The organism is Sphingomonas sp. 4RDLI-65 (assembly GCF_049472435.1).
Taxonomy (GTDB): Bacteria; Pseudomonadota; Alphaproteobacteria; order Sphingomonadales; family Sphingomonadaceae; genus Sphingomonas.
This window is the reverse complement of record NZ_JBCEBT010000004.1, coordinates 57,672-394,852: the sequence shown is the minus strand read 5'-3', so window position 1 is coordinate 394,852 and position 337,181 is coordinate 57,672. Positions and strand designations below refer to the sequence as shown.

Annotated in this window: 289 protein-coding genes, 5 tRNA genes and 2 pseudogenes (1 of these 296 only partly in view); 168 read left to right on the top strand and 128 right to left on the bottom strand. The window is 66.7% G+C overall.

The window, feature by feature from the left end:
* From VH567_RS12405 to VH567_RS12390, 4 genes and pseudogenes are all read right to left on the bottom strand, one after another.
* A pseudogene (locus tag VH567_RS12405) lies at window positions 1-515 on the bottom strand (biotin/lipoyl-containing protein); the annotation flags it as partial.
* Window positions 515-1,522 carry an alpha-ketoacid dehydrogenase subunit beta gene (locus tag VH567_RS12400; RefSeq protein WP_128454696.1) on the bottom strand — a complete coding sequence of 336 codons (1,008 nt, stop codon included), beginning with the start codon at window positions 1,520-1,522 and terminating at the stop codon, window positions 515-517. The pseudogene VH567_RS12405 and the gene VH567_RS12400, both read right to left, overlap by 1 nt.
* Before the next feature lie 56 nt (window positions 1,523-1,578).
* Window positions 1,579-2,868 carry a thiamine pyrophosphate-dependent enzyme gene (locus tag VH567_RS12395; RefSeq protein WP_423326526.1) on the bottom strand — a complete coding sequence of 430 codons (1,290 nt, stop codon included), beginning with the start codon at window positions 2,866-2,868 and terminating at the stop codon, window positions 1,579-1,581.
* 233 nt (window positions 2,869-3,101) lie between these two features.
* Window positions 3,102-4,118, bottom strand: coding sequence for a fumarylacetoacetate hydrolase family protein (locus VH567_RS12390; RefSeq protein ID WP_423326524.1), 1,017 nt, complete (start codon window positions 4,116-4,118; stop codon window positions 3,102-3,104).
* 175 nt (window positions 4,119-4,293) lie between these two features.
* On the opposite strand from VH567_RS12390, the gene VH567_RS12385 reads away from it, so the two are divergent.
* The 4 genes from VH567_RS12385 (at window position 4,294) to VH567_RS12370 (ending at window position 7,463) form a co-directional block, all read left to right on the top strand.
* The gene (locus tag VH567_RS12385) at window positions 4,294-4,545 is read left to right on the top strand and encodes a DUF6894 family protein (RefSeq protein ID WP_423326522.1); all 252 of its coding nucleotides are present in this window, start codon (window positions 4,294-4,296) and stop codon (window positions 4,543-4,545) included.
* A 193-nt stretch (window positions 4,546-4,738) separates the two neighbouring features.
* Entirely contained in the window at window positions 4,739-5,455 is a 717-nt protein-coding gene (locus VH567_RS12380) for a Crp/Fnr family transcriptional regulator (RefSeq protein WP_423326520.1), read from the top strand.
* Window positions 5,456-5,699: 244 nt separating this feature from the next.
* Complete coding sequence (locus VH567_RS12375) at window positions 5,700-7,139, top strand: DEAD/DEAH box helicase (protein WP_423326519.1); 1,440 nt, start codon at window positions 5,700-5,702, stop codon at window positions 7,137-7,139.
* Between the two features lie 57 nt (window positions 7,140-7,196).
* On the top strand, window positions 7,197-7,463 hold the full coding sequence (locus VH567_RS12370) for a hypothetical protein (protein WP_423326517.1): 267 nt from the start codon (window positions 7,197-7,199) through the stop codon (window positions 7,461-7,463).
* A 222-nt stretch (window positions 7,464-7,685) separates the two neighbouring features.
* Here VH567_RS12370 and VH567_RS12365 read toward each other — a convergent pair whose 3' ends face one another.
* From VH567_RS12365 to VH567_RS12345, 5 genes and pseudogenes are all read right to left on the bottom strand, one after another.
* Window positions 7,686-8,351 carry a nitroreductase gene (locus tag VH567_RS12365; protein WP_423326515.1) on the bottom strand — a complete coding sequence of 222 codons (666 nt, stop codon included), beginning with the start codon at window positions 8,349-8,351 and terminating at the stop codon, window positions 7,686-7,688.
* 126 nt (window positions 8,352-8,477) lie between these two features.
* On the bottom strand, window positions 8,478-9,773 hold the full coding sequence (gene hslU / locus VH567_RS12360) for an ATP-dependent protease ATPase subunit HslU (RefSeq protein WP_060526425.1): 1,296 nt from the start codon (window positions 9,771-9,773) through the stop codon (window positions 8,478-8,480).
* A 130-nt stretch (window positions 9,774-9,903) separates the two neighbouring features.
* Window positions 9,904-10,446 (bottom strand): ATP-dependent protease subunit HslV, encoded by a 543-nt coding sequence (gene hslV / locus VH567_RS12355; RefSeq protein ID WP_056066793.1) that lies wholly within the window; start codon window positions 10,444-10,446, stop codon window positions 9,904-9,906.
* A 188-nt stretch (window positions 10,447-10,634) separates the two neighbouring features.
* Window positions 10,635-10,868: pseudogene (locus tag VH567_RS12350) on the bottom strand (3TM-type holin); the annotation flags it as partial.
* Between the two features lie 88 nt (window positions 10,869-10,956).
* Window positions 10,957-11,493 (bottom strand): glycoside hydrolase family 108 protein, encoded by a 537-nt coding sequence (locus VH567_RS12345; protein ID WP_423326513.1) that lies wholly within the window; start codon window positions 11,491-11,493, stop codon window positions 10,957-10,959.
* A 495-nt stretch (window positions 11,494-11,988) separates the two neighbouring features.
* On the opposite strand from VH567_RS12345, the gene VH567_RS12340 reads away from it, so the two are divergent.
* Window positions 11,989-14,271 (top strand): NADP-dependent malic enzyme, encoded by a 2,283-nt coding sequence (locus tag VH567_RS12340; RefSeq protein WP_423326511.1) that lies wholly within the window; start codon window positions 11,989-11,991, stop codon window positions 14,269-14,271.
* A 129-nt stretch (window positions 14,272-14,400) separates the two neighbouring features.
* Here the strand turns inward: VH567_RS12340 and VH567_RS12335 are convergent.
* A tRNA-Pro gene (locus tag VH567_RS12335) sits at window positions 14,401-14,477 on the bottom strand.
* A 255-nt stretch (window positions 14,478-14,732) separates the two neighbouring features.
* Here VH567_RS12335 and yajC point away from each other — a divergent pair.
* The 4 genes from yajC to VH567_RS12315 are packed head-to-tail and all read left to right on the top strand — an operon-like array spanning window position 14,733 to window position 18,045.
* On the top strand, window positions 14,733-15,074 hold the full coding sequence (gene yajC, locus VH567_RS12330; protein ID WP_423326509.1) for a preprotein translocase subunit YajC: 342 nt from the start codon (window positions 14,733-14,735) through the stop codon (window positions 15,072-15,074).
* Complete coding sequence (gene secD / locus VH567_RS12325; RefSeq protein ID WP_423326507.1) at window positions 15,074-16,681, top strand: protein translocase subunit SecD; 1,608 nt, start codon at window positions 15,074-15,076, stop codon at window positions 16,679-16,681. Before yajC ends, secD begins: the two co-directional genes overlap by 1 nt.
* A 14-nt stretch (window positions 16,682-16,695) precedes the next feature.
* Window positions 16,696-17,670 (top strand): protein translocase subunit SecF, encoded by a 975-nt coding sequence (gene secF, locus VH567_RS12320; RefSeq protein WP_423326505.1) that lies wholly within the window; start codon window positions 16,696-16,698, stop codon window positions 17,668-17,670.
* Window positions 17,671-18,045: an MTH938/NDUFAF3 family protein gene (locus tag VH567_RS12315; RefSeq protein ID WP_423326503.1), complete on the top strand. Its 375-nt coding sequence runs from the start codon at window positions 17,671-17,673 to the stop codon at window positions 18,043-18,045.
* A 48-nt stretch (window positions 18,046-18,093) separates the two neighbouring features.
* On the opposite strand, the gene VH567_RS12310 is transcribed toward VH567_RS12315, so the two are convergent.
* Together VH567_RS12310 and VH567_RS12305 are read right to left on the bottom strand one after the other, a co-directional pair.
* Window positions 18,094-19,266 carry a glycosyltransferase gene (locus VH567_RS12310; protein ID WP_423326501.1) on the bottom strand — a complete coding sequence of 391 codons (1,173 nt, stop codon included), beginning with the start codon at window positions 19,264-19,266 and terminating at the stop codon, window positions 18,094-18,096.
* Between the two features lie 300 nt (window positions 19,267-19,566).
* On the bottom strand, window positions 19,567-20,391 hold the full coding sequence (locus tag VH567_RS12305; RefSeq protein ID WP_423326499.1) for a class I mannose-6-phosphate isomerase: 825 nt from the start codon (window positions 20,389-20,391) through the stop codon (window positions 19,567-19,569).
* A 146-nt stretch (window positions 20,392-20,537) separates the two neighbouring features.
* Between VH567_RS12305 and VH567_RS12300 the strand changes: the two genes are divergently transcribed.
* Together VH567_RS12300 and recN are read left to right on the top strand one after the other, a co-directional pair.
* Complete coding sequence (locus VH567_RS12300) at window positions 20,538-21,482, top strand: outer membrane protein assembly factor BamD (protein WP_423326497.1); 945 nt, start codon at window positions 20,538-20,540, stop codon at window positions 21,480-21,482.
* Between the two features lie 90 nt (window positions 21,483-21,572).
* Window positions 21,573-23,237: a DNA repair protein RecN gene (gene recN, locus VH567_RS12295; RefSeq protein ID WP_423326495.1), complete on the top strand. Its 1,665-nt coding sequence runs from the start codon at window positions 21,573-21,575 to the stop codon at window positions 23,235-23,237.
* Between the two features lie 148 nt (window positions 23,238-23,385).
* On the opposite strand, the gene VH567_RS12290 is transcribed toward recN, so the two are convergent.
* Together VH567_RS12290 and VH567_RS12285 are read right to left on the bottom strand one after the other, a co-directional pair.
* The gene (locus VH567_RS12290) at window positions 23,386-23,733 is read right to left on the bottom strand and encodes a hypothetical protein (protein ID WP_423326492.1); all 348 of its coding nucleotides are present in this window, start codon (window positions 23,731-23,733) and stop codon (window positions 23,386-23,388) included.
* 143 nt (window positions 23,734-23,876) lie between these two features.
* Entirely contained in the window at window positions 23,877-24,656 is a 780-nt protein-coding gene (locus VH567_RS12285) for a class II aldolase/adducin family protein (protein ID WP_423326490.1), read from the bottom strand.
* A gap of 97 nt (window positions 24,657-24,753) precedes the next feature.
* Between VH567_RS12285 and VH567_RS12280 the strand changes: the two genes are divergently transcribed.
* A complete protein-coding gene (locus VH567_RS12280) occupies window positions 24,754-25,422 on the top strand; it encodes a Crp/Fnr family transcriptional regulator (RefSeq protein WP_423326488.1) in 669 nt (222 codons plus the stop codon).
* Between the two features lie 166 nt (window positions 25,423-25,588).
* Here the strand turns inward: VH567_RS12280 and VH567_RS12275 are convergent, their stop codons facing one another.
* The gene (locus VH567_RS12275) at window positions 25,589-26,566 is read right to left on the bottom strand and encodes an SDR family oxidoreductase (RefSeq protein ID WP_423326486.1); all 978 of its coding nucleotides are present in this window, start codon (window positions 26,564-26,566) and stop codon (window positions 25,589-25,591) included.
* A 116-nt stretch (window positions 26,567-26,682) separates the two neighbouring features.
* Between VH567_RS12275 and ligA the strand changes: the two genes are divergently transcribed.
* From ligA to VH567_RS12245, 6 genes are all read left to right on the top strand, one after another.
* Window positions 26,683-28,806 carry an NAD-dependent DNA ligase LigA gene (gene ligA, locus VH567_RS12270; RefSeq protein ID WP_423326484.1) on the top strand — a complete coding sequence of 708 codons (2,124 nt, stop codon included), beginning with the start codon at window positions 26,683-26,685 and terminating at the stop codon, window positions 28,804-28,806.
* Between the two features lie 206 nt (window positions 28,807-29,012).
* Window positions 29,013-32,309 carry a carboxypeptidase regulatory-like domain-containing protein gene (locus VH567_RS12265; protein ID WP_423326482.1) on the top strand — a complete coding sequence of 1,099 codons (3,297 nt, stop codon included), beginning with the start codon at window positions 29,013-29,015 and terminating at the stop codon, window positions 32,307-32,309.
* Window positions 32,310-32,459: 150 nt separating this feature from the next.
* On the top strand, window positions 32,460-33,590 hold the full coding sequence (locus tag VH567_RS12260; RefSeq protein WP_423326480.1) for a sensor histidine kinase: 1,131 nt from the start codon (window positions 32,460-32,462) through the stop codon (window positions 33,588-33,590).
* Window positions 33,587-34,384, top strand: a complete 798-nt coding sequence (locus VH567_RS12255) for a LytR/AlgR family response regulator transcription factor (protein WP_031393111.1) — start codon at window positions 33,587-33,589, stop codon at window positions 34,382-34,384. Before VH567_RS12260 ends, VH567_RS12255 begins: the two co-directional genes overlap by 4 nt.
* A 173-nt stretch (window positions 34,385-34,557) precedes the next feature.
* Complete coding sequence (locus VH567_RS12250; protein WP_423326478.1) at window positions 34,558-35,571, top strand: cell wall hydrolase; 1,014 nt, start codon at window positions 34,558-34,560, stop codon at window positions 35,569-35,571.
* A 315-nt stretch (window positions 35,572-35,886) separates the two neighbouring features.
* Window positions 35,887-37,755 (top strand): ABC-F family ATP-binding cassette domain-containing protein, encoded by a 1,869-nt coding sequence (locus VH567_RS12245; protein ID WP_423326476.1) that lies wholly within the window; start codon window positions 35,887-35,889, stop codon window positions 37,753-37,755.
* A gap of 279 nt (window positions 37,756-38,034) precedes the next feature.
* Here the strand turns inward: VH567_RS12245 and VH567_RS12240 are convergent, their stop codons facing one another.
* Both VH567_RS12240 and VH567_RS12235 read right to left on the bottom strand, forming a co-directional pair.
* The gene (locus VH567_RS12240) at window positions 38,035-38,352 is read right to left on the bottom strand and encodes a DUF3297 family protein (protein ID WP_423326474.1); all 318 of its coding nucleotides are present in this window, start codon (window positions 38,350-38,352) and stop codon (window positions 38,035-38,037) included.
* Between the two features lie 107 nt (window positions 38,353-38,459).
* Window positions 38,460-38,852, bottom strand: coding sequence for a hypothetical protein (locus tag VH567_RS12235; RefSeq protein ID WP_423326472.1), 393 nt, complete (start codon window positions 38,850-38,852; stop codon window positions 38,460-38,462).
* 209 nt (window positions 38,853-39,061) lie between these two features.
* On the opposite strand from VH567_RS12235, the gene VH567_RS12230 reads away from it, so the two are divergent.
* Window positions 39,062-39,736: a L,D-transpeptidase family protein gene (locus tag VH567_RS12230; protein ID WP_423326470.1), complete on the top strand. Its 675-nt coding sequence runs from the start codon at window positions 39,062-39,064 to the stop codon at window positions 39,734-39,736.
* Between the two features lie 177 nt (window positions 39,737-39,913).
* Window positions 39,914-40,906, top strand: coding sequence for a diguanylate cyclase domain-containing protein (locus tag VH567_RS12225; RefSeq protein ID WP_423326468.1), 993 nt, complete (start codon window positions 39,914-39,916; stop codon window positions 40,904-40,906).
* Window positions 40,907-41,193: 287 nt separating this feature from the next.
* Here the strand turns inward: VH567_RS12225 and typA are convergent, their stop codons facing one another.
* The 5 genes from typA to VH567_RS12200 all read right to left on the bottom strand — a co-directional run bounded on the left by typA (window position 41,194) and on the right by VH567_RS12200 (window position 45,675).
* Window positions 41,194-43,038, bottom strand: a complete 1,845-nt coding sequence (gene typA / locus VH567_RS12220) for a translational GTPase TypA (protein ID WP_423326466.1) — start codon at window positions 43,036-43,038, stop codon at window positions 41,194-41,196.
* Window positions 43,039-43,129: 91 nt separating this feature from the next.
* A complete protein-coding gene (locus VH567_RS12215; protein WP_423326464.1) occupies window positions 43,130-44,107 on the bottom strand; it encodes a DUF2268 domain-containing putative Zn-dependent protease in 978 nt (325 codons plus the stop codon).
* A gap of 333 nt (window positions 44,108-44,440) precedes the next feature.
* Window positions 44,441-44,938 (bottom strand): hypothetical protein, encoded by a 498-nt coding sequence (locus VH567_RS12210; protein WP_423326462.1) that lies wholly within the window; start codon window positions 44,936-44,938, stop codon window positions 44,441-44,443.
* 72 nt (window positions 44,939-45,010) lie between these two features.
* Window positions 45,011-45,412 (bottom strand): type II toxin-antitoxin system VapC family toxin, encoded by a 402-nt coding sequence (locus VH567_RS12205; protein ID WP_423326460.1) that lies wholly within the window; start codon window positions 45,410-45,412, stop codon window positions 45,011-45,013.
* On the bottom strand, window positions 45,412-45,675 hold the full coding sequence (locus VH567_RS12200) for an antitoxin (RefSeq protein WP_423326458.1): 264 nt from the start codon (window positions 45,673-45,675) through the stop codon (window positions 45,412-45,414). The genes VH567_RS12205 and VH567_RS12200 overlap by 1 nt, the downstream gene beginning before the upstream one ends.
* Window positions 45,676-45,809: 134 nt before the next feature.
* Between VH567_RS12200 and VH567_RS12195 the strand changes: the two genes are divergently transcribed.
* The 3 genes from VH567_RS12195 (at window position 45,810) to VH567_RS12185 (ending at window position 48,575) form a co-directional block, all read left to right on the top strand.
* Complete coding sequence (locus tag VH567_RS12195; protein ID WP_423326456.1) at window positions 45,810-47,021, top strand: toxic anion resistance protein; 1,212 nt, start codon at window positions 45,810-45,812, stop codon at window positions 47,019-47,021.
* A 5-nt stretch (window positions 47,022-47,026) separates the two neighbouring features.
* Entirely contained in the window at window positions 47,027-47,734 is a 708-nt protein-coding gene (locus VH567_RS12190; protein WP_423326454.1) for a hypothetical protein, read from the top strand.
* A gap of 193 nt (window positions 47,735-47,927) precedes the next feature.
* Window positions 47,928-48,575, top strand: a complete 648-nt coding sequence (locus tag VH567_RS12185) for a hypothetical protein (protein ID WP_423326452.1) — start codon at window positions 47,928-47,930, stop codon at window positions 48,573-48,575.
* An 85-nt stretch (window positions 48,576-48,660) separates the two neighbouring features.
* Here the strand turns inward: VH567_RS12185 and VH567_RS12180 are convergent.
* Window positions 48,661-48,734 (bottom strand) — tRNA-Gly (locus VH567_RS12180).
* A 230-nt stretch (window positions 48,735-48,964) separates the two neighbouring features.
* On the opposite strand from VH567_RS12180, the gene VH567_RS12175 reads away from it, so the two are divergent.
* Window positions 48,965-50,143, top strand: coding sequence for a methyltransferase family protein (locus VH567_RS12175; RefSeq protein WP_423326450.1), 1,179 nt, complete (start codon window positions 48,965-48,967; stop codon window positions 50,141-50,143).
* Window positions 50,144-50,254: 111 nt separating this feature from the next.
* Here VH567_RS12175 and VH567_RS12170 read toward each other — a convergent pair whose 3' ends face one another.
* The 3 genes from VH567_RS12170 to VH567_RS12160 all read right to left on the bottom strand — a co-directional run bounded on the left by VH567_RS12170 (window position 50,255) and on the right by VH567_RS12160 (window position 52,853).
* Complete coding sequence (locus tag VH567_RS12170) at window positions 50,255-51,628, bottom strand: glutamate--cysteine ligase (protein WP_423326448.1); 1,374 nt, start codon at window positions 51,626-51,628, stop codon at window positions 50,255-50,257.
* A 77-nt stretch (window positions 51,629-51,705) separates the two neighbouring features.
* Complete coding sequence (locus VH567_RS12165) at window positions 51,706-52,455, bottom strand: 16S rRNA (uracil(1498)-N(3))-methyltransferase (RefSeq protein WP_423326446.1); 750 nt, start codon at window positions 52,453-52,455, stop codon at window positions 51,706-51,708.
* A gap of 236 nt (window positions 52,456-52,691) precedes the next feature.
* Window positions 52,692-52,853: a hypothetical protein gene (locus tag VH567_RS12160; protein WP_423326444.1), complete on the bottom strand. Its 162-nt coding sequence runs from the start codon at window positions 52,851-52,853 to the stop codon at window positions 52,692-52,694.
* Window positions 52,854-52,936: 83 nt separating this feature from the next.
* Here VH567_RS12160 and ubiA point away from each other — a divergent pair, with 83 nt between their 5' ends.
* The 3 genes from ubiA to VH567_RS12145 are packed head-to-tail and all read left to right on the top strand — an operon-like array spanning window position 52,937 to window position 56,042.
* Window positions 52,937-53,878, top strand: coding sequence for a 4-hydroxybenzoate octaprenyltransferase (gene ubiA / locus VH567_RS12155; protein ID WP_423326442.1), 942 nt, complete (start codon window positions 52,937-52,939; stop codon window positions 53,876-53,878).
* Window positions 53,879-53,887: 9 nt separating this feature from the next.
* Window positions 53,888-55,234 (top strand): TldD/PmbA family protein, encoded by a 1,347-nt coding sequence (locus tag VH567_RS12150; RefSeq protein ID WP_423326440.1) that lies wholly within the window; start codon window positions 53,888-53,890, stop codon window positions 55,232-55,234.
* Between the two features lie 43 nt (window positions 55,235-55,277).
* Complete coding sequence (locus tag VH567_RS12145; RefSeq protein ID WP_423326438.1) at window positions 55,278-56,042, top strand: 3'(2'),5'-bisphosphate nucleotidase CysQ; 765 nt, start codon at window positions 55,278-55,280, stop codon at window positions 56,040-56,042.
* A gap of 101 nt (window positions 56,043-56,143) precedes the next feature.
* On the opposite strand, the gene VH567_RS12140 is transcribed toward VH567_RS12145, so the two are convergent.
* From VH567_RS12140 to groES, 8 genes are all read right to left on the bottom strand, one after another.
* A complete protein-coding gene (locus tag VH567_RS12140) occupies window positions 56,144-56,557 on the bottom strand; it encodes a winged helix DNA-binding protein (protein ID WP_423326436.1) in 414 nt (137 codons plus the stop codon).
* Between the two features lie 20 nt (window positions 56,558-56,577).
* Window positions 56,578-57,021, bottom strand: a complete 444-nt coding sequence (locus tag VH567_RS12135) for a hypothetical protein (RefSeq protein WP_423326434.1) — start codon at window positions 57,019-57,021, stop codon at window positions 56,578-56,580.
* A gap of 50 nt (window positions 57,022-57,071) precedes the next feature.
* On the bottom strand, window positions 57,072-58,142 hold the full coding sequence (locus VH567_RS12130) for a hypothetical protein (protein ID WP_423326432.1): 1,071 nt from the start codon (window positions 58,140-58,142) through the stop codon (window positions 57,072-57,074).
* A gap of 86 nt (window positions 58,143-58,228) precedes the next feature.
* Window positions 58,229-58,558 (bottom strand): hypothetical protein, encoded by a 330-nt coding sequence (locus VH567_RS12125; protein WP_423326430.1) that lies wholly within the window; start codon window positions 58,556-58,558, stop codon window positions 58,229-58,231.
* An 89-nt stretch (window positions 58,559-58,647) separates the two neighbouring features.
* Entirely contained in the window at window positions 58,648-58,812 is a 165-nt protein-coding gene (locus VH567_RS12120) for a hypothetical protein (RefSeq protein ID WP_423326428.1), read from the bottom strand.
* A 41-nt stretch (window positions 58,813-58,853) separates the two neighbouring features.
* A complete protein-coding gene (locus VH567_RS12115; RefSeq protein WP_423326426.1) occupies window positions 58,854-59,423 on the bottom strand; it encodes a Uma2 family endonuclease in 570 nt (189 codons plus the stop codon).
* A gap of 196 nt (window positions 59,424-59,619) precedes the next feature.
* Window positions 59,620-61,263, bottom strand: coding sequence for a chaperonin GroEL (gene groL, locus VH567_RS12110; protein ID WP_380782136.1), 1,644 nt, complete (start codon window positions 61,261-61,263; stop codon window positions 59,620-59,622).
* Between the two features lie 120 nt (window positions 61,264-61,383).
* Window positions 61,384-61,671, bottom strand: coding sequence for a co-chaperone GroES (groES, locus tag VH567_RS12105; RefSeq protein ID WP_056052039.1), 288 nt, complete (start codon window positions 61,669-61,671; stop codon window positions 61,384-61,386).
* 494 nt (window positions 61,672-62,165) lie between these two features.
* Here groES and sppA point away from each other — a divergent pair, with 494 nt between their 5' ends.
* Together sppA and VH567_RS12095 are read left to right on the top strand one after the other, a co-directional pair.
* Entirely contained in the window at window positions 62,166-64,112 is a 1,947-nt protein-coding gene (sppA, locus tag VH567_RS12100; protein WP_423326423.1) for a signal peptide peptidase SppA, read from the top strand.
* Window positions 64,112-64,708 carry a GNAT family N-acetyltransferase gene (locus VH567_RS12095; protein WP_423326421.1) on the top strand — a complete coding sequence of 199 codons (597 nt, stop codon included), beginning with the start codon at window positions 64,112-64,114 and terminating at the stop codon, window positions 64,706-64,708. The genes sppA and VH567_RS12095 overlap by 1 nt, the downstream gene beginning before the upstream one ends.
* 333 nt (window positions 64,709-65,041) lie before the next feature.
* On the opposite strand, the gene VH567_RS12090 is transcribed toward VH567_RS12095, so the two are convergent.
* A complete protein-coding gene (locus VH567_RS12090; protein ID WP_423326419.1) occupies window positions 65,042-65,680 on the bottom strand; it encodes a trimeric intracellular cation channel family protein in 639 nt (212 codons plus the stop codon).
* Window positions 65,681-65,902: 222 nt separating this feature from the next.
* Here VH567_RS12090 and VH567_RS12085 point away from each other — a divergent pair, with 222 nt between their 5' ends.
* From VH567_RS12085 to VH567_RS12075, 3 genes are all read left to right on the top strand, one after another.
* Entirely contained in the window at window positions 65,903-66,205 is a 303-nt protein-coding gene (locus VH567_RS12085; protein WP_423326417.1) for a glycine zipper 2TM domain-containing protein, read from the top strand.
* A gap of 115 nt (window positions 66,206-66,320) precedes the next feature.
* On the top strand, window positions 66,321-66,749 hold the full coding sequence (locus tag VH567_RS12080) for an OsmC family protein (RefSeq protein ID WP_107954685.1): 429 nt from the start codon (window positions 66,321-66,323) through the stop codon (window positions 66,747-66,749).
* Window positions 66,750-66,861: 112 nt separating this feature from the next.
* Complete coding sequence (locus tag VH567_RS12075) at window positions 66,862-67,458, top strand: glycine zipper 2TM domain-containing protein (protein WP_423326415.1); 597 nt, start codon at window positions 66,862-66,864, stop codon at window positions 67,456-67,458.
* Window positions 67,459-67,513: 55 nt separating this feature from the next.
* Here VH567_RS12075 and VH567_RS12070 read toward each other — a convergent pair whose 3' ends face one another.
* Window positions 67,514-67,735: a hypothetical protein gene (locus VH567_RS12070; protein ID WP_056052052.1), complete on the bottom strand. Its 222-nt coding sequence runs from the start codon at window positions 67,733-67,735 to the stop codon at window positions 67,514-67,516.
* Between the two features lie 110 nt (window positions 67,736-67,845).
* Here VH567_RS12070 and VH567_RS12065 point away from each other — a divergent pair, with 110 nt between their 5' ends.
* From VH567_RS12065 to VH567_RS12040, 6 genes are all read left to right on the top strand, one after another.
* Window positions 67,846-68,574, top strand: coding sequence for a hypothetical protein (locus VH567_RS12065; RefSeq protein ID WP_423326412.1), 729 nt, complete (start codon window positions 67,846-67,848; stop codon window positions 68,572-68,574).
* Window positions 68,575-68,862: 288 nt separating this feature from the next.
* Window positions 68,863-69,237, top strand: coding sequence for a fluoride efflux transporter CrcB (crcB, locus tag VH567_RS12060; RefSeq protein WP_423326410.1), 375 nt, complete (start codon window positions 68,863-68,865; stop codon window positions 69,235-69,237).
* Entirely contained in the window at window positions 69,234-70,529 is a 1,296-nt protein-coding gene (locus tag VH567_RS12055) for an RluA family pseudouridine synthase (protein ID WP_423326408.1), read from the top strand. The genes crcB and VH567_RS12055 overlap by 4 nt, the downstream gene beginning before the upstream one ends.
* Window positions 70,530-70,996: 467 nt before the next feature.
* The gene (locus VH567_RS12050; protein ID WP_423326407.1) at window positions 70,997-71,656 is read left to right on the top strand and encodes an HAD-IA family hydrolase; all 660 of its coding nucleotides are present in this window, start codon (window positions 70,997-70,999) and stop codon (window positions 71,654-71,656) included.
* A complete protein-coding gene (locus tag VH567_RS12045) occupies window positions 71,653-71,871 on the top strand; it encodes a hypothetical protein (RefSeq protein ID WP_423326404.1) in 219 nt (72 codons plus the stop codon). The genes VH567_RS12050 and VH567_RS12045 overlap by 4 nt, the downstream gene beginning before the upstream one ends.
* Window positions 71,868-72,548: an ATP12 family chaperone protein gene (locus VH567_RS12040; RefSeq protein ID WP_423326402.1), complete on the top strand. Its 681-nt coding sequence runs from the start codon at window positions 71,868-71,870 to the stop codon at window positions 72,546-72,548. The genes VH567_RS12045 and VH567_RS12040 overlap by 4 nt, the downstream gene beginning before the upstream one ends.
* A 128-nt stretch (window positions 72,549-72,676) precedes the next feature.
* Here VH567_RS12040 and gmk read toward each other — a convergent pair whose 3' ends face one another.
* The 5 genes from gmk to VH567_RS12015 form a co-directional block, all read right to left on the bottom strand.
* Window positions 72,677-73,327 (bottom strand): guanylate kinase, encoded by a 651-nt coding sequence (gene gmk, locus VH567_RS12035; RefSeq protein ID WP_423326400.1) that lies wholly within the window; start codon window positions 73,325-73,327, stop codon window positions 72,677-72,679.
* A gap of 72 nt (window positions 73,328-73,399) precedes the next feature.
* A complete protein-coding gene (locus tag VH567_RS12030; protein ID WP_423326398.1) occupies window positions 73,400-73,597 on the bottom strand; it encodes a hypothetical protein in 198 nt (65 codons plus the stop codon).
* Window positions 73,594-73,806, bottom strand: a complete 213-nt coding sequence (locus tag VH567_RS12025) for a hypothetical protein (protein WP_423326396.1) — start codon at window positions 73,804-73,806, stop codon at window positions 73,594-73,596. Before VH567_RS12025 ends, VH567_RS12030 begins: the two co-directional genes overlap by 4 nt.
* Before the next feature lie 178 nt (window positions 73,807-73,984).
* Window positions 73,985-75,373 (bottom strand): class II fumarate hydratase, encoded by a 1,389-nt coding sequence (fumC, locus tag VH567_RS12020; protein WP_423326394.1) that lies wholly within the window; start codon window positions 75,371-75,373, stop codon window positions 73,985-73,987.
* Between the two features lie 187 nt (window positions 75,374-75,560).
* Window positions 75,561-76,046 carry an SspB family protein gene (locus tag VH567_RS12015; RefSeq protein ID WP_423326392.1) on the bottom strand — a complete coding sequence of 162 codons (486 nt, stop codon included), beginning with the start codon at window positions 76,044-76,046 and terminating at the stop codon, window positions 75,561-75,563.
* A 71-nt stretch (window positions 76,047-76,117) separates the two neighbouring features.
* Between VH567_RS12015 and hisB the strand changes: the two genes are divergently transcribed.
* The 8 genes from hisB to VH567_RS11975 all read left to right on the top strand — a co-directional run bounded on the left by hisB (window position 76,118) and on the right by VH567_RS11975 (window position 81,758).
* Window positions 76,118-76,705 carry an imidazoleglycerol-phosphate dehydratase HisB gene (gene hisB / locus VH567_RS12010; protein ID WP_423326390.1) on the top strand — a complete coding sequence of 196 codons (588 nt, stop codon included), beginning with the start codon at window positions 76,118-76,120 and terminating at the stop codon, window positions 76,703-76,705.
* A complete protein-coding gene (hisH, locus tag VH567_RS12005; protein ID WP_423326388.1) occupies window positions 76,702-77,307 on the top strand; it encodes an imidazole glycerol phosphate synthase subunit HisH in 606 nt (201 codons plus the stop codon). The genes hisB and hisH overlap by 4 nt, the downstream gene beginning before the upstream one ends.
* Window positions 77,304-78,038, top strand: a complete 735-nt coding sequence (hisA, locus tag VH567_RS12000) for a 1-(5-phosphoribosyl)-5-[(5-phosphoribosylamino)methylideneamino]imidazole-4-carboxamide isomerase (RefSeq protein ID WP_423326386.1) — start codon at window positions 77,304-77,306, stop codon at window positions 78,036-78,038. Before hisH ends, hisA begins: the two co-directional genes overlap by 4 nt.
* A 220-nt stretch (window positions 78,039-78,258) precedes the next feature.
* Complete coding sequence (hisF, locus tag VH567_RS11995; RefSeq protein ID WP_423326384.1) at window positions 78,259-79,035, top strand: imidazole glycerol phosphate synthase subunit HisF; 777 nt, start codon at window positions 78,259-78,261, stop codon at window positions 79,033-79,035.
* 3 nt (window positions 79,036-79,038) lie between these two features.
* Entirely contained in the window at window positions 79,039-79,227 is a 189-nt protein-coding gene (locus VH567_RS11990; protein WP_423326382.1) for a hypothetical protein, read from the top strand.
* A 32-nt stretch (window positions 79,228-79,259) separates the two neighbouring features.
* Complete coding sequence (locus tag VH567_RS11985) at window positions 79,260-79,580, top strand: phosphoribosyl-ATP diphosphatase (RefSeq protein WP_423326380.1); 321 nt, start codon at window positions 79,260-79,262, stop codon at window positions 79,578-79,580.
* Window positions 79,581-79,718: 138 nt separating this feature from the next.
* A complete protein-coding gene (locus tag VH567_RS11980; RefSeq protein WP_423326378.1) occupies window positions 79,719-80,108 on the top strand; it encodes a histidine triad nucleotide-binding protein in 390 nt (129 codons plus the stop codon).
* Window positions 80,109-80,219: 111 nt separating this feature from the next.
* Window positions 80,220-81,758: an amino acid permease gene (locus tag VH567_RS11975; protein ID WP_423326376.1), complete on the top strand. Its 1,539-nt coding sequence runs from the start codon at window positions 80,220-80,222 to the stop codon at window positions 81,756-81,758.
* Window positions 81,759-81,868: 110 nt separating this feature from the next.
* Here the strand turns inward: VH567_RS11975 and VH567_RS11970 are convergent, their stop codons facing one another.
* Complete coding sequence (locus tag VH567_RS11970) at window positions 81,869-82,867, bottom strand: adenosine kinase (protein ID WP_423326374.1); 999 nt, start codon at window positions 82,865-82,867, stop codon at window positions 81,869-81,871.
* Between the two features lie 422 nt (window positions 82,868-83,289).
* Here VH567_RS11970 and VH567_RS11965 point away from each other — a divergent pair, with 422 nt between their 5' ends.
* Window positions 83,290-83,979 (top strand): EI24 domain-containing protein, encoded by a 690-nt coding sequence (locus VH567_RS11965; protein WP_423326372.1) that lies wholly within the window; start codon window positions 83,290-83,292, stop codon window positions 83,977-83,979.
* Window positions 83,976-84,347, top strand: a complete 372-nt coding sequence (locus tag VH567_RS11960) for a hypothetical protein (RefSeq protein ID WP_423326370.1) — start codon at window positions 83,976-83,978, stop codon at window positions 84,345-84,347. Before VH567_RS11965 ends, VH567_RS11960 begins: the two co-directional genes overlap by 4 nt.
* 193 nt (window positions 84,348-84,540) lie before the next feature.
* Here VH567_RS11960 and VH567_RS11955 read toward each other — a convergent pair whose 3' ends face one another.
* Together VH567_RS11955 and queG are read right to left on the bottom strand one after the other, a co-directional pair.
* A complete protein-coding gene (locus VH567_RS11955) occupies window positions 84,541-84,852 on the bottom strand; it encodes a hypothetical protein (protein ID WP_423326368.1) in 312 nt (103 codons plus the stop codon).
* A gap of 128 nt (window positions 84,853-84,980) precedes the next feature.
* A complete protein-coding gene (gene queG, locus VH567_RS11950) occupies window positions 84,981-86,138 on the bottom strand; it encodes a tRNA epoxyqueuosine(34) reductase QueG (RefSeq protein ID WP_423326366.1) in 1,158 nt (385 codons plus the stop codon).
* A 44-nt stretch (window positions 86,139-86,182) separates the two neighbouring features.
* On the opposite strand from queG, the gene VH567_RS11945 reads away from it, so the two are divergent.
* From VH567_RS11945 to msrB, 4 genes are all read left to right on the top strand, one after another.
* Window positions 86,183-87,109 (top strand): ABC transporter ATP-binding protein, encoded by a 927-nt coding sequence (locus tag VH567_RS11945; protein WP_423326364.1) that lies wholly within the window; start codon window positions 86,183-86,185, stop codon window positions 87,107-87,109.
* The gene (locus VH567_RS11940; RefSeq protein WP_423326362.1) at window positions 87,106-88,341 is read left to right on the top strand and encodes an ABC transporter permease; all 1,236 of its coding nucleotides are present in this window, start codon (window positions 87,106-87,108) and stop codon (window positions 88,339-88,341) included. The genes VH567_RS11945 and VH567_RS11940 overlap by 4 nt, the downstream gene beginning before the upstream one ends.
* A 187-nt stretch (window positions 88,342-88,528) precedes the next feature.
* Complete coding sequence (locus tag VH567_RS11935) at window positions 88,529-89,767, top strand: cytochrome P450 (RefSeq protein ID WP_423326360.1); 1,239 nt, start codon at window positions 88,529-88,531, stop codon at window positions 89,765-89,767.
* A gap of 61 nt (window positions 89,768-89,828) precedes the next feature.
* On the top strand, window positions 89,829-90,317 hold the full coding sequence (msrB, locus tag VH567_RS11930) for a peptide-methionine (R)-S-oxide reductase MsrB (protein WP_423326358.1): 489 nt from the start codon (window positions 89,829-89,831) through the stop codon (window positions 90,315-90,317).
* A gap of 414 nt (window positions 90,318-90,731) precedes the next feature.
* On the opposite strand, the gene VH567_RS11925 is transcribed toward msrB, so the two are convergent.
* The 4 genes from VH567_RS11925 to VH567_RS11910 all read right to left on the bottom strand — a co-directional run bounded on the left by VH567_RS11925 (window position 90,732) and on the right by VH567_RS11910 (window position 95,752).
* Complete coding sequence (locus VH567_RS11925; protein ID WP_423326356.1) at window positions 90,732-91,349, bottom strand: CHAP domain-containing protein; 618 nt, start codon at window positions 91,347-91,349, stop codon at window positions 90,732-90,734.
* 137 nt (window positions 91,350-91,486) lie between these two features.
* Entirely contained in the window at window positions 91,487-93,367 is a 1,881-nt protein-coding gene (locus tag VH567_RS11920) for a M1 family metallopeptidase (protein WP_423326354.1), read from the bottom strand.
* A 130-nt stretch (window positions 93,368-93,497) separates the two neighbouring features.
* Entirely contained in the window at window positions 93,498-94,928 is a 1,431-nt protein-coding gene (locus VH567_RS11915) for an MFS transporter (protein WP_423326352.1), read from the bottom strand.
* Window positions 94,925-95,752: an SDR family NAD(P)-dependent oxidoreductase gene (locus VH567_RS11910; RefSeq protein ID WP_423326350.1), complete on the bottom strand. Its 828-nt coding sequence runs from the start codon at window positions 95,750-95,752 to the stop codon at window positions 94,925-94,927. Before VH567_RS11910 ends, VH567_RS11915 begins: the two co-directional genes overlap by 4 nt.
* A gap of 132 nt (window positions 95,753-95,884) precedes the next feature.
* On the opposite strand from VH567_RS11910, the gene VH567_RS11905 reads away from it, so the two are divergent.
* Entirely contained in the window at window positions 95,885-96,673 is a 789-nt protein-coding gene (locus tag VH567_RS11905; RefSeq protein ID WP_423326348.1) for an SDR family oxidoreductase, read from the top strand.
* 158 nt (window positions 96,674-96,831) lie between these two features.
* On the opposite strand, the gene VH567_RS11900 is transcribed toward VH567_RS11905, so the two are convergent.
* The gene (locus tag VH567_RS11900) at window positions 96,832-99,087 is read right to left on the bottom strand and encodes an NADP-dependent malic enzyme (protein WP_423326346.1); all 2,256 of its coding nucleotides are present in this window, start codon (window positions 99,085-99,087) and stop codon (window positions 96,832-96,834) included.
* Between the two features lie 421 nt (window positions 99,088-99,508).
* Here VH567_RS11900 and mutS point away from each other — a divergent pair, with 421 nt between their 5' ends.
* From mutS to VH567_RS11885, 3 genes are all read left to right on the top strand, one after another.
* Window positions 99,509-102,088: a DNA mismatch repair protein MutS gene (gene mutS / locus VH567_RS11895; RefSeq protein WP_423326544.1), complete on the top strand. Its 2,580-nt coding sequence runs from the start codon at window positions 99,509-99,511 to the stop codon at window positions 102,086-102,088.
* Window positions 102,089-102,290: 202 nt separating this feature from the next.
* The gene (locus tag VH567_RS11890; protein ID WP_423326343.1) at window positions 102,291-103,256 is read left to right on the top strand and encodes a cation diffusion facilitator family transporter; all 966 of its coding nucleotides are present in this window, start codon (window positions 102,291-102,293) and stop codon (window positions 103,254-103,256) included.
* 65 nt (window positions 103,257-103,321) lie between these two features.
* The gene (locus VH567_RS11885) at window positions 103,322-103,747 is read left to right on the top strand and encodes a glycine zipper 2TM domain-containing protein (RefSeq protein ID WP_423326341.1); all 426 of its coding nucleotides are present in this window, start codon (window positions 103,322-103,324) and stop codon (window positions 103,745-103,747) included.
* Between the two features lie 149 nt (window positions 103,748-103,896).
* On the opposite strand, the gene VH567_RS11880 is transcribed toward VH567_RS11885, so the two are convergent.
* Complete coding sequence (locus VH567_RS11880) at window positions 103,897-104,925, bottom strand: polyprenyl synthetase family protein (RefSeq protein ID WP_423326339.1); 1,029 nt, start codon at window positions 104,923-104,925, stop codon at window positions 103,897-103,899.
* Between the two features lie 109 nt (window positions 104,926-105,034).
* Between VH567_RS11880 and VH567_RS11875 the strand changes: the two genes are divergently transcribed.
* The 12 genes from VH567_RS11875 (at window position 105,035) to VH567_RS11820 (ending at window position 117,812) form a co-directional block, all read left to right on the top strand.
* Window positions 105,035-105,322: a chorismate mutase gene (locus VH567_RS11875; RefSeq protein ID WP_423326337.1), complete on the top strand. Its 288-nt coding sequence runs from the start codon at window positions 105,035-105,037 to the stop codon at window positions 105,320-105,322.
* Window positions 105,323-105,440: 118 nt separating this feature from the next.
* Window positions 105,441-106,142 carry an AcvB/VirJ family lysyl-phosphatidylglycerol hydrolase gene (locus VH567_RS11870; RefSeq protein WP_423326335.1) on the top strand — a complete coding sequence of 234 codons (702 nt, stop codon included), beginning with the start codon at window positions 105,441-105,443 and terminating at the stop codon, window positions 106,140-106,142.
* Window positions 106,143-106,152: 10 nt separating this feature from the next.
* On the top strand, window positions 106,153-106,545 hold the full coding sequence (locus tag VH567_RS11865; RefSeq protein ID WP_423326333.1) for a DUF2147 domain-containing protein: 393 nt from the start codon (window positions 106,153-106,155) through the stop codon (window positions 106,543-106,545).
* A gap of 5 nt (window positions 106,546-106,550) precedes the next feature.
* On the top strand, window positions 106,551-109,079 hold the full coding sequence (gene mprF / locus VH567_RS11860; protein ID WP_423326331.1) for a bifunctional lysylphosphatidylglycerol flippase/synthetase MprF: 2,529 nt from the start codon (window positions 106,551-106,553) through the stop codon (window positions 109,077-109,079).
* A gap of 169 nt (window positions 109,080-109,248) precedes the next feature.
* Window positions 109,249-109,896, top strand: a complete 648-nt coding sequence (locus VH567_RS11855; protein WP_423326329.1) for a thymidylate kinase — start codon at window positions 109,249-109,251, stop codon at window positions 109,894-109,896.
* 144 nt (window positions 109,897-110,040) lie between these two features.
* The gene (locus tag VH567_RS11850) at window positions 110,041-110,847 is read left to right on the top strand and encodes a TOBE domain-containing protein (RefSeq protein ID WP_423326327.1); all 807 of its coding nucleotides are present in this window, start codon (window positions 110,041-110,043) and stop codon (window positions 110,845-110,847) included.
* 214 nt (window positions 110,848-111,061) lie between these two features.
* Complete coding sequence (locus VH567_RS11845; protein WP_423326325.1) at window positions 111,062-111,514, top strand: MarR family winged helix-turn-helix transcriptional regulator; 453 nt, start codon at window positions 111,062-111,064, stop codon at window positions 111,512-111,514.
* The gene (locus VH567_RS11840) at window positions 111,511-113,568 is read left to right on the top strand and encodes an FUSC family protein (protein WP_423326323.1); all 2,058 of its coding nucleotides are present in this window, start codon (window positions 111,511-111,513) and stop codon (window positions 113,566-113,568) included. Before VH567_RS11845 ends, VH567_RS11840 begins: the two co-directional genes overlap by 4 nt.
* Window positions 113,565-113,771 (top strand): DUF1656 domain-containing protein, encoded by a 207-nt coding sequence (locus VH567_RS11835; RefSeq protein ID WP_423326321.1) that lies wholly within the window; start codon window positions 113,565-113,567, stop codon window positions 113,769-113,771. The genes VH567_RS11840 and VH567_RS11835 overlap by 4 nt, the downstream gene beginning before the upstream one ends.
* A complete protein-coding gene (locus tag VH567_RS11830) occupies window positions 113,768-114,667 on the top strand; it encodes a biotin/lipoyl-binding protein (RefSeq protein WP_423326319.1) in 900 nt (299 codons plus the stop codon). The genes VH567_RS11835 and VH567_RS11830 overlap by 4 nt, the downstream gene beginning before the upstream one ends.
* A gap of 218 nt (window positions 114,668-114,885) precedes the next feature.
* Window positions 114,886-116,313 carry an efflux transporter outer membrane subunit gene (locus tag VH567_RS11825; protein WP_423326317.1) on the top strand — a complete coding sequence of 476 codons (1,428 nt, stop codon included), beginning with the start codon at window positions 114,886-114,888 and terminating at the stop codon, window positions 116,311-116,313.
* Window positions 116,310-117,812 (top strand): DHA2 family efflux MFS transporter permease subunit, encoded by a 1,503-nt coding sequence (locus VH567_RS11820; protein WP_423326315.1) that lies wholly within the window; start codon window positions 116,310-116,312, stop codon window positions 117,810-117,812. Before VH567_RS11825 ends, VH567_RS11820 begins: the two co-directional genes overlap by 4 nt.
* Before the next feature lie 123 nt (window positions 117,813-117,935).
* Here the strand turns inward: VH567_RS11820 and mdoH are convergent, their stop codons facing one another.
* The 21 genes from mdoH to VH567_RS11715 form a co-directional block, all read right to left on the bottom strand.
* Window positions 117,936-119,741: a glucans biosynthesis glucosyltransferase MdoH gene (gene mdoH / locus VH567_RS11815; protein ID WP_423326313.1), complete on the bottom strand. Its 1,806-nt coding sequence runs from the start codon at window positions 119,739-119,741 to the stop codon at window positions 117,936-117,938.
* On the bottom strand, window positions 119,741-121,234 hold the full coding sequence (locus VH567_RS11810; RefSeq protein WP_423326311.1) for a glucan biosynthesis protein: 1,494 nt from the start codon (window positions 121,232-121,234) through the stop codon (window positions 119,741-119,743). The genes mdoH and VH567_RS11810 overlap by 1 nt, the downstream gene beginning before the upstream one ends.
* A gap of 99 nt (window positions 121,235-121,333) precedes the next feature.
* Complete coding sequence (locus VH567_RS11805; protein ID WP_423326309.1) at window positions 121,334-121,579, bottom strand: hypothetical protein; 246 nt, start codon at window positions 121,577-121,579, stop codon at window positions 121,334-121,336.
* A gap of 265 nt (window positions 121,580-121,844) precedes the next feature.
* Window positions 121,845-122,534: a response regulator transcription factor gene (locus tag VH567_RS11800; RefSeq protein WP_423326307.1), complete on the bottom strand. Its 690-nt coding sequence runs from the start codon at window positions 122,532-122,534 to the stop codon at window positions 121,845-121,847.
* Window positions 122,531-125,191 carry a DUF4118 domain-containing protein gene (locus tag VH567_RS11795; RefSeq protein WP_423326305.1) on the bottom strand — a complete coding sequence of 887 codons (2,661 nt, stop codon included), beginning with the start codon at window positions 125,189-125,191 and terminating at the stop codon, window positions 122,531-122,533. The genes VH567_RS11800 and VH567_RS11795 overlap by 4 nt, the downstream gene beginning before the upstream one ends.
* Window positions 125,188-125,784, bottom strand: coding sequence for a potassium-transporting ATPase subunit KdpC (gene kdpC / locus VH567_RS11790; RefSeq protein ID WP_423326303.1), 597 nt, complete (start codon window positions 125,782-125,784; stop codon window positions 125,188-125,190). The genes VH567_RS11795 and kdpC overlap by 4 nt, the downstream gene beginning before the upstream one ends.
* A gap of 214 nt (window positions 125,785-125,998) precedes the next feature.
* Window positions 125,999-128,029, bottom strand: a complete 2,031-nt coding sequence (kdpB, locus tag VH567_RS11785) for a potassium-transporting ATPase subunit KdpB (RefSeq protein ID WP_423326301.1) — start codon at window positions 128,027-128,029, stop codon at window positions 125,999-126,001.
* 14 nt (window positions 128,030-128,043) lie between these two features.
* On the bottom strand, window positions 128,044-129,747 hold the full coding sequence (gene kdpA, locus VH567_RS11780; protein ID WP_423326299.1) for a potassium-transporting ATPase subunit KdpA: 1,704 nt from the start codon (window positions 129,745-129,747) through the stop codon (window positions 128,044-128,046).
* Between the two features lie 12 nt (window positions 129,748-129,759).
* A complete protein-coding gene (gene kdpF / locus VH567_RS11775; RefSeq protein WP_055875324.1) occupies window positions 129,760-129,849 on the bottom strand; it encodes a K(+)-transporting ATPase subunit F in 90 nt (29 codons plus the stop codon).
* A gap of 105 nt (window positions 129,850-129,954) precedes the next feature.
* Complete coding sequence (locus VH567_RS11770) at window positions 129,955-130,803, bottom strand: TorF family putative porin (RefSeq protein ID WP_423326297.1); 849 nt, start codon at window positions 130,801-130,803, stop codon at window positions 129,955-129,957.
* Between the two features lie 128 nt (window positions 130,804-130,931).
* Complete coding sequence (gene nhaA, locus VH567_RS11765) at window positions 130,932-132,059, bottom strand: Na+/H+ antiporter NhaA (RefSeq protein ID WP_423326295.1); 1,128 nt, start codon at window positions 132,057-132,059, stop codon at window positions 130,932-130,934.
* Window positions 132,056-133,450, bottom strand: coding sequence for an FAD/NAD(P)-binding protein (locus VH567_RS11760; protein WP_423326293.1), 1,395 nt, complete (start codon window positions 133,448-133,450; stop codon window positions 132,056-132,058). Before VH567_RS11760 ends, nhaA begins: the two co-directional genes overlap by 4 nt.
* Before the next feature lie 202 nt (window positions 133,451-133,652).
* The gene (locus VH567_RS11755) at window positions 133,653-135,644 is read right to left on the bottom strand and encodes an alpha-L-fucosidase (RefSeq protein WP_423326291.1); all 1,992 of its coding nucleotides are present in this window, start codon (window positions 135,642-135,644) and stop codon (window positions 133,653-133,655) included.
* Window positions 135,641-137,953, bottom strand: coding sequence for a GH92 family glycosyl hydrolase (locus VH567_RS11750; RefSeq protein WP_423326289.1), 2,313 nt, complete (start codon window positions 137,951-137,953; stop codon window positions 135,641-135,643). The genes VH567_RS11755 and VH567_RS11750 overlap by 4 nt, the downstream gene beginning before the upstream one ends.
* Window positions 137,950-139,383 carry a glycoside hydrolase family 125 protein gene (locus VH567_RS11745; RefSeq protein WP_423326287.1) on the bottom strand — a complete coding sequence of 478 codons (1,434 nt, stop codon included), beginning with the start codon at window positions 139,381-139,383 and terminating at the stop codon, window positions 137,950-137,952. The genes VH567_RS11750 and VH567_RS11745 overlap by 4 nt, the downstream gene beginning before the upstream one ends.
* Window positions 139,380-141,938 carry a glycoside hydrolase family 3 C-terminal domain-containing protein gene (locus VH567_RS11740; RefSeq protein WP_423326285.1) on the bottom strand — a complete coding sequence of 853 codons (2,559 nt, stop codon included), beginning with the start codon at window positions 141,936-141,938 and terminating at the stop codon, window positions 139,380-139,382. The genes VH567_RS11745 and VH567_RS11740 overlap by 4 nt, the downstream gene beginning before the upstream one ends.
* A complete protein-coding gene (locus VH567_RS11735; RefSeq protein WP_423326283.1) occupies window positions 141,935-144,604 on the bottom strand; it encodes a beta-mannosidase in 2,670 nt (889 codons plus the stop codon). The genes VH567_RS11740 and VH567_RS11735 overlap by 4 nt, the downstream gene beginning before the upstream one ends.
* On the bottom strand, window positions 144,601-147,207 hold the full coding sequence (locus tag VH567_RS11730) for a beta-mannosidase (RefSeq protein WP_423326281.1): 2,607 nt from the start codon (window positions 147,205-147,207) through the stop codon (window positions 144,601-144,603). The genes VH567_RS11735 and VH567_RS11730 overlap by 4 nt, the downstream gene beginning before the upstream one ends.
* Window positions 147,207-149,507, bottom strand: a complete 2,301-nt coding sequence (locus VH567_RS11725; protein WP_423326279.1) for a beta-N-acetylhexosaminidase — start codon at window positions 149,505-149,507, stop codon at window positions 147,207-147,209. The genes VH567_RS11730 and VH567_RS11725 overlap by 1 nt, the downstream gene beginning before the upstream one ends.
* The gene (locus VH567_RS11720) at window positions 149,507-149,950 is read right to left on the bottom strand and encodes a hypothetical protein (protein WP_423326277.1); all 444 of its coding nucleotides are present in this window, start codon (window positions 149,948-149,950) and stop codon (window positions 149,507-149,509) included. Before VH567_RS11720 ends, VH567_RS11725 begins: the two co-directional genes overlap by 1 nt.
* Before the next feature lie 153 nt (window positions 149,951-150,103).
* Window positions 150,104-152,908, bottom strand: coding sequence for a TonB-dependent receptor (locus VH567_RS11715; RefSeq protein ID WP_423326275.1), 2,805 nt, complete (start codon window positions 152,906-152,908; stop codon window positions 150,104-150,106).
* A gap of 379 nt (window positions 152,909-153,287) precedes the next feature.
* On the opposite strand from VH567_RS11715, the gene VH567_RS11710 reads away from it, so the two are divergent.
* The 6 genes from VH567_RS11710 (at window position 153,288) to nagE (ending at window position 161,448) form a co-directional block, all read left to right on the top strand.
* On the top strand, window positions 153,288-154,079 hold the full coding sequence (locus VH567_RS11710; protein WP_423326273.1) for a copper homeostasis protein CutC: 792 nt from the start codon (window positions 153,288-153,290) through the stop codon (window positions 154,077-154,079).
* Between the two features lie 88 nt (window positions 154,080-154,167).
* A complete protein-coding gene (locus VH567_RS11705) occupies window positions 154,168-154,905 on the top strand; it encodes a GntR family transcriptional regulator (protein WP_423326271.1) in 738 nt (245 codons plus the stop codon).
* A gap of 91 nt (window positions 154,906-154,996) precedes the next feature.
* The gene (locus VH567_RS11700; RefSeq protein WP_423326542.1) at window positions 154,997-156,004 is read left to right on the top strand and encodes an SIS domain-containing protein; all 1,008 of its coding nucleotides are present in this window, start codon (window positions 154,997-154,999) and stop codon (window positions 156,002-156,004) included.
* Window positions 156,001-157,152: an N-acetylglucosamine-6-phosphate deacetylase gene (nagA, locus tag VH567_RS11695; protein WP_423326269.1), complete on the top strand. Its 1,152-nt coding sequence runs from the start codon at window positions 156,001-156,003 to the stop codon at window positions 157,150-157,152. The genes VH567_RS11700 and nagA overlap by 4 nt, the downstream gene beginning before the upstream one ends.
* A 4-nt stretch (window positions 157,153-157,156) precedes the next feature.
* Window positions 157,157-159,748 (top strand): phosphoenolpyruvate--protein phosphotransferase, encoded by a 2,592-nt coding sequence (ptsP, locus tag VH567_RS11690; protein ID WP_423326267.1) that lies wholly within the window; start codon window positions 157,157-157,159, stop codon window positions 159,746-159,748.
* Window positions 159,745-161,448 carry an N-acetylglucosamine-specific PTS transporter subunit IIBC gene (gene nagE / locus VH567_RS11685; protein WP_423326265.1) on the top strand — a complete coding sequence of 568 codons (1,704 nt, stop codon included), beginning with the start codon at window positions 159,745-159,747 and terminating at the stop codon, window positions 161,446-161,448. The genes ptsP and nagE overlap by 4 nt, the downstream gene beginning before the upstream one ends.
* Before the next feature lie 30 nt (window positions 161,449-161,478).
* Here nagE and egtD read toward each other — a convergent pair whose 3' ends face one another.
* The 4 genes from egtD to VH567_RS11665 form a co-directional block, all read right to left on the bottom strand.
* Window positions 161,479-162,456 carry an L-histidine N(alpha)-methyltransferase gene (gene egtD, locus VH567_RS11680; protein WP_423326263.1) on the bottom strand — a complete coding sequence of 326 codons (978 nt, stop codon included), beginning with the start codon at window positions 162,454-162,456 and terminating at the stop codon, window positions 161,479-161,481.
* Window positions 162,456-163,724 (bottom strand): ergothioneine biosynthesis protein EgtB, encoded by a 1,269-nt coding sequence (gene egtB / locus VH567_RS11675; RefSeq protein ID WP_423326261.1) that lies wholly within the window; start codon window positions 163,722-163,724, stop codon window positions 162,456-162,458. The genes egtD and egtB overlap by 1 nt, the downstream gene beginning before the upstream one ends.
* 60 nt (window positions 163,725-163,784) lie before the next feature.
* A complete protein-coding gene (locus VH567_RS11670) occupies window positions 163,785-164,366 on the bottom strand; it encodes a cob(I)yrinic acid a,c-diamide adenosyltransferase (RefSeq protein WP_423326259.1) in 582 nt (193 codons plus the stop codon).
* Window positions 164,367-164,550: 184 nt separating this feature from the next.
* Window positions 164,551-164,781: a twin transmembrane helix small protein gene (locus VH567_RS11665; RefSeq protein ID WP_056052241.1), complete on the bottom strand. Its 231-nt coding sequence runs from the start codon at window positions 164,779-164,781 to the stop codon at window positions 164,551-164,553.
* An 83-nt stretch (window positions 164,782-164,864) separates the two neighbouring features.
* Here VH567_RS11665 and VH567_RS11660 point away from each other — a divergent pair, with 83 nt between their 5' ends.
* Window positions 164,865-165,215 carry a DUF3147 family protein gene (locus VH567_RS11660; protein ID WP_423326257.1) on the top strand — a complete coding sequence of 117 codons (351 nt, stop codon included), beginning with the start codon at window positions 164,865-164,867 and terminating at the stop codon, window positions 165,213-165,215.
* 235 nt (window positions 165,216-165,450) lie between these two features.
* Here the strand turns inward: VH567_RS11660 and gluQRS are convergent, their stop codons facing one another.
* On the bottom strand, window positions 165,451-166,284 hold the full coding sequence (gene gluQRS / locus VH567_RS11655) for a tRNA glutamyl-Q(34) synthetase GluQRS (RefSeq protein WP_423326255.1): 834 nt from the start codon (window positions 166,282-166,284) through the stop codon (window positions 165,451-165,453).
* A gap of 89 nt (window positions 166,285-166,373) precedes the next feature.
* Between gluQRS and VH567_RS11650 the strand changes: the two genes are divergently transcribed.
* From VH567_RS11650 to ppc, 3 genes are all read left to right on the top strand, one after another.
* Entirely contained in the window at window positions 166,374-166,940 is a 567-nt protein-coding gene (locus VH567_RS11650) for an HNH endonuclease (protein WP_423326253.1), read from the top strand.
* Window positions 166,941-166,966: 26 nt separating this feature from the next.
* On the top strand, window positions 166,967-167,341 hold the full coding sequence (locus VH567_RS11645) for a hypothetical protein (protein WP_277984115.1): 375 nt from the start codon (window positions 166,967-166,969) through the stop codon (window positions 167,339-167,341).
* Between the two features lie 291 nt (window positions 167,342-167,632).
* Entirely contained in the window at window positions 167,633-170,308 is a 2,676-nt protein-coding gene (gene ppc, locus VH567_RS11640) for a phosphoenolpyruvate carboxylase (protein WP_423326251.1), read from the top strand.
* Window positions 170,309-170,457: 149 nt separating this feature from the next.
* On the opposite strand, the gene VH567_RS11635 is transcribed toward ppc, so the two are convergent.
* Entirely contained in the window at window positions 170,458-170,871 is a 414-nt protein-coding gene (locus tag VH567_RS11635; RefSeq protein ID WP_423326249.1) for an acyl-CoA thioesterase, read from the bottom strand.
* Entirely contained in the window at window positions 170,847-172,901 is a 2,055-nt protein-coding gene (locus VH567_RS11630; RefSeq protein WP_423326247.1) for a S9 family peptidase, read from the bottom strand. Before VH567_RS11630 ends, VH567_RS11635 begins: the two co-directional genes overlap by 25 nt.
* Before the next feature lie 373 nt (window positions 172,902-173,274).
* Between VH567_RS11630 and VH567_RS11625 the strand changes: the two genes are divergently transcribed.
* Window positions 173,275-175,074: an aminopeptidase P family protein gene (locus VH567_RS11625; RefSeq protein ID WP_423326245.1), complete on the top strand. Its 1,800-nt coding sequence runs from the start codon at window positions 173,275-173,277 to the stop codon at window positions 175,072-175,074.
* Here the strand turns inward: VH567_RS11625 and VH567_RS11620 are convergent.
* Window positions 175,067-175,204: a hypothetical protein gene (locus VH567_RS11620; protein ID WP_423326243.1), complete on the bottom strand. Its 138-nt coding sequence runs from the start codon at window positions 175,202-175,204 to the stop codon at window positions 175,067-175,069. The two genes, VH567_RS11625 and VH567_RS11620, sit on opposite strands and share 8 nt — an antisense overlap.
* An 89-nt stretch (window positions 175,205-175,293) precedes the next feature.
* Between VH567_RS11620 and VH567_RS11615 the strand changes: the two genes are divergently transcribed.
* Window positions 175,294-175,368 (top strand) — tRNA-Thr (locus VH567_RS11615).
* 64 nt (window positions 175,369-175,432) lie between these two features.
* Here VH567_RS11615 and VH567_RS11610 read toward each other — a convergent pair.
* Window positions 175,433-176,191: a class I SAM-dependent methyltransferase gene (locus tag VH567_RS11610; RefSeq protein ID WP_423326241.1), complete on the bottom strand. Its 759-nt coding sequence runs from the start codon at window positions 176,189-176,191 to the stop codon at window positions 175,433-175,435.
* Window positions 176,192-176,256: 65 nt separating this feature from the next.
* Window positions 176,257-176,541, bottom strand: coding sequence for a hypothetical protein (locus VH567_RS11605; RefSeq protein WP_423326239.1), 285 nt, complete (start codon window positions 176,539-176,541; stop codon window positions 176,257-176,259).
* Between the two features lie 259 nt (window positions 176,542-176,800).
* Here VH567_RS11605 and VH567_RS11600 point away from each other — a divergent pair, with 259 nt between their 5' ends.
* From VH567_RS11600 to pelF, 15 genes are all read left to right on the top strand, one after another.
* Window positions 176,801-176,971 carry a hypothetical protein gene (locus VH567_RS11600; protein ID WP_423326237.1) on the top strand — a complete coding sequence of 57 codons (171 nt, stop codon included), beginning with the start codon at window positions 176,801-176,803 and terminating at the stop codon, window positions 176,969-176,971.
* 153 nt (window positions 176,972-177,124) lie between these two features.
* A complete protein-coding gene (locus tag VH567_RS11595; RefSeq protein WP_423326235.1) occupies window positions 177,125-177,454 on the top strand; it encodes a hypothetical protein in 330 nt (109 codons plus the stop codon).
* A 61-nt stretch (window positions 177,455-177,515) separates the two neighbouring features.
* Window positions 177,516-177,881, top strand: a complete 366-nt coding sequence (locus tag VH567_RS11590; RefSeq protein WP_423326231.1) for a CsbD family protein — start codon at window positions 177,516-177,518, stop codon at window positions 177,879-177,881.
* A 2-nt stretch (window positions 177,882-177,883) separates the two neighbouring features.
* On the top strand, window positions 177,884-179,446 hold the full coding sequence (locus tag VH567_RS11585; RefSeq protein WP_423326229.1) for a PAS domain S-box protein: 1,563 nt from the start codon (window positions 177,884-177,886) through the stop codon (window positions 179,444-179,446).
* Window positions 179,443-179,640, top strand: coding sequence for a hypothetical protein (locus VH567_RS11580; protein WP_423326227.1), 198 nt, complete (start codon window positions 179,443-179,445; stop codon window positions 179,638-179,640). The genes VH567_RS11585 and VH567_RS11580 overlap by 4 nt, the downstream gene beginning before the upstream one ends.
* A 37-nt stretch (window positions 179,641-179,677) precedes the next feature.
* Window positions 179,678-180,556 (top strand): hypothetical protein, encoded by an 879-nt coding sequence (locus VH567_RS11575; protein WP_423326225.1) that lies wholly within the window; start codon window positions 179,678-179,680, stop codon window positions 180,554-180,556.
* A gap of 228 nt (window positions 180,557-180,784) precedes the next feature.
* Window positions 180,785-180,928 carry a hypothetical protein gene (locus VH567_RS11570; protein WP_423326223.1) on the top strand — a complete coding sequence of 48 codons (144 nt, stop codon included), beginning with the start codon at window positions 180,785-180,787 and terminating at the stop codon, window positions 180,926-180,928.
* Between the two features lie 265 nt (window positions 180,929-181,193).
* Window positions 181,194-184,589: a M10 family metallopeptidase C-terminal domain-containing protein gene (locus VH567_RS11565; RefSeq protein WP_423326221.1), complete on the top strand. Its 3,396-nt coding sequence runs from the start codon at window positions 181,194-181,196 to the stop codon at window positions 184,587-184,589.
* 24 nt (window positions 184,590-184,613) lie between these two features.
* On the top strand, window positions 184,614-186,011 hold the full coding sequence (pelG, locus tag VH567_RS11560; RefSeq protein WP_423326219.1) for an exopolysaccharide Pel transporter PelG: 1,398 nt from the start codon (window positions 184,614-184,616) through the stop codon (window positions 186,009-186,011).
* Window positions 186,008-186,904: an endo alpha-1,4 polygalactosaminidase gene (locus VH567_RS11555; RefSeq protein ID WP_423326217.1), complete on the top strand. Its 897-nt coding sequence runs from the start codon at window positions 186,008-186,010 to the stop codon at window positions 186,902-186,904. The genes pelG and VH567_RS11555 overlap by 4 nt, the downstream gene beginning before the upstream one ends.
* Window positions 186,905-186,914: 10 nt before the next feature.
* Window positions 186,915-188,618 carry a hypothetical protein gene (locus VH567_RS11550; RefSeq protein ID WP_423326215.1) on the top strand — a complete coding sequence of 568 codons (1,704 nt, stop codon included), beginning with the start codon at window positions 186,915-186,917 and terminating at the stop codon, window positions 188,616-188,618.
* Entirely contained in the window at window positions 188,615-190,078 is a 1,464-nt protein-coding gene (locus VH567_RS11545) for a hypothetical protein (protein ID WP_423326213.1), read from the top strand. Before VH567_RS11550 ends, VH567_RS11545 begins: the two co-directional genes overlap by 4 nt.
* Window positions 190,075-191,043, top strand: coding sequence for a hypothetical protein (locus tag VH567_RS11540; protein WP_423326211.1), 969 nt, complete (start codon window positions 190,075-190,077; stop codon window positions 191,041-191,043). Before VH567_RS11545 ends, VH567_RS11540 begins: the two co-directional genes overlap by 4 nt.
* Window positions 191,040-191,954 (top strand): hypothetical protein, encoded by a 915-nt coding sequence (locus tag VH567_RS11535; RefSeq protein ID WP_423326209.1) that lies wholly within the window; start codon window positions 191,040-191,042, stop codon window positions 191,952-191,954. The genes VH567_RS11540 and VH567_RS11535 overlap by 4 nt, the downstream gene beginning before the upstream one ends.
* Window positions 191,927-193,462 carry a GT4 family glycosyltransferase PelF gene (gene pelF, locus VH567_RS11530; protein ID WP_423326207.1) on the top strand — a complete coding sequence of 512 codons (1,536 nt, stop codon included), beginning with the start codon at window positions 191,927-191,929 and terminating at the stop codon, window positions 193,460-193,462. The genes VH567_RS11535 and pelF overlap by 28 nt, the downstream gene beginning before the upstream one ends.
* 39 nt (window positions 193,463-193,501) lie before the next feature.
* Here pelF and VH567_RS11525 read toward each other — a convergent pair whose 3' ends face one another.
* From VH567_RS11525 to VH567_RS11510, 4 genes are all read right to left on the bottom strand, one after another.
* Window positions 193,502-195,100, bottom strand: coding sequence for a TolC family protein (locus tag VH567_RS11525; RefSeq protein ID WP_423326205.1), 1,599 nt, complete (start codon window positions 195,098-195,100; stop codon window positions 193,502-193,504).
* Window positions 195,090-196,463 carry an HlyD family type I secretion periplasmic adaptor subunit gene (locus VH567_RS11520; RefSeq protein ID WP_423326203.1) on the bottom strand — a complete coding sequence of 458 codons (1,374 nt, stop codon included), beginning with the start codon at window positions 196,461-196,463 and terminating at the stop codon, window positions 195,090-195,092. The genes VH567_RS11525 and VH567_RS11520 overlap by 11 nt, the downstream gene beginning before the upstream one ends.
* Window positions 196,460-198,187 carry a type I secretion system permease/ATPase gene (locus VH567_RS11515; RefSeq protein WP_423326540.1) on the bottom strand — a complete coding sequence of 576 codons (1,728 nt, stop codon included), beginning with the start codon at window positions 198,185-198,187 and terminating at the stop codon, window positions 196,460-196,462. Before VH567_RS11515 ends, VH567_RS11520 begins: the two co-directional genes overlap by 4 nt.
* 143 nt (window positions 198,188-198,330) lie before the next feature.
* Window positions 198,331-198,471: a hypothetical protein gene (locus VH567_RS11510; protein WP_423326201.1), complete on the bottom strand. Its 141-nt coding sequence runs from the start codon at window positions 198,469-198,471 to the stop codon at window positions 198,331-198,333.
* A 274-nt stretch (window positions 198,472-198,745) separates the two neighbouring features.
* Here VH567_RS11510 and VH567_RS11505 point away from each other — a divergent pair, with 274 nt between their 5' ends.
* Window positions 198,746-200,305 (top strand): ATP-binding protein, encoded by a 1,560-nt coding sequence (locus VH567_RS11505; protein ID WP_423326199.1) that lies wholly within the window; start codon window positions 198,746-198,748, stop codon window positions 200,303-200,305.
* Window positions 200,302-200,886 (top strand): response regulator transcription factor, encoded by a 585-nt coding sequence (locus VH567_RS11500; protein WP_423326197.1) that lies wholly within the window; start codon window positions 200,302-200,304, stop codon window positions 200,884-200,886. The genes VH567_RS11505 and VH567_RS11500 overlap by 4 nt, the downstream gene beginning before the upstream one ends.
* Window positions 200,887-200,997: 111 nt before the next feature.
* Here VH567_RS11500 and VH567_RS11495 read toward each other — a convergent pair whose 3' ends face one another.
* Together VH567_RS11495 and VH567_RS11490 are read right to left on the bottom strand one after the other, a co-directional pair.
* A complete protein-coding gene (locus VH567_RS11495; protein WP_423326195.1) occupies window positions 200,998-202,194 on the bottom strand; it encodes a hypothetical protein in 1,197 nt (398 codons plus the stop codon).
* A 210-nt stretch (window positions 202,195-202,404) separates the two neighbouring features.
* Window positions 202,405-202,480: transfer RNA gene (locus VH567_RS11490), tRNA-Thr, on the bottom strand.
* Between the two features lie 132 nt (window positions 202,481-202,612).
* On the opposite strand from VH567_RS11490, the gene VH567_RS11485 reads away from it, so the two are divergent.
* Complete coding sequence (locus VH567_RS11485) at window positions 202,613-203,776, top strand: PAS domain-containing protein (RefSeq protein WP_423326191.1); 1,164 nt, start codon at window positions 202,613-202,615, stop codon at window positions 203,774-203,776.
* A 76-nt stretch (window positions 203,777-203,852) separates the two neighbouring features.
* Window positions 203,853-208,469, top strand: coding sequence for an NAD-glutamate dehydrogenase (locus VH567_RS11480; protein ID WP_423326189.1), 4,617 nt, complete (start codon window positions 203,853-203,855; stop codon window positions 208,467-208,469).
* Window positions 208,470-208,626: 157 nt separating this feature from the next.
* On the opposite strand, the gene VH567_RS11475 is transcribed toward VH567_RS11480, so the two are convergent.
* The 5 genes from VH567_RS11475 to cobS form a co-directional block, all read right to left on the bottom strand.
* A complete protein-coding gene (locus tag VH567_RS11475; protein ID WP_423326187.1) occupies window positions 208,627-209,733 on the bottom strand; it encodes a PepSY-associated TM helix domain-containing protein in 1,107 nt (368 codons plus the stop codon).
* 94 nt (window positions 209,734-209,827) lie between these two features.
* Window positions 209,828-212,302 (bottom strand): TonB-dependent receptor, encoded by a 2,475-nt coding sequence (locus VH567_RS11470; protein WP_423326185.1) that lies wholly within the window; start codon window positions 212,300-212,302, stop codon window positions 209,828-209,830.
* A 31-nt stretch (window positions 212,303-212,333) separates the two neighbouring features.
* Window positions 212,334-212,648: a ribbon-helix-helix domain-containing protein gene (locus VH567_RS11465; protein WP_423326538.1), complete on the bottom strand. Its 315-nt coding sequence runs from the start codon at window positions 212,646-212,648 to the stop codon at window positions 212,334-212,336.
* Entirely contained in the window at window positions 212,638-214,461 is a 1,824-nt protein-coding gene (gene cobT / locus VH567_RS11460; RefSeq protein ID WP_423326183.1) for a cobaltochelatase subunit CobT, read from the bottom strand. The genes VH567_RS11465 and cobT overlap by 11 nt, the downstream gene beginning before the upstream one ends.
* A 4-nt stretch (window positions 214,462-214,465) precedes the next feature.
* Window positions 214,466-215,470, bottom strand: a complete 1,005-nt coding sequence (gene cobS, locus VH567_RS11455; protein WP_055874633.1) for a cobaltochelatase subunit CobS — start codon at window positions 215,468-215,470, stop codon at window positions 214,466-214,468.
* A gap of 235 nt (window positions 215,471-215,705) precedes the next feature.
* Between cobS and VH567_RS11450 the strand changes: the two genes are divergently transcribed.
* The gene (locus tag VH567_RS11450; RefSeq protein ID WP_423326181.1) at window positions 215,706-215,846 is read left to right on the top strand and encodes a hypothetical protein; all 141 of its coding nucleotides are present in this window, start codon (window positions 215,706-215,708) and stop codon (window positions 215,844-215,846) included.
* Between the two features lie 11 nt (window positions 215,847-215,857).
* On the top strand, window positions 215,858-216,316 hold the full coding sequence (locus VH567_RS11445) for a DUF3617 domain-containing protein (RefSeq protein ID WP_423326179.1): 459 nt from the start codon (window positions 215,858-215,860) through the stop codon (window positions 216,314-216,316).
* A 31-nt stretch (window positions 216,317-216,347) separates the two neighbouring features.
* Here the strand turns inward: VH567_RS11445 and VH567_RS11440 are convergent, their stop codons facing one another.
* Window positions 216,348-216,872: a J domain-containing protein gene (locus tag VH567_RS11440; protein ID WP_423326177.1), complete on the bottom strand. Its 525-nt coding sequence runs from the start codon at window positions 216,870-216,872 to the stop codon at window positions 216,348-216,350.
* A gap of 122 nt (window positions 216,873-216,994) precedes the next feature.
* Here VH567_RS11440 and VH567_RS11435 point away from each other — a divergent pair, with 122 nt between their 5' ends.
* From VH567_RS11435 to VH567_RS11410, 6 genes are all read left to right on the top strand, one after another.
* Window positions 216,995-217,282: a BolA family protein gene (locus VH567_RS11435; RefSeq protein ID WP_423326175.1), complete on the top strand. Its 288-nt coding sequence runs from the start codon at window positions 216,995-216,997 to the stop codon at window positions 217,280-217,282.
* The gene (locus VH567_RS11430) at window positions 217,282-217,989 is read left to right on the top strand and encodes a glutathione S-transferase (protein WP_423326173.1); all 708 of its coding nucleotides are present in this window, start codon (window positions 217,282-217,284) and stop codon (window positions 217,987-217,989) included. The genes VH567_RS11435 and VH567_RS11430 overlap by 1 nt, the downstream gene beginning before the upstream one ends.
* Window positions 217,990-218,191: 202 nt before the next feature.
* The gene (locus VH567_RS11425; protein ID WP_423326171.1) at window positions 218,192-218,575 is read left to right on the top strand and encodes an NUDIX hydrolase; all 384 of its coding nucleotides are present in this window, start codon (window positions 218,192-218,194) and stop codon (window positions 218,573-218,575) included.
* Between the two features lie 5 nt (window positions 218,576-218,580).
* Complete coding sequence (locus tag VH567_RS11420) at window positions 218,581-219,480, top strand: pirin family protein (protein ID WP_423326169.1); 900 nt, start codon at window positions 218,581-218,583, stop codon at window positions 219,478-219,480.
* A 232-nt stretch (window positions 219,481-219,712) separates the two neighbouring features.
* Entirely contained in the window at window positions 219,713-220,588 is an 876-nt protein-coding gene (locus VH567_RS11415) for an alpha/beta fold hydrolase (protein WP_423326167.1), read from the top strand.
* A gap of 182 nt (window positions 220,589-220,770) precedes the next feature.
* Complete coding sequence (locus tag VH567_RS11410; RefSeq protein ID WP_423326165.1) at window positions 220,771-221,250, top strand: RcnB family protein; 480 nt, start codon at window positions 220,771-220,773, stop codon at window positions 221,248-221,250.
* Between the two features lie 49 nt (window positions 221,251-221,299).
* Here the strand turns inward: VH567_RS11410 and VH567_RS11405 are convergent, their stop codons facing one another.
* Window positions 221,300-222,400 (bottom strand): DUF2332 domain-containing protein, encoded by a 1,101-nt coding sequence (locus VH567_RS11405; RefSeq protein WP_423326163.1) that lies wholly within the window; start codon window positions 222,398-222,400, stop codon window positions 221,300-221,302.
* Between the two features lie 46 nt (window positions 222,401-222,446).
* On the opposite strand from VH567_RS11405, the gene hisG reads away from it, so the two are divergent.
* From hisG to VH567_RS11340, 13 genes are all read left to right on the top strand, one after another.
* Window positions 222,447-223,115: an ATP phosphoribosyltransferase gene (gene hisG / locus VH567_RS11400; protein ID WP_243693365.1), complete on the top strand. Its 669-nt coding sequence runs from the start codon at window positions 222,447-222,449 to the stop codon at window positions 223,113-223,115.
* A gap of 130 nt (window positions 223,116-223,245) precedes the next feature.
* On the top strand, window positions 223,246-224,541 hold the full coding sequence (gene hisD, locus VH567_RS11395) for a histidinol dehydrogenase (RefSeq protein WP_423326160.1): 1,296 nt from the start codon (window positions 223,246-223,248) through the stop codon (window positions 224,539-224,541).
* A gap of 202 nt (window positions 224,542-224,743) precedes the next feature.
* Window positions 224,744-225,199: a transcription antitermination factor NusB gene (nusB, locus tag VH567_RS11390; protein ID WP_307087367.1), complete on the top strand. Its 456-nt coding sequence runs from the start codon at window positions 224,744-224,746 to the stop codon at window positions 225,197-225,199.
* Between the two features lie 192 nt (window positions 225,200-225,391).
* On the top strand, window positions 225,392-226,285 hold the full coding sequence (thiL, locus tag VH567_RS11385) for a thiamine-phosphate kinase (RefSeq protein ID WP_423326158.1): 894 nt from the start codon (window positions 225,392-225,394) through the stop codon (window positions 226,283-226,285).
* A gap of 90 nt (window positions 226,286-226,375) precedes the next feature.
* The gene (locus tag VH567_RS11380) at window positions 226,376-228,529 is read left to right on the top strand and encodes a sodium-translocating pyrophosphatase (protein ID WP_423326156.1); all 2,154 of its coding nucleotides are present in this window, start codon (window positions 226,376-226,378) and stop codon (window positions 228,527-228,529) included.
* A 234-nt stretch (window positions 228,530-228,763) separates the two neighbouring features.
* The gene (locus tag VH567_RS11375) at window positions 228,764-232,177 is read left to right on the top strand and encodes a class I SAM-dependent DNA methyltransferase (RefSeq protein WP_423326154.1); all 3,414 of its coding nucleotides are present in this window, start codon (window positions 228,764-228,766) and stop codon (window positions 232,175-232,177) included.
* Between the two features lie 197 nt (window positions 232,178-232,374).
* Entirely contained in the window at window positions 232,375-232,593 is a 219-nt protein-coding gene (gene infA / locus VH567_RS11370) for a translation initiation factor IF-1 (protein WP_031441079.1), read from the top strand.
* An 81-nt stretch (window positions 232,594-232,674) separates the two neighbouring features.
* On the top strand, window positions 232,675-233,241 hold the full coding sequence (locus VH567_RS11365; RefSeq protein ID WP_423326152.1) for a Maf family protein: 567 nt from the start codon (window positions 232,675-232,677) through the stop codon (window positions 233,239-233,241).
* Window positions 233,234-234,196, top strand: coding sequence for a ribonuclease (locus tag VH567_RS11360; RefSeq protein WP_423326150.1), 963 nt, complete (start codon window positions 233,234-233,236; stop codon window positions 234,194-234,196). Before VH567_RS11365 ends, VH567_RS11360 begins: the two co-directional genes overlap by 8 nt.
* On the top strand, window positions 234,193-234,366 hold the full coding sequence (locus VH567_RS11355; RefSeq protein ID WP_423326148.1) for a DNA gyrase inhibitor YacG: 174 nt from the start codon (window positions 234,193-234,195) through the stop codon (window positions 234,364-234,366). The genes VH567_RS11360 and VH567_RS11355 overlap by 4 nt, the downstream gene beginning before the upstream one ends.
* Window positions 234,367-234,419: 53 nt before the next feature.
* Window positions 234,420-234,495: transfer RNA gene (locus VH567_RS11350), tRNA-Phe, on the top strand.
* 516 nt (window positions 234,496-235,011) lie between these two features.
* Window positions 235,012-235,761: a hypothetical protein gene (locus VH567_RS11345; protein WP_423326146.1), complete on the top strand. Its 750-nt coding sequence runs from the start codon at window positions 235,012-235,014 to the stop codon at window positions 235,759-235,761.
* A gap of 194 nt (window positions 235,762-235,955) precedes the next feature.
* A complete protein-coding gene (locus tag VH567_RS11340) occupies window positions 235,956-241,970 on the top strand; it encodes a hypothetical protein (RefSeq protein WP_423326144.1) in 6,015 nt (2,004 codons plus the stop codon).
* Window positions 241,971-242,327: 357 nt separating this feature from the next.
* Here VH567_RS11340 and VH567_RS11335 read toward each other — a convergent pair whose 3' ends face one another.
* The 5 genes from VH567_RS11335 to VH567_RS11315 all read right to left on the bottom strand — a co-directional run bounded on the left by VH567_RS11335 (window position 242,328) and on the right by VH567_RS11315 (window position 247,607).
* Window positions 242,328-244,187 (bottom strand): hypothetical protein, encoded by a 1,860-nt coding sequence (locus VH567_RS11335; protein ID WP_423326142.1) that lies wholly within the window; start codon window positions 244,185-244,187, stop codon window positions 242,328-242,330.
* Complete coding sequence (locus VH567_RS11330; protein WP_423326140.1) at window positions 244,184-245,923, bottom strand: hypothetical protein; 1,740 nt, start codon at window positions 245,921-245,923, stop codon at window positions 244,184-244,186. Before VH567_RS11330 ends, VH567_RS11335 begins: the two co-directional genes overlap by 4 nt.
* A gap of 479 nt (window positions 245,924-246,402) precedes the next feature.
* Entirely contained in the window at window positions 246,403-247,062 is a 660-nt protein-coding gene (locus tag VH567_RS11325) for a hypothetical protein (protein WP_423326138.1), read from the bottom strand.
* A gap of 105 nt (window positions 247,063-247,167) precedes the next feature.
* Complete coding sequence (locus VH567_RS11320) at window positions 247,168-247,335, bottom strand: hypothetical protein (protein WP_423326136.1); 168 nt, start codon at window positions 247,333-247,335, stop codon at window positions 247,168-247,170.
* A 5-nt stretch (window positions 247,336-247,340) separates the two neighbouring features.
* Window positions 247,341-247,607 (bottom strand): hypothetical protein, encoded by a 267-nt coding sequence (locus tag VH567_RS11315; RefSeq protein WP_423326134.1) that lies wholly within the window; start codon window positions 247,605-247,607, stop codon window positions 247,341-247,343.
* 148 nt (window positions 247,608-247,755) lie between these two features.
* On the opposite strand from VH567_RS11315, the gene VH567_RS11310 reads away from it, so the two are divergent.
* From VH567_RS11310 to VH567_RS11300, 3 genes are all read left to right on the top strand, one after another.
* Window positions 247,756-249,810 carry an AAA family ATPase gene (locus VH567_RS11310; RefSeq protein ID WP_423326132.1) on the top strand — a complete coding sequence of 685 codons (2,055 nt, stop codon included), beginning with the start codon at window positions 247,756-247,758 and terminating at the stop codon, window positions 249,808-249,810.
* Window positions 249,807-250,664 carry a hypothetical protein gene (locus VH567_RS11305; RefSeq protein ID WP_423326130.1) on the top strand — a complete coding sequence of 286 codons (858 nt, stop codon included), beginning with the start codon at window positions 249,807-249,809 and terminating at the stop codon, window positions 250,662-250,664. Before VH567_RS11310 ends, VH567_RS11305 begins: the two co-directional genes overlap by 4 nt.
* A 241-nt stretch (window positions 250,665-250,905) precedes the next feature.
* Entirely contained in the window at window positions 250,906-252,012 is a 1,107-nt protein-coding gene (locus tag VH567_RS11300; RefSeq protein ID WP_423326128.1) for a DUF3800 domain-containing protein, read from the top strand.
* 313 nt (window positions 252,013-252,325) lie between these two features.
* Here VH567_RS11300 and VH567_RS11295 read toward each other — a convergent pair whose 3' ends face one another.
* Window positions 252,326-252,631 carry an ArsR/SmtB family transcription factor gene (locus tag VH567_RS11295; protein WP_423326126.1) on the bottom strand — a complete coding sequence of 102 codons (306 nt, stop codon included), beginning with the start codon at window positions 252,629-252,631 and terminating at the stop codon, window positions 252,326-252,328.
* Between the two features lie 184 nt (window positions 252,632-252,815).
* Between VH567_RS11295 and VH567_RS11290 the strand changes: the two genes are divergently transcribed.
* The 3 genes from VH567_RS11290 (at window position 252,816) to VH567_RS11280 (ending at window position 255,228) form a co-directional block, all read left to right on the top strand.
* Complete coding sequence (locus VH567_RS11290; protein ID WP_423326124.1) at window positions 252,816-253,577, top strand: hypothetical protein; 762 nt, start codon at window positions 252,816-252,818, stop codon at window positions 253,575-253,577.
* Window positions 253,574-254,473: a 3'-5' exonuclease gene (locus VH567_RS11285; protein ID WP_423326122.1), complete on the top strand. Its 900-nt coding sequence runs from the start codon at window positions 253,574-253,576 to the stop codon at window positions 254,471-254,473. The genes VH567_RS11290 and VH567_RS11285 overlap by 4 nt, the downstream gene beginning before the upstream one ends.
* Window positions 254,474-254,541: 68 nt before the next feature.
* Window positions 254,542-255,228 carry a hypothetical protein gene (locus VH567_RS11280; RefSeq protein WP_423326120.1) on the top strand — a complete coding sequence of 229 codons (687 nt, stop codon included), beginning with the start codon at window positions 254,542-254,544 and terminating at the stop codon, window positions 255,226-255,228.
* A gap of 261 nt (window positions 255,229-255,489) precedes the next feature.
* Here the strand turns inward: VH567_RS11280 and VH567_RS11275 are convergent, their stop codons facing one another.
* The gene (locus VH567_RS11275; protein ID WP_423326118.1) at window positions 255,490-258,060 is read right to left on the bottom strand and encodes an AAA family ATPase; all 2,571 of its coding nucleotides are present in this window, start codon (window positions 258,058-258,060) and stop codon (window positions 255,490-255,492) included.
* Between the two features lie 545 nt (window positions 258,061-258,605).
* On the bottom strand, window positions 258,606-259,133 hold the full coding sequence (locus tag VH567_RS11270; protein ID WP_423326116.1) for a hypothetical protein: 528 nt from the start codon (window positions 259,131-259,133) through the stop codon (window positions 258,606-258,608).
* A gap of 300 nt (window positions 259,134-259,433) precedes the next feature.
* Here VH567_RS11270 and VH567_RS11265 point away from each other — a divergent pair, with 300 nt between their 5' ends.
* Together VH567_RS11265 and VH567_RS11260 are read left to right on the top strand one after the other, a co-directional pair.
* Entirely contained in the window at window positions 259,434-259,685 is a 252-nt protein-coding gene (locus tag VH567_RS11265; RefSeq protein ID WP_423326114.1) for a hypothetical protein, read from the top strand.
* Window positions 259,682-260,020 carry a hypothetical protein gene (locus VH567_RS11260; RefSeq protein WP_423326112.1) on the top strand — a complete coding sequence of 113 codons (339 nt, stop codon included), beginning with the start codon at window positions 259,682-259,684 and terminating at the stop codon, window positions 260,018-260,020. The genes VH567_RS11265 and VH567_RS11260 overlap by 4 nt, the downstream gene beginning before the upstream one ends.
* Before the next feature lie 116 nt (window positions 260,021-260,136).
* Here the strand turns inward: VH567_RS11260 and VH567_RS11255 are convergent, their stop codons facing one another.
* Both VH567_RS11255 and VH567_RS11250 read right to left on the bottom strand, forming a co-directional pair.
* The gene (locus VH567_RS11255; protein WP_423326110.1) at window positions 260,137-260,595 is read right to left on the bottom strand and encodes a hypothetical protein; all 459 of its coding nucleotides are present in this window, start codon (window positions 260,593-260,595) and stop codon (window positions 260,137-260,139) included.
* 3 nt (window positions 260,596-260,598) lie between these two features.
* Window positions 260,599-260,934 carry a hypothetical protein gene (locus tag VH567_RS11250; protein WP_423326109.1) on the bottom strand — a complete coding sequence of 112 codons (336 nt, stop codon included), beginning with the start codon at window positions 260,932-260,934 and terminating at the stop codon, window positions 260,599-260,601.
* Between the two features lie 384 nt (window positions 260,935-261,318).
* Here VH567_RS11250 and VH567_RS11245 point away from each other — a divergent pair, with 384 nt between their 5' ends.
* Window positions 261,319-261,876: a hypothetical protein gene (locus VH567_RS11245; RefSeq protein ID WP_423326107.1), complete on the top strand. Its 558-nt coding sequence runs from the start codon at window positions 261,319-261,321 to the stop codon at window positions 261,874-261,876.
* Window positions 261,877-262,791: 915 nt separating this feature from the next.
* Window positions 262,792-263,679 carry a hypothetical protein gene (locus VH567_RS11240; RefSeq protein ID WP_423326105.1) on the top strand — a complete coding sequence of 296 codons (888 nt, stop codon included), beginning with the start codon at window positions 262,792-262,794 and terminating at the stop codon, window positions 263,677-263,679.
* A gap of 1,229 nt (window positions 263,680-264,908) precedes the next feature.
* Here VH567_RS11240 and VH567_RS11235 read toward each other — a convergent pair.
* The 3 genes from VH567_RS11235 to VH567_RS11225 are packed head-to-tail and all read right to left on the bottom strand — an operon-like array spanning window position 264,909 to window position 268,511.
* Window positions 264,909-267,041, bottom strand: coding sequence for a topoisomerase DNA-binding C4 zinc finger domain-containing protein (locus tag VH567_RS11235; RefSeq protein WP_423326103.1), 2,133 nt, complete (start codon window positions 267,039-267,041; stop codon window positions 264,909-264,911).
* Between the two features lie 32 nt (window positions 267,042-267,073).
* Entirely contained in the window at window positions 267,074-267,829 is a 756-nt protein-coding gene (locus tag VH567_RS11230; protein WP_423326101.1) for a protein phosphatase 2C domain-containing protein, read from the bottom strand.
* A 1-nt stretch (window position 267,830) separates the two neighbouring features.
* The gene (locus tag VH567_RS11225; protein ID WP_423326099.1) at window positions 267,831-268,511 is read right to left on the bottom strand and encodes a vWA domain-containing protein; all 681 of its coding nucleotides are present in this window, start codon (window positions 268,509-268,511) and stop codon (window positions 267,831-267,833) included.
* Window positions 268,512-268,873: 362 nt separating this feature from the next.
* Here VH567_RS11225 and VH567_RS11220 point away from each other — a divergent pair, with 362 nt between their 5' ends.
* The 14 genes from VH567_RS11220 to VH567_RS11155 all read left to right on the top strand — a co-directional run bounded on the left by VH567_RS11220 (window position 268,874) and on the right by VH567_RS11155 (window position 291,146).
* Window positions 268,874-270,385, top strand: coding sequence for a phospholipase effector Tle1 domain-containing protein (locus VH567_RS11220; protein ID WP_423326097.1), 1,512 nt, complete (start codon window positions 268,874-268,876; stop codon window positions 270,383-270,385).
* Window positions 270,386-270,521: 136 nt separating this feature from the next.
* Entirely contained in the window at window positions 270,522-271,247 is a 726-nt protein-coding gene (locus tag VH567_RS11215; protein WP_423326095.1) for a DNA/RNA non-specific endonuclease, read from the top strand.
* Window positions 271,244-272,128 (top strand): hypothetical protein, encoded by an 885-nt coding sequence (locus VH567_RS11210; RefSeq protein WP_423326093.1) that lies wholly within the window; start codon window positions 271,244-271,246, stop codon window positions 272,126-272,128. Before VH567_RS11215 ends, VH567_RS11210 begins: the two co-directional genes overlap by 4 nt.
* Complete coding sequence (locus VH567_RS11205; RefSeq protein ID WP_423326091.1) at window positions 272,125-272,487, top strand: hypothetical protein; 363 nt, start codon at window positions 272,125-272,127, stop codon at window positions 272,485-272,487. Before VH567_RS11210 ends, VH567_RS11205 begins: the two co-directional genes overlap by 4 nt.
* Window positions 272,484-272,894 carry an ExbD/TolR family protein gene (locus VH567_RS11200; protein ID WP_423326089.1) on the top strand — a complete coding sequence of 137 codons (411 nt, stop codon included), beginning with the start codon at window positions 272,484-272,486 and terminating at the stop codon, window positions 272,892-272,894. The genes VH567_RS11205 and VH567_RS11200 overlap by 4 nt, the downstream gene beginning before the upstream one ends.
* 257 nt (window positions 272,895-273,151) lie before the next feature.
* Window positions 273,152-273,442 (top strand): hypothetical protein, encoded by a 291-nt coding sequence (locus VH567_RS11195; RefSeq protein ID WP_423326087.1) that lies wholly within the window; start codon window positions 273,152-273,154, stop codon window positions 273,440-273,442.
* An 828-nt stretch (window positions 273,443-274,270) separates the two neighbouring features.
* Window positions 274,271-274,948: a vWA domain-containing protein gene (locus tag VH567_RS11190; RefSeq protein WP_423326085.1), complete on the top strand. Its 678-nt coding sequence runs from the start codon at window positions 274,271-274,273 to the stop codon at window positions 274,946-274,948.
* Window positions 274,949-274,953: 5 nt separating this feature from the next.
* Window positions 274,954-275,715: a PP2C family serine/threonine-protein phosphatase gene (locus tag VH567_RS11185; protein ID WP_423326083.1), complete on the top strand. Its 762-nt coding sequence runs from the start codon at window positions 274,954-274,956 to the stop codon at window positions 275,713-275,715.
* Window positions 275,712-277,727, top strand: coding sequence for a hypothetical protein (locus tag VH567_RS11180; protein WP_423326081.1), 2,016 nt, complete (start codon window positions 275,712-275,714; stop codon window positions 277,725-277,727). Before VH567_RS11185 ends, VH567_RS11180 begins: the two co-directional genes overlap by 4 nt.
* A 225-nt stretch (window positions 277,728-277,952) precedes the next feature.
* Window positions 277,953-278,975, top strand: coding sequence for a hypothetical protein (locus tag VH567_RS11175; protein ID WP_423326079.1), 1,023 nt, complete (start codon window positions 277,953-277,955; stop codon window positions 278,973-278,975).
* A gap of 298 nt (window positions 278,976-279,273) precedes the next feature.
* Window positions 279,274-280,968: a ShlB/FhaC/HecB family hemolysin secretion/activation protein gene (locus VH567_RS11170; protein WP_423326077.1), complete on the top strand. Its 1,695-nt coding sequence runs from the start codon at window positions 279,274-279,276 to the stop codon at window positions 280,966-280,968.
* A 2-nt stretch (window positions 280,969-280,970) separates the two neighbouring features.
* The gene (locus VH567_RS11165) at window positions 280,971-289,958 is read left to right on the top strand and encodes a hemagglutinin repeat-containing protein (protein ID WP_423326075.1); all 8,988 of its coding nucleotides are present in this window, start codon (window positions 280,971-280,973) and stop codon (window positions 289,956-289,958) included.
* Between the two features lie 2 nt (window positions 289,959-289,960).
* A complete protein-coding gene (locus VH567_RS11160) occupies window positions 289,961-290,188 on the top strand; it encodes a hypothetical protein (protein ID WP_423326073.1) in 228 nt (75 codons plus the stop codon).
* 499 nt (window positions 290,189-290,687) lie between these two features.
* Window positions 290,688-291,146 carry a hypothetical protein gene (locus VH567_RS11155; RefSeq protein ID WP_423326071.1) on the top strand — a complete coding sequence of 153 codons (459 nt, stop codon included), beginning with the start codon at window positions 290,688-290,690 and terminating at the stop codon, window positions 291,144-291,146.
* Between the two features lie 87 nt (window positions 291,147-291,233).
* On the opposite strand, the gene VH567_RS11150 is transcribed toward VH567_RS11155, so the two are convergent.
* The gene (locus VH567_RS11150) at window positions 291,234-292,430 is read right to left on the bottom strand and encodes a hypothetical protein (RefSeq protein WP_423326069.1); all 1,197 of its coding nucleotides are present in this window, start codon (window positions 292,428-292,430) and stop codon (window positions 291,234-291,236) included.
* A gap of 134 nt (window positions 292,431-292,564) precedes the next feature.
* Here VH567_RS11150 and VH567_RS11145 point away from each other — a divergent pair, with 134 nt between their 5' ends.
* From VH567_RS11145 to VH567_RS11100, 10 genes are all read left to right on the top strand, one after another.
* Entirely contained in the window at window positions 292,565-293,074 is a 510-nt protein-coding gene (locus tag VH567_RS11145; RefSeq protein WP_423326068.1) for a hypothetical protein, read from the top strand.
* Window positions 293,075-293,210: 136 nt separating this feature from the next.
* A complete protein-coding gene (locus VH567_RS11140) occupies window positions 293,211-293,615 on the top strand; it encodes a hypothetical protein (RefSeq protein WP_423326066.1) in 405 nt (134 codons plus the stop codon).
* Between the two features lie 47 nt (window positions 293,616-293,662).
* Window positions 293,663-294,493: a hypothetical protein gene (locus tag VH567_RS11135; RefSeq protein WP_423326064.1), complete on the top strand. Its 831-nt coding sequence runs from the start codon at window positions 293,663-293,665 to the stop codon at window positions 294,491-294,493.
* Window positions 294,494-294,682: 189 nt separating this feature from the next.
* Entirely contained in the window at window positions 294,683-296,839 is a 2,157-nt protein-coding gene (locus tag VH567_RS11130) for an integrase (RefSeq protein WP_423326062.1), read from the top strand.
* The gene (locus tag VH567_RS11125) at window positions 296,836-297,789 is read left to right on the top strand and encodes a TniB family NTP-binding protein (RefSeq protein WP_423326060.1); all 954 of its coding nucleotides are present in this window, start codon (window positions 296,836-296,838) and stop codon (window positions 297,787-297,789) included. Before VH567_RS11130 ends, VH567_RS11125 begins: the two co-directional genes overlap by 4 nt.
* The gene (locus VH567_RS11120; RefSeq protein WP_423326058.1) at window positions 297,783-299,720 is read left to right on the top strand and encodes a hypothetical protein; all 1,938 of its coding nucleotides are present in this window, start codon (window positions 297,783-297,785) and stop codon (window positions 299,718-299,720) included. The genes VH567_RS11125 and VH567_RS11120 overlap by 7 nt, the downstream gene beginning before the upstream one ends.
* Before the next feature lie 8 nt (window positions 299,721-299,728).
* Window positions 299,729-300,277 (top strand): hypothetical protein, encoded by a 549-nt coding sequence (locus VH567_RS11115; protein ID WP_423326056.1) that lies wholly within the window; start codon window positions 299,729-299,731, stop codon window positions 300,275-300,277.
* A gap of 356 nt (window positions 300,278-300,633) precedes the next feature.
* Entirely contained in the window at window positions 300,634-301,605 is a 972-nt protein-coding gene (locus tag VH567_RS11110; protein WP_423326054.1) for a phospholipase D family protein, read from the top strand.
* Window positions 301,606-301,790: 185 nt separating this feature from the next.
* Complete coding sequence (locus tag VH567_RS11105; protein ID WP_423326052.1) at window positions 301,791-302,222, top strand: RusA family crossover junction endodeoxyribonuclease; 432 nt, start codon at window positions 301,791-301,793, stop codon at window positions 302,220-302,222.
* A complete protein-coding gene (locus tag VH567_RS11100; RefSeq protein ID WP_423326050.1) occupies window positions 302,219-302,881 on the top strand; it encodes a HepT-like ribonuclease domain-containing protein in 663 nt (220 codons plus the stop codon). Before VH567_RS11105 ends, VH567_RS11100 begins: the two co-directional genes overlap by 4 nt.
* A gap of 94 nt (window positions 302,882-302,975) precedes the next feature.
* On the opposite strand, the gene VH567_RS11095 is transcribed toward VH567_RS11100, so the two are convergent.
* From VH567_RS11095 to VH567_RS11075, 5 genes are all read right to left on the bottom strand, one after another.
* The gene (locus VH567_RS11095) at window positions 302,976-304,487 is read right to left on the bottom strand and encodes a hypothetical protein (RefSeq protein WP_423326048.1); all 1,512 of its coding nucleotides are present in this window, start codon (window positions 304,485-304,487) and stop codon (window positions 302,976-302,978) included.
* A 148-nt stretch (window positions 304,488-304,635) separates the two neighbouring features.
* Window positions 304,636-305,043: a winged helix DNA-binding protein gene (locus tag VH567_RS11090; RefSeq protein WP_423326046.1), complete on the bottom strand. Its 408-nt coding sequence runs from the start codon at window positions 305,041-305,043 to the stop codon at window positions 304,636-304,638.
* A gap of 13 nt (window positions 305,044-305,056) precedes the next feature.
* Entirely contained in the window at window positions 305,057-305,503 is a 447-nt protein-coding gene (locus VH567_RS11085) for a hypothetical protein (RefSeq protein ID WP_423326044.1), read from the bottom strand.
* A 40-nt stretch (window positions 305,504-305,543) separates the two neighbouring features.
* On the bottom strand, window positions 305,544-305,903 hold the full coding sequence (locus VH567_RS11080; protein ID WP_423326042.1) for a hypothetical protein: 360 nt from the start codon (window positions 305,901-305,903) through the stop codon (window positions 305,544-305,546).
* A 32-nt stretch (window positions 305,904-305,935) separates the two neighbouring features.
* Complete coding sequence (locus VH567_RS11075) at window positions 305,936-306,424, bottom strand: LuxR C-terminal-related transcriptional regulator (protein WP_423326040.1); 489 nt, start codon at window positions 306,422-306,424, stop codon at window positions 305,936-305,938.
* A 353-nt stretch (window positions 306,425-306,777) separates the two neighbouring features.
* Here VH567_RS11075 and VH567_RS11070 point away from each other — a divergent pair, with 353 nt between their 5' ends.
* The 4 genes from VH567_RS11070 to VH567_RS11055 all read left to right on the top strand — a co-directional run bounded on the left by VH567_RS11070 (window position 306,778) and on the right by VH567_RS11055 (window position 312,378).
* Window positions 306,778-307,857, top strand: coding sequence for an AAA family ATPase (locus VH567_RS11070; protein WP_423326038.1), 1,080 nt, complete (start codon window positions 306,778-306,780; stop codon window positions 307,855-307,857).
* On the top strand, window positions 307,802-310,345 hold the full coding sequence (locus VH567_RS11065; RefSeq protein ID WP_423326036.1) for a S8 family peptidase: 2,544 nt from the start codon (window positions 307,802-307,804) through the stop codon (window positions 310,343-310,345). Before VH567_RS11070 ends, VH567_RS11065 begins: the two co-directional genes overlap by 56 nt.
* Window positions 310,342-311,241, top strand: a complete 900-nt coding sequence (locus VH567_RS11060) for a hypothetical protein (protein ID WP_423326034.1) — start codon at window positions 310,342-310,344, stop codon at window positions 311,239-311,241. Before VH567_RS11065 ends, VH567_RS11060 begins: the two co-directional genes overlap by 4 nt.
* Before the next feature lie 282 nt (window positions 311,242-311,523).
* Window positions 311,524-312,378: a hypothetical protein gene (locus VH567_RS11055; RefSeq protein ID WP_423326032.1), complete on the top strand. Its 855-nt coding sequence runs from the start codon at window positions 311,524-311,526 to the stop codon at window positions 312,376-312,378.
* A gap of 522 nt (window positions 312,379-312,900) precedes the next feature.
* Here the strand turns inward: VH567_RS11055 and VH567_RS11050 are convergent.
* From VH567_RS11050 to VH567_RS11030, 5 genes are all read right to left on the bottom strand, one after another.
* The gene (locus VH567_RS11050) at window positions 312,901-313,968 is read right to left on the bottom strand and encodes a 5-(carboxyamino)imidazole ribonucleotide synthase (protein ID WP_423326030.1); all 1,068 of its coding nucleotides are present in this window, start codon (window positions 313,966-313,968) and stop codon (window positions 312,901-312,903) included.
* A 25-nt stretch (window positions 313,969-313,993) separates the two neighbouring features.
* Window positions 313,994-314,449 carry a 5-(carboxyamino)imidazole ribonucleotide mutase gene (gene purE / locus VH567_RS11045; protein ID WP_423326536.1) on the bottom strand — a complete coding sequence of 152 codons (456 nt, stop codon included), beginning with the start codon at window positions 314,447-314,449 and terminating at the stop codon, window positions 313,994-313,996.
* Window positions 314,450-314,717: 268 nt separating this feature from the next.
* Window positions 314,718-315,404, bottom strand: a complete 687-nt coding sequence (gpmA, locus tag VH567_RS11040; RefSeq protein ID WP_423326028.1) for a 2,3-diphosphoglycerate-dependent phosphoglycerate mutase — start codon at window positions 315,402-315,404, stop codon at window positions 314,718-314,720.
* Window positions 315,405-315,451: 47 nt separating this feature from the next.
* Window positions 315,452-316,588, bottom strand: coding sequence for a M14 family metallopeptidase (locus VH567_RS11035; RefSeq protein WP_423326026.1), 1,137 nt, complete (start codon window positions 316,586-316,588; stop codon window positions 315,452-315,454).
* Complete coding sequence (locus VH567_RS11030; RefSeq protein WP_423326024.1) at window positions 316,585-317,211, bottom strand: DUF4136 domain-containing protein; 627 nt, start codon at window positions 317,209-317,211, stop codon at window positions 316,585-316,587. Before VH567_RS11030 ends, VH567_RS11035 begins: the two co-directional genes overlap by 4 nt.
* 157 nt (window positions 317,212-317,368) lie before the next feature.
* Here VH567_RS11030 and ykgO point away from each other — a divergent pair, with 157 nt between their 5' ends.
* Window positions 317,369-317,494, top strand: coding sequence for a type B 50S ribosomal protein L36 (gene ykgO, locus VH567_RS11025; RefSeq protein ID WP_003046794.1), 126 nt, complete (start codon window positions 317,369-317,371; stop codon window positions 317,492-317,494).
* A 4-nt stretch (window positions 317,495-317,498) separates the two neighbouring features.
* Window positions 317,499-318,113 (top strand): HAD family hydrolase, encoded by a 615-nt coding sequence (locus tag VH567_RS11020; RefSeq protein ID WP_423326534.1) that lies wholly within the window; start codon window positions 317,499-317,501, stop codon window positions 318,111-318,113.
* 269 nt (window positions 318,114-318,382) lie between these two features.
* On the opposite strand, the gene VH567_RS11015 is transcribed toward VH567_RS11020, so the two are convergent.
* Window positions 318,383-318,982, bottom strand: a complete 600-nt coding sequence (locus tag VH567_RS11015) for a L,D-transpeptidase family protein (protein WP_423326017.1) — start codon at window positions 318,980-318,982, stop codon at window positions 318,383-318,385.
* Between the two features lie 204 nt (window positions 318,983-319,186).
* Here VH567_RS11015 and VH567_RS11010 point away from each other — a divergent pair, with 204 nt between their 5' ends.
* Window positions 319,187-319,888: a murein L,D-transpeptidase catalytic domain family protein gene (locus VH567_RS11010; RefSeq protein ID WP_423326015.1), complete on the top strand. Its 702-nt coding sequence runs from the start codon at window positions 319,187-319,189 to the stop codon at window positions 319,886-319,888.
* Between the two features lie 244 nt (window positions 319,889-320,132).
* Here VH567_RS11010 and VH567_RS11005 read toward each other — a convergent pair whose 3' ends face one another.
* The 3 genes from VH567_RS11005 to VH567_RS10995 form a co-directional block, all read right to left on the bottom strand.
* Window positions 320,133-322,634, bottom strand: coding sequence for a DegT/DnrJ/EryC1/StrS family aminotransferase (locus VH567_RS11005; RefSeq protein ID WP_423326013.1), 2,502 nt, complete (start codon window positions 322,632-322,634; stop codon window positions 320,133-320,135).
* A gap of 403 nt (window positions 322,635-323,037) precedes the next feature.
* On the bottom strand, window positions 323,038-323,337 hold the full coding sequence (locus VH567_RS11000; RefSeq protein ID WP_423326011.1) for a hypothetical protein: 300 nt from the start codon (window positions 323,335-323,337) through the stop codon (window positions 323,038-323,040).
* A gap of 17 nt (window positions 323,338-323,354) precedes the next feature.
* Entirely contained in the window at window positions 323,355-326,186 is a 2,832-nt protein-coding gene (locus tag VH567_RS10995) for a M16 family metallopeptidase (protein ID WP_423326009.1), read from the bottom strand.
* A gap of 405 nt (window positions 326,187-326,591) precedes the next feature.
* Between VH567_RS10995 and VH567_RS10990 the strand changes: the two genes are divergently transcribed.
* Window positions 326,592-327,107: a MucR family transcriptional regulator gene (locus tag VH567_RS10990; protein WP_423326007.1), complete on the top strand. Its 516-nt coding sequence runs from the start codon at window positions 326,592-326,594 to the stop codon at window positions 327,105-327,107.
* Window positions 327,108-327,538: 431 nt separating this feature from the next.
* On the opposite strand, the gene VH567_RS10985 is transcribed toward VH567_RS10990, so the two are convergent.
* From VH567_RS10985 to VH567_RS10965, 5 genes are all read right to left on the bottom strand, one after another.
* Entirely contained in the window at window positions 327,539-327,757 is a 219-nt protein-coding gene (locus VH567_RS10985; protein WP_423326005.1) for a hypothetical protein, read from the bottom strand.
* A gap of 111 nt (window positions 327,758-327,868) precedes the next feature.
* A complete protein-coding gene (locus tag VH567_RS10980; RefSeq protein ID WP_423326003.1) occupies window positions 327,869-328,648 on the bottom strand; it encodes a gamma-glutamyl-gamma-aminobutyrate hydrolase family protein in 780 nt (259 codons plus the stop codon).
* Window positions 328,649-328,658: 10 nt separating this feature from the next.
* Window positions 328,659-329,603, bottom strand: coding sequence for a serine O-acetyltransferase EpsC (gene epsC, locus VH567_RS10975; RefSeq protein WP_423326002.1), 945 nt, complete (start codon window positions 329,601-329,603; stop codon window positions 328,659-328,661).
* A gap of 11 nt (window positions 329,604-329,614) precedes the next feature.
* Entirely contained in the window at window positions 329,615-330,409 is a 795-nt protein-coding gene (locus tag VH567_RS10970) for a phosphate/phosphite/phosphonate ABC transporter substrate-binding protein (protein ID WP_423326000.1), read from the bottom strand.
* Window positions 330,406-331,311: a fatty acid desaturase gene (locus VH567_RS10965; protein WP_423325998.1), complete on the bottom strand. Its 906-nt coding sequence runs from the start codon at window positions 331,309-331,311 to the stop codon at window positions 330,406-330,408. The genes VH567_RS10970 and VH567_RS10965 overlap by 4 nt, the downstream gene beginning before the upstream one ends.
* 169 nt (window positions 331,312-331,480) lie before the next feature.
* Between VH567_RS10965 and VH567_RS10960 the strand changes: the two genes are divergently transcribed.
* The 3 genes from VH567_RS10960 to VH567_RS10950 all read left to right on the top strand — a co-directional run bounded on the left by VH567_RS10960 (window position 331,481) and on the right by VH567_RS10950 (window position 334,091).
* Window positions 331,481-332,401, top strand: coding sequence for an HNH endonuclease (locus VH567_RS10960; protein WP_423325996.1), 921 nt, complete (start codon window positions 331,481-331,483; stop codon window positions 332,399-332,401).
* 247 nt (window positions 332,402-332,648) lie between these two features.
* Entirely contained in the window at window positions 332,649-333,818 is a 1,170-nt protein-coding gene (locus VH567_RS10955; protein WP_423325994.1) for a tyrosine-type recombinase/integrase, read from the top strand.
* Between the two features lie 66 nt (window positions 333,819-333,884).
* Complete coding sequence (locus VH567_RS10950) at window positions 333,885-334,091, top strand: helix-turn-helix domain-containing protein (RefSeq protein WP_423325992.1); 207 nt, start codon at window positions 333,885-333,887, stop codon at window positions 334,089-334,091.
* Between the two features lie 2 nt (window positions 334,092-334,093).
* Here VH567_RS10950 and VH567_RS10945 read toward each other — a convergent pair whose 3' ends face one another.
* Window positions 334,094-334,450: a hypothetical protein gene (locus VH567_RS10945; RefSeq protein WP_423325990.1), complete on the bottom strand. Its 357-nt coding sequence runs from the start codon at window positions 334,448-334,450 to the stop codon at window positions 334,094-334,096.
* A gap of 350 nt (window positions 334,451-334,800) precedes the next feature.
* Between VH567_RS10945 and VH567_RS10940 the strand changes: the two genes are divergently transcribed.
* From VH567_RS10940 to VH567_RS10930, 3 genes are all read left to right on the top strand, one after another.
* Window positions 334,801-334,986, top strand: coding sequence for a helix-turn-helix transcriptional regulator (locus VH567_RS10940; protein WP_423325988.1), 186 nt, complete (start codon window positions 334,801-334,803; stop codon window positions 334,984-334,986).
* The gene (locus VH567_RS10935) at window positions 334,983-335,447 is read left to right on the top strand and encodes a hypothetical protein (RefSeq protein WP_423325986.1); all 465 of its coding nucleotides are present in this window, start codon (window positions 334,983-334,985) and stop codon (window positions 335,445-335,447) included. The genes VH567_RS10940 and VH567_RS10935 overlap by 4 nt, the downstream gene beginning before the upstream one ends.
* Window positions 335,448-336,240: 793 nt before the next feature.
* Window positions 336,241-337,181: the start of a class I SAM-dependent DNA methyltransferase gene (locus VH567_RS10930; protein WP_423325984.1), read on the top strand. It continues 2,545 nt past the right edge of the window; the window shows 941 of its 3,486 coding nt (coding positions 1-941); the start codon lies at window positions 336,241-336,243; its stop codon lies beyond the right edge, outside the window.

Genomic DNA, 337,181 nt, shown 5'->3' with positions numbered 1-337,181 from the left:
CGCCCTTCTGCTCCCTCTCCCCTGCGGGGAGAGGGCTGGGGTGAGGGGTTGGGGCAGTTGCCAGCGTTTCCGCCTSSGRYYKSSYSWSRSCCCGGGGCAGTTGCCAGCGTTTCCGCCTGGGGCTGCCCCTCACCCCTACCCTCTCCCCGCAGGGGAGAGGGAGTTGCATCGACTACCTCTTCGACGCCCGGGTTCTCGGCTTCGTATTGTTCGGCGGTTTCGGCCTGCGCCGAGGTCAGCGGCGCGGCGACTACTTCGTCCGCCGCATCGACCGCGTCGGTCTCGATCACCACCAGCGCGGCGCCGATCGACACCTGGTCGCCGACTTCGCCCGCGAGTTCGACCACGACGCCGGTCACCGGCGATTCCATCTCGACGGTGGCCTTGTCGGTCATCATGTCGGCGATCGGCGAATCCTCCTCGACGCGGTCGCCGATGGCGACGTGCCACGCGACGATCTCGGCCTCGGAAATGCCTTCGCCGATGTCCGGCAGCTTGAAGGTGAAGCGGGCCATTATGCGTCCTTCATGATCTTTTTCAGGGCTTCGCCGATACGGACCGGCCCTGGGAAATACGCCCATTCGAGGCTGTGCGGGTACGGCGTATCGAACCCGGTCACGCGCTCGATCGGCGCTTCGAGATGGTAGAAACAGCGTTCCTGGACGATCGCCGACAGCTCGGCGCCGAACCCGCTGGTGCGAGTCGCCTCGTGCACGATCATGCAGCGGCCGGTCTTCTTCACGGACGCCTCGATCGTCTCGATATCGAGCGGCACGAGCGTGCGCAGGTCGACGATCTCCGCGTCGATGCCCGCCTCGGCGACGACCGCGGTGCAGACGTGCACCATCGTACCGTAGGCGAGGATCGTGAGCGCCTCGCCCGCGCGGACGATCTTCGCCTTGCCGAGCTCGATCTTGTAATAGCCGGTCGGGACTTCGCCGGCGGGGTGCTTCGACCAGTTCTGCGACGGGCGATCCCAATAGCCGTCGAACGGGCCGTTGTAGATGCGCTTGGGTTCGAAGAAGAGCGTTGGATCATTGTCCTCGATCGCGGCGATCAGCAGGCCCTTCGCGTCATAGGGCGTCGACGGGATCACCGTCTTGATGCCCGACATGTGGGTGAAGAGCCCCTCCGGCGACTGGCTGTGCGTCTGGCCGCCGAAGATACCGCCGCCGAACGGCGAGCGGACCGTGATCGGCGAGGTGAACTCGCCCGCCGAGCGGTAGCGGAGACGCGCGGCTTCGGATACGAGCTGGTCGAGCGCGGGGTAGATGTAGTCGGCGAACTGGATCTCGGGGACGGGGCGCAGTCCGTACGCGCCCATGCCGACCGCGACGCCGATGATGCCGCATTCGGTGATCGGGGTGTCGAACACGCGGGTCTTGCCGTGCTTGGCCTGGAGACCGGCGGTCGCGCGAAACACGCCACCGAAATAGCCGACGTCTTCGCCCATGACGATCACGTCCGGATCGCGCGCCATCATGATGTCCATGGCGGAGTTGATCGCCTGGATCATGTTCATGCGGGTGGTGGGTTCGGCGCCCGCTGCTTCGGACTCGGGTGCTTGCGTCATGTCGCTCATGCCTTGCGATCCCATGGACGGCCGCTGGCCGTTTCCTCGTCGAGCATCTGTTGGCGCTGCTCCTTCAAGTGCCATGGCATTTCTTCGAACACGCCGTCGAACAGCGACTCGAGCGGCTGGTGGAGGCCGTGGCCGAGGATGCCGTTCTTCTCGGCTTCCTTCTGCGCGGCCTTCACCTGCTCGGCGAGTTCCTTGTCCTGCGCGACGTGGCGCTCCTCGTCCCATTCACCGATCTGGATGAGGTGATTCTTCAGGCGCTTGATCGGGTCGCCGAGCGGCCAGGCGTTGGGCTCGCCCTCGCTGCGATACTGGCCGGGATCGTCGGAGGTCGAATGACCTTCCGCGCGGTAGGTGAAGTGCTCGATCAGCGTCGGGCCCTGGTTGGTGCGCGCGCGCTCGGCAGCCCATTCGGTCGCTGCGTAGACCGCCAGCGCGTCATTGCCGTCGACGCGGAGCCCGGCGATGCCGTAGCCGACCGCGCGTGCCGCGAACGTCGTCGCCTCGGCACCCGCGAACCCGGAGAAGCTGGAAATCGCCCACTGGTTGTTGACGATGTTGAAGATTACAGGCGCGCGGTAAACCGTCGCGAATGTCAGCGCCGAGTGGAAGTCGCCCTCCGCGGTCGAGCCTTCGCCGCACCACGTCGCAGCGATCCGCGTGTCGCCCTTGGCGGCGGACGCCATCGCCCAGCCGACTGCCTGCGGGTATTGCGTGGTGAGGTTGCCGGAGATCGAGAAGAAGCCGGCTTCCTTGACCGAATACATGATCGGCAGCTGCTTACCGCCGAGCCTGTCCGCCGTGTTCGAATAGATCTGGTTCATCATGTCGACGAGGCTCCAGCCCCGTGCGATCAGCAGCCCCTGCTGGCGGTACGAGGGGAAACACATATCCTCGTAATCGAGCGCGTACGCCGCCGCGACCGCGACCGCCTCCTCGCCGAGCGCCTTCATGTAGAAGCTGGTCTTGCCCTGCCGCTGCGCGCGGAACATGCGCTCGTCGAACGCGCGGAGCAGCGCCATGCTGCGCAACATGCGGCGCATCACGTCGGGCGAAAGCTTGGGGTCCCAGGGGCCGACCGCGTTGCCGTCGTCGTCGAGCACGCGGACCAATGTATAGGCGAGATCGATGAAGTCGGACGCCTTGTCCGCAGTATCGGGGCGGCGCGCCTCGCCAGCGGGCGGCACGTCGACTTCGGCGAAGTCCACCGCGTCGCCGGGGCGGAACTTCGGCTCGGGGATATGCAGCGTGAGCGGCTGCAAATTGGCGCGCGGATGCTCGCTTGCCATCGTGATTCCATCTCCATGAGGCCGCTGTGACCGCGGAACACTCTTACCGAAGCTTGTTATTAAATTTCAACGTCGATTGCGAGGGGATTTTTGGGAGGGCGATGATCGGGTAGATATTACGGGCCGGCTGAAACACTTACGCAGGCTATTCCGCCAACTCCTTGTTCTCCCGCGAAGGCGGGAGCCCAGACTGGGTCCCCGCCTTTGCGGGGAAACAAGGAGGATCGGGCTATCTATTCAACCGTCTGTTCGATCACCCCGAAGATCGGGTGGCGCTTGTCGTCCTCCGCCCAGATCCGCACGGTATCGCCCTTCTTGAGAAACGGCGTGACGGGCTTGCCGCCCTGGATCGTCTCGATCGTCCGCACCTCGGCGAGACAGGAGTATCCCACTCCGCCGTCCGCGACCGACTTGCCGGGGCCACCATCGGTACCGCGATTCGAGACGGTGCCCGAGCCGACGATCGTTCCCGCGCCAAGCTTGCGCGTCTTGGCGGCGTGCGCCACCAAAGTACCGAAATCGAACGTCATGTCCTCGCCCGCTTCCGCACGGCCGAGCGGCTGCCCGTTGAGGTCGACCATCAGTTTCCGGTGCAGCTTGCCGTCCTTCCACCAGTCGCCGAGCGCCGCCGGCGTCACGAACACGGGGGAAAACGCGCTGGCGGGCTTCGACTGGAAGAAGCCGAAGCCCTTGCCGAGCTCGCCGGGAATCAGATTGCGCAGCGACACGTCGTTGGTCAGTCCGACCAGCAGGATCGCCGCCAGGGCCTCGTCACGGGTCGCGCCCATCGGCACGTCGCCGGTGACGACCACCACCTCGCCCTCCATGTCGCAGCCCCACGCCTCGTCGGCGAGCGGGATCGGATCGCGCGGGGCCAGGAAGCCGTCCGATCCACCCTGATACATCAGGGGATCATGCCAGAAGCTGTCGGGCATCTCCGCCGCACGCGCCTGTCGCACCAGCGCCACGTGGTTCACATAGGCCGAGCCGTCCGCCCATTGATACGCGCGCGGCAGCGGCGACTCGGCATCGTGCTCGTGGAAACGCCGCATCGGAATCATCTCGTGTTCGAGATCGGTCGAAAGATTCTCCAGATCGGGCGCCAATCGCTCCCAGTCGTCGAGTGCGGCCTGCAACGTCGGCGCGATATGCCCCGCATCGGCGTACCAGGCGAGGTCGTTCGAGACGACGACGAGCTTGCCGTCTCGTCCCCGTGTCGCATCGGGATGCTTCAGGCTGGCCAGTTTCATGTGCTGATCCTCTCCATGTTTTCCCGACTCCTACGCCTTTGTTCCGACGCAAGTCGAGCACTCACGTTGCACGACCCAGATGACTATGCGCCAGCCCCAAACCTGATTTTAGTAAGAGCGGAGGCGTTACCTTCGCGGTATGCAGGACGTCACCCCCGGATCGAGGATATCCAGCATGCCCAGATACTTCTTCGATATCGACAATCACGAACGCTATGTCGACGACGAGGGCACGGACCTGGCGAATGCCGACGAAGCCCGGATGCAGGCGGTAATATTCGCCGGCGATTATCTGCGCGAACACCCCGATCTGGTCGGCAACGGAAGCCGTTTCAGCGTCGCAGTCCGCGACGAGGGCGGCACGATCCTGCTGAACGTGGAGGTTACCGCCAGCGACCCCGTCGCGACGGGAATGTCACAGCCCTGAGCGCGGCCCTGAGCGCGGCGATCCGTCACATTCACGACATGCACGCGCCGCTCGTGACAATAACATGGGTTTTGTCGACGAGCTCAATCCTGGGATAAGGTCGAGTCCGATACTTCGCGCTATCCCAATGGAGGTGACAGCGAGGGGAATGCTCCTGCCCGGGATGCGGAGCGTGCACGTGGATATCTCCACCGTGACTGATCAGTTGATTCGAAAGTTCGCGTCGCGAGTGACGATGAGTGCTGCCGATTGCGCATTGGTCGCCGCCTTGCCGTTCAAGGTGCGGACGATCGATGCCTCGACCTATATGCTGCGCGAGGGCCAGCATCCGACGCGGTGCGCGTTCATCATTGAAGGGCTCGCTTATCGCCAGAAGCTGACGCCGAATGGCGAGCGCGAGATCGTGTCGATCGTCATGCCCGGCGAATTCGTCGATCTGCAGAACCTGTTCCTCGAGGAATCGGATCACGACATCCAGGCGCTGACGCGACTGACGCTGGCCGACGTGCCGATCAGCGCGTTGCGCGAACTGATCTCAGCCTGCCCCGTCGCCGGCCACGCCCTGTGGGTTGACGCGTTGATCGAATCGTCGATCCACCGCGAGTGGCTGCTGAACGTCGGTCGCCGCAACGCCCGGACGCGGCTCGCGCACCTGCTCTGCGAATTCTCCGTGCGCTTCCGGAAATCGGCGGGGAACGACATGGCGTATGAGCTGCCGATGACGCAGGAACAACTCGGCGATGCGCTCGGCCTGACGCCGGTGCACGTCAATCGCGTGCTGAAGTCGCTCGAGGCGGCGGGATTGATCGCGCGGAAAAAGCGCCAGGTCAGCGTGATAGACTGGCCCGGCCTGCGCGATACCGCGGAGTTCAACGAACGCTATCTGCACCTGAACCAGACGCGGATCTGATCCGGACCCGGCACGGATCTGGTCCCGATCTGGCGGGAACACTCGCTCAAGTTGACTTTTCGCGCGGTTTGCTGCAGTTGCGGCCTATCGAGGCGTAATGCAGCGTGATTGGACCTTAGGGTCTTAGCTCCGCCTCGGTCGTTTCCAACGGGCTTCCCTTTTCACGCGGGGTGTCAAAACACCACCGCCCCTCGCGCGTCCTTGTGTGGATTCGCGAGCCCGGCATCTATTTGAGAGACTATTCATGTCATTTGCAAACCTCGGCCTTGCCGAGCCGCTCGTCCGTGCGCTCGAAGCCAAGGGCTATACCGAGCCGACGCCGATCCAGGCACAGTCGATCCCGATCCTGCTCGAGGGTGGCGATCTGCTCGGCATCGCACAGACCGGCACCGGCAAGACCGCGGCGTTCGTGCTGCCGTCGATCCAGCGCCTGACCGAAAACCAGAAGCGCGTCCTGCCGACGCATTGCCGCATGCTCGTGCTCGCGCCGACCCGCGAACTGGCCAGCCAGATCGCCGACAGCGCCCGCGCCTACGGCCAGTTCAGCAAGATGTCGGTGACGACCGTGTTCGGCGGCACCAGCATCAACAAGAACCGCCAGGACATGAGCCGCGGTGTCGACATCCTCGTCGCCACGCCGGGCCGTTTGATCGACCTCATCGAGCAGGGCTTCGTGAACCTGTCGATGATCGAGATCCTCGTGCTCGACGAAGCCGACCAGATGATGGACCTCGGCTTCATCCACGCGCTGAAGAAGATCGTCCGCATGCTGCCGAAGAAGCGCCAGACGCTGTTCTTCTCGGCGACGATGCCGGTCGCGATCCGCGAGCTGGCGTCGCAGTTCCTGCTCGACCCGAAGACCGTGTCGGTGAAGCCGGCCGCGACGACCGCCGAGCGCGTCGACCAGTATGTCACCTTCTGCAACCAGTCCGAGAAGCAGGCGCTGCTGACGATCACGCTGGCCGATCCGGCAATCGACCGTGCGCTCGTGTTCACGCGTACCAAGCATGGCGCCGACCGCGTCGTGAAGCTGCTCGCGGGCAACGGCATCGCCTCCAACGCGATCCACGGCAACAAGAGCCAGGGCCAGCGCGAGCGCGCACTCGGCGAGTTCAAGCAGGGCAAGGTCAAGGTCCTGATCGCGACCGACATCGCCGCCCGCGGCATCGACGTCTCGGGCGTTTCGCACGTCATCAACTTCGAGCTGCCGAACGTCGCCGAGCAGTATGTCCACCGCATCGGCCGTACCGCGCGTGCGGGCGCCAGCGGCATCGCCGTCGCGTTCTGCGCGGATGACGAGAAGGCGTACCTGCGCGACATCGAGCGGATCACCCGCCAGAAGGTCCAGGTCCGGTCGCTGCCGGACGATTTCGTGAACCTGTCGAACCAGATCAAGCAGACGCGCGTCAAGACGATGGGTGCCGATCCCGAGGTCCGGATCGACCGTCCGCGCGATCCGGCACGTCCGCGCGCAACGCATTCGGCTAACCCCACGGGCAGCAACGGTCGCAACTATGCGGGCGCGAGCCGTGGCGGCCAGGGTGGCGGCGGCGGTCGTCCCCAAGGTGGTGGTCGTCCGGGTGGCCAGGGCGGCGGTCGTCCTGCCGGTGGCGGTCGTCCAGCCGGCGGCGGCGGTGGCGGCCGTGGTCCTGCGCGCGGTGCAGGGCCGAGCTCGGCACGCTAAAGGAGCATTCGTTCGCCTCGCGGGTTTGGTATAGACCAGCCCGCGAGGAGAATGCTCATGGACGTTTCCACGACACCGGTTGCCGAACGCGTCGCGCGCGTGCTGGCGGGACAGCGGATCAGCTGCAACGCCGGCGGAGATGCCGAGTCGGCGTCGCGGCTGATCGACGATGCCTGGCCGGATTACCTGCCGGATGCACTGGCGGTGCTGAAGACGTTGCGCGAGCCCGACAAGGCGATGGCCGCGGCGGGGGATCCGGCGATCTGGGAAGCGATGATCCTCGCGGGGATCAAGAGCGCCAAGCCGGTGACGGTAATCCTCTAATCCTTGTTTCCCCGCGAAGGCGGGGCTCCAGTCTGGGCACCCGCCTTCGCGGGTGAACAAGCTTGGCGTACACACACTCAGCACGCATACACCACCCCGGCGAAGGTCGGGGCCCAATTGGCAAGGCCAGCGTAACGAAGCACCTCCCTCCGTTACAACCGCCTCCCAACTGGGCCCCGGCCTCCGCCGGGGTGGTGTTTTGGTTAGCTTCGATGGCCTAAATCAGCGGATCGTTGTCAGCCATTCCGCTTCGTCCGCTCGCTCCGTGCGCAACGCATTGGCAGGCGCGCTTTTGTCTTCGTAGCCGATCGCCATGCCGCAGAAGAGCATGCGGTCGTCGGGCATGTCCAGGAACGTCCCGATCGTCTCTGGATACATCGCCCAGCATTCCTGCGGGCAGGTCGCTAGCCCCGCATCCACCGCGAGCAGCATTAGGTTTTGCAGGTACATGCCGAGGTCCGACCATTGCGGCGGGCCCATCCGCCGGTCGACCGTGCAGAAATACGCAGCGGGAGCGCCGAAAAATTCGAAATTTCGGGCGAACCATTTCAGCCGTGCCAGCTTGTCGTCGCGGGGGATGCCGAGGTGCGCGTACATCGCTTCGCCGACTGCGAAGCGGCGGTCGCGGTACGGAGCAACGAGGTCTTTAGGATAGATGTCGTAGGCAGTTGCTTCGGACGCGCCGGTCGCGATCTTGTCCGCCATGGTGGCCTTGAGACGAACCATGGCGTCGCCCTGGACGATGGCGATATGCCAGGGCTGGAGATTACCGCCAGTCGCTGCTCGGGATGCTTTAACGGCCAGGTCATGGAGTAGAACTGCGTCGACCGGCGTGTCGAGGAAGCCTCGGACGGAGCGGCGAGCGGCTATGGCTTCGGTCACGTCCATCAGTTTTCTCCCATAAGCCCTGCCCCACCCCGTTCGCCCTGAGCGAAGTCGAAGGGCCTCGGCCCCATGTGCTTCGACTTCGCTCAGCACAAACGGATGGGGGAAGGTCTGCCTTCCCCTACTTGCTTATAGCACGAAGCGGCTCAGGTCCGTGTTCCGCGCGATTTCCTTCAGCTGGCTGTCGACATACGCGCCGTCGATGACGAGGTTCGACCCGCCGCGGTCTTCGGCGTTGTAGCTGACCTCCTCCAGCAGCTTCTCCATCACCGTCTGCAGGCGACGCGCGCCGATGTTCTCGATCTCCGAGTTCACCTCTGCGGCGATGCGCGCAATCGCGGCGATGCCGTCTTCGGTGAATTCGATGCCGACGCCTTCGGTCGCGATCAGCGCCTTGTATTGGAGCGGCAGCGACGCCTTGGTGTCCGACAGGATGGCGACGAAATCGGCTTCGGTGAGGCCCTTGAGTTCGACGCGGATCGGCAGGCGGCCCTGGAGTTCGGGGAGCAGGTCGCTCGGCTTGGCGACGTGGAACGCGCCCGACGCGATGAAGAGGATGTGGTCGGTCTTCATCGGGCCATACTTCGTCGCTACCGTCGTGCCCTCGATCAGGGGCAGCAGGTCGCGCTGGACGCCTTCGCGGCTGATCGAGCCGCCACGGCCGTCGCTGACCGCGATCTTGTCGATCTCGTCGAGGAAGACGATGCCGTTGGCCTCCGCATCGGCCAGCGCCGCGCGGCTGACTTCGTCCTGGTCGAGGCGCTTGTCGGCCTCTTCCTCGACGAGCTTGTCCCATGCCGCGTGGACCGTCAGCTTGCGGCGCTTCAATTGCTGACCGCCGCCGAACGACTTCATCATCTCGCCGAGATTGATCATCTGCGGCGCGCCGCCGGGAATTTCGAACGGCGTGGTCGGCGCCTGCTCTACCTCGATCTCGACTTCGGCGGAGTTCAGATGGCCGTCCAGAAAGCGCTGCTTAAAGCTTTCGCGCGTCGCGGTGCTCGAATCCTTGCCGACCAGCGCGTCGAGCAGGCGCCCCATTGCCGCCTCTTCGGCCTTGTCCTTGACGGCTATACGACGGCGTTCCTTTTCGAGGCGGATCGCTTCCTCAACGAGGTCGCGGGCGATCTGTTCGACGTCGCGGCCGACATAGCCGACCTCGGTGAACTTGGTCGCCTCGACCTTCACGAACGGCGCGTCGGCGAGTTTTGCCAGACGGCGGCTGATCTCGGTCTTGCCGCAGCCGGTCGGCCCGATCATCAGGATGTTCTTCGGCGTGACCTCGTCGCGGAGGTCTTCGCTGAGCTGCTGGCGGCGCCAGCGGTTGCGCATGGCCACGGCGACGGCGCGTTTCGCGGCGGCCTGGCCGATGATGTGGGCGTCGAGCGCGGCGACTATTGCCTTTGGGGTGAGCTGGTCGTTCATTTTGATCTCGCTCCCCTCCCGCAGGCGGGAGGGGTTGGGGGTGGGCTCGCGCTTCCCTCGAAGGTTGGCGCTGGAGGTGAGCGGGCGCCCACCCCCTGCCCCCTCCCGCTTGCGGGAGGGGGAGAAGGAGTTACGTGGTCGAATCCATCGTTTCGACCGTGAGGCGGTCGTTGGTGTAGACGCAGAGCTCGGACGCTATGCCCATTGCTTTGCGGCACAACACTTCCGCATCGGTCTCGTATTCGACCAACGCTCGGGCGGCGGCGAGGGCGTAGTTGCCGCCGGAGCCGATCGCGGCGACGCCGTTCTCGGGCTCGAGCACGTCGCCGTTGCCGGTGAGGATTAGCGTCACATCCTTGTCGGCGACGATCATCATCGCTTCGAGGTTTCGGAGGAACTTGTCGGTGCGCCAGTCCTTGGCGAGTTCGACCGCGGCGCGCAGAAGCTGGCCCTGGTGCGCTTCAAGTTTGCGTTCGAGACGTTCGAACAAGGTGAAGGCGTCCGCGGTCGCGCCGGCGAACCCGCCGATGACGCTGCCGTCGCCCAGTCGGCGGACTTTGCGCGCGTTGGGTTTCATGACGGTCTGGCCCATCGAGACCTGGCCGTCACCAATGACGACAACCTTGCCGCCGCGGCGGACCGAGAGGATGGTGGTGCCGTGCCATGTCGGCATGGCGTGGGGGTCGTTGCTCATAGCCGCGATGTAGGGTGCGGTTTCGGGGGTGCAACGCCCCCGCCCTCGCGCATCTACGTCATCCCCGCGCAGGCGGGGATCCAGACGGGCGAACGTGTCGCTTCATCGCCGAGATCAGCTAATATGGGTTCCCGCCTCCGCGGGAATGACGGAGGAGGTTTGGGCGGTTAGCGCCCCTTCCCCCATTCACGCGCGACCGTATAGCCGAGATAGCCGGTGCCGAAGAGCGCGTAGAGCGGTTCGGGGATCGCGTTCAGGTACGCGGACATGCCGACGGCGATCGCCTGCGTCATCTGCGGGCGGACGGCGGCGATCAGGCCTGCCGGAATCGCACCGAGCAGCAGCGTGTACATAACGTAGAGGAACGTCGGGCGAGCTCGGGTGATCCAAACGTCTGGCGCTGGATCAAGGGGTTGCGGGGTCATTGGCTGTCTCCAGCAAAAGTGAAGTATAGGAAATATAGACGCTGGGAGCGTTTCGTTGCGGGCGTCAGGTGCGGTTGGCCAGCCAGCCGTAGAGGAAGGCCTCGTTGGCGGGGCGGGTCTCAGCAAGGGCGACGTAGCGTTCGCCTTGAAGCGCCTCGATCGCCTTCAGGAGCACGGTCTCGCCGCCGGGTTTTCGGCGGGCGAGGAAGGCGTCGAGCGCGGTCAGGGTCGCGGGGCCGATGCGGCCGTCGAGGGTCATGTCGGGATAGTCGGTGGCGCCTCGGTTGAGCGCGTTGAGCGCGCGTTGGAGGAAGGTGGAGGCGACCGCGGGGCCCATGTTGACGCCCGTGTCGAAGAGTTCTTCGGCGATTTTCGGGGCTCGGGGGGCGATCTGGTCGAAGGCCGGGCGGGTCCAGTATAGGCGGCAGTAGATCTCTTCGGCCTGTGCGCGGGGGAAATTGCGCATGTCGCCGGTGTAGCCGTTGGTGCGAGCCACGCCTTGCGTGATGCCGTAGCGGGAGGGGCCGCCTCGGTCCGCCGGGTGGTTAGTGTAGCCGCCTTCGCGGTCAATTACGGCGTCGATCAGGTGGTCGATTTTCATGATGAGCTCCCCGGTTTTGGTGGCGGGAGCGAACCATATTGGTTCGTTGTAGGACAGGGGATTCGCTTATTCCCAATCCTCCCCCGCAAGGGGGAGGCGGCTGGCGCTTGCCAGACGGAGGGGGAGGACACGCAACAGACATGATCGCTTGCCTCCCCCTCCGACACCTTCGGTGCCACCTCCCCCTGGCGGGGGAGGATCGTTAGGTCGCATCCCAGATCGCACCTCCCCGGCGGAAGCCGGGGTCCAGTTGGGGGAACGGCGCTAACGGAGGGCAGCGCTTCGTTAGCTCCGACGTTCCAGCTGGCCCCCGGCCTTCGCCGGGCTGGTGCCAAGCTTGAGTCAGCCCTCCCCCAAACCGACGCTACGTCCGCGCGGGGTTGGCGGATCGGTGCCCCTAAGGCTATGCGCTCCCTTGAACATTCGACGCGGCGGGCCCTGCCCGCGCGCTCTGGATCACCCGGTCGCCGCCGCGGCCGACAGGTTAGGAAGACCATGGAAGACGATTTCCGCAAAGCCGCGCTCGATTATCACCGCTATCCAAAGCCCGGTAAGCTCTCGGTCGAAGCTACCAAGCGGATGGCGACGCAGCGCGATCTGGCGCTCGCTTACTCGCCGGGCGTTGCCGCCGCGTGCGAGGAAATCGCCGCCGATCCCGACAAGGCGCGGGATTATACCGCGCGGGGCAATCTCGTTGCGGTCATCACCAACGGCACCGCGGTGCTGGGCCTAGGCGCGATCGGTGCGCTTGCGTCGAAGCCGGTGATGGAGGGCAAGGCGGTGCTCTTCAAGAAGTTCGCCGGGATCGACTGCTTCGACATCGAGATCGACCAGCTTGATCCGCAGGCGTTCATCGAGGCGGTCCGCGTGCTCGAGCCGACGTTCGGCGGGATCAATCTCGAGGACATCAAGGCGCCCGAATGCTTCGAGATCGAGACGAAGCTGCGCGAGCTGATGAACATCCCGGTGTTCCATGACGACCAGCACGGCACCGCGATCGTGTGTGCCGCCGCGGTCCGCAACGTGCTCGAGCTGCGCGGCAAGCGGCTCGACCAGATGAAGCTGGTGACGTCGGGCGCCGGAGCGGCGGCCCTGGCGACGGTCGACCTGCTGGTGTCGATGGGGCTCAATCCCGAGAACGTGACGCTGACCGATATCGCCGGCGTGGTGCATGCCGATCGCGGCGACGTGATGCCGCCGAACATGGCGCGGTATGCGCGGAAGACGAATGCGCGGACCTTGCCGGACGTGCTGGAGGGCGCGGATATCTTCCTCGGGCTGTCGGCGCCGCGCGTGCTGAAGCAGGAATGGCTGCACCTGCTCGCGCCGGATCCGCTGATCCTGGCGCTGGCGAACCCGGAGCCAGAGATCCAGCCGGCGCTGGTCCATGCGACCCGGCCCGACGCGATCATCGCCACTGGCCGCTCGGATTTCCCGAACCAGGTCAACAACGTGCTGTGCTTCCCGTTCATCTTCCGCGGGGCGCTCGACGTCGGCGCGACCGAGATCAACGAGGCGATGAAGGTTGCCGCGGTCGACGCGATCGCGGCGCTCGCACGAGCCACTGCGTCCGACGTCGTAGTCACCGCTTACGGCGGCGCGACGCCGGTGTTCGGGCCGACCTACATCATCCCCAAGCCGTTCGATCCGCGGCTGATCCTGCATGTCGCGCCCGCCGTGGCGAAGGCGGCGATGGAGTCGGGCGTGGCGACGCGGCCGATCGAGGATTTCGACGCATATCTGCGTGATCTCGAAGTGTTCGTGTATCGGTCGGGCCAGCTGATGCGGCCGATCTTCGCACGTGCCAAGCAGGCCGGGCGTTCGATCGCGTATGGAGAGGGCGAGGACGACCGGACGCTGCGCGCGGTGCAGACGGTGATCGACGAGGGTATCGGTCGCCCGGTGCTGATCGGGCGGCGCGAGGTGATCGGCCAGAAGATCGAGGCGAGCGGCCTGCGCATGTCGATCGGCACCGATGTCGAGGTGCTCGATCCGGGTACCGACCGCGAGGTGTTCGATCCGTTGCTCGCTGGGTACAACGCGCTGGTCGGTCGTCGCGGCACGCCGCCCGACAGCGCCGAGCGCGCGCTGCGGACGCGACCGAGCGTGGCCGCGGCGATGCTGCTGCGCGAGGGTCGCGTCGACGCGGCCTTGTGTGGTGGCATCGGCGACTGGTGGACGCAGATGACGTACATCATGCCGCTGATCCCGCGGATGCCTGGCGTCTCGCGGCTGTATGCGATGTCGGCCGTGATCCTGCGCACCGGCAGCCTGTTCTTCTGCGATACGCACGTCACGGTCGATCCGACCGCCGAGCAGATCGCCGAGATGACGCTACTGGCGGCCGAAGCGGTGCGGGCGTTCGCGATCGAGCCGAAGGCGGCGTTGCTGTCGCATTCGAGCTTCGGTGCGTCGCGGTCGCCGTCGGCGCAGAAGATGCGCGCGGGGCATGCGTTGCTGAAGGAGTTCGCGCCGGAGTTCGAGTTCGACGGTGAGATGCACGGCGATGCGGCGCTGTCGGAGGCGCTGCGGCGGCGGCTGGTCGCGGATAGCCCGCTTACGGGCTCGGCGAATTTGCTGGTGATGCCGAACATCGATGCGGCGAACATCGCGGTGTCGCTGCTCTCGGCGTCGACCGAATCGCTGCCGTTGGGGCCGATGCTGCTGGGCCTCGCCAAGCCGCTGCAGATGATGGTGCCGAGCGTGACCGCGCGGGGGATCGTGAATTTGAGCGCGGTGGCGGTGGGTCATGCGGCAACGGTGAGCGAGACGGCGTAAGCACCTTTCGGTTCTCCCGCGAAAGCGGGAGCCCGGGGTTACGGGCGGCAGCGTTCGTGGTCCTGGGCCCCCGCGTTCGCGAGGGAACAGGCAAGACTTAATCTGCCGATACGTATCGATGTAAGAAAATGGTCGGAGCGACAGGATTCGAACCTGCGACCCCCACACCCCCAGTGTGGTGCGCTACCAGGCTGCGCTACGCTCCGACCGAACGGGCCGCAAGGCGACCCGAGGGGGGCGCACTACGCGGGGTCCGCGCCTGATGCAAGCCCGAACACGGCGGCGATGTCGGCAGCCATGTTAGATGCGCCCGGTCGCATGACGCCCACGTCTCATCCTGTGGCGATCTGTTGCGCGAGGTTCCAAGCGATGATAGCGGGCGGACCAATGCGGGCGCGACGCGCGACGTCCGGCCCGACCCATCCTTGCGCCTTCTACGGCCCAGCCAGATACGGACCTTCATGTTCATCTCACCAGCTTTTGCCCAGGCCGCAGACGGCGCCACGACGGCGGGGGGCGGGATCGCCTCGTTCCTGAGCCTCGCGCCGCTCTTCCTCGTGTTCGTCGTGTTCTATTTCCTGATGATCCGCCCGCAGCAAAAGCGCATGAAGGCGCTGCAGGCGTCGGTCGCCGCGGTGAAGAAGAACGACAGCGTCGTGACCTCGGGCGGGATCCTCGGCAAGGTGACCAAGGTCGAGGATAATGTTGTCGAGGTCGAGATCGCGCCGAACGTCCGCGTGCGGGTCGTCAAGTCGACGCTGACCGACATCACCAGCCCGAACACGAAGCCGGCAAACGACTGATGTTGGATTTTCCGCGCTGGAAGGTCGGGTCGATCATCGGGTTGCTGGTGGCATTGTGCCTGCTGGCGATCCCGAGTTTCCTCCCCGAGAGCACCACGAGCACATGGGGGCGGATTCCGCATTCCCGCGTCAACCTCGGCCTCGATCTCGCCGGCGGCAGCTATCTGCTGCTTGAGGCGGATACCGCCGACCTCGCTGCGACGCGGATCGAGGCGATGCGCGACAGCGTGGCGGGGACGATGCGCAATGGAACGCCGCGGATCGAGATCGGCGACATTTCCACGCGGGGCGGCCAGCTGACCTTCCTGCTGCGTGATCCTTCGCAGGTCGATGCCGCGCGCGAGCGTCTGCTGGCGATCACCGGCGGTGGCGCGGGCATGAGCGGCCAGCGTGAGTGGGACATCAACGTCGTCGACACGAGCCGGTTCGTGCTCAAGCCGACCCAGGCCGGCCTGACGCAGGCGATCGACACGGCGATGAACGATGCGACCGAAGTCGTCCGCCGCCGTATCGACGAACTCGGCACCAGGGAGCCGACGATCGTCCGCCAGGGCGCGACGCGGATCGTCGTTCAGGTGCCGGGGTTGAAGAACCCACAGGCGCTCAAGGACCTGCTCGGTAAGACCGCCAAGCTCGAATTCAAGCTGGTCGATCAGACCGCGAACCCGACGGATCTCGCCAAGGGCATCGCGCCGATCGGCAGCCAGGTTCTTCCCTATCCGGACAATCCTCGCGGAGAAGGACCGTTCATCGCGGTCAAGCGCTCGGTGATCATCTCGGGCGATCAGCTCGCCGATGCGCGCCAGGAGTTCGACCCGCAGACCAACGCGCCGCAGGTGGCGATCACGTTCAACGCGGTCGGCGGACGTCGCTTCGCCAAGGTCACGACGGATAACACCGGCAAGCCGTTCGCGATCATCCTCGACAATTCGGTGATCTCGGCCCCGAACATCAACGAGCCGATCCTTGGCGGTCGTGCGTCGATCTCGGGCAACTTCACGGTCGAGTCGGCGAACGCACTGGCGATCACGCTGCGATCGGGCAAGCTGCCGGTCGCGCTGAAGACGATCGCCGAGAGTACCGTCAGCCCCGATCTCGGCAAGGATTCGATCCGCGCCGGCGTGCTGGCGTCGATCGTCGCCGCGCTGCTCGTGATCGTGTTCATGTTCGTCACTTATGGCCGGTTCGGCCTGTATGCGAACCTCGCAGTGGTCATCAACATCCTGGTCATCGTCGCCGTCATGGCGATGCTGAACGCGACACTGACCTTGCCCGGTATCGCCGGGTTCGTGCTGACGATCGGGACCGCGGTGGATGCCAACGTGCTGATCAACGAGCGTATTCGCGAGGAGCGGCGACGCGGGCGTAGCGTGATCCAGTCGGTCGAGCTGGGCTACAAGGAGGCCTCGCGGACGATCTTCGAGGCCAACGTGACGCACGCCATCACCGGCGTGATCATGTTGTTGCTCGGCTCGGGTCCGGTGAAGGGCTTCGCCGTCGTGCTGCTGATCGGGATCTGCACGTCGGTGTTCACCGCCGTGACGTTCACCCGGATGATGGTCGCGCTGTGGCTGCGGAAGAACCGCCCCACCACGATCAATATTTGAGGCGGGAGATAACCATGCGCCTGCTGAAACTCGTACCCGACAACACGAACCTGAAGTTCGTCTCGCTCCGTAAATGGGCGTTCGGGCTAACCCTGATCCTCTCGCTTTTGGCGGTCGGCCTCGTCGCGTTCCGCGGTCTGAACATGGGCGTCGATTTCGTCGGCGGCGTGCTGATCGAACAGAACTTCGCGACGCCGCCGTCGATCGAGGCGGTGCGGACCGAGGTCGACCGGCTCGGCGTCGGCGAAGCCTCGATCCAGTCCTTCAGCGATCCCAAGACGCTGTCGATCCGACTGCCCTTGCCGGAAAGCGGTGACGAAGGCGCAACCAACCGCCTGGTGAAGAAGGTTTCGGACGACATCGTAGCGAAATTCCCGGGCTCGACCTTCTCGAAGTACGACACGATCTCCGGCAAGGTCTCCGACGAACTGATCACCAAGGGCTTGCTGGCAGTCGGTCTTTCGATCCTGGGTATCGCGCTGTTCGCGGTGGTGCGGTTCGAATGGCAGTTCGGCGTCTCGACCATCGTCGCGATCGTCCACGATCTGTTGATGACGCTCGGCTTCTTTGCGCTGATGCGGAATTATTTCGAGGTCGACCTCAACATCGTCGCGGCGGTGCTGACGATCATCTCGTATTCGATCAACGACAAGATCGTGATCGACGACCGTATCCGCGAGAACATGCGCCGCTACCGGAAGATGGACATGCGCGAGATCATCGATTTGTCGGTGAATGAGACGCTGCCCCGCACGGTGATGACCTCGGTAACGATCCTGCTCGCGCTGGTCGCGATGCTGGTGCTGGGCGGCCATGTACTGCGCGGGTTCACCGCGGCGATGATCCTGGGTATCGTCGTTGGGACCTACTCGTCGATCTACGTGTCGTCGTCGCTGCTGATCACGCTGGGGCTGCGAGCCGATCCTGCACCGCGCAAGGGCGGCGTGCAGGACGGTGCCGAGCGGGTGGGTCCGAAGGTCGAGCGTTAAATGAGGATGGACCGCGAGAAGACCGATGGGCCGATGATCTCGGCGATCGGTCGGGCCGGGTTCAAGGTCGACGACGGCTATTACACCGCATTGTCGATCAGTCCCGAGCGCGCGGATGGCTGGGAGCCGCCGGCGTTCGAGACGCTTGGCGAAGCGGACGTGGCGGCATTGCTCGCGCTCGATCCGCCACCGGAATTCCTGTTGTTGGGAACGGGTTCGGCGCTGCGCCAGCCGCCGCTCGCATTCAAGCGGGCGGTCGAAGCACGCGGGTTCGGGATCGAGGCGATGGACAGCCGGGCAGCGGCGCGCGCGTGGGCGGTGCTGCGCGGCGAAGGTCGCTGGATCGTCGCGGCGCTGTACCCTCTGGAGGGGTGATCCGCAGTTAGGGCGTAACGCTAGTCTTCACCCGCTAGGTGGAAGATCTTACCGGCGATCCGCGACCAGCCCTGCGAGATGCTCGTACAACGCGGCGGTGTTGGCGTCCCAGGTGAACGATGCGGCAGCATCGCGCGTGGCCTCCTGCGCGGGAGGATCCGACAACAGTCCGCCGATCGCCGCCGCAAACGCGAGGCCATCGCGGATCGTGACCCGGCCGGCATCCGGCGACGTCACCACCTCGTACGCGCCGCCCGCGTCGGTAATCACGATCGGCGTACCGCACGAAAGCGACTCGACCCAGGCGTTGGCGAGGCCCTCCGAACTCGAGGCCAGTGCGCTGACGTCGGCGGCGGCAACCAGTGCCGGCAACTCGGCGTGCGGCACGGCGCCGAGCAGGCGGACGCGGCCGGCAATGCCGTAGCGCGCGATCCGTGCCCGAAGCGCGGCGCGTTCGGGCCCCTCCCCTGCGATCAGCAACGTCACCCCGGGGAGCGCCGCCACCGCATCGATGACGATGTCGTGTCCCTTGCGCGGGATCAGTGCGCCGACCGAGACAACCAGCGGGCCTGCGACGCCGAGGGCTGCCTTTGCGCTGGCGCGATCGAGCGGGTGGAAGCGGTCCTGGTCGACGCCGGTGTGGTGGACGCGAATCCGGTCGGCGGGCAGACCGAGCGCAACCATGTCGGCCTTCATCGCGGCGCTGACCGCGAGCATGCCTGTCGCGTCGCGGCCAGCGTTGCGGACGTGCGCAGCGGTGGCGGGGGCATTGCCCCAATGGTGGATGTCGGCACCGCGCGCCTTGATCGAGACGGGCACGCCGTAGCGTTTGCCGAGCGCGACTGCGGCGGGGCCGTCCGGGAAGAAGAACGACGCGTCGATCACGTCGAACGCGAAGTCCTCGCGGATCGTATCGAGTAGCGGGGTCAGCCCGCGTTCAAGAGCGGCGGCGTGGTGGCGGCCTCTGGTGAACGGCAGCGCGATGAAACGCGGACGGTGTACCTCGATGCCCTTCCACCGTTCCTGCGTCGGTAGCTTGGCGAGGGCCGCGTAATGGCCGAGGCGGCGGAACGGGCCTGGCGGGAGGCCTATCGGCGCTACCGCTTGGAGCGATACGTTCGGGTGCGCGGCTAGGCCGAGCGTCTGGCGCTCGACGAAGACGCCGAAATTCGGGCGGGTCGCATCCGGGAACAGCGTGGAAAGGGTCAGGACGCGGAGCATGGCTGGTGGCTACAGGGGCCGGGTTAATGTGGGGTGAGTTTGGGGACGCCCGATGGTTATGCGCCGCGTGATCGATGAAACGCCACCCCGGCGGAGGCCGGGGCCCAGTTGTGGAACGCAGCTAACGGAGCGTGGTCCTCCATTATTGCCACCTTTCCAACTGGGCCCCGGCCTCCGCCGGGGTGATATTCAGCTGACGAACTTTTGTCCTCGATCACTGTGGATCCCCGCGAAGGCGGGGACCCAGACTGAGCTCCCGCCTTCGCGGGAGAACAAGGTAGCGGGAGATGAGGTTTGAACTCAGATCCGCTTTGCAAGCGGATACGCGAACAGCACGTCCGCATCCGCGCTCGTCGACACCGTCTCGCTACCGGTCATCGTCGCGCATTCGCCAGCCTTGAACGCGACCCCTGCGACATCGCCCGAGCCGGTGATCGGGATCACCCAGCCGGTCGTGCCCTCGGGCAAATTGACGACATGGTCGCCGCCCTTCCAGCGCTCCAGCACGAACTTCGGCCCCTCGACCATGATCGTCCGGCCGGTCTCGATCTCGATCGGCGGCGCGACGGGGACGTACGGGGTCGGATCGGCGACGTCGATGCCGTCCTTCAGGTGGAGTTCGCGGTCGCTGCCATAATCATAAAGACGATACGTGGTCTCGGAGTTCTGCTGGACCTCGATCACGGTCAGGCCACCGCCGATCGCGTGGATCGTGTCCGACGCGCAATACATGAAGTCGCCGGGCTTCACCGGCTTCCAGTCGAGCTTGTCCTCGATCGTGCCGTCGATCGCCGACTGGCGGAGATCGTCCTTCGAGATCGGCGCCTTCGTGCCGACCGCGATCGTCGAGTCGGGCTCGGCGGCGAGGATCGTCCAGCACTCGTCCTTGCCGCGCGGCAGGCCACGCTCATGCGCCTGGTCGTCGTCGGGATGGACCTGGACCGACAGCTGCTGCGACGTGAACAGGTATTTGATCAGCAGGTCGGGCGTGGTGTTGCCGGGCTCCTGGAACCAGACCTCGCCGATCGGCGGCGAGCCGGGTGCGGGATCGTCGAATCCGGGCCAGAGCGTGTCGCGACCCCAGGGCTTCTCGACGCGGTGGGTGTGCAACAATGTGGCCGGCATGACATGATCCTCGACGTGAATGGCGCTTCGAATGGCGGGCACCAACGCGCGACTATTGCCGTGCGATCCAGCCGACGGAAAGGCCCAATGCGGGTATGGCGAAAGGGATTGTTCGCCAACCCCCGCATACGCTAAGGACAACGCCAATGCGTATCCCCCAGTCTCGTGCCCTCGCGGTCACGCTCATCGCCGCGCTTGCGCTCCCCATGGCCGGTTGTGCGAGCGGTCGCGCGTCCAAGGGCGACCTGCCCTATGTCGCGCGCGACGTGGGCACGCTGTACTCGACCGCGAAGCAGCGGCTCGACCAGGGACGCTACAAGGAAGCCGCCCAGCTGTTCGACGAGGTCGAGCGCCAGCATCCCTATTCGATCTGGGCGCGCCGTGCGCAGATCATGTCGGCGTTCAGCTATTACCTCGCCCGCGACTACACGGCGTCGATCAGCTCGGCACAGCGTTTCCTCGCGGTCCATCCGGGCAACCGCGACGCGCCCTACGCCTATTACCTGATCGCGCTCGGCTATTACGAGCAAATCACCGACGTGACGCGCGACCAGAAGATCACCAAGCAGGCGCTCGATTCGCTGGGCGAGCTGATGCGGCGCTATCCGAACACGCGCTATGCGTCGGATGCACGGCTGAAGATCGATCTGGTCAACGACCATCTCGCCGGCAAGGAGATGGAGATCGGGCGGTTCTACGAGACGCGCGGCCAGTGGCTGGCGGCGAATGGCCGGTTCCGCACCGTGATCGACAAGTTCCAGCAGACCACGCACACGCCTGAGGCGCTGATGCGACTGACCGAGACGTATCTGGCGCTCGGCGTGCCGATCGAGGCCGAGAAGGCCGGCGCAGTGCTCGGGCGCAACTATCCCGGGACCGACTGGTACCAGCATGCCTATGACCTGCTAAAGAAGAACCAGGTGCCCGCCGTACCGCCGATGAAGCCCGGCGAGCAGGTGGTGCCGGTGGGCACCAAGGGTACGCCGTCGGTGATGGTCGAGCTGGACGAGCCGGGTTCCACCCCGACCGGTCCGGCGGAGCGTGCACCGGCACCGCGGTCGGCCGGGCAGCCGTCCAACACCGGAAGCTGACGCGCAGTCTCGGACTTCAGGGCCGCGGGTCGTCGGGTTGGAACATAGGGGGATCGCATTGCGCGCCCGTTCGTCTAAGGCGGACATACTATGCTGACCGAACTTTCCATTCGCGACGTGGTGCTGATCGAAGCGCTGGATCTGGGATTCGGCAAAGGGCTCGGCGTGCTCACTGGCGAGACCGGCGCGGGCAAGTCGATCCTGCTCGATGCGCTGGGGCTGGCGCTGGGCGGGCGCGGCGACAGTGGACTGGTGCGGCATGGCGCGGCGCAGGCGGTGGTGACCGCCACGTTCGACGCCCCTGCCCCCGAATCACCGCTCGCGCTGCTCTTCGATGAGAACGGGCTGGAGATCGAACGCGGCGAGCCTCTGATCGTGCGGCGGATCGTCAAGGCGGACGGCGGCAGTCGCGGCTTCGTCAACGACCAGCCGGCGTCGGCGGGGCTGCTGCGCGAGATGGCGCCCCATCTGGTCGAGATCCACGGCCAGCATGACGAGCGCGGGCTGCTGAATGCGCGGGGGCATCGGGCGTTGCTCGATATCTTCGGGCGGACCGAGCCGGGCGCGACCGGCAAGGCTTATGCGGCGTTTCGCACGGCCGAGGCCGAACTCGCCGCCGCCCGCGCGGATATCGAGACGGCGGCGCGCGATCGCGAATGGCTCGAGCATACCGTCGCCGAACTGACCGCGCTGGCGCCTGTCGCGGGCGAGGAAGAGACGCTGGCGGACACCCGGCGCTCGATGCAGCGCGCGGAAAAGATCGCCGACGACCTGGCCGCGATCGACGATTTCCTCGAGGGCAAGGACGGCGGGATGGCGAAGCTGCGCCAGGCTGCGCGCGTGCTGGAACGGATCGCAGAGGATCATGAGGCGCTGGGCAATGCGCTGGCCGCGGTCGATCGCGCGGTGATCGAGGCGTCAGTGGCGGAGGAGAGCCTGCGCGATGCGCGCGCCGAGATGGCGTATGATCCGCGCGCGCTGGAGGATGACGAGGCGCGGCTGTTCGAGCTGCGGGCGATGGCGCGCAAACACCGGGTGCAGCCGGATGACCTCGCCGCGCTGGCAGACGAAATGCGCGCGCGGCTGGAGCGACTCGATGCGGGCGAAGGCGGGATCGCGGTGATCGAGGCGCGGGTGGCGGCGGCGCGGAAAGCATATGATACAGCCTCGGATGCGCTGACCAAGCGGCGGTTGGCGGCGGCGAAGCGCCTCGACGTGGCCGTCGCGGGCGAACTCGCGCCGCTGAAGCTCGACGCGGCGCGGTTCCAGACGGTGGTGGCGCCGCTGGGTGAAGACGGGTGGTCGGCGGCGGGCAAGGACCGCGTCGAGTTCGAGATCTCGACCAACCCCGGCGCGCCATTTGCGGCGCTGACCAAGATCGCGTCGGGCGGCGAATTGTCGCGCTTTATCCTCGCGCTGAAGGTGGCGCTGGCGGAGGAAGGCGGCGCCTCGACGATGGTGTTCGACGAGATCGACCGCGGCGTCGGCGGCGCGGTGGCAAGCGCGATCGGCGAGCGTCTGGCCCGGCTCGCACAGAGCACGCAGCTGCTGGTGGTCACGCACAGCCCGCAGGTCGCGGCACGCGGGGCGAAGCACCTGCTGATCGCAAAAAGCAGCGACGGCACCGTCACGCGAACCGGCGTGCGAGCATTATCCGAAGACGAACGGCGTGAGGAGATTGCGCGGATGCTGTCCGGCGCGACGATCACGGATGAGGCCAGGGCCCAGGCGGAGCGGTTGCTGGAGCGAGCCTGAGGGTATTGGCCTTACAGTTAAGCCCTCCTCCGTCACCCCGGACCTGTTCCGGGGTCCGCCGTTCCGCACGATAACAACTCTCGAATATACGGAACCGTGGATGCCGGAACGAGCCCGGCATGACGGGGATGAGTAAACCAGCCGGAGGTCAGGGCGTCGCTTGTCGCGGATGCCCCAGGTGGATCTTCAGCACCGGCACGACGATATAATCGCCGCCGACTTTCCGCAGGCCGTGCAGCGCGCGACTACCGAAATCGCCGTCTTCGTGGATCGCGGCATGGATCGGGGCCTGCTCGGCATGAATCATGTCGTCGAGCCCCGCCGCACTGGCGTCCGAGCGCGGCCACAGCGATTGCTGGACACGGTCGTCTGCGGACGAATCGTCGTTCCAGTCATAGCCGATCGCCGGGGCGGGTGCGGGCGAGATACGGGTTTGCTGAGCCGTAGCGGGAACGGCTAGGCAGATCGCGATCAAAACTAACGGCGTTGGTCGCATCAACCGTCTCCTTCTACCACCCCGGCGGAGGCCGGGGCCCAATCAGGAAACAGCAGTTGGCGAGCGCGATACTTCGTTACAATGGCCTCGCCAATTGGGCCCCGGCCTTCGCCGGGTGGTGGCCACGAAGCAGCCCCCTCACCTCAATCCCGATAGCTCGGATCGATCCGGTCGAGCTTGCGCAACAACGCCGGCCACGCCAGCCCGTCCGCCAGCATCCGCATCCCCGGACCGCTCGACTGTCCCTCGACCTTCTCGGCCACGCCCTGGTTGGGATTGTTGAGATTCTCGCGGCCCGCGCTCAGCATCAGCACCTGCGCCTCGCACGCACGCTCAAGGAAATACATGCGGAGGAACGCCTGCGGGATCGACTCGCCAACCGTCAGCGTGCCGTGGTTGCGCAGGATCATGCTGTGCTTCGTCCCCAGATCCGCCACCAGTCGTTCGCGCTCCTCGAGCTCGGTCGCGATGCCCTCGAAATCGTGATACGCCACGTCGTGCCCGGCGATCATCGCGGTCTGGGTATGCGGCAGCAGCCCCTCCGCCATCGCCGACACCGCCTGGCCGTGCGGCGTATGCAGGTGCAGCACCGCGACAGCATCCTCGCGCGCGGCATGCACGGCGGAGTGGATCACGAACCCGGCGCGGTTGACCGGCGCGGGCGTATCCATGACCTTGTCGCCGTTCGCGTCGATCTTGACGAGCGACGACGCGGTGATCTCCTCGAACATGTGCGTGTACGGGTTGATCAGGAAATGATGCTCCGGCCCCGGCACGCGCGCCGACAGGTGCGTGAAGATCAGATCGTCCCAGCCATAATGCGCGACGAGGCGGTAGGCGGCGGCGAGATCGACCCGGATCGCCCATTCCTCGGGCGACACCAGATCGCGGACGGTCGGTTCGGTCCTGAGTGCGGTTGCCATCATCCATCTCCTGTTTTTATGCCGCTGCCCTAGCACGGCGCCCGGAGCGAGAATGTCGCCAGATTGACAATTTTGCCAAAGGGCCGAGACCTACACAGTGCTCTCCGACGATCGTGCCATCCTCGAAGCAGACCCGTGGTTCGGCGCAGTGCCGGCCGGGCGGCGCGCGCTGTTGCTGGCGCAGGCGACCACACGATCGGTAGCGGCCGGCACGCGGCTATACGGCGTCGGCGATCCGCCCGATGGCCTGTGGGCCGTGCTCGATGGGCAAGTCCGCCTGATGGGCTATCCCGCGGTCGGCGCCGAACTGGTGGTGCTGATCATGGGGCCGGGGACGTGGTTCGGCGAACTGTCGACGCTCGACGCGGGGCCGAGACCACATGACGCGATCGCGTTCGGACCGGCCCGCGTTCTGCATATCGGCATCGAAGCGTTCCGCCGACTGGCGCGCGATACGCCCGAATTATGGTGGGACATCGCGCTGCTGGCGTGCGCGCACCAGCGTGCGTCGCTGGCGTTCGTGATGAATACGCTCGCGCAGCCGATCCCGGTGCGGCTGGCCCGGACGCTGGCCGGTATGGTGCGCGCAGCGGGCGGCGACAGCGTCGCACTCCGCCAGGAGGATATCGCGGCGATGATCGGCGTGTCGCGGCAGACGCTCAACAAGGCGCTGAAGGCGATGGAGCGCGCCGGGGTGATCGCGGTCGAGTATGCGCGGATCCGGGTGGTGGATGCGGAGGGGTTGCGACGGCTGGGTAAGGGGTGAGACAGTCCATCACTTCAAAAGTGCCCCCTCCCCCCCGGCGAAGGCCGGGGCCCAATTGGGGGGCGGTGATAACGATGCGCATCGCTCCGTTACTGCGACCTTTCCATTTGGGCCCCGGCCTTCGCCGGGTTGGAGTGAGAGGGGGTGTGATAGGGCCGTAGCGGCGTTACAGCACGCCGCTGCCGCCCGTGGCCGCGAACGCGCTACCACTCGTAAAGCTCGTCCCCGTCTCCGCCAGCGTCACGAACAACGACGCCAGCTCAGCCGGCTGACCCGCACGACCCAGCGGCGTATCCTGCCCGAACTCGCCCATCTTGCTCGACAGCTGTCCACCCGCGACCTGAAGCGGCGTCCACACCGGGCCCGGCGCGATCATGTTGACGCGGATGCCCTTCTTGCCGAGTTGCTTGGCCAGCCCCTTGGTAAAGATCAGGATCGCGCCCTTGGTGGTCGCATAGTCGAGGAGTTCCTCGCCCGGATCGACCGAGTTGACCGACCCCGTGTTGATGATTGACGCGCCCGGCTTCATCAGCAGGATCGCCGCCTTGCAGAGGTGGAACATCGCATAGACGTTGGTCTTCATCGTCCGATCGAACTGCTCGAAGCTGATCTCCGCGATCGACGCCTTCGACTGCTGGTAGGCGGCATTGTTGACGAGGATGTCGAGCCCGCCGAGTTCACGCGCGGCGCGCGCGATCAGGTCGGTGCAGAACTTCGCATCGGTCAGGTCGCCGGGGATCAGCACGACCTTCCGCCCCTCGGCACGGAGCAGCTTCGCCACGTCCTGCGCATCGGGTTCCTCGGTCGGGTAATAGTTGATCGCGACGTCCGCGCCTTCGCGCGAAAACGCGATGACCGCCGCGCGACCGATCCCCGAATCGCCGCCGGTGACCAGCGCTTTGCGCCCGGCAAGACGCCCCGAGCCGCGATAGCTCGCCTCGCCGCAATCGGGGACGGGGCGCATGTCGCGCTGAAGCGCGGGCCATTTCTGGCGCTGTTCGGGAAAGGGCGTCGAAACGAAGCGCGTCTGCGGATCGGCGAGGGACGCCTGCCCCTGCCCTTGCGCGAAGGCCGGCGCTGCTGCGGCGGCGAGGCCAGTGACGGCGGCGCCCTTGAAGAGATCGCGGCGGCTGGTGTCGGTCATGATGGCGGGTCCTGCGAAAAATTGTCTCGGGATATCAGCGCGCAAGTCGGGCGAATGTTCACCCGATGTTGATCCAGGTCTTGTCGAAAGGTGGCCCGCTCCCCTAACCCGGCGCGATGCCCGACCTTCCCGCGACCGAGATCGAAGCCGCCGCCGAGCTGGAAACGCTCGCCGCGCAGATCGCGTATCATAACGCGCGCTATCACACCGACGACGCGCCCGAGATCAGCGATGCCGACTATGACGCGCTGGTGCGGCGCAATGCGGCGCTCGAAGCGGCGTTTCCGGCGGCGGTGCGGAGCGATTCGCCGAGCCGGACGGTAGGTGCGGCGCCTGCCGGGCATCTGGCGAAGGTCGCGCATGCAAAGGCGATGATGAGCCTCGACAACGCGTTTGCGGACCAGGAAGTCGAGGAGTTCGTCGCGCGCGTGCGCCGGTTCCTGAAGCTGGCGGAGGATGCGCCGGTCGCGCTGACCGCGGAGCCGAAGATCGACGGGCTGTCGTGTTCGTTGCGGTATGAGGATGGGCGGCTGGTGCGGGCGCTCACGCGGGGCGATGGCCAGGTCGGCGAGGACGTCACCGCCAATGTGAGAACCATCAGCGACATCCCCCAAACCTTGCAAGGTAAGGCCCCTGCGATCTTCGAGGTTCGCGGCGAGGTGTATATGGCGAAGGACGACTTCGCCGCGCTCAACGCGCGCCTGCTCGCCGAGGCGGAGGAGACCGGCAAGGACGCACGGCAGTTCGCCAACCCGCGCAACGCCGCCGCGGGCTCGCTGCGCCAGAAGGATGCGAGCGTCACCGCGAGCCGGACGCTACGGTTTCTCGCGCACGGCTGGGGCGAGGCCAGCGTCGTGCCCGGCGAAACCCAGGCCGAGGTCGTCGACACCCTGCGCGGCTGGGGCTTCCCGATCGCCGAAGGGTTCGCGCGGGTCGAGGGGACGGCGGCAGCGCTCGACGTGTACCGCCGGATCGAGGCCGAGCGCGCCGACCTGCCGTTCGACATCGATGGCGTGGTCTACAAGGTCAATCGGCTCGACTGGCAGGCGCGGCTGGGTCAGGTCGCCAAGGCCCCCCGCTGGGCGATCGCGCACAAGTTTCCCGCCGAACGCGCGCAGACGTTGCTTGAACGGATCGACATCCAGGTCGGCCGCACCGGCGCGATGACGCCCGTCGCTCGGCTATCGCCGGTGACGGTCGGCGGGGTCGTCGTAACAAACGCGACCCTCCACAATGCCGACGAGATCGAGCGACTCGGCGTGCGGCCGGGCGACCGCGTGCTCGTCCAGCGCGCCGGCGACGTGATCCCGCAGATCGTCGAGAATCTGACGCCCGACGCCGAGCGCGAGGCTTACGTCTTCCCCCACATTTGCCCCGAATGCGGGTCCGCCGCCGAGCGCGAGGAAGGCGAGGTCGTCTATCGCTGCACCGGCGGGCTGATCTGCCCGGCGCAGCGGGTCGAGCGCCTGATCCACTTCGCCTCGCGCCACGCGTTCGACATCGGCGGGCTCGGCCAGACGCTGATCGAGGCGTTCTTCCGCGACGGGCTGATCGAATCGCCCGCTGACATCTTCCGCCTGACCGAGGAACAGCTCGCCGCGCGCAAGAAGGACGGGCGCGTGTGGGCGGCCAAGGTGATCGCCGCGATCGAGGCAAAGCGGACGATCCCGCTCGACCGCTTCCTGTTCTCGCTCGGCATCCGCCACGTCGGCGAGATTACCGCGCGTGACCTTTCGCGACGCTATGTGTCAGCGAAGGCGCTCGGCGCGGTACTGCGCCATGCAGTGTTCCTGCGCGGCCAGATCCAGCCGGTGATCGGCGAACCCGAGCGGAAATTCGTGCTTCGCCGCGACAAGCTGCTGGTCGGCGCGATCGAGACCGCGGGGATCGGCCCCGAGGTGGCGAGCGCCCTCGTCGGCTTCTGCGCCGAACCGCACAACCGCCGCGTGGTGTTCGACCTGTTGCGCGAAGTGAAGCCCGCGGACGTCGTCCACGAGACCCGCGAATCGCCGGTAACGGGCCAGATCCTGGTCTTCACCGGCAGCCTGGAGACGCTCAGCCGCGACGAGGCCAAGGCACAGGCGGAGGCGCTGGGCGCGCGCGTCGCGGCGTCGGTGTCGAGCAAGACCGGTCTCGTCATCGCAGGACCGGGCGCCGGTTCGAAGCTCAAGAAAGCCACCGACCTGGGCATCAAGGTCATCACCGAGACCGAATGGGCCGCGATCGTCGCTGCAAGCTGAGGCTGCACTCACGGCGCAGCGATGGGTTCCGACGTTTGGGAATCGGTTCAATCCGTGGCTTTTTTGCAACGCAACACGACCGATTGTGTCTGTGACAATTCCCGACTCGCCAATGTAACATATCCGAAATATCCCCGGTGCAGGGCCGAATTAACGGGACATGAAGTCCCGAAATTCAGGGCCGTCGGCTCAAAGGGGTATTATTGATGCGGAACAACCTTTTCCTAGGTGTGGCAGTCGTCGCGCTCGTCGCACCTGCCGCCGCCATGGCGCAGGACACGACGGCGACGATCCGCGGCTCGGTCCAGTCGGCCGGTGCTCCCGTCAGCGACGCGACCATCGTCGTGACTAACGTTCCATCGGGTACGCGATCGACCGCGACCACCGATTCGTCGGGCACGTTCACCATCACCGGCCTGCGCGCCGGCGGTCCCTTCACTGTCGACGTCACGTCGGCGCAGGGCAGCACCAGCGTCACCGACGTCTACACGATCATCGGCCAGCCGTTCGACCTGCCGATCGACATCGCCGCCGGCGGCAGCGCGACCAGCGACGAGATCGTCGTCACCGCATCGTCGATCCGCGGCGCCGGCACGTCGTCGGACGGCCCGCAGACCGTGCTCAGCGCACGCGACATCAGCAAGGTCGCCTCGGTCAACCGCGACATCCGCGACATCCAGCGCCGCGATCCGTTCGCCACGCTCGATCTGTCGAACAACCGCGCCGTGTCGTTCGCCGGCAGCAACCCCCGCTTCAACCGCTTCTCGATCAACGGCGTGTCGGTCAGCGACAATTTCGGCCTGAACGTCGATGCCAGCCCGACCGCACGCGGCCCGATCCCCTACGACGCGATCGCCCAGGTCTCGGTCTCGATCGCACCGTATGATTTCCGCCAGGGCAATTTCCAGGGCGGCGCGATCGACGCGACGCTGGCCTCGGGCACCAACAATTTCCACGGCACCGGCTTCTATTCGCAGAACACCGATGGCCTTTACGGCGAGAAGATCGGCTCGTTCACGCGTCCCGCGACGAGCTTCAAGTCCGAGACGTACGGCGCGACGCTGTCGGGCCCGATCATCAAGGACAAGCTGTTCTTCATGGTCTCGGCCGAGCGCAACACCGAGGCGCGTCCGCTCACTGTCTCCTCGCCATCGCAGGTGCCGTTCGGTTCGGGCTTCCTGACCACCGCGCAGGTCGACAACGTCGCCAACATCGCGCAGTCGGTCTATGGCTATGATGCCGGCGAAATCCTGACGATCGCGCAGCAGAAGGACGAGAAGATCGTCGGCAAGCTCGACTGGAACGTCACCGACGGCCAGAAGCTCGCGCTCTCCTACGTCAACGCCTTTGATTCGTTCGTCGTCAGCGGCGCCAACTCGCAGTCGGTATCGACGCCGGGCTTCTCGCTCGACTCGAACGGCTACAAGTTGAGCGAGCTGCTGCGCGCTGGCATCGCGCAGTTGAACTCGGACTGGTCGGACACGTTCTCGACCGAAATCCGCGGCACGTACAAGAAGTACACCCGCACGCGCGATCCGTTGCGCGGCAATGATTTCGGCCAGTTCCGGGTCTGCCTTGATCCGACGTCAGTCGGCACCGGCAACGCGACACTTTCGTGCAGCACCGGCACGCCAGTCATCGCCTTCGGTCCCGACAATTCCAGCCAGTCGAACACGTTCGCGACGGAAAGCTTCGGCGGCTCGGCGCTGGCGAACGTCACGGTCGGCGATCACAGCATCCGCCTGCTCGGCGAATTCTCGCATGTCACGATCGACAACCTGTTCCTGCAGAACTCGGCCGGCGCGTATTATTTCGACTCGCTCGCCGATTTTCAGGCGCGCCGTGCGAACCAGGTTACGTATGCCGATGCGGTGTCGCTCAACACGAACGATGCGGCTGCAAGCTTCGGCTATCAGCAGTATACTTTCGGCGCGCAGGACAGCTGGCGCGTCAGCGATACGTTCAACCTGACCTATGGCGCACGCTATGATCTTTACGACATGCAATCCCGCGTGCCGTACAATGCAAACTTCCAGTCGCGTGTCGGTTTCCCGAACACCAAGACTTTCAAGGGGCTGGGCGCCTTCCAGCCGCGTCTCGGCTTCGACTTCAAGCCACCCGTTTCGGGCCTGAAGCTGCGCGGCGGTGCGGGTATCTTCGCCGGCGGCGCGCCCGACGTCTATCTGTCGAACAGCTTCTCGAACACGGGCGTCGTGACCAACTCGGTGACCGTCAACCGTACCACCAGCGGCATCTCGGCGTACAACCAGCCGGTCGCCATCGGCGACGCCGCGCTTAACAACGTCAACGGCGCGGCGATCCCGTCGGTGCTGGCAAACTATCTGGCGACCAATATCGGCTCGCTCGCAACCGCACCCGTCAACGGCATCGCCCCGAGCTTCGATATCCCATCCACGCTCAAGGCAACCTTGTCGGCCGATTACGACCTGTTCGGCATCCAGTTCGGCGCCGACTATATCTACTCGAACGTCATTCAGCAGGTTCAGTTCAGCGATGCCCGCTCGGTCATCATCGGGCGCCTTCCCGATGGTCGTCCGCGCTATGGCGCCCGGACCAACGCCGGGGGGATCAGCGTCACCGATCCGAACTCGGATATCGTGCTGGGCAACACCAGCCAGGGTCGCGGCCATGTGTTCGACGTGCGCGCCTCCAAGACGTTCGACTGGGGCCTGTCGTTGGGCGGCAGCTACACCTGGCAGGACGTGAAGGATGCGACGCCGGCGACTTCGTCGACTGCACTCTCTAACTACGGCAATGGTGCGGCGCTCGACCCCAACGTCTCGGCCTATGGCCGGTCGAACGACGAGACCCGTTGGGCGTTCAAGTATAATATCGGCTTCGATCACGCGTTCTTCGGGGACTACCGCACTGCGATCCAGCTGTTCGGCGAGACCCGTGCGGGCCGTAACTATAGCTTCACGATGATCGACCAGACCGGCGGCACCAGCGCTCGCAGCTCGGTGTTCGGTACGCTGTCGACCAACACACGCTACCTGCTGTACGTGCCGACCGGCGCAAATGATCCGCTCGTCAGCTATGACAGCGACAAGACACGCACCGACCTCGAAGGCCTGATCAACAATACCGAGTTGAAGGATTATCGCGGCACGATCGCCAAGCGCAACATCGCACGCAGCCGTGCCTTCACGCGCATCGATCTTCATCTCGAACAGCAGGTTCCGACCTTCATCGGCGGGTCGCGCATTACGCTCTTCGGCGATATCGAGAACCTTCCGAACCTGCTCAACAGCAAGTGGGGCGGTCTGCGCCAGCTTGCCTTCCCGTCGACCGCGTCAGTCGTGCAGGTCCAGTGCCTCGCGGTCGCCACGCCGACCGGCACCGCTGGCGTCGCCAACACGGCGGCCAACCAGCCGTGCACCCAGTATCGCTACTCGTCGTTCCGCGAGCCGAGCACCGCCGTCTCGCCGGTATTCGCCGGCTCGTTGTACCTGATCCGCATCGGCGCGCGCTTCACCTTCTGATCCGCGTCTGACCTGATCGGTCGATCGGGCCGCCGTTCCTCTTCCGGGAACGGCGGCCCTTTTCGTGTCCGGACCGGTTTGCGCGGGACGGAACGGGCGCCCTGCTCGGCTTTTGCGCACGCCAGCGGGCGCGTGTAAGAGCATGGGGCAATGGCTATTTCTCCCGCCCAATATCCCGGCCCGACCCGGCGCCTGCCCTTTCACGCGCGGCCGTTCTTCGAGAACAAGGCGCGCGCGTTCTGGATCCTCCAGGCGGTCGGCTGGAGCGGCTACCTGCTGCTGCGCGGCGTGGTGTCGATCTCGAACGGGGTGACGCTCGACGTGGTGATCCCGGTGATCGTCGAGGCGATCCTCGGCTATTGCATCACGCTGCTGCTCTCCACCTGTTACGGCGTCTACCGTCGGCTGCCGCGGTTGATCGGCATCTTCCTGACGATTGCGACGCTGGCGGCGGCGACCTTCCTGTACGCCGTACTCGACGCGTTCACCTTCTCGTTCATCGCGAGTTCGACGCCGGGCGTGACGGTCGGGCGGCTGCTGGTGTCGATCTACATCACCTTCACCGTGTTGTTCGGCTGGTCGGCGCTGTATTTCGGGATCAACTTCTACCTGATCGTCGAGCAGCAGATCGACCAGATGGAGCATCTCGAGAACCAGGCGTCGTCGGCGCAGCTGGCGATGCTGCGCTATCAGCTGAACCCGCATTTCCTGTTCAACACGCTGAACTCGATCTCGACGCTGGTGCTGCTGAAACAGACCGAGCGGGCGAATGCGATGCTGAGCCGGCTGTCGTCGTTCCTGCGCTATACGCTGGCGAACGAGCCAACCGCGCATGTCACCGTCGCGCAGGAGGTGGATCAGTTGAAGCTGTATCTGGAGATCGAGAAGATGCGTTTCGAGGATCGGATGCGGCCGAAATTCGATATCGATCCGCGTGCCGAACGGGCACGACTGCCGTCGCTGCTGCTGCAACCGCTGGTCGAAAACGCGATCAAATACGCCGTCACGCCGCAGGAGGAAGGCGCCGAAATCTGCGTCGAAGTGCGGCTCGCCGGGGAACGCGTGCAGATCGCCGTATCCGATACCGGTCCGGGCTTGATCGAGGGCCGGATCGGTTCAAGCCATTCGACAGGCGTCGGGCTCGCTAATATTAGAGACAGGTTGGCTCAGGCATATGGGCCCGACCACCGTTTCGAAACCCGCTCCACGCCCGCTGGCGGCTTCTCGGTCGAGATCGAGATTCCGTATCAGCTTGAAGACGTGAACAGAGAGGCCGCATGACCATCCGTACCATTCTCGTCGACGACGAGCCGCTGGCGATCCAGGGGCTGGAACTCCGACTCCAGGCCCATGAAGACGTCGAGATCATCGAAAAATGCTCGAACGGCCGCGAGGCGATTCGCGCGATCAAGACGCACAAGCCGGACCTCGTGTTTCTGGATATCCAGATGCCGGGCTTCGACGGGTTCTCCGTCGTGCAGGGCTTGATGGAGGTCGAGCCGCCCTTGTTCGTGTTCGTGACCGCCTATTCGGATCACGCGTTGCGTGCGTTCGAGGCCCAGGCGGTCGATTATCTGATGAAGCCGGTCGAGGAATCGCGGTTGGCGGATACGATCGAGCGGGTTCGGCAACGGTTGTCGGAGAAGCGCGGGGTCGAGGAAGTCGATCGGTTGCGTGAGGTGCTCGCCGATGTCGCGCCGGATGCGGCTGCGGACATGCCGGATGGGGACGCCGTGTCGGCGAACCGGTTCGAGAAGCTCATCAACATCAAGGATCGCGGACAGATCTTCCGCGTCGATGTGGATACGATCGAGCGGATCGATGCGGCCGGCGATTATATGTGCATCTATACCGGCGATAATACGCTGATCTTGCGTGAGACTATGAAGGATCTTGAGAAGCGGCTGGATCCGCGGCGGTTCCAGCGGGTGCATCGGTCGACGATCGTGAACCTGGACCTGGTTAAGCAGGTCAAGCCGCATACCAATGGGGAATGCTTCCTGGTGCTGAATTCCGGGGCGAGCGTGAAGGTTTCGCGGTCGTATCGTGATGTCGTTGCGCGGTTCGTTCACTGATCTGAATCCGTCATCCCAGCGAAAGCTGGGATCTCCCGATAACAGGGTCTGTCCTTGCCGATCGAGGTCCGGACTTTCGTCGGGATGACGGGGGAGCGCTTCGTTAGCTAGCGCCTCCCCCGTTTCAGGTACCCATTAACCAGTCCCTAAACCCCGCGTCGTAGAGCGGCGGGATGAATACGTCGGGTTACGGCCTTTATCCGCATGCGCTGATCAGCCTACCCGCGTTGGTGATGGCGACGTCGTGCGTGCCGGCGGATCGGCCCGCGGCGATCGCACGGGTCCAACCCGAGCGTAACTCGCGTGCGCTGCTGAGCCGGATGGCGCTGCATGTGCCGGACGACATCTCCGCGAAAATCGTAACGACCGCGCCTGATGCGCCATTCGCAACTGCGGCGCCATTCGTCGCTCCGCCGTTTCTGATTTCGAACTCCGCCGATGACGCGAATCGTGCGGCGGAGTGCCTGACCGCGGCTGTGTATTACGAGGCGCGGTCGCAGTCCGAGGACGGGCAGCGCGCGGTGGCGCAGGTGGTGTTGAACCGGGTGCGCGACCGGGCTTTTCCGAACAGCGTTTGCGGGGTCGTGTATCAGGGGGCGGAGCGGCGGACCGGGTGCCAGTTCAGCTTTACGTGCGATGGTTCGATGAACCGGCCGCGGGAAACCGGTGCGTGGGATCGCGCGCGGCAGATCGCTGCGGCCGCGCTCGGGGGGAGTGTCTATGCGCCGGTCGGGGCGGCGACGTCGTTTCATACCACGAGCATCCTGCCGTGGTGGGCGTCCAGTCTCGCGCAGATCACGACGGTTGGGGCGCATGTTTTCTATCGCTGGCAAGGGACGTTGGAGCGGGCTCTGACGTTTCGGCAGGCCTATGCTGGTGTGGAGCCTGCGGTTCGGGCTGGCTTTGCCAGTAATGCGGGCGAGCCAGCGGTCGCGACGCAAATTGCAGGCGTCTCGGTCCATTATGGCAATCGGGATGACGTTGCGGACTCGGATGCGGCGCCGGTCGATGCGCCGCATGGGGTGACGGTGCATCGGGGGGTGTCGCGTTCTAGTTCGGCGATTGCGGGTGCGGCGATCGTGCAGACGCGGCTGGTTTCGGGGGTCCGGGTTCACGTTGGCGGGCGGGCTGCTGCGATACTTGGCAGTAGTACCGGGGACGACGCGGTAGTGTCGGACGAAACCTAACCGCCCCAACGGCACCACCCCGGCGGAGGCCGGGGCCCAAGTGGAAAGGTGGTCGTAACGGAGCGCCATCCGCCGTTAGCAACGTTCCCCAATTGGGCCCCGGCCTCCGCCGGGGTGGTAGTGAATTGTGAGAACCGCCTCTTCTTGTTCCCCCGCGGAAGCGGTAGTCCAGGGCCTCGGGCGATGGCGTTTGTGATCCTGGGCCCCTGCCTGCGCGGGAGAACTGCTTCTTCTTCGATCGATAGCTGACTGCTCGATCGCGGAAGATACCCCCTCCCCTCGCAAAACCATGCTGCATCTGCTAACAGCACGCGCATGCTGAACCTGAACAATATCACGGTGCGCCTGGGCGGACGCGTTATCCTCGATGGCGCCACGGCCGCGTTGCCGCCGGGCTCGCGCGTCGGGCTGATCGGGCGCAACGGCGCGGGCAAGTCGACGATGGTGCGCGTGATCGCAGGACAGCTCGAGCCCGACGACGGCTCGGCCGACATGCCGAGGGGCGCGCGGATCGGCTACCTCGCGCAGGAGGCCCCGCACGGCGTGAAGACGCCGTTCGAAACCGTGCTCGAAGCCGATCTGGAACGCGCCGCGCTGATGATCGAGAGCGAGACGAGCGAGGATCCCGACCGGCTCGGCGACGTGTACGAGCGGCTGATCGCGATCGACGCCTACACCGCGCCCGCCCGCGCCGCGCAGATCCTGCTCGGGCTCGGGTTCGACGAGGACATGCAGGCGCGCACGCTCGACAGCTTTTCAGGTGGCTGGAAGATGCGCGTGGCGCTGGCCGCGCTGCTGTTCTCGCAGCCGGACCTGCTGCTGCTCGACGAGCCTTCGAACCATCTCGATCTCGAAGCGGTGATGTGGCTGGAGGACTTCCTCAAGGGCTACAAGGCGACGATCGTGGTGGTCAGCCACGAGCGCGATTTCCTCAACAACGTGGTCGATCACATCCTGCATCTGCAGGGCGGCAAGATCACGCTGTATCCGGGCGGCTACGACGCGTTCGAGCGACAGCGCGCCGAACGACTCGCGCAGATCGAGGCGGCGCGCGCGAACCAGAACGTGCAGCGCGAGAAGCTGCAGGAATATATCGCCAAGAATAGCGCGCGCGCCTCGACCGCGAAGCAGGCGCAGTCGCGGCAGAAGATGCTGTCGAAGATGCAGCCGATCGCCGAGAGCTACAACGATCCGACGCTGTCGTTCGGCTTCCCCAACCCGACCGAGCTGCGTCCACCGTTGATCACGCTCGACATGGCGACGGTCGGCTATGCCGACGTGCCGATCCTGAAGCGGCTCAACATGCGGCTCGATCCCGACGACCGAGTCGCGCTGCTCGGGCGCAACGGCAACGGCAAGACCACGCTCGCGCGGCTGCTGGCGGCGCAGCTGACGCCGATGGACGGCGAGATGTCGTCTTCGGGCAAGATGAAGGTGGGATACTTCACCCAGTATCAGGTCGAGGAGCTCGATCCGACCGATTCGCCGATCGAGCATATGTCGCACCTGATGAAGGGCGCGACTCCGGCTGCGGTGCGGGCTCAGTTGGGGCGGTTCGGGTTCTCGGGCGACAAGGCGACGACCAGGGTCGGCAAGTTGTCGGGTGGCGAGCGGGCGCGTCTGGCGCTGGCGCTGATCACGCGGGATGCGCCGCATCTGCTGATCCTTGATGAGCCTACCAACCATCTGGACGTCGATGCGCGTGAAGCGCTCGTGCAGGCGCTCAACGCCTATACCGGCGCGGTGGTGCTGGTCAGCCATGACCGGCATATGCTCGAGCTGACCGCGGACCGACTGGTGCTGGTCGATGACGGGACGGCGAAGGAGTTCGACGGCAGCCTCGACGATTATATCGCGTTCGTTCTGAAGGGCGATGGCGGCAAGGGCGATGCGGCGTCGAAGGCGGACAAGAAGGCCGGCAAGAAGGCTGCGGCCGAGGCGAAGAGTAATGACGCGGCGTTGCGAAAAGCTCTGCGCGAGATCGAGGAGCAGACGGCGAAGTTCACCAAGGAGCGTAATGCTCTCGATCGTGCGATGGTCGATCCGGCGACTGCTGAGCCGCGGTTCTCGCGGATGTCGATGGGGGATCTGAGCAAGCGTCGCGCCGAGGTGCATGCGAAGCTCGAGGCGAGCGAGGCGAAGTGGCTGGAGGCTAGCGAGGCTTTGGAGGGGGTGGCGGCTTAAGCCGTAACGGCCACGCTCCTGCTCCCGTCGTCGCCGTCATCCCAGCGAAAGCTGGGATCTCCCCGTTCGGGCCACGGCGTCCGCCAACAAGGATACCCCAGCTTTCGCTGGGGTGACGGGATTATCGGGACGGACTTTAGGTCGCGGCCGTGATCTAGCGACCAAGCGACGGTCCGCGCTTCTATGGTCTCCTGCGAAGGCGGGAGCCCAGGCTGGGTCCCCGCCTTCGCGGGGAAACATGCTTCCCCTTTTCAGGAATACGCGCCGGGTTAGCTTGGCTCAGCCCTCGTCGGCATCCGACTCCGCCGGCCGCTCGAACCAAGCCTCGACAGGCCCAACCAGCTTGACCGTCAGCGGGTTACCCGCGCGATCGACCTTCTTGCCAAGCGCGACGCGGATCCAGCCCTCGGAAATACAATATTCCTCGACGTCGTGGCGCACCTTGTCCTTGAAGCGGATGCCGATGCCGCGCTCGAGAAGGTCCTGCTGGAAGAACGGGCTGCGCTGGTTGATCGAGAGGCGATCGGGGGGCGTGTCGCCGGCAGCGGCCGGGGTGGCGGCGGCTTCGGTCTCGGGCGTGTTTGTCGTGTCGGTCATAGTCGCGCGTCTAGCGGCAAGCGCCTGTCCCACGCCAGAAAAAAGCACGTAACGCAAAAGAGGCGCCGGGATTGCTCCCGACGCCTCCCTGCGATCGTCAAATGAGATCAGCTACAGACCTGCACCGAGACCCGATCGCCGTAATAGGGATCGACCCGCCACTCGTTCCAGCACCGCGGGCGATAATCCTCGCGGTAGTAGGTCCGCACCGGCGGATTGTAATAGGCCACCGGCGGCGGCGCGTAATAGCCGCCATTGTAATAGCCACGGTCATAATAGCGATTGCGGTTGTTGCTGCTCGCGATTGCCGCACCGACACCAAGGCCCAGGATACCGCCAAGCACGGCTGCGCCGGCTGCGTTGCCGCCGCCACGATGACCATGCCAGCCGCGGCCATAGCCACCTCGGCCCCACCGCTGTGCATCGGCCGGTACCGCAGCTGTCAGCGCGGTCGCTGCAAGGGCTGCCCCCAAACCTGCCTTCTTCAAAAATCCGTTCATCATCCGAACTCCGTTACTGATTACGCCCGGTCCGCCTGGGACAAACGCATAAGTGTCCGACCGTGTTTCAGCATCTAGGCGATTCGGCCTGAACTGGTTCGGAACGGGTTGTTAACCCACGGTATAGCTGGCGTAGAGGGTCCCGGGCGGGGACTCTGGCGCGCTCACCCGGCTGGGCATTGTTCACGAATATCGGCAAGAGTGGGGGAATGCGTAGAACCATGACGACGCGAGCGATCGCTTTTGCCGTGCTCGGGGGTAGTGCGGTGCTGATCGGCGGACTGGCCTTGTCCGGATCGCCGGTCAAGGTGCGCGCGACGGAAACGCCAGCGCGGGTCGTCAGCGCGAAGGTTGCGCCGCCTGCTCGGGAAGTCGTGCCGAAGCCCGCGCCTATCACGGCTGCGGCGGAGCCTGACGAGGGCTATGTCGTGAAGCGCGTGCTGGACGTGCCCGAACCGCTGCGCCACGGCGCCTATTACTGGGACACGGAAGGCGTACCCGAGGGGCCGATCGTGATCACCGTCGACCTCGTCGCGCAGACCCTGTCGATCTTTCGCGCGGGCTATGAGATCGGGACGGCCGCGGTGATCTATGGCGCGGACGAAAAGCCGACTCCGCTGGGCGTGTTCAAGATCACGCAGAAGGATGCGCATCATGTGTCCAACCTCTACGGCGCGCCGATGCCGTACATGTTGCGGCTGACCAACGACGGCGTCTCGATCCACGGCAGCGCACTGATGGACGGGAAATACGCTACGCATGGCTGTGTCGGCGTGCCGACCGCGTTCGCCAAGCTGATCTTCGGACAGGTGAAGCTCGGTGACCGGGTAATCGTAACGAGCGGCGAGATGCTGGAGCGTGGCGGGCGGATCACCGCAGCCTGAAGGCTGGCGCTTTGAAGACTAGCGCTTTTGAGAATGGCGCCTGAGTCCAACTGCCGATATTCACCAGACCTTGTAAGCAAATCACAGTCAATTTGGTTGGACCGCCATTCGCTCTTAACCGGTGACCCGATATCTTTCGGTCATGGAACAACGGGTAGGACAAAGCGAGCGCGCGGCATGAGCACGACGATCGACTCCTGGTCGCCGACTGCCCCCGACGGGACCTTCGACAAGGCGACGCTGATCGAACGTTCGCTGGCGCTGGCGGGCATCGGTGCCTGGACCTGCGACTTGGCGGATTCGTCGCTGCGCTGGACCACGGGAATTTACGAGCTGTTCGGGCTGCCCACCGACACGCGGGTCGATCGGCGCGAGACCGTCGCGATGTACGTCGAGGAGTCGCGCGAGACGATGGAGCGGCTGCGTGCCCAGGCGATCGCGGACGCCGGAACGAGCGGTGATGCAAAGCGGGGCCGGTTTTCGCTCGATGCCGAGATCGTCCGGACCGATGGCGCGCGGCGGTGGATGCGGCTGACCGGCGACGTCGTCGTCGAAGGTGGACGCGCGCGGCGACTTTATGGACTCAAGCAGGACATCACCGACGAGAAGCTGCGCTGGGAGGCGATGCGCCGGCTGGCCGAGCACGACGCGCTGACCGGGCTGGCAAGCCGGGCGCTGTTCCAGAGCCGGTTTCTCGATGCGCCGGCGGGGGATCCGGGATTCGCACCGCTGGGGGCGCTGATCCTGTTCGACATGGATGGCTTCAAGCAGGTCAACGACCGGTTCGGGCATGCCGCCGGGGATGCCTGCCTGCGGGTCGTATCCGAGCGATTGACCACGGCATTTCCGGACGCACCGATGATTTCGCGGATCGGTGGCGACGAATTCGCGGTGCTGGTGCGGGCGGAAACTTTGGGCGCCGCGCTCGAACTGCGACTCGCTGCGGCGCTGGCCGATCTGCGGATGCCGATCGCGTGGGCGGGGGAGATCCTGCGGGTTGGCGCGTCCGCGGGGATCGCGGTGGCGGGTGGCGCTTATGATTATGATGCGGAGGCGATGTTCGCGGTCGCGGATGCGGCGCTGTACGCGGCGAAGACGGCGGGGCGGAACACGTTTCGGGCCGGGGTGCCGGGCGGTGAGGTCAAGCAGGTGATGCGGCTGGTCGGGTGACTTTCCGATCCTCCCCCGCCAGGGGGAGGTGGCACCGAAGGTGACGGAGGGGGAGGACACGGACCTTGCGTGGTCGCTCACCTCCCCCTCCGTCTGGCAAGAGCCAGACACCTCCCCCTGGCGGGGGAGGATCGTTAGGGGCGACGCCCAAAACAAAAAAGGCCGGAGGTTTCCCTCCGGCCTTTTGAATTTCTTGCCCAGCGCGACACGGCGAAGCCGCGTCGTCGGACCTCGCCTGAGCGAAGCCGGCCGAGCTTGTAAGCTCGGCCGGCTTCGCCGTGCCGGCCTCAGGCGCTCTGCTTAGCCCGGCTAGCCCGCTTGCGCTCGTTCGCATCCAGGAAGCGCTTGCGCAGACGGATCGACTTCGGCGTGACTTCGACCATCTCGTCGTCGTCGATGTACGCGATCGCCTGCTCCAGCGTCGCGCGCTTCGGCGGGGACAGGCGGACCTGGTCGTCCTTGCCGCCGCTCGCGCGGAAGTTGGTCAGCGCCTTGGTCTTCATCGGGTTGACCTCGAGGTCGTCCGGCTTGGCGTTCTCGCCGACGATCATGCCCTCATAGAGAGCCTCGCCGTGGCCCACGAACAGGATGCCGCGCTCTTCGAGCGGACCCAGTGCGTAGTTGTTCGCCTCGCCCGAACCGTTCGAGATCAGCACGCCGTTCTTGCGGCCTTCGATCGCGCCCTTGTGCGGACCGTACTTCTCGAACAGCCGGTTCATGATCCCCGTGCCGCGCGTGTCGGACAGGAACTCGCCATGATAGCCGATCATCCCGCGCGACGGCGCCGAGAAGGTGATGCGGGTCTTGCCGCCGGTCGACGGACGCATGTCGGTCAGTTCGGCCTTACGCGTGTTCATCTTCTCGACGACGGTACCCGAATGCTCCTCGTCGACGTCGATGATGACGGTCTCGTACGGCTCGGTTTTCTTGCCGTTCTCGTCCTCGCCGAACAGCACGCGCGGACGCGAGATGCCCAGCTCGAAGCCTTCGCGGCGCATCGTCTCGATCAGCACGCCCAGCTGAAGCTCGCCGCGGCCCGCGACTTCGAAGCTGTCCTTGTCGGCCGCCTCGGTCACCTTCACGGCGACGTTCGACTCGGCTTCGCGGAACAGACGCTCGCGAATCATGCGCGACGTCACCTTGGTGCCCTCGCGGCCCGCCATCGGCGAATCGTTCACGGCGAAACGCATCGACAGCGTGGGGGGATCGATCGGCTGCGCGTGCAGCGGCTCGGTCACCGTGATATCGGCGATCGTGTCGGCAACCGTAGCGACCGAGAGACCAGCCAGCGAGATGATGTCGCCGGCCTTGGCTTCGTCGACGGGAACGCGCTCGAGACCACGGAACGACATGATCTTCGAAGCGCGACCGGTCTCGATGATCTTGCCGTCGTTATCGAGTGCGTGGATCGGCTGGTTGGTCTTCACGGTACCCGAATTGACGCGGCCGGTGAGGACGCGGCCGAGGAACGGATCGCGGTCGAGCAGCGTGACGAGGAAGGTGAACGGCACGCCGGCGACTTCCACGGCGGGCGGCGGCACGTGCTTCACGATCGTCTCGAACATCGGGATCAGCGTGCCTTCGCGCGCGTCCATGTCGGTCGAGGCATAGCCGTTGCGACCCGAGGCGTAGAGCACGGGGAAGTCGAGCTGGTCGTCGTTCGCGTCGAGCGACACGAACAGGTCGAACACTTCGTCGAGCACTTCCTGGATGCGCGCGTCGTTACGATCGACCTTGTTGACGACGACGATCGGCTTCAGGCCGAGTGCCAGCGCCTTGCCGGTGACGAACTTGGTCTGCGGCATCGCGCCTTCCGACGAATCGACCAGCAGGACGACGCCGTCGACCATCGACAGGATGCGCTCGACTTCGCCGCCGAAATCGGCGTGGCCGGGCGTGTCGACGATGTTGATGCGGATGCTCTCGGTTTCGCCGGGAGGGGTCCAGTCGACCGAGGTCGGCTTGGCGAGAATGGTGATGCCACGCTCTTTTTCGAGGTCGTTCGAATCCATTGCGCGCTCTTCGACGCGCTGGTTGTCGCGGAAGGTGCCGGACTGGCGGAAGAGCTGGTCGACCAGCGTCGTCTTGCCGTGATCGACGTGCGCAATGATCGCCACGTTGCGGAGGCTCATGAATGTATTCTCTTGAAACGAGGAACGGGGTTGGCGCGCGCCATAGCGTAATTGTTGCGCCGCGGGAAGACGCAGCGGCATTTCGTCGCCTTTAGAGGGAACCTCCGCGGCGCTTGTATGTTCCGGCGGCGAGAATAGCACGAGGATCGCGGACCGCCAGCATTGCCTTCAGCGCGGCGTGTTTGTCCGGCGCGGCGGCGTAGTAACGCTGCCAGATCCGCAGGCCCATCCAATAGCCGAGTTCGGGCGGCCAGCCGGCGGGCGGCGTGGAGTAGTTGCCGATCCAGCGAGCATAGGCCTTGGCTTCGGGCGAGCCCTCCTCGGGATCGTCCTTGTCGGTGAGCTTGCGGGTGAGCGCGATGTCAACCTGCATCTGGCGCCAGAGTTCTGCCTCGCGCGGCGTGGCCCAGGCGGCCCGCGCGGCGTCTGGCTCCTCGCCGGTGACGAGTTGCGCGATGAAGTCGGCGGCACCCTCGACGAGGATCGCGGTGAGCAACGGGTCGCGGGAGAGCGTCATGCCTACATCCTGCTGGAAGGAATGCACCGTCTCGTGCGCGAAGAAATGGCGGAGCGTCTGGCGGAGTTTCTCGGGTGTCGGCGACATGCGGCACAGCACTTCGAGCCCGAGCACCTGCGCGCCGGGCTTGGCGGTGCCGCCGGAGGTATTCGCGCCAAAGACTATATAGACCTGCGAGAGCTTCACGTCGGGGAGCGCGCCGTGGAGGCCGAGATAGATCGCGCGGAGATCGGCGGTGGCGGCCTTGGCGGTGGGGAGGCAGGTCTTGATCGCCTGCGCGTAGCGCGTCGGGTTGGCGGCGATGGCGCGTGCTAGCGTTTCCGCGTCGACGATCCGGCCGGGGGTGAAGACGCCGATCCCGAAACTGCCCTTGTCGAGATACTCGCGCTTCAGTTGCGCCGCGGTCGGCTTGCCCTTGGTTTTGGCGAACAGCGCGGCAAAGCGGTTGGCGTCCTCGGTGTGGATCGTCGTGGTTAGTGGGTCGGCTGGCGGGGGGCGATTCGTGGCGGCCGCGGGGAGGAGGGCGAGCGCGAGGATCAGCGGGCGGAGCATGGTGTGCAGAGTATCGCGTGTTTGCCGGGGCGCCAGCGCCGATATCACAATCCTCCCCCGCCAAGGGGGAGGTGTCGCCGAAGGTGACGGAGGGGGGGACACGGAACCGGCGTGGTGGGTCTCCTCCCCCTCCGTCAGGCTGCGCCTGCCACCTCCCCCTGGCGGGGGAGGATTGTGGGGTAGTGGGAACCTCAAGCACCCTGCTCTCCACTACCCCACCCCGGCGGAGCCCGGAACCCAGTTGGAAAGGCGGTATTAACGACTTGCCGCCATCCGTCAGCAAAGTCCCCCAATTGGGCCCCCGCCTTCGCCGGGGTGGTAGTGACAAAGCAGTCAGCCCTTGGCAAAAATCCAAGCGCCTATCGCGACCACGAACCCAAGCACCCAAAACAGAAGCTGATTTTCGCGATAATAGCGCTCCAGTGAACGCTTGGGCGTCACCATCCTCCGCTCATTTGCGAGATGCAGGTTGATAAACGCTTCCACGCCTTGGCGCTCGCGATCGGTGTCGTACAGCGTGACGCTTTCCGGATGTCCCTTGCCCCGCGGACGTCGATCGATGTCCGCCATTCGCGCGAATGCTTTACGCGCGGTCGAAATTAATAAACCTGCAGTTTCCTCCAAGACGGGCACGACGTCCTGATTACGATCCAAGGCCAGCTTCCGGGCCTCCGCCAGCGCGCGATAGGTAATGTCTTCGAGAAACGGCTCGATAAATCGCTGCCAGTACCGGTCTCGAATGGAGCCTTCAAATTCCAGTCCGCCAGACGCAATCGGCTTGCCGTAGAAATCCGCGCAGATCACGCCGAAATGGCTGTTGAAAAAGCCCAAGGGGTAATCCGTTCACTGTCGAGGCGTATCCATTCGTCCGCAACGAACCGCTGCATCGTAGGGAACAGCGCGCTAGCCATTGTCGCACGTCCAGTCTTCAAGAGACAGGCCATCCACCCGCCCGAACTCTCCGGTGTTATTTGTAACCAACACCAACTCCCGGGCCAGCGCCTGCCCCGCGATCAATAGGTCATAGGGACCGATCGGCGTGCCGGCGCGGCGCAGGACCGCGCGAATTTCGGCCGCCGCCCGTGCGTCGTCTTCGGAAAAAGGCAGGACCGGCAACTGGATCTTGTCGATCTCCGCCAAATTCTCGGCCACCCGGCTACTGTTGTACGCGCCAAAGATGAGTTCGTGCATGACCACGACCGACAACGCGACCTCCGTCCGGTGCGCGCCAAGCCTGCGCACCACCTGAGGATTGCCTCGAACGCGCCACGCGATGACGATATTCGTATCCAGCAGATACCGCATCACTCGAAGCTGGGACCGTCCGGCATCGTCTCCGGCCCAGGCCTGTCGAGCGCCCCGGCGGCGAACTCCTCGTCCATCGTTCCTGCCAGGCGATTGACCCATTCGTTCGCCGTTTCGATCGGCTCCAGGATCACCTTGTCGCCTTCGCGGACGATGCGGACTTCGCTCGCGTCGAAGCGAAATTCCTTCGGCAGGCGAACCGCCTGGCTGCGCCCGGTCCAGAATATCTTGGCCGTACCGACGATTTTGGCCTGCTCGTTCATCGTGCGACTCCCGGTATATGGCAGCGGTATATATCATACCCTTGTGACCAACAACCGTGCTACACGAACAATACACTTGATGCTCGCGGCGTTCGCGGTCAGAGTCGTAGGCGATTGCGTTGGAGATTTGCGACATGGCGACGACCCCGAACACGCTGACGGAAGAGCCGGGCCTGGTGCTGACCCCGCCCGATCCGGTGCCCACGGTCGCCGCCGCCAAGGCGTCCGGCCTCGTCCCTGTCGATGCCGGCGTGAAGTCGCAGCTGGAGGAGCGCGTATCGGGCTTCGTCACCGATCTCGTCGCGCAGGACGTCAACTCGCCCGAATTCGGCAAGCGCGTCGACGCGATCACCGCGATGGGCGCGAAGGAAATTCGCGAGGCCGCCGGCCAGTCGAACCGCTTCCTCGATCGCCCGGTCAAGGCGATGGATCAGGAGACCGGCGTCGGCAAGGATCTCGCCGAGCTGCGCCGCGTCGTCGAGGATCTCGATCCCGGCAAGAAGGGCAACCTCACCGCGCCGCAGAAGCTGTTCGGGATCATCCCGTTCGGTGGCAAGATGCGCAATTATTTCGACGGCTACAAATCCTCGCAGACGCACATCGCGCAGATCCTGAAGAGCCTCGGCTCGGGCAAGGACGAGCTGCTGATGGACAACGCGGCGATCGATACCGAGCGCGCGAATTTGTGGGCGGCGATGGGTCGGTTAGAGCAGATGATCCATCTGTCGAAGACGATGGACGCCAAGCTGGAGGACGTCGCCAACGATCTCGACCACAGCGATCCCGCCAAGGCGAAGGCGATCCGCGAGACCGCGTTGTTCTACACGCGTCAGCGGACGCAGGACCTGCTGACGCAGATGGCGGTCACCGTGCAGGGCTATCTCGCGCTCGATCTGGTCAAGAAGAACAATGTCGAGCTGGTGAAGGGCGTCGATCGCGCGTCGACCACGACCGTGTCCGCGCTGCGCACCGCGGTGACGGTGGCGCAGGCGCTGACCAACCAGAAGCTGGTGCTCGAGCAGATCACCGCGCTCAACACGACCACCGCGAACATCATCGATTCGACCGGCAAGCTGCTAAAATCGCAGACCGCGCAGATCCACGAACAGGCCGCATCGGCGACGATCCCGCTGGAGACGCTGCAACGCGCGTTCCAGAATATCTACGACACGATGGACGCGATCGACGTGTTCAAGCTGAAGGCGCTCGATTCGATGAAGGTCACCGTCGGCGCGCTGTCGAACGAGGTCGACAAGTCCCGCGGCTATATCGCGCGGGCTGAGGGTGCGACGCAGGGGCAGTTGGGCGGACCGTCGCCTAGCCCGTTCAAGCTGGAGGCGATGTAACCGTCGTGAGCGAAGTCGACGACGCCATCGCCAGCGCCCGCGCCTCCTGGTCGCGCATTTCCGACGACCGGACGGGCACGGGGATCGCGCGCGTGCCGACGCGGGGGCGGGCGAGGCAGACGCAGGCGATCGGCAAGCGGCTGACCCGGATCGCGGTCGCCGACGTGTCGATCCTGATCGCGGCGATGGTGATCGGCTGGATCGTGCCGCTCGGGATCGGCGGCGCGATGCTGGTGATGGCGCTGCTGATCGCCGCCACCGTGCTGTTCGCGGTCTGGCCAGCGGAACGCGCGCCGACGCCAGAGCGCCTCGCCGCGGTCGACATCCGCGCCCTCCCCGCGCAGACCGAACGCTGGCTGGAGGCACAGCGCCCTGCCCTACCCGCGCCCGCGATGACTCTCGTCGACCGCATCGGCCTGCGCCTCGAAACGCTGACACCGCAACTGGCGACACTAGACGCCAACACCCCCGAAGCGTTCGAAGTCCGCAAGCTTGTCGGCGAACAGCTTCCCGCGTTCGTGAAGGACTATGAGAAGGTCCCCCCCTCGCTCCGCACCACCCCCCGCAACGGCCGCACGCCCGACGCCGAACTGGTCGCCGGCCTTTCGCTGATCGAACAGGAGATCGGCGAGATGACCGCGCGGCTGGCGCAAAGCGACCTCGACAACCTGACGACGCGCGGGCGCTTCCTGGAGATCAAGTACAAGGACTGAAGGACGTGAAGCGCACCAGGCTCAGCGTCTGCCGGCGAAAGGCGCGGTTCGTGTCCGAAACCGATGCACTCGTCGCGGCAAGGACAGGACGCGTGCCGCTTCGGGCCTATCGCTGCGACCGGTGCCTGCATTTCCACCTTACCAGCCGCACGAAAGGGAAACGGGCAATGGAGGTTCGGGCATGATAACGATCATGGCGCTACTGATGGCGGGTTTGGCGGCGCCGTCCTGTACCGCTCCGATCGGTGAGCCCGTTGCGGTGAGTTCGACGCCTCTATCGATTGAGGCACTGGGCGGAAGCTACCGGGCGACACCGGGCTGGCCGGCCCCCGGCGAAGCCCGCATCGACCAACTCCGCTTCGATTGGGGGCTTATGCTTCGGTCGAATGATCCCCGGTTCGCGAACTTCGATCTTACGCCCGGCGCGGTACATTCGCGGAGTTCGGGATGCTGGTTCGAGCTGGACAGCGCCTATGCCAAGGACGGCGTCGAGAACATCTCCGCCAGTCGGATCGCGAATAGCGGCTATCGCGAGGGGTTCGTCCCGCTGCGCCCCGATGTGACACCCGACATTGCCGGCTATCGGTTCGCGGCGGCCGACGGCAATATCCACCGCGATGGCTTTACCTGGATAGGCGTCTGGAACGCCGATGGCTCTGCGGAACGATCCCAGGTGGTTGCTTTCGACGGGGCGCGTTACGAGGTGCTGGCGACGCTGCCCGTTCGCCTGGGGGCGATCGCGCAACTACCCGATCTTCACTCGCAAGCCTATCATTTGACCTTCGTTGGCGAAGGGAAACCCGGGCGTCCGGTACCGTGGATGCGCTTGATCTGGTTTTGACGAAGGCGATCGAATCATGGCCGCGATTGCCGCCGCATTGCCGAAAGCTGCATCGAAGAAATAGCGCGGAGGGCACGGGGGCAGATGGAGCGGGTAACGGGAATCGAACCCGTGTATTCAGCTTGGAAGGCTGCTGTACTACCATTGTACTATACCCGCTCGGCGCACCGAGGCGAGCGCCGGAACTAGCGTCGCCAGGCGCCCGGCGCAAGCGCCCGGTTCACTCGACCGCCCGCCTGAACATGCTTCACGCCTTCATTACCATTTTGCGCTAGTTCGCCGGGATGGATCACCGTGATCAAGAGCTGCTACCTGCCGTTCCCGCCGCGGCTGACCCCCGCCCCAGATCCACGGTCAGCGGTGGTGCCGGGCTCGCGGGATTGGCCGGCGTGCTGGCATGGCTCGTGGTCGCCCGCGCGTACGGCATGGACGGGCCCTATTCGGCGCTGATCAACGTCGCCGCGTGCGGTCTGCCGATGGTGGTCTGGTCGCTGCTGGCCGACAAGGTGCATCTGAACCCGAGTACCGGGATCGATTGGGCCGCGGGCAAGCCGTGGCGCGAGACGCTCGATACCAGCCTGACCAAGCTTGCCGGCTTATGGGCGACCTGGGCGGCGATCGCGGTGATCTATGGCGCCGGGCGCTTCTATTGGCAGGGCAATTTCGCGTTTGCGATGTGGTGCTTTACCAATGCCGCGCCGATCCTGTTCGTGGCGTCGATCCCCTATGTGCTGTGGATCGATCGCTATCTGGTCGAGCCGCGCGATGGCGCATGGCATCTCGGCGCGTGGATGACGGGACAGGCGGGCGTCGACCACGAGGCGATCTACGGCCACCTGCGCGCATGGGGGGTGAAGACGTTCTTCCTCGCCTTCATGCTCGCGATCGTGCCGCCCGGGTTCGGCGATTTCGTCCGCGGTGACCTGCGCGCGGTGCTGCATGATCCGGTGACGCTGTCGAACTGGCTGGTGACGCTGATGTTCCTGATCGACGTGGCGTTCGCGACGGTCGGCTATCTGCTGACCTTCCGCCCGCTAGACTCGCACATTCGCAGCGCCAACCCGTTTGCGGCGGCGTGGCTGCCCGCGCTGATGTGCTACCCGCCGTTCATCCTGATGACTCCTGGCGGTCCGCTCGATTATCATCCCGGCACGTCCGACTGGGCGTATTGGTTCCAGTGGCATCCGGTGCTGCTGGCGCTGATCGGCGCGGTCCTGGTCGGGCTGACCGCGATCTACGCGTGGGCGACGATGGCGTTCGGCTTCCGATTCTCGAACCTCACCAACCGTGGCATCCTGACACATGGACCTTATGCGGTGTCGCGGCATCCGGCGTATCTATCGAAGAACCTGTTCTGGTGGATCTCGACGATCCCGGTGCTGACGCTGGGCAGCGTCGTCGATGCGGCGCGCGCGACGCTGCTGATGGCGGCGGTCAGCGGGGTGTATTACTGGCGCGCGAAGACCGAGGAGCGGCACCTGAAGCTCGACCCAGACTACCGCGCGTATTTCGACTGGATGACGCGCAACGGCCTGGTGCCGCGGCTCTTCGCGAAGTGGCGTGACTAATTCCCCTCCCGCTTGCGGGAGGGGTTAGGGGAGGGGCTGACCTGTTCCGTGGACCGAAACGCCTGCGGCTAAGCCCTCCCCCGACCCCTCCCGAGAACGGGAGGGGAGTAGTTAGAAGCTCGATTCGTCGTAGACCTTCGAGACGTCGCCGTTCCAGATGCCGTTATAGCGCTCCAGCAGAACTTCCGCCGGCACCTTGCCGCTGCGGACGATTTCCCGCAGCGGATCGAGGAAGCCGCTCTCGTTGTCCCCTGCCCGGTTGAACCGCGCCCGCGCCGACAACCCGGCCCCGGCGATGTCGAGCACCTGTGCCGCGATATCGCGCAACTTTCCACCGCCGGCGATCGGCGCGTTCAGCCCCAGCTTCGGCACCGCATCGCGCAGTGCCTGGCGCTCGTCGATCGTCCAGTCCTTGACCAGGTCCCACGCCGCATCGAGCGCACCCTGATCGTACAGCAGCCCGACCCACAGCGCCGGCAGCGCGCAGATCCGGTTCCACGGTCCGCCATCCGCGCCGCGCATCTCGAGGAAGGTCTTCAACCGCACCTCGGGGAACGCCGTCGACAGATGATCGGTCCAGTCGTCGAGCGTCGGCTTCTCGCCCGGCAGCACCGACAATTCGCCCTTCAGGAAATCGCGGAACGACAACCCGGCGGCGTCGATATATTTGCCCTCGCGGTAGACGAAGTACATCGGCACATCGAGCGCGTACTCGGCGTAGCGCTCGTAGCCGAAGCCATCCTCGAACACGAACGGCAGCATGCCCGTGCGATGGGGATCGGTGTCCGACCAGATATGGCTGCGATACGACAACATGCCGTTGGGCTTGCCCTCGGTGAACGGCGAGTTCGCGAACAGCGCGGTCGCCAGCGGCTGGAGCGCCAGTCCGACGCGGAATTTTTTCACCATGTCCGCCTCGGACGCGTAATCCAGGTTCACCTGGATCGTGCAGGTCCGCAGCATCATGTCGAGCCCCATGCTGCCGACGCGCGGCATGTGCCGCAGCATGATCGCATAGCGCCCCTTGGGCATCGTCGGCAGTTCCGCGCGCGTCTTGTCCGGCCACATGCCGAGTCCGAGGAAGCCGATGCCGAGCTTCTCGCCCGCAGCCTTCACCTGCTCCAGGTGGCGCCCGGTTTCGGCGCAGGTCTCGTGCAACGAATCGAGCGGGGCGCCCGACAGTTCGAACTGGCCCGCGGGCTCCAGGCTGATGCTGCCGTCGGGCCCCGACATGGCGATCGCGTTTCCGCCCTCCATGACCGGCTTCCACCCATATTGCTCCAGCTCGCCGAGCAACGCGCGGATGCCGCTCGGCTCGTCATAGGACGGCGCGTGATGATCGCCGTTCGCATAGACGAACTTCTCGTGCTCGGTGCCGATCCGCCACGCATCCTTCGGCTTTTCGCCGCCCGCGAAGCTGGCGATCAACTGGTCGCGCGACTCGATCGTCGGGCTGGTCTTTTTCGGAGCGGGAATCGTCGTCATCGCCGCGCCTTACGCGCCGATGAACGAGGGTGCTAGAGGGGATTCGGACCAATCGGTATCAATGTCACGCGTGCCCGTCAGGACGTGTGCCAATCGCCGGCCGCCGCCATCCACAAGGCGACCGCGGCACCCGCCGCGGTTTCCGCGCGCAGGATGCGGGGGCCGAGGCCGATACCGATGGCCTGGGGATGATTGCGGATCGCCTCGCGCTCGTCCGCGTCGAAGCCGCCTTCGGGCCCGATCAGGATCGCCGCCGGACCGGGCCGCGCGCGCATCGCTTCAAGAGCGGGCGCGCCGCCGGTCTCGTCGGCAAAGAACAGCGCGCGATCTTCGGGCCAATCGCGAAGTAGTGCGGCAAGCTTCACCGGCTCGGTCACCTCGGGCAGCGCGGTGCGCCCGCATTGCTCGGCCGCCTCGATCATCTGCGTACGCAGCCGCTCGGTGTTGGGCTTGTCGACGATCGTTCGCCGCGTGACAACGGGTTGCAGCCGCGCGACGCCAAGCTCGCAGGCTTTCTCCGCCATCCAGTCGACCCGGCCCTTCTTGAGTGGGGCGGCACACAACCACAGGTCGGGCACGTCCTCGCGCGGCCGCAGCAGTTCGGTGACGTCGAGCACGAGGTCACGCTTGCCGACGCTCGACGCGACGCCAAGCCATTCGCCAGTGCGATCGTCGAACAGCTTCACCGGATCGCCGATCTTCATCCGCATCACCCCGACGAGGTAATGCGCGGCGGGACCATCGATGTGGAGAGGCCCCGGTGCGAGCGTTGCATCGACGAAGAGGCGCGGCGTGGACTGCGGCGGCCAGGCGGGAGTTGCGGGCATAACTAGCCTCTAGCAAATCCTCCCCGGCACGGGGAGGGGGACCAGCGCAGCTGGTGGAGGGGGGCTTCGGCGAAAGTAACGGCGGCGTCCGGGGCGTTAACAGAAGCGGCACTTGCGAGGCTCTCCGCTACCAGCGGAACGCTCGCGGTGATCCCCCTCCACCCTTCGCCAAGGCGAACGGTCCCCCTCCCCGTGCCGGGGAGGATTTTAGGAGGGGCCTCTCCGGGAAGCGGCGTTCAACGTTTCCGCCGCATCCACATTTTTCGCGCAACCACCCACGCAACAACCAAAACCACGACGCCAAGGATCAACACGCCCGAAACCGCGCCGGCGACACGGAAAATTCCCCAGAACAACGCCTCGACGAAGCGGCCGACCGCCACCGAAAGGCCGATCATGCGAGAGGGTCCGAACGCGCCACTCCCTCGACCTTAGCCGGCAAAGGCTTGCGCGCCAAACCCCGTCTTCCTACGCCTCCGCCATGCAGACCAAGCCGAGCCACGCGGAAATCGTCCCCGACAGCGAACACCGCGGGCTGGTCGGTCGCCTCCCGCCGCCCCTACGCGGCCTTGCGCTTCTCGCCCGCTTCGACCGCCCGATCGGCTGGTGGCTGCTGTTCTGGCCCGGCGCGTGGGGCGTCGCGCTTGCCGGTGGCGCGGTCGAGCGCTGGGACCTGATCCTCTGGCTCCTCCTCGGCAGCATCGCGATGCGCGGCGCCGGCTGCGTGTTCAACGACATCGTCGACCGCGACCTCGACGCGCAGGTCGCGCGCACCCGCGCCCGGCCGATCCCGAGCGGGCTCGTCTCGATCAAGCTCGCCTGGATCTGGCTCGTCGCGCTCTGTCTGATCGGGCTCGTCGTCCTCCTCCAGCTCACCCCCTTCGCCGCGATCGTCGCGCTCGCGAGCCTCGCCCCCGTCGCCGCCTACCCCTTTATGAAGCGCATCACCTGGTGGCCGCAGGCATGGCTCGGCATCGTCTTCTCCTGGGCCTTGCTGGTCGGCTGGAGCGATATCGCCGGCGCACTCGATACGCCGATGTGGCTGCTCTACACAGGCTCGATCGCGTGGGTGATCGGCTACGATACGATCTATGCGCTGCAGGACCGCGAGGACGATGCGATGATCGGAATCCGTTCGTCCGCGCTCCGCATGGGCGCGCACGTAGAGACCGGAGTCGGTGCCTTCTACGTCGCTGCCGTCGCGCTATGGGCCACAGCCTTCTGGCAGATCCGCCCCGATCCTCTCGCGGTCGCCGCGCTCGTGCCCGTCGCGCTCCACCTCGCCTGGCAGGTCGTCACGCTCAAACCCGACACGCACGAGGGCGCCGGCACCGCCGCACTCGCTCGCTTCCGCGCGAACCGTTTCGCAGGACTGCTCATGTTCCTCGCCTGCGTGGTTGTCGGCACGAGCCTGCATCCCTAACTCGCTGCTATGCTGACCCCAGACCAAGCCCGCGACCGCGCCCACGACATCGTCCAGCGCGCGAGGGCGGCGGGCGCCGACGCCGCCGACGCGGTCTTTGCCGCCGATGCCGCGCTCGACGTGTCGATCCGCCTCGGCAAGCTCGAGGATATCGGCCGCTCCGAGAGCGAGGATCTGGGCCTGCGCGTCTTCGTCGGCCAGCGCTCCGCCAGCGTCTCCACCTCCGACCTGTCGACCACTGCGATGGACGCGCTCGTCGAACGCGCGGTGGCGATGGCGCGCGAGGCGCCGGAAGATCCCTGGGCCGGCCTCGCCCCCGCCGACCGCTTGCTCCACGGCATCATCCCCATGCTCGGCCTCGACGACGGCGGCGAAGCCAGCCCCGAGCAACTCCGCGACGCAGCGCTCGAAGCCGAAGATGCAGCCCGCGCTGTCACCGGCGTCTCGAACAGCGAAGGCGGCGGCGCCAGCGCCTCGCGCAGCGTCTGGGCACTCGCGACCAGCCACGGTTTCGCCGGCGCCTATGCCGCGACCGGCTACGGCGTCTCGGCCAGCGTGCTCGCAGGCGAAGGCGGGAACATGCAACGCGACTACGCGCACAGCAGCGCCCGTCTCCGCGCGCATCTCGAAGCGCCCGACGCGATCGGCCGCCGGGCCGGCGAACAAGCGGTCGCCCGCCTCAACCCCGGCCGTCTCGTCAGCGGGCCAACCACGATCGTCTACGACCGCCGCGTCGGCGCCTCGCTCGTAGGCCACATGCTCGGCGCGATCTCCGGCCAGGCGATCACGCGGAAGACGAGCTTCCTGCTCGATTCGCTCGGCAATCAGGTGTTCGCGCACGGCATCACCATTCGCGACGATCCGCACCGCCCGCACGGTCTGCGCTCGCGTCCGTTCGACGGCGAAGGCCTGCCCGTCTCGCCGAGCGACATCATCGAGGACGGCATGCTCGAACGCTGGCTGCTCGACTCAGCTTCCGCGAGGCAGCTCGGCCTCGAACCGACCGGCCACGCCGCCCGCGGTGTCGGCGGCGGGCCCGGCGTATCGACCAGCAACGTCTTCATGGAACCGGGCCACGTACCCCTCGAAACGCTGATCGCCGACATAGAATCCGGCGTGTACGTCACCGAACTGATGGGCGGCGGCGCGAACGGCGTGACCGGCGATTACAGTCGTGGCGCAGCGGGCTTCCGCATCGAGAACGGCCAGATCACCACGCCGGTCGCCGAGTTCACGATCGCCGGCAACGTCAAGGACATGTTCCTCGCGATGACCCCCGCCAACGACCTGGAATTCCGCTACGGCGTGAACGTGCCGACTCTCCGCGTGGAGGGCATGACGGTGGCGAGTGGCTGACCGGTATCGCGGGCCGGAACGGTCGCCGGCATGGCTGCGCGCGATGGCTGACGCGGTTGCGAAGATTGCCATGGAGGCGGGCGCGATGGCGCACGACCGCTTCGACACCGATTTCCAGCGTTGGGAAAAGACCCCCGGCAGCCCGGTCTGCGAACTCGACATCGCGATCGACCGGATGCTCAAGGCGCGGCTGTCGACGCTGCTCCCCGAAGCCGGCTGGCTGTCCGAGGAAACCGCCGACAACGCCGATCGCCTCGCCCACGACCTGCTCTGGGTGGTCGACCCGATCGACGGCACGCGCGATTATATCCGCGCAAGGCCCGGCTGGTGCGTCTCGGTCGCGCTGGTCGACCGTGGCCGCTCGGTGATCGGCATTCTCGACGCCCCCTCGCGTGGCGAACACTGGCAAGCCCTCGCAGGCCAGGGCGCCACCCGCAACGGCGTGCCGCTCCAGGTCGGCAACCGCACCGACTTCACGGGCAGCCGGACGCCTGTCGATGCCCTCCCCAAAGCCGACCGCGACCTCGTCATGGTCCACAAGCCCAACTCGATCGCGCTCCGCATCGCGATGGTCGCCGCCGACGAAGCCGACCTTGTCGCCACGCTCCGCTGGGGCAACGAATGGGACATCGCCGCCGCGATCCTTGTCGCGAGCGAAGCGGGCGCGGTGGTGAGTGACGCGCTGGGGGCGCCGCTGGTCTTCAACAAACCCCGCCCGCAGGCGTTCGGCGTGTTGACGTCAGCGCCGGGAATACACGGGGCGGCAGTGGAACGCCTGGCAGATCGCGCACGCAATCTCCTAGCGTGAACGACCAGCGTCGGCGGTGAACCGACCCGGCCTTTTCGGTCATGCGGTCGAAGAATCAGCTGCACGATCGCATAGGCAACGCCTCTCGGCGAACGCGCTCCTCATTCGTCGGTCATGCGCGCCAGCAGGCTCGCCATGCGCCGTCTCCCGAGCGTCGTGAGCTGGACGTGCGAGCGGCGGCCGTCGCGTTCGTCGCGGGTGCGTTCGACCAGCCCGGCCTCCTGCAGCATCGTCAGATAGCGCAACGCCGTCGCCGATGGCGCACGCGCGCCGATGCAGACCGCGGAAACGCTCAGCTGTCGGCACTCGTGATCCGAAATGAACAGGTCGAGCAGAATGTCCCAGGCGGGCTCGGAAAACAGCGCGTCCCCGAGAATCTGGTCGCGGATCTTCCGCAAGGCGTAGAGCCGCTTGGCAACGTCGATCAATACCGGATCCGAGATGACGGGGAGCACGCCGCGCTTGGCGGTGATGGTCGACCCGACGGGAGTTGATAGGGAAAGCGCGTAATTCATGGACGTCTTCCGAATAGGCTTCAGCGGATCGTCGGGTCCTGACGACTCCAGTCGAGATCCCAGCCACGAGCCCGGATTCGCCGCGAGTGCCTGACCGTCCCGATCACGAGAAGCAGGACGATGGGATAGCTCCAGGCGGCGGAGAGAAATGCGTAGACGAGCCGGATCACGTCGGGACTGATCGCCCTGGCCAGATGCGCCCCGGTCCCCAGCGCGTGAAGCGCCGTGGCCCAGGCCGGCCAGAAACGATCAGCCTTGAGCGTGATCGCGACCATCACCGCGAGCAGGACCAGGTCGACGATCATCACGCCAAGTTCCAACCCTGAAAACAGGAGCGAAACGTGGCGCTGGACAATCCCGGTCGACGCTGCTGCGAGCAGCAGCGCCAGTCCGGTCAGCCGCTCCGGCGCACCACCGCGCAGGATCGCATAGCCGGACGCCGCCAGCTGTATTGCGTAGAACAACCAGACCCGATCCAACTCTACCCCCCGAAGCAAGACCGAAACCGGCCCGTTCAGGCCACGGCTGCAAGGCGAACGGGCGCCTCGACACGCAATGCCCCTTCGTTCGGCGGGCATTCGGCGGTATCGCCGTAGCCGTAGAACTGGCCCAGCCCGATCTCTGCGCGCACCTCGACCAGCGCACGGTGCGCGTCGACGAAGCGCTGGCGTGCGTTGATGATGTCGAGCGATGCCTGCGACACCATCTGCAGCGCGGCGGCGCCGGTGCCGACCGGCAGGTTGGCGGCGATGCGCTGTTGCAGCAGCGTGGAGACGCACGATGCCGCGAGCAGCGCCGCCTGGTCGACCGCGGCCTCAGCCTTCAGGAAATCGGTCGTGACCTTGTCGGTCGCTTCGCGCCGTTGCTTCAACATCGAAATTCTCCCCGTTGGCACCGTTGGCGCGGTGCCGTGTATGGGAGCGCCGCGATCGCGGTTCGATCGCAACAGGCTGGTCAACGTCATCGCCATGTTCACGAGCGCCATCGTGGTGACGGCGATCAGGCCCACGAGACCGATCAGTCGAACTAGCCTGTCGCCTACCGAAACCCGGTTGCGGGCGACACCCACCGATCCGCTGCGCTGGTTCAATCCCAGGAAGCGGCGAACAAGCCCCCACGGCTCGATCTGCCCGATCTCTGGGCGATTCGACGGGGGGTTGGGAACGTCGATTGGTTCGGATGGTAGCCGTTCGTATGTCGAAACCGTCGCCTCGCCCGGCTCGCGATCGTCCGCCAGGCTGCGGGGAGGCGGCTGGATCGCGCGCGGCGGCGGTGCGCGCTCTCGCGTCAGCAGCGCACCGTCTTCGCCACCGTCCAGGCCGCTGTTGCTACCGCTAACGCGGACGCCAAGGCTGTCCGCCCCGGGCACATGATCGCGAAGACGTTCGTGGTCCTGGAGACGGCGGGCAGCCTCGAACCGCGTGCCGACCCCGAGGATCTGGATCGCCCGCTCGATGCGCTTGTCGATCGCCGACGGCGACACGCCGAAGATGGCCGCGATCTCCTTGGAATTGTGATGCGTCAGCACGAGCCGCAGGCAAGCGCATTGTGCTTCGGTCAGCTGTTCGATGCGTCCGGCGGTCATGGGGTTATCGTAGCGCGATCACGCACTGCTTGCACCTTCCGAGTATCAGGGGGACAGATGCCGTACGGGCCAACGGTATGACGCGGTCAGACCAGACCCTCGTGGCGCATCGCGGTCTGGACCGCCGGGCGAATCATTATCCGTTCGCGGAGTGCGACCAGAGGCTGCGGCACGTCGAGATGGCTCTTGCCTGCCCAGAGCAGCATCACGAACAGATAGCAGTCGGCGACGCTCGGATCCGGACCGAACACATAGTCGCCGGCCATCGTATCGGCCAGATAGCCGAGCCGCTTGACGATCGTCGCGCTGGCCTTCGCCTTGTCGTCGTCCGAGGCGCCGGAGAAGAACGGCTTGAAGCCCTTGTGGATTTCGGTCGAAATATAGGCCAGCGCTTCCAGCAGGTGCGTGCGACCCATTACGCCGCCGGGCGCGAGTTGCGGCGCCTGCTGCGCGATCCAGTCGAGGATCGCGATGTTCTCGCTGAGCGTCTCGCCGCTGTCTAGCGTCAGCGCGGGGACATAGCCCTTGGGATTGATCGTGGCATAGTCGCCGTCTGCTCGGTGCGGCCGGTCTTGAGATCGACGCGCTCATGCTCGAACGACAGACCGGCTTCGTGGAGAGCGATGTGGTCGGCGAGGCTGCACGCGCCGGGGGAGTAATAGAGCTTCATCGTTGGTCTCCTTTTGAGAGGCTCAACGCGCGTGTACGCGATCAGTCGCGGGCGAAGATCTCGTCATGCGGGATGGTGAGGTCGAGCGAGGGGATGCGCAGGTCCGCTCGATCCGGGAGCCAGTCGTCGGTCCAACCGCCGCCCGGGGTGCGCCGGACGAGGCGAATGCGCTCGTCGGTCGGGTCGACGAGGATGATCTCGCGGGTACCGTCGAGCTCGCGATACTCCTCGAGCTTGACCTTCTGGTCGTAGGAGGATGTCGACGGCGACAGGACTTCGAAGACGACCTGAGGGTCGCCGAGAAGCTTCTTGCGGTCATTACCGGGTGCGGACGGGTTGTTGCAGTAGATGCTGAGGTCAGGGAATCGTACCGACCGCTCGCCGGTGCGGGTAGCGAAGTCTGAGCCGTAGGAGCGGCAGCCTGTGCCTCGGAGTTTGGGGTGGAAATATGCCAGAAGATTGGCGGCAATACGGGCGTGAACCTCGTTTCCACCCGCCATCATGTAGATCAGGCCGTCTTCGAGTTCGGCCTTCGCGCCGCCGAAATCCATGTCGAGGAATTCGTCGACTTCGACTCGGCGATAGGCGGGATCAAGACGGACTGCGGCCATATGCAGCAGGGTATACCTTTCGCGCGGACAAACAAAGGGCCGGGGATTGCTCCCCGGCCCTTTGCTTTGGTCGGTGTTCGGAACGGAGGACCGGCGAAGCCGGCCCTTTCGTCGGACGGGACTGGTGGCTTCGCCGCCAGCCCGCCGGCCGTTCTGATCTTGTGTCCGGGCCAGCCTTCGCTGGCCCGGTCCAAGATCAGAAGTCCATGCCGCCCATGCCGCCCATTCCGCCGCCGCCCATGGGCATGGCAGGCTTGTCTTCGGCGAGCTCGCTCACGGCCGCTTCGGTCGTGATCAGGAGGCCTGCGACCGATGCTGCGTTCTGCAGCGCGGTGCGAACGACCTTGGTCGGATCGATCACGCCGGCTTCCACGAGGTTCTCGTACGTGTCGGTCGCGGCGTTGAAGCCGATCGACGTGTCGTTGCCGTCGAGCAGCTTGCCCGAAACAACCGCACCGTCATGACCTGCGTTCTGCGCGATCTGGCGAACCAGAGCGGTCAGCGACTTGCGGACGATGTCGATACCGCGCGTCTGGTCCTCGTTCGCGCCGGTCAGGCCGTCGAGGGCCTTGGTCGCGTACAGAAGGGCCGTACCACCACCGGGGACGATGCCTTCTTCGACGGCTGCGCGGGTTGCGTGCAGCGCGTCGTCGACGCGGTCCTTGCGCTCCTTGACTTCGACTTCCGAAGAACCGCCGACCTTGATCACGGCAACGCCACCGGCAAGCTTGGCGAGACGCTCCTGGAGCTTCTCCTTGTCGTAGTCGCTGGTCGTGTTCTCGATCTGCTGGCGGATCGCTTCGGTGCGGCCCTTGATCGTGTCGTGATCGCCGGCACCGTCGACGATGACGGTGTTGTCCTTGTCGATCGTGACGCGCTTGGCAGTGCCGAGCATGCCGAGCGTGACAGTCTCGAGCTTGATGCCGAGGTCTTCCGAGATCATCTCGCCCTTGGTCAGGATCGCGATGTCCTCGAGCATCGCCTTGCGACGATCGCCGAAGCCCGGTGCCTTGACCGCTGCGACCTTCAGGCCACCGCGCAGCTTGTTGACGACGAGCGTGGCCAGAGCCTCACCCTCGATGTCTTCTGCAATGATCAGGAGCGGACGACCCGACTGGACGACGGCTTCCAGGATCGGGAGCATCGCCTGCAGGTTCGACAGCTTCTTCTCGTGGATCAGGATGTAGGGATCCTGAAGCTCGACCGACATCTTCTCGGGGTTGGTGATGAAGTAGGGCGACAGATAGCCGCGGTCGAACTGCATGCCCTCGACGACGTCGAGCTCGAATTCGAGACCCTTCGCTTCCTCGACGGTGATCACGCCTTCCTTGCCGACCTTCTCCATGGCTTCGGCGATCTTCTCGCCGACTTCACGGTCGCCGTTAGCCGAGATGATGCCGACCTGCGCCACTTCCTTCGAACCCGAAACCGGCTTCGAACGCGCCTTGACGTCCTCGACGACCTTGATGACGGCGAGATCGATGCCGCGCTTCAGGTCCATCGGGTTCATGCCCGCTGCGACCGACTTCATGCCCTCACGGACGATCGCCTGAGCGAGGACCGTCGCGGTGGTCGTGCCGTCGCCGGCGATGTCGTTGGTCTTCGAGGCCACTTCGCGCAGCATCTGCGCACCCATGTTCTCGAACTTGTCCTTGAGCTCGATCTCCTTGGCGACGGTGACGCCGTCCTTGGTGATGCGCGGTGCGCCGAAGCTCTTGTCGATGACGACGTTGCGGCCCTTGGGGCCCAAGGTCACCTTGACTGCGTCGGCGAGGATATCGACGCCGCGGAGGATGCGCTCACGCGCGTCACGACCGAATTTTACGTCCTTGGAAGCCATGTCAGCTGCCCTTTCAAAAAAGTGAAGTTCACAAAGTGCAGACGCTGGCGCGGGTTTCGCTGCCAGCATTCCCTGGCCCGTTCACGTCAGTAACACCTGACGATGCCGAGCCCGTTGGCGTCAGCCAACGATACCAAGGATGTCCGATTCCTTCATGATGAGGAGGTCCTCACCGTCGACCTTGACCTCGGTGCCCGACCATTTGCCGAACAGGATCTTGTCACCGGTCTTGACGTCGAGCGGGGTGATCGTGCCGTTCTCGGCGCGGGTGCCGGTGCCGATGGCGACGACTTCGCCTTCCTGCGGCTTTTCCTTGGCGGTGTCGGGGATGATGATGCCGCCAGCCGTCTTCTCTTCGGCTTCGAGGCGCTTCACCAGCACGCGATCATGCAATGGACGAAAGTTCATGGGATCCATGTCCTTTTGGGATTGTGACAGATTTCTGGCACTCAGGGGACCCGAGTGCCAACGGACGGCATATGTGCCTGGTGGTGGCCCATGTCAAAGGTTCCGGGGGTGAAATTTTTTCGGGTGGGCGTGGTATTCGGGCATCGTGGCTGACGGGGCGTATCGGTACTGCCGGACCGCACTGCCGTTCTCCTGCGCACGCAGGAGTCCAGGGCAACGAAGGGCGGCGCTTGGTATCCTGGGCTCCTGCGTTCGCAGGAGAACACGAAGCAGAGTGGCTCTCCCCTTCTGCTCCCCTTCCGCTTGCGGGAGGGGTCGGGGGAGGGGCTTTCCTATGCGGGGCATTCGTGGGACTCCCCTCCCCTAACCCCTCCCGCAAGCGGAAGGGGGATCGCGTGACGGTGGGGTAGATGTACCGGCTGACACGCCTCCTGTATTGGCACGGTAACACAGGCCATTTACCTCCGTCCGCGCATGCTCTAGCTCTTCCTCCCATGACCGATACCGCAGCACCGTCCTACGCCCCATCCTATGTCGATCCGACCCGCCCTCCGCGGCGGAAATGGCGGCTCGTCCGGGGCGTGTGGAAGTTCCTCGTGGCGATCAAGGATGCGCTCGTCCTGATCGCGATGCTGTTGTTCTTCGGGCTGATCTTCGCGGCGCTCAATGCGCGGCCGGGGACCAAGGCGATCAAGGACGGCGCGCTGGTGCTCGACCTCAACGGCTCGATCGTCGAGCAGCCCGAGGAACAGGCCGCGTTTGCGGCGCTGTCCGGGCAGAGCCGGACCCGGCAGTTCCGCCTGCGCGACGTGGTCCGCTCGATCGACACCGCGCGCACCGATGCGCGGGTGAAGGTGGTGGTGCTCGATCTCGACAGCTTCAGCGGCGCCTATCCCGCAGCGCTCGGCGAAGTCGGCGACGCGCTGGCGCGGGTGCGCGCGAGCGGCAAGCCGGTGCTCGCCTATGCGACTGCGTATACCGATGGCGGTTACCGTCTGGCCGCGAATGCTAGCGAGATCTGGGTTAACCCGATGGGCGGCACGATCTTCATGGGCCCGGGCGGAAACCAGCTGTATTACAAAGGCTTGATCGACAAGCTCGGCGTCAACGCGCACGTCTACCGCGTCGGTCGCTACAAGTCGTTCGTCGAACCCTATATACGCGCCGACCAGAGCGAGGACGCAAAGGCCGCGAGCATCGCGCTGTACGGCACGCTGTTCGGCCAGTGGCGCGAGGCGATCGCCAAGGCGCGACCCAAAGCACAGATCGCGCAGTTCATGAGCGCCCCCGACAAGATCATCGTGGCGGCGAACGGCAACATCGCTGAGGCCAATCTGCGCGCCGGGATCGTCGACAAGCTCGGCGACCGGACCGCATTCGGCCGGCGCGTCGCCGAAATCGCCGGTAGCGACGACGACAAGCCGGCGGGCAATTACACGGCCATCAAATACGACGCCTGGGTGAAGGCGAACCCGCTCCCGACCGCAGGTGACGCGATCGGCGTGCTGACGATCGCCGGCGAGATCGTCGACGGCGAGAGCGGCCTCGGCAAGGCGGCCGGCAAGACGATCGAGAAGGCGGTGCTCGACGGGCTCGCCAAGAAGACCCTCAAGGCCCTCGTGGTGCGCGTCGATTCGCCCGGCGGTTCGGTGCTGGCGTCGGAACAGATCCGGCTCGCGATCCTGGAGGCCAAGCGGCAGAAGCTGCCGGTGGTCGTGTCGATGGGCGGCCTGGCGGCGAGCGGCGGCTATTGGGTATCGACCCCGGCGGACGTGATCTTCGCCGAGCCGAGCACGATCACCGGCTCGATCGGAATCTTCGGTGTGCTGCCGACGTTCGAGAACGCCCTCGCCAAGATCGGCGTGACCAGCGACGGCGTGAAGACGACGCCGCTGTCGGGCCAGCCCGACATCACCGGCGGCACCACGCCGATGTTCGACGCGATCGCGCAGGCCGGCATCGAGAACGGCTATCGCGAGTTCGTCGCCCGGGTCGCTGCGTCGCGGAAGATGACGCCGGCACGAGTCGACGCGATCGGCCAGGGTCGCGTCTGGGATGGCGGCACCGCGCGGCAGATCGGCCTGGTCGACCGGTTCGGGACGCTCAAGGATGCGATCGACGAGGCCGCCAGGCGCGCCAAGCTCGATCCGGCCAAGGTCCACGCCGAGTATCTGGAGAAGAAGCCGGGCTTCCTCGCGACGATCGCGCAGGATTTCGGGAAGGATGGTGCCGACGACGATGCAGGCGGCGGCGATGCGTTCGCGCATGTCGCGGCGGATCGGCGCCAGATGCTCGCGCGTGCGGTCGGCGACATGAAGCGGCTGGCAACCTCGGGCTCGATTCAGGCGCGCTGCCTCGAGTGCGGCGGGATGGGGCCGACGGCGTCCGGGCTCGACGATGCGAAACTGCTCGACCTGTTGCTGGCCCGGATCGGGTTCTGATGGTCGCCGCGTCTCAGGCAGCGTCCGGTAACGGGGGCGGGATCGTGATACGCGCGGCGCGGCCCGAGGATGCCGCATCGATCGCGGCGATCTATGCGCCACACGTGCTGGTCGGGACGGTATCGTTCGAAACCGAAGTGCCCGACGCGAGACAGATGCGCGCGCGGATGGCGGCGTCGGACGGGCTGTACCCTTGGCTGGTCGCGACGATCGGGCCCGAGGGTGGCGTGCTGGCGTTCGCCTATGCCGCGGCATTCCACAAGCGCGAGGCGTACCGGTTCGCGTGCGAGACCACGGTGTATGTCGCGGACGCGGCGCAGCGGCAGGGCGCGGGGCGGCTGTTGTACGAGGCGCTGATCGATACGCTGCGGGCTCAGGGGTTTACGCAGGCGATCGGCGCGATCGCGTTGCCGAACGACTCGTCGATCAAGCTGCATGAGGCGGTCGGGTTTCGGCGGGCGGGGGTGTACCGCGAGGTGGGTTACAAGAACGGCCAGTGGATCGACGTCGGGCACTGGCAATGCACGTTGGCCGAACCTTCGACGCCGCCGGTCGAACCGCGGCGGTTTGCGGATGTTGGGGTTGTGCGGGGGTGATGCTTCCGCGCCTCATTGTAGAAGGCGCACGCGAACACTCGCACCACCCCGGCGGAGGCCGGGGCCCAATTGGCGAGGTTATAGTAACGTAGCGCAGTCCGTCGTTGGCAACGTCCCCCAATTGGGCCCCGGCCTTCGCCGGGGTGGTGGCGGTGCTTGGGAGGTGCTTCCATCGTCGAGCAAGTATCGAGCGATCGCGCAAGATGGCGACGAGTAGGATTGAATAGCCAGTTCAAGCCCAACCGACCGCCCTCCCTTCCTTGTTCTCCCGCGAAGGCGGGAGCCCAGACTGGGTCCCCGCCTTCGCGGGGACACATAGCTGAGGGGCAGAGGCTAGCGCCGCCCGCCATACGCCGGCAGCGCCAGATGGAAGCGGATCGCCGCGGCGCGCAGCGTGAACCCAGCACTCGCCGCAATCACCGCCGCCCATGCCAGCGGCACCCCCAGCAACACCAGCCCGACATAACTCGCCGCCGCTAGCGCCGCCGCGGTCACGTACAGCTCAGGTCGCATCAGGATCGACGGCTCGCCCGCCAGCACATCGCGGATGATGCCGCCGACGCACGCGGTCATCACCCCCATCAGCGCCGCGGGGACCGGGGGCACGCCGTAGCCCAGCGCCTTGGCCGCGCCGTACACCGCGTACGCCGCCAGCCCGACCGCGTCGAACCAGCCGAGCGCCTCGCCCTTCCACCAGCGCTCGGGCGTCACCCAGATCAACAGCGCCATGCCGAGGCACACGCTCGCCGCGCGCGCATCGTGCACCCAGAACACCGGCGCACCGATCAGCAGGTCGCGCACCGTACCGCCGCCGACGCCGGTGATCAGCCCGAAGAACACGAGCGTCACGAAGGTCTGGCCGCGCTTGGCCGCCGCGAGCGCGCCAGAGGCTGCGAACACCGCCAGCCCGGCGAGGTCGAACCACGGCGCGGCAACGGGCAGGATCTCGACGGGGAGCGGGACGGGCAGCATCGCCGCGGCGTAACCGGCGCGTCGACAACCGTAAAGCGCGGCAGACCCCAAAGCCAGACGGCCCCGGTCGCGTCACCCCGCACCCCCTGCCGAAGTCGGCCGCATCAAAATGGACCAACTCTGCACTGCACGAAGATGAACGCGGTGTTGTTTTTAGTTCATGCAACCGGCGCTATGGTCACATCGTTACACCAGCAGATCAAATCACTAGGGAGTTCAAACATGCGTAAACTCATTCTCGCCCTCGGCTGCAGCGCGATGGTTCTGCCGACCGTCCTGATCCCGGTTTCGGCCGCAGATGCGCGCGATCGCCGCGAATGGCGCGGGCGCGACGGCCGCACCTACTGCAAGAAGAACAACGGCACGACCGGCACGATCATCGGCGGCGTCGGCGGCGCGCTGCTCGGCCGCACGATCGACACGCGCGGCGACCGTACGCTCGGCACGCTCGGTGGCGCAGCAGCAGGCGCGCTCGCCGGCCGTGCGATCGACAAGGGTGGCAGCAACAACCGTCGTTGCCGCTAAAAAACATACGCCGCTATTTCGGTAGTCATGCGTTGTGGAAGGGCGTCGTGGGAAACCACGGCGCCTTTTTTCTTGTCCCGCCCCCTTCTCCCCGTCCAAACAAAGGATCAAAACGATGACCACACGCAGCGGTTCGGCAAAATATGAAGGCCTCGGCAAGAGCGGCAAGGGCCATGTCTCGACGCAGTCGGGCGTGCTTTCCGACAGCCCCTACGGCTTCAACACGCGGTTCGAGAACGAGCCCGGCACCAATCCCGAGGAGCTGATCGCAGCGGCGCATGCGTCGTGCTTCACGATGGCGCTGAGCTTCGCGCTCGCCGGCAAGGGCTATGAGGCGGGTACGCTCGAGACGTCGGCGAAGGTGACGCTCGACAAGGACGGCGACGGCTTCAAGATCACCAAGTCGGCGCTGACGCTGAATGCCAAGGTCGACGGCATCTCGAAGGACGAGTTCGAGGCGATCGCCGCGGACGCCAAGGCGAACTGCCCGGTGTCGAAGGTGCTCAACGCCGAAATCACGCTGGAGCATAATCTGGCCGCCTAAAAGCGCCTGATCTCAACGACCTGTCGGCCGGCTGAATGCGACGTAGTTTGCGGTTCACGCAACCCGCGCATCGGCCGGCCGTTCTGTATGCACAGCATTTGGGAGAGAGATCATGCGTATTGCCATCCTGTCGGCAGCCCTTGCCGCCACCGCGTTCGGTGCAATTCCCGTCGGCGCGCAATCGACCGTGCGGGGCGCCAACCGCGAATATAACGACCAGGTTCGCGACGCGCAGCGCGACTATCGCCGCGACGTCCGCAATGCGGATTCGCGGGGCGACGTGCGCGATGCCCGCCGCGAATATCGTGACGAGGTGCGTGATGCGCGCCAGGACCGCCGCGGGGACATTCGCGATATCCGCCGCGACAATGGGCGCAACAACAACTGGCAGCAATATCGCGGCTACGACTATAATCGCTACGAACGCGGCCAGCGCGGCTATTTCGCCGACCGCTATTACCGTGACGGACGGTATTACCAGGAGCGTCGCCTGGGCCGGAACGACCGCATCTATCGCGGCGGCAACGGCCGCTATTACTGCCGCCGCAACGACGGGACGACGGGACTAATCGTCGGTGGTCTGGCCGGCGGTGCGCTCGGCAACATCATTGCGGGCGGCGGTTCGCAGCTGCTCGGCACGCTGATCGGTGCGGGCGGTGGCGCGGTACTGGGATCGTCGATCGACCGGGGCAACGTGCGCTGCCGTTGAGCTTAGGCTAGCATACTTCGAAAGGGCCCGGTGGAAACGCCGGGTCCTTTTCGCGTCAGATGATGCCGCCGCCCAGACTCAGGCGGAGTGCGAAGATAATGATCAGGACGATGTTGAGGTTGCGCCCGCCGCTGCTCGACGAAAGCGCACCAACCGCAGCGCCGACGATCCCGATCGGGATGACGAGCCAGTTCATCCAGCCGAGCAGCGGAATGAAGGCGACGAGGCCAAGCACCAGGGTGACGAGGCCGATGAGGATCGAGACGATGTTCAGCATGTAGCGAACATGGCGAGTCGCAGCGGTTCGGGCAAGATCGGTCGTTGCTCGGGGACTCGGGCAGGCGGAAAACGCTTTCTTCACCGTCTTTCGCGCATAGGATGCGGGTGATGACTTTCCCCCTGCGCTCCGCCCTGCTCCTCCCGCTCGCGCTGGTCGCCTGCAACCGGTCCTCGACCGACCAGCAGGATCTCAACAGCCTCGATGCCGAGCTAACCAATGGCGCGGTGCGTGATCCGGCGCTGACGTCGGCGCTGGCCGGGCAGATCATGGTCGATCCAAGGCTGATGCAATCGTCCAACACCGATGCGGTGCGGCCGCCGACGCGACCGGAGGACGGCGCGGTACCGCCCGAGGGTCCGCTGAAGGCCGATCCGGTCGACCCGAAGACGTTGCAGCGCGCGCCGGCGCCGTCGAACGATTGCCCTGAGTGCAAGTCGGCGAACGGCGCGCTGACGCTGGGCGCGCTGGCGGAGCGGCAGAAGACGCCGGATGCTGGGGCCTGTGCGCAGAAGATCGGCTATTCGGCGGGGTGGGCGAACCGATTGCCGGTGGACCTGCCGCTGTATCCGGGGGCGCGGCTGACCGAGGCTGCGGGGGCGGATCGCGACGGGTGCCGGCTGCGCGTGGTGAGTTTTGCGAGCGCGGCACCGATGCAGAAGATGCTCGACTGGTATTTCACGAAGGCGCGCGCTGCGGGGTATTCGGCTGGGCATAGTACCGACGGCAAGCAGCATGTTCTGGGCGGGGTCCGGGGGAACGACGCTTATGTGGTGTATGTGACCGCGCGGGCTGGCGGTGGGAGCGATGTGGATATGGTGTCCAACGCCGGGCGGTGAGTTCGCCAGCCAAGGGTCACCACCCCGGCGGAGACCGGGGCCCAGTTGGGGGACGTTGCTAACCGAGCGCGGCCCTTTATTACTGCGACCTTGCCAACTGGGCCCCGGCCTTCGCCGGGGTGACGGTGTGTTGGAGTGGCGTTACCCCACCCTCTCTTGTTCTCCCGCAAAGGCGGGAGCCCAGTCTGGGTCCCCGCCTTCGCGGGGAAACAAGGCGTGCGCAGGGACGTATCCCCCTCCCCCGAACCGCACCTTTCCGTTTTGCCCGATTCGCGCTAGGGCGCGGAGATGCTTCCCCTTCTCTATGTCATGGTCGGTGGTGCGGTCGGTTCCGGCGCGCGCTATCTGACTGGCCGCGCGATGCTGCCGCTGCTCGGCCCCGACTATCCCTTTGGTACGCTGGCCGTGAATATCGTCGGCGGCTTGCTGATGGGCGTCCTGGTCGGCGTGCTGACGAGGACCAATGCGCCGGAGACCTGGCGTTTGCTGCTCGGCGTGGGCGTATTGGGGGGATTCACGACGTTCTCGAGCTTTTCGCTGGACGTCGTCACGATGATCGAGCGGGGCGCGATCGGCGTCGCGTTCGGCTATGTTTTGGTGTCGGTGATCGGTTCGGTCGCCGCGTTGTTCGCGGGTCTCTCCGCAGTAAGGGCCGTCGCATGACTGCGGGCAAAAGCGATAGCGATATGGGTTTCCGCGAGTTCAACGTCGGGTTCGACGACGACGGCATCCGGCTCGACCGGTGGTTCAAGCGGCATCTGCCCGACACGAGCTACACGACGGTAGCGATGTGGGCGCGCACCGGGCAACTCCGCGTCGACGGCGCGCGCGCGACCCCGGGCGACCGGATCGCGGCGGGCCAGATGCTGCGCGTGCCGCCGCCCGAGGCCGACAAGGCCAGCGCCGACGTGGACAAGCCCAAGCGCGTCCGCGAACGCGTGATCCTGTCGGACGAGGAGACCGAGCTCGCGCAGGGCATGGTCATCCACAAGGATTTCCAGGCGTTCGTGCTGAACAAGCCGCCGGGCCTCGCCACGCAGGGCGGCACCAAGACGACGCAGCATGTCGACGGGCTGCTCGATGCGCTCCAGTACGACAATGAGGGTCGGCCGAAGCTGGTCCACCGGCTCGACAAGGATACCTCCGGAGCTTTGCTGGTGGCGCGCACGTCGCGCGCGGCGGCGTTCTTTGCGAAGGCATTCTCGGGCCGGACCGCGCGAAAAGTCTACTGGGCGCTGGTGGTCGACGTGCCGTCGATCGAGGACGGCATGATCGAGCTGCCTATCGCGAAGCAGCCCGGCACCGGCGGCGAGAAGATGCATGTCGACGAAGCCGAGGGCGCGCCTGCCCGCACCCGCTACCGGGTGATCGAGCATGCCGGCAACCGCGCGGCGTGGGTCGAGTTGCAGCCGTTCACGGGGCGCACGCACCAGTTGCGCGTGCACATGGCGGCGATCGGTCATCCGATCGTCGGCGACGGCAAGTATGGCGGCGCGGCGGCGTTCCTGACCGGTGGGATCTCGCGAAAGATGCATCTGCATGCGCGGCGCATCAAGGTGGATCATCCGGATGGCGGGTCGATCGACGTGACTGCCGAGCTGCCGACGCATTTCGCCGAAAGCCTGAAGCAGTTGGGCTTCGAGGAGAAGCTCGGCGATGACCTGGTACTCGACGAGAAGACCGCGCCGACGCGCGAGCAGATGAAATCGCGGGCGAAGGCTCATGCGAAGGCTGTTCGGAAAGAGCGTAAGGGTGAGCGGCGTGGGCGTGGGGTTGTCGAGGAGAAGGCGAAGGGCAAGCCTGCGCCGAAGACGGGTGCGCCCCGGACCGGGGCTGGGTCCAAGTTTGGGGCACCGCGGAGTGGGCCGCGGGTCGAAGGGGCCAAACCTGGGCCGCGGAGCCGTCCGGGTGGCGCTGGGAAGCCGGGGCCTCGGAGTGGGCCTGGGACTCGATAGTTGATGGCTGCCGCCTAACGCGTGCCCTTACCCTTCCCACGGCCAAATGGCCGCGGGCCCCTTCCCTCTCCCCCGAGGGAGAGGGAGCGACCCCGGAGGCAGCGATGAGTGGAGTGCGTTGGAGGTTGCCCCTCACACATCGCACCACCCCGGCGGAGGCCGGGGCCCAATTGGGAAAGCCAAAGTAACCGGGCGCGTCCTCCATTAGCGACCTCCCCCAATTGGGCCCCGGCCTTCGCCGGGGTGGGGTAATTGGTTGGATGCAGCTTATCAGCACAGACCGTTCCCCCGCGAAGGCGGGGGTCCAGGAGTCGAAGGCGCTGTCGGTATTTAGCTGGACCCCGCGTCCGCAGGGAAAAAGGGTCTGGCGGTTTTGCGCTAACGCTTGCCTCTAGCTTCCCCGGTTTGACGTTCCCCTTCCGCACCCCGTGATCTACGACGCCATCCATGTCTTTCCGGAAAACCTCATGACCCGTCTTGCCGTGTTCGATTGCGACGGGACGCTCGTCGACAGCCAGGCGAATATCTGCGTCGCGTGTGAGCGTGCGTTCGAAAGCGCAGGCCTAGTCCCGCCGCCGCGCGCGGCCATCCGGCGGATCGTCGGCCTCAGTCTCGTCGAGGCGATGCAGGTGTTGTTGCCTGAGGCGGACGACGCGCTGCACCGGTCGCTAGCCACCGACTACAAGAATGCGTTTCACGCGATGCGGGCGAGTGGCGAACTGGCCGACGAGCCGTTGTTCGAGGGGATCGCCGAGGTGATCGCGACGCTCGCGAACGACGGCTGGCTGCTGGGCGTGGCGACGGGGAAATCCGATCGCGGGCTCGCGCATATCCTTGCCGCGCATGGGATCACCGAGCGATTCGTAACGCTTCAGACCGCGGACCGGCATCCGTCGAAGCCCGATCCGGCGATGCTGTTCGCGGCGATCGCCGAGGCGGGCGCGACCGCAGAGACGACGGCGATGATCGGCGATACGAGCTTCGACATGGCAATGGCACGCGCGGCGGGGGTGCGCGCGGTCGGGGTCGCATGGGGGTATCACGCCGTGCATGAGTTGTCGGATGCGGGGGCAGACGTCGTTGCGACCGTGGTGCCGGACTTGTTACACATGGTAGCTCGGCCATGACCGAGGCTGACAAGGTGGCCCAGCGGCGCTGGTTCGTACTGGTCGGCGTGCGGCTGGCGGGGGTCGCGGGCGCGCTGCTCGGGCTGATCCTGATCGCGCGCGCGCATGACTGGGCGCCGAAGATCCTCGGCACGGCGATCGTGCTGTCGGCGATGGCGATGATCGGACTCGTGCCGCGTAGCCTCGCGCATCGCTGGCGGAGTCCTGAAGCGTGAAGCGGTTCTGGAAAGACGTCGCGATCGATGCCGACCGGGTGGTGACACTCGACGGCAAGCCGGTGCGAACGCCCGGGCGGCGACCACTGGCGTTGCCGAGCGATGCGCTGGCGGAGGCGGTCGCGGAGGAATGGCGCGCGGTCGGGGAGACGATCGATCCGCGGACGATGCCGCTGACCGGGCTCGCCAATGCGGCGACCGATCCGATCGCGAACGATCCTGCACAGTTCGCCGCGCGTCTGGCAGCTTATGGGGAAAGCGACCTGCTCTGTTATCGCGCGGATGGCCCGCCGTTGCTGGTCGAGCGGCAGGCGGCGTCTTGGGATCCGCTGCTGGCTTGGGCGCGAGGGCGATATGACGTGACGTTCGCGGTAACGGCGGGCGTAATGCACGTTGCGCAACCGGACGCGACGATCGCGCGGCTGCACGAGGCGGTGGCGGCGTATGATGATTTTCGGCTCGCCGGGTTGTCGCCGGTGGTGACACTGACCGGATCGCTGGTGATCGGGCTGGCGCTGATCGAGGGCGAGATCGACGCGGATGCTGCCTGGGCTGCCGCGGGGATCGACGAGGACTGGTCGGTCGAGATGTGGGGCGAGGATTGGCAGGCGACTCAGTTGCGGGAATTGAAGCGCAAGGAGTTCGGGGTCGGGGTGGAATTTCTAGGGCTGCTCTAGAAGCGATACACCCTGCTCGCCTGAGCCCATCCCCAACATCCGTCACCCCAGCGAAAGCTGGGGTATCCCGGTTGGCGGGGGCTGCGACCCGAACGGGGAGATCCCAGCTTTCGCTGGGATGACGGCGTTCAGCGCGTCAGGCGGCGGATGAACCCGATCAGCCCGGTCTGGCGCGAGCGCTTCAGGCGTTCGGCAGCAAGGATCGTCTTCACGCCGCGGATGCAGCTGTCGACGTCGTCGTTGACCAGCACATAATCATAGCCGTCCCAGTGGCTGACCTCGTTTGCCGCACGCGACATGCGGGCCTCGATCACTTCGGTCGAGTCGGTGCCGCGGCTGGTCAAGCGCCGGTGGAGTTCCTCCATCGACGGCGGAAAGATGAAGACGCGGACGACGTCGCCGCCGGCGATCTGGAACAGCTGTTGCGCGCCCTGCCAGTCGATGTCGAACAGCACGTCCTTGCCGGCTGCCAGCATCTCCTCGACCTGCGCGCGCGGGGTGCCGTAGCGATGGTTGAAGACGTGCGCCCATTCGAGGAACTCGTCGTTCGCGACCATGTCGCGAAAGCCATCGAGGTCGGTGAAATGGTAATCCTTGCCGTCGACTTCGCCGGGCCGCATCGGCCGCGTCGTGACCGAGACGGACATCTCGAGTTCGTGCTCGTCCGCGAGCAGGCGGCGCGCGATCGTCGACTTGCCGGCACCGGACGGCGAGGACAGGACGAACAGGACTCCGCGGCGACGAAAACCATGCGGGTCGGACGGGGGATTGTTGGGCATGCGCGCCCTTGCCGCGGACTGCGCATGGGCGTCAACCCATGCGCGGCCTGCACGTGTCATTCCGGCGGCAGATCAGATCGACTTGCGCGCCTTGTTGCGGTCATAGGCCTTCTTGGCTGCGTAACCGCCGCCGAGGACCATGCCGAGCGGGCCCATGCGACGGAGTACGCTCATCGCAACCACGCCCTTGACCGCACCCGATGCGCCGCCCGAACCGTCGCGACGGCCCATCTCACGGCCAACCAATGCACTGATAATACGTCCGATCATGCTTCTGACTCCCCGAAAACCTGGTCCTTGAGTTCCGCTGCACCGCGCAGCACTGCCCAGCCGATCGCGTAGGTCACGGCCAGCGGCACGACGATCTTGAGTACGTTGGCGGTGATCGCACCGATGATCGCGCCGTCCGCGTTGCCGTCGTCACCGCTCATGGAATCGATGCCTGCGCCGATCAGCGCGCCTATGGTCGTTGCGCCCACGTAATTTCTCCTGTCCGTGTGGCGGGTTAGCGCGCGAGGGGCGATTGGGTTCCCGGCTGAGTTTCCAACGGGCCCCCCACCCCTCCCGTTCGCCCTGAGCGAAGTCGAAGGGTGTGCCCCGAACGAGGATGCGTCGACTTCGCTCAGCACGAACGGGAGGGGGCGGAGCGAGGCGGTTTTAGCGGCCGAGCATCGATTCGGGTTTGACGACGCGGTCGAAAGTCCCGGCATCGACCAACCCCAGCGCTAGGCCCGCCTCCTTCAGCGTCAGCCCTTCGGCATGCGCGTATTTGGCGATCTTAGCCGCCGCGTCGTAGCCGATCTCGGGGGCGAGAGCGGTCACCAGCATCAGCGAGCGGTCGAGCAACTCGGCGATCCGCCCGCGATTGGGTTCGATGCCGTCGACGCAGCGTTCCGCAAACCCCTCCATCGCGGTGGCCAGCAGGTCGATCGAGCGGAGCACGTTGGCGCCGATCAGCGGCTTGAACACGTTCAGCTCGAGATGGCCCTGCATCCCGCCGACAGTGACCGCGACGTGGTTGCCCATCACCTGCCCCGCAACCATCGTCAGCATCTCGCACTGCGTCGGGTTCACTTTCCCCGGCATGATCGAGCTGCCCGGCTCGTTCGCGGGAAGGTCGATCTCGCCGAAGCCACAGCGGGGGCCGCTTCCCAAGAGCCGAATGTCGTTGGCGATCTTGGTCAGCGCGACCGCCAGCGTGTTGAGCGTGCCGGACAGGTGGACGAGTGGATCGTTCGACGCGAGCGCCTCGAACTTGTTGCGCGCGCTGACGAACGGGAGGCCGGTGATTGTAGCCAGTTCGTGCGCGATCGCGTCGCCGAAGCCGGCGGGGGCGTTGAGGCCGGTACCGACCGCGGTGCCGCCCTGCGCGAGGATGACCATGCCGTGGCTGATCGCGGGCTCGATACGGTGCCGGCAGCGATAAAGCTGGTTCGCATAGCCGGAGAACTCCTGGCCGAGCGTCAATGGCGTCGCGTCCTGGAGGTGGGTGCGGCCGATCTTGACGATGTCGTCCCAGGCGTTGGCCTTTGCGTCGAGGGACGCGTGGAGCTTGTCGAGCGCGGGGAGCAGACGGTGGGTTGTCGCGATCGCGGCGGCGATGTGGAGCGCGGTCGGGAAGCTGTCGTTGGACGACTGGCTCATGTTGACGTGGTCGTTGGGGTGGACCGGCGACTTGCCGCCGCGGGTGCCGGTGAGGACTTCGTTCGCGCGGCCGGCGATGACTTCGTTGGCGTTCATGTTCGACTGCGTGCCGCTGCCGGTCTGCCAGATGACGAGCGGGAACTGGTCGTCGAGCTTGCCGTCGATGACTTCCTGCGCGGCGGAGTCGATCGCTTGGGCGATGTCGGCGTCGAGGCCGTGGGCGCGGTTCACGCGGGCGGCGGCTTGTTTGACGAGGCCTAGCGCGTGGACGATCTCGATCGGCATGCGTTCGCGGGCGGCGAAGGGGAAGTTCTCGATCGAGCGTTCGGTCTGTGCGCCCCAGTATGCGTCGGCGGGGACTTCGATCGGGCCGATCGTGTCGGTTTCTGTGCGGGTGGTCATGTTGGGAGAACCTTCCGGGGCGTGTGCGGGATCCCTCGCCCCTTCGGGGAGAGGGAGGGAGGAGCCGCAGGCGACGGAAGGGTGAGGGGCTTTGGGAGGAAGCGGCCTTAGCCTCACTCCCCTCTCCCTTCCCACGGCAAGTGCGGCGGGCCCCTTCCCTCTCCCCGTAGGGGCGAGGGAGTTTGGATCACTTTTTCCGCTTGAAATCCACCGCGACTACGTTCGAGCCGTCTTCGATCGGCACCGCGGTCGGGCCGTCGTTTTCGGCTTCGTCATGGTCGCCTAGCGCGTCTTCCGCGCCCTCCTGCGCCTGGAAGCGAAGTTCGAAGCTGACCGCGGGGTCCTGGAACGCGGTGATCGCCGAGTACGGGATTACCAGCTTCGACGGGACTTGGTTGAAGCTCAGCCCGATCGAGAAGCGTTCGTCGTCGACGACGAGGTCCCAATAGCGGTTCTGCATGACGATCGTCATCTCGTCCGGAAAGCGCTCGATCAGGCGCCTGGGGATGTCGACTCCGGGCGCCTGCGTCTTGAAGGTGATGTAGAAATGATGCTCGCCGGGAAGCCCGCCGGCCTCCGCGACCGAACCGAGAACGCGGCCGACCACGGCACGCAGGGCTTCTTGTACGATCTCGTCGTACGGAATTAGGCTATCGGGCAGTCCATCGCTCATTCCCCTTGGGTAGCGGCATTCGTTTCCCGGTCAAGATTGCATGCGTCGTAAGGGGCGTTATGGGAGGTGGCATGCGCACCGCCACGATCACCCGCTCCACCGCCGAGACGGCGATCGACGTCACCGTGAACCTGGATGGGACCGGCGTGTACGACGTCGAGACCGGGGTCGGTTTCTTCGATCACATGCTCGAGCAACTCTCGCGCCACTCGCTGATCGACCTCCGCGTGCGGACCAAGGGCGACCTGCATATCGACGAACATCATACCGTCGAGGATACCGGCATCGCGATCGGGCAGGCGTTCGCGCAGGCGCTCGGCGACAAGAGGGGCATCACGCGGTACGGCGATGCGCTGTCGCCGATGGACGAGACTCTGACTCGGGTGGCGCTGGATATTTCCGGGCGGCCCTGGCTGGTGTGGAAGGACCTGTTCTCGCAGACGCGGCTGGGCGGCATGGATACTGAGATGTTCGAGCATTTCTTCCACAGCTTCGCGCAGGCGGCGGGGATCACGCTGCACGTCGAGACTTTGTACGGGACCAACAACCACCACATCGCCGAGGCCGCCTTCAAGGGTGTGGCTCGGGCGCTGCGGACGGCGATCGAGATCGATCCGCGCAAGGCCGATGCGATTCCGTCGACCAAGGGGATACTGTGAAGCTCGCGCTGATCGATTACGGCGCGGGTAATCTTCATTCGGTCGAGAACGCGTTGCGAACTGCGGGTTGTAGCGACCTGATCGTGACTTCGGACGCGGATGTCGTAGCCAAAGCCGAGCGGATCGTGTTGCCAGGCGTCGGGGCTTATGGCGCCTGTGCGGCGGCGTTGCGCGCGGTGCCGGGGATGGTCGAGGCTTTGAACCGGCGCGTTCGCGACGAGGGTACGCCGTTTCTGGGGATCTGCGTCGGCATGCAGCTGATGGCCGATGCGGGTGAAGAGATGGGGACGCATGCTGGGCTCGGCTGGGTTTCGGGGCGCGTGCGACGGCTCGAGCCGGGCACGATGGACGCGAAGGTGCCGCACATGGGCTGGAACGACGTCGTTCCGACCGTCGCGCATCCGCTGATCGAACCCGGCGAGGCATATTTCCTCCACAGCTTTGCGTTCGAAGGCGCCGATGTGCTCGCGACGACCGAGCATGCCGGTCCGGTCACTGCGGCGATCGGCCGCGACACGATGATCGGCGTGCAGTTTCACCCTGAGAAGAGCCAGCGCTATGGCCTGGCCTTGCTCGAACGTTTCCTGGAGTGGCGGCCGTGAGCCTGATTATCTTTCCCGCGATCGACCTCAAGGCGGGTCAGGTGGTGCGTCTCGCCGAGGGCGATATGGACCGGGCGACCGTGTACGGCGACGATCCGGCGGCGCAGGCGATGCTGTTTGCCGAGGCGGGCGCAGAGCATTTGCACGTGGTCGATCTCGATGGCGCGTTCGCGGGGGCTTCGGTCAACGGCGATGCGGTGCGCTCGATCGTCGCGCAGTTTCCGGGGCATGTGCAGCTTGGCGGCGGCATCCGGACACGGGCCAACGTCGAGGGCTGGTTCGACCTGGGCGTCTCCCGCGTGGTGATCGGGACGGCGGCGCTCGAGGATCCCGACTTCGTGCGCGGCGTGGCGAAGGATTTCCCCGGCGGGATCGTCGTCGCGGTCGACGCGAAGGACGGCATGGTCGCGACCAAGGGCTGGGCCGATGTGTCCACCACGAGCGCGACCGATCTCGCGCGGCGGTTCGAGGATGCGGGGGTGGCGGCGTTGCTGTTCACCGATGTCGGGCGCGACGGGATGCTGAAGGGGTGCAACGTCGACGCGACGGTCGACCTGGCGCGCTCGGTGGACATTCCGGTGATCGCCAGCGGCGGGGTCAAGGGGATCGCCGAGATCCACGTTTTGGCGCTGCATGTGCGGGACGGGGTCGAAGGGGTCATCACGGGGCGTGCGTTGTACGACGGCCGGCTCGATCTCGCAGCGGCATTGAACGTGGCGAAGGCTGCATGATGGTTCACGCGGAGACGCGGAGACGCGGAGAGAAGTTGAGCGCCGCAGGCAGAAATTTGTTCGCGCAGAGGCGCAGAGGCGCGGAGAGTAAGAAGGTACGCTTCTCGTCCTCTCACTCTCTCTGCGCCTCTGCGCCTCTGCGCGAAATATTCTTCTTAGCGGCTTTGCCGCGTCTCCGCGTCTCCGCGTCTCCGCGTGAACCAATTCTACGGCGCAGCGCATGACGGTTCGTGCGCGCGTGATCCCGTGTCTCGACGTCGCCGATGGGCGCGTGGTGAAGGGCGTGAACTTCGTCGAACTGCGCGACGCGGGCGATCCGGTCGAGCAGGCTCGAGCGTATGACGCCGCCGGGGCGGACGAGCTGTGCTTCCTCGACATCGGCGCGAGCCATGAGGGTCGGGGGACTATTCTCGACGTCGTGCGACGGACCGCGGCGGTATGCTTCATGCCGTTGACGGTCGGCGGGGGCGTGCGGACGGCCGACGATGCGCGCGCGCTGTTGCTGGCGGGGGCGGACAAGGTGGCCGTGAACTCCGCGGCGGTCGAGCGACCGGAGCTGGTGGCGGATATCGCCGAGCGGTTCGGCAGCCAGTGCTGCGTGGCGAGCGTCGATGCGCGGCGATCGGGCGAAGGCTGGGAGGTGTTCACGCATGGCGGCCGGCGCGCAACCGGTATCGATGCGATCTCGCATGCCTTGAAGCTCGCCGAGCTGGGCGCTGGCGAGTTGCTGGTCACGTCGATGGACCGCGACGGGACTCGCAGCGGCTACGATCTCGACCTGATCCGCGCGATCTCGGACCGAGTGGGCGTGCCCGTCGTTGCGAGTGGCGGCGTCGGCGGGCTCGACGATCTGGTCGCGGGAATCCGCGATGGGCATGCGTCGGCCGTGCTGGCCGCGTCGATCTTCCATTTTGGGCAGGCATCGATCGGCGATGCGCATGCCGCGCTGGCCGCGGCTGGGATCCCGGTGCGGACGCCGGTCCACGTGACGGACTAGACCGTGCCGGTGCTCGCCATCCTCGCGGTCCAGTCGGGACATAGCGGCGTGGTCCACCCGCGGACCGGGCCCGAGGTGTCCGACATCGCGCTGTTCGGGTTTGCGGCGATCGGGGTTTGGCTGGTGCGGCGCGCCTTGCGGAAGCGATTCGTCAAGGCCCGTCGGCGCGAAACGCCCTCCAAGAAGGATTGACCCGCCTGCCCTGCTGCGCCAGCACGCCGCGCATGGCAGACCCCGTATTCGACCGCCTCGAAGCGACCATCCGCGCGCGCCGCGATGCGCCCGCCGACACCTCCTACACCGCTAGCCTGTTCGCCAAGGGCCGACCCAAGATCGCCCAGAAGCTCGGCGAGGAAGCGGTCGAGACGGTGATTGCGGCGTGCTCGGGCGACGAGGCCAGCATTGTGCCGGAAGCGGCGGACCTGATGTTCCATCTGGCGGTGTTGCTGGCGGATGCGGGGCTGAGCCTGGACGACGTGCGCGCGGAATTGGCGCGCCGCGAGGGTATCGGCGGGTTGGCGGAGAAAGCCGGGCGGACGGGCTGACCGCGCATCGTCATTCCCGCGGAGGCGGGAACCCAGACTGGCTAACGCCGCAATGAGATCACAAATGTCTGAGGTTATGGGTCCCCGCCTTCGCGGGGATGACGGAAGTGGGTATGCTCCCGGGAAAGGAGCTTGCCCATGCCGATCGATGCCACCCAGCCTTATGACGACCAGAACATCTTCGCGAAGATCCTCCGCGGCGAGATCCCGTCGAAGCGCGTCTATGAGGACGACTTCGCGATCGCGTTCCACGACATCAATCCGCAAGCGCCGACGCACCTGCTCGTGATCCCCAGGGGCGCGTACGTCTCGTGGGACGATTTCTCCGCACGCGCGCCCGATGCCGAGATCGCCGGGTTCGTCCGGGCGGTGGGCACAGTAGCACGCGCCGCCGGGCTGGTGGAACCCGGCTATCGCCTGCTCGCGAACATCGGCCAGCACGGCAACCAGGAGGTGCCGCATCTGCATGTTCATGTCTTCGGCGGCCGTCCCTTCGGGTCGATGCTCGCACGCCCGGATCAGGGATAGGCCAGCTTTGCCGCACTAAAGGATTGCACGTAATAAAATTGCCATTAGGCTCGCGGGATTGAGCAAGGGGGCCTTCTGACCGGGCCCCTGCAATCCCCGGGGGGTACCGAATTGATTTTTGGTCGCGTAAAATCACTGGACGCCATCCTGGCGACGGCGGAGAAGAAATCGCTCCACCGATCGCTGGGCGCGTTCCAGCTTACCATGCTCGGCATCGGCTGCGTGATCGGCACGGGCATCTTCGTGCTCACCTCCGCCGCTGCACAGAAGGCCGGGCCGGGCATGATCCTGAGCTTCATCGTAGCCGGCGCGGTCTGCGTCGTGGCGGCGCTCTGCTATGCCGAGATCGCGGCGATGGCACCGGTCGCCGGCTCCGCCTACACCTATACCTATTCGGTGATGGGCGAACTGCTCGCCTGGACTGTCGGCTGGGCCCTGATCCTCGAATATGCCGTCGCCGCGAGCGCCGTGTCGGTCGGATGGTCCGGCTATTTCTCGGGCTCGATCCTGCGAGAAACGTTCGGGATAGACCTGCCGCTCTGGCTGGCCGCGGGGCCGTACGTACCCGGCGGGTTCATCAACCTGCCCGCGGTCGTCATCTCGCTGCTCGTCACATGGCTGCTGATGATCGGCACCACGGAGAGCGCGCGCGTCAACGCGGTGCTGGTGACGATCAAGGTGGTCGCGCTGACCGCGTTCGTCGCGCTGACGCTGCCCAAGACGCATGGCGGTAATTTCGAGCCATTCCTGCCCACCGGCATCCTCGGCAGCAACGGCCTGGGCGTGGTCGGTGCGGCGGCGACGATCTTCTTCGCCTATGTCGGCTTCGATGCGGTTTCGACCGCGGCCGAGGAAACCAAGGATCCGCAGCGCAATGTGCCGATCGGGCTGATCGCGTCGCTCGGCATCTGCACCGTGTTCTACATGCTGGTCGCGGCGGGCGCGATCGGGACTATCGGTGGCCAGCCGCTGTTCGGGGCGGACGGCGTGCCGTTCACGACGGGCTCGCCAGAACTGGCGCGCGCATGCCTCATTCCGGCCAACGCGCAGGCGCTGGTATGCTCGAACGAAGCGCTCGCGCACGTCCTGCGCCAGATCGGCTATGCGAACGTCGGCAACTGGATGGGCTATGCGGCGGGGCTCGCGTTGCCGTCGGTGATCCTGATCCTGATGTTCGGCCAAACCCGAATCTTCTTCGTGATGAGCCGTGACGGCCTGTTGCCGGAAGTGCTGAGTCGCGTGCATCCGAAGTGGAAGACGCCCTATATCGTGACCGCGATCACCGGGGTGTTCGTGGCGTTCGCCGCGGCGTTCCTGCCGGTCGGCCAGCTGGCGGACATTGCCAATGCGGGTACGCTGTACGCGTTCATGATGGTCGCGATCGCGCTGCTGATCCTGCGCAAGCGCGAGCCGAACCGGCATCGTCCGTTCCGCACGCCGGCCGCCTGGATTGTCGCACCGCTGACGATCGTCGGCTGCATCGGGCTGTACTTCTCGCTGCCGTACGAGGCGATGGCGGTGCTGCCGATCTGGGGCGCCGTCGGGCTCGTGATCTACTTCCTGTACGGCTACCGGAAGAGCTATCTGGGTCGCGGGATGGCCGATGGTGGCGAGACCGACGTCGACCTGGCGCCGCCGGGCTCGCACTGAGACCGGACGCGAAAAGGGCCGCGGGAGGAAACTCCCGCGGCCCTTTTTTGTGCCTTGTAGTCAACGCGTCATCCCCGCGGACACGGGAATGACGGTGCGGCGGGGCAGGTTCAGCCGATATGCTTGGCGGCGAGCGCCTTCATGTCGACCATTGGCCGCGCGCCGACATGGCTGATGATCTCGGCCGCGCAGACCGCACCGAGCTTGAGCGACGCCTGCAGGTCGTAGCCCTGTGCCTGGCCGTGGAGGAACCCCGCCGCGAACAGGTCGCCCGCGCCGGTGGTGTCGACGACCTTGGCGATCGGCTCGGCCTTCACCTCGGCGCGCGTGCCGTTCTGGAGCGCGCAGGCGCCGTGCTCGCCGCGGGTCACGACCAGGGTCGGGACCTGTGCAGAGATCTTGGCGACCGCCGCATCGAAGTCTTCCGTCTCGGCGAGCGCGGCGAGTTCGCTCTCGTTAGCGAACAGGATGTCGATCAGGCCGTCCGACAGCAGCTGGCGGAAATCGCCGCCGTGACGCGAGATGCAGAACACGTCGCTGAGCGTGAACGCGACTTTCCGCCCTGCCCCGCGCGCGCAATCGATCGCGGCGCGCATCGCGGCGCGCGGCTCTTCCGGATCCCAGAGATAGCCCTCGAGATACAGGATCGCGCTGTCGGCGATCATCGCGGTGTCGATCGCGGTGGCAGGCAGGAACTGGCCCGCGCCGAGGAAGGTGTTCATCGTGCGCTGGCCGTCGGGCGTGACGAAGATCAGGCAGCGGCCTGTGGTCGGGGCGCCGGCGCGTACGGGCGTGGCGAACTCGATGCCGATGCTGCGGACGTCGTGCGCGAAGACCTGGCCGAGCTGGTCGTCGGCGACCTGCCCGATGAACCCGCATTTGCCGCCGAGCGCGGCGATGCCGGCGACGGTGTTGGCGGCCGACCCGCCCGAGACTTCCATGCCCGGACCCATCTTGGCGTAGAGCGCGTCGGCTTCCTCGGACGAGAACATAAGCTGCATCGAGCCCTTGGCGACGCCGATCTCGGCGATGAACGCGTCGTCTGCGGTGGCGAGGATGTCGACGATGGCATTACCGATCGCGACGACGTCGTAGGTGGGTTTGCTCAAGGGGGAACTCCGGGGATGCGGGAAAGCCTTGCCGTAAATGGCGGGGGGGATTGGTGCAACTGGTGTGGGGCCGATCCGATGCGGACGTGCCGAACGCTATCGATGCCGCCAGAATTGGAACAGACGACCACCCCGGCGGAGGCCGGGGCCCAATAGGAAAGGTGGTCGTAACAGAGTACCGCGTTACGTCATCGGCGTCCCCAGATTGGGCCCCGGCCTCCGCCGGGGTGGTGGTTCGGTCTCGGGCTAGCCCTTCTGTTCCCCCGCGCACGCGGGGGTCCAGGATTTCGAGCGGTGCACTTGGTTTAGCTGGGCCCCCGCGTCCGCGGGGGAACGGGAAGGGTATCGTCCTTCAGCGGGATAGCCATTATCGAACCCGAACGCGCGTTGACCTTCCGCAGCCCCCGCGTCATCCCAACCGCATGATCCGCGCCCTCCTCCTTTCGCTCCGCCAGCTCACCGATCCGCCCGTCCTCCGCGTGTTCGTGAAGTCGATGGCGATGACGTTGCTCGTGTTCGCGGTAGCGGGCGTTGGCGTATGGTGGGGGACGCAGGCGGCGTTGGCGGCGTGGCTCGGCTGGGACGCGGACGGGCTGGCGGCGGCGTTCGCGCTGTTCGTCACGATCCTGGCGCTGTGGCTGCTGTTCCGCGCGGTCGCGATCGCGGTCGTCGGGGTGTTTGCGGACGAGGTGGTCGCGGCAGTCGAAGCTCGGCATTATCCCGCGGCGCTGAAGACCGCCCATCCGGTCCCGTTCGCGCAGAGCGTCGCGATGGGGCTCCGATCCGCCGCGCGCGTCGTGCTCGTCAACCTGCTGATGCTCCCCGTCTATATCGCGCTGCTCGTGACCGGGGTCGGCACCGCCGCGGCGTTCTTCGTCGTCAATGGCTGGCTACTCGGGCGCGATCTCGGCGACATGGTGGCGGCGCGGCACATGGATGCGGCGGCGATGCGGGGCTGGCGTGCGACGACGAGGAGTGGGCGGTTCGCACTGGGGCTTGCGAACACCGGGCTGTTCGTGGTTCCGATCCTCAACATCGCCGCGCCCGTGCTGGGGGCGGCGATGGCGACACACTACTTTCACACCCAATATTCCCGCAAAGGCCAATCATGACGCGATTGACAACCATAACGATCGCCTTGACACTCGGCGGCGGCTTGGCCGGCTGCGCCGCGCCGGTCGCGAAACCCGCGGTCGGACGCCCGGCGATCCCTTACACGAGCGTCGGCTTGGAGCGCGTGCTGGGGCAGGACGCCGCCGGCCTGACCAAACTGTTCGGCCAGCCCGACGCCGACGTCCGCGAAGGCAGCGCGCGCAAACTCCAGTTCCAGAGCGGGATCTGCGTGCTCGACGCGTATCTCTACCCCAAGGGATCCGACGCCCCCCGCGTCACCTATCTCGACGCCCGAGAACCCGACGGCAGCACGATCGATCGCGCCAGCTGCGTCGCCGCTCTGACCCGGCGCGAGGGGGGGCGGTAGCGGCCAGCCATACCTGATATCGGCTTCAGGATCGCAACGATACCGGGGATTGCACATGTCGCGACGCTTGAGGGGGGAACGATCAATACCCCAATAGCCGCATCTCCGGTTTTGCTCAGCGGCTACGGATCACGCCAATGCCTCCTGCGTCTCGAACAGTGGCATGCCTTCAGACATTCAAGGCGCTAAGAAATCAGAATGGTTTGGCAACCGGCCTGGAGCCAAAAGTCTGCGGACCTCTCCTCGCAAGAAACGAACCTCTCTGGGCTTGATCAGCAAAATCTGTGTCGGATGATCGCCGCTTGGGTTTCTTGAGGGCGGCCTCCCACTGCGCTCCAGTCCTGCATATTTTATCTGCAGTGACCGCACCGTCAACGGTGCGCCGCGGAACGCAGACAACCTTGGCCTTATCCGCGTCCGACAGATCATTATCGCGCGCTATGGCAGCAGCGGACATCGGCCCAAGGATCAAAGTTGCCATCACCACTGCAATCGCTTTCACCATCGACCGACTCCAACGCGTCACTGATATCGAAAATTAGCACTTAGCCCTTTGCCCGACAAGTCGAGCGTTGGGTCGAGTCTGTCAGCTGCAGACCCGAAATCTATCTGCCGTCTTCCCAAAAGCAGAGGCTACCCTTTCTCGACTCTTGGGAGCACCACAGACGCCCATTCCCGTACGACGCTCAGGTCGCGTTCTTGTGGGAGAAGGCGCAGGCGTTCGCCGACGCAGCGGGTCGGGTCGAGCCGGGCTAGAGCCCATATCGCTGCGCCTCGTACGACGACGGCTTCGTCCTCGATCAATCGCGACACCGGTTCGACCAGCGCCGGATCACCACTGTTACCCGCGGCGATCAGCGCGTTGCGGACCATCCGGTCGCGGCCGATGCGTTTGATAGGGGATCCTGCGAAGACGGTTCGGAAGCTGGCGTCGTCGAGGGACAGGATGTCCGCCAGTTCGGGCGCGACCAGTTCCGCGCGCGGGTGGAAGGCGAGGTTCGCGTTGGCGGCGGCGGCGAACTTGTTCCAAGGACAGACGGCCAAGCAATCGTCGCAGCCATAGATGCGGTTGCCGATTGCGGCGCGGAATTCGTGCGGGATCGGACCGGCATGCTCGATCGTCAAATAGGAGATGCAGCGGCGGGCATCGAGCTGGAACGGCTTCGGAAAAGCGGCGGTCGGGCAGGCGGTCTGGCATGCGTCGCAACTGCCGCAGGTGTCGATGCCGCCCTTGTCCGGTTCCAGGTCGAGCGTCGTGTAGATCGCGCCGAGGAACAGCCAGCTGCCATGCTCCCGACTGACGAGGTTGGTATGCTTGCCCTGCCAGCCTAGCCCGGCAGCTTCGGCGAGCGGCTTCTCCATAACCGGCGCGGTGTCGACGAACACTTTCAGGTCGAACGGCGGCAGGTCGCGCCCCGCCTCCGTCGCCAGCCACCGCCCGAGCGCCTTCAACTGCCGCTTCACGACGTCGTGATAATCCGGCCCCTGCGCATAGACCGAGATGCGCCCTACCCCGCCCTCGTCCGCCAGCCGCAGCGGGTCGTCCTTCGGCGCATAGCTGATGCCGAGCGCGATGATGCTGCGCACTTCGGGCCACAGGCCGGCGGGGCTTTCGCGGTGGTGCTTGCGCTCCTCCATCCAGATCATGTCGCCGTGCCGCCCGTCCGCCAGCCATTCATGCAGCCGTTCGCCCGCACGTGGCGCGGCATCGGCATGCGCGATTCCGCACGCGGCAAAACCCAATTCGGCCGCTTTGGCCTTAAGTCGGTGTTCCAGCTTGTCTTGCGCCACGTACGCCCGCTACCACGACGTCACCCTCGGGAGGAAGATTGCGCGTGAACGATGAATGGGCGGTCACCGCGAGCGGGATCGTGAAGCGGTTCGGCGACCGGCGCGTGGTCGACGGGGTGGACATCATGGTGCCGCGCGGCTCGGTGTACGGCGTGCTCGGGCCCAACGGCGCGGGCAAGACGACGACGCTGCGCATGCTGCTCGGGATCATCGAGCCCGACGAGGGGTCTCGCACGCTGCTTGGGCACGACAATCCGCGCGATGCTAGCGATCAGGTCGGCTATCTCCCCGAGGAGCGCGGGCTGTATCCGGCGATGAAGGCGCGCGAGGCGATCGCGTTCCTGGGGGCGTTGCGCGGGCTCGACTGGAAGACCGGGCGCGAGCGTGCGGTCGTACTGATGGAGGCCGCCGGGCTCGGCCACGCGGTCGACGAGAAGATCCGGAAGCTGTCGAAGGGCATGGCGCAGCTGGTGCAGCTGCTCGGCTCGGTGGTGCACCAGCCCGACTTGCTCGTGCTCGACGAGCCGTTTTCGGGGCTCGATCCGGTCAACCAGGAGCGGCTCGAGAAGCTGATCCTGAACGAGCGGGATCGCGGCGCGACGATCCTGTTCTCGACGCATATCATGAGCCATGCCGAACGCCTGTGCGATCGGCTCGCGATCATCGCCGGCGGCAAGCGGCGGTTCGAAGGCACGGTCGCGGACGCTCGGGGTATATTGCCGCAGCGGGTGCATTACACGCCGCATCGGCCCGATCCTGCGATCCGCGGCGTGCTGCCGGCGGATGCGGTTGCGGACGGGGATAGCTGGCGATTCGAGTTGCCTAACGAAGGAATCGAGAGCTTGCTCGTGAGACTGATCGACGCTGGATACGGGATTTCGGGGCTGTCGATCGAGCGCCCCGGCCTGCACGAAGCGTTCGTCCGGATCGTCGGGCAGCATGGCGACGTCGCGAAGGAGCAGGCGGCATGAGCCGTTTCCGCCGCACCCTACGCCAAACCTTCACGATCGCGCGGCGCGACTTCATCGCCACGGTGTTCACGCCGATCTTCCTGCTGTTCCTGTTCGCGCCCCTGATCATGGGATCGTTCGGCGCGATTGGCGGGATGGGCGCGGCAAGCGTCAGCGGCGGCGCGCAGGACAAGACTCGCATCATCGCGATCGTCCCCGCCGCGATCACGCGCCCGATCGCCGAGGCAGACACGCGGTTGCGCGGCATGTTCCGCGAGGATGAGGCACCGCCGGCGCTCACCACCGTCGCGCCGTTGGCCGACCCGGCGGCGCAGGCGCGCGCGGCGTTCGAGACCAAGGATATCGATGCGTCCGCGGTGCTCTACGGCCTGCTCGACGCGCCGCAGATCCTGTACGGACCGCGCGGGCGGCGCTCGGCGGATTATCTCGGGCTGCTCGCACAAACCACGCTCGCCGCGCAGAAACTCGGCGGTACGCTGCCGGCGATCGCCGCGACCAAGACGCAGGTCACGCGTTCGACCACCTCGGTCGGTGGCCAGCACCAATCCGCGTTCTTCGCAGTGTTCGGCATCTTCTTCCTGACGCTGTTCCTCTCGGGCCAAGTCGTCGGGACGATGGCCGAGGAGCGCAACAACAAGGTGATCGAGGTGCTCGCCGCCGCGGTGCCGCTGGAGTCGGTGTTTTTCGGCAAGCTGATCGGCATGTTCGGCGTCGCGGTGCTGTTCGTCGCGTTCTGGGGCACCGTCGTCACGCAGATCACGTCGCTGATGCCCGCCGCCGCGGCGGTCGCGCTGGGCGACCTGACGCCCGCGGTCGGCGCGCCGATGTTCGCGCTGCTGTTCGCCGCGTATTTCAGCATGGCGTACCTACTGCTCGGGTCGGTGTTCCTTGGCGTGGGGGCGCAGGCGACGACGATGCGCGAGATCCAGATGCTGTCGCTGCCGATCACGATCCTGCAGGTCGCGATGTTCGGGCTGTCGTCGGCAGCCGCCTCACGCCCCGGAAGCTGGATCGCGACGGTCGCCGAGCTGTTCCCGCTGTCGTCGCCGTTCGCGATGGCGGGGCGCGCGGCCAACTCGCCGGAACTGTGGCCGCATGTCGCAGCCCTTGCATGGCAGGCGTTGTGGGTGACGATCTTCATCTCGGTCGGCGCGCGGCTGTTCCGGCGCGGCGTGCTACAATCGGGCAGCGCTCGGCCGTTCTGGCGACGGAAGTCCAGGGCGGCGGTCTAACGCCTGCTCCGCCCCCCACCTCCATCCGTTCGCCCTGAGCGAAGTCGAAGGGTAGGTCCCGCGCGCAGGTGCTTCGACTTCGCTCAGCACGAACGGGATTGGTGAGAGGTACTACACTACTCAACCCAACCCTGTTGACATAAGTGTCAGCAAAGCCTTTCCTGTAGCAAAATACGGGAGAGAGACGATGGCGACTCTGGTGAGAGATGTAGCGCAACACGCGGTCGATCCGCTCGATGTGAGCCGCGCCGAGCTGTACCGCGACGATCTGTGGCAGGCGCCGTTCGCCCAGCTCCGCGCCGAGTCCCCGGTCCATTACGTCGAGCAGTCCGACTACGGGCCGTACTGGTCCGTCTCCAACTACAAGGGCATCGTCGAGGTCGAGTCGCTCCCCGATCTCTACTCCTCCGAGGCCGGCGGGATCACGATCGCCGATTTCGTCGCCGAGCGCGACGTCCGCATGCCGATGTTCATCGCGCGCGACCGCCCCGTGCATACCGGCCAGCGCCGCACCGTCGCGCCCGCCTTCACCCCCAGCGAGATGACGCGCATGTCGGGCGATATCCGCCGGCGGACCGCGGACATGCTCGACAGCCTGCCGTGGAACACGCCGTTCGACTGGGTCGATACCGTCGCGATCGAGCTGACCACGCAGATGCTCGCGATCCTGTTCGATTTCCCGTGGGCGGACCGGCGCAAGCTGACTCTGTGGTCGGACTGGGCAGGCGATATCGAGATCGTCAAGAACGAGGAGCTCCGCGGCCAGCGGCTCGCACACATGTTCGAATGCGGCGCGTATTTCAAAGGCTTGTGGGACGCGAAGATCGACAAGGACCCGACACCCGACCTGATCTCGATGATGATCCATTCGGACGCGATGAGCCACATGGATCACAACGAATTCATCGGGAACCTCATCCTGCTAATCGTCGGCGGCAACGACACGACGCGCAATTCGATGTCGGCGCTGGCTTATGGGCTCGACAAGTTTCCGGAGTCGCGCGCGAAGCTGGAGGCGGATCCGACGCTGATCCCCAATGCGGTGAGCGAGATTTTGCGCTGGCAGACGCCACTCGCGCATATGCGCCGCACCGCGACGGCCGATACCGAACTGATGGGGCAGCAGATCAAGGCAGGCGACAAGCTCGCGCTCTGGTACATTTCGGCGAACCGCGACGAGAGCGTGTTCGGCGACGATGCGGACGACATCGTGGTGGATCGGCCGAACGCGCGGCGGCATCTGGCGTTTGGGCACGGCATCCATCGCTGCGTTGGCGCACGGCTAGCCGAGATGCAGATCGCGATCCTGCTTGAGGAAATGGCAGCGCGGCGGATGCGGATCAACGTGTTGGCCGAGCCTACGCGGGTCGCGGCGTGCTTCGTCCACGGCTATCGCACGCTGCCGGTGGAGATCAGCAAATACTGAGGTCTGGCGTCACCTTATCCACCGGTTCGCGCGTACCTATATTCGAACCATGGAGACGAACATGACCCAGGACCGCCGCGCTTTTCTCACGCTTGCCGGGGCGGGTGTCGCCGGATTTGCGCTATGGGGGTGTTCGTCCGAGCCGGCTCAGGCGGCGGAGCGGTTCGAGGTCAACCTGACCGATGCGCAGTGGCGCAAGAAGCTGTCGCCGGATGCGTATGGTATCCTGCGCAGGGAGGGTACCGAGCGCCCCTATTCGAGCCCGCTCAACGGCGAGCATCGCGCGGGGATCTTCTCGTGCGGCGGATGTGCGCTGCCGAACTTCTCGTCGAAGACCAAGTTCGAGAGCGGGACGGGGTGGCCGAGCTTCTGGCAGCCGTTGCCGAACGCCGTGCGGACTCGGGTGGACTCGACGATGGGGATGGCGCGGACCGAGGTGCACTGCCGGCGGTGCGGCGGGCATCTCGGGCATGTGTTCGACGACGGACCCAAGCCGACGGGGAAGCGCTATTGCATGAATGGGGATGCACTGACGTTTAAGGCTGCATGACGGCGCTCTTCTGTTAGGGGGCCACCGCGGATCACTGCTAATCACGTAAAACTTGTTCTCCCGCGAAGGCGGGAGTCCAGACTGGGCTCCCGCCTTCGCGGGAGAACAAGGAAGGCGGACTGAGCGGCTATTAGGAGCTTAACTTGCTCCAAGAGTTTGCTGGCACATGCCCTTGCCTCAACACCTCCCCGGCGAAGGCCGGGGTCCAGTTGGGGGACGTTGTTAACGAAGGTGGCGCGCCGTTACGGTGGCCTCTCCACCTGGGCCCCGGCCTTCGCCGGGGAGGTGCATTGTGGGAAAGTAGAGACGCTGACCTGTCGGGGGGCGGGATCAGTAGCAAAACTTTAGACTGCTGACCTGAGCAGTGTGCGGGGAATGCCGGAACGAACCCAGCCTCCAATCGAAAGACGAACCTTAGTTCGCCTCGTTCACCAGCGTGAAGATCCCGCGAGGATCGGTCGGGCCGTGCTGGATCGTCGCAACCTGTGCGGCGTTGGCGCGCTGCGTTGCGGTGATGGTGTGGCTCGCGCTGGCCATCTGGTACGAGGGCTGTGCGTCGAGCGTGTCGCCAGCAGGCGCATGGCCCGAATAGATGAAACCCTTGGTCGGATAAGCCGAGGTGCCGAGGCCGCCTTGCGGGCCGTACCAGACCTTGACCATGCTCCAGTCGCCAGCGTCGGAAACATCGACCGCACGAACGTTGGTCTCGATTGCACCGCGACGCGACCAGTTGGCATGGGTGAGGAGGACTTCGCGGTCGCTGACGACCTTCGAGACCATCGCGACATGGCCGACGCGCATCCGCGAGGTCGGCGAGAAGGCGAGGACCGAGCCGGCCTTCGGGGTGTGGCCGCGCTCGTAGCGACCCTCGGCCTGGCCCCACCAGGTGTTGGCGTTGCCGCGGATTTCGATGCCCGAAACCGAGCGAGCGAACGTCACGCACTGCCAGAACTGGGCTGCTGCCGGTGTGGCCGTCATCAGGCCGCACGATACCACCAGCGCAAAACGCGCTGCTAACGCCTTGAAATTCATCGAGACCCCCCGGCCAAAACCCGTTTGTCACAGTCTGGCTACGGGAGGTTCGATTTAATTGAAACCCGGCCGGGAACCATATCCGACGAAGCGTGTTACCGCGCCGACCAACGCCCGAAAGGGCCAGCCAGGCTGGCTCAGTTCATGAGTTTCCAGCCGGTTATGCGGTCCACAGTGACCTGCGTGACCGCATGATAGCCCGGCCGCGCCTTGCCGTAGATGTCCATCGCCAGCTTGTGGCCCCAGTCGCCCGAGTCCATCAGCTGCTGGAACAGCGGCGCGACGAATTTGCGGCGGCCCTGCGAGGTGAGGAACTGCTCGGCCGAAGCGTCGGCGGGCGCATAGTGGTTGGCGAGCGCGAGTTGCAGCCAGGCGAAGCGGATCTCGGCATTGCCCGTGCTGTTCCAGCCAAACGCGGTGTCGAGCGTCTTCAACCGCTCGGCCGGGAGTTGCCGCGGGAGCTGCGTGATGAAGCGCGTGATCTCCTGCGTGGTCGCCTTGCCGGGAACGACGGATACCGGTCCGCCTGCGGCATAGGCCTTGGCCGCGGCATCGACTGCGGGGAACGCAGCGGACGTTACGTGAACCGCGTTCGCCGGGATTCCGGGGCTGTAGACCCACGCATCGACGCCGATCGTCTTGGCTTCGGCGGGGGTGAGGAGCTTCGACTTGAGGTCGGCGAGGAAACCCGCGCTGGTCTGCGGCTGGAAGGCGTGGCGGTCGAAATAGCTGCGGAGATAGGCATCCCACCGGGCACGACCGACCTGCTTTTCGATCGAGCGGAGGAACGCGGCGCCCTTGTCATAGGCGATCTGAGTCATGCCGTCGTCGGGATCGCGCGCGGCGTCGAGATCGAGGTGGAGTTGCGTGTCCTTGGCGGCGGGGCCACCGGCGTCCTTCACCGCGGCGAGCATGTCGGTCCAGGCGAGGTCGGCCTCCATGTCGGCGCGGCGCTTGCCGTAGAGCGCTTCCATGATCCGGTTCTCGAAGTAACTGGTAAAGCCTTCGTTGAGCCAGAAATCGTCCCAGGTCGCGTTCGTCACGAGGTTGCCCGACCAGCTGTGCGCGAGTTCGTGCGCGATCAGTGAGACGAGGCTGCGGTCGCCGGCGATCGCGGTCGGCGTGGCGAAGGTGAGCGTCGGGTTCTCCATGCCGCCGAACGGGAACGACGGCGGCAGGACCAGCACGTCGTAGCGGCCCCAGCGATACGGGCCGTATAGCCCTTCCGCCGCGGCGACGAACTTCTCGAGCTCGCCGAATTCATAGGCGGCCTTGGGGAGCGTGGCGGGTTCGGCCCAGATGCCGGTGCGCGGGCCGGTCGACTTGAACGCGATATCGCCGACCGCGAGCGCGATCAGGTAGGGCGCGACGGGCTTGTCCATCTTGTATTCGAACGTGCAGCGGTCGGCGGCGCAGGTCGGCTTGCCAGTCGCGAGTCCGCTCATCACCGCGGTGAGTTGCTTGGGGACGGCGATCTTCGCTTCCCAGGTCTGGCGGATGCCGGGGGAGTCCTGCGTCGGGATCCAGCTGCGGTTGAGGATGGCTTCGCCCTGGCTGAACAGAAACGGCTGCGTCTTGCCCGCGGTCTGCGCGGGAGTGAGCCATTGCAGCGCCTTCGCATCGGGGGACGAGGCGTAGGCGATGCGGATTTTCTTGGCGCCGTTTAGCGTGACGGTCAGTGGCGCGCCGTGGATCTTGTCGATGGCGCCGACTTCGTAGGGGAGCGGCTTACCGGCGGCGTCGGTGATGTTGACGATCTTCAGGCCGTTGTCGTCGAGGACGAGCTTGGCGCCTGGCTTTGCGAGGACGTCGAGCGTGGCGATGCCGCGCATGACGTGCGTGTCGAAGTCGGCGGCGAGATCGAGCGCGACATGCGTGACGCGCGCCTCGACGGGGCGGGCGTAGCTGTGCGGGTCGCGCGCGTCGGGGGTGGTGAGGATCGGGGCGATCGTCTGCGCGACGGCGGGGGATGCTAAGACGAGCGTCAGGGCGGTGGCTAAAGCGGGTGCGATACGCATGAGAACTCCGATGTCACCGTTCCCCGGCGGAGGCCGGGGCCCAGTTGGGTAGGTCCTCGTAATAGCGCGCCAGCCGATCAACAACCGTCCCCCCAACTGGGCCCCGGCCTCCGCCGGGGAACGCATTGCGTCAGGATTGCCGAACCGCTTCTGCTAGCCGCGCCAACCTTGCTTCATGCTCGACGCGCCCGAAGGGAAAGCGGGAGAAGAAGAACGCCGAGACGCACGCCAGCGCGATGTAGAGCCCCGCGTAGATCAGCGTGAGGCGGTCGATCGTGGCGACCGGCACCGTCCCCGGCATGGCCTTGGCCGGGAAGCCCGCCACCGCGAGGATCATGCCGGCGAAGAATATCCCGATCCCGCTCGTGCATTTCTGGACGAAGAACGAGCCGGCGAAGAACACGCCTTCCGACCTTCGCCCCGTCTTCGCCTCCGAATCCTCGACCACGTCGGCCATCATCGACGCGCCGAGGATGAACCCGGTGACGTTCGATGCGGTGCCGAGGATGAAGAACCCGAACAGCATCGGCAGTAGCGTGGGCTCGCCGACCTCCGGAAACACGCCGAGCATCCGCAGCCAATAGGGCGACGTGTTGAGCGCCGCGCCGAGCAGCACCGCGCCCATCGCCGCCTTGGGCTTGCTCCCCGTCTTGCCGAGCCGGGGTGCCGCCAGGAACGCGAGGAACACGCCCAAGAACAGCGCGATCGTCAGATAGACGAACACCGGCCCCTTGAAGCCCCACACATAGGTGTAGAGGTAGTTCGACATCGCATAGCTGATGCCCTGGATCGTGTACGCGCAGACGCCCGCAGCCATCAGGATCGCGAATGCGCGGTTCTTCACGGTCTGGCGAAGCTCGGCGAAGGACTCGCGTAATGTCTGGCGGACGATCGGCGGGTTGGGGAGATGCTTGATCTCGTGGTGCGTGCCGAGCGCGGAGACGAGGATCGCTACGCCGATGAACAGCGCGCCCGCTAGCGCGAAGCCGCCGTATCCGGCTCGGTTGAGCAGGCCGTTCGGGAACGCGGCCGTCGGCGCGAGGAAATACCGGTAGGCCGACAGCAGCATCAGCAACCCGCCGACCCAGCCGAACAGATAGCGATACGCCATAATCCGCGTGCGTTCGTCATAGCCGGAGGTGAGCTCGGGGGTCAGCGCGACCGAGGGAACCTCGTAGCAACTCACCGCGCTGCGCACGATCACCGCCATCGCGAACAGCCAGACCAGCGTCTGCGGCTCCGACATGATCGAGGGTGGGTTCCAGAGCAGCAGCCAGCCGACCATGATCGGCAGCGCGGAGGCGTACATCCACGGATGCCGCCTGCCCCATTTGGTCCGCGTGCGATCAGAGAAGAAGCCCACCGCCGGATCGACGAACGCATCGATCAGCAGCGCCATCATGATGACGAGGCCGACGGTGGCGGACGGCAGCCCGACGACCTGGTTGTAGAACAGCAGCAGGAACGTGCCGAACCCGGCGTCCTTCACCCCGTACGCGACCGCGCCGAAGCCGTAGCTCGCCATCGTGCCGTTCGAGAGGCGGCGGGCGGGGGCGGTCATTTCAGTTTGTCGAGTAGCGCGAACAGCGACGGTTGCGTAGGGTCCCAGCTTGGCCGCGTGCCGATTGTCATCCCGCCGTCGACGAGGATGTGCGTGCCGGTGATGAAGCTCGCATCGTCGCTGGAGAGGAAAGCGACCGCGGCGGCGATGTCCTCGCTGGTGCCAGGGCGGCGGATCGGCTGCGCATCCGCGGCGATATGCGCGATCATCGCGTCCGCCTGCGTCGTCTTGGCGGCGTCGAGTTCGAGCGTGCGCGTGAAGATGTTGGTGACGATGAAGCCGGGGACGACCGCGTTCACGCGGATCCTGTGCTGCGCGAGATCGGCGGCGGCTTGCTTGGTAAGGTGGAGAACGCCGGCCTTGGCCGTCGAGTAGGCGGTCGGCGCGTAGCCGGTGCCGAGCGCGGATACCGACGAGGTATTGACGATCGCGCCGCCGCCTCGTTTCGCCATGAGGGGTGCTGCGTAGCGGATGCCGAGCGCGACCGAGCGGAGGAGAAGCGCCTGTGTGCGGTCCCAGTCCTCGGGGGAGATCTCGCCGATCGGATCGCGCGAACCACCCGCACCGGCGTTGTTGAACAGGATGTCGAGCCCGCCCGCATCGTCGGCGGTTTGCATGAGCGCCTCGATATCGCCCGCCTGGAGCACGTCGGTGCGCTGGAACAGGATGCGGCCGCCGGATGCGTCGGCGAGCGCGTGGCCGCCGGCTTCGTCGATGTCGCCGATCAGCACGGTGGCGCCTTCGTCGGCGAGTCGGAGTGCGGTCGCCCGGCCGATGCCGGACGCGCCACCAGTCACGACGGCACGCTTGCCTGAAAACCTCACACGCACTCTCCTGCTCTTTTTTGCGAGCATAGTATGGCTTCCGCACTCGTCAATGATGACGAGTTCGAAAAACGGGTTTGCGGCGGACGGCGCTCGGCGATACCAAGCGGGCAAACATTCGGAGGATGCGTGATGGATACGACCAACCTGTTCCGGCTCGACGGCCGCGTTGCGCTGATAACTGGCGGCAGCCGCGGGATCGGCAAGATGATCGCCTCGGGCTTCATCGCACAGGGGGCGAAGGTGTATATATCGTCGCGGAAAGCCGATGTGTGCGAGGCCGCGGCCGCGGAACTCGGGCCGAACTGCATCGCGTTGCCGCAGGACGTCTCGACAGTGGCGGGGTGCAAGGCGCTGGCGGCGCAGTTCGCCGAGCATGAGTCGCAGCTCGACATCCTTGTGAACAATGCGGGGGCGGCGTGGGGCGTGCCGTTCGAGGAGTTTTCGGAGGTCGGCTGGGACAAGGTCATGGACCTGAACGTGAAGTCGCCGTTCTTCCTGACGCAGGCGCTGCATGCGGCGCTGAAGGCGTCGGGATCCCGCGCAAAGCCGGCGAAGGTGATCAACATCACCTCGATCGACGGGCAGCGGCTGAACCCGTGGGAGACGTACAGCTATCATGCGTCGAAGTCGGCGCTGATCTATCTGACCAAGCGGATGGCGGCGCGGCTGGTGACGGATTCGATCAACGTGACCTCGATCGCGCCGGGGGCGTTTGCTAGCGACATGAACAAGGCGGCGCGGGATCATGGGGACGCGGTGGCACAGGGGATTCCGGCGAAGCGGGTTGGAGTCGACGAGGATATGGCGGGGGCGGCGATCTATCTCGCGAGCCGGGCTGGGGATTATGTGATTGGGGAGACGATTACGGTGGACGGCGGGTTGGTGCATGCTTCGTTGGGGACGAGCATAGACGCGTGAGCTGATTCCCTCGCCCCTCCGGGGAGAGGGAGGGAGCAGCCGTAGGCGACGGAAGGGAGAGGGGCTGTTGGGATGAACCGTCCCGAGCCTCACTCCCCTCTCCCTTCCCACGGCAAGCGCCGCGGGCCCCTTCCCTCTCCCCGTAGGGGCGAGGGAGATTAGCGCGCTATGCCGCCTGCCGCGAGAACGGCTAGGGTTACAAGCTCGCTTGCCGTGCTCGTCATCGGCGCGACCTGGACCGGCTTTTCCATGCCGATCAGCATGGGGCCGATAACCGAGTCTCCACCCAGTTCCCGCAACAACTTCGCCGAGATATGCGCCGACTGAAGCCCTGGCATGATCAGCACGTTCGCCGGGCCAGACAGCCGCGCAAACGGATAGTTCGCCAGCTGCTTCGGATTCAGCGCAACATCCGGCGCCATCTCGCCCTCATACTCGAACCCGACCTTCCGCCCATCCAGCACCGTCACCGCATCGCGGATGTTATCGAGCCATTCGCCCTTCGGATTGCCGAAATTCGAGTAACTCAGGAACGCCACGCGAGGCTCATGCCCCATCCGCCGCGCAACCGCCGCGGTCTGCTCGGCGAAGTCGGCCAACTGCTCGGCAGTTGGGCGCTCGTTGACCGTGGTGTCGGCAATAAACACCGTGTGGCTCTGCCCGACCAGCAGGTGAATACCGAATGGCGTCTTCCCCGCGGCCGGATCGATCACGCGATAAATCTGGCGCATCGTCTCGCCGTAGGTGCGCGTGATGCCGGTGATCATCGCGTCGCCTTCGCCGAGCTGGAGCAGCAACGCGCCGAAGATGTTGCGGTCCTGGTTGACCATCCGCTCGCAGTCACGGCGGAGGTAGCCGCGACGCTGGAGCCGCGAATACAGGAAGTCGACCATCCGCGGGACGAGCGGCGAGACTCGGCTGTTGTGGAGTTCGAAGCTCTCGGGATCGGTGACGCCGAGCGCGCGCAACCGGTCGGGGACGTCGTCGCGACCGACCAGAACCGGGGTGCCGTAGCCGCCCTCCTTGAACGCGATCGCGGCGCGGAGGACGACTTCTTCCTCGCCCTCCGCGAAGATCACGCGCTTCGGGTGCGCGCGGGCGCCCTCGTATGCCATCGACAGCACCGATGTGGTCGGGTTGAGGCGGGCCCGGAGCGACTGGCGATAGGCTTCGATGTCGAGGATCGGCTTGGTGGCGACGCCCGAGGCCATCGCCGCCTTGGCGACCGCGACGGGGACGACTTCCATCAGGCGTGGATCGAACGGCGCGGGGATGATGTACGCGGGGCCGAAGCTGTGGCTGACGCCGTACGCCGCCGCGACTTCCTCGGGCACGCGTTCGCGGGCGAGTTCGGCGATCGCGTTGGCGGCGGCGATCTTCATCGCGTCGTTGATGCCGGTCGCGCGGACGTCGAGCGCACCGCGGAAGATGAACGGGAAGCCGAGCACGTTGTTGACCTGGTTCGGATAATCCGAGCGGCCGGTCGCGACGATCGCATCGGGGCGCGCGGCCATCGCCAGTTCGGGGCGGATTTCGGGTTCGGGGTTGGCCATCGCGAAGATGATCGGCGCGGGGGCCATGTCCTTGACCATTTCCGGCGTCAGCGAGCCCGCCGCGGAGAGCCCCAGGAACACGTCGGCGCCGACCAAAGCCTCGGTCAGCGTGCGCGTCTCGGTGACCGCGGCATGCGCCGACTTCCACTGGTCGACGCCCTCGCGGCCCTGGTAGATCACGCCCTTGCGATCGCACAGGATGACGTTGTCGCCGCGCACGCCCATCGCCTTGACGAGTTCGGTGCAGGCGATCGCCGCGGCGCCGGCGCCGTTGACGACGATCTTGACCTCGGAGAGTTTCCGCCCGGTGAGCAGGCACGCGTTGATCAGGCCGGCGGCGGTGATGATCGCGGTGCCGTGCTGGTCGTCATGGAAGACCGGGATGTTCATCCGCTCGCGCAGGGCCTGCTCGATGATGAAGCATTCGGGCGCCTTGATGTCCTCGAGGTTGATCCCGCCGAAGGTCGGCTCCATCAGCTCGACCGCGTCGATGAAGCGGTTCACGTCCTCGGTCTTCAGCTCGATGTCGATCGCGTCGACGTCGGCGAACCGCTTGAACAGCACCGCCTTGCCTTCCATCACCGGCTTGCTGGCGAGCGGGCCGAGATTGCCCATGCCGAGGATCGCGGTGCCGTTCGAGATCACCGCAACGAGGTTTCCCTTCGCGGTATAGTCGTAGACGGTCGCGGGATCGTCGTAGATCGCCTGCACCGGCACCGCGACACCGGGCGAATAGGCGAGCGCCAGGTCGCGCTGCGTCGCCATCGGCTTCGACGCGATGATCTCGATCTTCCCCGGGCGGCCTTCCGAGTGGAAGAGCAAGGCTTCGCGTTCGGAGAATTGCAGCGTTTCGTCGGACATGGGGCCTCGCGCGGTCGTTAGGTTTGGAGGACCTTCTAGGCATGTGGCCGCCGTTCGTCACCCCGGACACTTCGCCCTAGTGGGGTAGCCACCACCCCGGCACCACCCCGGCGAAGGCCGGGGCCCAATTGGGGGACGGCAGTAATGAAGGACTGTCCGTCATTACTCCCGCCTTTCCAATTGGGCCCCGGCCTCCGCCGGGGTGGTGATGGTGCGGTGTGGTAACAACTCCTTCTCCCGCTCGGGGAGCAGGTGGCGCGCCGGCGCCGGATGAGGGGCGGTTGGCGCGAGCGTCCGGCCCTCACGCCCCTCACACTCACCCGCTGCGCGCGGGCCTCCCTCTCCCCCGAGGGGAGAGGGGTTTTACGGGGCGCGGCTTTTCGCTACCCGCACCGTGATGCCCACTCCCGCCCCTACCCCCATGATGACGCAGTATCTCGGCCTGAAGGCGGAGGCGCAGGATTGCCTGTTGTTCTACCGGATGGGGGATTTCTTCGAACTGTTCATGGACGACGCGCGGATCGCGGCGGGGGTGCTCGACATCGCGCTGACCGCGCGCGGCGAGCATGAGGGCAAGCCGATCCCGATGTGCGGCGTGCCGGTGCATGCTGCGACGGTGTATCTGCAACGGCTGATCAAGGCCGGCCACCGCGTGGCGATCGCCGAGCAGGTCGAGAGCCCGGCGGAGGCGAAGGCGCGCGGTGGCTCGAAGGCGCTCGTCGCGCGGGCGATCGTGCGGGTGGTGACGGCGGGAACGCTGACCGAGGAGGCATTGCTCGACGCTCGGAGCGACAATTGGTGCGTGGCGATCGGCGAGGCCGGCGGGTCGGTGGCGATTGCCGCGGCGGACGTTTCGACCGGGCGCTTCGAGATTGTCGAGGTTGCGGGCGACGCGGTTGAGGCGGAACTCGCGCGGCTTGGCGCGGCCGAGGTCGTGGCGTCCGAGGCGGGCGCGTTCGAGGGGTCGGCGACGACGCTGCGACCGAAGATCGACTTCGACAGCGGCGCGGGCGAGGCTCGGCTGAAGCGGGTGTACGGCGTGGCGACGCTCGACGGGTTCGGGCAATTCGGACGCGCGGGGCTCGCCGCCGCCGGAGGCCTGGTCGCGTATCTGGAGCACAATGCGAAGGGCACGATGCCCTTCCTCCGCCCCCCGCGGATCGGGCGGGCGGCTGAGACGATGGCGATCGACGCGGCGACGCGGGAGAGCCTGGAGCTGACGTGTACGGCCGGCGGCATGCGGAAGGGGAGCCTGCTCGACGCGGTCGACCGGACCGTGACGGGGGCCGGCGCGCGATTGCTCGGGGCGGATCTCGGCGCGCCTTTGATGGACAAGGCGGCGATCGATGCGCGGCTCGATCTGGTGCGGCTGTTCCACGACGACCAGGCGGCGCGCGAGCGGTTGCGGTCGACGTTGCGCGCGCTGCCCGACATCGGCCGCGCGCTCGGGCGGCTGGCGGCGGGACGTGGTGGGCCGCGGGATCTCGGGCAGTTGCGCGACGGGCTCGACGGCGCGTGGAGCCTTGGCGAGCGGCTCGACGGGATCGCCGATCCGCCGGTTCTGCTGCGGGATATCGCGCCAAGATTGCGCGGACACGGCGCGCTGATCGACCTGCTCAAGCGCGCGCTGGTGCCGTCGCCGCCGATCGAGGCATCGGACGGCGGATATATCGCGGCAGGCTATGACGCCGCGCTCGACGACCTCCGCGACGCGGGCGCCGGCGGACGGCGGGCGATCGCCGCGCTGGAGGCCGAGTTCCGCACTGCCACCGGCGTTACGGCGCTGAAGATCCGGCATAACGGTGTGCTTGGCTATCATGTCGAGGTACCGGCGCGGGCGGCGGACCCATTGATGAAGCCCGAGAGCGGCTTCACGCATCGCCAGACGCTCGCGGGCGTCGTGCGGTTCAATACCCCTGCCCTGCACGAGGTCGCGGCGAAGGTGAGCCAGGCCGGCGCGCATGCGTTGGCGGCGGAGGCGGCGCATCTGGAGGAACTGACCGCGCAGGCCTTGGCCGGGCGCGAGGCGATCGCAGCGACCGCGGACGCGCTCGCACGGCTCGACGTCGCGGCCGGGCTGGCGGAGCGTGCGGCGGAAGGTGCCTGGGCGCAGCCTTCGCTGGTCGATCATGCTTGCTTCGAGATCGAGGGCGGGCGGCATCCGGTGGTCGAGGCTGCGGTGGCGAAGTCGGGTGACCGGTTCGTTGCCAACGACTGCAACCTGTCGGAAAGTTCGCGCCTCTGGCTCGTCACCGGCCCGAACATGGGCGGTAAATCGACCTTCCTCCGCCAGAACGCGCTGATCGCCGTGCTCGCGCAGGCCGGGTCGTATGTGCCCGCGACCAAGGCCACCCTGGGTCTGGTCGATCGGTTGTTCAGCCGGGTCGGGGCGTCGGACAATCTCGCCCGCGGGCGGTCGACGTTCATGGTCGAGATGGTCGAGACGGCGGCGATCCTCGCGCAGGCGACGCCGCGGTCGTTCGTGATCCTCGACGAGGTCGGGCGGGGGACTTCGACGTATGACGGGCTGGCGATCGCATGGGCGGTGGTCGAGGCGATCCATGAGGATAATCGCTGCCGTTGCCTGTTCGCGACGCATTATCACGAGCTGACTCGATTGGCGGAGCGGTGCGAGGCGTTGTCGCTGCATCATGTCCGCGCGCGGGAGTGGAAGGGGGAGCTGGTGCTGCTCCACGAGCTTGCCGACGGGCCGGCGGACCGGAGCTATGGGCTGGCGGTCGCGCGGTTGGCGGGGATGTCGCCGGTGACGGTGGCGCGCGCGAAGGCGGTGCTGGCTAAGCTCGAGGCTGGGCGGGCCAAGACTGGCGGAATCGCGGCGGGGCTGGACGACCTGCCCTTGTTCGCGGCGGCGGCGCAGGTCGAAGAGGTGGCGTGCGATGTGTTGCGCGAGGATCTGGCCAAGCTCGACATCGATGCGATGAGCCCGCGAGATGCGCTGGAGGCGCTGTACCGGTTGAAGGCCCTCGCCAACGAGGGTTAGCCCCTTCCTGCCATACGGGCTCGTTCCGGCATCCACCGTTCCGCGCAATCGAGAGAATCGAGTGTGTGGGACGGTGGGCCCCGGCCTCCGCCGGGGTGACGGAGTGGGTGGGATAGAGCGCAACCCACTAACCCTGCCCACGTCCTAGTATCTCACGATACGTCGATGCTAGGCGGCGGCCGGATTTAGCGGAGCGCGGGCCTTGGGCGGACATCATCACGGGCATTCCCACGACCACGGCCATTCGCATGGCCACGGCGGAAGCCATTCGCACGGGGGCCACAGCCACGCGCCCGCCTCGTTCGACAGGGCGTTCGCGATCGGGATCGGCCTCAACATCGTGTTCGTCGCGGTCGAGGCGATCGTCGGCCTGCGGATCGACTCGGTCGCGCTGCTCGCCGACGCCGGGCACAACCTGTCCGACGTGCTCGGCCTCGTCGTCGCCTGGGGCGGGACGATGCTGGCGCGCACCGCACCGACCAAGCGCTTCACCTACGGGCTGAAAGGCTCGACGATCCTCGCCGCGCTGACCAACGCCTTGCTGTTGCTGGTCGCGCTCGGCGCGATCGTGCTGGAGGCGTCGCAGCGCTTCTCCGATCCCGCCCCCACTGCTGGCCTCACCGTGTCGATGGTCGCGGGCGTCGGCATCGCGGTCAACGCGATCACCGCCTGGATGTTCGCGCGCGGGCGCAAGGGCGACGTCAACATCCGCGGCGCGTATCTGCACATGGCCGCCGACGCGCTCGTATCTGCGGGCGTGGTGATCGCGGGTATCGTGATCTGGCGTACCGGCTTCACCTGGATCGATCCGGCGGTCAGCATCGTCATCGCCATCCTCATTTTCTGGCAGACCTGGGGCCTGCTCCGCGAGACCGTCGAGATGTCGCTGTCCGCCGTCCCCCGCGGGATCGAGTTCGATCATGTCGACGAGGCGCTGTGCGGCCTGCCCGGCGTCACCAAGATCCACGATCTCCACATCTGGCCGATGAGCACCACCGAACCCGTCCTCACCGCGCATCTGGTGATGCCCGGCGGGCATCCAGGCGATCAGTTCCTCAGCGATGCGCGGACGATGCTCCACGACACATTCGGGATCGGCCATGCGACGTTGCAGGTCGAGACGGGCAGCGGCCATGATTGCTCGATGGCGGACGCGGCGACCGTCTGAAACTGGCGGTTTGAACTTTTCGGGTGCGGCGCGGGTTACCCTGACACAGATCAGGAGAGTATCTCATGAAGAAGCATCTTATCGCCGCGCTGATGTCGGTCGCAGTCGCCGCCCCCGCAATGCTGCCGACCGCAGCGACTGCTCAGCGTCACGACGACCGTCGGGACCGTGACGATCGTCGCGGCGATCGCAACGACCGCGGTGATCGCAACTGGCGTGGCGACCAGCGCAACTGGGATCCGTCGCGCAGCTATCAGAACGGCAATTACCGCGAGCGCCGTCTCGGTCGCAACGACCGCATCTATCGCGGCAATGACGGCCGCGCCTATTGCAAGCGCAACGACGGCACGACCGGTCTGGTGATCGGCGCGCTCGGTGGGGGCGCGTTGGCGAACCTAATCGGCGGCGGGACGCTCGGTACGCTGGCGGGTGCCGGTGGCGGCGCATTGCTCGGCCGCTCGGTCGACCGCGGCAACGTCAAGTGCCGTTGAGCCTTTAACCGGGTTTGAAAACGAACACGGCGGCCGAGCGATCGGCCGCCGTTTTTATGTCCGCGCTATAGGCCGTTCGTGCTGAGCGAAGTCGAAGCACCTGCGCCTTGGTCAGACCCTTCGACTTCGCCCAGGGCGAACGGACGGGTCTAGTACGCGCGGGCTACCGCGAACTCGACGGCTTCGACCATCGCGTCCTTGGCGTCACCATTGGGGAAGCCGCCGATCGAGTCGATCGCGCGCTGGCCGTAATGCCGCGCCCTTGCGAAGGTGTCGTCGATCGCGCGGGTCGAGCGAATCAGGCGGATCGCGTGCTGGAGGTCAGCGTCGCTGTCCCGGCGGCCCTCGACCGCGTCCTTCCAGAACGCACGGTCCTCGGCCGAGCCGCGCGCATAGGCCAGGATCACGGGAAGCGTCATCTTGCCCTCGCGGAAGTCGTCGCCCGCGTCCTTGCCCATCGTATCCGCGTCCGAGACGTAATCGATCGCGTCGTCGACCAGCTGGAACGCGATGCCGAGGTTCCGGCCGTACGCGTCGAGCGCAGCTTCCTCCGCCTCGGAGCGCTCGGCGACGACCGCCGAAATCCGGCAGGCGGCCGCGAACAGCGCCGCGGTCTTCGCGCCGATGATGTCAAGATAGCGTTCCTCGCCGAGATCGACGCGCCGCGCGGCGGTGAGCTGGTTGACCTCGCCCTCGGCGATGACTGCGCTGGTCGAGGACAGGATCTTCAGCGCCTTGAGGCTGCCCGCCTCGACCATCAGCTCGAAGCTGCGGCTGAACAGGAAATCGCCGACCAGCACGCTAGCCGGGTTGCCCCAGATGATGTTGGCAGTCCGCTTGCCCCGGCGCAGGTCCGAACCGTCGACGACGTCGTCGTGGAGCAGCGTCGCGGTGTGGATGAACTCGACCGCGGCGGCGAGCAGGTGATGCTGCGTGCCGGTGTACCCGATCAGCCGGGCGCTCGCGAGCGTCAGCATCGGCCGCATCCGCTTGCCGCCGCCGGCGATCAGGTGCCCGGCGAGTTCGGGGATCAGCGGGATCTCGGACTCCATCCGGCCGCGGATCACCGCGTTGACCTGGTCCATGTCGCCCGAGACGAGCTTGACCATCGGGTCCAGCGAAGGCTGGGACTCGGGATTGGGACGCAGGGTATCGAGGCGGTGGACGGTGGCGCTCATCTGCCCGAGCCTCTGCCGCCTATGCCCCTGCAAAGCAACCCTTGGTGCCTCTTGCCGTTCGCGACCCGTGCCCGCAAAAGGCGCGCCGAACCAATGAAAGGGTGCGTGGATGGCTGACGATCTGCTCAACGGATACCGCCAGAGCATCGACAATATCGATGCGGCACTGATCCATATGCTCGCGGAACGCTTCAAGGTGACGCAGGCGGTCGGGCGGCACAAGGCGACGCACGGCCTGCCGCCCGCCGACCCCGGCCGCGAGGAACGCCAGATCGCGCGGCTGCGGCAACTCGCGGCGGATGCGCAGCTCGATCCGGAATTTTCGGAGAAATTCCTGCGCTTCATCATCGACGAGGTGATCCGCCATCACGAGCGCCTCGCACACGACCAGGGTTGAGACATTCTGCCCCCCCCCCCCGCCAGGGGGAGGATCACGGATTTCAGAGACAGTCTGTGACGAAAACGTCACGCACCCTCCACCAGACGATCATCACGATTGGCGCAATCGGCAGCCGATGAGGGGCTTTCGTGTCATTCTGGTCGGATTCGCGGTCGTCGTCTTCGGCGCGGCCGGGGCGATGGCGTGGCTCGGCTATTTCGGCGGACCGTTGTTTACCGACGTGCCAACGACCGGCCCGCGCCAACGCGTCGCCGCGGTGTTCCTGTCGAGCGACATGGGGCTGCGATCGGGCATGGCGCCCGAGGTCATGCGCCGGCTGGCGGCGGATGGCGTGTCGGTCGTCGGCGTCAACACGCTCACCTACATGCGCAAAGCCAGGACGCCCGCGGAGGTCACCGCGCTGGTCGCGCGCGCCGAAGTGCGGGCGCTGCGGCTGGGCGATACCGACCGCGTCGTGCTGATCGGCCAGTCGTTCGGCGCGGACATGCTCCATGTCGGGCTGTTCGGGCTGCCGCCGAGCCTGCGCGCGAAGATCGCCGGCATCGTGCTGGTCGTGCCCGAGGACACGGTCGAGTTCCGCGCCTCGCCGGGCGAGATCCTCGACGCCTGGACGCCGACCACCGACGCGCTGCCGACCGCGCGCGCGCTGACCTGGGCGCCGGTGCTGTGCGTGTCGGGCATCGAGGAGCCTGCGAGCCTGTGCCCGCTGTTGACCCAGCCCAATGTGCGCCGCGTCGCGCTCCCCGGCGGTCACCCGCTTCACCGCGACGTCGATGCGCTCTACGCTACGGTCTCGCGGTTCGTATTCGCGCATTGAGGATCGACCGATGGTTGCACTGATGGCGCTTGCGATGATCGCGAGCAGCCCCGCCCCCGTTCCCACCACCTCGCCGGTGGAGGGCATCTGGCATAATCCGAAGAACAGCGTGGCGGTGAAGACCGGCGCCTGTGGCGACAGGCTGTGCGGCTGGGTCGTCCGCGCGAGCGACGAGGCGCAGGCGGATGCGCGCGACGGTGGCACGCCCAAGCTGATCGGCACGGCGTTGCTGCGCGAATACCGCCCGAGCGGTCGCAACAAATGGTCGGGTACGATCTTCGTGCCCGACATGGGCCGCACCTTCGGCTCGACGCTGATGCTGGTCGATGCGAACACGATCTCGGTCAAGGGGTGCCTGATCGGCGGGTTCCTCTGCAAGACGCAGATCTGGCGCCGCGGTTGACGCGCGTGTCGGGGATACGCGAGTGGATCGCGCACCGCCGCGGGATGCTGATCGCGCTGGCGGTGCTGGTGGTGGCGGCGCTGGGCTTCGCGGCGATCCACAAGCTGACCGCGGAGATCCGCCTGTCGGAGGTACGCGCGGCGTTCGCGGCGCTCGGCTGGCCGCAGCTGTCGGTGTCGATCGGCCTGACCGTGATCAGCTATATCGCGCTGACCTTCTACGATTCGATCGCGCTGCAGGTGATCGGCCATCCGCTACGTTGGCGGACCGCGGCGGTCGCGTCGTTCACCAGCTACACGATCAGCCACAATCTCGGGCTCGCGATGCTGACCGGGGGCTCGGCGCGCTACCGCGTCTACAGCCGCGCCGGGCTCGACGAAGCCGCGGTCGCCCGCGTCGTGCTGATCGCGGGCGTGACGTTCTGGGCAGGCGTCATCACCGTCGCCTGCCTGTCGATGGCGATCCATCCGGGCATGCTGCCGATCGTGAAGTGGACGATGCCACCGCTGCTGGAACGCGGTATCGGCATCGCGATCCCGCTGGCGATGGTCGGGATCGTGCTCCGGTACCGGCGCGGCGGATCGCTCGGGCTGTTCGGCTGGCGCTTGCCGCTACCCAACTGGCGGCAGGCGCTGGCGCTGGTGCTGGTGTCGACGGTCGACCTCGCAGCGGCGAGCGCCGCGCTGTTCGTCCTGCTGCCGAACGCCTCGCCCGAGCTCTATCCGGTACTCTTCCTTGGCTACGCGGTGGCGATCGTCGTCGCGCTGATCAGCCATGTGCCGGGCGGGCTCGGCGTGTTCGAGGCGGTGATCATCGCGACGATGCCGCAGGACAATGCGACGATCCTGGCAGCCCTGCTCGCCTATCGCATCATCTATTACGTCGCACCGCTGATCCTGGCGGCCGTGCTCATGGCGTTCCACGAGGGTCGGCAATGGCGAGACCGCGGCTCCGGTCCACTCACGATCGCGCTTCCCCTGGCACCATTGCTGCTCGGCGTGCTGGTGTTCATGAGCGGCGCGATGCTGCTCGTCTCGGGCGCACTCCCCGCCGCGCCCGGCCGCATGGACGCGCTCGCGACGATCCTCCCGCTGCCGATCAGCGAGATGGCGCATGTCGCGGCGAGTCTGGTCGGGGTCATGCTGCTGCTGGTCGCGCTGGGCCTGTACCGGCGGCTCGACGGCGCATTCTGGGCGGCGCGGACGTTGCTTGTCGCCGGCACGCTACTGTCGATCGCCAAGGGCCTCGATTACGAGGAGGCGACGATCCTGCTGCTGACCGCGGCCGCACTGCAATGGACGCGCGCGGCATTCTACCGACGGACGCGACTGACTGCCGAGCCGCTGTCACCCGAATGGCTGGTCGGCGTCGGCGCCGCGATCGGGCTGTCGGTGCTGATCGGCTTCTTCGCCTACCGCCATGTCGGCTATTCGAGCGACCTGTGGTGGCGGTTCGAGACCGACGCGAACGCCTCGCGCTTCCTGCGTACCAGCCTGGCGGTCGGGCTGTTGCTGATCGGCGCGGCGATCTGGCGGCTGTTCGCAGCGGCGCCTGTGCCCATGGTCCACGACGTGCTGCCCGACGACGTCGCGAAGGCGGCGCTCGCGCATGCCGACCGCACCGACGCGATGCTCGCCTTCACCGGCGACAAGCGCTTCCTGGTGTCGGACAGCGGCGATGCGTTCCTGATGTACCAGGTCAAGGGCGCGAGCTGGATCGTGATCGGCGATCCGGTCGGCCCGAGCGAGGCGTGGTCCGAACTGCTCTGGGCGATCCGCGCGCGCGCCGACGCCGCGCAAGGGCGGCTGCTGCTGTACCAGATCGGCCTCAGAATCGTGCCGATCGCGATCGAAATGGGCCTGAAGCTCGTCAAATACGGCGAGGAAGCGACCGTCGAGCTGGAAGGCTTCACGCTCGACACGCCCGACATGCGCAGCGTGCGCAAGGCCAGCCGCGTCGCCGAGCGGGCGGGGGCGGCGTTCGCGGTCGTGCCGGCCGCCGAGATGCCGGCGATCATCCCCGAACTGCAGGCGATCTCCGACTGGTGGCTGGCCGACAAGAACCATGCCGAGAAGAGCTTCAGCGTCGGCCGGTTCGAGCCGGGGTATCTGAGCAAATTCGACTGCGCGGTGGTGCGGATCGAGGGGCGCATCGTCGCGTTCGCCAATATCTGGGCGACGCCGAACAGGCAGGAGCTGTCGGTCGACCTGATGCGCCATGCCGAGGACATGCCGCAGGGGGGCATGGACTTTCTGTTCACGCGGCTGATGCTGTGGGGCCACGAGCACGGCTATCGCCATTTCTCGCTGGGCATGGCGCCGCTGTCGGGGATCGAGGCGCGGCGTCTGTCGCCGACCTGGTCGAAGGTGGCGGCGTTCCTGTTCCGCCACGGCGAGCGCTTCTACGGGTTCGCCGGCCTGCGCGCGTACAAGGAGAAGTTTCGCCCCAATTGGACGCCGCGCTACATCGCCTCGCCGGGCGGCACGTCGCTGCTACGCGGGCTGATCGATTTGCAGGCTTTGGTGAGTCGGTAAGGCCGCCGGAAGGACATCCGTCACCCCGGGCTTGTTCCGGGGTCCACCGTTCCGCGAACCAGATCTTATCGATTTTGCGGCACCGTGGATGCCGGAACGAGCCCGGCATGACGAAGATGGCTTTAATCCAGATATCGATCCGTTCTAGGGCGCTCCTATGAGCTTCCTAATGGCAATCGAAGGCGCCGACGGCGCGGGCAAGGCCACCGCCTCGGCACTGGTGGTCGAGCAGTTGCGTGCCGCCGGCCGCACTGCCGAAATCGTGTCGTTCCCGCGCTATACCGAGACGGTCGGCGGCTGGGCGCTCGGCGCGATGCTGGCGGGGACGCTGCCGCGCGGCACGTCGCCAAGGGCGGCGGCGGTGCTGTACGCGCTCGACCGGATGGAGTCGCGCGATCACCTGCTGGCGACGATGGCGGCGAACGACGTCGTGGTGTTCGATCGCTACACCGCCTCGAACATGGCGTATCAGGCGGCGCAGGTGCCCGCCGACGAGGCGGACGCGATGATGGCGTGGATCGCCGACCTCGAGACGGGGTCGTTCGCGCTGCCGAAGCCCGACCTGTCGGTGTATCTCGACACCCCCGCCGCGATCGCGCGCGGACTGATCCTGAAGAAGCGCAAGCGGTCGTACACCGACGATGCGTTCGACGCCTACGAGGCGGATACCGGGCTGCAGGACCGCGTGCGGACGAATTACGCGGCGATGGCGAAGGCCGGGTTGCTGGGGCGCTGGGCTACCGTTTCGACGGTGACGGACGGCGCATCACGGCCACCCGCCGAGATCGCCACGGAGATCGTCGCCCTCCTCCCCTAAGGTTCCCCTGCGAAGGCGGGGGGCCAGGACCACGCGCCCAACGCTGCTCGATCCCTACCCGGTCGAGCGGATCTTCGACACGCCGAGCGACCAGCGCACGATCGGGCTTACCCTCCGCGTCCGCCATTGCGTATGAGGCGGGCCATGACGCTATCGCCGGACCCCGCGCTCCACGCCACGATCCTGCTCGCCAAGGACCAGACCGGGCGCGTCGGGGCCGACCGGATCGCCCTGCTCCGCGCGATCCGCGACGGCGGCTCGATCACCAGCGCGGCGAAGGCCGTGGGGCTGAGCTACAAGGCGGCGTGGGATGCGGTGCAGGTGATGAACAACCTGTTCGACCGCCCGCTCGTACTGCCAACAGCCGGCGGCAAGGATGGCGGTGCGAGCCCGATCACCGAGGCGGGGATCGCGGTACTCGACGGCTATGCGGTCGCCGCCGCCGAGCTCGCCGGCGCGATGGCGCGGATCGAGGCGAGCGTGTCGAACGGGCTGTCGTTGAAACCGCTGTTATGGGGAATCGGGATGAAGACGAGTGCGCGCAACGTGTTGCGGGGCACGGTGTCGCGGGTGACGCCGGGAACCATCGATGCCGAGGTGACGCTGAGCGTGGCGGAGGGTGTCGAGATCGTCGCGACCATCACGCGGGGCAGCGCCGAGGATCTCGGGCTGGTACCGGGCGCGACCGCGCTTGCGCTGATCAAGTCGAGCTTCGTGATCCTCGCACGCGGCGACGAGAGCCTGCGAACGTCGGCGCGCAACACGCTGGCGGGGACCGTGATCGCACGCGAGGATGGCGCGATCTCCAGCGAAGTGACGCTGGAACTGACGCGCGGCAAGACGCTCACGGCGACGCTGACGAAGGAGAGTGCGGACGCGCTCGACCTGCAGATTGGCACGTGCGCGCTGGCCTTGGTCAAGGCGAGTCATGTGATCCTGGCAGTGGAGTAGCGACGTTCGATCAACTCGGCACCACCCCGGCGAAGGCCGGGGCCCAATTGGGAAACGTCGCTAACTAAGGTCAGCCCTCCGTTACCACGACCTTTCCAACTGGGCCCCGGCCTCCGCCGGGGAGCTGCTTACCCGCCTGGAACCGATCCTAACTTTTCCGTCATGAACCGATTCCGCATTGCAGCATAAATAAACGCCATTACTTAGCACGCTAATGACCTCTCCGCGCCGCGCCCTCGAATCATCCTATGCCCGCACCCTGCTGCCGCTCGCGAGAATGTGGCGGCGGGCGGCTGACCGTGCGCTCAGCGACATGAGCGTGTCCGCATCGACCGGCTGGGCGCTGGTCCAGGTCGGGCGGCTTGGCGACGACGTCCGCCAGACCGATCTCGCCAGCCAGCTCGACGTGACGCAGGCCTCGCTGGTCCGCTCGATCGACCAGATGACCGCGGCCGGCCTCGTCGAGCGTCACCGCGACGCGCAGGACGCGCGTGTCAGCCGCATCCGCCTGACCGATCATGGCCGCGCGCTCGTGACCACGATCGAGGCGAAATTCGCCAGCCTGCGCGCGGCGATGCTCGACGACGTGTCCGACGACGACCTTGCCACCGCGCTGCGAGTCGCCGAACGGCTCGGCGCGCGGTTCGCGGCGGATCACGCGCGATGATCCTCGCCCGGTTCGGCGCGAAGGAAGCGCTCTTCTCCGTCAAATGCCTGATCGCGGCGCTGCTGGCCTATTATATCGCGCTGCGGATCGGCCTCACCCGCCCCTATTGGGCGGTGACGACGTCGTACATCGTCGCGCAGCCGCTGGCCGGCGCGGTGCTGTCGAAGGCGGTGTTCCGGGTCGCGGGCACAGTGCTCGGCGCGATCGCCGCGGTGGTGCTGGTGCCCAACCTCGTCAACGCGCCCGAACTCCTGTCGCTCGGCCTCGCGCTGTGGCTCGGCGTCTGCCTCTATATCTCGCTGCTCGACCGTACGCCGCGTGCGTACGTCTTCCTGCTGGCTGGTTACACGGCCAGCATCATCGGCTTCCCGTCGGTGGCGGCACCGGGCGCGATTTTCACGACCGCGGCGTTGCGCGTGCAGGAGATCACGATCGGCATCCTGTGTGGCAGCCTGATCCACGGCTTCGTCTTCCCGCAGACGGTGACCGGCGCGTTGCTCGGACGGATCGACGCGATCCTGGCCGATGCCGAACGCTGGTCGCGCGATTCGCTTGCCGGAGCCTCCGATACCAAGCTCGATCGCGACCGCCGCCGGCTCGCGCTCGACATCAACGAGCTGCATCAGCTCTCCATCCATCTCCCGTTCGATACCGCACGCCTGTTGCCGCGCGTGCGGACGCTGCGCGCGCTCCAGGCCGAACTGTCGATGCTGCTGCCGCTGGCGAGCGCGGTCGACGACCGGATCGTCGAGCTGACGCGCGGTGCCGACGCCCCCCGCCCGGAGGCGCTCGCGCTCATCGAGGACGTTCGCGAATGGCTCCGCGCGCCGCCCACGGTCGAGCAACGCGGAGCGACCGCCGACGCGCTGATCGCCCGCGCACACGCGCTCGAGCCGCCGGTCGGCGCGACACTCATCTGGCGCGACGCGCTGCGGTTGAGCCTGCTCGCACGGCTCGCCGAACTGGTCGACGCGCACCGCAACGCGCGCGACCTGCGCGACCAGATGCGCTCGCCCTCGCGCACGCCGGTGACGCCTGCGGTCGCACGCCTGCTCGCACGCACCGCCAAGCGGCCGCTCCACCGCGATCGCGGTATCGCGCTGCGGGCGGCGGCGGGCACCGTCACGACGATCCTGCTCGGCTGCGCGTTCTGGATCGGCACCGGCTGGAGCGACGGCGCAGGCGCGGTACTGATCGCGGGCGTGTGCTGCGCGTTGTTCGGCAACAGCGACAACCCCGCCCCGGCGATCATGGCGTTCTTCTACGGGACCATCCTCGGGTTGGTCGTGTCCGCAGTCTACGCCTTCGCGATCCTGCCGCGCGTGACCGATTTCGTGACGCTGGCTGCGGTGCTCGCGCCGCCGATGCTGATCGGCGGCATGTTCCTCGCACGGCCATCGACCTTGCTGGTGACGCTGGGCGCGCTGCTCGGCGGGCTGAACACGGTCGGGCTGAACGACCGTTTCGGCGGCGGGTTCGACACGTTCCTCAATGGCGGCATCTCGCAGCTGGTCGGCACATTGTTCGCGGTCGTCACGGTCGGCCTGTTCCAGACGATCGGCGCGGATACCAGCACGCGACGACTGATCCGAGCAGGCTGGCGCGAACTGGCGCAGCGCAGCACCTCGACGAGCCGTCCCGATGCCGCCGGCTGGATCGCGACGATGCTCGACCGGATCGGCCTGCTCGCGCCGCGTCTTGCCTTGCAGGGCGAGGATCCGGGCAAGCCGCTGCTCGACGCGTTGACCGACCTGCGGGTCGGCGTCGCGGTCGGCGAACTGCGCCAGTTGCGGCTCGACGGCACGCCGGACGAGGCGGCCATGATCACCCCCGTGCTCCACGGGATCGGCCAGCACTACCGCGCGCTTCGCCCAGACGAGCCTGCCCCGCCTGAGCCCGAACTACTTGCCGGGATCGACACCGCGATGAGCGGGTTCGCCACATCCACGCCCGATCGCCACCGTACGAGCGTGCTCGCGCTGACCTCGCTACGTCGCAACCTGTTCCCGCAAGCGCCCCCTTTTCTGGCCCCAGCTTACGGAGTGACCGCATGACCGGCGAAATCTCGATCGGCGGCGTCTACCTGCCGAGCATCCTGCTGCTCGCGGTCGCTGCCGTGCTCCTCACCGGCATCGCCACGCGGCTGCTTGCGTTCGCCGGCGCCTATCGCGCGGTGACGTATCGACCGCTCGTCGATCTCGCGCTGTTCTTCCTCATCCTCGGGCTGCTCGCCCTGCTGACCGGACCTTCCGCATGAATACCCGCCTGAAATCCTTGTTCGCGCCCCTCGGCCGTTCCGCCGTCACGATTCTCATCGTCGCGCTCGCGGTGCTGGTCGCGCTGTGGCTGTGGAAGCGGTACGAGACCGATCCGTGGACGCGCGACGGGCATATCCGCGCCGACATCGTCCGCGTGACGCCCGACGTCGCGGGCCTCGTCACGCAGGTCGCGGTGCACGACAACCAGGCGGTGAAGCCCGGCGACATCCTGTTCGTGGTCGATCGCCCACGCTTCGAACTGACACTGGCACAGTCGGATGCGTCGATCGCAAGCGCCCGTGCGACGCTGTTGCAGGCGCGCCGCGAGGCACAGCGCGACCTCGCGCTCGGCGATCTGGTCGCGAAAGAAACGCACGAGCAGAACGTCGCGCGCGTCGCCACCGCGTCCGCGGCACTGGCCCAGGCACAGAGCGCCCGCTCGACCGCAGCACTCAACCTCGCCCGCACGACGGTGCGCGCGACGGTGCACGGGATCGTCACCAACCTCGATCTCCACCCCGGCGATTACATCGCGACCGGCGCGCAGGCGATGGCGCTGGTCGACACCGACTCGCTCCGCGTCGAGGGCTATTTCGAGGAGACCAAGCTCGGCAGCATCCACCTCGGCGATCCGGTGATCGTCCACCTGATGGGCGAGCCGCAGGCACTGCATGGCCGCGTCGACAGCATCGCCGCGGGGATCAACGACAGCGAGCGGACGAACACGACGAACCTGCTGCCCAATGTGAACCCGACCTTCAACTGGGTGCGGCTGGCGCAGCGCATCCCGGTGCGCGTGAAGCTGACGCAAGTGCCGAAGGGGACGCAACTGATCGTCGGCCGCACCGCGACGGTGACGGTCCAACCGCGCGTAGCTCCGGGGGCCACGACGTGACGCGCGAACCCGGCATCCGCGATTGCGCCCTGACCTCGACCGGGTTTGTCACCCGCCCCCCCCAGGCCGATGCACCTCCCCGACGGAGGCCGGGGCCCAGGTGGCAGGGTCGTCGTGACGAAGCGGAGCTGTTCGTTGGCAACGATGCCCAACTGGACCCCGGCCTCCGCCGGGGAGGAAGACGTGGGGATGCAGCCCACAGCCTAAGCCGGCATGCCGTGGTTGCTTGCGGCGTATCGTCGAAAGCGCCCCGGATACTGAGTGGCGCCCTCGCGCTGGCCCTCGCCGCCTGCACCACCGCCGGCCCGAATTACGCCCTCCCCGACCGCGCCGCCGTCAACAATCCGTCTGCCCAAGGCAAGTTCGACAGCGGCAACGAAAAGGCGTTCGTCGACACCCCGCTTCCCGACCATTGGTGGCAGCTCTACGGCGACCCGCGCCTCGACGGCTTCGTCACCGAGGCGCTCGCCGCCAACACCGACCTACGCGCGGCCGACGCCAACCTCCGCCGCGCCGATGCGGTCGTCGCCGAAGTCGCCGCGGGCCGTACGCTGTCGACAATGCTCGGCGGCGGCACCTCGCTCGACCGACCCTACACGACCGGCGGCAACCTCCCCGGCACGCTCGACTACAATCTCGGCATCACACTAGCCTATCCGCTCGACCTCTCCGGCCGCATCCGCCGCGGGATCGAGGCGGCCCAAGGCGATGCCGAGGCGGTCGCCGCCGCACGCGACAACGTCCGCGTGACGGTCGCTGCGGAAACCGCGCGCAGCTATGCCGCCGCGTGCACTGCCAATTCGGTTCTCGCCGCCAACAACCGGATCCTCGCGCTACAACGCCAGACGCTGAACGTAACGCAACGCCTGCAACGCGGCGGCCGCGGCACCGCGTTCGACGTGACGCGCGCCCGTACCGCAGTCGACCAGAGCGAGGCGCTGATCCCCGCACAGGTCGCGACGCGCACCGCGGCGCTCTACCGCCTCGCCACGCTGATGGGCCGCGCCCCCGCGGACTATCCGCGCGACGTCGCCACCTGCGCAAAGCCGCCCGCGCTCAACCGTCCGCTCCCGATCGGCGACGGCGCAGCGCTGATCCGCCGACGTCCCGATATCCGCGGCGCCGAACGCACGCTCGCCGCCGCGACCGCGCGGATCGGCGTCGCGACCGCGAACCTCTATCCGCAGGTCAGCCTCGGCGGTTCGGCCGGGTTCACCGGGCCGGTGTCGTCGCTAGGCTCGACCAATGCGTTCCATCTCGGGCTCGGGCCATTGATCAGCTGGAGCTTCCCCAACCGCCCGGTCATCCGAGCGCAGATCGCCCAGGCCGGCGCGACGGCCGACCAGGCGCTCGCCCAGTTCGACTCGACCACGCTCGAGGCCCTGCGCCAGACCGAGACCGCACTCTCCGCCTATGCCCGCGAAGGCGACCGCAACGCAGCCCTACGCCGTGCCCAATCCAGCGCCGCGCGCGCCGCGGATCAGGCCGGGACGCTCTACCGGTTCGGCCGCACCGACTTCCTGTCACTACTGACCGCGCAGGCCGCGCTGACCACCGCACAGGCAAACCTCGCCGCGTCCGACGCGCTGCTGGTCGATCGCCAGGTCGACGTGTTCAAGGCGCTCGGCGGAGGGTGGCAGACGTGAGGCTCCGCAGACGCGGGCTCGCCTCGATCAACAGCGAGATCCGCGACGGCATCATGCCCGCCGCCGACACCATCGCGCGCGTCGCCAAGGACCCGGACGCGCTGCCGCACACGCCCAGCAACTACCGCGTGACCGCGCTGATCATCGCCTGCGCGCTGTTCATGGAGCAGATGGACTCGACCGTGCTGGCCACCGCGCTGCCGACGATGGCACGCGATTTCGGCGTCCCCGCGACCAGCATGAGTTCGGCGCTGACGTCCTACCTGCTGGCGCTCGCGATCTTCATTCCAGCGAGCGGACGCCTCGCGGACCGGTTCGGCTCGCGGACGATCTTCCGCGCAGCGATCCTCATTTTCGTCGGCGGATCGATGCTGTGCGGCCAGGCGACCAGCCTGCCATTCATGATGTTCGCCCGCTTTCTGCAAGGGCTGGGCGGCGCGATGATGATCCCGATCGGCCGCCTCGTTCTGCTCCGCAGCGTCGCCAAGGAGGACATGGTCCAGGCGATGTCGTGGCTGATCATGCCCGCGCTGATCGGCCCGATCCTCGGCCCCCCGGTCGGCGGCGCGATCGTCACCTATCTCGACTGGCGCTGGATCTTCTATCTCAACGTGCCGATCGGCCTGCTCGGCGTGATCCTGGTGACACGCTACATCGGCGAGGTGCGCGAAGACAAACCGGCGCGCTTCGACGTGCCCGGCTTCATCCTGTCGGGCGTGTCGCTAGGCTGCCTGTTGTTCGGGTTCGAGATGACCAGCCGCACCGGCGAACTCGCGCGCGCAATCGTCCTGATCATGGTCGGTCTGATCGCCGGCGTCGCGTACATCCGCCACGCGAAACACCGCAGCGACCCGATCCTCGATCTGTCGCTGATGCGCATCCCCACCTTCCGCCTGTCGGTGATCGGCGGATCGCTGACCCGAATCACCCAGGGCGCGCAGCCGTTCCTTCTGCCGATGATGCTCCAATTGGGCTTTGGCATGACCGCGGCGGCGAGCGGCGCGATCACGATCGCCGGGGCGATCGGCTCGCTAATGATGAAGAGCCTCGCACCGCGCGTGCTCCGGCGCTTCGGGTTCCGCAACAGCCTGATCGTAGGCGGGCTATGCGCGAGTTCGGGCTACGCGGTCGCCGGCCTATTCCGCCCAGACTGGCCGATCCCCGTCATTTTCGGCGTGCTGATGATCTCGGGCTTCTTCATGTCGTTCCAGTTCTCGGCGTACAACACGATCGCCTATGACGAGATCCCGTCGTCACGGATGAGCAGCGCGACCAGCTTCTACGCGACGTTCCAGCAGCTGATGCTGTCGCTCGGCATCTGCGTCGGTGCGGCGTCGCTGCATGTCGGTATGCTCGGCACCGGCAGCACGCGGCCGGCGCTGGCGGACTTCACGCTGGCGTTCCTGGTGGTGACCGCGGTGTCTGCCTCGGCGACGATCTGGAACCGAAAATTCAAGGCAAATGCAGGCGCGGAGCTAAGCGGCCACCGAGCCGCATAATTTCCTCCCCTGCAAGGGGAGGTGGCAGTCCGCAGGGCTGACGGAGGGGTGACGTCCTATCGAAAGCGTGTCACCCCTCCGTCTGGCAATTGCCAGCCACCTCCCCTTGCAGGGGAGGAAATATCAGCCGCTATGCGCCGGCAGCGAAGGTCGCGACAACACCGACACATGCTCGCCGGGCTCGACGAACATCCCGTGCCCGGTCGCCCACTTCCCCGCCTTCTCGCTCGCCGTCAGCATCGTCAGGAACGGGCTGAGCAACAGCCCCAGCGTCACCGGCGCGAGCCACGCTGCAGTGACCGGCGCGAACGGCGTCACAAGCAGCAGCGCCACCCCCACCCCGACATGCCAGCGATAGCGCGGCATCACGTCCGCCAGCGACAACTCATGCGCGTCGCGGTTCTGCGGTGCCCAGCCGGACTTCCGCCCCATCAATATCCCGGCGAGATCGATCGTCTGCGTCAGCGCGATCACCGGCGCGGACAGCATCGAGAACGGCACGTCGATCAGCACCGATCGCACGATCCCCCGCCGCCCGCCAAACCCCGCACGCCGCTCCGCATTCGAGAACGCCCAGATCACGCTCAGCAGCTTCGGCCCGAACAGCAGCAGCAGCGTGACCATCAGCACCTGCAGCGAGGTCTGCGCCTCGACGATATTGCGCTCGCCGAGCAGCGCCTGCACCACGCTGGTCGCGATCATCAGCAGCCACACCGGCGAGGTGATGAACGCCGACGCGCCCATCAACAATTGCAGCCGGCTGACCCAGTGGAACCCCGACGAGGTCAGCAGGCTCAGATGCTGGATATTGCCCTGCGCCCAGCGCCGGTCGCGCACAGCCGCGTCGATCAAGGTCGGCGGATATTCCTCGAACGTCTCCTCGGTCATCAGCATGTGCACGCGCCAGCCGCGCCGTCGCAACAGCGCCGCCTCGACCATGTCGTGGCTCATGATGACGCCGCCGAACGGCGCGCGACCGGGGAGATCGGGGAGCCCGCAACTGCTCGCGAACGCCTCGATCCGGATCATCGCGTTGTGCCCCCAGAAGGTCGCCTCCGAACCCGACCACCAGACGAGTCCCGCGGTCGAGATCGGGCCGTAGAGACGGCTAGCGAACTGCATCCAGCGCTGGAAAAACGTCACGCCGTTGATCACCGCGGGCACGGTCTGGAGCAGCGCCACCGCAGGCCGGCGTTCGAGCACCTGCGCCATGCCGATGATCGTGTTGCCGCCCATCAAACTGTCCGCGTCGAGCATAAGCATGTAGCGATAGCCGCCGCCGAAACGCCGGATCCACTCCGCCACGTTGCCGGGCTTGCGCCCCACATTCTCGGTGCGGCGACGATAATAGAGTGCACAGTCGAGCGTCGGTGCGAGCCTCTGCCACGCCGCGACCTCGGCCGCCTCAGCCGCTTCGCCCGAGTCGCTCAGGATGAAGATATCGAACCGGTCGGCGACACCGCCCGCCGCGATCGCGCGCGCCATCCACGCGATCCGTTCGAACACGGCGTCGATGTCTTCGTTATGAACCGGCATCAGGATCGCAGTGCGGCCCTTGAGCGGTTCGGACTGGCGCGGTGTCGGCACGAAGCCCGGATGGCCGCCGGTCATCAGCAGCACGAAGCCGATCGCCGCGTTCATGAACCCGAACGCGATCCACGCGAACAACGGGAAGAACAGCGCCAGCAACACCGCGTCCCACAGGCTCAGCCCATCGGCGAGCAGCGATTCCTGCACCGCCGACGACGCCGCGGTCGCCAGCAGCCCGGTCATCAGGATCAGGATGATCCGGCGCGCGAGCATATCGTCGTTCGAAACGACTCTCCCCGGGCCGGGCTCGGGCGCAGACCAACGCGGCGGCGGCCCGTCGAAACGCTGCGGGAGCATCTCGATCGGTGTTTCGCCCGGCATCATGGCAAGCGCGGGCATCAAAAGATCGGCGTCAGGACGGTTTCGCTGAGCGCGCGACCGCCGCGCGTGAGAAACAGCCGAACGTCGGCGGCCCCCTGTGTATCGGGGGCGATGTCGGCGGTGACGCGCCAGCGGTTCTTCTGGCCGACGACCGGGTAAGCCGCGTTGGCGAGCACCTTGCCACGGACGACGTCGATCCTGGCGGTCACGCCGCTCTGCCGGTCGAGTCCGGCGAGACCGTCGCCGATGAAATCGACCACCAGCTTCCGCGCGCCCTTGACCGGCTCGGCGCCGGGTCGGCCGGCGACGCCTTGCCAGCAATCGACAACGTGCGCCGCGCTGGCGACTGCGGTCGGATCGGTCGATTTCCAGCTGAGCGAGTAATCGAACTGCAACCGCTGCCCGGCCTTCGCAGGCGCGGCTGGCGTCCAGAACGAGACGACGTTATCCACCGTCTCGCTGTTGGTCGGGAATGCATACAGCATCACCGCGCCCTTGCCCCAATCGCCCTGCGGCTGAACCCACAGGTTGGGACGGCGATCGTAGAACGCACCATCGTCCTGGTAGTGATCGAAATTGCGGTCGCGCTGGATCAGCCCGAAGCCCTTGGGTGCCTGGTCCGCGAAACTGTCGAGCGTATCGTGCGGCGGATTGTTGAGCGGGCGCCAGATGCGTTCGCCCGCGCCGGTGAGCAGCGCGAGACCGTCCGAATCATGGATCTCGGGACGCCAGTCGACCGCGGCGGCGCGGTTGCCCTCGCCGTACCAGAACATGCTGGTCGCGGGCGCGACGCCGAGCCGCTCGATGTCGCGGCGGATGTTCAGGACGGACGAGACCTGCTGCTCGACGCCCGCGCCCGCGACATGCCGCGACTGGAACCGGTACGCGCCGGTGACGCTCGCGCCGTCCATCAGCGCATAGATCGTGTACGCGTCCGTGCCGGTCCGCTCGATCCAAAATTCGGTGAAGTCGGGAAATTCCTCGCGGCCGGGCAACCCGGTATTGATCGCGAGCCCGCGCGCGGACAGGCCATATTGGTCCTGCGATCCGGCGGTGCGGAAATAGGAGGCGCCCTGGAACGCCATCCAGTCGCTGGTCCCGCCCGGCGCCATCGCGCGGAACCCGGCGATACCGAGCGCGGCGGCGTGACCTTCTTCGGCCTCGAACAGGTCACGCGAAAACTCGATGCGGCGCGCCTGCCCGCCCTCGACGACGTTGATCGCGACCGGCATCGGCGCATAGCGACCGAGCGGGAACAGCCGGATGCCGCCAGCGAGCGTCTTGTCGGCGCGGAAGCGGATGCTGCCGACCTTGTCGTAATCGATCGCGGCCGCGGCGGCGACTTTAGCGGGGGGCTGGTACGGCTTGGTGGCCAGCGTCGCGGCGCGTTGCTGAAGCGCCTCCCACGAAAACGGCTCGGCCTTGCCGGGCGCTGCGCGCATCGCTGCGGCGGCCTGCGGGAGGACACCCAACAGACCCAGCGCGGTCATTACTTCGCGTCGACCGATCATGCAGAGCGCTCCTTCGTCATCATGCTGCAACGCGGTAGCATAGTGACATGGTCGGCGCGCGTCGACAGGTCCCGCCCCCGGCGCGGCCTATCGCGCGCCCTATCGCGCGACGCGTCTCCAGCGGACGCTGACCTGGACGCGGTCGTGGATGTGGTGGCCAACGATCACCAACATCATGCCGGCACTCGCGCAAAGGAAGCCGATCATGGCGAGCAGGAGTGCGAGCGCGCCGGTTGGGGGGTGGAGACGGGCAAACGTGTGGATCGCGGTGGCCGCGATCGCGAGCGACAGGATACCGCTCGCGCGGAGGCTGAGGTCGGTGCGGAGGCGGCGGGCGTCGGTCATGCGACGCTTGAGCTATCGCCAGCCGCATAAGCGTTCGAGATTGATTTTAAGGGGGAGCCATAGTGTTCACATAGTGCGCAACCCCGTCATCCCGGCGAAAGCCGGGACCTCGCGCGGCAGGGGCGACCTTTCATGGGGAGACCCCAGCTTTCGCTGGGGTGACGGTTTAGCGCCGCAATTGATAGCGGACCGCGTCCTTGTTCTCCCGCGAAGGCGGGAGCCCAGACTGGATCCCCGCCTTCGCGGGGAAACAAGTTTTCTCAGCTCAAGCGTCGACGAGAAGCCGGTACCCGATCCCGAGCTCGTTCGCGATCACCGTGCCGACTCCCCCCGTCCCCTCCAGCTTCTGCCGCAGGTTCCGCACCACGATCCGCAGATATTCAATCCGGCGGTCGTAATCCGTCGGCCACGCAGCCTCAAGGATCCTCTGATGCGTCACGACCCGCCCCGGATGCGCGGCCAGCGCCGACAGCACGTCGAACTCCTTCCGCGTCAGATGCGCCTCCTCGTTCCCGCGGCGGACCAACCGATTCTCGAAATCGATCTCCACCCCGTGCGCACGCAACACCGTCGGCCGCGATGTCGCCTCGCCGCGCCCCCGCAACGCGACCCGCAACCGGGCAAGCAACTCCTCGGTATCGAACGGCTTGGTCACATAATCCTCGGCCCCGAGATCGAGCGCCGCCACCTTCTGATCAGTCGCCTCGCGCGCGGAAACGACGAGGATAATCGGATCACCGAGCTTCTTCAGCAACGGCACCAGTTCCAGCCCGTCGCGGTCCGGCAACCCCAGATCGAGCAGCACAGCGGTCAACGGCCGGCTTGCCGCAACCCGCAACGCCTCGCGCGCGTCGACCGCCTCCGCGACGCCGTACCCTGCCCGCTCCAGCGTGTTCTTCAACAGCCGCCGGATATGCAGTTCGTCATCGACGATCAGCACCGTCTGCGCGCTCATAGATTCGCTCCATCGGTGTCGCGGACCAGCAGCCCCACGGGGAAGCACAGGCTGAACTGCGCGCCCGTCAGGTCTTCGCGGTTGCTGGCTTCGACGCTCATCCCCATCGCGTCGGCGAACGCTTTCACGATCGCAAGCCCAAGCCCCGTCCCGCCGATCGCGCGGTCGGAGCCTTCGAGGCGGCGGAACGTCTCGAACACCTCCTTCTCGCGACCCGGTGGCAAGCCCGGTCCCTGGTCGATCACCGACAGCCGGAGCATCCCGAACCGGTGCTCCGCACGCACGACGATCGGCGTGCCCGGATCGGCATAGCGGCCGGCGTTGTCGAGCAGGTTGAGCAGGCAATGGTGGAGCAGTTGCGGATCGACGCGGACCAAAGGCAGGTTCGGCGCGACGTCGAGTTCGATCGCATGACCTTCGAGCACGCGCTTCGTGTCGTGCACCGCGCCCGCGACCGCGTCGGTGAGGTCGGTCGGTTCGAGCCGCAACCGGAGCGCCCCCGCCTCGACCCGCGCCATGTCGAGCAGATTGCCGACGAACCGGTTGAGCCGCGCCGCCTCGCTTTCGATCGTCGCGATCAGCTCGGGCGTAACGCCCCGGTGCAGCTCGGCAGCCGCCGCCATCACCGACGTCAGCGGCGTACGCAAATCGTGGCTGACCGACGACAGCAGCGCGGCCCGCAACCGATCGCGCTCGCGCACCGCATCGACATCGCGCATCTCTACCTCGAGCCGCGCGCGTTCGAGCACCAGCGACGCCTGGTCGACCAGGCTCATCAGCAGCGGCAACTGGTCCGATCGCACCGGATCGCCGCCCGCCTCCTGCGCAAGTCCGAGCACCGCCAGCGTCCGCTCACCCGAGCGCAGCGGCTGGAAGAACCACTCCGACGCCGCCAGCGTGCTCGACCCGCGCCCCGCCGACGCGCCGCTATCATAGGCCCATTGCGCAGCCGCCATCTCCATCGTCTCGAGCCGGTAATCCGCGCCGTTCGCCGCCTGCACCGCGAGACCAGGGTCCTCCGCGACGAGAATCACCGCCCGGACGCCGAACAGCCGGCCGATCTCCTCGCAGATCGCCCGCGCCAGCGCGACCGGCTCGTTGAGCGACGTCAGTTGCCGCAGGAACCCCGCGAGCGCGGCGTTGGTCCGCGCGCTGGCGGCTGCGATATCAGCCTGAGCGCGGACCCGCGACGTCAGCTGGCTGGTCACGAACGCGATGCCGAGCAGGACGAGGATCGAGATCACGTTCTCGGGATTGTTGATCGTCAGCGTGCCGGTCGGCGGCAGGAAGAAGAAATTGTACGCGATCGACGAGGCGATGCCGGCGAACAGCCCCGTGCGCAGGCCGAACAGGCTCGCCGCGGCCATCACCGGCAGCAGATAGAGCAGCGCAACGTTGCCGAGGTTGAGAATGTGGAACAGCGCGCTCGCGACGCCGGTGACACTCGCAACCATCGCCGTCGTCCAGGCATAGCCCGCCTTGCTGCCCCAATCGCCGGTGCGCTTTCTCCCGGTCGGCGACGCAGTGCCCGCCTCCATCGGCAGGACGTGGACGGCGATCCCCGGCGTCTCGCGGACCATCTGGTCGACGACCGAACCGTGGCGGAGTTCGAACCAGCGCGAGCGGCTCGACTTGCCGACCACGAGTTGCGTCGCGCGCGCTTCGGCGGTGAAGGTCTTCAGGCCGTCGACTACCGACGTCGCGGGTACGGTAGCGACGTCGCCACCGAGCTGCGTCGCGAGGTTGAAGACCGCGGCGAGCTGGCGGTGCTCGGGCTCGCCGAAGGTCTGCGCGCGCGGCGTCTCGATATACACCGCGGTCCAGGGCGCGTGCATCGCGTCGGCGATCCGCTTGGTCGCGCGGACCAAGCCGAGCGCGCCGGGCAGCTCGCTGATCGCGACGACGATCCGCTCGCCGCCAGCCCAGGTGCCGCCGACGCCGAGTGCGCGGACGTGTTCGAGCATCTGCGCATCCACCGCTTGCGCAGCGCGGCGCAGCGCGAGTTCGCGTAACGCCGAGAGATTCGATTTGGAGAAGAAATGCGAGAGGGCGCGGGTGGCCTCTTGCGGCAGGTAGACTTTGCCCGCCTTCAGCCGCTCGATCAGTTCATCGGGGGGGATGTCGACGACTTCGATCTCGGCAGCCTCGACGATGCTGTCGGGGACGGTCTCGCGCACCCTGACGCGCGTGAACGAGGCGACGACGTCGTTGAGGCTCTCGATGTGCTGGATGTTGATCGTCGAATGGACGTCGATGCCGGCGGCGAGCAGTTCCTCGACGTCCTGGTAGCGTTTCGGGTGGCGACTGCCCGGCGCATTGGTGTGGGCGAGTTCGTCGACCAGGACGAGCGTCGGGGCGCGTTCGAGGATGGCGTCGAGGTCCATCTCGTCGAGCGTGCGGCCTTCGTAAGGGATCGCTTTGCGCGGGACGATCTCGTGGCCCCGCGTGAGCGCTTCGGTCTCGACGCGGCCGTGCGTCTCGACCACGCCGATGACGATATCGACGCCAGCGCGGCGGCGTTCGGCGCCTTCGGAGAGCATCTCATAGGTCTTGCCGACACCGGGGGCGGCGCCAAGGAAGATCTTCAGACGGCCGCGGCCCTCCTGCGACGCCTGTCGCAGAAGGGCCTCGGGAGATGGTCGTCCGTCGTCGTTCAACGTGCGCCCGTCGCGGGTCGTCCGGTTGCATCGAGGGCGCGGTTCAGCGCGAGGACGTTCACGCGCGGCTCGCCGAGGATGCCGAACAGCGGGCCGTCGACGTTCGCCGTCACCAGACCACGGACCGTGTCGGCGGACAGGCCGCGGGTGCGCGCGACGCGATCAACCTGCGCATAGGCCGATGCCGGCGACAGGTCAGGATCGAGGCCCGAGCCCGAGGCGGTAGCGAGATCGGCCGGGAGCGGCCCGGTCACGCCTTCCGCGTGGCGCTTGGCGACGTCGGCCTTGGTGCGATCGACCAGCGCCTGGCTGGTCGGCCCGAGGTTGGAGCCCGACGAGGCAAGGCCGTCATAGCCCTTGCCGGCCGCCGAGGGACGCGTCTGGAAATAACGGTCGGTGGTGAAGGCCTGGCCGACCACGGTCGAGCCGATCGCCTTGCCGTCGGCGACGACGAGGCTGCCATTGGCTTGGCTGGGGAAGATGGCTTGTCCGATCCCGGTCATTGCGAGGGGATAGACGATCCCGAGCAGCAGCGCGAACAGGATCGTCATGACGAACGCGGGGCGGAGGGCGGAGGTAAAATCGGAGGTCATTGTGTCGTCTCCATGTGTCCCCGCGAAGGCGGGGACACAGTCTGGGCACCCGCCTTCGCGGGTGAACAATTCTTGGCGGTGAGAGCGGCGTTCCACCCACTTCCGTCATGCCGGGCTTGTTCCGGCATCCACCGATCCGCGTAACCAAGGGCCGATGAACGTGCGGAGCGGTGGACCCCGGAACAGGTCCGGGGTGACGGAGTGGGTTGGGTCATCATGCCAGCCCCAAGGCACCGACCAGAAGGTCGATGAGCTTGATCCCCACGAACGGCGCGACCAGCCCCCCCAGCCCGTACACGGCCAGGTTCCGCGCGAGCAGCGGCCCCGCCGCCATCGGCTTGTACGCCACGCCCTTGAGCGCGAGCGGCACCAGCATCGGGATGATGATCGCGTTGAAGATGATCGCCGACAGGATCGCGCTTTCGGGCGAGCCCAGCCGCATCACGTTGAGCACGCTGAGCCCCGGATAGAGCGCGACGAACATAGCCGGGATGATCGCGAAATACTTGGCCACGTCGTTCGCCACCGAGAAGGTCGTCAGCGCACCGCGGGTCATCAGCAGCTGCTTGCCCAGGCCGACGATCTCGATCAGCTTGGTCGGATCGCTGTCGAGGTCGACCATGTTACCCGCCTCGCGCGCCGCCTGCGTGCCGGTGTTCATCGCTACGCCGACATCGGCCTGTGCAAGCGCCGGCGCGTCGTTGGTGCCGTCGCCGCACATCGCGACCAGTCGCCCGCCCTGCTGTTCCTTGCGGATCAGGTCGAGCTTGTCCTCCGGCGTCGCCTGCGCGAGGAAATCGTCGACGCCCGCTTCGGCGGCGATCGCAGCGGCAGTGAGCGGATTGTCGCCGGTGATCATCACCGTGCGGATGCCCATCGCGCGGAGTTCGCCGAAACGCTCCCGGATGCCGGCTTTCACGACGTCCTTGAGGAAGATCGCGCCGAGCAACCGCCCGTCCATCGCCACCGCCAGCGGCGTACCGCCAGCGCGCGCGATCTCGTCGGTGATGCGGCGCAGCTCGGTGGCGGCGGCGGTCGCCCCTGCCCCCGGATTGGCCTTCAGGATCGAGTCGACCGCGCCCTTCTGGATCAGCGAGCCATTCACCTTCACGCCCGAGATACGCGTCTGCGCGGTGAACGGGATGACTTCCGCATCGCCCGGCAACGCATTGGTCGTCACACCGAACTTGTCGCGCGCCAGCACCACGATCGAGCGCCCCTCGGGCGTCTCATCGGCAAGGCTCGCGAGCAACGCCGCCTCCGCCAGCTCCTCGTCGCGCGTACCGCCGACCGAACGAAATTCGCTCGCCTGACGATCGCCGATCGTGATCGTGCCGGTCTTGTCGAGCAGCAGCACGTCGATATCGCCCGCCGCCTCCACCGCACGCCCCGACTTGGCGAGCACGTTGAAGCGCACCAGACGGTCCATCCCCGCAATCCCGATCGCCGACAGCAGCGCCGCGATCGTCGTCGGGATCAGCGTGATCAACAGTGCGGCCAGGATCGCGACCGGCACGCGGCCGCCCGCATAGCTCGCGAACCCGGGGATCGTCCCGACCGCGATCAGGAAGATGATCGTCAGCCCGACGAGCAGTAGCGTCAGCGCGATCTCGTTCGGGGTCTTCTGCCGCTCGGCGCCCTCGACCAGCGCGATCATGCGGTCGAGAAAGCCCTCCCCGGGATTGGCGGTGACCTTGACGCGGATCTCGTCGGAGATGACGCGCGTGCCCGCGGTCACCGCCGAGCGATCGCCGCCCGCCTCGCGGATTACCGGCGCGCTCTCGCCAGTAATTGCGGCTTCGTTGACCGAAGCGACACCCCAGACGACTTCGCCATCCGCCGGGATCAGGTCGCCCATCGTGACAAGCACGATGTCGCCCGCGCGGAGCATGCTGGCGGGGACGGACTCGACCTGATCGCCCTTCATGCGGCGCGCGGTGAGTTCGGCCTTGGTCGCGCGCAACGACGCTGCCTGCGCCTTGCCGCGGCCTTCGGCGAGTGCTTCGGCGAAGGTGCCGAACAGCACCGTCAGCCACAGCCAGATGACCAGCTGTATCTTGAAGCCGACCGACAGCCCGTCGCCGCCGACGTTGACGAGGATCGTCAGCAGCGTGGCAACGACCGCGGTGACGAACATCACCGGGTTGCGGATCAGCTGCCTTGGGTCGAGTTTCCGGAAAGCGTCGCCGATCGCCGGGATGATCAAGTCGGCCGTAAACAGCGACTTGGTAGGGGTGCGTGCCATTTTGGCTTGTCCCGTCAGAAGGTTTTGCCGCTGATCATCGCGAGATGATCGGCGATGGGACCGAGCGCGAGGCTCGGCAGGAAGGTCAGGCCACCGACGATCAGAATGATCCCGATCAGCAGGCCGACCCACAGCGCGCCCGTCGTCGGGAACGAGCCTGCGCTTTCCGGCGTGTGCTTCTTGGCGGCGAGAGAGCCGGCGATGGCGAGCATCGGCACGATGATGAAGAAGCGCCCGAGCCACATCGCGACCCCCAGCAACCCGTCATAATAGGGCGTCGCGGCGGTGAGGCCCGCGAACGCCGAGCCGTTGTTCCCGACGCCGCTGGTGAAGGCGTAGAGGATCTCGGTGAACCCATGCGGCCCCTTGTTGAGCGGCCCCGCAAGCCCGTCCGGCAGCACGGCGCTGAGCGCGGTGAAGCCGAGGATGACGAGCGGCAGGATGGCGATCGCCAGCACTGCCAACTTCACTTCGCGGCTCTCGATCTTCTTCCCGACATATTCGGGCGTGCGGCCGACCATCAGGCCGGCCACGAACACGGCGAGGATGGCGAACAGCAGGAAGCCGTAGATGCCTGCGCCGACGCCGCCGATGACGACTTCGCCGAGCTGGATATTGAGCAGCGGGATCATGCCGCCGAGCGCGGTGAAGCTGTCGTGCATCGCGTTGACCGCGCCACACGATGCCGCCGTCGTGACGACCGAGAACAGCGCGGACGCGGCGATCCCGAAGCGGACCTCCTTGCCCTCCATGTTGCTCCCTGCGACGCCGATCTGGTGCATGATCGGGTTGCCCGCGGCCTCCTGCCAATAGGTGACGGTCACGCCGGCGAGGAACAGGATGACCATCGCCGAGAGGATCGCCCAGCCTTGCCGGGTGTTGCCGACCGCCTTGCCGAACGTCCAGGTGAGCCCGAAGCCGATCACGAAGATCGAGAGCATCTGGATCAGGTTGGTCAGCGCGGTTGGATTCTCGAACGGATGCGCCGAGTTCGCGTTGAAGAAGCCGCCACCATTGGTGCCGAGCATCTTGATCGCCTCCTGGCTCGCCACCGGGCCGAGCGCGAGCGTCTGCTTGAGCCCCTCCAGCGTGGTGACGTCGACCGTGGCGGCGAGCGTCTGCGGCACGCCGCTGGCGATCAGGAACAGCGCGTAGACGATCGAGATCGGCAGCAGCAGGTACAATGTGACGCGGGTCGCATCCGCCCAGAAATTGCCGATCGTCGTGGCGGAGCGCCGCGCGAACCCGCGGAACAACGCGAACGCCAACGCGATGCCGGTCGCCGCCGACAGGAAGTTGTGGATCGTCAGGCCGAACATCTGGCTGAAGTTCGACATGGTGGATTCGCCACCATAGCTCTGCCAGTTGGTGTTGGTCGTGAAGCTGACCGCGGTGTTGAACGCAAGATGCGGCGCGAGGCCTGCGAGCCCCTGTGGGTTACCCGGCAGCACGCCCTGGAGGCGCAGCACCGCATAGGTCAACGCCATCAACGTCGCGTTGAACATCAGCATGTGCAGCGCATAGCGACGCCAGCCCTGCTCTGCCTTCGGATCGATCCCGGCGAGCTTGTAGAAGCCGGTTTCGACCGGGCCGAGGACGGCGTGGATCGGCGTGCGGCGGCCTTCGTATAGCGCGAACAGCCACATGCCGACGGGTTTGGCCAACGCCAGCAATATGCCGACGAAACCGAGGATCAGGATCCATCCCTGGAATGTCATGGGAAAGCGCTCCTAAAAGCGTTCGGGACGGATCAGCACCGCCACGAGGTAAAACAGCAGCCCGAGCGCGACGATCGCGGCGAGCCAGAGGTCGAGGGTCATGATGATGTCCTCACGCGTTGTCGCACAGGCGGACATAGGCGAGCGTCGCCGCCACCAGTCCGATCATGATCGCTATCCAGAGAAGGTCCTGCATCGGTCGATCCTTCAGAAGGCGGCGGTTAGGGAGGCGACAATCGTGCCGTCGGCGATCGATCCGGTGCCGTCCTGTCCGCGGGAGAAGCTCGGCTGGAGATACGCTGCACTGCGACGCGTGATGTCGGTGTCGATGTAGCTCACATTCAGCGTCAGATTTTTATAAATAGTGTCCGCACCCAGCGACCAATCCCAGTAGCTGCCGGTCGGCGCCGCGCTGGTCGCGTTGGGGCCGAGGCCGTCATTGCCCCAGCTGTGGCCGATATGCGCCTTGGCAGTGAACGGCGTGCCCGCGATCGCGTAGGCGCCGTCGCCGGTCAGGTAGAGATTGTCTTCCTTGTCGCCCGCGTCGGTATAGACGCCCGCCGCGCCATCGGCGCCGGTGCGATACCATTTGCCGAGCGCCTGCTGCTTGGGCGCATAGAACGCGCTGGCGGTCAGCGTTGCAGGGCCGGTCGTGCCGCTGAGCTTCACATAGGGCTCGGCATAGTCGGTCTTCGAGGCGCCGCCCGGATACATGTACCAGGTCAGGCCGACGTCGAGCGTCGCGCTGGGGCTGAGCTTGTGCTTGTAGCCGCCGATCAGGTCGAGCTCCATGTTCGAGCCGCCGAACGTGCCCCAGCCCGACAGGTTCGAACCCCAGGCGCCGACATACACGCCGCTCTCGTGCGCGATCGTCAGCCCGCCCTGGATCGCGCCGTCCTTGTCTGACTGCGACACGCCGCGCAGGCGGTAATCGGTCGCGAGCGTGACCGAACCGCTGACGGTTACGGGAGACGGCGGCGCGGTATCCTGCGCGAACGCGGGCGTGGCGAGACCGGCGAGAAGTCCGGCGGCGGCGGTGAAACGAAGAATGTGCATTGCGGTCCCCATGCGCGCGCCGCCGGAAGGATGGCGGTTCGCGAGGACTGGCAATTAGGCTCCGGCGACGTAGCAATTCGAGATCGATTGCCGGGCTTGCGCGTATGTTTCGCGTAGTATTGTCTGAATTATGGTGCGGTGCGGCGAAGAATCAGCCACCCGGCGACGCCCGACAGGATCGAGCCCGCGAACACGCCGATCTTGACCGAATCCAGCGCGTGCGGCGCATCCGCAAAGGCCAACCCGCCGATGAACAGGCTCATCGTGAAGCCGATCCCGCACAGCACCGCCATGCCGTAGACCTGCGCCCAGGTCGCGTTCCGGGGCGCCTCGGCCAGCCGGACCATCACGAGCCCGCGGATCGTCGCGAAGATGCCGATCTGCTTGCCGAGGAACAGCCCGAGCATGATCCCGACCGGCAACGGCGAAATCACGTCCGCCGCCGCCATCCCGCCGAACGCGATGCCCGCATTGGCGAACCCGAACGCCGGCACGATCAGAAAACTCGACCAAGGCTGGAGCGCATGTTCGAGGCGTTTGAGCGGCGGCTGCCCCTCCCCCGTCCGCAGCGGGATCGTCAACGCGACCGCCACGCCGGCGAGCGTCGCATGCACGCCCGACAGCAAGACGCCGTACCAGATGCTGACGCCGATCAGCAGATACGGCACCAGCGACCGCACCCCCGACAGGTTCAGGACGACCAGCACGCCGAGCCCGGCGGCCGCGCTAAGCAACGGCAACAGCGCGATATGGCCGGTGTAGAACACGGCGATGACGAGGATCGCGAGCAGGTCGTCGATCACCGCGATCGCGGTCAGCAGTATCTTCAACGAGGTCGGCACGCGCGACCCGAGCAGGGCCAGGATGCCAAGCGCGAACGCGATGTCGGTCGCCGCCGGGATCGCCCAGCCGCGCAGATTGGCGGGCGTCCCCATGTTGACGAGCAGATAGAGGCACGCCGGCACCACCATGCCCGCGAGCGCCGCCGCACCGGGCAGGATGCGCTCCCCCCAGGTCGAGAGATGCCCCGAGACGAACTCGCTCTTAACCTCCAGCCCGATCAGCAGGAAGAAGAGCGCCATCGCACCGTCGTCGACCCAGTGATGGACGCTCATTCCGGCGACTGCGTGGTGCAACGTCGCGAAATAGGCGGGCGCGAGCGGAGAGTTGGCGACGAGCAGCGCCGCGATCGTTGCGGCGAGCAGCACGATGGCGCCCGCCGCATCGCCCGCAAAAAAGCGCCGGACCGCGGTCACAGCCCTTCGCCGCCGACCCATTGCGCGTTGGACAGGCGGCGCGCGAGATCCCAGCTCTGGACGCGGATATCGGGCACCGCGACGACTTCCCACAGCCCGCCGCGGGTCATCGGGCCGATGCAGTGGATGCGGTCGTCGGGCGTGCCGTCGCGCCGAATCGCCCGCGACTGCGCATCGACGTCGACGCCGAGCCTGAGCGGATCGGGCCGGATCGCACCGGCCGCGAGCAGATGCTTCACGAGCGGCTCCTCGGAGCGCAACAGATCGCCCTGCGGCCCTGTGCAGTTCACGATCCGCGCGGCTCGCATGACGACCGGATCGGTTTCCCCACGCGGTCGCCACGTCAGATTTGCGTGCTGACCTTCAGCCTCGGCCGAGACGATCTTGCCCGCTGCGAAGGTCAGTCGCCCGCTCACGACCAGCGCCTCGACACGGTCGGCTACGGCAGGCGCGAGGCGGTGGCGGTGGACATCCCAATAGGGCCGCAGATGCCGCAGAAAACGCCCCCGTAATTCCTGCGAAGCCGCCGACCACAGCATCTGCGTGACCGGCCGCAATTCATCGACTGCGGCCCGCCAGCCGCCCTCTTCGGTTCGCGCGCGAACATGGCGAACGAGATCGGTCAGCCCGCCCTGGGGCTTGTCCGACACGCCGCGGTGCGCGGGTGCGCCATCGACATGCCGCCGCGGCGACAACCCGCGACGCGACATCGCCAGGATGCGTCCCGCAAATCCCTGAGCATCGAGCAACAGCGCCGCATCGATCGCGGTCAGCCCGGTTCCCACCAGCACGACGGTGTCGTCCGCGTTCAGGCCTTCGGCGAGATCGGCGGCCCATGGGTCCGCGCAGTACACGCCCGCCGGCAAGGCCTCCGGCTTCAGCCCGGGCGGGGTGTGCGGTGGCAGATTGCCAAGCGCGAGCACCGCGGTGTCGGCGGCGATTTTCCGCCCGTCCGCCATCGTCAGCGTGACGCCGTCGCCGGTCATCGGCTCGATCGCGCAGACCTCGCCCTCGACATGCACCAGCCGACCGTCCGATTCCGCGATCGCCACGTCGAGCAATTCGCGCAGATACGCGCCATAGGTGGTGCGCGGGACGAAGGTCTTGCGGTCGCCCTTGCCGTGCGACTCCAGCCAGCGGACGAAGTGATCGGGGTCGTCGGGCAGCGCGCTCATGTTGCCCGCACGGACGTTGAGCAGGTGATCGGGATGCGCCGCACTATACGCGACACCCCGCGCAAGCTGCCGGTCTCGCCGCTCGATCAAGGTCACGCGCGGCCCCTCGTGCCGCATCAGGTTGACCGCGAACAGCGCGCCGGAGAACCCGCCGCCGACCACCACGACATGATCCTCGGGCCCCGCAATCCGTGCCATCGTCGTACGCTCGTCCATCTGTTCGCTCACCCGTTCTGCCGCGGGAAGCCATGCCCGATCCAGCACGGCTAGCCCAGCCCCTGCTCTAATCCTCCCCCGCCAGGGGGAGGTGGCTGGCACTTGCCAGACGGAGGGGGAGGAAAGGAAAACAGCCGTGTCCTCCCCCTCCGTCACCCTCGGCGACACCTCCCCCTCGCGGGGGAAGATCGAGATCGGGAACCTACGGTCGGAACGCGCCGATCCCGGCGATCGCCATCTTCGGTTGCGCCGTCGCCACGGTGGTGAAGCCCAGCATCAAATACCGCGCCTTTCGTGCCTGCGCGAAGGTGATGCGCTGCGTGGCGCGCGCGTAGGCGATGTTGCCGAACTCGCCCTCGCCCGCCGGCGCCCAGGTCTTGCCGTCCTCGCTCGTCTCGACGCGGTAGCGGCCCGGCGGCCCCGCATCGGGCAACGCCTGACGGGTCGGCGTCAAGCTGAACCCCGCGACCTGATCCGCCTTGCCCATGTCGATCATCAGCATCACCACGCTCGTCGGCGTCGGCGCAGGCGTCGTCCAGACGGTCGCGAGATCGTCGTCGAGCACCGCTTCCGCACCGGGCAATCCGGGCTTGACCACACCCGCCAGCGACGTCTCGCCCGCGAAATCCGGCTTGCCCCCCTTCATCGCCAGACTGTGCTGGATCGCGCTGACGATCGTCCACCCGGTCTTCGAGATGATCTTGTTCCCCGTCGCCTGCGACGCCGCGACCGCAACCGGCGCGACGCTCAGGAACAGCGACAGCTCGGTGATCGCCGGGCAGGCCGACGCCTCGACGATCCGCAACCGCACGCGGCGCGCCGACACCGGCTCGGGCAGGCGGATGATCCGCTGCGCACCGATGCATTCGTGCACCGCGACCTCGCGCCACGCGCCCGTAGCGTCCGCCACATCGATCGCGAACTTCGTGACCCGCACGCCAAGCGCCAGCGCCTCGCGGATCCGGATCAGGTCGAACCGGCGCCCCGGCGGCAGGTCGAGCACCAGCGACGGCGTCTTCATCGCATCCGGCGTGCTCCAATAGGTGTCGGGATTGCCGTCGAGCACGTTGCCGGGCGCGAACCGGGCGCCGCGCGACGGTCCGCTCGCCACCGCACCCTTCGCCAGATCGGTCGCGAAGCTCGCGCGCAACGCATCGCCGAACGACTTCAGCGACGCGAGATCGGGCTCCGCGATCACCCCGCGACGATCGGGCGGCAGGTTGAGCATCATGTTGGTGCCGCGCCCGACCGACTCGTCGTGGAACTGCATCAGCCGCTGCGGCGACTTCACCTGCAGATCCTCGTCGGCATGATAGAACCAGCCGGGACGGATCGAGGTGTTCGTCTCCGCCGGCCACCAGAGCGGCGCACCGCGCACGCCCGAATTGCCCTCGCTCTGGACGTACGGATGGTTCGGCATCGTCGGCCAGCACGGATCGCCCGCGCGTCCGTCCTCGTTCCCGACCCAGCGGATATCCGCGCCGAGCGGATCGAAGGTGCACGCCATCGGCTGCAATTTATGAACCAGCGCGATGATCGACGGCCAGTTATAATATTTCGGCGCATCGATCTTCCGCGCCTCGCGCGCGCCGCCATAATAGCCGTCGCCGCCGTTCGCGCCATCGAACCAGACCTCGAACAGCTCGCCGTAATTGGTGCACAGATCGGTCAGCTGCGCGCGGAAATACTCGACGTACGCGGGTGTGCCATAGTCGGCGCGGTTGCGATCCCAGGGCGACAGATACAGTCCGTAGGAAATCCCGCCACGGCGGCACGCATCGCCCAGTTCGCGGACGATATCGCCCTTGCCGCCCTTGTACGGGCTGTTGCGGATGCAATGCTCGGTGAGCTTGGTCGGCCAGAGGCAGAAGCCGTCATGATGCTTGGCGGTGAGGACTAGGCCGGTGAGTCCCGCGCTTTTCGCCGCCGCGACGATCTGGTCCGGATCGAACGCGGTCGGGTCGAACAGCTTGGGGTCCTCGTCGCCATACCCCCATTCCTTGTCGGTCCAGGTGTTCAGCGTGAAGTGGACGAAGCCGTAGCGCTCGCGCTTATGCCAGGCGAGCTGTCGGACGCTTGGCGTCGCACCCCAGGGGGCTGGTGCACCCACCGGAGCGGCAGCGTTCGCGCGACCGGCGGCGGCGGCGGCAAGCGTACCGGCGATCAACGCACGGCGATTCATGTCGAAGGTCATCGCGAAACTCCGGTGGTTGCTGGCGGCCGATCGGCAGGCGCGCGGCCAAAATCACGGTTGGGCGTCGCGCCCATCTCGAACACGAGCCGACCGCCGCGCACGATATCGGCATGCGCGATCCAGCTCTTCGTCCAGGGCCGACCGTTCCACGTCACCGCATGCACATACGGCCGATCCGCCGCATTCCCGCGCGCCTCCAGGACGAGAGTCCGGCCTGCGCCGACGCGCATCTCGGCACGGTCGAACAGCGGCGAGCCCAGCACATAGTTCGCGCTCACCGGATCGACCGGATACAGCCCGAGCGCACTCAGCACGAACCACGCGCTCATCTGCCCGCAATCGTCGTTGCCGATGATGCCGTCGGGATCGTCCTTGTACATCTCGGTCAGCAGCCGGCGGACCATCGCCTGCGTCTTCCACGCAGCACCACAATACGCGTACATATACGCGACGTGATGGCTTGGTTCGTTGCCGTGCGCGTACTGCCCGACCAGCCCGGAGATGTCGGGCGGCGCGTCCTTCGGCAGGATCGACGGCGCGTTGAACAGGCCGTCGAGCTTCGCCTCGAACTGCGCATCGCCGCCCATCGCCGCGATCAGGCCATAGACGTCGTGCTGGTTGAGGAACGTCGCCTGCCAGCCATTGCTCTCGGTATAATCGCGCCACTTCGACGAGTGGCCGAGCGCGATCGGATCGTAGGGCGTCGTCCATGTCCCGTTCGCGAGCTTCGGCCGCGCAAACCCGATCGAAGCATCGAACACGTTGCGCCAGTTCCCGCTCCGCTTGCGCAACCGCGCGGCATCCGCACTCGCGCCCGCCGCATCCGCCATATGCGCCGAGGCGTAATCGTCATACGCATATTCGAGCGTGCGCGAGACCGACTCGAACACCGCATCCGCGGGGATGTAGCCCATCGAGTCGTACGGCTTGATCCCGAGGCTATTGTCCATCGTAGGCATCGCGAAATCGAACGACCGGCGCCGCACGTTCGGCCACGCCGCGGCATAGTTCGCCGGCACGCCCTTCGCGCGCGCCTCGGCCATCACCGACACCGAATGCCAGCCGATCATGCACCCCGTCTCGACGCCCTGCAAAGGCCAGACCGGCGGGCCGTACGGGCTCTGCTGCGTCTGCCGGATCAGGTCGCCGACGAGCTCCGCGGTGCGCTCGGGCTCGATCAGCGTGAGCAACGGATGCAGCGCGCGATATGTGTCCCACATCGAATAGGAACTGTACGCGCGATCCTTGCCGGTCGCCGTGTGCACCTGCCGGTCGAGCCCGACATAGCGGCCGTCGACATCGGAAAACAGCGTCGGCGCAAGCTGCGCGTGGTACAGCGCGCTCGCCATGATCGTGCGCTGCGCCGGCGTACCACCCTCGACGCTGACGGCGGCGAGCGCGGGCGCCCAGCGCTTGGTCGCATCGGCACGGTAGCGATCGAAATCCCAATGCCGCGCCTCCGCGGCAAGGTTCGCGCGCGCGCCGGCAACGTCGACCGCGGAGATACCCGTGCGGATCACGATCGGCGCAGCGCCGGCGTCGTCATAGTGCAGCACCGCCTTGACGCGCTTGCCCGCGACGCCTTTCGCGCCCGCTGCCTGTGCGACGTCGCCATCGCCGTAGAACACGATCCGGTCGGGCTTGCGCGACAGCTGCATCGCGAAGTGGATCCGCCGCCCCTTCGCCCAGCGGAACACGCGCCGGCTGCCGGTCAGCATGCCGGTCTCGTCGATGTTCAGCGACGCATCGTCGATCAGCACGCCCTTGTCGGTCTTGTCGAGCACCAGGTGCGACAGGTTCACGAGGATATGCCCCGCGCCCGCCGGAAAGACATGCCGCTGGATGCCGGTCCGCTCGGTCACGGTCAGCTCCGCCCGCACGCCCGATTCCAGCGTCACGCGGTAATAGCCCGGCTCGGCATGCTCGGCCGAAAAACGCTGGCGATACCCCGCATCGGGATCGGCCAACGTACCGGGCGTCAGTTGCACCGGCCCACGCGTGGGCACCACCAGAACGTCGAGCATGTCGCCGATCCCAGTGCCCGACAGATGCGTATGGCTGAACCCCATGATCGACGTGTCGGTGCGGTGATAGCCCGAACACGCATCCCAGCGCTCGGCATCGGTATCGGGACTGAGCTGCACCATCCCGAACGGCAAGGTCGCGCCCGGATAGGTGTGGCCGTGACCGCCGGTGCCGACGAACAGATCGGGCGCGGTCGCTTGGCGTGGCGTGGCGGCGACGGTCGCGCGGGCAGTCAGCGCGAGCGCGCCGCTTCCCGCGAGAAGCATGCGGCGTGTGATTGTCATGCGCGAACTCCGAGAAGTGCGGGGCGTTTGGCGGCGATGTCGACGACCAGTTCGCCGAACAGCCCGTTCGCCCAGGCGAACCAGGACCGCGTAAACTTCGCGGCGTCGTCCTGATTGAAGGATTCGTGCATGAACCCGGTGCCGCCATGCGTCGCCTTCAGCGCAGCCAGCGATCGCGCGACGGTCGCATCGTCACCGGTCTCGAGCGCGTTCAGCGCGTGCATCACGATCGACATCGGCCAGATCTCGCGCAGGCCGGTATGCGGACTGCCGATCCCCTCCGCCGCCTTGCCGGTGAAGAAATAGGCGTTGTCCTTGCTCCACGCACGCGCCGCGGTGCGCCGCCAGAGCGGATCGTCGGGCTTCACCGCGCCGAGATACGCCAGCCCCGAGAGGCTCGGCACATTGGCGTCGTCCATGAAGATCGCGTTGCCATAGCCATCGACCTCATACGCCCAGACCGGCTGGCCGTCTGCGCCCTTGGTCAGCCCATGCAGCCGCAACGCCGCCTCGACCTCGTCCGCCAGCGCAGACGCATCCGCCGCCAGCGCCGCGTCGGGCCGCGCACGCGTCGCGAGTTCCGCCAACTGGCGCAGCGCGCGGACCGCGAAGATGTTCGACGGGATCAGGAACGGGAGCACGCACGCATCATCCGAAGGCCGGAACCCACAATGGATCAGCCCGACCGGTCGCGACGGCGGCCCATAGCCGTCGAGCGGCATGCTCTCGCCGACGATCGGCGACGATCGGCGGAAGCGATACGGCCCCGACCCGTCCTTGCGCTGCTGCTCGCGGAACGTCCGGATCGACGCACGCGCGCCGTCCGCCCACAGCGCATCGAACGGCACGGTGTCGCCGGTCGCCTGCCAATACGCATGCGCGATCCACATCGGGTAGCAGAGCGAATCTATCTCCCACTTCCGCTCGCCGACACCCGGCTTCATCACCGTGTCGTCGGTCAGCGACCAGCTCAGATTGGTCTTCGCCGATGGGTCATGCATGAATGCGTTGGCGTACGGATCGATCAGGATGCACCGCGCCTGCCGCGCGATCAGCCCGTGGAACAGGGTTCGCAACGCCGGATCGCGCTTCGCCAGCGGGAGGTACGGATGGACCTGCGCCGAGCTGTCGCGCAGCCACATGCAGTCGATGTCGCCGGTGATCACAAACGCATCGGGCTTGCCGTCCACCGCGCCCATGAACACCGTCGTATCGAGCGTGTTCGGATAACAATTCCCAAACATCCAGGCGAGTTCGGGATCGGCGATCTTCGCCGACACGCGCGCGATCTCCGCCTCGACCGCGCGGCTGGTGTAGCGACGATCGCCAAGCTTCGGCCGCTTGCTGACGAACGGCGGTGCGGCCGCCCGCAGCGGTCCCGCGAGCCCGAGTGCCGCAGCACCCGCGATAAGCATCCGGCGGTCGATCACTTCGGCAAATCCTTCGTGCCCGTCACGGTGAAAACGGTATCGACACCCGGCCCGTCGCCGGGCTGGCCGCCACCGATATGCAGCCGGTATTCGCCCGGCACGACACGCCGAGTCCCCGCCGCATCGACGCTGCTCATCCCGCGAGGATCGATCGTGAACGCCACGCGTGCCGTCTGCCCCGGCTTCACTGTCGCGCGCCTGAACCCGACGAGCTGGCGCTGGAGGACAGGATCGTTGAAGCGCGGCTTCACCACCGGCTCGGGCGGCACCAGATACGCCTGCACGACCTCGTCGCCCGCGACCTCGCCCGCGTTCTTCACCGGCACCTCGACCGTGAAACTCTCGCCAGCCGCAATCGTACTGCGCGCGAGTTTGGGCTCGGCATAAGCGAACTGCGTATAGCTCAGCCCGTGCCCGAAGCCCCAGAGCGGCGTGCCCGTAAAGTACCGATAGGTCCGCTCGCGCATGTTGTAGTCGATGAACGCCGGCAGATCGCGCGTCTTCGCGTAGAACGTCACCGGCAGTCGCCCGCCCGGATTGCTCCTGCCAACCAGCGTATCGGCGATCGCCTGACCGCCAGCCTGACCCGGATACCAGCCGACCAGGATCGCGTCGGCATGCGCCTTCGCCCAAGTCATCGCGACCGCGCTGCCGGCCATCAGCACGACGACCAGCGGCTTGCCGGTCGCCTTCGCCGCTTCGAGCAACCGCACCTGCGCGGCGGGGAGCCCGATATCGGTCCGATCGCCGCCCGAGAACCCGGCCACCTCGATCTGCAACGCCTCGCCCTCGACCGCAGGCGACAGCCCGACGAACGCGACGATCGCATCGGCATTCTTGGCGACCGCAACCGCCTCGGCGACCTGCGCCTCCGCAGGCGCAGTCCAGGTAAGCCGCAGCCCCTGGTCCTCACCGCTGTGCGCAAGTTCGACGCGGATCGAATGCGGACCAGCGGCCAACGTCACCGCCGCCTCGACGTTCTTCCCGCTGCCATCGTCGTCAGCGACCAACTTGTCGTCGATCCACAGACGCGAAGGATCATGCCCCTTGCAGTCGAAACAGCGCGGCACGTCGAGCCGAAACACATAGTCGCCGTCAGCCGGCGCGGTGATCGTCCCCGTCCAGCGCACCGAGAACGCCGCCGGATCGATCCCCGGTGCAGGCGCCGTCCGATCCCAGTCGAAGTCGATCGTCCGGTCGGCGCGCACCACGGGAGTTCCCGCGAAATCGCTCCCCCGGAAATATTCGCCGCGCAGCGACAGCGCAGTATCGGGCACCGGGACCGGCACACCCTCGGCGATGCTCGACCCCTGAGCATACCGCACTCCGCCAAACGCCGTCCGCAGCGCCGCCAACGGCGTGATCGGCGCCGCCGCGGTACCGTGATAATTCGCCTCCAGCACGTCGACGCTGTCGGCATTCGGCCCGATCACCGCGATCTTCGCGGACGGTTTCAGCGGCAGCACGCCGTTGTTCTGGACCAGTACCATCGCCTTCCGCGCCGCCTCCAGCGCCAGCGCGCGGTGCGCCGGCGTGTCGAACTCGGTCGGCTTGATCCTGTCCCACGGGCTCGTCGTCCCGAACGCGCCCCCCAGCATCCGCCGCACCGCGAACGTCCGCGTCAAACTCGTGTCGAGCGTCGCCTCGGGCACCAGCCCCCGCCGCACCGCATCGCCGAGCGCCGCGTAGGTCTTCCCGCAGTTGAAATCCATGCCAGCGGAAATCGCCGCCGCCGATCCGCTCGCAGTATCGCGCCGATAATAATGGTAGTTCGAGATATTCCCGACCGCATCGCAGTCCGACACGATCAGCCCCTCGAAACCCCATTGCTTCCGCACCGTCTCGGTCAGCAACGGCTCCGACGCGCACACCGGCACGCCGTGAATCGCGTTATACGCGCACATCGTCGACAGCGCCTTGCCCTCGGTCAGCGCCATCCGGAACGCGGGCAGGAACGTCGCCTCGCGGTCGTGCGGCGAGATATCGACGTCGAACCCATCCCGCCCCGCCTCGGGCCCGCTATGCGCGGCGAGATGCTTGGGCGTGGCAATCACCTTGGGATGCGCAAGGTCCGGCCCCTGCAACCCGCCGATAAACGCAACCCCCAGCCGCCCCGTCAGATACGGATCCTCGCCATACGTCTCCTGCCCACGACCCCAGCGCGGATCGCGAAAGATGTTGATGTTGGGCGACCAGATCGTCAGCCCCTGATAGCGCGTCCGATCCCCGGCCGGCAGCGCATTCGACTTCGCCCGCGCCTCGGTCGACACGACATCGCCGACGCGCCGCAGCAGCGCCTCGTCCCACGTCGCGGCCAGCCCGATCGCCTGCGGAAACACCGTCGCCACGCCGTTGCGCGCGAGCCCGTGCAGCCCCTCGTTCCAGTAATCGTATGCGGGCAAGTTCAGCCGCGGGATCGCCGGCGCGACGCTCTGCAACTGCGCCGCCTTCTCCTCGAGCGTCATGCTCCGAACAGCTGGATCGACCGTCTGCGCAAGCGCGGACGTGGCGAGCAGGGCGGCGAGCGGCGAAGCGAAGAGCACGGTGCGGATCATGATGTAGCCTTGGTCGGGACGGTCGCGCCGAACAGGCTGCGGACCGAGAGGGCGTGTTGGAGCGTCGCGAGCGATGCATCGGAGCGGACCGAGATCGTCATGGCGTCGCCGGCGGCGAGGTCGAAGGCATTGTCGGACAGCGTCGCGTCGCAATCGCCGAAGTCAATCCAGACGCCCCGCGCGAGCGATCTGGCCGAGACGGTCAGCGCATAGCCGCCGGGGCTAGCGACGATGGTCGCCTTCAGCGCGGGATCGACCAGCGCGACGTCTTTCGCCTTGGCGAAATAGACGAATTGCCGCGCGACGACCGCGCCATCCACGGTCACGTCCGCCACCGCAAAGGTCCGCGACGGATCCGCCTTGCCGAGCAGGTCGGCATCGGCGAACTTGCCCAGCGACATCGCCGCGAGCGGCGCCGCCTCCACGATGCCGCCGCGTTCCGACAGCTGCGTACCGTCGCGGTCGATCACCCGCAGCCGCCAGCGCGCGGGGAACGCCTCGCGCTTGTCGGAGATCAGCGTGACGACGGTATTGCCCTTGATGTGCTGCGCGCCGATCGTGACCGGCGCATAGAAACGCCGGGCGCGGTAATGGCTCGCCTTCCAGCGATTGTGGAAGTCGATGCTGCCCCAGGCCTGCCCGGCCCAGATCGAGTTGATCAGTCCCGGCCAGCTGTCGTTGAGCGTCCAGTACAGCGTGCCCATGTTCTGCGGACGCGATGCGCGCTGGTGGATCACCGCCATCTCCAGGCCTTCCGCCTGGAGCAGTTGCGACAGATAGATATAGTCGACGAACGATTTTGGCTCGCCGTAATCAGCGCGGATATAGCCGAGGATGCGGCCGTTGCCCTTGCCGCTGTCGTACGCGCTGCCGACGATCTGGACCGGCATGTCCTCCGGGCGACGCGCTCCCAGCATTTCGCGCGTGGTGCGCAGGCCGGGCATCGATTGCAGCCCGAATTCGGACATGAAGCGGTTTTCGGTGGTCAGGTACTCCTCGAGCGGAGACCGCGCCCAGACATCCCAGTAATGCACGTCGCCATCGGTCTTCACTTCGGAGATGCCGTCGTAATCGGTGGTCGGCGAACCACCCCAATAAGGCGTGCTCGGCGACAGCGCGGTGACGACCGCGCGCAGATCCTTGTCGAACAACCGGCGGAGGTGCGCGCCGAACGCCTCCTGCCCATCCGGCCCGAGCGCACGCGCAAAGGCCTTGCGGTCGCTCCAATTGTCCCACCCGGTCTGGACCTCGTTATTGCCGTTCCAGATCACCAGCGAGGGGTGGTCGCGAAGCCGCCGGACCTGGTCGGTCGCCTCCAGCCGCGTGCTCTCGCGCAGCGCGGCGTCGTTGGCGGGCAGCGCGTTGCCGAACATGAAATCCTGCCACAGCATCAGCCCCAGCCGGTCGGCCTTGGCGAACACCGCGTCGTCGGGATAATAGCCCCCGCCCCAGATCCGCAGCATGTTCATGTTCGCCGCGACCGCCGCCTCCAGCACCGCATCGGTGCGCGCCGCGGGAACGCGCGACGCGATGCTGTCGGCGGGCTCGAGGTTCGCGCCCTTGGCGAAGATCGGCACGCCGTTGATCACGAACGCCATGCCGCGGCCCCAGCGATCGGTATCGCGGCGCAGTTCGACGGTACGCAGTCCGATATCGTGCGTCGCGGTGCCGAGCACGCGCCCCGCCTCGGTGACGGTCGCAGTGACCGCGTACAGATCGGGCTTGCCATACCCGACCGGCCACCAGCGTCGCGGGCGTTCGATCCGGACCGGCAGCACCACCGGGTTCAGCCCCGCAAACAAGGTCACGCGGCGGTGGAGCCGTTGCGCCGTGCCATCTGGGCCGGCGATATCCACGCGCACGTCGACGGTCCGCGGCGTCGCCGCGTCGATCTCAACGGCCGCATCGAGCACCGCGACGCTGTCGTCGAGATGCACCTGCGCGACATGGAAGTCGTTCAGGCGGAGGCCATCATACGCCTCGATCCGGACCGGCTTGCCGATCCCGATCGTGACGATCCGCGGCGCGAAGTCCCAGCCATAATGATAGGCCGCCTTGCGCACGTAATTCGCGGTCTGGCGCCCCTTGGGCTCGTCGCCGAACGCGGTGTCATAGGCCCCCGGCAACGGCACCTTCTCGGCCAGCGCGCGTGGCAGGAGCTTGCGGATCGGCGATTCGAAATCGATCTCGATGACGTTGCGGCCCGGCTTCAGCAGCGCCTTGGCCGCGACCCGCCAGTTGCGGAACATGTTGTCGGCGCGGAGCACGGCCGTCCCGTTGACGCGGACGGTCGCGAACGTGTCGAGCCCGTCGAAGGCGAGATCGACATTCGCGCGCGCCAGCGTCGCCTGATCCAGCGTGAAGACGGTCCGATACTGCCAGCCGGACAGCCCGACCCATTGCGCGGCACGCTCGCCCTCGCCGGTCCACGGATCGGCGAGCAGATGCGCGGCGAGCAGGTCGGTCTGCACCGATCCCGGCACGCGCGCGGGCAACCAGCGCGTCGCCGCCCTGTGCGCGGCCGCGTTGGCATCGCCCGGTGCGAGCCGAACCTCCCATCCGGTGTCCAGCACACGCGTGATCGGCTCCGCCGCGGGCTCGGCCAGGGCCGGGGCCGCCATCGCCAAGCCGATCACGACCAGCAGGATTCGACCGACGCGGATCACTTGGGAACGACTTGCCCGGCCAGTGTCCGGATCGTCAGCGCACGTTTCAGCGCCACCGCCGACGATTTGGACGCTACAGACACCGTAACGCTCTCCCCCGGCAGCAGATCGAACGCATTGTCGGACGGCGTCGCCTCGACCTTGCCGAAATCGAGCCACACCGCGCGGGCCAGCTTGGTCGCGGTCAGCGTCAGGCGATCGCCCGCCCATGTAGCGGTCAGTTCTGGATCAGGCAGCGTCATCGTCTTGGGGGCTGCCGACACCAGCACGCGCGACGTCACGCGGCCATCGACGAGCAATTCCGCCACCGCGATCGTCCGCGCTGGATCGCCGCCCGCGAACAGCGTCGCATCAGGCAGCGTCGCGACCGCGGTTGCGGACAACGGCGCCAACGTCGCCGGCGTCTCGCTCATTGCAAGCACCTTCCCATCGACGTCTAGCGTCCGCACCCGCCACACCGCCTCGGTCGGCACCGTCGCGTCCGAAATCAAGCTAACCTTGGTCGACCCGTCCTTGCGCTCGGCGGCGATCGCCAGCGGCGCGTAGAAATGCCGCGCGCGGAATTGCAGCGCCTTCCAGCGGCCGTAATAATCGATGCTGGCCCATGACGCCCCCGGCCAGACGTCGTTGATCTGCCAGAACAGCGACCCCATCGTCACCGGCCGGCACGCACGGTGATGCAACGCGGCGAGTTCGATCCCCTCCGCCTGCATCACCTGGCTCAGATACACGAACTCGGCAAAATCGCGCGGCTCGCGGTATTTCTCGCGGATGTAGAACAGCAGCCGGTCGTTGCCCTCGCCCTTCAGGAACTTCTGGTGCGCCTTCATCACCGGCGAGGTCGGCGAGAAGTCGGCGTCGGTCGCGAACGTCCGGATCGTCTTCATCTCGGGCATCGACTGCAGGCCGTATTCGGACATGAACCGCGGGCAGCTGTCGAGATACGCCTCGACCGGTTTCTTGCCGCCCCAAACGTCCCAGTAATGCCGGTCGCCATCGCCATCGATGTCGGGCTTGTCCTCGTAATTGCTGCTCGGCGAGCCCGGCCAATAGACCGCGTCGGGATCGCGGCGTTCGGCGGCATCGCGCAGCACGCGGTCGAAGATCACCGCCATGCCGACGCCGATCCGCTCCTGCTCGTCCGCGCCCACCGCCTTCTTATACGCGATCCGGTCGGACCAGTTCGCCCAGCCGCTGAGCACTTCGTTGTTGCCCGCCCACATCACGATCGAGGGATGCGCCTGGAGCCGGTCGACCTGTTCCTCCGCCTCGATCCGGACGGTCTCGCGGAAATCGCGGTCGGGGGGCGTGACGGACCCGCCGAACATGAAGTCCTGCCAAACCATCAGCCCCATCTGGTCGGCGATGTCGTAGAACGCGTCGTCCAGATAATAGCCGCCGCCCCACACGCGGATCATGTTCATGTTAGCGTCGCGCGCGCCGGCCATGACGGTGCGAATCTGGCTCTCGGGTACGCGTGCGGGAAACATGTCGAACGGGATCAGGTTCGCGCCCTTGGCGAACACCGGGATGCCGTTGACGACGAACGCGAACCCGCGGCCCTGCGCGTCCTTGTCGCGACGCAGTTCGACGGTGCGCAGGCCAGTGCGGCGCTGCGCGGTGTCGATCGTCGCGGTTCCGTCGGTCAGCGTCGCCTTCACGGTGTAAAGCGGCTGCGCGCCATAGCCCGCGGGGAACCAGCGCTGCGGATTGGCGATGCTCACCGGCACCGCGACATGGCTCGCGCCCGCCGCGACCGTGACGGTGCGCGCCGCCTGGGTCATCTGACCGTCTGGCCCGGTCACCGCGACCTGGACTGTGACCGGACGCTCCTCGCCCGCGACCACGTCGAGTTCCGCGGACAAGCGCGCCTCGGTCTTCGTCAGCCCTTCCTGCGTCACGCGAAACGCCTCGATCCGCGCGTCGTCCCACGCCTCGATCCGCGCCGGGCGCCAGATCCCCTGCGTGACGATCCGCGGGCCCCAGTCCCAGCCATATTGATACTTCGGCTTGCGGATATAGGGCGAGGTCTGCTTGCCCATCGGCTCGTCGCCATAGATCGAATCATATTCGCCGGGCAGCGGATGCGCGGTCTTCAGCACCATTGGCTGCAACGTGCGGATCGGCGAGCGGAACGTCACGAGCAAGTCGTTCGCCCCCGGCTTCAGTACCGCCTTGACCGGCACGCGCCAGCGCCGATTCGCGTTGTCCGCCGCCAGCAGCTTGGTCCCGTTCAGCCGCACCTCGGCGAAGGTATCCAGGCCATCGAACACCAGGTCGATATGATCGCGCGCAAGCTGTTCGGCGGTCATCCGCAAGGTCGTGCGATATTGCCAGTCGGTCAGCCCGACCCACTGGATCTTCGCCTCGTTCAGGCCCTTGTACGGATCGGGCACGATCTTCGCCGCCATCAGGTCGGTCTGCGCACTGCCCGGCACGGTCGCGCGCAACCAGCGTGCCGCCTTGGGGTGTGCCTTCGCCGCAGCGGTATCGGCGGGATCGATCCGCATCGACCAGCCACTGTCGAGCACGACGCTCGTGCGCGGTGCGGCGAATGCGGGCGTGGCGACGCTGGCGAGCAACAGGAGCGCGGTCCACCGCATCAGTTCTTCTCCACCAGCTGCATCGCCTCGACCGCGTAGAAAGGCGACTCCATCGACGACGTGAACTGGAGGCACACGTCCGCATCCCCCTTCCCCGCGGGCAGCACGCCGCGGAAGGTAATGCGGGTCGGGCTGTTCGCCGGATCGGGCAGCGGGAAGGTCGCGGCGATCGTGCCCGTGCAGCCGCCGGTGCGCATCACCAGCTCGCCGTACGTCGTCACCGCATAATGCCGCCGCAACGCCTTCTCGTCATGCGCCAGCCCGTAATGCCGCGGCAGGCGCGCGACATCGATCGTGAACCCGCGCGCCACGTCCAGCGGAGCCGCCGGATACATCGTGCACGGATCGAAGATGTTGACGTTGAACACCGGCGTATTGGCCGTAGCCTCCGACGTCAGCGGCACGCGCAGCCCGATCGCGCCATCGGGGCACGCGACCAGCTCCGAACTCGACCGGCGCAACAGCGACGCACGGCTCGTCTCGAACAGACGCGGTGCCGCGGTCGAGCGACCGTCGGTAGTGAAGGCGGCCGCACGAACGGTCGTCCCCGGCTTCAACGACAGCGGGGCCGCGTAGGCCTTCGACCGCACGGTCGGCACCTTGCCATCCAGCGTATAGCGGATCGTACCATAGCCCGCCTGCGTCGCCAGCGTCACCGGCACTTTGCCGCTACGCAGCGCATCGCCCCGCGTCCCCTGCACCGCAAAGTCGACCGCGAACGCACTGTCCGCCGCAGCAATCCCGGCCCGCGCATACCGCCCCATCTGCGGTTCCAGTCGCGCGACGAAGCTCGCATAGTCCTGCGTGGTTTTCGGCGACCACGTCCGTTCGGCCAGGGCCGACAGCCGCGGGAACGTCGCGTGCTGCAGCTGTTCGGGCGTCACGAAATACTCGCTGAACGCGTTGATCTGCGCACCCAGGACATGCTTCGCCTTGTCGGGCGCGAGGCCCGCGGGCTCGGGTTCGTACGCGTAGAGCCGGGCAAGCGTCACGATCGCGTCGCCGTTCGAAATCCGGCCCGGCGGCTCGTCGCTCCGCGTGCTTTGCAGGCTGTCGAGATACAGGATCGGCGCGGGGCTGAGCACGACGTCATGCCCCTGGTTCGCCGCATCGACGGCCCCCTTCTCGCCGCGCCACGACATCACCGAGGCCGACGGCGGCAGGCCACCCTCGAGGATCTCGTCCCAGCCAATCAGGCGACGGCCGTGCTTGGCGAGATACTCGCCGAGCTGGTCGATCATCCAGCTCTGCATCTGCATCTCGGTCTTGAGCCCGAGCGCCTTCATCTTGGCCTGCACTGCGGGGGAACGCTCCCACTGGTCCTTGACCGCCTCGTCGCCGCCGAGATGGATGAACTGCGACGGAAACACGTCCATCAGCTCGTCGAGCACGTGCTTGATGAAGGTCATGCTGCGATCCTCCGGGCTGAACAGCCACGGGTTCACGCCCCAGTCGTGACCAACCGCGGGCCGATCGCCGAGCACGCCGACTTCCGCCGGGTACGACGCCACCGCCGCCTGCGCATGGCCGGGCAGATCGATCTCGGGCATGATCGTGATCGCGCGCTCCTGCGCATACGCGACCAGCGCCTTGAGCTCGGCCTGCGTGTAGAACCCGCCGACCTTCTCGCCCGGCGCACCACCCGCAGACGGTGGCGTCCGCCACGCGCCGATCCGGGTCAGGTCGGGATAGCGCTTGATCTCGACGCGCCAGCCCTGATCGTCGGTCAGGTGCAAATGCAGCACGTTCATCTTCTGCGCGGCGAGCTGATCGACCATCGCGTACAACGTCGCCATCGGCACGAAATGCCGCGCCGGATCGATCATCAGCCCGCGCCACTTGAACCGCGGCGCATCGCGGATCGTCATCGCCGCCAGCGTCACCGGCTTGCCGACCGCCGCATCCGGGCTGAGCAACTGCGCCAAGGTCATCGCGCCGTGGACGAGCCCCGCATCGCCGCTCGCCGCGATCGTCACGCCCTTCGTATCGACGGTCAGCGTGTACGCCTCGTCGCCAGCAATATTCGCGTCACGCACGAACCGGATCGGCCCCGCACCCGCATCACCCCCCAGCGCCAGCCCGCGCACGACCTTCACCTGCTGCACCAGCAACCGCGCCGCGGTCTTCGCGCCCGCATCGCCTGCGACGATCCCCGCACCCTCGCCGATCGTCAGCGTGCCAGACTTCACCTCGATCGACGCGGGCGCAGGGATCAATGGGGCGATCAGCTTGGGCCCTTCCGCCACCGCAGCAGTCGAGGTCATCAGCAGCGCGAGCGCCATAGGGCGGAAACGGATCATCATGGGTCCTTCGGCAAGTGCGCAGGGTCTGGCGGATAGGCGGTGGAGCCGGCCTCGAACGGTTCATACGCGCGAACGACGCCTGCGCGCGCGCCCTCCGCGGTCAGGATATCGACGGTCACGGTGAAAGGCGTAAGACGGCCAAGCCGGCGTGCGGAGACCTTGGCGGTCGCAGCAAGCTGGTCCGTCAGAATGTCGGTACGTGCGCTATCGGCGCTTGCGGAGCCCGCGAACCAGACGCTCCCCGACCCAGCGCGGCGCATCGCATAGCCCGGACTCGTCGCAAACCCCGGTCGATCACTGGCGGCAACGACGATCCGGTTCGCCCCCGCCGGATTACCCTGCAACCACGAAGGAGCGGCCGGCGCGTCGTTCGCCGGCCGGAAGCGCCACCCCGTATCGAGATCGATCCGCGCCGCGCCAACCGGCGACGCGACGAGCATGGAGAACGCCGTGGCGGAGAGGACACGGGAATGCCCGCTCCACCGTTTCCCTGCGCTGATCCATCCCGATATCATGCGTGGCGTTGTGCTTCCCTGATAGGCCGGCGTGGGAAGCGGGGGCGCCATCGCGACGCCCCCGGATCCATTCGTCGGTTACATCCTGAACGAGACCGAGGCGACGAACGTGCGGCCGTTCTTGTAGAACGCGGTCGGCCGATCGCGCGTGCCGCTATACTGGGTGTAGGTCGAGTCGAGCAGGTTCTGCGCGTTGACCGTCAGCGTGACTGCCTTGGTCAGGTTGAACCCCGCCGAGAAATCGAGCTGGCTGTACGGCGCGACCATGTCGATCGAGTTCAGGCGACCGATCGCCCGGAAATAGGCCGAGCGATAATTGTAGCTCAGCCGCGCCTGGAACGGCCCGTTCTCGTAATACGGGATCACGTTGACGGTGTGCTTCGACAGATAGGGCAGGTTCAGCCCCTCGTCGGTCGAGCTCTCGGCGTAGGAATAGTTCGCCTGCAGACCGAAGCCATGCCAGATCTCGCCCTGTGCCGACACCAGCGCGCCATTGACGTTGGCATTGCCGCCGTTGCGCGGCTGCGACACCAGATAGGTCGCATTGGACTGCGTCAGCTCGTTGAAGAACACCTGGTTGCTCAGGCCGTTGAGGATGTAATCCTTCACCTCGCGACGGAACAGTTCGAGCGACAGCAGCGTGCCGGTCCGCGGATAGAATTCCGCCGACAGCTCGTAGTTGGTCGACTGGTACGGCTTCAGGTTCGGGTTGCCGCCGCTCGCATCGAGCGTGATGTCGTTGCGGCCGACCGATCCGCCGAGCTGCTCGTAGCGCGGCCGGGCGATCACCTTGGCGACGCTGCCGCGGAAGATCAGGCTCTCACCCGCTTCATAGGCGACGTTCACGCTCGGCAGGAACTTCAGGTAATCGTTCTGGACGCGCTGCGGGACGATCGTCGGCAGGCTTCCGTCGGTCCCCGAAACCTGGTCGGCATAGTTCGACACGTTCTTGGTATAGACCAGGCGCCCGCCGATGTTGCCGCGGAAGCCGCTCTGGTCGAAGTTCAGCTGGACGTAGTTCGCAGCCACCGTCTCGTCGACGATGTACGACGCGGTCGGCTTGGCCACCGCGACGTTGACCGAGTTCGCGAGAATGTCGATCACCGCCTGCTGCGACAGGTTGATATACTGGGTGGCGTTGCCCGTGCCGCCGGTGCCGTCGAACGTGCCGCTCGGCGTCGTGGACGTGTCGACGCCCAGGCTGGCCAGCGTGTAGTTCGAGGTCGAGTAGTTGTTGAAGCCGCTCGCGTTCAGGCGGTTGCGGTGATCGGTGAACTTGCCGCCGATGCGCAGCTCCTTGAACGGCCCCGCCTCGAACGGAATGACCGCGTCATAACCCGCGTAATAATCGCGATCGATCGTCTTGGAGAAATCGATCCCGCCGGCGCGCGCCGCGTTCAGCTGCGTGCCGTTGACGATGACCGGCGCGCCATCGATCGTCTGGAGCTGCGGGCTGTTGCTGCGGCGATAGTTCGCGGCGTTGGTCAGGTCGCCGACATAGTCGACGTTCGCGCTGTCCGAGGTGAAGCCGTAGCTGTACGGAAGGTCGGTCCGCACATCGAGCAGGTATTCGGGATTGCGCCCGCCGATCGCCTTGCTCCAGCCTGCCGTCGCCGACACGCTCGAGCCGCCCGGGCCTTCCCATTCGCCGACCAGGTTGAGGTTGTCGGTCTTCAGCTTGGTCTTGCGGATCAGCAGGTCGAGCTGCGCGCTCTGGCTGCCCGCCGATGCCGCACCGAAGCTCGCATTGGTGACGACGCCGTTCGAGATCGTCGCCGACTGCAGAACGTCGCCGCTCCATGCGCCGGGGATGACGTACATCGACTGGCTGGAATTGTTGTAGTTGCCGTCGATATGCAGGCCGTTGAGCGTCAGCGTGATCTCGTCGGTCGGCTTGGCCTGGACCGTACCGACATAGCTGGTGCGCTCGCGCTCCTGCGTGAAATACGCGTAGTTGATGCCGAACGGCGACACCGCGTTGTCGAGATCGGCGGCGGTGCCACCGGTGATCACCGCGTTCGGGTTCTTCAGCACGCGCTGGCCCGCGGCGTTGGTCGTCAGGAACCGGCTGCCGGCATTCTCGAAGCCGAAGAATTCGACGCCGGCGCGGGTCAGGCTCTGCTTGTCGTAGGTGACCGCGCCGAGCACGCCGAACGTGCCGCCCTCGTTGTGCCAGCTGTACAGGCCCGATGCGCGGACGTTACCCTTGTCGGCGCGGTCGTTGTACGAATAGCCGCCCGACGCGAAGATCGAATTGGCGGGCGTGTCGAGCGGACGGCGCGTGCGGACGATGACGGTGCCGCCGATGCTGCCTTCCTCGATGCGTGGCTCGGGCGACTTGTAGACTTCGAGGCGCTCGACCAGTTCGGGTGCGAGCAGCGAATAGTTGAAGGTACGGCTGGTCGGGTCGTTGTCGTTGCCGCCCCAGTCGGCCGAGGCGACCGCATGGCCGTCGAGCAGCATGCGGTTCAGCGCCGGATCGGTGCCGTGGATCGCGACCTTCTCGCCCTCGCCGAAGCGACGATCGATGCTGACGCCGGGAACGTGAGACAGCGATTCGGCGACGTTGCGGTCGGGGAACTTGCCGATCGCCTCGGCGCTGATGACGTCGACGATCGCATTGGCCTGACGCTTCACCGCGATCGCGCTGCGCAGGCTGCCGCGGATGCCGGTGACCACGATGTCCTGGCCGGTTTCGTCGGCAGCGGGTGCAGGGGCCGCGGGTGCGGTAGCCTGGGCCGGATCCGCCGCAACCGGTGCCGTCGACGGCGCAGGCGATGGTGCCGTCGATGGCGCGGGATCGACCTGCGCGACCGCGGCCGGGGTTATCGCGACGAACACCGCCGCGCTCGACGCCAACAAGATCTGCTTACGAAACATCATCGCCAAAGCCCCTTCCCTAGACGCCGCAGCGTCATCCCCGGCACGGCTCTTACCGCACCCTTGATCACCCTGCCGCAATGGTACTGCTTTGGTTATTATCCGCGCGGCTTGGTACCGTTACCGTATAACCAATTCATGTCGGGAATCCATCGGAAATTACAGTTTCATTACCAATCCGATACGTGTCGTCGAGTTGATGAAGTCCCGTGTCTTTTCCGTTACTTAGCGTCCGTACGCCCTCACAGGCCGGCAAAAGCCCCCACTTTTGCGCCAATGCCGACAATACCATTTCTTGCCGACTCCCCACCCTTTGGGGATTGAAGCGGGCGATTCGATCGGCCAAACGTAATATTATTACGACCAGCCGAAAGCCTGCCCGATGACCCTCGAGATTTGCGTCGACGATATCGCGGGATTCGATGCGGCGATCGCAGGCGGCGCCGATCGTATCGAGCTCTGCGCCGCGCTCGCGCTGGGCGGACTTACCCCCCCGCCCTCGCTGATCGCCGCCTCTATGATTGCAACCGCACGCGCTGCGCCGATCCCCGTCCATATGCTCGTGCGCCCGCGCGAAGGCGGCTTCCACTATTCCGCCAGCGAGGCGGCCCTGATCGCGGCCGACATCACCACCGCTGCCGAAGCGGGCCTTGCCGGCGTGGTCATCGGCGCCAGTCGCGCCGACCACGGGCTCGACACTGACCTGCTGGCATCACTCGTCGCGCACGCCCGTACGCTGGGCACGGCACGCAATACACCGCTCTCGCTCACCCTGCACCGCGCGATCGACCTGTGCGCCGACCTGCCGGCCGCGCTCGACGCCGCGATCGCGCTCGGCTTCGATCGGGTGCTCACCTCGGGTGGCGAGCCCAAGGCGATCGACGGCGCGGCCATGCTCGAAACGCTGCATCGGCGCGCGGCGGGCCGGATCGTCATCCTCGCGGGCAGCGGGATCGACGCGGGCAATGTCGCATCGATCCTGGCGACCGGCATCGACGAAATCCATGCGTCATGCGGCAGCGTCACGGCAGAGAACGGGTCCGCTGACGACGCCCGCGAACGCCGCTTCGGCTTTACCGCACCCGGACGTCGTCACACCGACGCCGCGCGCGTACACGCTCTCAAGGCCGTCCTGGTCGATACGCTCGCGGAACGCGTCGACCAACGGACTTGAACAATACCAATACATAACGTATCCAAGATCGGTTGCCGGGTCATTTCTCGTTTCGAGGCCCGCTCCGGCATCAGCGAAAGTCGCCTTCATGTCCTTTTCAACGAGCATTGGCAGGTTCCGGGATGGCAATCCCGCGCCGTTGTATGTCCAGCTCCAGCAGCTCATCCGCGATGCGATCAACCGCAACGTGCTGGCCAAGGACGACGCGCTCCCTGCCGAGCGTGATCTCGCGGTCGAATACGACGTCTCGCGCATCACCGTGCGCAAAGCGATCGGCGGGCTGGTCGAGGAAGGCCTGCTGACACGTCGTCGCGGTGCGGGCACGTTCGTCGCCACCCGCGTCGAGAAGAGCTTCTCGAAGCTGTCGTCCTTCTCGGAGGACATGATCTCGCGCGGCCGGACGCCGAGCAGCGCCTGGGTCAGCCGCACCGTCGGCATGGTCACGCCCGAGGAGTCGCTGTCGCTCGGGCTGTCGCCGGGGTCTTCGGTGTACCGGTTCCAGCGGATTCGCTACGCCGACGACACGCCGATGGCGCTCGAATATTCGACCATCGCCGGATATTGCCTGCCCTCGATCGATGCGGTCGAGGATTCGCTGTACGAAGCCCTCGAAGCCGCCGGCAATCGCCCGGTCCGCGCGCTGCAACGCCTGCGTGCGGTCCATTTCAGTCCCGAACACGCCAAGATGCTCGGCGTCGATGCAGGCCATGCCGGCCTGTTCATCGAACGCCGCGGTTTCCTGCGCGACGGTCGGGCCGCCGAATTCACCCAATCCTATTACCGTGGCGACGCGTACGATCTCGTCGCCGAACTCAACGACATCTGACGCCGGCGCACGGGCGCCGGCCGGGGGGCTTACCGTGACCGAGACGATACAAGACCGGATATCCGTGGCTGACGACGCCGCGCCGACGCTGATGTTCAGCGAAGCCGCCGAAGCCGCCGACGCCGTTGCGCGGTTGCTCGCCGCCAACCGGGATGCACTGACGGCGCTCGGCGAACGCCTCCGCGCCGCGCCGCCAGCAGTCGTCGTCACCTGCGCGCGCGGCTCGTCCGATCATGCAGCGACCTACGGCAAATACCTGATCGAGACGCTCCTCGGCGTGCCGGTCGCCTCCGCCGCCCCGTCGGTCTCGTCGGTCTATGCCGCACCGATGGCACCCGGCACCGCGCTGGTGATCGCCGTCTCGCAAAGCGGTCGCAGCCCCGATCTGCTCGCCACCGTCTCCGCCTATCAGAAGGCCGGCGCGCACGTCGTCGCGTTCGTCAACGACGAGACGTCGCCGCTCGCCGAGATGGCCGACACGATGATCGCGCTGAAGGCAGGCCCTGAGCGCTCGGTCGCAGCGACGAAATCCTATATCTGCGCACTCGCGGCGTTCGCGGCGCTGACCGCGGCGTGGTCGCAGAACGACGCGCTGACCAAGGCGATCGACACGCTCCCCGACATGCTGACGATGGCGTTCGGCGCGAACTGGACGTCGGTGATCGATGCGCTGGCCGACGCCAACAACCTGTTCGTGATCGGTCGCGGCTATGGCTACGGCATCGCGCAGGAAGCGGCGTTGAAGCTCAAGGAAACCTGCGCGCTCCATGCCGAGGCGTTCAGCGCCGCCGAAGTCCGCCACGGGCCGATGGCAATCGTCAATAACGGCTTCCCGGTGATCGCGTTCGCCACCTCCGACACCGCCGGGGACGGCGTGCGCGAGGCGGCGGCCGAGTTCCGCGCCCGCGGCGCAGTCGTCTGCCTCGCCGATGCGAAGGCGAACGGCGAAGGCGATCAGGCCGCGTTCACCGCGCACCCCGCGATCGAACCGATCCTCATGATCCAGAGCTTCTACCGCATGGCCAATTCCCTGTCGCTTCGCCGCGGCCTCGATCCAGACGCGCCGCTCCACCTGAGCAAGGTGACGAAGACGGTATGAGCCGCCTCCAGATGCAATTCGTCAACGGTACGATTGTCACTCCCGATGCGCTGCTGAACGGCGCGACGATCACCGTTGATGGCGACCGGATCGTCGGAATCGCAGCGCTCGACGGCACGCCGTCGGACGCGATCGACCTCCGGAACGGCTGGCTCGTCCCCGGCTTCATCGACACGCAGGTCAACGGCGGCGGCGGCGTCCTGCTCAACGACCAGCCGACCGTCGACGGCATCGCCGCGATCGGCGCGGCGCATGCGCCCTACGGCACGACGGCGTTCATGCCGACGCTGATCAGCGACACGCCCGACGTGATCGCAGCGACGCTCGATGCGATGGACGCCGCGATCCTGGCGGGTGTTCCCGGCGTAGTCGGCGCGCATATCGAGGGGCCGTGCATCAACCCTGCGCGGAAGGGCATTCACGATCCGGCCAAGTTCCGGCGGCTCGACGACGCGATGATCGAATTGCTGATCCGTCCGCGCAAGGGCCGGGTGATGGTGACGCTCGCGCCCGAACTGACCGATCCCGCTTCGATCGCCCGGCTCGTCGCAGGCGGCGTGATCGTCAGCGCGGGCCATACCGACGCCGATTACGACACGATCGTCGAGGCAGTCGGCGCAGGCCTGACCGGGATCACGCATCTGTTCAACGCGATGTCGCCGCTGCTGCACCGCGCGCCCGGCGTGGTCGGCGCCGCGCTCGACGATCGCCACGTCTATTGCGGGCTGATCGCAGATGGCCTCCACGTTCACGATGCGGCGCTCCGCCTCGCGCTTAACGCCCGCCCCCACGACCGGCTGATGCTGGTCAGCGACGCGATGCCGTCGGTCGGCGCGGTCGACAAGGATTTCCGCCTGCAAGGCCGCCTGATCCATGTCGAGGGCGGCAAGTGCTTCGGCGAGGACGGGACGCTCGCCGGCTCCGATCTCGACATGGCCGGCGCGGTCCGCAACCTCGTCGCACGGACCCATGCCGATGTCGCCACCGCCGCGAAGATGGCGGCGACCAACCCCGCCGCGTTCCTGGGCCTCGGCCGTGAGCGCGGCGCACTCGCCCCCGGCCTGCGCGCCGACTGGGTCGCGCTCACCGCCGACCTGAGGCCCGCGGGCACCTGGATCGGCGGCCAACTGGTCGCAGGCAGGACTTGAAACGATGAAGCCTATCATCCTGACGTCGCCCCTCCAGGGCTGGGCATCGCCTCTCGAGGCGGTCCCCGACCCGGTCTTCGCCGAACGGATGATGGGCGACGGGATCGCCGTCGATCCGACCGGCGATTGCCTGCACGCGCCGTGCGATGCCGTCGTGCTGAGCGTCCACGCCAGCGGCCACGCGATCACGCTGCGCACGCCCGAGGGCGCCGAGATCCTGATGCACATCGGCCTCGACACCGTGGCGCTCGGCGGACGGGGGTTCAGCCCATGCGTCGTCGAAGGCGCGACCGTCCAGCGCGGCGATCCGCTGATCCGCTTCGATCTCGACCTGCTGGTCTGCGAGGCTCGCGCGGTGATCACGCCGGTGATCGTCACCAACCCCGAACGCTTCACGATCGTCCGCCGCGAGACGGATCGGCTGGTCGGAGTCGGTGAGGCCATGATGACGCTGGAACCGCGCGTCGACGCGGCCGACGTGGCGGTGGTCGAGGGCGACACGGTCCGCCGCACGATCGTCGTGCCTTTGGTCCACGGCATCCACGCGCGGCCGGCTGCTCGGATCGGCGAGACCGCGCGGAAGTTCGTGTCCGAGATAAAGATTACGAAGGATGCCCCGGTCGAGGCCGATCGGCGCGACTGCAACGTCCGCAGCCCGGTCGCGCTGATGGCGCTGGGCGTAAAGCTCGGCGACCAGATCACGATCGCCGCGACCGGCCCCGACGCTGCCGACGCGCTCGCGGCAATCGGCGACCTGATCCTCGGCGGCATGGGCGAGAAGGCGGGGTCCCCTCCAGTGTTCCCCCGCGAAGGCGGGGGCCCAGGAATCCCAACCGATAACGCTGCTGGGTCCTGGGCCCCCGCCTCCGCAGGGGAACCGGGAGTAGCAGGCGGGAAGGTCTTGTCCCTCCCAGCCGACGGCCGCCTCCCCGGCGTAACCGCCTCCCCCGGCATCGCGATCGGCCAGGCCGGACTCTTCCGCCTCGCCGAGATCACCGTGACTCGCGAAGGCGCAGGCGCAACCACCGAACGCACCGCGCTCGACGCCGCGCTAGCCAAAGTCACCACCCGCCTCACCACCAAATCCGCCATCGCAACCGGCCCCGAACGCGCAATCCTGTCCGCGCATACCGCCCTGCTCGACGACCCCACGCTGACCGACGCTGCCCACGCCGCGATCGCGAACGGCGACAGCGCCGCCTACGCGTGGCGCACCGCGATCCGCGCCCAGGCCGACGCACTCCACGCCACCGGCGACGCCCGCCTCGCCGAACGCGCCGACGACATGCTCGACCTCGAACGCCAGGTCCTGCGCGCACTCGCCGGCGAAGACCTCGACGAACGCCTCAGCTTACCGCCCGGCACGATCCTGTTGGCCGACGACCTGCTCCCCTCGCACCTGCTCGGCCTCGACACCGCCTCGATCGTCGGCTTCTGCGTTGAGCGCGGCGGCCCCACCTCGCACGTCGCGATCCTCGCCGCGACGATGGGCCTGCCCGCACTCGTCGCAGTCGGCCCTGCCCTCGCCGAGATCACGACGGGCACGCCACTGATCCTCGACGCCGGCGCAGGCCTGCTCCATGTCGCCCCCGACGCCGAAACGCAGGCAACCGCAAAAACCGCATTCGACGCCCAGACCGAACGCCGCCGCGCCGCACTCGCCAACGCCGCGCGCGAATGCCGCACACAGGACGGCGTCCGGATCGAAGCCTTCGCCAATCTCGGCTCGGCCGACGATGCCGAGGCCGCGGTCCGCAACGGCGCCGAAGGCTGCGGCCTGCTCCGCACCGAATTCCTGTTCCTCGAACGCAACAGCGCCCCCAGCGTCGAGGAACAGACCGCCGACTACCAGCGCATCGCCGACACGCTAGCCGGCCGACCGCTGATCGTCCGCCTGCTCGACATTGGCGGCGACAAGCCCGCCCCCTACCTCCCGATCGCCGCGGAAGAGAACCCGGCGCTAGGCCTGCGCGGCATCCGGGTCGGCCTAGCCCACCCCGAGATGCTCGATGCACAGTTGCGCGCCATCCTCGCAGTCCAACCCGCCGGCCAGTGCCGCATCATGGTCCCGATGATCGCGAGCCTCGCCGAACTCCGCGCGGTCCGCAAAGCACTCGACGCAGCAGCCGCCGCGATCGGCCACACAGAGCACGTCGCCCTCGGCATCATGATCGAGACGCCCGCCGCCGCGATCACCGCCGACCTGCTGGCCAGCGAAGCCGACTTCCTCTCGATCGGCACCAATGACCTGACGCAATACGCGCTGGCGATGGACCGCGGCAATCCGGCGGTGGCGAGCGACCTCGACGGGCTCCACCCCGCCGTCCTCCGTCTGATCGCACGGACCTGCGAAGGCGGCGCGGTCCACGGCAAATGGACCGGCGTGTGCGGCGGCCTCGCCTCCGATCCGCTCGCCGTACCGATCCTGATCGGCCTCGGCGTCACCGAACTCTCGTCCGCGCCCGCGCTGGTGCCCGAGATCAAGGCACTGGTCGCAACCCTCACGATCGACGCCTGCCGCGCGCACGCTGCGGCCGCAATGACCTGTATCTCAGCCGCGGATGTCCGCGCGCTCGCCCGGGAATTCCGCCCATGAAATCGGTGCTAGAACTCCTCCAGCCGCTCGGCCGCGCACTGATGCTGCCGATCGCGGTGCTCCCCGTCGCCGGCCTCCTGCTGCGTCTCGGCCAACCCGACCTGCTCGACATCGCCGTGCTCAGCGCCGCTGGCGATGCGATCTTCTCGCACCTCGGCCTGCTGTTCGCGATCGGCGTCGCGACCGGTTTCGCGCGCGACGGCAACGGCGCGGCGTGTCTCGCCGGCGTGGTCTGCTACCTCGTCACCACCCAAGGTGCGCAAGCGCTGATGACCGTCCCCGCCGACGCGCTCAAAGGTCTGACCGGCGACACCATCGCCCTCGCCACCGCGGCGTGGAAAGCCAAGGCGATCGCGCGCCTCGACGTCCCGATCGGCATCCTCTCCGGCCTGATCGGCGGCAGTTTCTACAACCGTTTCTCCGCGATCGCGCTCCCCGAATATCTCGCCTTCTTCGGCGGACGCCGGTTCGTGCCGATCGTCAGCGGCGTCGCGGGCCTCGTGCTCGGCATCGTCGTCGGCCTCGGCTTCGGCGCGCTCAGCACCGGGATCGACGGCCTCAGCTACGGGATCAGCGGCGCGGGCGGGTTCGGCCTGTTCGCGTTCGGCCTGCTCAACCGCCTGCTGCTCGTCACCGGGCTGCATCACCTGCTCAACAACATCGTCTGGTTCGTCGCCGGCGACTATCAGGGCACAACCGGTGACCTCCGCCGCTTCTTCGCGGGCGATCCGACTGCGGGCGCGTTCATGGCGGGGTTCTTCCCGGTGATGATGTTCGGCCTGCCCGCTGCCTGCCTCGCAATGTACCACGCCGCGCTGCCCGAGCGCCGGAAAGCGGTGGGCGGCATGCTGCTCAGCCTCGCGCTCACCTCGGCACTGACCGGCGTGACCGAGCCGATCGAGTTCAGCTTCATGTTCCTCGCCCCCGTGCTCTACGCGATCCACGCGGTGCTGACCGGCGTGTCCATGGCGTTGATGGATGCGCTCGGCGTGAAGCTCGGCTTCGGCTTCTCCGCCGGGCTGTTCGACTATGTGCTGAACTACGGCAAGGCAACCAAGCCGCTGCTGCTGCTCCCGGTCAGCCTCGCCTATGCCGCAATTTATTATTTCCTGTTCCGCACCGTCATCAAGCGCCTCGACCTGCCGACCCCCGGCCGAGAGCGCGATGCGCCCGTCGCCGCGGCAACGATCGCCAAAAGCGAACGCGGCGCAGCGTTTGCCGAGGCGCTTGGCGGGGCCGCGAACCTGACGAGCGTCGGCGCCTGCACGACGCGGCTGCGCCTGATCGTCGTGGACCAGAAACGCGTCGACGAGCCGCGCCTGAAGGCGCTCGGCGCTCGCGGCCTGATCCGCCCATCGGCCAACGCGCTCCAGATCGTGCTCGGCCCGATCGCGGATTCGGTTGCAGTCGAAATCCGTGATGCGATCGCAGCCGGTGGTGCACCCCCGGTCTCTGCGCGGGCGGTTACCGCCGTGTCCGACGATGTCCGCCTGACGGCCGCGACGCTCGCCGCACTCGGCGGTCCGGACAACGTCGAGGCGGCGAGCCGACACGGAACGCGCCTGCGTATTCGCCTGAAGGATACGAACCACATCTCTACGCCCGCGCTCGAAGCACTCGGCGTCCATGCGATCGCACGACCGAGCACGGGCCTGCTACATTTGCTGCTCGACGACGACGCCGCGATCGTCGCAGGCTGACGCCCAGAAGTCAGCCAGAAGAGCGGCCGGTCAGGGTGCCGGCCGTTCCACCTGCGCTTCGGCCAGATAGACGCCGAACAGCCCATCGGGATCGGTCCACGCGGCGATCGGCGTCCATCCTCCAGACCGCAGCAGGATGCGCGCATCGCGTGCACCGTATTTGTGGCTGTTCTCTGTGTGAACCGTCTCGCCCGCCGCCATCTCGAACGACCGCCCATCGACCGTAAACGCAACGTCCCGCACCGCCTCTAGATGCATCTCGATCCGCGCGCGATCGTCGTTCCACACCGCCTTGTGACGGAACGCATCGACCGGAATATCGCCGCCGAGTTCGCGGTTGATCCGCTCGAGCAGGTTGAGGTTGAACGCCGCGGTCACACCCTGCGCATCGTCATACGCTGGCACCAGCACGTCCTCACCCTTGATCCGGTCCATCCCGATCAACAGCATCGCGCCGACACCGAGCGACGTCCGCATCGCGCGCAACAGGTCGACCGCCATAAGCGGGATCATGTTGCCTATCGTCGATCCCGGGAAGAACCCGAGCTTCGGCGTCTCGGCGATCGTCTTCGGCAGGCTCAGCGGCCGCATGAAATCGGCCTCGAACGGCAGCACCAGCAGGTCGGGGAACTGCTCGCCCAGCACCTTCGACGACTCCCGCAGGAAATCGCCCGAGATGTCGATCGGCACGTACACCGATGGCGCGACGGCATCGAGCAGGATCGGCGTCTTGGTCGACGATCCCGACCCGAACTCGACCACCGCACGGCCCTCGCCGGCCAGCGTCGCCACCTCCGGACACGCGGTCTCCAGGATCGCCCGCTCGGTCCGCGTCGGATAATATTCGGGCAAGTCGGTGATCTTCTCGAACAGCTCCGACCCGCGCCGATCATAGAACCACCGCGCCGGGATCGCCCGAGGGCGTCGCGCGAGCCCGTCCAGCACGTCCGCACGGAACTGCGGATCAGCCAACGTCTGCTGGCCGTCCTCGATCTCAGGCTTCAACATCAGATATCTTTCGCGAGGCGCACGCCGGTGAACTGCCACCGTTGATGCGGATAGAAGAAATTGCGGTAGCTCGCCCGCGCGTGACCGCGCGGCGTTGCACAGCTGCCACCGCGCAGGATAAACTGCGAGCTCATGAACTTGCCGTTATACTCGCCGACCGCCCCCGCCGCAGTGACGAACCCGGGATAAGGCCGGTACGCGCTGCCGGTCCATTCCCAGACGTCGCCGAAGAACGCCGGTCCGCCCGCGGATGGCCGCGGCTCGACGGGGCTGGCGACATCCATCTGGTTGCCACCGGTCGCATCATGCGAGGCGGCCGCCGCCTCCCATTCGAACTCGGTCGGCAACCGCGCGCCAGCCCAGCTCGCATACGCATCCGCCTCGAAAAAGCTGACATGCGTCACCGGCGCCGCCGGATCGATCGCCCGCCGCCCGTCGAGCCCGAACCGCGTCCAGCCGGACTCGCCCTGCTCCCAATAGAGCGGCGCGACGATGCCCTCGGCCTTCACCCAGGCCCAACCATCCGCCAGCCAATGCCGCGCTTCGGTATAGCCGCCATCGGCAATGAACGCCGCCCATTCGCCATTCGTCACGGTCCGGTCGGCGAGGGCGTGCGGCGCGAGCAGCGCGCGATGTCGCGGGCCCTCGCAATCGAACGCGAAGCCCTCGCCGTCATGCCCGACCTCGACGATCCCGCCCTCGTGCGCGATCCAGCCGATCGGCCCCGGCATCGCGACCGGGACTTTCCGCGCCGCCGGCCACATCGCCGGCTCGAGCGGGTTCTCCGAAAACATGTGGAGGATATCGGTCACCAACAGCTCTTGGTGCTGCTCTTCATGATGGCACCCGAGCGCCACCAATTCTCGCGCCTCCTCCGGCAAATCCGGCAGCGCGTCGAGCAACGCCGCATCGACATGTGCGCGATACGCCCGCACCTCGTCGATCGACGGCCGCGTCACCATCCCACGCCGATCGCGCGCATGGCGGCGCCCCTCGGCCTCGTAATAGCTGTTGAACAAAAACGGGAAACGCTCGTCGTGCAACACGTAGCCGGCGACATGATCGCGCAACACGAACGTCTCGAAGAACCAGGTCGTGTGCGCGAGATGCCACTTCGTCGGCGACGCATCGGGCATCGACTGCACCGTCGCATCGGCATCCGTCAGCGGTGCCGCAAGTCCCAGCGTCAGCGCGCGCACCGCCGCGAACCGCTGCGCCAAGTCCGACCAATGGGAGGCGGTTGCATCGGGGCGGATAGGCTGCGGCATCGATCTTCCTTCAGTGCGACGCCCGGTACCGCAGTCGGTACCACGACGCTCGAACGCCGATCACGCCTGCGCGCGCGTAGCCCCCGGTCGCCATAGAACGTCGCCGGCCCCGTTTTGGTTCACCACGCGCGACGCGACGAACAGGAAATCCGAAAGTCGGTTAACATACGCTAATGCTGCCGGATTTAGCGTCATGTCCCCGACGGCAACCGCGGAACGCTCGGCCCGCCGGGTGATCGCGCGCGCCAGATGCAGCGCCGCGGCCTGCGGCGACCCGCCCGGCAGGATGAAGCTGCGCAGCGGCGCGAGATGCGCGTTCATCGCATCGATCTCGCGCTCCAGCCGCTCGACCTGCTCCGGTACGATCCGCAGCACCATCTCCGACGGCGCAAAGCCGTTTTCGCCCGCGGGAGTCGCCAGGTCGGCACCGAGATCGAACAGATCGTTCTGGATCCGCTCCAGTGCGGCGGCCAGCGGATCGCTGCCCAACGCCACCACCGCGACGCCGATCGCCGAGTTCGCCTCGTCGACATCGCCGATCGCTTGCATCAGCGCACTCGCCTTCGACACGCGCGATCCGTCGACCAGCCCGGTCGTGCCGTCGTCGCCGGTCCGCGTGTAGATCTTGTTCAGCTTGACCATCGGCCCATTCCCTCAGTCCGACCATTCCTTAAGTCGGAAGCGTACCAAAACCCGTCACTCCGAGAGCCCGTCACCCCAGCGAAAGCTGGGGTATCCCACGTGGTTCGCGACGCTCGCCCAACGGTGAGATCCCAGCATCCGCTGGGATGATGGTTTTGGGTTTGCCCCGTAACCTGATCCCGACCTAGTTCCGGCCCGCCGCGAACAGGATCACCACCACGATCAGGATTGCCAGCGCCTGGAAGAAGATCCGCTGCTGCATCATCCGATTCGATTTCAGCGAGGCGGCACTCGGGCCGTTGCCGTCGCGCACCTGCGCGGTGCCCTCCTGCAGGAACGACACGACGCCCCGCACCAGAGCCACGACGGTCGCGATCATCGCCGCGATCAGGAGGATGACGAGGAATGTGTTCATGCGCCGAATGTAAGCGCGTGCGGCGACGCTAGCAATGCCACGATGCGTGTTGTGAATGACCGCAAGATGCGCGCAAATGCTGTATGTTATACCTGACGCTGAAAGCCCTGATATCCGGCATCCTCATCGCCGCCGCGTCGGAGATCGCCAAGCGCTATCCCGGCTTCGGCGCGCTCGTGGCGTCGCTGCCCCTCGTGTCCGTGCTCGGCATGATCTGGCTGTGGCACGACAAGCCCGACCCCCGGACGATGGCCGCGCACGCCGGGGCGACCTTCTGGTACGTGCTGCCGTCACTGCCGATGTTCCTGCTGATCCCCGCACTGCTCCGCCACGGTGTACCGTTCTGGGTGTCGCTGGTGGCCGGCTGTGCGCTGACGATCGCGCTGTATGCAGCGATGACCTGGGCGGCGCCGAGACTGGGGATCGAACTGTAAAAAACACCACCCCGGCGAAGGCCGGGGCCCAATTGGGAAAGCCGAGGTAACGGAGCGATGCGTTACGCCAGCGCCGCATCCCAATTGGGCCCCGGCCTCCGCCGGGGTGGCGGCTGAGAAGCCACCGCACCTTCCCCCTGTTTCCCCGCGAAGGCGGGGACCCAGTCTGGGCTCCCGCCTTCGCGGGAGAACAAGGAAGTGCAGACGGCGATCCGTTGGCGACCTCCGCCTCGCATCACCCAATTCCAACGCCCCCACCCCGCACCCGAGCCGCCAACGCAACCCCATCCTCCCCCGCCGCCCGCATCTCCGCCAGCGACAAAGCCCCATCCCGCTTCGCCAACCGCCGCCCCGCCGCACCCACCACCAGCGGATGATGATGATAGCGCGGCACCGGCAACCCCAGCAGCGCCTGCAACACCCGGTGCACGTGCGTCGCAGCAAACAGATCCCCCCCCCGCACCACGTCCGTCACCCCCTGCGCCGCGTCGTCCAGAGTCACCGCCAGATGATAGCTCGCCGGCGCATCCTTCCGCGCCAACACCACATCCCCCTGCGCCAGAGGATTCGCCACGACCCACCCCGCCGCAGCGTCATGCCAAGACAGCGCCCCCGTCTCGCCCACGGCCTTCGCCATATCCAGTCGCCAGCAACACGCCCCCGTCCGCGCCGCAATCTCCGCCGCCGACAGCCCCCGGCAGATCCCCGGATAGACCGGCCCGACCTCCCCCTGCGGCGCAGAGGCACTCGCCGCGATCTCCGCCCGCGTACAGAAACACGGATACACGAGCCCGCGCGCCTTCAACGTCTCTAGCGCCGCGTCGTACGTCGCCAGCCGCTCCGACTGGAACACGAGCTCGTCCCACGACAGCCCAAGCCACGCCAGATCCTCGAGAATCCCATCGACGAACTCCGGCCGACTCCGCGTCCCGTCGATATCCTCGATCCGCAGCACGAACCGCCCGCCCCGCTCGCGCGCAAAGTCGTGCGCGCGGATCGCCGACACCGCGTGGCCCAGATGCAGCCGCCCCGTCGGGCTCGGCGCGAACCGCGTCACGACGCTCACCACGCTTGACCTGACGCCACGCGCCGTGCTGTCATGCTGCCGTCATCGCCATCGTCCATAGGGCGCCATGCGAAGCCTGAGTGGGAGGAGCCGTGTTTCACCCCGATTTGATACGCCACCCGGATGGTTGTCCGGCGCTCGTGCTCAATGCCGATTACACGCCGCTTTCCTACTATCCGCTCAGCGTCTGGCCGTGGCAAACCGCGGTCAAGGCGGTGTTCCTCGATCGTGTCGACATCGTCGCCACCTATGAACGCGAAGTCCGCAGCGCCAATTTCGCGCTGAAGCTGCCCTCGGTGATCGCGCTCAAGCAGTTCGTCCGACCGTCGCAATTTCCCGCCTTCACCCGCTTCAACCTGTTCCTGCGCGACAAGTTCACCTGCCAATATTGCGGCAAGCTGCGCGATCTCACCTTCGACCATGTCGTGCCGCGCGCGCAAGGCGGTCGTACCACGTGGGAGAACGTCGTCACCGCCTGCTCGCCCTGCAACCTGAAGAAGGGCGGGCGCACGCCGAAACAGGCGGCGATGCCGCTGCACATCGAGGCGATCCGGCCGACCAACTGGCATCTGCAGGAACACGGCCGCAGTTTTCCGCCCAACTACCTGCACGACACATGGCACGACTGGCTCTATTGGGACGTTGAACTGGAAGCGTAACGGCTTTCAAGACGACGGGAGATACTATGCAGGTGAAACTGGTGGCGGCGCTTGCCGCGACGGGACTTTTTGTGTCCGCGTGCGGCAACAAGGACGAGCAGCGCGCGCAGGCCGATGCTAACGCGGTCGGCTTCGTGCCCCCGTCGGTGACGTCGCGGCTCGATTTCGGCGCCAGCATGGAACGCCGTTTCCGCACGCTAGACCGCAACGCCGACGACCGCATAACCAAGGACGAACTCCCCGCACCGAACGCGCGCATCAAGGCGTTCGACCGCAACAAGGACGGCGTCATCACCGCGATCGAGTGGAGCGAAGGCACGCTCGCCTGGTTCGACAGGATGGACCTCAACCGAGACGGTACCGTCACCTCGGAAGAACGCGCGGAGTCACGGAAGCGCTGAGCCCAAACAGCCGCCACCCCAGCGAAAGCTGGGGTATCCCTCCGGGTTCGCGACGTACGCCCATCCTCATCCGTCACCCCAGCGAACGCTGGGGTATCTCTCGGGGTTTGCGACACCCGCCACACGCGGAGATCCCAGCTTTCGCTGGGATGACGGAGTGGGGCTGGGATGACGCCCAGGGGCACCCAAAGACAATAATATTACGCCACACCGGCATGATGCATTCGATTTCACGCCTCCTACCCTCCATTCCCGGTTGACCTAAACCCTGCCGCAGCGCAGCAAGGCGCCATGGCTAGCCTCCCCGCAATCGCGAACAATTCCGACATCCGTTTCCTCGGCAAACTGCTCGGAGACGTCATCCGCGCCTATGGCGGCGAGCGCCTGTTCGAAGCCACCGAGACGATCCGCAAGGCCTCGGTCGAGCGCCACCGCGACGCCTCCGAAGGCAAGGCCGGCGACGACCGCGCGGTCGATCTCAGCCTCGAAAAGCTCAGCCTCGACGAGACGCTCGATTTCGTCCGCGGCTTCATGCTGTTCTCGATGCTCGCCAACCTCGCCGAGGACCGCCAGGGCATCGCCGCAGAAGACGGCGCCGACCTCGCCTCCGCGATCGCCCAGCTCGAATCCGAAGGCATCGACCGAACCCAGATCCGCACGCTGCTCGACCACGCGCTGATCGCCCCCGTGCTCACCGCGCACCCGACCGAAGTCCGGCGGAAAAGCATGATCGACCACCGCAACCGCATCGCCGAGCTGATGGGCCTGCGCGATCTCGGCCGCGACACCACGCCGGATGGCGACAGCGTCGACGACGCGATCCTCCGCCAGATCGCGCTGCTCTGGCAAACCCGCGTCCTCCGCCGCGACCGCCTCTACGTCACCGACGAAGTCGACACCGCGCTCAGCTATCTCCGCGACGTCTTCCTCCCCGCGCTCCCCGCACTCTACCAGCGCTGGGACCGCGCCCTCGGCGAACGCACGCCCAGCTTCCTCCGCCCCGGCAGCTGGATCGGCGGCGACCGCGACGGCAACCCCTACGTCACCGCAGATTCGCTCAAGACCGCGCTGGCGAAGGCGAGCGAAGCGGTGCTTGGCTATTATTGCGAGGCGGTCCACGCGCTCGGCGCCGAGCTCTCGATCTCGACCGAGCACGCGCCGGCGGACGCAGCGGTGCAGGCGCTCGCCGACGCCAGCGGCGACGATGCCGCCAGCCGCGCCGACGAGCCGTATCGCCGCGCACTCTCGGGCATCTACGCACGGCTCGCCGCGACGCAGGAAACGCTCACCGGCAAGCACTCGCCCCGTCCCGGCCGTCTCACCGGCGAACCCTATGCCAACCCTGCCGACTTCCGCGCCGATCTCGTCACGCTCGCGCACGGCCTCGGCACCGCGCTGAAGACCGGCGGCGCGCTCGGCCGACTGATCCGCGCGGTCGAGACGTTCGGCTTCCACCTCGCTACGCTCGACTTGCGCCAGAACAGCGCAGTCCACGAACGCGTCGTCGCCGAACTGCTGAAAGTCGCAGGCGTCGAAGCCGATTACCCGTCGCTCGACGAAGACGCCCGCGTCGCGCTCCTCCGCCGCGAACTCGCCAACGCCCGCCCGCTCACCTCGCGCTTCGCCGAATACACCGAGGAAACCGCAGGCGAACTCGCGATCGTCCAGGCCGCCGCCGACGCGCACGCCGCCTACGGCCCTCAGTGCATCACCAACTACATCGTCTCGATGGCGCAGTCGGTCAGCGACCTGCTCGAAGTGAACCTCCTGCTCAAGGAAGTCGGCCTCTACCGCCCCGGCGACACACCCACGGCGGCGATCATGGCGGTCCCGCTGTTCGAAACGATTGGCGATCTCGAAGCCGCCCCCGCCGTCATGACCGCTTGGTTCGCACTTCCCGAGATCGCGACGATCTCAAAGGCGCGCGGCCATCAGGAAGTGATGATCGGCTATTCCGACAGCAACAAGGACGGCGGCTACCTCACCTCCACCTGGCAGCTCTCGAAAGCCTCGACCGCGCTCAAACCCGTCTTCGCGAAGGCCGGCGTCGGCATGCAGCTGTTCCACGGTCGCGGCGGCGCAGTCGGGCGCGGCGGCGGCTCGGCCTTCCGCGCGATCCGCGCGCAGCCCTCGGGCACCGTCCAGGGCCGCATCCGGATCACCGAGCAGGGCGAAGTCATCGCCGCCAAATACGGCACGCGCGACGCCGCGATGACCAACCTCGAGGCGATCGCCTCGGCCACGCTGCTCGCCAGCCTCGAACCCGAACGCCTCTCCAACGCCGACAACGCCAGCTTCTCGGCCGCGATGGACACGCTCAGCGACACCGCGTTCCACAGCTACCGCGACCTCGTCTACGGCACCGAAGGCTTCCGCACCTTCTTCCGCCAGATGACCCCGATCGCAGAGATCGCCGGCCTCAAGATCGGCAGCCGCCCCGCCAGCCGCACCAAGTCCGACCGCATCGAAGACCTCCGCGCCATCCCCTGGGTGTTCAGCTGGGCGCAGGCGCGCGTCATGCTCCCCGGCTGGTACGGAGTCGGCCGCGCGATCGCCGATTTCGAGGACAAAGCGCTGTTGAAGGACATGGCGCAAGGCTGGCCCCTCTTCGCCTCCGCGCTGGCGAACCTCGAAATGGTGCTAGCCAAGTCCGACATCGGCATCGCCGAACGCTATGCCGGGCTCGTGGAAGACGACAAACTCCGCGAAATCTTCACCACGATCCGCGACGGCTGGCACCAGACGCATGACGGTTTGCTCACGGTGACGGGCCAATCCCGCTTGCTAGAAAAGCACCCCGCCCTAGACGCCTCGATCCGCCTCCGCCTCCCCTATATCGAGCCGCTAAACCTACTCCAGATCGAACTGATCAAACGCCGCCGCGCCGGCGAGCAGGACCCCAAGATCGGCGAAGGCATCCTCCTCTCGATCAACGCCATCGCCACCGCCCTAAGAAACAGCGGCTAAACTCCCTCGCCCCTCCGGGGAGAGGGAAGGGGCCCGCCGCACTTGCGGTGGGAAGGGAGAGGGGCGTGAGGCTCGGGACGTCGATTCCCAACGCCCCTCTCCCTTCCGCGACTGCGTCGCTCCCTCCCTCTCCCCGGAGGGGAGAGGGATTACGAGTAGAACGGCGCAGCGACATCCTCGCGCACGCGCATCAACCGCCCGGTCCCCCGATCCAGCAAAGCCCAGGTCGTAACCGCCTCCAGCTTCACCTTCCCACCGTCGCCCAAAAACCGAACATGCCGATCGAACCGAGCCCCCTTAGGCGCGCCCTCGACCCAAGTCTCACCGACAACCGTCTCCCCCGAAACGACACTCCCGCGGTAATCGATCTCATGCCGCGTCACGACCCACACATACGCCAGCTTGTGCTCAGCCGGCGCCACAGCCTCCCAATGCGCCGTCGCGATGGCCTGGATCCACTGCACCCAGACCGCATTGTTCACATGCCCAAGCTCGTCGATATCCGCGTCCTGCGCCGTGATCGAGAGCGCGAACCGGCTCACCCCGCGACGCCCAGCTGCCACAGCACGAACGCATGCTCCTCGGCACCCTCACGCAGCGATTCGAACCGCCCCGATTTGCCGCCATGCCCCGCGCCCATGTTGGTCTTGAGCAGCAGCACATTGTCGTCGGTCTTCATCAGCCGCAGCTTGGCCGCCCACTTCGCCGGCTCCCAATAGGTCACGCGCGGATCGTTCAGCCCGCCGGAAATGAACATCGGCGGATAAGCCTGCGCCTTCACGTTGTCGTACGGCGAATACGACCGGATCAACTCGAACGCCGCCTTGTCCTCGATCGGATTGCCCCATTCGGGCCACTCGCCCGGCGTCAGCGGCAGCGTCTCGTCGAGCATCGTATTGAGGACGTCGACGAACGGCACGTCCGCGATCACCGCGCCCCACAGCTCAGGATCGGAATTGACTACCGCCCCCATCAACTCTCCGCCAGCAGACCGCCCCGCGATCGCGATCTTGCCCACCGACGTCCACTGCGCGTCCACCAGCGCCTTCGCCACATCGACGAAATCGTTGAACGTGTTCGCGCGCTTCTCGAGCTTGCCATCCAGATACCATTGCTGGCCAAGATCATCGCCACCCCGGATATGCGCGATCGCATAGGCGAACCCGCGATCCAGCAGGCTCATGCGGCCCGTCGAGAAGCCCGGCGGAATCGCATAGCCATACGCGCCATACGCATAGAGAAACAAAGGCGCCGACCCATCGCGCACGAACCCGGCGGGATACACGATCGAAACCGGAATCTCGGTGCCGTCCCGCGCGACGATCTTCAGCCGCTCGGTCGCGTACTTCTCGGGATCATACCCACTAGGGATCTCCTGCACCTTGAGCATCGTCCGCTCGCCGGTATCGACGTCATAGTCGTACACCGTCCCCGGCGTGACCATCGACTCATACCCGAGCCGCAGCACGGTCATGTCGTACTCGGGATTGTCCCCCAGTCCGGCGACATAGCTCGCCTCGGGAAAGTCGATCCGCTTGCCCTCGGTCGGCGTCTCGTACCGGTGGATCGCGATCTGATCCAAGCCATCCTCGCGCCCATCGACCACGAAGAAGTCCTGATAGCATTCCACGCCGGTCATATAGAAAGTCGGGCTCGCCGGGATCAGTTCGGTCCAGGCATCCGGCTCCTCGACCAGCGCGGTGCACAGCCGGAAGTTCGGATCGACGTCGTTGGTGTGGATGAACAGCGTCCCGTCATGCTCGTCGACGTCATACTCACGCCCGACCTTCCGCGCGGAAACGAGGATCGGCACCGCCAGCGGCTCGTGCGCGGGCAGCAGATACAGCTCGCTCGTCACATGGTCGCTCGTCGCAATCACGATCCACTTGCGCGAACTCGTCTCGCCGACCCCGACGCGGAACCCCTCGTCCTCCTCGTGGAACAGCACGACGTCCTCGGAGATCGGCGTCCCCAACCGGTGGAACCGCGCATTGTCCGTCCGCCACTGCTCGTTCGCCAAGCCGTAAAGGAACCCGGCATCGTCCGCAGTCCAGACGATCTCACTGAGCATTCCGGGAATCACGTCGGGCAGATGCTCGCCGGTATCCAGGTCCTTGACCCGAACCTCGAACCGCTCGCTCCCGTTGTCGTCGATCGCATAGGCCAGATACCGCCCGTCATTGCTGACCGAGAACGCCCCAAGCCGGAAATACTCATGCCCCTCCGCCAGAGCCGGCTCGTCGAGCAACAGCTCGTCGTCACCGCCCACGACCGGCTTGCGCCACCATTTCTTGTACTGCCCGCCGGTCTCGTACGCGGTCCAATAGAACCAATCGCCATCCTTCTGCGGCACCGAGGATTCATCCTCCTTGATACGCGCCTTCATCTCTTCGTAGAGCGTGTCGACCAGCGCGGTATGCGGTGCCATCTGCTCTTCGAAATACGCGTTCTCGGCGGCGAGATAGGCCAACACGTCGGCGTCATCGACCTCCGGATAGTTCGGATCCTTCAGCCACGCATACGGATCCTCGATCGTTACGCCGTGCGTGGTGAAGCTGTGCGGGCGCTGTTCGGCGATGGGGGGCGTGGTCATGCCGGTGTGTTAGCGGGGCCGGAGTTGGATGCCAAACGCTGTGGATAGAAGAGAACCGTTCGGACCACGAACCGCCACCCCGGCGAAGGCCGGGGCCCAGTTGGGGACGGCCGTAATGAAGGACTGTGCGCCGTTACTGAAACCTCTCCAACTGGGCCCCGGCCTCCGCCGGGGTGGTGGCAACTGGTGTGAGCCGCCGTGCACAAAGCGTGTTTCCCCGCGAAGGCGGGGATCCAGACTGGGCTCCCGCCTTCGCGGGAGAACAAGGAGGCAGGCGCGCTCCTCGAGTGCGGCCACCCCTCCGCTGTCCCAAGCAGCCCGTTTCTGGCAGAACGCCCGCATCGCCCGACATCGACCGACGAGAGACCCCAACATGCCGACCCAGACCGACCGCCTAGCCGCCCTCCGCATCCAACTCGCCTCGCAAGGCCTCGACGGTTTCGTCATTCCCCTAACCGACGAGCACATGAGCGAATATGTCGGCGGCTACGCACAGCGCCTCGGCTGGCTCACCGGCTTCGGCGGCTCGGCCGGCACCGCGGTCGTCCTCGCCGACCGCGCCGCGATCTTCACCGATGGCCGCTACACCATCCAGGTCCGCGAACAGGTCGACGGCGCGCATTGGGCGTACGAACCCGTCCCCCAGACCAGCCCCGCCGCCTGGCTCGCGAAGCACGCCCCCGAAGCCGGCCGGATCGGCTACGACCCGTGGCTCCACACCGGAAGCTGGGTCGCCGACGCCACCACCGCGCTCGCCGAACGCGGCGCCACACTCATAGCGGTCGAAACCAACCCGATCGACGCGATCTGGACCGACCGCCCCGCCCCCTCGCCCGCCAAGCTGACCGTCCAGCCCGACCAGTTCACCGGCGCCTCCTCCGCCGAGAAACGCGCGAGCATCGCCGACTGGCTGTCCGAACAGAACGCCGACGCGGTCATCCTCACCGCGCTCGATTCGATCGCCTGGACGCTCAACATCCGCGGCGACGACGTCGACCACACCCCCGTCGCGCTGTCCTACGCGATCGTCGGCGCGGACGGCACCACCGACCTGTTCGTCGCCCCCGGCAAGCTCGACGATGCGGTCCGCCAGCATCTCGGCAACGCGGTGCGCCTCCACGATCGCACCGCCTTCGCCGCCGCCCTCGCGACCTATGCCGGCAAGCGCGTCGCCGCCGACCCCGAACGTGCGGTTGCTGCAATCACGCAGGCACTTCAAACGGGCGGCGCAAAGATACTCCCCCTCCGCGACCCCGTCGTGCTGGCAAAGGCGATCAAGAACCCGGTCGAGATCGCCGGCCACCGCGCCGCCTCCGCCCGCGACGGTGCCGCGCTCGCGCGCTTCCTCCGCTGGGTCGAGATCGAGTGCATCAAGGGCGGCCAGACCGAACTCAGCGCCGCCGCCAAGCTGCTCGCCTTCCGCGAACAGACCGGCGTCCTCAAGGACACCTCGTTCGACACGATCTCCGCGACCGGCCCGCACGGCGCGATCCCGCATTACCACGTCACCGAGGAGTCGAGCGCGCCGATCGAACCCGGCCAGCTCTACCTGATCGATTCCGGCGGCCAATATGCAGATGGCACCACCGACGTCACCCGCGTCATGCCGATCGGCGAACCGACCGAAGAGATGCGCGACCGCTTCACCCGCGTCCTTAAGGGCCATATCGGCATCGCCACCGCGGTGTTCCCCGACGGCACGATGGGCGGCCAGATCGACGCCTTCGCGCGCCGCCCGCTCTGGGAAGCCGGCCTCGATTTCGGCCACGGCACCGGCCACGGCATCGGCGCCTACCTCGCCGTCCACGAAGGCCCGCAGCGGATCGCCTCGCCAAACTATCCCGGCGGCGCGGCGATGGAGCCCCTGCGCGCCGGCATGATGCTCTCCAACGAGCCCGGCTATTACAAGGCCGGCGAATACGGCATCCGCATCGAGAACCTGATCCTGATCGAGCCGCGCGCCATCGCCGGCGCCGACCGCGAGATGCTAGGCTTCGAAACGCTCACCTTCTGCCCGATCGAACGCAGGCTTATCGAGCCGACGCTGCTGACTGCCGAAGAGCGCCAATGGGTCGACGACTATCACGCGCGAGTGCTGGCGGTCCTGACCCCCGAAATGACCGATGCGGACGACCGCGCCTGGCTCACCGCCAAGTGCGCCCCCCTCAGCTAGAAGGCTCGCCCTTCGGCGCAGGCGCGGCCCCGGCGGCACGCGCCTGCGTCTTGCGCCGCCGCAGATTCTCGCGCAGCGCAGCGGCCATGCGCTCGGCCTTCTCCGCCGCCTTTCGATCCCGATCGTCCATAAATACGCCCTACATCTCGGCGGGATGCCTTGACAATCACCCCGCCCTCGTCTCTTAGCGCCACTCCGCCGGCAGCGATGCCAGCGAGTGCTGCCGTAGCTCAGTGGTAGAGCGCATCCTTGGTAAGGCTGAGGTCGTGAGTTCAATCCTCACCGGCAGCACCAGCATTCCCCGGCTGGTCGACGTTGCGAGGCAATGTCGACCAGCACGGATATGCCCCCGGCGCCGTTACGGCTTACGGAATTTGTAGACGAACTGGTCGGTCTTGCCGCGTATGGCCGGGTCGAACACCGCCTTGCCGTGATCGTCGGCCGGATTGCGCAGCACAGTCGATTCGCCGACGAACTTGAAGCCGGCCGCCACGACCTGCGCCTTCACCGCGGCCGGATCGATCCGGTGCCGCGTCTCCGTACCGCTCATGCCGGTGCCGGCCGCGTCGGCGTGATCGATGACGATATAAATCCCGCCGCGCTTGAGCATCCGGAACACCGCGCCGTCGAAGGCCCGCAACGCCGGCTCGCCCGCGCCGTTGTTCGGGATGTCGTGATAATTCTGCGCGGTCCAGAACAGGTCGACCGGGACCGGCGAGGTCGGCAGGTTGGTCGCCTGGACCTCGGCGGTCACTTTGGCTAGGCCGCGTGCCTGCAACGCGGGCAGCGACTTCTCGGCATATTTCGCGCCGGCCGCGGGCCATACCGCATAGACCCGCCCCTTGGGACCGACGACACCCGAGAAGATCCGCGTCCAATACCCTGCGCCCGGCAGGTAATCGACGACGACGTTGCCAGGCTTCACGCCCGAGAATGCCAACACTTCGGCGGCCTTGCGTCGTACGTCGTCGCCCTGCTGATCGACACGCGCCGGATCGGCCAGCGCCTTGCTGATCGCAGGCGAAGCCTTCTGCGCATCCGCCGTGCCGACTGCCGTGCCGACCGTCATGCTGCCGACAGCGATCGCGATCGCCGTGCCCATCCAGATACTCTTCATCATGCGTCTCCCAAGCTTCCGGATGTCCGCGCCGGATCGATGCAAGGATCGGCCGGACCGTGCCGCTAGTCCAGATCGTTCTCGCTGATCACGACGATCTCTTGCCCGGTTCCCTGGCCAGCGTTGCGTGCGAGCGCCACGACGCCCAGTTCGGCGATCGTGTCCGCGTGCTGCCTGAAGATCGCCACCGCGTCGCCGTCTGGTGAAATCGCGCTCAGCGCCTCGAGCACGTCATACTGCACCGCGAACCGATAGCGCTCCCCGCTGACCTCCGCGTCGAACTCGACCTGGCGCAGGTCGCTATCGTCGTCGAGCGTCCTGGTATCGATCGTCAAACGGTCTTCGGCCATGATCCATCTCCTTGGCGGGGGGCTTGGCACAACGGCGTGCCCGGTTTCGGCCGGACGCCGAAGAGCCATTGCGCCTACGCACCGACAACATCCGAACGGCGCAATGGAGCCGCCCGCCGGAACGTGCCTTCGATGATCGGTACGCCGCGCCGCCCCCGCTTCCCCTGACGACTCTACCTGATGGCCTAGTAGTTTTCGATCACGCGCGATGCGTCGCGCCTTTCTATGGACGCTCGATACAAACAGAAAGGCGATGGCCATGACAGAGGACGACAGCGTCGGTTCCACCGGCGAGCGTGACGACGACGTCACATATTTGCGGGGCAGGGCCGAGTGGCATCGCCACCGCGCGGATGTCGCGAACGACGACAGCACGCGTGCGCTGCACCGGAAATTCGCCACCCTGTATCAGGCGCGCGCAGAGGGCTGATCCTGCCGCCATATACCTGTCGGCATGCCCCATACTGGTACATCGGTGTCAGGAACTGACGCAAAAACACTAGGAACTTCATTGCTCTAGCTCTGTTGTGCGTCCGGTCCGGTCGCATCTGCGCGCTCGGCAGAGTGTCGGAGCAAGCCTCACATGAACCGCTTTTATGCGATCGCTGCGCCGATGCTGGCCCTGACGACGATGGTCGGGTGCGCGGCACCGGCGACGCGGATCTCCACCGGGCTCCAGCGCTACGGTCTCGATCCGTCGCGGGCGGACTGCGTTGGCGAACGCCTTCAGTCTCGCCTGTCGCTCGGCCAGCTGCAGCGCCTCGGCAAGGCTGCGGCGGCCTATGGTCGCGACGACACTACCCCTGGCGTGCTGACCCCGTCCGACCTGATCCGCGTCGCCGGCGAACTCCGCGATCCGACGATCGTGCTCGAGGTCGGCAAAGCCGCGGCCGGGTGCGGCGTACGCCCCTGATCGCCCCCGAGTACGGGCCGACGATCTTCTCCCTTCACCTATCAATCCAAGGAACGACATCATGAACAAGGACGAATTCCAGGGCGGCGCTCGCTATGTCGGCGGCAAGGTCGAAAAAGCGATCGGCGATACCGTGAACAGCCGCAACTGGCAGGTCGACGGCGTCGTCGACCAGGTCGCCGGCGGCGCCCAGAATCTCTACGGTCGCGCGAAATCGGCGATCGAGGACGCGGTCGACGGCGCACCGGAACTCGCCGACAAGATCGGCAGCGAAGCGCGTGAAGCAGCGGATCGTACCGCCGACGCCGCGCGCCGCGCCGCCCGTGCCGCACAGACCTCCGCCGAGGACGCACCCGTATTGTGGGCGCTGGGCGCGGCGGCGATCGGCTATGGCATCGCCTGGCTCGTCCACGGCCGGCGCGACTGAGCGTGACTGCGGCGCCGCTCCTCAAGTCGCTGCGCGACTCCGCCGATCTGCGCCATCTGCGCCAGATCATCGCGGGGCTCGACGAAGGCGTCATCCTGATCGATCCCGACCAGGACATCCTGTGGGCCAATGATGCGGCGCTCGGGATGCACGGGGTCGAGTCCGTCGAGGATCTCGGCGCCACGGTCGGCGATTACCGGGAGCGGTTCCAGCTGCGGTATCGCAACAACCACCGCCTCCACGGCGCCGATTACCCGATCGAGCGGGTATTGTCGGGCGAGGCGTTTTCGCAGGTGGTGGTCGAGGTGGCGGTCGCCGGCGAGGACGAACCGCGCTGGGTCCATCAGGTCCGCAGCCTCGTGTTGACCGACGATCACGACGAACCCGAATGTCTCGTCATGATCGTCCAGGACGTATCGGCGCAATTCGAGGCGGAGGACCGCTTCGAACAGTCTTTCAACGCCAATCCGGCGCCCGCGGTGATCTGCCGGCTGTGCGACCTGCGCTTCGTCAAGGTCAACCAGGGGTTCGTCGACATGACCGGGCATGACCGCGAGGCGGTCTTGTCGCGCACGGTCTACGATATCGACGTGCTGGCGCGGGCCGACCAGCGCGATCTGGCCAAGGAGCGGTTGGCGGAGGGCCGCACGATCCCGCAGATGGAGGCCGAACTCGACTGTCCCGGTGGCGAAACCAAGCTGGTGATCGTTGCCGGCCAGCCGATCGACATGGGCGGCCAGCCCTGCATGCTGTTCACGTTCGCCGACCTCGAGCCGCGTCGCAAGGCCGAGAGCGCGTTGCGCCAGAGCGAGGAACGCTTCACCCGAACCTTCTCGCTGGCACCGGTGGCGCTGGCGATCGGCGCGCTCGACGGCCACCAATTGTGCGACGTCAACGAGGCGTTCACCAGCCTGACGGGCTATGAATCGGCCGAAATCGTCGCGCGTCCGCTCGGCGAAGTCGAACTGTGGGAGACGCCCGCGATTCGCCGCGCGCTCGAAGCGGAGATCGACGCGGGCAATGCGATCCGCGATCGCGAAGTGCGGATCCGGGTCAAGGACGGCGAGGTGATCGACTGCATCGTCTCGACCGAGCCGATCCAGCTCGGCGACCGCGATTGCGTACTGTGGGCGATGCGCGACATCAGCACGCGCAAGGCCTCCGAACGCGAACTGGTCCATGCGATCGAGGCGGTGATGAAGGATACGAGCTGGCTCAGCCGCTCGATCATGGAAAAGCTCGCGCGGATCCGCACGCCGCAGGCCGAACCGCCCGGCGTCGGCCTCGACGAGCTGACGCCGCGCGAGCGCGAGGTGCTGGCGCTAATCTGTCGCGGGCTCGACGACAAGTCGATCGCGCGCACGCTCGACGTGTCGGGCAACACCGTCCGCAATCACGTCGCGCGGATCTATTCCAAGATCGGCGTCAACCGTCGCAACGCCGCGGCGGCATGGGCGCGCGCACGCGGGTTCGATGGGGACTCCATGCCCACTCCCGCCGCCCCGCCCGCCGCCCCGCCCGTACGCCCGCATCACGATACGCTTTCCACGGAGACCGCAGCATGAGCCGCGACCACGAAACCCGGGACGACACCAAGGACGACAAGGGTCGCGCGCGCCGGGCCAAGGGCTCGGTGCAGGAAGCGATCGGCAAGATCATCGGCGACGTCGCCGTCGAGCAGCGGGGCTCGCGTGAGAGCGCGGCCGGTGCCCGGCAGGCCGGCGCCGAAAACGACATCGACAAGGACGGCAACGACTGACGCCGTCCGTCGAGATTTCAATACAACAGGAGTGATTATGGCTACCAATGTGACACCCGGCGTTCTGCCGGTCGACGACCTTCGCTATGGCAAATCGCCGGCGCGCATCTCCTGGGGCGCGATCTTCGCCGGCGTCGTGCTGGCGATCGCGATCCAGCTGGTGCTCGGCATCCTCGGCACCGGGATCGGCCTCACGCTGGTCGACCCGGTCGAGGGCACGACTCCCGGTGCGGCCGGGTTCGGCATCGGTGCGGGCATCTACTGGCTGATCACCACCGTCATCGCACTCGGCGCCGGTGGCTATGCCGCAGCGCGCGTCGCCGGCGTGCATGACCGGTTCGACGGTCTCGTGCACGGCCTGGTGGTCTGGGGCGTGACGCTGATCCTGACGCTGTACCTGCTCACGTCCGCCGTCGGTGGCATCATCGGCGGCGCCTTCCGCACCGTCGGTTCGGTCGCCAGCGCAGCCGGCACCGGCATCGGCGCAGCAGCGCCGAAGGTTGCAGACGTCGCCAATCTCGACGTCGGCGATGTCCGCCAGGAAGCCTCGGCCTACCTCTCGGACGCACCGTCGGATCCTGCCCAGATGACGCCTGAGCAGGCGCAGAAGGAAATCGCCAAGGAACTGCCGGCACTCGCCGGGGGTGGCCAGGACGGTGCACGCGCCGAAGGTCGCATCGTCGACATCGTCGCTGCACAGCGCAAGATCAGCCGTCCCGAGGCGCAGGCCCAGGTGACGCGCGCCAAGGCGCAGTTCGAGCAGGCCAAGACCAAGACGATCGCAACCGCCAAGTCGGCAACCGACACCGCCGCCGGTGCCGCTGCCGGTACGTCGTTCATGGTCGTGATCGCCCTGCTGATCGGTGCTGCAGCAGCCGGTTTCGGCGCAGCCGCCGCGGCTCGCCGCCGCGTCTGACCGAACCAGATGCAGGTCTGATCGAAGCCTGCGGCTAACACGGGCCTGACCAGGAACGGCCGGACTAGGAATGGGGGCGTCACCAGCATCGCTGGCTGACGCCCTTGTTTTATGGGCATGCCGCCGGCGCCGGCTGTTTCGATACGGCACTGTCTGGTCACGCAGCCCCTCTATCGAAATTTCAGAAAACCTGATCTATGTTATATTACAGTTAACGGGGCCCGAGAGATGGACACTTTCCAGGACAATATCCGCTCGCTTCGCGCCGCCATCGTCTGGGCGCTCGAACTCGCCGATGCGCAGGGCGATCACCTCGTTGCCGCCTTTCTGTCTCAGGCGCTTGACGCAACCGAACGCAATCTCACGGAGTAGCGCGCGGGACCGCCCGGTCGCGGGGGTTCTCGCGTCGATCCGGCGACGATCCTAGCCGTTCGGACACAGGCCAACGGCATGCAGCCCCTGCCCTCCTCGGCATATCCTTTGCGGGCGCCTGACGATGCGGTGATACGCGTACCGCGTTGGCACAAATCCGCCCGGAGCCACTCGACTCAGCTCTTTCGGACCGCGGCGCGCGCTTGCTACGGACTCTGCGTATCGCGCGTGCCTTTGACGTATGCGCCGGCGACGGGGACGAATGATGGCAAACGCAGCTTCGATGACGCTCGACGGTACCCTGAACGACTGGTCCGCCAGCGACCGGATCGACCGCGGCCTCGGCACGGGCTACGCGATCTATGCGCGCAGCGACGGCGCCGATTTCGCGTTCGCCATGACCGCCCCGACCGCGATCGGCGCAAACACCACCGCGTGGCTCAACACCGATCGCAACACGACCACTGGATACCAAGTGTTCGGGTTTGCCGGAGGCGCCGAGTATAATGTGAACTTCGCCGCCGACGGCACCATTTCCCTGTACAGCGGCAGCGCCGGTGAAACGCTGATCGCGAGCGGCCTGCAGGCGGCATGGTCCGCCGATCGCACCACCGTCGAGTTCAAGGTCCCCAAGGCGGCGATCGGCAATCCGCAGGCGATCGACACGATCTACGACGTCAACGACACCGCGTTCCTGCCGGGCAATTATTCGAACCCCGCCTTCACCGTCTTCAACGATACCGGCGTGGTCGCCGACCCCGCGCACCGGATCGCGATCGTCTGGTCCGAATCGACCGCCAACGCCTATTTCAGCAAGACCGCCTATTCGCAGCTGTTCATGGCCGCGCAAAGCCAGGCGATGCAGGCCGGCGTGCCGTTCGACATCCTGACCGAAGACGACCTGACCAGCCTCGCGACGCTGGCGAAGTACGACACGATCGTCTTCCCCTCGTTCCGCAACGTCGAGGCAGGCAAGGCCGACCTGATCGCGCAGACGCTGGAGCAGGCGACCAAGCAGTTCGGCATCGGCCTGGTCGCAGCCGGCGAATTCATGACCAACGGTGCCGACAATGCCGCGCTCGCCGGCGACTCCTATTCGCGGATGAAGCTGTTGTTCGACGCGACGCGCGTGACCGGCGGCTTCCCCGCCGACGTTACCGTCACGGCGAGCGACGCGTCGCACCTCGTGCTAGACGGCTACGGCGACGGTCAGGTGATCCGCCAATATACCGGGGTCGGCTGGAACGCCTTCACCAGCGTCAGCGGCACCGGCACGACGATCGCGACCGAGACGGTGAACGGCCAGACTTACAGCGCCGCGATCGCCACGCAGACCGGCGGGCGCAACGTGCTGTTCTCGAGCGAGGCCGTGATGGCCGACGACAATCTGCTCCAGAAGGCGATCGATTATTCGGTCCACGGCAACGGCCTGTCGGTCGGGCTGCAGATGACCCGCGAGGCCGGGCTGTTCGCGTCGCGCGTCGACATGGACCAGAGCCAGCAGACCGACGAGGTCAATCCGGCCGGCACCGCGCCCGGCATCTACGACAAGCTGCTGCCGATCCTGACCGAGTGGAAGACCGCGTATAATTTCGTCGGCAGCTATTACGTCAACATCGGCAACGACGCGGCGAACGGCCAGGCGACCGACTGGGCGGTCTCGCTTCCCGTGTACAAGGCACTGCTCGATGCCGGCAACGAGGTCGGCTCGCACAGCTATACGCATCCTGAGGACACCAACCTGCTGACCGACGCGCAGATCGCGTTCGAGTTCGGCCAGTCGCGTGCCGAGCTCGAAAAGCAGCTGAGCGCGTATCTCGGCAAGACCGTCACCGTCGGCGGTGCCGCGGTGCCGGGCGCACCCGAGCAGATCGCGACCAGCCAGGAAATCCTGAAATACGTGACGTATCTCAGCGGCGGCTATTCCGGCGTCGGCGCGGGCTATCCCAATGCGCTCGGCTATATGACGCCGCAGAACGCCGCGGACGACAAGGTGTATATCGCGCCGAACACGTCGTTCGACTTCTCGCTGATCGAGTTCCAGAAAAAGACCGTTGCGGAAGCGGAAGCCGCCTGGGCGAAGGAATTCGGTGCGCTGACCGCGAACGCCGATGCGCCCGTCGTGGTGTGGCCATGGCATGATTACGGCCCGACGATGTGGGCCAGCGACGGTGCGACCAGCCTCTACACCAAGCAGATGTTCACCAGCTTCATCGCACAGGCCGCTGCGGCGGGCATGGAGTTCGTGACGCTCGCCGATCTCGCAAGCCGGGTCAGTGCGTTCCAGAATACGACGATCACCTCGACCGTGGTCGGCAACACGATCACCGCGACGGTCGGCGCGACCACCGGCACGTTCTCGCTCGACGTCGATGGCCAGAGCAGCGGTCAGGTGATCAAGGGGGTCGCCAACTGGTATGCCTATGACGCGGACACGGTGTTCCTGCCGAAATCGGGTGGCACCTATGCGATCACGATGGGCGCGGTCGCGGACGACGTGACACACATCACGGCGCTGCCGATGCGCGCGACGCTGACCACGCTCAGCGGCGACGGCCGCGACCTGGCCTTCACCGCCGAGGGCGAGGGCAAGGTGACGATCGACCTGAAGGCAGCCGGCACCGACTGGACGACGGTCAGCGGCGCGACCATCGCCAGCCAGATCGGCGAGATCCTGACCATCGATCTCGGCGCGATCGGGGCGCACGACGTCAAGGTGGGGCATCAGGCCAATGTCGGTCCTGTGCTGACGTCGTTCGGCGGCGGCACCACGGGATCGCTGTCGATCGCCGAGAACGGCACTGCGCTGACCACCATCACCGCGACCGACGCGAACATCGTCTGGGGCGATTCGATCAAATATTCGATCGGCGCTGGCGGCGACGGCGCCAATTTCACGATCGACGCGACCTCCGGCGTGCTGAAGTTCGTTGCCGCGCCTGACTACGAGGCGCCGACCGACGCCAACCGCGACAACATCTATGCGGTGACCGTGGTCGCGACCGATGCCCGCGGCGCGATCGATACGCAGGCGCTGGCGATCAGTGTCACCGACGTGGTCGGAATCACCAAGACCGGCACGATCTTCAGCGAGACGATCAACGGCACCAGCGAGCAGGACATACTCGACGGCAGCTGGGGTAACGACGTGCTCAACGGGCTGGGCGGCAACGACAAGCTCACCGGCGGGCTCGGCAACGACACGCTCAACGGCGGCGCGGGCAACGACACGCTGATCGGCGGCGACGGCAAGGACGTGCTCAACGGCGGCGACGGCAACGACATCCTGATCGGCGGCGACGACATGGACACGATGACCGGCGGCGCGGGCGCGGACATCTTCCGCTTCGAGGTGAAGGGCGACAGCCTGACGTCGTCGTCGCGCGACGTCATCACCGACTTCACCGTCGGCCAGGACAAGATCGACCTGTCGATGATCGACGCCAACAGCTCGCTGTTCGCGCGCGGCGACCAGGCGTTCAGCTTCATCGGCACCACCGCCAAGTTCACCGCACCGGGCCAGCTCCGCTACAGCTACCAGATGATCGGCGGCAAGGAATTCACGATCGTCGAGGGTAATACCGATAGCGGCTCGGCGGCCGACTTCTCGGTCGCATTGACCGGCCACCATGTCCTGACCGCGAACGATTTCTTCATGTAACCGGCGGCATAGGCCGGCGGTGTTATGGCGGGCATAGGCTTCCAACTAGCGAGAACCGCACGGGAGGGCGGCGTCGGCGGGATCGTCGGCGCCGCCGCGTTCGGTGCGGTCATCAGCGCCGGCCCCTGGCTGATCACCGCGGTGGCGATGGCGATGCTCAACCACTGGTCGCGCGCGCATCTCGGTACGGACGGCGCACAAACCGTCCAGACGATCCTCGTCTATGCGTTCAGCCTGTCCGCGCTCGCCGCCGCGCCGATCGGCATCCTCGCGACCCGAATGGTGGCGGACTGCATCTTCGCGCGCGATGCCGCCGGCGTATCGGGGATCATGCTGGTGGCCCTGGCAGCCGGGGGCGCGATCGCACTGGCGATCGGCGCGGTGGTATTCGGGATGCTTGCCGGGCTGCCGCCGGTGCAGGCGCTGCTGGCGACGCTGATCCTCGCCTGGCTGACCCAGGTGTGGATCGCCGCGCCGCTGCTGACCGCGCTGCGCCGCTATCGCGCAATCCCGCTCGCCTATCTGCTCGGGATCGGCGTTGCCGCAGCGGCGCTGGCGCTGATCCCGCACCCCGCGACCGTTACTGTGCTGGCCGTGATCGCGGGCGGCATCGGCCTGACGCTGGCGGCGATCGTGATCGTGATCCGTCGGCATTTCTCCGCGCCGCCCGTCCTGCCGCACGGCGATGCGATGGCGCCGCGGCTCGCACAGATCGTCGCGGCGGCCGGCGTCGCAGGCGTCGCCGCGATCTGGATCGACAAATGGCTGTTGTGGCTCGGTCCCGACAGCGTCCACGCGATCGGCCTGTTGCGGCTGAACCCGATCAACGACCAGGGCAGCTTCCTTGGACTGCTGACGATGGTGCCCGGCCTGACGCTGCTGTTGATCGTCACCGAGACACGGTTCGATCGCGCGTTCGGCGACATGATCGTCCGGTGTACCGGCACCTCGACGCTGCAACGCATCGAAGAGGCGCGCAGCGAGGTCGTGCGGACGATGTTCGACGGGCTGCGACTGATGGTGCTGGCGCAGGCGCTGGTCGCCGCGCTCGCCTGGGTCTTCGCCGTGCCGCTGTTCGATGCGATCGGCGCGGACGCCCGCGCGATCTTCGCATTCCGCCAGACCGCGCTCGGCACGGTATTCCACCTGGTCGCGATCGCGACGACGGTGGTGCTCGCCTATTACGACCTGTTCGGTCGTATCCTGCTGACCTGGACCGCGTTCGCGATCGGCAGCGCGCTGGCGACGCTGCTGCAATGGGATGCGGGGTTCGCAGCGTTCGGCTGGGGGTATATGGCAGGCGCAGTGGTCGGCGCATCGGTCGGCATCGCACTGGTCGCCGAGGCCAGCGTGAACCTCACCTATCTGCTGTTCGTCGGCAACAATCCCTCGGTCGTGGGACAGGGAGGGCGATTATTGTGACGGGTATTGCGGCGGGCTTCACCGATATGGCGCGCCGACTGGTGCTCAGGCGGATGCTGGCGCTGGGCGCGATCGTGCCGACGCTCGGATTTCGGGCGCCGCCGGGCCGCAAGGCCCGTGACGCATGGCGCTGGGGCGTCGACTATGGTGCGACGACCGATCCGGTACTGGCGCGACAATGCCGCCTGCTGGTGCTCGAGCCACATCACGCGCGACCGATCGCGCCCTTGCGCGGACCGGGCAGCAATCTGCTCGGCTATGTCAGCTTCGGCGAGGTCGAGCGCACCCGGCCGTATTTCGCCGCGCTCGATGCGGCGGGTGCGCTCGGGCCCGCCAATCCCAACTGGCCCGATGCGCGGATGGCCGACCTGCGGCATCCGGCATGGCGCACAGCGGTGCTCGACCAACTCGTGCCCGCGATCCTCGCGCTCGGCTATGACGGAATCTTCATCGATACGATGGATAACGCCGAAGCGATGGAGCAACGCGATCCGGTGGCCAACAAAGGCATGGTGGCGGCAGGCGCGACGCTGATCGCCGCCGTTCGTGCGCGCTTCCCGAAGATCAGCATCATGCTCAACCGCGGTTATGCGATGCTGCCCGACGTCGCGCCGCAGATCGATCACCTGCTCGGCGAGGCAATGGCGTCGCGGTGGAATTTCACCACCAAGCGATATGAGCTGCTGAGCGATTCAGACTGGGACTGGCAGGCAGGACGGCTGCGAGCGGCGCAGGCACGCAATCCCGCGCTGACGCTGATGACGCTCGATTACTGGGAGCCGAGCGATCCAAAACAGGTCGCGGCACTATATGCGCGCGAGCGGGCGGCGGGGTTCCACCCCTATGTCGCGACGCTCGCGCTCGATCGGCTGCTGCCGGCGCCGACCGGGTGAGGATCGCCCAGTGAGAATTGATCGTCACAACGGACGCCTCGCGCTCATCGTGCCGGCGCTGGCGGGGCTTGGCCTGCTGGCGGGCGGGCTCATGCTGTTGCCGGGACGCCGCGAGATCTCGCATGCAGAGCGTCGGGCGCAGCCACTGGCGGCGGTCGGCACGACGCTGCCCTCCGCTACCCCGTTCGTCCCCCCGGTATTGCCGCCGGCGCATCCGACGATCGCCGCGGTGATCCCGACTGCCGATGCCGCGACGCTCGCAGCATTGACCGCGCGGCTGATCGACGCGGGTCAGCCGGTATCGACGACGCAGGTTGCGTACGATCTGGTCGCAGCGGGACGACCAGCGGTGGCGCTCCAGTATCTCGCCGAGCGACCCGACGGGGCAGCGCCGGCAACCTGGCGGCTGCGCGTCGACCTGCTGCACAAGACCGGACGCGCATCCGAAGCAGCGGCACTGGTGGCGCAGGCAGCGCGTACCCGCGGCGTGCCGGCGGCCGATCTGGTCGCCGCAGCCTATGCGATCGACCGGACCGACCTAGTGATCGTCGCGGCAGCGAACCATGTCATTCCGCCGCCCGATGCCGAACTCGCGCTCGATCTGGCGCGGCGCGCGGACACGGCGGGGCGTGACGATCTGATCGCGCTGCTCGATCGAACGCGGGTGGACTGGCGTGCAGGCGATCCCTGGCTGGCGATCCGGGTCGCGGCGCGGACCGGCGACCGGGCGGCAGGACTGCGTGCCGCCGATCGCCTGCCGGCCGACCAGCGCGAGGCGGCGCGCGAGACGATCCTTGCCGGCGACCACGAGGGTCTGCGCACCGAGTTGCTCGCGCGTGCCGATACCCGGCCGGCCGCGGCGGCGGAGCGGTTGCTCGCCGCCGGATACCGCGACGATGCGCGCGCGGTGCTGCGGCGTGCGGCGACCGGCCTGCCACCGACGGCACCGACGGCGCAGCGGCTGCTGTACCTGATGGGGCCTCGTCCGGCAGCGGATGATCTCGACTGGCTCAAGCAACAGGCGTTGCGCGGCGACGCGGCGGATCAGCGCGGCTGGCTGTCCGCCTATGCCGAACGCGACCGTCCGGCGGAGGCGCTGGCGTTCCTGTCGCGGCATCCGCTGGCGGCACGCACCGACGTGATGCTGACGCGACTGGCACTGGCACGGGCGGCAGGCAACGACGCGGCCGGGCGGGCGGTGCTGGCGGGCCTGCTCGAGGGGCGTGCGCTCGATGCGTCGCAGATGCGCACGCTGTCCATCGCGGCACCGGCGAAGCTCGAGCCTGCTCAGGCGGCGGCGATCGCACGGCGGCGGGTCGCGGCAGGGATCGCCGATCCGCGCGACCAGCTCGATCTGGCATGGACGGCATGGAACGCGGGCGATGCCAAGGGCGCAGCCGGGTGGCTGCGCGATCATCTGGCGACGACCCCGACCGACCTGGCTGCACTCAGGCTGATGGCCGACGTCCAGGCGCGGCTTGGCGGCGACCGTGCCGCCCGGCCGTGGCTGGAGCGCGCGCTGGCGCAGACCCCGCCGCAAAGCCGCGCGCGCGCGGAAATGCTCGATCGGCTTGGGCGGCGCACCGAAGCGGTGGCGCTGGTCGAGGCATTGCGCGTCGAGACGCCGCAGGACCGGGCGCTGGCGGCACTGCACGCGCGGCTGTTGATCGCGCAGGGCCAGCCGGGTCGCGCGCGTACGGTGCTGGCGCCGTGATCGCCCTCGCCCTCCTGCTCGCGGACGCGCCGGTCATGGTCGTGCCCCCCACGGTCTTTGCAGACAGCCGCGTGGTCGCTCCCGAGACGGTGCTCGCCTGGCCCGACGATGCGAGCCTGCGCATGACCGAGAGCGACGGCGAACTGGTCGCGCGGTTCGCCCGTCCCCTGTCGCCGGAGCGGATCGAGGCGTTCCGCAAGGCCGCGGGCGATGCGATCGGCGACCTGCGCTGGAACGACGACAGTCTCGTGCTGCGTGCCGCACCCGGCTGGGGCATGACGTGGCGGCAGGCGGGATCGGCCGTCGCGCTGGCCTTCACGCCGCCGCTCGAGGATATGGGTGCCGATCCGGTCGACGATACCGCACCCGACAGCGCGCTGGCAGGAATCGAGGCGGATGTCGCCGCCGGCTATCCCGGACAGGCGGTCCGCGCCGCGACTCGTCTCGCGCGCGCGTATCCTGCCGATCGCCGGGTGACCCGGTTGCTGGCCGATACGCGCATGGCGGATGGCGACGTGCGCGGTGCGGCATTCGGGTATCGTGCGCTCGCAGCGGACGACATGACCGCCCGACGCGCGATCGCCGCGGCACCGGGTACCGCCAGTATCGGCGTCACCGCACGCGATGGCAGCGACCTGTCGCAGGCCGAGTTCGCCGCGCGGATCGATGCCGCGATCGGCACCGATCTTTCCGCAGGCGGTGGTGTCCGCCATATCGTCAGCCGGGTCGAGGACGGCACGCGGAGCGGCGATACCGTCATCGACGCGTCGCTGCTGGCGGCGTTCGCCGATGCGGTACGCGTGCAGCTACTCGCCTCCGCCGCACTCGACGACGCCGTCACGGGTGGTGGCGTAAAGGCGGTTGCCGGCTCCGCCGATGCCCAGTTCCGTGTGACGTTGACCCGGCACATGCCCGACTATTCGACGCCTGCGCAGGTGATCGCGGGTGGCTATCTGTCGCGCGCCCTGGTCGGCGTGACCTACCGCCTGACGCCGGGGTTGCTCGTGCAGGCCGATCTCGGCGCGAACCGCTACGGGCTGGCGGGCATGACCGGTGCCAGCGACACGGTGATTGCGAACGCCGGCGTCGACTATCTGATCCGCCGGCAGTTCCCGGCGCTCGCGCTGACCTACCGGTTCGAAGCGGAATATGTTCAGCGGATGCGGGTCGGGCTCGATGATCTGGTGCTCGTGCCGCTGGCCAGCAGGGAGAATCATACGGTGCAGGGGCTCGTGAGCGGCAGCTTCGGCGCGGTGCAGATGACCGGGCTGGCGGGCTGGACGGTCGATCGCTTCGGCGGCGACGGCCCGACCGCGAGCCTCGGCATCGCCGCGCCGATCGCGGTGGCGTGGCGGATCGAGGGCAGCGGCGGCGTCACCTCGATCGCGCGCCCCGGCTTTTCGGGGCGGCAGCTGTTCGCCCGCGCGCAACTGACACGCAGCCTCGGGGATACGCAGTGACGCAGCACGAACAGGGTCGCGGCGGGACCTCGAGATGGCGGCGAGTCGCGCGGATCACCACCGAGATGACCACCGCGTTCGTCGCGCTGGCGGCGCTCGATTGGTGGCTGACCGGCGGGACCGGCTTCGCGCAAATCCAGCCGAACCCCTATTGGCTGCCGGTGCTGGTGATGGCGCTCGCCTATGGCACGGGCCCGGGCGTGCTTGCCGCGGCGATCGCGTCCGCGCTGTGGCTGGTCCATGTGCACGAGGATGCGGGCGCACGCGATTATCTCGACTATCTGTTTCACCTGTCGGTGCAGCCGCTGCTGTGGTTCGTCACCGCGGGGGCGGTCGGCGAGGTGACGATCCTGCGCACCACGCGCCAGGATCGGCTGGAAACGCGCGGCCGTGTCGCCACCCGCAACCTGGCGCGGCTGACCGAGGCGTTCGCGACGCTGTCGCACACCAACCGCCGCCTGCAGGTGCAGATCGCCAGCGAAGCGCGCACCGTCGGCCATGCGATCGACACCGCCACGCGCCTTTCGTCGATCGACCCGGCGGAACGGCGCGGCGCGATCGGCGAACTGATCGCACTCGCCGCCCGGACGGACGATTTCACCTGCTACCGCATCGCCGGGGACGAGGCCCGCGCCTGGCTGCGCGGATCGGTGACCGCAGGCCGACCCGACATCGTGCCGGTCGGCCTGCGGGAGCGGATCCTGCGGCGCCGCGGCATCCTGCATGTCGCGAACCGCGGCGACCGGAGCGTGCTGGACGGCATCGGCGTCGCCGCGATCACGCTGGTCGATCCAAAGACCACGACGGTCGCCGGCTGCCTGATCCTGCACACGCTGCCGTTCGACTCGCTCAATGCCAACCGGATCGCCGACCTGAACGAGATCGCCGCCTGGCTGACCCCGCTGATGGCCGATACGCCGCGCGCGACGCAGCGACCGGTGAGGTCGGCCGGGCTGGTCGCATGATCCGCGGCTTGATCGCGCTTGCCGTGCTGGACGGGATGCTGGCCGCACTGTGCTGGGTTGGCGGTATCCCGGCGGGATGGGCACTGATAGGCCATGCCGTGCTCGGCGCGCTGGGCTATGCGGTGTGGCTGCGCGGCGGTGCAAGGACCGGCTTCGCGGCGGCGATGCTGGGTGTGCTGGGGCCGCTCGGCCTGCTCGCCACGCTGCCGTTCGCGCGGCTCCTGCCCGGCTTCGCGGAACGCAGCGACGACGCCATGTTCGGTCCGGTCCGCGCGCATGCCGCACGACGCGGCGCCGGCCTCGCGGTTGCGCGCATGCTCGACGGCCGGGTTCACCACGCGACCCCCGAAACGCTCAGTTCGCTGGTGACGATCATGCGCCACGGCGATGTCGCCGCCCGGCGCCGCGCGCTGGAGACCGTCGTGCGCTCGTTCGAGCCCGCCTTGTCGCCGCTGATCGCGCTCGCGCTGACCGATGGCGACCAGACCATCCGCGCGCTCGCCGCCGCGGCATCGGCGCGGGTCGCGGAGAATCTGGTCCTCGCCCGCGCCAAATTATCCGCCCGCATGACCACCGGAACCGATCCTGACGCCGCGACGGCACTCGCGCGGTTGCTCGCGGATCACGCCCGATCGGACGTGCTGCTCTCCAATTCGCAGCGTGTGCATCTGCGCGAAGACGCGGTCGCGACGATGGTTGCCGCAGTCTCGGTCGAGGACGACGCCAGCCACGGCGCGCTGCGCGATTCGTTGACGATCGAGGCGCTTTGGGCGGCGGGCGACTATGCGGCGATCGACCGGATCGCAACCACGCTCGTCGCGCGGCCCGACAACGGCAAGGCCCTGCCGGCAACCGGCGACCGCAGCGCGACGCAGGTGGCGGCATGGTGGCAGACGGGGACGATGGCATGATCCCGCTGTCGGCGCTGGCCACCCCGTCGCGCGTCGCGGCGACCGAACTTCCCGATGCCGATATCTGCCTGATCGTCGAGGGCGCCTACCCCTATGTGATCGGCGGGGTATCCGGCTGGTTGCAGGACCTGATCACGCACCTGCCCGATATCCGGTTCGTGATCGCGGCGATTAAGCCCGGCGCCGACCTGCTGTCATTCCAGCTGACGCCGCCGCCCAATGTCGTCGGCATCGTCGAGATCGGCTTGGCGCCCGCGCCTGCCGCCCCGCGATCGATCCCGGACCGGATCGCCGCGCCGATCGCCGACGCGCTGGTCGCCTTCGTCGCGACCGGCGACGCGGTGCGGCTGACGACGCTGATCGACCTGATCGGCAGCATGCCGCGGCCGCCTGTCCCCGGCGACATATTGTCGCACCCCGCCGTCTTCGCGCGACTGCGGCGGCATTATCAGGCGATGCTGCCCAAGGCCTCGTTCCACCATTATTTCTGGGCGATGCGGGTGTTGCTGGGCGGGCTGCTGTCGGTGCTGACCACGCCGCTGCCGCGGGCGAAGGCGTATCACACCATCTCGACCGGGTTCGCCGGGCTGCTCGCGGCACGCGCCGCACGCCAGACCGGGCGGCCCGCCTTCATCACCGAGCACGGCATCTACCTGCTCGAACGCCAGATCGAGGTGATGATGGCGGACTGGATCGGCGACCAGGTCGATACCGGGTTGGAGCTCGAACGCAGCGTCCGCGACCTGCGCGACCTGTGGGTGCGCGCGTTCACCAGCTACGCCACCGCCTGCTACGACAGCTGCAATCCGATCGTCGCGCTGTATGGAGAGAACACGGCGGTCCAGCGCCGCCTCGGTGCCGCCGCCGACCGAGTCCGGGTGATTCCGAACGGCATCGATTCGCGGCGCTTCTCGACGCTGCCGGACCTGCGCGACCCCGCGCATCCGCTGGTCGCGCTGCTCGGCCGGGTGGTGCCGATCAAGGACATCAAGACGTTCGTCCGCGCCGCCGCGATCGCGCATGCCGAGCGTCCCGACCTGCGCTTCGTCGTGCTCGGCCCCGAGGACGAGGATCCGGAATATGCCGCCGAATGCACGCGGCTGGTCGACGACCTGGGGCTGGCGCCGGTGTTCCGGTTCGTCGGGCGCGTCCGGATCGAGGACTGGATGGCGAAGATCGACCTGCTCGTCCTCACCAGCCTGTCCGAAGCGCAGCCGCTGGTCATCCTGGAGGGCGGCGCATGCGGTATCCCGGTGGTCGCGCCCGACGTCGGCAGTTGCCGCGAGATGATCGAGGGTCGCGGCGGTGCGGACTCTGGGCATGGCGGGATCGTCACGCCGCTGGTCAATCCGGCCGCGACCGCGGCAGGCATATTGACGATCGCCGGCGACCCGGCGCTGCGTCTGGCGATGGGCGAGACGATGCGCGAACGCGTCCGCCGGGATTACGATCACGACACGATCATCGGCGCCTATGCCGAGCTGTATGAAGCGTTGATGGCGCGCTGAGGCGTTTGCCGTTTCGTCAGGATCACGGAACTCTGTTGCTTACGACCCGCCGGTCACCACCGCGTCCGCCAAGTCCGCCGCCGCCGGCCCGGCCAGCAGCGGTATGGCTGCGATCGGCAATGCCGCGCCAATCGGTCCGGGCAGGGCCTGGACGATGGCTGGCCTGATCCGCGTGTCGGTGGCCGGCGCGAGCAACCGCGCCGGTCGGAACGCGGCGCTCGGCACCTGTGCGCGGTCGATCGGCGCTAGCACCGGATCGAACGGGCCGAAGGTCTTGGCGCGCACCGCCCGCGTGTTGCGCGCCGGATCATAGGCCGGCACGCCCTGGTCGATCGCCGCCGCCTGCAACCGCCCGAGCGTCGCCAGCAGGCGAGCCTCCGCCACATAGGCGCCATAGGTGGCGTTGACGAACACGAGTTGCGCGGTCAGCAGCCGCTGCTCCGAATCGAGCACCTCGAAATTGGAGCGGAAGCCCTCGGCGAAACCGCGCTGGACGCCAGTGAGCGCGGATTCCGCCGCCTCGGTCGCCAGCCGCCCTGCCGCCATCTGATCGCCGCCGGCCACCGCCTGATTCCACGCATTCTGCGCGTTGGCGAGCGCCGCGCGCCGTGCGACCTCGACGTCGAATCCGAGTTGCTGGCGTTCGGCGATAGCGGCGCGGACGCGCGATCCGATCACGCCGCCGGTCAGCAACGGCATCGTCAGCGTGACGCCGCCGGCCGCCTGCGCGCCGGCATCGCGGAGCTGGTAGGAATAGGGGCTGGCATAGCCATAGCTGCCCGTCAGCGCGACGATCGGTGCGCGTTCGGCACGTTGCGCGGCGATCCGCGCATCGCCCGCCTTGGTCGCGAGGATCGCCTGCCACAGGCTGGGACTTTCCTTCTCGACCACCGCGAACGCCGCATCGAGCGAACGCGGCAGGCCCGGCAAGGTCGGCGGCGCCAGCAGCGTCCCCGGATTGCGCCCGACCACGGTGGCGAACCGGCCGCGGCTCGCCTGGAGGTTGACCGTCGCCTGCGCCAGTTGCGCGCGGATAATCTCGCGCTGCGCCTGAGCCTGCGCGATGTCGGTGCGGGTCAGGTCGCCACCGCGTTCGCGCGCGACCGCCTGCGTCACCTGCCGGCCATAGGACTCGAGCGAGCGCCGTTGGATCGCCACCAGGGCTGCATCGCGGCGCACCGACACGAACGCGTCGACCACCTCGAGCAGGATCGCGTTCTCCGCCTCGCGCAGCCGTTCGCGGCCCGCGAGCACGCCAGCCTCGGCAGCGGAAACCTGCGCCGCGGTGCGCCCGCCGTTGAGCAGAATCTGCGACGCGGTGAGCGTGGCGCCGATCGTCCGCCCACGCGCGGTATCGAAATCGCCGAGCAGCCCGCGCTGGTCCTGCGACTGATATTGCAGCGTCATGTTGATCCCGGCGTTCAGGCGGTACGCCGCGCCCGCCTGGACGATCTGTTCGTCCTGCGCGCGCAACTGGGCACGCTGCCCCTCCAGTGCGGGATTGCTGCGATAGGCGTCGGCGATCGCCTGGCCCAAGGTTTCGGGCGCGCCAGTCTGCGCGTCGGGTGCGGTCTGCGCGATCGCCGCCGACGCCGGCAGCATCAACAGGGCGGCAAGGCGAAGCATGTCAGCGTTCATGGAGCGACCGTGAAAAAGCCTCGGTCAGCGGATCGAGCAGATAATCCAGCGCGGTGCGCGACCGCAGCTTGACGAGGACGGTGACGGGGACGCCCGCGCGGATCCCCGTATCGCGACCGCGGACGGCCTCGATCTTGGCGATCTGATCGCGTGGCACGGTGATCTCGGCGCTGAAATAACTGTGCCCGCTCTGCTCGTCGCGCAGCGAATCCGCGGACACCGTGCGCACCGTGCCGAGCAGGATCGGCAGGTCGCGTTCGTGCAGCGAGAGGAACTTCACCTCCGCCTCGCGCCCTGCGAACACGCCGTCGATATCGCCCGGCGAGAAGTTCGCGCGCACCACCAGCGGCGCCGCGTCGGGGACGATGTCGAGGATCGCCTGCCCCGGCTGGATCACGCCGCCGACCGAGAACACGCGCAAGCCGACCACCCGGCCGGTGACCGGCGCGCGGATGATCGTACGCGCCAGCTGTTCGCGCGCGGCGGCGAATTTCGGCATCACCTCGTTCAGCTGGAACTGCGTGTCGCGGAGCAGCGTGGCGCTGTCCTCGATATATTTCCGGCGCGTCTGGACGCCCTCGGCGCGGGTCTGGCCGATCTGCTCGCGCGCCGCCGCCGAGCGCGAGACATAGTCCGCGTCGGTCCCCTCGAGCTGCTGGATCGAGCGTTCGATCGCACGCACCGTGTTGCGCGAGACATAACCCTGGTCGGCGAGCGTCCGCGTGGACTCGAGCTGCTGGCGGAGCGATGCGCGCTGGCGGGCGGTCGCCTGCGCCTGCGCGTTGAAGCCATTGGTCTGCTGCGCGACGGTCGCCGCCTGCTGGCGGAGCACTGCGCCGTTCGCGGCAAGTGCGGCCGCGCGCGCCGAACGCTGCGCGATCTGGAGCGACTTCGCACGTTCGACCAGCCGCAGGTCGTCGCCCTGCGCGGACGCGAACTCGGTTGGCCAGACGATCGCACCGCCGCGGACGTCCGCCTCCAGCCGTGCGCGCTGCGCCTGCAGGTCGATGACGCTGGCGGCGAGCGCGCGTTCGCTCGCGGTGACCTCGGCGCCTTCGAGGCGGAACAGGATGTCGCCGGCGCGGACGTGCTGGCCGTCGCGCACCGCCATCGCCGCGACGATGCCGCCCTCGCGGTGCTGGACGGTCTGGCGATTGCCCGCGACGACCACCTGCCCGTCGCCCGCAGCCGCCGCGTCGAGCCGCGCGAACGCCGCCCAGCCGAGCCCGACGACGAAGAACAGCACCGCGACGATCACACCGACCAGGATCGCGTGGCGCGGCGAATCATCGAGGCGCAGGCGATCGGCCAGGCTTTCGCGTCCGGCGGCCGGCACCGGGCTGGCCAGTTCGGCGGGGATCATCGTACGCCTCCCGCAGCCGAAACCGGATTGGCCATGGTGGGCCGCACCACTTTTGCGCGCTCGTCGAAGAGCTGGATGGCGCCGTCGCGCAGCACCATCACCTTGTCGACGGCCTGGAGCAGGCCGGTGCGATGCGTCGAGACGATCACCGTCGCGCCACGCTGGCGCAGGGCTGCCAGCGTCGCCACCAGCCGGGTCTCGCCCTCGCTGTCGAGATGCGCATTGGGCTCGTCGAGGAACAGGATTGTCGGCGCGCCGAACAGCGCGCGAGCCAGCGCGACCGACTGGTTCTGCCCGGCCGACAGCCCGGATCCGTCCGCCATGCTCAGCATCGTCGCATAGCCGTTGGGCAGACCGAGGATCACCTCGTGCGCACCCGCCGCCTGCGCCGCCTCGACCACGGCCGCGTCTAGCTGTTCGCTCTCGCCCGCCAGCACCGACTGGAAGCGCGAGATGTTGGTATGCACGCTGGTCGGGAACAGCGACGGCGATTGCGGCATGTAGCCGACATGCCGGCCGAGCTGCTCGCGGTTCCAGTCGGACAGGCTCGCACCGTCGATCCGCACCTCGCCAGCATCGGGCGACAACGCGCCCGACAGCACGCGCAACAAGGTCGATTTGCCGGCGCCGCTCGGGCCGACCAGCGCGACGATCTCGCCGGGCGCCACCGCAAAGCTGATGTCGGACAGCAGCGCGCGGTCAGTCCCCTCGGCGCGCACGGTAATGCCGCGCACGTCGATCCGGCCGGTTGGTACAGGGAGCGTGGTGGCGTCGATCGCCGGCCCCGGCAGCGCGCAGAACGCGTCGAGATCGCGGTAGGCGTTGCGCGCGGCGGCGAGCGGCTTCATCGCGCCGAGAATTTGCTCGACCGGCTGCAACGCACGCCCCAGCAGCAGCGACGCCGCAAAGATCGCCCCGCCCGAAATGTCCTGCCGGATCGCCAGCAGCGCCCCCAGCGCAAGCGCGAGCGATTGCAGCAGCAGGCGGAGGAACTTGGTGATCGCAAGGAACTGGCCCGATGTGCCGGCGAGCGCGGACTGGCGTCGCACCAGTTCGGCGCGTTCCAGCAAGTGGCGGGTGATCAGCGCGTTGCGCATGCCCATCACCCGAGCGACCTCCGATCCATGGATCGACACGTCCTGCTCACGCGTGGCAAGCACCGCGCGCGCATGCGTATCGCGGGCGGCGGCGGCGGTGACGCGGTCGCTGGCAATCGCGATGCCGCCCAGCAGCAGCGCGCTGACCAGCGCCAGCACGCCGATCCACGGGTGGAGCAGGAACGCGATGCCGATATAGATCGGCGCCCAGGGGGCATCGAACAGCGCGATGATGGTCGGTCCGGTCAGCGTGCCGCGCACCGTATCGAAATCGCGCATCGCCTGGCTGCGCTGGCCGATCGTCGCGCCGTCGGTACCGAGGATGCGCAACAGGATGCCCGGCGCGGCCTGGCGTTCCAGCCGCATGCTCGCGCGCAACAGCAGCCGCATGCGGACGGCATCGAGGATCGCGAACACGACCAGCGCGAGCACCAGGATCAGCGTCAGCAGCAACAGCGTCGCCCCGCCGCGGGTCGGCACGACCCGGTCGTACACCTGCAGCATGAAGATCGACGGCACGAGGTACAGGATGTTCACCAGCCCCGAGAACAGCGCGGCAAATAGCAAGTGCCGCCGACAGCCACGCACGGCCGCGCCGAGCACGTTGGCGACCCGATCCGAAGCCATCGTCGCAGGTACTGGGGAGGAGATCGCCATGCCCCGGGCTTTAGCGACGAAAGGTTAAACGAACGGTTTCCCGCGGCATTTCCGTCGGCGCGAAACCGGATCACGGCAGCAGCGCGGTGATCCTGCGGCCGTCTTCGCGCGTGTCAGATCAGATACAGCACGATCAGCGTAGCCAGCCCCCATACCGCCGCGCCGCCTACCGCGCCGACGAGCAGACCCGTCATCCCGCGGTGCGGCGCGGGATCGCCATGCCCCGCCGGATCGCGCTCGATATTCCCCTGCATAGGCCCCCCACATCGCAGTCCGGCCGATCCGGCACAGGATCGTCCTTAATTTCGCGTTACGATATCGCCAATGCTCATCCTGGCGATTGTGCGGACGCCGTCCTTCTTCGGGACTGTCGACTACGCTCCGCCGACGACGATGGTCCGGGACTTGCCCGGATAGCCTGCAGCGCATCTATCGTGCAGACACCCGCCGATGACGACGCTTGCGCCCCCTCTGAACGGTTTTCGTGCGTCGGCACGTACCCTCGCCGCGCGTCCCGGAATGGCCGACATGCCCTGGCTGATCGGCTATGCGCTCGCATTTTGGGCGGCCCACCATGTCGCCGCCGAATGGGGCGGAAACGGCTACTATTCGCTGCTTTATCCTGCCGCCGGGTTCCGCATGGCGTTGCTGTGGCGGCGTGGCCCACGATTGCTGGTCGGAATCATCGTTGCCGAGTTGCTGGTCCAGCTTGCCACCGGCATCATCGATCCGACCTCCCCCGGATGGGCGATCGCCGTGACCGGGGTAATACGACCGCCGCTTGCCTACGGCCTCGTCGTCCTGCTCGTCCGCCATCTCGCCAATCGTGCACAGACCAGCCTGAGCGTGGCGCCGATGCCGCTCGGCCTCGCCTCGGTCGGCGCGCCGGTCGCGGCGGCGCTGTTCGCGTTGCCCTGGTCGCTGCTGCGTCCCGACCTGACCGGCGTGACGGGATTGCGCGAGATCGTCGCGTCGCTGACCGGCTTCGTGGTCGGCGACCTGCTCGGCGTGCTGTTGCTCACCCCGCCGCTGCTCTGGCTTGCAGACCTTGCAAGCGGCGGCGCGGCGCGCCCCGCGCGCCCGCGGATCGCCGCGATGGCCGAGGCGGTACTGGTGCTGGCCGCATCGTTCGCGAGCGAGGCCATGCTCGCCACGATCGGACTGGGCACACCGCACACCCCCGTATTGCTCGCGGTCGCCTGGATCGGCCTGCGGTTCGGTCGCACCGCCAGCTGGCTCGCGATCGTCGCCGTCGCGGCGGTGATCCTGCCGCAGACCGCGATGCCGATGCGCGCCGACGCGCGGCTCGCGCTGCACATGAGCCTCGCCTCGATCCTGGTGGTCGGCTATCTCGCCGGCAGCTTTGCCGATGCGCAGGCGCGGGCACGGGGCGATCTGCAGCGCCGCGACCGCCTGCTGTTCCAGGCCGAGCGGCTGAAGACCCTGCGCGCGATGTCGGTCGCGGTCATCCACGAGATCAGCCAGCCGCTCTCGACGCTCGCGATCGAGGCCAGGCACCTGCACGAGATCACGGTCTCCGCCGACCTCGAGATCGCCAGCACCGCCGCACTGATCGATCGCAAGGCGGCGGCGCTGTCGACTCTGGTCCGCCGCCTGCGTCGGTTCGGCGGGCGCATCGTCGACGAACCCACCCCGCTGCCGTTGGCGACGCTGATCGAGACCGTCGCCGCGCTGGCACATCCGGAAGCAAAATCGCGCAACGTCCGGCTGACGATCGAGCCGGTCGACCCCGATCTCGTCGTCCTCGCGCAGGAGGTGGAACTGGCGCAGGCGATCGTGAACCTGGTCCGCAACGCGGTCCAGGCGTGCGGCGGTGGCGAAGTAACCGTCGTCGCAACGCGCAGCGGCGCGGTTGGAATTGGCGCTAGCGGCGACAGCAACGAGGCCAGGATCACGGTGGCGAACCGATACCGCGCCGATCGTGCGCAACAGCCGGGAATGGGGGTCGGCGTTTTGGTCGCGCGCGCGATCGTCGAGGCGCATGGCGGCACGCTGACGCGAACCAGCGACGCCGCCGGCATGATGCGCGCGACCATCTCGCTTCCGCTGCTTGGAGAACCCGAATGACCGACCCCGAATCCGGGACGATCTATGTCGTCGACGACGATCGCGATCTCGGCGCCGCGGTCGCCCGGCTGCTGCGTCGCCACGGCCATGTCGCCGAGCCGTTCCTCGATCCCGCGCCATTGCTCGCGGTCTACGCGCAGGACCCCGCGCATTGCATCGTCACCGACGTGATGATGGGCGATATCGACGGATTCGACTTCGCCGACCGGGTGCGGGCGATCGATCCCGCGGTCGCGATCGTGTTCATGACCGCGTGGCCGACGACCGCCAACGCGGTCGATTCGGTGCGGCGCTATGGCGGCCTCGACTATCTCGAAAAGCCGCTCGACGAGGATCGCCTGCTGGCCGCGATCGACGAAGGCGTGGCCTGGTCCAGGGCGCAGCGCACGGCGCTCGCGCGAACCGCAGCGCTGACACCGCGCCAGCGCCAGGTGTTCGACTTGCTCGTCAAGGGACACAACAACCAGGCGATCGCCGCCGTGCTCGACATCAGCCCGAAGACCGTCGAGGACCACCGTGCCGCGATCGTCGCAAAGACCGGGACCAACGGCATCGCCCAGCTGATCGCGCTTGCCCGATGAGCGCCGTCATGCCCCGCCGATCGGCGCTGCATTCGTAAATCCCGACACCGCCTCACGCACCGACCCCGCAAACCGAGGCCGCCCGCTTTCGCGAACGGCCCCGAAAGCCCATCAGCCGGCGAGCGCCTGCATAGCCGCGCCAGCGACTGCGACGAGTTCGGTCAGGTCATGAACCGCCGGATCGAGCGTGAACCCCGCCGTCATCGGCCCGCTGCCGCGCTCCTCCTGCGCGTCGAAACCGATCGCACGGCATGCGGCGACGCTTGCCAGCGCATGGCAGGTCATCAGCCCATCGGCGCGCGCGCGTACCGTCATCAACACACGACGACGGGGCTGGCTGGCATAGATCCGCAGGTCCGGGACGTCGGTGAAGTCGATCGTCATCCCGCGCGGGCAGCGGGCGGACAGGTCCTCGATCAACGCGGCGCCCTCGGACGATAGGCGGCTACGGAAGCTGCGTTCGCCGGCACTCGTGTCATCGCCGTTTTCCTCCGGCTGAATGCTGTCATCGGGCGACTGCTCGGCGATGCCGGCCCCGCCGAAACCATCGCTGCCGCCCCGGTCGGCGGGCAAGGGGTGCGTCTCGACGACCGTATCGAACACCGTCGCCATCATGTGCTCGACCTCGTCCACGCCGATCCCGTCGCGTTCGGTGCCGGCGATGGTTTCGCCGTTGCAGATCGGGCGGAAGTGCTCGATCAGCGTCTTTTCCGCGGTGCGCAGCCAGTGCCGCTTCACCCAGCGGCTGGCGACCTCGCCCTCGATCTGCTCGCGACGCAAGTCCCAGCCGCGCGGCAGCTGATGGTACACGAAGCTGATCCGGCGGAGCAGGTCATCGTCGTTGCCGGGCTTCAGGCTGTCCCAGTGTCGCGCGGCAAAGCGCGCCTTGTTGAAGGTGCAGCTGCCGCCATGCCGTTCGACCAGCGGACCGCCACCGTCGTCGTCGCCGACCTGCGCCGCGCACGCCGCGAGATCGATCGCCGGACCGTCCAGTTCGGCGATGATACGATCCAGCTGGCCGCGCGCGAAGACGATCTCGGGCGCGCGCAGGATGTGATAGGTCGCGTGCTTGCGCCACCGTTCGAGCACCGATCCGCCGAACGGCCGGTCCGCCTTGCCCGCATACAGCCCGATATAGAACAGGCTTCCGTCCAAGAAGACGCCATAGACCCCCGGCCCGGTGAGCGCCTCGGGCTCGCCGCGCCATTCCGGACGCACGACCGCACGCAGGTTCATCCAGGCGGGCTTGCCGGCCACGGGAATAGTCTCGCGCAATGCGAACAGGTCTTCGGCTTTGTGGAATGTCATAGGGCCCCCCTCCGTGATGATCTCGGCGGGGGCAGTGTCCGATCGGGCGATCGCGGCCTATCCGGTAAAAATCCGGATCCGGCCGAACCGCATCATCGCCAAGACCGAGAAGCGGGCGGCGCGCTCTACGCACCGGGATTCCACCGGACCCAGCATGACGCGCGATCCGGACAGGCTACAACGATGTCGATGTTTTCACCGGGATGTCGATGGTGCCGCTTACAGGACTCGAACCTGTGACCCCCGCATTACGAATGCGATGCTCTACCAGCTGAGCTAAAGCGGCCCGACGATGGATATCTCCGGTCGAGGGGGCGGCGCATAACAGGGGGTTTTCGCGCTGACAAGCGGTTTGCGCGTTTACGGGTCGTTTACCACGGGTGGTGCAAAAGCAGCGCGGTGACTTGGGGACGCTTGCATGGATACGGTACAGGGACTCGACGACGGACGGCTCGGCGGCGGGCGGAACGACGGTCCGGATGCCGGCGCAGTCCGTGCGCACGACGATGACGGGTACGGCCATGGTCTCGGTGCGCACGCCTCGACCGGGTCCGGCGTCAACGACGTGATGTTCGATCTCGGTGGCGACGAGCGACGGATGCACGTTCGCGCCTATAATCACTGGGTGTCGCTGCTCGACGGACGCCCCTATCCGTCGATCGCGAACCTCGAACCCGAGACGATCACCGATTTCGGCCCGCACAGCGTGCTGCTCGATTTCAGCCACGGCATGGGCGACCCGAAGATCGCGTATCTCGGCCGCGCGCTGCGCGAGGAATGCGGGCTGGAAGGACCGATCGCGACGATCGCCGATGTGCCGAGCCGCTCGCTGCTGTCGCGGCTGACGGATCATTATCTGCAGATCATCGCCAATCGCGCGCCGATCGGCTTCGAGGCGGAATTCGTCAGCAGCCGGGGGCGGACGACGCTGTACCGTGGAATCCTGATGCCGTTCGCGTCTGGTGGGGTGACGATCGATTTCATCTATGGCGTGATCAACTGGAAGGAACTCGCCGACGCCGATCTGCAGGCGGCGCTGTCGGCGGAGCTCGATGCGGCGGTTCACGCGACACCGCAGGGCTCCGGCACGGCCGCGCAGGTCTGGGCCGATGGTCCGAGCGGCGGCTTCGATGTCATGCCAGCCGAGCCGATGCCCGTTCAGGCGCTGGTGCTGGATGATCCCTTGCCTGCCGAATATGTGCTCGCCGGTCCGCTTGGCGAGCAGCTGGCGATGGCGCGTGAAAATGCGGCGCAGGTCCGCGCCGCCGAAGCGCGCAGTCGTGCCGCGCTCCACCGGACGCTGGGTCGGGCGCATGATCTTGCGGTGTCGGCCGAGCACTACGACGGCGATCTCGCCACATTGTTCAAGGCCGCCTGCCTGCCAGGCCAGGCCGACGTGATGATGCAGATCGTCACGCTGGTCTTCGGCGCGACTTTCGAAACGGCGCGGCTGGAGACGTTCGTGGCGGTATTGCGCCATGCTCAGCGGCATCAGGTGCCGGCCGGCGGTTTCGCAAGCTTTATCGGTGGTTTCGATGGCGATCTCGTCGCCATCGCGGCCGCCGAACGGGCCGCATCTTAGGTGCACCGCAGCATTATTCTTCGCACCTGCCACAAGGGTTGAGATAGCGGAATTGCGAGCGCATAGGCCCTGACCTATGGCTAACCAATCGCTGAAAACGCTCACCGAAACCCTTGCGGGACGGTTGACCGAACGGGCCCTTCCGGGCGAACTCAAGGACTTCGGTGCGAGCGAGGTGGCGCAGGCCGCGGCGTTCGTCGCGGCGACCGCCGCGCACCGCGACGACGGTGCGCCGGCGATCGCGATCGAGCCGATCAGCGCGGACGACACGCGGCGGCGCATGCGCCTCGCGATCGTCAACGACGACATGCCGTTCCTGGTCGATTCGATCGCAGCGGCGATCGGCGCGCAGGACATCGCGGTCGATCGCATCATCCACCCCGTCGTCCGCACCACACGCACGCCCGACGGCACATTGCATGCGATCGACGCGGACGGCCAGGGCGCGGGCCGCCCCGAATCGATGATCTACCTCGAGATGGAGCGCGCCGATGCGCGGGACCGTCGCGGGCTGATCGAGGACCTCACGGCTGTATTGGCCGACGTTCGTGCGGCAGTGACAGACTGGCGCGCGATGCAGGCTGCGCTGGATGACGATATCGCGACGCTACCCGAGGGCGAGGGCGCTGCGCTGTTGCAGTGGTTCCTCAATGGGCATCTTACTCTGCTCGGGCATCAGATCTGGCATCGTGACGGGAGCGGCCACGCGGCGCTCGGCATCGCGCGCAACGAACACCGCGTGCCGATCCTCGCCGAGGCGTCGCGCGCGCTGGCGATCAAATGGTTCGAGGCTGGCAACGACGCGCCGTTGCTGCTGAAGTCGAACCTGATCTCCACCGTCCACCGCGCCGTACCGCTCGACCTCGTCGTGGTACCGGTGATGGAGGGCGCCACGGTCGCCGGGCTGTCGATCTATAGCGGGTTGTGGACCAGCGCCGCGCTCGCCGCGATGCCGCGCGACGTGCCGGTCCTGCGCACGCGCCTCGCCGCGATGAAGGCCAAGTTCGGCTTCGATCCGCGCGGTCACGCCGGCAAGGCGCTGACGCATGCGTTCACCGCGCTGCCGCACGATCTGGTCATCGCGTTCGCGCCCGACGCGCTGGAGGATCTGGCGCTGACCGCGATGAGCATCGCGGATCGGCCGCGGCCGGCGCTCGTGCTGGTCGAGTCCGCACTGGGCCGACACCTGTTCGGGTTCGTCTGGCTGCCGCGCGACGACGTCACCACCAGCCGCCGCGTCGCGATCGGCGACATGCTGGCGGAGGCGGCGAATGCGAGCGTGCTCAACTGGTCGATCGCGCTGGAGGACGGCGAGGTCGCGATGATCCGCTACACGCTCGATCTGCGCGGCGATGGCCGGATGCCCGACGTCGCGCCGCTCGCGCTCCGGCTGCAGCGGATGGTGCGCGGCTGGGTGTCGGACGTCGAGGCCGCCCTGGTCGAGACGTTGCCGCCGCCGCGCGCCGCACGCCTTGCGCTGAAATGGGCCGCCGCGTTCCCGCAGAATTACCGCAACCTCAGCACGCCCGCCGAGGCCGCCGAGGATATCCAGCGGATCGCCGCGCTGGCCGACACGGACGCGCGTGGCGTGCGCCTGGTTCCGGGCGAGGCGGGCACCGATCCGCAGTTGAAGATCTACAAACTGGGCGGTGCCCTGCCGTTGTCGGACGCAGTCCCGGTGCTGGAGAATTTCGGCTTCCGCGTGATCGGCGAACTGCCGACGCGGTTGCGCGACGACAGCGTGCCGTTCGTGCATGATTTCGTGCTGGAGGCAAACGCCGCGGCGCAGCAGAGCGATGCGCCCGTACTCGAAGGCGCGATCGCGGCAGTGCTCGAAGGTGCAGCCGAGAACGACGCGTTCAATCGGCTGATCGTCGAGCTCGGGATGCGTCCCGAGGCGATCGTGCTGTTCCGCGCGTGGTTCCGGTACCTGCGCCAGGCGGGGCTTCCGTATGGCCTGACCACCGTAGTCGACGCGCTGCGCCGTGCACCAAAGGTCGCAGCCGCCCTGATCGCGCGCTTCACCGCGGTTCATCATCCGGAGCATCCCGGCAACGCGATCGAGGCGGATCAGGCGATCGAAGCCGGGCTCGACGCGGTCACCGCGATCGACGACGACCGTATCCTGCGCGCCTATCGCAACCTGATCGCGGCGACGCTGCGCACCAATGCGTTCACGCCTGCATCGTCCGAGGCGCTTGCGTTCAAGCTCGACAGCCATCTGATTCCCGGCCTCCCCGCCCCCGTGCCATGGCGCGAAGTCTGGGTCTATTCGCCCCGCGTCGAGGGCATCCATCTGCGTGCCGGCCCGGTCGCGCGTGGCGGCCTGCGCTGGTCGGATCGCCGCGACGATTTCCGCACCGAGATCCTCGGCCTGATGAAAGCGCAGCGCGTCAAGAACGCGGTCATCGTGCCGACCGGCGCGAAGGGCGGCTTCTATCCGAAGCAGCTCCCTGCCGCGTCGAACCGCGACGCGTGGCTGGCCGAGGGCACCGAAAGCTACCGGATCTTCATCCGCACTTTGTTGTCGATCACCGACAACATCGTCGAGGGCAAGGTCGTGCATCCCGACGGCGTGACGATCCTCGACGGCGAGGACCCGTATTTCGTCGTCGCCGCCGACAAGGGCACCGCGACGTTCAGCGACGTGGCGAACGCGCTCGCGCTCGAACGGGGATACTGGCTGGGCGACGCGTTCGCCTCCGGTGGCTCGGTCGGCTACGACCACAAGGCGATGGGGATCACTGCCAAGGGCGCGTGGCTCAGCGTGCAGCGGCACTTCGCCGAACGCGGCCTCGACGTGCAGAGCGAAAGCATCACCGTGGTCGGCTGCGGCGACATGTCGGGCGACGTGTTCGGCAACGGCATGCTGCTGTCGAAGACGCTGAAGGTCATCGCGGCGTTCGATCACCGCCACATCTTCCTCGATCCCGATCCCGATCCGGCGGCGAGCTGGGACGAGCGCAACCGCATGTTCGCGCTGCCGCGGTCGAGCTGGGCGGACTACGACGCGAGCCTGATCTCGAAGGGCGGCGGCGTGTTCGCCCGCACCGACAAGATCGTGAAGCTGTCGCCGCAGGTGCAGGTCGCGCTTGGCATAACCGCGAGCGAGATGGAGCCGGGCGCGCTGATCTCGGCGATCCTCAAGGCGCCGGCCGACCTGCTCTGGTTCGGCGGCATCGGCACCTATGTGAAGGCCGCATCCGAGGCGAACGTCGCGGTCGGCGATCCGGCCAACGACCGTCTGCGCGTCAACGCCGAGGATCTGCGCGTGATCGCGATCGGCGAAGGCGCGAACCTGGGTGTGACGCAGGCCGCGCGCATCGCGTTCTCTGCGCGAGGCGGGCGGATCAACACCGACTTCATCGACAATTCGGCGGGCGTCGACTGCTCGGATAACGAGGTCAACATCAAGATCGCGCTCAACCGCGAGATGATCGAGGGACGGCTCGCCTATGAGGACCGCAACACGCTGCTCGCCAGCATGACCGACGACGTCGCGCATCTGGTGCTGGAGGACAACCGCCTCCAGACGCTGGCGCTGTCGATCGCCGAGGCGGACGGCGCCGTGGCGATGCCGAGCTATGTCCGCGTGATCGAGATCTTCGAGGGCGCGGGCCGGCTAGATCGTGCGGTCGAGGGGCTGGCGTCGAACGATATCCTGCTCCGTCGCGGTCAGGACGGGCTGGGTCTCACGCGTCCCGAGCTCGCAGTGTTGCTGGCAACCGCAAAGCTCGGGTTGCAGGATGCGATCGAGCATGGCGACATCGCCAAGGACGATGCACTGAAGCCAGACCTTCACGCCGCCTTCCCCGCGGCGATGCTCGAGCGCTTTGCGACGGCGATCGACGAGCACCGGCTGCGGCCCGAAATCGTCGCGACCAAGCTCGCCAACCGGATCGTCAACCGATTGGGCATCCTCTACCCGTTCGAACTGGCGGAAGAGGAAGGCGCGGCGATGGGCGATATCGCGGCAATGTTCGTCGTCGCCGAACGCCTGTTCGACCTGCCGGCACTGTGGGCGGAGATCGAGACGGCGGTGATGCCCGAGGCGGCGCGGATCGCGCTGTTCGACGAGGTGGCGGTCGCGACCCGCTCGCAGATCGCCGACCTGTTGCGCGTGTCGGCACCGGGAACGGCACCGGGCGACGTGCTCGCACGGCTGGCAAAGGGCATCACGCAGCTCGACAGCCAGACGGCAGCGCTGTTGCTCGAAGAGGCAAGTGCGCAAAGCAATCGTATCGCGGGGCAGCTGGAAGCGGTCGGAGCGCCCGGCGATCTGGTGCGCAAGGTCGTGCGCCTGTTCGAGATGGACGGCGCAGTGGGTCTAGCCGATCTCGGCGAGCGGATGACGCTCGACGAGGCGGTCCTCACGCGGGCCTTCACGCATCTCGGGCAAGCGCTGGGGCTCGACTGGGCGCAGGCGAATGCCGCGCGGATCAGCCCGACCGATCCGTGGGAGCGCCTGCTGATCGCCGGCCTCGCGCGCGACTTCCAGCAATTGCGGCTGGAATTCCTCGCCCGGCGTGGGGCGCAGGATCCGCAGGGTGCGGTGGACCAATGGCTAACCACGAACGCAACACGCGTGGCGCAATTCAAAGCAGTAATCGATCGCGCCCGCCACGCAGCGGTCCCGAACGCGGCGATGCTGGCGCAGATCGCCGGGCAAGCGCGGGTACTGCTGGGGCGGTAACTGCAACCCCTCTCCCTTCGGGGAGAGGGAGGGGCCCGCACGCGGTTGCGCGTGGGAGGGTGAGGGGCATGAGGCTCGGGACGTTATTCCCAACTACCCCTAACCCTCCCGTCGCAAGAGCTCCTCCTTCCCTCTCCCCAACGGGGAGAGGGAAAGTTCACGCAGCTCGCCGCGCCGCGAGCTCCGCCTTCCACTCACGCGCACGCCACCACATGATCACCCCGGTCACCGCCAACACCGCCGGCAAGATCCCCCCGAGGAAAATCACGAACTGCCACAGCGCACCCATGTCGGTGCCGTCATGGATCCGCCGCATCCACCGCGCGACGCCGCCCTGAGCCCGCGCCGGCGCCGCAGTCGCACCCCCGGTATCGTCGGCGATCTTCACCCCCACCGGAGTCCGCCCACGCGCGAACGTCACAGTCCAGTCGGCACTGAGATCGGTCGGCCACGCCACGCTGCGAAGCGGTGCGCCACCCGCCAGCGCCCGCGCCTTGCCGATCGCCACGTCGAGCGGCTGAGCCGGTTTCGCCAACGGTTTCGCACGCATCATCGCGCCGCGATCGGGACCGCCTCGCGGCCGCGAAGCCTCGCCGGTGATCTTCCCGAAAAACTGCGGAAACGAAATCCACGCCCCCGTCAGCGACAGCACGAACAACGGCAGCGCGATCCAGAACCCGAACAGATGGTGCAGGTTGGTATCGACGTCACGATGCCGCCGAAACCGCAGCCCGCGCGTCCACTTGCCGATCGTCGGCCACCACAGCCACAGCCCGGTAAAGCACGACACCATCATCGCCACGCCAATCCAGCCGACGATCGACCGCCCGACACCCGGCAGTTGCAGGCTCCCGTGGAGAACATGCAGAAACCGTACGAGCCCACCATTCGACGGCGAAACCTCCAGCACGCGCGCGGTCGGCGGGTCGAGATACACCATCGTCCGCTGCGGTGGCCCCGCCCGCACCGGTGCGCTTCCCGCACTCGCCGCGACTACCACCGGTCCGCCACCCTCCGGCAGCGTCAGGAGCGCGATGCGCTCGCCGTGCTTCAGCGCCGCGCGCGCGGCCACGACATAGGCATCCGGTCCGAGCAGGGTCGTCCCCGAGACCGCATAACGCGCCGGATCGACGATCCGGTCGAGCGCATCATGCCAGACCAACGCCGCGCCGCTGAGCGACAACGGGATGATCAGGATCGCCAGCACCAGCCCGATCCACTTGTGAACCTGGAACCATGCGCGTCGCACCGCCAGCCTGCTCATCCGCCATTCACTCCGCCCTGCATGCGCGACGGCGTGGCATGGCGGATCGTGGTGCGTCAATCGCCGGGGAAGCGGACGCCCGCCCCCGCCGTCCTCAGAAGCTGTAGAATACGCTCAGCACCGCCGACCGCGCTTCGCTCGGCGTCGCCCAGCCATTGTTGCGGATGCCGGTATAGTATTTCTCGTTGGTGAAGTTCTGGACGTTGACCTGCGCGGTAAGCCCACCGCCGAACGTATAGGCAAGATAGCCACGGTGGATCAGATAGTCGTCCGACTTGAACTGCGTCGGCGCGGCCAGGCTCGCGGCGTTCAGGGCGAAGCTGCCCTGATAGGTCAGGCCGTAGCCGACCTCGAGCCCGAACGGCAGCTTGTAGGTCGTGAACAGGCTGCCCGAATGCTTGGGCGTCTGCATGAACAGCGTGCCGCGTTGCGGGTCGGGCACCGCGGCGGAATTGCCGCACGGATTGTTGGTCGCGGTGCCGTTGCCGGGATTGGCAATGCACGCGTTGGAGGTCGCCTGAAGGATCTCACCGTCGAGATAGGTGTAGTTGGCGAAGATCGTCCAGTTGCGCGTCACGTTGCCCGACGCGCCCAGCGCCACGCCATCGACCCGGCTGCGACCATCGAGCACCTGCGTCGCGGCGGGCAGCGTCGGATCGTTAGAGGCGATGCGAAAATTGGTCCGCTCGTTGCGGAACACCGCCGCAGTCAGTTCGAGACGGCGCCCGAACAGACCGGCCTTCACGCCGACCTCATAGTTCTTCGCGGTCTCGGGCGCGGTCTGGCAGGGGTCATAGGCGACTGTCTGGCCCGCGACGACGATGGTCGTCGGCGACCCGCAGCCAAGCCGCACGGTCGCCGACGACGGCGTCTTCGAATTGCCGTAGCCGCCATAGATGCTGACGTCCTGCACCGGATGGAACACCGCGCCGACACGGTACGAAAACAGCCGTTCGTTGCTCTCCTGCGGCACCTGCTGCGCCGCGGTCAGCGCGACCGTGCCCGGCGGTACGACCGCGAGCGGCAGCGTCCGGAAGGTTGCGCGTTGCGATTCCCAGCGCACGCCGCCGTTCAGCTCGAAATACCGGCCAAGCTCCAGCGTATCGAACGCATAGACCGCAACGTTGGTCGTCTCCGCCTTGGATTGTGCGGTAAGCGTCGGGTTGATCGGCCCGGTCCACACCGTGTTCGGGTCGGCGATGCTGATCGGCGGCGCGACCAGCGCCTGGCCAAGCGTGTTGCGGAGCAGCGACGACGTGTCGATCGCATAATCCTCGACCGATGCCGACATGCCGATGTTCGCGACGTTGCGGATGCCGCCCTTCTCGCCCGTCTCGAAGCGGATATCGGTCTGGTTGACCAGCAGCTGGTTCTCCTGGTCGCGGACGAGGCCACGCGGCCCGTTCGGCTGGAAATTCCCCGGCGCCACGGTCAGCACCAGCGGGTTGGCCGGGGTGCGGAACACGCCGGCCGAATCGACGACGTTGGTCAGCGAGGCCGTGCATGCGGTGCCGGTCGGCGTCTGGTTGGTCGCGGCGAGGCAATAGGTGCCCTGCGGTGCGCTGGTCACGCTGTACTGGCCGACCCGCTGCCAGCGCGTCAGGTTGCGTATGGACAGATGCTCGTCGATGCGGTGACGCAACGTCGCGGTGAAGCGGTCGACCGTCGTATCCTGGCGGTCGAGATTGCTGATCCCGAAATAGTCGCTGCGATCGACCCCGGGCAGTTCGCCGTCGTACAGCGCGTTCTTGTAATAGGGCACGCCGAAGATCGGCGTATTGCGGTCCTCCTGATGGACATAGGCGAGCGTCAGGCTGGTCGGGCCGCCGACGCCGATCGTCACCGACGGCGCAATGCCCCAGCGCTTGTAGCGCTCGACGTCGCGCCCCGGCACGTCGTTGCGGTGATACGCACCGTTCAGGCGGACCGCGACCAGATCGTTCACGCGGACGTTGCTGTCGATCGCGCCACGGTAATAGTCGTCGGTGCCGACCGAGCCTTGCGCGATCGTCAGCGTCTCGGGGCGTGGCTCCTTGGTGACGAGGTTGATCGTCCCGCCGACCGATCCCGATCCGTTGAAGACCGAGTTCGCGCCGTTATAGACCTCGATCTGCTGAAGGTTGAACGGATCGGTGCGGCTGTACTGCGCACTGTCGCGGATGCCGTCGATGGTGATGTCGTTGTTCGCCGAATAGCCGCGCAGGTTGATGCTGTCGCCGTACCCGCCGCCGCCTTCGCCCGCGCCGAAGGTGATGCCTGGAATCGTCTGCAGCGCGTCGCGCAACGTCTGCAGATTCTGTTTGCGCAACACCTGGTCGCTGATGACGGTTATGGTCTGCGGCGTGTCGATCAGCGCCGACGTCGCCTTGGGGCTCTCGACCGCGACCGCTGCGACGGACTTGCCGTTCACGACGATCTCGTCGCGTTCGGCACGCGCCTTCTGATCCTGTTCCGTGGTGGCAGGTTTCGCATTGTCCGCCGCCTGCACCGGTGCGCTCGCGATAAACCCGACGCAGGACAGCGCGAGAAAAGCGGAGCCGGTGGTCGAGCGCGACGATGCGATAGTCATATAGCGAAAATCCCCTTATTTGAGGAGCGCGCTATTGAGAGCCGTTCGCAGAGTCAATGCTATTGCGACTAATTATTACAGCATGTTGTGCGAACAACCATGTCCGCAGGGCGCTGGCCAAGTTGGGCGGGTCGGCGGCCAGGATACGGACTGCATCGATCTCAGCGACGAGCGCGGACAGCGGTAGAGAAAGACGTGTCGCGGCCGCTTCCAGCGCTTGCCAGAAGATGGGTTCCAGGCTGATCGAAGTCTGGTGGCCGGCGATCGTGATCGAGCGCTTCACGGGTCCGTGGAACCCGCTGGCTGGCGCAGCGATCACGCCGCCCGCCCGCGGATCACTCGGTATCGAACAGCGAGGCCAGCTGTTCGATGATCGTGCCGCCGAGCTGCTCGACGTCCATGATCGTGACGGCGCGCGCGTAGTAGCGGGTGACGTCGTGGCCGATACCGATCGCGACAAGCTCGACCGGCGACTTGCTCTCTATCCAGCCGATCACCTGCCGCAGATGGCGTTCCAGATACGAGCCCGAGTTCACGCTGAGCGTCGAATCGTCGACCGGGGCGCCGTCGCTGATCACCATCAGGATGCGGCGTTCCTCGGGCCGCGCGACCAGCCGGGCATGCGCCCACATCAGCGCCTCGCCGTCGATGTTCTCCTTCAGCAACCCCTCGCGCATCATCAGGCCCAGCGAGTTGCGCGCACGCCGCCACGGCTCGTCGGCGCGCTTGTAGACGATGTGGCGAATGTCGTTGAGCCGTCCCGGCTGTGGCGGACGCCCCGCGGCGAGCCAAGTCTCGCGGCTCTGTCCGCCCTTCCAGGCGCGCGTCGTAAAGCCAAGGATCTCGGTCTTCACACCGCACCGCTCCAGAGTGCGCGCGAGGATGTCCGCGCTGATCGCCGCGATCGAGATCGGGCGTCCGCGCATCGATCCCGAATTGTCGATCAGCAGCGTCACCACGGTGTCGCGGAAATCGGTCTCGCGCTCGGCCTTGTAGCTTAGCGACAGCGTCGGGTTGACGATCACGCGCGCGAGGCGCGCCGCGTCGAGGATGCCCTCCTCCTGATCGAAATCCCACGACCGCGACTGCTGCGCCATCAGCCGTCGCTGCAATCGGTTGGCGAGCTTCGACACGGTCGATTGCAGGTGCACGAGCTGCTGGTCGAGGTAGCCGCGCAGACGCGCCAGTTCGTCGGCGTCGCACAGCTCGGTGGCGGCGATCACCTCGTCGAACTGCGTCGTCCACGGCTTGTAGTCGAACGCGCCGCTCATGTCCGCGAAGGGACGGTTCGGGCGGACCGGCTGCATGCCTTCCTCGCCGTCGTCGCCGGGCTCGCCGTCGATGTCGTCCATCGACTCGTCGCTTTGCTCCTGGCCGTCGCTTTCCTCGTTCTGCTGCTCGGACTGCTCGCCGCGCGCCTCGACTTCGCCCTGGCCGTCCTCGCCCTGGTCGTCGCCTTCGTCGCCCTCGTCCTGCTGCTGCTCGTCGGTACCCTCGTCCTCGGAGCCGCCCTCGTCGCTTTCCTCGGGGACCTGATCGCCTTCGACCAGTTCCAGCTCCTGCAACATTTTCCGCGCGAGACCCTGGAACGCCTTCTGGTCGTCGAGCGCATAGGCGAGCGCGTCGAGATCGGTCTTGCTCTCGATCCACTCGCGAACCAGCGCGAGGCCGGGTGCCGCGATCGCGGGAGACTCCTGCCCGGTCAGCCGCTCGCGGACCATCAGGCCAAGCGCGGTCGACAGCGGCACCTCGTCACGATTGCGCGCGCGCGTGATCGGGTCCGCCCGCAGGCGCACGTCGAGGGCACGTTCGAGGTTCTCGGTAATCCCCGCATAGCCGCGCGACCCGAGCGCCTCGACTCGTGCGGTCTCGACGGAATCGAAAACCGCGCGCGCCACCGCCTCGATCGGCGCAGCGCGATTATGCAGCGCAATGTCGTGCAGCTTCAACCGCAGCGCAAAGCCATCCGCAAACCCACGCGCCTCGGCCACCTGCTCAATCGGTAGAGCACGCGCGGGCATCGGCACCTTGATGTGCTTGCCCGACTGCGCCGGTGCATCCGCGGTGAAGGCGAGCTCGACCTCCGGCTCCTCCGAAATCGCGCGCGCCGTGCCGGCAAGGACCGCCTTGAAGCGATCGAGAGGGGTTTCGTTGGCCAAAGGCTCAGGCCTTACCCACCACGCTCTCGGGGAGGTCCTTGCCGAACACGCGCTGGTAATATTCGGCGACCAGCGGCCGTTCCGCCTCGTCGCACTTGTTGAGGAAGCTCAACCGGAACGCAAAGCCGACGTCGCCGAAGATCAGCGCATTCTGCGCCCAGGTGATCACCGTACGCGGGCTCATCACGGTCGAGATGTCGCCGTTGACGAACCCCTTGCGCGTCATGTCGGCAACGCGGACCATGTTCTCCACGACCTTCTTGCCGTCGGGCTTGTCATACTCACCCGACTTGGCAAGGACGATCTGCGCCTCGACCTTGGCGGGGAGGTAGTTGAGCGTGACGACGATGTTCCAGCGGTCCATCTGACCCTGGTTGATCTGCTGCGTGCCGTGATACAGCCCGCTCGTATCGCCCAAGCCGACCGTGTTGGCGGTCGCGAACAGGCGGAACCACGGGTTCGGGCGGATCACGCGGTTCTGGTCGAGCAAGGTCAGCTTGCCCTCGGTCTCCAGCACGCGCTGGATCACGAACATCACATCCGGGCGGCCCGCGTCATATTCGTCGAACACCAGCGCGGTCGGCGTCTGCAACGCCCAAGGCAGCAGGCCTTCGCGGAACTCGGTGATCTGCTGGCCGTCCTTCAGGACGATCGCATCGCGGCCGATCAGGTCGATGCGGCTGATATGCGCGTCGAGGTTGATGCGGATGCACGGCCATTTCAGGCGCGCCGCGACCTGCTCGATATGCGTCGACTTGCCGGTGCCGTGATAGCCCTGGACCATCACGCGACGGTTATGCGCAAAACCCGCCAGCACGGCGAGCGTCGTATCGGCATCGAAGACGTACGCCGGATCGAGATCGGGGACGCGCTCGTCGGCTTCGGAAAACGCCGGCACTTCCATGTCGGAATCGATCCCGAACATCTCGCGCACCTTCACCATGCGGTCGGGTGCGTCGAGGATCGTGGTCTCGCGGCTATCGGGCTGGGTATTCGGGATATCGGTCATGTTGGCCTCGTGTTCCCGGTAGCTCTAGGCCAAGCACGGGCAGTTACTCAACCGCCACCTTCGACGGAAAACAGGAAGAATGTATCGAACCGACCGGCGCGTCCACGGTTCCCGTCGATTCACATTACCCCCGGGTTCGGACTCCGCTTGCCATCCAGGCCTGATCGGGCGCCTATGGTCGATCCGCGCATCGCGGCGATGGGCGAGGTGCCGTTCGACGCCACGCGGATGATCCATGGCGGCTTCGAAGCGATCGTGGACCGCCGACATGCACGACCCGCATGCCACGCGGGTCCGCGATCTCGATGCGCCTTGGATTACCGCCGCCGCGATCACGGGCGCAGGCGGCAACGACACGGTCCCGTCACTCGAATGAGGAACCAGGCAATGATCGGTTATAACGGCAAGACGCTATTGGCAGTGATCGCAGCCACGTTGCCCGCCCTCGCGCTGGCGCAATCGTCGGGCGTCCAACCGGGCTTGTGGGAGATCGCGGTGACGATCGACACGGTCGACATGCCCGGCGCCCCAGCGTTCGTCGCCAACATGATGCGCGGCAAGACCACCAAGGTGAAGCATTGCATCACCCCGGCCGATGCCGCGCGCGGCCCGCAAGTCCTGATGCAGACCAACAAATCCTGCGTGTTCGACAAATATTCGATGGTTGGCGGCAAGCTCGCATCGGACATGACCTGCACCAGCAGCGGCCAAGTGACCCGGATGACCAGCACGGGAAGCTTTACGCCAACCAGCTACACCAGCGCCGGCCGCTCGGTCGTGACCGGCGGCATGCCGATGACGATGACCAGCCGATCGACCGGGCGACTGATCGGCGCGTGCAAATAGCCGATCGGAAAGGCGCGTGCGTATAGCGGTGTCAGGCGAACGCGGCGGCGCCCTTCAGGTGCTGATAGGCCGCGATCACCTTCTGCAATTCCGATTCATGCGCCCGGTCGCCGCCGTTCCGGTCGGGATGATAGCGGCGGACGAGTTCGCTGTAGCGTTTGCGCAGCTGTGAGCGGTCGGTGTCCGTGCCGAGCCCAAGCACGCGCAACGAGCGGCGTTCGCCATCGGACAGCACGCGGCCGTCCTTGCGCGCCGCCGCCATCCGCTCGCCGAACCGTGCACCGATCGCATCGATCGGATCGGCGAAGTCCGCCCATTTCGGCGGCGTATCGCCCCCGCCATGCGCGAACGCCCGCGTCTCGCGCTCCCAGCCCGCCATCGGTCGTTGTGCGTGGTGGATTTCGTCCGCGGTCATCCCGTCGAAGAAATTATAGCCGGAGTTGAACGCGCGGACATGCTCGAGGCAGAACCAGCGGAACTGCGGCGGGCCGCCATCGCTCGGTCCCTCAAGTGGTGGCGCGCGGAATTCGCCGGGCTCCTCGCAGTCGCGCCACATGCAGACGCGACCCGTCCCTTCCACGCGGCCGTGAAACCGGGGGCTGGGGCGTTCCTTCCGCTCTTTTCGATCCTCGTCCGCCACCGGCTCCCCGCGCTTCCAAAACGGGCTATATAGGGAGCATGACAGACCTCGCCACCGGCTCCGTACAGGACCAGATCACCGCCCGCCTCACCGCGACCCTCGCCCCGACGCAGCTCGTCGTCGTCAACGAGAGCGGCCTCCATGCCGGCCACATGGGCGACGACGGCACCGGCGAGACGCATTTCCGCGTCGAGGTGGAAACCCCGACGTTCGAAGGGCTTAATCGCGTCGCGCGCCAGCGGCTCGTGAACCAGGCGCTCGCAGACCTGTTGAGCACGAAGATCCACGCGCTCGCCATCAAGGCCCGCGCACCCGGGGAAAGCTGATGGCGTACAAGCTCTGGTACTGGCCCTCCATCCAGGGGCGCGGCGAGTTCGTCCGGCTCGCGCTGGAAGGCGCCGAGATCGAATACGAGGATTGCGCGCGCGGCGTTGGCGAGGAGGGTCTCATGGCCGATCTGAACGACCGCACCGGTCGCACGCCGTTCGCACCGCCCTATCTCGAACTTGACGGCCTGGTCATCGCGCAGGTCGCCAACATCCTGATGTATCTCGGCGAACGCCACGGCCTCGCGCCGTCGACCATGGCGGATCGGCTATGGCTCAACCAGCTCCAGCTGACGATCGCCGACCTCGTCGCGGAGGTCCACAACGTCCACCATCCGGTCGCGATGATGGACTATTACGCCGACCAGAAACCCGAAGCCGCGCGCGCCGCGAAACAGTTCCGCGAGGAACGGCTGCCAAAATATCTCGGTCATTTCGAGGATGCGGCGCAGGCCAATCCGGGGGAGTGGCTGATCGATCACAAGTGGAGCTATGCCGACACGTCGCTGTTCCAGGTGATCGAGGGGCTGCGCTACATGTTCCCCAAGCGCATGAAGACGCTCGAGCCCGAGTATCCGAACCTCGTCCGCATCCACGATCAGGTCGCCGAACTCCCGGGGATCAAGGCGTATCTGAAGAGCGACCGGCGCTTGGCGTTCAACACCGACGGCATTTTCCGCGCCTATCCCGAGCTCGACGCCGAATGAGTCTTGGTAGCCTCCCTACGACCAGCACCTCCCCGGCGAAGGCCGGGGTCCAGTTGGAAAGGTCGATATGGCGACGGGCTGTCCATCGTTACCCCTGTCTCCCAACTGGACCCCGGCCTTCGCCGGGGAGGTGCACCGGGCTGTGAGGACCCCACGCCCGGCAGCTAGGATACTTTTGGTCGACGGACAAAACCGCGTCCTGATGTTCCGCTTCACCCCCACCGATCGCCCCCCGCTCTGGTGCACCCCCGGCGGCGCGGTCGATCCGGGCGAGAGCTACGCTGCCGCCGCGCGCCGCGAACTCTGGGAGGAAGTCGGCCTCGACATCGACTGCGGACCCGAAGTCGCGCAACGCACGATCGACTTCCTCACCTTCGAAGGCGTCGAGGTCACCGCCGACGAACGCTATTTCCGGATCGACGTCGACACCTGCGACGTGAAGGCGGGCAATCTCACCGAACAGGAGAAGCAACTGCTCGTCGGTCACCGCTGGTTTTCCCGAAACGACATCGCGGGCTTTCACGAAACGCTCTATCCCGCAGACCTGGTCGAACTCCTCGACGCCACGGAACCTGCCAAGGGATAACGCGCATGCTCGATGATTTCATCCTCCAGACCATCCTGCCGTCGACGCACGATCTCGGCGGGTTCAAGGTCCACCGCACGCTGCCGAACAAGGAGCGGACGATGGTCGGCCCGTTCCTGTTCTTCGATCAGATGGGCCCCGCGCATCTCGAGATCGGGCAAGGCATCGACGTGCGCCCGCATCCGCATATCAACCTGTCGACCGTCACCTATTTGTTCGACGGTGCGATCGATCACCGTGATTCGCTCGGCACGCAGGCGCGGATCGAGCCCGGCGCGGTCAATCTGATGACCGCGGGCCACGGCATCGTCCATTCCGAACGCTCGCCTGGTGGCGAGCGCGCCGAAGGGCCGAACCTGTCGGGCATCCAGACCTGGCTGGCGATGCCCGAGGCGGTCGAGGAGATCGACCCGGCGTTCGAGCACGTCACCAAGGCGCAACTGCCGACGATCGAGGCGCACGGCGCACGCTCGCGAATCATCATGGGGAGCCTCTGGGGCCAGACCGCACCGACCACGACCTATTCGGGCACGATCTACGCCGACATCGCGCTCGATCCGGGTGCGAGCGTGCCGATCGATGCTGCCGCCGAGGAGCGCGCGATCTACCTCGCGATGGGTGAGGCGACGCTGGAAGGCGTGAAGTTGGAGCCACAAGTCCTCTACGTCCTCCGCCCTGGCATCTCCGCAACGCTGCGGTCAGCGCAAGGCGGCCGCGCGATGCTGTGCGGCGGCGACGCGTTCACGACGCCACGCCACGTCTGGTGGAACTTCGTCAGCTCGAACCGCGACCGCATCGAACAGGCGAAACGCGACTGGAATGCGGGCAACTTTCCGAAGGTGCCCGGCGACGAAAAGGAATGGATCGAAATCCCCGCGATCCCGAAGACGGTAAGCTATCCGTGATCTCTCCCCTCCCGCAAGCGGGAGGGGGTAGGGGGTGGGCCCGCGCCATCGCGGAGCGCTCCGTCTGAAATAGGCCGCGAGCCCACCCCCAGCCCCTCCCGCAAGCGGAAGGGGAGAACACACGCCTTCTGCTCCCCTCCCGCTTGCGGGAGGGGTCGGGGGAGGGCATGATCCAGGGGCAGCGCGACGGGTAGGCCCTCCCCTAACCCCTCCCGCCAGCGGGAGGGGAACAATGTCGGACCTACAACGCATCCCACTATCCACCGACGTAACCCTAGACGTCGCGATCACCGGCGACCCGGCCAGCCCGCCCGTCATCCTCCTCCACGGCTTCCCCGAATCACACCGCACCTGGCGCGCCATCGTACCGGACCTCGCCCGCGACCACTACGTCATCGCACCCGACCAACGCGGCTTCGCCCGCTCCTCCAAACCGGAGGGCGTCGACAGCTACACCCCCGACAAGATCGTCGCAGACCTGATCGCGCTCGCGGATCACCTGAACATCGACCGCTTCACACTGGTCGGCCACGACTGGGGCGGCGCGGTCGCCTGGATGGCCGCGCTGCGCCACCCCGAGCGCATCGCCAAGCTCGTCATCATCAACGCGCCGCATCCGCTCGTCTTCCAGCGGACCATGTTCGACGACCTCGAACAGCGCGCCGCCAGCCAGTATATCCGCGCCTTCCGCAACCCCGATCTCGAAAAGCACATCGCAGCGATCGGCCTCGAAACCTTCTTCGACACCAGCTTCTCGAAGCACGCCGACCTCGCCGCCATGGCCGAGGACAAGGCCGCCTATCTCGACGAATGGGGCCAGCCCGGCGCGATCACCGCGATGCTCAACTGGTACCGCGCCAGCGCGATCGTCGTCCCCGCGATGGACGAAACCCCGCCCCGCCCCGCGTTTCTGGATGCACCGTTCCCGCCGACCAAGATGCCGGTGCTGGTGATCTGGGGAATGCAGGACAGCGCGCTGCTGCCAAGCCAACTCGACCTCGCCGCCTATGTCCCCGACCTCACGATCGAGAAGATCGACGCAGGCCATTTCGTACCGTGGCAGAAACCCGACGCGGTGATCGCCGCAATACGCCGCTGGGGAACCTGAGACCCCTTTCGATCCTCCCCCGCCAGGGGGAGGATGTAAAAACATTGCTGGCTGATCCGTACGCGCACGACCCACGCGCCACCTGTCTAAATCCTGACGACCACATTCGGGGATCGTTCACCGGCGGGGGAGCAAAACCCCCGCCATGCCGTTGATTCGGCACCGAACACAGGAGAGCAGTCATGCGTAAGATGATCCTCGCGGCCGTCGTCGCCGCCACCCTCGTCCCCACTTTCGCCACCGCACAGAGCTATGGCGAAGTCCGCCGCGACCAGCGTGAAATCCGCGAAAGCCAGCGCGACCTCCAGCGCGCACGCCGCTACGGCGACCGCGGCGACGTCCGCGAAGCTCGCCAGGAACTGCGCGAAGACCGCCGCGAAGCGCGCGAGGACTGGCGCGACTATCGCCGCACGCACGGCAACGTCTATCGCCGCCCCGCCTATGTCGGCCCGCGCGGCTATAATTACCGCCCAGTGACCGTCGGCTACCGGTTCGCACCGGCCTATTACGGCCGCAACTACTGGATCAACGACTATCAGACCTATCGCCTGCCCCGTCCGGGCTACGGCTATCAGCGCTGGGTCCGCTACGGCCGCGACGTAGTCCTGGTCGACACCCGCTCGGGCCGCGTCGTGCAGGTCAACAACGGCTTCTTCTACTAAAGCTTTTCGAGGAAGTCGGGCCGGCCCGGGAGCGATCCCGGGCCGTTTCCTATTCCGCCTCGTACGCCCCACGCCGCATGACGTACTCGCGCGTCTCGTACGGCGCCGCGAGACCTTCGACCCAGGCGCCGTGCGCATGCGTCAGCGCGACCAGTTCCATCGCCCGCTCGCCCGGCCAGCCGCGCACGCGGACCTCATGCCGGTGCAGATCGCGGTTAGGCTCCATCATCACCCAGCCTAGCGGCCGCTCGACCGTCGCCCGTGCCCCCGCCGCCTCCATCGCGACCCGGATCCGCTCGCGCGATGCCGCCGGCAGATACTGCCACACCACCGAATGCATCAGCACGCGCGTGACCCCCTCGGGCTGCGGCTCGGCCAATTGGGCCTCGACCCAGTCGGCCGCATCGCCCTCGACGAGGTCGACGCCACCTTCGCGCACCATACTAATCGCCGTGGCGAGCCGCGTCTGCCGCTCGACCGCATCGACCCAGACATACGCCTCGAGCCGCGCCGCCGCGACCGGATCGGCGACGTCGACCGGCTGGATATCGACGCCGCGTGTCGACTCGATCTCGACCCGAGCGCTTGGCGGCGGCGCGCCACGCCATTCGGGGCGGATCGTCACCGGCGATGCCGATGGCCCGACCTTTACGCCGCCAAGATCGAACCGATAGCGATCGATCAGCAGGTTGAGTCCCGCGCTAGATCCGATCTCCAGCACCTCGAACCGCGGCCCGTACCGCTCGGCGAGGTGCAACATACCGGTCATCATGCCCGCCGACCGCGCCGCCTCGTTGGTCTGCGGCGGCCCGTCGAGCCAGGGCAGCAACGCCGCATCGTGCGCGACGAGCGTGGCGTTCAAAATTGCCGTGACGCGCACCGGGTCGGTCTCCGCGCCGGAGAACACGGTCGAGAGCGCGGGATCGACGCCCGACCGATGCAGGGCGTGCAACCCGCCGACCAGGCGCAGCGCCAGCGCATCGGCAACCGGCTCGCCCGCCCAGTCGAGCACCCGTCGCCCCGTTTCGCTGTCACGATCGAGCGCGTCTGCCAGCGCGGTGCAAACCCGCGCCGTGATCGGCGCATCCATCGCCGCGCAATACCCCGCCTGGATTTCGAACGCCGAGCAACTTGCCTTTACATTTGCCATGCGCAGGTTGTTGCACCCGCCATGCCCCCCCCGTAAAGCCCGGCGCGTGCCAGACTCCCAGATCATCATCGCCGTTCCCAAGGGACGCATCCTCGCCGAGGCCCTGCCGTTGCTCGCGCGCGCCGGGGTGCATCCCGAAGCGTCGTTCTCCGACGAGAACTCACGCGCGTTGCGGTTCGCGACCAACGATCCGGCGATCTCGCTGATCCGGGTGCGCGCGTTCGACGTCGCTACCTTCGTCGCGCACGGGGCGGCTCAGTTGGGGATCGTCGGGTCGGACGTGATCGCCGAGTTCGGCTATTCGGAACTCTACGCGCCGGTCGATCTTGGTATCGGCCACTGCCGCCTGTCGGTCGCAGAACCTGCCGAAATGGCGGCGCAGGATGATCCGCGTGGCTGGAGCCACGTCCGCGTCGCGACCAAATATCCGCATGTTACCGCGGCGCATTTTGCGAGCCGTGGTGTCCAGGCTGAGTGCGTGAAGCTCAACGGCGCGATGGAGTTGGCGCCGACCTTGGGCTTGGCGCCGCGGATCGTCGATCTCGTGTCGTCGGGTCGGACGTTGCTTGAGAACGGCTTGGTGGAGGTCGAGACGATCATGGAAGTCACTAGCCGCCTGGTCGTCAACCGCGCCGCGATGAAGACCCGCAGCCGTGTCGTGCCGCTGGTCGAGGCATTCCGTCGCGCCGTCGAAGCGCAGGAGATCGCAGCATGAGCGCGCTCTTCTGCTCCCCTTCCCGCATGCGGGAAGGGGCTGGGGGTTGGGCTCGCGCTATCCTCCAGCGTACCGCCAGCGGTGAGCGCGTGCCCACCCCCAGCCCCTCCCGCTTGCGGGAGGGGGGCAAGTGATCCGCCTCTCTACATCCGACACGGACTTCGCGACGCGCTTCACCGCGCTCGTCGAGGACCGCCGCGAATCCGACGCTGGTGTCACGCAGGACGTCGCTGCGATCATCGCGTCCGTCCGCCGCGATGGCGAGACCGCTATCCGCGATCTCACGCAGAAGCATGATCGCCACGATCTGGAAGCCACGGGCTGGCAGATCGACGCCGCCGACTGCAAGGCCGCGTTCGACGCGCTCGATCCGGATCTGCGCGCCGCGCTAGAACTCGCCGCGACCCGTATTCGTGCGTACCATGAGAAACAGCGCCCGCTTGACAGCGACTCGGTCGACGCCGCAGGCGTCCGCCTCGGCGCGCGCTGGTTACCCGTCGACGCCGCCGGCATCTATGTCCCGGGTGGCCGCGCCGCCTATCCCTCGTCACTGCTGATGAACGCGATCCCCGCCAAGGTCGCGGGCGTCGGGCGGCTGACGATGGTCACTCCGACCCCGGACGGCCAAATCAACCCACTGGTCCTCGCCGCCGCGCACCTCGCCGGTGTCGACGAAGTGTGGCGCGTCGGTGGCGCACAGGCTGTTGCGGCGCTCGCGTACGGCGCCGGCCGGATCACGCCGGTCGACGTCATTACCGGCCCCGGCAACGCCTGGGTCGCCGAAGCCAAGCGGCAGGTCTACGGCGTCGTCGGCATCGACATGGTCGCCGGGCCTAGCGAAATCGTGGTCGTCGCGGACGCGCTCAACGACCCCGAATGGACCGCCGCCGATCTGCTCAGCCAGGCCGAGCACGACCCCAGCACGCAGTCGATCCTTTTCACCGACGACGCGGCGTTCGCCGACAAGGTCGTGGCCGCGGTCGATCGCCAGTTGCACGAGCTTGCCACCGAAGCGGTCGCGCGCGTCGCGTGGGACACCAACGGCGCGATCATCGTCGTCGAGACGCTGGCCGACGCGATCCCGCTAGTCGACCGCCTTGCTGCCGAGCATCTCCAGCTGGCAATCCCCGACCCGCAAGGTTTCTTCGACCGCATCCGCCACGCAGGCTCGGTGTTCCTCGGCCGTTACACCCCCGAGGCGATCGGCGATTACGTCGCCGGGCCGAACCACGTCCTCCCCACCGGCCGCCGGGCGCGGTTTGCGTCGGGGCTGTCGGTGCTAGACTTCATGAAGCGCACCAGTTTCTTGGCTCTGGACGAAGCTGCCTTGCGCGAACTCGGCCCTGCCACAGTCGCGCTGGCGAACGCCGAGGGCCTGCCTGCCCACGCAAAATCGGTGGCTTTGCGGCTGCGGCTCAACAGTTAGATTGGTTCACGCGGAGGCGCGGAGACGCGGAGGTGTCGACCTTGCCGCATAGCGGCCCTTCAATCATCGGCGGATGAAGAGATCGAAGCGGCTGCGCCGCACGCAACATCTCCGCGCCTCCGCGTGAACAAACCTTCTTCCCGTTCCGCCCGAAACGCAAAGGGCTGACACACAGCCCCCCCGCGCCTACAGGCAACCGCTTATGACTCGAACCGCCCCCCGCACCAAGGCGCGTGCCGCCGCTCGCCTCGCCGCCGTCCAGGCGACCTACCAGCACGAGATGGAGGGCACCGCGATGCCCGTCCTGCTCAACGAATTCCACCAGCACCGGCTCGGCGCGACGATCGAAGACGTCGAATATGCCGAAGCGGACGTCGATTTCTTCGATGACCTCGTGACCGGTGCAAACGCCCGCGCGGGCGAGATCGACGTGCTGATCGAGGGCAAGCTCGCCAAGGGCTGGACGCTCGCGCGGCTCGACAAGCCGATGAAGGCGATCATCCGCGTCGGCACGTATGAGCTACTCGCGCGCAAGGACGTGCCGGTGGCCGCGGTGATCAGCGAATATGTCGACGTCGCGCATGCGTTCTACGACAAGCGCGAGTCGGGCTTCGTGAACGGGCTGCTCGACGGGATCGCCAAGGACGTGCGTGCCTAAATCCTCCCCGGCACGGGGAGGGGGACCATGCGCAGCATGGTGGAGGGGGGCTTCCGCAAGCGTACCGGTGGTTGAGCGCGACGGACCTTCTTTCGCGGCCGGGATGCACCCCACTGGCGTAACGCTCGCAGCACGCCCCCTCCACCCTCCGCTTTGCGGACGGTCCCCCTCCCCGTTCCGGGGAGGATTTGCGTGACCGAGGCCGAGTTCATTGCCGCCTTGCGCGAACTCCCGCTGCATCCGGCAGCGCGCGGCCTCAACGACGATACTGCGCTGCTCGACGCGGGCCCGCTCGTCGTCACCACCGACACGCTGGTCGAAGGCGTCCACTTCATCCCGACCGACCCCGCGCAGGACGTTGCGTGGAAGCTGGTCGCGACCAACCTCTCCGATCTGGCTGCCAAGGGGGCGAAGCCCGAAGGCATCCTCCTCAACTATCCGCTCGGCGACGACGCGTGGGATCGCGAGTTTCTCAAGGGGCTCGCGGAAGTCTTGACGACGTTCGATACCAGGATCATCGGCGGCGACACCGTCACCCTTCCCCCAGACGCCCCCCGCGTGCTTACAGTCACCGCATTCGGGAGCGACGCCGCCGCCCCCGCTCGCAACGGCGCCCGAGGAGGCGATGCGCTCTACGTCACGGGTACGATCGGCGATGCCGGCGCAGGACTTGCTATCGCCCTCGGCGCGGATGGCCCGCCCGAACTGCTCGCCGCTTACCGCCGGCCACAGCCGCGACTCGCCGACGGCCGCATCCTCGCCCCCCACGTCCACGCGATGATGGACGTGTCCGACGGCCTGCTCATCGACGCGTCCCGCATGGCACGCGCCAGCGGTCTCGCGGTAACGATCGATCTCGCCCGCGTCCCCCTCTCCGACGCCTACGAAGCCTTCTCGGGCGACCGGTTGGCCGCAGCGACCGCCGGCGACGACTACCAACTCCTTTTTGCTGCACCGCAAGATTTCGTCACCGACGCCACGCGCATCGGCGTGTTCTCGGCAGGATCAGGCCTCACCCTCCACGACTCCGGCACCTGCGTCCCGCTCCCGCCAAGTCTAGGTTACGAGCACGCCCCACGCGGATAACTTGCGCAATACCCCCGCGCTGATAGGCTCCCCCTTCGGGACTCGGCAAAGTCGGGACCGGAGAGGACCTGACAAGAGGGATAGCGCCGTATGACGACCGTCTATTTGGCCATGATCTGCGGCGTCATCGCCGTCCTATATGGTTTCGTCACCAGTCGACAGGTGCTCGCCGCCTCCCCCGGCAACGAGAAGATGCAGGACATCGCCGCCGCTATCCAGGAAGGCGCGAAGGCCTATCTGGGGCGCCAATACACCACCATCGCGATCGTCGGAGTCATCGTCGCGGCGATCCTGCTCTTCACGCTCGGCCTGATCTCGACGATCGGCTTCGTCATCGGCGCGGTGCTGTCGGGCGTCGCGGGCTATGTCGGGATGAACATTTCGGTCCGCGCCAACGTGCGCACTGCCGAGGCCGCGCGGACGTCGCTGCAAGCCGGGCTGACCATGGCGTTCCGGTCCGGCGCGGTCACCGGCATGCTCGTGGCGGGCCTAGGCCTGCTCGCGATCAGCGCGTTCTTCTGGTACCTCACCGGTCCCGCGGGCCATGCGCCCAATGACCGGATTATCGTCGAGGCGCTCACCGCGCTCGCGTTCGGCGCATCGCTGATCTCGATCTTCGCGCGATTAGGCGGCGGCATCTTCACCAAGGCGGCGGACGTCGGCGCGGATCTGGTCGGCAAGGTCGAGGCCGGCATTCCCGAGGACGATCCCCGCAACCCCGCCGTGATCGCGGACAATGTCGGCGATAACGTCGGCGATTGCGCGGGCATGGCCGCCGATCTGTTCGAGACCTACGTCGTCACGTTGGGCGTGACGATGATCTCGATCGCGCTGCTGATCCAGGCGAGCGGTGCCGAACTGATGCGGCTGATGACGCTTCCGCTGCTCGTCGGCGGGGTGTGCATCGTCACCTCGATCATCGGTACGTACATGGTCCGGCTAGGTGGCGGCAGCATCATGGGCGCGCTCTACAAGGGGTTCTTTACCTCGACGATCCTGTCGATTCCGGCGATCTACCTCGCCACGCAGTACGTGCTCGGCGACCTCCACCGGGTGATCGGCGGCGCCGGGTTCCTCGATCCCATGACCGACGATCTCACGACGCAGGCGGCACCTTCGCTGACGCAGAGCTTCACCGGCATGGACCTGTTCTGGTCGATGATGATCGGGCTCGTCGTCACCGGGCTGATCGTGTGGATCACCGAATATTACACCGGCACCAACCACCGCCCGGTCCAGTCGATTGCCAAGGCGTCGGAGACCGGCCACGGCACCAACGTCATCCAAGGGCTGGCGATCAGCCTGGAATCCACCGCGCTGCCGACGCTGGTGATCGTCGTCGCGGTGATCGTCGCGTACCAGTTGGCCGGGATCATCGGCATCGCGTTTGCCGCCACCGCGATGCTCGCCCAGGCCGGCATGGTGGTGGCGCTCGACGCTTATGGTCCCGTCACGGACAATGCGGGCGGGATCGCCGAGATGGCCGGCCTTCCCGATGATGTTCGTCAGCGGACCGATGCGCTCGATGCGGTCGGCAACACCACCAAGGCGGTGACCAAGGGCTATGCGATCGGCTCGGCGGGGCTTGCCGCTTTGGTACTGTTCGGCGCGTACACCACCGATCTCGCAACCTACTTCCCCGACGTCACGGTCGATTTCAGCCTGTCGAACCCGTACGTCATCGTCGGCCTGCTCCTCGGCGCGCTGCTCCCCTACCTGTTCGGCGCGTTTGGCATGACCGCGGTCGGTCGTGCAGCCGGCGCGGTCGTCGAGGAGGTCCGCGAGCAGTTTCGCAACAACCCCGGAATCATGCTCGGCACCAGCCGCCCCGACTACGCACGGACGGTCGACCTGGTCACCAAGGCGGCTATCCGGGAGATGATCATACCCTCGTTGCTCCCGGTGCTGTCCCCGCTTGCCGTGTATTTCATCATCACCGCGGTCGCGGGCCAGGCCGCCGGCTTCGCTTCGCTAGGTGCGATGCTGCTCGGCGTGATCGTCTCCGGGCTGTTCGTCGCGATCTCGATGACGAGCGGTGGCGGCGCATGGGACAACGCCAAGAAATACATCGAGGACGGCCATCACGGCGGCAAGGGGTCCGAAGCGCACAAGGCGGCGATCACCGGCGACACCGTCGGCGATCCCTACAAGGACACCGCCGGCCCCGCGGTGAACCCGATGATCAAGATCACCAACATCGTCGCGCTGCTGTTGCTGGCAGCACTGGCTGGCAGCGGAGGCTGAGGCGCAAGCCGCAGCAAGCGCGACCGAACGGCGGACGGGCCAACGCCCGATCCGACCGACGGCGCGGCTTTGCCGCGTCGCCCTTTGCGCTCTCCTGGTGCCCGCCGCGCTAACCGGTGTGTAGGGCCCGCTGATCCGTTTCGGAGCAATCCGACGCGGAACGTTTGCGGACTTGCTCAGGATCGCACCTACCTCCGGATGACGGCCGCCTGAACTCACTTACGCTGCGACCGGATGAACACCCCGGTCGCAGCTTCCGACGTCGACACCTTCATCGCCCGCTGGCGGGCCAACGAAGGCGGCGCCGAGCGCGCCAACTTCCCCCTTTTCCTCACCGAACTCTGCCGGCTGATCGACGTGCCGGTGCCCGATCCCGCCGACGCGACGCACGACCGCAATGACTATGTCTTCGAACGCGCCGTCCGGCTGCAGGATATCGGAGGCGTCCAGCGCAACGGTCGCATCGACCTCTATCGCCGCGGCTGTTTCGTGCTCGAAGCCAAGCAGAGCCGCGAACGCGGTGGCCTGAAGGAAGTCGCGGGCGCCGCGAAAAGCTTCGAACAGGCTTCGTTGCCGGGCATCCCCGCCTCCGACGATACCGACCGCCGCGGTCGCCGCAGCGCGCATCGCAGCTGGGACGTGCTCATGCGCAACGCCCGCGAACAGGCCGAGCAATATGCGCGCGCCCTGCCGACCGACCATGGCTGGCCGCCGTTCATCCTGGTCTGCGACGTCGGCCATGCGATCGAGTTGTTCGCGGACTTCTCCGGCCAGGGTAAGGCGTACCGGCAATTCCCCGATCGCGCCGGCTTCCGCCTGTATCTCGACGACCTGCGCGACCCGGCGATCCGCGAGCGTCTGAGGCAGATCTGGCTCGATCCACATGCGCTCGATCCCGCGCGCCACGCCGCGATCGTCACGCGTGACATCGCCCGCCGCCTCGCCGAGGTCAGCAAACGGCTCGAAGACCGCGGCCATGCCGCCGAACCCGTCGCGCATTTCCTGATGCGCTGCCTGTTCACGATGTTCGCCCAGCGCGCCGACCTGCTCGACCGCGGCAGCTTCACCAAGATGCTCACCGACGCGCGCGACGATCCGTCGAGCTTCGCACCGATGCTGGAGGATTTGTGGCAGGCGATGGACACCGGCGGCTACTCGCTCGCGATGCGGTGCAAGGTCCGTCGCTTCAATGGCGGACTGTTTGCCGAGCGCACCGCGATCCCGCTCCGCCGCGAGGAGATTGGCGAGCTGCTTGAAGCCTCGCACCACGACTGGACCGAAGTCGAGCCGGCGATCTTCGGGACGTTGCTCGAACAGGCGCTCGATCCGGTCGAGCGGCGCAGGCTCGGCGCGCATTATACGCCCCGCGCCTATGTCGAGCGGCTGGTCGTCGCGACGATCATCGAACCGCTTCAGCGCGAATGGGAGACGCAGGTGCTCGGCACGGTCGAGCGCGAGCGGCTGTCGCGCCCCGCCGCGGCGATCCGCGCGGTGCATGACTTCCACGAACGGCTCGCCGCGACGACGGTGCTCGATCCCGCCTGCGGCACGGGCAATTTCCTCTACGTCGCGCTCGAACTGATGAAGCGTCTCGAGGGCGACGTGCTCGAGGTGCTCGCCGATCTGGGCGGCCAGGAGGCGCTCGCGCTGGAGACGGCCACCGTCCATCCCCGCCATTTCCTCGGGCTCGAACTGAACCCACGCGCAGCGGCGATCGCCGAACTCGTGCTGTGGCTCGGCTATCTCCAATGGCAGTTGCGCAACCGCCGCACGATCGCCGATCCGGTGCTGGAAAAGCTGGAGAATATCCGCACGATGGACGCCGTTCTGGCCCGTGACGGACTTGCGGAGGATGGCACGTTGACGAACCCGCGCCGCCCCGACTGGCCCGAAGCGGACTATATCGTCGGCAATCCGCCTTTCATCGGCAAGGGCACGGCGATGCGCAACGCGCTGGGCGAACGCTATCTGACTGCGCTGTGGACGGCGCATCCCCAGATCAACCGTTCCGCCGATTTCGTGATGTACTGGTGGGATCGCGCCGCCGCCCGCCTGACCGAGGCCGATACGCGGCTGAAGCGGTTCGGCTTCGTCACGACGAATTCGATCACGCAGGAATTCAGCCGCCGGGTGATCACCAGGCGGATCGCCGGTCCCTCCCCCATCGGTATCGTGCTCGCGATTCCCGACCATCCGTGGACCAAGGCAACCACGGATGCCGCGGCGGTACGGATCGCGATGACCGTCGTCGAACGCGGCACGCCGGTTGGCCAGCGTCTCGACATCGCCGCGGAGCATGCGCTCGACAGCGACGCGCCGATGCTGGACTTCATCGTGACGACCGGACGCTTAAACGCGGACCTTTCGATCGGCGCCAATACGGCGGCGGCGTTCGCGCTGAAGGCCAATGACGGGTTGTCGTGCAACGGCATGATGCTGGCGGCGCGCGGGTTCGTCCTCACCGCAGCGCAGGCACGCCACCTGCTCGCGATCTCGCCCGACGCCGCGACCGGAATCATCAGGCGCTATGTCGGTGGCGCGGATCTCGTCCGGCATCCCACCGACCGCTGGGTCATCGATGCCTATGGCCATGACGAGACCACGCTGCGCACGACGTTCCCCGCGATCTACCAGCACCTGTTGATGACGGTTAAGCCGGTGCGCGACACCAATCGGCGGGCCGCCTTCAAGGATCGCTGGTGGATCTTCGGCGAACCCCGCCGCACGTTCCGCCCCGCGCTGCACGGCCTGTCGCGCTATATCGGCACGACCGAGACCGCCAAGCACCGCATCCTGCAATTCCTGCCTGCGGCGACGACGCCCGACCACATGGTCGTCTGCTTCGCGCTCGACGACGCGTTTTCGCTGGGCGTGCTGTCGTCGCGGGTGCATCTGCAATGGACCTACGCCAATTGCGGGCTGATCGGGGTCGCGCGGTTCGATCAGGGCCACCGCTATACCAAGTCGCGAATCATCGATTCGTTTCCGTTTCCCGATGCGACGCCCGACCAGCGCGAGGCGATCGGCGCCCTTGCGGAAGAACTCGACGCCGCCCGCAAGGACGTGCTCGACACGCATCCGGACCTGACGATGACCGGCCTCTACAATCTGCTCGCCCGGCTTCGCTCGGGCGTGGCGTTCGATTTCGTCGCGCAGGATCAACGCCAGCGTGGTCGCATCGATATCCTCGGCCAGCTCCACGACCGGATCGATACCGCCGTCGCCACCGCCTATGGCTGGCCCGCCGCGATCGACGACACCGCGATCGTCGCGCACCTCGTCGCGCTCAACGCTGAGCGCCACACGGAGGAAAAGGCCGGGCGGGTCCGCTGGTTGCGGCCGGATTACCAGATCGCACGAGCCGGGCTGACCGCCCTGCCGCTGCCGACGCGCGCGGAGCAGATCGAAGCGGACCTTCCCGCCGCGCGCGTGCGAAAACCCTATTTTCCGCGCGACGCGATCGGCCAGACTGCCGCGGTCCTTGCCGACCTGCGCGGCGGCGCGGGCCTGACCAGCGACGAGATCGCGCGCCGCTATGCACAAGGCCGGAAAGTGAGCCCGCGGATCGCCGCGACGCTCGCCGCGCTCACCCGCCTCGGCCATGTCGCCGCCGACGGCGATCGCCACACGCTACGCCGCGCCGCATGAGCGCGCTGGCGATCGCGTGCTGGCGATCAGGTGGCGCTTGTCGAATCGCTGTTTCGCCCCCATATTCCAGAGGCAGGCATGGCCCGGCGTCCGCGAGGGATTTCGCGATCGTCGTCCGTTGCGCGTCCAGCTTTCCTTTTTCGCGAACCTGCGGTAAGGGCGCTCGTCCCGAAATTCCCCCAATTCAGAGATTATATTTGGCCAAGGAAGAACTGCTCGAGATGCGCGGCCGCGTGGTGGAACTCCTCCCCAATGCGATGTTCCGGGTTCAGCTCGAAAACGACCACGAGATTCTCGGTCACACCGCCGGCAAGATGCGCAAGAACCGCATCCGCGTGCTGGTCGGTGACGAGGTGCTGTGCGAACTCACCCCGTACGATCTGACCAAGGGTCGCATCACCTACCGCTTCAAATAAGCCCGTGGGCGCTCCGGCGCCCACTGCTTTACATCAAGACGTGGGCGTCTAGGCGCTCACCGCTTCTATAACGAGGCACCAATGCTGGTCCTGGCCTCTTCCTCGCCCCGCCGCCGCGATCTGCTCGCGCGGCTCGGCGTCGTGCCGTCGCGCGTGGAATCTCCCGACATCGACGAAACGCCGCGCAAGGCCGAACCGCCGCGCGCCTATGCGCTTCGCCTCGCGGTCGAGAAGGCCAGCGCCGTTGCGCGTGCGGAGGGCGAGATCGTCATCGCCGGCGACACGACGATCGCACTCGGCAGCCGCATCCTGCCACCCGCCGACACGCTTGAGATCCAGCGCGATCTGCTCGGCAAGCTGTCGGGCCGGCGTCACCACTGCCTGTCCGCGGTCTGCGTGATCGACGCGGCCGGCAAGGTGCGGACCCGGATCGCCGACACGATCGTCGCGTTCAAGCCGCTCTCCACTGCCGAGATCGACGATTATCTCGCGTGCGGCGAAGGGCTCGGCAAGGCTGGCGGCTATGCGATCCAGGGCCGCGCGGAAGCGTTCGTGCGCTTCCTGTCGGGCAGCCATTCGGGCGTCGTCGGCCTGCCGCTGTTCGAAACGCGCGCATTGCTGAAAACGGCTGGCGTCGCGCTTGCCTGAAACCGGCCTCAAGTGGCTTTATGAGGCTGGCATCGGCGAAGCGCGCGCCGCGCTGGTAGACAATGATCAGATTCTCGAAGCGGCGATCGGTCTCGACGACGGCAACGCGCTGAAGGTCGGCCTGATCGCCCGCGCGCGGCTCGTCGAACTGCTTCCCGGCCGTCGTGGCCGCGTGACGCTCGACGGCGGCGAGGCGCTGATCAATTTTCTCCCCCCCGGCATCACGCAGGGCGCCAGCCTAACCGTCGAGATCGTCCGCGAGGCGTTGCCCGAAGCGGGCCGTGCGAAGCTTGCCAAGGCAGTCCCGACCGATCTGCCCCCCCGACCCGCCCCGACGCTGCACGAGCGCCTTGTGGCGACCGGCCTGCCCGTCCTGAGCCCGCGTGCGCATGAACCCGACGCGCTGGAGGCGGCAGGCTGGTCCGAACTGCTAGACGAGGCTGTGAGTGGGGAGATCGTCTTCCCGCTCGGCGCGCTCCGCCTGTCGCCGACACCCGCGATGACGCTGTTTGACGTCGATGGCGCGCCACCACTGGATACGCTTGCGATCGCCGCCGCGCATGCCGTGGCGCGCGCGATTCGTCGACACGGTATCGGTGGCTCGATCGGGATCGATTTCCCGACCCTCGCCGGCAAGGCACAGCGAAACTCTGTCGCCACAGCGATCGACGAATCACTGCCGCAACCGTTCGAACGGACAGCGATGAACGGCTTCGGCTTCCTCCAGATCGTCCGCCCCCGCCCGCGCGCCTCGATCCCGGAAATCCTCCGGAGCGATCCAGTCGGCGCTATGGCGCGTGCGACGCTCCGCACGCTCGAACGCACCCCGCCGACCGCCTCGCGCCGCCACACCATGCCAGCAAGCGTCCACGCACACCTGATGGCGCGCCCGGTCTGGCTGGCGGAACTCGCGCGCCGTACGGGCGTCGTTCACGAACTGGAGAGCGCCCGATGACAACCGTCAAATGCCCGATCTGCGATCAGCCCGCGGTCGCCGACTACAAGCCGTTCTGCTCGAGCCGCCACCGCGACCGCGATCTGTTGCAGTGGCTCGGCGAAGGCTATCGCATTCCCGGCCGGTCAATCTCGCAAACGGGGCTGGACAGCGCCGAAGACCCCGACTAAACGCGCCCTTCCGATCGCAAGGTCGGACGCTTCTCCGGTCCCAGACCGGACGTGCCCGGATAGCTCAGTTGGTAGAGCATGCGACTGAAAATCGCAGTGTCGGCGGTTCGACCCCGTCTCCGGGCACCATTTTTCCCCACTCTCGTGTTGGCGCTACCTGACCTTGCCCCTAGCGCAACCTTATTACGCCTTTCCAGCGCGGCCGAGGCCTAGAATTTTGCAAGCAATGCCTGAGAAGTAGATCTCGTAGCTTAGGCCCGGAGCGGACTTCGCGAGCCAGAAGCTGGTTCGGCAAAGAATGCATCAACGCTACGAGACCAGCGCAGAACCGGCTCTGCTCGCCCCTTCATGAGATCCATACGACCGAACGGAAACTAGGCGGGTGCGACCGCGTGAGTACCGAACTCACGACGATCGTAAGTTCGGGCGCTCCTATCCGGATCCATTGGCGAGCCCTCTACAGCGGCCGTAGAGCAATGACGGCTTTTGCAAAGATGCCTAACCCAGCGTCTTGAACCTGATGGTGGCGTCCTGTTCCTTCGGCCGCCGTCATGAGCATCGAGTCCAGTCGCGATGGTGGCTCGAGATTGAGATGTCGCGTCCAAGAGTCCATCGTGACGGTCACCAATCGAGGACAGGTCAAACATGCCCACCCTACAGTACCGCGGCTTCGTTCTTCCTCGAGACTACGAGTTGACCACGGACTACAATCCGACGGTGAACCGAACGGGTGCACAAGAGGACCCCGACGCCACGTTCACGGCCCGAATCGTGGACAGCGTCATATTCGTGGACGTCCAAGTCGCGGAGTTCGAGGCGACCACGTCCGATCAGCTCTTCGGCTATGCATACGATCTGGCGCGGATCATGACGGTTCTCGCCACCATCGCCGAAGGCATAGCGTTCTCTCCGTTCATCGATGAAGTGACGTTGCCCAACGGCGAGGTGAAACGTCTGCTCTGGGCGGATCGTGGTCTGAGCGGGCTCTGCAGGGCGGTCGCCGACCATGGCGAGGAAGCGGTTATCGACCTCGTCATATCGGACATCGTTCTGGCGCGAACGCTATCCGATCTGCCCATCATGCTAGTATGGCCCCACTATGCCCCGATCGCCGCCGGTCGGGTCGCGGACGCCGTCGTCAGGATGCTGACGGGTGGTTCCAGCGCTGCCTGCTGGGCCCGATGCCGTGAGGCCCTCAACGTCGACAAGCCGTACGTGAAGCTGCTCACCGACGAGTCACGCGCCGCACGTCATGGTGACCGCGTCTACGTCCCGGGTCCGACCGTCCGTGAAATCGCCGAGAGGGCGTGGACGCTGCTTGACCGATATCTAAGCCTCCGGCTGTCTCGTTCGACCTCGTTGAACGCACTCGACTTTCCGATGCTGAAGGGGTGACACGTTTCTTGTCGGCCGCGGCCACGTCAGATCGCCGTCATAGGTTTCCTCGTCTTCATCCGCGGTCACGCGATACCCGTATCTCGACCTGCCGAAAAACGCTGACATCGATGTCCGCAACCTCCCGTGAAGCCGGCCAACCTGCGAGGAACGAACATTGAACATTGCCCCGCTTACGGCGTAGAACCCGTAGCGTGACCGCGTCCGACCCCACCCCGCCGATTCACGACGCCGATACCCCGCCGTTCCATCAGCTGGATGCCCAGCGCTTCGAACGGCTGCTGGTAGATCTCCTGCAGGAGGAGGACGGCATCGTGTTCGCCGGGCAGCACGGAACGTCGGGCCAGGCCGACTTCGGAGTCGACGCCATCGGAACGTACGATGACGGAACGTGCGATCTGGTCTCGTGCAAGCGATATGCGGAGATCACGCCGCGTGATCTGGCCGACTGGTCCCAGGAGATGCTCAAACACTGGTCGGAACGATGGAGTGGCTTCCGGATCCGCAGGTTCATCCTGGCGACCAGCGCCACGAACATGGCGCGCATGCAGATCATCAACCAGATACCGTCCGAAGCCGAACGGTTCCGCAGGCTTGGCATCCGTTACGAGATCTGGGGCCCGACGAGGCTCAGGACGAAGCTGGTACCTCATCGACGCCTAGCGGCAACCTACCTCAAGGAGCACTGGGCGGACTCGATCTGCGGACCGGCCGCTCCGCCCACGGCCCGGATCGCGCAGGCACCCCTCATGCTCGAGGCCGGGGTGCTCGCGCAGATGGCGGAACTGCAGAACATGCTGTCGGGGGAGGTCGCGGCACGCGTCGAAGACGCGCTGGAACTGCTCAGGCAGGGGCGCCTCGACGCAGTGATGGCTCTGGCGGAAGACCTGCAGACGGAACCCCGGTGGGGGCAGCTCACCCGTGAAGCACAGGCGGGCGTACTGCGCCTGGAGGGATCTGCGGCGCTAACCGACGGTGATCTGCCGAGGGCGGAGGCGCTCGACGCTGCCGCGAACGCCCGTCACTCGCCCGACGAACCACGCCTCTCGGCCCGCATCGCGGCCGAACTGGGCGATGCGGAGGACGGACTGGCCGTCCTCGGCCATCCCACGAGCATCGCGGGCCGGCAGCTTCGCTCGGCGCTGCTCCTCTCAGCCGGCCGACGTGACGCCGCCAGAGCCGAGCTCCTGTCGCTACGATCCGAGAACGCCGACGACCCGGAGACCCTTCGGCTGCTCGCGCTGGAGAGACTGGGTTCGGGGCAGCGTGAAGAAGCGCACGAGCTGATCGCGAAGGTCGAGACGGTCGCTGGAAACTGGTTGGCGACGCGGCGTGCGGGAGCGATCATCCGCTACGCGCTCGCCCTGTCGCCGAGCCTCGGACCGGAATGGACGCTGGTGCCCAATCCGGTCGATGCGGATCTCGTTCGCCGCGATCGCCAGGCGAGGGCATGGCTGAAAGAGGCCATCGATCTGCTCGATGGCATTCCTGACGATTCGAGGTCCGCCGACGACGATCTGTGGCGCTTGGCGATCCTCGCCAGCATCGACGGGCGTCGAGACGACGCCGTCAGGCTCGCGCTCGCCAGACTCGGTCGGCATCCCGCGGACGCGATGGTCGTGGGATGGGCCATCATGCGCGACTTCGACGTCGATCTGGGACCGAGTCGATCCGCACTCGAGGACGCCTATCGTGCCGGCACCGGGTCCCCCGAAGTGCGGGTGCTCGGCATGCTTCTCGCCTCGGATCCCGACCAGGTCCACGCGGCCGACTTCCTGGAGCGACACCTGGACAGGCAGGGCGAGGAGCAGCGGTCCGAGGCTTCGCTCTGGGTGGCGCGTTTCCGCGGCGTCGGGATGGATCGCAATTCCGAGATCCTCTTCAATGCCCAACGCCACGACGACTGGGCCCCCGCCGAGGCCCTGCTCGAGGAGCTGCTCGCGGTCGAGCCTCCGCATCCCTTCGGCCTTACCATCGCCGAGCTGGCGGCCGGTGCGAACCGCTGGACCGTGCTCAAGCGCAACATCGATCGCCTGACGGCATACGAAAGCGCCAACGGCGTCCGCATCGCGGTCGTGGCGGCGATGAACTCCCGCAGGTACGGGAAGGCGCTGAAGCTGCTCGACGTGAAGGGGGCGGTGTTCGGACCGCAGCTGCCCGCGGACATGAGGCGTCTGAAGGCCGAGGCCCTGGCGCGCTCCGGACAGTTCAGGACCGCCATCAGCGAGGCCACGACCCTCGCCGCCCAAGGGCATCTGGACGATGCCCTGTTCGAAGTGGAGCTCCGAGCACGCGTCGGCTCGGTGCGACAGGCCTCCCCGATCGTCAAGCGCGCCCTTAAGGAGGGACGCCTCGGGTCGACGCTCGCTCTGCAGTGGTCGCAGAGGCTGCGGCACGCGGATCCGGCGCTCGCGAAGGACCTCGTCCGTGCCGCGGTGTCGGCGGGGGTCGAGGAGGCCCATGTGCTGGCGGCCTGGAACGAGGCCGTCGAGCTCGGACTGGAGGCGGAGAGTTCGCAGCTCATGCCACGGATCGCGGCGAGGGCGGCCGGAGGCGACCCGGCCATAATGACGGTGTCCGTAGACAAGGCGCAGGAGTTCGTCCGCGATCTGATGGCGGACGAGGAGCGCGTACGCGAACTCTACATGTCCGGCGCCATACCGGTTCATCTCTATGCGCGAGGGCGTCCCGAAGTACTGCTGGGCATCCACCGCCTCAACGACGTACTCGGGGAGGGATCCTCCGCGGCCCTCCAACCCCGGCTGCTGCGCCATGGTGGACGACCAGCTTCGCCCCATGCGCTGCCACCCTTCCCGCGTTGGCGGATGCACCTCGACGTCACCGCGCTGCTGGAGAGCCAGCGCGCCGGTCTTCTGGACAGACTGGAATCGCATCCGAACGGCGTCGTGATCTCCACGCGACTGCCGGGGATCCTACAGCAGATGCAGCTCTCGGTCCGCAGAGGTCCGGACCATCGCCAGGCCTACGAGCGCATACTGCGTCTCGCGTCGAACCGCGCCATCGAAGTGCGGGAATGGACATCGAGCGACGTCGCGTGCGTCCGATTGGAGGACGAGGACGGCCCCGGCCGTCCGTTGCGCGATCTGCTCGGCATGCTGCTGAGGACCGGGGTCCTGAGCGGCGAGGAGGCGATGTCGCTCGCCGACGGCGCCGAACTCTCCGCCCGACCCCAGATCGACCTCTCGAACACGCTCGCCGTCTCGACCCGGGCAGTCATCGCACTGGCGTCCTCGGTTCTGCTCGACCGCATCGTCAGGCACGTGACGCTCGCGATCGACGCCTCGACGCTGGAACAGGTCCGCGCGAGCCTGTCCAGCGCCCAGCACGACGACGAACTCGCTGCGACCGCCGCGACGCTCGCCCAGCGAGTGGGGGACGGGATCCTCGCCGGCACGTACCACCTGCTCCCCCTGCGTTCGGATGACGAGAGCGGCGGTTCGGAAGAGGAGGACGACGACTCAGGGGATGGAGACGGGGAATCGGGGAACGCGGACGACGGCTCGTTGATCGAGCAGCAGTTGGCGGAGCTGCTTTCACTGCCGGTTTCCGAAGACGCGGTGGTATGGTTCGAGGACAGGAACCTCACGGGCTACGTGACGGCCGGCAGCGTCCCGATCGTGAGCATGATCGAGGTCTTGTCGGCGATGCGGGCCTCGGAGGATCTGTCAGGCCGCGAACATGACGAGCTGCTCAAGGCATTCCGGAAGTCCGGTGCCGGCCTGCTGCCGTTCACGACCGACGAGGTCCTCGAACCGCTGCTCGATGCACCGGTCGTCGATCACCGGCTGATGGAGACGCCCGAACTGAGCGACGTCAGGCGGGCGTTCGCGGCCACCCGGACGCTCGAACCCCATCTGAAGATCGGCCCCGCCGCCGATCTCCTCAAGGACCGGCCCGACGAGGACCTCGTCGCTCGTTCCACGATGCGCATGTTCTCCGAGATCCTGCATCGGATCTGGTCCGACGGACTTCGCCCGATAGACGAATGCATCGCCCGCTCGGACTGGCTGCTCGAGGCGGTCCGGGTCCGGCGGCTGTTCCGCCTTCCACCGACCGCTGACGTGGACGAGAACCTGAGGCTCTTCGAGGCGATGCAGATGGGCCACTGCTTCGACAAGGCATGGGAGGTCGGCGGTCCGCGGGACGTGCACGAGACCCACCGCACCAACTACCTCAACTGGTGCTGGCAGCGGATGGTCGTGCCGAGGGCGGGCATGCGACCGGACATAGTCGAGGCGATCGGAGACTATCTCGCCCGCTTCTACGGGTCGCTGATGCAGGAAGGACTGGGAATCGGCCGGATCGACTCGCTGACGTACGAGCGCCTGTTGTTCCTGCGCGTCAAGAGACTGCCCGCACCGATCGCGGCACGCGTAAAGGCAGCGGGCATATTTCCGCACCACGTCCGCTACACTACGGGCATGGTGATCAGGTCCCACCGCGTGGCGAGCGGGCGCTTCTGGCGGGCCATGCGCGAAGCCGTTCGCTATGGACGCTCGAGCGTGCGCACCGATCACGGCAGGCGCCTGATCCTCCGACGGACGGCGGAAGGAGTCTCGGTGTCCGGCGCGGTGAAGGCGAGGATGGAGATCGACGTGGCGCTGGTGCTGGCGGCCCGCCCGGCGGACATCGCGGACGCCGTGCATGCTCATCTCGAGAGGTTGGATCTCGATCCCGTACAGGCTCGCGACTCGGCACAGCGGATCGCACAGCTGCGCGACCCTTCGCGGATCGCGTCCATCCTGCAGGAGGCGGAGGCGAGGTCCACTCTGGGGAGGGCGAGGAAGGTCGACCAGTCCCTCCGGCGCCATCGCGGCACGAGCCTGACGGATCTCGAACCGGGACGTCCCGAGCAGATGGCATGGCATCATCGCATCGACCTGGAGAGAGCCTCCTCGGGCGAGGCTGCCTGGACCCCGCTCTCCCGCTCCGTCGGCGTGGTCGAGGCGTTCGTCCGGTTGGCCGCCCTGCCCTCGTCCCTACCGGCCGGTTCGGCACTGACCCCAGCGGAGGTGGATGACGTCGTGGCCGCAGCGCGGACGCCGATGGCACTCGCCGGCACGGGCCGTCTGCTTCGCGAATCCGGACGGAAGGAGGCCGAGATCGTCGCCGTCATCGCCAGGTTCGTCGATGTCGTCGAACGCTGGGGTCGGCTGCTCGTCGAGATGCTCCAATGGACGCTCGCGAGGACGAAGCTCGATCCCGACTGGAGCGCGATCGATCCACACGTTCGCTTGAGGCTGTGCTGGCTGCACGCCGACTGGTTGGTCCGCTCCTTCGAACGGCACGGCTTCGATCCGGCCGACCTGGTGGGCTCGTTTCCCGTCAGGGAGGAAAGGCTGCAGTCGATCGATCAGATGGTCCTGTCGCCCGCCGGTCCGGCGGATCAGGCCGATCCCGGCACCATCACGCCACAGGTCCTCCTGATGCACGGTCTGGCCGCGGTGCTCGGCGACATCGATGCGACGGAGGTCCTGCCTGACGAACTCCTTGCCCGCATCCACGCGTTCTTCGCCCGGGACGAAGCCGGCGAGATCGTCGACCCCGGCCTGCTCCTCCGGAACCGTGAAGCGGGAGACGCGCTCGGCGGCTTTCTCCTGGCTGTTCCCGTGGGTGTGTTCGAGTCGGACGGCCCGGCCGTGTTCCGGAACGAGATCATCGATCGGGCGATGGCCAGACTGACCGAGGATGCTACCGATCGCGAGGCGTGGCTCGGACTCGTCGCCTTCGCCGCCCGGGGCCTCGATCCCGACCGTGCCCGATCACTGGCCGCACTGGTCGATGCCGTGGACGTCTTCGCCGCTGCGGATCTCGATGGGCAGGAACCGCAGTCCTTCATTTGGCGCGGGGTCATGGGCCCGCTCGCCTGGAGCGGACAACCCGTCGTGCGACGACTGGCCTCGCTAGCCTCGCGCTGCAGCCGAACGTTCGCGGGGGCCGTGAGATCGGACACCCCGGCTGACCTGGCGTTCGGCGAACTCGTGGAATCCGGGCTGAACGCCGCGCGGATATCCTATCCCGGGTTGGATCACGACATGGCGTGTCGGCATCTGTGGACGATCGCAACGGAGTGGCCGGCATGCGCACCGCTGATGAGAAGGTTCGTCATGCGGGTTCTCGACGCAGCGGCACCCGTCGGAAACGAGGCGTTCTGGCGATTGGGCAACGATCTGAACCGACTGCCCTGAACGTTCCGTGGTGGACCGCCGCCTGATGCGATGGTCCCGGGCCGCATCCACGGGGACTGAGCCGACGGGATGCCGCACGGGGAGGACGGCGGGTCAGCACGCGCCCTGAGCCGCCGGGTGGACGGTCGACCGAGATCGGGGACCTACGACTACGGCTACTACTTCATCGCGACGTTCATGGCCGACCATCAGAACACCACGATCAAGCCACCGTCGTCGACGCGGAACGCCTCGCGGACAGGTCGCTCGCTTTCGGTTAGATCGCGGCCGCCCAGGCCGCATCACGGTCGGCGATCCCTCTTCTCAGAGAGCGGCCGGAACCGTGTCGCACGCTTGATCGCGTAAGCGGCCGACGGTTCACCCGGCGCTTCCGCCGTGCGCGCTCTTCGGCGCATCCGTCGCCACACGGAAGAAACCGAGCATCAGCGCGTTCGGCGACACGTCCGCCAACAGAACGGGCCGCACGCGGCTCCTGCCGATCGTGCGCCGCTTCTGCCTGAGGGAGAAGCGGCGCTTCGACGCCGGCCGCGCGACGAGGTCCTCCAGCAGCGGCAGCCAGAGCTGCGGTGGCGGCGGCAGCCGATTGACCCGGCATGCCAGCAGCAGGACCGGCCAGTGGCCCAGCCGTATCGCCGACAGCTGGGCATGGGCCGTGTTGCCCGCGACCTCGCCGCGAAGCGCCTCGATCAGTTCTGACGCCTTATCACCGATCACGAGGCTTCCGCGGGACGAACCCACGAGGCCGCCGACCGACCACAGCTTGTCCTCGGTGCGGGCGTTCACGACCCACGCCTGGAAGTTGGCGTGTGCCAGCTCGTCCTTCTGGAACGCATCGATCTCGGTCGCGATGTCCTGCTTTCCCAGGCCCCAGGCGAAGGCGGCCAGGAGCGGCTGGATCATGGTCGCCGAAGTCGCATCCAGCCAGCGGTCGTCGTCGCGCAGTGCCTCCTGCCGAATGAGCGTCTCGTAGTCGCCCATCCTCAGCGGGTACTGCGCGCGGCGCGCGAAGCCGAGCCGCGTCGCGCGCGACAGCTGCTGGACCCACGACGCCGCCGCCGGCCGGGTGTCCGGCAGGGCTGCCAGGAGCAAGAGTGCGAGCGCGAGATCGACGCCCTGGTATTCGGTGGCAGGAGTGAACAGCGCCGGGTTCGAGAACACCGTCGCCGCCAGCGCGCCGGCGATCGCCCCGAGTTCCGGACCCGGCTGCTCCACCGCGATTGACGCCGCGGCCGACGTCGGGTCGAGCCAGAGCCGCCACAGGCCGCCCATGGCGATCCTGCCAACGGTGTCGAAGAGCGCGAGGTTGATGTCGATGGGCTCGTGCGACCACACCGCGAAGCTCAGCGCGTGGCGACTGCCGGCATGCGGCAGTACCTTGTCGTCGTAGATCTCCCCCCAGATCCGCAGATGCAGCGCCGTCACCTCGTTGAACGCATGGCTCGCCGACAGCCTGCGCCCACGGTCGTCCTCGATCTCGCGCCACAGCAGCTCCCACGATTGCAGGACGACGAGCTCGCTCGCGCGGTACGGCGCCTCCAGGTTGCCCGCCTCGCGCCCCCATACGGTCAGGATCCACAGGGCCAGATACAACGTCCGCACGCGCGCCACCGGCTCCTGCGCATCGTCCGTCGCCACCTCGCGGATCAACCGGGAGAACTGCGCGACCGACGTCTCGGGTTCCTCGACCAGCGCGGCCGCACGACGGAGCAGCGTCCTCGGTCCGGCTGGGAAGACCTCCTCGCGCAGCGCGCCGTTGACCACCTTCATGGTCAGCGTGTCGCCGGTCCAGAGGCGGAGTTCGTATCCAGGCCTCGTCTCCGCCGCCATGTAGCCGTTGACCATCGGGAGCGTGTTCTCGAGCACGATGCCCCCCACCGTGATCACGACGACGACCGGCAGACCGCGGTGCTCGGGGGCGACGCCGGCGAGGTACGCGTCCCTGATCTCGTTGAGGGACTGCCGCAGCGCCTGGTCGGAGTCCCCGTCCCACTCGCGGCGGTTGAGGTCGCCGCGCTTGATCGAGAAGAGGAACAGCTTGCGGACGCCGTCGACGTCGTCGATGCCGACCGCTGCGACGTCAGAGCCGTACTGCCGCGTTCCGACCATGGGGCGGGAGAGCACCTCCATCCCCATCGCCGTGAGCAGCTCGGGGATGATGGCGTCGAGCTCGTCACGCTCGCGCAGCCCCCGGAAGAACTCCCGTACGATCGGGATCATTCCTCGCCCCCGTCGCCCATCATAGTCCTGCGCTGGTACCACGTGCCGAACGGATCGATCACATCCAGCCGAGGGAGCTCATGGGAATACTCGTGCATGCCGAGCGGCGTCTCCTGGCGGATGGAACTGCCCGGCTCGGTGACGACGTCGTAGATCGCGCTGTCGCCGAACAGCATGACCGACATCGGGAACAGCGAGGCGAGCACCGATCCCTCCCGCGCGGCCTTCTCGATCGCGAGCTGCTCCTCTCGGCGCTTGATGGCGACGAGGTGGCGGTGATGCTGGGACGGCCTCAGCTCGGGCAGGTCCCGCACCGCCTCGACCGCGGCGGCGTAGCGGTCCAGGCGTGCGATCGCGTCGGCGACGGCCTCGGCGGCGGGAGGCGGGAGTGTGGGAAGGACAGCTTCGAGATACTTGCGCGGGCCGCTCCAATAACTGATCAGCAGAGGGTCCCACAGGATCGAGGCGATCGCCGCGATCGCGTCCGCCGGGCCCGTGCACATCAGGCTGACCATGATCGAGGCGGCGGACTCCGGCGCGAGCAGCAGCACCCCGCATAAACGACGCGCGATCCGCACCGCCTCGGCCGCCGTGAGGCCTTCGCCGGAGAAGTCGAGCTCGAAGGTGAGCGGCTCGCCGTGGACCGCCAGGCACAGGTCCCTCACCGCGGCATGCAGCCCCAGTTCGTCCGCCCGGAGCCAGCGCGTCACGGTCGCGGCGATCGCATCCGAGCCAGACGTCAGCAGCCGGTGCTGGTAGGAGTCCAGCCGCTTCATCGTCGCCGCGCCGCTTCGGAGCAGGACTTCGGCCAGCTGCGCCGCCTCAGCGGCGATCGGACCCGCGAGGTTCTCGGCCAGTACGTGGTCGATGCCCTCGATGGCGGCGATCTCGTCGGCGCTCGTATCAGCGAGCAAGGTAAGCGCAGCACGGGCGAGTCCGGGAGACGCCGTCGCGGCACCGAACATCATCTCCATCGCCACCGCCTCCCGCACATGGGCGTCGGCACGGGGCGAAACTTCGGCGAGCGCGCGCAGGCCCACGTCCCCGTCGGCGGCATCGCGTACGGCGATCTGCAGCAGGGCCCTCAATGGCGACTTGACCCGGTCATTCCGGGCACGGGCCAGGGCACGCTCGAGCCCCACGACGCTCGCGTCGAGGTCCGCGGGCGCGAGGTCCTCGATGCGGCCGAGTAACTCGGCGGCAGCGTCCCGCTCCGCATCGACGCTGCCATCGAGCATCGCCAGCACGATCGGCAGGAAGCGCCCCCGGTCGAGAAGCAGCGCTGCCGCGACCGCGGGTCGAGCGAGACGGCTGGGAACGTCGCCCGAGCGCAGGCCGGCGAGAGCGACGTCGACGTTGTTCCCGGACGCCTGGCACCATTCGCCGAACGCGGTGCTCATCCAGTGGGCCGACGCCTCGCCCTCTCTCCTCGCGGCAGCTGCGGCATCCAACCGCATCACGCCCGCGAGCAAGATGCCGCTTCGCGGAACCGCCTGCCCGACGAGGCGCTGGGTCCCGTAGCCGACCCGGCGGTCGACAAACCCCTCCAGCAAGGCGGACAGGTCGAGGTCTCCCCGGCGGTGGGCAGCGATCACGCCGTCGACGAATGCGGTCCAGCCGCCTTCGTCAAGGGTGCGCATAGCGCGCTGCGCGTAGGCGTCGGTATCGCCGGCGGCCATCGCGGCTGCGAGGCCCGCCGCGTCGAAGGCTTCGCGCTCGTCGTCTTCCTCCTGCATGGCCTCACATGAGCATGGGCGGCTCGCCCTGACAACGACGAAGGCGCCCTCCGCGATCGACCTATCTTCGGCATAAGGGTCAGTACATAAAAACGGACCTGGTTGTACGCTAACGATCGGCAGTGACGAAAAAACCCCAGAATCGGGTTTCCGCCTATTTGGGCAAGGCGTCAGGGTTTGCCGCCCCCGCTGGGCTTCGATCAATGGCCGGGTCCATGGTTCCAGCAATGCCATCGGAAATCGTGTTTTCAGACACGGGATCGCGGCAGCTTCCGACCAGGCCCGGACGTCCGCGCACCACGCGGCGAATGGCCGCTTGCGACAATTGCAGCCGTTCCGGCCGCTCCGGTAGACTTTCTGACTTGCGCGCCTGCAGGTCATAGACGGGCGCCAGCGCCGTTCCCAATTGCCGCTTGTCCTGCTGGTCGTGTGCTTCGCAATCTACGCGAGCTGAGCGCTCGGACTCTCCAAGTGACCCCCTAGCGTCCCCACATCATCTCGGACGCGGCCCACGCCCCGTCGATCAACGTCGTCTCGAGCAAGTCCCACGCCGGCCACGGGTCGCCATCCGACGAGGTCGACTTCCGCTTGACGTGCGCCACTAAGTCGCTGGCCTTTGCGGCTGCGAAAAACGCGTCATAGCTCAGCTGACCGGCCGGCCTAAGCTCGGCGGCCAACTGCGTGGCGTGGGCCTCGATCTCTAGGGCGCAGGAGACATAGGCGACGTAGTCCGCGGGCAGGCCGGTGCTTTTCGCCTTGCGGGACAGCGCGTCGGCCTCCCCCGCCTCGCTTTTCGGTCCGAACCTGTGGGGCTCCTGGCGATGCTGCAGAAGGTGGCACGCCTCGTGCGCGAGCGCGGCTGTCACCCAGGTGCGGAAAGCGTCCAGCTTCACCGCGTCCAGTGTCTGGCCGGTGTGCCAGGTCTCTCCCTCCAGCGCGATGGTTCGACTGTCCGAATAGTAGCACGCGCGTATCGCGGCGACGTCCAAGCAGACGTCATTGAAACCAAACGGCGTTGTGCCGAGGGTGGCGCCGAGGAGGGTCTTGTCGACGGCCGCGTAGCTGAGCGCCGAGAAGCCGACAGCCAGGTTCCGTGCCATCCGCTCGACCGCGGCCTCCACCGCGCCGATCTCATCCACCCCGAGCCTCGGCAATTGGCGTATCTCCGCAAGTCCAAGCCCGGCAGCCCGGGCAGAAAACAATCCGGTAGCAGAGTGTGCAGGGCGAGGCGACCATCCGGCCGTTCAGCGATGGCTGACGCTTCCCTTTGCGCAGCCCGAATCGAACGATGCGCGCGCGGCGTCCGCCGCGTCCGAGGACTTCATGAACACGTCGAGGTTCAGTGGGTATGGCGCGATCTCCCGGTAGAATTCCGGGTCCGTCGCTACCTCGGCCTCGATCGCAGCAGTCACCTCGGCTAGCTTCTCAGCCTCCAGCTGCCGTCGGCCTGCCCGTAGCTCACCCGAACGTTGCCGATCGCTCGTGACGGATCGTCGGACTCGGGCCGCTTGTCCGGGTTGAAGAAGATCCGGCTGCGGATCGACCAGTTGGTGTTGAACGACAGGCTGTGGTCGCCCAGCGGTATCTCGTACGAGGCATCCGCGCTTCCCGTCCACTTCGGCGCGAACGGCAGGGTGTTGCCGCGGTAGTTGATCCGCCGCGATCCCCGGGCAAGCGTCCGCATTGTTCCGCGTGATCGCTCGAACCTCCACCGAGACCGGCAAGGTCACCGATCCGCAGCATGGCAAAGAGGCTTCGCGATGTTGCATCCCCGATCCCACTACCGCTAGACCGACCGACCATTCCGATCGCAACGAATTCCGAGGCCGAAGTTGATCCGCATCGATCGGCACAAGATGCCCAATCCGATTTCTGACGAGGACCGCCACCAGGTCGGGGCGGAGATGCATAATTGGGAGCAGGATCCGGACCAGTATACGAGACGCAACTCCTTCGCAGGACTGAGGTCACGGATCAACCGACGGGTGAGGGAGCCGCTCCTGCAGCTGTTCGAGTACAAGTGCGCGTTCTGCGAGAGCGACGTGGGCGCGACGTCGTCCGCCGTAGTCGAGCGCTTTCGACCGATCGCATACGCCAGCGACCTCGCAGGCGAGAGTTCTCCGCAGCATTATTCCTGGCTGCTCGCCGAGTGGGACAATCTCTACATCGCCTGCAGCGCCTGCTCGCGTGCCAAGCGAACCCTCTTCCCCGTCGATGGACCTCGGGGTCCCGTCATGTCCAAGATCAACGAACTGCGTGCATATGAGGACGCGCTCCTCATCGACCCATGCTTCGACGAACCGAGCGAGCACATCGTCTTCTCGCAGGACGGCTCCGCCCGCTTTCTGACGCGGAAGGGCGAGGCGACGATAGGCGTGTTCAACCTGAACCGCGATCAGCTCGTACGGGCTCGTCGTTCGATCTGGACTCGCGCCGAGGAGCTCCATCAGCAGAACCTCGATGCCGGCTGGCTCACGGGCGATTCCCGCACGTATGCCGCAGTCGCACGTCAGGCGTTGGCGATGCTGTCCGCCGACCCGACGTCTCTTGATCGAGCGAACCGATCGCGGTGGCACGGTCGCGAGGACCGCTCCGCCGACGAGATACTCGCGGCCGACGAGGAGGCATACCGCCTGACCGCCAGGACCGTGCGTCGGGTCGAGATCCGCAACTTCAAGGCGCTCCGGCATCTGGACGTGGAGTTCAAGGAACCCGACTCGGAGCGATCGCCCTGGCTCGTCCTGCTCGGCGAGAACTCCACAGGCAAGAGCACGCTGCTCCAAGCGGTCGCGTTGACGCTCGCGGGTGCCAACGAGGCCAATCGCCTCATCCGCCCCCTGCACGTCCTGTCGGTCGGCGAACGCAACGGCTTCGTCAGGGTCTGGTTCTGGGACAACGACGAACCGGTGGAACTCGTCTTCGACCGTTCCAAGGATCGGTTCGTCGGCACGGAGCGCCCTTCCGCGATCGTCCTCGGATACGGTGCCCTTCGTTACGCGGAGAGGAAGCGTCAGCGCTCCGACCCGGCTCCGCGGTTCACGCGCATCAAGGCGCTGATGGACCCGATCGCCCGCGTCCGATATTCCGGATCGTGGTTCGCCCAGCTTGATCACAAGCGATTCCTCGTAGCCCAGGACGTGCTGCAGCAGGTGCTGCCTCGGAGCCGGACGACGATACTCGTACGAACGAGGACGAGAGTGATATTCAACGTCGGCGGACACAGCGGTCCGCTGTCCGAGCTGTCGGCCGGATATCAGACGGTCATCGGGATGTGCGCCGACATCATGCGCCTGTTGTTCGAACGTTGGGATTCACTCGCCAGCGCGACCGGCATCGTCCTCATCGACGAGATCGACGCCCACCTTCATCCGAGCTGGACCATGCGCATCGTGGGGGCATTCCGTGGAGCGTTTCCGCAGGTCCAGTTCATCGCCAGTACGCATGACCCCCTGGCACTCCGCGGCCTCCACAACAACGAGGTCGCTCTGCTGCGGCGGGATGCGGACGACCCCGAGCGCATCGTCATCGACCAGTCGCTGCCGCCCATCGAAGGCATGCAGGTCGACGAACTGCTCACATCCCGGATCTTCGGCCTCGACAGCACCATCGATCCGGCATCGGAAGCCCTGCTCAACGAATACTACGATCTGCTGTCTCGTCCCGGAACGCCGGGCGTCGCCAAACGGATCAAGGAGATCCGGCAGCTGACGGGCGATCGCGAAGCACTCGGCCGGAACGTCCGCGAACGGTTGATGCTGGAGGAATCCGCGAAGTTCCTGAAGGATACGGAGGACGACCCGAATCTTCGCGTTGCGATCAGCGACGGGACCCGAAACAGGGTGCGCGAAATCATCCGCTTCGGACTCGGAGGCCGCGCGCCCTCATGATGAAGATCGATCGCGGAGCCGAGCCGCCGTTTCTCGCTGCCGCGAGAAACGCGGAGCTGGTGAAGGCCAGGAAGTACATCGTCGAGGACGGCAATGCCGAGGGGTTCAAGTTCACGGCGTACAAGGGGGTCAAAGGCGTCCTGAACGACGTCCTCGGAGGCAAGTGCGCGTATTGCGAATCCTACTATGACGCGACCTCCCCCGTCGATGTCGAACATCATCGCCCGAAAGGCGCGATCCAGACGGCGAACGGCCGAAGCACTCCCGGATACTGGTGGATGGCCGCCGTCTGGAGCAACCTTCTGCCGTCCTGCATCCGCTGCAACCGCGAGGAGACGCAGCCCATGCACGACGGCACGTCGATGAAGGTCGGAAAGGGCGAACTGTTCCCCCTTCTCGACGAGGGGGACCGGGCGACCGCCGAGGACGGAGAGGGAGACGAGATCGCGCTCCTCATAGATCCGTCGGTCGACGACCCGGTCGACTACCTGAATTTCGAACTCGTCGACGATGCGAGCATAGCCAGATGCATCGATATGTCCGAACTCAGTCTCGCGGGGCGGCGGGCGAGGTCGTCGATCGACGTCTACGGTCTCAACCGTCAGGGTCTCGTGCGGAGCCGTACGAGGTACGTCCTGAGAGCACGGACCAGCCTCAGGAAGCTCAAGCTGAGCATCGCCGAGCTCGAACGCATGAGATCGACGGGTCAGCCTACGGCGTTCGTGGAGACGTGCATCGACGACGAGATAGCCCTCCTGAAAGGGCTAACCGACGGGGAGGACGGCTACACCGGAACCCTGAAGAGGCTCATACTGCCCGAGCTTGATGCCATCGGAATCGATCTGAGGACGTGAAGGGACCGATCGCCGATCGGTCGCTGACGCCCCTCCGGGATTCCGGCATGCATCGTCGATCCGCGGAGCGTTCCACGGTTCGGAACGATGCATCAGGACCGATCGTCGTTCCGACCCTGCGGACGACGCGTCGCTTCGGGCCCGGCCGCCCGACGCATACGGCCCGCGTCAGGAACACGACCGCGCAGGCGGATCAGCACGCGGGCCGGGGATGCGAGGGCGTCCGGAACGAAGTCGCCGGATGACGGACATCAACGTCATACGAGACGTCATGATACGGACGCACCGTCTGACCAGTGCCGATGATGCGTACGTCCTCTACTACGACGAGACCAACAACATCCGACGCCTCCTGGTCACGCAGGACGGGCTGAACGTCGCGGAGCCGATGTGCTTCGTGCTCGGCGGCATAGCGCATCGCGGCCCGGTGCGGTCGCTGGACATGATGGCATTGCGGACTTCGCTGAGGCTGCAGCCGTCCGTGAGGGAGTTGAAGCTGGAGCATCTGGGCAAGGGCGGCTTCCTGCAGCTGCTGCGATCGCCCAGGCTGACGACGTTCCTGCGCTGGCTGCTGAACGGCGGGCTGTTCATCCACTACAGCGCCGTGGATCCGCTCTACTGGTCCACGGTCGACATCGTCGACTCCATACTGGTCGACGACGAGCTCGGTCCCCTGAGGATCCACCACGCCCTGCTCAAGAACGACCTGTACACGGTGCTCCGCCCGGACGTCAGCCAGGTCGCGGCCCTCTATCGTCGACATTCGTATCCCAACGTGGGCCGTCGACGGGTGCCGTTCATGAACGACCTGCGCGATCTGCTGGAGGCCCGCAGAAGCCTGCTCGCACCCTTCAACCATCAGATGCTGAAGGGCCTGATCGAGAGGGGCGCCAGGGATGCGACGCTGCCCTATCTCGAGGACGAGAAGTCGAACGTGCTTATCGACAGCTTCGTCGATTTCTACGTGAACCGCATCGCCTTGTTCAAAAACGCCGTGCACGTCCTCGATGTGGAACGGACCATCCAGTCAAGGATGACCGGTTACTCGCTGCACGACGGGGGAAAGCCGTTGCAGAACTACCGCTTCGCCGATTCGAAGGAGGAGCCGGGCATCCAGATCTCCGACCCCGTCGCAGGACTGATCGGCAAGTTCATCACCTACCTGATGTCGACGGACGAGAAGACCCTCAGACAAGAGCGCGCGGCACTCGATCCGTCGCAGGTCGACAACCTGGCGACCCTGAACGCCTTGATGGAGCGCTCCAACGACGAGACGCCCGCCTTCCTGCACTACGTCCTGTCGCTGACCGACATGAACCGCGCAATCGTCTTTCTCCAGGGCGTCTAGCCGCACGGATCTCCACGCCTCAGGAATGCTGCAAGGTCCTCCACGGGTCGTTGGACGTGGTGGTCGGGGGCGAGCTCCAGCGAAACGAACCTGGCATATGCCGCAACCGCATCGTCGGTTCTACCCGCGACATGAAGTCCCAGCACGAGCCGTCCCTCGATTGACTCGCCGGGGGGCGGCGCGACCACGGTCCTGCAGAACGAGTCCGCGGTGACCCGTCCGAAGCCATCCGGGTCCGCTTGGGACGGGTTCGGTCGGGCGACGGCCGACACTCGTCGGTTCGCCGGGCTGGACGATGACGGTCCGTCCGGCCTCAGGAACGAGAGCCTCCGGCCCCCGCCCTGGCCCCGAGCTCCAGCAGATGGTCGCCGAGCGCGACCACGACGTCGGCGACGGCGGTGTAGGTGACGGAGCGTCCGTTCTTCGTGGAGACGATGGCCCCGGCCTTGCTGAGCACCGCCAGATGCGAACTCATGAGATTGCGCGGAACCCCGACGGCATCGGCTATGTCGCTCGATCCAATTCCCGCCGGCCCGGCATCGAGGAGCAGCACGAAGACCCTCATCCTGGTCGATTGGGCCAACGCGCTCATGACCGTCAGGGCTTCCGCTTCTTCCATGCGGTACGATGTAGTCCGCTGCCGCCGCCGGTACAATGAGATTCAAGATCTATTGATGCAAGATTATTTGATTCAACAAATCTTGTATTATAGTTAATGGACGTTATGTTGGGGGCGTCCGGTCAGCACCGCCCACCGGACGAACCGGATACCGAGCAGCATCAGGCGGTCGGGAGTACGAACAATGCAGATCAACGCAATCTCGCGCGCCACGATGGATACGGTCGAAGCGGCGCTGCCGCCGTTCATGATCGACCCGCTGGACCATGACGAAGCGGACGACGGGATCGTCGTGACGACCACCCGCGGCCTGATCCGGCTGGCGCTGGTCGCGGCCGACACCGCGGCCAGGTTCGAGCGCGAAGCGGTCGGTCACGATCCCGTCGCCTGGATGATCGCTCCGCGCGCGCTCTTCGGGGGGCGCTCGGCGATCGAGGCATGCATGGCGCGCGAGGACTGCCTCCGGGCGGTGCTGCTCCACGGTCTCTCCATCGGTCTCGACGCCGACCCGATGACCCTCGATGCCCTGATGGCCGACGACGACGAGGACGAGGGGGAGGACGAGTCGTTCAACGGTGCGGACTCTCCGCACGCTCCGCACGAGGAGGACCGCGACGACTTCGATCATCCCGGGAGGACGGACGAGGAGCGCCCCAGGCTGTGGACGTCCTTCCTCGTCGACGAGCGCGCGGGCGGCACGATCCAGGCGTTCGACGCGGTCGTCGCCGAGGATCGGGCAGAGGCGGAGACGCGGCTGCGTGCTCGCCACGGCCCGGCGATCGCCGAGGCGATCGAGATCACGGAGGGCTTCGACCCGAACTCGCCCATGGCCGAGGCGCTTGTCTCGCCCGCCGTCGCGGACATGCTCGAACAGGTCGCGGCCGACCCCGGCTCGCCGCTCGCCAAGGGCCTGTCCGTCTACATCGAGCAGAGGTTCGCGGCGTGAGCGACGTCGTGGCCCTGGGTTCGCCGGCAGCGATGGAGGCGATGGCGTCGCTCGTCGACCGCGACCACGACTTCCGCGTCCTGCGCCGGATGCCGCCGATGCGCAGGAACGTCGTTCGGGGCGTCCGGACCGGCATGCTGGCGGGGTGCGCCGTCCACGTCGAGACGACGGGCGGCCGCCTTGCGGACGACGCGATCATAGAACTCGCGCTCCAGCGCTTCTGGGCCGATGCGGATGGACGGATCGTCATGACCGGCCGTCCGCATCACTGGCTGGAGGATCCGGGGCGTCCGCTCCCGCCGGAGGTGACCCGGATGACGGGGCTCGCCGACCCCGACCTGGTCGGACGCAGCATCATGGACCCCGTGGCAGCATCCCTCATCGCCGACGCGGACTTCGTCGTCGCAAGCGACGCGTCGTTCGATCGCCCCTTCATCGAGCGACGGTTGCCGCTCGTCGCGGGACGCCCCTGGGTCTGCACGACGTGCGACGTGGAGTGGAAGGCCAACGGCTTCACGATCGGGGGCCTGCCGCACCTGCTTACGCAGATAGGCCTGTTCTACGATCCGCACCGGGCTTCGACCGAGGTCACCGCGCTCCTGCACCTCCTGGACCATCCCCTGCCGTTCGGCGGAACCGTGCTGAAGGCGGCGGTTGAAGCCGCAGCGAGGCCGACGTGGGCGATCGACGCCGTGGGCGCCCCTTCCGGGACGGCAGACCTTCTCGAGGGGCGGGGATACCTGTGGAACCCCGTCGGACGGCACTGGTCGAAGGAGGTGTCCGCCGCGGCGTTCGACGACGAATACGAATGGATCGTCGTGCGGGTCTACGGCGGTACGGCGAAGCCCAGGTTCCGGTCCATGACCTGGTGCGAGCGCCATGCGGCGGACGGTTGAGAGGAGGACGGCGTCATGTTCCGTGTGATCGACGCACGGAACGAACCAACGAGAGGAGGTCATTCACGATGATGCACGAACACGATCCCGACGAAGCGCCGAAGCGAGCGGCCCCGTTCGTTCCGATGCTGCGAGACGACGTCACGGAGGACTTCCTGGGCGTCGTCCTCGTCCGCAACCATGCGGACAAGGACGGCGAGATCGAGCCGGGCCTGCCGGTATGGATGCTCGAGACGGCCTTCGCCGAGGACGCGCGCGAGCGCTACGAATGGATGCTCACCCGCCCGGAACGCTGGGCCGTCTGGGCGCGGCTGGCCCCAATCGTGGGCCCCGAGATGCTGACGCTCATGATGGAGGACGAGCAGGACGACGACGTCCGCCTCGCGTCTGAACTGCGCGAACAGGCCGATCGCCTCGCAAGGGAGGCGCGTACCGTGACGGCCGTGCCGACGGAGGCCGCCGGACGGCCCTGCGTGACGCTGGTCCGGGGCAGCGAGACCGAGCCGTTCCTCGTCATCGCGTTCGACGAACCGGTGGAACGCGACAGGCTGTGGGACTGGATCCGGTGGCAGCCGCACCGCTATCGCGGCTGGCGCATGCTGTGGGACGACAAGGGACCTGCCGCCCTCAGGCGCCACATCGTCCGATCGATGCTCGAGGACGAACATCGCGTCAGGGAGGCGGGTCAGGCTCTCGGCGGCCCCCGCCCGCTCCGCCTGTGGCGCGGTGGCAGGGATCCCCGCCCAGCGTCGTGACCCGTCCCGCCAGCGGGCTTTCGGCAAGGACGCCACGCGGGTCGGGTTCTTCGGCGGACGCGCGGCCATCGGGCCCCGCCTCGGAACCGATCCGATGCCCGATCGGCCCAACCGTCGAGGAGCCGAGCCGGATGAGGTCTGATCGACGTAGGGCGACGACGTCCGGGCCGCCCCGGAGTGACACGGACGTCGGCCACATCAGAACGGATCATCCGGGTGATCAGCCGCGTGGCGAATTCCGGCTTCGGCGTCGGGTCGGACCTAGCCGACCGCCGCCTTTGGCGGAGCACCGGCGAGCGCCTTGCGGCGATCCTCGGCCGTCCTGTTGGATTTCGTCTTGGCGGTCCTGAAGCTCGTGAGTTCGTCCAGATCCGCCTGCATCTGCGCCTTGTCGGGCGTGTCGACCTGCCGCCCCGCGGCCTGGTCGTGTCCCGAATGCTCGGATGCGCGGGACATCGCCCGGTGGACCAGCATGAAGTCGTCGTCGCTGACGTCCACGCCGCCCAGGCGCAACGTGCCGACGTTCGAGCCGAAGCGGCGGACGACGTCGTTGAGGACGATCTCCTCGACCGCGCGTTCCCACGTTTCGCGCAGGGCAGCGTAGAATCCCGTGCACCTGCGTCCATAATCGTCGGTGGAGACGGCGAGACCGTCGGGGATGTCCTCGATCATGGCCCCGAGCGTCTGCTCGCGCTCCTTCACCTTGCGAGCGATCCACGGCGCGTCGCCCACCGTCACGATCCCGAACTCCCCGTTGCCACCCTGCTGGATGACACAGGGCAGCGCAGGGACCTGGATGGTCCGATCGACGCAGGCGAGCATGAGCTCGTGATAGAAGACGAGGTTGTGCGTGAAGACGATGATCTGCCGTCCCTTCGCCGCCTCGTCCACGAGTCGGCGCGCGGCGCGCCTCACGCGACCGTGATCGAGGCTGGTGACCGGGTCGTCCAGAATGATGCCCGACCTCCTGCCCGCGACGTGCGACTCCGCCAGGAAGCAGGCCAGGCTGAGCGCACGCTGCTCGCCCTCGCTCAGAACGCGCGACTTCCTCGCCTTCCTCGCCGTGGCGAGGGCTACCTCGAAGAAGCTCGTGCCCTTGGAGGTCTCGTCCGCGAATTGGAGGGGAATGTGCGTCAGTGCGAAGTTCTTGATCTCCTCGTCGATCCGGGTCCTCAGCCCGGGCGTGGTAAGCTCCTTCCGCAGCGACGTCATGAGACGCGACAAGGGTCCCGTGTTGAGCGCGGCCTCGCACCGCGTCCACGCGTGGATGCGCCTCAGTTCGCTGCAGCGGGCGACGAGCTCGTCGACCTGACCGTTCATCTGCCTGCGATCGGTGAGCTCCGCGATCCTGGCCATCGCCGCCGCGGTACGGTCGTCACCCGATCGAAGTCCGGCGGCGTGCTCGGTCAGCTTCGCCGCCCAAGTGCGCAGGTCGGCAACGGGAGAGGCGGGAAGCGCCTCGAGGTCGGCGAGGCGGGCGTCATCGAACTGGCGGAGCCGCTCGTCGCGACGTGCGGTCATGCCCGAACCGAAGGCGAGCACGCGTTCCACCAGTGCCTCCGCCGGTGCGCCCTGCGTCGCCGCCTCCCCCAGCAGAGTGCGAAGCTCGTCCCCGGTCTTGAAGGAGAGGGTCCGCAGCGTCGCGACGCGCTTCGCGAGCGCGCGGGCGGCGAGCTCTGCCGCCTGCGTCGCACGCCCTTCGACATAGGCGTCGAACGCGGCCAGTCGGGCGGTGGCTTCCTCACCCAGCGGCTGCTGACAGAGCGGGCACGGATCGCCGGCGACGAACGGCTCTGCCATCGCACGCACCCCGGCCTCGGCAGCGAACCGTCGGGCGATCCCGAACAGTTCGCGCCAGGTGTCCGAGCCCGTGCCCCCGATCGGCTGCGAGCCCATCCGTTCGGCCGCTAGCGCATCGGCAACGGCCCGCGTCGCTCGTCTGGCCTCCAGGAGCCCTCCGTCCTGAGAGACCGCATCGTCAGAAAGGGGCGTCGCGGTCGCCTCGACGGCGGTGGCGACGGTCAGGCACGAGCTCGCGATCCGATCGCAGAGGGCGGCTGTCGCTGCGGGGCCCCGTAACAACTCGGCCTGGAGGCCGGTCAGCTCCGCTTCGTCGTCCGGGCTCCAAGTCGCGGCGTCGCGGAGCGCCTGTTCGGTGGGAAGGTTTGCCTCCGACGTGGCGACCTGAAGCCGCGCGACGAGCGCCGCGGCGTTCGTGCCCGGAGCGAAGCGGCCGCCGAACGATCCCGCGCATCTCCTGCTCGCCTCGTCTATCCATCCGCGGAAGCGGGCGGCCCCCGTCTGGTAGAGGTCCGCGAGCCGCCCCACGCAGGCCGCCTCCGGTGGCATGTAGAGGATGTCGCTCTTGCCGTTCACGTAGACGCGCAGGTTGTCGGTATCGAGCAGCGTGACGCCGCCGAGGACCGCCGGCTTCGGTTCGCCCTCGTCCCAGATCGCGGTGACGGCGTCGCCGTCGCCGATCCCATAGCTGTAGGTGATGGATTTGGGTGGCGCGACGCCCCCGGCGAAGACGTCTCCCTCGAGCGGCGCGTCCTCGCGCACGCAGGTCAGCTGTCGTAGCGCGCGCGTATAGCCGCTCTTGCCGGACCCATTGTCGCCGAAGACGATGGTGATGCCGTTCAGCGCGAATTGCAGGACCTGCTCGGCGGCCAGCCTGTCCAGACCCCGCAGTGGGCCGATCGAACGAAGGACGACATCGTCCGGGCTGGCGCCGACGGCGACGACGCTCTCCTCGTTGAAGGGCTGACAGGGGTGCTCGCCTTCGAAGACCAAGCCGTGCGTCAGCCCGATCCGGCAGACGAGCGCATCCACATCCGCAGCAATGTCCCCCGAACACGAGGCCGCTCGCTGCATCGCATCCTTGGCCCAGGCCGGCTGGCCTGCGCACCAATCCGCAAGTTTACCCACAAGCGCGTCCCCCCGACACCGGCATCCGCCAGCGCCCGAACCGTAGCACCGACCTTGCACGCTTCACCAGTCGCCCGTGTCGATAGTTCGTCGGAATACTCAGAATTCGGGTCAATCCGCGCCGATGAGACGATCTCTTGTAAGAATAAGTCCAAGCAATCGGACTGATCCTGTTCGACATCGCCGACATACCATATCGCCGAGGATGGATGTCACTGGCCGACAGCAATAGAGACATCATCGACTGATCGATCAATATTCGGAGGATGTTCAGTCGCTTGCCGCCTACCAAAGAAAAAAGAAGTTTGAAATTCCCGACGTTGCGAACATCGTCATCGCCGCTGACCACCGTTGAGACCCGGGCCCAATCAGGTTCGGTTCGGTTCGGTACGAATGCGACCGCTCGCGCGGTATCCGGTCCGATCCCGGTGAACGCTCGATTCCGTCGTTCATGCGCCGCGTATCGAAGCCCGGACCTGCCCCAGTCGGGAACAGAGATCACGGGAAGCGGCCGCGACGGTCGAGCGCCGGACTTCGGCTTCGGCCTCGGTGAACACTTGGACGAATCGCGCGAGCCTGCGCGTTCTCAGGACCGCGACCCGGAGGATGACGGTCCAGCATCCCCGCCGGTCGAGCGTGACGTGCCCCACGCCGTGACACAGCGTGCTTCGGAAATCGTCATGCTCCCGGAACCGTTCGAGGGCCGCGTAGGCCGGACGGCCCTCCGACTCGAACGGACAGCCGGGGCCGATCATCGCCTGCAGCGCATCCAGCCGCTGACCGACGAGGTGCGGCAACCGCACGAGGATGCCCCTGTCCTGTACCTCGGCGAGGACCGCGAGGCATTCGGTCGTCGCCGCCTCGGCTCGGACGAATGCATCGATGCATGCCCCGCGCCATTCGTTCACCCTGGCAGTGGCCTGGTTGAACGGTTCGGGCGACAGATCCGATGCGGACACGGGGGAGAAGGCGTTCACCCGTTCGCCTTGGCACGCACTCGTTTAGAAACCGTGTCGGCACGACGACCGGCGACGGCCCGTTAGATCGGGCAGGACCGGTTCGGGGTCGTATCGGGCCGCGTTCGGTCGGGACCGGTCCTGCTCGACGCGCCTCCGCGACGCGCTACCGTACTGCGGTCGATGCGCAACCGCTGCGGCTACGTAGGGCCCTTCCGATGCAGCCGCGACGGACGGACGGACCGAAGACGACCCGCCGCCGGTCGAGACGGAAGGGACGCCGCATTGCTTCGGTCCGCGATCGCTGACATCCTTCGTCCCATGGATACAGCCCCCCCGAAGCACCTCCGCCGCTCATCGGCACGCGAACGAACCTCCATCACGATCGAGGTCGGACCGGATCAGCTCGCGGCTATCGACGACTGGATCGAGGAGGACGGTGCACGCTTCGACCGGTCGGAGGCCGTTCGCGCCCTGGTGGACCACGCGCTGGGCCGGACGGTGGCATCGAGGGGCGTGCGACTGCTTCCGCCGCGCCTGCGGTCGCTCGACGACGTCGACGCTTCCGAATGAGCGACGGATCGCAGGCCTCGTCCCGTCATTCGGATCCCACCCTGCTCGGGCTCGCACGGCTGGACGCGACGCTGCACGGCGCTGCATCCGCACAGGAACGCGAGGAATGGTGGCATCTCGTCGAGAGGACGCAGTCGTCCATCGACGGGGACCCCAAAGCGGGGAAGGCCGACCTGAACGCCATGAAGCGTCTGCGCGACAGCGTCACGGAGGTTCACAGCGCGCTGCGTGATGGGCTTCATCCCGACTATTCCGGAGCGAGGAGTGTGGTATTCGGCGTGCAGCGCCTTCTCGAGGCCCGCACCACCGGAATCGACGGCTTTCCTCTGCGCTGACGACGGGACGCGCTCGGGCCCTCCACGGTCCGTTGACACGGGGCGCAGACCGCGATGGTTCGAGCGACGCCGACGCGCGCGATGGACGCGAAGCCGAGCTGCGGTGCTTCACGCGATCACTCGGGCGGCTTGCCGATCACGCTGCGGTCGCGCATGATACGGTGCGACCTCGCCGTCAGTACGCCGAGGATCCGTTGGACTCCCCAGAAAACGCCGGCGGTCACCGCCTGAGGCCATTCGCTCTTCAGCCACCGATCGATGCGGAAGCCGGACGCGACGAGACCGACGACGAAGGTGGCGACCGCCCACCACATCGATAGACGGGCGGCGAGATACACGCCGTCGACGATCCAGAGCCGGAAGCGCGACGCGGCGGGATTCCATACCGCCCAGCAGAACAGCGCGAGAGGGGCGACCGCCGCCGCGGCGTACGCATGTTCCGGATCCAGATTGGCCGCGACGAGCCGATACGCGAGGTATCCGGTGCCCGCGAGGACGGCCGCGGCCCCCACGGCCCGGAAGAACCCGATCCTGGCGAGCGCGTCGCCGAGGACGATGCCGACGAGGTAGGGCATGGATCAGAACGCCGCCCTGGTCTTCTTCGGCACGAGACGGTCGGCCTCCGCCATCACCGCGGCGTCGTCCGCCTTCTCGGCGCGCATGCCGCGCGTGCCGTTGATCACGACCGACGTCGTCATGTCGATGATCACCGTCGGCCCCTCGCTGAAGACCATGCCGTCGCCGCAACGGTAGCCGGCGTCGCACCACGAACCGCGCAGGTCGGTACCCACGGTCCGTCGACCGTACTTCGCGGTCAGCTGACGCCTCAGCGCAGGCAGGTCGACCGTCCGGCCATCGATGCTCAGGCCGTACCCGTCGACGATGCTGCCGGTCCGCACCTGTGCGAAGGTCACCGTCAGCCCCTCGCCGTTCGACCCCCTGCAGTCGAGCTGTATCGTCCCGGTCGTGTAGGGCCGCGATCCGCGAGCCCCGGTGCGCGACTTCACCTCCGCGGCGACCCGCGTCGCGAAGTCCGCCTCGTTGCCGAAGGACCTGCAGTGTGGATCGGCGTCGAAAGTGCGACCCCGGTCAATTTCGACAAGCCTTTAAAACTGTGTAGAAGTTTAACCTTGGCTGGGGTCCCGATCGGCGCACGAACATCAGCAGCACTTTATGGCGCGAGTGGAGCGCATTGACGGTGAGATAGGGTACAGGTTGGCCAGTTTGGCAGCGGAGTGGGATGGCAAACGTCCGGAAGAAATAATGACGGAATGGCCGACAGAATCTAAGCAGGTAGCATGACGCACGTAACCACAACGCCTGAAGCAATTACTCCATTTGTGGTCGAGTGCGCGGGCAAGCTGAGCGAAGAGCCGCCACGGTATGTGGAGTATGTGGCGTATCCGCGAACTATGGAGTCCATGTGCTTTGAGAACGTGGACCGGATGATCAAGCTGCATGGCGGCAAGCGGATCATGGGTTGGCTGCTCTGGGAATGGCCGGGTGTTATGATCGACGCCGAACACCATGCCGTTTGGAAGAAGGCTGATGGCACTTGGGAGGATGTGACGCCCAAGCAGGACGGCGAGACTCGGATCGTATTCGTGAGGGACGACGTTGCACTCTACGACAACAACAGAAGCCAGTTGAACAGGAAGTTCGCCGCAAGGGGCAACACACTGGCACGTGAGTACATTGCGCTAAGGCAGGAAGCTGAGAAGGTCTGGAACAAGCATCGTCAGACTGGTGTGTATGCGATACCCGCTGCTGACCTAGAGATGCTGCAGTTCAGAGACGGTAAAGCGCAACGAAAATGGAACCGGCTGCTGGCACGGTACGGTCCGCAATCTGCCTGACAAGCTGCTACGTGCTATGGAAGGCAACCGGAAGAACTGTGGCCAGAAAGACGCTATTGGGTTGGAAAAAACTCTGGAGCGCCGCTTTTAAATGACGACCTTTTGATGGCTGGTATCATTGCAGTTTAATGGAATTTGGTACCTTCGGACCCCTGCAGAGGACCAGGGGCGGCAAGACGGTGGTACCAAGAGAAGCGCCCCTGGTCCTCTGCAGGGGGCCGAGCGACGTTCTCGGAGATTTTTTCTTGACAGTATTGTGGAAGTTCCGCTTCCGACTATCTGTCTTTCTGGCGTTCATTCTGCCCGATATCCTTAAACATTTCTTGGTCAGTAGCATATTAGCCTCGCTGGGTATCAGTACCTAGTGATCCGTTCTGCACCATGAATACTACCAAAGTACTGATAGCCGTCCAAGTAAAGTCTCAAGTCTAACCAAAATATATCGAGGGGCCAGCGGTATTAAGTCATTACTGATTGTAGTGCTGCTGGCGATGCTTGTGTGGTTTGGAGCGGCTATCGTGCGGCTTGAGAACGCCCGCTATGCAGCAAGTCTGGGAATGTGTGACCGGTACACCGGGTTGTCGATGCATCGGCGCGGACCCTGCTTGGACGCTATCAAGACCCGTACAAGCTGGACGTACAATCTGCTGTATGGCTTGCGGGTGATCTAGGGGCCGTTTTCAGCCAGTCTGCTAGAATTTCTGGAGTCCAGTCTTGGAATGGTCTTGTAGAAATCGTCAGTTTCCCCCGGCCGAGATTTCTAGCACAGTCTGATGCCGCCCTGTTGGCGACGTGTGCGCTTGGCTTTCAACCGAAACACCGGGGGAAACCATGAAAACCCGAATGATCTTAATGGGTTTGAGCCTTAGCGGCTGTACATCAAGCCTAATTAGCAACGGGGTAGACACCTCACAATTGCATCCCAAGGATGTCATTCCATTCAGTGTCATCGTTCAAAATATACGCTGCGACGTCCTAGAGTTTCTTAAGGAGGACAAGTACAACAAAGCGTTTAGTATTGGTGGGACCGTGGCAGCGCACGTGGTGAATGGGGTTAAATCGGAGGATGGCTTAAATGCCACAATTCCCATCGCTACAAGTCTCAGCGTTGGGCTTGGCAGCAAGCGATCGGCTGCTCAAACGTACGGCATGCTGCAGAAGCAAGCCGTCGTGATTTTCAAGGACGATACACCAACAGAGATTGATTGTTCAAACAATCGGCAGCGGACGTTCAAGAGCCGCTATGGTGATCTCAGACTAAATGGGCCCTTGTTGAACCTAAAAGGCATCGCGGAGCAGTATCAGGCGATCCGGCCAGCGGATGGAAAGCCAAGAAGCCCACGGATGTACATACCGGGATTTAGACTCACTGGGAGCATCGTGCTGGTAAAACAATCGAGTAGCAGCGCGGAGATTACTGTTTACGTCCTTGGCGCAAAGGCATCGAACGAGCTTTCTTCGACGTATCAAATAGACTTTGATTTTGCGACAAATTACGGACCTCTAGTGGCCGAGTACGAGCCGCCAACTCCGAAAGCCCCTTCGCCAAATGTCGTGTATGTGATCCAAGCTACGGAGCCTCCCGCCGCTCGGCGAACGGCTGGTGCCCCCAATCCTGATCCGACGCCGCCCATTTACGATCCCGGCCCTTATTATCGCAAGGTACTTGGGTCGTTCACAGACACTGAGGTCGAACGAGCCGCTGAGCAGAAGCGGCTACAAGCCATTTTGGATGCTGCCATGAACCCAGACAAGCCGAAGGAGCCGGTCGCGCCGTTCCCTAATCCTCAGGCGCGAAAATAGAAATCCTGCGACTGCTGGGGCCGTGATAGGGAGGGGCGTATGCCCCATTTCGATGGCGTATTACAACACCAACACACCTGCTGATAGGCTAATCGGGGACTGGTGACTGGCCTAATCACTACCCACGCAACGGGTAGTAGGAGGCAGCCGATGCGTTACCATGTGAAGCATTACGTTAACGGGCAAGAGACCGCAGTCGTTACCGAGATCGATGTTCCTCTCCAGATGGTCAAGGACAACGCAAAGAACGCGATTGATCTGGGTACAGCGGACCGCGTGGAGGTACGAGACGAGCAGGGTGTGCTGACATATCAGTGGCCGCGGACTCTCAGCCCGGCTTGAAACTGCCTCCCTGTGAGGGTCTATGAGCCCGTCGCGCTACCCAGTAGCTAGCAATGCCCACTTGACCCTGTGCGACCCATCCGCGGGCCTCAGTGATTATGATGAGGCTCATATGACAGCCCGGTAGATACAAGACCTACCGGGCTGTTTGTATGCTTGCGACCCACGCTATGGTTGTGCAGTCACATGAGCTGTAGAGCAACAAGTCTTTCTGGCTATCAGTCGTGCCGGTCAGCGTCAGGATCGATGATCTCGCCATTAATCGTTGAAGGTGGCAACTGACTTCCATACATCCACTGAGGAGCGTTGATAGTCACAGTACCTGACTGGTCAACTTGCAAACTATCGCCCCATGCCTTCCGGTTAGAGCGAGCCGCGATTCATTTGATGTTGTCACTTAGCAGCTTGGCCCTCGCGTCACTGTGGATCGGCGTCGAAAGTGCGACCCCGGTCAATTTCGACAAGCCTTTGAAACTGTGTAGAAGTTTAATCTTGGCTGGGGTCCCGATCGGCGCCGATCGGGACTCTGGCATACCCAAACCTTTCGTGAGATTACAGCTAGTTAGGTAGCGTGGAGTCTCACTTTCGACGCTGATCCACACGATGGGACCATGCCTATCAGCCGCGATTCCGCACGATCTACAGTCCCATCCCGCCGATCCTGGTTGGCGTTCAGATGATCCGCGACTGCCGTGCCGATTGCGACGCGCGTCAATCGATCGCCGATGCGGACACGGCTTCACCGAGACAACTCACGTCTCCTGCAACGATCTCGTCACCCTGCGTCGCCGGCGGTCCCCCGCGCAGTCAGCTCGGATCGGCCCCCACCACTCGATCGCCGGGAACGAGCTCGTGCCAAGCGAAGCGTCGCAGGAGCGCGCCGGGCCTCAGATGGCCCTCGTTCCGTTGCACCTCGGGTACGCCGCACAGCCCAGGAAGCGCTTCCCCGGATTTCGCCCCTTGCGTGCCGTTCTGACCGTCATACGCCCTCCGCATGCGGGGCAGGGCGGCGGCTGCGCGTTCGGACCGGCCGAAGGCGTCAGCGATGCGGCATGCGGAGGGGGAACCGGAACCGCACGCGGCTGGGGCGGTGCCGGTGGCGGACTGGGAGGAACCACCTTCGGCACGGGAACCCGCAACGCCCGCAGATCCGCCAGCGCCTGCTGCCGTTCTGCATGCAGGCGAGCCACGACGGGGTCGACGACGTCCTTGCGCGTGGCCACGTTCGCAGCCACCGATCCCAGATCCGCAGCCCCCCGCAGCAGCCTGACCCGGTGCGCGGCGGCCCTGTCCGCGGCGCCCTGTCTGATCCGACGCAGATCGTCGGTCTCCCTCGGCGAGTGCTGGGCGCGGTACACGAACCGGGCGGTCAGGTTCCGGCGCCATTCCAGCAGCGGCCTCGCGGTGACGGGGCCGAACCCCGGCACGGCCTCTATCCGTGCCGCCACGACGTCCGCCGCGGTGTCGATTCCGTAGGACGCGAGCCCGGCCAGCTTCGCCGGCCCCACCCCCCGGATGGCCGCCCGTCTTATCGGGTAGGTCTCCAGGAAGTCGTGCAGCTGCGCGTCGCGGCGGTTCGTCTCGTACTCGGCGGTGAGGCGGGCCACGTCCTGCGGCAGCGCGATCAGGTCCGCACGGGCTTCGTCGAGCGAGGCCCTGAGGCGGCCGGCCTCCTCGAACCCGATCCTCCGTCGCCAATCGGAGAGCGCCCCCTGGAACGCCGTCTCCGCCCTGACGTACCGGTCGGCGAACCGCGAAGGCGGCCGGCCCTTCTCGAACGCCGCAACCAGTCCGAACCAAGCCATGGGCACGTAGACGATCCAGAGTATCGGCTTGCCGACCAGGACGGCGATCGCCGCCAGTAGCAGGACCACGCCGACGCCGCGGCCCTTCCAGAGCTCACGGCGGAAGGTCGCGACGTCGTCGCTCGGATCGGCGGCGACCGATGGCAGCTGCGGCTGCATCGCGGCGGGGTCCGGTAGGCGCACCGCCTCGATGGCCGCCCAGACACGACCGAGATTGAACCCGGCGGCACCCGGATCGGGAACATCCCCTCCGCCGCCCAGGGTGAACGACGGGAGGAACAGCAGAATGCCGATCTGCTGCTCCATCCTGCACCAGACGCAGGCCCCCGTCGCGCCGGGGTGATGGTGGACGTCGTTCGTGGCGCATCGGAGGAGACCGCCTTCGAACTCCTTCAGGATCGCGACCCATTGCGCCGCGGTCGGACGAGGCGCCGGACCCGCAGCGAACGCGGCCTCGAACGCGGCGCGGACCGGCGCCGGAAAGTCCGCGAGACGTGCGGTGCCGGGCGGCGGCGACATGCCGACGTCGCGAAGCGTCGAGTAGGCGAAGCGCCGCTCCGAAATGGCGCGCTCGATGGGCATGTCTCCACCGGAGTAGCGTCCCACGTACGGATGCCTGCCCATGAACAGCAGTTGGAACAGGACGACGGCCAGTCCGAACGCGTCGTGATCGGTCGTCCGCACGATGCCGCCGAGACTGCGGCCCTGCAGCTCGGGCGGCGTGTATTCCGGGACCCCGACGCGGCAGAGATGGTTCGGTCCGAACTGGAAGCTGTCCGCGTCGATCAGCGCCGCCACCGCCTTCTCGGAGATCAGGACGCCGGAATGGTTGATGTCGCCGATGACGGCACCCAGGTCGTGGACCTTGGCGACGCCCTTCGCGATGTTGAGCGCCGCCCTCACGGTGAAACGGTAGTCGGCCTTCGGGAAATGGATCTTACGCGAGCCCGGTGAATAGAGTTCGTGCAGCGAGGTGTGCCCCTTCACCAGCCGCATGACGAACCCGGCGAAGCGGCCGTCGCCCGTCGTGACGACGGCTTCGGGGAACGCGATCAGGTCCGATCCGTCCGACAGCCTCCTCGCGACCATGGCGCGCACCTTAGCCTCGCGCTCGGCATCGGGCGTACCGTAGACCTTCACGGCCCGATCGGGATCGTCGGCTAGCGCATAGACCTCGCCCTCCCCGCCTCTGCCGATCATCTTCCCCAGCCGCATGGGCCGTCCGTCGGTATGCAGAAGCGACGGACTCATCGCAGGCAGGCGAGGATCAGCGTCTTGTCGTCGTCGGTCCGGGCGTTGACCGCGGCGGACGACAGGTAGTCGCCGAGCTTCCTCGACAGAGGCAGGTTCCATCCGGAGACCTCGGCCGCGGCGACGGGATCGCTCATTCCCGAGAAGAAGGGTCCGTGCGCACGCTCCGAGGCGAAGTCGAGGGCGAGGCGTTCGATGCCGTCGGTGAACGCGGCGAGCCGATCCACCGCGACGGCTTCGCGCGCTATGCGGACCCGGGGACCGCCGTCGTCGGTCAGGAAGAACGTCGTTGACGCGTACTCGCCCTGGGCGGGCCAGCTGACGGCACGCCAGGCGCCGGTGGCGGCGTCCCGGACCACCGCGGCGCCGTCCCCGACGTGCACCACCAGCGTATCCGATCCGTTCGAGATCATCATGACGACCGTCGTGGCGAAGTCCCTAGGTACCAGCTCCCGCCGCCGGGCGGCCGCGGCTATGCGGTCGCGGGCGAGATCTATCCAGTCCCAGACGTCGTCGTCGCTTGGCCAGCGACCCTCCGCCAGCGCATCGCGCGCGCACCGGGACAGGGCGCGGGCGGCGATCGCCGACCCCGCCCCTCCGCGCGCCGCGCTTCCCGCCCCGTCGCAGGCGACGAGGACCACCGTATCGGACGCTTCGACGAACAGCGTACGGAACGCGTCCTGACGCTTCTCCCCGAGCCGCTCGTGCGAGGTTCCACGCCGCGAGGCCGCAGCCCAGGTCCAGGACGGCACGTCAGTCGGCCATCGCCCAGCCGTTCGGCGCGGTGGGGTTGGCCAGCGCCACCCCCGGATCCCCTGGATTGGACCGGGATACCGCGCCGAGGGAGTTCGAGAGCCAGGCGAACAGTTCGCGGAAGGCCAGGCCCTTCAGCCGAAGCGGCTGACGGACGGCGATCTGCGAGAGCCTGCTCATGTCGGCGCCATCAACGCCGGCGGCATAGAACATGAACTCCTTGCGCTCCTCGCCCTGCCGGACGAGCTCCGCCGCCTTCTCCCAAGAGTCGGTCGGAGCGCCGTCGGTGATGAGGAATATCCACGGGCGGTAGAACGACACCCCGTTCTCCCGGTACGTGCTCTTGCGCTCCCGCAGCATCTCGATGCCGCGTTCGATCGCCTCGCCCATCGGGGTCAGACCCGACACCGACAGGTGCGGCGGATAGAACGTCGATGCGGTGGTGAAGTCCACGATCCTCTCCACCGGCCCGAAGGTCACAAGGCCGACCTCGACCCGCTTGGCCGCCAGCGGATCGGCGTTGAGCTCGTCGCGGAACGACTGCAGTCCGGCGTTCAGCTCCTCGATCGGTCGACCGTTCATCGAAGTGGAGGTGTCGAGCAGCAGCAGGCACGGGCAGCGTGGTTCGGTGTTCTCGGCGAACTCGGCGGCCCCGAAAGGCATCTGATCGAAGTCGGTCATCTTAACCCCTGAAATGCACGTCACGAAACTTCACGACGACAGGCTAGCAGATCGTCCGCCCGGTGAAAGGCGGTTGCGTGGCCGATTATCGGATCGAGCCGTTCTGCACGAGCAGCGTTAACAAACCGGACGCGTTCCAGTCGTTCCGATATCCGTTCGATCAGGTCCGGTCGTGGACGAGCGTCCACCGACCTGACGGCGAACGCCGCCCCGTTCGGTCTCGGCACCCACAGGGCCTTCCGCATCGGAGATCGCATCGATCGACACCGAGCAAAAGCAGCCTTCAGATCGAACTGTTCGTTCAGCACCGCCTGCTATACTGATCAGACGAACCCGAGACCGGGCCGCAACGGGAGCAGACCTTGCCGAAGACCGTGATGATCTTCTCGGACGGTACGGGACAGCTCGGCGGACTGAGCCCGGACCAGCGGTTGTCGAACGTGTACAAGATGTACCGCGCGATGCGTCCCGGTCCGGACTCGCCGATCCCTCCGTCCCGGCAGGTCGCTTTCTACGATGCCGGCCTCGGCGTGGGCGAGGTCGGGGGTCTCACCTTCCGGCGGATCCGCAACCTCCTGGCCGCTGCCGTGGGAACGGGGATCGATGTCAACGTGATCGACTGCTACGCCGCGGTGATCGCACGCCATGAACCGGGCGACCGCGTGTGCCTGGTCGGCTTCAGTCGCGGCGCCTACACGGTGCGCGCGCTCGCGAACGTCATGAACCTCTGCGGGGTGCCGACCCGATCGGCCGATGGCGGGCCGGTCCCGCGCCACGGTCCGCCCCTGCGGGCGATCGCCCGCGAAGCGGTCCAGCGGGTCTACAACCACGGGGCCGGAGCGAAGCGCGCCGCCTTCGAGACGCAGCGTGAGGGGCTCGCCGCCCGCTTCCGGGCGAAGTACGGCTCGGAGGGCGTCGGCATCGAGGGCGATCCGCAGGGCAACGTGCAGCCGCACTTCGTGGGCGTGTTCGATACCGTGGCCGCGCTCGGAAACAGGTCAGCCCTGATCCTCGCGACGATCGCCATGTTCGCGCTCGTGGCGGTCACCGTCGCGTTGTGGACGTCGGGCCTGGAGGTCCCCGCGACCGCCCTCGCCGTCCTCCCGGCGACGGCCGCCTACTGGGTCGCCCGTTCCGTGGCGAGCCAGGTGAAGACCTATCTCGACGACGAGCATCTGGCGATGTCGCCGTGGAACCCCCGCCGCCTGCTGTTCGCGATCAGGCACTCGCACGTCGCCTGGTGGAGCGGCAGCAACTACGACCGGTACGCGGACAAGGAGATCCCCTATCTGCGGCACGCGCTGTCGATCGACGAGGATCGGGCACGGTTTCCCCGCGTCGCGTGGGGCAGGCCCGTCGACTACGCATGGCATGCCGACCGGGGCCGCACGGACTGGATGGTCCAGGTCTGGTTCGCCGGAAACCATTCGGACATAGGCGGGAGCTATCCGGAGGACGAGTCGCGGCTTTCCGACATCGCCCTGGGCTGGATGGTGGAGCAGCTGCGCGGGGCGCTCGGCGACCACGTCGTCATCCTCGACGACAGGCTGACGACCTCTCCCGATGCGCTCGCGCTCCAGCACAGCGAACGCATCGGTACGCTGTACCCGCAGCCGGCCTGGCTGCGCCGGCTGACCGGGGATCGGCTCACATGGGGAAAGGGCGTGCGCGACGTCGACGTCAAGGCGCGCCTCCACCCGACCGTGTACGACCGACTGGCGGCGGCAACGGTGCCGCAGATGGACCGTGTCGCGCCCTACCGGCCCGAGGCGCTGAACGACCATGCAGCGGCCCGACGCGTCGTGACCGGCGTGCGGGCTGCCGGTGGAATCGCAGACGACCGGCGTTCGGACGGTGCGTCCCTCGATGACTGAGCCGGTCGAAACCGCATGCCGCCCCGTCACGGCGTCCGCTGGCTCCGAACCGGCGTCGCGCACTCCGTCCGGCATGCGCGGTCGGTGGAGTCGCCTGGGTCGGATCGTCGCGTGCTCCGCTCTCCTGGCGTCCGCCATGCCCGGCCAGGCACGGGACACCGGCGAGCTGCACACGTTCCACTGTCTGCACGGCTGCCCGATCGGTGCACCCGGCATCGACGACATCGTCGTCCGCGAGATCTACACCCTGGCCTCCAACGATCTGACGAAGATGGCCGACTGGGTCGCATACCGCGTCACGCCCGCCTCGATCGGACCATCCGGTACGAGGAGATGGTCCGCCGACCCGTGGCTGTCCCCCGAGGAGACGCTGGAGCCCGACGACTACGACGGCGCCCCCGGCGCGCTAGGCATCGACAGGGGACATCAGGCCCCCCTCGCGGCGTTCTCGGGCACCCCGTTCGCCGCCGACACGAACATGCTGTCGAACATAACGCCGCAGGGTGCGGGACTGAACCAGGCCGCCTGGCAGAGGCTGGAGGCCAGGGAGAACGATCTGGCGAAGAGCGCGAACATCGCGGTCTACGTGCTCACCGGGCCCCTCTTCGAGCGGGTGATGCCGGCGATGCCGGCTGCGGACGAGCGCCACCGCGTCCCATCGGGCTACTGGAAGGTCGTCGCCACCCAGGACGGCCGGTTGGCCGCCTTCGTCATGGACACGGCCGCCGCCCGGTCGCTCGATCACTGCGCTGCCAGGGTGCCGTTGGAGGAGGTCGAACTGCGGGCGCGGCTCGGCTTCTTCCCCCGCCTGGAGCAGCGCGCGTTCACCGACCTTTCGCCGGCGCTGGGATGTCCATCATGACGGCGCCCCGCCCCGCCCGGCTCCTGACGCTCGTCGTCATCGGCATGAGCGTCGCGTCCTGCGCGACCGCACCCTCGACCGACCTCACCGGCTTCGGGCGGACGGCGTCCGGTCTGCAGGCGGACGTCTCCACGACGTTCGCCGAGGCGAACCGTCTGACCCGGTCGGTGGAGGTGGACCGCTTCGTCCGCTCCGGCGCCATCGCTCTCTCGGAGCGACGCTTTCCGCCCGCCGTACCCGCCGACGTCGCCGCTCGCTGGCGTTCGGCGCTCGGCGATCTGGCTCGCTACGGCAACCTCCTCGCGACCCTGACGGGACGCGGCCGGGGCGCCGTGCGGACCGATGCCTTCAGGCAGCTCGGCGTGCAGCTCGCATCCGGGAGCACGGCGGTCGATCTCGATCCGGGCATCGCGGCGGGGTTCGCGTCCCTCGCCGGGGGACTGGTGGATCTCAGAGCGCAGAGCAGCGCTCGGGACATCCTCCGACGCACCGATCCCGACGTCCGCAGGCTGCTGACGGCCATGGCCGACGCGGTGGGTCGCAGCGATGCCGAAGGACTGAGGGGCACGGTCGCCTCCAACTGGACGACCGCACTGTCGACACATCAGCGCAGCTACGCCGCCGCCGCGACCGAGAGGTCGGAGGCACGGCAGCGGCAGATCGTCGCCGACTATCTCGCCGGGATCGATCGTCGCGACGCGCAGCTGGCTTCGCTCGCGGCCCTCCGCTCGTCCCTGCTGGGCCTCGCGGACGCGCACGCCGCCGCCGCCGCCGGCTCGCGGCGCCCGTTCGAGGAGCTGCTGAAGGACATGCGGGATCGGCTCGACCGTACGGAGACGACGTACGAGGCGATCGACGCCGCTGGGGAGGCCGGACGATGAACACGACGACGAACGGTCCGGTCTCGAACCAGGATCTGGTCGCGATGCACGGGTCGCTGATCGCACTGGTGCGACGGCTGGAGGAGTCCATCGACCTCGCGCCGACGGCGGCGGCGATCGGCGCCATCGTCGACCGGATCTCCGAGGTGAACGCCAGGGTCACGTCCACCGGTTCGCTGCTGCTGGTACGGCAGAGCGACGAGATCGCACGCCACGCCCACGCGGTCGCGGAGGTCATGCCACGCATCGAGGAGGAGATCGCCGATCTCGGGCGTCTCGAGCACGCGCTGGGCGCCGTCACCGCGATGCTCTCCACGGTCGATCGGGCCGTGCGCGTGGCCGAACTTCTCCGTCTATGACGACGTATCGCACATCGGTGAAGGCGCGCGCCGGGACGGCGACGAGCCTGCGCCGTACGAGGACGACGTCCTTGGCCGCAGCCGCGACGGTCGCGGCGTTCGTGCTGGCCACGGCCGGATGCGCGGGCGGAACGGCGGCGACGCCCTTCGAGGTCGTCATCCGCGGCACCTCCTCCTCGTGCGGCATCGAAGTCGACGGCCGCGAGGTGACGACCGACCAGCTGGTCGAAGCCGCAGGTCCCAACCGGGCCGGGAGGAAGGCCGTCCTGGTGTCGCCCGCCGGCGATGCGCCGTATCGCTGCATCGGCGGCGCGGTCTACGCGCTGCAGCAGGCGGGCTTCCGAAGGGTCGAGGTCGTCCCCGGGTCGCTCGCCCCGGCCGATGCGCGCGGGTCGCATCGACCGTAGCCTGATCACTGACGCCCCGCATCCTCGTTCCCACTCCTTCCCGGGATCGCAGACCGCCAGGATCGACGTCGGCGGAGCGCACGCCTCCTGCGGAACGACGGTCGACGCCTTGCCGACAGGACGCACGGGTCCGTCCGAGGGCCCGAAGACGACCGCCGCTCCGAGGGGCGAAGACGACCGCCGCCCCGAGGGCCGAAGAAGGAAGGGTCGATGAGGCAGGATCGTTTCGCAGGGCGAACGGAACTGAGAAAAAGCGGATGAGCAACGATCTGACGGTCACTCCTGCGGGCGGCGGCGGTCCCTACGAGGAGAGTCCCGAAAGGCGCGCCCGCCGCCTCTTCGACGAGATGGCCCGCAACATCGGACGCGAGGCCGTCAACCATCTCAAGGCGATGTATCCGGCCGCACTGGCCGCCGTACCGAAGACCGCGGAACTCTCGCTGACGAACAGGATCAGGAACGACGTCAACTGGCGGATGCGTCCGATGCTGGTGGCGATGATCGCCATGCACAAGGAATGGGACGAGGAGCTCGCGTCGGACGAATGACGCGGACGGAAGCGGATGCAGCGGCAAAACGCTTCGCCGTCGATCGATCGGCGTCGGCTTCCTCGGGGCGTACATCATGCGCATGCGTCCTGCATGACGCGACCCTCCCGCCGGATCCGCGACATGCTGGGACGATACTGTCGGAGCCGGTCTCTCAGCGTGCTGAACCGCAGTCCGGTCCTCTTCTCCGGACCCGCCGGTCACCCCGACGACGACCGCCGGACGCCGACCCTTGCCGTCGGGCGATCCAAACCGCGCTCCGCCGACCACGGGTCCGCGCGGGATCCATCGACTATCGTTCAGTACTGTTCTGTTAGGGGTGACATTCACGTCACCCTAGGGCGACGTGAATGTCACCCCTGTCCGGGCGTCACGTCGGAGTTCCACGTCCGGACCCGTCACCGCATGTTCGTCGACGCGGTCCCTGTGATCCCGGTACGGATGCGATGCCTCGATGGATGCCCTGCCGTAGGTCATCGTCCCCGATTTCCGCATTCCCAGCCCGGATCGCTCGTCAGGCGTGCCCGTCGTCCGATCGGAACAGCCGACGTGCCGCGACCTCGCGATGCCCTGTCGCGTCCTCCGCCGTCGTTGGAATTGCTACTCGAAAGCACGAACCGCAGACCGGACTCGAACCACCCTGCGATCCGCGGACGTCGACGGGCCGGCGACCGGTCGATCTCCCGCCGACCGGCGACAGGACCCTAGGAGTCCCGCGATCGTCGCCTCCAGTCCCGGAGAACGATTGGCGTACGACGGTCATGGTCATCATCTGTCGGCTACCACCGAGCGCCCCTTCAGCGGGCCGTTCCTTCAGAGGATGACGACATGAAAGACGACCAGATGCCCTTCGGCAATGCGGAGTTCGCCGACAACGCCGAGCAGCGGTGCCCGTGCATACTGCTGCTCGACACCTCGGGCTCGATGCAGGGCGATGCGATCGATCAGCTCAACGAGGGTCTGGCGTCCTTCCGCCGCGAACTCGCGGATGATCGCCTCGCCGCCAAGCGTGTCGACATCGCGGTGATCACCTTCGGCGATCGCGTCGATACGGTCTGCCAGTTCGGCACCGTCGAGACGTTCCAGCCGCCGCTGCTCGCGGCCAAGGGCGGCACGCCCATGGGCGAGGCCGTCGAGCGCGCACTGGATCTCCTCGATGCCCGCAAGGCGCAGTACCGTCAGAACGGCGTCCCCTACTATCGCCCCTGGATGTTCCTCATCACCGACGGCGCTCCGACCGACGAGTGGAAGCGTGCCGCGCGGGCGGTGGCGGACGCCGAACACCGCAAGCAGGTCGCGTTCTACGCGGTCGGCGTGGAGCGGGCGGACATGGATCTGCTCGGCGAACTCTCGGTCCGCGAGCCGCTCCATCTGAAGGGCCTCGCCTTCGCCGAACTCTTCCGCTGGCTCTCGAGTTCGCTGAGTTCGGTATCCAGGTCCAGCCCGGGCGCCGCGATCGCGCTGGCTAACCCTGCCGCCCCGGGCGGCTGGGCGACGGTGGATTGAGCCCGATGACGAAATGGAGTTGGGCCGCCGCGTCGCTTCGCGGCACGTCCCACGAGCGTTGCGGCGAGCCGCGACAGGACGCCTTCCGGATCGCCGCCCCGGCGGGCGATCCGGACTTCCTCACGATCGTGGCGTGCGACGGAGCCGGCAGCGCGTCGCATGGCGGCGCCGGCGCATCCATCGCCGCCTGGACGCTGACGTCCTGCGCCCGGACCTGGCTCTCGGTCCTCGGTCGTCTGCCCGAGGCGGACGCCGCGGCGTGCTGGATGCTGCTCGCCCGCGAGCGCATCGCGTCCGCCGCGGCGAAGCGTGGACTCGACCCGCGCGACTTCGCGACCACGGCGGTCGTCGCCATCTCCGACGGCGCGTCGACGGTCACGGCGCACGTGGGCGACGGCGCGGTGGCGGCGAGGAGCGCTTCGTCGGGCGGATGGACGGCTCTGAGCTGGCCCGAGCAGGGCGAGTACGCGAGCACGACCCGGTTCCTCACCGAGGAGGCCGGTCCCGCTCTCCGCTTCGCACGGCACGACGATCCGGTCGACCGCCTTGCGGTGATGACCGACGGGCTGGAGCGGCTCGCGCTCGACTTCCGCACCTGCGTCCCGCACGCGGCCTTCCTCGAGCCCATGGTCGCCCCCCTTACGAGTCGCGGGATCGGCGGCCACGACCGGGAGCTGTCGCGGGCGCTGGCCGTCTACCTCGCCGGCGATCGGGTGAACGAACGGACGGACGACGACAAGACCCTCGTCCTCGCGGCACGCTCGTGAAGGCGGTCTATCGCGGGCCGTCCGGCATCCTCGTGCCCGGCCTGAGGCTCGGCCGTGGAGGCGAAGGCGAGGTGTTCGCTCTGGCGGACGGCTCGCCACGCGCCATCAAGATCTACGCGTCGCCCGATGCCGCGCGCGAAGCCAAGATCCTGTCGATGGCGGCGGCACGTCTCGGGCCGCTCTGCCCCGGCGTCGCGTTCCCCGAGGAGGCCGCCTACGCGGGCGACGGTTCGTTCGCCGGCTTCGTCATGCCCCTCGTCGCGGAGGGACATCCCGTCCACGAGCTGTGCTCCCCCGGTTCGCGCCGCCGCGAATTCCCCGGAGCCGACTGGCGGTTCCTCGTGCGCACCGCGTTGAACACCGCCCGCGTCATGGAGCGGATCCACGCGACCGGTGCGGTGATCGGGGACGTCAACGGGTCCGGGGTGATCGTGTCCCAGCGCGCGGTCGTGTCCCTCATCGACGCGGACAGCTTCCAGTGGGGCGAGGACCATCTCTGTCGCGTCGGCGTACCGGAGTTCACGCCCCCAGAACTTCATGGACGGACCCTCGACGGGGTCGTGAGGACCGTGCAGCACGACTCGTTCGGGCTGGCGGTCCTCCTCTTCCAGCTCCTGTTCCTCGGCCGGCACCCCCATGCCGGCGTGCCCAGGCATCGTGAGCTCCCCCTCGTCGACGCCATCGTCCAGAACTGCTTCGCCTATTCCCGCATCCGATCCGTGCGCCTCGCCCCCCCGGGCGGCACCCTTCTGCCGGACGATCTCCCGCTGGGGCTGGCGACGCTCTTCGAACGGGCATTCGCCGGCGTCGGTCCCCGACCGCTGGCGCGCGACTGGATCGGCGAACTGGAGATCCTGGAGACCGAGATCACGCCGTGCGATCGCAAGGAGGGACACCACCGACCGACGCCGCGCGGCGGTTGTCCGTGGTGCCGCATCGAGCGAGATACCGGCTCTCCGACGTTCGGTTCGGGCATGTCGGCCGCATCCCTACCGCGCGCCGCGGCACCAGTGGCGTCCGCCATCCCCGAAGTGCGGAGGGTCCTGTCCAGGGCCGCCCGAGAGGCCGGCGAGGGGGTCCGGCCACCCGCCGCATCGGAACCCTCCGCGCCCGGCTACGCCGCGATCCTGACCCTCAAGCAGGACGGAAGGCCGGGAGCCGAGACCGCGAGGCAGTTCGTGGCGGCCCATCGGAAGGTGCGACGCGATCTGGACCGGACGGTCGACGCCTGGCGGAACCGGGTCGGTGCATGGACGGTCGTGAAGTCGGCCGCGGATCTCGCCGCCGCACTCGTGCGGCACGATGCGGCGGCCTTCGACCACGATGCCGCGCTTCTCGACGTGACGAGCGCTCTGCGCGCCCGACTGGTCGAGGACGAGCTGCAGCGCCTGTCGCTCACCGCGGCCGCCGTGCCCGGACTGGGGGAACGCGGCGTGGCGAGGCTGGCGTCCGCAGGCATCAGGTGCGCCGCCGATCTGAACAGGGCCGAGCTGGAGGCCGTACACGGCATGGGTGAGAAAGGCATCGTGGCGCTCCTGCTGTGGCGCGACGACGCCGTGGTGCGGATGGAACGATCGGTGACGCCGGCGCCGTCGGAGATCGCAAGGGCGTTCGACGAACGCCGAAGCCGATCGTTCGAGGACGAAGCGCGCCGAGAGCACGGTCTGGTCCGGCTCGCCGCCGAGCTGAACGCGGCCCTGGACGAGCTCGCCGTCCGCGCCGGATCGGAGGATCGCCGCCTCGAGGCGGCCGTCGACGCATACCGGGAGAGCCTGGCCGATCTGCGCCATCTCGGCCTGTCCGAGCGCGACGCTCCCGCGGACCAGACGCCGGTCGCGCAGAAGTCGGCGCCGAAGCCCCGCAGGTCGGGCACGGCGGCGTGCCCCGTCTGCGGCGGTGCCATGTCCAAGCGGTGGGCCCGCGGCGGCCCTAATCCGAACAGCTTCTTCCTCGGGTGCTCGAACTATCCCGCCTGCAGCGGATCACGGTCGCTCAGGCCGCGCAGGCCCTGAGCGGGAACGAAGGGCGCGGGCCGGCCTGCTCCGGGCGTGCGGCCCCTGTCGGAGGCCTTCTCCGCGGTGGTGCGGCATCGGCGGATGCCGGGATCGGAGTCGGTCAGAGGCTGCGGGCGCGTCGCATGCGTGCGCCGGCTGCCTTCGACCTCGGACCAGCCGCGTGACGGAGGTTGATGGGGATCGAGTTCGCGCGCGAACCCATCTCTTGGAGAAATCTTCAGCATGACCGAACGAACGGAACAGGACCGCGTCGATCTCAGCGGCGTCGCGCCGCAGCGACGCGAGACGGTTCGCCGCCGCATCGCGGCGCTGGAGGAGTACGATGGCCTGCGATACCGGACGTCGGCGGACCTGACACGCCTGTGCGAACCGCTCGGACTGTCGTCACCCAGCTTCTACAGGCTCTGGCGCTCGTGGCGGACGCTCCGGGATCCGGTCGCGCTTCAGGGTGGGAAGGCCATCCGCGGCATCAGGGATCCAGTCGGCGACGACGGTTTCGTGCGCGGACTCGTCGACTCCATGCCTCGGGACCGGTCCATCGAAGCGCAGGTCCTGGAGATCGAGAGGATCGCCGCGGCCGGAGCCGTGCGGGTACGGTCCCGGTCGGCGCTCCGCCGCCTGGTGCGTGAGATACGTGCGGAGACGACTCCCCTGCCGCTGGCCGCTTCTCCGGAAGGGACGATCGGTCTCGACGTCCTTCCGATCGAACTGTCCGTGGACGACGGTGGGCTGGCGACGCTCCCCCTGGCCACGATCGTCCTGCACCCGCGGACGGGCGCCGTGCTCTCGGCACTCCTTTCGCTCGACGCGCCCTCGCCGGCGACGATGGCAGCCGGGCTGGCCCGATGGCTCGACGCGCTGCCGACCGGGTCCGGCGGCACGCGGGTCGATTCCGCGGTCTTCCCCTTCGCCCGGGGCCCGGAATGGAACGGGCTGTGGAGCGTGCTCGGGCGCTACGGGATCGGAAGGGCGGAGCATGAAGGCATCCCGGCGCGGCCCGGGGGCGTCATCGAGGGATCGATCGGCCGCCGGCTCCTGGATTTCGACATCCGCCCCCGGATGACGCGCCGCCCGTCCGGGGAGAGGAGGCCGCTGCCACGTTCGACCCGTCTGGGCGGTCCGATCCCGCTCACCGAAGCGCAGGAGGCGATCGACGAGCGCGTTGCGGCGGAGGCACGTCCGGACCTGTACCATCCGGAAGGGCCGTCGCTCGCGTCGGAACTGCGGACAATGTCCGGATCGTAGCGATCGGTCGAAAGATAAACGGGCGGCACATACGCCACGTCCGGCCGACACGCATGTCCCTCATCGCAGCACGCCCGGAGCCGCTCTCGATTGCAGAGCAACAGCTGACGTGCCGGCATATTCGATCCGAAGTGACCCGGAGAATGGTCCGTTTTCAATGTAGTTCTTCGTGTTTCACCTCTTCGCGTGAATGTTGTTAACTGTCTGCCGCCTAACGATTCTGGCATTGATCGACCAACGATCTTGTAAAATTACGAACATCGAATGTATCGTGGTTTAGAATAGTAGGCGGGGCGTAATGACGATAGGATCGGCCAGAAGAAAGAGCGGCGGATCTTGTCGCCGGCGGGCGGGACGGATTGCCGCACTGACCGGCGTTATTCTGCTGTCGACGGCCGCAACGGCACAGGTTTCATCGCCCGCCGATCAGGAACAGGCCCGCATCCGCGCGCAGCAGCAGGCCGCGGAACGGGCGGCGCGGGAGGCAGCGCCGGTCGCAACGATCGACCGCGCCGCACCCGCGCCGCTGGGGCCTTTTCCGGTTGAGGCCGGCTGCTTCACGGTGCGCGACATCGTCGTCGAGAATGCTGGACGCGCAAAGCTGCGATGGGTGCCGGGGTTCGTCGCGCAGTATCGCGGGCGGTGCGTGGGGACGGCTGGTCTCGATTACATCATCCGCAGCCTGCAGGGCGCGTTTATCGAGCGTGGTCTGGTGACGACGCGCGCGGGCCTGCCCGAACAGGATCTGGCCAGCGGCACGCTGCGCATCGTCGTGGTGCCAGGCGTCGTCGAGGATATTCGGGTCAACAAGACAGGCAGAACCAAGGTTTGGGGTCGTGCGACGCCGGTCGGACGCGGCGACCTGCTCGATCTGCGTGCGCTCGAACAGGGGCTGGAGCAGATACGCAGCGTTCCCGGTCGAGCCGTCGCGGTCGACATCGTGCCGGGGGATGCGCCGGGCCAGTCGGTTCTCGACGTCACGGTAGACCAGGCGCGGCCGATCGCTGGATCGCTGTCGATCAACAACTTCGCCGGCGAGCGGGTCGGTCGCTATCAGGGCTCGGCGCAGATTGCCGAACTTGGGCAGCTGGGCTTTTCGGAGGTCATCAGCGCCTATTACAATCGCCGGACGGATTCGCCGGGCGTGCCCGCCGACAGTCGCGGCGTCGGTGGCTCGATCTCCGTGCCGGCCGGGTGGTGGACGTTCAACGCGAGCGGCTCCGCCAATCGCTACAGCCAGACCGTCAACGGTGAAGTCAGCAGCTTTGGGACACGTGGCACGCTCGACCGGGTCGCGATCGGTGCCGAGCGGGTCTTCTACCGCGATCAGACGACCAAGGACTCGATCAGCGTCGGGCTGGCCCGGCGATGGGGTCGCAACTTCATCAACGACGTCGAGATCGGCATCCAGCGGCAGGATCTCACCGATCTCGAAGTGCGGCTGATCGACCGGCGCACGTTCGGTGCGGCGCGCTTCGACGGGTCGGTGGGCGTCCGGTTCGGCCTCGGTATCCTCGGGGCGCAGAAGCAGCCGGACGATCGGCCCGATGCGCTGCCGAGCGCACGCTACCGGATCGTCAGCGCCGACTTCGGACTGTTCGTGCCCTTGGGCCAGGGCTTCATCGACGGGTACCGTGCCGAGTTTCACGGGCAGGTCAGCGACCGGAACCTGTTCGGCTCGGATCTCATCCAGATCGGCGGCCCCTACACGATCCGCGGCCTTGATACCGATACGGCCGAACTGGGGCGTGACGGCTTCTATCTGCGCCAGGAGCTGGGTGCCAAGATTACCGACGGGTTCCGTCCGTATGTCCTGTTCGACATAGGCGAGGTCCGCAAAGGGACCGGCGCACGCGGCGGCGCCGGCCTCGGCCTGAGAGCGCGGCGTGGGCCGTTCTTCGTCGACGTCTTCGGGGCGCGTCCGGTGTTCGGGCGCCAGATCCCCAATCGCAACCGCGTTCGGTTCGGCCTTTCCGCCGGGGTAGGATTTTGAGCATGACCAAGCTGACCTTCGCCGTGCTGCGTCGCCGGATGCGTTCGGCCAGCGCGCTGTCTCCACTCGGCGGCGGCGCGGGTCTCGCGGCGCTGTTGCTGGTCGCGACGGTGCCGGCGCGCGGGCAGGACGGTGGTGCGCCTAATCCCGTCGTCCCGGTCCCCGGTGGCGCGACCCATCTCGATTACGGCGCGAACGGCGTGCCGGTGGTCAAAATCGCGACGCCGGACGCCAGAGGGACGAGCTACAACCGCTACCAGGCGTTCAACGTCGACGCGCGCGGCGTGGTGCTCAACAACAGCGACAAGATCGTCCAGAGCCGGCTCGCAGGCTATATCGACGGCAACGCGCAGCTGAAGGCGTCGGGCGGGGCGTCGCTGATCGTCAACGAAGTGGTGGCCGCCAATCCGTCTAGCCTGCGCGGCTATATCGAGGTCGCCGGCAAGACCGCCGATCTGGTGCTCGCCAATCCCTACGGCATCGCGTGCAACGGTTGCGGCTTCGTCAACGCGCCGCGCGTGACTCTGGCGGCGGCACAACCCCTGGTCGACGGCGCCGGCGCGCTCAGCGGATTCCGGACGGCGACCGGTACGATCGACGTGTCCGGCAGCGGGCTCGACGCGACGAACGCGCGGCTCGACCTCTTCGCGCGCGCCGTCTCGATCAACGCCGGCCTGTATGCGGATACCGTGACGGCCAGCCTCGGCGCGGGCGACATCACGCGCGACGGCGACATCGTCGTGGTCGGGCGGCGCACTGCAGCGCAGCCGAATCAGCCCGCCTTCGCGCTCGACGTCGCGGCGCTTGGCGGGATGTATGCGCGGTCGATCAAGCTGATCGGCACCGAGCGCGGGCTCGGCGTCAACGTCGCAGGCGATCTCGCCGGGCTCGAACAGGGCGTGACGCTGTCGTTCGACGGCAGGATATCGGTGCCTGGCGCGATCACGGCGAAGACGGCGGTCGCGATCGAGACCGCCGGTGCGCTCGACGTTGCCGGCCAAATCTACGGCGAAGGCACGACGACGCTGAAAGGCGCGAGCCTGGCGGGCAACGGCCTGATCGGCAGTGGTGGCGACCTCACGGTCACGACCGGCGCGCTGAGCAGCGGTGGCACGCTCGCCGCCGGACTGACCCGTGACGGACGTGTCACGCAGGGTGGCACGTTGCGCCTCGATGTCGGCGGCACGGCGGCGCTGACGGGGCGGGTGCTGGCGCGCGATGCCGTGTCGCTGACGGCGGGCAGCATCGTGAACCAGGGACTCGCGAGCGGCGGGACGCTGACGTTGCGCACCGCGACGCTCGACAATAGCGGCGGCACGATCGATGCGCGGACGGCGCTCGACGCTCAGGCGGGCGCGGTCGGCAATATCGGCGGCGTGATCCAGTCCGGCGGCGCGCTGGCACTCACCGGCAGCAGCCTGGCGAACGATCGTGGCGCGGTGCTGGCGCTCGGCAGCGATACACTGACGCTGGGCTTCACCGGCGTGATCAGTGGCAGCGGTGGGCAGATCGGCGGCAATGGCGATGTGTCTGTCAGGGCTGGCGCGCTCGGCATCGACGGTGTGGCGGGCAGCATCACGGCGAGCAAGGCGCTCGATCTCAATGTCGACGGTGATTTTACGATCACCGGCAAGGGTCTGGTCGCGGGCGGTGGTGCAACGACGGCCAATGTCGGCGCGCTCGGCGTCACCGAAGGCGGCTTGCAGGGCGGCAGTGCACTGACCGTGCGCGCAGGCTCGGTCACGATCGGCAGCGGTGGCCAGGTCAGCGGTGGCAGCGTGACCGCCGACACGGTCGGTACGATGACGAACGCCGGCTTGGTGGCGAGCGCAGGACGGGTCGACCTGACCGCAGCCACGCTGACGAACACCGGCACGATTTCGGGCAATGGCGGCACGAGCCTGAAGGCTGCGAGGCTGGTCGCGCAGGACGGTCTGGTCGCGTCCGACGGCGCGATCGACATAAATGCAGGGGCTTTCACCTCGCGTGGCGGCACGGTCGAAGCGGGTAGTGCGCTCGGCGTCTCGGCGGGATTGGTGGTGCTCGATCGCGCCAGCCTGACCGCGCTCGGATCGGGCACGCTGACGCTGGCGAGCCGGGGCGCCTTGACCGCAGCGGCAACGCGCATCGGCAGCAACGGCGCCGTCGCGATCGGCGCCACGACGCTGGCGTTCACCGACAGCCGGATCACCGCGCTTGGCGCTCTCGCGCTCGATGCTACGGCGGGCGATCTTGCGTTCGGTAGCGGCGCGACGATCGAGAATGGCGGCGACCTGACGCTGACCACGACGGGCACGTTGAGCCACGCCGCCGACATCGTCGGTCGCGGACAGAATCTGACGCTGCGCGCGGCGACGATCGGTAACCGTGGGGGTGCGATCCTGCATCTCGGCACCGGCACCCTCGCGCTGTCGGGCAGCGATGCGATCGACAACAGCGGCGGTCGGATCGCGACCAATGGCGCGCTGTCGCTGATCGCCGGCACGTTCGCCAACACCGGTGGCACGCTCACCTCGGCGGGTGGGGCCGGGCTTACGATCGGCAGCGATCTGGCGAACGAGAATGGCCTGATCGCAGCGGGCGGCGGCCTCACGCTTCGGGCCGGTGCGACCCGCAACGCCGGGGGATCGTTCGAAGCCGCTGGCCCGCTGGACGCGCGTCTTACCGCGCTCGACGGCGGCACGCTGGTCGCGACCGGTTCGGCGGGAACGCTGACGCTCGACGTCCGCGATGCGATCAGCGGTTCGGTCCTGGTCGGCGCCACCACCGATGGCACCGTCACCGCGAGTTCGCTCACCCTCGCCAGCGGGTCGCGCCTGACGGCGGGTGGAACGCTGACGGTCGGCGCGCGCGATGGAGATATCGCGCTGGCGGGGGGCACGCTCGATGCGGCGAAACTCAAGCTGACCGCCGCGCGCGCAATCCTCACCGGTGATGGCGGATTGATCCAGTCGACCGGCGCGACGACGATCGCGGCGGACTCTCTGACCACGACTGGCGGCCGCGTCGTGGCGGGCGGCACGCTCGACGTGACCGCGAGCACGCTGGATAATCGCAACGGCTTGCTGGCGTCGGGCGCAGATGGCGCGACCTTTACCGTCAACACGCTGGGCAACGATCGCGGCACGCTCGGCGGTGACGGATCGGTCGTCGTGACGGCGGCGAGCGTCGACAATGGCGCGGGTACGCTCGCTGCAGGCGGCGATCTCACGCTGTCGACCGTAAGCCTGGCCAACGCGACCGGAGGACAGATCTGGGCGGACCGCGATGCGCGGGTGACTGCAACGGGCACGCTCGCCAACCGAGGCAGCATCGCCGCCGCACGCGACCTGACCGTCAAGGCTGGCGCACTCGACGGCGGTAGCGGGGCCGGTGCCGGCACGCTCGCCGGCGGCCGACTGCTCGACATCAACTCGGGCGGCGGCACGTTCGGGCGCCTCGTCGCACCGACCGCGCTGACGCTTGGCATAGCAGGCGATCTGACCAACGCCGCTGGCGAGACGATCGCGACGCCGGGCGCGCTGACGCTGAACATCGGTGGCAGCTTCACCAACGCGGGAACGGTGCAGGGCGGTACTGCGATCGGCATCGCCACGGGGGGATCGATCGCCAACCAGGCCAGCGGCACGATCGTCGCGCCGACGCTGACGCTGACTGCGGGCACGACGTTCGAGAACCAGGGGCTCCTCAACGGCGGGGCTGTGTCGGCGACCGCCGCACAGATCGCCAATGGCGGCGCGATCTTTGGCGACAGCGTCGCGCTGTCCGGTACGGGCGGCATCGTCAACGCGGGCGACAGCGCGGTGATCGCCACCCGGGGCGGACTCCTGTCGCTCTCGAGCGGCGGCGATATCGTCAACCGCGATGGCGCACTGCTCTACAGCCTCGGCAATCTGGCCGTCACCGGCGTCGGCGGCACTGGTCGGGCAGGCTCGCTGCAGAACCTGTCCTCGGACATTCAGGCGCAGGGCAGCATCGCGATCGCCGCGACCCGTCTGCTCAACGACCGCAGCGTGTTCACGACCGAAGAGGCGCTGCTCTCTACCCGCCACGTCGAGGACGAGGATCGGCGCGACCGCGAGCACCGCACGGTCACCGAGTTCGACGAGACGGTCAAGGACACCCGCGTCACAGCGGACAGCGGTGCAGCTCGTATCATCGGCGGGAACATCGGAATCGACGCTGCCAGCGTCGTCAACCACCTTTCCGCGATAAGCGCATCAGGCAATCTGAACGTCGGCGCCGCGACTGTGACGAACACGGCCTTCACCGGCTACAACACCACGACGCAGACCGGCACGATCAAGGATGAGAAGCGCAACTGCTTCCTGTTCTTCTGCGGCGACTGGGACACGCGCTCGACGACCCCGTTCACGAGCGTCGACGCGCTCCCGACCTTCACCATTCCCTCGACCATCACAGCGGCTGGAATGCTGACGATCGACGCGGTGAGCATCGACAATCTCGTCCTGGTTCCGGGTGGCGGCACCGCCGACATCTTCGCCGCGAGCGCGCGGCCCGGTGCCGTGACGGCCGGTGGCGCCGTCGCTGTTGTGACCACGGGCGCGGTAGTCGCACCGGGCGGCGCGCCCGGCGTGATCGCCGGCACCGCGATCGATCCGACCTTTGGGTTCGCAGTGAAACCGCCGACCGATCGCGCGAGCGGCGGTGCGGGCAGTGCGACGCTCGATCTGGGCGGACTGTTCCAGTTCGCCAGCTCGAGTTCGCAGGTGCTGGTCCAGGCGGACCCCCGGTTCAACAATTACGACACCTTCCTGTCGAGCGACTATTTCCTCGACAAGCTCGGCTATGACCCGTCGCGCGTGCAGCGCCGGCTCGGCGACGGGCTCTACGAGCAGCAGCTGATCGCGAACCAGCTCGTCGCGCTGGTCGGCGCGCAGCGACTGGTCGGCTACGGCGACAACCAAGGCCAGTATCGCGCGCTGCTCGATGCGGGCGCGACCTTTGCAAAGACGTACAATCTGGCGCTCGGCGTATCTCTCTCGCCGACGCAGATGGCGACGCTGACCAGCGACATCGTGCTGCTCGTGGAAACCACCGTCCAGACCCCGTCGGGACCGCAGACGGTGCTCGCACCACGCGTCTACCTGACCAAGGCCGCCGCCGGCGATCTGACCAGCGGCGGCGCGATCATCGCCGGACGCGATATCCAGCTGCGTGCATCGGACTCGCTGACGAATGCGGGCGTCGTCCGCGCGAGCGCGAGCGGCACGCTGGTCGGCGGCACGGTCGTCAACAGCGGTCGGCTCGATCTCGGCAACCGCGGTATCGTTTCGGTAAGCGGCGACCTGATCGACCGCGGCGGTACGATCACCGGTGGCGACCTGACGCTGGCCGCGGGCCGCGATCTGACGCTCGCGCCAGTCGTGACGACGCGCACCGTCGCGACGCGCTATTATGCCGGGCGCTCGGACCAGCAGGTCTCGCTGACGACAACCACGACCAATCGCGGCAGCGACATCGCAGCGACCGGGAACCTCGATCTGCTCGCGGGGCGAACGCTGTCCGTCACCGGCGCGAGCGTCGCTGCAAGCGGCAATCTGGCCGCCTCCGCCGGGCAGAACATCGCGATAGGCAGCGCGACCGACAGTGGCACGGCGTTCGCGATCGGTCGCGAAGGCAAGACGCAGTTCAAGCAGACCCAGACCGACCGCGGCAATGTCCTGTCGGATCTGAGTGCGGGCAGCAACGTCACGCTGGCGACACCGGGTGCGGTGACGGTGAACGGCGGCACGATCACGGCCGGTCGAACGCTCACGGCGGACGCCGGCAGCATCGGCGTGACCGGTGTGGTCGACAGCACGCAACTTCAGCGCGACACGCTGAAGAAGTCGGGCGGCCTCCTGTCTTCGACCAAGACCACTACCACCTACGACGGCACCGATCAGAGCGTCGTCGCCTCGACGCTGTCGGGCGACACGGTCGCGCTGCGCAGCACGGGCGACACGCGGATCGCCGGATCCAACGTGGTCGCCAACAACGGCGTATCCATCGCCGCGGGGGGCGCGATCGACGTCGGCACGCTGACCGCGACCGACACCGAGGCGCAGTCGACGCGCGTGAAGAAGAGCGGCCTGTCGATCGGTGGCGGCAGTCTGTTCCTCGGCGTCGCCAAGAACCGCAACGACGTGAACACGACCAGCATCACGAACGCCGGCTCGCTGATCGGATCGACCGCCGGCAACGTCACGCTCGATGCTGGACGCGATCTCACCGTCACGGGTAGCGAGATCGCCGGCACTGGTTCAACGCGGCTTACCGGGGAGAACGTCGTCGTCCGCAACGCGACCGACGTCGCCACCACCGACACGCTGAGCAAGTCGTCCTCCGTCGGCCTCTCGATCAAACTCTATGAGAACGTGTCGGGTGCGGCGTCCAGCGTCTCCGGATTGCCGGGACGGGTCGCAAGCCGAGGCACCGGCGTCGGCGGAACCGCCGTCACCGCTGCCTCGGAAACGCTCCGCTCGGTCACAGCGTTGACGAACGCGGTGACGAACACGGCGGGCATCTCGGCCAGCCTCGGAGCATCGAGCTCGCGCAACACCAGCAATAGCCGTGCTGAGACCGCCGTCGGATCCAGCGTATCCGGTCGAGACGTCGCGGTCCGCGCGTCTCAGGACGTGACGGTACGGGGATCGACGATCTCCGGAGAGCGCGACGTCCTGCTGGCGGCCGGCCGCGACGTCACTCTGCAATCGGCCCAGCAGCAATCCGAGAGCGCCTTCAGCAGCCGCAGTTCCAGCGCGGGCGTCGGCGTGAACGTCGGCGTAGGCCTCGTCGGCGGGGTCACGGCCGGCGCGTCGATCAACGCGAGCAGCAGCCGCGGCTCGGGTAGCGGATCGTCCGTCACCCAGTCGAACTCGCTCGTCCAGGCCGGTAACCGGCTGTCGATCGAGGCGGGACGGGACCTGACGCTTGCCGGAGCAGTCGCCAGCGGGCGGGACGTCGACGTCGCTGCCGGGCGCGACCTGACCATACGAAGTCTGCAAGACACGTCCTCGGAGAATCAACGGACGTCCGGCGGAAGTCTCGGTCTCACCTTCTCGCCCGTCCAGGGATCGAGCGGGGTCGGTGGGAACGGCTCGCTGCAACTCGGACGTGGTTCCACATCGTCGGCCATGGTCGTCGAACAAAGCGCGCTGCTGGCTCGTGGAGGCGCATTGGACGCCAGGGCCGCTGGCACGACCCGTGTCGATGGCGGCATGGTCGCCGCTCTGGATCCGGACGGTCGCGACAGCGGCCGCCTTTCGCTGTCGACGGGCGATCTGACGGTCAGCGACGTGCTGGACAGCACACGAAGTCGCGACACGTCCATCGGCGTATCGGGATCGATCGACGATCCGTTCCGCCGATCGGTCGATGGCGCGAACGTTCCGGTCCTGGACGGAAGCCTGGCATCGTCGACGCTGACGCAGACCACCCGAGGCACGATCGGAAAGGGCGCGGTCGCCGTCGGGAGCGCCAGCGGGGCCGCCGCCCTCGACGGCGCCAATCGCGACACGGACCGCTCGCAAGTCGTCACGACCAATCGGCAAAGCGGGTTCACCTTGTACGCCGACGCCGCCGCTGCCCGCGAGTTCGGTGCGCTGGTCACCGGCCGTGCGGACCGCAGCGTGATACTTCAGGGCGCGCAACAGTTGCTGACCGATCCGGCGCAACCCGCACGGCAGATCATCGCGGAGATACAGTCCCTGTCGGACAGCATTCCGGAAAGCGGTGCCATCGACCGGTTGCTCGGTGGGATCGATCGACTCGCCCGTGGTAACGATGCCGTCAACATGTCGCAGGTCAACGCGCTCGGTCGCGACCTGCAGTTCAACGGACTATCATATGGTCAGGTCGGCGACGTCCTGGCCGAGCGTCGGGCGCTTTATATCGAGCGCACCCTAGGCAAAGCGGAAGCCGATGAGTTCCGTGCCGCCGTGGCGGCTTCGCCAGCGTTGCGGGAGTTCTTCGACACCGATGGCAAAGCGATCGTTGCTCTGCGTGATGGAAGCGGGTCGCTCAGCGATCCCCAGCAGCTGATCGGCCTGCCGCTCACCAGCGGCGCAGCAACGGCTGCCGTCAGCAGTCCCGCAGAGACAGTCGTCACAGGCGATCCTACGCTAGGTGACGCGGTGGCGCGAACACTGGTCAGAACGCAGTCCTACCTCAATCGTCTTGAGGAAGAGAATGCGACGCTGAAACGTGTCGTCGAAATCGGCATCAGTCTCGGCAAGGGGCCGGTCGGGGCGCTCGGGAGCTACGCGCTGGATCAGGCCGTCAGCGACGTCATGAAGAGGACGGGACTCGACCAGAAGGCCGCTCAGATGGCGGTATGGCTGGGCAGCAACGGGTTGGCGATCCTGAGCACCAGCAACCGGGAGGAGGAGGAGGCCCACGCCGCGCAGGAACCCGCCGAAGCAACCACGCTGACCCAAGCCGGCGTCACGATCCTCGGTGTGGGATCGGTCGCGAAGGCGTTGAACAAAACTCCGTCCGCCAAAGTAACGGTAGAGCAGGACATTCCGGACGCGATTCTGGAGCCTACAAGTCCATCCGGACTGCCGGCTCCCAGCGCAACGGGAAGTGCGCGCAGGCTCGAGGCTGGAGTCGTGTCACATGACGGTTCGTTGCCGAGGATCGACGCTGGAAAAACTTGGCTTCGCGGGACCGACGGAAACGCAGGACGCGTTCCGGCTCAGATTGCCGAAAAGCTGAACGGGCGATCATTCCGTAATTTCGGAGAGTTTCGAAGCGAATTTTGGAAAGCGGCTGCGAGCGATCCGGTTTTAAGCGCGCAATTCTCACCAAGCAATCGGACGCTAATGTCCCAAGGCCTTGCACCCTTCGTCGTACCGAACCAGAGGCTCGGAAAAAACAGGCGTTACGAACTCGACCATAATCAGCCCGTGGCAAAAGGTGGAAACATATACGACCTGAACAATATTATTGTTCGGACTCCGCTCAACCACTTGAAAGGAAAATGACCATGGACGACGAGAAAAAGTCCGAGATCGCACGTTTGATCAGTCAGTTGCTCTCACAAAAGACTGAAGAAGAGCAGGACGAAGTGTATGATAAAATAGATCAGCTATCCCCCGATCCAGAATGGTCGAGATACGTTTTTCACTCTTCGGAATTTTATGACGAAGCCGAAAATCTTGATATCGAGGCCGTCGTGGAGAAAATTGCGGCATACAAACCGATTATTCTTTAGACGGGTGGTCGAAACATTTTAGCAAAAGTGCTATGGCTTCCGCAGGTTGTATTGGTCAGCAGTAGCACATTCAAGCCCGGGCTCCAGGCAGCTGCGAACGTCCGTGGTCCGAGCGGGCGATCACATCTTGACCGGAACTTCCACTTGAACGCTGCGCCTGGTCGCCGCACTGACGATCGGCGCAACGAACACGGCGGGGCATCTCGGCCGAGTTGATGCATCACGCTGGCATGGCACGAGCGATAGTCGAGCAGAGATCGGCATCGGCTCCAGCGTGGCTGGAGGTGTCGCGTGACGTTCCCGTTGCGGGACGCTCCCATGGAGGAAGGAGCGCCACGGACCAGATAGGTCTGGATGTCGCTGACCTGCGTAGCTCCGTCTGCCGTGATACGGATGCCCTGTGGGTAGGTTTGGGCAACAGAAGCCATGAACCGAAATTCATAGATCATACCACCAGAAGCATGGTTCAGATAAGTTGAGTTGTGGTAATCATATAGTTATGAATTGCTGGCCTGAATTCGTTGGGGCGCTCGGTGACCGAGAGCATAGCTCTACCGTAAACGATCTGTTTTCGTCATTGGGTGAGGCTCCGGTCATTTCGGAAATTCCCGATATCTTCAATGATCCACAGGGCCGAACGCTGTTCTACAAGTTCATCGTCTCAGGATTGGAGTTTGGCTTTCGTGCGCAAAGACTGAGTCATATACATGTCTTCGTAAGCAGCCACGAGGGATATTCGGCCTACGAGGCCGATATGCTTGGTCAATCCGCCCAAGCCTGGAATCGTGACCAGATCATCAGGCATCTTGGGCCCGCACAAGACGAAGCTCCGAGCAGGTCGGACGCGCTCATCGGCCATACAAAAGCATGGGTTATTTATGAGTTCGACACATTCGACCTGCGCATCGAGTTCTCCGACGACGGACACCTTTGGAAGGCGACGCTCATGGACAAATAGATGGATGTCACCTTGGAGAACCTACTCGGCGCCGCGTCGAGTTCCGGTTCAGCATCGATGGCCGTCGGCTTAGTCGCTCGCTCGAACCTACGCGCCATGTTCGGATCGTAGCGCTCGGTCGGTCACGTACCGCCGGAAGACACTGTCCAGACGGTCCGCCGCGACCTCCGGCATGACGGCCGGCGTGACGTCGGCCGTCATGACGGCGGCGTTGTGCGCCGTGATCTCGTGGTCGATGATCAGACGCGCTTCGGCCAGGGTCATGGGTATCCGCCCGGCCTTCGCCAAGGCTTCGGCACGGGTCGTGCGGCCGACGAACGCGTCGGCCGCGAACCGCGGCCTGAAGTCCAGCCGCCCGATGCGGCCGTCGAAAGCCTTCATCAGTTCGGATCCCGGCGCCCGCGAAGAATGCACGACCTCCACGCCGTTAGACGAGAGGTCGGCCATCATGCGGAGCGTCTCCAACGCGTCCAGCGGGATCGTGGTCACGACGACCGGCTCGACTTGCGGGTCCGCGTCCGCCGTCATGCCTCGCAGCCGAGCCGAGGCATCGGACGCCGCGGCCGCGTGCAGCGCCATGTCCGCAGGCGCCCTGTCCAGCGCGCGCCCGAGGACGTAGCCCGTCGCGGCATCCCACACTAGCGCCGTCACCGCCCATTCGAATGCGCCCTCTCGGTCGTCGGCCTCGGCGTCCGACGCTCCGTCCGAGCCGACCGGACGCAGCGGGAGAGGCAGCGCCGTGCTGTCTACGATCATGCGGCTCGCGAACCCCGTCGCTCCTCCGGCGAGCTCCCGCTCGAGATCGCGCCGGGCTCTGGCGACCAGCTTCCTCGTCCAACTCAACGAGACCTGTCCGGAAAAGCGCTCGCGGAGCGTCTTGGCGATGGCCTCCAGGCTGCTGTCGGGTTCGTCGCTTACGGCCTGCGCCGCGGCGGCTTCGATGCCGGGCGGGGGCACGAAGGCGCGCGGAGCCCGCCTGCGCGCCTGAGGCACCAACGACAGCAGCGACCTGTCCCGACGCCATGCGCCCAGTATCGAATAGAATCTCGGCAGGCTGAGATCGTCGGGGTCGACGTGATCCGCCGCATTCCGGCCCCCCCCCGCCTCGTACGCCGATATCGCCGCGAGACGCTTCGACGCCTTCGCCCGGTGGGCGTGGGACATGCCCGCCCACAGCGCCAGCTGCTCCTGGGGCGGCTCGCCCGGCCAGATCGACGTCAGGTCGCCCGTCCCGTCGGGAACCTCCGCGTTGGCCGGTGACGGCTCACCGACCTCCGGCGTCAACTTCTCGCCGCGAGAATAAACTTCATCCTGAGGCGTTGACGAAGCAGAAGCGTCGCTTACATACCCTCTATCGCCTTGAGGAGTTGACGACATGATCATTGCTTTCGTTCAGGTTTCGCCGTGGAGCGACGACGATGCGTCCTGACTCCGTCCGGCGCAATCCGAAAGACGGCGACGACGCGAGCAGATCGTCTTCGACCGCCTCCGACAGGCGCGACGGCCCCGATCACGTCGCTCCGGGAGCGATCATCGACATGATCGGATCAAGATACAGGATCGTCGCACACGTCAGACGGCGCGTGCTCGCCTCCGATCTGCGGACCCACCACCCGTTCCTCATCCAGGCCCCGGACGGCTCCATCCAGCTCCCGACCCTCAGATCGATCCGCGAGATGATGGATCGCGGCGAGGCCGTACCGGTGACCGCGCTCGGGGAACCCTGCGCGACCGAACGCATGGGTGTGACGATCAAGATGCTAAACGCGGCCGACGTGCCTCAGGGCGAGAAGGCGATCTGGATCTTCCTGGCGACGCACTGGACGGCGGCGCTGGAGGCCCGGTTCGGTCCGCACGACCCGCCGTGGAAGATCCGCAAGTGGCGCGCGGCCCTCCGCAAGGCCGCCGTGCACGAGGCGACTTCGTGAGGTCGGGCATGCCCGGCGGCGACTGTCCCCTGCTCGATGGAGACCGTCCGCCCAGAGGACCTGCGGAATCGACACCGCAGACAGACATCCGTCCGACCCCTTCTCAGGCTCGGCTATCAAACCAGGAGACGCTCCAATGACGTTCAAGTCCGAAAAGCCCATCGTCGTCGCCATCCAGAACTCCTTCCACGGCGTCACCCTGCCGGTCGAAGTCGAACTGGACGCGGCCACCGCCACGGCCATGGCCGTGCTGACGCACATCCCGCTCGACGGCGAGAGGCCCCGGGCCCCGCGCCCGATCTCAGTCCCGCTCCTCCAGGCGCTCGTCGACTCCGGCGATGCCGTGTTCGTCGACGGTAGCCTGCTCGAGGCGGCGGCCGGACGCGTCGCCAGGCGCCGCTCCGAGATGGAAGCGGAGGGCATCGAGGCGGGCGCTCGCGAACGCGCCGCATTCGAGAGGTTCCTGATGATGCTGAAGTCGAACGACGTCCGATCGGCGGCTGCGATGCTGGAGAAGGTGGGAGTCCCCGAGCCCGTCTGAGGCGCCCCCACCACCACGTTATCAACCGATGCCAAGGAGGCATGACCATGACGACGACCGCAAGCAGGACGACCACGATCGACCAGTTCAGCGCCCTCCCCGCGTCCAGCCGCCGCGGCGGCGGCCGTGCGCACGAGGTCTACTGGACCGCGTCGAAGCCCTCGCCCATCACCGACCCGGCGGCGACGAGCTTCTCCTTCGGGTCCTACGATCCCGGCCCGATCGTGAACTTCGGGCGCAAGCGCCTGACGTTCTCCTTCCTCAGCGCCCGGACGGGAACGGTCCAGCAGGGCGAGAGCCCGTGGGAGTTCCTGCTGGCGAAGCATCTGGAGACGCTCCCCTCCGTCGGCGCCTATCGGCTCCACGGACATCGCGCGGTCCTCGTCGGCCCCGACGGCGAGACGTCCAGCTACGGACCCGACGCGGTCTGGACCGGCATCGACGGCACCGTGACCTGCGCGGAGGTCAAGGCCAGCGCGGGATACTTCGCCGAGCCGGCGACCGCCGCGCTGCTGGACGTGGCCGAGAGGGGGCTCGCGGCGGGGGGCATCCGGTTCGCGCGCATCACCTCGGATGCGCTGCGCGAGGACCGCCGGCGCGAATTCAACGTCTGCCGTGCGTTCGCGGACGGCCGGGGGCGGATTGGCGAGGCCGTTCCGGACCGTGCGCGCGACGCGCTCGCCGGCGGCCCCCTGGCCCTGGGCGCCCTCGGCGAACGCCTGGGCATCGACGCATCGTCACGCGTCCGGATCGTCAACGCGCTGATGGTTCGTCGCATCGCGGCCTACGACCTCTCCGATGCGGTGACGCCGGATCTGTGCGTCACCGCCGCGCCGCTCGCGAAGCCGGCGCCCGACCTCGCCGCCCTGACCATCTGACCTTCCGGCGGCGCCGGTCATCCGGCGCCGTCCCGCACGGACGCGACGCCGAAGCCCGGCGCCGGCGCGGCCCATGCGACGACGCCGAGCCCCATCCGCACGTCGGGATGGCGTCGGAGACCTCCGGGCGCCCCGCCCGTCACGACGGTGATCGCGACGCCGCCCTCAATCACGCCACGGGAGCACCCGATGAAGAAAGACCGTACCGATGCCCTGGCATCGCTGCCCGTACCCCTCCGGTACGACCCACGTGCCGACATGCTGGAGTACGGCATAGCGATCGGCCACGAGTTCTGGCATGGCACGATCCGCCTGCGCGTCGAGCGCGTCGAGGCGGACGGAGGCGTCGATCTCCGCAACTCCAGGACCGGCGCACTCGTGACCATCCGCAATCCGGACGGTTCGACGTCGCGGACCACCGTGGAATGGATGCGCCTCGAGTACGCGGCCGGCCGTCTCGTATCGGTCGTCCCGAGTGCGGAGAGCGTGTCCGAGCGACAGCAGCGCTTCCTGTCGATGGACGCCAGCATCGCAGTCGCCCGGGACAGGAAGTCGACGTGGCGCCGGTCGCTCGCATGGCGGGCCAGCACCGACGAGGTCCTGTCGTCGGACGCCGCCTGCGGCGCCTGGCTGGATGGGAACTACGGACGACAGCCGGGGGACCTCGCGTACCCCAGGCCCCACGGCAGCTCCCTGCGACGCTGGATGCGCGCGTTGGACAAAGGCGACAACCGCATCGGTGCCGTCGTGTCCCAGGCCGGACGACCGCGGAACAGTTCGCAGCTGCCGGCGGAGGTCGACATGGCGGTCAACGAAGCCGCCATGTACTTCTACTGTGCAGGGCCCGGCTGCAGCCAGACGGCCTCCGATTCCTACCTGGACGAGCTCGTCGTCAAGCTGAACCAGCAGCATCCGGGTCGCGACCAGCCGTTCGTGAAGCCTTCGCGCCAGACGCTGAGGAAGCGCATCGAGAAGCTCGAATGCTTCGAGACGTGGGAGGCGAAGTACGGGCGGGAGTCCGCCGAGAGGAAGTACCGCGGCGCCGGCGAACCCATCCTCGTCGATCACGTCCTCGAGGTCTGCCTGATGGACGCGACCGAACTCGAGCAGATCGTCGTCTTCGACGACGAGCGCGCGATACCGTGCCTGAAGATGAAGATCGTCGCGATCATGGACTGCCTGACGCATGCGATCTTCGGTTGGTGCGTGTACGCCGGGCCGAACCGCTCCGAGACCTCGGCGCAGGCCGTCATGCACTGCCTCGAACCGGACAAGTTCCCGCCGAGGATGGTCGAACTCCATCCTCAGCTCCGACTCGTATTCGGAAAGCCGGCGGCCCTGCTCCCGGACAACGAGAAGGCGTTGGTCTCTCCCGCAACGCTGCCCGGGTACAACGACGCGGGGATCGTGATCATTCCGGCCCCCGTCGCCATGCCGACCGCGAAAGCGGCGCTGGAACGGTTCTTCAGGACCCTGAAGGAGCTGCTCGCGAGTCTTCCCGGCACGCTCGTCGATCCGCGACGCGCGTCCGAACTCGGCTTCGATCTGGTCGAGAGCATGGCCGAACTGACCATTCACGAGCTGCGCATGCGCGTCGCGCAGGCGATCGCGATCCACAACACGTCCGGGTCGAAGGGACTGCCGGGCCGGATGAGTCCCGTCGAGATGCTCGCGCTGCGATCCGGAACGCGCGCCACGGACCCGTTCGAGGACCCGTCCTTCGTTCGCGACAGCCTGTGCACCCACTTCACCGCCTACCTTACGCGCAACGGGGTGGAGAAGGACACCGTCCGCTACCGCGACGCCGTCACCATCGACAGGCTCTTCGACAACAACGCGGGCAGGATGGGCGGTGCCCGCGAGGCGAGCGGCTTCAACATGAAGGCTCGCCGGAGCGACGGGGACATGAACCGGATCGAACTCTACGACGAGCATGCGCAGGCGTGGGTCCCCCTGCCGTCGACCCAGCCGGGCTACACCACGGGATTGTCGTTCTGGGAGCACGGCCAGTACACCGAAGCCGCCAAACGCCGTCGCGAAGCCTTCGGCAGCGAGTCCGCGCGCATGAAGTCGATGCAGGAGACGCGTCGGCTCCACGACGAGATGCTGCCGAAATCGAAGTTCCGGAAACGCGCGAAGATGGCTTCGCTGCGCGTCTCTCCGCACCTGCGCGAGCTGGCCGGAAAGCCGCTCTTCACGATCGAGGACTACCGCGACGCATCCCAGCAGGCTCCTGCCACCACTACGACACGGAAGGATCCGCCGGCGGTGACGCCGCGTGCGGCGGCCGACGACGGATGGGACGACGAGGACAGGTTCACCAACGACGAGGAGAACGGCGAATGAGCAGGACCGTGAACGCATCGCCCCGAACGGGCGCCATCTCGCGCGACTACGAGATCCACGGGGAGCGGGCGGCGGAGGCGGTCCGCTTCTCCATAGACCTGTACCAGCCCACGAAGGTGCAGGAGCGTCTCATCACCCAGATGCGCTCCTTCCATCGGAGCTGCGCCGGTCTGCACGGCATGCCGCTGCCGGGTCGCAGCCTCCGCGCACCGACGTCCGCAGGCAAGAGCCGGACCATCAGCGAATGCACCCGGAGGATCAACGCCGAGGCTCCGGCCAACCCCGTTCGCGCGGTCCACGTGGGGCTCACCGAACGGATCACGATCAAGATGCTCTATCAGCGCATCCTGGCGCAGGTGGGCGATACCGAAGCCTTCGGACGCTATAGCCTGGAGCTTCTCCGGCAGCGGTGCACGGAGCTTCTGCCCCGACTCGGCGTCGAGCTGCTCACGATCGACGAGGTGCAGCTGATCACCAGGCAGACGAAGAGCAACTACGAGGTGGCCGACGCGCTGAAGTCGATGATCGATGCGGGCGTGGTCGGCGTGGTCTTCGCCGGCAACGAGCAGGCGGGCGAGATCTTCGACGTCAACCCCCAGCTGCGCGGCAGGCTCGGCGTCCCCCTGGAACTCCCGCCCGTCAATCCGAAGTCGACCGTGGACGTGAAGTCCCTTCGCGAGTTCCTCGGCTCCCTCGACGCGCGGATCGCGGCCACCGGCCTGGTCGGTCGTGCGGGCCTCCGGTCGCCGGCGAACGTCCGACGCCTCGGCAAGAGCGGCGGCGGCCACATCGGCCGAATCTGCCGCATCGTCGCGGCCGCGCTCGAACATGCCTGCGCCCGGGGCGCGGAGACGATCGAGGACTACGATCTGTCGTTCGCCGTCGCCCATCTCGCGGTCCCCGCGAACTGGTGCGCCGCGAACGCCTTCCCGGAGCCCGAGCATTGGTGAAGCCGCGTTCCCTGCTGGTGACCCCACCGACGCCGCCGGGCATCAGCCTTCCGGGCCTCGTCGCGGCGTCGGCGCGACTGAACGTGCTCGGGGACGTGAAGTCCACGCTGAGGTCGATCGGGCTCGCTCCGGTCCGGCCCGGCTGCATCTCGATCTCGGTCAGAGGCCGCGAGGGGGCGCTCGCGGCACGGCTGGGATGTCCGGTCCCGGTCGTCGAGGCCGCCGCGACGCCGCCGCTGGACGGGTCGGACGCATCCGTCGTCCGATGGGGCGACGGCGCGATCCGGCGCAGCCATCTCATCACGGATCGGAGGCGGGTATCCGTCGCCGCGATGGCGATCTCGCCCCATCATCGCGCCGCCTGGTGCAACGGCGTTCTCGACTACTGCCCCGAAAGCCATGAACTCCTGATCGACCACTGCGCGCGCTGCGGACGAACGCAGCGGTGGCTGGCGGCCGAAGGCGTGGACTTCTGCGACGAACCCGGTTGCGGACCACTGTCGGCATCGCGCGTCGTGCTGCCGAACGACGTCGTCGACGGATACGGGCTGTTCGCCGGCATCTGCTCGCCGATCCCCATCGAAAGGCAGGCGGCGCTCGACCGCCTCTCGCCGGAGCTCGTGGACCTGCAGCCCGTCACGCTCATCGACTTCGCCATGAGGATCGGGCTGGCGCTCGAGAACACGGTCTCGACAGGACGGAGCGGGTTCGACGACCTCACTCCGGCCGAACGATCGCGAGCGGCGGCGCGGGGGGCAATGGCGCTCTGCGACTGGCCGCATCGCGTCCGTTCCGAGATCCGATCGGAACTCGCCTTCCGGGGCATCGGCGACGGCACGGCGAGACGCGGCCTTCATGCCGCACTCCACGCCGCCGGCCGATCGATCCGTGGCGGCTCCCACCTGGAGGAACTCATGCGCTCGGCATTGCCCGAGATCCACGTCGAGATCGGGCGGTCCTTCGTCGGCATGGACGGACCCCGCATCCTCGGGAGCGTCGCCGCCCGACGTCTCGGCGTATCGCACGTGAGGCTGCGCCTCCTCTCCGAGGCGGGCGTCTTCGCGGAGGAGGGCGTGCTCGACGGGAACTACCGACGAGCCCTCTACGATGCGAGCGACGTGGAAGCGGCGGCCGAGGCGTGGGAGCAGACGTCCCCCATCGGAAGCATCATGCGCAGGCTCGGGCTCCCGCGCTACGCCTGCGAGCGGATCATCGGCGCCGGCGACGTGGAGGGCGCGACCCACCCGTACGTCCTCGCTCGCGAAGGTCAGCCGCGCTTCCGCACGGCCTCGCTCGAGGACTACGCGGCGCGGATCGGGTCGGCGTGCCGCTCCGATCCGGCGCCCTCCGACGCAGTGGCGCTGGACGCCGCCATGAAGATGGTCGGGGGGCGTCTGAAGCCCTGGCGTCAGGTCCTCCACGCCGTCACCCGTGGCGCACTGCGCGCATGGCGGGTCGAGGGAGCCGCAGGCATAGTTCCGAAGCTCCTCGTCCGCCCGACCGAACTCGCCGCCTTCGCCGCTCTGGACGCGGACGAGGGCGTGGGGCCGCGATCGTTCGTTTCGGACGAACTGTCGCAGGTCGATGCCATGACCGTGCTCAACCTGCGACAGATCGACGGTCCGCGTCTCGCCGCCGCCGGCCTGCTCCGCTTCGAGACCGGAACCAGGTCCCTGCTGGTCGGGATGAACGAGGTCCTCGATGTGGCTCGCGGCCACGTCGCAACGGCGGAGGCGGCGGCGAGGCTGGGGCGGATGCCGAGCGCGGCATGGCACCAGGTCGCTCGCGAGCTGGGACCGCCGCCGTCGCTCGCCGGTTGGCCCCGCGAGGCGTTCGATCGACGGTTCGCCGGACGGTCGGAACCAGCCACTCGTGAAGTGACCCGTCCAGGAAATACGAGCGCAGCAGAATCGAAGGAGATGCAGCAGTGAGTCGGTCAGTGGCACCCGTAGAGACGACCAAACTGCCCGTTCCGGTGGGGTCGAAGCAGTTCGTGGACGCCTTCGATGCCGCGTTGACGGCGTACCGACGAGCAAGCCACGACGAGCGGCTGCAGACCCTGTTCTGTCTGTTGGAGTTCTCGCTGGGCGATGACGACGAGCACGTAGGGGAACGTGCGGCGGTCTACCGAGCAGCCTCGCAGGAGGACCCCTATGTCGATCACGTCCGTCAGGGCACGATGTTCTCCCTGCTCGAACGTACGTTCCCTGAGATGTTCACGCCGGAGGTGACGAACGACGCGTTCGCCGAGTGTGGACGACGCATGATGTACGACGACGAACACGACCGGCTGAACGCGATGGAGTTTCCGCGCATCGTCTACCGAGGCGGCGCGGGTTGCGAAAATGACGTACGAAAGTGTCGGAGCTGGACCTTCGACATCGAAACGGCGGTCTTCTTCGCGGAGAAATGGCCTAAGCGACACGGCAACCCCAGTGAACCCGTGCTGCTGCAGATGCAGATCGATCGTGCGGAGGTGATGGCCTAATCTCTGCGATCGGGGAGAAGAAGAGGTGATCCTCACCGCCGGGCAGGGCACGACCGGACGAGGTGCGTCCATCGCCATGAGGTGGACTGACATGCGGTCGCGCCCCCGTTCCGCAGCTTCGTCGCCCCTCCGGCGACCTGCATCGCGGGTACGCCGGTTTCGTTGGCGGTTGCGACGACCGGTTCGGACGGGGTGGACCGAATTCCCGGGGCATGCGGGAAAGGGTCCTGAACTGTCCGCCGTCGCCTTCGCCGAGTGGATCGCAGGCGGACCGTGACGGGACTTGCACGGATGCACGAGATCGCTTCATGAACGCGTTCTCGGCATGAGCCGACCGAAAGCGCGAAAGACGATACATGACCGGTTTCCTGGCAGGCGCCGAACTCGCCGCAGCCATCAGGGACGTCCTGTCGGGGGCGGACGTCCGGTGCGCCGTCGCGTACTGGGGCAACGGCATAGAGAAGGCGTTCCCCCCTTCCGACGGCCCGCCCGCGGTACGCATCATCTGCGACGTCACCCGCGGCGGCACCTCGCCGAAGGCTCTGGTGACGATGGGGGCGCCGAGGAACAAGGACCTTCGTCACGTTCCCGATCTGCACGCCAAGGTCTACATCTCCGACCGGGGCGCCGTCGTCGGCTCGGCCAACGCCTCCGACAACGGCATCGGCTTCGGCGCGGCGCCCGGACTGATCGAGGCGGGCGTGCTGCTCCGCCCCGACGCGCAGTCCTTCGCAGAAGCGGCCGCTTGGTTCGAAACGCTTTGGGATCGGTCCAGAAAGGTCGGGAAGAAGGCGCTCGACATGGCGAAGGCACGCTTCCGTCCCGGCGGCATGCCCGGGGATCGACCGGTCCGTCCCGGTTCTCTCCTGGACCGGATCGCAGCCGACCCCGACCGCTTCACGGAGATCTGCATCGTCCTGGCCCACAACGGTTCGACGCCGAAGCAGCGAGAGCGTGCGCGCTCGGCGATGATCGCCTCGCATCCGGACGAACAGGATGCGATAACCCGCATGCCGGGCAACGGAATGTTCATCGGCTGGGACGCGCACGACCTCGCCCGTTGGCGCCGGCCGTTCATCGAGCTCTGGATGCCGAAGGACAGGTTGTACTGCTACGAACGCAGGGCGTCCCACTTCCACGACCGGACGGGCACGGTGATGAGCCGCAAGAATCAGGGCGCGGTCAGATCCGTCGTCGAGGGCGACCTTCCTGATTGGGCGGATGTGGAGAGGACGGATCGCGATGTCGTTCGCCGCCTGCTGGACAAGCACTGCGACGTCCTGTTCACGCCCCGCGAGTTGGCCGCGGCGATCGAAGGCCTCGAGTAGACGGTCTCGGGGGCCTTGGGGTGCAGCCCCCGGACGAGAGGCGTCCGAGGTCGGCTGATCCGACAGCATACGATGCCGCCTGCGGTCGATCGGGGGGCAGCGATACGAACCTCGCGGAGAACGTCCGCGGACTCGGACGTCCGTCCACCGGTTGATGGCGCAACCCTCGACGTCTATCGCAGGCCATGCCGGACGCATCGTTGTACCCCTTCGAAATCCTCATCCCCGGCACGCCGGTGTCGATGCAGAGCAGAAACCGGCCACGCCTGCACGCGTACAAGGACGACGTGCAGACCCTGGCCCGGGCCAGGCGAATGCAGACGTTCCCGACTGGACCGACCGACGACGTACCCGTGGCCGCCACGATCTACTACTTCTCGGGGGACGCCCTGTCGGGCGACGTGGACAACATCGTTAAGCCGATCCTGGATTCTCTGAAGACCGTGGCCTTCAACGACGACGGGTTCGTCGAGCGCGTCGTCGTCCAGAAGATCGAGCCGGAGATGTACGTCGCCTTCGAAGCTCCGACCGAGCAGCTCTCCGCTGCGATCGATACCGCTGCACCGGTCGTCTATGTACGCATCGACGCCGACCTTTCCTGGAGGACAGTAAGATGACGCCTGTGGATGTCGGGCATCACAGTGCCCTGGAGGAAAGAGTGTTCAATCGGCTTCGCCCACGCTTCGAAGAGCTGGGTTACGAATTCACCGTCCAGCCGGACGGAGGTCTGCTGCCCGGTTTTCTCGACGGATACGTCCCGGACGCCATAGCGACACGGGCCGACGACCGCGTCGTCATCGAGATCAAGGGCTCGCATGCGAGGGACTCCGAGAAGATCCTGGAGCTTCGTCGGAGATTCGAAGGTCAGACCGACTGGCGTCTGACGGTCATCTACGGCAGCGACGACGTCTCGCAGGACATGATCATTCCGATGCCGGAGATCGAGGCGGTCCGGAACAGATCGTCCGAAGTGCGCGCTATGGTCGAGAGCGGGTATGTCCAGGCAGCACTTGTCATGGCCTTCAGCCTACTCGAATCGACGCTTCATCTGGTTACCCCAAGCGATGAGGGTCGACCGAAGAAGCCCGGAACCGTCATACAGGATCTCGCGATGAACGGTCTGATCGACAGGCCGTTCGAAGAGCGGCTGAGGTCGCTGATCGACGTCCGCAACAGGATCGTCCACGGCGATCTCAGCCGAGACGTGGCCGCCAGGGACGTCGTCCTCATGCTCGCCACAGTCGACAGGGCGATCGGCGCCGCGTTCGCCGTCTGACGGGCTCTCGGGACGGTCTCGGAGACGTCTGCGATCGTGACGCGAAAGGGTCGCCCCGAGCAGCGCATCTCGCGCTCGCTCGGGACGGATGACTTCAAACCTTCACGAAATGCTGATCGACGATCCATGACGTCCCGTCGAACCTGAGCCTGACGTCGCCATGAGACTTCGTCACGCCGGGCGTAGGGGGCGCCACCAGCGCCTTGTAGGTGGCAGCATTCGGCGAAAGGGGCGGGTTGGTGAACAGCAGCCTGGCGACGTGCGCGGATCCCAGACGGCGCATGTTGGCGGCGAACGTCTTCGACGGGCGAACCGCGGAATCGTATTCGTGAGACAGAAGCAGGAACATCGGGCCCTTGGCGGTCCTGATCCCCGCCTTGTTCATCACGCGGTAGAAATGGCCGTTCGCGCCCCCATGATGCGCGACCTGGACGACGTTCAGGTCGCGCATCGCGTCTATGAGTCTGACGTGGTAGGCGCCCTTCCTGGAACGATACGGCGCGAAGTCGGCGAACGCGCTATCGCCGCAGACGAGCACCTTCTGCCCTTCGCTGTCGAAGCGTGCGACGTAGCTGAGCTGGTTGCTCACGGAGACCGTGTGCATTTCGTCCCATCGCAACACGGCGAAGAACATCGATTGAGAGACGGGGAGATGGTCGCGCTGCCGCTCGACGAGCTTCACCGACGGCCCCATCAGGGTAAGGGCGAGAGCATCGGCACTTGCCGGCGTGATGAACCGCTTCGCAGCGCGATCCCACCCGTAGACGACCGGCTCGCCCGTCTGGATGGTCTCGAAGGACGGCCTGAGCCTGCGCGTCCTCAATGCGTCGATGACCGCTTGAAGCGAAGAGACGTTGATAGCATCCTTCGCCGCTCCGGCCTTAAGTCTCTCGAAGTTCAGAGCCAATACCGCATGATCCGGGTGGTAGCGCATCCATTCGACTGCTTCGGCGAGGCGACCGGTCGACAGGATGGAAGCGTGGTGGGCGATCCACCACCAATGCCGCGGATCGTCGAAGGCCCATGCCCGCTTCCGGTACCTGCTCTCCTCCACTTCGATGTCGGGAGCGTGCTCGCATCCGTCCAGGGGCATCTTCGCACGATACGCGTTCCAGATCGTGCGGAAGTATCCGTCGAGGTCGTCGGATCCCTCGTTGCTCGGTTCCGGATCGACCCTCGTGGTCGTTTCGGAATCGATGGCGCGCTGGAGTACCTCGATCCGCATGATGTCCGCCTGCTTGTGCTGCTTGTACGAGGCGGACACTCCGCCGCCCTCGGCATTCAGCATCCGCTCGCCCAATAGATCCTCCGGTCGATGAGGGCGACCGTGGCGCTCGTCGAGAGTGTCGTCGGCGACGGGGGGAAGCCAGACCTGTCCGATGTCGATCGTATCGTCGAGGATGATCGGGACCAGTCCGTCCAGATGGTCCGCGTCGTAGTGCGTGGCGATGATGAGGTCGATCCTCCTCCGACCATCGAGCACCTTCCCCAGCTCGGTGTGCACGAGACCGGAGAGCCTGTGCCCCCCGTCGCAGAGTACGGTCACCGGGTCGCCCGCATTGTCGAAGCGCAGAAGGATGGAGGACCCCAGTCCGACATCGAACATGTCTATCTTTATCACGACGACGCCCCTCGGTTGATCTCTATGAGATGGAATGGATACGGAGTCCGTCGCGGAGGCCTCGCCGCCACCGCGCGGGCCGCTTCAACACCGCCGCGATCGGAGCCCGTCCACGAAGCAGGTGGAGACCGCCTCACCGACCGCCCCGATCGTCGAGCCAGCGGACGTATCCCCCGACCTCTGCCCAACCATGCGGCGTCACGGTCAGAAACATACGACGTCCGTCCTCCGCGTCCGCTCGTCTCGATATCAGACCTTCGGTCTCAAGCAGGCGGATGTACCGCAGCGCGGTGGTATGCGGCACGCGAGAGGCGGCACAGGCCGACGTGATCGAAGTCCGGGCGGCCTTCAGCTCTGCACCGAGCAGGTCGATGAGGATGTCCCATGCGGGATCGCTGAACAGCTTCGACCGATTCGCGAAGCGTCGGTTCCTCTCGTGCCGTGCATCGATCATGCGGACCAGGACCTCACGCTGCCTGAGCGTGAAGCCGGCGGCCCCGCGCGTTCCGTCGCCGGGTTCGATCGTCGAACGACCATGCATCTTCAGACACCTTCTATTCTGGCAGGGCCCATGACCGGTCGCATCCCATCGCCTTCATGCGACCGACGTGGCGCCACGTTCCGACGGCCAGGATGATCTGCACCGGCCAGCTCCAGATCGCGATCAGCAGCGCATAGGCCACGCGTATCGTATCCGGCGCCACGAGCTTCACGAAATGGGCTCCGACCGCATCGAGCTGCAACGCCGCGACCAGGAGGGGCCACGCCCGGTCCGCACGGACCGCGACGACCATCAGCATCGCCAGCAGTACAGCATAGACCGCGAAGACGTTCAGTTCGAGCCCGTGGAAGCGGGCGGGAAGAGGCGTCCAGCTGAGAACCGTCGCGACGTATGCCGACAGCAGACCCGCTGCGACGACGCGCTCCGGCGCACCACCCCGCCACAACGCATATCCCGAAGTGACGAGAAGGAGCGTGGCGAAGGCGTACACTCGGAGCATGGACGCAGCCTACAGTCGGGATCTGCGGCAGGCTACCGCCTCAGGCCGCGACCGCCTTCGGGATGCTGACGATCTCCGCGCTGGTGAAGGGGTTGTCGGTCGGCGGACAGGGCGAACTGTCGCCGTACATGCGCTCGAGGCCCATCGAACGGATCACCTCGGGCGTGGTCAGATGCGCTTCGCGCATCAGATCGCGAGCGTGCTGCTGCGCCTTGATCGCTTCGAACATCTTGCCGATCATCTCGACGCCGGTCGTCACCGACAGGCGGTTGTCGACGCGGGCGCGGAGCAGGGCCGCGTAGCAGTCGGCGGCATCCGCCGCGGCCAGATCGTTCGAGGTCTCGGCGGATTGGAACAACGGGGCTACCGTCGCGACGGCGGACATACGATTCTTCAGCATGACGATCCTCCACCGCGGCTGCGAAGGCGCGGCTAGCGTTTGTAGGGCTCGTCGGAGATGTCCACCCGGTACTTGGTCAGCAGTCGGGCGACCAGATCGGTCGTTCCGACGAGCGCACCACCCAGCACCACTATCCCGATCGCGAGGCCGACGACTATTCCTAGACGCTGCAGCGCGGACAGGCGGTATCGATTCCCCCCGACGACGGCCTCGGATGCGACGATCTCCGGCTCGACCTCCTGCTCCACCGCAACCGATCCGACTTCGACCCCGAACGGTCTGGATACAGACCGTTCGGGGTCCTCCGCCTCGTTGAGCAGCCGGGCGGCCTGCATCGACCGCGACACGCCGAGGATCCGCCTGGCGTCCCTGAGATGCTCGTTGACGGTATGAGGCGAGAGCCCGAGCTCGATGGCTATCTCCTTCGCCTCGAGATTCGCGTAGACGAGCCGAAGACACTGCTTCTGACGATCGTTCAGCAGGACGGTGGGATCGACATCGGACACGCGGCTCAGTTGCATCAGATCCCGATGCTTTTCCAGCCACGACGGAACCGGCCTACGGCGACCGTCGCGCAAGGATGGTCGTGTCGGCCGTACGCCCGTGTCCCGTCGCGGTTCCCGATCGATCGGAACGCGTCGCTCCGGCGCATGCTTCGCGAACCGCCCCCGACGAGCCGGACGGTCAGCGCGTTGGCCCGTTACCGCTGGCAACCCGACGACCGAACGGGTATCGTGGATCAACCGGCGGAACATCGGCGTCCAAGGCGCTCTTGCGGAGGCCGAGACGATCGTACAACGTTCCGTCCTGAAGTGCGGCATCCGCCGCGGCCGCATTCGCGAGTTGGCCATCATGTGGCAAGGAAACGAAATCAATGAGCAAGGGACAGTCGGTTCGCCGCCTGAATTCCGCCGGCGAGGCAGAGGCCGGAACTCTGCGCGACACGTTCACGGCCCTCATACAGGAGGCGCACAATCAACGGACGCATCGTGCGTTCGCGCGGCCTCCAGCCGAGGCCGCGGAGGCCTCGAAGCGCTTGATGATCGGGGGGGGCATGCTGCCCGAGGCTCTGCAGCCGCTTCTTCGTGAGACCATACCGCGGCGTCGTCTGAACGAGATCGTCCTGCAGAAGGCCACGCGCAACGAAGTCCGCGAGTTCGTCGCGGAGACGGCGGATGCGGCGCTGCTGCGGTCCCACTCGCTCGAACCCAGGCACACCATCATCCTCGTCGGCCCGCCCGGGACCGGCAAGACGACCCTCGCCGAAGCCGTCGCCACGGAACTCGCCCTTCCCTTCCTGACCGTCCGGTACGAGGGGCTGGTCGGAAGCTATCTCGGCGAGACGGCGTCCAGGCTTCAGCAGATCGTGGACTACGTTTCACGGACACCCTGCGTGCTGTTCTTCGACGAGTTCGACAGTGTCGGCAAGGAGCGTGCCGATCAGCACGAGACCGGAGAGATCAAGCGCGTAGTCAGTTCGCTGCTGCTGCACATGGACGCTCTGCCGAGCCATTGCGTCGTCGTGTGCGCGACGAACCATCCCGAACTCCTCGACCGTGCCGTATGGCGCCGCTTCGAGATGCGCATCGAACTTCCGAGACCCGGCGCGGCGGAACTGCGGGAGTGGTACATCCGCATGGACAGGGATCTGGGTGGACTCGACGTGTCGGCTCAGGACTTCATCAAGATGTTCCTGGGCGAAACCTTCTCGGAAATCGAGGCAGTTGTCCTCGACGCCAAGCGCAGAATGATCCTATCCCGTGGCAAGAAGACGCCGTCCGGAGCCTTCAAGGAGGCGATCGCCGGGTGGGAGCGTCGTCGCGCCGTAGGGGGGACGTCAGAACTTGGCTCAAGGTCCAATCGTCAGAATAAACCGAGAGCCGGCAAGGCGGACAAGGATGCCGGGGCTTCGAGCGCACTTCCCCCGGACGATCTCCTATCAGGATCAGGCTGAACGCCTCGGCGGCACCTTCGCCGGTCTGCAGGCCAGCGTCGAGAGGATCCTCGGCGGCGCGGACCTGACCGCCTCCCCCGCCGAGGCGAGCCCCGACCGCGCTCTGGTCTTCGAGGTCATCGGGCCGGTGGCGGATTTCGTACGGACGGCGCGCGGTTCCGGCCTGGAGTGGCTCGGAGAGGACTACGGCCCGACGGACGAGGACGACGACGAGGACCCGCAGGACGCCGATGCGGATCCGGACGGCGAGACGCCGCTGTACGTCACCATGCCCACCCTCGCCGGCCTGCAGAAGGTCCTCTCGCTCTGGCGCCGGTTCAGCTCCGGAGAGGCCCGCAGCGCGGAGACGACCGCATGGTGGAGGCTCTTCGGCTATCTGCGGGACGTCCGACCGTGGTCGGCGAAGGATCGCGTCGATGCGAACCTGCAGGGGTACGTCGAACGCATGCTCGAACGCCATCCGGAGCGTCCTGTCCGCCTCGAGCTCGATCTCTGGTTCCGTGCGGACGCCGGACTGCGGTCCCAGGCGCGATCCTACATCGATGCGCTGATGGCATCGGTAGACGGCAGGGTGCTGGACTTCCAGACCATCGAGCCGATCCACTACCAAGCGGCACTCGTCGAACTGCCCGGTGCCCGGGCGCGGACGCTCGCGGGACTGGAGGGACCGCTCGCCGACGCCAACAAGGTCATGCGCATCCGCCCGCAGTCGTTCTACGTCGCCGACACGCGCGAAGTCTCGGACCAGACGGGTCCGTCGCCGACCGCTCCCCTGCCCGGGTCCGAACGGTCCGCGGTGGCCTGTCTCCTGGACGGCTATCCCGTCGAGAACCACGAACTGCTCTCGGGCCGCGTGGCCGTGAAGGAGGTCGACGTGGCCGGGGGCGCGGTACCGGTCGCGCGACGCTTCCACGGGACGGCGATGGCTTCGCTGATCGTCCACGGGGATCTGGAACTGGGGGAGCTTCCGATCGACCGGATGCTGACCGCGATCCCGATCCTCGCCGCCCCTCAGAACCTCGCACACGAATGCACGCCGCCAGACGAGCTGCCGATCGCCATCGTCTACCGGGCGCTCCTCGCGCTGGTGGCCGCGCGGACCGATGCCGATGATCCCGCCCGACGGGTCGTCGTCGTCAACCATTCCGTATGCGACGGCGAAGCGCCCTTCGCCCGCCGACCCAGCTTCTGGGCGAAGCTGCTGGATCACATGGCCCACGAGCACAGGCTGCTGTTCGTGATCAGCGCGGGCAACACGCGCGATGCGTTCGATCTGGACACCTACGCGAGTTCGTCCGCGTTCGATCAGGCCGACGCCGTGGAGCGACAGATAGTCCTGCTGAGAAGCATCGAGACCGCGAAGGGGACCCGCGTCATGCTGAGCCCCGCGGAGTCCCTGAACGCGCTGACCGTCGGAGCGGTACACGCTGACGGATCGTCGGGTTGCCCGACGGGCATGACGGACCCGTTCGACGCCATCGGCGTGTCGAACCTTGGTTCGAGCGTCGGTCTCGGCATCAACAGGGCCATCAAGCCGGATCTGGTCGAGCACGGTGGGCGACAGCTGGTGCGCAGCAGCACGTCGGGCGGGAAGGTCTCAGCCTGGGGCTTCGAGCATCCCGACGTCGGGCAGAAGGTCGCGATGCCGGATCCGAACCGCGGCGTGGTCGATCGCGTCGGACGCTCGACCGGCACGAGCAACGCCGCAGCGCTCGTCACCCGCGCCGCGATCCGGCTCGCCGACGTCGTCGAGGAGCTGTACGCGGAGAACGGCGACGATTGGGAGACCGCGGAGACGAGAGCGGTGGTCCTGAAGGCGCTGCTCGCGCACGGATGCGGATGGGGCCCGACGGGCGAACTGCTCGACGAGACCTATGCCGGCGGCTGGCAGCGCCGCCGCGAAGCGATCTCCCGGTTCCTCGGGTACGGGAAGCCCGACCACGACAGGGTGCTGAGCGCCGACGGCAGCCGCATCACGCTCCTCGCGGACGACCTCATCGAGCCCGACACGCTGCACGAGTACAGGATTCCCGTGCCGCGGGGCATGCTGAACAATCGGGAGCTCCGTCGCATGACGATGACGCTCGCCTGGAGCAGTCCGATCGATCCCATCTCGCAGCGGTATCGCGGCGTGCTGGTCGAGCTCGTCGACGAGGGCGGCAAGCGCAAGTTCTGGGACGGACTGAAGGCGCCGAAGGGCGTCCTGCAGCCCGCCGTCATGGCGAGCCGCCGGGGAACGCTGCAGCACATCGTCCTGCAGGACAAGAAGCTCATGAAGACGGCGGCCGACGGCGGAATATTCGTCGGCGTGCAGGCTCGTTCCGACATCGCCGAGTTCGCCAGGTCAAGCGTGCCGTACGCGATGGCGTTGACGATCGAACTCGCGCAGTCGGTGCGCCAGGACGTCTTCGCGGACGTCGAGGCGCGCATCCGCCAGAAACGCATCGTCACGCGCGAACGCGTGCCTACCCGAGTGAGGAACCGATGAGCTCAGACCAAGACGACGCCCTCGGCCTGCAGCCGATCAGGACGGTCATCGAGCATCTCCGCGACATCGGGGACGACGACGCGGCGGACTATCTCGCCTTTCCCGCCCCCGGCGGACAGATGTTCGGAACGAACTGGGGCGATCAGTCCTGGGGACACAGCGGCATGATCCTGGGATTCATCACTCCCGAGGAGGGGGACCTGCCGGGCGCGATACACAACGCCTCGACGCTCGAGCCCGATCCGGCGCTGAAGGGCACGAGGATCAAGATCTCCCTCGATCGGCTCTACGTCCACAACTATCCCGGACGCGGCACCCACAAGATCCTGCTCGAGTTCACCGGCAAGAACCAGATCCCCGGTGATACCGAGGAGCTGCGGTTCGCGATCACGACGGAGGCCAGGGACCGGTCGAGCGCCCCCGTCAGCGGCACGCCGATCTTCCTCGGCGCATCGGTCGGCAACAACGGCATCTCGTTCGAGGGCAAGGCGATAAACGTGGCGAGTGCCGATGACGAGGTCCTGCTCTCGGCCCTCGGCGACGGAGCCTTCAAGGAGGGCCTCTCGCTCCTGACCACGGCTCAGCCGGCGCTCAAGCCGTTCGTCGGCCTGGCCAAGAGCGTCGTGACGGCGGTGCTGAAGCGCAGCCAGAACAAGACGGTCTACAACTTCCGTCTCGGCCTGGACTTCGCCACGAGTCAGACCGCGGCCAAGCTGCGGCACGGTTCGTTCGTCGTGATCCAGGGCGACGAGGCGTCGTGGTCATGGAACGACGTTCGATGGAACGCCGGATCGCAGCAGATCGTACGCCACTACGACAACCTGCCGATCGAGCTGAACTACATGATCTTCCGGGTGTCGCCGTACGATCAGGATGATCCCAGGAAGTCCGTGTAGCCCACGACGGACCGGTCCGGAGGCCCCGGTGACCAGGGGCAACATGACGCTCCCGATCATCGACATCGATGCCGTCATGGTCGGATACTGGTGGACGATCTCGGCTGGGGGGCGGTCAAGCACAGAAGGCCTGGCTTGCCTCAGGACGAATGCATCTCCTCGGTACGACGCCGAGGGCACGACGCGTGATCGACCGCGAGGATCGGACTGATTGCAGAGGGCCTACGCTCCGAGACCATCGCGGGACTTGCGGCACGCCGAGGAATGGCCGAGGCTTGTCACATGGCGACGATCGAATGGTGGGACGACGGGTCGAAGACTTCGGCCTGGGCGATGAAGATGCTGCCGATCCTGGTCCGGCAGGCAGGAAGTCAGCAGCCGTTGACCTACGGAGCAATGGCGACCGAGGTGGGAATGCTCCATCACCGACCAGTCCAGCGCGCGGCCGGCCGCATCGCGTATGCGCTCGAGGAGATCTCGAGCATGCGCGGCTGGCGGCGGCGCCCTCCTCCGAAGCTTCAGTCCTTGATCATCAACAAGGCGACGGGCCTGCCCGGGCACGGCGTGAACGGGTTCATGAGCCGCCAGTACCAGCAGGCGAGAACCAGGCAGCAGCGCGCTGCCGCCCTTCGGACCGCTCATGCGGAGGTGTATGCCTATCCGCACTGGTCCGACGTCATGCATCTCCTGGGCGTCGAGTCGACACTGCAGGACCTTCAGGACCTGACCCAGGAGGCCACCGACGCACGCGGGCATGGCGGCGAGGGTCCCCATCACAAGTCTCTCAAGGCATACGTTGCGGCGAACCCGATCATCGTGGGCCTGCCGCAAGCGCACGCCGTAGGCGACGAGGAACATCGGCTTCCTTCCGGCGACCAGATCGACGTACTGTTCATGGGGGCGGGTGGCGCCCTCGCAGTGGAAGTGAAACCCCACACCTCCGGCCGCGACGACATCGCAAGAGGGGTATATCAGTGCTTGAAGTACCGCGCAGTGCTCGAGGCGAAGTCTTCGATCAGCAGTGACCCGTACGTCGTCTCGGTCATGCTCGTTCTCGGTGGAACCGTACCCCACGAAGCTCTCCAACTTGCGAACGCTTTCGGCATACCGATAAGGAATGGGATCGTTCCAGGGTGAACTAAGTGCCGTTTCGCATCGCTATCGGAACGACGTCATCTGACATTCCCGGCTAGCTCAGCATCACGTGAACCCCAGCGTCGATATCGACCCCGGCACTTCGTGGTTTGACGCGGAAAAGTCGCGAGGGCCGGAACCCGCGGTTCAAAAACGTCTGCGGAACGCTGACAATAATCGACATTCAGCAGCCATGTAGCTCGGCGTCTGACACCTTCATCAGCCCACCGAGCCCAAACCTCTGGTTCGTACACGCTCACTAATCAGCGGGATAAAGGCAAAGTGGGTTACATCCATTAGGTTGCAATTCGCTTGTCCCCTTCTTGACGAGGGGCAAACCAAGGTAGCGCCCACATCTCGTTCGTGCTGAGTAGAGACCGAGTAGCTGCGCCAGCAGCGTATCGAGGGCTCGTATCGAAGCATGAGTTCCGCGCGCCAACCTGTCCTTCGATACGCCGCCTTCGGCGACTACTCGACGGCTACTCAGGACGACCGGGAGGGGACTGGGACGCCGTTGAGTTCAGCCTAGCGACGAATCCGCGTGACGTGGCCCATCTTCCGCCCCGGTCGCGGGGTGCCCTTGCCATACAGGTGCAGGTGCGCGCCGGGCTCGCCAAGCAGCTCCGCCCAGCGGTCCGCGTCGTCGCCGATCAGGTTTTCCATCGTCGCCTCACGCCCGGTAAGCGTCGTCGCACCCAGCGGCAGGCCACAGATCGCGCGGATGTGGTTTTCGAACTGCGAGCACTCGGCGCCCTCGATCGTCCAGTGCCCGGAATTGTGCACGCGCGGTGCCATCTCGTTGAACACCGGGCCATCCGCACCGACGAAGAATTCGCACGCCAGCACGCCGACATAGTCGAGTTCGGCCGCGATGCGCCCGGCCAGCGCCGCAGCCTCGTCGGCCTGCGCCAATACTGCAGCGGGTGCGGGGACGGTCGAGTGGCGGAGGATCGCGTCGCGGTGGACGTTGAGTGGCGAATCATAGCGGGCGATGCCGCCGTCGAGGCCGCGGGCGATCAGGATCGAGAACTCGTGCTCGAAGGGTACGAACGCTTCGAGCACCGCGGGGCCGCCGATCGTGTCCCAGGCGGCCTGCGCTGCGGCGGAGGTGTCGATCTTGACCTGCCCCTTGCCGTCATAGCCGAAGCGCGCGGTCTTGAGGATGGCGGGGGTGCCGATCGCCTTCAGGCCCGCCTGCAGGCTTTCGAGGCTGTCGACCGCTGCCCACGGTGCCGGACGGCCGCCGACGCTCTCCACGAAGCGTTTTTCGCCGATCCGTTCCTGCGCGACACGGAGTGCGCGGTGGCTCGGGTGGACGGGGACGCGCTCGGCTAGCCATTCGACCGGGTCGACGTCGATGTTCTCGAACTCATAGGTCACGACGTCGCACGCATCCGCGAAATCGGCGAGAACGATGCGGTTGTGATAGTCGGCGCGCGTCATGGTCGAGGCGGACTGCGCGGCGACGCTCTCCTGGTCGGGGGCGAGGACGTGCGTATGATAGCCGAGCTGTGCCGCGGCGGTGGCGAGCATGCGGCCGAGCTGGCCTCCGCCGAGGATGCCAATGGTCGATCCGGGGGGAAGCGGCGTCATGTCAACGTCTTTCAGGCTATCGTCTTCAGGCGGGGTCGGTGGCGACGGCGTCGGTTTGCGCGGCACGCCATGCCTTCAGGCGTTCGGCCAGCGCATCGTCGGACGTCGCGAGGATCGCCGCGGCGAGCAGCCCCGCGTTGATCGCACCGGGCTTGCCGATCGCCAGCGTACCGACCGGGATACCGCCGGGCATCTGGACGATCGAGAGCAGGCTATCCATGCCCTTCAGCGCCTTCGATTCGACTGGGACGCCGAGTACGGGGAGGTGCGTCATCGATGCGGCCATGCCGGGCAGATGCGCCGCGCCGCCTGCGCCTGCGATTACCACTTTCAAGCCGCGATCGGCCGCCGTGGTCGCATAGTCGTAGAGGCGTTGCGGGGTTCGGTGCGCGGAGATGACCTTGGTCTCGTACGCGACGTCGAGCGCGTCGAGCGTCTCGGCAGCGTGGCGCATTGTCTCCCAATCGGAGGTGCTGCCCATGATGATGCCGACTAGAGCCACGATCGCCCCCCTGATTCAAGGAGCGCCGTGCCTAGCGACGTGGGGGGGATAGGGCAATGTTGTTGGTGGGTGGCCACCAACAAGGGCACCCTACCCTCTCACAGCGGCACCACCCCGGCGGAGGCCGGGGTCCAGTTGGGAGAGGGTGCCTACGAGGGACGGCGCTCCGTTATTGCCACCTTTCCAACTGGGCCCCGGCCTTCGCCGGGGTGGTGTGACTTGCTGATAGGTGCGCTCTCCGGGAAGGTCAGCGCTCGCTTAGGTAGTACCGGTCGGTCGCGTTCAGGTTTGCATCCAGTTCGTACACGATAGGCTGGCCGGTCGGGATCTCGAGGCCGGTGATCTCGTCGTCGGGGATGTTCGACAGGTGCTTGACCAGCGCGCGGAGCGAGTTGCCGTGGGCGGAGATCAGGATGCGCTGGCCGTCCTTCAGCGCCGGGGCGATCCGCTCGTCCCAATACGGGAGGACGCGGGCGATGGTGTCCTTGAGGCTCTCCGTCCTGGGGATCGCAATGCCGTCGTAACGGCGGTCCTTCGAGAGGTCGAACTCGCTGCCATCCTCCAGCACGGGGGGCGGGATGTCGAAGCTGCGGCGCCAGATGTGGACCTGCTCGGCGCCGTGCTTCGCCGCGGTCTCGGCCTTGTCGAGCCCCGTCAGGCCGCCGTAATGCCGCTCGTTGAGGCGCCAGTCCTTCTCGACCGGTAGCCAGAGACGGCCCATCGCTTCGAGCGCGATGTTGAGCGTCTTGATCGCCCGCGTCTGGAGACTGACGAAGGTCTGGTCGAAATCGAGGCCCTTGGCGGCCATCAGTTCGCCCGCGGCCTTTGCCTCGGCCTCGCCCTTGGCGGTCATGTCGACGTCCCACCAGCCGGTGAAGCGGTTCTCTAGGTTCCAGGTGGACTGGCCGTGGCGGATCAGGACTAGGGTCGGCATTGGTTCTCCATGATTTACCCCTCTCCCAGCGGGAGGGCGATCTTAAGTCAGATTTCGTCGATCATACCGGCGAGCGTTTCTAGCATGGCATGCGCGAGTTGTTTGGAGCGCTCGGGCGACCAGCCGAACGCGGGATCGGCGTTGGCGTCGTGATCCTTGAACGGCATCTCCAGCGTCATCGACACCGCGCCGAAGCGCTCGGCGACCTGGTTGGTCGACATCGACAGGTTCGCAAATCCGGGAGCGGACTTGGGATAGCCCTTCTCGGTCTGGAAATCGGGCGTGTGCGCGGCAAGGCGACGACCGTATTCGTAGAATTTCTCGCCGTGTGCGTCGGTCCAGGACGGGATGCCTTCAAAGCCTGCGATGAAGTTCGCGGGGATCGCCTCGTCGCCGTGGATGTCCATCGCGACGTCGACGCCGGTCAGGTCCATCGCGTTGCGGACGCACAGGACCTCGGGGCTCTTCTCCGGCGTCGGCGTGTGCCATTCGCGGTTGAGGTTCACCCCCACGGCATTGGTGCGCAGATGACCCCGGCGCGTCCCGTCCGGGTTCATGTTGGGGACGACGTTGAAGGTCGCCTTCGCCAGCAGCGCGGCGGTGATCGGATCGGCCCGATCGGTCAGCCGCTCCAGCGCGCCTTCCATCCACCACTCGGTCATCGATTCGCCAGGATGCTGGCGCCCGTAGATCCAGACCTGCTTCGGACCCGAGCCGATCGTGAAGCAATCGATCGCCTGACCGTCGAGCGACTGGCCGAGTTCGCGGTGCGCGACGCCCGGCAGCAACGCAGTGCGTGCCACCAGCGCCTCGTGCATCTCCATCGTGTACGGTGCGAAATACGCGAACCAGGCGAGATCGGTGTCCGCGGTGAACGCGAATTCGAGCACGCCGTCGATATACCGCGTCTCGATCATCCGCCACGCCTGCCGATCAGTGCTGGCGCGCGTCTTGTAGCCCGGCCAGCCGAACGGATAGGCGGACTTGCCCGCGTTGAGGATGCGGTAGGTCAGCGTCCGGCCCACGGCCCCCGCCACCCGGAAATAAAACCATTGGAAGAAGTCGGACTGGAAGTCGGTGACGATTTCCAGGTCGATTCGATCTCCCTCGATGGCGACGACACGAATGTTACCGCCATCGAAGGCTGCGTTAATGGTGACGGGGCTCATGGTCTGTACGTTCATTTCACCTGGATAGTGCGACCGGACTCGCCGGGGAAGCCTGCGAAGAGCGCGCGTGCGAGCTTTCCGGCCTGGATATCGGTCGTCGCGTCTTCCTTGCGAGCGTCGGCGAACGACTGGGCGCGGCCTTCCCAGACCGGCGACTGGTCGGCGCTGCGCTTGATCGTCACCGACAGCTCGGACACCAGGATCGCGGTGCTGCCGCCGCCGCCGATCGGGAAGCCAACCCCGCCGCCGAGCCCGACGCCACCACCACCGCCGCGACGACCACCGCCGCCGCTGAAGCCGCCGCCACCGATGCCGATGCTGATCGGCGACTGCTTCGGGGGTCCTGCCTGCGTGGTGCGGGTGAAGCCGACGGTCGCGATCAGCAGCGGCTTTGCGCCCGGCGCCGGCACGCTGTAGCCAGCCTGGAGCAGCTGGCCCTGCACGGCGGCGGCGTAGGTCTTGAACTCGATGCTGGCCGGGCCGCCGGCGGTCAGCGGCTGGACCGCGATGGTGCCGCGATCGATCGGCTCGCCCAGATGATAGCGTAGCACTTCCGTGGGCGGCAGCGACGGGCCGGTCGCGCACGCGGTGAGGGATGCGCCTGCCAGCGCCAGAACCAGGATCGAACGAACCGCCATCGGGACTTCCTTAGAATGTTGCGCTATAGTAACGCTCCGACCAGCCGAGTGGGTTCCCGGATGGTAGGAGCGTGTCCGTTGCTTGACTTGGACACACCCCGCCATTAGGCGATCCCGTCTTTCCGCACACCTAGATTTGAAAAGAAGCGAATCGATCATGAAGATCCGCAATTCCCTGAAGTCGCTCAAGGATCGTCACCGCGATAACCGCGTGATCCGTCGTCGTGGCCGTACCTACGTCATCAACAAGACCAACCGTCGCTTCAAGGCACGCCAGGGCTAAAGCCCTGATCACCGCCGTCATTTTTGACGTCGGTCGTGTCCTGTACGACTGGGATCCGCGGATCCTGTACGAGCGCCTGATCGATGACGATCGGGCGCTCGACGCGTTCCTGCGCGACGTCGTGACGATCGACTGGCATTTCCAGCATGACGCTGGCCGCGACTTCGCCGACACCTCGGCGGAGCTGGCCGCGCTGTATCCGCAGCACGCCGGCTTGATCGCCGCCTGGGGGCCGCGATTCAACGAGAGCATCGGCGCGGGTATCGCAGGCATGCACGAGATCGCCGAAGAGCTCGACGCGGCTGGCATACCGCTGTTCGCGATCACGAACTTCAGCCACGAGTTCTGGCCACCCTTTCGTGCGCGAGAAGCACGGCTGTTCGACCGGTTCCGCGATATCGTCGTGTCGGGCGAGGAGAAGATGGTGAAGCCGGACGCGGCGATCTACCGGCTGGCGCTGGCGCGATTCGGGCTGGCGGCGCAGGACGTGGTGTTCGTTGACGACAGCGCCGCGAACGTCGCGGGCGCGCAGGCGTTGGGGATCGAATCGGTGCTGTTCACGGATGCGGCGGATTTCCGCGCGCGGTTGGTCGAGCTGGGGCTTCCGATCGCCGCGTAGCTCCCGTCACTCCGGACCTGTTCGGCGGATATACCTCTTCGACATGTAGGACCTGTCATCCCCGCGGAGGCGGGGACCCATATGCTCAGGCGTCGACGATTTCCTCGCAAGGTTTGCCAGTATGGGTTCCCGCCTGCCCGGGAATGACGGCTACATGCTTGAAAGGTACATCCGCCGACCTGTTCCGGGGTCCACCGTCCCGCAAACTCGCCAGCCGTAGAACGTGCGGAACCGTGGATGCCGGAACAAGCCCGGCATGACGGGGGCGTTCACTGGCTCAGCGAAACCGATTGGCGCAGGTTCGCCACCGCCGTGTCCTGATCCGCGACCGGCGGCTCCGGCAGCATTCCGCCCTCGAAATCGTCCGTCACCGTTACGGTCGTCCCCAGCGCGGTCACCCCGAACAGCTGCTTGGCAAAGCCGAGCGGCACGCGGATGCAGCCGTGCGAGGCGGGGAAGCCCGGATTCCGGCCTGCATGGATCGCGATGCCGTCCCAGGTCAGCCGCTGCATGAACGGCATCGACGCGTCATCGTACAGGCTCGATTTGTGGACCGCGTTCTTCTGCAGGATCGGATAGGTGCCGATCGGCGTATCCTTGCCGTCCTTGCCGCTGGAGATCGTCGTCGCGGCGATCATTGCCGACCCCCGATAGACGAAGGCACGCTGCTCGAGCAGGCTGATGACGATGCTGACGGGCTCGCTCGAGCCATTGTCCTTCCAGACGAACTGGTTCGGCGAGAGTTCGGTCGCGGCCTGTTCGATCGGCATTGCGGCAAGCGCGGCAACCGATGCCGCAGACACCGGCAGGCTGGCGAACAGGGCGAACGCCAACCCCATTGCCGTGACAGACTGCACGATCCTGCTCATCTCTTCGTCGCTTTCCGAATCTCGATATTACGCCCAACGCACGATTCTCCGGAACGTGCCGTCGCGACCTTGAGTCGACGAAGCGACCGCAAGCCGGGGTAGTTCGAGGGAACGGACCCACAACCGGTGGAAATGGTTGCAGAATATTCACGGAAAATCGGCTATACGAAGTTCCACGGGAACGGGGCAATTTCGGGAAAATCGATGCACGACGAAGGTCTTGTGCGCGAACGACGCGCGCTGCTGAAGAACGGACTGGTTTTGGCGGGGGCACTTGCGGTGCCAGGCGCCGTATCCGCAACACCACGGCTGGGACGTGCGCTGACCGCGCAGGACCTGAAGCCGATGACGCAGCCACCGCTGCCGCGCAGCACGGTCGCGGTCACCTCGCCGCGGGTGGTGCGGCCGGATCTGCTGCGCCAGGCAATGGCGTCGCTCAGCCGCCATGGCAGCCGCATCCAGCATCACGACCGGATCGCGATCGCCGATTTCGCAGCACCCTCGGGCAAGCCGCGCTTCCACTTCGTCGATCTCGCCAGCGGACGCAGCACGTCGCTGCTGGTCGCGCACGGCAGCGGGTCGGATCCGGCGCATACCGGCTATCTGGAGCGCTTCTCGAACCGCTTCGGCTCGAACGCTTCGTCGGAGGGCGCGTTCGTCACCGACGATTATTATGTCGGCAAGCATGGCCGCTCGCAGCGGCTGATCGGGCTCGACCCGACCAACGACAACGCGCTCGACCGGGCGATCGTCGTGCATTCGGCCTGGTACGCGAACAAGGACATGATCGAGAGCCACGGCATGCTCGGCCGCAGCCAGGGCTGCTTCGCGGTCGGCGAGCGCGATCTCGACCAGGTGTTCGCACGGCTCGGCGCCGGGCGGATGATCTACGCGGCGAAGGTGTAAGCCTTCGACCGTAACCTGGGGACGACGTACGCCGCACTTCGGCGCCCGTCGCCCATCGCTCACTTCCGCTCCCCCATAACCGTCATCCCAGCGAAAGCTGGGATATCCCGATTTGGCGGGCGTCGCCCACCACGTGAGATACCTTAGCTTTCGCTGGGGTGACGGGTGTGGGCTGGGGTGACGGGAATGGTATGGGTGACGGGAAACCAGCCTCGCGTGACGCCGGTCTCCCCAACTAGCGCGGTTACGCTGCCGCCAGGGCCCTCGACGCCATCACCTGGTTGACGATCATGAGCCCCACGTCGTTCTGCCACAGCCACAAGCCATTGGCCTGCCCCGAAAAACTCGGTTCGCCGCCCAGCGCGCCCCACGGCACGAAACCGGCGGCGAGGCCGAGACCGTAGAGGCCGGCGATCGGCGCGCCTTCGCCGTCGACGATCCGGCAGTGGCGATCGACCATCGCTTTGCCCGCCTGTGCGGCGAGCGCGATCGGCGTGCCGTCGCGGTCGGCGATCGGCATCGCGATCGGTCGATAGCCTAGCGCGGCGATCACCAGGTCCGCGTCCTCGACATACGCACGCGCCGCCGCGTCGTCGTCGCCCGAAATGCGGTGCAGCGCGACACGGGGGTCGGGGGCACGGCCGTCGATGCCGAGCATGCGCAACACCAGGTCGCGCGCCTCCAGCCTGAATCCGGCGAGGCGATAGACGAAGCCGGAGACCGGGCAGATGTCGTCGGGGCCGAAATCGGTGAACCCCTCGGCATGCGCCGCATCGATCGAGGGATAAAAGGGGCGTAGCGGCCGGCGGTGGAGCAGCGTGATGGCCCCTGCCCCGAGCGGTAGCGCGGGCTGGCTTCTGAGCAGCAGCGCGATCGTCGTCAGCGCGCTGGTCGAGCCGCCGATCACCGCGATCCTCGGGTTGCGCTTGCCGGTCAGCAGGTCGGCGACCTTCTCGAACCCGCCCACCGTCAGCACGTCGTCGGACTGGAGCAGGCGTCCGTTCGCGAGCTCGGCGAGGCTGGCGCCCGCGACGCGCTGCGCGGCGAGCCGGTCGAGCGGCTGGTGCCCCCCGGTCGCGACGACGACGTTGCGCGCGAGCTGGTCGAACACATGGCCGTCGGACAACCGGCGCAGCTGCACGCTCCACAGACCGTCGCCGACACGTTTCGCGCCCAACGCCTCATGCCCGGTCAGTACGGTGCCGCCATGGCCACGGACGATATCCGCCAACCGATCGCCGGTCGCGCGCAACAGCGGCCCGACCTCGACCAGCGGCACGCCCAGCGCGCCCTCATGCGCCGCGACCGCCCGCCCGGTGGGGTGATCGACCAGCCGCGCGAGCTCGGGATGGATGTTGTCGCGCACCGACGTCAGGAAGGTCTGCGCGGTCGAATCCGAGGTGATCGCATAGCGCCCGAGCCGCCCGCCCCCGATCGCGCCACCGCGCTCGATCATCATCAGCCCCGATGCGGCGAGGTCCGGCAGCAACCCGCGCTTGGTCGCCGCGGTCAGCATCGCCGTCCCGGCCGGTCCGCCGCCGATCACGATCACCGAGGCGATCGCGCCCCGCGCCGCGCCCCGCCGATCGAGCGGCCTGACGATCGCCGCGCACGCGTCGACCAGCGCGGTCGCCGCACGACGCGCATCCGCGATCGTCATCGCATCGGTGATCGGCAGCGACAGCATCCGCCCCGCGATCTTGTCCGCGACCGGCGTCGGCTCGATCAGCGCGGTCGCCTGGAACCAGGGCTGCTCACCGAGATGCGGGCTGAAATACCGGCCGCAACCGACCCCGTCCGCCTCGATCCGCGCGGTGATGGCATCGCGGTGATGTGCGAGATGCTCGGGCAGCAGCACCGGCATGAACTGCATCGCGCGCCGCGTGCCCGACACCGCCTGCAGCTGGAACCCGGCCAGCGTCTCGCGGTACGTCGCCTCCAGTGCGGCACGGTGCGCGGCGACCGCGTCGATCTCGGCGAGCTTGGCCTGCGCCAGGATCGCGGTGATCTCGGGCAGCTTGGCGTTGATCCCCGGCAGCGTCGCGCTGCGACTCCCTTCGAATCCGAAATTGCCCATCGCGCGCAGGGTCGCGATCAGGGCCGCGTTGCCGCTGTGGATCAGCCCGCCCTCGCCGACCGCGAACGTCTTGGTCGCGTGCATCGAATGGACCACCGCGAACGGCGCGCGTGCGCCGAACGCCTCGCCGGCATCGTCGAGCGTGCCGAGCGACGACGCCGCATCGATCACCACGCCGACGCCGTAGCGCTTCTGGAAATGCACGTACCGGTCGAGATCGATCGCGTTGCCGAACGTCGCATAAGGCAGCAGCACGCCGATCCGGTCACCGTGACTCTCGAGCAGGCGTTCCACGGCGCGCGCGCAGGCGCTCCAGTCGTCCGGATCGATATCGCAGACCAGCGGCGTCAGCCCGGCCCAGGCCGCTGCCTGCGCGGTCGCGGCAAAGGTGAGTGCCGGCATCAACGCGAGCGTGCCGGGCTTGGGGTCGAGCCCGCCCTGCCACAGGCCGACCGACTGGCGGATCGCGATCATCAGCCCGAGCGTCGCGTTACCCACCGCCAGGCTGGCGCCGTGCCCGCCGAACAGCGTCTCGGTGATGCTCGCCTCGAACGCGCGGACCTCAGGGCCGTTGTTGCTGAACACCCCCGACGCCTCGACCCGGCGCAGCGCGTCGAGATGCTCGCTCAAGCGCGGCGGGTTCGGCGCGATCAGGGGGAGGCGTTTCATCGGCAATCCGCTTCGTTGTGTCGCAGATCCATGACCCATGGCATACTAAGAACCAGTTACTTACAGAAAAGCCGGGTAAAGTGCTGAACTTCTTTCCTTACAGCAGGCTGTAAGGATTCGTGAATATTCAATGCGCTAGCCAAAACGGCCCCGCTATCGCCCAGCAAACCGAAGACTCCGATTCGGCTTCATCTTTGCGCTATCCTTCGTCGACGCCGGTAGTCGACATCGACGTCTGTGGAGTGCGATCACGGATTGGCCGCGAGAGTCGCCCCTGCCGTCCTCCCCCGCCAGGGGGAGGATAGATCGGATCGCACGCCATGCCCCGGATCCCGCCATCCACAAAAAAGCCCGCCTTTCCGTGGTGGAAAGGCGGGCTCGTTCATCGTCGTCGGTGTCCGTTTCAGGCGGTCCGCGTACCCGTCAGCGGGAAGCTGCCGAACGCGCCTGCCGCGACGCTGCCCTTGAGCACGTCGTCCTCGACGGTCGCCTTGCAATCGAGCGTCATCGGCATCGGCACGGTCATGCTCTGCTTCCACGTGATCGTGTCGCCATCGACCTCGCCGTGCACGTCCATGCCGCCCATCGCGCCCGACACCGCGCCGGTGAAGGTGGAGCCCGCGCTGTCGACCGTCAGCGTCATCTTCTGGTCGCCCAGCGGGGATTTGACCACGCAGTCCCAGCTGCCATCGACGTTCGCCACTTGCATTCCTTCCTAGATTAGTTGGCGCCGGCAACCGCCGCCGCAGGGATGACCTCGACCGGCAGGCCGATGCTGTCAAGCTGCGGCCGCACGACTTTCGCATCGCCGACGACCACCCAGATCGTCTTCCGGGGATCGAGCGCCTGCTGGATCGCGCCGTTAAGCTGATTTAGGTTAAGCCCCTGATAGCGCTTGGTAATCGTCGCATAGTAATCGTCGGGCCGCTTGAGCAGGTCGTTCTGCTGCATCGCCGACAGCACCGCGTCGGACGTTTCGAAATTGCCCGACAACGACCGGATCGCGCCGTTGATCGCACGATCATACTCGACCTGCGTCATCGGCTCCTTGCCGAGGAACGCGGTGATGTCGCCGCGCAGCGCGGCAATCGACGGACCGGTCTGATCCGCCTGCACCGGCGCCGACAGGATATACGGCGCGGCATTCTCGGACTGCTGGAAGCGCCCCGACACGCCGTAGGACCAGTGCTTGGTCTCGCGCAGATCCATGTTCACGCGGCCGAGGAAGCTGCCGCCGAGCGCATCGTTCGCGGTCGCGATCGGCAGCAGGTCCTGCGTGCCCTTCAGCCCGGTCGGCACGCCCGCGACGATCACCGACTGCGGGCTGTCCGGCCGGTCGATCAGGACGATCTTCGGCGCGGAAGGCGTAACCGTTGCCGGGAAGACCTTGGTTCCCGCGGCACCGGTCGGCCGCCACGTCCCGAACCGCGCGTCGAGCGCCGCCTTCACCTCGGCCAGCGGGCGATCGCTGACGACGAAGATCTTCGCCTTGTCGGGCCGCAGCCATGCCTGCTGGAACGCGACCAGATCGGACCGCGTCAGCGCCGCCACCGCCTTGGGATCGCCGCTGCCCTGCGCCTTGGCATAGGGCGAGGTCGGCCCGAGCAGCTTGGGCAGGACGCGCGTCGCCAACCCCTGCGGGCTGGTCAGCTCCTGCGCGATCTGCGCGAGCTGCTGGTTCTTCACGCGCGCGACCTCGACATCGGCGAACGCCGGATTCTGCGCGATGTCAGCGAACAGGTCGACCGCGGGCACCAGGTTCGCGCTCGGCACCTGCAGCGACAGGAAGGTCCGGTCGTTCGACGCACCCGAGCCAATCTCCGCACCGAGCCGCTCCTTGGCTTCGGCCAGCGCGACCGAATCGCGCGTCGCCGTGCCTTCGTCCATCATCGACAGAGTCAGCTTCTGCGTGCCGAGCTTGACCGGCACATCGGCCGCGACGCCGGCATCGAAGCTCAGCACCGCCTGCGTCACCGGCACCGCATCACGCCGGGCGTAAACGACCTCGATCCCGTTCGCGAGACGCGTACGCTCGACGCTCGGGAAGCTGAGGCCCGCCACCTGCCCAACCGTGGGCAACGGCCCGCGCGTGCCCTTGAACGGCACCTCGGGGGCGGGCGGCACGGCGACCTTGGGCGGCACGACCGCATTGGCATAGGCATCGCGCGGCCCAGGCGTGACGGTCAGCGAATAGGCCGGTCGCGACAGCCATTTCGCCGCCGCCGCACGGACGCTCGCGGGGGTTTCCGCGGCCAGTTGGAGAAGCTGTTTCTTGTAGAAGCCCGGATCGTTCGAATACAATGCACCCTCGGCCAGCGTCACCGCCTTGCCGCCGAAGCCGCCGACCGATTCAAGCCCCTCCATCTTCCGCGCCGCCGTTGTCGTCGCGACCCGGCTCACCTCGTCCGCGGTCGGGCCGTTCTTAAGAAAGTCGGCGAGGATCTCGTCGATCCGCTTGCTCACCAGCGCCGGGTCGACGCCCTCGCGGACGATCGCCTGGATCTCGAACATGCCGAGCTGGCTGAAGCTGCTGTTCTCGGCGGAAATCCGCGTGACCAGCTTTTCCTTCTTCACCAGCGCGGTATCGAACCGGCTGCTGGCAAGACCGCCGAGCACGCCCGCCGCGACGTCCAGCGCGGTGCCGTCCTTGTCGTTCAGGCCGGGCACCACCCAGTTGCGGCTGATCATCACCGCGGCGACACGGTCCTTGATCGTCTCGCTCACCGGCGCGGGCAGCGTCGGGATCGGCGCGGGCGGGACGATGCTCTCGGGGCCTTTGGGGATGCCGCCGAAATACTTCTCGGCGAGTGCCTTGCCGGTCGCCGCGTCGACGTCGCCGGCGAGCACCAGCACCGCATTGTTCGGGCCGTAATGATCCTTGAACCAGTCCTTCACCGTCTGCAGCGACGCCGCATCGAGATCCGCCATCGAGCCGATAGTCGTATGCCCGTAGGGATGATCGGCCGAAAACAACCCTTCGGTGATCTTGTACTGGCTCAGGCCGTAAGGCTGGTTGTCGCCCTGGCGCTTTTCGTTCTGGACGACGCCGCGCTGCTCGTCGAGCACCCCTTGCGTGATCGCGCCGGTGAGATAGCCCATCCGGTCGGATTCTAGGAACAGCGCGCGATCAAGCGCCGCGGTCGGCACCGTCTCGAAATAATTGGTGCGATCGAAATAGGTGGTGCCGTTGAAGTCAGTCGCGCCGACCTGTTTCAGTGGCTCGAAGAAGTCGCCCGGCGCGTTTTCGGAACCGTTGAACATCAGATGCTCGAACAGATGCGCGAACCCGGTCTTGCCCTTGGGCTCGAACTTCGATCCGACATTGTACCAGACCGACACCGCCACCACCGGCGCCTTGCGATCGGTGTGCACGACGACGCGCAGGCCGTTCTTGAGCGTGAACTGCTGATAGGGAATATCCACCGACTTGACGAGGTCGGCGACCGGCGCGGGCTTGGCCGATCGGGCAGTCGACTGTTGCGCATCGGCGGTCGCGGGCGCGAGGAAAGCGGCAGCAGCGACGCCGGCAAGCGCGATAGTTTTCAAAGCCATAGGTGAATATTACCCTGTTCCGGATTGTCCGGCCGCACCATAAACGCGCTTCGGCTTTGGGCAACAGGATATGGAACCTGATCCGATACAATCGGGTGGAAACGCCAGTGCCTGCCCCGCCCGGCGATGCTGTTGCGGGACAGGATCAGGCCGTATGAACGACCGGACAAATGATCGCGAAAAGTGTGGCGATGATCTTCACCGCTTGGGCAGGTATCCGATCACCGAAATTCGATGTGGGCTTGACTGCCGATCCGAATGCTCCGGCGAAATCCACGAAAGTTTCAGCCGATTAGATTGATCGAAACTTTCTCCAACACTTGCGCATTATGCCCAGTGTTAATTCCAGGATGAACACGGTAGGCGCCTGCCCACCGATACATATGACGAATTCAAGGACATAGCGTGACTGACACAATCAATACGGTCGAACTCGCCGCCGAACTGACCGCAGCTTGGCTCGCCAACCCCAATACGCGCACCGCGGCAGACGATGTCCCCGCGTTCCTGATCGCGATGCACAGCGCAGTGGCCAAGCTCGCCGGCACGGCCGACGCCGAACCCGAAGCCGTCGGCGCAACGCCGGCCGAGCCCGCCGTGTCGGTGCGCAAGTCGCTGGCCTCGCCGGATCACATCATCTCGATGCTCGACGGCAAGAAGTACAAGACGTTGCGTCGCCATCTGTCGACCAATGGCCTGACGCCGGAACAGTATCGCGAGCGCTTCAACCTGAAGGCCGACTATCCGATGGTCGCCGCGACCTATTCGGAAGCCCGTCGCGCGATGGCGAAGTCGATCGGCCTCGGCCGCAAGGCCGGCACGAAGCTCGAGACGACGGCCGATGGCGCGGTCAAGGCAGTGCGCAAGAGCGGCAAGGCCGCACTCGACGCCGCCAAGAAGACGCTCGGCAACGAGGGCTGAGCATCTGGGGGAGCTTGCCCTCCCCCAATTCGTGACACGCGCCTGTGGATCGACGGTTGGCTTGGCTATCCGGCCGACACCGCGAATCGGTGCGCGTCGCGCCTGCGAGAGCGAGTATAAAATGATGGTCCAGCAAAGACGCTTTGCTGGACCATTAGGTTACGTCCAGGGAGCTTCACTTCGCCTCGACGTTGACCCAGCTTAATGCATACCCAGTAAATAGGAATAAGATTCTATAGGCGTCGTCGACGAAACGACCTTAAAATACGACCGAATAGGTTCGGTTCATCAACTATAGTTTTGGTCCTAGCATTAACCGTTAAACAAAAGATGCCGCGCCCCTCATGAAAGGAGCACGGCGTCTTTTATGTTTCGCGCGATAGATACCTGCCTTAGCCGGACGAACCCATCGCGTGGCCGAGATCGTCAGATCAGAGCGCGTTTCCGCTGCTGTTCACTTCGACGCCATTTTCGAGATCGGCCGAATTGTCCGTCGCGATGCCGTCGACTGCAGAAAGATTCGCGTCGGATTCCTCGATGACCGTGTTCGATTCGATGTCGGTGACGTTCGACGTCTCCGCAGGCTTCGAACATGCCGCCACGCCAAGTGCCATGGCTGCAATCATTGGCACGATCATGATTTTCTTCATCGAATAGTCTCCGTGATGACTGACGCAGAATTACGACCGCATTGCGCAACATCGATTCTGGAACCGAAAGCTACATAGCGCGCCAGCCTAACGCAATACCCTATCGTCGCGCTATGATTTAATCGACGCGGATTCCACGCCAAGCGATTGTCCGATCAGCGAAAAGAAGGCGCGGCTGGATGCGCTGGCGGCGACGTCCCATTCGGGATGCCACTGCACCGCCAGCACGTCGCCGCCGCACGGTCGCGCGGAGAACGCCTCGACCAAGCCGTCGCCGACCGCGTGTGCCTCGATGTCGAGACCGGTGCCGAGCCGGTCGATGCCCTGGCGGTGGACCGACGTCACCGAGATGCTCGGCGCCGCGATCGTGCGCGCCAGCAGGCCGCCCGGCCGCAGCGTCACGTCGTGGACATGGTCGAACAGCGTCTCGTACGCGGTCGCGTCGTCGGTCGGGCGGTGATGCCCGTCCTCGAGCGCGCCGGTCAGCGTGCCGCCGAACAGCACGTTCAGCTCCTGCAGGCCGCGGCAGATGCCGAACACCGGCCGCCCCGCCTCGATCATCCGCCCCGCGAGTTCGAGTGCCACCGCGTCCCGGTCGAGATCGAGCGCGCCACCCGCCGCATCCGCCTTGCCGTAACGCCCGCCCGCGACGTTGGAGCGCGACCCCGTCAGCAGCAGCCCATCGAGCCGCCCCGCCAGCGCGCGCGTGTCCATCGCGTCGGCCACCGCGGGAACCAGCAGCACGGTCGCGCCGGCATAGCGGACCAGCGGATCGACGAAGCGCGTCGCCACCGCCTGAATCGGGCGGTCGGCGATCTCGTTGCAGCACAACACGCCGATCACCGGCCTGGCCGGGCCGTCGTCGTCGCGGCAGCAGGCGAACCGTCTCATAAGGACGCCCTCATGCCCGCCCCCGCAGCGTCTCGTGCAGCTGGTGCGCGGCGTCGCCCGCCAGGATCGTCGCGGTCGGCTGCGCGACGACGCTGCCTGCGGGCACGTCCTCCAGCAGCCAGACATTGCCGCCGATCGTCGCGCCCTGCCCGATCGTCACGCGGCCGAGAATCGTCGCGCCGGCATAGATCACCACATCGTCCTCGACGATCGGATGCCGCGCGAGCCGTTCGCGTTGCGGCACCTCGGTCACGCCGAGCGGGCTGCGCGCGCCAAGCGTGACGTGCTGGTACAACTGCACCCGGTCGCCGATGATCGCGGTCTCGCCGATCACCACGCCGGTGCCGTGGTCGATGAAGAAGCTGCGGCCGATCGTCGCGCCGGGATGGATGTCGATTCCGGTGCGCGTGTTGGCGAGTTCGGAGATGATCCGCGCGACGATCGGTGCGCCAAGGCCGTACAGCGCATGCGCGATGCGGTGATACAGGATCGCGACGATGCCCGGGTAGCAGATCAGGATCTCGTCCGCGCTGCGGGCCGCGGGATCGCCGAGGAACGCCGCGCGCACGTCGTCGTCGACCAGCGTGCGGATCGGGCCGAGCTCGGCCGCGAACAGCCGGACGATCATCGCCGCATGGGCGACGTCGAACGCCAGCACCGCCTCCTCCTGCCAATAGGCGAATTCGCGCTCGATCTGGCGCTGCAACCGCGCGAGACCCTGTCGCAGCCGGGCCTCGACGAACGCGTCCTCGCGCTCGACCGGTCCTGCGAACATGCCCAGCCGACCGGGAAACAGCGCCGCGACCAGATCGTCGACGACGAGCCCGGTTTCGACCAGCGACGGAAACCGCGCGACGCTGTGCCGGCCATCCGCCTCCTGCCGCCACGCCACGCGCGCCATGCGCAGTTCCTCGATCGTCGCGGACAGCTCGGGCAGGTCTGATATGTGTGGCACGGGCAGGTCCTTCAGCGGAGTTCGGCGTAGCCGGCGCGGGCCGCGTCGGTCGCGAGGCGGGCGAGCGGCTCCAATGCGGTGGCGTCGCCCGGTGCGATCCCCGCCAGCAACAGCGTCGCACGCGCATCCACCAGCCCCGGATCGGCGATCGCCCGATCAAGCGCCTGGCGCAGCGCGGCAACGGTGCCGGCATCGGTCCACGCCGCAGTGACGAACGGCAGCGTCGGCGACGCCGGACTGTGCGCGACGATCCTGAGCGCGTCGACCAGATCGGGCTCGAACCGCGCGAGCGCGGCATGCGTCACCGCGTCGATCGCCGTGATATCCGCCTCGCCCGCGACGATGGCGGCCATGCTCGCACGGTGCGCGCCCGTCTCGATCACGCTAGCAAAGACCGCCCCCTCCCACGCGATCGGCGCCAGCGTCGCGCGGAACAGGTTCATGCCGGTATTCGACTGCCGATCGTTGATCGCCGCGCGCGCACCGCGAAAATCCCCGAGCGCGGCACGCGGATCGTCGCGACGCGCCACCACCACGCTGCCGCCCCCGGTCGTGTAGACCGGAAACGCCAGCACCCGCAGCGCGAGCGTCGGGTCGGCCACCAGCGGATACCCGCATGCCTGCCCCAACAGCAAAGCCGGATCGCGCCAGATCGCCTGCACCGACCGCGTTCGATCGAGCCGGTCGGGAACATCCGCAATCCCCGACGCCCGCAACGCCGCGGCGATCCCCGCCCACAGCCGATCGTTCGCGCCCTGCTGCGCCGGAAGATCGTACATGCCGAGCGAGGCGATCCGCGCGCTCATGCCGGCGTGACCCTGTGCCGCGGATGCACCATGTCGTCATGCGCGCTGAACGCGAACCGCCGGACGATCTCGCCATAACCGCGATAGATCGGCGCGCCCTCCGCCGCGAACCGCGCGCGATGGCGGCGATGATAGGCGGGCAGGTCGTACCAGGCGAGCGACGGTCGCTCATGGTGCGCCGCATGCAGGTTGTTGTTGAGGAACAGCAGTCCGAACACCCCGCCGCGCTCGACGCTTGCCGCCCGGCCCGGGCTCGACAGGTCGGCGCGGTGCTCGGCATAGGATCGCAGCATCGTCAGCGCCATGCCGGGATAGACGAAGCACAGGACGTAGCGCCCGAGCCCGAGCCCGACATGATCGAGCCACCACAGCAGCACGACCACGGCGAGCAGGTGCGGCGCCCAGTCGCGCACCACCCGCACCGGCTCGCGCACCACCCGCGCGCCCTCGGCCAGCAGGAACCGCGCAACCAAGATCGGTGGCCCGAAGAGCATCTGGCCGACCAACGTCGCCTGCAACCGCCCGAGCAGTCCCGCCACGCCGCTATCCTGCGATCGATACCGCGACTCCGGATCATGCCCGGGATCGGTGATGACCGCGGCGCCGTGATGCGCGACATGGCTCCGGCGATACAGCCGATACGGCAGCCACAGCGACAGTGGCGCGAATCCGATCGCATCGTTGACGCGGCGCCATCGGGTCGGATGCCCGTGGATCGTCTCATGCTGCAACGACCCCTGCCACGCGAGCAGCCAGCCGCTCGCCAGCACCAGCACTGGTGCAGGCAGCACCGCATGCCACGCCGTCGCGACCAGCCAGCCGCCATATACGAGGCCCGCCAGGACGACCGTCGGCCACCCCGTTCGCGAAGTCCCGGTTCCAAAAGAAGCCCGTCGCCGCATCGTCACCTCCGTTCGACGCAGCAAACATCCCCTCATTGAATGGGAATTGAAACGCGTTTGAACTTCACCCCCCGCAAAATTTGGTTTGCCGGTGGCGCTGGCGGTCTCCGAAGTCCGATGGCTGTGCATTCCACGCTGGCGGCGCTGCCCGTCACAGCTATGGTGCGGCATGGCTTTCGGCGTCTTCATCCACCGCTCGGACTCGATCTACGACGACAGCCCCGCCGAACGGTATCAGTTTCCCGCCCAGTATCGCAGCCGGGCCGAACCCTGCACCGGCGACTCGATCATCTATTACGAGCCGCGCAAGGTGGCGAACACGCGCGGCTATTTCGCGGTCGCAAAGGTCGAGCGGATCGTTCCTGATCCGTCAGCGCCCGGCATGTATCTCGCGCTGATCGAACCCGGCTCATATCTCGACTTCGCCACGCCGGTGCCGTTCGCGGGGCCGGCAGGCCCGGTCGAGCGCGGCGTCCTGAACGACCAGGGGCGGATATCGGGGCGCGCGCAATCGGCGGTTCGCCCGCTCTCGGCTGCCGACTTCAACCGGATCGTGACACTCGGCCTCGACGAAGACACGCCGGTGCTGCCCAGGACTGGCGTGGTTCTGCCGGCGACCGAACCCTCGCAACCGGACGAACGGCTGCGCGAAGAGCCGATGCCGTTCGTCTTCGAGCACGAGCGCCCGCGCGTTACCGGCCTCACCTCGAGATTGGTACGCGACCGCGTTTTCCGCCGCGTCGTGCTGCGCGCCTATGACGAGCGATGCGCGATCACCGGACTGAAACTGATCAACGGCGGCGGCCGCGCGGAGGTCGAGGCGGCGCATATTCGCCCGGTCGAGGCGAACGGCCCCGACAGCATCGGCAACGGACTGGCGCTATCGGGAACGGCACATTGGATGTTCGACCGCGGCCTGCTGAGCCTCGCCGACGACCTGCAGATCCTGGTGTCGCGTCAGGCCAACGATCCCGACAGCATCCGCAGCGTCATCAACACCAGCGGCTACGCGCTGTCGCCCGCCCGCACCGCCGACCGCCCCCACCCGCATTTCCTGGCCTGGCACCGCGACCATTGCTTCAAACGCTAGCGGACTGGGTTTCAACGACGCAGGCCAAACGCGCCACGCGTCGCCAGCAAGTCCCGAGATGGAGTAGAACGCGGCAGATATTGGCGGAGACGGAGTCCTCCTAACCTATGATCGGTCAGAATCGTCACTGATCAATTAGGCCCTGTAAAACAGAGCTTTGTACACTGTACTTTCCGCAGGTGACCTTTCACGTTCGCCTAAAGCCACGTAGCAGTGTGGGGCTAAATGTGGGGCTGAGGAAGCGGAAATGGGCAACCTTACGGTCATCAAGGTTAAGTCGATCAAGGACGCAGGCCGCTACTCAGATGGAAGCGGCTTGCTGCTTGTCGTCAAAGAGAGCGGTGCGAAGTCGTGGCTTCTACGGGCGCAGGCCAACGGCAAGCGCAGAGACATCGGATTAGGAACCTATCCAGCCGTGTCATTAGCGGATGCACGTGATGCCGCAGCAGAAGCTCGTAAGCAGATCCGCGCAGGCGAAGACCCTGTTGCAGCCAAGCGTGCCGCGAAGAAAGCCGCTGCCGTTATCCCGACATTTCGTGTCGCTGCAAAGACCGTCCACGATGAGCAGAAGGGGGACTGGATAAACAGCAAACATCAATCGCAGTGGATCAATACGCTAACGACCTTTGCCTACCCGATCATCGGTGATCGACCTATCAACAGGGTGACCAGTGCGGACGTACTCGACGTTCTTAAACCCATCTGGCAAACTAAACCCGAGACAGCACGACGTGTCCTTCAGCGGATCGGCAAGGTGCTCGATTGGGGTTATTCGCGGGGGCACTGCCTTGGCGAAGCGCCGATGCGGTCAATTCGCGCAGGCCTGCCCCGGCAGACAAAGCGGCCGGAGCATTTTGAATCGCTGCCTCATAAGGACGTGGCGTCGCTTATGGCCATGCTCAAAGCGAGCGATACTGCGGGCCGGCTTGCCTTGCGGTTTCTCATTCTGACCGCTGCCCGATCGGGCGAGGTACGTGGCGCCACATGGGATGAAATTGGCGACGGAATATGGACGGTTCCAGCAGAGCGCATGAAGGCCAAGAAGGAGCATGTTGTGCCGCTAACTGCCGCCGCCGTCGCCGTGCTCGATACGGCCAAAAAGCTGCGCAAGGGCGTCGTAGGCGAACCGATTTTCCCCGGACCTAGCAGCCATAAACCTTTAAGCGACATGACGCTGACCAAGGTTCTGCGCACAGAGACAAAGGATAAATCGACGGTGCATGGATTTCGGTCCAGCTTCCGCGACTGGGCTGCGGAATGCACTTCATTCCCAAGCGAGATTGCCGAAACCGCTCTTGCTCACGCGATCCCCGACAAGGTGGTCGCTGCGTACCGGCGCACCAACTATCTTGAGAAAAGACGGGATATGATGAACCAATGGGCTGATTACGTCGCGCCGAGCCAAAGTACCGTGTAGTCTCATCTATTCAAATTGCGTCGCTACCGGCCCTGTCGCTAGACGAACGGTCGGAGGCGCACTGCTATGAACGATAATGAACACCGCGATCGACTTGGCCGGCTGGCGTATAGCGTTGAAGAAGCCGCCGCCACCGTCGGCTTGAGCAAGACCACGCTGTATAATCTAATGGGAGCCGATCAGCTCGCTTATTGCAAGATCGGAAAACGTCGCCTGATACGCAGCGTTGACCTTGAAGCGCTTATCACCGGGCGGGCCAATACAGCAGCATAGCGCTAGTTTGGAAACGCTCGCTGCAAAGCCTCTTCCTCGGCCTCACGTTGCTGACGCCGCGCTTCCCAGCGCTGTTCATCACGTTTAGTAGGCCGGTTCGCAATGACAAAGGCCTCGGCTTCTTTGATCGACATGTGCGAAGTTCTGGCGAGTAACTGTGCGGCTCCGCGTTCTTCGCGTGCCAAGGGGGGCGGACCAGTCTGCACCGACGAGGGTATGAGCTGATTACATGTTATGATTATCGCAACGGCGACGAGACCCCAGCGCCCAAGCTTTTCCCCACGGGGCAAGCCGCCTTTCGCCAGACGCTCCGCCTTTATCCGCTCCTGAATCATTATGCGTCGAACGCGATCGTTCATGTCATCCTCCTGCGCCGGAGGCCGCCCGGTCGAGCCGGGCGTTCGTAACGCAAGCTCTCGCCAGCGCGCATGCACCTTTATCGGCTTAGCCGACTGGACATACGCACATGCCGCCCGGCCACAAAACTGTGACCGGCCGAGAGCTTGGAGGTTACGAAGCCTCACGCCCGGGACTGACCGAACGCATAAACAGTTTGGCAGATCGATCGGCGAGCTTCAACCACGATATCGAGATGCAACTAAACGCGGAACTATTTTAACAACCACCCACAACCACTAAGATGTTACTATATTCGTGAATAACACATCAGGCCATACCTCCGTTTGTCAGGATACATACGGAGGTATATATGACAGAAACACCTTTTCTCACCCAGGCTAGCGCAGCCGATTATCTTGGCCTGTCGCAGGCTACGCTTTCACGCTGGCGATCGATCGGCAATCAAGGTCCGGCATATCGCAAGTTTGGTGGGGCTGTTCGTTACGCAAAGGCCGACCTCGACACCTTCGCTCGCGATGCGGAGGTACTTCGATGACCCCGTACAACTTTCTGCCTGACTATGCCGAAGTCCGAGGCGACGACATTTTCTACCGTGCCTGCCCCGGACCAAGGGACAACGATGCGACCTACCTGCTACCCGGTCAAACCGAGTGGTTTGGTCCCTTTCCAACGGAAGGCGAAGACGAGTACTTGCTTAGGTGGCACCGACGATGGGCGGATGCTGACGCTAAACGAGCGGCATGCACCGGCATACACCTTCAAGTACAGACCGTCGGCGCGCTCATCCGTACGCACCGGCTCGCCGAGGGCCCGGCGAAGAAGCTCTCTGATTGGAAGCAGCTTACCGTTGGGCGAACGATGCTGGTCGATCCTCATCCTGACGACGACCGGATAGAGCGAGCGACGACCCGAGTCCGCTACATGCGCCATAAGGGGTTTGGCGACTTTCGTACGTGGACCGATGCTGATGGCGCTTTGTGGGTCGAGCGGCTGTGACCCGCCACCGGATCGGCATCGCGCCGCCGAGATACTGTGTTCTCATTCTGTTCCGTTCTCAAGGACCCCCAACTCGTTCTTACAGTCGGTAGTTTCCTGTATCTCTATATATATTTCTTGAAGCCAATTTTGGTTTCCTAAAATAAAATATAGTAAAATAGGAAACTAAGTTGCTTTAGAACGAGAGGTTCTCACTCTTCGGGATCAAATATATGACTCAGGGACGGCAATCACCTCTGCAGCGCCTTTATGAACTCGAGATTGGCGAAAGCATTGCGCTTCGACCTGATCCAGAGTGCACGCTGGAATTGCTGGCAAAGCGGCTTCGACAGGTATGCACCAGATATCTCCGTGAAGGTAAGGCATATCGATTGGCAATGCATAGCGATCACGTTCTAGCCACTCGGGTCCGCGTTGGATCGCACAGACGAAATGGTGAGTTCCTTGACATGGAGACCGGGGAACTAAAGTTTGTTGCATCCTCGCTGACTTGGCCCGAGCGAAAGTCCCTGCTCGCTAAGCTGGATCGTATGCGAGGGGGGTACTGGCAAGCCGAAGTACACAAGGATGGTATATATGTACGCCGCATTGTTACCGATGGCGAGAGACTGACTTGGTGGGAGCGTGGGAACCGCGAACACCGGCAACTGCTCGATCTTTGCCGCTAGAGGCCCGCTAGGAGCCGTTCGCGTATCACCCGCCTCACATTCCCGCTTTGCTCGGAACGCGCTCCTGAAGATTCTGAGGCACTCCCATTGCGCCCGTCGAGCCAATAGCTCTAATCCTTGGGTTCATGAACACCGCCGCCACCGATATTGAAGCGTTCATCGCGCACTGGCGCGAGACTGGCGGGTCGGAGCTGGCGAACACGCAGAGCTTCATTAACGCCCTGTGCCAGTTGATCGAGGTCGAGCCGCCGCATGGAAGCCGCACCGACGACGCGCATAACGACTATGTCTTTGAGCGCCGCGTTTTTCAGGACAACGGCGACGGCACTTCCAGCTTCGGCCGGATCGATGCCTACAAGCGCAGTGCATTCATTCTCGAAGCCAAGCAGGGCAGTGATGCCGACCGCGCCGCCGCCGAACGTGGCGAAGATGATTTAGACCTATTCGGGCAGACGGCCACTGCGCGCATGAAGCGCGGTACCGCACGTCGCGGCACTCCGGGCTGGGCAAAGGCGATGGTGCAGGCCAAGGGGCAGGCCGAACGGTACGCTAAGGCTCTCCCTGTTGATCATGGCTGGCCGCCGTTCCTGCTTATCGCGGACATCGGCTATTGTATTGAGGTCTATGCCGACTTCACCGGCAGCGGGAAGGCATATGCACAGTTCCCCGACCGCTCGCGTTATCGCATCATGCTGGAGGACCTGCGCGACGAGGACGTGCGCGACCGTCTCGCTTCAATCTGGACCGAGCCTGACAGCCTCGACCCGTCAACTCAGGCCGCCCGCGTCACCCGCGAGATTGCTGACCTGCTCGCCACCGTCTCACGGCGTCTAGAGGGGCGGGGCCATTCACCCGACGCCGTTAGTGGCTTCCTGTCTCGCATCCTTTTCACAATGTTCGCTGAGGACACCGGCGTCCTGCTACCGCAGGACAGCTTCAAGACGTTGCTGCGCGGCCAGCTCAATCACCCCGAACACATCCACCATCAGCTTTCCGCACTGTGGGAAGCAATGGATAAGGGCGTGTTCGCCCCGGCCCTCGGCATCCCGGTCAAGCGATTCAACGG

Bases quoted from the DNA above. Each gene is read 5' to 3' on its own strand.
- VH567_RS12400 (WP_128454696.1), bottom strand. From the start codon at position 1,522: ATGAACATGATCCAGGCGATCAACTCCGCCATGGACATCATGATGGCG.
- VH567_RS12395 (WP_423326526.1), bottom strand. From the start codon at position 2,868: ATGGCAAGCGAGCATCCGCGCGCCAATTTGCAGCCGCTCACGCTGCAT.
- VH567_RS12390 (WP_423326524.1), bottom strand. From the start codon at position 4,118: ATGAAACTGGCCAGCCTGAAGCATCCCGATGCGACACGGGGACGAGAC.
- VH567_RS12385 (WP_423326522.1), top strand. From the start codon at position 4,294: ATGCCCAGATACTTCTTCGATATCGACAATCACGAACGCTATGTCGAC.
- VH567_RS12375 (WP_423326519.1), top strand. From the start codon at position 5,700: ATGTCATTTGCAAACCTCGGCCTTGCCGAGCCGCTCGTCCGTGCGCTC.
- VH567_RS12370 (WP_423326517.1), top strand. From the start codon at position 7,197: ATGGACGTTTCCACGACACCGGTTGCCGAACGCGTCGCGCGCGTGCTG.
- VH567_RS12365 (WP_423326515.1), bottom strand. From the start codon at position 8,351: ATGGACGTGACCGAAGCCATAGCCGCTCGCCGCTCCGTCCGAGGCTTC.
- hslU (WP_060526425.1), bottom strand. From the start codon at position 9,773: ATGAACGACCAGCTCACCCCAAAGGCAATAGTCGCCGCGCTCGACGCC.
- hslV (WP_056066793.1), bottom strand. From the start codon at position 10,446: ATGCCGACATGGCACGGCACCACCATCCTCTCGGTCCGCCGCGGCGGC.
- VH567_RS12345 (WP_423326513.1), bottom strand. From the start codon at position 11,493: ATGAAAATCGACCACCTGATCGACGCCGTAATTGACCGCGAAGGCGGC.
- VH567_RS12340 (WP_423326511.1), top strand. From the start codon at position 11,989: ATGGAAGACGATTTCCGCAAAGCCGCGCTCGATTATCACCGCTATCCA.
- yajC (WP_423326509.1), top strand. From the start codon at position 14,733: ATGTTCATCTCACCAGCTTTTGCCCAGGCCGCAGACGGCGCCACGACG.
- secD (WP_423326507.1), top strand. From the start codon at position 15,074: ATGTTGGATTTTCCGCGCTGGAAGGTCGGGTCGATCATCGGGTTGCTG.
- secF (WP_423326505.1), top strand. From the start codon at position 16,696: ATGCGCCTGCTGAAACTCGTACCCGACAACACGAACCTGAAGTTCGTC.
- VH567_RS12315 (WP_423326503.1), top strand. From the start codon at position 17,671: ATGAGGATGGACCGCGAGAAGACCGATGGGCCGATGATCTCGGCGATC.
- VH567_RS12310 (WP_423326501.1), bottom strand. From the start codon at position 19,266: ATGCTCCGCGTCCTGACCCTTTCCACGCTGTTCCCGGATGCGACCCGC.
- VH567_RS12305 (WP_423326499.1), bottom strand. From the start codon at position 20,391: ATGCCGGCCACATTGTTGCACACCCACCGCGTCGAGAAGCCCTGGGGT.
- VH567_RS12300 (WP_423326497.1), top strand. From the start codon at position 20,538: ATGCGTATCCCCCAGTCTCGTGCCCTCGCGGTCACGCTCATCGCCGCG.
- recN (WP_423326495.1), top strand. From the start codon at position 21,573: ATGCTGACCGAACTTTCCATTCGCGACGTGGTGCTGATCGAAGCGCTG.
- VH567_RS12290 (WP_423326492.1), bottom strand. From the start codon at position 23,733: ATGCGACCAACGCCGTTAGTTTTGATCGCGATCTGCCTAGCCGTTCCC.
- VH567_RS12285 (WP_423326490.1), bottom strand. From the start codon at position 24,656: ATGGCAACCGCACTCAGGACCGAACCGACCGTCCGCGATCTGGTGTCG.
- VH567_RS12275 (WP_423326486.1), bottom strand. From the start codon at position 26,566: ATGACCGACACCAGCCGCCGCGATCTCTTCAAGGGCGCCGCCGTCACT.
- ligA (WP_423326484.1), top strand. From the start codon at position 26,683: ATGCCCGACCTTCCCGCGACCGAGATCGAAGCCGCCGCCGAGCTGGAA.
- VH567_RS12265 (WP_423326482.1), top strand. From the start codon at position 29,013: ATGCGGAACAACCTTTTCCTAGGTGTGGCAGTCGTCGCGCTCGTCGCA.
- VH567_RS12260 (WP_423326480.1), top strand. From the start codon at position 32,460: ATGGCTATTTCTCCCGCCCAATATCCCGGCCCGACCCGGCGCCTGCCC.
- VH567_RS12255 (WP_031393111.1), top strand. From the start codon at position 33,587: ATGACCATCCGTACCATTCTCGTCGACGACGAGCCGCTGGCGATCCAG.
- VH567_RS12250 (WP_423326478.1), top strand. From the start codon at position 34,558: ATGAATACGTCGGGTTACGGCCTTTATCCGCATGCGCTGATCAGCCTA.
- VH567_RS12245 (WP_423326476.1), top strand. From the start codon at position 35,887: ATGCTGAACCTGAACAATATCACGGTGCGCCTGGGCGGACGCGTTATC.
- VH567_RS12240 (WP_423326474.1), bottom strand. From the start codon at position 38,352: ATGACCGACACGACAAACACGCCCGAGACCGAAGCCGCCGCCACCCCG.
- VH567_RS12235 (WP_423326472.1), bottom strand. From the start codon at position 38,852: ATGAACGGATTTTTGAAGAAGGCAGGTTTGGGGGCAGCCCTTGCAGCG.
- VH567_RS12230 (WP_423326470.1), top strand. From the start codon at position 39,062: ATGCGTAGAACCATGACGACGCGAGCGATCGCTTTTGCCGTGCTCGGG.
- VH567_RS12225 (WP_423326468.1), top strand. From the start codon at position 39,914: ATGAGCACGACGATCGACTCCTGGTCGCCGACTGCCCCCGACGGGACC.
- typA (WP_423326466.1), bottom strand. From the start codon at position 43,038: ATGAGCCTCCGCAACGTGGCGATCATTGCGCACGTCGATCACGGCAAG.
- VH567_RS12215 (WP_423326464.1), bottom strand. From the start codon at position 44,107: ATGCTCCGCCCGCTGATCCTCGCGCTCGCCCTCCTCCCCGCGGCCGCC.
- VH567_RS12205 (WP_423326460.1), bottom strand. From the start codon at position 45,412: ATGCGGTATCTGCTGGATACGAATATCGTCATCGCGTGGCGCGTTCGA.
- VH567_RS12200 (WP_423326458.1), bottom strand. From the start codon at position 45,675: ATGAACGAGCAGGCCAAAATCGTCGGTACGGCCAAGATATTCTGGACC.
- VH567_RS12195 (WP_423326456.1), top strand. From the start codon at position 45,810: ATGGCGACGACCCCGAACACGCTGACGGAAGAGCCGGGCCTGGTGCTG.
- VH567_RS12185 (WP_423326452.1), top strand. From the start codon at position 47,928: ATGGCGCTACTGATGGCGGGTTTGGCGGCGCCGTCCTGTACCGCTCCG.
- VH567_RS12170 (WP_423326448.1), bottom strand. From the start codon at position 51,628: ATGACGACGATTCCCGCTCCGAAAAAGACCAGCCCGACGATCGAGTCG.
- VH567_RS12165 (WP_423326446.1), bottom strand. From the start codon at position 52,455: ATGCCCGCAACTCCCGCCTGGCCGCCGCAGTCCACGCCGCGCCTCTTC.
- VH567_RS12160 (WP_423326444.1), bottom strand. From the start codon at position 52,853: ATGATCGGCCTTTCGGTGGCGGTCGGCCGCTTCGTCGAGGCGTTGTTC.
- ubiA (WP_423326442.1), top strand. From the start codon at position 52,937: ATGCAGACCAAGCCGAGCCACGCGGAAATCGTCCCCGACAGCGAACAC.
- VH567_RS12150 (WP_423326440.1), top strand. From the start codon at position 53,888: ATGCTGACCCCAGACCAAGCCCGCGACCGCGCCCACGACATCGTCCAG.
- VH567_RS12145 (WP_423326438.1), top strand. From the start codon at position 55,278: ATGGCTGACGCGGTTGCGAAGATTGCCATGGAGGCGGGCGCGATGGCG.
- VH567_RS12140 (WP_423326436.1), bottom strand. From the start codon at position 56,557: ATGAATTACGCGCTTTCCCTATCAACTCCCGTCGGGTCGACCATCACC.
- VH567_RS12130 (WP_423326432.1), bottom strand. From the start codon at position 58,142: ATGACCGCCGGACGCATCGAACAGCTGACCGAAGCACAATGCGCTTGC.
- VH567_RS12125 (WP_423326430.1), bottom strand. From the start codon at position 58,558: ATGGGTCGCACGCACCTGCTGGAAGCGCTGGCCTATATTTCGACCGAA.
- VH567_RS12120 (WP_423326428.1), bottom strand. From the start codon at position 58,812: ATGAAGCTCTATTACTCCCCCGGCGCGTGCAGCCTCGCCGACCACATC.
- VH567_RS12115 (WP_423326426.1), bottom strand. From the start codon at position 59,423: ATGGCCGCAGTCCGTCTTGATCCCGCCTATCGCCGAGTCGAAGTCGAC.
- groL (WP_380782136.1), bottom strand. From the start codon at position 61,263: ATGGCTTCCAAGGACGTAAAATTCGGTCGTGACGCGCGTGAGCGCATC.
- groES (WP_056052039.1), bottom strand. From the start codon at position 61,671: ATGAACTTTCGTCCATTGCATGATCGCGTGCTGGTGAAGCGCCTCGAA.
- sppA (WP_423326423.1), top strand. From the start codon at position 62,166: ATGACCGATACCGCAGCACCGTCCTACGCCCCATCCTATGTCGATCCG.
- VH567_RS12095 (WP_423326421.1), top strand. From the start codon at position 64,112: ATGGTCGCCGCGTCTCAGGCAGCGTCCGGTAACGGGGGCGGGATCGTG.
- VH567_RS12090 (WP_423326419.1), bottom strand. From the start codon at position 65,680: ATGCTGCCCGTCCCGCTCCCCGTCGAGATCCTGCCCGTTGCCGCGCCG.
- VH567_RS12085 (WP_423326417.1), top strand. From the start codon at position 65,903: ATGCGTAAACTCATTCTCGCCCTCGGCTGCAGCGCGATGGTTCTGCCG.
- VH567_RS12080 (WP_107954685.1), top strand. From the start codon at position 66,321: ATGACCACACGCAGCGGTTCGGCAAAATATGAAGGCCTCGGCAAGAGC.
- VH567_RS12075 (WP_423326415.1), top strand. From the start codon at position 66,862: ATGCGTATTGCCATCCTGTCGGCAGCCCTTGCCGCCACCGCGTTCGGT.
- VH567_RS12070 (WP_056052052.1), bottom strand. From the start codon at position 67,735: ATGCTGAACATCGTCTCGATCCTCATCGGCCTCGTCACCCTGGTGCTT.
- VH567_RS12065 (WP_423326412.1), top strand. From the start codon at position 67,846: ATGACTTTCCCCCTGCGCTCCGCCCTGCTCCTCCCGCTCGCGCTGGTC.
- crcB (WP_423326410.1), top strand. From the start codon at position 68,863: ATGCTTCCCCTTCTCTATGTCATGGTCGGTGGTGCGGTCGGTTCCGGC.
- VH567_RS12055 (WP_423326408.1), top strand. From the start codon at position 69,234: ATGACTGCGGGCAAAAGCGATAGCGATATGGGTTTCCGCGAGTTCAAC.
- VH567_RS12050 (WP_423326407.1), top strand. From the start codon at position 70,997: ATGACCCGTCTTGCCGTGTTCGATTGCGACGGGACGCTCGTCGACAGC.
- VH567_RS12045 (WP_423326404.1), top strand. From the start codon at position 71,653: ATGACCGAGGCTGACAAGGTGGCCCAGCGGCGCTGGTTCGTACTGGTC.
- gmk (WP_423326400.1), bottom strand. From the start codon at position 73,327: ATGCCCAACAATCCCCCGTCCGACCCGCATGGTTTTCGTCGCCGCGGA.
- VH567_RS12030 (WP_423326398.1), bottom strand. From the start codon at position 73,597: ATGATCGGACGTATTATCAGTGCATTGGTTGGCCGTGAGATGGGCCGT.
- fumC (WP_423326394.1), bottom strand. From the start codon at position 75,373: ATGACCACCCGCACAGAAACCGACACGATCGGCCCGATCGAAGTCCCC.
- VH567_RS12015 (WP_423326392.1), bottom strand. From the start codon at position 76,046: ATGAGCGATGGACTGCCCGATAGCCTAATTCCGTACGACGAGATCGTA.
- hisB (WP_423326390.1), top strand. From the start codon at position 76,118: ATGCGCACCGCCACGATCACCCGCTCCACCGCCGAGACGGCGATCGAC.
- hisF (WP_423326384.1), top strand. From the start codon at position 78,259: ATGACGGTTCGTGCGCGCGTGATCCCGTGTCTCGACGTCGCCGATGGG.
- VH567_RS11985 (WP_423326380.1), top strand. From the start codon at position 79,260: ATGGCAGACCCCGTATTCGACCGCCTCGAAGCGACCATCCGCGCGCGC.
- VH567_RS11980 (WP_423326378.1), top strand. From the start codon at position 79,719: ATGCCGATCGATGCCACCCAGCCTTATGACGACCAGAACATCTTCGCG.
- VH567_RS11965 (WP_423326372.1), top strand. From the start codon at position 83,290: ATGATCCGCGCCCTCCTCCTTTCGCTCCGCCAGCTCACCGATCCGCCC.
- VH567_RS11960 (WP_423326370.1), top strand. From the start codon at position 83,976: ATGACGCGATTGACAACCATAACGATCGCCTTGACACTCGGCGGCGGC.
- VH567_RS11955 (WP_423326368.1), bottom strand. From the start codon at position 84,852: ATGGTGAAAGCGATTGCAGTGGTGATGGCAACTTTGATCCTTGGGCCG.
- VH567_RS11940 (WP_423326362.1), top strand. From the start codon at position 87,106: ATGAGCCGTTTCCGCCGCACCCTACGCCAAACCTTCACGATCGCGCGG.
- VH567_RS11935 (WP_423326360.1), top strand. From the start codon at position 88,529: ATGGCGACTCTGGTGAGAGATGTAGCGCAACACGCGGTCGATCCGCTC.
- msrB (WP_423326358.1), top strand. From the start codon at position 89,829: ATGACCCAGGACCGCCGCGCTTTTCTCACGCTTGCCGGGGCGGGTGTC.
- VH567_RS11925 (WP_423326356.1), bottom strand. From the start codon at position 91,349: ATGAATTTCAAGGCGTTAGCAGCGCGTTTTGCGCTGGTGGTATCGTGC.
- VH567_RS11920 (WP_423326354.1), bottom strand. From the start codon at position 93,367: ATGCGTATCGCACCCGCTTTAGCCACCGCCCTGACGCTCGTCTTAGCA.
- VH567_RS11915 (WP_423326352.1), bottom strand. From the start codon at position 94,928: ATGACCGCCCCCGCCCGCCGCCTCTCGAACGGCACGATGGCGAGCTAC.
- VH567_RS11905 (WP_423326348.1), top strand. From the start codon at position 95,885: ATGGATACGACCAACCTGTTCCGGCTCGACGGCCGCGTTGCGCTGATA.
- VH567_RS11900 (WP_423326346.1), bottom strand. From the start codon at position 99,087: ATGTCCGACGAAACGCTGCAATTCTCCGAACGCGAAGCCTTGCTCTTC.
- mutS (WP_423326544.1), top strand. From the start codon at position 99,509: ATGATGACGCAGTATCTCGGCCTGAAGGCGGAGGCGCAGGATTGCCTG.
- VH567_RS11885 (WP_423326341.1), top strand. From the start codon at position 103,322: ATGAAGAAGCATCTTATCGCCGCGCTGATGTCGGTCGCAGTCGCCGCC.
- VH567_RS11880 (WP_423326339.1), bottom strand. From the start codon at position 104,925: ATGAGCGCCACCGTCCACCGCCTCGATACCCTGCGTCCCAATCCCGAG.
- VH567_RS11875 (WP_423326337.1), top strand. From the start codon at position 105,035: ATGGCTGACGATCTGCTCAACGGATACCGCCAGAGCATCGACAATATC.
- VH567_RS11870 (WP_423326335.1), top strand. From the start codon at position 105,441: ATGAGGGGCTTTCGTGTCATTCTGGTCGGATTCGCGGTCGTCGTCTTC.
- VH567_RS11865 (WP_423326333.1), top strand. From the start codon at position 106,153: ATGGTTGCACTGATGGCGCTTGCGATGATCGCGAGCAGCCCCGCCCCC.
- VH567_RS11855 (WP_423326329.1), top strand. From the start codon at position 109,249: ATGGCAATCGAAGGCGCCGACGGCGCGGGCAAGGCCACCGCCTCGGCA.
- VH567_RS11850 (WP_423326327.1), top strand. From the start codon at position 110,041: ATGACGCTATCGCCGGACCCCGCGCTCCACGCCACGATCCTGCTCGCC.
- VH567_RS11845 (WP_423326325.1), top strand. From the start codon at position 111,062: ATGACCTCTCCGCGCCGCGCCCTCGAATCATCCTATGCCCGCACCCTG.
- VH567_RS11840 (WP_423326323.1), top strand. From the start codon at position 111,511: ATGATCCTCGCCCGGTTCGGCGCGAAGGAAGCGCTCTTCTCCGTCAAA.
- VH567_RS11835 (WP_423326321.1), top strand. From the start codon at position 113,565: ATGACCGGCGAAATCTCGATCGGCGGCGTCTACCTGCCGAGCATCCTG.
- VH567_RS11830 (WP_423326319.1), top strand. From the start codon at position 113,768: ATGAATACCCGCCTGAAATCCTTGTTCGCGCCCCTCGGCCGTTCCGCC.
- mdoH (WP_423326313.1), bottom strand. From the start codon at position 119,741: ATGCCCGCGCTTGCCATGATGCCGGGCGAAACACCGATCGAGATGCTC.
- VH567_RS11810 (WP_423326311.1), bottom strand. From the start codon at position 121,234: ATGATCGGTCGACGCGAAGTAATGACCGCGCTGGGTCTGTTGGGTGTC.
- VH567_RS11805 (WP_423326309.1), bottom strand. From the start codon at position 121,579: ATGACCGACGCCCGCCGCCTCCGCACCGACCTCAGCCTCCGCGCGAGC.
- VH567_RS11800 (WP_423326307.1), bottom strand. From the start codon at position 122,534: ATGAGCGCGCAGACGGTGCTGATCGTCGATGACGAACTGCATATCCGG.
- kdpC (WP_423326303.1), bottom strand. From the start codon at position 125,784: ATGACCTCCGATTTTACCTCCGCCCTCCGCCCCGCGTTCGTCATGACG.
- kdpB (WP_423326301.1), bottom strand. From the start codon at position 128,029: ATGGCACGCACCCCTACCAAGTCGCTGTTTACGGCCGACTTGATCATC.
- kdpA (WP_423326299.1), bottom strand. From the start codon at position 129,747: ATGACATTCCAGGGATGGATCCTGATCCTCGGTTTCGTCGGCATATTG.
- kdpF (WP_055875324.1), bottom strand. From the start codon at position 129,849: ATGACCCTCGACCTCTGGCTCGCCGCGATCGTCGCGCTCGGGCTGCTG.
- VH567_RS11770 (WP_423326297.1), bottom strand. From the start codon at position 130,803: ATGCACATTCTTCGTTTCACCGCCGCCGCCGGACTTCTCGCCGGTCTC.
- VH567_RS11760 (WP_423326293.1), bottom strand. From the start codon at position 133,450: ATGGACGAGCGTACGACGATGGCACGGATTGCGGGGCCCGAGGATCAT.
- VH567_RS11755 (WP_423326291.1), bottom strand. From the start codon at position 135,644: ATGACCTTCGACATGAATCGCCGTGCGTTGATCGCCGGTACGCTTGCC.
- VH567_RS11750 (WP_423326289.1), bottom strand. From the start codon at position 137,953: ATGACAATCACACGCCGCATGCTTCTCGCGGGAAGCGGCGCGCTCGCG.
- VH567_RS11740 (WP_423326285.1), bottom strand. From the start codon at position 141,938: ATGATCCGCACCGTGCTCTTCGCTTCGCCGCTCGCCGCCCTGCTCGCC.
- VH567_RS11730 (WP_423326281.1), bottom strand. From the start codon at position 147,207: ATGCGGTGGACCGCGCTCCTGTTGCTCGCCAGCGTCGCCACGCCCGCA.
- VH567_RS11725 (WP_423326279.1), bottom strand. From the start codon at position 149,507: ATGATCCGTTTCCGCCCTATGGCGCTCGCGCTGCTGATGACCTCGACT.
- VH567_RS11720 (WP_423326277.1), bottom strand. From the start codon at position 149,950: ATGCTCGTCGCGTCGCCGGTTGGCGCGGCGCGGATCGATCTCGATACG.
- VH567_RS11715 (WP_423326275.1), bottom strand. From the start codon at position 152,908: ATGATGTTTCGTAAGCAGATCTTGTTGGCGTCGAGCGCGGCGGTGTTC.
- VH567_RS11710 (WP_423326273.1), top strand. From the start codon at position 153,288: ATGACCCTCGAGATTTGCGTCGACGATATCGCGGGATTCGATGCGGCG.
- VH567_RS11705 (WP_423326271.1), top strand. From the start codon at position 154,168: ATGTCCTTTTCAACGAGCATTGGCAGGTTCCGGGATGGCAATCCCGCG.
- VH567_RS11700 (WP_423326542.1), top strand. From the start codon at position 154,997: ATGTTCAGCGAAGCCGCCGAAGCCGCCGACGCCGTTGCGCGGTTGCTC.
- nagA (WP_423326269.1), top strand. From the start codon at position 156,001: ATGAGCCGCCTCCAGATGCAATTCGTCAACGGTACGATTGTCACTCCC.
- ptsP (WP_423326267.1), top strand. From the start codon at position 157,157: ATGAAGCCTATCATCCTGACGTCGCCCCTCCAGGGCTGGGCATCGCCT.
- nagE (WP_423326265.1), top strand. From the start codon at position 159,745: ATGAAATCGGTGCTAGAACTCCTCCAGCCGCTCGGCCGCGCACTGATG.
- egtD (WP_423326263.1), bottom strand. From the start codon at position 162,456: ATGTTGAAGCCTGAGATCGAGGACGGCCAGCAGACGTTGGCTGATCCG.
- egtB (WP_423326261.1), bottom strand. From the start codon at position 163,724: ATGCCGCAGCCTATCCGCCCCGATGCAACCGCCTCCCATTGGTCGGAC.
- VH567_RS11670 (WP_423326259.1), bottom strand. From the start codon at position 164,366: ATGGTCAAGCTGAACAAGATCTACACGCGGACCGGCGACGACGGCACG.
- VH567_RS11665 (WP_056052241.1), bottom strand. From the start codon at position 164,781: ATGAACACATTCCTCGTCATCCTCCTGATCGCGGCGATGATCGCGACC.
- VH567_RS11660 (WP_423326257.1), top strand. From the start codon at position 164,865: ATGTTATACCTGACGCTGAAAGCCCTGATATCCGGCATCCTCATCGCC.
- VH567_RS11645 (WP_277984115.1), top strand. From the start codon at position 166,967: ATGCAGGTGAAACTGGTGGCGGCGCTTGCCGCGACGGGACTTTTTGTG.
- ppc (WP_423326251.1), top strand. From the start codon at position 167,633: ATGGCTAGCCTCCCCGCAATCGCGAACAATTCCGACATCCGTTTCCTC.
- VH567_RS11630 (WP_423326247.1), bottom strand. From the start codon at position 172,901: ATGACCACGCCCCCCATCGCCGAACAGCGCCCGCACAGCTTCACCACG.
- VH567_RS11625 (WP_423326245.1), top strand. From the start codon at position 173,275: ATGCCGACCCAGACCGACCGCCTAGCCGCCCTCCGCATCCAACTCGCC.
- VH567_RS11620 (WP_423326243.1), bottom strand. From the start codon at position 175,204: ATGGACGATCGGGATCGAAAGGCGGCGGAGAAGGCCGAGCGCATGGCC.
- VH567_RS11610 (WP_423326241.1), bottom strand. From the start codon at position 176,191: ATGAAGAGTATCTGGATGGGCACGGCGATCGCGATCGCTGTCGGCAGC.
- VH567_RS11605 (WP_423326239.1), bottom strand. From the start codon at position 176,541: ATGGCCGAAGACCGTTTGACGATCGATACCAGGACGCTCGACGACGAT.
- VH567_RS11600 (WP_423326237.1), top strand. From the start codon at position 176,801: ATGACAGAGGACGACAGCGTCGGTTCCACCGGCGAGCGTGACGACGAC.
- VH567_RS11595 (WP_423326235.1), top strand. From the start codon at position 177,125: ATGAACCGCTTTTATGCGATCGCTGCGCCGATGCTGGCCCTGACGACG.
- VH567_RS11590 (WP_423326231.1), top strand. From the start codon at position 177,516: ATGAACAAGGACGAATTCCAGGGCGGCGCTCGCTATGTCGGCGGCAAG.
- VH567_RS11580 (WP_423326227.1), top strand. From the start codon at position 179,443: ATGAGCCGCGACCACGAAACCCGGGACGACACCAAGGACGACAAGGGT.
- VH567_RS11575 (WP_423326225.1), top strand. From the start codon at position 179,678: ATGGCTACCAATGTGACACCCGGCGTTCTGCCGGTCGACGACCTTCGC.
- VH567_RS11570 (WP_423326223.1), top strand. From the start codon at position 180,785: ATGGACACTTTCCAGGACAATATCCGCTCGCTTCGCGCCGCCATCGTC.
- VH567_RS11565 (WP_423326221.1), top strand. From the start codon at position 181,194: ATGGCAAACGCAGCTTCGATGACGCTCGACGGTACCCTGAACGACTGG.
- pelG (WP_423326219.1), top strand. From the start codon at position 184,614: ATGGCGGGCATAGGCTTCCAACTAGCGAGAACCGCACGGGAGGGCGGC.
- VH567_RS11535 (WP_423326209.1), top strand. From the start codon at position 191,040: ATGATCCGCGGCTTGATCGCGCTTGCCGTGCTGGACGGGATGCTGGCC.
- pelF (WP_423326207.1), top strand. From the start codon at position 191,927: ATGGTGGCAGACGGGGACGATGGCATGATCCCGCTGTCGGCGCTGGCC.
- VH567_RS11525 (WP_423326205.1), bottom strand. From the start codon at position 195,100: ATGAACGCTGACATGCTTCGCCTTGCCGCCCTGTTGATGCTGCCGGCG.
- VH567_RS11520 (WP_423326203.1), bottom strand. From the start codon at position 196,463: ATGATCCCCGCCGAACTGGCCAGCCCGGTGCCGGCCGCCGGACGCGAA.
- VH567_RS11515 (WP_423326540.1), bottom strand. From the start codon at position 198,187: ATGGCTTCGGATCGGGTCGCCAACGTGCTCGGCGCGGCCGTGCGTGGC.
- VH567_RS11510 (WP_423326201.1), bottom strand. From the start codon at position 198,471: ATGCAGGGGAATATCGAGCGCGATCCGGCGGGGCATGGCGATCCCGCG.
- VH567_RS11505 (WP_423326199.1), top strand. From the start codon at position 198,746: ATGCCCTGGCTGATCGGCTATGCGCTCGCATTTTGGGCGGCCCACCAT.
- VH567_RS11500 (WP_423326197.1), top strand. From the start codon at position 200,302: ATGACCGACCCCGAATCCGGGACGATCTATGTCGTCGACGACGATCGC.
- VH567_RS11495 (WP_423326195.1), bottom strand. From the start codon at position 202,194: ATGACATTCCACAAAGCCGAAGACCTGTTCGCATTGCGCGAGACTATT.
- VH567_RS11485 (WP_423326191.1), top strand. From the start codon at position 202,613: ATGGATACGGTACAGGGACTCGACGACGGACGGCTCGGCGGCGGGCGG.
- VH567_RS11480 (WP_423326189.1), top strand. From the start codon at position 203,853: ATGGCTAACCAATCGCTGAAAACGCTCACCGAAACCCTTGCGGGACGG.
- VH567_RS11475 (WP_423326187.1), bottom strand. From the start codon at position 209,733: ATGAGCAGGCTGGCGGTGCGACGCGCATGGTTCCAGGTTCACAAGTGG.
- VH567_RS11470 (WP_423326185.1), bottom strand. From the start codon at position 212,302: ATGACTATCGCATCGTCGCGCTCGACCACCGGCTCCGCTTTTCTCGCG.
- cobS (WP_055874633.1), bottom strand. From the start codon at position 215,470: ATGACCGATATCCCGAATACCCAGCCCGATAGCCGCGAGACCACGATC.
- VH567_RS11450 (WP_423326181.1), top strand. From the start codon at position 215,706: ATGGCGGCTTCGAAGCGATCGTGGACCGCCGACATGCACGACCCGCAT.
- VH567_RS11445 (WP_423326179.1), top strand. From the start codon at position 215,858: ATGATCGGTTATAACGGCAAGACGCTATTGGCAGTGATCGCAGCCACG.
- VH567_RS11440 (WP_423326177.1), bottom strand. From the start codon at position 216,872: ATGTGGCGCGACTGCGAGGAGCCCGGCGAATTCCGCGCGCCACCACTT.
- VH567_RS11435 (WP_423326175.1), top strand. From the start codon at position 216,995: ATGACAGACCTCGCCACCGGCTCCGTACAGGACCAGATCACCGCCCGC.
- VH567_RS11430 (WP_423326173.1), top strand. From the start codon at position 217,282: ATGGCGTACAAGCTCTGGTACTGGCCCTCCATCCAGGGGCGCGGCGAG.
- VH567_RS11425 (WP_423326171.1), top strand. From the start codon at position 218,192: ATGTTCCGCTTCACCCCCACCGATCGCCCCCCGCTCTGGTGCACCCCC.
- VH567_RS11420 (WP_423326169.1), top strand. From the start codon at position 218,581: ATGCTCGATGATTTCATCCTCCAGACCATCCTGCCGTCGACGCACGAT.
- VH567_RS11415 (WP_423326167.1), top strand. From the start codon at position 219,713: ATGTCGGACCTACAACGCATCCCACTATCCACCGACGTAACCCTAGAC.
- VH567_RS11410 (WP_423326165.1), top strand. From the start codon at position 220,771: ATGCGTAAGATGATCCTCGCGGCCGTCGTCGCCGCCACCCTCGTCCCC.
- VH567_RS11405 (WP_423326163.1), bottom strand. From the start codon at position 222,400: ATGGCAAATGTAAAGGCAAGTTGCTCGGCGTTCGAAATCCAGGCGGGG.
- nusB (WP_307087367.1), top strand. From the start codon at position 224,744: ATGACTCGAACCGCCCCCCGCACCAAGGCGCGTGCCGCCGCTCGCCTC.
- VH567_RS11380 (WP_423326156.1), top strand. From the start codon at position 226,376: ATGACGACCGTCTATTTGGCCATGATCTGCGGCGTCATCGCCGTCCTA.
- VH567_RS11375 (WP_423326154.1), top strand. From the start codon at position 228,764: ATGAACACCCCGGTCGCAGCTTCCGACGTCGACACCTTCATCGCCCGC.
- VH567_RS11365 (WP_423326152.1), top strand. From the start codon at position 232,675: ATGCTGGTCCTGGCCTCTTCCTCGCCCCGCCGCCGCGATCTGCTCGCG.
- VH567_RS11355 (WP_423326148.1), top strand. From the start codon at position 234,193: ATGACAACCGTCAAATGCCCGATCTGCGATCAGCCCGCGGTCGCCGAC.
- VH567_RS11345 (WP_423326146.1), top strand. From the start codon at position 235,012: ATGCCCACCCTACAGTACCGCGGCTTCGTTCTTCCTCGAGACTACGAG.
- VH567_RS11335 (WP_423326142.1), bottom strand. From the start codon at position 244,187: ATGATCCCGATCGTACGGGAGTTCTTCCGGGGGCTGCGCGAGCGTGAC.
- VH567_RS11330 (WP_423326140.1), bottom strand. From the start codon at position 245,923: ATGCAGGAGGAAGACGACGAGCGCGAAGCCTTCGACGCGGCGGGCCTC.
- VH567_RS11315 (WP_423326134.1), bottom strand. From the start codon at position 247,607: ATGCGGACGCTTGCCCGGGGATCGCGGCGGATCAACTACCGCGGCAAC.
- VH567_RS11305 (WP_423326130.1), top strand. From the start codon at position 249,807: ATGATGAAGATCGATCGCGGAGCCGAGCCGCCGTTTCTCGCTGCCGCG.
- VH567_RS11300 (WP_423326128.1), top strand. From the start codon at position 250,906: ATGACGGACATCAACGTCATACGAGACGTCATGATACGGACGCACCGT.
- VH567_RS11295 (WP_423326126.1), bottom strand. From the start codon at position 252,631: ATGGAAGAAGCGGAAGCCCTGACGGTCATGAGCGCGTTGGCCCAATCG.
- VH567_RS11290 (WP_423326124.1), top strand. From the start codon at position 252,816: ATGCAGATCAACGCAATCTCGCGCGCCACGATGGATACGGTCGAAGCG.
- VH567_RS11280 (WP_423326120.1), top strand. From the start codon at position 254,542: ATGATGCACGAACACGATCCCGACGAAGCGCCGAAGCGAGCGGCCCCG.
- VH567_RS11265 (WP_423326114.1), top strand. From the start codon at position 259,434: ATGGATACAGCCCCCCCGAAGCACCTCCGCCGCTCATCGGCACGCGAA.
- VH567_RS11260 (WP_423326112.1), top strand. From the start codon at position 259,682: ATGAGCGACGGATCGCAGGCCTCGTCCCGTCATTCGGATCCCACCCTG.
- VH567_RS11255 (WP_423326110.1), bottom strand. From the start codon at position 260,595: ATGCCCTACCTCGTCGGCATCGTCCTCGGCGACGCGCTCGCCAGGATC.
- VH567_RS11245 (WP_423326107.1), top strand. From the start codon at position 261,319: ATGACGCACGTAACCACAACGCCTGAAGCAATTACTCCATTTGTGGTC.
- VH567_RS11235 (WP_423326103.1), bottom strand. From the start codon at position 267,041: ATGCGGCTGGGGAAGATGATCGGCAGAGGCGGGGAGGGCGAGGTCTAT.
- VH567_RS11225 (WP_423326099.1), bottom strand. From the start codon at position 268,511: ATGACCGACTTCGATCAGATGCCTTTCGGGGCCGCCGAGTTCGCCGAG.
- VH567_RS11215 (WP_423326095.1), top strand. From the start codon at position 270,522: ATGCCCGGCCAGGCACGGGACACCGGCGAGCTGCACACGTTCCACTGT.
- VH567_RS11210 (WP_423326093.1), top strand. From the start codon at position 271,244: ATGACGGCGCCCCGCCCCGCCCGGCTCCTGACGCTCGTCGTCATCGGC.
- VH567_RS11205 (WP_423326091.1), top strand. From the start codon at position 272,125: ATGAACACGACGACGAACGGTCCGGTCTCGAACCAGGATCTGGTCGCG.
- VH567_RS11200 (WP_423326089.1), top strand. From the start codon at position 272,484: ATGACGACGTATCGCACATCGGTGAAGGCGCGCGCCGGGACGGCGACG.
- VH567_RS11195 (WP_423326087.1), top strand. From the start codon at position 273,152: ATGAGCAACGATCTGACGGTCACTCCTGCGGGCGGCGGCGGTCCCTAC.
- VH567_RS11190 (WP_423326085.1), top strand. From the start codon at position 274,271: ATGAAAGACGACCAGATGCCCTTCGGCAATGCGGAGTTCGCCGACAAC.
- VH567_RS11185 (WP_423326083.1), top strand. From the start codon at position 274,954: ATGACGAAATGGAGTTGGGCCGCCGCGTCGCTTCGCGGCACGTCCCAC.
- VH567_RS11175 (WP_423326079.1), top strand. From the start codon at position 277,953: ATGACCGAACGAACGGAACAGGACCGCGTCGATCTCAGCGGCGTCGCG.
- VH567_RS11170 (WP_423326077.1), top strand. From the start codon at position 279,274: ATGACGATAGGATCGGCCAGAAGAAAGAGCGGCGGATCTTGTCGCCGG.
- VH567_RS11165 (WP_423326075.1), top strand. From the start codon at position 280,971: ATGACCAAGCTGACCTTCGCCGTGCTGCGTCGCCGGATGCGTTCGGCC.
- VH567_RS11160 (WP_423326073.1), top strand. From the start codon at position 289,961: ATGGACGACGAGAAAAAGTCCGAGATCGCACGTTTGATCAGTCAGTTG.
- VH567_RS11155 (WP_423326071.1), top strand. From the start codon at position 290,688: ATGAATTGCTGGCCTGAATTCGTTGGGGCGCTCGGTGACCGAGAGCAT.
- VH567_RS11145 (WP_423326068.1), top strand. From the start codon at position 292,565: ATGCGTCCTGACTCCGTCCGGCGCAATCCGAAAGACGGCGACGACGCG.
- VH567_RS11140 (WP_423326066.1), top strand. From the start codon at position 293,211: ATGACGTTCAAGTCCGAAAAGCCCATCGTCGTCGCCATCCAGAACTCC.
- VH567_RS11135 (WP_423326064.1), top strand. From the start codon at position 293,663: ATGACGACGACCGCAAGCAGGACGACCACGATCGACCAGTTCAGCGCC.
- VH567_RS11130 (WP_423326062.1), top strand. From the start codon at position 294,683: ATGAAGAAAGACCGTACCGATGCCCTGGCATCGCTGCCCGTACCCCTC.
- VH567_RS11125 (WP_423326060.1), top strand. From the start codon at position 296,836: ATGAGCAGGACCGTGAACGCATCGCCCCGAACGGGCGCCATCTCGCGC.
- VH567_RS11110 (WP_423326054.1), top strand. From the start codon at position 300,634: ATGACCGGTTTCCTGGCAGGCGCCGAACTCGCCGCAGCCATCAGGGAC.
- VH567_RS11105 (WP_423326052.1), top strand. From the start codon at position 301,791: ATGCCGGACGCATCGTTGTACCCCTTCGAAATCCTCATCCCCGGCACG.
- VH567_RS11100 (WP_423326050.1), top strand. From the start codon at position 302,219: ATGACGCCTGTGGATGTCGGGCATCACAGTGCCCTGGAGGAAAGAGTG.
- VH567_RS11095 (WP_423326048.1), bottom strand. From the start codon at position 304,487: ATGTTCGATGTCGGACTGGGGTCCTCCATCCTTCTGCGCTTCGACAAT.
- VH567_RS11090 (WP_423326046.1), bottom strand. From the start codon at position 305,043: ATGCATGGTCGTTCGACGATCGAACCCGGCGACGGAACGCGCGGGGCC.
- VH567_RS11085 (WP_423326044.1), bottom strand. From the start codon at position 305,503: ATGCTCCGAGTGTACGCCTTCGCCACGCTCCTTCTCGTCACTTCGGGA.
- VH567_RS11080 (WP_423326042.1), bottom strand. From the start codon at position 305,903: ATGCTGAAGAATCGTATGTCCGCCGTCGCGACGGTAGCCCCGTTGTTC.
- VH567_RS11075 (WP_423326040.1), bottom strand. From the start codon at position 306,424: ATGCAACTGAGCCGCGTGTCCGATGTCGATCCCACCGTCCTGCTGAAC.
- VH567_RS11070 (WP_423326038.1), top strand. From the start codon at position 306,778: ATGAGCAAGGGACAGTCGGTTCGCCGCCTGAATTCCGCCGGCGAGGCA.
- VH567_RS11065 (WP_423326036.1), top strand. From the start codon at position 307,802: ATGCCGGGGCTTCGAGCGCACTTCCCCCGGACGATCTCCTATCAGGAT.
- VH567_RS11060 (WP_423326034.1), top strand. From the start codon at position 310,342: ATGAGCTCAGACCAAGACGACGCCCTCGGCCTGCAGCCGATCAGGACG.
- VH567_RS11055 (WP_423326032.1), top strand. From the start codon at position 311,524: ATGGCGACGATCGAATGGTGGGACGACGGGTCGAAGACTTCGGCCTGG.
- VH567_RS11050 (WP_423326030.1), bottom strand. From the start codon at position 313,968: ATGACGCCGCTTCCCCCCGGATCGACCATTGGCATCCTCGGCGGAGGC.
- purE (WP_423326536.1), bottom strand. From the start codon at position 314,449: ATGGGCAGCACCTCCGATTGGGAGACAATGCGCCACGCTGCCGAGACG.
- gpmA (WP_423326028.1), bottom strand. From the start codon at position 315,404: ATGCCGACCCTAGTCCTGATCCGCCACGGCCAGTCCACCTGGAACCTA.
- VH567_RS11035 (WP_423326026.1), bottom strand. From the start codon at position 316,588: ATGAACGTACAGACCATGAGCCCCGTCACCATTAACGCAGCCTTCGAT.
- VH567_RS11030 (WP_423326024.1), bottom strand. From the start codon at position 317,211: ATGGCGGTTCGTTCGATCCTGGTTCTGGCGCTGGCAGGCGCATCCCTC.
- ykgO (WP_003046794.1), top strand. From the start codon at position 317,369: ATGAAGATCCGCAATTCCCTGAAGTCGCTCAAGGATCGTCACCGCGAT.
- VH567_RS11015 (WP_423326017.1), bottom strand. From the start codon at position 318,982: ATGAGCAGGATCGTGCAGTCTGTCACGGCAATGGGGTTGGCGTTCGCC.
- VH567_RS11010 (WP_423326015.1), top strand. From the start codon at position 319,187: ATGCACGACGAAGGTCTTGTGCGCGAACGACGCGCGCTGCTGAAGAAC.
- VH567_RS11005 (WP_423326013.1), bottom strand. From the start codon at position 322,634: ATGAAACGCCTCCCCCTGATCGCGCCGAACCCGCCGCGCTTGAGCGAG.
- VH567_RS10995 (WP_423326009.1), bottom strand. From the start codon at position 326,186: ATGGCTTTGAAAACTATCGCGCTTGCCGGCGTCGCTGCTGCCGCTTTC.
- VH567_RS10985 (WP_423326005.1), bottom strand. From the start codon at position 327,757: ATGAAGAAAATCATGATCGTGCCAATGATTGCAGCCATGGCACTTGGC.
- VH567_RS10980 (WP_423326003.1), bottom strand. From the start codon at position 328,648: ATGAGACGGTTCGCCTGCTGCCGCGACGACGACGGCCCGGCCAGGCCG.
- VH567_RS10970 (WP_423326000.1), bottom strand. From the start codon at position 330,409: ATGAGCGCGCGGATCGCCTCGCTCGGCATGTACGATCTTCCGGCGCAG.
- VH567_RS10965 (WP_423325998.1), bottom strand. From the start codon at position 331,311: ATGCGGCGACGGGCTTCTTTTGGAACCGGGACTTCGCGAACGGGGTGG.
- VH567_RS10960 (WP_423325996.1), top strand. From the start codon at position 331,481: ATGGCTTTCGGCGTCTTCATCCACCGCTCGGACTCGATCTACGACGAC.
- VH567_RS10955 (WP_423325994.1), top strand. From the start codon at position 332,649: ATGGGCAACCTTACGGTCATCAAGGTTAAGTCGATCAAGGACGCAGGC.
- VH567_RS10950 (WP_423325992.1), top strand. From the start codon at position 333,885: ATGAACGATAATGAACACCGCGATCGACTTGGCCGGCTGGCGTATAGC.
- VH567_RS10945 (WP_423325990.1), bottom strand. From the start codon at position 334,450: ATGAACGATCGCGTTCGACGCATAATGATTCAGGAGCGGATAAAGGCG.
- VH567_RS10940 (WP_423325988.1), top strand. From the start codon at position 334,801: ATGACAGAAACACCTTTTCTCACCCAGGCTAGCGCAGCCGATTATCTT.
- VH567_RS10935 (WP_423325986.1), top strand. From the start codon at position 334,983: ATGACCCCGTACAACTTTCTGCCTGACTATGCCGAAGTCCGAGGCGAC.